This window comes from Aquimarina sp. Aq107 (genome assembly GCF_943733665.1).
GTDB lineage: Bacteria > Bacteroidota > Bacteroidia > Flavobacteriales > Flavobacteriaceae > Aquimarina.
Window position 1 is genome coordinate 4,613,324 of record NZ_OX030782.1, and the last position, 461,373, is coordinate 5,074,696.

General features: G+C 31.9%; 389 protein-coding genes, 3 tRNA genes and 2 pseudogenes (2 of these 394 only partly in view). 163 read left to right on the forward strand and 231 right to left on the reverse strand.

Annotation, left to right across the window (positions count from 1 at the left end; translation table 11 throughout):
- Positions 1–888: the 3' portion of a hypothetical protein gene (locus NMK29_RS19985; RefSeq protein ID WP_159092164.1), read on the forward strand. The gene continues 810 nt to the left of window position 1, outside the view; only the last 888 of its 1,698 coding nucleotides appear in the window; its start codon lies off the left edge, out of view; its stop codon occupies positions 886–888.
- A gap of 123 nt (positions 889–1,011) precedes the next feature.
- Here the strand turns inward: NMK29_RS19985 and NMK29_RS19990 are convergent, their stop codons facing one another.
- A complete protein-coding gene (locus NMK29_RS19990; protein WP_108802790.1) occupies positions 1,012–1,752 on the reverse strand; it encodes a 1-acyl-sn-glycerol-3-phosphate acyltransferase in 741 nt (246 codons plus the stop codon).
- 73 nt (positions 1,753–1,825) lie between these two features.
- Here NMK29_RS19990 and trpS point away from each other — a divergent pair, with 73 nt between their 5' ends.
- Positions 1,826–2,794 (forward strand): tryptophan--tRNA ligase, encoded by a 969-nt coding sequence (gene trpS / locus NMK29_RS19995; protein WP_108802789.1) that lies wholly within the window; start codon positions 1,826–1,828, stop codon positions 2,792–2,794.
- A gap of 74 nt (positions 2,795–2,868) precedes the next feature.
- Here the strand turns inward: trpS and NMK29_RS20000 are convergent, their stop codons facing one another.
- On the reverse strand, positions 2,869–4,341 hold the full coding sequence (locus NMK29_RS20000; protein WP_108802788.1) for a hypothetical protein: 1,473 nt from the start codon (positions 4,339–4,341) through the stop codon (positions 2,869–2,871).
- Positions 4,342–4,573: 232 nt separating this feature from the next.
- Here NMK29_RS20000 and NMK29_RS20005 point away from each other — a divergent pair, with 232 nt between their 5' ends.
- A complete protein-coding gene (locus NMK29_RS20005; protein WP_027394314.1) occupies positions 4,574–4,936 on the forward strand; it encodes a BlaI/MecI/CopY family transcriptional regulator in 363 nt (120 codons plus the stop codon).
- A 1-nt stretch (position 4,937) separates the two neighbouring features.
- Complete coding sequence (locus tag NMK29_RS20010) at positions 4,938–6,431, forward strand: M56 family metallopeptidase (RefSeq protein WP_108802787.1); 1,494 nt, start codon at positions 4,938–4,940, stop codon at positions 6,429–6,431.
- An 89-nt stretch (positions 6,432–6,520) separates the two neighbouring features.
- Here NMK29_RS20010 and NMK29_RS20015 read toward each other — a convergent pair whose 3' ends face one another.
- The 4 genes from NMK29_RS20015 to NMK29_RS20030 all read right to left on the reverse strand — a co-directional run bounded on the left by NMK29_RS20015 (position 6,521) and on the right by NMK29_RS20030 (position 9,666).
- Positions 6,521–7,141 (reverse strand): hypothetical protein, encoded by a 621-nt coding sequence (locus tag NMK29_RS20015; protein ID WP_108802786.1) that lies wholly within the window; start codon positions 7,139–7,141, stop codon positions 6,521–6,523.
- 169 nt (positions 7,142–7,310) lie between these two features.
- Positions 7,311–7,706: a hypothetical protein gene (locus tag NMK29_RS20020; protein WP_027394318.1), complete on the reverse strand. Its 396-nt coding sequence runs from the start codon at positions 7,704–7,706 to the stop codon at positions 7,311–7,313.
- Position 7,707: 1 nt separating this feature from the next.
- Positions 7,708–8,727: a phenylalanine--tRNA ligase subunit alpha gene (pheS, locus tag NMK29_RS20025; RefSeq protein WP_108802785.1), complete on the reverse strand. Its 1,020-nt coding sequence runs from the start codon at positions 8,725–8,727 to the stop codon at positions 7,708–7,710.
- Between the two features lie 582 nt (positions 8,728–9,309).
- Positions 9,310–9,666 carry a hypothetical protein gene (locus tag NMK29_RS20030; RefSeq protein ID WP_108802784.1) on the reverse strand — a complete coding sequence of 119 codons (357 nt, stop codon included), beginning with the start codon at positions 9,664–9,666 and terminating at the stop codon, positions 9,310–9,312.
- 204 nt (positions 9,667–9,870) lie between these two features.
- Between NMK29_RS20030 and NMK29_RS20035 the strand changes: the two genes are divergently transcribed.
- Positions 9,871–10,380 carry a CvpA family protein gene (locus NMK29_RS20035; protein WP_108802783.1) on the forward strand — a complete coding sequence of 170 codons (510 nt, stop codon included), beginning with the start codon at positions 9,871–9,873 and terminating at the stop codon, positions 10,378–10,380.
- Positions 10,381–10,389: 9 nt separating this feature from the next.
- Here NMK29_RS20035 and NMK29_RS20040 read toward each other — a convergent pair whose 3' ends face one another.
- From NMK29_RS20040 to NMK29_RS20055, 4 genes are all read right to left on the reverse strand, one after another.
- Positions 10,390–12,252 carry a SulP family inorganic anion transporter gene (locus NMK29_RS20040; protein WP_108802782.1) on the reverse strand — a complete coding sequence of 621 codons (1,863 nt, stop codon included), beginning with the start codon at positions 12,250–12,252 and terminating at the stop codon, positions 10,390–10,392.
- 205 nt (positions 12,253–12,457) lie between these two features.
- Positions 12,458–13,090, reverse strand: a complete 633-nt coding sequence (locus NMK29_RS20045) for a carbonic anhydrase family protein (protein ID WP_108802781.1) — start codon at positions 13,088–13,090, stop codon at positions 12,458–12,460.
- 17 nt (positions 13,091–13,107) lie between these two features.
- The gene (locus NMK29_RS20050) at positions 13,108–14,706 is read right to left on the reverse strand and encodes a SulP family inorganic anion transporter (RefSeq protein ID WP_108802780.1); all 1,599 of its coding nucleotides are present in this window, start codon (positions 14,704–14,706) and stop codon (positions 13,108–13,110) included.
- Positions 14,707–14,830: 124 nt separating this feature from the next.
- Positions 14,831–15,163 carry a hypothetical protein gene (locus tag NMK29_RS20055; RefSeq protein ID WP_108802779.1) on the reverse strand — a complete coding sequence of 111 codons (333 nt, stop codon included), beginning with the start codon at positions 15,161–15,163 and terminating at the stop codon, positions 14,831–14,833.
- 181 nt (positions 15,164–15,344) lie between these two features.
- Between NMK29_RS20055 and NMK29_RS20060 the strand changes: the two genes are divergently transcribed.
- The gene (locus NMK29_RS20060) at positions 15,345–16,559 is read left to right on the forward strand and encodes a DUF418 domain-containing protein (protein WP_159092163.1); all 1,215 of its coding nucleotides are present in this window, start codon (positions 15,345–15,347) and stop codon (positions 16,557–16,559) included.
- Here the strand turns inward: NMK29_RS20060 and NMK29_RS20065 are convergent.
- From NMK29_RS20065 to NMK29_RS20105, 9 genes are all read right to left on the reverse strand, one after another.
- Positions 16,554–17,303 (reverse strand): SH3 domain-containing protein, encoded by a 750-nt coding sequence (locus tag NMK29_RS20065; RefSeq protein ID WP_108802850.1) that lies wholly within the window; start codon positions 17,301–17,303, stop codon positions 16,554–16,556. The genes NMK29_RS20060 and NMK29_RS20065 overlap by 6 nt on opposite strands.
- 13 nt (positions 17,304–17,316) lie before the next feature.
- A complete protein-coding gene (locus tag NMK29_RS20070; RefSeq protein ID WP_108802777.1) occupies positions 17,317–19,083 on the reverse strand; it encodes a BatD family protein in 1,767 nt (588 codons plus the stop codon).
- Between the two features lie 95 nt (positions 19,084–19,178).
- Positions 19,179–20,069: a tetratricopeptide repeat protein gene (locus NMK29_RS20075; protein WP_108802776.1), complete on the reverse strand. Its 891-nt coding sequence runs from the start codon at positions 20,067–20,069 to the stop codon at positions 19,179–19,181.
- A gap of 68 nt (positions 20,070–20,137) precedes the next feature.
- Complete coding sequence (locus tag NMK29_RS20080; protein WP_108802849.1) at positions 20,138–21,172, reverse strand: VWA domain-containing protein; 1,035 nt, start codon at positions 21,170–21,172, stop codon at positions 20,138–20,140.
- Between the two features lie 80 nt (positions 21,173–21,252).
- Positions 21,253–21,759: a flavodoxin family protein gene (locus NMK29_RS20085; protein WP_108802775.1), complete on the reverse strand. Its 507-nt coding sequence runs from the start codon at positions 21,757–21,759 to the stop codon at positions 21,253–21,255.
- A gap of 15 nt (positions 21,760–21,774) precedes the next feature.
- The gene (locus tag NMK29_RS20090; RefSeq protein WP_027394331.1) at positions 21,775–22,779 is read right to left on the reverse strand and encodes a VWA domain-containing protein; all 1,005 of its coding nucleotides are present in this window, start codon (positions 22,777–22,779) and stop codon (positions 21,775–21,777) included.
- Between the two features lie 2 nt (positions 22,780–22,781).
- Positions 22,782–24,365, reverse strand: coding sequence for a DUF4381 domain-containing protein (locus NMK29_RS20095; protein ID WP_159092162.1), 1,584 nt, complete (start codon positions 24,363–24,365; stop codon positions 22,782–22,784).
- Between the two features lie 91 nt (positions 24,366–24,456).
- A complete protein-coding gene (locus NMK29_RS20100; RefSeq protein ID WP_108802848.1) occupies positions 24,457–25,323 on the reverse strand; it encodes a DUF58 domain-containing protein in 867 nt (288 codons plus the stop codon).
- Positions 25,324–25,419: 96 nt separating this feature from the next.
- Positions 25,420–26,421 (reverse strand): MoxR family ATPase, encoded by a 1,002-nt coding sequence (locus NMK29_RS20105; protein ID WP_108802773.1) that lies wholly within the window; start codon positions 26,419–26,421, stop codon positions 25,420–25,422.
- 259 nt (positions 26,422–26,680) lie between these two features.
- On the opposite strand from NMK29_RS20105, the gene NMK29_RS20110 reads away from it, so the two are divergent.
- Together NMK29_RS20110 and NMK29_RS20115 are read left to right on the forward strand one after the other, a co-directional pair.
- Complete coding sequence (locus NMK29_RS20110; protein ID WP_108802847.1) at positions 26,681–27,433, forward strand: SDR family NAD(P)-dependent oxidoreductase; 753 nt, start codon at positions 26,681–26,683, stop codon at positions 27,431–27,433.
- An 84-nt stretch (positions 27,434–27,517) separates the two neighbouring features.
- On the forward strand, positions 27,518–28,657 hold the full coding sequence (locus NMK29_RS20115) for an ATP-binding protein (protein ID WP_108802772.1): 1,140 nt from the start codon (positions 27,518–27,520) through the stop codon (positions 28,655–28,657).
- Between the two features lie 77 nt (positions 28,658–28,734).
- On the opposite strand, the gene NMK29_RS20120 is transcribed toward NMK29_RS20115, so the two are convergent.
- Positions 28,735–29,901, reverse strand: a complete 1,167-nt coding sequence (locus NMK29_RS20120) for a hypothetical protein (RefSeq protein ID WP_108802771.1) — start codon at positions 29,899–29,901, stop codon at positions 28,735–28,737.
- Between the two features lie 244 nt (positions 29,902–30,145).
- Here NMK29_RS20120 and NMK29_RS20125 point away from each other — a divergent pair, with 244 nt between their 5' ends.
- The 3 genes from NMK29_RS20125 to NMK29_RS20135 all read left to right on the forward strand — a co-directional run bounded on the left by NMK29_RS20125 (position 30,146) and on the right by NMK29_RS20135 (position 32,682).
- Entirely contained in the window at positions 30,146–30,874 is a 729-nt protein-coding gene (locus NMK29_RS20125; RefSeq protein WP_108802770.1) for a metallophosphoesterase, read from the forward strand.
- Between the two features lie 116 nt (positions 30,875–30,990).
- Positions 30,991–31,968, forward strand: coding sequence for a kelch repeat-containing protein (locus NMK29_RS20130; protein ID WP_108802769.1), 978 nt, complete (start codon positions 30,991–30,993; stop codon positions 31,966–31,968).
- A gap of 24 nt (positions 31,969–31,992) precedes the next feature.
- On the forward strand, positions 31,993–32,682 hold the full coding sequence (locus NMK29_RS20135; RefSeq protein ID WP_108802768.1) for a hypothetical protein: 690 nt from the start codon (positions 31,993–31,995) through the stop codon (positions 32,680–32,682).
- Positions 32,683–32,755: 73 nt separating this feature from the next.
- Here the strand turns inward: NMK29_RS20135 and NMK29_RS20140 are convergent.
- Positions 32,756–33,115 (reverse strand): annotated as a pseudogene (locus NMK29_RS20140) (ribonuclease H-like domain-containing protein); the annotation flags it as partial.
- A 39-nt stretch (positions 33,116–33,154) separates the two neighbouring features.
- Here NMK29_RS20140 and NMK29_RS20145 point away from each other — a divergent pair.
- Positions 33,155–33,751, forward strand: coding sequence for a recombinase family protein (locus tag NMK29_RS20145; protein ID WP_108802767.1), 597 nt, complete (start codon positions 33,155–33,157; stop codon positions 33,749–33,751).
- Between the two features lie 808 nt (positions 33,752–34,559).
- On the opposite strand, the gene NMK29_RS20150 is transcribed toward NMK29_RS20145, so the two are convergent.
- The 4 genes from NMK29_RS20150 to NMK29_RS20165 form a co-directional block, all read right to left on the reverse strand.
- Positions 34,560–36,431, reverse strand: a complete 1,872-nt coding sequence (locus tag NMK29_RS20150) for an AAA family ATPase (protein ID WP_108802766.1) — start codon at positions 36,429–36,431, stop codon at positions 34,560–34,562.
- Positions 36,428–36,931, reverse strand: a complete 504-nt coding sequence (locus tag NMK29_RS20155) for an ABC-three component system middle component 2 (protein WP_108802765.1) — start codon at positions 36,929–36,931, stop codon at positions 36,428–36,430. Before NMK29_RS20155 ends, NMK29_RS20150 begins: the two co-directional genes overlap by 4 nt.
- 1 nt (position 36,932) lies before the next feature.
- Positions 36,933–38,012: an ABC-three component system protein gene (locus NMK29_RS20160; RefSeq protein WP_108802764.1), complete on the reverse strand. Its 1,080-nt coding sequence runs from the start codon at positions 38,010–38,012 to the stop codon at positions 36,933–36,935.
- A gap of 199 nt (positions 38,013–38,211) precedes the next feature.
- Positions 38,212–38,742 (reverse strand): hypothetical protein, encoded by a 531-nt coding sequence (locus NMK29_RS20165; protein ID WP_108802763.1) that lies wholly within the window; start codon positions 38,740–38,742, stop codon positions 38,212–38,214.
- 105 nt (positions 38,743–38,847) lie between these two features.
- Between NMK29_RS20165 and NMK29_RS20170 the strand changes: the two genes are divergently transcribed.
- Positions 38,848–39,075, forward strand: a complete 228-nt coding sequence (locus tag NMK29_RS20170; protein ID WP_108802762.1) for a helix-turn-helix domain-containing protein — start codon at positions 38,848–38,850, stop codon at positions 39,073–39,075.
- Here the strand turns inward: NMK29_RS20170 and NMK29_RS20175 are convergent.
- From NMK29_RS20175 to hemB, 13 genes and pseudogenes are all read right to left on the reverse strand, one after another.
- Positions 39,072–39,380, reverse strand: coding sequence for a hypothetical protein (locus tag NMK29_RS20175; RefSeq protein ID WP_254097271.1), 309 nt, complete (start codon positions 39,378–39,380; stop codon positions 39,072–39,074). The two genes, NMK29_RS20170 and NMK29_RS20175, sit on opposite strands and share 4 nt — an antisense overlap.
- Positions 39,381–39,453: 73 nt before the next feature.
- Entirely contained in the window at positions 39,454–40,683 is a 1,230-nt protein-coding gene (locus NMK29_RS20180) for a recombinase family protein (protein ID WP_254097273.1), read from the reverse strand.
- Between the two features lie 26 nt (positions 40,684–40,709).
- Positions 40,710–41,096, reverse strand: a pseudogene (locus NMK29_RS20185) (3'-5' exonuclease); the annotation flags it as partial.
- On the reverse strand, positions 41,086–42,240 hold the full coding sequence (locus tag NMK29_RS20190; protein ID WP_108802760.1) for a serine hydrolase: 1,155 nt from the start codon (positions 42,238–42,240) through the stop codon (positions 41,086–41,088). The gene NMK29_RS20190 and the pseudogene NMK29_RS20185, both read right to left, overlap by 11 nt.
- Positions 42,241–42,705: 465 nt before the next feature.
- Complete coding sequence (locus NMK29_RS20195; protein WP_158594474.1) at positions 42,706–43,455, reverse strand: LytTR family DNA-binding domain-containing protein; 750 nt, start codon at positions 43,453–43,455, stop codon at positions 42,706–42,708.
- 8 nt (positions 43,456–43,463) lie between these two features.
- Positions 43,464–45,431, reverse strand: a complete 1,968-nt coding sequence (locus NMK29_RS20200) for a histidine kinase (RefSeq protein ID WP_027394344.1) — start codon at positions 45,429–45,431, stop codon at positions 43,464–43,466.
- Positions 45,431–45,907, reverse strand: coding sequence for a methylated-DNA--[protein]-cysteine S-methyltransferase (locus tag NMK29_RS20205; protein WP_108802846.1), 477 nt, complete (start codon positions 45,905–45,907; stop codon positions 45,431–45,433). The genes NMK29_RS20200 and NMK29_RS20205 overlap by 1 nt, the downstream gene beginning before the upstream one ends.
- Positions 45,907–47,025 (reverse strand): CNNM domain-containing protein, encoded by a 1,119-nt coding sequence (locus tag NMK29_RS20210; protein ID WP_108802759.1) that lies wholly within the window; start codon positions 47,023–47,025, stop codon positions 45,907–45,909. Before NMK29_RS20210 ends, NMK29_RS20205 begins: the two co-directional genes overlap by 1 nt.
- 67 nt (positions 47,026–47,092) lie before the next feature.
- Positions 47,093–47,641: a hypothetical protein gene (locus tag NMK29_RS20215; RefSeq protein ID WP_108802758.1), complete on the reverse strand. Its 549-nt coding sequence runs from the start codon at positions 47,639–47,641 to the stop codon at positions 47,093–47,095.
- A gap of 12 nt (positions 47,642–47,653) precedes the next feature.
- A complete protein-coding gene (locus NMK29_RS20220; RefSeq protein WP_027394347.1) occupies positions 47,654–48,169 on the reverse strand; it encodes a DinB family protein in 516 nt (171 codons plus the stop codon).
- Positions 48,169–48,564 carry a c-type cytochrome gene (locus NMK29_RS20225; protein ID WP_108802845.1) on the reverse strand — a complete coding sequence of 132 codons (396 nt, stop codon included), beginning with the start codon at positions 48,562–48,564 and terminating at the stop codon, positions 48,169–48,171. Before NMK29_RS20225 ends, NMK29_RS20220 begins: the two co-directional genes overlap by 1 nt.
- Positions 48,565–48,574: 10 nt before the next feature.
- On the reverse strand, positions 48,575–48,955 hold the full coding sequence (locus NMK29_RS20230) for a TerB family tellurite resistance protein (RefSeq protein ID WP_027394349.1): 381 nt from the start codon (positions 48,953–48,955) through the stop codon (positions 48,575–48,577).
- A 19-nt stretch (positions 48,956–48,974) separates the two neighbouring features.
- A complete protein-coding gene (gene hemB / locus NMK29_RS20235; protein ID WP_108802757.1) occupies positions 48,975–49,949 on the reverse strand; it encodes a porphobilinogen synthase in 975 nt (324 codons plus the stop codon).
- Between the two features lie 154 nt (positions 49,950–50,103).
- Here hemB and NMK29_RS20240 point away from each other — a divergent pair, with 154 nt between their 5' ends.
- From NMK29_RS20240 to NMK29_RS20255, 4 genes are all read left to right on the forward strand, one after another.
- Entirely contained in the window at positions 50,104–50,985 is an 882-nt protein-coding gene (locus tag NMK29_RS20240; RefSeq protein WP_108802756.1) for an ABC transporter ATP-binding protein, read from the forward strand.
- 2 nt (positions 50,986–50,987) lie between these two features.
- Positions 50,988–54,587, forward strand: coding sequence for a M1 family aminopeptidase (locus NMK29_RS20245; RefSeq protein WP_108802755.1), 3,600 nt, complete (start codon positions 50,988–50,990; stop codon positions 54,585–54,587).
- 236 nt (positions 54,588–54,823) lie between these two features.
- Positions 54,824–56,332, forward strand: a complete 1,509-nt coding sequence (locus NMK29_RS20250; RefSeq protein WP_108802754.1) for a carboxypeptidase-like regulatory domain-containing protein — start codon at positions 54,824–54,826, stop codon at positions 56,330–56,332.
- 227 nt (positions 56,333–56,559) lie between these two features.
- Positions 56,560–58,068 (forward strand): carboxypeptidase-like regulatory domain-containing protein, encoded by a 1,509-nt coding sequence (locus tag NMK29_RS20255; RefSeq protein ID WP_254097275.1) that lies wholly within the window; start codon positions 56,560–56,562, stop codon positions 58,066–58,068.
- 4 nt (positions 58,069–58,072) lie between these two features.
- Here NMK29_RS20255 and NMK29_RS20260 read toward each other — a convergent pair whose 3' ends face one another.
- The 9 genes from NMK29_RS20260 to hemA all read right to left on the reverse strand — a co-directional run bounded on the left by NMK29_RS20260 (position 58,073) and on the right by hemA (position 65,490).
- Positions 58,073–58,471 carry a hypothetical protein gene (locus NMK29_RS20260; protein WP_027394355.1) on the reverse strand — a complete coding sequence of 133 codons (399 nt, stop codon included), beginning with the start codon at positions 58,469–58,471 and terminating at the stop codon, positions 58,073–58,075.
- Between the two features lie 126 nt (positions 58,472–58,597).
- Positions 58,598–59,209 carry a hypothetical protein gene (locus NMK29_RS20265; protein ID WP_027394356.1) on the reverse strand — a complete coding sequence of 204 codons (612 nt, stop codon included), beginning with the start codon at positions 59,207–59,209 and terminating at the stop codon, positions 58,598–58,600.
- A 161-nt stretch (positions 59,210–59,370) separates the two neighbouring features.
- Positions 59,371–60,273, reverse strand: coding sequence for an oxygen-dependent coproporphyrinogen oxidase (gene hemF, locus NMK29_RS20270; RefSeq protein ID WP_108802753.1), 903 nt, complete (start codon positions 60,271–60,273; stop codon positions 59,371–59,373).
- A gap of 5 nt (positions 60,274–60,278) precedes the next feature.
- A complete protein-coding gene (locus NMK29_RS20275; RefSeq protein WP_108802752.1) occupies positions 60,279–61,070 on the reverse strand; it encodes an EI24 domain-containing protein in 792 nt (263 codons plus the stop codon).
- An 80-nt stretch (positions 61,071–61,150) separates the two neighbouring features.
- Positions 61,151–61,639 (reverse strand): hypothetical protein, encoded by a 489-nt coding sequence (locus tag NMK29_RS20280; protein WP_027394359.1) that lies wholly within the window; start codon positions 61,637–61,639, stop codon positions 61,151–61,153.
- A 1-nt stretch (position 61,640) separates the two neighbouring features.
- Positions 61,641–62,666 (reverse strand): uroporphyrinogen decarboxylase, encoded by a 1,026-nt coding sequence (gene hemE / locus NMK29_RS20285; protein WP_108802751.1) that lies wholly within the window; start codon positions 62,664–62,666, stop codon positions 61,641–61,643.
- Complete coding sequence (locus NMK29_RS20290; protein ID WP_108802750.1) at positions 62,663–63,325, reverse strand: uroporphyrinogen-III synthase; 663 nt, start codon at positions 63,323–63,325, stop codon at positions 62,663–62,665. Before NMK29_RS20290 ends, hemE begins: the two co-directional genes overlap by 4 nt.
- Positions 63,326–64,240 (reverse strand): hydroxymethylbilane synthase, encoded by a 915-nt coding sequence (gene hemC / locus NMK29_RS20295; RefSeq protein WP_027394362.1) that lies wholly within the window; start codon positions 64,238–64,240, stop codon positions 63,326–63,328.
- Positions 64,240–65,490 carry a glutamyl-tRNA reductase gene (hemA, locus tag NMK29_RS20300; protein ID WP_108802749.1) on the reverse strand — a complete coding sequence of 417 codons (1,251 nt, stop codon included), beginning with the start codon at positions 65,488–65,490 and terminating at the stop codon, positions 64,240–64,242. Before hemA ends, hemC begins: the two co-directional genes overlap by 1 nt.
- A 200-nt stretch (positions 65,491–65,690) precedes the next feature.
- On the opposite strand from hemA, the gene NMK29_RS20305 reads away from it, so the two are divergent.
- Entirely contained in the window at positions 65,691–66,581 is an 891-nt protein-coding gene (locus NMK29_RS20305; protein ID WP_108802748.1) for an AraC family transcriptional regulator, read from the forward strand.
- A gap of 1 nt (position 66,582) precedes the next feature.
- Here NMK29_RS20305 and NMK29_RS20310 read toward each other — a convergent pair whose 3' ends face one another.
- A complete protein-coding gene (locus NMK29_RS20310) occupies positions 66,583–66,765 on the reverse strand; it encodes a hypothetical protein (RefSeq protein ID WP_027394369.1) in 183 nt (60 codons plus the stop codon).
- A 225-nt stretch (positions 66,766–66,990) separates the two neighbouring features.
- Here NMK29_RS20310 and hemH point away from each other — a divergent pair, with 225 nt between their 5' ends.
- The 9 genes from hemH (at position 66,991) to nadD (ending at position 77,907) form a co-directional block, all read left to right on the forward strand.
- Positions 66,991–68,031, forward strand: coding sequence for a ferrochelatase (hemH, locus tag NMK29_RS20315; protein WP_027394370.1), 1,041 nt, complete (start codon positions 66,991–66,993; stop codon positions 68,029–68,031).
- Positions 68,028–69,416 carry an MATE family efflux transporter gene (locus NMK29_RS20320; protein ID WP_108802747.1) on the forward strand — a complete coding sequence of 463 codons (1,389 nt, stop codon included), beginning with the start codon at positions 68,028–68,030 and terminating at the stop codon, positions 69,414–69,416. The genes hemH and NMK29_RS20320 overlap by 4 nt, the downstream gene beginning before the upstream one ends.
- Positions 69,417–69,520: 104 nt before the next feature.
- A complete protein-coding gene (locus tag NMK29_RS20325) occupies positions 69,521–71,263 on the forward strand; it encodes a CocE/NonD family hydrolase (RefSeq protein WP_108802746.1) in 1,743 nt (580 codons plus the stop codon).
- Positions 71,264–71,507: 244 nt separating this feature from the next.
- Entirely contained in the window at positions 71,508–74,573 is a 3,066-nt protein-coding gene (locus tag NMK29_RS20330; protein WP_234424236.1) for a glycosyl hydrolase, read from the forward strand.
- 3 nt (positions 74,574–74,576) lie between these two features.
- Positions 74,577–75,128: a CopD family protein gene (locus tag NMK29_RS20335; RefSeq protein ID WP_108802744.1), complete on the forward strand. Its 552-nt coding sequence runs from the start codon at positions 74,577–74,579 to the stop codon at positions 75,126–75,128.
- Positions 75,129–75,149: 21 nt separating this feature from the next.
- Positions 75,150–75,695 carry a GNAT family N-acetyltransferase gene (locus NMK29_RS20340; protein ID WP_108802743.1) on the forward strand — a complete coding sequence of 182 codons (546 nt, stop codon included), beginning with the start codon at positions 75,150–75,152 and terminating at the stop codon, positions 75,693–75,695.
- Between the two features lie 106 nt (positions 75,696–75,801).
- Positions 75,802–76,668, forward strand: a complete 867-nt coding sequence (locus NMK29_RS20345; protein WP_091406311.1) for a YicC/YloC family endoribonuclease — start codon at positions 75,802–75,804, stop codon at positions 76,666–76,668.
- Positions 76,669–76,739: 71 nt separating this feature from the next.
- Entirely contained in the window at positions 76,740–77,312 is a 573-nt protein-coding gene (gmk, locus tag NMK29_RS20350) for a guanylate kinase (protein WP_108802742.1), read from the forward strand.
- Positions 77,313–77,325: 13 nt separating this feature from the next.
- Positions 77,326–77,907 carry a nicotinate (nicotinamide) nucleotide adenylyltransferase gene (nadD, locus tag NMK29_RS20355; RefSeq protein WP_108802741.1) on the forward strand — a complete coding sequence of 194 codons (582 nt, stop codon included), beginning with the start codon at positions 77,326–77,328 and terminating at the stop codon, positions 77,905–77,907.
- Here the strand turns inward: nadD and NMK29_RS20360 are convergent.
- The 4 genes from NMK29_RS20360 to NMK29_RS20375 are packed head-to-tail and all read right to left on the reverse strand — an operon-like array spanning position 77,898 to position 80,970.
- Positions 77,898–78,452, reverse strand: a complete 555-nt coding sequence (locus NMK29_RS20360; RefSeq protein ID WP_108802740.1) for a hypothetical protein — start codon at positions 78,450–78,452, stop codon at positions 77,898–77,900. The two genes, nadD and NMK29_RS20360, sit on opposite strands and share 10 nt — an antisense overlap.
- Before the next feature lie 6 nt (positions 78,453–78,458).
- Positions 78,459–79,241, reverse strand: coding sequence for an enoyl-CoA hydratase/isomerase family protein (locus NMK29_RS20365; protein WP_108802739.1), 783 nt, complete (start codon positions 79,239–79,241; stop codon positions 78,459–78,461).
- Positions 79,242–79,284: 43 nt separating this feature from the next.
- Positions 79,285–79,488 (reverse strand): DUF4177 domain-containing protein, encoded by a 204-nt coding sequence (locus NMK29_RS20370; protein WP_108802738.1) that lies wholly within the window; start codon positions 79,486–79,488, stop codon positions 79,285–79,287.
- Positions 79,489–79,512: 24 nt separating this feature from the next.
- Entirely contained in the window at positions 79,513–80,970 is a 1,458-nt protein-coding gene (locus NMK29_RS20375) for a PAS domain-containing sensor histidine kinase (RefSeq protein ID WP_108802737.1), read from the reverse strand.
- Between the two features lie 127 nt (positions 80,971–81,097).
- On the opposite strand from NMK29_RS20375, the gene NMK29_RS20380 reads away from it, so the two are divergent.
- The 5 genes from NMK29_RS20380 to NMK29_RS20400 all read left to right on the forward strand — a co-directional run bounded on the left by NMK29_RS20380 (position 81,098) and on the right by NMK29_RS20400 (position 86,585).
- Positions 81,098–82,786 carry an ABC transporter ATP-binding protein gene (locus NMK29_RS20380; protein WP_108802736.1) on the forward strand — a complete coding sequence of 563 codons (1,689 nt, stop codon included), beginning with the start codon at positions 81,098–81,100 and terminating at the stop codon, positions 82,784–82,786.
- A gap of 101 nt (positions 82,787–82,887) precedes the next feature.
- Positions 82,888–83,433: a hypothetical protein gene (locus NMK29_RS20385; RefSeq protein WP_108802735.1), complete on the forward strand. Its 546-nt coding sequence runs from the start codon at positions 82,888–82,890 to the stop codon at positions 83,431–83,433.
- 129 nt (positions 83,434–83,562) lie between these two features.
- Positions 83,563–84,075: a hypothetical protein gene (locus tag NMK29_RS20390; RefSeq protein WP_108802734.1), complete on the forward strand. Its 513-nt coding sequence runs from the start codon at positions 83,563–83,565 to the stop codon at positions 84,073–84,075.
- A gap of 168 nt (positions 84,076–84,243) precedes the next feature.
- Positions 84,244–85,380: an SPFH domain-containing protein gene (locus NMK29_RS20395; RefSeq protein ID WP_108802733.1), complete on the forward strand. Its 1,137-nt coding sequence runs from the start codon at positions 84,244–84,246 to the stop codon at positions 85,378–85,380.
- 86 nt (positions 85,381–85,466) lie between these two features.
- Positions 85,467–86,585: a DNA helicase PriA gene (locus tag NMK29_RS20400; protein ID WP_108802732.1), complete on the forward strand. Its 1,119-nt coding sequence runs from the start codon at positions 85,467–85,469 to the stop codon at positions 86,583–86,585.
- Positions 86,586–86,588: 3 nt separating this feature from the next.
- On the opposite strand, the gene NMK29_RS20405 is transcribed toward NMK29_RS20400, so the two are convergent.
- The 7 genes from NMK29_RS20405 to NMK29_RS20435 form a co-directional block, all read right to left on the reverse strand.
- Positions 86,589–87,074 (reverse strand): hypothetical protein, encoded by a 486-nt coding sequence (locus NMK29_RS20405; protein ID WP_108802731.1) that lies wholly within the window; start codon positions 87,072–87,074, stop codon positions 86,589–86,591.
- Between the two features lie 75 nt (positions 87,075–87,149).
- Positions 87,150–90,836: a T9SS type A sorting domain-containing protein gene (locus NMK29_RS20410; RefSeq protein ID WP_108802730.1), complete on the reverse strand. Its 3,687-nt coding sequence runs from the start codon at positions 90,834–90,836 to the stop codon at positions 87,150–87,152.
- An 88-nt stretch (positions 90,837–90,924) separates the two neighbouring features.
- On the reverse strand, positions 90,925–91,302 hold the full coding sequence (locus tag NMK29_RS20415; protein ID WP_108802729.1) for a hypothetical protein: 378 nt from the start codon (positions 91,300–91,302) through the stop codon (positions 90,925–90,927).
- Between the two features lie 204 nt (positions 91,303–91,506).
- The gene (locus NMK29_RS20420) at positions 91,507–93,060 is read right to left on the reverse strand and encodes an aldehyde dehydrogenase family protein (protein ID WP_108802728.1); all 1,554 of its coding nucleotides are present in this window, start codon (positions 93,058–93,060) and stop codon (positions 91,507–91,509) included.
- A 162-nt stretch (positions 93,061–93,222) separates the two neighbouring features.
- Complete coding sequence (locus NMK29_RS20425; RefSeq protein WP_108802727.1) at positions 93,223–93,762, reverse strand: 3-hydroxyanthranilate 3,4-dioxygenase; 540 nt, start codon at positions 93,760–93,762, stop codon at positions 93,223–93,225.
- Between the two features lie 113 nt (positions 93,763–93,875).
- Entirely contained in the window at positions 93,876–94,088 is a 213-nt protein-coding gene (locus tag NMK29_RS20430) for a hypothetical protein (RefSeq protein ID WP_027394392.1), read from the reverse strand.
- Positions 94,089–94,370: 282 nt separating this feature from the next.
- A complete protein-coding gene (locus tag NMK29_RS20435; RefSeq protein WP_108802726.1) occupies positions 94,371–95,294 on the reverse strand; it encodes a nicotinic acid mononucleotide adenyltransferase in 924 nt (307 codons plus the stop codon).
- A 125-nt stretch (positions 95,295–95,419) separates the two neighbouring features.
- Here NMK29_RS20435 and NMK29_RS20440 point away from each other — a divergent pair, with 125 nt between their 5' ends.
- From NMK29_RS20440 to NMK29_RS20470, 7 genes are all read left to right on the forward strand, one after another.
- Entirely contained in the window at positions 95,420–96,415 is a 996-nt protein-coding gene (locus NMK29_RS20440; RefSeq protein ID WP_108802725.1) for an NAD(P)H-dependent glycerol-3-phosphate dehydrogenase, read from the forward strand.
- A 64-nt stretch (positions 96,416–96,479) separates the two neighbouring features.
- Positions 96,480–96,725 carry a VF530 family DNA-binding protein gene (locus NMK29_RS20445; RefSeq protein WP_199915036.1) on the forward strand — a complete coding sequence of 82 codons (246 nt, stop codon included), beginning with the start codon at positions 96,480–96,482 and terminating at the stop codon, positions 96,723–96,725.
- A gap of 101 nt (positions 96,726–96,826) precedes the next feature.
- Positions 96,827–97,282 carry a nuclear transport factor 2 family protein gene (locus tag NMK29_RS20450; RefSeq protein ID WP_108802724.1) on the forward strand — a complete coding sequence of 152 codons (456 nt, stop codon included), beginning with the start codon at positions 96,827–96,829 and terminating at the stop codon, positions 97,280–97,282.
- A gap of 2 nt (positions 97,283–97,284) precedes the next feature.
- Complete coding sequence (locus NMK29_RS20455) at positions 97,285–98,130, forward strand: sulfurtransferase (RefSeq protein WP_108802723.1); 846 nt, start codon at positions 97,285–97,287, stop codon at positions 98,128–98,130.
- A gap of 29 nt (positions 98,131–98,159) precedes the next feature.
- Positions 98,160–99,257 carry a glycoside hydrolase family 3 N-terminal domain-containing protein gene (locus tag NMK29_RS20460; protein WP_159092161.1) on the forward strand — a complete coding sequence of 366 codons (1,098 nt, stop codon included), beginning with the start codon at positions 98,160–98,162 and terminating at the stop codon, positions 99,255–99,257.
- Positions 99,258–99,296: 39 nt separating this feature from the next.
- A complete protein-coding gene (locus tag NMK29_RS20465) occupies positions 99,297–100,001 on the forward strand; it encodes a DUF3667 domain-containing protein (RefSeq protein WP_108802721.1) in 705 nt (234 codons plus the stop codon).
- Positions 100,002–100,059: 58 nt separating this feature from the next.
- Positions 100,060–100,773 (forward strand): SGNH/GDSL hydrolase family protein, encoded by a 714-nt coding sequence (locus NMK29_RS20470; protein WP_108802720.1) that lies wholly within the window; start codon positions 100,060–100,062, stop codon positions 100,771–100,773.
- On the opposite strand, the gene dprA is transcribed toward NMK29_RS20470, so the two are convergent.
- On the reverse strand, positions 100,774–101,877 hold the full coding sequence (gene dprA / locus NMK29_RS20475) for a DNA-processing protein DprA (RefSeq protein ID WP_108802719.1): 1,104 nt from the start codon (positions 101,875–101,877) through the stop codon (positions 100,774–100,776).
- Between the two features lie 207 nt (positions 101,878–102,084).
- Between dprA and NMK29_RS20480 the strand changes: the two genes are divergently transcribed.
- Positions 102,085–103,119 carry an SPOR domain-containing protein gene (locus NMK29_RS20480; protein WP_108802718.1) on the forward strand — a complete coding sequence of 345 codons (1,035 nt, stop codon included), beginning with the start codon at positions 102,085–102,087 and terminating at the stop codon, positions 103,117–103,119.
- Positions 103,120–103,332: 213 nt separating this feature from the next.
- Positions 103,333–103,842, forward strand: a complete 510-nt coding sequence (locus NMK29_RS20485; protein ID WP_108802717.1) for an acyl-CoA thioesterase — start codon at positions 103,333–103,335, stop codon at positions 103,840–103,842.
- A 5-nt stretch (positions 103,843–103,847) separates the two neighbouring features.
- Here NMK29_RS20485 and NMK29_RS20490 read toward each other — a convergent pair whose 3' ends face one another.
- The 24 genes from NMK29_RS20490 to NMK29_RS20605 all read right to left on the reverse strand — a co-directional run bounded on the left by NMK29_RS20490 (position 103,848) and on the right by NMK29_RS20605 (position 126,877).
- On the reverse strand, positions 103,848–104,621 hold the full coding sequence (locus NMK29_RS20490; protein WP_108802716.1) for a sulfite exporter TauE/SafE family protein: 774 nt from the start codon (positions 104,619–104,621) through the stop codon (positions 103,848–103,850).
- 7 nt (positions 104,622–104,628) lie between these two features.
- On the reverse strand, positions 104,629–105,858 hold the full coding sequence (locus tag NMK29_RS20495) for a murein hydrolase activator EnvC (RefSeq protein ID WP_108802715.1): 1,230 nt from the start codon (positions 105,856–105,858) through the stop codon (positions 104,629–104,631).
- Positions 105,855–106,628, reverse strand: a complete 774-nt coding sequence (locus tag NMK29_RS20500; RefSeq protein ID WP_108802714.1) for a DUF4292 domain-containing protein — start codon at positions 106,626–106,628, stop codon at positions 105,855–105,857. The genes NMK29_RS20495 and NMK29_RS20500 overlap by 4 nt, the downstream gene beginning before the upstream one ends.
- Positions 106,629–106,634: 6 nt before the next feature.
- Positions 106,635–108,011 (reverse strand): lipopolysaccharide assembly protein LapB, encoded by a 1,377-nt coding sequence (locus tag NMK29_RS20505; protein WP_159092160.1) that lies wholly within the window; start codon positions 108,009–108,011, stop codon positions 106,635–106,637.
- Positions 108,012–108,042: 31 nt separating this feature from the next.
- On the reverse strand, positions 108,043–109,059 hold the full coding sequence (locus tag NMK29_RS20510; RefSeq protein WP_108802712.1) for a sugar nucleotidyltransferase: 1,017 nt from the start codon (positions 109,057–109,059) through the stop codon (positions 108,043–108,045).
- A gap of 77 nt (positions 109,060–109,136) precedes the next feature.
- Positions 109,137–109,571 (reverse strand): dUTP diphosphatase, encoded by a 435-nt coding sequence (dut, locus tag NMK29_RS20515; RefSeq protein ID WP_027394408.1) that lies wholly within the window; start codon positions 109,569–109,571, stop codon positions 109,137–109,139.
- A gap of 31 nt (positions 109,572–109,602) precedes the next feature.
- Positions 109,603–111,054 (reverse strand): lipopolysaccharide biosynthesis protein, encoded by a 1,452-nt coding sequence (locus NMK29_RS20520; RefSeq protein WP_108802711.1) that lies wholly within the window; start codon positions 111,052–111,054, stop codon positions 109,603–109,605.
- Positions 111,055–111,086: 32 nt separating this feature from the next.
- Entirely contained in the window at positions 111,087–111,599 is a 513-nt protein-coding gene (locus NMK29_RS20525) for a hypothetical protein (RefSeq protein ID WP_108802710.1), read from the reverse strand.
- Positions 111,584–112,237, reverse strand: coding sequence for a hypothetical protein (locus tag NMK29_RS20530; RefSeq protein WP_108802709.1), 654 nt, complete (start codon positions 112,235–112,237; stop codon positions 111,584–111,586). Before NMK29_RS20530 ends, NMK29_RS20525 begins: the two co-directional genes overlap by 16 nt.
- A gap of 106 nt (positions 112,238–112,343) precedes the next feature.
- Complete coding sequence (locus NMK29_RS20535) at positions 112,344–114,278, reverse strand: hypothetical protein (protein ID WP_108802708.1); 1,935 nt, start codon at positions 114,276–114,278, stop codon at positions 112,344–112,346.
- A 198-nt stretch (positions 114,279–114,476) separates the two neighbouring features.
- Complete coding sequence (gene atpG, locus NMK29_RS20540; RefSeq protein ID WP_091406381.1) at positions 114,477–115,343, reverse strand: ATP synthase F1 subunit gamma; 867 nt, start codon at positions 115,341–115,343, stop codon at positions 114,477–114,479.
- A 124-nt stretch (positions 115,344–115,467) separates the two neighbouring features.
- Positions 115,468–117,045 carry a F0F1 ATP synthase subunit alpha gene (atpA, locus tag NMK29_RS20545; protein WP_108802707.1) on the reverse strand — a complete coding sequence of 526 codons (1,578 nt, stop codon included), beginning with the start codon at positions 117,043–117,045 and terminating at the stop codon, positions 115,468–115,470.
- Positions 117,046–117,119: 74 nt separating this feature from the next.
- Positions 117,120–117,647 carry an ATP synthase F1 subunit delta gene (gene atpH, locus NMK29_RS20550; protein ID WP_108802706.1) on the reverse strand — a complete coding sequence of 176 codons (528 nt, stop codon included), beginning with the start codon at positions 117,645–117,647 and terminating at the stop codon, positions 117,120–117,122.
- Between the two features lie 7 nt (positions 117,648–117,654).
- Positions 117,655–118,155 (reverse strand): F0F1 ATP synthase subunit B, encoded by a 501-nt coding sequence (locus NMK29_RS20555; protein ID WP_108802705.1) that lies wholly within the window; start codon positions 118,153–118,155, stop codon positions 117,655–117,657.
- Between the two features lie 82 nt (positions 118,156–118,237).
- On the reverse strand, positions 118,238–118,429 hold the full coding sequence (gene atpE / locus NMK29_RS20560; RefSeq protein ID WP_027394417.1) for an ATP synthase F0 subunit C: 192 nt from the start codon (positions 118,427–118,429) through the stop codon (positions 118,238–118,240).
- A 33-nt stretch (positions 118,430–118,462) separates the two neighbouring features.
- Positions 118,463–119,539, reverse strand: a complete 1,077-nt coding sequence (gene atpB / locus NMK29_RS20565) for a F0F1 ATP synthase subunit A (RefSeq protein WP_108802704.1) — start codon at positions 119,537–119,539, stop codon at positions 118,463–118,465.
- A gap of 122 nt (positions 119,540–119,661) precedes the next feature.
- Positions 119,662–120,039 (reverse strand): DUF6168 family protein, encoded by a 378-nt coding sequence (locus NMK29_RS20570; protein WP_108802703.1) that lies wholly within the window; start codon positions 120,037–120,039, stop codon positions 119,662–119,664.
- An 86-nt stretch (positions 120,040–120,125) separates the two neighbouring features.
- A complete protein-coding gene (locus NMK29_RS20575; RefSeq protein ID WP_108802702.1) occupies positions 120,126–120,353 on the reverse strand; it encodes an AtpZ/AtpI family protein in 228 nt (75 codons plus the stop codon).
- Positions 120,325–120,744: a polymer-forming cytoskeletal protein gene (locus NMK29_RS20580; protein WP_027394421.1), complete on the reverse strand. Its 420-nt coding sequence runs from the start codon at positions 120,742–120,744 to the stop codon at positions 120,325–120,327. The genes NMK29_RS20575 and NMK29_RS20580 overlap by 29 nt, the downstream gene beginning before the upstream one ends.
- Positions 120,745–120,765: 21 nt before the next feature.
- The gene (locus NMK29_RS20585) at positions 120,766–123,393 is read right to left on the reverse strand and encodes a hypothetical protein (protein WP_234424233.1); all 2,628 of its coding nucleotides are present in this window, start codon (positions 123,391–123,393) and stop codon (positions 120,766–120,768) included.
- A gap of 216 nt (positions 123,394–123,609) precedes the next feature.
- Positions 123,610–124,305 carry an ABC transporter ATP-binding protein gene (locus tag NMK29_RS20590; RefSeq protein WP_027394423.1) on the reverse strand — a complete coding sequence of 232 codons (696 nt, stop codon included), beginning with the start codon at positions 124,303–124,305 and terminating at the stop codon, positions 123,610–123,612.
- Positions 124,306–124,309: 4 nt separating this feature from the next.
- Entirely contained in the window at positions 124,310–125,785 is a 1,476-nt protein-coding gene (locus tag NMK29_RS20595) for a DUF5687 family protein (protein ID WP_108802701.1), read from the reverse strand.
- 131 nt (positions 125,786–125,916) lie between these two features.
- Entirely contained in the window at positions 125,917–126,537 is a 621-nt protein-coding gene (locus NMK29_RS20600; protein WP_108802700.1) for a hypothetical protein, read from the reverse strand.
- Between the two features lies 1 nt (position 126,538).
- Entirely contained in the window at positions 126,539–126,877 is a 339-nt protein-coding gene (locus tag NMK29_RS20605) for a PadR family transcriptional regulator (protein WP_108802699.1), read from the reverse strand.
- Between the two features lie 203 nt (positions 126,878–127,080).
- On the opposite strand from NMK29_RS20605, the gene NMK29_RS20610 reads away from it, so the two are divergent.
- A complete protein-coding gene (locus NMK29_RS20610; RefSeq protein WP_108802698.1) occupies positions 127,081–128,136 on the forward strand; it encodes a ferredoxin--NADP reductase in 1,056 nt (351 codons plus the stop codon).
- 19 nt (positions 128,137–128,155) lie between these two features.
- On the opposite strand, the gene NMK29_RS20615 is transcribed toward NMK29_RS20610, so the two are convergent.
- From NMK29_RS20615 to NMK29_RS20645, 7 genes are all read right to left on the reverse strand, one after another.
- Entirely contained in the window at positions 128,156–128,872 is a 717-nt protein-coding gene (locus NMK29_RS20615) for a CPBP family intramembrane glutamic endopeptidase (RefSeq protein WP_108802697.1), read from the reverse strand.
- Between the two features lie 288 nt (positions 128,873–129,160).
- Positions 129,161–130,267, reverse strand: coding sequence for an AraC family transcriptional regulator (locus NMK29_RS20620; protein WP_108802696.1), 1,107 nt, complete (start codon positions 130,265–130,267; stop codon positions 129,161–129,163).
- Between the two features lie 189 nt (positions 130,268–130,456).
- A complete protein-coding gene (locus tag NMK29_RS20625; protein ID WP_234424232.1) occupies positions 130,457–131,533 on the reverse strand; it encodes a glycosyltransferase family 9 protein in 1,077 nt (358 codons plus the stop codon).
- 10 nt (positions 131,534–131,543) lie between these two features.
- On the reverse strand, positions 131,544–132,152 hold the full coding sequence (locus tag NMK29_RS20630) for a DUF4254 domain-containing protein (RefSeq protein WP_027394431.1): 609 nt from the start codon (positions 132,150–132,152) through the stop codon (positions 131,544–131,546).
- Positions 132,153–132,157: 5 nt separating this feature from the next.
- Complete coding sequence (locus NMK29_RS20635; RefSeq protein WP_108802694.1) at positions 132,158–133,153, reverse strand: DNA adenine methylase; 996 nt, start codon at positions 133,151–133,153, stop codon at positions 132,158–132,160.
- A gap of 23 nt (positions 133,154–133,176) precedes the next feature.
- On the reverse strand, positions 133,177–133,794 hold the full coding sequence (locus NMK29_RS20640; protein WP_159092159.1) for a hypothetical protein: 618 nt from the start codon (positions 133,792–133,794) through the stop codon (positions 133,177–133,179).
- Positions 133,791–134,711, reverse strand: a complete 921-nt coding sequence (locus NMK29_RS20645) for a DUF6427 family protein (RefSeq protein ID WP_255411758.1) — start codon at positions 134,709–134,711, stop codon at positions 133,791–133,793. The genes NMK29_RS20640 and NMK29_RS20645 overlap by 4 nt, the downstream gene beginning before the upstream one ends.
- 113 nt (positions 134,712–134,824) lie before the next feature.
- On the opposite strand from NMK29_RS20645, the gene NMK29_RS20650 reads away from it, so the two are divergent.
- On the forward strand, positions 134,825–135,058 hold the full coding sequence (locus tag NMK29_RS20650; protein ID WP_027394435.1) for a hypothetical protein: 234 nt from the start codon (positions 134,825–134,827) through the stop codon (positions 135,056–135,058).
- Between the two features lie 112 nt (positions 135,059–135,170).
- Here NMK29_RS20650 and purD read toward each other — a convergent pair whose 3' ends face one another.
- The 12 genes from purD to NMK29_RS23905 all read right to left on the reverse strand — a co-directional run bounded on the left by purD (position 135,171) and on the right by NMK29_RS23905 (position 148,681).
- Entirely contained in the window at positions 135,171–136,442 is a 1,272-nt protein-coding gene (gene purD / locus NMK29_RS20655; RefSeq protein WP_108802691.1) for a phosphoribosylamine--glycine ligase, read from the reverse strand.
- 102 nt (positions 136,443–136,544) lie between these two features.
- Complete coding sequence (locus tag NMK29_RS20660) at positions 136,545–137,810, reverse strand: O-antigen ligase (RefSeq protein ID WP_159092157.1); 1,266 nt, start codon at positions 137,808–137,810, stop codon at positions 136,545–136,547.
- 137 nt (positions 137,811–137,947) lie between these two features.
- A complete protein-coding gene (locus tag NMK29_RS20665) occupies positions 137,948–139,300 on the reverse strand; it encodes an exopolysaccharide biosynthesis polyprenyl glycosylphosphotransferase (protein ID WP_108802689.1) in 1,353 nt (450 codons plus the stop codon).
- Between the two features lie 6 nt (positions 139,301–139,306).
- The gene (locus NMK29_RS20670) at positions 139,307–140,287 is read right to left on the reverse strand and encodes a UDP-glucuronic acid decarboxylase family protein (protein ID WP_108802688.1); all 981 of its coding nucleotides are present in this window, start codon (positions 140,285–140,287) and stop codon (positions 139,307–139,309) included.
- Positions 140,284–141,603: a UDP-glucose/GDP-mannose dehydrogenase family protein gene (locus NMK29_RS20675; RefSeq protein WP_108802687.1), complete on the reverse strand. Its 1,320-nt coding sequence runs from the start codon at positions 141,601–141,603 to the stop codon at positions 140,284–140,286. Before NMK29_RS20675 ends, NMK29_RS20670 begins: the two co-directional genes overlap by 4 nt.
- Positions 141,604–141,628: 25 nt before the next feature.
- Positions 141,629–142,033, reverse strand: a complete 405-nt coding sequence (locus NMK29_RS20680) for a sugar transferase (RefSeq protein WP_254097277.1) — start codon at positions 142,031–142,033, stop codon at positions 141,629–141,631.
- Positions 142,034–142,043: 10 nt separating this feature from the next.
- Complete coding sequence (locus NMK29_RS20685) at positions 142,044–142,970, reverse strand: sugar transferase (protein WP_254097279.1); 927 nt, start codon at positions 142,968–142,970, stop codon at positions 142,044–142,046.
- The gene (locus NMK29_RS20690; protein ID WP_108802685.1) at positions 142,963–144,156 is read right to left on the reverse strand and encodes a glycosyltransferase; all 1,194 of its coding nucleotides are present in this window, start codon (positions 144,154–144,156) and stop codon (positions 142,963–142,965) included. Before NMK29_RS20690 ends, NMK29_RS20685 begins: the two co-directional genes overlap by 8 nt.
- A 239-nt stretch (positions 144,157–144,395) precedes the next feature.
- Positions 144,396–145,304 carry a GDP-mannose 4,6-dehydratase gene (locus tag NMK29_RS20695; RefSeq protein ID WP_108802684.1) on the reverse strand — a complete coding sequence of 303 codons (909 nt, stop codon included), beginning with the start codon at positions 145,302–145,304 and terminating at the stop codon, positions 144,396–144,398.
- Complete coding sequence (gmd, locus tag NMK29_RS20700; RefSeq protein ID WP_108802683.1) at positions 145,288–146,322, reverse strand: GDP-mannose 4,6-dehydratase; 1,035 nt, start codon at positions 146,320–146,322, stop codon at positions 145,288–145,290. The genes NMK29_RS20695 and gmd overlap by 17 nt, the downstream gene beginning before the upstream one ends.
- 263 nt (positions 146,323–146,585) lie before the next feature.
- Positions 146,586–147,632, reverse strand: a complete 1,047-nt coding sequence (locus NMK29_RS20705) for a glycosyltransferase family 1 protein (protein ID WP_108802682.1) — start codon at positions 147,630–147,632, stop codon at positions 146,586–146,588.
- Positions 147,629–148,681 (reverse strand): O-antigen ligase family protein, encoded by a 1,053-nt coding sequence (locus NMK29_RS23905; protein ID WP_367182335.1) that lies wholly within the window; start codon positions 148,679–148,681, stop codon positions 147,629–147,631. The genes NMK29_RS20705 and NMK29_RS23905 overlap by 4 nt, the downstream gene beginning before the upstream one ends.
- Positions 148,682–148,745: 64 nt before the next feature.
- Here NMK29_RS23905 and NMK29_RS20715 point away from each other — a divergent pair, with 64 nt between their 5' ends.
- Positions 148,746–148,976: a hypothetical protein gene (locus NMK29_RS20715; protein WP_159092155.1), complete on the forward strand. Its 231-nt coding sequence runs from the start codon at positions 148,746–148,748 to the stop codon at positions 148,974–148,976.
- Here NMK29_RS20715 and NMK29_RS20720 read toward each other — a convergent pair whose 3' ends face one another.
- From NMK29_RS20720 to NMK29_RS23825, 9 genes are all read right to left on the reverse strand, one after another.
- Positions 148,977–149,951 (reverse strand): hypothetical protein, encoded by a 975-nt coding sequence (locus NMK29_RS20720; protein WP_159092154.1) that lies wholly within the window; start codon positions 149,949–149,951, stop codon positions 148,977–148,979.
- 290 nt (positions 149,952–150,241) lie between these two features.
- Complete coding sequence (locus NMK29_RS20725) at positions 150,242–151,042, reverse strand: FkbM family methyltransferase (RefSeq protein WP_108802679.1); 801 nt, start codon at positions 151,040–151,042, stop codon at positions 150,242–150,244.
- Positions 151,043–151,099: 57 nt separating this feature from the next.
- The gene (locus NMK29_RS20730; RefSeq protein ID WP_108802678.1) at positions 151,100–152,278 is read right to left on the reverse strand and encodes a glycosyltransferase family 4 protein; all 1,179 of its coding nucleotides are present in this window, start codon (positions 152,276–152,278) and stop codon (positions 151,100–151,102) included.
- Positions 152,275–153,714 carry a lipopolysaccharide biosynthesis protein gene (locus tag NMK29_RS20735; RefSeq protein WP_159092153.1) on the reverse strand — a complete coding sequence of 480 codons (1,440 nt, stop codon included), beginning with the start codon at positions 153,712–153,714 and terminating at the stop codon, positions 152,275–152,277. Before NMK29_RS20735 ends, NMK29_RS20730 begins: the two co-directional genes overlap by 4 nt.
- Positions 153,715–153,730: 16 nt before the next feature.
- Positions 153,731–154,762 (reverse strand): hypothetical protein, encoded by a 1,032-nt coding sequence (locus NMK29_RS20740; protein ID WP_108802676.1) that lies wholly within the window; start codon positions 154,760–154,762, stop codon positions 153,731–153,733.
- 36 nt (positions 154,763–154,798) lie between these two features.
- Complete coding sequence (locus tag NMK29_RS20745) at positions 154,799–155,959, reverse strand: acylneuraminate cytidylyltransferase (RefSeq protein ID WP_108802675.1); 1,161 nt, start codon at positions 155,957–155,959, stop codon at positions 154,799–154,801.
- On the reverse strand, positions 155,956–156,828 hold the full coding sequence (locus tag NMK29_RS20750) for an N-acetylneuraminate synthase family protein (RefSeq protein ID WP_108802674.1): 873 nt from the start codon (positions 156,826–156,828) through the stop codon (positions 155,956–155,958). Before NMK29_RS20750 ends, NMK29_RS20745 begins: the two co-directional genes overlap by 4 nt.
- A gap of 174 nt (positions 156,829–157,002) precedes the next feature.
- Complete coding sequence (locus NMK29_RS20755) at positions 157,003–158,373, reverse strand: exopolysaccharide biosynthesis polyprenyl glycosylphosphotransferase (protein WP_108802673.1); 1,371 nt, start codon at positions 158,371–158,373, stop codon at positions 157,003–157,005.
- 31 nt (positions 158,374–158,404) lie between these two features.
- Positions 158,405–159,568 carry an O-antigen ligase gene (locus tag NMK29_RS23825; protein ID WP_256481321.1) on the reverse strand — a complete coding sequence of 388 codons (1,164 nt, stop codon included), beginning with the start codon at positions 159,566–159,568 and terminating at the stop codon, positions 158,405–158,407.
- On the opposite strand from NMK29_RS23825, the gene NMK29_RS20765 reads away from it, so the two are divergent.
- Entirely contained in the window at positions 159,489–159,704 is a 216-nt protein-coding gene (locus tag NMK29_RS20765; protein ID WP_254097283.1) for a hypothetical protein, read from the forward strand. The two genes, NMK29_RS23825 and NMK29_RS20765, sit on opposite strands and share 80 nt — an antisense overlap.
- Positions 159,705–159,714: 10 nt before the next feature.
- Here the strand turns inward: NMK29_RS20765 and NMK29_RS20770 are convergent, their stop codons facing one another.
- The 22 genes from NMK29_RS20770 to NMK29_RS20875 all read right to left on the reverse strand — a co-directional run bounded on the left by NMK29_RS20770 (position 159,715) and on the right by NMK29_RS20875 (position 180,247).
- Positions 159,715–160,527 carry a glycosyltransferase gene (locus NMK29_RS20770; RefSeq protein WP_108802671.1) on the reverse strand — a complete coding sequence of 271 codons (813 nt, stop codon included), beginning with the start codon at positions 160,525–160,527 and terminating at the stop codon, positions 159,715–159,717.
- Between the two features lie 20 nt (positions 160,528–160,547).
- On the reverse strand, positions 160,548–161,804 hold the full coding sequence (locus NMK29_RS20775; protein ID WP_108802670.1) for an O-antigen ligase family protein: 1,257 nt from the start codon (positions 161,802–161,804) through the stop codon (positions 160,548–160,550).
- Between the two features lie 9 nt (positions 161,805–161,813).
- Complete coding sequence (locus NMK29_RS20780; RefSeq protein WP_159092152.1) at positions 161,814–162,662, reverse strand: glycosyltransferase family 2 protein; 849 nt, start codon at positions 162,660–162,662, stop codon at positions 161,814–161,816.
- Positions 162,659–163,462, reverse strand: coding sequence for a 6-hydroxymethylpterin diphosphokinase MptE-like protein (locus NMK29_RS20785; RefSeq protein WP_108802668.1), 804 nt, complete (start codon positions 163,460–163,462; stop codon positions 162,659–162,661). The genes NMK29_RS20780 and NMK29_RS20785 overlap by 4 nt, the downstream gene beginning before the upstream one ends.
- A 4-nt stretch (positions 163,463–163,466) precedes the next feature.
- Positions 163,467–164,054: a hypothetical protein gene (locus NMK29_RS20790; RefSeq protein WP_254097285.1), complete on the reverse strand. Its 588-nt coding sequence runs from the start codon at positions 164,052–164,054 to the stop codon at positions 163,467–163,469.
- Between the two features lie 182 nt (positions 164,055–164,236).
- Positions 164,237–165,604 (reverse strand): hypothetical protein, encoded by a 1,368-nt coding sequence (locus NMK29_RS20795; protein ID WP_108802666.1) that lies wholly within the window; start codon positions 165,602–165,604, stop codon positions 164,237–164,239.
- Positions 165,605–166,543 carry a phosphoglycerate dehydrogenase gene (locus NMK29_RS20800; RefSeq protein WP_108802665.1) on the reverse strand — a complete coding sequence of 313 codons (939 nt, stop codon included), beginning with the start codon at positions 166,541–166,543 and terminating at the stop codon, positions 165,605–165,607.
- Between the two features lie 9 nt (positions 166,544–166,552).
- Complete coding sequence (locus NMK29_RS20805) at positions 166,553–167,203, reverse strand: HAD family hydrolase (RefSeq protein ID WP_108802664.1); 651 nt, start codon at positions 167,201–167,203, stop codon at positions 166,553–166,555.
- Positions 167,204–167,205: 2 nt separating this feature from the next.
- Entirely contained in the window at positions 167,206–167,892 is a 687-nt protein-coding gene (gene pgl / locus NMK29_RS20810) for a 6-phosphogluconolactonase (protein WP_108802663.1), read from the reverse strand.
- Complete coding sequence (locus NMK29_RS20815) at positions 167,892–168,770, reverse strand: NAD(P)-dependent oxidoreductase (protein WP_108802662.1); 879 nt, start codon at positions 168,768–168,770, stop codon at positions 167,892–167,894. The genes pgl and NMK29_RS20815 overlap by 1 nt, the downstream gene beginning before the upstream one ends.
- A gap of 4 nt (positions 168,771–168,774) precedes the next feature.
- Positions 168,775–169,560 carry an HpcH/HpaI aldolase/citrate lyase family protein gene (locus NMK29_RS20820; protein WP_108802661.1) on the reverse strand — a complete coding sequence of 262 codons (786 nt, stop codon included), beginning with the start codon at positions 169,558–169,560 and terminating at the stop codon, positions 168,775–168,777.
- Positions 169,541–170,002 (reverse strand): YhcH/YjgK/YiaL family protein, encoded by a 462-nt coding sequence (locus NMK29_RS20825; protein ID WP_108802660.1) that lies wholly within the window; start codon positions 170,000–170,002, stop codon positions 169,541–169,543. The genes NMK29_RS20820 and NMK29_RS20825 overlap by 20 nt, the downstream gene beginning before the upstream one ends.
- Positions 169,999–170,667 carry a cytidylyltransferase domain-containing protein gene (locus NMK29_RS20830; protein ID WP_108802659.1) on the reverse strand — a complete coding sequence of 223 codons (669 nt, stop codon included), beginning with the start codon at positions 170,665–170,667 and terminating at the stop codon, positions 169,999–170,001. Before NMK29_RS20830 ends, NMK29_RS20825 begins: the two co-directional genes overlap by 4 nt.
- Positions 170,664–171,536 carry a dTDP-4-dehydrorhamnose reductase gene (gene rfbD / locus NMK29_RS20835; RefSeq protein WP_108802658.1) on the reverse strand — a complete coding sequence of 291 codons (873 nt, stop codon included), beginning with the start codon at positions 171,534–171,536 and terminating at the stop codon, positions 170,664–170,666. Before rfbD ends, NMK29_RS20830 begins: the two co-directional genes overlap by 4 nt.
- A 33-nt stretch (positions 171,537–171,569) precedes the next feature.
- The gene (locus NMK29_RS20840) at positions 171,570–172,616 is read right to left on the reverse strand and encodes a hypothetical protein (protein ID WP_108802657.1); all 1,047 of its coding nucleotides are present in this window, start codon (positions 172,614–172,616) and stop codon (positions 171,570–171,572) included.
- A 73-nt stretch (positions 172,617–172,689) separates the two neighbouring features.
- Positions 172,690–173,235: a dTDP-4-dehydrorhamnose 3,5-epimerase gene (gene rfbC, locus NMK29_RS20845; protein ID WP_108802656.1), complete on the reverse strand. Its 546-nt coding sequence runs from the start codon at positions 173,233–173,235 to the stop codon at positions 172,690–172,692.
- 2 nt (positions 173,236–173,237) lie between these two features.
- The gene (rfbA, locus tag NMK29_RS20850; protein ID WP_108802655.1) at positions 173,238–174,095 is read right to left on the reverse strand and encodes a glucose-1-phosphate thymidylyltransferase RfbA; all 858 of its coding nucleotides are present in this window, start codon (positions 174,093–174,095) and stop codon (positions 173,238–173,240) included.
- A 40-nt stretch (positions 174,096–174,135) separates the two neighbouring features.
- Positions 174,136–175,149: a dTDP-glucose 4,6-dehydratase gene (gene rfbB, locus NMK29_RS20855; RefSeq protein ID WP_108802654.1), complete on the reverse strand. Its 1,014-nt coding sequence runs from the start codon at positions 175,147–175,149 to the stop codon at positions 174,136–174,138.
- A 4-nt stretch (positions 175,150–175,153) separates the two neighbouring features.
- On the reverse strand, positions 175,154–176,146 hold the full coding sequence (locus NMK29_RS20860; RefSeq protein WP_108802653.1) for a hypothetical protein: 993 nt from the start codon (positions 176,144–176,146) through the stop codon (positions 175,154–175,156).
- On the reverse strand, positions 176,146–177,843 hold the full coding sequence (locus NMK29_RS20865; RefSeq protein WP_108802652.1) for a hypothetical protein: 1,698 nt from the start codon (positions 177,841–177,843) through the stop codon (positions 176,146–176,148). Before NMK29_RS20865 ends, NMK29_RS20860 begins: the two co-directional genes overlap by 1 nt.
- A gap of 25 nt (positions 177,844–177,868) precedes the next feature.
- Complete coding sequence (locus NMK29_RS20870; protein ID WP_108802651.1) at positions 177,869–179,368, reverse strand: GH3 auxin-responsive promoter family protein; 1,500 nt, start codon at positions 179,366–179,368, stop codon at positions 177,869–177,871.
- A 9-nt stretch (positions 179,369–179,377) separates the two neighbouring features.
- A complete protein-coding gene (locus NMK29_RS20875; protein ID WP_108802650.1) occupies positions 179,378–180,247 on the reverse strand; it encodes a M23 family metallopeptidase in 870 nt (289 codons plus the stop codon).
- Positions 180,248–180,456: 209 nt separating this feature from the next.
- Here NMK29_RS20875 and tatA point away from each other — a divergent pair, with 209 nt between their 5' ends.
- Together tatA and NMK29_RS20885 are read left to right on the forward strand one after the other, a co-directional pair.
- Positions 180,457–180,648 carry a twin-arginine translocase TatA/TatE family subunit gene (gene tatA, locus NMK29_RS20880; protein ID WP_027394483.1) on the forward strand — a complete coding sequence of 64 codons (192 nt, stop codon included), beginning with the start codon at positions 180,457–180,459 and terminating at the stop codon, positions 180,646–180,648.
- 388 nt (positions 180,649–181,036) lie between these two features.
- Positions 181,037–181,378: a hypothetical protein gene (locus NMK29_RS20885; protein ID WP_108802649.1), complete on the forward strand. Its 342-nt coding sequence runs from the start codon at positions 181,037–181,039 to the stop codon at positions 181,376–181,378.
- 76 nt (positions 181,379–181,454) lie between these two features.
- Here the strand turns inward: NMK29_RS20885 and NMK29_RS20890 are convergent, their stop codons facing one another.
- The 4 genes from NMK29_RS20890 to pgk form a co-directional block, all read right to left on the reverse strand.
- A complete protein-coding gene (locus NMK29_RS20890) occupies positions 181,455–183,581 on the reverse strand; it encodes a Tex family protein (protein ID WP_108802648.1) in 2,127 nt (708 codons plus the stop codon).
- Positions 183,582–183,627: 46 nt separating this feature from the next.
- Positions 183,628–184,611: a DUF4837 family protein gene (locus NMK29_RS20895; RefSeq protein WP_108802647.1), complete on the reverse strand. Its 984-nt coding sequence runs from the start codon at positions 184,609–184,611 to the stop codon at positions 183,628–183,630.
- 120 nt (positions 184,612–184,731) lie between these two features.
- Complete coding sequence (locus tag NMK29_RS20900) at positions 184,732–186,363, reverse strand: LysM peptidoglycan-binding domain-containing protein (protein WP_108802646.1); 1,632 nt, start codon at positions 186,361–186,363, stop codon at positions 184,732–184,734.
- A 218-nt stretch (positions 186,364–186,581) separates the two neighbouring features.
- Positions 186,582–187,769 carry a phosphoglycerate kinase gene (gene pgk / locus NMK29_RS20905; RefSeq protein WP_108802645.1) on the reverse strand — a complete coding sequence of 396 codons (1,188 nt, stop codon included), beginning with the start codon at positions 187,767–187,769 and terminating at the stop codon, positions 186,582–186,584.
- Between the two features lie 204 nt (positions 187,770–187,973).
- On the opposite strand from pgk, the gene NMK29_RS20910 reads away from it, so the two are divergent.
- Both NMK29_RS20910 and NMK29_RS20915 read left to right on the forward strand, forming a co-directional pair.
- Positions 187,974–189,128, forward strand: a complete 1,155-nt coding sequence (locus NMK29_RS20910; protein ID WP_108802644.1) for a DNA polymerase III subunit — start codon at positions 187,974–187,976, stop codon at positions 189,126–189,128.
- Between the two features lie 44 nt (positions 189,129–189,172).
- On the forward strand, positions 189,173–189,571 hold the full coding sequence (locus tag NMK29_RS20915) for a DoxX family protein (RefSeq protein WP_199915035.1): 399 nt from the start codon (positions 189,173–189,175) through the stop codon (positions 189,569–189,571).
- Positions 189,572–189,620: 49 nt separating this feature from the next.
- Here the strand turns inward: NMK29_RS20915 and NMK29_RS20920 are convergent, their stop codons facing one another.
- The 11 genes from NMK29_RS20920 to NMK29_RS20970 all read right to left on the reverse strand — a co-directional run bounded on the left by NMK29_RS20920 (position 189,621) and on the right by NMK29_RS20970 (position 226,509).
- A complete protein-coding gene (locus NMK29_RS20920; RefSeq protein WP_108802643.1) occupies positions 189,621–196,172 on the reverse strand; it encodes a PA domain-containing protein in 6,552 nt (2,183 codons plus the stop codon).
- 273 nt (positions 196,173–196,445) lie between these two features.
- Positions 196,446–197,423, reverse strand: coding sequence for a type IX secretion system membrane protein PorP/SprF (locus tag NMK29_RS20925; protein ID WP_027394492.1), 978 nt, complete (start codon positions 197,421–197,423; stop codon positions 196,446–196,448).
- Positions 197,424–197,428: 5 nt separating this feature from the next.
- Positions 197,429–212,404 (reverse strand): T9SS type B sorting domain-containing protein, encoded by a 14,976-nt coding sequence (locus NMK29_RS20930; RefSeq protein ID WP_108802642.1) that lies wholly within the window; start codon positions 212,402–212,404, stop codon positions 197,429–197,431.
- Between the two features lie 54 nt (positions 212,405–212,458).
- Positions 212,459–215,839: a PorP/SprF family type IX secretion system membrane protein gene (locus NMK29_RS20935; RefSeq protein WP_254097287.1), complete on the reverse strand. Its 3,381-nt coding sequence runs from the start codon at positions 215,837–215,839 to the stop codon at positions 212,459–212,461.
- A 3-nt stretch (positions 215,840–215,842) separates the two neighbouring features.
- Positions 215,843–217,891, reverse strand: a complete 2,049-nt coding sequence (locus tag NMK29_RS20940) for a gliding motility-associated C-terminal domain-containing protein (RefSeq protein WP_159092302.1) — start codon at positions 217,889–217,891, stop codon at positions 215,843–215,845.
- 658 nt (positions 217,892–218,549) lie between these two features.
- On the reverse strand, positions 218,550–219,071 hold the full coding sequence (locus NMK29_RS20945) for an OmpH family outer membrane protein (RefSeq protein WP_108804605.1): 522 nt from the start codon (positions 219,069–219,071) through the stop codon (positions 218,550–218,552).
- A 230-nt stretch (positions 219,072–219,301) separates the two neighbouring features.
- Entirely contained in the window at positions 219,302–220,150 is an 849-nt protein-coding gene (locus tag NMK29_RS20950) for a bifunctional 2-polyprenyl-6-hydroxyphenol methylase/3-demethylubiquinol 3-O-methyltransferase UbiG (protein WP_108804606.1), read from the reverse strand.
- 140 nt (positions 220,151–220,290) lie between these two features.
- On the reverse strand, positions 220,291–220,770 hold the full coding sequence (locus NMK29_RS20955; protein WP_108804607.1) for a hypothetical protein: 480 nt from the start codon (positions 220,768–220,770) through the stop codon (positions 220,291–220,293).
- A complete protein-coding gene (gene mnmG / locus NMK29_RS20960; protein ID WP_108804608.1) occupies positions 220,770–222,641 on the reverse strand; it encodes a tRNA uridine-5-carboxymethylaminomethyl(34) synthesis enzyme MnmG in 1,872 nt (623 codons plus the stop codon). Before mnmG ends, NMK29_RS20955 begins: the two co-directional genes overlap by 1 nt.
- A gap of 81 nt (positions 222,642–222,722) precedes the next feature.
- Positions 222,723–223,145: an rRNA maturation RNase YbeY gene (gene ybeY / locus NMK29_RS20965; protein ID WP_108804609.1), complete on the reverse strand. Its 423-nt coding sequence runs from the start codon at positions 223,143–223,145 to the stop codon at positions 222,723–222,725.
- A complete protein-coding gene (locus NMK29_RS20970; RefSeq protein WP_108804610.1) occupies positions 223,138–226,509 on the reverse strand; it encodes a DUF4175 family protein in 3,372 nt (1,123 codons plus the stop codon). The genes ybeY and NMK29_RS20970 overlap by 8 nt, the downstream gene beginning before the upstream one ends.
- A 102-nt stretch (positions 226,510–226,611) precedes the next feature.
- Between NMK29_RS20970 and NMK29_RS20975 the strand changes: the two genes are divergently transcribed.
- From NMK29_RS20975 to NMK29_RS20995, 5 genes are all read left to right on the forward strand, one after another.
- Positions 226,612–227,649 carry an alkane 1-monooxygenase gene (locus NMK29_RS20975; protein ID WP_108804611.1) on the forward strand — a complete coding sequence of 346 codons (1,038 nt, stop codon included), beginning with the start codon at positions 226,612–226,614 and terminating at the stop codon, positions 227,647–227,649.
- A 113-nt stretch (positions 227,650–227,762) separates the two neighbouring features.
- Positions 227,763–229,274 carry a glutamate--tRNA ligase gene (gene gltX, locus NMK29_RS20980; protein ID WP_108804612.1) on the forward strand — a complete coding sequence of 504 codons (1,512 nt, stop codon included), beginning with the start codon at positions 227,763–227,765 and terminating at the stop codon, positions 229,272–229,274.
- Positions 229,275–229,404: 130 nt separating this feature from the next.
- The gene (locus tag NMK29_RS20985) at positions 229,405–229,584 is read left to right on the forward strand and encodes a DUF4177 domain-containing protein (RefSeq protein ID WP_027394505.1); all 180 of its coding nucleotides are present in this window, start codon (positions 229,405–229,407) and stop codon (positions 229,582–229,584) included.
- A gap of 64 nt (positions 229,585–229,648) precedes the next feature.
- Positions 229,649–230,593, forward strand: a complete 945-nt coding sequence (locus NMK29_RS20990; protein WP_108804613.1) for an SPFH domain-containing protein — start codon at positions 229,649–229,651, stop codon at positions 230,591–230,593.
- Positions 230,594–230,878: 285 nt separating this feature from the next.
- The gene (locus NMK29_RS20995) at positions 230,879–231,391 is read left to right on the forward strand and encodes a hypothetical protein (RefSeq protein WP_108804614.1); all 513 of its coding nucleotides are present in this window, start codon (positions 230,879–230,881) and stop codon (positions 231,389–231,391) included.
- 57 nt (positions 231,392–231,448) lie between these two features.
- On the opposite strand, the gene NMK29_RS21000 is transcribed toward NMK29_RS20995, so the two are convergent.
- Positions 231,449–233,503 carry a glutamine--tRNA ligase/YqeY domain fusion protein gene (locus NMK29_RS21000; protein ID WP_254097289.1) on the reverse strand — a complete coding sequence of 685 codons (2,055 nt, stop codon included), beginning with the start codon at positions 233,501–233,503 and terminating at the stop codon, positions 231,449–231,451.
- 152 nt (positions 233,504–233,655) lie between these two features.
- Between NMK29_RS21000 and folB the strand changes: the two genes are divergently transcribed.
- Both folB and NMK29_RS21010 read left to right on the forward strand, forming a co-directional pair.
- The gene (gene folB, locus NMK29_RS21005) at positions 233,656–234,012 is read left to right on the forward strand and encodes a dihydroneopterin aldolase (RefSeq protein WP_027394509.1); all 357 of its coding nucleotides are present in this window, start codon (positions 233,656–233,658) and stop codon (positions 234,010–234,012) included.
- A 53-nt stretch (positions 234,013–234,065) separates the two neighbouring features.
- Positions 234,066–234,136, forward strand: a tRNA-Cys gene (locus tag NMK29_RS21010).
- Between the two features lie 38 nt (positions 234,137–234,174).
- On the opposite strand, the gene NMK29_RS21015 is transcribed toward NMK29_RS21010, so the two are convergent.
- The 3 genes from NMK29_RS21015 to rnr all read right to left on the reverse strand — a co-directional run bounded on the left by NMK29_RS21015 (position 234,175) and on the right by rnr (position 237,847).
- Entirely contained in the window at positions 234,175–234,867 is a 693-nt protein-coding gene (locus tag NMK29_RS21015) for a LysE family translocator (protein WP_027394510.1), read from the reverse strand.
- A 40-nt stretch (positions 234,868–234,907) separates the two neighbouring features.
- The gene (locus tag NMK29_RS21020) at positions 234,908–235,582 is read right to left on the reverse strand and encodes a head GIN domain-containing protein (RefSeq protein ID WP_108804616.1); all 675 of its coding nucleotides are present in this window, start codon (positions 235,580–235,582) and stop codon (positions 234,908–234,910) included.
- A gap of 66 nt (positions 235,583–235,648) precedes the next feature.
- Positions 235,649–237,847, reverse strand: a complete 2,199-nt coding sequence (rnr, locus tag NMK29_RS21025; protein WP_108804617.1) for a ribonuclease R — start codon at positions 237,845–237,847, stop codon at positions 235,649–235,651.
- A gap of 295 nt (positions 237,848–238,142) precedes the next feature.
- On the opposite strand from rnr, the gene NMK29_RS23830 reads away from it, so the two are divergent.
- The 4 genes from NMK29_RS23830 to NMK29_RS21040 all read left to right on the forward strand — a co-directional run bounded on the left by NMK29_RS23830 (position 238,143) and on the right by NMK29_RS21040 (position 240,031).
- On the forward strand, positions 238,143–238,265 hold the full coding sequence (locus NMK29_RS23830) for a hypothetical protein (protein ID WP_255420143.1): 123 nt from the start codon (positions 238,143–238,145) through the stop codon (positions 238,263–238,265).
- Between the two features lie 54 nt (positions 238,266–238,319).
- On the forward strand, positions 238,320–238,559 hold the full coding sequence (locus NMK29_RS21030; protein ID WP_027394514.1) for a hypothetical protein: 240 nt from the start codon (positions 238,320–238,322) through the stop codon (positions 238,557–238,559).
- A 580-nt stretch (positions 238,560–239,139) separates the two neighbouring features.
- Positions 239,140–239,571, forward strand: a complete 432-nt coding sequence (rpiB, locus tag NMK29_RS21035; protein ID WP_108804618.1) for a ribose 5-phosphate isomerase B — start codon at positions 239,140–239,142, stop codon at positions 239,569–239,571.
- Between the two features lie 10 nt (positions 239,572–239,581).
- The gene (locus tag NMK29_RS21040) at positions 239,582–240,031 is read left to right on the forward strand and encodes a GNAT family N-acetyltransferase (RefSeq protein ID WP_369863171.1); all 450 of its coding nucleotides are present in this window, start codon (positions 239,582–239,584) and stop codon (positions 240,029–240,031) included.
- A 48-nt stretch (positions 240,032–240,079) separates the two neighbouring features.
- On the opposite strand, the gene NMK29_RS21045 is transcribed toward NMK29_RS21040, so the two are convergent.
- From NMK29_RS21045 to NMK29_RS21070, 6 genes are all read right to left on the reverse strand, one after another.
- Positions 240,080–241,702, reverse strand: a complete 1,623-nt coding sequence (locus NMK29_RS21045) for a S41 family peptidase (RefSeq protein ID WP_108805454.1) — start codon at positions 241,700–241,702, stop codon at positions 240,080–240,082.
- A gap of 37 nt (positions 241,703–241,739) precedes the next feature.
- Positions 241,740–242,120 carry a ribonuclease P protein component gene (gene rnpA / locus NMK29_RS21050; RefSeq protein ID WP_108804619.1) on the reverse strand — a complete coding sequence of 127 codons (381 nt, stop codon included), beginning with the start codon at positions 242,118–242,120 and terminating at the stop codon, positions 241,740–241,742.
- 103 nt (positions 242,121–242,223) lie between these two features.
- On the reverse strand, positions 242,224–244,938 hold the full coding sequence (locus NMK29_RS21055) for a T9SS type A sorting domain-containing protein (protein ID WP_108804620.1): 2,715 nt from the start codon (positions 244,936–244,938) through the stop codon (positions 242,224–242,226).
- A 255-nt stretch (positions 244,939–245,193) separates the two neighbouring features.
- A complete protein-coding gene (locus NMK29_RS21060) occupies positions 245,194–247,026 on the reverse strand; it encodes a M1 family metallopeptidase (protein WP_108804621.1) in 1,833 nt (610 codons plus the stop codon).
- A gap of 6 nt (positions 247,027–247,032) precedes the next feature.
- Complete coding sequence (locus NMK29_RS21065) at positions 247,033–248,712, reverse strand: S8 family peptidase (protein WP_254097291.1); 1,680 nt, start codon at positions 248,710–248,712, stop codon at positions 247,033–247,035.
- Between the two features lie 7 nt (positions 248,713–248,719).
- Positions 248,720–249,580: an MBL fold metallo-hydrolase gene (locus NMK29_RS21070; protein WP_108804623.1), complete on the reverse strand. Its 861-nt coding sequence runs from the start codon at positions 249,578–249,580 to the stop codon at positions 248,720–248,722.
- A 462-nt stretch (positions 249,581–250,042) separates the two neighbouring features.
- Between NMK29_RS21070 and NMK29_RS21075 the strand changes: the two genes are divergently transcribed.
- Together NMK29_RS21075 and NMK29_RS21080 are read left to right on the forward strand one after the other, a co-directional pair.
- Positions 250,043–251,893, forward strand: a complete 1,851-nt coding sequence (locus NMK29_RS21075; RefSeq protein WP_108804624.1) for a sodium:proton antiporter — start codon at positions 250,043–250,045, stop codon at positions 251,891–251,893.
- Between the two features lie 101 nt (positions 251,894–251,994).
- Complete coding sequence (locus tag NMK29_RS21080; protein ID WP_027394524.1) at positions 251,995–252,276, forward strand: hypothetical protein; 282 nt, start codon at positions 251,995–251,997, stop codon at positions 252,274–252,276.
- Positions 252,277–252,333: 57 nt separating this feature from the next.
- On the opposite strand, the gene NMK29_RS21085 is transcribed toward NMK29_RS21080, so the two are convergent.
- Positions 252,334–253,392 carry an endonuclease gene (locus NMK29_RS21085; RefSeq protein WP_108804625.1) on the reverse strand — a complete coding sequence of 353 codons (1,059 nt, stop codon included), beginning with the start codon at positions 253,390–253,392 and terminating at the stop codon, positions 252,334–252,336.
- A 125-nt stretch (positions 253,393–253,517) separates the two neighbouring features.
- On the opposite strand from NMK29_RS21085, the gene NMK29_RS21090 reads away from it, so the two are divergent.
- Both NMK29_RS21090 and NMK29_RS21095 read left to right on the forward strand, forming a co-directional pair.
- Entirely contained in the window at positions 253,518–256,517 is a 3,000-nt protein-coding gene (locus NMK29_RS21090) for a TonB-dependent receptor (protein WP_234424311.1), read from the forward strand.
- Between the two features lie 29 nt (positions 256,518–256,546).
- A complete protein-coding gene (locus NMK29_RS21095; protein ID WP_159092303.1) occupies positions 256,547–257,956 on the forward strand; it encodes a DUF5689 domain-containing protein in 1,410 nt (469 codons plus the stop codon).
- Between the two features lie 81 nt (positions 257,957–258,037).
- On the opposite strand, the gene NMK29_RS21100 is transcribed toward NMK29_RS21095, so the two are convergent.
- Positions 258,038–258,766 carry a hypothetical protein gene (locus NMK29_RS21100; RefSeq protein ID WP_108804628.1) on the reverse strand — a complete coding sequence of 243 codons (729 nt, stop codon included), beginning with the start codon at positions 258,764–258,766 and terminating at the stop codon, positions 258,038–258,040.
- Positions 258,767–259,184: 418 nt separating this feature from the next.
- On the reverse strand, positions 259,185–260,159 hold the full coding sequence (locus NMK29_RS21105; RefSeq protein WP_108804629.1) for an endonuclease: 975 nt from the start codon (positions 260,157–260,159) through the stop codon (positions 259,185–259,187).
- 119 nt (positions 260,160–260,278) lie between these two features.
- Here NMK29_RS21105 and hflX point away from each other — a divergent pair, with 119 nt between their 5' ends.
- The gene (gene hflX, locus NMK29_RS21110) at positions 260,279–261,487 is read left to right on the forward strand and encodes a GTPase HflX (RefSeq protein ID WP_027394530.1); all 1,209 of its coding nucleotides are present in this window, start codon (positions 260,279–260,281) and stop codon (positions 261,485–261,487) included.
- Between the two features lie 10 nt (positions 261,488–261,497).
- Here the strand turns inward: hflX and NMK29_RS21115 are convergent, their stop codons facing one another.
- Positions 261,498–262,523, reverse strand: a complete 1,026-nt coding sequence (locus NMK29_RS21115) for a DUF3078 domain-containing protein (protein WP_108804630.1) — start codon at positions 262,521–262,523, stop codon at positions 261,498–261,500.
- Positions 262,524–262,689: 166 nt separating this feature from the next.
- Here NMK29_RS21115 and NMK29_RS21120 point away from each other — a divergent pair, with 166 nt between their 5' ends.
- Positions 262,690–263,121 (forward strand): N-acetyltransferase, encoded by a 432-nt coding sequence (locus NMK29_RS21120; RefSeq protein ID WP_108804631.1) that lies wholly within the window; start codon positions 262,690–262,692, stop codon positions 263,119–263,121.
- A 64-nt stretch (positions 263,122–263,185) separates the two neighbouring features.
- On the opposite strand, the gene NMK29_RS21125 is transcribed toward NMK29_RS21120, so the two are convergent.
- From NMK29_RS21125 to NMK29_RS21145, 5 genes are all read right to left on the reverse strand, one after another.
- Positions 263,186–264,133, reverse strand: a complete 948-nt coding sequence (locus NMK29_RS21125) for a DUF3078 domain-containing protein (RefSeq protein WP_108804632.1) — start codon at positions 264,131–264,133, stop codon at positions 263,186–263,188.
- Between the two features lie 193 nt (positions 264,134–264,326).
- On the reverse strand, positions 264,327–264,836 hold the full coding sequence (locus NMK29_RS21130) for a DUF2480 family protein (protein WP_108804633.1): 510 nt from the start codon (positions 264,834–264,836) through the stop codon (positions 264,327–264,329).
- Positions 264,837–264,854: 18 nt separating this feature from the next.
- On the reverse strand, positions 264,855–265,181 hold the full coding sequence (locus tag NMK29_RS21135) for a DUF59 domain-containing protein (RefSeq protein ID WP_091406545.1): 327 nt from the start codon (positions 265,179–265,181) through the stop codon (positions 264,855–264,857).
- Between the two features lie 51 nt (positions 265,182–265,232).
- Entirely contained in the window at positions 265,233–265,655 is a 423-nt protein-coding gene (locus NMK29_RS21140) for a SufE family protein (protein ID WP_027394535.1), read from the reverse strand.
- Between the two features lie 93 nt (positions 265,656–265,748).
- Entirely contained in the window at positions 265,749–266,963 is a 1,215-nt protein-coding gene (locus tag NMK29_RS21145) for an aminotransferase class V-fold PLP-dependent enzyme (RefSeq protein WP_108804634.1), read from the reverse strand.
- Positions 266,964–267,041: 78 nt separating this feature from the next.
- Here NMK29_RS21145 and NMK29_RS21150 point away from each other — a divergent pair, with 78 nt between their 5' ends.
- Positions 267,042–268,394 carry a serine hydrolase gene (locus NMK29_RS21150; protein ID WP_108804635.1) on the forward strand — a complete coding sequence of 451 codons (1,353 nt, stop codon included), beginning with the start codon at positions 267,042–267,044 and terminating at the stop codon, positions 268,392–268,394.
- Positions 268,395–268,448: 54 nt separating this feature from the next.
- Here NMK29_RS21150 and sufD read toward each other — a convergent pair whose 3' ends face one another.
- From sufD to NMK29_RS21175, 5 genes are read right to left on the reverse strand one after another with little or no spacing between them, the layout of a single operon-like run.
- A complete protein-coding gene (gene sufD / locus NMK29_RS21155; RefSeq protein WP_027394538.1) occupies positions 268,449–269,762 on the reverse strand; it encodes a Fe-S cluster assembly protein SufD in 1,314 nt (437 codons plus the stop codon).
- Between the two features lie 2 nt (positions 269,763–269,764).
- Positions 269,765–270,517, reverse strand: a complete 753-nt coding sequence (sufC, locus tag NMK29_RS21160) for a Fe-S cluster assembly ATPase SufC (protein ID WP_027394539.1) — start codon at positions 270,515–270,517, stop codon at positions 269,765–269,767.
- A 30-nt stretch (positions 270,518–270,547) separates the two neighbouring features.
- Positions 270,548–270,958: a hypothetical protein gene (locus NMK29_RS21165; RefSeq protein WP_199915060.1), complete on the reverse strand. Its 411-nt coding sequence runs from the start codon at positions 270,956–270,958 to the stop codon at positions 270,548–270,550.
- A 26-nt stretch (positions 270,959–270,984) separates the two neighbouring features.
- A complete protein-coding gene (gene sufB, locus NMK29_RS21170) occupies positions 270,985–272,430 on the reverse strand; it encodes a Fe-S cluster assembly protein SufB (RefSeq protein WP_108804636.1) in 1,446 nt (481 codons plus the stop codon).
- A 44-nt stretch (positions 272,431–272,474) separates the two neighbouring features.
- On the reverse strand, positions 272,475–272,804 hold the full coding sequence (locus tag NMK29_RS21175; RefSeq protein WP_108804637.1) for an iron-sulfur cluster assembly accessory protein: 330 nt from the start codon (positions 272,802–272,804) through the stop codon (positions 272,475–272,477).
- A 334-nt stretch (positions 272,805–273,138) separates the two neighbouring features.
- Between NMK29_RS21175 and NMK29_RS21180 the strand changes: the two genes are divergently transcribed.
- The 3 genes from NMK29_RS21180 to NMK29_RS21190 all read left to right on the forward strand — a co-directional run bounded on the left by NMK29_RS21180 (position 273,139) and on the right by NMK29_RS21190 (position 276,297).
- On the forward strand, positions 273,139–273,843 hold the full coding sequence (locus tag NMK29_RS21180; protein WP_108804638.1) for a LytTR family DNA-binding domain-containing protein: 705 nt from the start codon (positions 273,139–273,141) through the stop codon (positions 273,841–273,843).
- Between the two features lie 11 nt (positions 273,844–273,854).
- Positions 273,855–275,159 (forward strand): sensor histidine kinase, encoded by a 1,305-nt coding sequence (locus NMK29_RS21185; protein WP_108804639.1) that lies wholly within the window; start codon positions 273,855–273,857, stop codon positions 275,157–275,159.
- Positions 275,160–275,355: 196 nt separating this feature from the next.
- Positions 275,356–276,297 carry a hypothetical protein gene (locus NMK29_RS21190; RefSeq protein WP_108804640.1) on the forward strand — a complete coding sequence of 314 codons (942 nt, stop codon included), beginning with the start codon at positions 275,356–275,358 and terminating at the stop codon, positions 276,295–276,297.
- Between the two features lie 70 nt (positions 276,298–276,367).
- Here NMK29_RS21190 and NMK29_RS21195 read toward each other — a convergent pair whose 3' ends face one another.
- The 8 genes from NMK29_RS21195 to NMK29_RS21235 all read right to left on the reverse strand — a co-directional run bounded on the left by NMK29_RS21195 (position 276,368) and on the right by NMK29_RS21235 (position 286,415).
- Positions 276,368–277,417 (reverse strand): cytochrome-c peroxidase, encoded by a 1,050-nt coding sequence (locus tag NMK29_RS21195; RefSeq protein ID WP_234424344.1) that lies wholly within the window; start codon positions 277,415–277,417, stop codon positions 276,368–276,370.
- Between the two features lie 3 nt (positions 277,418–277,420).
- Positions 277,421–278,197: an MbnP family protein gene (locus NMK29_RS21200; protein ID WP_108804642.1), complete on the reverse strand. Its 777-nt coding sequence runs from the start codon at positions 278,195–278,197 to the stop codon at positions 277,421–277,423.
- Between the two features lie 14 nt (positions 278,198–278,211).
- Complete coding sequence (locus NMK29_RS21205; RefSeq protein ID WP_108804643.1) at positions 278,212–279,567, reverse strand: hypothetical protein; 1,356 nt, start codon at positions 279,565–279,567, stop codon at positions 278,212–278,214.
- 125 nt (positions 279,568–279,692) lie between these two features.
- On the reverse strand, positions 279,693–281,057 hold the full coding sequence (locus NMK29_RS21210) for a hypothetical protein (protein WP_108804644.1): 1,365 nt from the start codon (positions 281,055–281,057) through the stop codon (positions 279,693–279,695).
- Positions 281,058–281,071: 14 nt separating this feature from the next.
- Complete coding sequence (locus NMK29_RS23910; RefSeq protein ID WP_108804645.1) at positions 281,072–283,558, reverse strand: choice-of-anchor B family protein; 2,487 nt, start codon at positions 283,556–283,558, stop codon at positions 281,072–281,074.
- Between the two features lie 183 nt (positions 283,559–283,741).
- On the reverse strand, positions 283,742–285,166 hold the full coding sequence (locus NMK29_RS21230) for a choice-of-anchor B family protein (protein ID WP_108804646.1): 1,425 nt from the start codon (positions 285,164–285,166) through the stop codon (positions 283,742–283,744).
- Between the two features lie 33 nt (positions 285,167–285,199).
- On the reverse strand, positions 285,200–285,619 hold the full coding sequence (locus NMK29_RS23915) for a choice-of-anchor B family protein (protein WP_371924105.1): 420 nt from the start codon (positions 285,617–285,619) through the stop codon (positions 285,200–285,202).
- Positions 285,558–286,415, reverse strand: coding sequence for a choice-of-anchor B family protein (locus NMK29_RS21235; protein ID WP_371924106.1), 858 nt, complete (start codon positions 286,413–286,415; stop codon positions 285,558–285,560). The genes NMK29_RS23915 and NMK29_RS21235 overlap by 62 nt, the downstream gene beginning before the upstream one ends.
- A 211-nt stretch (positions 286,416–286,626) precedes the next feature.
- Here NMK29_RS21235 and NMK29_RS21240 point away from each other — a divergent pair, with 211 nt between their 5' ends.
- On the forward strand, positions 286,627–287,148 hold the full coding sequence (locus tag NMK29_RS21240) for a hypothetical protein (RefSeq protein WP_108804648.1): 522 nt from the start codon (positions 286,627–286,629) through the stop codon (positions 287,146–287,148).
- Positions 287,149–287,229: 81 nt separating this feature from the next.
- Positions 287,230–288,276: a thiamine-phosphate kinase gene (gene thiL / locus NMK29_RS21245; RefSeq protein ID WP_108804649.1), complete on the forward strand. Its 1,047-nt coding sequence runs from the start codon at positions 287,230–287,232 to the stop codon at positions 288,274–288,276.
- Position 288,277: 1 nt separating this feature from the next.
- On the opposite strand, the gene NMK29_RS21250 is transcribed toward thiL, so the two are convergent.
- Entirely contained in the window at positions 288,278–288,547 is a 270-nt protein-coding gene (locus NMK29_RS21250; RefSeq protein WP_108804650.1) for a hypothetical protein, read from the reverse strand.
- Between the two features lie 220 nt (positions 288,548–288,767).
- Complete coding sequence (locus tag NMK29_RS21255; RefSeq protein ID WP_108804651.1) at positions 288,768–289,547, reverse strand: alpha/beta fold hydrolase; 780 nt, start codon at positions 289,545–289,547, stop codon at positions 288,768–288,770.
- A gap of 60 nt (positions 289,548–289,607) precedes the next feature.
- On the opposite strand from NMK29_RS21255, the gene brnQ reads away from it, so the two are divergent.
- A complete protein-coding gene (brnQ, locus tag NMK29_RS21260; protein WP_108804652.1) occupies positions 289,608–290,885 on the forward strand; it encodes a branched-chain amino acid transport system II carrier protein in 1,278 nt (425 codons plus the stop codon).
- A 123-nt stretch (positions 290,886–291,008) separates the two neighbouring features.
- Positions 291,009–292,349 carry a cytochrome-c peroxidase gene (locus NMK29_RS21265; protein ID WP_108804653.1) on the forward strand — a complete coding sequence of 447 codons (1,341 nt, stop codon included), beginning with the start codon at positions 291,009–291,011 and terminating at the stop codon, positions 292,347–292,349.
- Here the strand turns inward: NMK29_RS21265 and NMK29_RS21270 are convergent.
- Entirely contained in the window at positions 292,346–292,720 is a 375-nt protein-coding gene (locus tag NMK29_RS21270; protein ID WP_159092304.1) for a glyoxalase/bleomycin resistance/extradiol dioxygenase family protein, read from the reverse strand. The genes NMK29_RS21265 and NMK29_RS21270 overlap by 4 nt on opposite strands.
- A 150-nt stretch (positions 292,721–292,870) precedes the next feature.
- On the reverse strand, positions 292,871–294,166 hold the full coding sequence (locus tag NMK29_RS21275) for an aminopeptidase P family protein (protein WP_108804655.1): 1,296 nt from the start codon (positions 294,164–294,166) through the stop codon (positions 292,871–292,873).
- 139 nt (positions 294,167–294,305) lie between these two features.
- On the opposite strand from NMK29_RS21275, the gene NMK29_RS21280 reads away from it, so the two are divergent.
- The 27 genes from NMK29_RS21280 to NMK29_RS21410 all read left to right on the forward strand — a co-directional run bounded on the left by NMK29_RS21280 (position 294,306) and on the right by NMK29_RS21410 (position 322,898).
- A complete protein-coding gene (locus tag NMK29_RS21280) occupies positions 294,306–297,158 on the forward strand; it encodes a glycosyl hydrolase (protein WP_108804656.1) in 2,853 nt (950 codons plus the stop codon).
- A gap of 98 nt (positions 297,159–297,256) precedes the next feature.
- Positions 297,257–298,381, forward strand: a complete 1,125-nt coding sequence (locus NMK29_RS21285; RefSeq protein WP_108804657.1) for a helix-turn-helix domain-containing protein — start codon at positions 297,257–297,259, stop codon at positions 298,379–298,381.
- Between the two features lie 116 nt (positions 298,382–298,497).
- Positions 298,498–302,376 carry a hybrid sensor histidine kinase/response regulator transcription factor gene (locus tag NMK29_RS21290; protein ID WP_108804658.1) on the forward strand — a complete coding sequence of 1,293 codons (3,879 nt, stop codon included), beginning with the start codon at positions 298,498–298,500 and terminating at the stop codon, positions 302,374–302,376.
- Between the two features lie 204 nt (positions 302,377–302,580).
- Entirely contained in the window at positions 302,581–303,831 is a 1,251-nt protein-coding gene (locus tag NMK29_RS21295) for a helix-turn-helix domain-containing protein (protein WP_108804659.1), read from the forward strand.
- Between the two features lie 138 nt (positions 303,832–303,969).
- Complete coding sequence (locus NMK29_RS21300; RefSeq protein ID WP_108804660.1) at positions 303,970–305,571, forward strand: fibronectin type III domain-containing protein; 1,602 nt, start codon at positions 303,970–303,972, stop codon at positions 305,569–305,571.
- 121 nt (positions 305,572–305,692) lie between these two features.
- On the forward strand, positions 305,693–307,003 hold the full coding sequence (locus NMK29_RS21305; RefSeq protein ID WP_108804661.1) for a hypothetical protein: 1,311 nt from the start codon (positions 305,693–305,695) through the stop codon (positions 307,001–307,003).
- Positions 307,004–307,036: 33 nt separating this feature from the next.
- The gene (locus tag NMK29_RS21310; RefSeq protein WP_108804662.1) at positions 307,037–307,540 is read left to right on the forward strand and encodes a hypothetical protein; all 504 of its coding nucleotides are present in this window, start codon (positions 307,037–307,039) and stop codon (positions 307,538–307,540) included.
- 119 nt (positions 307,541–307,659) lie between these two features.
- On the forward strand, positions 307,660–308,148 hold the full coding sequence (locus tag NMK29_RS21315) for a hypothetical protein (RefSeq protein ID WP_027394562.1): 489 nt from the start codon (positions 307,660–307,662) through the stop codon (positions 308,146–308,148).
- A 152-nt stretch (positions 308,149–308,300) separates the two neighbouring features.
- Complete coding sequence (locus NMK29_RS21320; protein WP_159092305.1) at positions 308,301–309,326, forward strand: kelch-like protein; 1,026 nt, start codon at positions 308,301–308,303, stop codon at positions 309,324–309,326.
- 34 nt (positions 309,327–309,360) lie between these two features.
- On the forward strand, positions 309,361–309,891 hold the full coding sequence (locus NMK29_RS21325; protein ID WP_108804664.1) for a peptidoglycan DD-metalloendopeptidase family protein: 531 nt from the start codon (positions 309,361–309,363) through the stop codon (positions 309,889–309,891).
- Positions 309,892–309,955: 64 nt separating this feature from the next.
- Positions 309,956–310,612: a hypothetical protein gene (locus NMK29_RS21330; protein WP_108804665.1), complete on the forward strand. Its 657-nt coding sequence runs from the start codon at positions 309,956–309,958 to the stop codon at positions 310,610–310,612.
- A gap of 63 nt (positions 310,613–310,675) precedes the next feature.
- The gene (locus tag NMK29_RS21335) at positions 310,676–311,296 is read left to right on the forward strand and encodes an SIMPL domain-containing protein (RefSeq protein ID WP_027394566.1); all 621 of its coding nucleotides are present in this window, start codon (positions 310,676–310,678) and stop codon (positions 311,294–311,296) included.
- A gap of 20 nt (positions 311,297–311,316) precedes the next feature.
- Entirely contained in the window at positions 311,317–311,913 is a 597-nt protein-coding gene (locus NMK29_RS21340) for a hypothetical protein (protein ID WP_159092306.1), read from the forward strand.
- A 12-nt stretch (positions 311,914–311,925) separates the two neighbouring features.
- Complete coding sequence (locus tag NMK29_RS21345; protein ID WP_108804667.1) at positions 311,926–312,945, forward strand: RNA ligase family protein; 1,020 nt, start codon at positions 311,926–311,928, stop codon at positions 312,943–312,945.
- Positions 312,946–313,024: 79 nt separating this feature from the next.
- Positions 313,025–313,528 (forward strand): hypothetical protein, encoded by a 504-nt coding sequence (locus NMK29_RS21350; protein WP_108804668.1) that lies wholly within the window; start codon positions 313,025–313,027, stop codon positions 313,526–313,528.
- Between the two features lie 83 nt (positions 313,529–313,611).
- Positions 313,612–314,148, forward strand: coding sequence for a hypothetical protein (locus NMK29_RS21355; RefSeq protein WP_027394570.1), 537 nt, complete (start codon positions 313,612–313,614; stop codon positions 314,146–314,148).
- Positions 314,145–314,618, forward strand: coding sequence for a hypothetical protein (locus NMK29_RS21360; protein WP_108804669.1), 474 nt, complete (start codon positions 314,145–314,147; stop codon positions 314,616–314,618). Before NMK29_RS21355 ends, NMK29_RS21360 begins: the two co-directional genes overlap by 4 nt.
- Before the next feature lie 254 nt (positions 314,619–314,872).
- A complete protein-coding gene (locus tag NMK29_RS21365) occupies positions 314,873–315,463 on the forward strand; it encodes a hypothetical protein (RefSeq protein WP_199915061.1) in 591 nt (196 codons plus the stop codon).
- A 100-nt stretch (positions 315,464–315,563) separates the two neighbouring features.
- Positions 315,564–315,884, forward strand: coding sequence for a hypothetical protein (locus NMK29_RS21370; RefSeq protein WP_108804670.1), 321 nt, complete (start codon positions 315,564–315,566; stop codon positions 315,882–315,884).
- Positions 315,885–315,950: 66 nt separating this feature from the next.
- Entirely contained in the window at positions 315,951–316,286 is a 336-nt protein-coding gene (locus NMK29_RS21375) for a zinc-ribbon domain-containing protein (RefSeq protein WP_108804671.1), read from the forward strand.
- A gap of 134 nt (positions 316,287–316,420) precedes the next feature.
- Positions 316,421–316,978: a hypothetical protein gene (locus tag NMK29_RS21380; protein WP_108804672.1), complete on the forward strand. Its 558-nt coding sequence runs from the start codon at positions 316,421–316,423 to the stop codon at positions 316,976–316,978.
- A 61-nt stretch (positions 316,979–317,039) separates the two neighbouring features.
- Entirely contained in the window at positions 317,040–317,780 is a 741-nt protein-coding gene (locus NMK29_RS21385) for a hypothetical protein (RefSeq protein WP_108804673.1), read from the forward strand.
- Positions 317,781–317,911: 131 nt separating this feature from the next.
- Positions 317,912–318,622: a hypothetical protein gene (locus NMK29_RS21390; protein ID WP_108804674.1), complete on the forward strand. Its 711-nt coding sequence runs from the start codon at positions 317,912–317,914 to the stop codon at positions 318,620–318,622.
- Positions 318,622–320,550 carry a T9SS type A sorting domain-containing protein gene (locus NMK29_RS21395; RefSeq protein ID WP_108804675.1) on the forward strand — a complete coding sequence of 643 codons (1,929 nt, stop codon included), beginning with the start codon at positions 318,622–318,624 and terminating at the stop codon, positions 320,548–320,550. Before NMK29_RS21390 ends, NMK29_RS21395 begins: the two co-directional genes overlap by 1 nt.
- A 28-nt stretch (positions 320,551–320,578) precedes the next feature.
- Positions 320,579–320,974: a DUF2721 domain-containing protein gene (locus NMK29_RS21400; RefSeq protein WP_027394579.1), complete on the forward strand. Its 396-nt coding sequence runs from the start codon at positions 320,579–320,581 to the stop codon at positions 320,972–320,974.
- Positions 320,975–321,018: 44 nt separating this feature from the next.
- On the forward strand, positions 321,019–322,470 hold the full coding sequence (locus NMK29_RS21405; protein WP_108804676.1) for a PAS domain-containing sensor histidine kinase: 1,452 nt from the start codon (positions 321,019–321,021) through the stop codon (positions 322,468–322,470).
- Positions 322,471–322,490: 20 nt separating this feature from the next.
- Entirely contained in the window at positions 322,491–322,898 is a 408-nt protein-coding gene (locus NMK29_RS21410; protein WP_108804677.1) for a response regulator, read from the forward strand.
- 64 nt (positions 322,899–322,962) lie between these two features.
- Here NMK29_RS21410 and pyk read toward each other — a convergent pair whose 3' ends face one another.
- The 5 genes from pyk to NMK29_RS21435 form a co-directional block, all read right to left on the reverse strand.
- Positions 322,963–324,390, reverse strand: a complete 1,428-nt coding sequence (gene pyk, locus NMK29_RS21415; protein WP_108804678.1) for a pyruvate kinase — start codon at positions 324,388–324,390, stop codon at positions 322,963–322,965.
- Positions 324,390–324,884: an IPExxxVDY family protein gene (locus tag NMK29_RS21420; RefSeq protein WP_108804679.1), complete on the reverse strand. Its 495-nt coding sequence runs from the start codon at positions 324,882–324,884 to the stop codon at positions 324,390–324,392. Before NMK29_RS21420 ends, pyk begins: the two co-directional genes overlap by 1 nt.
- Before the next feature lie 198 nt (positions 324,885–325,082).
- A complete protein-coding gene (gene rnc, locus NMK29_RS21425; protein WP_027394584.1) occupies positions 325,083–325,820 on the reverse strand; it encodes a ribonuclease III in 738 nt (245 codons plus the stop codon).
- Between the two features lie 2 nt (positions 325,821–325,822).
- A complete protein-coding gene (gene fabF, locus NMK29_RS21430) occupies positions 325,823–327,076 on the reverse strand; it encodes a beta-ketoacyl-ACP synthase II (protein ID WP_027394585.1) in 1,254 nt (417 codons plus the stop codon).
- Between the two features lie 17 nt (positions 327,077–327,093).
- Complete coding sequence (locus NMK29_RS21435) at positions 327,094–327,327, reverse strand: acyl carrier protein (protein ID WP_027394586.1); 234 nt, start codon at positions 327,325–327,327, stop codon at positions 327,094–327,096.
- A 175-nt stretch (positions 327,328–327,502) separates the two neighbouring features.
- Here NMK29_RS21435 and NMK29_RS21440 point away from each other — a divergent pair, with 175 nt between their 5' ends.
- Positions 327,503–328,081, forward strand: coding sequence for a phosphoribosylglycinamide formyltransferase (locus tag NMK29_RS21440; protein ID WP_108804680.1), 579 nt, complete (start codon positions 327,503–327,505; stop codon positions 328,079–328,081).
- A 2-nt stretch (positions 328,082–328,083) separates the two neighbouring features.
- Positions 328,084–328,719, forward strand: coding sequence for a viroplasmin family protein (locus NMK29_RS21445; RefSeq protein WP_108804681.1), 636 nt, complete (start codon positions 328,084–328,086; stop codon positions 328,717–328,719).
- Positions 328,720–328,815: 96 nt separating this feature from the next.
- On the opposite strand, the gene NMK29_RS21450 is transcribed toward NMK29_RS21445, so the two are convergent.
- The gene (locus NMK29_RS21450; RefSeq protein WP_108805455.1) at positions 328,816–329,886 is read right to left on the reverse strand and encodes a matrixin family metalloprotease; all 1,071 of its coding nucleotides are present in this window, start codon (positions 329,884–329,886) and stop codon (positions 328,816–328,818) included.
- 243 nt (positions 329,887–330,129) lie between these two features.
- Positions 330,130–331,206 (reverse strand): M12 family metallopeptidase, encoded by a 1,077-nt coding sequence (locus NMK29_RS21455; protein ID WP_108804682.1) that lies wholly within the window; start codon positions 331,204–331,206, stop codon positions 330,130–330,132.
- 271 nt (positions 331,207–331,477) lie between these two features.
- Between NMK29_RS21455 and NMK29_RS21460 the strand changes: the two genes are divergently transcribed.
- Together NMK29_RS21460 and NMK29_RS21465 are read left to right on the forward strand one after the other, a co-directional pair.
- Positions 331,478–332,407 carry a PfkB family carbohydrate kinase gene (locus NMK29_RS21460; RefSeq protein ID WP_027394589.1) on the forward strand — a complete coding sequence of 310 codons (930 nt, stop codon included), beginning with the start codon at positions 331,478–331,480 and terminating at the stop codon, positions 332,405–332,407.
- Positions 332,408–332,511: 104 nt separating this feature from the next.
- Positions 332,512–334,410, forward strand: a complete 1,899-nt coding sequence (locus tag NMK29_RS21465) for an amidophosphoribosyltransferase (RefSeq protein ID WP_108804683.1) — start codon at positions 332,512–332,514, stop codon at positions 334,408–334,410.
- A gap of 266 nt (positions 334,411–334,676) precedes the next feature.
- Here NMK29_RS21465 and NMK29_RS21470 read toward each other — a convergent pair whose 3' ends face one another.
- Complete coding sequence (locus NMK29_RS21470; protein WP_108804684.1) at positions 334,677–335,285, reverse strand: superoxide dismutase; 609 nt, start codon at positions 335,283–335,285, stop codon at positions 334,677–334,679.
- Between the two features lie 202 nt (positions 335,286–335,487).
- Here NMK29_RS21470 and NMK29_RS21475 point away from each other — a divergent pair, with 202 nt between their 5' ends.
- From NMK29_RS21475 to NMK29_RS21515, 9 genes are all read left to right on the forward strand, one after another.
- Positions 335,488–338,640, forward strand: a complete 3,153-nt coding sequence (locus NMK29_RS21475) for an exodeoxyribonuclease V subunit beta (protein ID WP_108804685.1) — start codon at positions 335,488–335,490, stop codon at positions 338,638–338,640.
- A 284-nt stretch (positions 338,641–338,924) separates the two neighbouring features.
- A complete protein-coding gene (locus NMK29_RS21480) occupies positions 338,925–340,319 on the forward strand; it encodes an OmpA family protein (RefSeq protein ID WP_108804686.1) in 1,395 nt (464 codons plus the stop codon).
- Positions 340,320–340,391: 72 nt separating this feature from the next.
- The gene (locus tag NMK29_RS21485; RefSeq protein ID WP_108804687.1) at positions 340,392–343,127 is read left to right on the forward strand and encodes a PD-(D/E)XK nuclease family protein; all 2,736 of its coding nucleotides are present in this window, start codon (positions 340,392–340,394) and stop codon (positions 343,125–343,127) included.
- 2 nt (positions 343,128–343,129) lie between these two features.
- Positions 343,130–343,978, forward strand: coding sequence for an alpha/beta hydrolase family protein (locus NMK29_RS21490; protein ID WP_369863184.1), 849 nt, complete (start codon positions 343,130–343,132; stop codon positions 343,976–343,978).
- A gap of 57 nt (positions 343,979–344,035) precedes the next feature.
- On the forward strand, positions 344,036–344,323 hold the full coding sequence (locus NMK29_RS21495) for a hypothetical protein (RefSeq protein WP_108804688.1): 288 nt from the start codon (positions 344,036–344,038) through the stop codon (positions 344,321–344,323).
- Positions 344,324–344,397: 74 nt separating this feature from the next.
- On the forward strand, positions 344,398–346,791 hold the full coding sequence (locus NMK29_RS21500) for a TonB-dependent receptor domain-containing protein (RefSeq protein ID WP_108804689.1): 2,394 nt from the start codon (positions 344,398–344,400) through the stop codon (positions 346,789–346,791).
- Between the two features lie 11 nt (positions 346,792–346,802).
- Positions 346,803–347,375, forward strand: coding sequence for a type 1 periplasmic binding fold superfamily protein (locus NMK29_RS21505; RefSeq protein WP_108804690.1), 573 nt, complete (start codon positions 346,803–346,805; stop codon positions 347,373–347,375).
- A 911-nt stretch (positions 347,376–348,286) separates the two neighbouring features.
- Positions 348,287–349,930: a helix-turn-helix domain-containing protein gene (locus tag NMK29_RS21510; protein WP_108804691.1), complete on the forward strand. Its 1,644-nt coding sequence runs from the start codon at positions 348,287–348,289 to the stop codon at positions 349,928–349,930.
- Positions 349,931–350,104: 174 nt separating this feature from the next.
- Positions 350,105–350,836 (forward strand): hypothetical protein, encoded by a 732-nt coding sequence (locus NMK29_RS21515; protein ID WP_108804692.1) that lies wholly within the window; start codon positions 350,105–350,107, stop codon positions 350,834–350,836.
- 119 nt (positions 350,837–350,955) lie between these two features.
- On the opposite strand, the gene NMK29_RS21520 is transcribed toward NMK29_RS21515, so the two are convergent.
- Entirely contained in the window at positions 350,956–351,120 is a 165-nt protein-coding gene (locus NMK29_RS21520) for a hypothetical protein (RefSeq protein WP_159092308.1), read from the reverse strand.
- 189 nt (positions 351,121–351,309) lie between these two features.
- Between NMK29_RS21520 and NMK29_RS21525 the strand changes: the two genes are divergently transcribed.
- The 4 genes from NMK29_RS21525 to NMK29_RS21540 all read left to right on the forward strand — a co-directional run bounded on the left by NMK29_RS21525 (position 351,310) and on the right by NMK29_RS21540 (position 355,979).
- Complete coding sequence (locus NMK29_RS21525; protein ID WP_108804693.1) at positions 351,310–351,867, forward strand: hypothetical protein; 558 nt, start codon at positions 351,310–351,312, stop codon at positions 351,865–351,867.
- Positions 351,868–352,098: 231 nt separating this feature from the next.
- Complete coding sequence (locus NMK29_RS21530) at positions 352,099–353,592, forward strand: xylulokinase (RefSeq protein ID WP_108804694.1); 1,494 nt, start codon at positions 352,099–352,101, stop codon at positions 353,590–353,592.
- Positions 353,589–354,914, forward strand: a complete 1,326-nt coding sequence (gene xylA / locus NMK29_RS21535) for a xylose isomerase (RefSeq protein ID WP_108804695.1) — start codon at positions 353,589–353,591, stop codon at positions 354,912–354,914. The genes NMK29_RS21530 and xylA overlap by 4 nt, the downstream gene beginning before the upstream one ends.
- A 42-nt stretch (positions 354,915–354,956) precedes the next feature.
- Positions 354,957–355,979 carry an aldose epimerase family protein gene (locus NMK29_RS21540; protein WP_108804696.1) on the forward strand — a complete coding sequence of 341 codons (1,023 nt, stop codon included), beginning with the start codon at positions 354,957–354,959 and terminating at the stop codon, positions 355,977–355,979.
- A 23-nt stretch (positions 355,980–356,002) separates the two neighbouring features.
- Here the strand turns inward: NMK29_RS21540 and NMK29_RS21545 are convergent, their stop codons facing one another.
- Positions 356,003–357,034, reverse strand: coding sequence for a LacI family DNA-binding transcriptional regulator (locus tag NMK29_RS21545; protein ID WP_108804697.1), 1,032 nt, complete (start codon positions 357,032–357,034; stop codon positions 356,003–356,005).
- A gap of 514 nt (positions 357,035–357,548) precedes the next feature.
- On the opposite strand from NMK29_RS21545, the gene NMK29_RS21550 reads away from it, so the two are divergent.
- The 10 genes from NMK29_RS21550 (at position 357,549) to NMK29_RS21595 (ending at position 379,747) form a co-directional block, all read left to right on the forward strand.
- Positions 357,549–358,271: a glycoside hydrolase family 11 protein gene (locus tag NMK29_RS21550; protein ID WP_108804698.1), complete on the forward strand. Its 723-nt coding sequence runs from the start codon at positions 357,549–357,551 to the stop codon at positions 358,269–358,271.
- Between the two features lie 113 nt (positions 358,272–358,384).
- On the forward strand, positions 358,385–359,233 hold the full coding sequence (locus NMK29_RS21555) for a formylglycine-generating enzyme family protein (protein ID WP_108804699.1): 849 nt from the start codon (positions 358,385–358,387) through the stop codon (positions 359,231–359,233).
- Between the two features lie 367 nt (positions 359,234–359,600).
- Complete coding sequence (locus NMK29_RS21560) at positions 359,601–361,217, forward strand: sodium:solute symporter (RefSeq protein ID WP_108804700.1); 1,617 nt, start codon at positions 359,601–359,603, stop codon at positions 361,215–361,217.
- 104 nt (positions 361,218–361,321) lie between these two features.
- A complete protein-coding gene (locus NMK29_RS21565; RefSeq protein ID WP_234424312.1) occupies positions 361,322–365,476 on the forward strand; it encodes a hybrid sensor histidine kinase/response regulator transcription factor in 4,155 nt (1,384 codons plus the stop codon).
- Positions 365,477–366,041: 565 nt separating this feature from the next.
- A complete protein-coding gene (locus NMK29_RS21570; protein ID WP_108804702.1) occupies positions 366,042–368,711 on the forward strand; it encodes a glycoside hydrolase family 3 protein in 2,670 nt (889 codons plus the stop codon).
- A 127-nt stretch (positions 368,712–368,838) separates the two neighbouring features.
- On the forward strand, positions 368,839–371,988 hold the full coding sequence (locus NMK29_RS21575) for a TonB-dependent receptor (RefSeq protein ID WP_108804703.1): 3,150 nt from the start codon (positions 368,839–368,841) through the stop codon (positions 371,986–371,988).
- Positions 371,989–372,015: 27 nt separating this feature from the next.
- Positions 372,016–373,566 carry a RagB/SusD family nutrient uptake outer membrane protein gene (locus NMK29_RS21580; RefSeq protein WP_159092309.1) on the forward strand — a complete coding sequence of 517 codons (1,551 nt, stop codon included), beginning with the start codon at positions 372,016–372,018 and terminating at the stop codon, positions 373,564–373,566.
- A 13-nt stretch (positions 373,567–373,579) separates the two neighbouring features.
- Positions 373,580–374,782 (forward strand): hypothetical protein, encoded by a 1,203-nt coding sequence (locus NMK29_RS21585; protein WP_108804705.1) that lies wholly within the window; start codon positions 373,580–373,582, stop codon positions 374,780–374,782.
- A 98-nt stretch (positions 374,783–374,880) separates the two neighbouring features.
- Complete coding sequence (locus tag NMK29_RS21590; protein ID WP_108804706.1) at positions 374,881–376,260, forward strand: endo-1,4-beta-xylanase; 1,380 nt, start codon at positions 374,881–374,883, stop codon at positions 376,258–376,260.
- A 418-nt stretch (positions 376,261–376,678) separates the two neighbouring features.
- The gene (locus tag NMK29_RS21595; protein WP_108804707.1) at positions 376,679–379,747 is read left to right on the forward strand and encodes a glycosyl hydrolase family 8; all 3,069 of its coding nucleotides are present in this window, start codon (positions 376,679–376,681) and stop codon (positions 379,745–379,747) included.
- A 145-nt stretch (positions 379,748–379,892) separates the two neighbouring features.
- On the opposite strand, the gene NMK29_RS21600 is transcribed toward NMK29_RS21595, so the two are convergent.
- Complete coding sequence (locus NMK29_RS21600) at positions 379,893–380,456, reverse strand: LytTR family DNA-binding domain-containing protein (protein WP_159092310.1); 564 nt, start codon at positions 380,454–380,456, stop codon at positions 379,893–379,895.
- A 339-nt stretch (positions 380,457–380,795) separates the two neighbouring features.
- Positions 380,796–382,043 carry a lipopolysaccharide assembly protein LapB gene (locus NMK29_RS21605; RefSeq protein WP_108804709.1) on the reverse strand — a complete coding sequence of 416 codons (1,248 nt, stop codon included), beginning with the start codon at positions 382,041–382,043 and terminating at the stop codon, positions 380,796–380,798.
- Between the two features lie 262 nt (positions 382,044–382,305).
- Here NMK29_RS21605 and NMK29_RS21610 point away from each other — a divergent pair, with 262 nt between their 5' ends.
- The 9 genes from NMK29_RS21610 to NMK29_RS21650 all read left to right on the forward strand — a co-directional run bounded on the left by NMK29_RS21610 (position 382,306) and on the right by NMK29_RS21650 (position 402,809).
- Positions 382,306–383,514 (forward strand): M12 family metallopeptidase, encoded by a 1,209-nt coding sequence (locus tag NMK29_RS21610; RefSeq protein WP_234424313.1) that lies wholly within the window; start codon positions 382,306–382,308, stop codon positions 383,512–383,514.
- 119 nt (positions 383,515–383,633) lie between these two features.
- Positions 383,634–384,860 (forward strand): hypothetical protein, encoded by a 1,227-nt coding sequence (locus NMK29_RS21615; protein WP_159092311.1) that lies wholly within the window; start codon positions 383,634–383,636, stop codon positions 384,858–384,860.
- 471 nt (positions 384,861–385,331) lie between these two features.
- Positions 385,332–388,718 carry a T9SS type A sorting domain-containing protein gene (locus tag NMK29_RS21620; RefSeq protein ID WP_108804711.1) on the forward strand — a complete coding sequence of 1,129 codons (3,387 nt, stop codon included), beginning with the start codon at positions 385,332–385,334 and terminating at the stop codon, positions 388,716–388,718.
- Positions 388,719–390,065: 1,347 nt separating this feature from the next.
- Positions 390,066–391,685 (forward strand): hypothetical protein, encoded by a 1,620-nt coding sequence (locus NMK29_RS21625; RefSeq protein ID WP_108804712.1) that lies wholly within the window; start codon positions 390,066–390,068, stop codon positions 391,683–391,685.
- A gap of 243 nt (positions 391,686–391,928) precedes the next feature.
- On the forward strand, positions 391,929–392,492 hold the full coding sequence (locus tag NMK29_RS21630) for a Crp/Fnr family transcriptional regulator (RefSeq protein ID WP_108804713.1): 564 nt from the start codon (positions 391,929–391,931) through the stop codon (positions 392,490–392,492).
- 120 nt (positions 392,493–392,612) lie between these two features.
- On the forward strand, positions 392,613–395,168 hold the full coding sequence (locus NMK29_RS21635) for a right-handed parallel beta-helix repeat-containing protein (RefSeq protein ID WP_108804714.1): 2,556 nt from the start codon (positions 392,613–392,615) through the stop codon (positions 395,166–395,168).
- Positions 395,169–395,619: 451 nt separating this feature from the next.
- Positions 395,620–396,333 (forward strand): hypothetical protein, encoded by a 714-nt coding sequence (locus NMK29_RS21640; RefSeq protein WP_254097293.1) that lies wholly within the window; start codon positions 395,620–395,622, stop codon positions 396,331–396,333.
- Between the two features lie 477 nt (positions 396,334–396,810).
- On the forward strand, positions 396,811–399,165 hold the full coding sequence (locus NMK29_RS21645) for a right-handed parallel beta-helix repeat-containing protein (protein ID WP_108804716.1): 2,355 nt from the start codon (positions 396,811–396,813) through the stop codon (positions 399,163–399,165).
- A 374-nt stretch (positions 399,166–399,539) separates the two neighbouring features.
- Positions 399,540–402,809 (forward strand): T9SS type A sorting domain-containing protein, encoded by a 3,270-nt coding sequence (locus NMK29_RS21650; RefSeq protein WP_108804717.1) that lies wholly within the window; start codon positions 399,540–399,542, stop codon positions 402,807–402,809.
- Positions 402,810–402,979: 170 nt separating this feature from the next.
- Here the strand turns inward: NMK29_RS21650 and NMK29_RS21655 are convergent.
- Both NMK29_RS21655 and NMK29_RS21660 read right to left on the reverse strand, forming a co-directional pair.
- Positions 402,980–403,053: transfer RNA gene (locus NMK29_RS21655), tRNA-Ala, on the reverse strand.
- 11 nt (positions 403,054–403,064) lie between these two features.
- Entirely contained in the window at positions 403,065–403,871 is an 807-nt protein-coding gene (locus tag NMK29_RS21660) for a universal stress protein (protein WP_108804718.1), read from the reverse strand.
- Positions 403,872–404,059: 188 nt separating this feature from the next.
- On the opposite strand from NMK29_RS21660, the gene NMK29_RS21665 reads away from it, so the two are divergent.
- From NMK29_RS21665 to NMK29_RS21685, 5 genes are all read left to right on the forward strand, one after another.
- On the forward strand, positions 404,060–404,560 hold the full coding sequence (locus NMK29_RS21665; protein ID WP_108804719.1) for a GNAT family N-acetyltransferase: 501 nt from the start codon (positions 404,060–404,062) through the stop codon (positions 404,558–404,560).
- Entirely contained in the window at positions 404,557–405,888 is a 1,332-nt protein-coding gene (locus NMK29_RS21670; protein WP_108804720.1) for an MATE family efflux transporter, read from the forward strand. The genes NMK29_RS21665 and NMK29_RS21670 overlap by 4 nt, the downstream gene beginning before the upstream one ends.
- A gap of 214 nt (positions 405,889–406,102) precedes the next feature.
- Positions 406,103–406,870, forward strand: a complete 768-nt coding sequence (locus NMK29_RS21675) for an enoyl-CoA hydratase/isomerase family protein (protein WP_108804721.1) — start codon at positions 406,103–406,105, stop codon at positions 406,868–406,870.
- Positions 406,871–407,011: 141 nt separating this feature from the next.
- The gene (locus NMK29_RS21680; protein ID WP_027394659.1) at positions 407,012–407,467 is read left to right on the forward strand and encodes a 6-carboxytetrahydropterin synthase; all 456 of its coding nucleotides are present in this window, start codon (positions 407,012–407,014) and stop codon (positions 407,465–407,467) included.
- A 37-nt stretch (positions 407,468–407,504) separates the two neighbouring features.
- Positions 407,505–408,278 (forward strand): UDP-2,3-diacylglucosamine diphosphatase, encoded by a 774-nt coding sequence (locus NMK29_RS21685; RefSeq protein ID WP_369863191.1) that lies wholly within the window; start codon positions 407,505–407,507, stop codon positions 408,276–408,278.
- A 57-nt stretch (positions 408,279–408,335) separates the two neighbouring features.
- Here NMK29_RS21685 and NMK29_RS21690 read toward each other — a convergent pair whose 3' ends face one another.
- The 4 genes from NMK29_RS21690 to NMK29_RS21705 all read right to left on the reverse strand — a co-directional run bounded on the left by NMK29_RS21690 (position 408,336) and on the right by NMK29_RS21705 (position 413,972).
- A complete protein-coding gene (locus tag NMK29_RS21690; protein WP_108804722.1) occupies positions 408,336–409,871 on the reverse strand; it encodes an Ig-like domain-containing protein in 1,536 nt (511 codons plus the stop codon).
- A 209-nt stretch (positions 409,872–410,080) separates the two neighbouring features.
- Positions 410,081–411,058, reverse strand: coding sequence for an ABC transporter ATP-binding protein (locus tag NMK29_RS21695; protein ID WP_108804723.1), 978 nt, complete (start codon positions 411,056–411,058; stop codon positions 410,081–410,083).
- Positions 411,059–411,137: 79 nt separating this feature from the next.
- Positions 411,138–413,306 carry a prolyl oligopeptidase family protein gene (locus NMK29_RS21700; RefSeq protein ID WP_108804724.1) on the reverse strand — a complete coding sequence of 723 codons (2,169 nt, stop codon included), beginning with the start codon at positions 413,304–413,306 and terminating at the stop codon, positions 411,138–411,140.
- A 291-nt stretch (positions 413,307–413,597) separates the two neighbouring features.
- Positions 413,598–413,972, reverse strand: a complete 375-nt coding sequence (locus tag NMK29_RS21705; RefSeq protein ID WP_108804725.1) for a DoxX family membrane protein — start codon at positions 413,970–413,972, stop codon at positions 413,598–413,600.
- Positions 413,973–414,115: 143 nt separating this feature from the next.
- Between NMK29_RS21705 and NMK29_RS21710 the strand changes: the two genes are divergently transcribed.
- The gene (locus tag NMK29_RS21710) at positions 414,116–416,662 is read left to right on the forward strand and encodes a M14 family zinc carboxypeptidase (protein WP_108804726.1); all 2,547 of its coding nucleotides are present in this window, start codon (positions 414,116–414,118) and stop codon (positions 416,660–416,662) included.
- A 78-nt stretch (positions 416,663–416,740) separates the two neighbouring features.
- On the opposite strand, the gene NMK29_RS21715 is transcribed toward NMK29_RS21710, so the two are convergent.
- The 4 genes from NMK29_RS21715 to NMK29_RS21730 all read right to left on the reverse strand — a co-directional run bounded on the left by NMK29_RS21715 (position 416,741) and on the right by NMK29_RS21730 (position 420,231).
- Positions 416,741–417,733, reverse strand: coding sequence for an aspartate-semialdehyde dehydrogenase (locus NMK29_RS21715; RefSeq protein ID WP_108804727.1), 993 nt, complete (start codon positions 417,731–417,733; stop codon positions 416,741–416,743).
- Positions 417,734–417,970: 237 nt separating this feature from the next.
- Positions 417,971–418,378 (reverse strand): large conductance mechanosensitive channel protein MscL, encoded by a 408-nt coding sequence (gene mscL / locus NMK29_RS21720; protein WP_108804728.1) that lies wholly within the window; start codon positions 418,376–418,378, stop codon positions 417,971–417,973.
- A 100-nt stretch (positions 418,379–418,478) separates the two neighbouring features.
- On the reverse strand, positions 418,479–419,591 hold the full coding sequence (gene alr / locus NMK29_RS21725; protein ID WP_108804729.1) for an alanine racemase: 1,113 nt from the start codon (positions 419,589–419,591) through the stop codon (positions 418,479–418,481).
- The gene (locus NMK29_RS21730) at positions 419,584–420,231 is read right to left on the reverse strand and encodes a thymidine kinase (protein WP_108804730.1); all 648 of its coding nucleotides are present in this window, start codon (positions 420,229–420,231) and stop codon (positions 419,584–419,586) included. The genes alr and NMK29_RS21730 overlap by 8 nt, the downstream gene beginning before the upstream one ends.
- A gap of 172 nt (positions 420,232–420,403) precedes the next feature.
- On the opposite strand from NMK29_RS21730, the gene NMK29_RS21735 reads away from it, so the two are divergent.
- From NMK29_RS21735 to NMK29_RS21750, 4 genes are read left to right on the forward strand one after another with little or no spacing between them, the layout of a single operon-like run.
- Entirely contained in the window at positions 420,404–421,204 is an 801-nt protein-coding gene (locus NMK29_RS21735) for a hypothetical protein (protein ID WP_108804731.1), read from the forward strand.
- Between the two features lie 56 nt (positions 421,205–421,260).
- Entirely contained in the window at positions 421,261–421,608 is a 348-nt protein-coding gene (locus tag NMK29_RS21740) for a DoxX family protein (RefSeq protein WP_108804732.1), read from the forward strand.
- A gap of 3 nt (positions 421,609–421,611) precedes the next feature.
- A complete protein-coding gene (gene rsmI / locus NMK29_RS21745) occupies positions 421,612–422,283 on the forward strand; it encodes a 16S rRNA (cytidine(1402)-2'-O)-methyltransferase (RefSeq protein ID WP_108804733.1) in 672 nt (223 codons plus the stop codon).
- Between the two features lie 3 nt (positions 422,284–422,286).
- The gene (locus tag NMK29_RS21750; protein ID WP_108804734.1) at positions 422,287–422,634 is read left to right on the forward strand and encodes a HopJ type III effector protein; all 348 of its coding nucleotides are present in this window, start codon (positions 422,287–422,289) and stop codon (positions 422,632–422,634) included.
- A 6-nt stretch (positions 422,635–422,640) separates the two neighbouring features.
- On the opposite strand, the gene NMK29_RS21755 is transcribed toward NMK29_RS21750, so the two are convergent.
- Positions 422,641–422,958 carry a hypothetical protein gene (locus NMK29_RS21755; RefSeq protein ID WP_108804735.1) on the reverse strand — a complete coding sequence of 106 codons (318 nt, stop codon included), beginning with the start codon at positions 422,956–422,958 and terminating at the stop codon, positions 422,641–422,643.
- 112 nt (positions 422,959–423,070) lie between these two features.
- On the opposite strand from NMK29_RS21755, the gene NMK29_RS21760 reads away from it, so the two are divergent.
- A complete protein-coding gene (locus NMK29_RS21760; protein ID WP_234424314.1) occupies positions 423,071–423,736 on the forward strand; it encodes a M50 family metallopeptidase in 666 nt (221 codons plus the stop codon).
- Positions 423,737–423,811: 75 nt separating this feature from the next.
- Here NMK29_RS21760 and NMK29_RS21765 read toward each other — a convergent pair whose 3' ends face one another.
- A complete protein-coding gene (locus tag NMK29_RS21765) occupies positions 423,812–424,144 on the reverse strand; it encodes a hypothetical protein (RefSeq protein ID WP_108804737.1) in 333 nt (110 codons plus the stop codon).
- Positions 424,145–424,498: 354 nt separating this feature from the next.
- On the opposite strand from NMK29_RS21765, the gene NMK29_RS21770 reads away from it, so the two are divergent.
- The 4 genes from NMK29_RS21770 to NMK29_RS21785 are packed head-to-tail and all read left to right on the forward strand — an operon-like array spanning position 424,499 to position 427,399.
- On the forward strand, positions 424,499–425,278 hold the full coding sequence (locus NMK29_RS21770; RefSeq protein ID WP_108804738.1) for a hypothetical protein: 780 nt from the start codon (positions 424,499–424,501) through the stop codon (positions 425,276–425,278).
- A 28-nt stretch (positions 425,279–425,306) separates the two neighbouring features.
- Entirely contained in the window at positions 425,307–425,957 is a 651-nt protein-coding gene (locus tag NMK29_RS21775) for a hypothetical protein (RefSeq protein WP_108804739.1), read from the forward strand.
- Positions 425,933–426,712: a sensor histidine kinase gene (locus NMK29_RS21780; RefSeq protein WP_108804740.1), complete on the forward strand. Its 780-nt coding sequence runs from the start codon at positions 425,933–425,935 to the stop codon at positions 426,710–426,712. Before NMK29_RS21775 ends, NMK29_RS21780 begins: the two co-directional genes overlap by 25 nt.
- Positions 426,713–426,745: 33 nt before the next feature.
- A complete protein-coding gene (locus NMK29_RS21785; protein WP_108804741.1) occupies positions 426,746–427,399 on the forward strand; it encodes a response regulator transcription factor in 654 nt (217 codons plus the stop codon).
- 78 nt (positions 427,400–427,477) lie between these two features.
- On the opposite strand, the gene NMK29_RS21790 is transcribed toward NMK29_RS21785, so the two are convergent.
- A complete protein-coding gene (locus NMK29_RS21790) occupies positions 427,478–428,068 on the reverse strand; it encodes a carboxymuconolactone decarboxylase family protein (protein ID WP_108804742.1) in 591 nt (196 codons plus the stop codon).
- Positions 428,069–428,197: 129 nt separating this feature from the next.
- Between NMK29_RS21790 and recJ the strand changes: the two genes are divergently transcribed.
- On the forward strand, positions 428,198–429,883 hold the full coding sequence (gene recJ / locus NMK29_RS21795) for a single-stranded-DNA-specific exonuclease RecJ (RefSeq protein WP_108805459.1): 1,686 nt from the start codon (positions 428,198–428,200) through the stop codon (positions 429,881–429,883).
- Between the two features lie 60 nt (positions 429,884–429,943).
- Positions 429,944–430,291 (forward strand): hypothetical protein, encoded by a 348-nt coding sequence (locus NMK29_RS21800; RefSeq protein WP_108804743.1) that lies wholly within the window; start codon positions 429,944–429,946, stop codon positions 430,289–430,291.
- Positions 430,292–430,299: 8 nt separating this feature from the next.
- On the opposite strand, the gene NMK29_RS21805 is transcribed toward NMK29_RS21800, so the two are convergent.
- From NMK29_RS21805 to pdxA, 12 genes are all read right to left on the reverse strand, one after another.
- A complete protein-coding gene (locus NMK29_RS21805; protein WP_199915062.1) occupies positions 430,300–431,232 on the reverse strand; it encodes an alpha/beta fold hydrolase in 933 nt (310 codons plus the stop codon).
- 114 nt (positions 431,233–431,346) lie between these two features.
- On the reverse strand, positions 431,347–431,985 hold the full coding sequence (locus NMK29_RS21810) for a hypothetical protein (RefSeq protein ID WP_108804744.1): 639 nt from the start codon (positions 431,983–431,985) through the stop codon (positions 431,347–431,349).
- 48 nt (positions 431,986–432,033) lie between these two features.
- Positions 432,034–432,486 (reverse strand): 3-oxoacyl-ACP synthase, encoded by a 453-nt coding sequence (locus NMK29_RS21815; RefSeq protein WP_108804745.1) that lies wholly within the window; start codon positions 432,484–432,486, stop codon positions 432,034–432,036.
- A gap of 123 nt (positions 432,487–432,609) precedes the next feature.
- Positions 432,610–433,152, reverse strand: a complete 543-nt coding sequence (locus NMK29_RS21820) for a hypothetical protein (RefSeq protein WP_108804746.1) — start codon at positions 433,150–433,152, stop codon at positions 432,610–432,612.
- Between the two features lie 73 nt (positions 433,153–433,225).
- Positions 433,226–433,900, reverse strand: coding sequence for a monofunctional biosynthetic peptidoglycan transglycosylase (gene mtgA / locus NMK29_RS21825; protein WP_108804747.1), 675 nt, complete (start codon positions 433,898–433,900; stop codon positions 433,226–433,228).
- A gap of 18 nt (positions 433,901–433,918) precedes the next feature.
- A complete protein-coding gene (locus tag NMK29_RS21830) occupies positions 433,919–435,031 on the reverse strand; it encodes an FAD-binding oxidoreductase (RefSeq protein WP_108804748.1) in 1,113 nt (370 codons plus the stop codon).
- Between the two features lie 48 nt (positions 435,032–435,079).
- Complete coding sequence (gene accC, locus NMK29_RS21835) at positions 435,080–436,432, reverse strand: acetyl-CoA carboxylase biotin carboxylase subunit (protein WP_027394688.1); 1,353 nt, start codon at positions 436,430–436,432, stop codon at positions 435,080–435,082.
- 90 nt (positions 436,433–436,522) lie between these two features.
- Complete coding sequence (accB, locus tag NMK29_RS21840; RefSeq protein ID WP_108804749.1) at positions 436,523–437,014, reverse strand: acetyl-CoA carboxylase biotin carboxyl carrier protein; 492 nt, start codon at positions 437,012–437,014, stop codon at positions 436,523–436,525.
- Positions 437,015–437,042: 28 nt separating this feature from the next.
- Entirely contained in the window at positions 437,043–438,038 is a 996-nt protein-coding gene (locus tag NMK29_RS21845; protein WP_108804750.1) for a beta-ketoacyl-ACP synthase III, read from the reverse strand.
- A gap of 269 nt (positions 438,039–438,307) precedes the next feature.
- Entirely contained in the window at positions 438,308–438,505 is a 198-nt protein-coding gene (rpmF, locus tag NMK29_RS21850) for a 50S ribosomal protein L32 (protein WP_027394691.1), read from the reverse strand.
- Positions 438,506–438,515: 10 nt separating this feature from the next.
- Positions 438,516–439,055 carry a DUF177 domain-containing protein gene (locus tag NMK29_RS21855; protein WP_108804751.1) on the reverse strand — a complete coding sequence of 180 codons (540 nt, stop codon included), beginning with the start codon at positions 439,053–439,055 and terminating at the stop codon, positions 438,516–438,518.
- A gap of 164 nt (positions 439,056–439,219) precedes the next feature.
- Positions 439,220–440,290 (reverse strand): 4-hydroxythreonine-4-phosphate dehydrogenase PdxA, encoded by a 1,071-nt coding sequence (gene pdxA, locus NMK29_RS21860; protein ID WP_108804752.1) that lies wholly within the window; start codon positions 440,288–440,290, stop codon positions 439,220–439,222.
- Positions 440,291–440,375: 85 nt separating this feature from the next.
- Here pdxA and NMK29_RS21865 point away from each other — a divergent pair, with 85 nt between their 5' ends.
- On the forward strand, positions 440,376–440,963 hold the full coding sequence (locus NMK29_RS21865; RefSeq protein WP_108804753.1) for a riboflavin synthase: 588 nt from the start codon (positions 440,376–440,378) through the stop codon (positions 440,961–440,963).
- A 15-nt stretch (positions 440,964–440,978) separates the two neighbouring features.
- Positions 440,979–441,713: a hypothetical protein gene (locus NMK29_RS21870; RefSeq protein WP_108804754.1), complete on the forward strand. Its 735-nt coding sequence runs from the start codon at positions 440,979–440,981 to the stop codon at positions 441,711–441,713.
- A gap of 82 nt (positions 441,714–441,795) precedes the next feature.
- Here NMK29_RS21870 and NMK29_RS21875 read toward each other — a convergent pair whose 3' ends face one another.
- Positions 441,796–441,969, reverse strand: a complete 174-nt coding sequence (locus tag NMK29_RS21875) for a hypothetical protein (RefSeq protein ID WP_155839739.1) — start codon at positions 441,967–441,969, stop codon at positions 441,796–441,798.
- A gap of 384 nt (positions 441,970–442,353) precedes the next feature.
- Here NMK29_RS21875 and NMK29_RS21880 point away from each other — a divergent pair, with 384 nt between their 5' ends.
- Both NMK29_RS21880 and NMK29_RS21885 read left to right on the forward strand, forming a co-directional pair.
- Positions 442,354–445,338, forward strand: coding sequence for a carboxypeptidase-like regulatory domain-containing protein (locus NMK29_RS21880; protein ID WP_159092312.1), 2,985 nt, complete (start codon positions 442,354–442,356; stop codon positions 445,336–445,338).
- A gap of 416 nt (positions 445,339–445,754) precedes the next feature.
- Positions 445,755–448,769: a carboxypeptidase-like regulatory domain-containing protein gene (locus NMK29_RS21885; protein WP_108804757.1), complete on the forward strand. Its 3,015-nt coding sequence runs from the start codon at positions 445,755–445,757 to the stop codon at positions 448,767–448,769.
- Positions 448,770–448,850: 81 nt separating this feature from the next.
- On the opposite strand, the gene NMK29_RS21890 is transcribed toward NMK29_RS21885, so the two are convergent.
- Both NMK29_RS21890 and NMK29_RS21895 read right to left on the reverse strand, forming a co-directional pair.
- Complete coding sequence (locus tag NMK29_RS21890; protein ID WP_108804758.1) at positions 448,851–450,257, reverse strand: serine hydrolase; 1,407 nt, start codon at positions 450,255–450,257, stop codon at positions 448,851–448,853.
- A gap of 19 nt (positions 450,258–450,276) precedes the next feature.
- Complete coding sequence (locus NMK29_RS21895) at positions 450,277–451,242, reverse strand: ankyrin repeat domain-containing protein (protein WP_159092313.1); 966 nt, start codon at positions 451,240–451,242, stop codon at positions 450,277–450,279.
- Between the two features lie 212 nt (positions 451,243–451,454).
- Between NMK29_RS21895 and NMK29_RS21900 the strand changes: the two genes are divergently transcribed.
- Together NMK29_RS21900 and NMK29_RS21905 are read left to right on the forward strand one after the other, a co-directional pair.
- Positions 451,455–452,528 (forward strand): sensor histidine kinase, encoded by a 1,074-nt coding sequence (locus NMK29_RS21900; RefSeq protein ID WP_108804760.1) that lies wholly within the window; start codon positions 451,455–451,457, stop codon positions 452,526–452,528.
- Between the two features lie 3 nt (positions 452,529–452,531).
- Complete coding sequence (locus NMK29_RS21905) at positions 452,532–453,248, forward strand: LytTR family DNA-binding domain-containing protein (protein WP_108804761.1); 717 nt, start codon at positions 452,532–452,534, stop codon at positions 453,246–453,248.
- A 45-nt stretch (positions 453,249–453,293) separates the two neighbouring features.
- On the opposite strand, the gene NMK29_RS21910 is transcribed toward NMK29_RS21905, so the two are convergent.
- A tRNA-Ile gene (locus NMK29_RS21910) sits at positions 453,294–453,367 on the reverse strand.
- A gap of 56 nt (positions 453,368–453,423) precedes the next feature.
- On the reverse strand, positions 453,424–453,825 hold the full coding sequence (gene mce / locus NMK29_RS21915; protein ID WP_199726761.1) for a methylmalonyl-CoA epimerase: 402 nt from the start codon (positions 453,823–453,825) through the stop codon (positions 453,424–453,426).
- Between the two features lie 115 nt (positions 453,826–453,940).
- Between mce and rbfA the strand changes: the two genes are divergently transcribed.
- Positions 453,941–454,333, forward strand: a complete 393-nt coding sequence (gene rbfA / locus NMK29_RS21920; protein WP_108804763.1) for a 30S ribosome-binding factor RbfA — start codon at positions 453,941–453,943, stop codon at positions 454,331–454,333.
- An 89-nt stretch (positions 454,334–454,422) separates the two neighbouring features.
- Positions 454,423–455,628: an ABC transporter permease gene (locus NMK29_RS21925; protein WP_108804764.1), complete on the forward strand. Its 1,206-nt coding sequence runs from the start codon at positions 454,423–454,425 to the stop codon at positions 455,626–455,628.
- A 13-nt stretch (positions 455,629–455,641) separates the two neighbouring features.
- On the opposite strand, the gene dusB is transcribed toward NMK29_RS21925, so the two are convergent.
- From dusB to NMK29_RS21940, 3 genes are all read right to left on the reverse strand, one after another.
- Positions 455,642–456,634 carry a tRNA dihydrouridine synthase DusB gene (gene dusB / locus NMK29_RS21930; RefSeq protein WP_108805461.1) on the reverse strand — a complete coding sequence of 331 codons (993 nt, stop codon included), beginning with the start codon at positions 456,632–456,634 and terminating at the stop codon, positions 455,642–455,644.
- Positions 456,635–456,705: 71 nt separating this feature from the next.
- The gene (locus tag NMK29_RS21935; protein WP_108804765.1) at positions 456,706–457,470 is read right to left on the reverse strand and encodes an HNH endonuclease; all 765 of its coding nucleotides are present in this window, start codon (positions 457,468–457,470) and stop codon (positions 456,706–456,708) included.
- Positions 457,467–458,693, reverse strand: coding sequence for an AAA family ATPase (locus tag NMK29_RS21940; RefSeq protein ID WP_108804766.1), 1,227 nt, complete (start codon positions 458,691–458,693; stop codon positions 457,467–457,469). The genes NMK29_RS21935 and NMK29_RS21940 overlap by 4 nt, the downstream gene beginning before the upstream one ends.
- Positions 458,694–458,955: 262 nt before the next feature.
- Between NMK29_RS21940 and lepA the strand changes: the two genes are divergently transcribed.
- Positions 458,956–460,752 carry a translation elongation factor 4 gene (lepA, locus tag NMK29_RS21945; RefSeq protein ID WP_108804767.1) on the forward strand — a complete coding sequence of 599 codons (1,797 nt, stop codon included), beginning with the start codon at positions 458,956–458,958 and terminating at the stop codon, positions 460,750–460,752.
- 312 nt (positions 460,753–461,064) lie between these two features.
- Here the strand turns inward: lepA and NMK29_RS21950 are convergent, their stop codons facing one another.
- Positions 461,065–461,373: the 3' end of an HAD family hydrolase gene (locus NMK29_RS21950; RefSeq protein ID WP_108804768.1), read on the reverse strand. Its footprint extends 513 nt past the window's final position; only the last 309 of its 822 coding nucleotides appear in the window; its start codon lies beyond the right edge, outside the window — the gene reads right to left on this strand; it ends in the stop codon at positions 461,065–461,067.

Consider the following 461,373-nt stretch of genomic DNA (forward strand, 5'->3'; position numbering starts at 1 on the left):
AAAAACACAAAAGAAAGTATTGCAACTAATTCGGAGAGCACCAAAAATAGAAAAATGGTATCAGAAGAAGCAATAAATCAAAACTCAGACAGTGGTAAAAAATCTATTTTTGACGCTATAAAAGAAAAAGAAGACAAAGAAGCCGTAATCGCTACAGCAGAAGATAAAATGACTAAACGATGGAATATCGCGCCTAATATCGCTCCTGTTTATTATGACTCTTTTGGGGGCTCTTCTATAGATTCTCAATTCTCTGATAATAATAAACAAGGAGAAGTGAATCTTAGTTATGGAATACAAGTCGCATATGCTATAAATAAAAAATTAATTATAAGATCTGGTGTAAGTAAGGTTGATGTTGGGTATAATACAGAAGATGTTGGTTTCGGAATTGCTTCGTTAAGCAGAGAAAATGGAATAAGCAATACACAAAGTATTGTTGTCTCTGATTATCAAAACGGATCTGTTAGCTTAGCTCCTCCTCCAGGAGATGTGAATAGCGAAATTTTGGTGAAATCTCAAAATCCTGGCCTGCTCAATCATAGCATTGGATACATAGAAGTTCCTTTAGAACTTAAATATGCACTTACAAGCTCCAAGATTGGAATTCATATGATTGGTGGAGTTAGCACATTATTTCTGGAAGATGATGAAGTATCTATTATTGCCGGTAGTTTTAGAAACGAAAATGTGAGTAGAGAGCAAACTGTCAATGATATTAGTTTTAGCGGTAATATTGGTATAGGATTTGATTATAAGTTATCCGATAAGTTTAAAATTAATATGGAGCCTATCTTTAAATATCAATTTAATGGTTTTAATAATAGCGCTGATAATTTTAAACCATATTATTTTGGTGTATATACTGGAGTAAGTTTTAGATTTTAAAAAATAATGAGAAAGAAAATAACTAAATGTGTTTTAGGTTATTTTAGTTGGTTAGGTTGAATTATTGCTATAGGGAAGCAATGATGACAAAGCTGTTTCTGGGGAGAAGCAGCTTTTGTTTTTTTATAATGTATTAGACTTCAATTTATCCAAAATAACATTTCGTGTTGTTATATTTAGCTCTCTTTTATTTTCCTGAGTTAATCCATTCGTTACAATTTCCTTATGAACATAAGCCCTCATCTTACCTGGACTTCCGCTAAAGAAAGTGTATGAAAATCTTTTTTTATTATCTAAAAAAGTCAAAGGAAGAATAGGAATTTGATGATCAATTGCCAATCTAAAAGCGCCATCCTTAAATACATCTAATAAGACGGATTCATCATCAGGCACACCACCTTCTGGGAAAATACAAATACTTGTTCCATCGTGCAATCTAGCTTGAGCACGATCAAAAACTTCTTTTCTACTTTTTTGACTACTTCTATCTACAAGAATGCAAGTCCTCTTATAGAAAAAACCGAATATTGGAATTTTTGCTAATTCTTTTTTTCCTACAAAAACAAAAGGATTCTTTACACAATATAACATTAACATTATATCTGCCATAGAAGTGTGATTCGCTACAAACATGTAACTTCTTTGCGGATCTATTTCTGTTTCTTGTTTTACTCTAGGTATAAACCCACTTCCATACAAAACTATTTTAGCCCAAAATCTAGCCACAACAAAAAACTGAGCGTACCATTGTTCTCTAGAAGTTAGTATTAAAAGAATAGGAAACAGGATAATGATAGGAACTCCCATCATTATATAAAACCAAATACGCCAAAGAAGAATTAATATATTCCTAAGGACAACCATAGGCGCAAAAATACACAATTGGTTTGAGGTATCTGAACAAAAAAATTACCTTTGCCGGAAACTAAAAATTACTATGGCAAGAATTCTAACCGGAGTCCAGAGTACAGGAACACCTCATTTAGGAAACTTATTAGGAGCGATCATTCCTGCAATTCATATGGCTAATCAGCCAGAGAATGATTCTTTCTTATTTATTGCAGACATGCATTCTCTTACTCAGATTAAAGATGCTAAAATGCTACGAGAGAACACCTACTCTACTGCTGCTACCTGGCTGGCATTTGGTTTAGATATAGGAAAAACTGTATTTTATCGTCAGAGTGATATACCACAAGTAACAGAATTATCTTGGTACTTAAGTTGTTTCTTTCCATACCAAAGATTAACCTTAGCTCATTCCTTTAAAGACAAAGCAGATCGATTAGAAGATGTTAACGCAGGTCTATTTACTTATCCTATGTTAATGGCAGCAGATATATTATTGTATGATGCAGATATTGTACCTGTTGGAAAAGATCAGGAACAACATATAGAAATGACTCGAAATGTAGCGGAACGCATACATAATCAGGTTGGAGAACTTTTTGTATTACCAAAGGCACAATTCCAAAAAGAAACTATGTACGTGCCAGGAACAGATGGTGCAAAAATGAGTAAATCAAAAGGTAATACAATCAATTTGTTTTTACCAGATAAAAAATTACGAAAAGATGTCATGTCTATCAAAACCGATAGCACACCTTTAGAAGAACCTAAAGACCCAGATACTTGTAATGTATTTGCAATATATCAACTAATAGCCAATAAAGAACAGCTATCAGAAATGCGTGCAAATTACTTAGGCGGTAATTATGGATATGGTCACGCTAAACAAGCTTTATACGAACTTTTAATTGACAAATTCTCTGAAGAACGTAAACGCTACACATACTATATGGAAAATCTAGAAGAAGTTGATAAAGCTTTAGCTATCGGTGCTGAAAAAGCTTCTGAAGTTGCCAATAAGGTACTTTCTAGAGTGAGAGAAAAAGTAGGATATTAATACGTTAGAAGAGTTTAATTATCCTAAGACAAAAAAGTGCAGATTAGTAACAATTAATCTGCACTTTTTTATTTCTATTTAATAGAATCTCCTTTATAGATATTCATTTCGAGTAATTCATACTTGCTTTTTAACTTCAATACATCCGCATTCGGATCATTCTTAATATGTTTATCAAAAAACTCTACTACTAATTCATTGGTTATTTTTAACCCCAATTTAGCATCTATAGATCCTGTACCCGCAATAGATTCTATTGGAATCATTAAAGGTATATCCATAAAATTAGGATGCCCTGATTTTAATAACTTAGTTTCATAAAAGTAATCAGTACTTTTATTTATGTATGCATGAGAATTTATATCCTCATGTTCTGCTGGCCAATCTGCCGATATAAAAAGAAATGGTTTCTGAAAAACGGTATCCATTATTTGTCCCCACTGCACTCCATCTATATTAACAGCAGCTTTAATTCTAGTATCTTTTAGCATCGCATGCCCAGCTGCTCCACCTCCTCTAGAATGTCCGAAAATCCCAATTTTATTCAAATCCATTCTGTTTTGAAAGAATCCTTTATCATTATAATCATCCAATATATTCAAAACCGAAATCAAATCATTAGACCACCTATCTACAATCTTTGTTACAAAATAATCTTTAGAAGCCTCTCTTATTATCTTATGCCGTTGGTCAAATGAAACACCTTTTTCAAATGCGTGTTTTATTGACATAATATGATCCATTGATGTAGCGTCTCCCTTAGATTGATATATGTAATCGAAAAACCTTTTTTCTCCATTAGGAAAAGTAGCTCCCAGACTCTCATAGGTATGAGTAACATTTACTATGATATATCCCTGACTTGCAATTTCTGTCAATAGTGCATAATACCCGGTTGACATAGAGCCATATCCAGGAGAAAAGATTAAAACAGGAAATGTCTCCTTTGAAATTGGAGCATCTGGATACACATGAGTTTTAATCCGATCCAGATAGTTTATGGTAAAAGGAGGTAAAATTCCCAAGCTGTATTTATTTATAAAACCTATTCGGTTAGCCTCATCAACATATGGTTCTCTTCTAATCCCTGAAATATCATTAGTTGGATACCAAACCTTAATCATCAATTCTCTTTTATCCGAAGAATCTCGTGTAATATGTTCATCCTGGTTTGTTTTTATATGTATCCACTTGCTCCCTACTTCATAGTTTCCTGTAGGTTCTGGCAGAGAAAAAACTGCTAATAGCATTGGTAAAAACCACATCGATACAATCGTAAACAAGACTATTGCATATCCAAAAATTCGAATAAATGTAGGTCTTGGATTCTCTTCAATATTAATCCTATAAATCCGCCATAACGTGATTACAAAAAGTAAGTACACAAGAAACATTTGCCAGCGCCACCCATCTATAACTAAATGTAATAATGCAATAAAGGACACAATAAATATCAAATATTTCTTTGCAAATTTCTTTAACAACTGCCTTTTTATAAATGGCAGAATTGTAACGACAATCAACAAAACAAATTCTAGTATTCTCATTTTAATAGCGTAAAAGGTTAAATCGCAAGATTCTTAATTTAACTACGCAATCACATTTTAATCGACAGACTACAGATTTAGCTTGTTCTTTTACCCTATTAATACTATAAATTCAGTAATTGTTCGCATACAAAACAAAATTAAAACTAAAATATTAGTTCAAACTAAATATTTAGTTTACATTAGCGTTCTCAAACTAAACTATTAGTTTCAAAAATTAAAAAGATATAGAATGAAACAATTAACAAAAGCTGAAGAAGATATTATGAAAATTCTATGGAATTTAAATGAAGGGAGTGTTCTATCCATACTAGATGAATTACCAGAACCTAAACCAGCCTACAATACTGTTTCTACAATCGTAAGAATACTAGAAGATAAAGGTTTTGTTAACTATCGTAAAGAAGGACGAATTCATATCTACATTCCACTAGTTAAAAAAACAGAATATAGTAATCAAAGTATTAACAAGTTAATCGATGGCTATTTTCAAGGTTCTTTTAAAAGTATGGTATCTTTTTTCATGAAAAAAAATGATATCAGTATCGCAGAAATGGAAGAAGCTATGAGAGAAATTAACAAAGAAGAAGAATAATATGATACATTATATACTACAAATCATAGCATTCCAACTACTATTTCTAGTAACCTATGATCTATTTCTTAAGAAGGAAACATTTTTTAATTGGAATCGTGCATATCTAATAATTACCCCTATTCTTAGTTTTTTATTGCCTTTAATTCAGTTAGATTTTATAAGACAATTTATACCTACAGCCTATAGTATACAGTTACCAGAAGTACTTATTACCGACTCACCTATGCAAATTCATCTATTACCCGAAATTGTAATTGGATCAGAAAATCAACTACCAAACTATTTTTCATTAATACCAATTATCGGGTATTTATGGTATATAGGAATTACAATTAGCGTATTTCTACTTCTTTTTAAAGTATACAAAATATCCAGACTAAGGCGTTCTGGAAAAAAAGTACATACTAAAAATATTACCCTAGTTTCATTACCCAACACCGATACTGCATTTTCATTTTTCAACACAATATACATAGGTAATGATCTTTCTGAAGTTAAAAAAAGTAATATTATTATACATGAAAAAATACATGTAAGAGAATATCATTCACTAGATTTAATTTTCTTCGAGATTTTACGAATTATACTCTGGTTTAATCCATTAATATATATCTACCAGAATAGAATAGCTACACTCCAAGAATACATCGCTGATTCTGAAGCAATAGTCGAAACCAATAAAAAGGACTATTACCAAGATCTATTATCTCAGGTTTTTCAGACAGAAAAAATTTCATTTATAAATACATTTTTCAATCATTCTTTAATCAAAAAAAGACTTGTTATGTTACAAAAATCAAAATCAAAAAAAGTTTATCTATTAAAGTACTTACTTATTATCCCGATCATCAGTTCAATGCTTATCTATAGTTCTTGTTCGGAAGATTCACGTACAATAGAAAATAAAGAAGTACCATTAACTACGCTTACACAAAGAGCCGAGTCATTATTAAGCAAAATAAATAGCGAAGGAACTTACTCAGAAGATAGCCAAAAACTGTTTTCTATTCTTATGCAAGACATGGGAAACATCTCTGAGGATCAATTAAAATCTGAAAAGATGGAAGTTTTTCAAAACTTAATTCAAACTATTACGAAATTAACACCCAAAATTACTCAAAAAGAAGAAATAGAGGGCGTGCCATTTATAAAAGCAGATGTTGTTCCTATTCATCCTGATTGTACCCACTTAACCGGAGAAGATGCCAAAAAGTGCTTTTCGGAGAAAATATCACAACATATTGGCAAAGAGTTTGACACTAAAATTGGCAATGAAATAGGACTTAACGGACGATTAAGAATATATGCAAGATTTAAAATAAATAAAAACGGAGAAATCGAAGACATTCAGTCTAGAGGTCCACACAAAAGATTAGAAGAAGAAACTCTGCGCGTCATAAATACGTTACCTAAAATGACACCTGGTATGAAAGATGGAAAACCAGTAAGCGTTCTATATTCTTTACCCATAGTTTTTGAGATAAAAGAGTAGTTTTCTACTGCAGAATAATTAAGAATATGGCTGTTTAAAACTATGATTTAAACAGCCATATTTATTCGCCAACAATATCAATTGATATATTAGCGTTCGAAACCTTTTTCTACTGCTAAAATAACATTATAAGTTCCATTCTCTTTATTATGAATTACAGGGTATTCCCCAGCTTTTACCACATTACCGTGTAACCCCAATTCTTTAGAAGTCTCTGCATCTAAGATTAATGAATCTTTTACTGTAAACACATTATCTTTAAACAAACCTTCCTCTTGATAAAATTGTAATCCTGCTATTTCTTCGTTTAATGCAAATGGCATAGCAGTTTCTCGTGGATCAATATCTAATTCTAGTTTGTCTCTAAAAGAAAGAAAATCTCTTGGATCTATCTTTTCATAAATTATCCAAGGATCAAAAATATCTATCCAACAAGGCACAATCCAACAAGGATCCACGATGATAGGGATACATATTCTCTTTACACCACAAACTCCATTAAATTGTGAGTAGCAATTACCTCGAAAGTTAAGCCCTCTTTCGAAAATGTAATAGCATCTCCAAACAATGCCCCATTTACCCTGAACATCTGTTTCATTATCAATAAGATCAACTGTTACATTTTCATTTGTTTCCTCTACGCTTCCTTTTTCGCAGGAAAAGAACATGCTTGATAGTACTATTACCGCTAAAAAAAATACTTTTTTCATATTATTTGGTTTTAAGATTAGAATAAAAAAACCCACGACAATTGGATGTTGGCATTCCAATTATTGTAGGGGAATATAACGCTAAAGTATTATCAATTTAGAAACAATATGAGGGTTATTTAACTGTTTTTTAATAAGTTAAATAACTAATAATGGCAAAACCTTAAGTTTATGATACTAATACACCTCGTTGTTCCATAACAGGAAGATCCCGAAAGGCACGTTCGTTTATTGTGTTTTTTCTGAAGATGTATTTCTTATCATACAATTTTCCATCTGAAAAGAAGGAAACAGCAAATTCGTTATTCATTGAAAACAATTCTTCCTGAATCATTTCTATTTTAGCCGATGATTTGGCATTCACGGTTCCAATACCGTGTCTAAGTAAAGATGTTTTTTTCTGGGCATCATACCCTTTTGTCACCACAAATACCATCTCTATAGGGGTATCTCTATCATTAATAATGTAAGAATTCCAATCGTCGCCTCCAAATTCATCATTCCACTCTTTCACAATGGCTATGTAAACATTTTTTACTAATGGTATTTCTATATCCTTTCTCAATCTATAATGCGGACTTAAATTGTTCTAAGAAACGTACATCATTTTCACTTAACATACGTATATCAGAGATTCCATATAATAGTAAGGCAATTCGATCGATTCCCATACCAAAAGCAAATCCGCTATACTCTTCAGGATCAATATTACAATTCTTTAATACATTAGGGTCAACCATTCCACAACCCATTATCTCTAACCAACCTGTTCCTTTGGTCATTTTATAATCTGTTTCGGTTTCTAATCCCCAATATACATCCACCTCAGCACTTGGTTCTGTGAATGGAAAATATGAAGGACGCAACCTAATCTTAGATTTACCAAACATTTCAGTTGTAAAATACTGCAACGTTTGCTTTAGATCTGCAAAAGAAACATCTTTATCGATATATAAACCTTCTACCTGATGAAAAAAGCAATGTGATCTAGCAGATATCGCTTCATTTCTATAAACTCTTCCTGGAGAAATTGTTCTTATTGGAGGTTTATTCTCTTCCATATATCTTACCTGTACGGAAGAAGTATGCGTACGCAATAAGATATCCGGATCCGTTTGTATAAAGAAAGTATCTTGCATATCACGCGCTGGATGATATTCTGGTAAGTTAAGTGCTGTAAAATTATGCCAATCATCCTCTATTTCTGGACCTTCACTGACATTAAACCCTATACGAGAAAAAATATCTATAATTTGATTTTTTACTAAAGAAATTGGATGTCTAGATCCCAAAGAAATAGGTTCAGAAGGGCGAGTTAGATCTCCATAGGAACCCTTTTCTTCTTCCTTAGATTCTAACTCATCTTTTAATGATCTTACTTTCTCTTCTGCTGCTACTTTTAGTGCATTGATTGCTTGACCAAATTCTTTCTTCTGATCATTGGCAATATTCCTGAATTCTGCAAAAAAGTCATTTACAAGTCCTTTTTTGCCTGAAAACTTTATTCTAAATGTTTCAATTTCTTCTTTGGTCTTCGCAGAAAACTCCTCAACTTCTGAGATATATTCTTTAATCTTATCGATCATGATCTTTTTCTTATATAGAGGACAAATTTAAACAGAAATACAATAAATAGTGCCCAAAATATAATAGAAGTTATATTTAAGAGCTGAATTTTTGTTTTTTTGTTCAATTGCTTGTTAAACTACATAATTATTTAAATCTGATTCTTATATATAAACAGAACTATAACATACGTTAAAGCTCGTTAAAAATCTTGATAATGCTTATGATATTACTTATTTTTAAGTAAAGTTTTTAGTGCCTGTAGAAGCAACAGTTTCTTGGCCTAAACTTCCCAAAAAAACTCCTTAACCAATAATTTTGAATCAATGGTAATGACTAAAAGTTAGTCATGTAATATTTAATTTAAAAATTGCCGGATATGAAAAAGTTATTTTTTGGAATTCTGATTATAGATATGAAAGGATTAAAAGAATTGATTAGCAATCTTCCTTCGGCCTCTTGGTATGCAATGAGAAGATAATTACACAATTAAAAACTTAACTATAAAAAAAGGAGCCTTATAAGGTTCCTTTTTTATTAAGTCTCATTAATAGCGATTATTACATATTTTAATAGATAATTAAAAAAGTTACATCGTCAAACTAAAGAATATATTGACTTGTAACAAAATAATTCACAATTGCTTCTTTCATCAAAATCGATTGTTCTCCTGCTTTAAGATTAGGAAGTTGTTCTTTTACAATATAATGTGGCCATCCTTCTTCGTCAAAATAGTCGAACTCATAATAACCGTATGGTTCTAGCAATCTGCAAATTGCAATATGCATCAAATCTAATTTTTCATCTTTTTTAAATTTGCGATGAACCTGACCTAATTCTTGCACTCCAATCAAATAGATAATTGCATCCAAATCTAATTCATCTCCATCAGCAAACTGATTAGATAACTTCATTACCAATTCTTTCCATCTTTCCTTTAATTTCTCATCTCTGGTCATAATCTAATTTTCCTCGCCTTTTATAAATACTAATTAAAAAATTAAGCGCTACAAAAATAACGCTTAACTAAAAGACCAACCATCATTTTTTGAGAAAACTTAAAGCTCTAATACTATTCTAATCTTAACAAATTATTTAAGTCTAACTGCATAAATAACTCGATTTTGATTTAAAACATTATATTAGTCTAAACAAAGCTATCAATGAATTATATCGATATCATCTTAGGTATTTTACTATTATGGGGATTAATCAAAGGGTTTAGCAAAGGGTTATTTGTTTCTCTTGCTTCTTTAGTTGCATTAGTAGCAGGGATTTATATCTCTGTACATTTCTCACACTTGATAGGAGGTTATCTAGAAAAATACGTAAACTGGGGTGATGGAGCTCTTAAATTAACTGCGTTTGCTATTACATTTATTGGCGTTGTAATCTTAATATCTTTAGCAGGAAAACTATTGACAAAGATTGCAGATTTTGCCTCATTAGGTATCCTAAACAAACTTTTAGGTGCAGCATTTGGAGTATTAAAATTTGCCTTTATAGCAAGTGTGATAATAATATTTGTAGACGCAGCTAATCGATCACTAAATCTAATTAAACAAGAAACATTAGATTCTTCCATTCTTTATGCTCCTGTAAAAAAAATAGCCCCCACTGTATTACCAAATATCCTTAGAGATACTACTAAAGAAGAAGACCAAGAAGCTTAAATTATTTACTTAAGCTATGTTTTTTACATTATGCTCAATATATTCTAAGCAAGAATTAAAATCCTCAAATATATAGTTTTCAGGTACTAAATCAGGAATAATATCTATATGCTCCATCATATATCTAGGCTGTTTAGGAAGTCCCACGAATAATACTTTAATTCCTTTTTCTTGTAATCCTAAAATGATTTCTTCCATAGTATATAATCCAGATTGATCCATATACTGCATTTTGGCTAATCGAACTACAACTACTTTAGAAGTATCGGGAATTTGAGCTGCTAAATTCTGAAAATCACTCGTAGAACCAAAAAATAAAGGTCCTTTAAGGTGCTTAATAAATACTTCCTCTTTAAGTTGGTCTGGGAAATTTTTCTCATCACTCCATGCTTCTTCTTTAAGCGGCTTAACATCCGATCTTTCTGCGGTTAAATCACCGATTTTTTTCATAAACATCAAACAAGCAATTACTAATCCAATACCAACAGCATACACTAAATTCCAAAATGTAGATAATACCAATACAATCAACATTATTAACACTTCAGAACTAAGTCTAATAGGTCCTAATTTAATATCCTTAGGCATACTTGGCACGGCTTTTAATCCTTTGTAGTCCATTACACCAATACCAACTGTTATTAAAATCCCAGCAAGAACAGCTGCAGGTATTTTTGATGCAACTGGTGCCAATCCAAGCATAACGACAAACAAAATCAATCCTGCAATCATACCAGATAATTTAGTCTTACCTCCAGCATTGATATTAACAACGGTTCTAATAGTCGCTCCAGCTCCTGGTATACCTCCAAATAAAGCCGCTATACTATTACCAATTCCTTGACCAACTAATTCTTTGTTTGGCTTGTGCCTCGTTTTAGTCATATTATCCGCAATAACACTAGTCAACAAAGAATCAATAGCACCCAAAAGGGCAAGTGTAAACGCTGTAAATAAATAGGGAGTTATACTGCTTAAACTAAATCCAGTAAATATCTCCCATCTTGGTATGGGTAAACCACTTGGGATTTCTTTTATAGGGCGATAATCCAGCCCAAATCCGTAGGCAATCCCAGACATTACAACCAATGCGACCAATGTACTTGGAACAGCTTTAGTAATCCGTTTAAAACCATAAATTATAATAATAGTCCCTAGTGCAAGTAACAATTCTAGCCAATTGATATGCTTTAAAGCTCGAGGAAGCACTTTAATTGCTCCATAAGCTCCAGATGCTTCTTTTCCTGCGAGTGTTTGGGATTCTTTTAAAATATCTGCTTCAGAAATTGTTTCTGCCTTAGTAATTGTTTGTTTAAAATCCTCTAACACCAAAACACCTTTGCCCGCCTCTTCTTTAAGAATATTTTTTAGAATTACTTCTTGTGCTTCTGGCTTAAATTTAGAAACAAATGCATCGTCTTCTTTAGGATAATATCCTACGGATGGTAATATCTGAGTAAGTAATATGATAACACCAATAGCAGTCATAAAACCAGAAACAACGGGATAAGGAATATATTTGATATACTTTCCAACTCCTATAGCTCCTAATAAAATTTGTATCAGTCCACATAATAAAAAGATCGTTAGAATAGCAGGTAGTGCTTTTTCTACACTCCCATCATTGGCGGCAATAATTCCAGCAATTACAACCATACTTACAGCTGTCATTGGAGCAGTAGGCCCAGAAATCTGGGTACTAGTCCCTCCGAATAAAGCTGCAAAAAAACTTATAAAAATAGCACCATATAATCCTGCAGTTGGCCCTAATCCAGAAGATACTCCAAAAGCCAAAGCCAATGGTAACGCTACGATACCAGAAGTTAATCCACCAAAAGCATCACCTTTAAAATTGCTAAAAAATCCTTTCATGCGTTTTTATATTGTGTTTAGTTGTACAAGGAACTCACCAAATAAACCTATAAGGTATTAAAAAATAACTTTGGCTTGCTCTTCTTTGTAATATGGTTAAATAAAATATATCTTTTTACTCAATACTGATGTAAAACTATTAAAAATAAAACAAAAAAGCCGACACTTAATGATGTCGGCTTTATATATAAATTATTAGCGTATCCTAATTCTCATAAAAAGTTACACTTCCATCGTTGATGTCATACATCCCTCCTATAATCATAATCTCGCCATTAGCTTCCATTTCCTTAAGAACTTCACTCTGATCCTTAATATTTTGAATTGTCATATTAACATTTTGTTCAGCAACTTCATTTACAAAATCTATATTTTTTGAATTTCTTTTCGCTGGATCAGATGGTTCTGTAACAGCAGCTACCGCAGGCTTTATTTTACTTAATAAAGCTGTAAGGTTTCCTAACTTAGCATCATCACAAGCTCCTTTTACCGCTCCACAAGCTGTATGTCCTAAAACCAGTACTAATTTAGTTCCTGCAAGTTTACAAGCAAATTCCATACTTCCTAAAATATCCTCATTCACAAAATTACCTGCTACTCTTGCACTAAAAATATCTCCTATTCCTTGGTCAAAAATTAACTCTGAAGAAACTCTAGAATCTATACAACTAAGAATTGTTGCAAATGGAAATTGACCCGACTTGGTGTCATTAACCTGATCCAATAGATCTCTATCTGCCATATGCTTTTGTTGAAACCTTTGATTTCCTTCTTTTAATAATTGTAGTGCGGTTTGTGGTGTTATTGCCGCTTGTGTTTCTTTTGTATGTGCTTTCATAATATGTTTTCTTTAATTTACGTAGTTTTTGGTCTTAATTTAAAAAATTTAATGTAACTCTCAGGGTTTTCCGCAATTCCACGTTCTGATATTAATTGAATATCAATATTTCTTTCTTTGGCTTTATAAGCAAAATCTTCCAAAATCTCTATAATATCATTATCCAAGTACCTAGTTTTTCTAACATCTAAAGTAAGATATGTATCTTCTGGTAATTGATCCAATTCTTTCAAAATAGCTCCCTTATTAAAAAAAGTAACCTCTTCTGCCAATGTCATTTTAATCCTATGCTTTCCATTACTCTTATCTTCGATATGTAAGAAATGAGAGTTCTGATAACTTTTAAATAATATAATAACAATACCTACTGCTAGTCCTAATCCTATTCCAACCAATAAGTCTGTAAGTACAATACCTAAAATTGTTACTATAAAAGGAACAAATTGCTTCCATCCTGCTGCCCACATTGCCTTAAAAGTTGAAGGTTTTGCTAATTTATATCCTACAATAAAAAGAACTGCCGCCAGCACAGAAAGAGGAATCATATTTAGCAACGTCGGAATTAAAATTACAGAAGTTAACAGAAAAAATCCATGAATTATTGCCGACATTTTACTTTTACCACCAGATTGGATATTAGCAGAACTACGAACGATAACCTGTGTTATTGGCAATCCTCCAATTAAACCAGAAACCACATTACCCGCTCCTTGAGCTAATAATTCACGATTAGTAGGTGTTACTCGTTTTTCAGGATCTAACTTATCGGTAGCTTCAACACATAATAGCGTTTCTAAACTCGCTACCAAAGCAATAGTAAAACCAGTAACCCATACATCTCCTCTAGTTATAACTCCAAAATTTGGAAAAGCAAACTGTCCCAAAAAACTATCAAAGTTATCCGGTACAGGTACCGAAACTAAATGCTCAGTAGTGATCCCTATAGAAGAATCTTTTGTAAATACATAAAAAAGTATTCCTATAACTACGGCTACTAATGGACCTTGAACTAATTGAAAAAACTTCCCTTTTTTAGATAATACGTTGCTCCATAGAATTAAAATTCCTAAACCTAAAAGTGCTACTATTGCAGCTCCAACATTAAAACTTCCGCTCAATAATGCGTTAAGGGTTTTTAATAATTCGGTAAATGTGTTTTCTCCATCAATTTGAAGAAAAGCAAAGTCGCCTTCTGGATTTTCATCAATACCAAAGAAATATGGTATTTGCTTTAGAATAATAATGATCCCTATCCCTGTAAGCATGCCCTTAATCACGGAAGAAGGAAAATAATACCCGATAATCCCAAGTCTTAAAACTCCAAAGACCAATTGAATTAATCCACCTAGAACAACAGCCACTAAGAAATTCTCATAGCTTCCTAAAGATGAGATGGCAGCAAGAACAATTGCTGCTAATCCAGCTGCAGGACCACTTACTCCAATTTGAGAACCACTCAGTGCTCCTACCATAATTCCTCCGACAATTCCCGCAATCAAGCCGGCGAAAAGTGGAGCTCCACTTGCTAAAGCAATTCCAAGACATAATGGTAATGCCACAAAGAACACAACAATACTTGCTGGTATATCGCTTTTTATATTTTTAAAAACACTCATGATTTAATAATTAAGTTATTACCTGTAAACAGGTGATTGAAATTGAAATTGATTTAAACAAATCAAAACGTATATTCTCTTCTTACCAATAAGAAAAAGAGAGTTAATATATTTTATGTAGATTTTACGAGTTTTCCGGAGGTGGTGTAATGTACTCTAGATATACAGAAGAGTTTCCGTAACTTAAATCAGGGTAATCTAAAATGATATTATCAGATATCTTAGTTTGTTTCTCATCAAAATATTGAGAAATCTTATCCTTTTCTTTTAAGTCTTCTTTTTCTGAACTGTCTTTCTCATTAGATTCAGATTTCTCCTCTGAATCATCTATAGCATAACTAATAGAAGTAATATTTCCTCTATAAAAATCTAGCAAGCCCAATGAGTAATTTCCAATATTCATAAGAAAACCGGAAATAATCAAAAATCTAGCAATTTTTATTTTTATAGATGGCATAAATAATTTTTATGGGTTGTAAAAATAAAAGTATTACTTTCAAAATCTGTTAAATCAATTGTAAAATTATTTAACAATTTATCCTTTATCACCTTCTCTTTTAATTGTTATAGCATAATTAATACAATTTAACTTTCTAAATATTGCTTAAACAACAATAATGAAGTAATTTTAGTTCACTTTGATAAATAAAACTTCTAATAGAATTATAATTATTGATGCTTTGCGAGGTTTTGCATTAGCCGGCGTATGCTTAGTTCATATGAATGAACAATATATAGCATCTCCTCCATCAGAAAGTCTTATGGAAGTAACTAATACTGTTTTTGATCAAATTTTAGGAGGAATTATTGGATTCTTTATTATTGGTAAATTCTTTGCTTTATTTTCTATCCTTTTCGGTCTTAGTTTTTTCATCCAAATGGATGGAGCTAGTAAAAGAAATGAAAATTTTGGGTTACGATTTCTCTGGAGAGCTTTTTTACTTTTTATTATTGGATATATTCATCAATTGTTTTACAAAGGAGATATCTTAACTATATATGCTATGCTTACTCCTTTTCTAATACCTTTTTATCGTATTCGAAATAAATGGATTCTTTTAGTTTCTGGGCTATTTTTAGTTAGTATTCCGCGGTTCATTTCATTTTACATTTTAGGAAATGAGAGTCTTTTTGGATTTCCATCAATAATGGATGGTAATAGTGAAATGAACACGGCATATATAAATATTTTAAAAGAAGGTACCATTACAGAAGTATTTGCTACCAATGGGAAACAAGGAATGTTGCAAAAAATAGATTTTCAGATAGGTTTATTTGCAAGATTTTACCTAACCTTTGGTTATTTCTTAATTGGTTTATGGCTCGGAAAAATTGGGTTATTCCATCATTCAAAGGAAAAAATCCCCTTAATTAAAAAATGGATTAAAAGAAGTTCAATATTTTTTTTAATTGCTATGGCTATAGCAGCAGGAATATTTGCTATTTCTCCACAACCTGTTGATTTTAATAGTTGGTTACACGTATTAGGAATCAATGTTTATGATTGGTCTAATATTGCTCTGACTGCGATTATACTATGTAGTTTTATTCTTTTATATCACAAAAAAAGAGGATACCGATTCTTTACTTTCTTTGAATCGTATGGTAGGATGGCATTAACTAATTATGTTCTGCAGTCGATTATTGGTACATTCCTGCTCTTTGGATGGGGAGTAGGCCTTATTGGAAAATTACAAACTATATATCTTGTCATTTTTGCTTTAGCACTAATTATACTCCAAGCTATGATAAGCAAAGTATGGTTACAAAAATTTAAATATGGTCCATTAGAATGGTTATGGCGCAGCGCAACAAAAGGTAAGATTCAGTCTTTTAGAAAAAAAACGCTATAACTCTTTTAAATCAGTAGCCGGGATCCATCCAATTTTCCCGTCAGCAAGTTTTATTTTTTTCCAATCGTTTACCGTTTCGGTCACTTTAACCTTTGTTCCTTCATGAAGCTCGAATACTTCTTCGCTCCGAAGATTAGGTTCGCTTTTTATAGTAGTTTCCTGGGCAAACACTATAGCGTACTGATTATTTTCAATAAAACTATATTGTTTAAAAGCAAAGAAGATAGCAAATAAACCAACGACTAGAGATGTCCAAGAACCAATAAAAAATAATCTCTTCTTCGAAGAAATACGTGTCACATAGTACAATATAAATAATGCAACGAAAATAACGATACTTAATATCGAAATCCAAGCCCACATATCAAAACCAAACATATTTGTAAAACCATTAATAGTTCTAGAAATCACTCCTTGTGGTATAACATCTATTGCATCTATAGTAGCATTATTGGCAAAAGCAAGATTGTTTTTAATATCTTCATCATTAGGTGCCAGTTCTAACGCTTTTTCGTAGAAATATATACTTGGACCTATATTACTTAATTTATAGTTAGCATTCGCTAAATTATAATACAATGCTGCAGACTCATTACCACTATTTATTATAGTTGTATATGCATCAATAGCTTGCTGATACTCTTCTTGATTGTAAAACGCATTGGCCTTTTCGAATAATTTATCATTCTGGGCAAAGCCAATCATATTCATTAAGAAAACAACTACTACTACTAAATTCTTCACTACTTTCAATATTTTATAATTGTTTATCGATTGCCGAGATCACTCTAGACGCCTTATCATAATCCTGCTGCATAGCTGTAGTAGATGAAGGAGTATATCTAGCAAATTCACAGCTTTCTAATAATGCTATAAACTCTATAGATGTAGTATCATCTACTTCTTTTTCTTTTAATAACCGTTTAATTCGATCTTTACTCATATCACTAGTTTGGATATGTAATTTTGCTTTTAAATAGTTATGCAATGCTCGTTCCATCGCAATGTAAAACTCTTTCTGATTTCCTAGGTTCTTTTTAGCCTCAGAAAGATATTTTCTTGCAAGTTTATCTGCCTTACGTACTCTATTACCACTAACGTCACTTAGTCTTTCTTCTCTCTTTTTTCCAAAAAACAAAAATAATGGAATCGCTAAAAGCGGAGCTGTAAGAGCTATCCAGTATCCTGTTGATTTAAAAAAATGTTTTTTCTCAATTGGTTCTAGATTAGCATTCAATTTTAAAAACCTAAACTGACTTCCCGTTTGAGTAACTAATTTTTTATTGGTTCCTGTAGTTTCTGAATTTGTAACAATACTTCCACTATCAGGGCCATTCTTTACATTAATTACTATTTCGGGAGATGTTATTCTTTTATAGGTTTCAGTTTTTAAATCGAAGTACGAAAAAGAAACAGGAGGAATTGGATAGGTTCCTTTAAACTGAGGAACCAATGTATAGGAATCTGAAATATTTCCAGACATTCCTGTCATATTTGTTCTTACTCTTTCATTATGTTCTGGTTCATATTGTTCTAAACCGTTTGGAACACTTAACTTAGGTAGATCAAATAGTTTAAGATTTCCATTACCAGAAACCAAAATCTTAGCTTCTAGCGATTCCGTAGCATCCAATTCAGTTCTATTGGGAGTAATTTTGAAATCAAAAGATCCAACCGCACCAGAAAAATCATCTGGTTTTCCTTCTATAGGAAGTGGTTTTACATTAATTGTTCTGGTACCAGCAGCAACCGTTTTATTTACTGTGGAATACAATTTTCCTCCAAAAATATCTCGACGATTGGTCGGAACATCAACTGCTATTGATAAGGTTAATGGTTCTATCTCTAACTTTCCTGTTTTTTGGGGATATAACACGGTTTTACCACATACAACAAAATTATATGGTTCTCCTTTATACTCACCTCTTTCTACTTTTAACTGACCAATCTTAATCGCCTGACTCCAAAAATCACTATATTTTGGGTTATCTATTTCTCTTAAATTACTAATTTGTATTCTTGGGCTTACATACAATTTATACACTACCGTAATGGCCTCATTTAGATAAGGATTGGATTTAGAAACTTCTGCAACCAAATGTAAATTTTCGCTAGCAACATAATCTGCATTATTTCCATCTTTTGGTTTTTGCACTGCAGCGGTTACTTGTACTTTTACTGGTAATGTTTTATAGGTTTGTCCATCAATTTCTATAGTCGCTTGACCAATTGTAAAATTCCCTCTTTTTGTAGGAGAGAGGAAATAACTAAATGTCTTGGCATATGATCTTTTACCATTGATCCAAGAATTACTAATGGATTGATTAGGTCCTCCAACAACAGTAAATCCTTTAAAACTAGGTTGTGTAAAATTATCACCGTCTTTATTCATTTCAAAATCGACGCGTAATCTTTCGTTGATGCCCAGTTTTTTCTTACTCAATTTAGCCTCAAACTTTACTTGAGCGAACCCAAGTTGGGTAACTGCTAAAAATAGTGTTAGAAAAATTAATTTTATATTCATCAGTTTTATATACTTTTTAGGAACAAATGATATCTATGCGACTAAAATAATCATTATCAAAATGTAATACTTTTAGTCGCATAGATTTCATTCGCTTACCAATCTTTTTCAGTTTTTGTTTTTGTTCCTTTCGCTTTTTTAGCATTTATTTTATCCTGTACTTTTCTTTCTTCATTATTCATTGCTTCTAAAAGACTTTTTACTTGCTGAGGAGACAATTGACCTTGTGCCTGTTGTGGCTGCTTATTTTGTTCTTCAGGCTTTCCATCTCCTTCTTTCTTATCTTCCTTTTTGTCTTTACCATCATCTTTAGGATCACCTTTTTCATCTTTTTTATCTTCTCCTTTTTGATCCTCTTTATCGTCTCCTTTATCTCCTTTTTTATCCTTATCGTCTCCTCCTTCTTTCTTATCTTCTTTCTTATCTTCTTTATTTTCGCCCTCTTTCTTATCCTTGTCCTCTTTATCTTTTTTGTCGTCTTTATTCTGATCTTTATTATCCTTGTCCCCTCCTCCTTTATCTTCGTTTTGTTGTTTTTCTAATAATTGTTTTGCTAGTGCTAAATTATATCGTGTCTCATCATCTTTAGGATTATTACGTAAAGCATTCTTATACGCCGCTACTGCTTCTTTATATTTTTTCTGTTCCATATAGGTATTCCCTTGGTTATGGAATGCCTTATGTTTTTCTACTTTTGAAGTTGCTGTTTTTACAGCTTCGGTATATCGTTGGTGTGCTTCATCATATTTTTCCGTGTTGTAATATGCATTTGCTAAATTATACTTAGCTGTTGGATCTACCGGATTTTTGGATATTGCTTTACGATATTCTCCTTCTGCTTTTGGAAAATTACCATCTTTAACCAACACTTCATTTCCAGTCGCTACAAATCGATCTGCCTCTGCTATAGCTTCTATTCGATCTTCTTCTTGCGAAAAAGTAATCCCGAATTGAAAACATAGTACTATAATCAGTAAATTTTTCATAACGTTTTTATTTTATTCTGTATCACGCTTTAACAAGCTTATTCCTTCAACATTTTATTGCTCATAACTTATTCTTCATTAAACAAGTTTAGCCTTTTAACCCAAGAAGTTTTTCTTTCTAATAAGAAAATATCTAAAAATAGCAATAGTAAACCTGCTCCTAGAAACCATTGGAACTGATCTTTAAAATCTGCAAATTGTTTGGCTTCAAACTCTTTCTTATCCATGCCTTGTAATAATTCTGTCACATTTTCTACCACTGCATTTGTACTAGAACCATCAATGTATGTGCCATTTGCTTCATTAGCAATTTCCTGTAAAATTGTCGTATTTAATTTTGTAATAACAGTTTCTCCCTGACTATTTTTCTTATACGATTGGACTATTCCGTTACGTTTTATCGGAATTGGGCCTCCTTTGGTTGTTCCAACACCTATTGTAAATATCTTAATGCCTTCTTTAGCTGCTTCTTCTGCTATAGATGCTACATTTCCTTCATGATCTTCTCCATCGCTTATAATGAATAATACTCTATTCGTCTGTTCCTCATCATCATAATAGGTTTTTGCTAGTTCGATAGCTTCATTAATAGCAGTTCCCTGAGAAGAAAGCATATCCGTATTCATTGATTGTAGAAACATCTTCGCAGATCCATAATCTGTGGTTATTGGTAATTGCGGAAATGCACTAGCTGCATATGCAATAATACCTACACGATCACTTGCTAAATTATTAATAATCTGAGTTACTAATTGCTTTGTTTTCTCTATTCGATTTGGCGCAATATCCTCTGCGAGCATACTTTTAGAAACATCTATTGCAAATACGACATCAACACCTTCTCGTTTTACTGTTTCTAATTTAGTTCCTACTTTGGGATTGACCAAAGCAATAATAAAACAAGCAAAAGCTAAACTAATAACCACAATTTTTAGTATTGATTTAAAAATTGATTGATTAGGGCTTAATCTTTTTAATAATTCTTTGTCTGCAAACTTTTTCTGAGCCGTTTTCTTCCAAATTAAAACACCAAGAAACAACACAATTACCATTGGTATTACCAATAATAACCAGAAATATATTTTTTCTTCTAATAGATACATTTTATTATTCTTAGTTACAGCAAACACTGTAATTTATATACCAACCAACTACACTTAAAAAAGTTTAGTATGCTGTATATTTAATTTTTTATTTTTAAAGCAAAAGCATTTATTTTTTCTTTTATTTCTACAGAAAGTTCTTTATCCTGAACCCAAGTATGTATATCTCCTAAATACTGCATCCCCAAGTATTCAGCACTTCGAGAAAAAGGAAGAGGAAATTCTTTTACTCTATCATCATCATTGCTGCAACTAATCATTGCCAACTCTTTTCCTCTTAGCATTCTTCCGAAATCTTTTTCTTTATATAAATAATCAGAAATTCTGTCTAAAAACACTTTCATAATTCCGCTCATTGTATACCAATACACTGGCGTGGCTAAAACTATCGTCTGATAATTCCGTACCATATTTTTAAAAATTATTTCAAAATCATCGTTGTTTTTAAAATCGTAATCAAAGTAATTTATTTCTCTTTGATTTAGATCAACCATTTCAAAACCTGTCATTTCTTTTAAATAAGAAACTACTATACCGGTATCACCATCACTTCTCGAGCTTCCTTGAATTATGATTCCTTTTTTCAACTACTATATTTTTACTTAAATAAAACTTCTAAACACGGTAAATCTCAACAGAAACTCAACCAACAATAACAATCCAGCTAATAACACTAATGGTCTAAATTTTTCTTCATAGTTATAAAACTTAAACTCCTCTACATCGGTTTTTTCTAGCTTATCAATCTCCTCATATATCTGTTCTAGTTTCTTATTATTGGTTGCTCTAAAATATTTTCCTTTGGTCACTTTTGCAATTTCCTTCAGAAGTTCTTCATCAATTTCCACCTTTACATTTCCATATTGAAATGATCCATTTGGTCTAATAGCAACTGGTGCTAAAGCCATTCCATTGGTTCCAATACCAATCGTATAGGTTTTAATGCCATACTCAACTGCCAATTCTGAGGCTATTTTAGGATCAATAAAACCAGCATTATTAGAACCATCAGTAAGTAATATAATTACTTTGCTTTTTGCCTTGCTGTCTTTTAGTCTATTTACAGAAGTAGCCAATCCCATACCAATTGCCGTACCATTTTCTAAAAGATTATTATATTCTATTTCTTTCATTGCGCTAAGCACAATCGCCTTATCACTAGTAATTGGTGTTTTAGTAAAGCTTTCTGCTGCATACATAACCAATCCAATTCTATCATTTGGTCTGCCTTGGATAAACTCTGCCGCAACATCCTTTAAAGCTTCTAAACGATTAGGTCTTAAATCTCTTGCAAGCATACTTGCAGAAACGTCAATCGCCATTACTATATCAATCCCTCGAGTTGTTTTCGTTTTAGTTGATACATCGACAGTTCTTGGTCTTGCCATCGCCGTAATGATTAATGCTAAAGCAATTAATCTCAACAACAACAATAATGGCTTAACCTTAGCCAACCAACTCCCTGATACTTTAAATCCTTTAATACTGGAGATTTTAAGCTCAGCTTGTTGTTTATTTCGTTTCCATATATACCAAGCAATTGCTAAAGGTAGTGTTAAAAACAACCAAAAGAACTGTGGATTTTCAAATGTAAAATTTTCAAACATAGTTATTTGGCGTTTCTAAGTTCTACAGAGTTTATAATACGTTGGGCAACTTCTTTAGCATAACGATCTTCTTTATCATAAACTACCATTATCTGTTGGAAGCCACCATTCTCGGCAAAATTAAGCATCAAATAATCGCTTTTTTGTTCTTTCTTCGTTACTGTATTTACAACCTCTAAATTCCCAAAGACCTTTATACCTTTTGCACCAGCCAATGTTTCGTACTCTTCATCTTTTACGGTAATATTTTTAGCTCCTTGTGATTCGAAATTACCAACAACCCCTTCTACAACTTTATTTAAATCCACTTCTGTTTCCTGGTTGTATTGCACCGTCGAAACAGAGATAAAAAAGTTTCCTACCAAACTTCCGTATATGAAGGTTTCGTTTCCTTTTAGAATTTGTTTTTGTTCTTCGGTTAATTGAAAATTATTTCTAATTAACACTTTTGGAGTAGATATTGTAACTGGCGGCGCTCCATATGCACTACTAATCCATTCTGTTTCTGCTAACTCTTTTGTTGGATGTCCTAAGATTGAATCTTTCACAACATCATACCCTTTTACAATAATAAATATCATTAATGTAATTGCAATTACTCCAACCCCAGCTATACTTCCGAAAATAATTTTTCTTCTTAGTTTTTTTTCTGCGACAGTTTTTCGATATTCTTCATCCGCTAGCAATTCTTCCTCAGTTGGTTCAGGAATTGCATTCTTTGTCTCATTAATTACTTTTTCGATGACGTTCCTGTCGGCTTTAGCAGTACCAATATCAGGTTTGGATTTAGCAAACTTTGCCATATCAGCCGTTTTTAGAACTGACTTAAGTTCTTCGATTGTATGTTTATCTAGATTTAATGAACCTGTTTTAATTTCTTCATCAAGTCGAGCTATTAATTCATCCGTAGTACTTTCCATCGCATGATCATATACTTCTTCGTCAATATACTTACGTGCTGTATCACTCAATTGAGAATAATATTCTTTATGAGAATCCTGCTCTAACAATTGTGATTCATCAATTCTTTGTAATGCTAAAATTGCTCTTTCGTAAGGAGGAAGTTCATCTTCCTTTGCCTCTTTTCGCCTTTTTCTTCTTAAAACAAGAAATACAATCAACCCTATCAATGCTAGTGGTATTAGAATCCACCACAAATATTTTTTCCAATTGAAAAAAGAGGCATCCACATCAATTATGGGTTTGATCTCAAACATCTTCTGTTTCGTAGTGTCTACAACTACGTCTCGGACTTCTACTTTTAATGAATCTGTAAAGAAAGATCGATCTCCAATCATCACTTTTTGCCTAGGAATTGTATAATGTCCAGAATCAAATTGTGTTAACGCATATTCTTTGATTAGATTAAATCTATTTCCATTTTTTATAGTATCTGTTTTATAGGATTCTATAACTTCGAGTGGCGAAAATGTTTGCCCTTCTGGAAAAATTACAATTTCGGTAGAATCTACTTCAACCTGCATTTTGTATCTAATTTCTTCACCAATTTTTATTGATGTAGAATCAATACTAGTTGCAACTTGTGCAATACAATGAAATCCAGAAAAAACAAGAAAGAGGATCATAAATAATATCTTTCTAACTTTTTTCAAAAGCTGAATATCATATGTTTTATTACTAATTAGTACTTTATAATTACTCATTCTTACTTGTAGCCTATCCTCTCCTTTTAAAATATCCTAATAATTTCTTTACGTAACTCTCATCCACTCTACTACTTATCGAACCTGCACCGCTTCTAGTAAAACTATCTTTAAAATAATCTACTCGATCTTGATAATACTTACTATAATTGGTTCTTATTTTTTTAGAGTTAGTATTTACCAAAAGTAACTCTCCTGTTTCTTCATCTTCCATCTGAACCATTCCTAAATTAGGAATACCCTCTTCGCGCTGATCATATACTCGAATGCCCGTAACATCGTGTTTCCCTCCAACAATTTTTAACGTTTGCTGATAATCATCTGCAATAAAATCAGAAAGCATAAATACAATTGCTTTCTTTTTCATTACGTTTGATAGGAATTTTAATGCTTCTGTAATATTAGTTTGTTTGCTCTTAGGTTCATATTCTAACAATTCTCTAATAATTCTTAGTACATGTGATCGCCCTTTTTTTGGTGGAATAAAAAGCTCAATTTCATCAGTAAACAAAATCAATCCAATTTTATCATTATTCTGGGTAGCAGAAAATGCTAAAGTCGCGGCGATCTCTGTTATAATTTCTTTTTTGAATTGTTGTTTAGTTCCGAATAATTGTGATCCAGAAACGTCTACCATCAACATCATTGTCAATTCACGTTCCTCTTCGAAAACTTTAATATAAGGCTCGTTATAACGCGCAGTTACATTCCAATCTATATTACGAACATCATCTCCAAACTGATATTGACGTACCTCACTAAAGGTCATACCACGTCCTTTGAAGGTAGAATGATATTCTCCTCCAAATATATGGTCACTCAAGCGCCTAGTCTTGATCTCAATTTTTCGAACTTTTTTTAGTAACTCTTTGGTATCCATTTTTTGTTTTGTCATTTCGCACTTGATGCGGAATCTATCAAATCATACTTTTTAACAAATAATAATGAGATTCCTGCCTTCGCAGGAATGACAATACTATGGAACTTCAATCTCGTTTACAATCTTATTGATAATATCTACTGAAGTAACATTTTCTGCTTCAGCTTCATAAGTAATTCCAATACGATGACGCAATACATCGTGCACTACAGCACGAACATCTTCTGGAATAACATATCCTCTTCTTTTTATAAAAGCAAAACATTTAGCAGCAGTAGCCATATTAATACTTCCCCTTGGTGAGGCTCCAAAACTGATAAGAGGTTTTAACTCTTCCAGGCCATATTTCTCAGGGAAACGAGTGGCAAAAATGATATCCAAAATATATTTTTCAATCTTTTCGTCCATATATACTTCTCTTACTGCTTCCTGAGCTCTAATAATTTGCTCTACAGAAACTACAGGATTTACTTTTTCAAAAGAACCTTTAAGATTTGCACGAACGATCAATTGTTCATCCTCTAATTTAGGGTAATCAATCACCGTCTTTAGCATAAAACGGTCAACCTGTGCTTCTGGCAGTGGATACGTTCCTTCTTGCTCAACTGGATTCATAGTTGCCATTACCAAGAAAGGTTTATCTAACCCGAAGGTCTCATCACCAATTGTAACTTGTTTCTCCTGCATTGCTTCTAACAAGGCACTCTGCACCTTGGCAGGAGCACGGTTAATCTCATCCGCTAACACAAAATTTGCAAAAATAGGCCCTTTCTTGATCGAAAAGTCATTTTCTTTCATATTAAAAATTAGTGTACCTGTTACATCTGCAGGTAATAAATCTGGTGTAAACTGGATACGACTAAAACTTCCGTGTACGGCTTTTGAAAGGGTATTTATAGCTAAGGTTTTTGCTAAACCAGGAACACCTTCTAACAAAATATGTCCTTGTCCTAATAATCCTATTAGTAATCGCTCGACCATGTGCTTCTGGCCTACGATTACTTTATTAATTTCTAAAGCAAGTAAATCTACAAATGCAGATTCTTTCTGTATTTTTTCATTGATTGAAGCAATATCAATAGAACTATTTTCTTCCATCTATTCTTTTTTTTAAAAGCGTGAATTTAACATTCATGTTTCAGCATTGCAAATTGTTAAATTATTTTTCTTCTTCTTGTTAATTATAGGTTAAATGTGTTGTCTTAAAATACGCTTACGCCCAAATTTTACAGTATATTTAGATCTTTTTACTGAAAAAACGGACGTAACAATTTTCATCGCCTTTCGCGATGATGTTTCTTAAAGACGAAAGTCTTTAAATAATGTTGCAAGAATCTAAATGAAAATTACCTATTTTATGAAAACAGCATTGATAACTGGAGCTACAAGTGGCATAGGAAAATCAACAGCTTATGAGTTTGCCAAAAACAATATAAATCTAATACTTTGCGGAAGAAGACAAGAACGGTTGGATCAAATGAAATCCGAATTAAGTAAAACGGTAAAAGTCCATACGCTCTGCTTTGATGTTAGAGATAAAGAAAGTGTTTTTAAAAGTATAGAAAACTTGCCTGGAGAATTCGATACCATAGATATATTAATTAACAATGCAGGAAATGCACATGGATTAGATCCTATACAGACTGGAGAGATCGATGACTGGGACGCTATGTTAGATATAAATGTAAAGGGACTACTTTATGTATCCAAAGCAATTATTCCTAAAATGATTTCGCAAAAATCCGGACATATTATCAATATTGGTTCTATAGCAGGTAAAGAAGTTTATCCTAATGGAAATGTCTATTGTGCTAGTAAACATGCCGTTGATGCTATTAATAAGGGAATGCTGATAGATCTAAATAAACATGGTATAAGAGTTGGAGCTATACACCCAGGATTAGTAGAAACTGAATTCAGTAATGTTAGATTTAAAGGAGATGACAAAAAAGCTGATACCGTTTATAATGGTTTCGACCCTTTGAGACCTGAAGACATTGCTGACATCATTAGTTTTGTAGTTACAAGACCTTACCACGTAAACATTTCTGATCTTGTAGTTTTACCAACAGCTCAAGCTAACAGTACAATTGTAAATAAAGGTTTATAATTTCTTTATCTTCAGAGTATTGTCTGTTCGATAAAAATACCTAAGTTTATGTAGGGAAAAAGAATATTGCAATATGTACGAGGAATGATTAACAAACGTCTTTTAATAAAAAATCTTTTAGCGCATAATGATGAGAACAGTTTTTATGACAAAAAACGCAAACTTAATATTGGCGAAAAAGAAGGTAAGGCTAAATTCCTAAAACATATATGCGCTCTTTCTAACTCCAATCCCAAAAACAACTCATATATTGTCATTGGAGTTGAAGATGAAGATAACCAAATCATAGGAGTAGATTTTTTTGATGACAGTAAGATTCAAAATCTCGTAAATGCTTACCTATCGAACCCTCCTATTGTAGCTTATGAAAACATTCCATTCCCTCACCTACCTAGTGATAAAGTGGTTGGACTAGTATCGATTCGTTCTCAAGAAGGCAAGCTATGTTCTCTGCGTAAAAATATCTGGAAATATTATGGTGGTAGTGTCTTTTTTAGGGATGGAAGTATAAGTATGCCTAAAGTATTTGACATAGAAATCAAAGATGTTAATTCTGACATTGTTGAGTCCATAGAAAGTCATGCTCAAAACAATATTGAATTAACATTAGATGGAGTATTTGATTTTATGAGCTCCAGAAAAGATTACAATCCTACTTATAAAGTATTTAAAGAATACTTCGTAGTATGCTGGTCCGCCAAGGAAAAACATGTAAACGAAGAGATATACTATTCTAGAGTAGATATTGCTCTAATTAACGAGCAAGTAAAATTATTTTATTCCCAGTTTGACGAAATAAGCATCTCTATTACTGAAGATGAATTTAAAATAATAGAATATGTTCAACTTGGTTTGCAAGAAACATATAATTACTACCCTCTAGAAGAAGTAACTATTAAGTTTAAGAACAATGTTAGTTATGATATAGAAAGTAAGATTTTATTTGAACCTCCACAATTTGATAGAAAAACATTGTATCATCTATACAATAGTAACAATGCTTTAATCGAAAAACTAAAAAAGAAAATGCCATTAACTAGAAATGAGCAAAAAGACATTCTTAATCTACCTGTCACCTATCTTTTATGTTATTTTAATGATTTTAATGAAGCAAAAGATAGATTAGAAGAAGCAAAACCTTACCTAAAAGGTTATGCAGATGAAAAGGTATACTCCTTATATAAAGAAAGTATTCGCATATTAAGAAAAATCCGATATAGCTAATTAAAAGATTGTATCAGGATTTTTTTATCACAATACAATCTTTCTTTTTTTAAAATAATTGGATTTATATGATCATCCTATAAAGATTGTAATTGCTGTACTTTCGCTTGTATCGCGTTCCAATCTACAGAATTCTTAGCATCTTGTAGACTCTGCTCTAATTCTTGGGGACTTAAATCAACCTCGTTTACGGCAATTTCATACAAAGTTTTTCCATTTTCAACATCTTTTAATGCTTCATTATCCAGTTTGTTTAGTAAAAAACACACTGAAGCACCTATTTCATAAGTTAAAGCAAAATCAAAAACTAAACTTATGGTTTCTTGATTGGTAATTCCATAATCATCTTCTAATACTGTTCCTCTAATAAAAGGTTCATTAGCCCGATTAGGAAAAATATCACGTATAGCCATTCTTTCAATGTACCTTGCACTACCTTCACCTGTTTCCGTTAAAGGTTCAAATTTTGCAACACCTAATGACGATTGGATTGCTACGTATTGCTTTAATTTTTGAGTTAACTCTTCTTGATTTAAATCATTATTAGGAAAGCCTTTAAAAATTTGATGTAGTAACATTTTTAACTCTAATATTTCTGATTGTATGGTACTTCTTCTACTATTCACTCTTGTACCAGATTCATTTCGATTAGATAGCCAATTATCTTGATGCGTATGGAAATTCTCATGAATTATAAAATCAATTGCACCAATTGTAACCGTCGATGGGTCAAAAAAACCACCCGGATATGTAGCTAAATTTTCTCCAGCTATCACATCGTCATCATTATATACCTGTATATAATAACCTTTTCCGTCAATTTCAAAATCAAAATCATACAAACCATTTCCCTGATCAGGATCTGTAATAAGTTGCCAAGCTCGTTCTAAATCCTTATCATAACGATACGCCTCTAATCCTGAGTTTACTTCTTCATCTAACAAAATAGCATCTTCTACAATAGACTGTGGATTTATAAGAATTCCTCTATCTATATTTCCTTCTTTATTCTTGTGAATTAAATACAATGGATATTCTTTTAAATTATACCCATCCCAAACTTGAGTGGCAGTAAATAAATCACCTGCACTTTTAATTTGGCTCAATAGTTTGGTATCAATATTAGATATTGTATCAATATCAACGTTCTCTTCTTCAATACCAGAATTTGCATCGTCGTCTTTGCTGCATGCAAATACGAGAAATAAAATAACCGTTAATTGAATTAAAAATTTATTTTTCATGTATAAGGTAGTTTTTACAAAAGTCACTTCGACTTTCTTTATTTATATTTTATTCCCAAAACACATAACTCCTAAAATACCCTAATAAAACTTTCTAATATTTTATTCTTTCCTAATCTAACATCATCTATATCTAAAACCTTTTAGACAATATTCAAAAAAAATAACATTTAACCGCTGTGTAATACCTTTAAAAATATTGTAAAACAGTATCTTCAAGTCCTCTTAAAATCAGAAGTGTAAAATGAGTAGAAATCTTGTTATTGGAGATATACACGGAGCACTAAAAGCTCTTAAACAATTAATTAAAAAAGCAAGTGTAACAACTGATGATACCTTAATCTTTCTTGGTGATTATGTTGATGGGTGGACAGATAGCGCTCCTCTAGTTTCATTTCTTATTGACTTGCAAAAAACACATAATTGTGTATTCATAAGAGGTAATCACGATGAACTCTGTTATACTTGGTTAAAGGAAAAAAAATATAATCCAGAATGGATAAAACACGGAGGTCAAGCCACGATTGACTCCTATCAATCCTTATCAAAAGAAGAAATTGACACTCATCTTTATTTTTATGAAAATCTTCTCAATTATTATATTGATGATCATAATAGACTATACCTGCATGCAGGTTTCACGAATATCCATGGACCACATCGAGAATATTTTAGCAAATTGTTCTATTGGGATCGAACTTTATGGGAAACTGCTCTTTCTATCGATCCTAAATTAAAGAAAACAGATCTCGCATATCCGAAAAGACTTTTACTTTTCGATGAAATTTATATTGGTCATACTCCAGTGACCAGAATAAACAAAACAACTCCTGTAAACGCAACTTGTATTTGGAATATGGATACTGGAGCTGCTTTTAAAGGCCCACTTACCATAATGGACATAGACACTAAAGAATTTTGGCAAAGTAATCCGGTATATACGTTATACCCAGACGAAAGCGGAAGAAATTAAAACCTTTTACACAAATAAAATCAAGTTTAAATCGCTCATTAGAGCGATTTTTTTATGCATTATGTTTACCTGATCCTATAACGCTACACTAATAGGAAACTTAAAAACGTAACGCAATGAAAACCTCAAAAATTTTATTAGTATTTCTATATGTTATTAGTATAGCATGTAATACAGACGACAACATAATCACAAATGATTTATCAGATACTTCTTTGGCTTTTGATTTAAAAACTCAAGAAGATCAAATGGGTGGGTTTGCCGAAAACTCCATGGTAGTATTTGAAGGAAAAGTATGGTCTGTAGGTGGTGACAACGCTTATACAGCAGAAGACACATACTCAAGTGATGTTTGGTCTAGCGATAATGGTATTAATTGGATATCTGTTACTAGCAATATTTTCGAAGCAAGGTATCGTCATACACTTACTGTTTTCAATGACCAAATGTGGTTAATTGGTGGAAAAAATAACTCTGAAGAATTTTTATCTGATATATGGAACTCTGATGATGGCATTACTTGGTCTAATGTAACAATGACCGCCCCCTTTGGTAATATGTCTGCCCACACTACTACAGTATTAAACAACAAAATGTACGTAATTGGTCCTTCATCTGATCGAACCAATATGATTGTGTGGTCCACTACAGATGGTATTAATTGGACAGAAGAAAATGCAAATGCTTTTCCTGTTAGAGGTAATCACCAAACAGTAGCCTTTAATAATACCCTATACGTTATTGGAGGTAGAAATGAAACCGATAGATTTAATGAAATCTGGTTCAGTAACGACGGAATAAACTGGTCTTTAGTGTCTATTTCATCTTCAATTTTTAGCGCTAGAGATTTACATACAGCAACCGTTTATAACAACAAAGTATGGGTTCTTAATGGAAAATCAGATACATCAAGAGTTGTAAAAGATATTTGGTATTCTTCTGATATGCGTAATTGGACAAGGTATGATGAAATTATTCCTTTTGAAAGCTCGCATTCTCATACGTGCTTAGCTTATGGAGAAGAACTATGGTTGTTTGGAGGTTATATAACATCTAGAACATCCGGAGAAATCTGGACAATTGACGAAGATTAAAATCAAATAAATCCTTTTATAATTATGAAAACGCTCTTATTAATTTTCGCAATACTTATCACAACTAATAGTATCTCTCAAAATGATTGTAGTCAATTTTATCCTTCTAAAGTAGGGACTAAGATCACAATGCATCATTTTAATAAAAAAAACAAATTAACTTCTGAAACAAACTATGAGGTTTTGGAGGTGAACTCTTCAGGGTCAGGTTCTAAAATTAAAATGAATATGTCTATGAACGATTCTAAAAAACAAAAAATTATTACAGAAACACAATTTATTGCAATCTGTGATGGAGGAACTACAAGATTAGATCCTGAATCTATAATTTCTCCAGGATTATTTAAACAATACAAGGATATGGAATACAATATTAAAGGAACTGGAATTGATATTCCTAATTCCATCAGTATTGGACAAGAATTACCCGATGGTCACGTAACTATGTCAGTAGATGCTGGTGTAATGAGCATTGATATGACAGTAGATCTTAAAAAACGTAAAGTAGCATCAAAAGAGACTATCAAAACATCTGCAGGATCGTTTGATTGTTATGTAATCACCTATATCAATGAAACAAATATGAGTATGGGTATGAAACAGACATTTTATGTAAAACAATGGATTTCTAAGGGTGTTGGTTTAGTACAACAAGAAACTACTAAATCTAATGGAAAATTACTCAATAAATCCGTTCTAGCTAGATTACAATAGACACATCTTAAACACTTTATATAAGAGAACCTTTTATTAGGTTCTCTTTAATGTAAATAAAAAATAAGATACATTATACAGATACAACCTCATCATCATCTAATAATTCTTCCTGTCTTAGACGTAACAGAATCTGTGCTACTGCTACTGTATCCTTTTCACAATAAATTACAATTCTGTCTATATCGTTTTCTTCATAATAAACTTGTCTTACCTGACTACCATCAATATCATCCTTAGGAGAAGGAATCCCTAAAATGTTGGTCAATAACTTTAATGAAGTATAATGTTTATAATCCCCAAATTTCCATAGATCCAAGGTGTCCAGATGTGGAACTTCCCAAGGTTTTTTACCAAACAGATTTAGCTTAAATGGTAAGCTGATATTATGAATAATCATTCTTCTAGCTATATATGGAAAATCAAAAAGTTTGTTTATTTGTATATTGCACATAAATATTTGATTTAAAATATGTTAAAAGCAAAATATATTCGAGTTAGCACAGTTGAACAAAATATTAATAGGCAAGTTAATAAAAATTACGAGTTATACACCGATGAGGTTTCAGGTTTAATTCCTTTTAGAGAAAGACCTGCTGGAAAAAGGTTAATTAAGGATATTATGGATAAAAAAATTGACTATGTTGTAATACATTCAATTGACAGATTAGGTCGTAACGTGACAGATATTCAAAAGCAACTAAATTGGTTTATTGAAAATGGCATTCAAATTTTTTGCGAAAATATACAAATGGAACTTTTAACCAAAGATGGAAATATTAATTTAATCTCTAAAATGATTATTGATCTACTAGCTTCTATTTCAGGCTTAGAAGTTGATTCCATAAAAGAAAGGCAAAAACAAGGAATACAAATTGCTAAAGCTAAAGGCATCTACAAAGGCAGAAAGTTAGGAGCCGTGATGACAAATGAGAACTACATCAAAAGACACAAAGATATTGTAAGTTTATTAAAAGATGGTCTTTCCATTAACAAAATTTCTCGTCTTACAGGTAAAGCCTTTGTTACAGTAAAATCCGTTAAGGAAAGAATGGAATTAGCTTCATAATATTATCCCCTGATCATAAGATCAATTACAATCGGGCGATTAAGTCCGTTTTTAGATACTCTAATTCTTTTACAATTACCTTCCTCACCAATACCATTAAAATCAAAAATGAATTTCTTAAACCCCGAGTAAAAAGAATTTTTGAAATTTTAAAGAGATCACTCGGTTTTTTTCGTAACAAATCCCCATTCTTAATATTAGCTATTTAAATCATAATTTTCAACTATTCCTGAAAAAATCTTTCATAATCCAAATTTTCTATTATATTAATATATTTTAATAAATAATATTTATATATAGCTTTTAATTACTATTTTAAAAAATGTTTTATATATTTTATATACTACGTATATAAATATAAAAACATCAAAAATAAGCCTATATCTCTCATAAAGTTAAGATCCTTTTTGTAGTAAAAGTTACTTCGTTTATTTAATTCAGAATAGTTTATTAGATCATTAAATGACCCTAAAATTCTTTTTACTCGGGATTTAAGAGAACTTTTTATTTAACTAATGAGTTTGTATCTTTTGTAAGACATCAATTCTTTAAATCGTCTTATTTAATCTAGTTATAAAAAAACTAATTGCATGTTATATCTAATAAACTTTAATTCTCTAAACTAGTCACTAAATGCTCATAAAATCTTATTTTCTATTTTCGCTAAAAATTGAAAGAAAAAAATAATCGTGAAAATCACCTTAGAATCGTAACTTCGGGACGGGTCAGGAAATTGTCCAATACTGTTTTTTTGTAAACAAGAATTATATAATGAATTAATTGCAAAAATTTCATACAGTACTGTATCCTAAACTGGGAAAAAGCCATATCTTCCTTCCGACTTTCCTTTTGTAAAATGCACATAATTAATTTTTTCTATAATTTCATAGTCTGGGTCCTTATTGTCAAGAATAATTACTTGTAATTCGTTATTTAATTCAGCTAGATCCTTAAAAAATGACTTTTCAATATCTTGTGGTATTTTATCCTCATCTACTGCTTCTAGTTTAGATTCTTTGCCTTGAAAAGTAGTTAAAGGTGAATCTATTACTAAATGCCCTGTAGTTGGTAAATCTCTATCAACTGTATATTTTAATAACGACAAAACAAATGCGCTATATAAGATTGACCTGTAACCTTTACCAAATGCATTTCTGTTTTTTCTATCAATAACTATATCATAATTGGCGTAATTGGTATCAAAATTTAAAGCTAAAATTTGTCCAAATTCCCATACTTCTAAAATGCTCTTGATAGAATCACAAAAAGCCTTTAAAACTGAATATGATACTTTTCCTTCGTATTCTGCTATTGTTGGTTTATTTTCTTGCAAATCAATTAACCTACTTCTTTCAGAATAATAGTTCGTTAATTGAGAATTAAGAGTTTTAATCTCTTGTATGTTAGAAAGTTTTGCCATTAAAGACTCTACCTTCTTAGCACTAGATTCCTGAATAGGTTTTAGTTTACTTTGAATATCCTCTTGAACATTTTGTAATTCTATATTCAATTTGTTTATACTATCCTCTAGTGCTTGAGTATCCACTCTCTCTTTATCAATAGTTTTAATCAGTTCACCTTTCTTTTTAATTATTTTTTGCAATTCCATATTTATTGATTGCATAATACTTGATGATTGCTCAGACTCTTCGTTTAAACAATCGTAATGATCCTGATCCAAATCTCCATCACAAATCGGACAATTAGATGCTTTCAGTTGACTAAAATAGTTGTCACCTTGCGTAATAAAATTCAATCTATTGATATCACTATCATAATGTTCTAAAAGCAAGACAAACCTAGCCAATAACTCATTTTTCAAAATAAGGTTAGATTTGAGTTCAGTAACTTTATTGAAAAGGGTAGCTTTATGATTAGTAAGTTTTGCAATTTGCTTTGATGAATCTGTAAGTAAAATATTTAGCTCTTCTAGACGGGATTCAATATCACTTTTATTACCTTTATCGGCTTCATTTTCATAAGCATCAAGTTTGATAAGTGATTGATCTATATAATTTTCTATTAATTCAAGTTTACCTTTAATTCTACTTTTATAGACCTTAGTTTCTTCAATTTCTTCTAAACCTGAATCATCTTTCCCTGTTAGCAAAAGTTTAAAAATTGCTTGCTCTACTGTTCTGTTGGTATATTGACCATTATATACGGGAGAATCTTCTGTAATTATTCTCTCCTCATCAATTAAAGATAAATTTGCTAAATCTCGATAACTAAGTTCCCTTGTTAAATTTTGTTTGTTTATCCTTAGCAAGGATTTACTCAAACCACAAAGATCAAGCAAAAATGTAGATATATTTTTATCATTAATCTTAGAATGCTGCTGTAATAATGATTGAGCTTCACCTCTAGTTAAAAAATAATTTATTTCAACCTCTTTGACTTTAATTTTACCATTAAAAATATTTCGTTGTATCGTAAAGGTTTCTCCTTTATAGGTTTTTATTTCCAAATAAACTGTGTCATAACCTTTTGATTCAGGTATAGTTGTTTTAGGATATTTACCCGAACCTAATGCAAAATTGATGCAAGAAAAGATATAAGATTTCCCTGTGTCTGATAATCCTGATACTACATTAAAACCTGATTCAAACTTTATTTTTGCTGTTTGAACATTGTTCCCCGTAACATGTAATTTACTAATATAAAAACCTTTATTACTCATATTTCAATATTGCCTCTTAATAAAGACTCTCTGGTAAATTCGCCTCCCCAAACATCTAATTTGTCTTTAAAATATAATTCTAATTCCCTGTCTGTTAAATCGTCAAAATAATTTACAATCCAAGATGAGGTTCTCAACAAATCTTTCGCATATGATGTGTCTAAATACTTAACAAAAGCAGCCGTAAGTTCATTCGATTGGTATGTAAAACCATTATCAGAAAAATTCAATGTAATTAAGTCTCTACTTATCATCAAATTCAAGCCTTTCTTTATTAGCTCTCTTTTTACTAAAATTTCAGAAGCCCTAAAAGGAATATTAGGATGGATACTCTTTGGTCCATTTGAGATATCTCCCGAATGAACTAGCATGTAATCGTAATAAACCAATCTTTGTAAATCACACGGTTTATTGGAAGCCATTAGAACAAACAAAGTTCTTAATCCCATTTCTAATGGTGAATTGAACACCTTAGTATTTCTATTTTTGAACGATTCCATTTTAAACCCAACTTAATTTTTCTTCATTTATTAGATGGTGACATAAACCAATCTTATCCATCACTCTAGTAACACTAACCAAAGCATTACTGTGTATCGTCATTTTACTTGCTTCAAGTGTAGTTTTTACAATCCTTTTATAGGCATCATCGTAATCCGATAAGCAGATATCTACAACACCTTGAAAAATTTCTTCTTTTAAATCTTCAAAACTTCTATCTCCCTCAGGAAGGCTATCTCTACTAAATTGATTAAGTGATTCTGCCCAATAAAAAGAACTTCTTTGTCTTCCAAAATGCTGAAAATGGGTACTAGAATTTTTTAACTCCTCTATACTCTTTATTTCTTTTTTTAAACAATCAGAATAAGCTAAAAAAAGCTGCTCTATAAATCTTAAAGAATATTCGGAATCAGTGTATGTTGAAAAATCGGGTTCATTTCTTCGGTTCAATAAACCTCCACCAAACCTCGCTGTATAATAATTTGTTGTTTTATGCTGTTCAATAAGTTCTTGAGGGTCAAGAAAAGTAAAAATATCGAAATTAATTGTTTCTATGTAAGCTTTTAATTCTTCAGTTAATTCAGAATTAATTACACCTATATTTTTATGAGAATCCCAATTTTCGTAAAGTTTGGTCTTAAACATTGTTGGAGAACCTAAATAACCTGCTAAAGTTCCTCCGACACCCTGTGGGGCTACGAAGTAGTATTTTCTAGGCAGTGAATAATCTCCATTTTTTGAGTAACAACACAGTTTAATTAATTCACTCCATATATCACTTGGCATTAGAGGGTGGTCATAATGTTTACATTGAAAATTATCATACACGGTTTTTTCTTCGTTGATAAAGCCTACAACGTCTCTTCCTTTATCATTTGCTCCACCTGTTTTAAGTACACTCTTATACTTTTTTTTACAATATCCTGCTATCCATTCTCGTATTAAATCTTCAAATTCCTCACTAGATATTATTTTTAGTCTATCAATAGGAGGGATAGGAATACCTGTCAACATTTCACTATTAGTAAGCGTTCCAAAAGATTTTGGTGCTTCCACTTCTTCTAGATCAGTGTTAGTCATTAATTAGCTTAAGTTTTTAGTTAATTTGTCAGATTAATCAAAAATAGGGAAATTTTGTTCTAAAATTGTTTTAAACCAATAAGTTCTGATTTTTTATAAAACTTTAGGGTACTATAATGTTTAGAATTTGAAAGCCTGTAATTACAAGAAAAAAAACACCCTAAATAAAAAAATAATTATTAATATTTAGGGTATACTCTTAATTATTACTACTTAAATTTTTCACTAAATCACTTTCTTTAATGATATATTTTGGATTATAACTCATCATTGAAATTCTAATTTTAAATTTCCTTTTAGATATATTGTCAAATATATTCACTTGAAATTTCCAGTCTACCCCATCTGTATCCTCTGGCTCATACATTTTATCAACAGCAGCCGTTATTTCTGAATATGTTTTTGCTGTTTGTAACATTCCTTGTCCTACTGATTTATTTGAAGTAAGCTTTCCTAATTTAGTAGCCCAACCTTCTGGTACGGGTACTTTACCGACATCTAAAATTTCAACATCTACAAAACCATATTTTTCAAGCTTTTTAGGAATTCTTTTTTTCATTGCTTTAATTACTACGTCTGAGAATCCTTCTTGACTGATTGTTTGAAGATATTCACCCATATGGCTTTCCTTTACCAAAAGTGTCTGTTTTCCTGTTGTTGGAGCTGTTTGAGAATAAAGTTGAATTCCAAATAATAAAAATATTAAAGATAAAGTAACTGTATTTTTCATAGATATAAATATTTATAAGTTATACAGCTAATATAATATTTTGCCGAGAAAACAATCCCTTATTCTCTCGCAATTCTAATCAAATTGGAGCCTAAATCATTGATTATGGCTAAAAAGAGAAAAGAACCACACCCTGAGGTGTTAAAATTCGGAGAAAAAATTTTTAAACTTAGGAGTAAACATAATATGTCGCAGATGGATTTAGGGGCTGAGGTAGGAATAGATCGCGAAAATATACGGAAGTATGAAAAGGGAATTCAAGAACCAAGGTTAACTACAATTATTAAATTTAAAAAGGTTTTTGATGTTAGTTTTGACGAACTATTAGGTTAATTTTCTGATTTTTTACCGCCAAGACTAGAGGCTTTTTTATTTTTTTTTAGTTTCAAATATCCTTCAACCTCTGAGCTATCCAGCGAATTCTGCCATTCATTCGCAATAGCTTCTAAATCCTCGTCACCAAAAACATTTTTAATCGAAATTCCGGAAACAAATGGGCTTTCAAACATCATTCCTTCTCCTTGGTGTTTTCTTTTCACCCAACCTATTTCTGTTCCTGATAGCTGAAAAATTTTGTAATTAACTAAGTTCTCAATATTTATAACTACAAAGTCCTCACCAACCTCAACATTATTCAAAAGGTCTTGAATTTGTACTTTAAAAGTTTTTAAGTCATTACTAAAATGTTTTGGTTTAGTTTTGAGAGCTTTTTTATATGATTCGATTTTTTTTTAAACACTCATTAAATTGTAATGAAATATTATTTATTTCATCAACGTGTATTTTGTCCATTTTTTCATAAATAGCTCCACTAACTTTCTCTTTCAAGAACATATCATAATTTCGTAACTGTGCTGATTCAGCTTTATCCTTTTCTTTTCTTAGATCAGCTTCTAGTTGTTCATTCTCTTTAATTTGTTTGCTAAGGTCATTTTTAAATTTTTCGTCATTTACTTTTTTAGTATGTTTTTCTACGACATACCTTATCATTTCATAAAGCCAAGGACGGTTTACAGTAACCTTTGAACACTTTTTACTGCATTTGAACATATTGCTTCGTCCCTTTTTTATAACAACTTGATACATTGGATTACCGCAATTGTAACATTCAATTTTACCTTCTACAACATTTACGTTTACCTGATACCTTTTTGTAAAAACCTTTCTTTTGTTTAGAAATTCATTAGCTTTATTCCATGTCTCTTTAGTTACTAAGGGGGGTACTGGTATTGTTTCTTCTAAGTATTTTCTATCTCCTTTATAAAATGGATTTTTAACTATACCGCTTATAGTTTTTGAATTAATTTCTTTACCAAATTCTTCTTGAATAGCTTTTGAAATAAAGTACAAAGTAGTATCGCTTTCTGCTAATTCGTATATTCTCCTGACTATGGAAGCTTCTTTTTCGTCTACTTGAGGTTTTTTATCCTCTCCCTTTTTATAACCCGTTATTTTACTACTAAAAGCAAATCCTTTTTTTGCACTTGAAAGGAGTCCTCCTTTAATTCTATCCGACAATACCCTATTCTCATTTTCTGCCATACTTGCAAGAATAGAGATAATAATATTTGATTCAGGGCTTTTAATACCATTTTCATTAAGTGTTGATTGTTTCATATCCATTATGTGAATATTCACTCTCTTTTGCGAAAATTCTTCTATTACATTTTGAACTTCAAAATTTTTTCTTCCCAGTCTTGAAACTTCGTGTACCAACAATGTTTTTGCCTTGATATTATCGTCGAATAAATATTTTTTTAGCCTATTGAATCCAGTACGCTTGTCTATACTTACCTTCATAGATGAAACTTTATCTTCAAAATACTTTTCAATGATATAGTCATTCTCGTTAGCGTATTTTTGAATTTCCTCTTTTTGTCTATCTAAGCTTTGTTCTTTAGTTGACACCCTTACGTATGCTACTGCTTTTATTTTTGACATAATAAGCTATTAATCAAACTTTTTTATGCAATATACAAAATGTCTTTGGTTAATTCTTTACCATTATGTGCACAAAGTAAATGATGTGGATGATTAAAATGTGTTTCTAATAAATTTTTGAAATCTACCAACAGTTGTTTCTCTTCTCCGTAAAAGGAGGTTGTTCTAAAAGATCTTGTTTCTCCTTTAAAAGTAAAATACCCAACAGAAATACATACAATTTTTCCGAACTCTGCCCAAATTCCTGCTCGATCATAAAATTCTTCTGGAGAGAATTCTTCTTTACGTTGATATTTGGTTTTATCAGCCCATAGATATTTTTTCTCATCCGTTAGCTTATCAAAATTCTCTTGTTCAGGAACTGTTTCTATATCCAAAAACAAAACGTGTTCTAAATTAATTTTATGAAGCATTCTCTAACATTTTATAAGCCTCTTCTATATAAATGAAAAAATCCTCACTAAAAGATCCTTGCGGCCCTCCTCTATGATGTCCTAAACGTACAATAATTACATTATCTTCTGGAATAGTTATTACATACTGTCCCAAAATCCCTCTCATTACAAAAATATCTTTGTTCAAATGATCAGATAACCAAAAACCATATCCGTACATATCATCATTTTCAAAACGTTTTTGAGTTGCTATTTTTGTAAATTCCTTTGGTAGTATTTGCTTTCCATCAAACTTTCCATCATTTTTAAATAGCACTCCAAAACGAGCAAAATCCCGGGCATTACTAGCAATACAACAATAAGTTTTCTCCATACCACTATCCTCACTATCAACCTGCCATAAAGCATCTTGTTCCATGCCCATAGGTTTCCAAAAACTTTCGCTTAAATACTGTGACAAAGTCTTGCCTGTAGCCTTTTCTATCACCATTCCTAATAGTTGTGTACTCCCGCTTAAATATTCGAACTCTTTACCAGGCTCGTTCACTACTTCTAATCCATTCATTACATCTCTTAATTCCGGGTCGTAATATGCTCTTGCGGTTATAGAAAAAGGACTGGTATAATGCTCTGTCCAATTCAACCCAGATGACATAGATGAAAGATCTCCTACAGTTGTTTTAGCAGCTAGTCCTTCGGAGAATTTTGGTAAAAAATCTCCAATTGGTTGATCCAAATTTTTGATATAACCATCCATAATTGCTTTTCCTAACAAGGCCGTTGTAATACTTTTTGCCATAGAAAAAGAATTCGTCTTAGACTCTACACCATAACCTTCTGCATAATTTTCATACCAAATCTTATCATTTTTAATAATCATAAAAGCAACTGTTCCCATTCCATCATTGGTAGTATTTAATCTTTCAGTAGGAGTTACTTTATTATAATTGGCATGCAATTCCCATGGAATTGGTTTATCTCCTTTTTCTATTGTGTGATTATCAAAATAGGTATAATCATCTATATAAGCAGTGGTATGTCCTGTCATATATACTACTCGAACTCCTTTTAGAATATAATCATAATCAAAAATATATAGCAAAATCACACAAAGTAGTATAATTGCGAGAAGACCTTTAAAAAGTTTTTTGATAATTCTCATCTGAATTAGAAATTTTAATCCTCTAAGGTATGAAAAATAAAATCTCTGTTTAGAACAAAAAAAATGCCCGATGAAACGGGCATTTTAATTAAAGATAAACAATTATTATGACGATAATTTAATTCGATTAGGTTATAATAGTGTAGATATATAACTTATAAGAATGCTTGTTGAGTTTGTGTTATTTTTTTGAAATATCAGTTTAATATTCCACATCTTTTATTTATAAGCTACATCTAAAAACAGAAATCTATAATTAGGGCATATGTATTACAAAATAAAGTCTCACTAAAAGCTAATCCAAGTAAACTAAAGACTATTAATCGCTATTTCAAATTTAGGAGTTATTTGTTTCAATCCTTTTGAGGAATATTTTTTTGGTATGATTGAATGTATAAAATGCAGATTTTAATGTATGAGCAGACAATTTTAAAATCATGTTCGAAAAATAATATTCTAATAAAATTAAATTACATTCAATTTCTGATATAATTCTTTCTTAGAATCTCTTGCTATTGGTAATGATTTCTCATTAGACATAACAACGTATCCTCCTTGCTCTTTCACCAAGGTATTAACGTGATCTAAATTAATTAAATAGGATCTATGAATTCTAAAAAAACCAAAAGGTTGTAATTTGGATTCTATATATTTCAGATTCTTTGATATTACTATTTCTTTCTCATTTTTTCTAATAAACGTAGTGTAATTACCATTACTAATACAATAAAGAACACTAGGAATTTTTATAACATGCGTGCCCTTAGAATCTGTTATAGAGATTTTAGGAACTTCGTGAATTTTAGCATAAAGTTGATTAAAGCTAGCTATTGGGTCTTCTTTGTCTTCACTCTTTTCTTTTATCGGAATTGCCTTATCTATAACTTCTACTAATAACTTAGGGTCAATAGGTTTTAGTAAATACCCTAGCGCATTATATTTATATCCATCTACGGCATATTGATTAAAGGCTGAAACAAAGATGATTTTAAAATTAATTTCTTCGAGCTCATCAAGAATATCAAAAATTGTAATGGATCCTAATTGTACATCCAGAAAAACCACATCTGGGTTAAGATTAGACAGACCTTCTAGTATAGATTTCTTATCACCAGCTTCTCCTATGATTTCTACCTGAGGGCAATATGTACTCAATAAAAGACTAATGTTTTCTCTAGCCTTTTTTTCATCATCAATGATAAAACATTTTAACATTTGATCCATTATTTCTTAATCTCTTTAACTATAGGCAATGTAATAATTACTTCTGTTCCTAATGATTTACCCGTATTATCATACAAATCGTTTATAACAATATTGGACTGCCCTTTTACTGTTGTATTTAAAATATCTAATCTTTCATTTGTGTTTTCTGTAGCGATTGACAAATGAGATACATCAGTTCCTTTTTTCTTTAGCTGTTCTGATGCTTCTCTACCGATTCCATTATCTACAACTTTACAAACGACCATATCCTGTTCTTTTTGCAATGTTATATTTAGTTGTCCTGCAACGGAAGAATGAGAAAAACCATGAATTATCGCATTCTCAATAAACGGTTGTAAAATCATAGAAGGTATTCTTGGGTTACTTTCTAAAAGGACTGGATCCACATCGAAACTCGCTTCAAATTCTTCCTGAAACCTTCCTCTTTGCAGATTTACATAGGATCGAATAATCTCTAGCTCTTTTTTAAAGTTAATATATACACTATCCGAACTATTTAAAACATTTCTTATTAATCCCGAAAGTTCCGTCATATATTCGTTTGCTCTGATATTATCATTTTTTAAAATATAATTCTGTAAGGTATTAAAGCTGTTAAACAAAAAATGTGGGTTCATTGAAGATCTCAACGAAGTTAATCGTGTATGCGTTAATTTTTCATTTATTTTATAATATTTAATACGATTAATATACCCTCTATATACTAATACCAGCACAGTAACTACTAATAATAGTCCAAGGAAATAACTTTGCCATTTCGTCTTACTAACTTCTTTTTCTATTTTTAGATTTTTCTCTTCTAGTCCAGAAATGACTTCTTCTTTAGCTAATAATAAATTCTTACTTTCGCTTTTCGCTAACTCTTTACTTACCTTAACCTTTAATTGCCTAGATTCCAGCAATCTTATATCTCGTAAACACTGAACACTTGCTTTTAAATTTCCTGTTGTTTCATATAGCCTTGATAAATCTTCTTTTACCGTAATTAAATCAGAAATATCGTTTTTCTTTTCGAAATTATTTTTAGAAATTAAAAAGTACTCAAGTGCTTTATCATAATTTCCTAAATCATATTGTATTGCACCCATGGTGTGCATTAATCCTGGATATAAATCATCTCCATCCTTATACGTCAAATTATCATTATCCCACTCTATATTAGTTCGTATTACCTCTAGTGCTTCTTTGGGCATTTTTTTCAAATAATACGACCAAGCAATATTATTATATACCATAATGCAATGTCTGGTCGACAATGAATTTTTCTCACAACCTACAGCAGCTAATCTAGAATAGTATAATATAGAATCAGCTTCTTTATCATTAAAAGACGCCGATAAATTTAAGTACGTAGCTCCTTTCCGTTTTTTAGTATCCTCTGGATCAATGTGTGTTAAGGCTCTTTTGAAATCAATTTTAGCTTGATCTTGATCACCAATATCTAAGAATAGTACACCTCTATTTAATAAAATATCCCACTGATAATCCGAATTGTCATCTGAAGAAGCCAAGGCTAATGCATCTCCATAATACTCTAAGGCTTTTATATATTCTCCTATTCTATTATGTAATAAACCTAATCTATTTTTTACATACATCAAGCATTTTTTATCATTCTGATTCGCACAATACTCACTTAAAAAATTAAGTACATTCATGGCTCTCAGGTATTCTCTAGTACTATCCGTAAAAAAGCGTTCAATTTTATAAACCATCCTTTTTACACTATCAATATCCGAACTATTCTGAATTAGTTCAAAAGCATTATCGTACTCTTTTTTAGCATTTACAATGTCATTTGCTTTAAATAAGCTATCTCCTGTTTTTAGTATTTTCTGAAGAGACTCTTTTTGCAACTTTATAGGTTGATTTAACTCTTTATCTAGGGCTTCTTGAGATACAACATTAAAACACCCAAAAAAAAGTATACTAATCGAAATGAAAAAGGTTCTAAAAAAAGTCATTAAAAAAGGGATTGTTGCTTTACAGGGTTTTCATGATCTAATAACCATTTTTTGCGCCACAATCCTCCAGCATATCCGGTAAGAGAACCATCACTACCAATAACACGATGACATGGAACAACCACCCAAAGCGGGTTTTTTCCATTCGCAGTGGCGGCTGCTCTTATACATTTTGGATCGCCAAGTCGTTTAGCTATATCTAAATAACTTACTGTTTTTCCAAAAGGAATATTAGAAAGCTCTCTCCAAACTCTTTTCTGAAAATCTGTCCCTGTTGGATTTAAATCAATATTGAAATCGGTTCGATTCCCTTCGAAATAATCTTGTAGTTGAGTAACTACATCTTTAAGTTCGTCTGGAATTTTATCGGAAGGTACTTGTTCTTTATCTGCTGTTATAGAAATCTTAGAAACACCGTTTTCATCACCTGTAATAGAAGCAATACCTAAAGGAGTTTCTATGAAAACGGTAGAAATCACTCTTCTTTTTTATCATTCAGAATACCTAAACGTCTTGCTCTTGTTTCCCAATTTTTTCGGGCAAGGATTTGCATATCTGTTTCTGTATCACTTTCGTCAACAATCTCTAAGCCTAGTAATGTTTCTATTACATCTTCCATGGTTACTAATCCACTAACAGAACCATATTCGTCCACAACCAATGCTATGTGATTTTTGGTCTGAATTAAATCATTAAATAAGTCTGGAATAGGTAAGTTTCTATTAGTAAATATGATTGGTCTTTTTATTTCTCCAAGAAGTTTATGACCGTTCTGATTGGCCATTTCTTTAAAAATTTCATCTTTTAATACCTGTCCGGTTATGTTATCTGCTTTATCTTTATAAACGGGTATTCTAGAAAAGCGAAGGTTTTGATTTTCATTAAAAAACTCTTCTACTGTTGTATCTTCTGAGGCAGTTTTAATAACTGTTCTAGGTGTCATCACATCTTTAGTAAAAATCGTTTTAAAATTTAAAAGGTTTTTAATCACCTTAGACTCAGATTCTTCGAAAACACCTTCTTCTTCAGCTATATCAGCCATGGCTGTAAAATCTTCTCTGCTCAATACCGATCCATGATGTCCTTTTCCCCCTATCAGTTTTGTTGTTAACTGTAATAGCCATAAAATCCCTGTCCATTTAAGTGGCCAGATCAATACGTTTAATGCTTTAGAAGTAAAATTAGAGAGTTGTTTCCAATATGTGGCACCAATAGTTTTTGGTATAATCTCTGAAGCAACTAATATCAATATGGTCATTATAGAAGAAACTACTCCTACCATTAGATCTTCTGTCATTTCTATTCCAAAAATCTTACGAGTTTCGGTTCCATACATTTCTGCATATGCGACTTTTGCTTGCACACCTACTAAAATAGCTCCTACTGTATGAGCAATTGTATTAAGTGTTAAAATAGCAATTAGCGGTCGATCAACATCTTTCTTTAGTTTTTCTAATGCTGTTGCGTATGCTTTTCCTTCTTTTTTCTTAACATTAATAAAGGTAGGAGTGATACTTAGTAATACCGCTTCTAGTATTGAACATAAAAAGGAAAAGAAAATAGATACGACTCCGTATACAAGTAATAATGCCATAATTATAATTAGTTGGTTTTGCTAAATTAAGTAATTCATTTACTATTTAATAAATTACTTCTATATATTAATAGTAGGTAATATAAGTATAAAAAGAGCTCATCAAAATTAAAACATAAAATAATACAATTGGACTTATATTCAACAACATTTTAAGGTACTTCGAGCTATTATATCTCAAAAAACCTTGAATTAAAATCTTAAAACCTACGACTACGCCTATGTAAAAGATAATCTTCCAATTGAAATATACTTCAGAAAATAGTAAAAATTTAAAAAAGAAAATTATAATAAGGCTTATCGTAATTGGAATAGTAGCATGTGAAATAATACTAAATACGTCAGAATAACTAGCAGTTCCTCCTAGCCAACTATTAATTTTATGTAAAACTAGACTAAACAAAGTACCTAGAAAAAGAATAAACGCTATCGTAAATAACATATCTATAACTGGGTGAATTGTTTCACCATCTATATTGATGTTTTTAAAATAAACTATCTGTCCGTAAAAGATAAAAAGAAACATACTTTTAATATTAAGCTCTATTTCATCTTGATCATCCAAAAAATCCAATGTGTTTTTAGTATCGTATAATATGGTAAAAACTGATTTCATAGAAATTACTTATTACCAGCCCACATACTTTGGCGGTTTTATCTCATTGAGATTTAGATATACAATTAATTGACCTCTATGATGTGTTACATGATCTTGGAGTAGATTTAAAATCTGAAGTTTAGACTTTGGTCCTGCAAAAAAATCGACTTTAGCAGTTAATGATTCTTCTGATACCTCTGTTACTCTTTTAGATACTTCATCAAATGAATTTTTTAGAAACTCAATGATTTCATTTTTAGTATTTGGAGCATTATCTGCAAGTTTCTTCCTGTCAAAATCTTCTTCCGAGAAGTATGTAGTACTTAACCATAACATATTACCACAAATATGTAACAATTGATTTTTAAAATCCATTTCTCTTTCTGTCGGCGCAAATGCATATTTTTCTTCTGGCATTGCATCAGCCATCTCTAATAAATATGTTTTAGAATTATTCCATTTTTCTAAAAATGCGGATTTCGGTGTTATTTGCTGAGACATTGCGGTATATGATGTGAGAAAAAGAAGTAAATATATCTTTTTCATTACTTGGTTACTTCGTTCATATACAACTCTATCGCCTTTAACTCATCGTCACTGAATTTTTCTAAACGCACAAAGTTTGTTTTCATAACTGCATAGTTATCTGGATCTACAATTGGATCTTTTTTCTGTCTAAGAAAACCTATAATATCACCATTCTGTTCTTTGTATATTTTCATGATATCGTTAACACTCGGACCAACAGATTTTTTATCCAATCTATGACAAGAATAACAATTACCTTTTCCTTTAAATAGCTTTTCGCCCAATGCAAACTCTGGAGATTTTTCCTTTTTCTTTCCTCCAATTACTATTTTTTCTTTTTCAGGCTTTTTTTCTGATTGACAGCTAGTTGCTATAAATGCAATGCTTAAGAGCGCAATAAAAATGTTCTTCATTTGTGTGATCTTATGAATTAAATAAATTATCAATATCCTTCTTAAATCTTTCTAATAAATCTTTAGAAAAACTATTAATTACCTTTTCTTCTTTAGAACCAATGCCATCCTTTGCTTCTGCTATTTTGGTCAACGCATATATCATAAAATCGTATTCTTCATCCGGACCGTTATCCGAAAACACCTCAATTACTCTTTTATAAAGTGTTTCGATATCACTATCATTTGCATTTTCATAATCAAAAGACCATTTAATTTCTTGTCCTTTTGGATGTGCTTTTAATATTTCTTCTAGCGTATGTACTTCTTCTTTTTCAATCACACCATCACTCATTGCAATTACATACAATAATTCTCCAAATGTCTGATACAATCGATCCCTACTTACCATAGCTATTTTCTATTTAAATTTAACCCAAAAGTTTAACTACATCTTTTGCAAAATAACTTGCAATGATATTTGCTCCTGCTCTTTTAAAAGCAATTAATTGTTCCATCATAATTGCATTGTGATCTAGCCAACCCTTTTCTGCTGCCGCTTTTAACATAGCGTATTCTCCACTTACCTGATATACCGCAACTGGAACGTCTACAGCATCACTAACATCTCTTAAAATATCCAAATACGCCAATCCAGGTTTTACCATCACAATATCAGCACCTTCATCAATATCCGCTAGGGTCTCTTTAATAGCTTCATCTCTATTAGAGAAATCCATTTGATATGTTTTTTTATCTCCAAAACCTGGCGCAGAATCTAATGCATCTCTAAAAGGACCATAAAACGCCGATGCATATTTTGCACTATAGCTCATAATACCAGTGTTCTTATAACTTTCAGTTTCTAGCAACTCTCTTATTGCCAAAATCCTACCATCCATCATATCACTTGGTGCCACAAAATCTGCTCCTGCTTGGGCATGGGACAAAGACATTTTCGCTAACACTTCGCAGGTTGGGTCATTTACTACGTATCCTTCTTCTACAATACCATCATGTCCGTACGAAGAATATGGATCAAGTGCCACATCGGTCATTACTAGCATATCAGGAGCCACATCCTTTACTTTTTTAATTGCACGTTGCATTAATCCATCAGGATTCAACGCTTCGGTACCTTTATTATCTTTCAGATTATCAGGAACTTTAACAAAAAGTAATACCGCTTTCAATCCCATATCCCACAATTCTTTGACTTCGTCTTTTAATAAATCAAGACTATATCTATAATATCCTGGCATAGAAGCTATTTCTTGCTTTACACTAGTGCCTTCTACTACAAAAAGCGGGACTAAAAAATCATTAGGGGTTATTATATGTTCTCTAACCAAAGATCTAATCGATTCTGTGGTTCGTAATCTTCTATTTCTACGTAATTGATACATTAATTTTGCTAGTAATTTGTAAGAATTGTAAATATACCAACTTATAACGTAATTTCTAGGTGATCATTTTCACAAAATTAAACCAATTATGTAACAAACTCTTAACAACACCTACTAACTATTCAATAGATAAAATTGCTAAAACGTATTTCCTATGCTCACAATAAAAAACTTAAATAAAACCTATCCCAATGGAACCAAAGCTTTAAATAATGTTAATCTTACATTAGAAAAAGGAATGTTTGGTTTACTTGGCCCTAATGGTGCAGGGAAATCTACATTAATGAGAACCATTGCCACACTTCAGTTAGCTGATACTGGATCTATTGATTTTGATGGTATTGACGTTTTTAAACAACCAGAGGAATTACGAAAAGTATTAGGATATTTACCGCAAGACTTTGGTGTTTATCCTAAGGTTTCTGCAGAAATGATGCTTAATCATATTGCTAAGGTAAAAGGAATTACCAATAGCGCAGAACGAAAAGGGTACGTTGCAGATTTACTAAACAAGGTAAACTTATATAAATTTAGAGATCGTAATCTTGGCGACTATTCGGGAGGAATGCGACAACGTTTTGGAATCGCTCAAGCTTTATTAGGAAATCCAAAATTAATCATTGTTGATGAACCTACTGCTGGGTTAGATCCATTAGAACGTAATCGTTTCCACAATCTACTAAGTGAATTAGGGGAAAATGCTGTGGTTATACTTTCTACACATATCGTTGATGATGTAACAAATCTATGTGAACATATGGCGGTATTTAATGAAGGAACTATACTAGCACAAGGAAATCCGCAAGAACTTTCTGCTACTTTGGATGGGAAAATATTTAAAAAGCAAATAGAAAAATCACAATTACAACAATATCAAAATAAATACACTGTACTCTCTAATTATCTTAGAGGAGGTCAGTTTTTTGTCAATATATACAGCGAAAATACTCCTGAAGAAGGTTTCGAAAAAATGAATAATGGTTTAGAAGAATTCTATTTCTATAGTATCAACCAAAATCAAGAACAGGAGGCATAATTATGAAAGAAATATTCTTATTCGAATTACAGTATCGGTTCCGTAGGCCTGCTACCTGGATTTATGCTGGATTAGGTATGTTAATGGCGGGTTTATTAGCATATTTAATGCAATCATCTACTGCTCAGTTTGTAAACAGTCCCAATAATATTGCTGAGATTATTGGTCCTATTTCTGTTATTTCTATTTTCTTTTATGCAGCTATAATGGGTGTTCCCATATTTAGAGATCAAGATCATAAAACAGCACAAACCTATTTTACCTTTCCAATTACACAAAAGTCCTATGTATTAGGCAGATTCTTTGGAAGTTTTACTATTGTTTCGTTACTAAATATCTTTATTGTCCTTGGAGCGATTATTGGATTTACAATGGGTATGTTAGCCGAAAGACCAGATTATGGAGATTATGATGTTTTTAATATATCATCCTACCTACTGCCTTTTATATTTTTATTACAAGTTAATGCATTTTTAATTGGTGCATTATTCTTTTCTCTTATGGCTTTTTTTAGAAAAATGTCAATTATATATTTAGGAGGGATATGCCTTTTGCTATTGTATACATTAGCTGGTAATTTTTTAGGTGATATTGATAATGAATGGTTAAGTGTGTATTTAGATCCCTTTGGAGGAGAGGCATGGAGCTATGTGAAAAAATATTGGTCAATAAATGAACTAAATACCAATCAATTGCCAATTTATGGTAAGTTTTTATTAAATCGAATGATTTGGCTAGGAATTGGTATTGCATTTTTTCTGATTGCATTTTTTAGATTCGATTATAAAAAATTTCTTGTTTCTAGCAGTAAATCTAAAAAAGTAAATACTGATGAATACGTTCCATCTATGATTAGTTCAATTAATCAGGTATTTAACAAAAAAACAGCTAGAAAGAATTTGTGGTCTTTAAGTAAAATTGAGTTCTTATCGATAATTAAAGACCCTGTTTTTTTAGTTTTGGTTATAATCGGAGTAGTAACATCTATCATTCTTATCTACTTTAATAATGAAACCTATGGAACCCCTAATCTTCCAATTACTAGATATATAATTGATAATATTACCGTTGGAATCACATTACTATCCATAGTAATTTTAATTATTTATGCAGGAGAAGCTGTTCATAGAACGCGTAAAAATAAAACTTTTGTTTTTTATGATGCTTTACCAATAAGCAACCAAAGTTTATACTTTTCTAAAGTATTATCACTAATAGGAATCTCATTAGTATTGACATTAATCCATATTTTGATTGGTATTTTATATCAGACATTTAATGGTTATTTTAATTATGATCTAGGCACATATATTACCTATAACTTCATGATCACTTTTACCAATTTTTTAATGACTACCCTACTAGCGTTTTTTATCCATGTATTGGTCAATAATAAGTTTCTAGGATATTTTATCGTTATATTGATTTATATTGGATCCCCTCTATTAATAACTTTAGCCTTTAAAAGCGACAACCCATTGATTCGTTTCAGAGGAACTACACCTTTTTTTATAAGTGATCTCAACGAATTTGGTCACTATCTTAAAGGTATTTTTTGGTTAAAATTATATTGGATTTTACTAACCGCCATTCTTTTATTAATCGGAATGTTGTTTTGGACACGAGGATTCTTTTCTACTAGTAAAGAAAGATTAACATTTGCAAAAAGAAGGTTTACGGGAAAAACAATTGTTGTTGTGTCTGTCACTTTTATATTATTCATATCTGTAGCGGGATATAGTTATTACAACTTAAAAATTTTGAATACTATAGAGGATGGTGATTTCTTTAATGAAATAGCAGCAAATGCCGAAAAGAAATACATTAGATTGATCAATCAAGCACATCCACAGGTAACTGATCTCAAAGCTTATATTGATGTATTTCCAGAAACAAGAGGATTAAAAGCCAAAGGAGAGTTTACATTAGTTAATAATTACAATACTCCAATTGACACATTATTATTAAATGTTCAATATCCTGCAGAACACACCCAACTAGAAGAAATCTTATATAATGGAAATCCTATCAATCCTATAATTTCTGATACTGTAAATAGAATGTATTTTTATAAATTACCAAATACACTGCAACCTAAGGGCACCGCAGAATTATCAATTTCTATGTCTGCAAAAACTAAAGGTTTTTCCAATAGAATGGAAACTCAGGTATTAAACAATGGTACATTTTTAAACAGTTCTATTTTTCCTAGTTTTCATTATGATATAAGTCTAAGTGATAACGGAATCCGAAAAAAATACGGATTAAAAAAATTAGATTATTTGTTTCCTCCAAGAACAGATTCTACCGCATTAAAGAAAAATTTATTCAATGAAGATGCAAACTATATAAATTTTGAAGCTATTGTAAGTACCTCATCTGATCAGATTGCTATTGCACCTGGTAAATTAGTAAAAGAATGGAAGGAAAATGATAGATCATATTTTCATTATGACTTAGAGTCTCAGACTGATTTATTCTTTAACGTTGTTTCTGCTAGATATGATTTAGAGCGATCCAGTTGGATCGCTCCAAGTGGGAAAAAAGTGGATATAGAAATCTATCATTCTCCCAAACATAAAAGAAACCTTAAATACTTTATTGATGGAGCGAAAGCTGGCTTAGAATATTTTTCTCAGAATTTTCATGAATACCCCAATTCAGTTCTGAGAATTGTAGAGTTTCCCGCGCATGCAACTTTTGCACAATCATTTGCAACTACAATTCCATATTCCGAAAATTTTGGATTTTCTGCCGATTTTGACAAGGCAGAAGATTTTAACTATGCTTTTCGTGTAACAACACATGAAGTAGCACATCAGTGGTGGGGACATATTGTAACACCAAGCAAAACTTCTGGAGCTAATATTATTTCTGAAACTCTAGCCGAATACTCTTCATTAATGACTATGAAAAAGCAATATGGAGAAAATGGCATCAAAAACTTTCTAAAATATTCTCTAGATAATTATTTAAGTAATAGAGCTTTTAGTTTTAAACCGGAACGTTCTTTGATAAATGTAGAAACGGCGCAACACATATGGTATCGAAAAGGGTCTATGATTATGTATGAATTACAAGATATTATTGGCGAAGAAAAAATTAACAAAGCATTAAAGGAATTCTTAGATGAGTATAAAAATTTCGAAAAGGGAGTCTACCCTACTTCAGAAAATTTATATGATGCAATTTATCGTGTAACTCCGGACTCCCTTAAGTATGCTGTAGAAGATGGTTTTAAGGAGATTGTTTTATATGAAAACAGAATCCGAAAAGCCAAAACTAAGAAACTAGATAACGGAACATACGAAACTACGTTTACTGTAGATTCTAAAAAAATCTATTATGATGATGAAGGAAAAGAAGAACGCACCGACGATAAAACAAATTATATAGAAATTGGATTATTCGGTAAAGACATTGTAGACGACCAAGAAGTACCTCTTAAAAACCCATATTATCTAGAGCGAAAATGGTTACAACCAGGAGAAAATACGTTCACCATTATAACGGATAAAAAACCTGAAAAAGCAGGAATTGACCCTTACAACAAATTAATAGACAGAAATTCTAATGACAACTTAGGAGGAATAGAAGAATAAAAGATTCTAATATCTAAAAATCAAAATAATAAGACATCTCTTGTAAGAATTTAGTTAGTTAAATGCCGAAAATCACGATATGAAACAATAGTTTCGATCGTGATTTTCTTTTTTTAATAATTTGTAACAATTTATTTTACCATCCGTCTTCTTGGTATATTTATTGATCAAGCAACCATTATAAATTTATTTGCGTCTATATAAATACGTACATCAAAAAACGAAATCATCAAATCATGAATATCAAAAAACTTACAGTAGTATCAATAACTCTTTTATCAAGTTTGGCTTTATCAGCACAAACTATCAGCTCGACTATAATTGATAAAAAAACAAACGAACCAATTCCTTATGCTACGATACAACTATCAGAACATAAAGGAATCATTACTAATGAAGAAGGAAAATTTAGTATAACTCTAGACGAGCAACTAAAAAAAATAGATTCTATTTATATTTCTTCTATGGGATATCAAAAAGTAGGTATCGCATTAAATACTATTACGGATAGCATCATCTATATTGAACCCAAAGCGATAGAATTAAGTGGTGTTTTTATTTCTAATAAGAATCTAAGTATTGATGAGATTATAGACAATATAAAAGAAAATGTAGGTCAAAACTACAGCAAGGATTTATCTCACAAAAAGCTTTTTTACCGACAATCTGATTTTAGTGATCTTAATAAGATGAATATTAAATTCAAGAAATCAACTATAAAAGAATTCAACAAGAAGTTTATAGATAGTGTGATTTCCATAATTCCTAGAAAATCGGCTTATTACACAGAAGCATTATGTGATCTCTATGGTAATTTTGATAAGCAAAAGCTTAACATAATAAAAGGCGCAGAACTGTATGATAAAAGTAATGATGGATCTATGGAAGCCTTATCCGAAAAGTTAGAAGATATTCTAAAAAAGAATGTGAAACCTAACTCTTACCTAAAAATCAAATCAGGCTGGATATTAGGTACTAAAGTACAAATGGATTCTATCTTTGATGCTAATGAAGAAGCTGCCGAAGTAAAAAATGAAGTAGAAAAACCTAATAAGAATCAAGAAAATTATTTTCTAAACTATAGAAAATCATCTTTAAAGAACCTTTTATCAAGCATGTTCTTCCAAGAAGACTCTAAATTAAACTTTATCGATAAATCTGGACGTTATAAATTTGAATTAATAGATTACACCACCATCGATGATAGTAGCGTATACATTATTAATTTTGAACCTAAAAGAGGTGCGGATTTTAAAGGAACCATCTACGTGAACACTCAAGATTTTGCAGTAATGAGAGTTGACTATGAAAACGTAAAGAATCTAAAGAATTTTGGATTACTTGGTATTAGTTTTCATGATACGATGTATAAAGGTAAAACGATTTTTACTAAAGGTGCAGATGGAAAATATAGTGTTCGATATATAGAAAAAACAAGAGGAAATGTTTTTGGTATCGACAGACCACTTAAAATCATCGAAAAAAATAAATTCGTAAAAGGTAAACGTAAACAAAATGAACTATCTCTAGGACTAGATATCGGTGCTGGCGAAATTAGTAAATACGAAGTAGTAGTTTTCGACTCTCAACCTATTACAGAAAGCGAATATGAGAGTAGTAAAGAAAATAAAAGTATCAAGCCACAATACTTATCTAAATACGATCCAGAATTTTGGAAAGGGTATAACATTATAGAACCAAATACTGCTATTAAACAATTTACAGCGATAGAAGGAGAATCATAAAATATTAGATCATATTGTTTTACCAGGTTTATCTAAAGAACTATCATAAACAATACTAGTATTAGTGTTTCTAAATAATTCATCTCATTTGTTGTTATAAATCAGTAAGTATCTCGTCTTATTTTAAGAATATATTACCATAATGGTATAGTTTTTCGTCGTAACTATGTAATACATACGACGAAAACTATACTTTTATAGTATAATTTTACCAATCCACTGATCCTATGAAAATGAATAAGATTGTATTATTAACCATTGGGATATGGATGATCGCTATCTCAATGAAAGCCCAAACCATAAGTTCTAAAGTATTTGATAAAAAAACCAATCAACCTATTCCCTATGCTACTATCCAGATTGGAGAAAATCAAGGCGTAGTTACAAATGAAGAAGGAAGCTTTAATATTACTTTAGACGATATTCAATCTAAAATTGACTCTATCTACATATCTTCAATGGGGTATTCTACAGTGGGAGTTGCAGTACAAAATATTACGGATAGTATTATCTACATAGAACCAAAAGCAATAGAATTAAAAAGTGTATTTATATCCAATAAAGATCTAGATATTGATGATATCATAGATAATGTGGATGATAATATGGAAGATAATTATAGATCAGATCTTTCCAAAAACAGATTATTTTTTAGAGAAACCAATACCAACTATATTAAAAAAATGGATATTGAGTTTAAAAAATCTACCATAGAAGAGATCGATGAAAAGCTTGTGGATAGTATATCTAAAGTAATCCCTAAAAATTCTGTTTTTTACGCAGAAGCATTATGTGACTTTTATGGAAATACGGATAAGCAAAAGCTTAATGTCATTAAAGGAGCTCGGCTATATGACAAAAACAATAACGGTTCCATAGAAGGAGTCTTTAAGAAAATGGAGAAGATCTTTAAAGATAATGTAAAGCCTAATTCTTACATAAAGATAAGATCAGGACTCTTTAGCCAAAAAGTACAGGTAGATTCTATTCTAAAAGCTAATCAGGATGCTAAAGATATAGCAGATGGAATTGAAAACCCCAAAGAGAATTTCTTCTTCAAATCCAGAAAAATGAATCTTAAGAATCTTTTTAACGAAACATTTTATCAATCAAACACCAAATTAAATGTAATTAAAAATTCTGGCAGATATATTTTTGAACGTGTAGATTATACTATTTTAGGTGATATTGGAGTTTACGTAATCAAATTTACACCTAAAAGAAGAGGAGATTTTAAAGGAACTTTATATGTCAATACAGAAGATTTCGCAGTTATAAGAATTGATTACAAAAATGTAAAACGCTTACGGAGCTTTAACTTATTAGGTGTAAGTTTTGAAGAAAATGGTTATAGTGGTACCACGATTTTTGAGAAAGGTTTTGATGGTAAATATGGTGTAAAGTTTATCGAAAAAATTACTGAAAATAAATTCGGGGTAGATAGGCCATTAAGTATCATAGAAAAAAACAAATATGTAAAAGGAAGGAATAAGCAAAATCAGTTATCTCTTAATCTTGATGTAATTAGTTATGCCAAAAATAAATATGAGATAATTGTGTTTGATGCTAAAAGTATTTCTGAATCTGAATATAATACCAGTAAGGAAAATAAAAATGTACAGTCCACTTATTTATCTCAATACGATCCAAATTTCTGGAAAGGATATAACATCATAGAACCTAATACTGCAATCAAGCAATTTAAGGCCATAGAAGAAGCAATAGAAGATGAGTAAAATATTACTCTATTAATTTCAATGTCTTTAACAGTGCTTCAAAATAAAAATCTTCTTGTTCTGAAATTATGGTAGTCTTATAAGCAGTATTCTTAAGAACATAATGCGATGAAGATTCTATATCTAAATCATTTTGATGTGAGTTTACTATGTTTTGAATAAAATCATTGATTAACAATACCTCATCATACGTAATCTCTCGTCTCAATGTTGGTTGATCACTTTTATATACTAAATAATCATCTCTAAAACTAATTGATTTCTTTGTCTCTCCTAATTTATGAAACTCGAAAGTAAAATCCTGAGAAGCAAATATCTTATTAATATTCTCCACAGTAGGCTCCACTTTTCGAGCGCAGCTAGCACTAACCAAACAAATTGTTATCAGTAAAACTTTTCTCATAAATTCATATTGATTTCTAAAATACAAAAGACTTTGCGGTTAAGACAAAAAAAAAGGTATTGATCAGAACATCAATACCTTTATAGTTTTTAAATAAAACCAATTAACATTATTGGAATTATTGCGTTATTTCGAAGCTAATCTTTTAATAGAATTTTCGAAATCTACGTTCTCAAGATTACTTATTAGCAGCCCAATACCACCGGATCTAGACGCTACAATATACTCAGCTTGATATTTCTTTTCTAATTTATATCCTTTCAGATATTTTAACTTTACAATCTTTGATGTTGGAGTAAAGAAAAATCTTCCGTGGATTCTTTTGTAACGAACTTCTTGGCTAAGTGCTTCGTCTTTTAATTGTCTACTTAAGGCTTCTACCACTGTAGCAGCTCTATGCTCATCTAATTGAAAATAATCACAAGCATAAATAAACACATAATTTTCCACATTTTTCTCATCAACAAAAAGTTGAAAGTCAACATTTTTGTCTTCAATTTTTTTCAATTCCTCTAAGGCAATCTTTTTAAATTTAGGGCTATCCGTAAGAGAATCTAATCTAACTTTAAATTGATCTGGACTTGTTTTTTCGTACCCCTTCGTAAGCATTATTGTATTCTTACGAAATTCGATTGTGTTTTTTGAGAAATTTGAAAATTTGGTTTTCTGCTTACCTCCCTCGAAATATTGACATCCGGTCAGAAGGATCACAGTTAATAATAGTAGAATTTTTTTCATAGGGTTCTGGGTGTTAATTGGTTAAAAATTTATTACTAAGCCCCATAAGTGCGTGCAATATAATAAAAAAAACCTTATTATCAACACTTTATCCTAATTTTTATGCATTTTAACGAATTAATATTTAACTATTACCGGTTTTTTAATTGTTTTTCGTAGGATTACACCCACTCAATTGGATTCTTTAATACTTCTAATAATCGTGCTTCTTCTGTACCTGCTTCTGGATGAAAATCGTACCTCCACTGTACTTGCGGTGGTAAACTCATCAAAATACTTTCAATTCTACCATTTGTTTTTAGTCCAAAAAGTGTTCCTTTGTCGTGCACAAGATTAAATTCTACATATCTACCACGTCTTATCTCCTGCCAATCCTTTTGTGCATCCGAATAGGTTATTTCTTTTCTTTTTTCTACAATAGGTACATACGCTTCTAAAAAACTATTGCCAACTTCGGTTACAAAATCATACCAATCTTGCATACTCATTTTTTCAGTTTTCTTACAATAATCAAAAAACAAACCTCCCACTCCACGTCCCTCATTTCGATGGGCATTATAGAAATATTCATCGCATTTTTTCTTATACAAAGGATAAAACTCTGAATCATGTTTATCACAAGCCATTTTAGACACCGTATGAAAATGTTTGGCATCTTCATCAAATAAATAGTACGGTGTAAGATCCTGTCCACCTCCAAACCAACTATCTACAATAATATCATCGGCATCATACATTTCGAAATATCGCCAATTAGCATGTACCGTTGGTATCATAGGACTTTTAGGGTGCAGAACTAAAGATAATCCACACGCAAAAAAATCTACATCGCCTACCTTAAAATAACTTTGCATGGCTTTAGGCAACTTGCCGTGAACTCCAGAAATATTCACTCCTCCTTTTTCGAAAACTCTACCATTTTCTATTACACGCGTTCTACCTCCGCCTCCTTCCGGTCGTTTCCAAATATCTTCTTTAAACTTGGCGGCACCATCCAAGCTCTCTATACCAGCTGTAATAGTATCTTGTAAATCTTGTATGTACTGATAAAATTTTTCTTTCATCTCTATTATGCTTCAATTTTAGAAACTTTTTGTTGAGTATCTACTTTAATAAGACCTTCTCTATCCAATATTTTGACTGTTTCTGAAGATGCAGCGACTACAGAAATTGGTAACGTTATTATAAATCCGATTATAGGAATAAATAACATTAGCATAAATACAATACCATTGCCAATAGCTGTTCCTCTATTTTTTCTAACAAATTCAATACTATCCTTGTATTTAAAATGGCGTTCCATTGTATAATCTATATTACCAAAACCAACATAATAAGCCTGTACTGCAAAGATTAATATAGTAGCTAATATTCCTATTACAGGAATAATACTTAGGATAAGTAATGGAATAATAAAAAGTAATTCTCTAAATAAGTTTCTAACATTGATACGAATACCTCTCATCAATTGCTGTCTAAACGAAGTATTTCTATGTTCATGATTAGCGTGTTTATCCCCTAAAAGATGTGCCTCTACCTTTTCTGAAACTGGACTCATAAAAGGAGCGGATAATGCCATTACAATATGTTTATATAGCACCAATCCCAAAGCCAATATCAATAGAATACTAAAATATTTACTGATCACCGTAAATGTCTCAGAACCCCAATCCCATACCCAAGCTTTAGCTATCACACTACCCAAAGGATCAGATAAAAACCAAGCTAACGTAACAAATAGGATTCCTGTTAAAAAACTAATAAGAATAGGGATACCGAAGTATTTCCATAGACCCAATTTTGATATTAATGCAAAACCTCCAAAATATGCTTTGATACCATTAATTATATTTTTTATCATAATCAGAAAATTTGGTTAACTCCTTATAAGTAGTACTTTTAATAGTTTTGTTTCAAAATTTTATAGATATTCTAATGGGTTTACTCTGAAAGATATACTAAATCTTCAGAAAAACTTGTTATATCTTCAATTCCTATAACTAGTTTCGCTTGTTGTAGTTTTTCTTCTATAAAGGCAATTACCTCACATTCCGTAGCAATTTTAAGTGTTTTAAAATATCTTCTCCCCAATTGATTGTTATGTAAATCCATTGCTTTTGGAACATCTCCATTAGGTGCTAATTTCTCGTGCAATGTGGTTACCTTATCTGACCAAGTAATGGCTTTAATTTCATCTTTAGAAATCTTAAACACGTTCTGACAGATTAATACATTCCATATCGCGTGTCTAAAGGCATTTGCTTTTCCATTCTTATGATGATTTTGTCCATATAACGAATCGCAGATAACCAGTGTTTTTTTAGTAGCTCTTAATGTTGGAAATATGTATTGTGGTTTTTTTAATACTAAGCCAGCAACCTTAAATAATTGCCAGAAATTAAACTTCTTAATCAAGTTCCAAATTTTCATTCTACACCTGATACTCTTTTACAGCGTCTACAAAAGCCTTAGCATTTTCTACAGGAATATTAGGTAAAATCCCATGCCCTAAATTTGCTATATATCGATCTTTACCAAATTCGTCTATCATCTGCTTAACCATCTTTTTAATATCTGATGGAGGAGATAATAATCGAGACGGATCAAAATTTCCTTGTAATGTAATATTTCCACCGGTAAGGTATCTCGCATTTCGTGCCGAGCAAGTCCAATCAACGCCAAGAGCAGCTACTCCTGAATTAGCCATCTCATTTAATGCAAACCAACAGCCCTTACCAAAAACAATAACTTCTGTTTCATCCTTTAGAGCATCCACAATCTGTTGAATATATTTCCAAGAAAATTCCTGATAATCCACAGGAGAAAGCATTCCTCCCCAACTATCAAACACTTGAACAGCATTCACTCCAGTAGCTACTTTTTTCTTTAAGTAGGCTATGGTAGTGTCTGTAATCTTTTGTAACAACTGATGCGCGGCTTGTGGTTGTGTAAAACAAAAACCTTTTGCTTTATCAAAATTCTTAGAACCTTGTCCTTGCACAGCATAGCACAATATTGTCCAAGGTGACCCCGCAAAGCCAATAAGTGGAACTCTGTTATCTAACTTTTCCTTTGTCAAAGAAATAGCATCCATAACATACCCTAACTCTTCATCAATATCCGGAACAATAACTTGATCCACATCAGCCTGAGATCGAATTGGGTTTGGCAACCAAGGACCAATACCATCTTTCATCTCTACTTCGATATTCATAGCCTGTGGAATTACCAAAATATCACTAAATAGGATTGCTGCATCTGGACCTATGATATCGATAGGTTGCACTGTTATTTCTGATGCTAACTCTGGTGTTCTACATCTTGTAAAGAAATCGTACTTCTTCTTTAACACCATGAACTCTGGTAAATATCTTCCTGCCTGACGCATCATCCAAACTGGAGGTCGATCTACAGTTTCTCCTTTTAAAGCTTTAAGAAATAAATCGTTTTTTATCATATCCGTTTATAAAAGTATTTTACCGTTTGAACAAGAACATTCTCAACGGTTGGTTTGTTAGCAACAATGCAATTCTTAGTATGTTTTTTAGCTTCAGAAGCTGTTGTATTTCCTATACAAAAAGCCATGCTTTCATCTAATGTGTTAGTCATAGTATAGCTTTGTACTCCTGATGGACTAAAAAACAATATTCCTTCGAATGTACGGTCGAACTTCTTAGATTTCATATGCGTTTTATACACTACAATTTGTTCTAATTGAATGGTATTTTCTTTTAGAGTTAAAGGTAATTCCGCTCTTCTCATATTTCCGCAAAAAAAGTAAAACTGCTCCTTTTTATAGCTTTTTACTATAATTTTGGCCAAATTTGAAGCATTCTGAGCTATTTCTACAACTTTTTGTCCATTTTCTTCCAATAGTTTTTTAGTATTCTCTCCAACACAGAAACAATTTTCTATAGTAAATTCAGAGTTTTGAATAGCCTTTACTGCATTCTTACTGGTAAAAATGGCATTCTTTATATCTCGATTAAATTTAAGCTCCAATAACTCAATTTCGATTGCGTTATACTCAACAAATCCAATTCCAGAATTTAACAACAATTCTTTTTGAGAAGAGGAGAGTTTTCTTGTGGATAATATGGTAGCATTAGCATTCAATTATTGTAAGTCTGCTTTAATTTTCTTCATTAATTCTTTACCACCTTTGTTTAGAACTTCCTGAGCACATTGTATTCCAAACCCATCTCTTTCGGTAAGGTTAATCGATTTAGCAATATCAATTTTTTCTTTTCCGTCTAAACTCATTAAAACTCCTGTGAAATTGATTTGATCATCTTTAATAGTCGCCAAAGCTCCAATTGGCGCGGTACAACCTCCTTCTAGTTTTCGTAGAAATTCTCTTTCTATATGCACACATACTTTAGATTCTTCGTGGTCAAGATGAGAAAGTGCCTCTAAACAATATAAATCTTCCTCTTTGGCTACCACTAACATAGCTCCTTGAGCAGGAGCTGGAATCATCCAATCTAGGTCTAAATAATTCTTTGGTTTTAAGTTAATTCGTTCTAATCCAGCAGCCGCAAAAATAGCTCCATTCCAATCATTATTTTCTAACTTTTTCATTCGGGTATTTACATTTCCCCTTAGATCTACAACAGAATGATCTGGATATTTATGCAACCACTGCGCTTGTCTTCTTAGGCTTCCAGTGGCAATTGTTCCTTTCGATTGTAAAAAGTCAAGTCCTTTGTGTAATAGAATATCCTGTACATTAGCCCTTTCTAAAACCGCTCCTTCTACAATTCCTTTTGGTAAAGCTGTAGGAACATCTTTCATAGAATGAACAGCAATATCAATATCATTATTAATCATCGCGATATCCAAGGTTTTGGTAAAAATTCCGGTGATTCCTAATTCATACAATGGTTTATCTAAAACAATATCTCCTGTAGACTTTACAGGTACTAATGTTGTAGTATATCCAAGGTTTTTTAACTTATCTTGTACCGTATGAGCTTGCCAAAGCGCTAACTCACTATCTCTCGTACCAATTCGAATTGTTCTATTTTGCACTACTTATTGTGTATTTGGAATACTTTCTGAATCAATTCTATACTTTCATCAGAAGAAGTGTTTTCATCTTTAAGATGACTTGCAAAGTGATTTGTAATTTTTTGGATAATACGATCACTAATTATTGTCGCCTGTTCTTCGTTAAAATCCAAAAACTTTTTGCGTTGTAAATTGATTTCCGCATCCTTAAAAGAAGCCAATTTATTTTTTAATGCCTTTATTGTTGGTGCGAATTTTCTAGTCTCTAACCAACTATCAAATTCCGACTTAACTTCATCAATAATACCTTCTGCTTTAGGGATATGGACTCTTCTTCGTTGCAATGTATCATCTGTAATTTTAGACAAATGGTCCATATGTACTAAAGTAACATTTGGTAATTCTGTGACATTGATATCCACATTTTTTGGAACAGACAAATCCAAAATAAGTAATGGCTTATCCGTACTAATACTATCTTTAGTAATTGTAGGTTTTTGAGCGCCAGTAGCCACAATTAATACATCAGAATGATCAACTTCTTGTTTAAGATTATCATAATCTTTAACTATCAGGTTAAATTTTCCTGCTACTTTTTCAGCCTTATCTCGAGTACGATTAATTAAAACAATATGATCATTTTTAGTATGCTTTACTAGATTTTCGCAAGTATTCCTTCCTATTTTTCCAGTACCAAATAACAATATATTTTTATCAGATACATAAGGAACACGTGCCAAAATGTATTGAACCGCAGCAAAACTAACCGATGTTGCACCGCTAGAAATCTCAGTTTCATTTTTGATACGTTTACTAGCTTGGATAACCGCATTTGTCAATCGTTCTAAAAACGGATTGATCATTTGGATTTTCTTAGAAGCTCGAAAACCTGCTTTTATTTGTCCTATAATTTCGAAATCACCCAAAATCTGACTATCCAATCCAGTTCCTACTCTAAATAAATGCGAAACTGCCTTGCTGTTTTTATGAACATATGCAACTTTCTCAAACTCCTCAACAGTTCCATGTGTATGTTCACATAAAAGTTTAATCAATTGAAACGGATGTTGTGCAAAACCATACAGTTCAGTACGGTTACACGTAGACATTACTAAAAGTCCTTCTACTCCTTCTTCCTTTGCCTGCTTAAGAATTAATGTCTTTGCTTCTTCATTTATACTAAAATGACCACGTATCTCAGCATCAGCTTTTTTATAGCTGAGACCAATTGTATAAAAATTAGCTCCTTTAGTACGTAGGTGAAGTTCCATTGGGTTGTCTCAATTTTTTCCGTAGCAAAAATATCCCAGATCCACTCTAAAAAATAACGCTAGAAGTTTTTTAAGTATCGAAATACGTTCTTTATGGCTTCAAAAACACAAAATCACGTAAAAACACCTATTTTTGTATAAGTACCAAAGGTTGTTAATTCAATTGTTTAGATTTGTTCTAAATAAATATTATTGTAAATATGGAAATACAATTAAAAAATAACGCTCCAGGAATTCTTGAAGAAACCATTATAGAGGATGGTTTTTATATTCTCAAGTTTCAAAATGAAACTAATGATAGTCAACGTATTATAAGAGATATTGATAGTAGTTATATTCAATTTCATTTCTGTATTAAAGGTAGCATGAAATTTAATTTTAATAATGGAAGCTATGCAATACCGCTACCAGAAAAAAAATCTCTTCTTCTTTACAATCCACAACGTGATTTACCAATGAACCTAGAGATGGAAAAAGATTCTTGTTTGATATCTCTTCTAATTTCCATTAAAAAATTTCATTCTTTATTTTCAAAAGAAGCAGACTATATTCCATTTTTGGGAGAGGGAAATAGAGATAAAAAATATTATACCGATACAGATGTTTCTCCTTCTATGGTCGTAGTTCTAAACCAAATTTTAAATTATAATTTACATAATTCTATCAAGCTATTGTATTTTAAAGGCAAATCTTATGAATTATTAAGTTTATATTTTAATAAACCAGAAGATGCGGATATTGATCAATGTCCTTTTCTTGTTGACGAAGAAAATGTTCTTAAAATCAAACAAGCAAAGGAAATTATTATTTCGAAAATGGCAGAACCTCCAACACTTCAAGAGTTGTCTAAAGAAATTGGATTACCCCTTAGCAAGCTCAAAGATGGTTTTAAACAAATTTATGGAGAACCAGTATATGCTTTTTTATTTGATTACAAGATGGAAGTAGCTCGTCAATTATTAGCTTCGGGAAGTCATAATGTTAATGAAGTAGGATTAAAAGTAGGATATAGCACAGCAAGCCACTTTATAGCTGCATTTAAAAAGAAATTTGGGACTACCCCAAAAAAATATGTCATGAATCTTAGTTAACTTATTGGTCTAATGGTTCCTTAACAGGAATTCCTTCTCCTTTTTGTAAAGAAACTATAGAATCATACATTCCCTTATCATCCTCATCCGCACCTCCTAATACGGATACAAACTCGAAATGCTCCAATAATTCTAGGATAAAGGGTAATTTATCCTTTTCTACGTCTACAATAATACGTTTCATCTCAATGCTTTTTTGATATTATAAAAATAAGAAAATATTATCTGAGAGTTCCTTGTTTATAATAATTTAACTTGCCCATAAAATTTACAAACAACAAAAAACACGAGCGTCTTATACATTTATTTCAGCATATTATCAACAATCATGCTATCAATAAGTCTTATTATAATTTTATGATCTATCCATAGAATAGTTTGTATTTTTACCTTTCGAAAAAGAAAAATTATGAGTAAAGGAGTACTTCTTGTCAATTTAGGATCCCCTGATAGTACGGATCCAAAAGATGTAAAGAAATATCTTGGCGAATTTTTAATGGATCCCCGTGTTATAGATGTACCATTATGGGCAAGAACTTTATTGGTTAAAGGTATAATCCTTAATACACGTCCAAAAAAATCCGCAGCAGCTTATAAAAAAATATGGTGGGATGAAGGTTCTCCGCTTATTGTTCTTTCTGAAAGACTACAGAAAAAAGTAGCTGAGCGAACTTCAATTCCTGTTGGGTTAGCAATGAGATATGGATCTCTAAACATCAAAAAAGGATTACAAGAATTACATGACAAAGGAGTGGACGAAGTTCTAATAATTCCTTTGTATCCCCAATTCGCAATGGCAACCACCGAAACTATTTTAGTACTTGCCGAAGAATTACGAAAGGAGCATTTTCCGCAAATGAAATTTACGGATATTCCTGCATTTTATGATAAGAAGGAATATATTGAAGTATTGTCTAATAGTATTGCTGAAAAAATTAAAGATTTAGACTATGAACATCTTCTATTTAGCTATCATGGAGTTCCAGAAAGACATATAAGAAAAAGCGATGTTAGTAACGGAAACTGTAAAATGGATGGGAAATGTTGTTTTAAAAAAGGATCCGTACAACACGAATTTTGTTATCGTCACCAATGTGAAATGACAACTGTACAAGTAGCTAAAAAATTAGGACTAAAGAATGGCACATATTCTACATCATTTCAATCTAGATTAGGTTTCGATCCTTGGTTACAACCTTATACAGATAGAACTATCGAAAGAATGGGAAAAGAAGGAATTAAAAAAATGGCAATTGTTACTCCGGCATTCGTTTCTGATTGTTTAGAAACACTTGAAGAAATAGCCATGGAAGGCGAAGAAATTTTTCACGAAGTTGGTGGTAAAGAATTCACTACAATCCCTTGTCTTAATGATCGTGATGATTGGTCTGATGTTTTGGGGAATTGGGTTAATGAGTGGGCTGAAGCTAAAACCCCAGTTCTAAAATGACAAAAACAAGCTCTGAAGCTTTAGGAACACAACCCATTGGGAAACTCTTAATACAGCAAGCTGTTCCTGCATCCATAGGAATATTAGTCATGTCACTAAACATGATCGTTGATACTGCTTTTTTAGGAAACTGGATAGGCGGGTTAGCAATTTCGGCAGTACAAGTAGTTCTTCCTTTTACTTTTTTTATAGGAGCTATTGGTTTAGCAATAGGTATTGGAGGCAGTTCCGTTTTATCAAGGGCATTAGGATCTGGAGATCAAGATAAAGCATTAAGGGTTTTTGGAAATCAGACGACACTTACTTTTTTAATTTCTGGTTCATTAGCATTAATTGGATTATTATTTCAAGATTTTTTTATTGGTTTTCTGGGGGCCGAAGAATCTTTTAAAGAATACGCTCTTGTATACTATAAAATTGTTCTGTATGGTATTGTGATGTTATCCATGTCTATGATGGGTAATAATGTAATTCGCGCAGAAGGCAAACCAAAATTTGCGATGGTCGCTATGATATTACCAGCTATAGGTAATATTTTTCTAGATTATATTTTAATTAATGTTTTGGGATATGGAATGGAAGGAGCAGCCTGGGCCACTTTTATTAGCTATGCTATTTGCTTTGGATTTATACTATGGTTTTTTGTTGCTAAAAGCGAACTAAGATTAAATCTAGAATGCATAAAACTAAAAAAGAAAATTGTAAATGAAATAAGTGGTTTAAGCTTTGTAACCTTAGCCAGACAGGGCACCATTGCTGTTTTGGGAATTCTATTAAATAATGTACTTGGTAATTATGGTGATGAATTAGATATCGCATCTTACGGAATTATCAGAACAGTACTGATGTTTGCTTTATTCCCTGTAATTGGTGTTAATCAAGGATTTATGCCAATTGCCGGATATAATTATGGAGCAGAGAAATTTCAACGTGTCCGAGAATCTATTAATACGTCTATCACTTATGGAGGAATACTAGCTATTTTAATATTTACCATTATCATGGTTTTCCCGCAACAGTTTATCTCTATTTTTGTGAGCACTAAAGAATCATTAGATCCTGAAACACTTGCAAATAACAAAGAGATCCTAAATAGGACTCCTTCAGCATTACGAATTGTTTTTCTTGCAACTCCTGTAATCATTGTACAACTTATAGGATCAGCATATTTTCAGTCTATAGGAAAAGTAATCCCTGCACTATTGCTAAGCTTGACAAAACAAGGCTTCTTTTTAATTCCACTTATCCTATTATTACCTACATTTTTTGGAGTTTTTGGAGTTTGGATTGCGTTCCCTATAGCCGATGTAGTCTCTACAATTCTTACGGGATATTACTTAAATAGAGAGGTTAGAAAAACTTTGGTGCTTCCAAAAAATGTTTAATTAATATAAGCACTAGATAAATCAAATATTTTATTTTCTATATTTAGATTTTAGTTTTGAAATATCCTTTACAACATTGTTATCAATAATAAAAAATGTATTGAATGAAACAAACCTTCGTCATTATTATTCTGGTATTTATTAATTGGACGTCAGTTTACACGCAGGATATAGACATAAAACTCTATCAAAATATTCCGATGAGGGATGGTATCAAACTATCTGCAAACATCTATTTTCCTAACACTACTAAAAAATCGTATCCGGTAATACTTATATATACACCATATGTTAATGATGAGGCAGTTGAAAGAGGAATGTACTTTGCCAAGGAGGGTTATGTCTTTATTACACTCGATCTTAGAGGTAGAGGAAATTCTGAAGGAGAATACAGACCATTTGAAAAAGATGGGATGGACGGTTATGATGCCGTCCAATGGATAAGTCAACAGGATTGGTGTAATGGAAACATTGGTATGATGGGAGGGTCGTATCGAGGTATGGTCCAATGGATGACCTTAAAGAATAAACCAACAGCACTTAAAACCATTGTCCCAACTGCAGCAGTTGGACCAGGTATTGACTTTCCAAAATATGATGGAATATTTAGTAACTATGCTCTACAATGGTTAAATTTTACAGGTGGTAAAAGTAGAAATAACAATTTGTTTAATAATGGAACTTTTTGGAGTAATAAAGCGACTAAAAAATATAAAGAGTTTATTCCATATAAAGATTGGGATCTCCTAGCACTAAACAAACGTAATCCCGTTTTTCAAACCTGGATTTCTCATCCAGATTTTGATGAATACTGGCAAAATTTTTATCCTACTCCAAAAGAATATGAATCATTTGATCTACCTATTCTTACCATAACAGGAGCTTTTGATGCTGACCAACCAGGTGCAATGACCTATTATGAAGATCATATGAAATACGGAAATCCAGCGGGTAAAACCAATCATTATTTAATTTTTGGACCTTGGTCTCATGCCGGCACACGTAAACCAGAAACGGAATTGGGAGGTCTTACCTTCGGAAGTGATTCTAAACTTGATATGAAAAAACTCCATTTGGAATGGTTTAATTGGACACTCAAAAATGAGAAAAAACCAAGGTTCTTAAAAGATCGGGTAAACTATTATATAATGGGCCAAAACAAGTGGATGTACGCCAATCAAATGGATGCTATTTCAAATGACACGATCACTTACTACTTATCTAGTCCAAATTCTAATGCAAAATTATTAATTGATCCGGGACATCTTTCACCCCAAATATCCTCAGTGCCTGACACTGATATTATTGCATATGATCCTTTGGATACGGAAAATACAGCAAGTTATTCGGGATCGGATTACTATACAGCACCGATACCAATAGAAGAAAAAGGAAGAATACTATATGTCTCTAATAAACTAGATAACACCACCACAATAATCGGAAGATTCGAAGTAGGGCTATATATATCTTTAGATGTTCCTGATACAGATCTACAAGTTTCACTAAACGTAGTTAATGAAGCTGGCCAAGTTAAATATATAGGATCTGATATGCTTCGGTTAAGATATCGCGAGGGATTGAATCAACCAAAATTAGCAGTGCCTGATGAAGTCTTCTTCTGTAAATTTGATACACCGTTTATCACAGCTCTTGAATTAAAAAAAGGAAGTAGATTTATTTTTTCTATCAATTCTATAAACTCTAAGTATCTACAAAAAAATTATAACTCTGGCAAAGACGTTTCGCTGGAAACAAAAGAAGATGCTAAAAAAGCAGAAATCACAATTTATCATTCTCCAGAAAACCCCAGTTACATAAAGATCCCTATAAATAGTAAAAAGTAATCTAGGAAATTCTTCTAAAACAGATTAACATTAGTATAAATCGATTTGAAATCATACTATCAAAAATACCAATTGAATCAACTAAGGTTAAAATTACGTGAAAATCTTTCTCAATAGCCATTTATTCCAGATTTTAGTAGACCATCAAATCTACTAATTATGAATTTTTATGTACTAAGGCATAATCTCTAAACTCAACTAAATGTACTCAAGAATTTTTAAACTTACTCTGATTGCTATTCTTATGATTGGCAATTTTTCATCATTAAACGCGCAAACATTTAACGAGGAACTATACGATGCATTAGAATATCGATTAGTTGGCCCTTTTAGAGGAGGTCGAAGTGCCGCTGTAACAGGTGTTCCTGGAAAACCAAATCTTTTTTATTTTGGAGCCACTGGTGGTGGTGTATGGAAGACAACCGACGGTGGACGTACCTGGGAAAATATATCTGATGGTTTTTTCGGAGGATCGATTGGTTCTATTTCTGTTTCTAAAAGTGATCCTAATGTTATTTATGTTGGTGGTGGTGAAAAAACACTTCGCGGAAATGTATCTTCTGGTTATGGAGTATGGAAAAGCGTAGACGCTGGAAAAACTTGGAACCAATCTGGTCTTCCCAAAAGTAGGCATATTCCAAGAATAGCGATACACCCAACCAATCCAGATATTGTATATGCCGGTGTTCTAGGAAATATTTATAAACCTACTCAAGATCGCGGTGTTTATAAAAGTATTGATGGTGGAAAGACTTGGAATAAAGTATTATTTGCTAATCAAAATGCTGGTGCAGTGGATCTAACATTAGATCCTAATAATCCTAGAATTCTGTATGCATCGACTTGGAATGCAAGAAGAACACCTTACAGCTTAAGCTCTGGAGGTAATGGTTCTGCACTATGGAAAAGTACAGATAGTGGAAAAAATTGGAAAGAAATATCTAAAAACAAAGGTTTTGCAAAAGACACCTTAGGGATTATGGGAGTTACCGTTTCTCCTGTTAATAGTGAAAGAGTTTGGGCTATTGTAGAGAATAAGGAGAAAGGTGGTGTTTACAGAAGTGATGATGGTGGCGAAACTTGGAACCAACTTAACAGTGATCGAAGTCTTCGTCAACGTGCTTGGTATTACTCTCGTATTTATGCTGATCCAAAAGACAAAGATGTCGTATATGTAGTTAATGTATCTTACCATAAAAGTAAGGACGGTGGAAAAAACTTTAGTAGTTTCAGAGCACCTCATGGAGATCATCACGATTTATGGATTGCTCCAGAAAATCCAAAACGAATGGTTATTGGTGATGATGGTGGTGCGCAGATTACTTATGACGGTGGAGAAACTTGGAGTACATACCATAATCAACCAACTTCTCAATTTTACAGAGTTACCACCGATAATAGTTTTCCTTATAGAATTTATGCGGCACAACAAGATAATTCTACCATTAGAATTAATCATAGAAGCACAGGTTGGTCTATTTCCGAAGATGATTGGGAATCTACAGCAGGAGGAGAATCTGCACATATTGCTATAGACCCTAAAGATAATGACATCGTTTATGGAGGTAGTTATGACGGGTTCTTAACTAGAGTAAATCATAAAACCGAAACGGTAAGATCTATTAGCGTTTGGCCAGATAACCCAATGGGGCATGGAGCAGAAGATATGAAATATCGCTTTCAATGGAATTTTCCGATTATGTTTTCAAAACACAATCCAAATAGATTATATACTTTTTCAAATCAGGTTCACGTAACCGAAAATGAAGGTCAAAACTGGGAAGTGATTAGCCCTGATCTTACTAGAAATGATCCAAGCAAACTTAAATCTTCAGGAGGTCCAATTACTCAAGATAATACATCGGTTGAATATTACTGTACTATTTTTGCTGCTGCCGAAAGCCCTAAAAAAGAAGGATTATTATGGACTGGAAGTGATGATGGATTGATTCATGTAAGTAAAGATGGTGGAAAAAACTGGAGTAATGTGACTCCTAAAGGGATGCCAGAATGGATGATGATTAACAGCATAGAACCTAGTAGTTTTGATGAAGGAACTTGTTATATCGCAGGTACTCGTTATAAATCTGGAGATTTTGCCCCATACCTTTATAAAACTACAAATTATGGACAATCTTGGACTAAAATTACCAGCGGAATAGCTGGCGAACATTTTACACGTGTACTTCGTGCAGATCCAAAACGAAAAGGATTGTTATACGCCGGTACAGAAACAGGAATGTACATTTCTTTCAACGACGGTATAAGCTGGAAACCATTTCAATTAAACCTTCCTATTGTACCAATAACAGACCTTGTCATTAAAGACAATAATTTGATAGTGGCAACGCAAGGTCGAAGTCTTTGGATCATCGATGATCTTACCGTATTACATCAACTTAGTAATAGTTTAAAAACTCAAGAAAACATCCTATTCAAACCTAAAAACACATATAGAATGCGTGGTGGTGGAAGAAAAGGTTCTAAAACCGAAGGAACCAATCATCCTAGCGGTGTAATTACTTATTTTAACCTTAAAAACTTTGATAAAGAAAAAGATACCGTTTCATTAACATATTTTAATACTAAGGGCGATACTATCAAATCTTTTAGTACTAAAGCAAAAGAGAAAAAAGATAAATTAAGTGATCTAAAAAAAGGATCCAATCAATTTAACTGGAATATGCGGGGTGATGGTGCAGAAAAATTAAAAGGAATGATTTTATGGTGGGCAAATCTTGATGGTCCTAAAGCTGTTCCTGGAAATTATAAGGTAAGCTTAAATGTAAATGGAAAAGAGGTTTCGCAACCGTTCACCATTTTAGCAGATCCAAGAGCAGAAGCTACAGCGCAACAAATGCAACAACAATTTGATTTTATTACTAGTGTAAATGAAATGGTAGACAAAGCACATCAATCTATCAAAAAAATAAGGAAGATCAACAATCAATTAAAATCTTTCTCGAAACAATATAAAGAGAATGATAAGACAAAAGATTTAGTTGCTAAAGCTAAAGATTTACAAAAGCAGTTTGGAGAAATTGAGAAAGCACTATATCAAACTAAAAACCGAAGTGGTCAGGACCCTTTAAACTTCCCTATAAAATTGACCAATAAACTAGGGCATTTAAACTCATTAGTAGGAATGGGAGATTTTGGACCAACAGCACAAGATATAGCTGTAAAAAATGAACTTACAAAACAGATTAACGAGCAACTAAACTCTTTTGATAAATTAATTTCGGAAGAAATAAAAAGCTTTAACTCAGAATTCAATACCTTGCAGCTTAATTATCTTTTTGTAGAGTAATACATGCAAGAATACTATAACTATATAAAAGCCCTGCACCTGATCTTTGTTATTACATGGTTTGCAGGGCTTTTCTATATTCCTAGATTGTTTATTTATCAAATCGAAGCCTCTCAAAAACCTTCTCCTGATAAAGAGATTTTAGGTAATCAACTAAAGTTAATGGCCAAACGTCTTTGGTATATTATCACTTGGCCATCAGCGATATTAGCAACAACTTTTGCCATTTGTCTTTTGATTTTAAGACCAATGCTTTTAGATCTTCCTTGGATGCACGTAAAGCTAGGGTTTGTCGTTTTACTAATTATATATCATCTTAAAAGTCATCAGATATTCAAACAACTACAAATTGGTGTTGTTACATGGACCTCTAATCAAATGAGACTATGGAACGAAGGAGCTACCATTATACTCTTTGCCGTTATATTTTTAGTAATTGTTAGAGATGCGGTTAATTGGATTTATGGAGTTGTTGGTATTCTATTACTTGCTATTTTATTAATGCTTGGAATAAAGTTTTACAAAAGAATAAGAGATAAAAATCCTAATGCTTAAAAATATAGTTTCCCGTTACAATTGAGTTTTTTCCCAAAAACATATTCAGCAAAAAATAATCGTACTGTCACGATAAGACAAGCAGTATCCGATGATGCATCGAATTTATTAAAACTAAAACTTCAATATCTAAAAAATACTGAGACGCTCCCTTTATTTGAAAACGAATATCCAAATGACATTGATCAAGAGAGAGATTTTATAGAAAGGTTTCAGTCAGAGAAAAACAGTATTATTTTGGTAGCCTTATGTGATGATGTAATGATCGGAAATATAGATCTCACAGGAAGTTGGCGAAAAAAAATGGAACATACTGGAATGATCGGAATGGGAATTCATACGCAGTGGCAAAATCAAGGCATTGGAACATTATTGCTTCAAAACACAATAGATTGGGCGCAACAAAACGAAATATTAAAAGTAATTTGGTTAGAAGTATATGAAAGTAATCAATCTGGAATTGTTTTATATAAGAAAACTGGCTTTACAAAATCGGGTATTATTCCCAATTTCTTTTTAGAAAACGATGCATATATTGATAAAATTATTATGTCTAGAGAGGTATAGCCGCTAAAAAACATCTAGATCACGCCTAAAATCATTCTCAAGAGCTGCACCTCACTACTTTTATGTATCTTCGTGTAATTTTTTAATCCAGTACTGATATAAGCATATGATCAAATCAATGACAGGTTTTGGGAAGTCTATCCTTCAACTTCCTACAAAGAAAATTACTATTGAGGTAAAATCTTTAAACAGCAAAAACTTAGACCTAAACGCTAGAATACCTTCTCAATATCGCGAAAAAGAGCTGGAAATGCGTAAAACCATTGCTAAAACGCTAGAAAGAGGTAAAGTAGATTTTAGTCTGTATGTAGAAGTCACCGGAGAAGAAAACTCAACTAAAATTAATGAATCTATTGTAAAAGATTACATGAAACAACTAGGTTCTATCTCTCTTTATGCAAAGCAAGAAGAATTAGAATTAATAAAAATGGCAGTTCGAATGCCAGATGCTTTAAAAACAGAACGTGCAGAAGTTGATAAAAAAGAATTTGAAGCTATAAAAGGAGGTTTGTCTGATGCTCTTAAAGCTATAGAAAACTATAGGCTTGACGAAGGAAAAGCTTTAGAAAAGGATTTTATTACTCGCGTTAAAAACATTGGGGATTTACTTGAAAAAGTAATTGCAATTGATCCAGAGCGTATCGAAGTGGTTAGAGAGCGTTTACACAAAGCTGTCTCTGAATTAAAGGAACAAGTTGATGAAAATCGTTTTGAACAAGAATTGGTATATTATTTAGAAAAATTTGATATAACAGAAGAAAAAGTACGACTTGCTAACCATTTAGAATATTTTACTACCACTATAAATACTAAAGATTCTAACGGTAAAAAATTAGGATTCATTACACAAGAAATTGGTCGAGAGATTAATACCATTGGAAGTAAATCTAATTATGCTCCAATGCAACAACTGGTAGTTCAGATGAAAGATGAATTAGAAAAAATCAAAGAACAGTTGCTAAATATTTTATAACGATTTAGGACGATATTTTATAAAAAAGTGGATTTACATAATCCTTTACCCTTCTGGTAAAATTTATATAGATGAAACAAGGAAAACTTATAGTATTGTCTGCACCATCAGGCAGTGGAAAAACTACTTTAGTTAAATATTTACTACATAAAGAAGAATTAAATCTAGATTTTTCTATTTCTGCTGCTTCTAGAGAACCACGAGGTGGAGAAGTACATGGAAAAGATTATTATTTTCTTTCTTTAAGAGAGTTTAAAGACAAAATCAAAGCTGATGAGTTTTTAGAATGGGAAGAAGTGTATCGGGATAATTTTTATGGAACGCTGAAAACCGAAGTACAACGTATCTGGAATAAAGGAAAACATGTAATTTTTGATATTGATGTAGTTGGAGGATTGGATATTAAAAGAATCTATCCTGATCGTACATTAGCTATTTTTGTAAAACCACCTAGTATCGAAGAATTAAAAATTCGATTAAAGAAACGCAAAACTGAGTCTGAAGATAAGATCAATATGCGAGTTGCTAAAGCATCTACCGAATTAGCTACTGCTCCACAATTTGATGCTATCGTTACCAATGATGATTTAGAAAAAGCAAAAGCAGAAGTATTACAACTAGTCAAAAAATTTATTCTAGGATAAATAGAGATTTCTAATGAAAAAAATAGGTTTATACTTCGGAACATTTAACCCTATTCATGTAGGTCACTTAGCTATTGCGAACCATATGGCCGAATATTCTGATCTTGATGAAATATGGATGATTGTAACGCCTCATAACCCTTTTAAAAAGAAGAGCTCGCTATTAGATAATAACCATAGATTAGAAATGGTCTATAGAGCTACCGAATCCTATCCTAAACTAAAACCAAGTGATATTGAATTTAAGTTACCTCAGCCCAATTATACAGTTCATACATTAGCTCATCTACAAGAAAAGTATGATAATCATCAATTCAATTTGATTATGGGAGAGGATAACCTAAAAAGTTTCCATAAATGGAAAAACTACGAGGTTATTTTAGAAAACCACAATGTCTATGTGTATCCTCGAATTTCTGAAGGCATAACAGATCATCAATTCAAGAATCATACTAAGATTCAGAAAGTCAATGCTCCTATCATGGAAATTTCTTCAACCTTTATACGAAAAGCCATTTCTGAAGACAAAAACATCAAACCACTATTATCAAAAGAAGTGTGGGAATATATTGATGAAATGAATTTCTACAGATAACCTAAAAAATTCTTGTGTAAATTAAGAACTATAGAGAATTGGTGTTTTCCTATATCAGGAAATGGATTTCCATTAGTTGATATATTGTAACCATAAAATATATTTACATCACCAAAAATACCTAGACCAATCTTAGGGGTAATTACAAAATCATTAGTATCAAAATTAGTTTGGTATTTTCCCTCTATACCAACATTTAATAAAGGAATCATATTCATTTCATATCCCATTTTTACTCCATAAACATCCTTTTCACTAACAGGATTCCATTCTATGGCAATGTAATAATCATTAGAAAAAAAACCTACATCACTATAAGTGCAGGTATGTCCTGATAATCCGATTTCTGAATAAAAAGAATTCTGAATACCCGCACCAACTCGTCCAGAAAATCGTTTATAAGTTGTGGAATACGGATTTGTCCTATACTCAATATCTATTATGGTATCATTTGATGTTGAATTTACTCTGGATTTATCTTGACCAGAAATAAATGAAATACAAAATAAAGCAATTACAACTAGGAAGAAACCTTTTCTTTCCATAGCAACTTATTTTCCAGGAAAATCAGCTTTTCTTTTTTCTAAAAATGCTGTAGTTCCTTCTCTAAAATCTTCTGTTCCAAAACAATTACCAAATTCTTTTATTTCTGTTTTAAAACCATTCACACCATCCTCATAAGCTGCATTCACCGAATTAATTGCAGCACCTATCGCTACAGATGAATTTCTCATAATTTTACTTGCCAACTTTTCTGCAAGTGGTAACAACTCTTCCTGTAAAACAACGTGATTTACTAATCCATAATTTAAAGCCTGATTAGCATCGATCATTCCTGCTGTCATAATCATTTCCATAGCCCTTCCTTTACCAACCAATTGAGGTAAACGCTGTGTTCCTCCATATCCTGGTATTACCCCTAAGGATACCTCTGGCAATCCCATTTTAGCATTATCGCTTGCAATTCTAAAATGTGCGGACATAGCTAACTCCAATCCGCCACCAAGTGCAAAACCATTTACAGCTGCAATTACTGGTGTTGATAAACTCGCGACAAAATCAAAAAGTAATTCTTGTCCTTTAGCCGCCAATTGACCTCCTTGATCAACAGAAAAATTAGCAAATTCGCTAATATCAGCACCAGCTACAAAAGCCTTTTCTCCACTTCCAGTTATAATAATTACTTTCGTTTTAACATCTTTATTTGCCTCATCAAACGCATCGTGTAATTCCTGAATTGTTTCTTTATTTAATGCATTTAATTTTGATGGACGATTAATTGTAATAGTTGTTATACCGCTATTGTGAGTTGTGAGAATATTATTATACATTATTTATATTGTTTGTATTGTTTGTATTGTTTGTATTGTTTGTTTATTATTTTAAATCTCTTTCGAAGTACAAATAGAAATACATGCCCAATCCAAAATCTTCTACATCAGTAGACACTAATCTCCATCCATCTTTAGCATAAAGATCCAATTTTTCCTGAATATCTTTAGAAGAAGATTTTAAGATATGTTCTTTATCCAAGGTAAGTTTTGAATAGTAAATCAACGATTCTAATTTATACTCTTTCATGATTTTTTCGTTAATATGTTCGAATTACAATTTTGGGAATTTCACTTTAAAAACAGTTCCCTTTCCTTCTTGAGATGTAAAGGTAATACTTCCGCCATATGTTTCCACAATATTTTTAACCATACCCAGTCCCAACCCCATACCACTGCTTTTGGTTGTAAACTTGGGCTCGAATATTTTCTTTTTATTTTCTTCAGTGATCCCCACTCCGTTATCAGCAACCGTAATAACAACATTATCTTTTTCTGTAAATACATTTACCATAATTTTCGGAGTATGATCTTCTGAGATTGCTTGTATCGCATTTTTAACCAAATTTGTTACCACACGTATCAACTGGGTTCTATCAAATTTGGCAATAATTTCTTCTTTTTCTGATGGAAAAACAATGTAATGTTCATTAAAAATATCCAAAGCTAATCCAACAATTTTTACAACATCCAAAGTTTCACTTTTCTGCGCTGGCATTTGAGCAAAATTAGAAAATGCCGAAGCTATTGAACTCATGGTGTCAATCTGTTGGATTAATGTATCACTATATTCTTTTACTTTTTTCTCAATTGTAGGATCGTTAGGATCAAACTTGCGTTCAAAACTTTGAACGGTCAATCTCATAGGAGTAAGTGGATTTTTAATTTCATGAGCTACCTGTTTTGCCATTTCTCTCCAAGCAGCTTCTCGCTCACTTTTAGCTAACATTGCCGCACTTTCTTCTAATTCATCAATCATACTATTATAGGCATTTACAAGTGAATAAATCTCATCACTAGAATCACCAATTCTTATTCTCTTGTTACGCTTATCTAAACGAGTCTGATCTATTGTATCAGAAATAGTTTTAAGAGATCTAGTTATGTATTTTGACAAAAAATAAGCTAAAACTATCGCAATTAACAGCATCAATAAATACACTTGACCCAATCTTGTAAGAGATTCCCATAATTCTCGAGAAAAGAAATTATCATCTTCTAAATATGGTAAATTTAGGATCGCTAAGGGTTTTGATTTATAATCCTTAATATATGTATAAGAGGATAAAAAGTGTTCTCCATTTTTTTCTGAAACTCCTAGGTATCTTTTTTCGTATCCGCTACCTAACGTGTCTATAATATGCAGATTGAGCTGTTTGTCTACAGTATCATTAACAAAAGTCTCTTCGGATTTAACCAATAATTTACCAGATAGACTATAAATATTAATTGGCAAGGTATGCTCTTGAGAGATTTGATTTATTTTCTTCTTCTCTTTAAAAATTAGAGCAACGTTCTCTTCTGTAACAGGATAGGTAGTACTACTTAATGCATTATTTATAGCTATTTTAATCCGTTCTTCCTTTCTTTCCAATCGCTCACGATGATATTCTTCTGCTTCTTCCTTATATTGATATACAGTAATAGCCGCAACCAATACAGAAGCCAACAGAACTAATACCGTCATAGAAATAAAAATCCTCGTTCTAAGAGAGAGTTTGGTAAGCTTCATAGTATTCTTTGAGTCGTAAATATAACAAATATCACACCAAAAAAACTTTAAAACAACGCTAGATTATAACCTAGCTACCTTATGTTTTATAGGAGGTAATTGACTAAATTTACTTAGTTTTGATGCTATGGACAATGAGCCTTTACTTTCTGTCAAAAACCTAAATGTTTCTTTTTCTTCAGAAAAGAAAGAAATACAGGTACTATATGATATTTCATTTGATATAAAGCCTAACGAAATACTCGGTGTAGTTGGGGAATCCGGTAGTGGAAAATCGGTTACTTCTCTAGCAGTTATGGGATTACTTCCAAAAAAAACAGCAAAAGTTTCTGGTAGAATTTTCTACCGTGATAATGACTTACTTGATTTTGACGATAAAAAATTACGTTCTATACGTGGTAACGAAATTGCCATGATTTTTCAAGAACCTATGAGTTCTTTAAATCCTTCAATGAAATGTGGTAAGCAAGTTATAGAAATTTTATTACAGCATACTAAGTTTACTAAATCCGAAGCCAAAGAAGAAGTACTTTCTTTGTTCGAAAAAGTAAAACTTCCAGATGGAGTTCGTGCCTATAATTCTTATCCTCATGAACTAAGTGGTGGTCAAAAACAACGTATAATGATTGCCATGGCAATTGCGTGTAAACCGAAACTACTTATTGCCGACGAACCTACTACTGCACTAGATGTCACTGTACAGAAAGAAATCATTAGTCTACTCAAAGATCTTCAGAAAGAATACAAAATGAGTATTCTTTTTATTTCTCATGATTTATCATTGGTTTCTGAAATTGCTGACAATGTTTTAGTAGTTTATAAAGGAAAAATGGTGGAACAGAATACTACTTCCGAAATCTTTAATAGCCCTCAAAAAGAATACACGAAAGCATTAATTTATGCAAGACCATCTTTAGATATTAGGTATAAAAGATTACCGACCATAGAAGATTATCTAAACGATCAAAAAAAAGAAAGACAACAAATTACCAAAACAGACAGAGAAGAGCATCATAAAGAATTATATAGCAACACACCATTGTTAGAAGTAAAAAATGTAGAAAAAACGTTTTTCTCTAAAGTTGGTTGGTTTGGCAAAAAGGAGTTCAGAGCAGTTGACGGAGTTAGTTTTTCGTTATACGAAGGCGAAACGCTTGGTCTTGTTGGAGAATCTGGATGTGGAAAATCTACTTTAGGAAATACCATTCTACAATTAGATAAAGCTGATCAAGGAGAAATCTTATATAAAGGTCAAGATCTAACAGAACTTTCACCATCTTCTATACGAGTTTTAAGAAAAGATATCCAATTAATATTTCAAGATCCGTTTGCCTCATTAAATCCTCGAATGACCATTGGTAAGGCAATTATGGAACCCATGAAAGCTCATAAATTATACGCTGATGATACTGAGCGTAAAAAAGAAACAATTAATCTTTTAGAACGAGTTGGACTGGATCCTTCATATTTTAACAGATATCCTCACGAATTTAGTGGTGGGCAGCGTCAAAGAATTGGTATTGCCAGAACCATTGCGCTTCAACCAAAGCTAATCATCTGCGATGAATCCGTAAGTGCTCTCGATATATCCGTTCAGGCACAAGTTCTTAATTTATTAAATGAATTAAAGGAGAAATTTGGATTTACCTATATATTTATTTCTCATGATCTTGCTGTAGTAAAATATATGTCGGATCAGTTATTGGTTATGAACCAAGGTAAAATTGAAGAACAAGGTGATGCTGATATTATTTACGAAAACCCTAAAAAAGAATACACAAAAAAACTCATCAATGCTATTCCAAAGAGTATTTGATATAAGTATAACTCCATCCGATTTTAAGGATTTTAATTACCGATGATGTTTACTTATTTGTTATAAATCATACTAAGTTTTAAATAACAAAACTTAACGTGATGAAAACAAAAAGCATAAAAAACATTAAAAAAATAGTTTTTGCAATAGGAATATTATTCTTTATTTCTTGCGAAACAGACATTCCAGAAACAGATACAACTACTCCTACTTTTTCCTTTAATATTTCTGGAGATGGTTTTAATAGAACATTTACTCAAGATGATGATTTTTCTAGTATACAACTTAATTTGCGCACAGATACAACTTATGATTTTATCTTTTCGGGAGCAGATACTGGTGGCGTAGAAAGAATCTCTTGGCAATATCCTCATGATTACATCGAGTTTTCTGAAGAGATACCTGCACCTTGGGAAACCACTACACTTACATTTCTTTCTAGCTCTATCTATTGGGATGGTGATCCTACTAATCCAACAACCGGAAACATCTTAGCAGGAAAATTAGTAACTAATGGAGAATCAATAAGTATCTCATTTTCTTTTCTTGTAAAAGATTTCGGAGGGTTAGATGGTTCATCTAATATTATAGAAAAATCAATGAACATCTATATAGATAATCAAAATACAGAAGTTATTTCTTTATAATCCATATTCAGCCAAAAATATTTCTCATCCAAAGACCTATTCAAAAATAATTGAATAGGTCTTTTTTAATCTAAATGTTTACCTCTTGATATAAACCTACACTAATAGCAAACATTAAAACTTAAAATGATGAAAACAACAATGAAATTTTTAACGTATGTAATGATGGCCTTTGCCTTAGTATTAACTTCTTGCGATGGAGAAGATGGAGCAAATGGACTTGATGGTGCAATAGGGCCAACAGGACAAGATGGAAACGCTAATGTACTTGTAAAAGCAGTAGACAATGTAACATGGTCAGCCGGAACTTATCTTGGAAGGGCCGCAAATGAATTTGTCATTACAGATACTGATATTGATCAAGATATATTGGATAATTCGTTAATCCTAGTCTATTTTCAATTATTTGGAGATGACATATGGTTTCCTATGACATATAGTTTCCCTTTTTCAGATGGTACAGATGAAGTCATAACATTTACCTACAGCCTCGATACATTAACTATATACGCATTATCGTCTTCAGGGCCAGTAGACGCACAAATTACAAAACTAAAATATGTTATTATAGAAGGTACAGCAACGAGTAGTACCAATTTTGAAAACTTTGAGGAACTTCAATCTTTCTATAATCTGGACTAGTAAATATAAAGTCGACAGCATAATCCTTTGCTACCCTTTATTTGTACTTTACAACCTTAATATGCATGGCATATTAAGGTTTGCTTTTTTAGAATTAATCTAAAATTAATTTTTACACAAGCATCCTATTTTGTAGTTTTAGAACACGAATTATAAATCAACTCACCGATGGGAATTTTTGACGAAATAAAAAAGAAGCTAAGTAATGAATTTATAGATATTGTAGAATGGTTAGATAATACTCAGGATACCATTGTACATCGTTTCGAACGCTACCAAAATGAAATAAAAAACGGAGCTCAATTAATTGTAAGAGAAGGGCAAACAGCAGTTTTCATTAATGAAGGTCAATTAGCAGATGTATTTGAGCCTGGAACTTACACTTTAAACACTCAAAACTTACCGATTTTAACCACCTTAAAAGGTTGGAAATATGGATTTAACAGCCCGTTTAAAGCAGAAATATATTTTGTGAACACACGCCTTTTTACAGATGAAAAATGGGGTACAAAAAATCCAATAACATTAAATGATGACCGTTTCGGTCTGGTAGAAATTAGAGCCTTTGGAACATATGCATTTAAAGTCAATGATCCCGGTAAATTTATAGTAGATATTGTAGGTACAGACGCTAATTTCACAAGTTTTGAAATTAACGAACATCTTAAAAGTTTAATCTCTACTCGTTTTACCGATACTGTCGGAGAGGCTAACTTTCCAATAGAATTATATGCTGCTAACACTACCGAACTATCAGAAACCTGTCAAGAAGTAATGCAACCAGAATTTAATTCTGTTGGTATTTCCTTGGAGCGCTTCTTTATAGAGAATGTTTCTATGCCGGAAGATCTGAAAAAAGAAATTTTTGAGTATAGTAGAATTGATAAGATTGACCTTGATAAATTAACCAAATTCAAAACTGCCAAAGCCATAGAAGCTGCCGCTGCAAATGAAGGAGGTACCGCAGGAGCAGGAATGGGAATGGGAATGGGATTTGTACTAGCGCAACAGATGGGTGGAATGATGAATCCAATGGCGACACAACAACAAGCGCAACAGCAGCAATCTGCACCAATTGCTCCACCACCAATGCCAGTGCAAGTGCAATACTTCTATGCGATAAATGGACAACAGGCAGGACCTGTATCTTTTGACCAATTAAAGTCTTTATTTGCTAATAGAACAGTAAATAAAGATTCTCTAGTATGGAAACAAGGAATGGCAAATTGGTCCGCTATAAAGGATGTAGAAGAGTTAAAATCATTTTTAGGAGGTAATACTCCTCCTCCACTTCCGGGAGCTTAATAAAATAAATATGCTTTTTATCCTTTCTTTCGTTTTACCCGAAAGAAAGGATAACTTTGTACAACATCTACTATCATAATTCCTGAATGGAAGAAGAAAAAAAAATATTTTCTGAGCAAAAGAAATCTTGCGCTAATTGTGGTGCCGAATTAACTTATAAACCAGGTACCTCTGAAATTAAATGTGATTATTGTGGACATGAAGAAACCATTGTTCAGCAAGAAGATGGTTTTAAAGAACTTGAATTAAAACCCTATCTAGAAGAAATGGGATCTCTTTCTCATTCTGAAGAGATTACAATGCTTCATTGTAAAAACTGTGGTGCTAATCAACATATAGAAGAGAATTATAAATCATTACACTGTGTATATTGTACCATGCCTCTAATCATAGAGGATGCATATAAAGAAGATTGGATTCTTCCTGGAGCTGTACTCCCTTTTCAATTTGATCAAAAAAAATCACATCAAATTTTCACAAAGTGGGTAAAAGAATTATGGTTTGCTCCAAATAATCTTAAAAAAGCTGCTTTAGATCCTGAGCATACTAAGGGACTATACCTTCCTTATTGGACATTTGATGCTCAGTTATATGCTACGTATACAGGGCAACGAGGAGATTATTATTATGTTAGCGTTCCTTACACTAAAACAGTAAACGGAAAAACTGTTAGAGGTACGAGACAAGAACAAAGAACAAGATGGACTCCTGCAAGCGGAAGTGTTAGTGGTTTTGTAGATGATACACTGATAAAAGCATCAAATCAAAGGAAAAACCCAATTCCTTCGAAAATTGCGCATTGGAATCTTAAAGCGTTAGAACCTTTTAATACTAGTTTTTTAGCAGGCTTTGTTACAGAAAAATACACTATACCATTAAAGGATGGTCATTTATCTTCTACCCAAGAAGCAGAAAGAATAGCACGTTCCTGGTCGCGTCACGATATTGGAGGTGATACGCAAAGAGTACATTCTGTAAATATGAGTCTATCAGAAGAAACATTTAAACATATTTTACTTCCAGTCTATATTAGCGCCTACCAATATAATGGAAAGAAATATAATTTTTTTGTAAATGGTCAAACTGGAAAAATATCTGGAAAAAGACCCTATTCCTTTTGGAAAATATTTTTCTTTGTACTTTTTATAATCGCTCTAATTTTATTAATTATTTGGTTAGCCGATACCTATGGAAATCAACAATAAGAGCTATTGTCTGAACTCATAACCAACTATCTCGTACATAGTTTGATTAAAATTCATACAAGGTTTTTCCTTAATTATAATGAAAATATCTTTACTAAGTTTTGACTTTAAATAAGTAATATCTTTTGATATTCCTTTTCTTAAAGCAATTGTTATTTCTTTATTAACCGAAACCCTATTTACTAAACCCGAACCCGAACCTTTGATTTCTTTAATCTTAACGTTTACTGCAGCTTCGTGAGAAACATCACAAATTAGTTTATTACTATAAAGCTCCATAACCTCAACTGTTAGATGAATTGTATTTGGAGCTATCTGATTTTGTGTAAATACATTTGGTTTAGGCATATCACCATTGTTCGTATCTCCAAACTTTGGCTTCTCTACTTTTGGCTTTCCCGTTGTATTTTTTACATTTTCTTGGGCGATACTATTGGATTTACAAGAAAACAAGACTGCAATCAACCCTATGTACATAAGTTTATTCATAGCTTTAATATAAAAAAAGGAGTTAATTATATCAACTCCTTTTTTCTTAATTAATTGTTATTAAAACCTGTAGCCCTATCTCTTAAGTAATTTAACTACCGTATTTGTACTAGTTCCTGAGATTTTCGCATAATACAAACCAGAAGCCAATCTCGATGCATCCCAATTTACGTTAGCATTAGAGTTAACATCAGATATTGTATGCACTAAATTACCAGTACTATTAAATATATTAATATCTACATTTTTGCTTGATTTGGAAATCGCATCTCCAAAATTAAAGAAGAATGTATTATTAGATGGATTAGGATAAACAGAAATCTCATTTACTAAGTCTAATGTAGTTAAAGTAACCTCTAATTCAGGTTCTACTACATCTTCATTAGAACTTATAATATCTCCAAAAATTTGGAATGTTTGATCAAGTGGATTTCTTCCTAATGCAACTGTTGTAGCTGTCCAATCTATAGCTCCTGTACCAAAGAGGTTTGCAGGATCTCTAAACTGAGTTACTTCACCTACTACATTATCCTGTGATGCCCAAAACCATTGGTTTCCTCCATTAAATGCAAGATTAGTATAAATTGATATCCAATATTCCCCACTCTCTAAAGTAACCGCTTCTGGTAGATCTATATTTAAATTTGAAATATTTGGTTCTGAAATAGGAGCAATCTCTCCGCTATTATAAACTTCTGCACCAGGAACTCCTCCTTCATTTTCATAAATAACAATACTTACGTTGTTAAGTGCAGGACTTCCATTTACAGCACCAAAAGCTACTATTCTATCAATATTCCATATATTACCCACTGGAACTGTAAAATCATCAGCTGACTGTGCCAAACCATTAAAATCTAAGAAGTTCTGAGAAGGTATTGTTGATACCTGCGTATTTGTTTGTTCATAGATAGAAGGTTCAGATACTGTAACTGTAAAACCTTCAGCAACTTGTTCTTCTCCCGAAGTAGCAATTAGACCTATTGAAGCTGAACCGATACTATCTGGCGCATATGATAGGGTAAGTGTATTACCTGTTAATGTAGCTGTTACTAATTCTGGGTCAGAATTAGTTAATTCAATATCAATTGGTAATCCTTGAGATTGCACAAATAAACCTGTTATATCTATACTTGTATCTTCACTATTTTCACTAACACCAAAATCATCTAATAAAAAGGCAGTAACTAAATTAGATTCTGGTAATGGATTAGCAGTTACAGGAAAACGAGCACTAAACAATCCACTTCCGTGAGCAGCTACAGCAATAAATCCATCTTTTCTTGTAACAACTTCATCAGTTACGGAGTTACCAATTGCAAAGTTCTCTTTTCTCCAAACTGTATTTTGTCCGTTTAATCCTCTTGTAGAATATAAACCGGTACTTGTGGCAGCAAATATTCTTTGTAATCTTGCTCCAAATCTACCTGCACTACTACCTAAAAAAGCCGTACTTCTTACAGAAGGTCCATTACCTGATCCATCTACATTTTCTTCTAAGTTACCACTAATATTAGTCCAGGTATCTCCACCATCTTCTGTAATAAATACACTTGGAATTCCATAATTAGAATAAGTAACAATTACGCGATCAACATTAGACGGATCAATATTAATATCATTAACAAAACCTACAGGCAATCCTTTTCCAGTTGAGATATCAATTGCTTGCTGACCATCTATATTGGCATTATCCATTCTAAACACAACTCCAGAGTTTGTACCATAGTATAATCTATTAGCTACTGGAAATTTAGAAACATCTAAAGAAGTTATAGTGGATCCATCAGGAGTTGATGTATTGGTAAGATTTACCCAGTTCTCTGTTGCATTTGTATTTGTAAATAAAGGCAACCCATCAAGATCATTATTTCTCCATATAGAACTTCCTGCCGGCATGTACATGATGTTATCATTATTAGGGTCAAGAATAAATGGGTTAACAAAAGCAAAACCTGAAGCTCCTGCAGGTTCTACAGCAGAAAATGATTCAAATACTCCTTCTTCGTCAAAATTAAATCTAAATACATTACCTCTCTGAGAAGAAACATAACGTGTTCTACCATTATCAGCAATTGCACTATAAGCTCCATCTCCTCCAAAATCTGATTCCCAAATGGCATCAGAATCCGTAGAATTTGTAAACCAAGTACCATTATCTTGGAATCCAGCTACTAAATCATCTGTATTTGGCTCTGGATCAAATGCTACGTGATATGGTTGGGTAGTAATATAACCATTGTTTAAAGATGTCCAAGCTACAGGTTCTATTCCATCATTGGTTGCTGTAATATCTTCAGTAACATAAACTCCACCATCATTACCTGATAATGCTCTATTAGGATTTGAAGGGAAAAACAATAATGCGTGTTGATCTGGATGTTGATTTGTATATAGACTTACATTATTCAATGGAGAATATCCAGCTATCCAACTTTCCTGTCCTGCAGGAGTAGTAAATCCTGTTGTAGATCTATACACATTAGTTCCTGCAACAAATACCATATCACTATCTGTAGGATGTACTTTTACTACCATATTATACTCACCTTGTAAATTTAAGTTTCCTACACTTCCACCAATACCGAAAGGCAAGTTTACACTTAAATCCGTCCAAGTTCCTGCTGCAAGGTCATATCGATTTAATAAAGCAGGAATTCCTCCTGAATTATTTTGTGTAAGAAAATACACTGTATTCTCGTTAGAAGGGTCAATACCCATAACAGTTCTTCCGTAAGCAGGTACAAATCCTTCAGGAGTAATATTAGTCCAAGTATCTCCATCTGTAGAAGTAAAGAATCCAGCTGTTGGGTCAGTATCAGAATCTATTGTTGCATATATTTGACCCGTAGAAGAAATTGCTACTTCTGCTTTACTATCAAAACCACCAGTTAATACTTCTGTAAAAGAATTCCCTCCATCTTGTGATCTTTGAATACCAGTAATTGTACCTAAATAAAGATCTCCATTGGTAGGATCGATAGCAATTGAATTAATTAAATCAAAAGGTTCATTTGTATTAAATATCCCAACATCAGGATTTGCTGTAGCTGTTAACAGTTCGAATGTACGCCCTCCATCTCTGGATTTGTATACTCCACTACCTTGATAAAATGCTCCTCCAGCACTTGCTGAATTTCCATAACGTTCTCCAGAAATGTAATACCAAGTAAAACTATGTCTTGGTCTTGGATCTTGCACAATTCCCGTAATACTAGGATTCTGAAAAGATCTTGTAACTTTTCTCCAAGTTTCTCCACCATTCTCAGTTCTCCATAATCCTCCAGATACTCCACCGGCTAAGATTACATTTTCGTTTCTACTGTCAATTGCTAACGCACGAGTTCTACCTCCTACATTAAACGGTCCTCTATTTTTCCAAAAAGAGAAACTACCTGATTTAGCAGCAGTTTGTAAAGATTTTTGTGATTCATCACTTAAATTGATCTTTTCTGAGAACTGAACCTCTGCTTTTCTAATTCCTTCTGGTATTTTACCAGTAACAGGGTTTTTTAATCTCATCAAGTCAAATTCTGATCTTTCTATTGCATTATCCGCTTGTCTTTCTAGAGGAGTTTTAGCATCAGTAGATCCTTTTTTACTATCAAACATTTTTGTTTGCTTGTACAATTGATGGCCTTTATTAGGTTTTTCATCAGCTGTAGTCTTTAATTGTTGTGTTTGTGAGGTTGCAGAGAAGGTTGCTAAAGCCATTGCGCAAACACAAAAACCTCTTTTGAGGTGTTGTAGAGTTGAATTCATATTTAAGTTAATTTTGTGTGAATACCAAAACTAACTCATTGGAGCTAAAACATTTGTTAAAATATTATCAAAATATAATACTATCTTGTTAATTTGGTTGAAGAATGATTTCTCTACTTTGTGTAATTACATGACAAATATCTTTATCAACTATAATTGGCACAGTAGAAGTAAAGGTTTCATAATTATCGCCACTTACAGTAATTACATAGGTTCCTGTTCTCTCAAAAGCACCAACAAACGAATTTGTATTTTCAAAATTTACCAATGTTTCAGTATAATCACCATCCACAGCAATTACTGTAATTCCTGAAATCAAAAACGAATCACTTATCGTTGCATCTTTTACTGTAATATCTAAGCCTGCTCTAAGCTCATCTGTACAGAATACCGGATCTAGTGTGTCTTGTTCATCTAAGTTACACCCAGCACAAATAACTAATAATATAAGTACTAATTTCTTCATATTCCTTTGCATATTTATTAAGAAGATGCGATTTAAACCATCTGGTTGCGTCTTCATTTCCGCGAATATATATAATCTATTTGATTCTTATTCACTTTAGTAAGTCCACAGATGATGAATAAAGTACTTCTAACCTCAATAAAAAATTAATAAGGCGTCTATTTTTAAAAACAGACGCCTTATTAAAAAATATAATTTTAACTATTATAAATCAAACTTAATACCTTGTGCAAGAGGTAATTCTGTTGTGTAATTTATAGTATTTGTTTGTCTTCTCATATATACTTTCCAAGCATCAGAACCGGATTCTCTTCCACCTCCAGTTTCTTTCTCTCCTCCAAAAGCACCTCCAATTTCGGCACCAGAGGTTCCAATGTTTACATTAGCAATTCCACAATCTGATCCTGCATGAGACAAGAATCTTTCTGCTTCGCGTAAATTATTAGTCATTATTGCTGAAGATAATCCCTGAGCAACACCATTCTGAACCTCAATTGCATTTTCTACATCACCACTATATTTTAGTAAATATAAAACTGGAGCAAATGTTTCATGTTGAACAATTTCGAAAGAATTATCAGCCTCAGCGATTGCAGGTTTTACATAACATCCACTTTCATATCCTTCTCCAGAAAGAACACCACCATCTACTACAATGTTTCCTCCTTCTTTTACTACTTTTTCCAAAGCATTTTGGTATCCACTTACAGCATCTTTATCAATAAGGGGGCCTACATGGTTATTTTCGTCTAAAGGATTTCCAATACGCAATTGCTTATAAGCGTCTACGACAGCATTTTTTACTTTATCATAAATTGAATCATGTATAATCAATCTTCTTGTAGAAGTACAGCGCTGTCCTGCTGTTCCAACAGCACCAAAAACAGCACCAATCACGGTCATTTTAATATCAGCGTCCGGAGTTACAATAATCGCATTATTTCCTCCAAGCTCTAATAATGATTTCCCTAAACGTTCTCCAACCGTAGCTCCAACAATTTTACCCATTCTGGTAGATCCTGTCGCAGAAATTAACGGAATTCGTTTATCGGTAGTCATCATTTCTCCTACTTTATAATCTCCGTTAATAAGACAAGAAACGCCTTCTGGAATATCATTATCTTTTAAAACTTTAGCTATTATATTTTGACAAGCAATACCACAAAGTGGTGTTTTCTCACTTGGTTTCCAAACACAAACATCACCACATATCCAAGCTAAAGCTGTATTCCAAGCCCAAACAGCCACAGGAAAGTTAAAAGCAGATATAATACCTACTATTCCTAAAGGATGATACTGTTCATACATTCTATGTCCAGGTCGCTCTGAATGCATGGTTAATCCGTGTAATTGTCTAGATAAACCAACAGCAAAATCACAGATATCAATCATCTCCTGAACTTCTCCCAGTCCTTCTTGATAAGATTTACCCATCTCATAAGAAACTAATTTACCTAGAGGCTCTTTTAAAACTCTTAATTCTTCTCCAAACTGTCTAACAATCTCTCCTCTAAGCGGAGCAGGCATTAACTTCCAAGATTTAAAAGCCGATTGCGCTTTCTCAATAACCTTCTCATAATCATTACTCGTCGTAGTAGTAACTTTTCCTATCAAATTACCATCTACTGGAGAAAAAGATGAAATTTCATCACCATTAGAAAACCAATCAGAACCCGTAGAAGTTCCTTTGTTAAGATCAGAAACACCTAATTGCTTTAATGCTTCTTCTATTCCAAAATCTGTTGCTATAGCTGCCATATTTTTTGAATTATATTTTTAGAGACCGTAAAGATACTGTGTTTTGAAGATATATTAAATTTTGACCTGTTATATTGATGATTTTGAATAATATTTTAAAAAACCATAGTTAAAAAAATCAATCTTCTATTAAAATTAAAAGTTTCAAACTAAATTGACTCTTTATGATTCTGTAACAAACCTCTTATCTACTGGCATTTCTGCACCACAATTATTACAAGTTCTTAAAGATTGACTACCATAAAAATCTTTAAAATGTTTAAGGAAATCCTTTTCAATATCATTTAGCTTAAAATAAACCTCGTGTAATTTAGTATTACAGTTATCACAAAACCATAATAATCCATCTTCAGCCTCTAAATCAACACGTTTTCTTTCTATTACCAAGCCTATAGATCCCTCATGACGTACTGGAGAATGTGGAACTTTTGCAGGATGTAAGTACATATCACCTGGTCCTAATTTCATAGTTTCTTTTTTACCATCCTCTTGTATATGAACTTCTATCTCGCCTTCTAATTGGTAAAATAACTCTTCTGTTTCATTATAATGATAATCCTTTCTTGCATTGGGACCAGCAACAATCATTATGATGTAATCTCCCGCATCTTTGTATAAATTTTTATTACCCACAGGAGGCTTAAGTGTGTCTCTATTTTCTTTTATCCATTTATCAAGATTAAAAGGTTTTCGAATTCCCATATTTATATCTATTTTGAAACATAAAATTAAGCAAATCACTTGAAACCTTTATAAAAACCAAAGTAATCTTCTCTAAAAAAGCAAAAGCGAACTTAGGTTCGCTTTTGTAAAGTTTAACAACCAGTTTCTTCATATTCTGTACTCCCATCAATTGGACAAGGATCAGAACAAGATTGTGTAATTAAAATTGGGAAAGGGCTATTTCCTGGTCTAAAAACACACGCACAACATTCATCAAAAAAAGGAAAGCCTCCTCCTTGAATAGATTGTTGTTCCGTCTTACTTAATTTTTTGCTGTTGTCGATGTTTAAGATTTTTTTAAGCATATGATTAATTTGATTTGTTGAATTACTAAAGTTAGGAAATAATACACCAAATCAATAGTTTTTAAACAGAACACATCCTCATTTTGATCAAAATAAGCACTTATTATCAAGTGTTTATGATTTATTTAGCACGCAAGGTTACCAGGGAATATTCTTTAGTTCTTATATCAATTGAAATATCTTGCTACTAAAAAGAAATCGCCCAGACAAGATTTCTCTTGTAGAGCGATTTCCAACTAAATAACCAACCAAAAAAATTTATATCGTCTAGTGCGACTTGTTTTATTTTGTAAGCTTCATAAAATCAGCTTTTTTTAATCTTCTTTTGTCATTCTGAGATGGTTTTCCATCTTTAGAACTCTTAAACTGAAGGTATCCTCTACCTACAAATTCATAAATTGTTCCAGAAGCAGGATGTAATAATTCTATCTTACTATCATTTATAACGGTTAACTCGAAATATTCATTGCCCAAATAATCGTAATCAAGTGTTAAATTTTTCATATAGAAATTATTAGGCACATCATCTACTGCATAATAGCCACTATAATCATAGTATATATCATTGATATTAGACACATTAACGTCTTCAGAACTTTTAAAATTATCACCTGATCCATAATATAAAAATTGTAAATAATTTTCGTTATCAAACTCATTTAGTGCTCCAAAATCACTTGTATATACTTTTTCCCAAGTAACATATTCATGTAAGAAGTAATGTATGTTATCATAAAACACTCTATCATAATCAAACGTATTTCTTTGATACCCTATTAGATAATAACTAGTATTAGTAACTCCATCATACAATCTAATTTCATTATTTCCATATTGAGTAACATCAAGGCTATACGTGCCATCAATATCATGGCTAATATCAACTTCCATTCTAAACGTATTGTAAAACCCAACATCTAATCCAAAACCATTTCCATTACTTCCAATTCCTACTAAGTTATTATTAGCATAAAAAGTTCCATTCTTAAAGGAAACAGTAAACGCTTTCTGAAGAAAAGGAATTTCTCCATTCCCTTGTGTACGCTCGATGTCTACATACCATATTTCGTAGGTACTTAATAATTCGTTTAATGTAATTGCAGGTTCTTCAATAAAAACATCATCTTCTACTACTACTTCTGTTACACAAGAAGTTAGAAACATTGAACCTAAAATAAAAGCCGAAAGTAATTTTAAAGTCTTCATAAGCTAAGTGTTTTTCAATTTCGTATATCTGAAACCAAAACGTGTGCCAAAAATATATTTAATTGATTATCAGGTGTTTATTTTGAGTTGTATTTTCCTTATTTTTGAGCTCACAATCATTTTACATGGATAAAGAATTAAAATTTGCTGTGATTGGCGGTGGTAGTTGGGCTACAGCTATCGTAAAAATGCTTACTGAAAATCTAAATGAAGTAGGTTGGTATATGCGAAGTGTATATGCTTTAGAACATCTAAAGAGACAACAGCACAATCCGAATTATCTAAGTTCTGTAGAGTTTAAGATGGATCAACTTAAGCTTACTAACGATATTAATGAAGCAGTTACTTATGCAGATTATTTAATTTTTGCGATACCATCTGCTTTTTTACATAAGGAATTGCAAAAGCTTACTGCATCTTTAGAACACAAAGTTATTTTCTCTGCCATTAAAGGAATTGTACCAGAAACAGGTTTGATCGTTGGAGAACACTTTCATGATATTTATAATATTCCTTTTAATAATATCGGCGTAATTACTGGTCCTTGCCATGCAGAGGAAGTCGCTCTCGAACGTCTTTCATACCTAACAATTGCATCTAACGATGAAGACAAGGCAAAAATCGTTGCCAAAAACTTAAGTAGTGAATACATCAAATGTAAAGTAAGTGATGATATTATTGGTACGGAGTATGCTGCTGTATTAAAAAATATTTACTCTGTAGCAGCAGGAATTGCCCACGGATTAGGATATGGAGATAATTTCCAAAGTGTTTTAATGAGTAATGCTATTCGCGAAATGAAACGTTTTATTAAAAAGATTCATAAAATGAAACGTAATATTAACGATTCGGCATACCTAGGAGATCTACTTGTTACTGGATATTCTATTTTTTCGCGTAATCGTATGTTTGGTAATATGATCGGTAAAGGCTATACCGTAAAAAGTGCTCAAATGGAAATGAATATGGTTGCCGAGGGATATTATGCTGCCAAAACTGCTTATGAACTGGATGCTACCAGTAGTACTCGTACTCCAATAATTGATGCAGTGCACGATATATTATATGAAAACAAAAATCCAAAAAAAATATTCAAGAAACTGACAGACAAGTTAGACTGATAATACTATCAAAAAATTTAAATAATTGGGTAAAGAGTAAAAGCCTTTATTGACAAACTAATTAATGGACAATCAAAACAAAACCATCAAAAAACAACCAAATAATCCATTACACGGAATGAAGTTGTTAACTATACTAGAATTGCTTGTAGACCATTATGGTTGGGAAGGATTGTCTAATAAAATTTCTATCAATTCTTTTAAGAATGACCCATCTATTAAATCTAGTCTTAAGTTTTTAAGAAAAACACAATGGGCACGAGATAAAGTTGAACGCCTTTATCTAGAATTAGATAGTATGAATAAATAAGATCAAAAATAAGGTTTCACAATGTTTGCGTGTATTTCTCAAATATCAATAAGAAACCCTTATGCACTTATTAGTATATATTTCTTTGTAACTTTATACATATGAAAGAACTTATCGAAAAATTTTATACTGGATTAAGCGAAGGAAATGCAGAGAAAATGATTTCTTGTTATCACGATGATATTGTTTTTGAAGATCCTGGTTTCGGAAAATTAAAAGGTGAAAGAGCCAAAAAAATGTGGCAAATGCTTTGTAAAAATGGGAAAGATCTTAAAGTAGAGTTCTCTAAAGTAGAAGCAGATGATCAAAAAGGTTCTGCACACTGGGAGGCTTGGTATAGTTTTAGTCAAACAGGAAGGTCTGTTCATAATAGTATCGATGCCGAATTCGAATTTAAAGATGGTAAAATCATAAAACATACTGATCATTTTAACCTACACAAATGGGCTTCGCAGGCAATTGGCTGGAAAGGAAAATTACTTGGAGGAACTAGTTTTTTTAAGAAAAAACTACATCAACAGACAAATAAATTACTTGATAAATTCCAAGCATCCTAAGAATGAATACTTTAGAATTTCCATCACCAATAGTTTCAGTAGATTGGGTATTTAAGCATTTAGATCACCCAGATCTTATTATTCTTGATGCAAGTATTAAAAAAGTGACTTCTTCTCTAGCATCTAATCAAGAATTACAAATTCCAAAAGCTCGATTTTTTGATATCAAAAAATCCTTTTCTGATCAAGATTCGAACTTACCAAATATGTTTCCTTCTTCTGATTTTTTTGAAAAAAATTGTAGAAAATTAGGTATCAACACTAACTCAAAAATTATAGTGTATGATACTTTAGGTATATACTCAAGTCCAAGAGCATGGTGGATGTTTACTTCTTTTGGTCATAAAAATGTAGCAGTACTTGATGGCGGATTACCCGAATGGATCAAAAACGAATTACCTACTGAAAATAAAGGGACTACGACCAAATTTCTATTAGGTGATTTTAAAATAAACGATCATTCCAAATATACTGTTGACGCTAAAAATATTTTATTTGAAATGAACAGTACAAAATCTGTAATCCTTGATGCACGTTCATATGGAAGATTTAAAGCCATCGATCCAGAACCCAGAACTGATCTAAAAGGAGGACATATCCCTAATTCATTAAATTTGCCTTACACAAAAGTATTACAGTATGGAAAGATGCTTCCCACAAAAGAACTAACAACACTATTTGATGATTTTGAAATCGGAAATAAAAAATTGATCTTTAGCTGCGGTTCAGGTATAACTGCTTGTGTAATTTTATTAGCAGCTCATCTTGCTGGATATACTGACTTGTGGATTTATGATGGTTCTTGGAGCGAATGGGGACAATTAAAAGATGCTCCGATCCATTGTTAATCTATTTAATACAACCCAAATCATTACCTATGCGATATTTTTCATTATTACTACTTTCAGTTTTATCTATTATTCAAAGCAATGCACAATCTAAAAAATTCGGGTTACAGGATTTTTACACCTACAATTCCGAATTGGAGTATACCGTAGACTCTATCTATAATACACTTTCAGAAAGACAACAAGTAGCTCAAATGATCATATCATCAGCTGGAGAGTTAGGAAAACCTATGGCTACAGTGAAAAAATTGACCGAAAATGACGCCATCGGAGGTGTGGTCTTTCTTAAAGGAAGTAAAAAAACACATACAGAAAGTATTAACACCTTAAATGCAATTTCTTCTAAAAATAAGACACTGCCTCTACTTTTTAGCATGGACGCAGAGCCCAGTTTATTTGCCAGTCGAATTAAAGGAGCAAAAGACGTTGGAAAAACAATTGACATAAAAACCGAGGCACAATCTGATGTAGTAGTTAATACAATTAATACAGAACTTAGAGAAATTGGAGTACATCATAATTACGCACCTGTTTTAGACATAAGTGCCAGTAATGAAGCGATTAAATCCAGAAGTTATGGTAGCGATAAGGATGCAGTAATTACTTTGGCCAATCAATTTATAAAATGTACGCAAGCAGGTGGAATCATCGCCACTGCAAAACATTTTCCTGGTCATGGTTTGGTAAAAGGAGATACTCACAAACAAAGTGTTTATATTGATGGTCCATTACAGGAAGTAGATAATTATAAAAAGATTATTGAAGATGGTGTATTATCCATTATGATTGCGCACATAACCATCCAAAATAACGAGAAATATGGAACTGATGGATTGCCTTCTAGCTGTTCTAGAAAAATTATTACAGGATTACTAAAAGAAGAAATGGGGTTTAAGGGAATTATAATTTCTGATGCTTTAAATATTATGAAAGCTGTTACTATTCTTGATAACGCACCTTTATTGGCTTCTAAAGCGGGTTGTGATCTAATTTTAATGCCTCAAAACGAAAATGCCACCATAAATGCAATTCTTTCTGAAATGAAAACAAACCCTGCTTATAAAAAACAAGTTGTTCAATCCGTTAAGAAGATACTTCGTTTAAAGGTTTGTGGTGGGGTTATTTAAACAGATGCAATTACTTTAAAAAAACTAAATATTATAAAATTGACCAACTGTTTAAACTGCGAAACAAGTTATAAAGGAAACTTTTGCCCAGAATGTGGACAAAAAAGTACCGTAGAAAAAATTACCTTTTCTTTTCTGGTTAATGATTTTGTATCTAGATTCATGGATATAGATAAGGGAATGTTATTCAATCTTCAGTATTTAACTACATCTCCTAAAAAAACAGTTTTTGATTACATTTACGGAAAACGAAAAAATGTTTTTAATCCCGTAAGCTATGCCTTGATTGCTACCTCTCTAAATTTAGTTATAATTTCTTTATTTGAAATGCACTGGGTAGACACTTCTAAATTTGAAAATTTTGAAGGAGAATTATATTCTAATAGCTATGAAGCAGGTAAATTTATTGGGACTTATATAAAATTCTTTTGGTTACTTAATATTGTATTTCTTAGTTTATTTTCCAGATTATTTTTCAAAACATTTAGTTTTTTAGAACACCTTGCTATTAACTGCTTTATAGTAGGGCATGCAACTTTACTTGGCATACTATCTTATACTATTTTAAGATTTCCTATAGTTTTTGATCCTATTGTATTCATATATATCATATTGCTTAGTTTTATGATTTTCCAAAAAAAAGGAGAGAGATTCGAAACAATAGTTGCTTCTATTTTTTCTGTATTTTTTTCTTATCTACTTTTCTACATTATTCCTTTCATTATAGTATTTCTAACTAAATAGATGATTTACAAAATCATAAAGTTTAAAAATGCTTAAATTAGATTAAAATTCATACTACATGAATAAAAATGTATATTCAATTCTTCTTATAGTTTTTATGCTCTTTTTCGGGTGTTCATCAGATGATACCTCTTCCTTAGAAATTATTGAAGAAGAAGATCAAACTGAAGAAGTTAAAACATTCTCTTTTTTAGCATTGGGAGACTCTTATACATTTGGTGAGGGAGTTACAGAAGATCAGACTTGGCCGTTCCAACTAAAGGATGCTTTTGCTACACCTTCTAAAAAAATTGATAATGTGAAAATTTTTGCCACAACTGGGTGGACTACAACCAATCTTATAGCGGCTATGGAAGAAAGTAGTTTACAAAGTCGTGATTTAGTTTCTCTAATGATTGGAGTAAATAATCAATTCCAAAGAGTAGATTTTACAACCTTCGAATTAGAGTTTAATGAACTATTAAGTAAAGCAATATCACTTGCCAATAATGACAAAGATCACGTAATTGTTATTTCTATACCTGATTATGGTGTAACACCTTTTGGTTCTAATAATAGTGAAATAATTGCATCAGAAATTGATAACTATAATGCTTACATAAAACAAAAGTGTATAGAGCAACAAATTGCGTTTATTGATGTTACTCCAATCTCCAGAGAACTCGGAGACTCAGAAGGAGCTTTGGTTGCAGATGATTTACATCCAAGTCCGTTTCAATATAGTTTATGGGTAGAAAAAATAGTGCCTGTTGTTAAAGAAATACTTGAATAATCATATAATTTCAAACAATTTTCCAGGTAATGGTCGTATTACTCCTTTTAACTCAAGATTGAGCAAAACGGAAGCCACTTTAAAGGTTGGAATTTTACATTGTAACGCAATCACGTCCAGTAACTCTTTTCCATTTTTGCTAAGAAAATCGTAAATCCTTTTTTCATCACCTTCTAACTCCACAAAAAGTTGTTTTTGCACGATCGGTTGTTCTTTTTCTTTCAATTCCCAATTAAGGATATAAATCAAATCTGCAGCACTAGTTAACATATGTGCTCTTTGTGTTTTGATAAGCATATTACAACCGGCACTTAGTGAATCACTAGCTCTTCCTGGTACAGCAAATACGTCTCTGTTGTAAGAATTTGCAATTTCTGCCGTAACTAAAGAACCGCCCTTATCTGCACTTTCAATTACTATTGTAGCTTCACTTAATCCCGCAATAATACGATTCCGTCCCAAAAAATTCTTTCGATCAAAAGTATCCGTACTCCAAAAATCTGTAAAGAACCCACCATTTTCCTCTATTTGTGCCATGTATTTTTTATGTGCTTTTGGATATATTTGATTTAATCCATGAGCAAGACACCCTATCGTTTGTAATTTATGCTTTACAGCTGCTTTGTGAGCAGTGATATCAACACCATAAGCAAAACCCGAGACTATTGTGGGGTTTAAAGGAACAATCGTTTCAATTAGTTCTTCGCAAAATTTTACTCCATAATTAGTAACTTTTCTAGTGCCAACAATACTAAGTATCCTTCTATTTTTTAAATCAATATTTCCTTTGCTAAATAAAACTACAGGACCATCTATACAATATTTCAATTTTTCTGGATAATCAACTTCGTCATAAACAGTATAGTTGATATCGTTGTCCTCCACAAACTTCAACTCATTCTCTGCGGCATTACGATGCTTTATACCATGTATTTCTTTGATTCTAATAGTTCCAATACCATCGATCTTTAACAAATTAGCAGGTTTTTCTTTCAAAACGGCTTCTGCAGAGCCTATTTCTCTAATGAGTTTCTTAATAGAACTATCTCCAAGATTGGGTACTTTCTTTAAGGTAAGTAAGGCAATTAATTTTTCTTTAGTCATAAACTATTATAAGTCAGCACAAGTAACGAAAAAAAACAAAACTGTTAATAAAATCAATGAACCTACTTAGTATTAAACCCTATTTTTTTTACCTTTGACTAACCAAAATAACCAACTAATTCTTCAAGTTAAGCTAACCAAGATTCGTATAATCTTTAAAATGGTTTAAACTGAAAATATTGAATAAGATTTTAAGATAGGGGGACGATGAATCATACAGCAAAATACATAAGTGAATTATTATATAGATACGAATGTGTAATCTTACCAGGATTTGGTGCTTTTTTGACAAAGCGACAACCTGCTATGATTCAGGAATCTACTCATGCTTTTTTTCCTCCTCAAAAAATTATTTCTTTTAATAGCCAACTACAAAACAATGATGGTCTATTAGCCAATTACATAGCAACTGCAGAAAATATATCCTATACTGATGCTGTTGCAAAAATCCAGCGTTATGTTTTGTCACTTAGAAATAAGATGGCGAATGGTAAAAGACTTGAATTGAATGGAATTGGTTCTTTTTACACTTCTGTGGAAGATACTTTACAATTTGAACCTTCTCAGAGCACAAATTATTTAACTGAAGCTTTCGGCTTAAACTCTTTTATTTCTCCTTCAATTCTTAGAGAAGAACAAAAGATTACTCAGAAAGTAGTAATGCCTCAGGTAACTAGAGAAACTTATAAAGAGCAGGTCGAAGCAATTGAAGAAATTACACCAATTGCATTTACTCCAGAAAAAAGAAGAGAACGCCCTTATTTAAAATATGCAGCGGTTGCCGCAATTGGGCTTATCATAGGGTCTTTAGGCTTATACCAAGTTAATACTCAGACCAATTTAGAAAACGGTCGTATGTTAGTAAAAGCCGAAGAAGAAATTCAAAATAGAATCCAAGAGGCTACTTTTGATATTACGAGTCCATTACCTGCTATTAATCTTAACATCATTAAAGCGGATGCGGCTTCTGTAGAGCGCTCAGAAAATACAACTGTTGAAGTTATAAATACTTCTGGAAAATATCATATTATTGCTGGAGCCTTTAGAATAAAAGCAAATGCTCATAAAAAAATACAAAAACTAAAATCAAAAGGGTTTGATGCACGTTTAATTGGCATTAACAAATATGGATTGCATCAAGTTGTCTATAATACCTTTGAGGATAGATTAGAAGCCCTAAAAGCATTACAAAAAATCAAAAAACAACAAGATCGTCGTGCTTGGTTATTAGTTCAAAAATAATAACAATTGTTTTTAGTTGATTTTCAATATCAATGGTCTGGTCGCAATACTTTCTATATCAAATTTTGATATTTAGGTAGATTTATTTTTATTTTTTACAAAAGCACTGAATATTTATTGATTGACCAAAGACAGTTGAATATCAGTTTTCTGTCCTAGTATAGTCCTTAGTTGATCTTACCTGATTATCTTTGCCCAAAATTATCAAAATTCATGGAATCCAGATATCCTTCAGAATCTAGAACTATATTGACTGATCTTGTTTTACCAGGAGAAACTAATCCTCTTAATAATCTTTTTGGAGGTGAATTGTTAGCTCGTATGGACAGAGCTGCTGGTATTGCTGCGGGAAGACACTCTAGAAGAATTGTAGTAACTGCCTCAGTAAATCACGTTGCATTTAGCAAAGCCATTCCTTTAGGAAGCGTTGTAACCGTAGAAGCAAAAGTTTCTCGTGCGTTTAAATCATCTATGGAGGTAGTAATAGATGTTTGGATAGAAGATCGCCAAACAGGAGATAAAACGAAAGCAAACGAAGCCATATACACCTTTGTAGCGGTTAATGAAAGTGGATCACCGGTTTCTGTTCCTCAGATCAAACCAGACACTGAACTCGAACAACAAAGATACGATGCTGCTCTGCGCCGTAAACAACTTAGTTTAGTATTAGCGGGCAAAATGAAACCTGATGATGCTACCGAACTGAAAGCGCTATTTACTTAGAATTTTTAAAGGAATCCTGCCCCTAATGCAATTGAGATTAAGATTAGCATAATAGCCACAACTATCTGGAGAAATTTTAAGGTTACTTTTTTTAATAACTTATTACCTAAAAATGCACCAGTTATAGCCGATAATGTTGCACAGGTAACCAATGGAAGATTTTCTGTAATACCTGATTCTGATACATTAGTTGCATATACACTAAGTCTAGTAAAGTCTACAAAAGTAGAAACCACTACTGCAGTTCCTATAAATGCTTCTTTAGAAAGTCCCGCTTTAATAAGAAATGCTGTTCTTAGTGCTCCTTGATTACCAGAAAGACCTCCGAAAAAACCACTTAAAACCCCTCCTAAAGGAAGTTTCTCTTTACCAAATTTTAGATTCGAGAAATATGGAATCAAATCCATACTCGCGAAAATTATCAATAAAATTGATATAATAAACTTTACAGGATATACCTCAAACTCTTTATCAAATAATGTATATGTGAAAAGTGGTTGTATATCAGGAATATGTACCAACAACCAAGCACCTGCAAAAGCAGCTATTACAGCCGGGATTCCGAATCTTAGTAACACCGACTTATTTGCATTTCTTCCTACCAGAACTAATTTAAAAACATTATTAAAGAAATGTACAATACCTGTTAACGCTATCGCTATTTCTACAGGAAAAAAAATCATTAATACTGGGGTTAAAATGGTCCCTAAACCAAATCCAGAAAAAAAGGTAAGTATTGAAAGTAAAAAAGCTACAACCGAAATAATAACTATTTCCATGTTATCATTACATTTTATAAATCCAAGATTGAGGATTTAGTTTTTTAGTGTCTTTAAAAATTAAGAATTTCATAATTGCGCGACCGGTGGTTGGGTTTACACGTACTTCTCCTATACTTTGTTTAGTTAACAATTTTTGACCTTCCTTCACAGAAATATTCTCTAGATTATAGTATACTGTGATATAGTTACCGTGTCTTACATGAACCAATCTACCTGCACCTTTTAATTTCTGAATAGCCATTACTTCTCCTTCGAAAATCGCTCTAGCTTTTTCTCCTGGTCTTGTTTCTAACTCTACTCCACTGCTATTAATTTGAATATTCGGTAACGTTGGATGTGGTTGGCGACCATACTTCCTAGTTAATTTACCGGTACCTACTGGCCAAGGAAATTTTCCTTTATTAGAAGTAAAATTATCTGCCAACTTCTTGTCCTCTGGAGTTAATGCAAAAGTCGTAGCAGATCCCTTCTTAGAAGCTTTCTTTCCAGCTTTCTTATTTGCTTTAGCTATCGCTTCACGAATTAATTTTTGAATTGCTTTATCTAACGCACTTGCTTGTTCTTGTTTTTTCTTTATCTCTTTTTTATATGTCCCTTCTTTTTTACGAATAGACGCCATTAAGGATTGTTGCTGTTGTTTTTCTTCTTTAAGGCGTTCTTGAGCGTCTCGGTTTTCTTCTACCAATAATTGCTTATTTTTCTTTCGCTCTAACAAGCCTTTATTTAATGTTTGTAATTCTTCGGTGCGGTTCTGTATTTGATCAGCCTGCTCTTTACGATGCTCATTATACTGCTTCATATATTGCAATCGCTTATAAGCCTGCGCAAAATCGCTTGAAGACAGTAAAAACATAATCTTACTTTGCTGAGATTTACTTTTATAAGACTTTACAATCATTCTTGCATAATCTTCTTTTAAAGCTTTCAATTCATCCCGATACGACTCCATCTTCTTCAGGTTATTATTTATCTCTCTTGTCAATAAATTTGCCTGTTGATTAGTAATCTTAATAAGGTTTTGTCTGGTACTTATCTGAGAACTTAATGTTTCTACTTCATCTAACACGGAACGTTCTTTAAGTTTTGTGTCAGCAAGCAATACCCGCATCTGTTCAATCTGCTCTTTAAGACGGCGTCTTTGCTCTTCAAGCTGCTGCTGCTTGGTAGTTTGAGAAAAAGAAGGAATACTCATTAAAAGCATTCCGAAGATATATATACATTGTTTTAACCTCATTCTATAGTCACTTGCTCGTATCCTGATGGTATTTTAAACGGAAAACTTACCTTAGCATTGTAATCAACACTACGATATTCTATCATAATAGAAGTTTTCGCAATACCTTCTGTAGCTAGAACACTGATTTCTTTCGGAAAATCTTGATTTCCTACCTTTTGGTAACTATTATAGTTAATAAGAAGGTTTCGATTTTCTATTGGTTGTTTCAACTGTTGGGAAAAAATCTTAAAATTATCTGGATTTAAAATAAATAATCGCTCGAATAACGCTAACTCCTTTTTAGGTTGAAGTCTATATTTTTGATTTTCTACTGAAGAAATATACTTATCATCTCTTAGGTCAAAAAGTGCTTGACCAATCAATAATTGTTGTACTTTATTAAAATCCAAATCAGTCCCTAGCCAATTACTTAACAATACAAAATCACCTTCAAAATAAGTATTATTAATCTTTTCATAATAACTCACCTTATCAGGCGTAATGAGAGCTTTTGCCAGAGTTATTCCCAAAAGCTTAGCACTGACCCATATTTTCTTATCTTTTTCAAGACGTATTGTTACATTAGGACTAAATGATTGTTTCCCGTCATTATATCTAACTTTTACCTTAGCATTGATTGTAGAAAAGTTAAAAGCTTTATCGTAATGATTAGATATGACTTTTTCGGTTTTCAGTTTTTTGATATTAGATCCTGAAATAGCTTTGGTTCCCTTACAAGACTGAAGTATAACTAACGAAATACATAATAGATAAAATATTCTATTCATTACCTTTTATGATTTTTTTTTAAGTTGAACTGATCGCTCTTTATACTCTAAAGCTTTTGCCTCATTTCCCATTTTCATATATGCTTCTCCTATTTGATCATGGAAGTCAGATTCCATCTTAAAATCATCTATAATATAATCCATACCGATACCTAAAATATCTATAGCTTCTTCATAATTATTTAAATTAATCAGAGAAACTCCACTTACCAAATATAGAATTGGCTGCGAAGGATACATTTCTATTGCTAATTCACTTCCTATTTTGGCTTTTTCATACCTCTTTAAATCTAACTGTAACAACAGCATTTTTCTTAAAATCCCAAAATTACTAGCGTTATCTTTAATTCCTCTCTCATAGTAATTAAGTGCTTGCTCTTTTTTGTCTTTTTCATAAAAATAGTTTCCTATTTCGGTAAACACTTTACTACTTCCTGAATCATCAGAAAAAACTTTTGTTACTTCAATAAGTTGGGTTTCATATTGCGGGTTTTTGTCCACAAAAATCAAAAAATCATTTATTACTTTATACTTAGATTCTTCGTCTATCTTATCACTCGATAAGACAATCTTCATAGAATTAATAGCTTCTTTTGGTAAGTTATCATCTAAATAAAACTTATATAATGCTAAATGAGCCAACTCTGACTTAGGCTTCTCTTTTAACAACATCTGAGCCGTTCCGTATGCCTTTTCGATCTGATTATCTTGACTGTATAGGTAAATTAAATTCAAGTAATTCTGCTCTTCCTTTGGATTAGAAGCTATTTTCTCTTGTAATCTTGTAATTTGAGAATTAGGATTACTTATTTTTAAGGTTATTTTTTTTCTTAATTTATCTCTATATGAATCTAAACCCAATTCCTCTATCAATTCATCTACAACTATTAGAGCATCATCATAACGAGTTTCTAAAAAATAAAGATTGGCCAATTGTTCTTTGTACATACTATCGAAAGTCACCAATTTTTCAACAACCTCTATAGATTCTGTGTACTTTCTTTCTGTAAAATATATTTCGAATAATAACTCCAAAACATATCGATCATTAGGTCTTTCTTTAAGAACTTTTTGCAAATTTACCGTTGCTTTATCATATTGTTTTAGCTCCAAGTAATTTCTACCTAATTCATAATACAAAACAATTGGTTTTGGATTTGTCGAAATACATCGCTCTAACGCTATGATTGCTTTATCGTAATTTGTGATTGCTCTTTGCTTTAGCGCTTCAAAAAAACTTTCCCTAAACACATCAGACACGTCTCCGAGATCATCCAAAATCTCTATTTTTTTGAGCGATTCTGGTTCTTGAGCTAAAACAGTATTAACTCCTCCTCCAAGAAAGATCAAGCAAATTAAAATATGTCTCCAAAGTTTAGGCATATAAATCATTCAAAGTAATATAAATCACGTATTATTCTAAAGTAGAATAGTCTCCGATACTAATGGTGGTGTATTTTCCATCATAATACACATGATTCCCTATCATAGCATTGTCTAAGGTAGCATTTTTTACGATAGTTTGGTTCTGTATTAAACTATTTTTAATAGTACTATCTTCAATACTACAACCGTCTCCAATTGAAACATTAGGTCCAATGGATCCATTTTTAATTACAACCCCTTTCCCTATACAACAAGGAGGAACAACAGTAGCATTTTCTAAAACAACATCGTCACTTATTAATTTTTCTTCATCTTTTTCCAAAAAACCTAGCATTCTAGAATTCGTTTCTACCGTAACATTTTTGTTTCCACAATCCATCCATTCTTCTACCTGACCAGGAACAAAAACTTTGCCATCTGCCATCATTCGTTTAATACCATCATTAATCTGATATTCTCCACCATTGATTATATTGTGATCTAACACATACTGCAATTCATTTTTTAACACAGCAATATCTTTAAAATAATAGATTCCTATCACAGCTAAATCAGAAACAAATTCTTTAGGCTTCTCTACCAATTCTACGATCTCTTTATTCTCATTAAGCTTTACTACTCCATACGCTTCTGGTTGATCTACTTGTTTAACCCAAATCACAGAATCCGCTTCTTTATCAAGATTAAAATCTGCTCTAATCAATGTATCGGCATACGCCACAACGGCTGGACCTGATAAAGAATCTTTAGCACACATAATCGCGTGTCCTGTTCCTAAAGGTTGGTCTTGTCTATAAATAGAAGCCTTAGCACCTAATTCTTCTGCTAATTCTGTTAAACTCACTACCACATCATCACCAAAAAACGCAGGATCTCCTAACACAAATGCTATTTCTTCTATTGGCTCCCCTAAAACCTTAGCAATATCAGAAACTAATCGATGAACAATTGGTTTTCCTGCTACCGGAATTAAAGGCTTTGGAACTGTTAATGTGTGAGGTCTTAATCGAGAACCTCTTCCTGCCATTGGAACAATTATTTTCATTACTTACTTATTTTTTGATTGGTTGATTTTATTTAATATTTTTTAATTGTACTATTTTTTTTACTTGGCAAATATTCCTATTTAACTCCAGTACTTCCAAAGCCACCTTCTCCTCTAGAGGTTTCGGTAAGTTCAGTCACCTCTATCCACTCAGCTCTTTCGTGTTTTGCAATAACTAACTGCGCGACTCTTTCTCCATTTTCTATAACAAAATCTTCATTGGATAAGTTTACCAAAATAACTCCTATTTCACCTCTATAATCAGCATCGACAGTACCCGGTGCGTTTAATACCGTAATTCCTTTTTTAGCGGCCAATCCACTTCGAGGGCGAACTTGTGCTTCAAAACCAACAGGCAATTCTATAAACAATCCCGTTTTTACAATTGTTCGTTCTAATGGTTTTAATGTTATTGATTCTGTTATGTTTGCTCTAAGATCCATTCCTGCTGAAGCTATGGTCTCATAATGCGGTAACTTGTGCGATGATTTATTAATTATATTTATTTGCATATCTACTATAAAGCTCTTTCTAAAATGTTGATTATCTTTTTAATATTTGTTTTAATTCCTTTTTTTCTGAGGCATACAAAACTACTAAAAACACTACTAATAAAGGGATTGAAATCATATAATTACTATCAAAGACGTAAAACGAAATAATTGAAAAACTGATCGATAACGCCAGATACATCCCCATTTTTTTTAGATCGTATGGAATTGGGTAATATTTTCTTCCCAGATACCAAGACACTAGCATCATCGTCCCATATGCCGCTAAAGTAGCGATAGCCGAACCAACATAAGTGTATTTAGGAATTAATAAAAAGTTAAGGAGTAAAGTAATAATAGCTCCAAAAACCGATATATACGCTCCAAACCTTGTTCTGTCCGTTACCTTATACCAAACCGAAAGATTATGATAAATTCCTAAACAAAAATTAGCTAATAAAATGAATGGAACAATTTTTACTGCTTCCCAATATGCTACATCTCTTAAAAAAGCAATTTTTAACAGATGAACAAATACAATCACAAATAGAAAAATAAATGATCCTAGAATTACGAAATACTTAGTAATTCTAGCGTATGTTTCTGGGGCATTTTTATTATCGGCATAATTAAAGAAAAACGGTTCTATTCCTAACCTAAAAGCAGTAGCAAACAATGTCATAAACAATGCTAATTTATAACAGGCAGAATAGACCCCTACCATATGCTCGGCGACATTCTCTGGTAATAATTTATCTAATAGAATTCTATCAAAAGTCTCATTAATTGAATATGCGATTCCTGCTATCAAAATTGGCAGGGCATATCTCATCATTTTTTTCCAAAGAACCTTATCAAAGTGATATTTAATTTTAATATAAAATGGTAACAAAACCATTAATACAAATCCACTTGCAATAAGATTAGAAATAAATATATAACTGATTTCATAATCATCTTTACAAATCCAATTAAATAAAGAAAAATGAAATGAAAGTTGTTTTAAATAGAGTAAGAAAAATATATTTAACCCAAAGTTAATAGCAACATTTGTTATTTTAATAATCGCATACCTAATAGGTTGCTCATTGGCTCTTAACCAAGAAAATGGTATAATAACTAAAGCATCTAGAAGTAATATCCATATTACTAAATTTATATATTCTAATTTAATATCTGTCCAAATTGATATTTGCTCTCTTAACAGGATGGCGATCACCAAAAATATCAATGACGAAATTATTAATGATATAGCAGATGTACTAACTACTCTTTCTTTATTAGACTCCTTATTAAAAAACCTAAAAAAAGCAGTTTCCATACCATACGCTAAAACTACATTGAGCAATACGAAGTAAGAAAAGATAATCGAAACCTTACCGTATTCTTCTGTGGGTAATTGGTTGGTATATAAGGGTACTAAAAGAAATGACAACATGCGTGGTAACACAGTTGCCATTCCGTATATAAAAGTTTGTTTAAAAAGTTTTTGAAAAATGCCCAAGCGCTTATTATTGTGATTTTAAAAATACAATTTTATTGTCTTGGCTGCATTGGAAATGCTTTCAATTCTTTTTTTGGCAATTTATCAATTCTAAAATATCCTTCTTTTCCATTTTTGGAATATGCTATGACACATTCTCCTTCTTTAAGCTCGAAAGGTATTTTTTCTTCTATTTCTGGAACTTTATTGTTGTATTCTTCCTTTTGATCACTGCTCATCACAATCTCTTTTTCAACCGTAATAGGATCTGTATAACGACCTACATAAACAGATTCGTTCTGTTTACGTTTCAACCGAACCGCTTTTCCTTTAAAATAAGCATTCTCCAATGTAACATTTGAAGCAGGATCTACTGGAAAATAAAGCATAAAGCCAGCACCACCACCTTTTACTCCAGAAACCCAATCTTGGAAATACGGTGAATTTAAAGCTACTGGAGCTGTTTTATCAATTTTTTGGCCGGTAGCACATTGTCCGAAAGTCATCAAAATACTTAATAATCCGACTTTGGTCAGCAGTTTTCTAAAATTTATTCTTTGTCCCATTTTTCTTTTAAACGTTCACGATGTTTTTGTTTCATTTTCTTAATATCCTTGGTATTAAAAACAAAGTTTATACCAAAGTTAAAAGCAACTCCAGAAAATAGCTTCGTATCATCCCCATTTGTAATATTTAATCCATACATATAAGGAAGACCAAATTCTAACTCTAAGCACTTTGCAAATTTATAATTTATTCCGGCACCAGCAGAAAATAATAACAAACCTCCACTATTATCTTCAATTGCCGCGTCTGCAGGATCATTTGCTTCATATCTGATAGCTCCAATCCCGACTCCAGATTCTAAATAAAAACTAAATTTACCACTATTAATTGCATGTTTCCTAAAAGAAGGTATAAAACCATAAGCCTGCACTTCGGCATCTATTCCATTTTCCTGCTCTATATCTTGTGGTAATAATATAAAAGCTGATGTATTAACTGCGAAATGTTCTGAAACATAGAACGATAAACTTGGTTTAGCTACTATACCGCTATAACCATCACTTAGATCCAAAAGTGGAACCGCAGAAATTCCCATTTTAATATCTCCTGCTTTATACAAAGTTTCTGATTCTTGTGCATTGGTAGTAGTTACTAATGACACAATCATTAGTAAGATAAAAAGTCTAATTGTTTTCATTTTTCTTTTTTCCTTTAAAGATAAAAAATGAAAACAAGCTTTGTCATAAAAAAAACAAAAAACCCCATACACCAAAGTATATAGGGTCTTAATCTATTTTATGTTTTTATTGAAGGTCAAAAACCAATGTTCCTGAACCTGTATTATTACTATACCCTGCAACTTCAACATAATAATTACCAGGAGATAATGTTCCAGTAATCTGGTAATAATCACTTCCACCTATGTAATTACCACTAGCGTCATATAAATAAATATAATCATCATAATTTTCGTTGATAATTTCAAAAGCATAAAAAGCCTCAGAATCAACACTAAATTCATACCTAATTTTTCTATCAATTTCGCCTGTTGTATTAAAATCGAATGATTGATTAAAAGGTACTGTAAGTGCGCCAAGATCAATATCAGATTCGTTCGGAGAGCTAAGTGTTATGTTTAAAGTTCCAGATATATCATTATAGTCTTGATTGACAATTTCTAAATAATAACTTCCGGCATTTAAATTCTCTCCATAAATATCTCTATATCCGTAGTTTATATAATTACCATTACTATCATATAAATTTAAATATATTCCTGTTTGAGTTGTAAACGAATATCCTGTAGCGCTATTAATCTCAAATAAATACCGAATCTTCCCATCAGGTTCTGTTATAGACACATTAAATTCTACTGAATCTGTATAAGGTATTGATAATGTTCCTAAATCAACATCTGTGGTAGTAGGATCTTTTAAAACCATTGTAAAGGAGCCAGAATTAATATCATTATAATACTGATACACTTCTAAATAATAGGTTCCAGGTTGAATCGTCTCAGCAAACGCTCTCCTATAACCAGATGTAATAAAGTTTCCGTTTACTTCCCTAAGCTCGAAATTAATATTATTCTGAGAAAAAACCGAAAAACCTGTTTCCTCACTAATCTGAAAAGTATAACCTATTTTATTATCTGGTTCGTTATTTGGTAAAGAAAAGTTTAACGCCTCCTCATACGGGACTCCTAAGGTTCCCAAATCCACATCTGATTCTTTTGGATCTTTTAAAACAAAAGAAAGCGTACCAGATGAGTTCGAATTATTATAATAATTTTCTATTTCTAAATAATACGTTCCTGCGGTCAACGATTCTCCATACAATCTTTCATAACTTCCATTTATATAATTACCTTGATTGTCGGATAACCTTAACTGTAAATATTCACTAGACTCAATTACATATCCAGTATTTTCATCTATCTGAAAAGTGTAACCGACTCTACGGTCTACTTCTTCTTGATTAATTACATACTCCATAGAACTATCATATGGTAATGAAAATGTTCCTAAATCAACATCTGTAGCTCTAAAGTCAAAAGATTTACTAATTTCCGTTATACCACCATCTCTATCATTTGCAACAACTTTAATAATAATTTCGTCATCCACATATTGAGAATAATCAGTGTTATAATATATATTACCCAAACCGTCATAATCATCTGATCCAATAATGTAATTTTCTCTTAAAACAACATCATTAAGATACACGTCATAAGATAAGATATCATCATCCTCATCTATCGCTGGATACCAAGAAACCTCTAACCAGTTATAGTACGAGAAATCAAAATTAATATTTGCAAACTCGAACGTACTTGGATCTCTATTAACAAAGACATTTCGTTTTACAATCGATTCATCAGAAACACCACCATTAGTATCATATGCCTTAATACTAATTGTTAACTCTAGATTTAATCCTTTTTGTAGATTATTAGACCTATTTGTCAACAAACTGGCCACATTAAATTCTGTAGATAATTCCGATGTTTTATCAGCAACTACCCTATCATTAATTACTACATCATATGATAGTTCATCGTTATTAGCATCTTCCGCTTCTGCCCAACTTATTCTTACAAGGGTACCTTCAATTACTTCTGCTTCTATATTCGACACTTCCATTGGAGGAAGGTTTCCAATTGCATCATCATCACTCCCACATGACGATATAATAATAAGTAAGCATACATAAAAAAGATTGATAATTTTTTTCATAAAAAGTGGTTTTAAAAATTAATGTTTAGTACTTGATAGTAAGTGCCTAAAACGGGGAAAATGTTACCCCTAAAAATCACTTTTTATTGATCTTTCAACGAAATCTGAAAATAAAAAAAACTCGACATAATTAATGTCGAGTTTTTAACAAATATTCTCTTTTTTAAGACTATTTATCGAAATCCGATAAACATCTAATTATGAGTTCAACGCTTCTGCACCACCAACGATCTCTAAGATCTCATTAGTAATAGAAGCCTGTCTAGCTTTATTATATTGTAATTTTAAAGAATCTCTTAATTCAGTAGCATTATCTGTAGCTTTATGCATCGCTGTCATACGCGCTCCATGTTCAGAAGCAAAAGAATCACGAATTGCCTTATAAAGCTGTGTTTTTAAAGATTTTGGAATTAATTCTTCAACTATTTCCTCTTTAGATGGCTCAAAGATATAATCTAAGTTAGCACTTTTTTCACCTTCAGTTTCTACTGGTTTAATTGGCAAAAACTGCTCTGTTGTAACTATTTGCGTAGCTGCATTCTTAAACTTGTTATATATCACAACAATTTTATCATAAGAACCATTCGTAAACATTTCCATCAACTCTTCTGCAATAGCAGCAACATTAGCAAACGTAAGATCATCAAACAATTCACTTTTATTAGCCACAACTGTATGTGTTTTGGAAACTATATCATTTACTTTTTTACCAATAGTAACAAAGTCTACTTGTTTACCAGCATACACATTATCATATAACTCTCTAGAAGCTTTAACAATGTTAGAATTAAAAGCACCTGCCAAACCACGATTAGAAGCAATTGCAACTACTAAAACTTTGTTTACCTCACGTTGCTCAGAGAATGAACTTGCACTATCTCCTTCAAGAGAAGCACTCAAACTCTGTAATAATTCAGTAAGCTTGTCTGCATAAGGACGCATAGCAGTAATTGCCATCTGTGCTTTGTTCAACTTTGCTGCCGATACCATTTTCATGGCACTGGTAATTTGCATCGTTGATGATACAGAGGTAATTCTACTACGTAATTCTTTTAAATTTGCCATCTTTCTTAGTATTGAGTATTGATTAGCTAATAACTAAGTACCTCTAAACAATACCTTTCTAATATTATAACTTTATATAAAATACAGAGTACTAAAAATCTTAATACTCTGTACTCAATACTATTTACTTATATTTTGCTGAAATCTCTTTACAAGCTGAAAGTAATACATCCGTTACTTCGTCTGTCAACTTTCCAGCTTTTAAAGTGTCTAAAGTATCTCTATGTTTAGCATTAAGATATTCTATATAGTCACTTTCGAATTCTTTTATTTTATTAACAGGAACATCTCTTAATAAGTTTTTAGATCCCGCATAGATAATTGCAATCTGATCTTCTACTGTATAAGGGTCATTCTGAGCCTGCTTTAAGATCTCTACGTTACGCTTCCCTTTTTCAATTACGTTTAAGGTAGCTGCATCAAGATCAGAACCAAACTTAGCAAATGCTTCTAGTTCACGGAACTGTGCTTGATCAAGTTTTAAGGTACCTGCTACTTTCTTCATTGATTTAATCTGAGCAGATCCACCTACACGAGATACAGAGATACCCACGTTAATTGCTGGACGAACACCAGAGTTAAACAAATCAGAAGTTAAGAATATCTGACCATCTGTAATAGAAATTACATTTGTTGGGATATATGCAGAAACGTCACCTGCTTGTGTTTCAATAATTGGCAATGCAGTAAGTGATCCACCACCTTTTACCTTATCTTTTAATGAATCAGGTAAATCATTCATATCTTTTGCAATACTATCATCCGCAATTACTTTTGCAGCACGCTCTAATAATCTAGAGTGAAGATAGAATACATCTCCAGGATATGCCTCACGTCCTGGTGGACGACGTAATAATAATGATACCTCACGATATGCAACCGCTTGCTTAGATAAATCATCATAGATAATCAAAGCAGGACGACCTGTATCACGGAAATACTCACCAATTGCAGCACCTGCAAACGGAGCATATACCTGCATTGGAGCAGGATCAGAAGCATTCGCAGCTACAATTGTAGTATACGCCATTGCTCCTTTATCTTCTAATACTTTAGCAATACCTGCTACTGTAGATGCTTTCTGTCCGATAGCAACATAAATACAGTAAACTGGCTCACCAGCATCATAAAATTCTTTTTGATTAAGGATTGTATCGATACAAACTGTTGTCTTACCAGTTTGACGGTCACCAATCACCAATTCACGTTGTCCTCTACCTACTGGTACCATTGCATCAATAGACTTAATACCTGTCTGTAATGGTTCTGTTACCGGCTGACGGAAAACTACACCAGGAGCTTTACGCTCTAATGGCATTTCGAAAGTTTCACCTTCAATCGCTCCTTTTCCATCAATAGGATTTCCTAAAGTGTCCACTACACGACCTACAATTCCTTCTCCAACATTAATAGAAGCAATTCTTTGTGTACGTTTAACCGTTACACCTTCTTTTACCTCTGTCGAAGAACCTAAAAGTACTACACCAACATTATCTTCCTCAAGATTCAGTACGATTCCTTCTAGTCCAGATTCGAATTCTACTAATTCTCCATATTGAGCGTTAGACAATCCGTATACTCTGGCGATACCATCACCAACCTGTAATACTGTACCTACTTCTTCTAGTGAAGCTGTAGCTTCAAATCCAGATAATTGTTGTTTTAATATTGCTGATACTTCAGCAGGATTCACCTCTGCCATTTTATAATAGTTTGTAAAAATGAGTAAACCTACTCATTCTCTTATTATTAAATTTATATAATTGAAGTAATTTATTAATTACTTAATTCTCTTTTTAAACTTGTTAGCTTATTAGCTATACTTGCATTATACTGCAAATCTCCTACTCTTAGAATAAAACCACCGATGATACTCTCATCAATAACATTTTCTATTGTCGCTTCGTTCCCAGTCAATTCTTTTACTTTAGCCAAAACTTTTGAACTTAACGCTTTATCTAAAGGAACTGCAGTGGTTACCTTAGCAACTTGAGTATTATTTAATTGATCAAATAAAACGATATATTGCTTTGCCACATTATCTAGCAAGCTTACTCTTTTATTTTCTATTAATGTGTCAAAAAGTTTTTGTGTTAGATCTCCTGAACTTTTAAAAATCTCACGCAAAGAAGCTAGCTTTACTTCGCTTTTGATCAAAGGACTGTTTAATACCATTTTAAGATCAGAACTACTATCAATGGTAGCAATAATATTTTGCATATCCTTCTGAACATCCTCAGTGACATTTTTATCTTGAGCCAAACTTAAAACTGCCTTAGCGTAACGTATTGCTGCTCTACTCATCTTATGATTAGTTTAAAGTAACATCTCCTAACATAGACTCTACTAATTCTAGTTGTTTGTCTTTGTCAGCTAATTCTTTTCTAACTACTTTTTCTGCAATTTCTACAGATAGTCCCGCAACTTGACTTTTAAGGTCAGCTATCGCAGCTTTCTTTTCACTTTCTATTGTAGCTTGTGCTTGTGCAACGATCTTATCAGCTTCCGTCTGCGCTTCAGATTTTGCGTCTGCAATCATGCTCTCTTTCAATTGTCTAGCCTCTTTAAGCATTCCATCTCTCTCTGCACGTGCTTCATTAAGGATACGCTCATTATCAGCCTGAAGGTTTTGCATTTCTTTTTTAGCCGCCTCAGCAGACTCTAATGCATTCTTAATTCCTTCTTCTCTATTATTAACTGCTTCAAGGATTGGTTTCCAAGCAAATTTTCTTAATAATAATAGTAACCCTACAAACAATAGTATCTGCCAAAAAAACAGACCAAATGAAAAATCATTTATTAACTTATCCATAATTAAATATGTTGTTTTCTTTAATGTTTAATTTCAAAGTAAACAATAGCTGTAACCAACCGTTACAGCTATTGTTTGTAAATTAAGCTGCAAATAATGCAGCAAATCCAATACCTTCAATAAGTGCAGCTGCAATAAGCATAGCTGTTTGGATTTTTCCTGAAGCTTCTGGTTGACGAGCAATAGCTTCCATTGCCTGACCACCGATTCTACCAATACCTAAACCAGCACCGATAACAATCAAACCAGCTCCTACATAATTTAAACCTTCCATAATAAAGAATTAAAAAAATTAAACAATTAACGTTTAGTGATGTGCCTCTTCATTGGCTGAACCAAAATAAAGTGCAGACAACATCGTAAAAATATATGCTTGTAATGCTGCTACCAATAACTCTAATATTGATAACGCAAATGATAAACCAAATGATAATGGACTCCCAATCCAACTCTTAAATAAAAACATCATCCCAATAATACTCATAATCACTACGTGACCTGCAGTCATATTCGCATACAAACGAATCATTAATGAAAAAGGTTTGATAAAGACACCTAACAATTCTATTGGTGCTAAAACTATTTTCATAAATGTTGGAACACCTGGCATCCAAAAAATGTGTCCCCAATAATTTTTATTTGCAGTAAGATTCGTAATTAAGAATGTTAATAACGCTAAACCAAAAGTAACTGCAATATTTCCTGTTACATTAACAGCTAGTGGAGTCATTCCTAATAAATTTAACAACCAGATAAAGAAAAAGGTTGTCAATAAAAAGCTCATATACTTTTTATAATGCTTCTCACCTATATTTGGTATTGCAATCTCATCTCTTACAAAAACAACTAAAGGCTCTAAGAAACGTCCAACCCCTGTTGGAATACCGTTATTTTTCTTATATGATTTTGCCAACCCTCTAAACATAAAGAACATTAGCAAACCAATTAAAAGCATACTAACTACATTTTTTGTAATTGAAAAATCTAATGGTTTTGCATTCGTTGCATGATGATCCTCATCATAATTGATGGTACCTTCTGCATCTGTTTTATATATTTTAGAGTGGTATAACTTGTAATAATTACCATCTACCTCAGCAAGAGTTTCTCCATGATGAAATTTCGAAGAAGAAAAAACCTTTAGTCCTCCATCCCAAAGGATAACAGGCAATGGAAAACCATAATGTTTACCAGTTTCTTTATCAGAAAACAATGTAAAATCATGTGAGTCTAGAAGGTGATGATCAATAAATTCTTTAATTTCAGTCTTCAACCCACCTTTACCTTCTTTTTCTACTTTCTCAGTATCTTTTGCTGCCAGATTCAAAGAAGTGAGAATCAAAGCTAAAGTCATAAAAATTCTAACTACACTAATTTTTTGCATTCTAGGTCAGATTTCGGTTCCTAAATTTCGGTGCAAATGTACATAATTAAGTTAGATTCTTAAACTATTTTACACAAATAAGTTTGAGAATATTTCAAAATAATTAAATAGTTGATTTTCAGTTATTTATTAGAATTGAGAATTTTAGAAACATAGTACACTTCCAAAATTAAACTAATCACATATGGTGTAAAAAAGTCAAGAAAAACACTTTTATCCATCACTATACCATTGAGCTTAGTAATGGCAACAAAAACTGCTAATTTAATAAAGCTTCCTGCTAAAAAAATAAAACCAATCTGATCTTTAAACTTTTTTCGAAGAATCAAAATTGCGGTAATCAAAATGATTGTATATACCGCATTAAAAATATATGAAAGATTAATAATTGTGGGATCATTATTGATTGAAAAAAAATTTACAACCCCAATATGCACTCCGTACACAACTAATAAGACTAAAAGAAAAATGCTTAAAAAGCTAAGTAAATTTTTAATCATTTATTTAGTTTACTAAATTTTAATTGCTTTTTTGTTTTTAAAAACACGTTAGGAAAGATTTTCTAAAATAATTATTATCAAACAACTTATTTCTTAGGCTTATTAATCCTATCTAATTGCTTTATAACTAAATATAATGATGATGCTACCCCAAAAAGAACCAACCCCATTGTGAACCAATTTTTCTCAAATTGATAATAGGTATCTAATTTCTTGCCTGCATAGGCACAGACAAAAATAATTGCCCCCATTTCAAAAGCAATACCGGTTAGAGCTAAATATTTTCTAAGCTGATTTCCCTTGTTTTTGTCCATCTTGTTTGCCTCCAAGAGATTTTACACCACCTTTCATGACACAAGATGCATTGAAAGTCGCTCCTGGTTCTACAGCTAATTTACCTACAGAAACTTCTCCTTCAATATGTGCTGTTGGTTTTAACGATAGCGTTCCTGAAATCACAAGATTTCCAGAAAACTTACCTTCGAAATCAGCATCTGAACATTCTAAAGTCCCTTGAATAAAACCTGATTTTCCGACTACTACTTTTCCTGTAGTTTTAAATGTACCTTCTATAGTACCTTCTACCCTAAAACCTCCTTCGGAGACTACATCTCCTACAATTTTAGTTCCTTCTGAAATTTTGTTTTGATTTCTTGAAAAATCTGTTAAAGCTTGATCTTTTCCTTTTTTATTGTCTGAAAACATACTAATCGGGGGATTAAATTATTATTCTGATTTAGGTTGCAAATAACTATCTAGGTTCTTATGTATCTGGATGATTCTATAATTTGGTGAGGTAACAATAAAATATTCCTTATCTACCTTCTGATAGAATTTCTTCTTACGGTTCCATTTTGTCATATCTACTCCTCTGGTATCTTCAACTTTACCAAGAATTAAAAGCTCTGCTAGACCTTCTGCACCTAATTTATCTCTTTTGGTATGAACTACTACAAATTGTTGATCTTTTGTGTAGATATCTAATGAGACTTTCATTTTATCATACCTAAGATCTTTTAAAATAGCTTCTAATCTCTCTTTAAGTTCTTGAGCTTGATTATCTCCAAATCTAGAATATTCATATACCAACTTATGGTTTTTTTCTTGATCTGTGCCTTCTAACACAAAATTACTATTCTGTATTTGTGGTATCGTTGTTTGATATATCAATTGTGCCTTTTTACCTTCTGGACTTTGTGGGTAATTAAGTGATACATAATTTAAAGCTTCTTTATATGCCTCAAAACCTTGATATCGACCAATCGCTTGCGCTTTTAATAATTCAAATTTGGGAACAAAATCTTCTCCACCAAACTTAGTAATCAACTCATCGCTTTCTTTTATGACTGAAGCATATTTTTGGTCCTTAAAGTCTTTATACAATTTATTGTATAAAGACTTTGGGCTGTTTTGATCATCTTTTAATGCTTCATCAGGATTTTGAAGGATTTTCGCATATCGAGAATCTCCGTGTGTATTAATAATATCCTGTTTAAGCGCATTTGATTTTTCTAAGTTTCCTTGTAAAACATAAATTTTATATAAATTATATTTAGAAGGAACGATTAGACGCTCTTCTGGATTACTTTCTAACAGATCTTCAAACTTACCTGTTGCTAATTCATACTCCTGAAATTTCTCCTTATAAATAACTCCTAATTGATAGTAAGCAAAATTTCTGTCGGTTTGCAAACTATCCAAAACAACTTCATCTGTTGGTAATTGAGTAATATATGTTTGTGGATCAAAAGTAGGATCCGAATCAATAGAATATTCTTCTACTTGACTCTGTTCTTCACTAGAGACTGCTGTAGGGTTTGTAATACTAGATATCCTCCAATTATCCTGCAACTCACGGTTTCCAAAAGTTCTTTTAAAAGCAGTTTTACCATAAGCCACTGTAGTAGGATTGTAAAAATAAAATGTTCCTCCTTCTTCTGGATTTGGACCACCATTACTTCCTAATCCGGTACTTGGCCTATTAAATCGTTGTTCGTTAGGAAGTTCACCTTTTATTCTTGCAATTTCTGCAGCTTCTTCTGCCGCAATAGCTTCTGCTTTAATTTTCTCAGTATACTCAGAATAATATGCTAATCTTTCTTCTGGAGACATTGCTACAACTCTAAGAATACTATCATTAGTTTGCGCAATCCCTTCATATAAAATTACATCGTCTAAATTGACTCTTTTCTTTTTTAATACACGGTATTTTTTAGAATCAACAACCATTCTTTCCAATGTACTGTCATAATAAGCACCAGCTATTGCATATTCTTTATCATCAAAATTTATATCTCCTAATGTTTTATAATTAAGTGATTGTAAATGTGTATCATCAGAATCTGTTCTCAAAGATTTATTATAAAATTGCACGGCTAAATCTATGGAGTCTAACGTATTAAAATAAACGGCTTTCTGATTATAAATTTTATCAAGGAAAGGTCTGTTTTCTCGATTCTCCTCTAAATCTGTTAAAAGCTCTAAAAACTCTTGCTTATTTCCAGTTTCGTAATTAAAATTTCTGGCTTTTGCCATATATGCATTTAGCATATATCGTCTTGGCGTTTTTCTGTTCAGATCAATTACTTGATCGAAAGCGTAATTAGCACTATCCTTATACCCTAACTGATTCAGTAACTGACCCTTTATATAAAGATACCTTCCTTTTTCTTCATTATTTTTTGAATGAATAGCTGCTTTACTAATATACGTTACCGCAGAATCCTTTTGCTCTAGATTAATGTAAGCTTGCGCAATCATCGCAACTGCGTCAGAGTAATCCTGAGCTTCCATATATTCTTCTTCCACCATCTTCATTAAATCCTCTATGGCCTTCTCATTATTATCTAAACGAAGATTGGCTTTTGCTCTCCAAACCTTAGCATGATTAATATTATTACTAGTTGGATATTTATATAGAATATAATTAAAAGCTTCTAAAGCTGGAATAAATCGTTGTTCGTTATACCTTGCTTTTCCTAAAAGTAAAAAAGATTCATCGATTTTAGGATTTCGCTCTCTATCATCAATAAGCATGCTATGCTTTTGTATAGCTTTAGCTGCTTTTTCTTCGGCTTTATCAAAATTTTGATTAAGAACTTCATTAGGAAGTCTAACATCTTCACCAACAATTAATCTCTCTACCGGAAGTAATTCCCAAAAATTGTCTTTATATGTTTGAACAATATCCTGCTTTCCTTTCTCAAAAGCCACTCTTCCATTATAAAGTGTATTGTTTTTTGTAGTTACATCGTGCCAAGTCCTATTAGTCCATTTGTCTTTCTTTCGCGAACAACTAAACCCAATAGCAATTAGGAGAAATACAACGATGATTTGTGATAAATTTCTGTTCAAATCTGAATAATTTATACGCTGATAACTTAAAAACTTGCGTTTTAGTGCATCAGAACGGCATAAAAACCTTGCGTGAAATGTAAAAATACATTTCTTCTAGTAAAAAACCTCTGAACAACACATTTTTTTGTTGTTTCGATAGTTTTAATAAAAAAAGCATCGCTAACAAAAGATCAGCGATGCTTCAAAGTTTCCCGAAAACTTAATTGCTTATACTTATTTATTAAAATGCTCCTCTAATTCCTTTAATGTTTCCGTAGAGGTTGCAAGGTCTTTAACTACTTCTCCTTTATCCAATACCACAATACGCTCACATACTTCTGTTACGTGCATCAAATCGTGACTAGAAACCAAAACAGTGACATTAGGATCAGCAGCCAAATCTTTGATGATTTTCTTTAAACGAATCTGAGTTGTAGGATCCAGATTGGCAAATGGTTCATCCAGAATAACAACTTCTGGATTTCCTATCAATGCAGCCACTATTCCAGCTTTCTTTTGATTCCCTTTAGACAAATCCCTTAAATACTTCTTTTGACCTAATATTTCTCCGTGAAAAAAATCTTCAAACTCTGCTAACAACGCATCTACATCTGCTTTATTTTGGCCTCGAAGTTCTCCTATGAAATAGAAATATTCCTCTGCTGTAAGATAACCGATCAAAAATGTTTCGTCGATGAATGCCGATGTGATTGATTTCCAATCTTCACTCTCGCTTACTTTTATCCCACTATTTTCTATATGACCTGTTGTTGGCTTAATAAGATCCAATAAGGCACTAAATAAAGTTGTTTTCCCGGCTCCATTATTTCCTACTAAACCAAAACTATCTCCCTTAGGAATTTCTAAATGCTCAATATTTAATACCGTATTCCCTGCATATGTCTTTGTAATATTATGTACTCCTATCATCTTCTTATTTTTTTTGTTTGTATGCCCAGATCGTTTTATACTTCTCTGTTCTATAAATTCTTTCAATTTTATCAAAAACCATATTCCTAAATGCAAAACCAGCAATTCCCGCAACAGCAACCAATGCATAACCTGCATATGGGCTATATGCATAATGTCCTATTGCATATAACACCATTGGTAATGCAAGCTTTGGTAATGATAACATTAATGTTTTCATATTAAAGGATTGTTTGTCTCCAAAAGCCTTTTTATTACTGGTTAAATCTATTGGAGTTTTTACATAAGCACCTGCCCATAATACGACGTGTGCATTCATTCCCATATTATAGATCGCACCAACAACAACCGCTAAGTATGCCTCCCATCCAAAATATAAATATCCTGATGCTAGAACAGCAGAAATAAATGTCGCTATTACCATTAACCACCATTTTGAAGAAAGATATTCTCGGTATTTAATATTTTGGCTCATCATTAATGGATAATAAGAACTATCCCAACTTGGAACGAATTGTCCAAAACTCATTAAAAATCCACCAGAAACAAAAATCCCTGCAAATATTTTCCAAACAGGTCCTTCATATGCTTCGACAGCTCCTGTGAAGAATAACAGACCATAAAAAAGAAATAACGCACTCACTATTACTGTTGATCTTGCTCTTTTATTTCTTTTGATAAGCTTAATATCATTTTTTAGAAATACTGAGGTTTTACCAAATCGATCCAACCATTCTAAATTTTCTGTTTTTACAGTTTTAGATTTCGTTGCTAATCCAGCATCCAGGTACAAATCCTTTACAAAAGATCTAAATGCTATAATATAAAGTGCGATTGCAGCAACTACTGGAATAGCCACCAAAAACTTTGATTCGTACAATCCCTGAAAAAACGGTGCTGTATACTGTGTAACATCAAAATATCCAAAATAATGCAATCCACCTAATAACGCCATAACGCCACCAACTCCATAAATAAGATTGTCTTTATTGTTTAATAAGATATTAAGGAAATTATTACCATATATCAATGCAATCAATCCTATATTCCATAACAATATGTTTAATACAGGTGCATCTCCATTAGCAATCAAAAGAACTGAAAATGGAACAAAAAAGAAGGCATGAATAATATTAAAAAACGATGACATTGTCTTACCCAAAGCAAATGATACAATTTTGCTTTTACTAAAAGGTAAAATCAATAAAGGTTTAATATTGATAACAGGCATTTTTTGTAACGCATATCTAAAAATAAGATCAAATGCCCACCAATAGATCAAAAATCTATTTACCACTTCTAATGGATCTAGACATAAATCTTTGCTGATATATTTATAGGCAATAAAACTGCCTCCCATCATCATTAAAATAAAATATACCGCCCAAAATCCCATGAAGATTTTCATCCAAACTCCCGAAGAAGCAGATGCAGATCGCCAAAAAGATTTCCACTGTAAGGATATAAAATGTTTAAACATAGTTGTATTAGTTTTAAAAGAAGTAGGAAAGACTTCTTACACTATTTAGTAATCAAAAAATGGATTTTGTTACAAAAACAGTGAAAGAAAAGTTAAAAAACTATGCATTTTAAGGGCAGAAGAACAGATTGTTATATCAGTTGAAAGCGTTTTTTATAATAAATCACTAATGAAATCATTGTTTTTAAACTACAAACAAAAAATATGGACATAATCCCTAAATTGACAAAATAAAACAATGAAGGTTCGTCTAAATAAGGAATAAAATAATAGTTAAATGAAAAAAAGATAGCTATTAGTATTCCAAAATTTCCAATAAAAGAAAACTTCTTTTTACCAAAAACTACAATAGGAATAAAACCAACTAAAGCCATCAAAAACGTTGGAAAAAAAGTAATTGTAAAACCATCAATATGAAAATACTTATAGAGGCTATTGAAAATCCAAAAACACAGTACACTACCAAGTATTACTTGCCAAGAATATAGGTTTCTTAGAAATTGTTTACATACACTTTTAAATACTTTAGAGTTAAAAGGTCTACTCCCTTGTTTTTCTAAAGAAGCTTTATTTTCTATCATATAGTCTTTAAAAATATCATAGAAATCTCGGTTATCTCCTTGATTCATTGAATTTTCTATTTCTGAAGCTACGTGATCTATCATTTCAATTCGTATATCTTCATAGTGAATATCAGAATTAGATAAATACGTATCTATGAATTGTATGTCTTCAATAGTAAGTTTTTTCATATTAATTTATACTCCATTTTGGGTTAATAATGGTTTGCATAGTGCGGATGTATTCTTCTAATTCTGTTAACCGATTAGCAGTTTCCTTTGTACCCTTTTCTGTAAGTTTATAGTACTTACGAAGACGATTATCTACTTTTTGCATTTCCACATCCAACAATCCTTCTGCCTCTAGTTTATGTAATGCAGGATACAAGGCACCTTCGGTTATGTTCAATTCTCCTTTAGTAATTTCTTTTACTTTTTGGGTAATCTCATACCCATACATCTTCTCACTCTCTTCCAAAAGTTTAAGAATAATAGTATTCAAACTACCTTTATATAACTTAGAATTGCCCATTATTACAGATATTAGAACGCAAATATATACATAATTTTCTTATGCATAAGTTTTTTAGGTATATAAAATTATGTCAAAACCATTATATGCAATAATGCATTTGTTATTTTTGCGCAAAATAATTTGTAAAAGATTAATTACTATTAAAGTGTAAACTGAAAACTTAATTATTAAGAGTTCAGTTTAAAGTATACCTAATTGCTATGTCAGATTTCCATACACTTACTATAAAAAACATTACTAGAGAAACTCCAAAAGCTGTTTCTATAGAATTCAATATTCCTTCAGAGTTAAAAAACGATTATTCCTTTATTTCTGGTCAATATATAACTATCAAAACTCAAGTTGAAGGTAAGGAAATAAGAAGAGCGTACTCTATTTGCAGTTCTCCGAAAAGTGATTCTCTTCGTGTTGCGGTTAAAGAGATTGAAAACGGAACTTTCTCAGCAATAGCAAATAACAAATTACAGGTTGGTGACACACTAGATGTGCACACACCAGAAGGTAATTTTACCCTAAAATCAGATCCAACTGTAACTCATAGTTATGCCGCCTTTGTTGCTGGTAGTGGAATCACTCCTGTAATGAGTATGATTAAAAGTGTTCTAGAAGAGGAACCTAATAGTAATTTTGTTTTGGTATATGGTAATCAGACTCCTACAGAAACAATTTTTTCTAAAGAACTTCTATCATTACAAACAAAATATCCTGATAGATTATTTATTGAATTCTTCTATAGTAGAAGTCAAGAAGATGGTGCTCGTTTTGGAAGAATTGAAAAATCTACTATTAATTACATAACTAAGAATAAATTTAAAGAAACAAACTTCGAAGCATTCTACCTATGTGGTCCAGAAGAAATGATCAATACAGTAACGGATGTTTTAATAGAAAACGGAATCCCTAAGGACAATATTCATTTTGAACTTTTTACCAGTAGTAGTACTTCTAACACAGAAGTTGATGCTGCTTTAGATGGAAAAACTAGTATCTCTATATTAGTAGATGATGAAGAGTTTAGTTTTATTATGGATCAGAAAAAAACCATTCTTGATGCTGCTTTAGAGGAAGATATTGATGCTCCTTACTCTTGTCAAGGTGGTGTTTGTAGTTCGTGTATTTGTAAAATTACTGATGGTACTGCAGTTATGGAAAAAAACAGTATTCTTACCGATGGAGAATTAGCTGAAGGTCTGGTATTAGCTTGTCAGGCGCATCCAACCTCTTCTTCTATAAAGGTGGATTTTGATGATGTCTAAGATGGTTGATCATTTTTAGTTAATCTTTTTTTGATAATAAATAAAAAGATATCGTACCTATTATAAGCCATAAGCCTAGTATCGCAAGGTTACCTTCAAGTTTATTTTTTCCAAAATCCATTTCAAATAATAAAATCATAACTGAATTTATAACGGCGTGTGCAAATACTGCTGGCCAAACACTTTTAGAGTTGATAGTTAACCATCCTAAAAAGTAGGAAATAAAAACAGTGGTTAAAGGAAAAAATAGAAAAGCTCCTAACATTGGATATTCAGGATAATTAAATCCATTAATAATAAGTGGGAAGTGCCAAAAACCCCATAGAATGCCTAAAAATGTGAGCGATTTAAATAGACTATTCTTTTCTAGTAATTTCTTTTGAAGAAAACCTCTCCACCCAATTTCTTCACCTATAGTAGTAAGGCTTGTAACTAACGAAATTAAAATTCCGGTAATTAAAAAATTAAGAATAAAGAAAGGGATGCTTTGTGGATCACTTCCAAATATAAGTGGGATTTCTATACTATGAACTTCTCCGTTGTTAATCAGAAAAACATTATTTGATGCCAATCCTGTGTGTTCAAACACTAAAATTCCTAGAAGGGTAATTAGTATTGGTAAGAATAAGCTAAGCAATATATACTTGGTCTTACCAACATGCCAATTAATATATTTAAGTCCTTGTTTAGTTTTTATTAAATAGATAATAGCAGCTATACTAGGAATAAACATCATAAAGCCAGTAAGAATTTGTACTAAAAATTGCCTTCTTCAGCAATTAAAACGGCAATAATTTGAATAGTATAAGTGAATAAGAATACGAAACCAATATAATACCAAACGTTTTTTTCTAATTTTATCATCGATAATATTTAAATAAGTTAATAGAAACAAGATTAACATTTTCAAAAAGTATAAATCAAATTTTCACAAGAAGCCATGATTCGAAGGCTGTCCTCAAATATCATTAGAAGGGAAGAGATATTACAATTAAGTTAGTTCCAAATCGTCATTTGAAACCATTTATCGCAGAGAATTCAAATATTCAGAGGGGGTCATACCGGTTTCTTTCTTAAAAACTCTGTAAAAAGAAGTTTTAGAATTAAAGCCAGCTTCTTCACTTAAACCTAAAATAGAATATTTTTCACTATCGTTGGCGATTAGTTTTTGCTTAAATGCTTCCACTCGGTAACTGTTTATAAGGTCTGTGAAATTTGTGTGAAGTGTATCATTTATAATTCTTGACAGGTTATTGGATGGCCAACCAAGATGTGTGGCTAATTTGGATATTGTGAGTTCAGAGTCCCTGTAAAGTTCATTTTTAGTTATTGCATACAATAACTCTTCTTTCTTTTCACTCAAATTATTTTCAGACAAGTGAATTCTTATGACACGATTGGAATAGTTTCTAATAACCTTTAGGTATTTTAATAAATACAAATACCCTAAAGAATAAATGAAAAATCCTAAAATAACCCCAAGTGGTTTATAGAAATAAAAAGAATTCTCATCTACCTTTTTTATAAAAACTAATGCAATAGGAATAGCAAATAATAGAAAACCGACAAGTATACACCAAGATATAATTAGATATCTAAGCCAGGTTCTCACTTCTTTAAACTCTATTAACACGTTCTTGACACCAACTGATTCGCGATAAATTAAGTACGTATAGACCCCTAATTGAACTATCCCCAATAACCCCATGATCAGGGCAATTTTTTGAATTAAAATAATATTTGCGTAAGCCCAATCGAGATTTAATCTAATATATGTAAACAGCAGAATAAATAAAAGACCATCCAAAAGTAAAGAAGGTAAAAAATGAAGAAAATCTTTCCATCTAAAAAATTTTGAAGGATTTTTAATATATATGACATGGAAATACGCTAAAGGGCCATAAGCTAGGCTAAACTCCATTGGGATAGGAAATTTTGAATTGAAAGCTTGAATAGATTCCCCTAGTATTAAATGTAGAATAGAAAGTGAAAATAAAAAGACAAGTACACCAAAAAACAGATTTGGCATACTTTTATTAAAACGAAAAACGATAACCAAAGACAATATAAACCCTTGAAAAACTGCAATTAAAAAATAAAAATTTGTTGAATCTAAAGCGGTATCAATCATTAATTTTTTATGATTTTATTTTAAATAGTTCAATATAAAAAAATTGAATGTTTTGAGTATTGTTAAAGATCTACAAGCAACAACAGGAAAATACAGAAAAATGAATAACCCTTGCTCGTTAGTGGAATAATAAAAATAATAACCTCTTCAAAAGTGGATTCCAGCCTATATTGGAATGACAAAAAAGAGTTACAGTTTGTTTATAGTTTCAATCACTGTTTCTGGTTCGATAGTATGCATTACCTTCTCATATCCTTCGGGAACTTTGTTTCCATAAATTGATGTAGGGATCTGATCATACTTTGCTAAATTAGGAAGAATAGCATTTTCCATAGGTTGTCCAAAAGGCATAAATCCTGCAAATGGATGAGTAACACCCCAAAGTGTTATGGTAGGAATCCCATACATGGCCGCTAAATGTGCATTACCACTATCCATGGATAACATTACGTCTAAATTTCCAATTAGTTTTAACTCATCTTCAAAAGACAACTTACCTGCAATATTGATCACGTTTTTATATTTGCTTTCAATATTATTAAGCAAGTCAATCTCTTTTTTACCGCCACCAAAAAGGAATATTTCATAGATATCACCTTGATCGAGTTGTTCAATTACCTCAATCATAAACTCTAAAGGATATACCTTGCTCTTATATTGAGCAAAGGGAGCAATTCCTAGCCACTTTTTAGTAGACTTCTTTGTGAACTTTAGAATTTCTGGGGTTAATGCCATTTTTTCTGGAAAAGAATGCTCTCGTAAATCAATAGGATATCCTAATTTACCTAAAACATCTGCATACCGCTGATGCGTTGCTTTTAATTGCTTAAATTCTTTATTCTTTGATCGGGTTAACGCCTTTTTTTCTGCTCTTCCTTTATCTACTTGTACTACTTTTATACCATGAAGAGAGAAAAAATTCTTAAGTACATTAGATCGTAGTACATTATGCATATCTGCCACAGCTGTTATTCCCAAGCCTCTTAATTCCTTTGATAGCTTTGACAATCCAAAAATACCTTTATGCTTCCCATTAACATCGGCGTGATACACTTCTAAGTTATCAATTCCGGTAAAAATTGGTTCAAAAAATTTTCTCGTTAGCACAGTTATTTTTACAGTCGGGTATATTGCTCTAAATGTTCGTAATACAGGCACAGTCATAGCCACATCACCCATTGCAGAAAGCCTAATAACCAGAACATGAGCATCAAAGCCCTCTGAAAGGGCTTTGCTTTTGTTTGATATATTTTTTACTTTATTCAAAAAAACATTACTATTTTTCTCCTCGTAAAACTGGATTTAACTCATCATCATTATACATTTTCATCTGTTTGTAAACCTTCATGTACTTATCACCTTTCTCAATATCCGTAAGCAAGGTATCTATTGCTGTAGAAAGATCTACTTGCTGTTCTAGTAATACATTATACTTTTTTTGACAAGCAGCCTTATGAGTATCCGATGCACCTTCTCTAACAGTCTCTTCATGCATATGATATACTTTAAGCGCTAATATCGATAATCTATCTACTCCCCAAGCCGGACTTTCTGTATTTATCGTAGCATCTTGTTTAGGAATAACATCTTTATATGTCTCTAAAAAATAGCTATCGATATACTCAACCATATCTGTACGGTCCTGGTTAGATGCATCAATCTGTCTTTTTAGTTTTAAAGCTGCAACCGGATCAATTTCTGGATCACGAATAATATCTTCATAATGCCACTGTACCGTATCGATCCAACATTTTCTATATAATAAATGTTCTATTTGTTGTGATTTACTATCATATGGATTTGAAAATTCCTGATCTACACGATCAATCACATGATACATGTCTATAACTTCTTTAAAAATTTTGTTTGCTTTATCTGTAAACATTATACTTATTTTTCTAAGATGTGTAAATATTCTTTTGTTTCTGTGGCTTTGTGGTTTCTGTTTTCCGTTTTATCCGCTTTAAACCTCTTATATTTTGTAGTTACTAAATCGTATCTACCATAACGTTCCATAATTTGTCTTATTTCTTCTTCAGACATTAAACCTTCATTGTTATAGCTAAGAAAAATATAAGTAAACTGCGAATTCTTGATTAAATCTTCAAAAACCTTTACTACTAAACCTTTTTTACAATAATTAGATCTTTGATAAGGTCTTAAACCAGTCTTTCCAACTGGGACAAAGGTATCATATTTTGCAATAGTATTTAGTATATGATAATTGGCTCCATATTGTCTAGCATTATACGGTGGATCAAGATATAAAATGTCTCCTTCTATTTGCTTTATCAATATATTACTATCCTCATTATAAACCAGATGCTTGTTTTCTGTGAAGTCAAAATTTGCTGGAACGAGCTCTAAATTTTTCTGAGCAGTTTTTTTTAGGCCCTTTAGATATGATGCATATACAGAGGCCGTGTTAGCAACTTTATCGGCTCCTTCTAAAAGTGATACTAGTAAAAAATAATAGGTATTTTCATTAATCTCTTTACTATCCTTCCATTTTTCAATTTGTATTCTTGCCGCATCAATTTTAAGTCCATTATCATCACTAAAATACTGACGTCCAGACAAACTTCCGTTACAATAATTATTGTAGACAAAACCTTTTTTTCCTTGCAAGCGGTTTAATTCTGCAATGTAATCCAAAGAATTAATCTCTTCGCTATTTCCAATATAATTCCGGTTTAGCGCATAACTATAATACTCCAGGTCATTTGCAATCACCTGTTTTACAATAGTTTTAAAACTTCTTCCAACTACACCTGTTCCTGCAAAAAGATCACAAAAAACTTTATCTTCTAAATCAGCGCCTACTGTTTCAAAAACAGAAGTTCTAATAAAATTAGAGAGTTTGTATTTTGAACCGATATAATTCATCGTTTAATAAATCAATTTGCTTCTCACTTAACAGCCCAAATCAAACCAATTTTACTGATTTGATAAGGTTGTATCTGTAGTCTAAATAATCTCGAACCATCAAATGTAGCAACATATGCCGAGATTATATCTCTAAGCCAAGAGATTTGTGCTTTTAATTTCCAGTGTTCACCATCATCCGCATATAAAACTATATAAATGAGATTTTTTAAATTATTTTTTGGTTGTGGACTTGAACTATTAGCTAACCAATAAATTAATTCTTTAGAATTTTCTCTTGTATACTGTAACGATTTTCCAAAACCCTCAGGAAAGACAATCATTTTAAAATCAAATAATTTATTTCTGTCATTATCGGTGGAAAATATATTTTTTAAGTTAGATAAAATTAGCTCTATTGCTATATCACTCCAGTAGTCATACCAACGATTTATAGTATAATTAAAAAATTCCTCCTTGTTCATTTTATACTTAATTGCCGACGTCGAAATTTTAGAAATTACATTTTCCCATTTTATTGTACCATAAATAAAATTACCATAATCATCCCAAAGATGATTTTGCTTTTTATCCCATTCACTGCTAAAAGATAGTCTATGCTCCAATTCTGATTCTATAATATCTAGATAAGGATCTTTCAAAATAACAGTGTCATAAATGGTAGTAATATAAACACCCAAAGATTAATTTCTCTTACAAATTTTCCATGATCAATCTCTAGGTAAGTTGTTCCAATAATCGCTAAGGGAGCCGCTATAAAAATCATTTCAGAAGTATTTTTATTAAGAGCAATCATTACAACAATCGATGAAATCAATAATTGCGTAATAATAAGCTTTAAAATAGGTTTTGATTTTGTTGGTTTTCTACTATACTTTATCAAATACACTGTTAGAAAAAATAGTATGCAAATTATTAGCACTCCTATTGAAAAGAATCCTCGATTACTAAAATATCCTTCGAAAGAAAACGATATTGGAGCTACATAATCAGTTATAGCAAAGAATGAATCATAAAATAACAAGGTAAAACAATTGGATAATAAATAGACAGTTAGCAACCCTATAAACGGAATTATCCAGTTTCTATAATTTTTAGGTTCGAAATATAATACTCCCAAAAAAACTATTACAATAAAGGTTATACTCCAGAAATAGGTTAAAGAAGCTAAACCAATATATAAAGAAGCATTCAAAATATTAGATTTAACATACTTTCCATTTCTTAAACTTAGTATACTTCTCATACCTAAAATTATAAATAGATTTGATAACAGAACATTGGGATTAATTAATGATGCTGGCAAGATCCCCGTTAGGAAAGCAAATAGTAATATTGTGTTTGTACTTTTATATGTTAGGTCATTTTTTTGTGTAACATGATTTAATATGAGCATCGTGAGAATATATGCAACACAACCAACAAAAAAGATCAAAATTTTAAAATAATCTAAGTCGATACCATTTTGGTAATGTGCTATTATATACATTACAAACATGTATAATGCAACAATTATAAAATTAATTGGTTTTGATTTATTAAAAAAGCTTGATAACACTACTATTTTTTATATTTTTGCGCTAAACAATATATTATTGTTTTTAATTATAATATAACTAATTTATAAAAAGTTTTTAGTTAGCTTTTTATAATGAAAACGAAGATCATATCATGAAAGATTTTTTTGAAGCGATACAGTCCCTATTTGTAGATCTACTTTTGGCTCCAATGGATGCTCTAAGAGCTTTAGAATTAGAGAGCTGGAGTGCTGCGAATATCATAAATTGGATGTTTATGCTTATTGGTTTTGTAGCTTTTTTATATTGGATGAAGGAATTAAAGAAGTTTAACGACAACGACGAAGAAGATAGAGATCCAAAAGCTCACTCATTTTTAAAACCATAATATCGATTATTAAAATAAAATATTGAGGAAGTTTATCCTCTACAAATTAAAAAAGTCAAGTGTTCAGGAACACTTGACTTTTTTAATACTACTAGATTTGAATAGAAAAACTCTATAGATCAAATCCTAAATCCTTTCTATAATACATTTTATCAAAATGTAATTTCTCGATATTTTTATATGATAACTTAAGCGCTTCTCTAAAATCATCATGGAGCGAAGTTACAGCAATAACCCTTCCACCATTAGTAACCACTTTATCAGCTTCTATTTTAGTTCCGGCATGAAAGACAATAGAATCAGCTATTTTATCAACACCCGTGATTTCCTTTCCTTTCTCATAAGATTCTGGATATCCTCCTGATACTGTCATTACAGTTGCCGCACTTCTAGAGTCAATATCGATATCTATTTGATCCAAAGTTTGATTTGATACATGATTAAATAACGATACTAAATCCGTTTTTATTCTAGGAAGTACAGCTTCTGTTTCTGGGTCTCCCATTCTTACATTGTATTCTATTACTTTAGGATCATCACCTACCTTTATTAATCCAATAAAAACAAAACCCTTATAATCTATTTCTTCCGTTACTAAACCTTCTACTGTTGGTTTAATAATTTGAGTTTCTATTTTATTCATAAAAACATCATCTGCAAAAGGAACTGGAGAAATTGCTCCCATCCCTCCTGTATTAAGTCCAGTATCCCCTTCTCCAATACGTTTGTAATCTTTTGCCGTTGGCAACGTAACATAATTCTTACCATCTGTCAGCACAAAAACACTTAGTTCGATTCCATCTAAGAATTCTTCAATCACTACTTTTTCACTTGCAGCACCAAACTTTTTGTTAGCAAGCATATTTTCAAGTTCTGTTTTAGCTTCATCTATATCTTGAAGAATAAGAACTCCTTTACCAGCAGCAAGACCATCCGCTTTTAAAACATATGGCGGATTTAATGTTTCTAAAAACTCTTTTCCTTCTTTAACCGTTTTAGCTGTAAAACTTTGATATGCCGCAGTTGGTATATTATGTCTAAACAAAAATTCCTTAGCATACTCTTTACTACCCTCTAACCTGGCTCCTTCTTTTGATGGTCCAATAATGGCAACATCCTTTAGTTCATCATCCTGTGAAAAGAAATCTGTTATTCCCTGTACCAGAGGATCTTCTGGTCCTACCACAACCATTTCTATTTTTTCTTTTAAAACAAGAGCTTTGATCGCCTCAAAATCTGTAACTGATATTGCCACATTTGTTGCAATACTAGCTGTACCTGCATTTCCTGGTGCAACAAATAATTTTTTACATAAACTACTCTGAGCAATTTTATAAGTAAATGTATGTTCTCTTCCTCCAGATCCTAATATTAAAATATTCATTCTCAAATGATTATATGATAGCTAAGTTTTACGCGTTCAAAAATAGTTCATTAGCTGTTTTCTTGCTAATAATTTTGTAGTCTATTTTACATTTTTAAACTATTATATCGGAGTATTTCGTATGATTCTGCTGCTTAAAATGCTTCTTTTCTTAAGTAATAGAGGAATTATAATAGAGAAAAATACAATTCCATTAAATCGTACCAACATGGATTCGAATACAAGCGAAACAAATAATATTAAAAACACTGAAAACTCGTTTCGACTTCTTTTCATCCGCATTCCCAAAACTACAAAAATGAATATTAATACTCCTAATCCAACTACTCCCGTCTGAAGTAATGTCTGAAGAAACTGATTATGAGCATTATATTTGTTTTCAAAATTATACTTATACCCTAATTCTTTATATTTTTTAATCAATACATCATTTGCATCACCGATTCCATAACCTAAAAATGGTGCTTCTTTAATTAGTTCAGCACTAGATTTCCAAGATAATAGTCTTGCTTTTTCTGAAGTAGAATTAGCATATTCCGTTGTCATTCCAAAGTCTTTAACTTTTGCATAAAAATCAAACACACGAGGATTATTGACAAACACTAAAATTCCTAAAAGGAACATAATAATCATTGTATGCTTTCTACTTTTATCAGAAATGTTAAAAATTAAAAGTAAAGACATAACCGTAAGGATCATATATGCTGCTATAGAAGCCAATAAGAACAGATATAAGAATAATATAAGAACGATAGCGGTTCTCAATTTTGTGTCTAAACTATTTTTTAAATAATAACTTAATACTAATAATATGTACAATGAGAGATAACTAGGATTAATCAGCTTAGAGAACTCATCACCTATAAAATAGTTCCATCCATTTATAATTGCATCTAAAAAAGTATTGAGATCTGCCATAGAAATTTCTAAAGAAAACCCACCTTTTATTATTGACATTGCATTGAAAATTGCAATTGAAAAATTTATGAAAAATGAGATAATCAATCCTAAAAGCAAAAAATCAAATAGCTTTCTTACAGAAGACGCATCCTCTTTTACAAAAAGAAAAATTACAGGAAACAAAAGCAATGATAAAGATCGTTGTAGTAAGTTTAATCCACCAAAAATATTATCTGTGTATATTAAACTAGATAGCATAATAATAAAATACAAAGGGAATAACAATAGGATTTTATTCTCTAAAACAAATTTCTTCCTTGATTGAAAAATATTCACTAATCCGAGACCTATAGAAACAATAAAAAATGGTGTAGGGAGATTAATTCCTAACGGTAGTAAAAGAAATGCTATATATAAACTATTCCAAAAAATAGTAAGCACCAAACTATCATCATGTTTGTAAAACATCTCAGTTAAACTATTTATTTTTTTATCTAATCTCACTTTTTTTACGCAGTTTATTGGATAAGTTATATAGTATAAGGAGATATTACAAAATATGACTTCATTAATTTTTACTTTCTCTTAATTTAATTACAAAATCACTAATATGCTTTCTCTTGACCTTTAATGACATTTAATATTGTATCAAGTATAATTTTTGAGTCTAACAATAATGACCAATTTTCTATATAGAAAATATCGTACTTGATCCTATTGACAATATCCTCATCATTTTCAACTTCTCCTCTGTATCCTTTTACTTGTGCCATTCCTGTAATGCCCGGTTTTACTGAATGACGGAACACAAAATTATATTTGTCTATTCTTTTACCGTAATCCTTGGTATAAGAAATCATATGAGGTCTTGGTCCAACAACGGACATATCACCAAAAAGCACATTAAAAAATTGTGGTAACTCGTCTATACTGGTTCTTCTTATAAAACGACCTATTCTGGTAACTCGATGATCCTCTTTTTTGACTTGAACAAGATCAGAAAAATTTTCATCTCTCATTGATCTAAACTTATAACAAACAAATTCTTTGTAATTAATTCCATTACGTCTATGACTATAAATTAATGGACCTTTAGATTCAAGTTTTATTAAAATATATAACAAAGGGATTAACCAAGAAAGCACCAAAATGATGACCAATAAAGAAAATACAATATCAAAACCTCTTTTAATTGCTCTATTTGTTGCACTATTTAATGATACCTCTGGAATTGATAAAACAGGTAAGTATTCATAATAATCGGTTTTAAGACGTTTAGAAAAAATACGTTGTGAATTAGGTATAAACTTAAGAACACTATAATTCTGATCTGCATATTTTACATATTCATTCACCACTTCATCAGAAATTTCATCTATTGAGCAATATATTTCATCTACATCCTCATTTTTTAAAAACTCAAAACTATCCTCAATCTTATTACTAAGTTGATCTGAAAACACCTCTAAGACCTGATAACCTAGATCTTTTCTTTTCTCAAAAAACATTTTTAATTGTTGAGCACTCTTATTGTTTCCAATAATAATTACTCTTCTGTTATTTCCGCCCAAATAAGAACGATATCTTCTAAGAGCATAATATGTAATCACCTTAACAACACCAACCGAAGAAATAGTTATTGCAATGAAATTAAAAGTATCTTTTACAGAAAAGAAATTTATTTTAAGTAATCCGAAGTAAGCATATAAAAGTATGAGAATTAATAACCCTTGCCGGATTAAAAGTGAAATAACTGTAACTATCTTAGTAAATCGATATACTTCATAAAAATTTAATAAGTAGGAAGAAATCAACCAAACAATTGATAAAAAAACATAAAGCTGATTAGTAACAATTTCATTTAAAAAATAAAAAGAAGAAACTAATAAAATAATCAGATCAATAACAATAAGTATTGGTCTGATTAAATATGAATATCCTCCTCTTTTATGATGCATTAGACATTAAGAATAAGATGAAAAATCTTTATGTTCACTTCTATATAATTCCTCCTTAGAGAGACTTTTAAAATACTCTAAGGTTTGCTTCATTCCTTTAGACCTATCCACCTTTGGTTCCCAATCCAATATTTCTTTTGCTCTTGTTATATCAGGTTGTCTTTGTAAAGGATCATTAACTGGTAATGGCTTGTAAATTACCTTTTGATTAGTTCCGGTAAGTCCAATAATCTCTTCTGCAAAATCACTAATTGTGATTTCATTTGGATTTCCAATATTAACGGGATATACGTAATCACTAAATAGTAATCGATAAATTCCTTCTATTAAATCGTCAACATAACAAAAAGAACGTGTTTGAGAACCATCACCAAAAACGGTAAGATCTTCTCCTCTTAAAGCTTGTCCAATAAAAGCTGGAACTACTCTTCCATCATTTAATCGCATTCTAGGTCCATAGGTATTAAAAATACGTACGATTCTTGTTTCTATTTTATGATAAGTATGATATGCCATAGTTATGGATTCCTGAAACCTCTTTGCCTCATCATACACCCCACGTGGTCCAATAGTATTCACATTACCATAATAATCTTCGGTTTGAGGGTGGACTAATGGATCACCATATACCTCACTAGTTGATGCTATTAATATCCTTGCGTTTTTCTCTTTAGCTAAACCAAGTAAATTATGTGTTCCTAGAGATCCGACCTTTAAGGTTTGAATAGGGATTTTAAGATAATCTATTGGGCTTGCTGGAGAAGCGAAATGTAATATATAATCTAAGTTACCAGGAATATGAACAAACTTTGAAACATCGTGATTATAAAACTCAAAGTTTTTTAATTTAAAGAGATGCTCTATATTTTTTAAATCACCTGTTATCAAATTATCCATTCCAATAACGTGATACTCTTCATTAATAAAACGATCACAAAGATGTGATCCCAGAAAACCAGCTGCTCCAGTAATTAGAACTTTCTTCATTTTGTAGTTTTAATATCTTTTCTTCCAATAGAAAAGTATGTAATTTCTTCTTTCTCCAAATCTATAAGATCATACAAATTCCTACCATCAAAGATAACTGGATTCGTAAGGCTATTCTTTATTCTATCAAAATCCGGAGTCCTAAAAATGCTCCACTCCGTACATATCACCAAAGCATCTGAACTATCCAAAACTTCATACATTGATTTTGAAAATGTAATCTTATTTTCATATTTCTTCGCTACATTATCCATAGCTTCAGGATCAAAAGCTCTTACACTTGCTCCTTTTCTCAATAAAGCATCTATTACATCTAACGCAGGTGCTTCTCGAATATCATCCGTCTCAGGTTTAAATGCCAGTCCCCAAATAGCAAAAGTTTTGCCCTTAAGATCATTGCTAAAGTAATTCGTGATTTTTGGGATTAGTGCAACTTTTTGCTTTTGATTTACTTCTATTACAGATTCTAATATTTTAAAATCGTAATTATCATCCTTTCCTGATTTATGTAATGCTTTAACATCCTTAGGAAAACAAGAACCACCGTAACCAATCCCAGGAAATAAAAAACGCTTTCCTATTCTAGAGTCTGTTCCCATACCCCTACGAATCATATCGACATCAGCACCTACCTTCTCGCAATAATTAGCTATTTCATTCATAAACGTAATCTTCGTCGCTAAAAATGAATTTGCTGCATATTTAGTTAATTCTGCAGACTTTTCATCCATAATCAATATCGGATTACCAGATCTAACATATGGCTTATATAACTTTTGCATAAGCTCTGTTGCCCTATTAGATGAAGAGCCAACAACAATTCGTTCTGGTTTCAAGAAATCATCAACGGCAAATCCTTCTCTTAAAAATTCTGGATTAGATACTACATCAAAATCACATTTTGCGTTTACTGATATAGCTTTGTGAACTTTTTCTGCTGTACCAACAGGAACAGTGCTTTTATCAACAATAACCTTGTATTCAGAAATAATTTTTCCTATTTCATTAGAAACGCCTAAAACATATGATAAGTCAGCAGAACCATCTTCATCTTCTGGAGTTGGTAACGCTAAAAAAATAATCTCTCCATGATCTATTCCTTCTTTTAATGAAGTGGTAAATTGTAATCTATTCGCCTTAATATTTCTCTCAAACAATACATCTAAATGAGGTTCGTATATAGGAACCTCACCATTCCTCATTTTTTGAACCTTTTGTTCATCTATATCAACACAAATAACCTCATTACCCGTCTCAGCTAAACAAGTTCCTGTAACTAATCCAACATAACCCGTTCCTATTACCGATATCTTCATCTATTCTTATTATTCCTTTAACAAATTAATACGCTTTATCTTCTCCCTTAAAAACATTAACCACTGTTTGTACAATAATATAAATGTCTAGTAATATGGACCAATTTTCTATATAAAAGATATCATACTTAGTTCTATTTACAATATCTTCATTAGTTTCGATACCACCTCTATATCCTTTTACCTGAGCTAAACCAGTTATTCCAGGTTTTACTAAATGTCTCACCATGTACTTAGAAATTTTTGTGCTGTAAAGTTCATTTTGTTTCCATAAATGAGGTCTAGGACCAACCACTGACATATCACCAAATAATACATTGATAAACTGAGGTAATTCATCAATACTAGTTCTTCTTATGAACTCACCTACTTTTGTAATGCGCGGATCATTTCTAGTTGCAGAATTCTCAGATTTCGAATTTATACGCATCGACCTAAACTTATAACAAAAAAAAACCCTTTTCTTTTATTCCCGGTCTATTTTGACTGAAAAAAATTGGGCCTTTGCTTTCTAATTTAATTATCAATCCTAAAATAGGTATTAACCAAGAAAGTATAAATAATAGAACAAATAAGGCTAAAACAAAATCAAACAACCTTTTACCCCAACTCTTAATCGAGTCATCTAACGGAATTTGGCGCAAAGATAATACTGGAACTAAGTCATAATAATTTAAATGCAAATTTTTTGAAAATAATTCTTTAGTATCAGGTATGAACTTTAGGTTTTTCATGTTAACATCACAAAACTCAATATAGCTTTTTACCAAATCGTTATCTAATTCACTTAATGAACAATATACCTCATCAATTTCCTTTTCTATAACATAACTAAAACTTTGTTCAATTGTTCCTATTTTGTCTTCATCAAATTGATCTGTAAAAAAACCTTTGTATCGATAACCATATCCTGGCATGGTATCAAAAAAATTCGTTAACCTCTTTGTAGATTCATTTGATCCTATCACTATAACATTACGATAATTACTTCCAGTAATAATCCTATATTTTTTAAAGACTTCATACAAGAAAATCCTCCAAATATTGAGTACAATAAATAACCAAATAAAAAAATATAAAACATTCGACCAATGGACATTCGATTTTGAAAGATAAAAGTAACTCAATATTAATAAAACTATTATTACGGATTGTCTTAATAATAAAGAGACTATTTCAGGAATTTTGGTAAAGCGGTATATTGCATATACAGAAATCAGAAAAGATAATATAATCCAAAATAAAATTATAAAACCTATATCCAATAAATTTTTGGTTAAAAGAAAATATGCCAAAAAAGAAACAATTAATAGGTCAATACCGTATAAAAGTGGCTTTATATATTTTGAATATCCACCTTTATTCATAAATACTTTTTTCGTGACTCTCCTTAATTAAACTATCATCATTCATCTTATTCTGCCAACAATTATATAGCTGTTCTATTGTTTTTTTAAATTCCTTTTCGAACCGTTCTTTACTAAAAACCTCCGCTTGCTTACGAATTATGTGCTTATCAAAAACTTGTTCATGTCTTTCAAAAAATTCAATTGCTCCAAGTAATGAGCCAATAGTCTGTTCTTTAAAAAAAACTCCCGTATTATCCTCCACTAAATTATCTGTTATAAAACAACCTTTAATTGTTTCTAAAACCCCTCCTTTTGCAAAAGCTATAACAGGAACTCCACAAGCCTGTGCTTCAATTGGCGCTATCCCAAAATCCTCCTCAGCTGCAAAAACAAACGCTCTAGCTTTTCTTAATATTTCAATCATTGCTGTTTTCTCAATATGCCCCATTAAATCAATATTTGAAGTAGCCAGCTTCTTTATTTTTTTAAAATCTGGACCATCTCCAATTACAATAAGCTTCTTGTTTGTTTTAGAAAACGCCTCTACTATCAAATTTATTTTTTTGTAAGGCACCATTCTAGAACATGTAACATAATAATCTTCCTTCTTGTCTGATATTATAAAAGATTTTGTATCCACAGGTGGATAAATCACTATTGATTCTTTATTATAAATTTTTTTTATTCTTGCAGCGATATAATGAGAAATTGCGATATAATGATCTGGTCTGTTAGCAGTACTTACATCCCAAATTCTAAGCTTATGAAGAAAATATTTTGCTATAAAACCCTTTATTCCCTTATTAAGTCCACTTTCTTTTAAGTACTGAAAATATAAATCCCAAGCATAACGAATTGGCGAATAAACATAACTTATATGTAATTGATCAGGCCTGGTTAACACTCCTTTTGATATTGCTGATGAAGAAGAAATAATCAAGTCATATTCATTTAGATCAAATTGTTCAATCGCTAGCGGGAATAATGGTAAATAAGAACGGTATTTTTTTTTACCAAATGGCAATTTTTCTATAAAAGAAGTATTTGTTTTTTTACCTTTAAGAACTTTTCCTCTCTGCTCATCAGTTAAGGTGTCGACCAAAGTAAAGTGATCAAAGTCATCCCAAATATTTGTAAAGCTTTCAATACATCTCTCAGCACCACTATATTGCGTATACCAATCATGTATTAAAGCTTTTTTCATTTTCAACATTTATAAAATAATTCTTGAATTTAAAGTTTTACTAATAAGCTACAAATAAAAAATTACTGTTATTAACTAAAAACTACTTAAAATTCCAAATTGAACAAAAACAAAGTTAAAGCAATTTATCAGTACTAGAAGAAATTTTATACGAAATGAAGTATTTAAATAAACTATACTTCTAAAAGGATAAAAACATATTTTATTGCGCTTTTTTTGTAAAATTGAAAATCAAATCATTATTTATTGGTTTCAGAATTAAACATTTTTATCAATGTATTTTCCAAACTATAATTTTTTGATAAATTTCCTATAAAACTAAACAGTTTAGACGAGTCACCTTTCAAAATTTTTATTTCATTTTTTCGAATAAATTTTGGATTTACTTTAACTTCTATTTTGTGATTTGATATTTTTTCAAGAAAAAAAAGTACTTCACCTATATTATTAGTTCTTCCAGTACAGATATTTACAATTTCCGAGTTATTTTCCGACAACAACAACTTATAATAACATCTCACTAAATAGTCAACATCATTAAATTCTCTGTAAACTTCCAAATTTCCAAGTTCAATTATTGACTTCTTATGCTTAAAATGAGCTACTATTTTAGGAATTAGAAACTGTAATGATTGTCCAACACCTGTATAGTTGAATGGCCTAGTAATAATAATATTGAGTTTAGAAAAATAAGCTTTAACCATATTCTCCATAGCCAATTTACTATTTCCATAATGATTAATTGGATTTGGGCATAAATTTTCTGAAAGCGTATGACCAGAGCTTCCATACACTGAAGCACTACTTACAATAATTATCTTTTCAGGATCTAAATTAGACTTTACAACAGCATTCAAAAGATTTAATGTTCCGAAAATATTAACCGAATACATTTGCTCTTGATTAACGTCTCCAACAAAAGAAATAGCCGCGGTGTGTATTATGTAATTTGGTCGTAAATCTCTAATGATTTTATCAATTTCGTCCTTTTTAGTAATATCACATAAAAAGTGATTTTTATTTTTTGAAGTTTGAAAACTTGTTCCGAATACGCTCCAGCCTTGATTTATAAAGAACTTCTCTAAATGCACACCAGTAAAACCAGTAATACCAGTGATAAAAACTTTTTTATTAAAATGATCCGCCATTAGTATTTCTTTTAATATCACTTTTTACCATCATTTCTGCAAGTTCTTCAAGAGTAGTTTTTGTTTCCCAACCTAAGTTTTCTTTTGCTTTTGATGCATCTCCAATTAAAAGGTCCACCTCTGCCGGTCTATAAAACTGAGGATTTACTTTTACAATTTCCTTTTGTGTTTTTAAATTAATTCCAACTTCATTTTCATTACTTCCTTCCCAACCTATATCGATACCAACAGTCTTAAATGATAAAGTAACAAAGTCTCTAACAGTTTTTGTTTGATTTGTTGCCAATACATAAGTATCTGCAACAGGCGCCTGTAACATCATATGCATCCCCTCTACATATTCTCTTGCATATCCCCAATCTCTCTTAGCATTAAGATTTCCTAATTCCAATACTTCCTGTTTTTTTAAATATATTTTGGCTACAGCATCTGTAATTTTTCTTGTCACAAATTCTTTACCTCTCAATGGAGACTCATGATTAAATAAAATTCCACTAGTTGCAAACAGGTTATATGATTCTTGATAATTTATAGTAGACCAATGTGCAAAAACTTTAGCTACTCCATAGGGGCTTCTAGGATGAAATGGAGTTTCTTCATTTTGAGGAATTGCATTAACTTTTCCAAACATTTCTGAAGTTGATGCCTGATAAAATTTAATTTTAGGGTTTATTATTCGAATCGCTTCCAATAAATTTAAAGCACCTATTCCAGTAATATTAGCAGTAGCTATTGGCTGCGTAAAGGAAACTCCTACAAAACTTTGGGCAGCCAAATTATAGATTTCATCTGGTTCTACTTCTCCAATTATTCTATATGCACTCGATAAATCAATCAAATCATATTCTAATAAATGAAGATTAGGGTGATCTTCTATTCCCAACTCCTCTATTCTCCAAAAATTAGTCGAGCTTGTTCTTCGGTATGTTCCATACACCTTGTAGTTTTTCGTTAATAGCAACTCAGCCAAGTATGCTGCATCCTGACCTGTAATCCCAGTGATTATAGCTTTTTTCATTATATTTTTCTAATTTGTACGTAATAAACTACAATTATCCAAAAGTTTATGTTTTAAGGTAAACTCAGAACAGAGTGTTTTAGTATCGAAAAGAAACCATATGCTAGAAGAATCTTTCTAATGCCTTAAAAATAATAATACGCACTTACTTTGACAAGTTGTAAACTTAATTCTTCCTCTGGCAATTTCTAACTATATAGTTTCCTTATATTAATTCTTTTTCATTTTGATTACTAGCCAATATTGGCAATCTTAATTAATTATTAGCTTATATTATTTTTAATAATCAAAATAAAATCTTCTGCTGATTTATTCCAAGTATATTTATTTGCATTTATAAAACCTTTAGACACTAAAAAATCTCTCTTAGTGTCATTATTTAATACTTCAAGAATTTTATTTTTAATATCAGAAACACTATTCGGATTACAATATGCTACAGAATCCTCATAAACTTCAGGTAATGAGGTTACATTTGAAACCAAACATGGAGTACCACATTTCTGTGCTTCTAATGGAGGAATACCAAAACCTTCGAATAATGATGGATAAACAAACAGCTCAGCTTTATTATATAATTCAACCAATTCTTCATCACTTAAATATCCAGCAAATTTTATCTTTTCTTTATTTTTTAAGTCAGGAATTTTTAAATCTGAAAAGGCAGTTCCTTTCGCTCCAACTATTATCAACTTATGCGGGATATCCAATTCATTAAAACTTTTAATTACACGTATCATGTTCTTCCTTGGATCTAGAGAAGAGACCATTAAAATTATAGGTTCTTTACTTATTTGTTTTTGTACAAATATTGATGACGGTGCAGCATATACTACATTAATTTTCTCAGATAATATGTTATAAGTCTTAATAAGATCATTTTTTACATAATTACTATCAGTAATGATATGTTTTGAATTTTTTAAACTTCTAGGTATAAATAAATTATAAGTCAATTGAAAACTTTTAGAGAACCACTCTGGATGATGCTTAAACGCAAGATCATAAACCATCATGATTTTATTTCTATACCTAATAGGTCCAATTCCTACAAAATTGATTAGTAAAGGAGTACCTCTTCTTTTTAAGAACAAAGGTAAATCTATTTGTTCCCATAACTGACCCTCTAATTTTCCTACAGTAATACTATTAAATTCTTTAAAAAGAGGATTTAATCTTGCTTTTTGAGGAGCTAGAAAAACTATTTTTTTTCCTAAAATCTCCTTTGGTAATAATTTACATATTTCAATGGCATACCTTTGAACACCGGTTACTTTTTGTGTTAAAAATCTAGCATTGATATAAATCATATTTCTATTTTATTTTTAGAGGATAACAAAATAAGCGAAGCACATAAACCAAAAAATAAAACTCCATCCGAACGAGAAATTATGTTTTCTGTGAGCATAACAATACATATGACCGTTAAAGCATAAAATAAGTGACTATTTCTAAGTATTAACACCTTTCTAAAACAATAAAAAAGAAAACAACAAAAAGAAAGTAATGTCACAATTCCTGAGCTAATCAAAAAAAACAAATATTGATTATGTGAGTTATAATCGTTCCATTGATAAATTTTAGCGCCTATTTTTTGATCATAACATTTCGATAAATTTTCTTGAACATCTCCAACTCCTAATCCAAACAACCAATTATCTCTTGCAACAATTCCTGAACAATAATAAATCCCTGTTCTTACATTTGTGGAATTGTAATTGTATATATCATTTCCTTTTGTTGGAAAAACAAAAATATTATCAAAAACTTCTTCAAATCTTGTTTGCATAGGTTTGAAAGTAGCTAATAAAATAAAAAAACATCCTAAAGAAATACATCCTAACAAAATCATTCTCCTAAGATTAAAATGTTTGAATATTATCATTGTCATAATTCCAGCAATAAAAATTGCTATCAAAGGCATTCTTGAAGAAATTAAAACCATCCAAAAAAACATAAATAAAATTATAAAAACTCTAAAGATTTTTTGTGTAATGGAATTTGAATTAAATCTAAGTTTATGATAATTAAAGTAGACAACAAAGGATATCCATAAACCCTGATAAATAGGATGTGAATCCACAAGTTTAGTGATAAAATTCCTTAATCTCCTTATTTTTACTTGTTGAATTTGATCTTGACTTATATTATTTAAATGATGTAAGTTGTTTCTTTTAATTTCTATCAAACTAAGATCATTTGTTAAAATATCAAAATTAAACCCTAAGCATATAACCTGATACAAAACAAAAATCATTACTGAAAAACAAAATAAACTAGCAATCCAATCAATTCTTTGTTCTGTAAAAATCTTTTTATTTAAATAAAATATTATAGGAATCAAGACTATAGGGAACATTTGGACCAACCTTTTTACTCCATTGGAAATGTTTTCCGTGTACCACAAACTAAAAATTAAAAAAATGAAAGATGTAGATAAAAAGATGATTAATAACCTATTTGTTTTATCTGTTCTTATAAATGGAAAAGAAGAACTCCTTATCAAACATAAGATTCCTAAAAAACTCCAAACCGCAATAATTACAGATCTAATTCCAAAGGATAGTATTGGAAAAATAGATAAAAAATATGAACATATTAAAAATAGACTATTAATACTAAATTCTGACTCTAATCCAAAAAGGTGTCTATAGCTAGTTAATTTCATAATTTTTATCATCTACCCAATATCTAAAAACCAATCCAAGACATATACTCATTACCGGTAATTCAATAACATTTGTAGTTACACCATACCCAAACACATAAATTGAGAGTATATAGAATAATTTATATGCTTCTGTTTTCGTTACTTCCTTATTGTAAACGCCTTTAACCAAAAAACCGTATATAACGAACGCTCCTATACCAAAAATCGCTATTAGATATACAAATAAATTATCACCTGGATGGGACAGTTCTGGTTCAAAAAAGTTTTGAGGAACTCCTATCCCTCCTATGCCTCTTCCTGTCAATATATTTCCTGATTCTGAAATTAATTTATAAGCTTCTGGCCAAGTACCTTCTAACCTCATTTCAAAAGATCTTAAAAATTTAATACTAGTGATATCATCAATAGAAAATGACCAAGCAAGTAAGGGAAGCGCAAGATTAATACATAATATAGTAATCAATCCAATTTTTTTTGAATAATCTGAAATATAATTCCATAGTAGCACTAGTAATGAAATAAGAATATATGCAATTAAAATCCCTTTAGTATCTGTAAAATAAATAGCAATGCCTGCTAATATCCAGACAAGGTTAATTCTAAAATTCTTTAATATATACATGATCCCTAAAAAAAGTATATATCCAGCTGTTTCGAATGAAGATCTCCCTAGTCCAGAAAGCCTTCTTGTTCCTAGAGATGTCCAAAAACGATTACCTTCAATTGTCTTTCCATAAACCTCGTACTTAAAACCTTCCCAAGGAAAAATGAAAACAACATTAAGCAATACACCCACAATTCCTATGATTAATATAATCGTATAGAAGTTTTTATTATTTAATATTCTTTCAAAAAAAGGATACATTACAAACCCATAAAAAAGAGGAATCAAAATATAAAGTCCCATAAACACCTGAAGAAGGGTATTTGTATAAATTATACCTACTAAAAATGCCAAAAAAATCATAATTGCCAATAATAGAAAAATTCTCTTGACATTAATTTGATTCAAAAAATATATAAAATGAATACCAACAACTATAAGCATTAATAGCTGAGCAATATAAACAATAGGGGAAAACGGGGTGTCTAATAGATAAAAACGAAAAACCGAATTGAAAATGCCTAATAGAAGTACTATGTAAAAAGTGACACCTTCTAGATTAAAACTAATTTTCATTAATCATCATATTATTAAACTTATCTGAAACGACTAAATTTTGGTAAATTTACATTTTTATATCCTACTTAATGACTTGAAGGTAACTTTTCCCAAACTTGAAAATGCCCATCTCTTTTGATCAATTTAAAATTTAGACTAGAGAGAATATCTTCACATTCTTGAGCTTCTTCATTAGTTAATATACCTGCAAACGGATGAACTTCAAAAAAAATCATTTTAAATTTTTCGATTTCTAATTTCTGACTTCTAAAAAGATCTAATTCACCTCCTTCTATATCCATAATCAAGGTGTCAAAAGTAAGTTTATATTTTTCTTGTAATGAATCAAACGTAATACCCTTTATATTAACTTGATTCCCTGTTTTTCTTTTAATACTTCCTCCTACAATTAAATCGTGAATGTAGAATTGGATTTCTTGTTCTTTTGAAATTACTGCATTTTCAATAGAAAAAAAGCAATTGTTATCTTCTCTATTTTTATTAATCCAGGGCATCAAATTTGGATTCGCTTCCAAAACTATATGCTTCCTTTTATCTTCAAGTATTTTATTAGTTAAACAGGATACAAAACCTAAACAACCACCTAACTCAATTACTGTTGCATCAGGAGACAAATATTTAGAAAGATATTCCGCCTCTTCAGTCTCGTAATTATTAAAAACAAAACGTCCTCTAAATTTAAAGTCTGTTAATGAGAATGGTATTGTAATAGAAACACCGTTATTCTTATATTTCTTAATAAAATAGGTGAAATAAAATCCTGCAAAAATAAGCATCACATTTTTAGGAAATAATTTTATGTTCCTTAATAAAGCGACAACACTGTTGGGTAATGAATTTTTTATCCGTTTTTTAATTTTTACCATTACTCTAATTCTTTCGTTGTATTTATTTAAAACTATTCTTTCGCAAAGGGAGATGAATCAATTTTTTAATTCCTCATATACTTTTATATATTGATCAATCATACTTTCTAAAGAAAATAACTTATAAATGTAATCCATATCAAAGTTAAATGTATTTAACTCCTTTGGGTTTTCTATTATTAATTTTAGTGTGTTTTTTAAATCCTCATTTAAAGGGTTAAAAGTAAACTTAGAATTATTACCTAATATTTCCGGTATACCTCCTTTATTGCTTCCTAAAACAGGAACATTACTTAGTATTCCTTCTAATACAACTCTTCCAAATGGTTCTTCCCATAGAGAAGGTACAACCAAAACGTTTATGGTATTAAAAAAGGTTTCCTGTTTTACATATCCCATAAATTCGACTTTTTCATCTGGTAAAAAAGACAATAAAAAATCTTTATATGATGATTCTACTCTACCAGCAATATATAGTTTCCAATTATTATAATCCCTAAACCCTGTCAGAACTTGCATTAAAATTTCAATTCCTTTAGCTTTATTTACCTGCCCAATAAAACCAAACTTCAAAAAAGTTTGGTTCTTAAAATTCGATTTCAATGATATCTCTTTTGTGGTATCAAATCCATTGTAAATTACTTTTTTAACTGAAGGTTTAAAATATCCTTTATCTAAGTGATCCTTTAATATAAAATTACTGATTCCAACAACACTATCGACAGATTGAGACTTTGTCTTCTTTATAACAGAAAAACACACACACTCCATGCATTGTTTTTCGCAATTATCGTTCTTAAATTTATTGGTTTTAGGACACTGTAAATAATAATCTCTAAGTGTATGTACAACTTTGATTCCTTTACTCTTAGCTATATCCCAAATGGAAACAGAGAAACCCATTAGATTATTGGTGTGGATAATGTCAGGATCAAACTCACTAATTATTTTAAGAAAACTAGTATTATATTTTTTATTATATATGTCGGTAAAGTGCCATTTCAGTTTTTTAACTTTTGACTGATCTACCTGATCAAAAGGCCAAAATACGTTTTTTAATGCAAGTCTATATACTGGTATCTTATTTACGTATACTTCTTCCTCATTTTTTCCTAGGGTTAAAATAGCAACATCAATTCCTCTTTTATACAATCCTTCTGCTATCGTCTGAACAGAGATTTCCGCACCTCCAACTTTAAATGGCTGATATAATGTATTGACAATTAAAACCTTCAACTAAATATTTTCTTTTCTTTGAACAAAGTTTTGATTTCTTTCTTGAAAAACAAAAAGCAAAAAATCAGAACAACAACAAAGATGATGATTTTTATGCTTAAAAAATGATAGATTTCGACATAGGATATATAACTTACAAGTGATAAAGCATAAAACCCTAATGGTAAAAAGATCATATAGAATACTGGGTATTGTATTTCGACAAACCTATTATAAAAAAAGCTAAGCGATACTGATAATAAAAACTTACTTATCAACGTCGCTACTGCTGCTCCAAAAATTCCGTGCCGAGGAATTAATATCATGTTTAGAATGATATTTATTACAGCTGCTAATATTGTAAATACTGGTATAATTCGATTTCCTCGACCTTGAATATCGTAAAACAAAGCGCTTGCAAAAAAATAGTACACACCGTGGTATACAAATGCAAATGCAATACAAGGTATTACCATCCAAGAAATATGATATTCTTTTGGTGTAATCAACATTATTACTTCTTTACCGAAAAAAGATAATCCCAAAGCGACCAAGCAATAAAAAACAATAATCAATTTTGCAATTTCCGGAATTGACTTTTGGCTATTATCTTTTATTTTTTGATTAAACCAAGGAACAAAAGCTTGATTTATTCCTGAAGCAATTAAAAAAACAATACTACCGAAGTTATTACCAATACTATAAATACCTACTAAAGATGTATTCAACAATTTATTAATAATTATTCTATCAATTAACATTGTTGTAACACCTGATAAAGTATGAGGGATTAATGGAAAAGCATATTTTAAAGATTTCTTAAGTATGTCAACATCAATTCCAAATGTTATATCTTTTCTAAATCTCGATAGAGTATAGATGAAAAAAACAACATTAGTTATTGCTAAAGACCCCAAAACTCCTTTAGCACCCATATCGAAAAAAATTACACTTGTTAATAGTAAAATAATATTTACTAAAAAAAATATTGCATTATTTTTCCCAAAACGAACTCCTTCTTGTCTTGATTGTAATGAACTCTGATATATAGTATAACAAGGGTTAAAAATAACAGATATCAAACCAAGAGCCATAAAAGGAAAAAAATCAACGTCTTCTAAAAATGGCAGTAATAACCACTTTCTGCCTAAAAAGATAATTAATGTAACTACAAAACTATTTAGTAAAACAAAAGTAATTATAGTCCCAAACAGCTTTTTTACCTTTTTTTGATCATCTTTAAACTCATAATAGAACCTATTTAGCGTACCAGGAAGTGACAGTAAATAAAAGACATTCAGAAAGGCATTAATTGCAATAACAATTGCTACAACTCCATAATCATACGTGGACAAATAAACTGTCAAAACAGGAATTAAGATAAAATTAATTCCTTTTTGAAGTAGCATTAGAATGCTATAGATTCCAGAATTTCTAAGAAGTTTTTTTTGACTCAATTCATTAAGTTTTTCATCAATAATTATAATTACTAATTAATTCAATGTCTTCGGATTCCCGATTCGTTTCAAAAAGATTATTGATTTCTGATTTTCTATATAATAATTTATCTGTAGGAATAAAAAAAGATTTAAGCTTTAATTCATTTCCTAGAATAACTGATAATGTCTCAGCGACTGATGAGAAAAATAGCCCAACTTCCTCAGGAAACTGAGAAGAGAACAAAAAATGTAACTCTAATGGTAATTTATTTTTCACGATCACCCAATTAGGCATTTTAGCAACTAACTCTAAAACTTTATCAGATTCATTTCTATGCGCATAATATTCTACTGTAATACCTTTTGGATATTTATTTTTATAATATCTATCAATATTATTAAGTAAACTAAGATAAAAATCTAACGTTACTAATTTAGAATCTACCAGACTTTGCCCAACGAAAGCAATTTTCTTTTCAATTTTAGAACTCTTTTTTCTGTTCAGACTTCTCATATAAGAAAAAGTATTCTCCAATATCTGGATATGATTTTTCACTTCAATTTTCTTAGCATAGTAAGAAAAAAAAGTATATTCTTTACATACTAGATATGGTTTCACTGAAAAAAAAGCATACAACAACGTTTTTAGCTTATACGCTTTTGTATTATACCCAAATCTATTTAAAAAAGAAATGTCATCTAAGCTCCTTGTGCCATCATCCACAAAAACATATTTTGCGTTATATAAATTTGCAAAAGCGGCTTGGTATATAGATCTGAAATGACCTACAATAATATACTCGTAGTTATCAATATTAAGCTTATTTTTTTTTAGGTTTTTTAAGAATAGTATTCTTTCTAAGAAATTTGGGTTTTTTGGTATTTCAATAGTAGATAAAGTTGCCTTAATTTTTAGCTCTTGTATTAACGATTTTACCTGTCTTTCATTAGTGATATTTCCATCACTAAAAAAAGAAATATCAATACTTTTAACATTTAAATATTCTTTTGCTTCAATAGCGTTAATCAGCTGTAAAGGAGAAGCAATAATAATTTTTGCTTTCATAATAGTTCATCTAAAAAAGTAATTCTTTTCGGCTATCTAAAGAATTTTCGATAAAACTTCTTCATAAAATTCTCTTACAACGCCTTCTCCTCCTTTTCTAGATAGTTTTATAATTCCAGGAATATCTTTAATTTTATTTAAAGCGTTAGATGGGCAGGCTGCTATGCCTACCGTACTCAACAATTCAAAACAATTAATATCATCGCCAATATAAGCTACATTATCAATTGTAATACCTTCTTTTTTACAAATCTCCAGAGCAGCTGAAAGTTTTCCTCCATCTCGTTTTCCTTGATACAAATAATCAACTTTCAATTTATTTGCTCTTCTTTTTACTAACTCGGTATTTTCTGATGTTATAATAGCTGTTTTTAAACCGTTCTCACGAATTAACTGAAAAGCCATTCCGTCATGAGTATTAAACTTCTTTAACTCGTCTCCATTCTCACTATAATACATCCCGGCGTCAGTCAACACTCCATCAATATCAGAAATAAACAATGATATTTTTTTCTTTGTTTCTCTAGGAAACAGATATTTTTTCATTAAAATTTCTGCTCTCTGCCAATCATCTTCTTCATCCAGTTCTACATCAGTATATTCAGGCATTAGAGATATTCCTATATTTCCGGAAAGTCTATTCCTTGATTCTTCAATCCTTCCTACAGTATTTATATAAAAAGCTCCATTTTCCATGTTTATTCCCTCAAAATCTTGCCTTCTAGGTCGATTATAAGGGTCATAATTTATCGGATCACCATTCTCTTTCCAAAAAAAACGTTTTGATAATACACAAGAGAGAATACTGTCATACTCTTGTTTATCAAACATATTAATTCCAGCGGCTAAATCGTTTGCAGTTAATAAAGGCGATGTCGCTTGAACTAAAATAAAGGCATCATTTTTATCCAATTTTCTTGCATTCAAATACTCTAAAATAACGCTCTCTGTCGATGAACTATCCTGAGCATTAGTCTTATTTCTACTATATACAGATACTTTACTAAAACCAAAAGAATTTACTACAGTTTCTATTTCTTCGTGATCTGTGGCAATAATAACCTCATCAATAGCCTTAGTTTCCACCGCGGCTTTAATAGTCCAATATACCAATGGCTTACCAAAAAACTCCTTAATGTTCTTTAAAGGAATAGATTTACTGCCTCCTCGGACGGGTATGAATGCAATAGTTTTCATTGTTTGCGATACTTGAGTTTGTCTCTTTGTACCTGTTCTATTTCTAGAATTTCTGTTTGTTTATAATTCAATGCCTTAAAAGTTGCGAATAAATCTCTACATAACTTTCTTAATCCTGTTGGTTCCAAAGAAGCGGCGTGATCAGTACCTTTCCAGGTTCGGTCTTTAGTAAAATGCCTTTCCACCCAAGTTGCTCCTAACGTGTAAGCGGCATTATCAATTGCAATTCCTAAATGATGTCCAGAAAACCCAATATCTTTTACTCTATTACCATACTCATTCTTTAATCGAGAAATTTCTAATAAACAAACATCTTCAAATGGTACTGGATATCCAGAGGTACACGAGTAAATAACTAATCTGTGTTTTGCTTGATCTGTTTCTTCAAAAAAGGATATAATCTGTTTTTCTTCATCTTGGTTTGTCATACCAAATGATAAATGCACTTCTCCAGTATATTCATCTCTTAATACTCGAAGCATTTCAAAATGATTATTACAAGCGGATGGAACTTTTAGCATAGATGGATTAAAAGTAATCATTTCTTGCGCAGAAGTAACATCCCAAACTGAGGTAGAATACTCTATTCCTATTTCATCACAATAATCCTTAAGCTCTTTATGTTGTTCTACCGAAAATTCTAGAAATTCACGATGTGCTCCGTAAGTATCTCCATAGGAATTACTTGGATTGGGATGTGGAGCATTATATTGTTTTTCGGTTAATAATTCCTTATTATTTCTTTTCTGAAACTTAGCGACATCAGCATTACATTCTTTCGAAAGACGTAATAACTCTTTAGCTATCTCCATTTCTCCTTTATGATTGCAACCTATCTCTGCAATTACTTTCGGTTTTTTATACTCCATATATATTCTTTTAAACCTATTATATTAATAGGTCAATAGTTATTTAAATCTCTACAAAACTAAAAATAATTAATGCTTCTTATATCGCCTGTTCTTAGCTAAAGTTTTTTAAATAAATTAGTATAGAAAGTTGATTAAATATTAATCTAACTTAACTAAAAAAATAAATTAACTTTAAACTCCTCTAGAGAAAATTATTGTTGTTATTGTTTTAAATAAAATTCTTAAATCCAAAGTTATGGATCTGTTTTTAATATAGTACAAATCATATTCTAATTTCCTTAGTGAATCATCCAAATTTTCTCCATACTTATACTTTACTTGAGCCCATCCTGTTATACCAGGTTTAACAACATGTCGCACTGAATAAAAGGGATTTATTTTATCTAACTGATCCACAAAAACCTTTCTTTCTGGTCTTGGCCCAATAAAACTCATATCCCCACTAATTACAGAAATAATTTGAGGTAATTCATCTATCCTAAATTTTCTCAAAACACCTCCAAAAGGAGTGATTCTTGCATCGTTATTTGTAGCCATTTTAGCTCCTAACTTTTCCGCGTCTACAACCATAGATCTGAATTTATAGATTCTAAATTCTTTTCCTTTTTTACCTATTCTTTTCTGAATATAAAAAAGAGGACCCTTATTAAAAAAAAAGTTGAAAAAACATACAAAAGGTACAGCTAAACCAAAAAATATTCCCACTACGAAACATAAAGAAAAATCTACAATTTTAGTAAATAACTTCTGAATATAATGGGATCTTGTATTTTTTAAATGTAGTACTTCATAAAAATTATTCCCTAACAAATTTAATGGAAGAGCTTCATACGTTGATTCATAGAAAGAAGTGTATGTGAATACTTCTTTACCAAAATACATACTTTTAGTAAGGAACTGCTCTACTTCTTTTGGCATTTCTTGGTAGTTCTTTATTCTAATTATTACAGTGTCTATTTTATCAATAATTTTTTTTAGTCTCTCAGGGTTTTTTTTAAACCCTTCTTGATTTGTAGCAATACTTAATTTCACATTAAATCCATTAGAATTGTTCTTTCCTTCTATATTACTAACATTATCGATTACATCATTTTCGAAGTTTTTTTCGTAAAGGAAAATAGTTTTTTTCAAAAACGGCTGAGATATAAAGAAATTAGAACATATCAATCTCCAGGCAGTTAAAGAAAAAGGTAACAGTGCCAGAAACACCATAAGATACGGTCTACTCACAGTGGTATTTATCAATATAATGGTTATAAAAAAAACACTAAATGAATACAAGACTCCTACAATAAGAGATAAACTGAAAATAGTGATTGGTTTAGAGGCTCTTTCTAGATTATATATATCAATTATATATGCTATAACAGAAAAAAGAATTATTCCGATAATAAAGATAGTTACACTATGTTTATCGCTATCAAAAGTTCCTTTTAGTGTTCTATTTACAAGTAAATATAGGTAAAAAATAACAATTACCATATCTCCTGTAAATAGAAATAACTTTCTCTCAACTACACTAAGCGTAAGGAGTTTATTCATTAATTGGTTTTATCTTGCGCTAAAATAATAATTAATCTTTTTTAATTATTACTTTCCGATAATAAAATAAGGCATTAAAAAATGCGAAATAGATTATACCCCAATGTCTTTGGAACAAGTTTTCCGTCAAAAGACATAATGAAACTAAAATAATGAATGATACATATAGATAATCAGAATTGACTATTGCTCTACGAAAATAAAAATACAGCATATAAAAAAGTAATCCTACTCCTAACACCCCATATCTAAGTTGATAATCTATATATTGATTATGAGAATTAAAGAATTGCATTCTCCAAAGTTCTTTATTCTCTTTATAAACTTCCGTAAGCTTATCTTGAACATCTCCAGTACCAAAACCAATTATTGGCGAACGTTTCATTAATTCGAAGCTATTTTTCCAAATTACTATCCTATTCGTTTTTTCCCACCAAAAAGTATCATAATTCACGGAAAACTCCTTGTATGAATAAAAAGGCTTCAATTCATTTCCTAGAAAATAATTATAATAATTATAGGCTTCTTGAACAGCTCTATTTGGCACATCTTTTAAAAAAACGGCTCCGATAATTATAACCATCAAAATTGAGGACAAATATATAACAAAGGCTTTTTTCTTAAAATTCTTTATAAAATATATCAAAGGCATTACTACCATAATTAACATAGCAGATGCAATTGGCATTTTGGCAGTTAAAGAAAAGAGAAATAATATAGTAAAAATTATTACGAAAGAAAAAATGACAATAATTTTAGGGTTCGATTTATTCTTAATAATAATATATATGCTCGTAAAAAAGTTTAATATCAAAAATAATGAAAAATAGGTGGGATGATTATCCTTATCTTGATCGGAAATAAACTCATTAAACCTAAGTAGTATACCTTTTCGGAAAAAACTATTGATAAACAGCTTTATATCATATTCAAAAAATCCGAACCACAGATAAAAATTATACAATAAACAACCTACCACAAATACAATTAAAATATTAGTATACTTTTTATAAGAAAACTTAACTGAACTAAATATTAAGGGAAAAACAACAAACCCTATTAGTCTACTAATATATTTAATTCCATAGTCAATGTTTTCAGTATAAAACAAACCTATGACCGCTATTACAAATGGAAAAGTGTGGATAAAAACTTCTTTTCTTTTAAAGTTTTTAACTTTAAAAGAATTCTTCATCAGATATATAATCCAAACCAGTATTGTAGCTACAATTGAATATGTATTTAAATTTAAATCCCAAGAAAGTGTTAGAGCATTAAGGCATAAAAAAAAATATACCGTATTTCCAGAAATAAGTGATTTATATAGCTGAGCTTCTTTCATTACGATCTAACAATTCTTTTATAAAAAAACGATAAAATATTTCTAGGTAAAAACCTCAATGGAACTCTAAACATAACTGCCTTTATAAATTCTAAAAAAGTTAAAAAGTTAATTTTAAAAAGACTTTTATAAAATATCATTTCATTCTTAGCATAAAAAAACCCTTTTCTTCTTCCAATCATATCATTACCTACTCTAACATATACTAATGATTCTTGAAGATTATAAAACTTACATTTATTCATCATCATTCTTGCCCATAAAAAATAATCTTCAAAAAACAACATTGATTGATAGTTTCCGGAACTTAAAAGTTTTTCTTTATTTATAATTACTGTTACGTGATTAACAGCATTTTTTAACTTATGTCTTTGTCGTATTTCTAGATGCCTTTCCGGTACAACCCTTGTGGAAGTCAAATTCTCCAACGAACCAGTGAATTCTTGTATCAAACTACCTAAGACATCTATGGATTCATTGTTTTTTAAAAAGGCAAATTGACGATTAAACCTATCCGGATGTGCAATATCATCTGAATCCATCCTAGCTATCCACTTATATTGACATTTTCCCACTCCAATTCTTAATGCTTCTCCTAATCCTTTATTCTCATCAAGAGCGAATAATACCACAGGTGCTTTTTTGGCGAAATTATCAACAATGCTATCCAGCTCTAATGTTAATTTACCATCTTTAATAATGACTATTTCGTTAGGTTTACAATTTTGATAATCCCAAATACTTTCCAAAGCTTGTTTTAGAAAAAGCGCGTCATCCCCTTTATATACTGATATTAAAACTGAAAACTTCATCTAAACTTAAAATCTGAAAATTATTTATGATTGCTTTGACTAATAACTCCAATTATTAGAAATATTAAAATAAAATAAACACCAACATTAGAAATATTAGCTATAATGTCAGAAAACCCTAATATTAAAAGGTAATTAATGATTGCTGGAATAATCAACAAATATGTCTCTTTATTCTTCTTATACTCATCAATACAAAATTTATTCACTTTATACAACACAAAATTAAAACTTATAATTCCTAAAACACCAATGTCTATTAACATTTGTAACGAATTATTATGAAGACTTATATGATCTGGATTAGACCAATTAACAAATAAAAACTTGTATTTTGAAGAAATTCCAGATATATATTGACCAACATTTCCATAACCAAAAACGAGATTGAAAAAAGAAGGATCATAGTTTTCAAAAAAAAGATTCCATATTAAATCCCTTTTAGATAGCAAAGACGTATCTCCTCCTCTTGATAAACTTTCCAAATCAAAAATATACATATTTATAAAAAACATAACCGATACAAAAAGGGTTACAGAAAAGATATAAAAAAGAAATAATGCTAATTGATATTTAATCCACAAACGTCTTAGAGGAAAAAGAAAAAGAAAAATTATAACCAACCCAAAGATTGGTCCTCTGGAATCTGTAAGGAGCAATGCTGTAACTGAAATAACAAAGCCAATAAGAAATTGAAACTTTTTGTTTTCAAAAAACAAAATCAATGATATTAATCCACAAACTCCACAAATCATTGCAAAATATGCCAAACTTGGCGCAAATATAAAACTTGCCCTATCAAGATTTATATTTAAAAGACCCAAAAGAGCATTTGTACCCATATATCGATCTTGTTCAAATCCCAGAATAAACAAAAAGATATTTAAAAATACGTAAGAAAACAATATATAATATAGTAGTTTAACCATATCCCATAAACTTGGTCTAATCCTTTGTATGGCAACACATTGAACAAAAACTACTATTAAAAAAAACAAAAACACATTAATCAATCCAGGCAAAGAAAGGTCAGTAAGAAAAAACTGTTTTACCAGTGATGACACAAATAATAATAGATATACTAAAAATAGATAATTAGTGATTGTATGTTTGATTCTAATTTTCAACAATGCTATTACACTTAACCCGAAAATTAATATCAAACCAATAGAAAGAATTCTCGAATATACTGTTCCGGCAAGTGCTTTAGATAAAAGCAAAACCAAAAAACTAATAATAAGTAAGATCTGATTATATTTTTTTAAAGATATTCTCATATTTTTTTATCAAAATGTCAGAAATCCTTTTAATCTAGTAGCTAAAAAATAATAATACATTTTAGTCTTTTCAAAATTAAATTTGAAAATATTAATAACCATACCTCCTAGAGGGGATACAAGCATATAATACAATGCTGTAGGTAATATAAATATTAAATGCTTTTTAAAATATGCTCCATGCCCTAATGCATGTTTTTTAATTTTTTTAATTATTAATGCAAAATTCAAATCAGAATGGTCTGGATGTAAAACCTGTAATTTATCAGTAAAAAAGGCCCTACTTTTTCTTTTAAAAAATTGGGTCACAAAATCAAACTCTTCACAACTACTGTGTCTTGTCCCCAAGCCTAATCTTTCATCAAATCTAATATTCTCATAATTTTTACAAAATATTGAAATGGAAGTTACTGTTTTAAAAATATCATTTTTAAAAAATTCAAAATCCCCAGATACTTTTTTAGTATAAGGAAGTTTTTTAAGAGAAATGGTATCTCTAGTGTCGATAGCCAAAACATCAATTTCTGATTTCTCTTTAAAAAAAGCATCCACTCTTTTTAGCAGGTTATTTGTATATAAGCAATCATCGTCAGGAAATGCAACAATATGCCCTTTAGCAGCGTCTAATCCCACATTTCTAGCTTTGGAAAGACCTGGTGATGATTTAAGGTAATTAAACGAAAAGTTCCAATCTTTACTATCTAGCAATTGCTTTACGCTTTGATCTTTGTTTTGGTCAACAATGATTAACTCAAAATCTTCGTATTCTTGTTCATTAATTGAGAAAAGAAATTCTTTAATTAAAGGAATTTTTTGAGTTCCATAAGTGGCCAATATCAAACTAAAAGTCTTTCTCAAAATAAAGAATTATAATTAACTCTATCAAAAATTTCTAACTTTCCTCCCTCAGTTGCATTATAAATATTTCTACCGTCCAACTCAAACATTAACTTAGCCATCTTGTAGCTTTTCAACACATTATGTAGTTTCGGATCGTGCCATTTTTTACCTTTTCCAAAATAATCAGGATGAAAATGGTTTACATCATCTTCAGTACTTTCAAAAACGTGTCCGTCAATTTTTAAACTATCAGGAATATCATAGTTAAAATCCATTCCTATCAAATAAATTTCCTTAAAGCCCAAATAGTAAGCTAATTGTAAATTAACTATAGTTACAGATTGACCACAAAAAATTCTATCGGAACATTCAGGGGAAAATCTAGGAATCTCAAAATATGAACTTCTCTTCTCGTAAAAAGATCTATCCATATTAAAGAAAAAAGTGTTTTCTCTATTCTTAATATCTTTTTTATAGATACTAGGAAAAAAATTATACTCACATTTAAATTGATTAATTTTCTTTTTATTATCATTCATTACGGCTCCATCTTCAACAACATAAAATGTTGGTTTATAACCCATCTCCTCCGTTTTGTAAAAAATCCCATTAACTGCAAAACTACTTTCATTATCCAGTTTTGAAAGATCCATTTTATTAAGCGACGGGCCATTACCTAAAATAAAGCATCTTTGTCCTTCAAATTTATTTTTAAGTTTTTTAATCTTTTTCTTATTATACCCAAAAATAATTCCTGGTTGGTTTAAATACCAAAGCGGAAGATTCTTCTTGACAACGTTCTTAAGTAGTTTTATCATTATTCTATACTATTTTCTTTAATTCGTTTTCTATTAATTTCATTCCATCTGGTGACATATGAATATTATCACAAGTATATTTATGCACCTCCTCCATAGAGAATTTAGTAAAATCAATTACTCTAACTCGATCACTAAGCAATCCTTTCATCACAATACTCTTATCATTAACCACATTGATATTTACAGGACGATCTCTTTTGTAATTTCCTCTCCAATTAAGATCTACTGGATTGCAAGTTATCCAAATTAAATCATCTATTTTATTAAACTCTTCTGCAACCTTATTAATTAGCTCTGTCGGTAATAATGATGTAGTATCTTCATTCATATATTGTTCTGGATAGATTTTAATATCATTAACTTGATAAAAAAACTCTTTATCAAAACAATTTTCTATTTTATTTTTCTTCAAATTTAATATCCCTTCTATTTGCGAAGCTGGTCTTGGTGAAAAATCTACCACACCAATATGCGCTATAACCGCATGGTATTTTTTATGCTTAAGTTTTTGATATTTATATAAGAAATCAAAAACCGTAGTATGTTTTTCTGGGCATATAAAAACATCACAATTATAATTTTTAACCAAATAGGATAAATAAGAAGAGAATGGGCTTTTACGATTTTTTATTTGACTAATCTCAAAACCTCTGGAATCAGTATAAACAAATAATTTTTTGGAATTATGATTTTTAAATTTATAAAAAAGCAGATATAAGTAGGTTCGTATGTTCACCAAAACGTATAAAAACTGTCTTATTCTTTTCCTTATTACGCCCATAAATATATAACTGTTGAAGTAAAAATAAGTAATATTAATACTTTTAAAACGCTCTTTTTAAAATAAATACTAATTGAATTATCCATAACCGATAACGATCTTTTTAAAATCACTATTAATGGATATAACACCGATATAATATATGCAAAAGGGATCGCATATAAACCTAGCGAATTTATTGATAAAATTACAATTATTACATAAGACGAAGCCAAAAACAAATAATGTTTGTAATGTTCTATATTATTAGAAAACATCACTACTTGAGAATGCATTGCAGTAAATCTTTCCAGCACAAACATTATAAGTAATGCACTAACCAATGATGCTTCAATAAATTCTGTTTTTGCATTTACTAAAGTCAATGCAAAATCTGCAGAAAACGCTAAACACAATATTCCTATAACGAATAATACAATAGACCAATCTAATCGTTTATATGCCTTATCTGCAGTTTCCTTTATCCTTCCTTGTTTGAATTTTTTTATGAATTCCGGAAGATGAGAATAAAACGGTGCCCAAGAAAATTCACTAATAATTTGTATCAATCTTAAAGAAAACAAGTAAGACGCTACAATTTCTACACTCAAAAATTTTGGTATAATAATGCTTATAAAATTATTTGCGCCATTTGAAGAAAAAGAAATTAAAGCAGATTTCCAAGTAGGCTCCCAATACTCCTTAAGAATGTTTTTGCTATAGCTAAATTGAAACACATTAAACTTAAAATTTGTGACACTTTTTAACAGAATAATATTTTTAATACTATTCAAAAGTATAGCTACCTGATTTACCAAAACAACAATGTAAAAAGGAAAATCCAACAAAATTGAAACAATTGTCACAATACCAGTCATAAAATACATAATTGCATTCCAATTGTTAAATAATGACACCTTATTGAGCCCCTTAATAAATGCATCATTTTTCTTCAGAAAGAAATTAATTGGCATTATTACACAAATAATACTATATGATGTTAAACCATCAGAAATTCCATTTTCATTTACTATTTCAAGGACAGAAAAGTTACCTACAAAGACTAAAAAAATTAGAACAAAAATTAATAATACAGAGAAAACTGTATTCATGGAGCCGTAAAGTTGACGAAAACTATCAGAGAAGCTATTCTCATTAGTATTAGCAACACTATAAGCCGTGAATCTTATGATAGTGGAAGAAAAACCAACATCAAAAAGATGCGCAAATCCCTGAATATTAGCATATAAATACCACAGCGCGATTTCACCAACTGAAAACCTATTTATTATTAGTGTAGTAAGTAATAATAAGATCAATATTTTTGATCCAAGAAAAACCCAACTGGAAATAGTGGGGTTTTGGAAAAACTTCTTCATTTAATTATTATCAACTAGCCTTATCAAATTATTTACTGCCATAGACCCCTGTCTTTGAACACTTTGATATGTTCTAGATCCTACGTGAGGTGTGATTATAATATTATCAACTCCTCTTAGAACTTCATCTTCAAGCATTGGTTCGTGAGCTAGTACATCGGTAAGGTATCCTTTTACTTTTTTCTTTTTAAGTCCATCAATCAGCGCTTTAGAATCTACTAGCATCCCTCGGGCAGTGTTGATCAAAATTGGTTGTTTTTTAAGCTTATTAAATATAACTTCTCTACTTATTAAATGTTCTGTTTTTGGCGTATGCGGTAAATGAAGACTAATTACATCCGCTTGTTCATAAATTGTTTCAATAGATTCTACAAAAGTAACCTCGTCATATTTCGTTAAAAAAACTTCATCTTTATGGATGTCAAAACCAAGTACTCTCATTCCTAATGCGCTCGATTTTTTTGCCAATTCTTTTCCTACTGCCCCCAAACCTACTATACCAATTGTTTTTCCTTCAATCTCATTACCAACCCATCGTTTCCAACTTCCAGATTGTACAGAGTTATATTGTAAGTGTACATTTCTTTCAAAAGTGAATAATAGTGCTAGTACATGTTCCGAAACTGAAACTTGGTTAACCGCGGGACAATTAGTAACAGGAACATTGTATTTTTTTGCTGCATCAAGGTCAATACGATCCAATCCAACACCATATTTACAAATATATTTAAGCTTTCCCTCAACCCCTTTTTTGATAACAGCTTCTGTATACTCATCATCTCCACAAATAACTGCATCATATTTTTGAATAACAGATAGTAATTCCTCTTCTAAAATCGGACCTCTTAAAGTATCAACATCAAAGCCTTGACTATACAGTAAATCTTGATGTACGCCTGGAGTATCCTGAAAAGATGTTGTTGTTAATAGTACTTTCATTACCGTATATTATATATGCTCGTTAATAATTAATTCTAATTCTGAAAAATCTTTGAAACGCATCCCATCGTAATTTTTAAAAATCTCTTTGTTTTCACTATTTTCTCTAAGTGCAAAATGAAGCTTTGAAAAATCAGCAGCGTCCTGATCTGTAGTAGCGTCTCCTAAAAATAAAGTTTCGTTTCGTTTTAAATCGTGTTGCTTCAATAAATACTCCGTCCAATACCTCTTATTTTTAGGTGAACCGTGAATACCAATAAAATATTCAGTTAGTTTTCTTTCTTTAGTTATAATTTCTATCTCTGTGGTAGGGGTTCCTGTTATGACCCAAAAATTTAATGACTGCGAATATTTCTCTATAAAGGCCTTTGCGCCTGGAACTTCATCCGAATGAATAACTTTATCTAGTACTAGATTAGAAAATTCTTGCGCCAATTCTTGTACTTTCTGTTCGGTAATATCCTTGTCGAAAAATGTTTTCTCCCAATACCTAAACTTCTCATATCTAGAAACTCCTCCGTTATTTATATGATATTCTACAACTTGATCAGCAATCTTTTCACCATAAGGAAGATACATCTCTTTAAAAGCATCTGTCTTAGCACTTACAGATTCCGCAATTACTCCATCAAAATCAAAAAATATATTTTTAATTATCATTTCTATTCTGTTTCAATAATCCAGTTTAAGTCACTCCTTTTATCCACAATTTTCTGCATTGGATAACTCGTATTTTTTTGAGTATATAATTGATCAAAAACTTGTTTCTTATTTCTTCCTTTAATTAACACTACAATTTCGGATGTATTTAATATTACAGGGTACGTTAACGTTATTCTATTCGTTTTTAATTTAGAAACATAATTTATCACAACTATTTCTTTTGTTTCATTTAGAGCATCAGTACCCGGAAATAGAGAAGCCGTATGACCATCTTCGCCTATTCCTAATAACATTAAATCAAATACAGGTAATCCTTTATCATCAAGTTTAACTCTATTTAGAATATCACTCTTGTAATCCATAATAGATTCTTCAATACTTAGATCCTCATTGATCATAGAATAACTATGAGATACTATATGATCATAAAAAAGACCTTTTATTGTACCGTAATTACTCTTAGCATCATGAAGAGGTACGCACCTTTCATCCACCATAAAAAAATGAAAACGATCCCAATGTAAATTCTCATTTCTTAATTTTTGAAGAATTGGCATTGGTGTAGTCCCTCCAGAAAGAGCAATCGTTATCTTTTCCTTAGATTTCTGTAAGTTATTCAGTTTTTCAACTAAAAACTCTAAAGCTATCTGATCAAAATTAGAACTTGATGATTCAAAAACATTCATTATTTAGTATTGTATACGGCCCTCACACATTCTAAAAGGCCTTGTCCCATATCAATATGAGGGTTTGCGACTAATTTTTTACTTACACTCGGTTCAAACGAATATGGTGTAAACTTGTAATGATTATTATAACCCGATTCGTTACAAGAAATAACAACATCATTATTAAGTATCTCATTTATCATCTGAAACATTTCTATCCTCTTCATCCTTTCAGTTCCTGTAAGTATAACGTGTAAATTTTTAAAAGAATCTGACTCAATAACATCTACGGATAGTTTCGCTGCATCAGCGGCATGAATATACTCTCTAATTTCGTTACCGTCTCCGTGATGATTAATTTTTCTTTCGAGAACTGCCTTTTTTACCAAATTGTATATATAATTATTGTCGTAAGATCTTTCTGAATACACAGATCCGTATCTAAGAATGACAAAAGACAAATCATACTTCTTATTATACTCTTCAATAATCTTTTCAGAAGCTAATTTACTAATACCATAAAAAGAACCTTTATTACTCATTGCATAAGCACTACTTGCATATACAAACCTTTCTACCTTATGTTTCACGCATTGTTCTAAAACATACATGTTTCCAATAACATTAAGGTTAATTGTCTTAATTGGAAACTTTATTGCATTATCTAGGTTTGCAAATCCAGCAAGATTATACACAATATCATAATTATATCGCTCAAAAACACTCGTTACTTCATCTTCTTTAGATATGTCACATTTAATATATTCTACACTATTCTTAAGTTCTTCATTTTGAACAATATCAGCAACAATAATATCATATTCTCTGTTTAGCAATTCTTTTACCAAATAAAACCCTAGAAAACCAAACCCTCCAAAAACTAGAACATTTTTCATTTTTTTAAAGTTTAGATTTTAAAAGTTTCATCTGCTGTCTTGCCATGTCCCCAAGAAAGAAAAAATCAAGACTAAACGCCATAAAGGAATACCCTTTTTTTATTTTTTCTAATGTCTTTTCGTAACTGGAATCTATAACATGAAACCCTAAAGGCTTTCCTAATTTCTTAGCTACTTGATCGACTCTTAATAACGCTTCCTTTACATCTTCTCGATCATACTCTCCTGGATATCCCATTGATGCGGATAAATCATACGGCCCAACTATAATTCCATCTATTCCTGGTACTGCAAATATATCTTCTAAATTGTTAACTGCATCTATATGTTCTATTTGAGCAATTACTACAACTTCATTTTTCACCCATTCTTGATAGGTGTCAAATGCCGTTCCATATTTTTGCGCTCTATTAAGACCTACTCCTCGCTTTCCAACAGGGGGATACTTTACAAAATCCACTGCTTGCTTAGCCTCTTCCTTATTACGTATCATTGGAACAATAACACCATCTGCTCCTGCATCTAGTACTCTTTTTATTGCTACCTCCTCATTCTTACTAACTCGAACCAAAGCCTGCATGTCATTACCTTGAATATGTCCAATAAGATTCATAATAGTTTCAATACTTATTGGAGAATGTTCCATATCAATTGTTAACCATTCAAATCCGGCTGTTCCTAGGATTTCTATTACTGCTTGATGAGGAATAGTTAACCAAGAACCTATTGACAATTCTTTTTTTTGAAGTTTTTCCTTCAGAGGGCTTTTTTTATGTGAAAAATTTTTCATCTATCTTAATAACTATTTTTTTTATATTTTCTATTGTATTATTCACAGGATACTGACATCCGTGAATATCCTGTGGAAAAAACACCGCCATTTTTCCAGGTGACAAATTTAATTCCAAATCAGGTATTCCAATACTTTTATAAAATTGACAATCTATTTCCTTATCATACGTAGCACTTATATTTACCTCCTTAGGATTATATATTTTTATACGTTCATTACCAGAAAGAAGTATTTGTATATCTACTTCTTTTCTATGAGATTCTATTATAGTTGGGTTCACCTTTGTATCATAACTTATTACTTTAAAGTAATATGCATCACATTCATAATAATTACCATTGGGAGTATCAATAGTTAATGTTTTGAGTTTTGAAAATATTTCTTCAAAAATAGGGTTTTGAAAATACTGATCTTTGTTATCTATAGTATCAAATATCATCTCAATAATTTATATAATGATTCGGCTATAATAAAATCTTGCGGCTCGTCTATATCCACAGCTTCCGTTTTATCTATTTCAAACATAAAAGGTTTCGCACCTATTCTTTTACCTCCCGATTTAACAAAGGATTGTTTAGTAAAAATATAAAAATTAGAATTTTCTTCATAAAGTGGTTCCAAATCTTGAGTGCGTAACAATTGTTTCGGATCATGATTAAAAGGAGCTACATTTTGATCATATAACCGAGTCTGAATCCTTGTCACCGAAAAAATAGAGTCATATTTGTTTTGAATATCAAACATCTTCTGTATGGCTCTATCTAGTGTTCCTGTTTTAAGTAAAGGGTTTGTACTATGAGTTTGTATGTATAAATCAGCTTCTATTCTACTAATATCATTTTCAATGACTTTATTCATCGATACTAAATCCCCAATAATTTCTTGCGGCCGATCTAATACTATAACCGAGTCATCATAGTTTTTTTGCACCTCATTTTTTATCCTAGAACTATCTGTATTTATTATAACCTTATCTATAAAACTTGATTCCAATAATGTATCCAAAACTCTTGTGTAAAGTGGTTCCCCACAAAAATCTTTTAGATTCTTATTGGGAACTCTTTCAGAATTACCTTTCATTGGTAAAAGGGCTACTATTTTCATATTTTTTTTAAGTCAACAATTAGTTTTTTCAAACTCTCTTTCCATTCCAAAATATCATTACCAAAAACACTTACAGTTTTTGATTTATCCAAAACACTATACTTTGGTCTTTTTGCCAAAGTAGGGTAATTAGGTGTTTTTTCTAACTTTTTTAAATTGTCTTTTTCTTGTAAAGAAATAATTTCCTTTGCAAAATCATACCAAGTGCCTTTACCGAGGTTACTAAAATGATAAATGCCATATTGTTGATTTTTACTTCCGATTAAATTAAGAATAAAACTAGCAAGATCATTCGCATTGGTAGGTGTTCCTATCTCAGAAGAAGTAATATTTAATTGTGTTTCTGTTTTTGATTTTTCTAAAATTGTTTTATAAAAATTGTTTCCGAATTGAGAATACAACCAAGAAGTTCTAATAATAAAATATTCTTTTAAAATTTCCTGAATATATTGCTCTCCTAGCAATTTAGATTTCCCATATTCATTTATTGGATTTGTAATATCTTCTTCAATATAAGGGGAATCTTTTTTTCCATCAAAAACATAGTCAGTAGATATATGAATCAATCTAATACCATTTACTTTACAAGCTTCTGCTATATTTTTTACTCCTTCTGCATTAATTAAAAAAGCTTCTTCTTGTTCTTTCTCCGCCTGCTCTACATTAGTGTAAGCGGCACAATTTATTATATTATCAAAATGTTTAGCTTCCAAAAAACTTAACATAGACCTTTTATCTGTAATATCTAATTCTTTTGAATCTTTAAAAGTTACTTCTAAACCGAAGTACTTTTTACTGATTAGTTTGATACACTTACCTAACTGTCCATTACTTCCTGTTATCAAAATTCTAAGATTATTTTCACTCATAATCAATTAATTGAGATTTCCAAAAGTTATTTTTTAGCTGTTATAATTTTTCAAATACCTATTCAAAGACAATACACCAAGAAACAATAATGTTAGTCCTATCAAAAACAAGGGTAATAACACCTTTTTCTTAGCAAAAAACTCATTTACTAATCCACCTTTATTAGGAAAATCCGATATAACATTAATAATGTTCTCTGTATTCGCTTTTCTTGTGTTGAGAGCTCGGATTTCACTACTAAGCTCTTTTGATCGATCTAATAAAGTAATTTCTGATCGATCCAAAGCTTTACTTTCTGAAGCCAAGTTAATACTTGTAGTTGATGTATTCTCAGGTTTTTTTAGCTCTAATAATTTTAATTCTTGATAAAATTGCTTCAAAGAATCAACTTGATTTAATTGATCTTTTATTGTTCTTTCATTCAAATCTATATTTAGATCATTTGTCGTTTTTCGCGTACTAAAATAGGAGTTATTTTCAATAGATCTTACAATTGCATTTTGACACTTTTTTGCCACTATTGCATTACTTGATTTAAATTCTATTTTGTGAAACTTAGAGTTTATATCATTGAAATTTTTCAAATAATCTTGATAGTCTACTTCCTTCTGAGAAATTGTATCTAACTCTTTTATAAATTCACTAAATTGTCTAATTTTCTGAGTCTGATCTGAATATGACTCTATAGTAACCTTCTTTATACTTGATGCTTCTTTATCAGATATTTTTAAGGCAGAAGCTAATGTTTTATATGCTTTTTCTTCGGCTAATTCATTATAAAATTCTACATTATTATATAATTGTTGAGCACTATTAAAATTAGGCTCCACAATCATAGATGATCTATATATAGGTTCAGATACTGAATCCCAATACCATCCCATAGCAACTCCAATTACTCCCGCAATAACAAACTTAAAAAAATGAACACGAATAAATCGGAGAAACATTATAATACAATGAAATAGCCTTTTAAAAATATTCTCTATGAAAAGCAAAAATCTATTAAATACCTCTCCAATTAATTTAAACAATTGACCAAGGTCAATTTCTTCAGAAGTGTTTTCTTTATTACTCATAATCGGTAACTATTAATCTTTTTAAAAGTGCCCCAAAGGTACTGTGTTTTAGATAAAAAAAAAGAATTTTATATCATTTATTTAAATCATTAAAGCTTTGTAAAACCCTATCTTTAGGTGATAATAATATTTCTGAGGATTTTAATTTCCAATCAATTCCTAAATTAGAATCGTTAAAAATTATACCAGATTCAGCTTCTTTATGGTAATAATTGTCACATTTATAATTAAAAACCGCTTTATCGCTAAGTACTATAAAACCATGTGCAAAATCTCTTGGAACAAATAGTTGATAATTATTTTGATCATTCAGTTCAATCGAAAAGTATTCTCCAAAAGTTTTAGAATCGGGTCTTAGGTCTACAGCAACATCTAGCACACTACCTTTTGTAACCCTTACCAATTTTGCTTGCGCATATTTACCTTTTTGGAAATGCAATCCCCTCAACACTCCTTTTGAAGAAATTGACTGATTATCTTGCACAAAATCTATTTCTAGTTTTGTCATTTCTTTAAACTTTTCCAAATTAAAACTTTCGAAAAAAGACCCCCTTTCGTCTTCGAATATTCTTGGCTTTATTATAAAACAACCTTCTAGAGGCGTTTTTTCAATTTCCATACTTAATCTAATTGCAATAAATATTTACCATACCCGCTTTTAATAAGTGGTTTTGCTAACTTTTCAAGTTCATTCTTAGTTATAAACTCTTTTTTATAAGCTATTTCTTCAATTGCTCCAATTTTTAGACCTTGTCGCTCTTCTATTACCTGAACAAATTGAGAAGCTTGCATAAGAGAATTAAAAGTTCCAGTATCTAACCAAGCGGTTCCTTTGTCCAAAATACTGACCTTCAACTTACCTTTCTCTAAATAAGCATTATTAATGTCTGTTATTTCCAATTCTCCCCGATCACTCGGTTTAATATTTTTGGCTATTTGAACAACTTCATTATCATAAAAATAAATTCCAGGAACAGCATAGTTTGATTTAGGATTACTTGGCTTTTCCTCTATAGAAATAGCATTCCCTTTATCATCAAAATCTACTACTCCATATCTTTCAGGATCCTGCACATGATATGCGTATATAATTCCACCATTTGGGTCATTATTACTCTCTAATAATTCTTCCAAACCCGAACCATAAAAAATATTATCTCCTAAAATTAATGCTACTTTATCATCTCCAATAAAATTTTCACCAATAACAAAAGCTTCTGCTAATCCATTTGGTTCTTCCTGAACCGCATATTCGAAAACACATCCATATTTCTTACCATCACCTAACAGTTTCTTAAATAGCGGTAAATCTAATGGAGTAGATATTATCAGTATTTCTCTTATACCTGCGGACATTAATGTAGAAAGTGGATAATAAATCATAGGTTTATCATATACAGGCATTAATTGCTTACTAATCGCCAAAGTTAATGGGTGTAAACGCGTTCCTGATCCTCCTGCCAATATGATTCCTTTCATTTTTAAAATTTATAGATTCCAGCCTACGCTGGAATGACAATTACAAATTGTACTTCTCTAAATACCAGTGTATTGTTTTTTCAATTCCTGACTCAAAATTCTCTTCTGCACACCACCCCAATTCGTTTTCAATTTTAGAAGCATCAATTGCATATCTAAAATCATGACCTGGTCTATCTTTTACATAAGTAATCAGGTCTGAATAAGATTTCTGACTTTCTAATGGTTTAATCTTATCTAGAATTTCACATATTGTCTTAGCAATATATATATTCTCTCGTTCATTTTTTCCCCCGATATTATAGGTTTCACCCAGCTTACCTTTTTCTAAAACTAAATTAATTCCTTTACAATGATCCAAAACATACAACCAATCACGTATATTCTTGCCATCACCATAAATAGGAATACTTTCTTGGGAAATTGCTTTTCTTATAATCGTTGGAATTAGCTTCTCATTATGTTGTCTGGGTCCATAATTATTAGAACAATTTGTAGTAACCACGGGTAAACCGTATGTATGAAAATAACTTCTAACCAACATATCAGAAGAAGCTTTAGATGCGCTATAGGGACTATTAGGAGCATATGACGTTTCTTCAGTAAACAATCCTGTTTTTCCTAAAGTTCCATAAACCTCATCCGTAGAAACATGGAGAAATCTAGCATTTTCCATTCCCGTTTTAAAAACATTAGGAGCCTCCATCCAATTTTTATACGCAGCTTGAAGCAAATTGAAAGTCCCAACAATATTAGTATCTATAAAAGCTCCTGGATTTGTTATAGAATTATCTACATGAGATTCTGCTGCAAAATGAACTACACTATTAATTTTATACTCTTCAAAAACCTTTTGTACAAATTGAGTATCACAAATATCTCCTTTTACAAAAGTATAATCGCAATCCTTCTGGATTTTAATATTTTCTAAGTTGGCAGCATATGTAAGCTTATCTAGATTAACAATCTTGATGTCTGAAAAGGTCGATAGGTAATTCAAAAAATTTGAACCTATAAATCCAGCTCCTCCAGTTACTAGCACACTTTTAAACATAAACCTAGTTGTTAATGAAATTTTCTAATTTTCTAGAAGAGTTCTTTATTAAAAAAATAAAGGATACAAGAACACAAAGTAATATTGGTAATAGAAAAATTAATCGCTTATGTATTGCCACAGGATCCCTTACTACATTTCCGTAATCAACAACATCTACTAACTGAGTATCTAATTCCAAAATTTTTTCTTGGTCATTAATTGTTTCTAATAAAGATGCTTTTTTATCTATTAAAGAAGTTATTGTAGGTATTTTTGATTCATCTCCAACAACTATCATTTCGTTAGTTTGAGCAATTGGTTTTTTATTTAACTTGTCTAAATAATCTTCAATAAAAACTAAAGTGTTTTTGTTTTTTTCTAAATCGGATTTTGTCTGTTTTTGAATCAAAGAAAGCTCTTTAGTGTAATATTGATTACCCCTTATAAAACTTAATAACTGTTTAGAAATTTTAGCATTATTCTTATTTTCTTTTTTAAATACTAAAGTTAACTTATGATTTTTAAAAAAACTCTTATACTTCTCACTTTTTAAAACCTCATCTTCATAACCGTCCATAAATTTATTGAAATAGTTTTGACCTTTATAAATGATTTGTAGTTTATCCAAAACATCTTTTGACTCAATTATTGGCTCTATAACTATCTTTTTAAGATCTTTTATCTCAGATGAATCCAAATCCATTTCCTTTAAGAAAAGTGTATCTTTAAACTTAATATGTAAATTTTCAACAAAATCGTATATGTAAGGAATAGTACTATATTTTGGGGCTAAAATAATTTCTTGTTTATGTCTCTTGTTTAGAACCAAAGCCTCCTCAATAAAGTAACCGCCAACACCTCCTAAAATGAATAAAATTAAAAACAAAATCCATTTTTTCTTGTAAAACAACAGAGCTTTTATCAAAAGTTTCAACAAACCCTTCAAGCCCTTTACAAGAGATCTAAAAAACTGTCCTAGATCTATTTCTATGTTATTCGTTTTTTCCTGGGTCATTATTCTTGTCCTTCTTTAAATATTTGCTCTAAAATCTTCTCGGTAATCAAATATGTAGGTTTTACTCCTGTTGTTCCTAATCCTCCTGATGCTAATGTGCTTCCAGTTTCTAATGGATTATCCGAAGCATAATACGCGTAATTTACTTTTACATCAGAACTTATGCTTCCTCTTAACTTAGAAGCAGATTGAATAGCTTTCTGATAATGAGCTCCTTCCATTTCTAACCCTATAACATTCCAAGTAGAATCATGAAAAAACTTTAATATATCTCTGTTTTGCAACGATGTTCCTAATACAGTTATCATTGCTCCTTCATATATATCAATACCTTGACCTTCTAAATCTTCCTTCTTTAATCCATTATCAAAAGGGTAGTTATCAGCAGTACCTTCAAAAACGTGAGCAGATGGTATCATAATATCCCCTTTTCCTCCTTCTAAAATACCTGCTTTTCCCATTAAAGAAACAGATTTTACATTCAAATATTTTACACCATCCGGTTTAACATAAGGTTTCAAAAGTTCATCCATAGTTTCATATGCTTGTTCTCCAAACGCATAATCCATTACTATAATCACTGGTTTATCTTCTTTCTTAACGTCTTTTATAAAAGAAGCATAAGTGTCGCCAGTATAATTAGCACTATCAAAAATCTGAACATTTATATTTGTTCCACTTTGATCTTCTATATAAGTCATCCCTTTCTGTAGCGCCAATTTTTCAACCTTAGCTCTTAACTTATCACTTTTATCTTCACTTAACAACTCATAAATATCAAAAGTAGTCTTATTCTTTAGTTCTGTTTTTAATGCTATTGGAGCATACATTGTATTCATTACACTATGCATATTAGCACTTATAACGTGTATTGGCCTATCCAATAAGTCTAATTCTTCTAACTTATTTTTTATGCTATTTGCCCATCGCTCTCCATGAATATGATGTCCTAATCGTTCTCTAAGAACAGGACTAAAAGTAACTATTCTTTTATTTTCATTAACAGATTCATCAATAGCTAACTTACCTAACCAATATATTATATGAAGAAACCGCTCCTTGTTTTCTGGGCAAGAAAAACTGTTGTAAATAGAAGTCACCTCCTGAAAAGTTCTCCCTAAAATATTTGCTGTATGTGTAAGTGCGACTTCCCTTTGTGCTTTAGTAAGTTCTTTTTTAGAAGAAACAGCTTTTTCTAATTTATCCCAATCTCTAGTAACATTTCCTTCTTCATTAATCACCACTCGATTCATTATCTTATGAGATTCTACAAATAAAAAGGTTAAGTGAGTAAGAATATCATATATCTCAGATCTACCTCGAGTGATCTCTATATTCATCTGCTCTTCATCAATCCTGTAACAGTTTCTTCTTCTTTTTGGAGGGACAATTGCTTTGAAGTGTGAATTTTTATAGCCTTCTTCACTTGTAAGATTTATATATCTACACTCTTCAACACCAATTGGCAAACGATCAATCACGTATAACAAACCATCTAATTCTACTTTTTCCTCTGCAACAGAACCATAAATTTCTGGACGCAGTGTAAGCAATCCTTCTCTTAAAGTATCACCAGATACTCCCATAGGTTTATAAAAACCTCTATTGAATAGATGTCGCATTGTAATATACATGCGTTCTATTGCGCTGGAACTTTCCTGTGCCCTTGTTCTTCCTTTTAATTTTTGACTTGTCATAAATTTTTCCTAACAAATATATAACTTATTTACCTATACTGATTCCTAAGGAATCTACAATCTTTCTGTCATTGGAAAGCCTTGGCAACTTATTTTGCCCTCCCAGTTTACCAATAGATTTCATATATGAATTAAAACCATCCTTTGGTACAGATCTAACTTTTAAGGTCCTCAACACACTACCAACAATAAGATCATCATAATATGTGTTTTGTTTTCTCAAAGAATTGTCAATTTGAAGAGCAAAATCATCTAAGTTTTTGGGGGGTTCCTGAAACTCTATAAACCATTCGTGATATGGTAATTCTGAGTCTTCTGGATTAATCTGTGGTGCTACTGTAAATTCTTTAATTGTAGTACCAGTTATTTCTGTTGCTTCTTTAATTGCTTGTTCTACCTCTTTACCAATTACATGTTCTCCAAAAGCAGAGATAAAGTGTTTGATTCTACCAGAAACCACTAATCTGTATGGTGAAGTCCCTGTAAACATAACCGTATCTCCAATATTATAAGCCCATAAGCCTGCATTAGAAGAAATAAGCATTACATAATTTACTCCGACTTCAACCTCTCCAATTGTTAGTCGCTTGTGGTTTTCTTCAAAAAACTCATCAGCTTTTATAAATTCATAAAACATCCCAGAATCCAACTGCAAAAGCATTCCTTTTTCATTCTGTGTATCCTGAAAAGCAAAAAAACCTTCAGAAGCTGGATATAACTCAATACTTGCAACTTTTCTTCCTATTAGTTTTTCGAAAGTAGCCTTATATGGTTCAAAATTTACACCTCCATATATAAATAATTCGAAATTTTTAAAAAGCTCTCCAATTGGTTTATCAGTCTTCTTTTTAAGTTTTTCAAAATACATTTGCACCCAAGGAGGAATTCCGCTAATAATAGTCATGTTTTCATTAACTGTTTCCTCTACAATAGCATCTACCTTAGTTTCCCAATCGTCAATACAATTCGTCTCCCAACTTGGTAATCTATTTTTCTGAAGATATTTTGGAACATAATGCGCAACAATACCCGAAAGTCGACCTAAATTAATTCCGTTTTTTTCTACAAGTTCTGGACTTCCTTGTAGAAATATCATTTTTCCATCAACAAAAGCCGCATTCTTACTTTCTGCTACATAACATAGAATCGCATTCCTTGCCGCTCTAATATGAGTTGGCATAGAATCCGATGTTAAAGGAATATATTTTACACCGCTAGTGGTTCCTGAAGTTTTAGCAAAGTATATTGGTTTTCCTGACCATAAAACATCCTTTTCTCCCTTTACAACTCGATCGACATACGAACGTAGCTGTTCATAATCCCGAACAGGTACTTTTTTAATAAAATCATTATGAGTTCTTATACTACCAAAATCATGGTCTTTACCAAAAGCAGTATTACTCGCAGAACTTATTAAATTATCGAAAACACGTTTTTGTGTATTTACGGGATCCTTTGCCCATTTATTTATCTTTTTGCGAATGCGTTTTGCAAAAATCTTTGCCCCTAATGATTTAATAGACATTGTATCTTATTATTCAAAATCAATAAACTTTGATGGATCTGTCGGATATCCATCTCTCCATAATTCAAAATGTAAATGCGGTCCCGTAGAAAGTTCTCCCGTAGATCCAGCGGTTGCAATTACTTCTCCTGACTTTACCAATTCGCCTTGCTGTTTGGTTAAAGAAGCATTATGCTTATAAACCGTAAGTAGACTATTCCCATGCTCCAATATAATCACGTGACCTGTTTCTGAAGTCCATTCTGCAAAAATTACAGTTCCAGCTGCCGCAGCTTTAATCGGAGTGTCTTTTGGTACAGCAATATCAATTGCATAATGTTTCTCATTAACATTATACTTAGATGTAATACTTCCTTTAACAGGAGGAAAAAGCGAAAAATCGGTACTCGATTTTTCACTCTCAAACAAACTATATTTATCTTCTCTAGATACCTCTTCTCTAAGTTTCATATCCTGTTCTGATGGATTTAAATCAACCTCATCAGGATTTAATTTTTGAGATTGTACAGCAGAATCTATATCAAACTCAACAGTTTTAACATCTCCGTTAAGTACTTTTTTAATAGAATTATAATATTCCTGATTAATTGCCAATACAGTTTCCAATGAATCTGCCGTAGAAACTAATCTAGTTGCTTTTTGATTAAGAGAGGTCGAAGAATATCCAGGAATATATTCTCTCAGTGGTGTAAACGCTATCAAAATAGTTGTACAAGAAACCAAAACAATAGAAGTAATCATTAACAATACAAATACATTAAGCCTAGTCAGCTTAAATGATATTCGTTCTTCAAAAGTATCTTCATTAAGAATTACCAATCGATACTTGTTTAATAGCTTCTTAGTAATTCTTTTTGGTTCTTTTTTCTTTTTAGCCATACATCAATCTAATATCGACAGTTGTGTTAGATACGCAAATATACATATTCTCCTTGCGGATAAAAATGCCAAATTTTATATTAAAACGTTATTTAAAAGTGAATAGTCTTATTTAAAGGTGTGAATATTCTCTTAAAAGAAGTTTTTAGCGGCCTAAAAATGTCTTTTTTATCTAAATCTTGTTAACTTTGTATTCTAAATTTAAGAACATGATGTCATTAAGTGTATTTTTAGGAATGTTAGGCCCGTGGCAAATTGCATTGATAGTTGCTGTGGTTTTACTTTTATTTGGAGGTAAAAAAATTCCAGAATTGATGAGAGGTTTAGGAAGCGGAATCAAAGAGTTTAAAGACGCCTCTAAAGAAGAAGAAGATCCTAATAAGATAGAAGAGAAAAAATAACCTATAGGTATATAGTAGAAAAATGCCCAGCTTCTTAAGCTGGGCATTTTTTATTAAAGAAATCGTTGTTTTCTCAAAAGAACTTACTTTTATCGTAATTAAAACACCACAGCTGTTAACGATTTGTGAAAATTATACCTTGATTTCAAAAACACTACACATCTACCTCATTTACAGCATATAAATGCAAAATATTCTTCTAAAAACACTAGTAAAACCATTGTTTTGACACAAAAAGCATTTTTTTTTACGGTAAAACCATAAAATTTGTGTATTTCATCGAAATAAAAAACCACTTCATCTAAAAGTTATTCATATGTTTTATAACACCATTATTTCGTGTTAAATTTGAATCAAATAAGTAAGTAACTTCATAAAGCCCCAAACTATGAAAACTATATTTTTTACCATCGTAATTTTATTTTCTTTCTCAACTATTAGTGCTCAAGAAACTACTGTTCAAAACACTAATGAAAATACAACTACTGTTAAAGCATCAAAAGTAGATTTTTATAATGCACTTATAAAGGCAAATAACTTTGACATTACTATTAAGGAAAACAAGAAAAAAGTTACTAATACTACTAAAAAAGACTTTTATAACCTTTTATTAGAAAAAAATGGTTTTAATACTGATACTCACAAAACAACAAGATTAACAAATCTTGTAAATAAAGAAGAAAATACAAGAATCACTCAAAAAAATGCTACTGTAAGTTTACTACCATAATTACTGGGCATAAAAAAATATAGTAAATACTCCTTTTAGATAAAAGGAGTATTTTTTTTGACTTTATTTAAAAGTTTTAATCAATTAACGAAAGTTGAATCCTTTTTCTAGATAGATCCACACTCATCACAGTAACCGTTACATGTTGGTTTAATTGGACTACAGCATTCACATCACTTATATACTCATTTGCAAGTTTAGAAATATGTATTAATCCACTTTCTTTAATACCTATGTCTACAAAACATCCAAAATTCGTGATATTGTTTACGATGCCTGGCAATTTCATTCCTGATTTTAAGTCATTAATCGTTTTTACATTTGGATCAAATTCGAAAACGGTTGCCTTCTTTCTTGGATCAACGCCTGGTTTTTCTAATTCTTTTACAATATCTGTTAAAGTAGGTAATCCAACATCTTCAGAAATATAATCTTGTAACCTAATTTTAGTTATTGCAGTTTTATTTCCTATTAATTCTTTTAAGGAAACTCCAGCATCTTTTGCCATCTTAGAGACTAACTTATATCTTTCTGGATGTACCGCTGAGTTATCTAATGGGTTTTTTGGTTCTGTTATTCTTAAGAAAGCTGCCGCTTGTTCATATGCCTTTCCTCCAAGTCTAGGCACTTTTTTTAATTGCTCTCTGGACGCTAACGCTCCATTTTCTGATCGATAATTAACAATGTTTTCTGCAAGCTTGTCTCCGATTCCGGACACATAACTTAATAATGGTGCACTGGCCGTATTTACATTAATACCCACACTATTTACACAACTCATTACTACCGTATCCAATTCATTTTTTAGTTTGGTTTGATCTACATCGTGCTGATATTGACCTACTCCTATTGCTTTAGGATCGATTTTAACCAACTCTGCCAATGGATCTGCTAATCGTCTTCCAATAGAAACTGCACCACGAACTGTAACATCATAACTAGGAAATTCCGCCCTAGCAATTTTTGATGCTGAATATACAGATGCACCACTTTCATTAACCATAAAAACCTGAATCTGCCCTTCGAACGGAATTTTTTTAATAAATGCTTCTGTTTCTCTAGCAGCAGTACCATTTCCTATTGCTATCGCTTCGATTTTATAAGCATTTACTAAAGATTTGATCTTTTTTATACCATTGGTCGTTTCACGTTGTGGAGGATGCGGATAGATGTTTTCATTATGAAGTAAATCTCCTTGCTTATCCAAACAAACTACTTTACAGCCAGATTTAAAACCGGGATCTAACGCTAATATTCTTTTTTGGCCTAAAGGAGACGCTAATAGCAATTGTTTTAAGTTTTGAGCGAATACTTTAATTGCATTATCATCAGCTTTTTCTTTTGCTTGGTTTAATACTTCGGTAGAAATCGCTGGTGCAAGTAATCTTTTATAAGCATCAGCAATTGCTAAAAATACTTGATCCGTACAAGCTTCTACATTAGATGTAATCATTACATCATCAATGATATCTAACGCATCATTTTCTGGAACTGTAATTTTTACTCTTACTATCTTTTCGTTTTCTGCTCTAAGAATGGCCAGTAATCTATGAGAAGGGCATTTATGCAATGGTTCTTCCCACTCAAAATATTGCTGATATTTCTGAGCTTCGTCTTCATCTTTTTTTGTTTTAATAACTGTAGAAGATATTGCAGCTCTACGTTGGTATAATCTTCGAAGTCTGTTTCTTATCTTTTCATTTTCATTTACCCATTCTGCAATGATGTCCCTTGCACCTTGTAATGCTAGTTCTTCATTAATGATTGTATCATTAAGATATTGAGATGCCACAAAAAGAATCTCCTCTTCTCGTTGCTCCATGATTATTTTTGCCAGAGGCTCAAGTCCTTGCTCCTTAGCAACGGTTGCTTTCGTCTTTCTCTTTTTCTTATAAGGAAGATATAGATCTTCTACTTCGGATAGTGTTTGTGCAGCTTCTATTCGCTTTTGTAACTCTGGTGTAAGCGCCTCTTGCTCTGCTATAGAAGCGAGTACACTTTCTTTTCTTTTCTGTAAGGTCTCAAAAACCGTTTTATACTTTACAATTTCACCAATTTCTACCTCATCTAAATTACCAGTCATCTCTTTACGATATCTAGAAATAAATGGAATTGTGGCACCATCATTTAATAATTCGATGGTTTTGGTGATTTGCTTTTCAGAAACAGGAACCTGTTTAGCGATATAAGAAACAATATTCATCAATTACATTTTTTAAACCGCTAAATATATATAAAATTACCTATTTCTACTCAAATTTAATGGACTTGATAATCGCCTCCAATTCGAACATGAAATTTCTTTTTCTTACTGATGGAGCCAAAACAAAACCTTCTATTACCAATTGTCTATTATTCGCTACATCATCGATTGCGTAGTTTACAAAAGGTCCTGCCATATAACGATCTTTGATTTCCCAAGTTCCTTTAGTTTCGAAAGCAAATTTATCATCTAACTTGGTTTCATAAAGGTAAGGTGCATATGCTTCTTCGGTAATAAATTTTCCAGAATTAGTAGGTATTTTTAATACTCCTATAGAGTCTCTCACCTTAATAATTTTAGCAATTGTACTAGAATCTTTAGGGATACTTCCTAGAGGAAGTTCATATATCATCAGATTCATATCTCCATTAGTAATATCTTTACGCAACCAAAAGAATTTATCTTCTTCTTTAGCAATACGATAAGCAGAAGGTATTTTAAGCGTAACGCCCATCTTTTCTTTTAACTGCGGAATATATTCTACCGATTTCTTAATTCGATATTGTTTTTCTCGCATTTCTACTTTTTTATACTTTGCGATCATACCTGCCGACCGTTCTTGAATCAGACGAATAATCTCATCCTGACTAGTTCCAGTAATTACATATCCTAGTTGTGGAGTTGCATATTTATTATTTGCAACATATACTTTAGACTCATCCCCTTCTTGAATTTTTAGAAACGTACGATATCTTCTAGCTAAACCAGTAAAAACGTCTGGAGGAATTTGTCTCATAGAAAATAACGGTTCTTCTTGTGGTAAACCAGGAACTTCTGCTCCAAAATACTTACGTATTGTATCTCCTAAACTACCTGTCCAAAGTTCATTATCTATAATTACAGATAGTTCATTAATCTTACCTATGGATTGTGCGAGTGAACCATTAATTTTTTCTGAAGTATTCTTTTTAGTTTCTGTACAACTTACTATACAAAATACACAAATGATGGCTAGAGCTAGTTTTTTCATAATACAAATATACTTGGGATGTTATAATATTAAAAATAATACTATCCAGATAACGGATATACTTCGCGTTATAACATCATAAACCGTTCCAATTGCATTTTTTAAATCAACAAATATTGATTAAGATTTCGATAATTTTAACTTCATACCGGGTTTGATTCCAGTACCGCTGATATTATTCCAACTTCGTAGGTTCTCTATCGAAACTCCTTTAAATTTTTGCGAAATGCTCCATAAAGTATCACCAGATTTTACTGTATACGTTTCGGAACTACTAGGATTAGTACTTACGACTGCTTTTTGGGTCTTTGTTTTCTTTTTTGGTCTATCAACTACGGGACGTCTTGGATAAATAGTTAATCGCTGTCCTATTCTAAGATTGTTACTTCGTAACCCATTCCATCTTTTTATTTGGCTAACACGTACACCATATCTTCTGGCAATTTTTCCTAAAAAATCACCGCTACGTACACGGTATCTTATTTTATCATTAGCTTCAATAAGCTTAGGAAGTGGTTTTTCTCTCTTATTAAACTCTTCTTGTGCTAGTGCGTATATTTGATTTTCATTAGCAACAAATTTACCTACTTGATCCAACGGCAAACGCAATACATAATTTTCATCTTTTATATGAGGAATAATATCCAATTTATAGGAAGGATTCAAAAATTGTAGCTCCTCCATATTAATATCCATAACCTCAGATACCTGATCCAAGGTAATCATCTGTTTTACTTTAATTGTATCTGTTTCAAAATAAGCAAATTCTGGTTTTCTTGGTTTAAAACCATGTTCTTCTGCATATTCAAAAATATACATCGTTGCTAAAAATGCTGGTAAATACCCTGCAGTTTCTCTTGGTAAATTATGACGAATATTCCAATAATTTGTATATCCTCCACTTCGTCTAATTGCCTTTGTAACATTTCCTGGTCCTGAATTATAGGATGCTAATGCCAAATCCCAATCTCCGAATACGCGATAAAGACTTGCTAAATATTTACAAGCAGCCTGTGTAGCCATAATAGGGTCCATTCGTTCATCTACATATGAACTTACCTCCAATCCAAACATTTTTCCTGTCCCAAACATAAATTGCCATAATCCTGTAGCTCCAACTCTTGATTTCGCTCTAGGTTTTAACGCAGATTCTACGATTGCCAAATACTTTATTTCTAATGGAATATTTTGGTTATCTAATTCTTGTTCAAATAATGGGAAATAAAATTCGCTCAATGCCATCAATCTCTCAAGATGTTCATGGCGATTTTTAAGGTAATTTTTAATCACACTTTCTAAAGAAGTATTGTACTCTACATTAAAAGGTGTTCGCGCATTTAATTTTGCTAATCTAGCTTTTAATGTATCCGTTGGAAGATCGACATATTCAACAGGCTGATAATCCAATTCGGTAACTGATTTATAAATAGTATCAAACAAACTAGAATTATACAATTCTTGTTTCCAAATAGAATCTAACTTAGCCAACTGAGGATGATCTTTAATCGAATACATCACACTATCCTTAACAGTTGTTTTAGTAAACGTAGTTGTTTTAAGTTCTCCGACCGCACTAATAACTTTAGTGGTATCCACTACCTGAACTGTATCTTTTCGTAAAGTTAATTCTTTATCAAGTGTTACTATTCTTGAAGGCTTCGCTTTAGAGCTTACGGATGGGATTGTATCTTGTGCTTGTAACGAAACTAGACAAAAAAGAAAACTAAGATAAAACCAACAATTTTTAATCATTTCAGATATTGTTTACAGTTAATCAAACTAACGGATATTTAAGGGTAAATAGTGCCAACTTTCAACAAGTTATTAACAACACTGCTGCGAAAATCGTATTTTTTTTCTAAAACGCAAAAAATCAACAAGTTAAAAACATAAAAAAATCAGTCGAAACGACTGATTTTTAATAACTTTTGAGTTTATTAAGACTTTTCTTACAATAATTTAGTCGATTGTTAATTTTCTATAGCAGCAATACCCGGAAGTGTTTTTCCTTCTAGACTTTCTAACATCGCTCCACCACCAGTAGAAACATAACTCACTTTGTCACCAAATCCAAATTGCTTTACCGCAGCAACAGAATCGCCACCACCTACAAGAGAAAAAGCTCCTTTTTCTGTAGCTTCGGCAATAGAATGTCCTAAGGCAATTGTTCCATTAGCAAAATTTTCCATTTCAAAAACACCTAAAGGTCCATTCCAAAGTATTGTCCTAGAATCTAGAATTACTTGATGAAAATTCTTTATCGTTTCTGGTCCTGCATCTAATCCTTGCCATCCATCAGGAATTGCATCTACACTCATAGCCTTAGTATTAGCGTTATTATCAAATGCATCTGCTCCAATTACATCAACTGGCAAGTGTATTTGCACTCCTTTTTCTTCAGCTTTCTTTAAAATCTCTAATGCTAATTCTTGTTTATCATCTTCGCAAATAGAGTCTCCTATTTTTCCTCCTTGCGCTTTAATAAATGTATAAGTCATCCCTCCACCAACAATCAAGTTATCTACTTTATCAAGGATGTTTTCTATAATTGTAATTTTAGAAGAAACCTTAGAGCCTCCAAGAACAGCCGTAATTGGTTTTTCTCCACTTTTAAGTACCTTATCAATACTCTCTATTTCTTTTGCTAATAAACTTCCAAAACATTTATTTTCTGGAAAAAATTGCGCCACAATCGTTGTAGAGGCGTGTGCTCTATGCGCTGTTCCAAAAGCATCATTAACATAAACATCTCCTAATTTTGATAATTGTTCTGCAAAATTAGTGTCACCAGCTGTTTCTTCCTTATGAAATCTTAAGTTTTCCAAAAGTAATACCTCTCCTGGATTTAATTGTGCAACTGCTGTTTCTGCTTCTTCTCCTACGCAATTAGATACAAATTTTACCTGTACCCCAATTACATCCGCAACTTGATCTACAATATGATTTAATGAAAACTCATCTTGAACTCCTTTAGGACGACCTAAATGTGACATTAAAACAGCACTTCCACCATCTTCTAATATCTTAATAATAGTTGGTTTGGCAGCTTGAATTCTCGTGCTATCAGTTACTTTAAAATTTTCATCAAGTGGAACATTAAAATCTACTCTGATTAATGCTTTTTTATTTTCAAAATTGATATCATTAATTGTCTTCATCGGATTGGATTGATTTTGGTAAACGAAAATAATTTTATTTCCTCAAAAACACTGAAAACAAATTGAAAAATTAAACTAATTTTTCTGCAAACTTCCACTTTTATCGATTTTTAGCAAAAAGAGAGTTTTCAATGAAAAAATCACATTTAATTTATATCTATTACACGCGATACATATTGTACATTATTAAATTATATTTGCTTTATGCTTTTTTCAAAAATATTAGGGCTTTCACATATCAAAAGCTACCTCACCACTAGTGTAGAAAGAGGTCGTATTCCTCATGCTCAACTTTTTGTAGGACCTAATGGTAGTGGTACCCTGCCGATGGCTATTGCCTATGCTCAATATATTTTATGTGGAAATAAAGAAGGTGAGAACACAGGAGGTAATTCCTCTTGTAATATAAAGTTTGATCATTTAGCACATCCTGATTTGCATTTTGCATATCCTGTGGCTACTAATGATAAAGTAAAAAAACATCCTACTGCGAATCACTTTGCTGAAGAATGGAGAACTTTTATAAATGACAACCCCTATGGAAGTATTTTTGATTGGTATCTTTCACTAGGTATTGAAAAAAAACAAGGACAGATAGGTGTTGATGAAGCATTGGATGTTGTAAAAAAGTTATCGTTAAAAAGTTACGAAGGTGGTTTTAAGGTCATGTTAATCTGGATGGCTGACAAGATGAATATCGCTGCTTCTAATAAGTTGCTTAAACTAATTGAAGAACCTCCAGAAAAAACCGTTTTCATCTTAATTACAGAAGACGAGGAGCAATTGATACAAACCATAAGGTCTAGATGTCAAGTACTACATTTTCCTCCTTTGGGTGAACAAGTTATAAAAGATGCCTTAAAAGCGTCGGAAAACATTTCTGACACAGAAGCTTTAAAAATTGCACACCAAGCAAATGGAGATTACAGTAAAGCATTACATCTATTACATCACGATGGTGGTGATGAACAGTTTGAAGACTGGTTTATACAATGGGTACGAACAGCTTTTAAAGCTAAAGGAAATAAATCTGCAGTGAATGATTTAATCAATTGGAGCGAATCTATAGCAGGATCAGGAAGAGAAACACAAAAAAGATTTTTAAACTATTGTCTTGATTTTTTTAGACAAGCATTATTACTAAATTATAATGCAGAAGATCTTGTATTCCTCGAACCCAAAACCAATGGTTTTAAGCTTAAGAATTTCGCACCATTTATTCATGGTGGTAATATTATGGATATAAGTAATGAATTACAAGACGCAATTTATCATATAGAACGCAATGGTAACGCAAAAATCATCTTGACAGACCTTTCTATTAAACTTACTCGATTGTTGCATAAAAAAGCTTTATAAGCATTTTTATATTTTTTTAGAATTTCAAAACTAAACTCAATTTTATGGATAATTTTATGACTCATATTGTTTCAATTACAATTTTACTGTTTTTACTTATTACTTTTTTACAATCTGGTATCGATAAAATTGCAGACTGGAAAGGAAATCTAAGTTGGTTAAAAGAGCATTTTTCAAAAACATTTTTAAAAAATATGGTACCAGCCCTTCTAGGGTCTGTGTTAATTATTGAAATCATCACTTCCATACTATGCATTGGTGGTATCTATCATTTAATAATGGATAGTCATACTGGATTTGCAATTGCAGCAATGTTCGCTGCATGTATCACTCTTTTGATGCTTCTTTTTGGTCAAAGAGTAGCTAAAGATTATCCAGGTGCATTAACAATAACTTGTTATTTTATAGTAGCTGTTTTTGGGTTATATGTAATTACCTCATAAAAAAAGAGCACTATAAAAGTGCTCTTTTGTACTATGAAAACAATTAATGTTATTGCTTTACTAATTTTATAATTTTCTTAGCACCTTTGCTAGTTTCAACTTCTGTAAAATACACTCCTTTTTTTAGTAAACTAATATCAAAAGAGCTCTGGATACTTTGTAACACTAACTTTCCAGATACATCAAAAACTTTTATTAAACTTATATCTGTATTAATACTTACTAAAGTATTTGCTGGGTTTGGATATAGATGAATATTTGTCTTTTCATTTTCTATTACATCTAATGTGTTCCCTTCTGCTCTAAAATAATATATTTCCGTGCTTTGTGCTACTCTATTAGCAAATGTAATAACTACTCTATACTCTCCAGGTTCTAAGACCATACAATCAGCCCCTGTTTCAAAATCAAACCAATCCGAACTACAACTATCATCTGTAGTTGGACAAGTTTCATCAAATGGTCTATTACAAGAAATATCATCCAATCTTTGCCATACAATAGATGCTGCATTTGTAAAAGATACATCGACCTCTTCTCCATTTTCATCCTGAATACTAATAACCGGATAACCCTGTCCTATCAATGCACAGAATAGAATTTCATCCGCATAATCAATGATTGGATTTTGGTTAGTTATTGTTACCGTAATCGATTCTAGGACTTCACAACCATTTACATCTAGAACTTTTACCACATATTCACCTGAAACATCAACATCAAAAGTATTACTTGTTTGTTCTGGGAAAAGCGTCGTAATTCCATCGGCACTTAATAATTGATAGGCATAAGCTGGTGTACCTCCACTGGCATTTACGATAATTGTTCCGGTTTCATCGATATCCACGGATACCAAAAGTTTTGATGGATCTATGAGTATTATCGGAATAATAAAACTACAACCTAGGCTATCTTGAGCTAAAAATTCATAAGATCCCGCAGGAATATCTGTAAACATATGTTGACCAGTAACACCATCCGTATTATCAGAATAGAACAAAGTTGGATTTAAAGAAGATGTAAACGTATATGGTGGTATTCCTCCAGAAACTTCTAATCTTACAATTCCATCGGCATCACCATTACAACTTATATCCGATACTAACTCCCCCGTTACAACTAATGGAGCTATAGGGTCTATTCTATAATCTTCTGTATAACTACAGCTATCATCTGTTCTTGCCTCAAAGGTGTAGGTGTATCCTTGTTCCAAATTAGAAAATGTATTTAACGTTTGCCAAGGAGTTGTTATCGGAGCACTAATTCTATATTCAAAAATACTAGCGCCATTAGTTCCGGTTGCAATTACTGTAATACTCGTAGAAGAAGCAGAACAAGTAATGTCTGAAGCTGTAAAATCAAGATCTACTACCTCATTAATTGGGTCTATGGTCAAGGTTCCTAATAAAACAGGACAAGTAATTGTATTAGAATCTCTTATATAAACCGTATAATCTCCATCTATTAATCCAGTAAATTGATTATTTACCGACCAAATTATAGCATCTAAGCTGTACTCATATTGACCATTCCCTCCTGTTGGGTTTGAGACTGTGATTTCTCCAGATGTATCACAATTATAATCTTGGGTGATTGCTATATCTGCCGTAATCGGAATAACATCCTCTGCAGATATCATTGCGTTAAAAAGACAATAAGAAGTTGTTCCTCGTCCATCATCAGTCGTAACAACGATATAATCTCCAGAAGGGACTCCAGTATATTCTCCAGTAGAATTTCCTGTTGTATTAGCAACAGGTGTTCCAGTGATATCTTGTAATTCATAGGATAATGCTCCTTCTGCAGCACCTGCAGTTATCATCGTTGTTATCACTCCATTAGCATCACCACAAGTAGGAGCTGTAGTAAATGCCGCGCTAATTGTTAACTCATCATAAACCCTAACGATTGTGTTCACTGAACACCCGGATTCATCTGTAATCGTTACTACATAAGTTCCTGATGTTGCTACTATAAATTGGTGATTATTATTATCTATATTACCTACTACTGCAGTTCCGTCATCCAATTGATACAATAAGGTACCAAAACCTGTTCCTTCAACACTTATTACATTATTATTATCATAAACACAATCATCTATAAAACTTGCTACAACTGTCGGAAGTGGGCTTACTATTACACTAACATCTACAGGTCCAAAACTACATCCATTAGCATCTGAAACCCAGATATCAAAATCACCAGCGACGTTACCCAAATCAATTACATTGTTATTTATAGGATAAACACCTGGGTTACTAGCCCCATCAGTTGTAAGTGCATAGGTATAACCATCAGCCGTCTGAGAAATATCAAACGGAGTACCACCATCTGTTTGCATTATTATCTGTGCATTATCACCACAACTATTCGCTGGTGTTATATTTGTTGGAACTGAATTTAATGAATCGGGAATATCTATCACAAAATCTTGTCTAGCTGGACAACTCGTACCATTTTCTCTAACAATTACGTAATATTGACCTGCTGAAAAATTTGATATAGCTACCGGAACGTTGGTTCCAGTTAGGTTCGTTGCAGTTCCAGAATACGCTACTCCTAAAGAAACGTTCGTAATTTGAGAAAATACTTCCCATGAGACTTGAGTTACGGATGGGTCGTATTCCGAAATTTCAAAACTAATTTCCCCGTCTCCTGAATCTGGCACTTGTCCACAACTTACATCAGTAACAGTAAAATTCAAAATTTTTGGTTCAGACGGAGGGTTAATTGGTGAAATTAATTCCCTATAGATACAATTTGTAGCATTATCTCTAACTTCAATCGTGTAAGCTCTATAAAATGCTAAACCAGAATATTTATGATCTCTTATTGGTGTATTGGCATCTACTATTGTTGATCCTCCTTCACCATCATTTAGCGGCACAAAATCTCCAAGACCTGGCGATGGTTCACCGACAATGCGTATATCAAAACCTGGCGGCGGATCTGTTGGAGGACTTATACCTACACCTCCTTGCAGAACGACATCTAGAATAATACCTTCTGAACAACTAGGGCCTACAGTTATATTAGTTATTAAATCATCTGGTGGTGATGCCATCTCATATGGTCCAAATAATACCTGACTACAACCACTGATATTATCTGTACTTTGAACGAAAATATAATACTGTCCAAAATTAAGCCCTTCAAAGCGAACTTCTGTAGCCGTTGTTAAAATTGGATTTGAAGAAATAGTAGTAGAAGGAATCAATGGTGTAATTGCTATATTCGCAGCATCTACCAAGGTATATGTATATGGTCCTGTTCCTCCACTTATAGTTAAATCTATAGCTCCTAAATCAGTAATAATATCTGACCCTCCACAAGTTACCGGCGTAATAGCGTTAGACACCTCAATAATAGCATTAGGTGCATTAATAATAACATTTTCGAAATTTTCGCATTGGTTACCATCTATTATCTGAATCTCATGATCTCCAATTTCCACATTATCAAAAGTTATTGTGTCTTCTACTATGGGGCCAATTTCCACATTTCCATCCAAAATATAAGTGAATGGAGGTGTTCCGTCTGTAATAACAACTTCTATTTGTCCAAATTCTTCTGCACATACAGGATCTACGCTAGTTACAGAAATTACAGGATCAACAGAAGGCACATTAATCGTAGCTACATATTCACATCCAGGAAAGTTAGTATCTATAGCATATACTGTTACATCTCCCTCTACAGAAATAACGAATGTTCCTGTAGTATTAGTGTAAGGTCCTCCAGAAGTTAAGCTAAAAGCAAAATTAGTTAGTACATTTACAACACTAACACTACCTTCATTATCACAACCTATAGGATTCATAGAGAGTTCTGGTTGATAATCATTTTTAAATACACTAAAATAAAATGGAATAACGCATCCACCTTCAAATTCTGCAAGAATTCTGTAATCCCCTACTTCTGAAACTGTATAACTTGAAGTATTACCACCTGTAACTTCTTCCCAGTTAGCATCTGTACAATTACCATCTAATAAAGAACAAGGATCATTAGAATTTGCCTGACACGTACCTGAATAACTTAAACGTTGCCAAGAAATACCATCCAAAACAGATGAATCGAAATTTGTTTCTAAAAATAAGCTCTGATCACCACATAGTAAAATTTGTGGAATAGAAAGACCATTACAATCTTCTGTTACCACAGTGGTTCCATTAACATAGTCCAAAATTGGATTCTGGATGTCGCTAAAACCTTCGACATTAAACTCTTCCACTGATGTTATACATTGTGAATCCGCCCCATCAACATCTTCTTTTATTACTTTAAAAACACCTGTTTGAGGATTTGGAACCTGAAATGTATTACTCGTAGTAACTATAGGAGTTGAAATACCCGGTCCCGACCAAGTATAACTACTATATCCATTTCCCGCTGTTAATAATAACTCTCCTCCACAAAATGGCACATCAATTTGACAAGGAGCAAAATTTATAATCGTATTTCCTATTACCTCTGGTATAGAGTTACAACTGTCTGATGAAACTCCATTATCATCCAAAATTGCTATTCCTGAGAATAACCCTGTATATGAAATAGTAGTTGTGTTAATAACTTGGTCAGAACATGCATCTGTTAAATCATTACAGCTGGTTACTAATTGGGTTGTAAATCGTATGGATATCGCATCGCTTGTTACTTCCAATAGGCTACTTGGTACCAGAAATTGTAATCTTCCTGGAGATATCTCCGAATATGTCACTCCTGGTGGTAGCGTTTCGTCAGATATACCTAATAAATTTGTATTTACCGGAAGTATATCTGTAATTATTACCGATCCATCAATGAAATCTTCATTACCAACGTTTTCTATTTCTAGATCATATATAATTTCATCTCCTAACTCAACATTTCCTCCAGTAATTTCAACGGTTCCATCTGCGTTAAAAACACGTTGTACCAAACTAAGTTCTGGTTCCATTGTTGTAGTAGAAAAAGAATTTAAAAAAACACTAAATCTATCTCTAGTCGTTATTAATTGAAATACTGCGGAAGTTTGACCATTTCCAATAATCGAATTACTTGGGTTTGGCAAATCAAAAATATCGATGTCAAATCCTTGGGTATTTCTAGAATTAGGAGTTCTGCTCGTAACATATGCTCCATCAGACGAAATTGAACTATTAAAAAAATTTGTAGCTGGATTAGCCGTGTCAGCCCCTTGTCCTAATGCAACATAATCACCACTTGTATTCAATACATTTAATTGGTCTCCATCAAAACTAAAGTCTCCTTCCAATGATGCCACTCCATATCTAGTAGATACTGGTAGATTTCCTTGTGGTGTCATAAAACCATTATATGTAAATTCTATTGGGGCATCTCCACTAAATATCTGAGCAAATCCATCACTAATACTTATGTATTTTGCATCATCTTGAGGATCTTCATAAATAGCCACTAAAACCCATCCTCCGCAAGCTCCATCTCCACCACTTGTAAAACCTTGTGTTGCATTCATATCCGCAACGGTATACGTTCCAAAAGGATTATCTAGATCCAATAAGCTAGTAACATCTGCATAACATACATAAGGAAATTCATCATTTGCGGTATTCCCCAAAGGATTCGTAGGTGTATTGCTGTATCCATCAAAAACCACATTAGTAGCAGCAACATCTATATAGGTGCCTCCGGGAATTTTAAATTTTACATTTCTAAAGTCTGCTGGCCCCTGTTTTCTTGGATCAATAAGGGGAAGGTCTGTTAAAACATCATCTCCCTGATCCGTAGATAAAGTAGCTAGCACTACGTTAGTTTGTGACTGAAGAAGCGTTACTAAATCTTCATCAAGAAAATTAGCATTACTAATATCGTCATTACCTATAGATACTACGGGTACTGTTATCTCTGGTCCGTTCCCAATAAGTCTTGGTAAAAGACCATTATCATTTACAATAACTACTCCTACCGCACCGGCATTTTGAGCATTTACAGCTTTCTCTCTTAAAGAACAAGTACCTCCTTTTCTAAGCACTGCTATATTGCCAGTTAACTCTGCCTCATTAGTAATACTGCAACCATCGATAGGTTCAGCTACCACCAAATAAGAAGTTACCGGACTTCTTTGTATATCGACATTATCATTATCAAACTCAGCATTTCTTACAACATACTGTTGAGCTAGTGGGCCATTATTTATAATTAATGCTGTATTCGTATCGGAATTACTTGCAATTTCAGCATCCAAAAAATTATTAGGACTACTCGCTCTAGTCATATAATAATTTGCTGACCAATATAATCCCGCATATACCAATTTACTGCACTCTTCTCTCGGAGCTGTTAACCTAGCTTCACTTGAACTAAAAGTAGTTGGATCATCATCTACATCTATATAAGCAGTAACAGTATTACCATTATTATCAATACCATTATAATTTCCATTAGGATCTGTAAACCTATTTCCATCCTTGTCCTCAATCATACCAACAATATCGTTACCGGTCATGATCAAATCTCCTTTAACACCCGAGATAGATTTTCTAATCTGAAAAGGAACAGTTTCTTGACTAAAAACTGTGGTGCTAACAAGTAACAAGCATATCGCTATTAATTCGAGACGTAATTTTTTATTCATTTTTTCTAAAATTGATAAATCTGGTTTTTAATGTAAGTATCATAAGAAAGGAAAATGTTACCATAACTTTATTTTTTATTTGACCTATACAGATTAATATTCTCTTTTTTTATGTCTATAATTAATCTTAATAGTGGTTCAGTCAGTTATTTTATGTTCTTAAACATGGTAACAATTACATTTTAAAGGCAAAAAAAACACCTATCTAATAGATAAGTGTTTCCAATATTTATATTTTATCGTAGTAAAAAGAGTAGTTATTTACGATTTATTTTAATAAGTACATCCACATTTACTTTGTCTACATCCAAAGTCAATCCCCAAAGTAATCATATGTGATCCTGCTGCGTTACTTGCATCAAATACTTCATTCACATTTACCTGATATCCATAGGCAACATAGAAATTAGATTTTTTAATACCAATCATCGGAGAAACAGATAAAGGTTTAAAATCCTGATCTACTAATGACCTTAAACTTATTCCTGCCCAATAATAATCTCCTCTATGTAACTTACGTACTTTTAAGTTAAGATCAGCCGTACTTCTACCGTCACCAGCAAAGTTCTGATATAACACTGAAGGTTCTACTTCTATATCGCTAAAGCGATCATAAAAAGTATATCCAGAATACACATAGTAGTTCTGTATAGAAGAAGGTTCGGTAGGATTAAAATCATCTATTTGCTTCTGTAACAAATTCACGGCATTTGCACTTAAGAAGAATCTTCCTAATCGATACAATACTCCAATATCAAAATTCGAATTATTTACTGTAACATTTTCTAAACTTTCGCTAGGCGGCATATTAGGGTCTCCATCATTGAATTGAGATGTGTCTATCCCAAACTGAGTAAACTTATAACTAATACCAAAGGATAGGTATTGATTGGTATACTCATTTAGTGTCAAGTGGTGTGCAAAAGATAATTGTACACCTTTTTGAGAAGTTGCTCCATTTTTATCATTAAATAAAATAGCTCCTACACCCGAACGATCAGAAATACGACCATCTATAGACACTGACTGCGTTCCTGGGGCATCAGCAATATCAACCCACTGTTCAAATCCCGAAGCTCGAACCTGCCAACAATCTCCAATACCTGCATAAGCACTAGATATTAAATATGGATTATCTGCAATATATTGGTTTTGAACTGGTGCAAAAAACTCTTGACCATAACTTCTATTACCAACTATAGCTGTTATTAAAACTATAGCTATTATTATATGTCTTGTGTACGTTCTCATACTTATTATCTATATAAAGTAAAGTGACCTGTAAACTCTCTGTTATCAATGTCATTAAGAATAATGGTAAACCAATAATCTCCTGATGGCAACTCACTTCCTTGGTAAATTCCATCCCAACCGTTATTGGTTCCTTGGTCTCCAACAAACTCAGCTAATAATCTACCATATCTATCGAATACCTTAACTTCCATATCATCAAAGAAGAATGGATCTCTAAACGGATCTTGTCTAGGATACCAGGTATCATTTGTACCATCACCATCAGGTGTAAAGTAATTCGGAATGATAATGTTAATAAAAATCAATTCTTGAACTCCAACTACCTCACAACCCATATTATCTACAACTCTTAATGCATACTCCGCAGTTTCATCTATAGAGAAAATATTATCATCTAATTCTCTATAATCCGCATCGGTTAAATCATTCACCGTTTGCCCATTAGGTATGATTGCTACAAAATAAGTGTAATCTCCACTACCTCCTGTTACAATAATTTCATACTCATTAGGATCCTGAGGATTATTTGTCATCTGAGCAATTGGTGTTGCTAAAGGAATATATTCTTCTATTGTTATTGATCCTAAATCAAACACACATCCTGTAGGAGTATAAGTCATAGTTCCTTGATATTCTCCTGGTTGTACAATGAATGTTGGAGATAAACTATCTCCTGGACTCACACCTCCATCTAGTGATACTAGGTTGTAAAGAATATCAGTGTCTACAGAGTCATCGCCTAAAATAAAGTCTATGTAATATATAGGTGGTTGATTTATCGAACCATCTGTATTTATTATTGGACAATCAACTCTAGGACTCATTACTCCATTAAGAATAGCTCCTTCTGGAATATCCACTGGTAAGTTTATTCTACAATCATTAGCATCTCTAATAAAGATCGTAGTAGTTCCGCCTGGAAGGTCCATATAAGTCAACACTCCGTCCATAAAATCTCCATCATTATTTGTGATATTTGTTGAATACGGTGGTGTACCTCCGGTAATATCGATAGTAACCGCTCCATCACTATCACCAAAACAAGTTTCTGGCGTTATTGCTCCCACAATATTAGCCATTAACTGATCAGGCTCACCGATAGTTACATCATATACTTGTCCACAACCATTAGCATCCTGTGCAAATACCTGATACGTTCCAGGAACTAAATTGGTAAACGTATGTTGGTTAGGAACATTGTCCGATTCATCGTTAAAGAATTGACCTGGATTTGTACTTATTGCAAAAGAATAATCTGGTGTACCTCCAGCCGCAAATACAATAATAGATCCATTATCCTCTCCGAAACAAACCACATCTGTAATTTGAGGTGGAATATTTTCAAACTCCGCAGGATTTATAATATCGAAATCTACTTGAGCAACACAATTTCTATCACTTCTTACTAAATATGTATAGTTTCCTGGTGGTAAGTCAATAAATTCACTATTATTTTGAGGACCCCAAGTTTGAGTAGTAGTATTATTCGTTAACTCAAAAATATAGTCTCCAATACCTCCGGTAACAGTAGCATTAATAACAGCTGTAGCTTCATTAAAACAGTTAATATTTGCAGCAGTTGTATCTAAAGCAATCATTATCTGATTAATTGGTATTACAGGAACTGGCGAAGATAATTGAGATCTACAACCATTTACATCCTCTACAAAGAATTGATACTCTCCTGCTCCAAGGCCTGTAAAAATTCCAGATCCTCCATTTGCTACTTCATTACCATCTTGATCAACATAATAGTATTCAATGATTGCTACATCACTTGTTCCACTAATTGTTACATCTATTGTATTAATATCACAGGTAACTTCTGTAACACTATCTATATTAACAGTAACTTCACTTGGCTCGTTTATAATAGCAGTAGTTGTCGCTGTACAATTTAAATTATCAGAAACTGTAATTGTATAAGTTCCTGCACCTAAATTATTGAACACATTAATAGGCTGTGGTCCACTAGTAGTAACTCCATCAGGGAATGTTAAAGTATACAAATAAGTTCCTGGTCCTTGACCTCCACTAGCAACTACAGTAATACTACCATCAACATCCTCAAAGCAAGTAACACTGCTATCTGCTATTGGATCAACAATTATAGCATTAGGTGACTGTATAGTAAACTGCTCATCGTCAGTACATCCCTGACTATCTTCAGCAGTAACCGTATACAGTCCAGCTGTTAGATTTTCGAATAACCCCGTTGTGTTAGAAATAGCACCAGGAGTTAACGTATATGTAACTGTTCCTTGAGCTCCAGTAACAGACGCTTGGAAAGATCCATCACTACCAGGAACACACGACTCTACAGTATTAATAGCCGATATAGCCGTTACAATTGGCGCACCAGGCCCTGTAATTGCAACAACATTCGATCGTTCTGTACACAATGGATCTGCAGTTTCCACAATTTCTACAATATATACACCTTGTGGTAAATTCACTGGTAAAATATATGGATTAGGATCTGTTGTCGTATCTCCTGTTCCAGAGAACGCTGTTGGATTACCATTTTCATCAAGAATTGTAAAATTATATGGTCCTGTATATCCAGTTATCGATATATTGATCGTACCATCTGCATCTCCTAAACAAGTTTCAGGTGTTTCCTCAGCAGCTACCAATTCTACAAAATCGAATTGATCAATCTCATGAGTAACAGTAATCGTACACATCGTAATCTGATCTGTAATTCTAAAAGTGTAAATACCTAAAGTTCTTGGTAATACAAAATTAGCTGTTGACACACCAGCAGGAGTATCTACTGGAGCAGGTGGATTAATTACAGTGCCTGTATTATCTACTAGTTCAAATAAGAAATCACCCGAACCTCCTTGTACAGATACAGTAACTTCTTCATCAACAGCACAGGTAATATTTGTAACAATAGCTACAGCAGGATTTGTCATTATTGGGAACGGAGCTACTGTTTCAGTTTCTGTTACAGGGTTTGTAGTACAGCTATTACTATCCGTTACTGAAATTAAATAATCCCCTTCCTCATCAGCAGTAATTTCATAATCTATTTCAGGAGTACCTAAATTAGCATCAGCAATATCCAATTCAGTGATAACTACTCCAGACGGTGTTTCGTAAGAAATACTATATGGTGCAGTTCCAGCTGTTATTGTTACAGTAATTATCGGGAATACTGAACTATTATCTGGAGCACAGCTATATGCGCTTTGAGAAATTGCAACAGCAACTTGCGTAGCGTTCGCAACTGTTATGGCAACCTGACCAGAACAACTTCTATCTGAAGTTACCACAACAACATAATCTCCAAATGGTAAATCAGTAAATACTGGGTTATCTATTTGATCAACTCCAACCTGTTGTGCTAAATCAGGATTTCCTGTTCCATCGTCAACATATATTTGATATGTGTAAGGTCCATCTAAATCAGTACCTGTTTGTAAAGTTACAGTAACCGTTCCATCGGTTGCTCCTATACAAGATACAGCTGTTGAAGTTGCTGATGGAATAGGATCCAATGGCACCGTTAATTCTGGAACATCTATCGTAATTGTACACGGTGTAGTAATCGCAGCAATATTGATATCAGTAATTTCTACTATATAATCGCCTGCAGCAATTGGAGTAAAAATATTATTCCCTACCTGAGGTCCAGCAACAATTGCATTTGTAACTTCATCTCTTAGAGTAAAGGTGAAATTACCTGGGTTGACAGTAAAATCTGATCCACCATTAACAGTAACAGTTATCGTTCCATCAACATCTCTACAAGTAGGATCCGTCGTGAAATCTGCAGTAGCAGTTAATTCTGGTAATATCGTTATTGATTCCACATTAGAAGGACATCCATTTTCATCATATACAGTAACAGTATAAGTTCCTGGAGTTGCCACAGTAAATGTATGAGCCGTAGTTCCGTTATTAGCATCTTCTATAATACCTGTATCTAATTGGAATCTTAATATTCCTGAACCTGGTGGTACCGGAACATTACTAGTACCTGATGCTGATATTACATAACTTCCATCATGTGTACATACATCATCTACCGTAAGTGGGTTAAGTACAGGATTGTCAGTTCTATTTACCGTAACCACTATAGAAACAGGGTTAGAGGTACAAGAATTATCATCCACAACGCTAATTGTATAATCTGTACTAGCACCTGTAACAGGTAAATCAAATATTCCCGTTGTGTTGGTAGTTGTAAATGTTCCTCCACTTGGCACATCTGTCGCAGTAAAAGTATAAGGAGATGTTCCTCCAGAAGCTGTTACTACAACTCTTCCATCATCGTTACAATTTGCATTAGTATTAGAATCCAACGCTAATAGTAGTTCTGTAGGTTGAGCAATATTGACAACATTAGACGTATCATTACAAGTAGAAACAGGATCTATAATCGAAACCTGAATACTTCCTGCCTCTAAACCAGTTATGGTGATAGGATTCTGTACCATAGTATCTGCACCTATAGGACCTGTTACGGTTCCTGTAGTCGTATTTGTTACTGTGTAATTGTAAGCACCAGTATGTCCTGTAACAGTAAGCTCTATATTACCTGTAGCATCACCAAAACATAAAATATTTGGAGTAACCACAGCAATATTAGCCTCTATTGTATCATAAGGAGTAATTTCATAAGGTAATGTCTCAATAGAACATTGAGTTCCTTGATCAAACACTCTAAAAATATAATTACCTACACCAGGTAAAAAGAATGAACCACTTGTAGTTGTTGCTCCTCCAGAAGCAACTCCTATCTGAGATGGTACTGCTCCATTGATTTCTATAAAATCAAATGGACCTGTTCCTCCAGTTACAGTAACCGTAACCTCTTCAGTGTTGGTAGTACAATTTATACCTGTTACTAGATTTACTACCGCGTCTGTCATTACAGGGAACGGAGGAATATTAAATGGTACTAGGACATTAGGACAATCATTAGTGTCAAATACAGTAAATGTATAATTACCAGATTCGTTTGCTATAATCTGAATTCCTGCTAAACCAGAATCAGTATCTAATGTAGCTGGATCAACTGGCCCAATGGTATTTCCTGATGGATCCGTATAAGATATAGTATATGGAGAATTACCACCAGCAAAGTTATCTACAGTAATTACAGGAAGATTTATTGTAGCACCGGTACATCCATAAGGTGTCTCCAATGCAACAGTTGCTACAGGAAGTGAAGGTTGATCTATAATATAATCTTCAGTATCCAAACAAATTACATTTAAAGCTCCGTTTGGCTTAGTAACCCTTACTTCAATAGTATACGTTCCAATACCCAAACCTGAGAATACAGGACTTGTTTGGAATGGAGTTACATCTGCTATCGGTGCAGAAATTCTATATTCATAAATAACCGCTGGGTCAGCATCCGTCGATGCAGCTGTTAATGCTGCCGTTATAACACCATCCGTATCACCTATACAAGTAACAAAAGTAGTTTCAGGTACAAGTACTGGAGGCGTCGGAGCATCTATACTTACCGGAGCAGAGAATGAACAAAATGGTGCAATAGTTCCACGTCCATCATCCGTAGCAACTACGATATAATCACCTGGAGCAACACCAGTATAAATTCCATTAACATCACCCGTTACATTTCCTGTTGGTGTTCCAGTTCCGTCTTGTAGTACATATGTTAATGTCCCTTGTACAACACCTGATGTAATTGTTGTAGTAATAACACCTGTAGGGTTTTCACAATCTGGAGCAGTTGTAAATGCTGCACTAATAACTAGTTCGTCATAAACAACAACAGGAGGAGTATCTACAGAACAACCTGTCTCATCCGTAATTGTTATTATATACGATCCAGGAGTAGATACAATAAATTGGTGATTATTATTATCTATACTACCTGTAACTGCAGTTCCTCCATTAATTTGATATAATAATGTACCAAGACCTGTACCATCTACATCAATTATATTGCTATTATCATATGCACAATCATCAATAAAACTAGCTGTAACAGTTGGTAGCGGATTTACCACTACTGTAACATCTACAGGACCGAAACTACATCCATTAAGATCTGCTACCCAAATATCAAAATCTCCAGCAATATTACCTAGATCAATTGTGTTATCATTTAATGGATACGTACCTGGATCACCAGCACCATCGGCCACTACAACATATGTATATCCATCCGTAGTTGGTGGTATTCCAAAAGGTGTACCACCATCAGTATCCATTATTACCTGTGCATTGGTACCACAACTATTAGCTGGAGTAAGATTAGTAGCTACAGAAGTTAATGGATCTGGGATATCTATTTCAAAATCTACTCTGTTCGAACATAAAGTTCCATCATCTTCTCTAACAATCACATAATATCTCCCTGGTGGGAAATTAGAAATTGTAACTGGAACTGTCGCAGGAGATACTACCGCCGAAGTACCAGAAAAAGCTGCTCCTAAAGAAACATTTGTAAACTGATCAAATACTTCCCACGAAACAGATGTAACAGTAGCATCATATCCAGAAATATCAAAACTTATTTCCCCATCATCCAGTGCTGGCACCTCATTACATGTAACATCCGTCGATATAAAATTAATAATATCTGGATCAGACGGAGGCGTTACAGGTGGCACCAACTCCTGATACAAACAACCCGTAGCGTTATCTCTTACTTCTAAGATATAAGTTCTATTAAATTGAAGAACATCAAAAGCACCAGCAGTCATTCCTCCATATCGATGAATTCTTATTGGGTTAGTAGGAGTTGTAACCGTAGCGTTCAATGGTTCATCATTTAAAGGAACAAAATCTCCTAAACCAGGAGAAGGTTCTCCAACAATACGAATGTCAAAACCTAAAGGAGGATTTGTAGTATTGTCTTGACCAACACCACCAACAACATCTATATCAAAAATTACACCGGCAAGACAATTACCAGTTGCAACAACATTCTGAACTAAATCACTTGGTGGTGAGAAAATATTAAACGGCCCTATAGGATCCGGGTTAGAAACGCAACCATTATCATCTTCTACAAAGATAAAATACTGACCAAAATTTAATCCTTCGAATCGAACTGTTGTTGAAGCACTTAGTACAACAGGATTCGTTGAAGTAGTATTAGTAGAAGGAACAATAGGTCTTATTGAAACATCACTTGCATCTACCAATGTATAAGTATATGTTCCTGAACCACCACTTATTTCTAAATCTATCGCTCCTAACTCTGTAACAATAACAGATCCACCACAAGTAACAGGTGTTTCTGTTCTACTTACCTCCAAAATTTCGTCCGGTGCAGCAATTTCTACAGTTCCTGGATATAAACATCCTCTACTACTTCTTACAGTAAAGTTATAAGTATTCTCTACTAAATTAGGGAAAGTTATTTGAGTACCTGTAATTGCCACAAATGTTCCTGTATTTCCGAAATCAATTTCATAAGGGGTTTCTGTTCCTGTCACAGTTACTACAGCAGTACCTGTGTCACCAAAACAATCTACATTTACAGTTGGTGCTGTGATTGTCGGAGCAACCGGATCTGTAACTGTAAAAGGAGAAGTAGTAAATGTACATCCTCTATCATCAGTAACTCTAAAAACATAAGTTCCAGCTCCTGAAGTAGCTACATAATCAACAAATGGTGTAGTACCATTAGTAATATGATCTACAAAAGCACCTCCATTAAATGAAACCGCAATGTCATAAGGGGTGTATCCTCCATTCACAACAAAAGAAAAAGAAGCATCAACCGGAGTACCTGCAGCATTACAAGTAATATCTGCCACCTGGGTAACATCAAGTGAAACCGCCTCTGCAATAGTTTCAGTAAGTGTTACTGGACAACCATTGCTATCTGTTATTGTAATTGTATACGTCCCTGCTTGCGTTAATGCTGGCGTTGTAGTAAAAGTAGTAAGTGCTCCCACATTAGTGTCTGGTATCACTATCGTTCCGCCAAGAGCAACGTTATAAATATAATCTGGTGTTCCAGAATTTGTTCCATCAATATTTATCGTAAAACTTACTGTCCCATCATCCAAACAGAAATCAGAACCAGTATCTATAGTAGCAGCTATTTGTGGTAATTGATTAATATCTAAAGTTTGTGTAGCAGATACACAAGAGTTACTATCTGTTACTATAATTTGATACCCTGTTCCATTCGGAACATTTAAATAAGGATCAGTAACTGGTCTACTTGGACCAACAGCAGTTCCTCCTGAATCATTTAATATCCAAGTGTAACCAACACCACTTCCACCCATCACATTACTAATGGTAACAGTACTTGTATTAGCAACACAATCTTGATCAATAGGATCTATAGTAAACGTAATAACATCAGGTTCTCCAATAATTACTTGATCTGTTGCTGTACAATTAGTTCTTTCATCTGTAACTAAAATATCATATGTTCCAGCTGCTAATATATCTCCTGTTGGAATAGTAGCTGCATTTTGACCAGTAGCTTGCGCAACAATAGTACCTCCTATAGAAACCTCGTATTCATATGTCTCGGTAGTTAAATCAATTCCTGAAACCGTAAATGATAATTCTCCTGTGCTTTGTCCGTTACATAATGGCTCATTTACAACAGTAGCATTTACCGCTATTAAATCAATAGTAGGAACTGTAAAGGTTTCAGTATACACACAACCATCAGTATCTGTTCTTGCAAGGAATGTATATGTTGTTCCAGAAGTTAACCCTGTAAATACATTAGACACTTGAGGTCCTACTGTTATTGGAGCAGTAATTTCATACATTACCGTACTTGTTCCATCTAAAGTTGGGGTCAATGTAACATCTGCTTCTAACGCAGGACATTGAACTTGTGTCGCAGCAAAAGAGAGATCCGTAACTTGTACTAATGGATCAATTGTTAACTGACCTAAGTTTATCGGACAAGAAACAGTATTTGCATCTCTAATAAACAGTGTATAGGTTCCATCTGTCAATCCCGTAAATATTCCTGTTGTATTGCTAAAGTCTACACCATCTATACTATATGCATATGGTGCTGTACCATTTGCAGGATTAGATACTGTAATCGTTCCTAATTGAGGAGTTGTACTAGATCCTGTAGCATCACACCTATATTCTTGGGTAATAGCTATATCAGCCGTTATTGCAACTGGTGCTGTTATTGTTGCATTTACATCCAATGTACAAGCAGGGCTAGCTCCCGATCCATCAGTAATAGTTATTGTATGTGCTCCTACTGGAACGTTATTAAACGTTATTGGTCCAGTTCCTGTTGGTCCCTGTGTAGTAGTTGCGTCTCCATCCAACACATATGTGAATGGTCCCTCTCCTGCTGTTACAGTAATTTCTATACTTCCATTATCTGTAGGACAATCTGGATTTGTAACTACAGGCGCACTTGTAGCAATAGCTTCGTATGCAGTAACAGTTTCTGGATTAGAAAAAGCAGTACATCCTTGATCATCTGTCACCTGAACAACATATGTTCCTGGTGTTGAAATTGTATGGGGAGATGTAATATTCGCTTGCACCAATGTTGGTGGCGAACCTTGAGCATATAAATCAAACTGCGTATACACTGTGCTTCCTCCTGCAGGAGTAAAAGTTATATTAGCATCTTCATTACAATTAATATCATTTGCCAAATCAGCAGTAATCGTCAACTCTGGATTTATTGTAAATGCCAATGCCGCAGTCGAACAATTTGTTGCTGTATTTGTAACAACAACCGTATAATTTCCTGGTGTAAGATTAGGAATTTCGAATGTATTTGCCGGAGCAGGTGTTGCAACTGGTAAAAATGTTATAGCAACTCCAGTTCCTCCATTAAGACTATACTCAAAAGGACCTAAAGGTGTAGGTATTCCAGGAGTAATTGTTACCCATTGAGTTGCTTGATCTGTTCCATCGTAACAATTATCTCCTCCTGTCGCCAATGCTATTGTAGGCGAAGCAGATTGTGTAATTGATTCAGTATTGTTAATCTCACAAGCAGCTGCAGAGTTACCATCTCTTACAAAAATGGTATACGTGTCTACCGCAAGTCCTGTAAAGACATTGTTTGTATTAGGGTAATCTACAATTACTCCACCTCCACTATCCACTAACCTGTATTGATAGTTTCCTCTACCTCCATTAGCGGTTACTGTAATGGTTCCAGTATTTGCACCACAATTTGTCTCCGTAGCGACTGTTGTAAAAGTAAGTGGTGTTGCTGGTTCCGTTACATCCACAGTAGCTGTATCAGAACAGTTTAACGGTGAACCTGAACCTCCTGGATTCGTATCTGTAACTGTAATAGTATATGTTCCTGCAACTAAGCCAGTAACATTTACTGGACTTGTAGTAATACCATTACCAGAATCAACCGTAGTTCCTCCCAATGTAACTGTATAATCAAAAGAAGTACTGTTTGTTACCGTAAAAGACAATGCTCCATTACTTTCTCCTACACAAACCACAGGAGTAGTTTCTACAGCATTCGTTATATCTATAGGGTCGATTACATCTACTCTGTAATCATCATTAAATGTACATTGGTCGTCACTTCTTCTTGCAGTAACAGTGTACGTAATACCTTGTGCTATTGTATAGCTATTCGTAGTTAAAAAGCCGGTGTTTCCTGTAGCACCTGTACCAGTAGCAGGATCAGGAGATACATCATATTCATAGACCACTCCAGCAGCTATATCAGCAGCCGATAATGGAGGTTGCGCTTCGAAACTAACTTCTGAACTTTGAGAAGTACAATCACCATTTCCTGGTGTAAAAGTAATAGAGTCAATAGGAACAAGTGCAGGTACATCTATAGCAAATGGAGCCGCACAATCTGCACTTCCTTGGTTTCTAATGTATATTGTATAAGACCCATCTATACTTACTAAAATATCAAATGGAGTAGTTGTTACATTTGTAAAATTAACATTATCTAAACTCCATTCATAAGAACCAGAACCTCCTGCTATATTATCTACTTGAATAATAGCATCCTCACTTCCGACAATACAACTCAAAGGTCTATCAAGTGTTACATCTGCTGTAATTCCTGTTGGTGAGCTAATAGAGAATCCATATTGTGTAACTGGACATATTATTGGCTCCGGTACCGGAAAAGAACAGTCAGGATTTGTAATTGCAGGTGTGGTATTAGCGTGAGTTACTTGAACTACATATGAATTACCGTCAGGAACACCTGTAAATGTAATTGTTTGACTTCCTGTAGAACTAATATCATTAACCAAAGTCCATAAACTTGGGTCCTCATCGCTCGGATCAGCAGGATCACTAATACCGTTACCACAATTTGGATCTGCAGCACAATCCCAAAGTTGATATGTATATAATCTTCCTGCTACTGTTGGCGAAACATCTACCTGTATTTGTCCTGTGTCTCCAGGGCAAGGAGGTTGAGTAACAGTAACATTGTCAATTACAATTGGCTCATACGGCGTTATATTATCAATACTTGCAGAAATAACACAAGCTGGTGAACCACTAGGAATACTATTATCACTTATTCTAAAGGTATACGTAGTAGCTGGGTTTGCAGGACTAGGAATCTCGAAAATATTACAGGCTACAAAATTACCATCTCCGTTATCATATAAATAATCACCTGAACCATTTAAAACATTTACTTGAACTAAGGCTCCACTATCACAAGTTTCAGGTGCTAATAATACTACTTCCGCATCAAAAGCTGGAGCAGGATTAATCGTAACAGTTGCATCAAAGACACACTCTGGTGTCGGCCTATTTGAAATTACCTCTACAGTATACGTACCTGCTGGTAAATTATTTTGTGTATAATTACCATTATTTGCGCTACTATTAGGCACAATTATAGGGTCTGCTGCTCCTAAAGCGGCACTTGAAATGGTGTATTGATATTCAGGTATTCCACCTGTTACACTTATATTAATTCTTCCAAAACCTGTTCCATTATCATCGTTAACACAAGTTGGATCAACTCCGGTAACACTAAATGTAGGGTCAATAGAAGGAACATTTATTGTTTCTGAATACTCACATCCTGGAAAAGTAGTATCAATAGCATACACAGTAACGTCACCAGCAGTAGATATTGGAAAAACACCTGTCGTATTCGTATAAGGACCTCCAGATGTTAAACTAAATGCAAAATTAGTAGGTACATTTATTACACTAACACTACCATCACTACCACATTCTATTGGGTTCATGGTTAGGTCTGGTTGATAATCGTTCTTAAATACACTAAAATAAAATGGTATGATACACCCACCATCAAACTCTGCAAGAATTCTATAATCGCCTGCTTCAGAAACAGTATAATCCTCTGTGTCTCCACCTGCAACCTCAACCCAATTAGCATCGGTACAATTACCATCTAACAGAGAACAAGGATCATTAGGATCTAAAACACAAGATCCCGAAGGAGTCAATCGTTGCCAAGAAATATCATCTAAGCTAGAAGGATCAAAATTAGTTTCAAGCAATTGTGTCTGATCACCACATAATAAAATTTGTGGTATAGGAACACCACTACAATCTTCAGTAACTATAGTAGTACCATTTACATAATCCAGAACAGGATTGGTAATATCTCTAAAAGCAGTTACTGTAAATTCTTCTGTAAGAGACATACAACTAGGATCAACACCATCAGTATCTTCTTTAAGCACTGTATAAACCCCTGTTTGAGGGTTTGGTACATTAAAAAAGTTAACCGTAGTTACTACTGGTGTAGCAATACCTGGTCCTGACCAAGTATATTGATTATAACCAGTACCTGCAACCAAAAGTAACTCATCATCACAAAAAGTTACATCTAGTTGACACGCGGGAATATTAACAAGTATATTAGAAGCTTCATTTAATTGATCCCCACAAACTCCCAATTGAGAGCTACTCGTTGTACTTCCAAGTGTTCCTGATTGTAATCCAGTATACGTAGCCGTCGCAGAGTTAGTAATTACGTCAGAACAAGCGTCTCTTAATTCTTCACAACTACTTACTAATTGTGCTCTAAATCGTATAAAAATTGGTGCATCCCCCACACCAACTGGTTCATCGTTGGGAGTTTCTACTATACTTGCTGGTATATTAAATTGTAAAACTCCAGGTGTAATCTCTGTATAGGTAACTCCAGGTGGCAACGTAGCATCAACTACTCCTAGTAAATTTGTATTAGGAGGTAATACATCCGTTATAATTACTGTTCCATCAACAAAATCTTCATTACCAATATTTTCTATTTCTAAATCATAAAAAACCTCGTCTCCAAGTTCGACATTATTTCCTGTTATTTCTGTAGTACCATCTAAATCAAAAACCTTTTTAATAATTCTTAGTTCAGGCTCTATAATAGTAACTGAAAAGGCATTAAAAAATACACTATAACGATCTCGATCAGTAAATAACTCGAAGGTAGCAGACGTTTGTCCATTACCTACTAAATCTTTTGTAACATTCGGAAGTTCAAAATAATCCATATCAAACCCTTGCGTATTCTCCGAATTAGGTGTTCGATCTGTGATATAATTACCATCAAAAGATATAGATCCGTTAAAAAAGTTCGTCGTTGGGTTTGCAGATGCATTTCCTTGTCCTAATGCAGTAAGTCCTCCCGATGTGTTTACTATTCTTAATTCATCTCCGCCCAAACTAGTATCACCTTCTAATGAAGAAGTACCAAACCTTACATTAACAGGTTCACTTGCGCCAGTAGGCGTTGTAAAACCACTATAGGTAAACTGTAGTGGAGCCTGACCACTAAAAATCTGAACAAATCCATCACTTGTACTAATAAACTTTGCTGATTCCTGTTGATCTTCATAAATAGCAACTATAAACCACCCTCCACAGGCACCGTCGCCACCACTGGTAAAACCTTGTGTGGCATTCATGTTAGCCAAAGTATATGTACCGAAATAATTATCTGGATCTAACAAACTTGTTACGTCCGCATAACAAACATAAGGAAGTTCGTCATTTGCACTATCCCCTAAAGGATTGGTAGGAGTATTTCTATATCCATCAAAAACAACACTACTCGCTGTTACATCTACATAAGTACCACCTGGCACTTTGAATTTTACATTTCTAAAATCTGCAGGACCTTGTTTTCTTGGATCCGTAAGAGGAAGATTGTTAAGCCAGTCATTACCACTGCTTGTTGATAAAGTAGCTAAGACTACGTTAGTTTCTGCTTGTAATAAAGGTATTAAATCTCCTCCAGTGAAATTTGCATTATTGATATCATCATTTCCTATAGAAACTGATGGAATGTTAATTGCAGTTCCATTTCCTGTCATTCTTGGCAGCAACCCCCCATCGTTAACAATCACAACTCCAACAGCTCCAGCACTTTCGGCATTCACTACTTTGTCTCGTAGGGAACAACTTCCTCCATCTCTAATAACTGCAATATTACCTGCTAACTCAGCAGAGTTTGTAATAGTACCACATCCGTTCACCGGTTGCGCAACCACTAAATATGAAGTTACCGGACTAAATTCTATATCCGAATTATCATTACTAAACTCTGAATTCCTAGCTGTATACATTTGTGCTAGAGGACCATTGTTGATAATAAATGCTGTACCCGTATTTGAATTAGAAGATATTTCATTATTCGAAAAATTGATAGGACTATCCTGTCTAGCCATATAATAGTTAGCCGACCAATATAATCCCGCATACACCAATCGACTACAGTCTTCTCTTGGTGCAGTTAAACCTGCCTCACTAGAACTAAACGTCGTTGGATCGTTATCCACATCTATAAAAGCAGTAACATAATTTCCATTATTATCATTACCATTGTAATTTCGATTAGGATTGGTAAAAGTAGTACCGTTATCATCTTCAATAACTCCAACAATATCGTTACCGGTCATAACCATGTTTCCTCTAATATTATTGAATTGAGCTCCTGGTCTTGGAGTAATAGGAACCGATTCTTGCGCACTTATATTACTTATGGTACTGATAATAAATAATATTAACAGTACAGCTTTTTTGGGGAATAGTGTTTTCATAAGCTGCTTTTTATTTGAGTTGTGTTATTCATTCTAATTCTTTTGGGGTGCTATCTATTGTATCTTTAATATATATAGATCGCCATTATATGTATTATTAACATTAGAGAACAAGCTCTGCTTTGCACTATCTAATGTGTCAAATCTATCTAAATAAACATATATATAATTATCTTTTGGATTCCTGAAAAACTTAGGCTCTAAACCTTGAGACTTCAATCTCTCCATTCCTCTTTCAAAATAATTTTCTCTTTTGAAAATGTTTGTTATTAAGTAATAACCGTTCTCAATATTATGCCCTCCTATATAGGATAAACTTTCTGTTAAAACGGTATCATCTTTTACTGTATCCTTAATTAATCTTGACTCTTGAACCAACCTTTTTAAAGATTCTACTCTACTCTTAGCGATATTTAATATCCACATATCACCAAAATACTTATTACCAATATTATTCAAATAATTCTCTGCTGCTTCCTCTTTATTAGCATAGTATTTTATAGCAACATATTGATATTGGTTTTCTGGATTTAAGATTACCTGAGAATCGTTAAAACCTAAATCTTTTAACTTATTAGTAAAACTATCAGCATAAGTTCCTCCTCTAAACACATTTCCGATCAGATAAAAACCTTCTGGATATCCTGGAATATATTTAGTTGCATATTTAGCTTCGGGTCTTGTTGCTTCAGCGAACTTTATAAATCTATTTTTAGAAGTAAGTCTCTTAGAGCTTGTAGGATCATTGTTTTTCTTAACCTCTTCAGCTTCATCACTCATACTTACTAAAGACTCTAAAAGTTTATTAAACTCTCTCTTATCTAAGTTTTTCGAGGATGTTAATAGAGAATCTCTAGATGCAATTAATTTATCAGTAATTCTACTACTATTGTCTAATTCCTTTTGTATTTCTTCTAAATCTTCACCTCCATCATTTTCAGCTTCTGCTTCTTGTCTCTGTCTCTCTTCTTCAGCCAATCTTGCTGCTTCTGCTTCTTGTCTCTGTCTCTCTTCTTCAGCCAATCTTGCTGCTTCTGCTTCCTGTCTCTGTCTCTCTTCTTCAGCCAATCTTGCAGCTTCTGCTTCCTGTCTCTGTCTCTCTTCTTCAGCCAATCTTGCTGCTTCTGCTTCTTGTCTTAATCTTTCTTCTTCAGCCAATCTTGCAGCTTCTGCTTCCTGTCTTTGTCTTTCTTCTTCAGCCAATCTTGCTGCTTCTGCTTCTTGTCTTAATCTCTCTTCTTCAGCCAATCTTGCAGCTTCTGCTTCTTGTCTCTGTCTCTCTTCTTCAGCCAATCTTGCTGCTTCTGCTTCTTGTCTTAATCTCTCTTCTTCAGCTAACCTTGCAGCTTCTGCTTCTTGTCTCTGTCTCTCTTCTTCAGCCAATCTTGCTGCTTCTGCTTCTTGTCTTAATCTCTCTTCTTCAGCCAATCTTGCAGCTTCTGCTTCTTGTCTCTGTCTCTCTTCTTCAGCCAATCTTGCAGCTTCTGCTTCCTGTCTCTGTCTCTCTTCTTCAGCCAATCTTGCAGCTTCTGCTTCCTGTCTCTGTCTCTCTTCTTCAGCCAATCTTGCAGCTTCTGCTTCTTGTCTCTGTCTCTCTTCTTCAGCCAATCTTGCTGCTTCTGCTTCTTGTCTTAATCTTTCTTCTTCAGCCAATCTTGCAGCTTCTGCTTCTTGATCTTTTTGTACAGTAACTTCTCTTTCCAGTGTTTTCTGAGACTCTTCTCTTCTTCTCTGCTCAGCCATCTCCAACTCCAATTTCTTCTGAGCAGCTAACCTTTCTTCCTCGGCCTTTTGCTCCGCTATTTCAACCTCTAATCTCTTCTGTGCAGCTAATCTTTCTTCTTCAGCTTTTTGCTCAGCCATTTCAACTTCTAGTTTCTTCTGAGCAGCTAACCTTTCTTCTTCTTCTCTAGCGGCTTGAGCTTCCGCTTGTTTTCTAGCTTCTTCAGCAGCTATTTCTTGTCTCTCAATCTCAGCAGCTTGTTCAGCAAGTTTAGTCGCTTCTTCAGCTTTTCTTCTCTCTTCGGCTTCGGCTTCGGCAGCAGCTTCTTGTTGTTCAGCTTCGGCTTCTCTAGCAGCTTCTTCAGCAGCTATTCTTGCTTCTTCTGCTTGTATTCCTGCAGCTTCTTCAGCTTTTCTTCTCTCTTCAATTTCTAATTCAAGATTTTTCTGAGCAGCTAATCTTTCTTCTTCAGCTTTTTGCTCTGACATCTCAAGCTCTAACTTCTTTTGAGCGGCTAATTCTTCTGCTTGCTTATTGAGTAATTTTACTTCTTCTTCTCTTTGTAAAGCTAATTGTCTTGCTTTTCTAGCTTCTTCTTCTTTAGCTTCTTGAATAGATCTCTCTAATCTATTCATTGTTCTTTGTGCTTGACTAAGAGAATCTCCTCCTGTTCTTTGTAATTCTCTTATTATTTTATTTTGATCTAAGATCTCTTTCTTAAGTCTTCTAATTTCGGAATCCCTCTGTAATGAACTTTTTGAAGAAATATTTCGTCTTTTACTTCTACGTTCTTCTTTAGCAAAATTAAACGCTAGTCCAAACTCGTGCGTAGCTCCGAACTCGGCAGCCGTAGCATCTCCACCAATACCTGGTTCAACAGTATAACCTATAGAAACCACTTTTGTAATGTTTGCTCCAATCCCTATAGAACCTCCATAAAAACTATTATAGCCAAGTTGTGCCCATCCGTATTTTGGTATTTCGAATAAGACATTACCTCCATATCTTAAATCCTGTTCACCTGGTTTAGAAGCGTAAACCATTCCACGTAATTCATTATCAATTCTTCTCCAGTCCAATTCTGTAGTATACATTACATGACCAGAATATTCGAAATTATCAGTTAATAATTCGCTCGCGGTAAGATTATAAGTAACTAGATTTCCTACGGATACACCAACATCGAAATTACCATAATTGAAGTTTACTCCAGGGCGTAATAAAAATACGGAGCTATTTTCGTAATTATTGATTATGTCGTCATTTACTTGTGCCTCGTCAAGATTACTTTTTAAAGCACTTTGGGAATAACTTAAATTTACCCCAAACGTAAAATTCATATCTCTATTTAATTCTATATTATATGCATAATTTAATGTAGCACCAAAAAACCTAAATATCCCTACATTCTGTTGAAACAAGCCAACACCTATCCCAGTTTTTTCCTCAAATCTAGCAGAGTAATTAAGAAAATATGTCTGAGAATTATCACTAAAACTCGCTCTAGGGTTTCGATTATATATGTTTATTGAATTTTTATTCTCTCTTACCAAGGAAAAGGTAGGGTTAAACATAAATCGATTATACTTAAGAGAATTATGTAACGGAATATCTGATGGCAATATACCTGATGTATTAGATGATCCATCTTGTGCATTCACAAGATGTGAGCAAAAAATTAATGTGGATATATAAAGTATTTTTTTAATCATAAATTATCTCATTACTGTAATTGTCCCCTTTTTAACAACTGTACTACTTCTAGAAATTATATAATAATAAATAAGTTCACTTGCTTGAGATGCAGAATCATTAGGCCAATCTGCATTATAACCTCCAGTTTTTTGGAAATCTATTTTTCCATTCGATGAGTATATAGTTACTTCTACATCATTTTCGCTAAATGAATTTGGTAAAACCCACGCATCATTTGCGACATTTCCTCCAGGTGTAATAACATTAGGGATTAATTCCGATAACGCTGCCGGTCCTCCGACCACAGCAATTTGTGTATCTGTAGTACATAAAGAAGTACTTATTCTGGCAAAATAATTTCCATCTTCTGTTACGGTTAACGTATTCGTTGTTTCGCCATCTATTAAAACTTCTTCCCCATTTTCAATTACATACCACTCATATGTGAAATTCACATTTAATGGCGCTGTCAACACAACAGACTCTCCAGGTTCTAAAACTGGAGGAGTAATATCCAATACTATATCGCTAGATAAAAAGTCAATAGGTAAATTATTAGAGACAGCATCTGGTAAACCTCCTGGTCTAAAAACAGCTCTTAATTCAAAACTTCCTCCGCTATCTGAACGACTAACATCTAACGACAAAGAAGTCTCACCAGTTGAGACTCCATCATTAAACCATTCGAAATCGAAAAAATTAAATTGTTCCGTTGTCAGTGGAACCCGATCTCCTGTCGAGGTTATTCCCACCATTTCGGTCAATGTAATTGTAATTGGATCCTGTTCACAATCAACAACTTCATCTGGCGCTATGACAATATCAAACCTTTCGGCTGATCTTATTATAGTTTCAGAAAACAACATTGTCATACATGGATCATCCGGAAATAGTGCATCAATCTCTATTCTATAATCCCCAACCCCATTTACTGGTACATCAAAAGTAATTGTTGGACCTGTTGTAATTCCTTGAATTAAAACATTTGTATCTCGTATCCATCTAAATGTACTTCCGATTGGGGCATCAGTTTCTACAGTTAAAGTTAATATCTGTGTTGGTAACAATATCAAACCTTCTGGAAGTGGAACTGTTATGCTTGAACCCTCATTAGTAACTGTTACTAAGTCGGTAGTTAGCGTACAATCATCACTTAATTCTATTCGTAAAGTATACTCTCCACCGAAATCATTATCAGGTAAAATTATATTTGGAGAAATTTCGCCATCTAGTTCTTCACCATCCTTTATCCACTGATAGTTATATGAAAAATCTATTAAGCTTGCTCTCAATTCTTTGAATTCATCAGGGCAAAATGAAAAATCATCATCCGTTACTATTGTAATATCATCAGGATTAATCAATGAAGCATCTACAGCATTCGATCTATTAAGGGGATTGAAAAAATTATTACATAATCCTAGTGGAACTCTTGCTATATATCTTCCTACTTCTGTAATTATTAAAGATGGGCTATTTTCTCCCGGAATTATCGCTCCATCCTTTAACCATTCCCATTTCAATGTATTAACATCAACATTGTTATCATTTTCATCTCTAACTTCAACAGCTATCTCTTTGGCAAATGAAGCTACATTACAAAAAATTATCTCATCTCTACCATTTAATATTATTTCTAAATTATCATCAAAAAAATGAAATGCTATTGCATCAGAGATTTCACTTGTTATATCAACCTCTGAAGCCCTTACCCGTAATCTGAAATCATCGCTATTGGCATTAGTAGGTACAGAAATATTTGTAAAATCTATATTAGAAGTAGCCGCAGTTCCATTATTTGGACCGGTAACTCTTCCTAATTCTGTTATATCCGATTGATTGGCAAAACTTCCTGTAGCATCTGAAAGTTCTAAAATAAATTCATTATTGGTTGGTAATGCATTACCAGGTGACAGTTCCGCAGTGAAATCAAAACCATTCGTCAAAGTACCACAAGCTTGAGGAGCCGAAGTAAGCGATGGCGGACCTATATTACGCTGCGCTTTGGCGACATGGATACCCATTGCCAAAACTATCATGACGATTAAGAGGTTAAGTCTTTTATTCATAGCTATCACATCAGTTAAATTTGTGTGAATATATGCAACATTAATCAAGCGATTTGGGGCGCTTGTTGATAATGTTGTTAATATAAATATTGTAAAGTCATAAAATTATGAATTAAAAATTTATATCAAACCAATTTTTCGTTTTTTTTTGTAATAATATTCTTACTCTGTTTTGAAGAGTATGATTACATCTCTAAAAACATAAAGTATTACTCGTAATTATTAATATTAAATCACTGATAATCATCAGTTTGTAATAAAAAATCATACCAAAAAAATTACCAGAAAAAACGTGTTTTTCTGTTTTTTACTTACAAAAATCAAAAATTATTTGAATGAAAAAGGGGAAAAAAAAATAATTCTTTGAGGTTGTGTGTTCATTAGAAACATCTAAAAAAGGCAGTTTTTGCCGATTAAGTGTACCATTTTTTTTGAATTATTAACCAAATTTAACGTTAATTATTACTCATAGGTCCGTCCTAAATATTACAAAAAGTACGTAGAGGAAAAAGTTATTATTTTTTTATATAAATATCATCTAAAAATGACATAATTATGATGAAAAAAACTTTTAAATATAGGGAAAATTCCCTAAAAAATTGCATAAAAAAACCCCGAAAACACTCCCGAGGTTTTTTACACTTTAAAAATCTAAATATTACTCATTAGATGTCTTTTCTCCATTAAGTTCTTCTATAATTTTATCCGTAAGATCTAACTCTTCTTTCGCATAAAACAAATTTTTCACTTCTGTTTCTCCATAGATATACGTATATCCATTTTTCTTACCATATTCTTTTATAAAACCCTCTACTTTTGAAATAATGGAGTCTATTTCAGCTTGACTACCTTGCTGAATTTCTTGCATTCTTGTTTGCTGTTCTCTTTGCAAGCCTTGTTGCTTCACCATCAATTCCTGCTCCTTCTTTTCTCTATTTGTTTGAGACATTGATTTCATAATATTTTGATATCCTTGTACCTCAATTTGAAATTGCTTTGCTTTCTCTTCTAATTCTGCACGTACTTCATTATTTTTCTTAGTCCACTTTTCTTTAGCGGTCTTCATCTCATTAAAATCAGATACTACTTTTGTATTATTTACAAAACCAGTTTTCTCAATTTGCTGATTGCAAGAAGTCAATCCTATTATCGCAATAGCAATCCATATAAAATTTCTCATTATTCTAAAATTTAGTTCTGCGCAAAAATATCAAAGTTAGATTGATGTTATACCTATAAGTACATCAAATTAATCTGATATAAGAAAAAACAATAGCAAAGGGGTTTACTATTGTAAAAATCAATAATTTTTGACTAAAAACCAACGATTTTAAGCCGTTTTTATAAAAAAGGAAAGAGTATTTCTACAAAACATTAAAAAACACCCTCAAAACTTCTTAAAAAAAGAAATCATCCGTTTTTAAGAATATAAATATGAGAAGAATATTCTTTTGATCCTTTTGCTTTAACATTAGAGAGAAAACCAATCCAAACTGCTCGAAAATAGTTCATCGCACCATTTTTATATTTCTCCGATAACAATGCAACATAAAACGAATCGAAAACCAACGGTACGATTTTCTTTAAGTTAATATTTTCTTTTGCAAAAAGCTTTTCTATTGATGTTTTAGAAAAATGCCATAAATGCCTTGGTACATCATAAGCCGCCCAAAATGATTTATAATAACCAGCGTCAAATGACTTAAAATTAGGAACCGCTATTATTATATATCCACCAGGTTTTACCAATCGTTTTAACTCTTTTACCTGAATCTCTAAATCAGGAACATGTTCTAATACATGCCACATAGTAACAACATCATAATTATGCGAAGGTAAATCAGTAGTATTTGGTTCTAAAATAATCTTCTTTTTTCGCGCAATTTCTCGAGCTTGTTCATTTGGCTCTACACCTTTTACCTGCCAACCTTTCAACCCAGCTTGCACTAAAAAATCTCCTGTTCCTCCACCTATATCCAAAAGAGTACCAGAACCTTGATTTAAACTCGATATTAATTTGACCTTTTTATTAAGTGAATATTTCTTAACTAAGTGATAAAGTTTCTCAAAAAAGCTTCGTTTAGAATCCGTATGAGAAATGTAATCATCACTTTCGTAATATTTACCTAAGTTTTCAACATCAGGTTTAGGCAATGTTATTAACATATCAAGATCCTTATCTTCATATAGCTTAAACTTTTCTCCAGAAACTGTAAAATCCTTACACTCTATATAAAAATCCAATTTTTCCTTATTCATTTTAAATCGAAAACTATTTTTTAAAATTACGCTGCACTTTTTAAACTACGTATAAAACAACCCAGCATTTTGTCAATTTTAAAACACTGAGATTATTCAAAACATTTTAAATCCAAATCAATTACATGTTCCACGTGGAACTATAATTTTGTAGCATCGTAAATTTCCACATCTAACATTTCACTTAGTGAATTTGCTATACTTAATGCTTTTTTATAATCACTAGTTCTATACAATGTAACTTTTCTGTTATCTGTAAAAAACCGTACAGCCAACTTATCATGTCTTTCTTTGGTTCCTATTCCACTAACAGCTCCCCATTCATTACTTGAACTTACGGAACCATAAAAAATAGAGATATAACTAGGAAACTCCAATTCCAAATTAGTCTTAAACAAAACATAACCAAAAACAGAAAATAGTTTTTGGTTATTAAAGTCTTTATTTATTTTATAAGATATTGAAAATCCAAAAACCAAGAATGAAACTATAAAAAAAAACACTCTTCCGAATAGTGGTTCAGAATCTAAAAACAATCCAAATACAGAAATAACAAGAACAATTGTGGTAAGAATTTTTCCTTTCAGTGCTCTTTCTTGTTTACATAGTACACTTTTCATTATCTACCCATATACACTAATAAAACAGAAATATCACTAGGTGAAACTCCACTAATTCTAGAAGCCTGAGAAATTGTAGCTGGTCTAATCTTACTCATTTTCTCACAAGCCTCGTAAGAAAGAGATTTTAACTTTGTATAATCAAAATCCTTTGGGATTTTAACATTCTCTAAACGATTAAGCTTATCAGCATTATTTTTTTCTTTTTCTATGTATCCAGAATATTTAACTTGTATCTCCGTCTGTTCTAATACTTCCTTATCGAGATTATTTTCTTCAATATAGTTCGACACTTTGCTAAAACGTTTCATGTCATCTAATGTAATCTGAGGACGCGCAAATATTTTAAACATCTTACCGCTTTGACTAATCGGTGAAGACTTTTTGTCTTCCAAAACAGGATTTGCTTCAATAGGTCCAACACTAGTTTCTCTAAAAAAGTTAACAAACGCTTTTGCCTGCTTTTCCTTCTGCTCCATTCTTTTTAATCGCTCATCTTTAGCCAAACCAATTCTATGAGACATAGGTGTTAGTCTAAAATCCGCATTATCTTGTCTTAATAACGTTCTATACTCAGCTCTGGAAGTAAACATACGATAAGGCTCCTCTGTACCCTTAGTAATCAAATCATCAATAAGAACTCCTATATAAGCCTCGCTTCTTTTTAGTGTAAACTCATCCTGTTCTTTAACCTTAAGAGCAGCATTTATCCCAGCCATTAAACCTTGAGATGCTGCTTCTTCGTAACCAGTAGTACCGTTAATCTGTCCAGCAAAAAATAATCCTGAAACCAATTTAGTCTCTAATGTGTGCGTTAATTGCGTTGGTGGAAAATAATCATACTCTATTGCATATCCTGGTCTAAAAAACTTTACGTTTTCAAATCCTACCACAGATCTCAACGCTTTAAACTGAACATCTTCTGGTAAGGATGTAGAAAAACCATTTACATAAACCTCGACTGTATTCCACCCTTCTGGTTCGATAAACATTTGATGTCTTTCCTTATCAGCGAATCTATTTATTTTGTCCTCAATCGAAGGACAATATCTTGGTCCAATACTTTTTATTCTACCATTAAACATTGGAGATCTATCAAAACCCTCTCTTAACAAATCATGCACTTCTGTAGAAGTATACGTCATATAACACGATCTCTGATTTACTAATGGTTTAGATAAATCAGAATAACTAAACTTTTCGGGATTATCATCACCAGGTTGTTCAGTCATTTTGGAATAATCCAATGACCTTCCATCAACTCTAGGAGGTGTACCAGTTTTCATTCTTCCTGAATCAAATCCTAAATCAACTAATTGTTCTGTAATTCCTGTAGCCGCTCTTTCACCTGCTCTTCCTCCACCAAATTGCTTTTCACCAATATGAATCAATCCATTCAAAAAAGTTCCATTAGTTAACACAACAGTCTTGGCTTTTACCTCAATTCCTAATGAAGTTCTTACACCTTTGATTTTATCATTTTCTACAATAAGTCCACTTACCATATCCTGATAAAAATCCAAATTCGGCGTTTGTTCTAATAAAAGCCTCCACTCTTCTGCAAACCTCATTCGATCGCTTTGAACCCTTGGACTCCACATTGCTGGTCCTTTTGACTTATTCAACATTTTAAACTGAATAGCCGTTCGATCACTTACGATACCACTGTATCCTCCTAACGCATCAATTTCTCTAACAATTTGTCCTTTTGCGATTCCTCCCATCGCAGGATTACAACTCATTTGAGCTATATTCTGTAGATTCATTGTTATCAACAACGTACTACACCCTAAATTTGCGGCTGACGCCGCAGCTTCGCTCCCAGCGTGTCCAGCACCAACTACTACTACATCATACTCTTTATCAAACATAACACTATAATTTGTTCCACGTGGAACACTCTCTTTATTAAAAAATAAAATGTTCCACGTGGAACATTAATAAATGAAAAGCTAAAGATGTTCCACGTGGAACATCTTTAGCTTTTCATTTTCCTTTTGTCTCATAAGAATTTCTTCATCCTTGGTTTTGTCCTTATATCCACAAAAATGCAACACCCCATGAACAATCACTCTTCTCAATTCATCAACAAAACTTACACCATAATGATCAGCATTTTCCGAAACTCTTTCCAAAGAAATAAAAATATCTCCAGCAATAATATTTCCTAAACCATTACCAAAACTAATTATATCGGTATATGTATCATGGTTCAAAAAATCCTGATTTATTTGTAACAAATATTCATCATCACAAAAAATATAATTGATCTCTCCTAGCTTCTTTTCTTCAGAAATCAAAACCTTTTCCAACCAAGAGTTTATAGCCCTCTCATCAACATCGTAACCAGTAATTTCGTAAAAATAATTAATCATTAGTCTTTCTAAAATATTCCTGCACTTTACGCTTATAATTCTCGCGCAAAGGTAATACTTGTCTGTTTAATATTTCTGTTGTATTAAAATATTGTTTAGCCTTTAATATTTGTTCATTATTATCATTACTAAATTTCTTATTATTGCTTCTACTTTCTCTTTTATCCTCTTCTCCTTGTTCTATAGTAGCATCCTCTAATTTGAGCAATTCATGTTTTAAATCCATCATCTTACTCAAGGTGTTATTATTAAAACCTTTCTCCAGCAACTCACCCTCAATCTGCTCCATTTTATTTAAAAGCCCACTTCCTTTTCCTTTTCCTATTCCTTCCTTCTTCAACTTATCTTCTAATGCGTTACGCAATTGTTGCTGTTGTTTATATATCTCATATAACTCACCATTCATATCTTCCTTTTGCATCTCAGATTCACCTTGACCATCGCTTCCATTATTCCCGTTCTTTCCTTTTTCTTTTCCTCCTTTTCCTTTTCCTTTTTCCCCATCTTCACCAGATGATCCACTATTAGATTCCCCTTTCTGCTGACCTTCTTTTTTTCCTTTTCCTTTTTCAGCACCTTCCTTCATTTTCTCGTTTAACTCTCCTTGCTTTTTAATGATATCAGGCAATTGAAATCCCTTTGATTTATTCCCACTTTTACCTTTTCCTTTAGCAGACATACTATTTTGCATCTGATCCAAAATTATACTTAGAAAATATGCCAGATCATTAGAACCTGTTACAGCATACTGCTGATTTGCCGTTCCCTGAATCACTTGATTCTCCGCCAAACGCTCTAATGACTTGTCTAAATTAAACTCTATATCCGTAAGCTTACCTGTCACTTCATCAGAAATTTTAGGCCTACGCAATGCTAATGCATACAAACTATCATCTATATGGATAAAATTTTCTCTTAATACACTTTGCTTTTTTAATTTACCAGAATATGTTGGGTTATCATTATTAATTCCCTTAAACTCTTTCATCAATCCCTCTTGTTCCATAGAGAAATCAACCAAGTTGTCTAAAATTTGTCTCAACATTTCCATATCCTCTTGTTCCTGTTCTCCTCCACCCATCTGCATTTGCATCTGCATACCCTTGCTCATTTGCTTCATTTTTTCAGCTGCACTCTTTTGATTTTTCTTAGCCTCAGATTTATTTTCTTTTTCCAAATTATCACTCGCATCTTCTTGTTCCTTTGTCACATCCTCCTCATCTTTTTTATTCTCATCCAACTTCATTGGCTTCTTTAATTCTTCATTATCCTTTCTAAGATCCTCCATCTCTTCCTTAAACTTTTCGAACTCTTTGTTTAAATCCTCCTGCTTTTCTTTTGTGTTTTCCTCTCCCTTTTCAGACAATTCCTCCTGCTTCTCAGCCATTTCGTTCAACTTATTAGCTAACTTTTCATGCTTTTCTATTACATAATACCTTTTCGTTAATTCTAATAATTGTTCCAAATTTTTCTTTAAATTCTTATTCTCCTTTGCAAGTTCCTCAAGCTTCTCCGTCAACTCCTCCTTTTGTAATTTTTCTGCTATCTTATTTATCTCATCCAGAAGCTTTTCATTTTTCTTTAGCTTTTGTTCGTTTCGTTCTAACATTTCCTTTAATGCATCTTTAAAAGGTTCCTCTTCCTTTTTATCTTCCATCTGCTCCAAATTGTCCTTCAACTTTTTTGAGAAATTCTGCATCATCTTTTCCTGTTCCTTTTGCCTTTTTAAATAATCCTCGAGCTTCTTTTTGTCATTATAATCCAATTGCTTCTTCTCCTTCTGAAGCTTACTAATACTCTTTAAATCCTGTTCTTGAGACTTAAACTTTTTTAATGATTTATTTAATCCAGATATAGCCTGATTCTGTTCATTAAGTTTTTTCTCCTCCTCTTCGTTAGTAGTCAATTTTCTATAACTAAAAACTTGGCTTTTGGTGCTTTTACTATTACTAATTTGATCGTTATCAAATACCTCAAAATAAAACTCATAATTAACTCCTTCCTTTAAATCCAAATTTCCAGGAAACACATGAATAAATTCATCAAAAACCGTAGAATTTATTACTATATTCTTTGTTTCTTTATTTGATTCTTGATCGCTATCATAATACACCAACCTTAAACCATTGAGACCATAATCATCGCTAACTCTACCAAAAAAATACATAGTGCTATTATCAACAGTATCTTTTTCTGCAGTCAGCTTAATTTCTGGATATTGGTCTTTAACAACATTTATATTAAAAGAAATATTATCATAATCATACACATTTTTATTAGACGTTGTTATCCGATAATCCCAATTACCATACAAAACATTTTCATACTTAAAGTTAGAATCACTCTTGTCGAAAACATAAGCAGAATCCGTAGTAACCATTTTAACCTTTTCAGTATTTCTAGTTCGAACTTTCCACTCCACTTTTGTTCCTTCAGGCACAATTGCATTACCAGAACTTTGTAAAGTTTCATCCTTTTTTTTAGTATAAGAAGGATAATCCAATTCCATAACAAAATCCAACAATGTTGGTACTGGTACAACTTCTAATTCATATTCTTTTGAAACAACATCATTAGAAGACAAAACAAAATCTATAGAATTTTTTGGTTGCGTGAATATATATTCATAGGACCCAACACCTGTATTCTTCAAAAAATAAATCTCCTCATTATATTTTATCTGAACATCTTCAGGAAGGATATCACCAACTGTTTTAACCTGCAATAAAAAATCCTTGTTTTCCAAAGCATTTAAAGATTTATTAACTACAAAAAACTGAAATGGTGCAGGAGGCTCATATGCGGTTTCATAATTAACTACACGTTTATAACTCTCCGAAAACCAGCTACCGCTATTAAATAAACTTACTAGTAAAAAAACCACAATCGGAATCAAAGCAAATTTTAAATATTTTGCGTTTTTCTTAAAATCTATAGCCAACTTAAACGGTATAGGTTTTAACTCCAAAGACTTTTGTTCTATACTTGCCAATAGTAAGGATGAAGAAGAAGAATCATTATTTAACTGTAGTAGGTTTAATAATTTATCATTAACATTAGGAAAATGGTCACCTATAATCTTTGATGCGTTTTCATAATTAATTCCATTCGCTATCTTTAATAACTTAGCAGTTGGTATCAAAATAAACTTTACAAACAGGGAAATTTCCACAACAACAAACAACCAAAATAGAACGGTCCTCCAGGTACTATTTAGCCAAAACGCATATTCTACTAACAACGTAATCAAAAAATATAATACTCCAATAGCAAAAAAAAGTATAATACCTTTTATCAATTCATTGATATAGTATTTTCTAATAAACTGCTCTAATTTCTCCTTTATGAATTCAAAACTACCCATAACTCTCTCATTTTCTATTTCAGTAATCTATAAAACTACAACTTTATTTCTTATAGATTTGTTATATTTATTATAATTCAAACCCCTATACTGTAACTTATTATGAAAGATTTAAAATATATATCCGCATACACCATTCCTGTTGTTGCATTTCTAAGCATATGGTTACAAGGAATCTATACCTATTTAACTCCTGTATATGTGTTTGGACTTATTCCTTTCTTGGAATTATTTACATCTAAATCAAGTGAAAACCTAGAAGAAAATCTTCGTTTATCCAAATCCAAAAAACGTCTTTTTGATTGGTTACTTTACATAAATCTTCCTCTGATTTATTCCATCTTATTTTATGCTATCTATACCGTTACTAACAATGAACTATCTATGTCGGAAATTGTAGGTATCATTATATCTACAGGAATAGTACTAGGCGCTAATGGTATTAACGTAGGCCACGAATTAGGTCATCGTTTTACAAATGAAAGATTTATAGCCAAGGCATTACTACTACCATCCCTATACATGCATTTTTACATTGAACACAATTTTGGTCATCATCAAAAAGCCGCTACCACAGAAGATCCAGCTACTGCTAAATACAATCAACCAGTATATTTGTTCTGGATTACATCCGTTATCGGTCAATATATAAGTGCTTGGAAAATTCAAATTAAATTGTTGAGCAAAAACAATGTTTCTTTTTTTTCCTTCACAAACGATATGTTTTGGTATTTAATTATTACAACATTATACCTAGGATCCATCTATATCTTTTTTGATCTCTATGGTTTTTATGTCGCAATTTCTAGTGGAGCTATTGGATTCCTTTTACTAGAAACTATAAACTACATAGAGCATTATGGCCTTAAAAGAAACAAAAACTCATCAGGCAGATATGAAAGAGTAAGAGAAATTCACTCTTGGAACTCTAATCACCTATTAGGACGTATATTACTTTTTGAACTTACAAGACATAGTGACCACCACTATCGTGCATCAAAAAAGTATCAAATTCTTGATCATCATGATAACAGTCCACAACTTCCATTTGGTTACCCAACTTCTATGGTAATTGCTCTTCTTCCTCCTCTTTGGTTCATACTTATGAATAAAAGAGTACCCACCGATATGAAACCATAAAAAGTTCTAGTTTGTTACATACATTTATTAGACAAAATCTTTTTTAAACACTTATTATAGATCGTATCTTTGCCTTCACTTTTGCACGTCTTATTCAGCAAAAAACAAAGATTATGACAAAAAACATTAGGGTACGATTCGCCCCAAGTCCAACTGGACCTCTTCATATCGGAGGAGTAAGAACTGCTTTATTTAATTATCTTTTTGCTAAAAAAAACAAAGGAACATTTGTTCTTAGGATAGAAGATACTGATCAAAACAGATATGTTCCAGGTGCCGAAAACTATATAACCGAATCATTAAACTGGTGTAATATCCCATTTGATGAAGGCCCAGGTAAAGAAGGTAATTTCGGTCCATACAAACAAAGTGAAAGAAAGCACTTATATAAACAATATGCAGATCAATTAATAAAAAATGGTCACGCTTATTATGCTTTTGATACATCAGAAGAGCTTACTGAGCACAGAAAAGATCATGAAGCAAAAGGTAAAACCTTTATTTATAATTGGCATAATAGATCCAAGTTAAATAATTCGTTGTCCCTCTCAGAAAACGAAACACAACTAAAAATTGAATCTGGTGATCCATATGTCATACGTTTTAAATGTCCTACAGATGAAACTTTACATTTAACTGACGAAGTACGTGGAGATATTACCATAGATACTAATATATTAGACGATAAAATATTGTTTAAAAGTGATGGAATGCCCACTTATCATCTTGCCAATATAGTAGATGATCACTTAATGGAAATCACTCATGTTATTCGCGGAGAGGAATGGTTACCTTCCTTGGCTCTACACGTACTATTGTATAGATCTCTAGAATGGAAAGCTCCTAGCTTCTCTCATCTACCTCTAATACTAAAACCAACAGGCAAAGGAAAATTAGGTAAAAGAGATGGAATTACCGGTGGATTCCCTGTTTTTCCTTTACAATGGACAGATCCTAAAACTAATGAAGAGGCCTCTGGATATCGTGAAGATGGATATTTACCTGAAGCAGTCATTAATATGCTTGCTTTTCTTGGTTGGAATCCCGGAACAGAACAAGAACTTTTTTCTTTAGAACAACTGATAAATGAGTTTGATCTGACTAGAGTTAACAAAGCCGGAGCAAAATTTGATCCTGAAAAAACTAAGTGGTTCCAACAACAACACTTTCAGCAAGCCGATAATACCGTACACGTGGAACAATTACAACAAATACTTTCTGAAAATAATATTTCTACTTCTTATGATCTAAACGAAGTAGTAGAACTTATAAAAGAAAGAGCCGTTTTTTCTAAAGATCTCTGGCACCTTAGCAAGTTTCTGTTCATTGCTCCTTCTGAATACGATGATAAGGCTACTAAAAAAGCTTGGAAACAAGAAACTCCTGATTTAATGCATGAACTCACTCGAATAATTAGTGATATTCATGATTTCAAATCAGAAAACATTTCTAATACAGTAAAAAGCTGGATAAAATCTAAAGAAATTGGATTTGGTAAAATTATGATGCCTTTACGAATTGCTTTAGTAGGATCTTTACAAGGTCCTGATATTTTTAGAATTATGGAAATTATTGGTAAAGCAGAAACTCTAAAACGAATCGAAGCTATTATAGAAAAACTATAATACTTATAAATTTATAAATTATAAGAAGACCCTTTTATCATGCTTAGATAAAAGGGTCTTTCTCTTGTTAGTTGTAACAATTTACAATAAACATATACTTATATAATAAACATTCTAAATAATGTCAACTATGGGAAAGCAATATAAAGTTCTTAAATTATCAAATTTATGGTCAACCGAAAAACTACGCAAGCAAGCTGAAGACACTCTAAATAAAGCTTCGCAGGAAGGATGGGAAATTATCTCAGTCGCTTTCGGAACTTCTAGTAGTTCAGGCATGTCCACTGCAATGATAACTATAGCAAAATAATATAAAATGATTTACAATTAATTAGTAACTTCATTTCAACTATTAACTTTTAATATAAAAAACAATGGGACTATATCTAATACCGTTAGTGATATTCGGTTTTATAATTCTTATATCAGGAATATTCACCGTAAAACAACAGACCTCAGCTGTCGTAGAACGCTTTGGTAAATTTTTGAGCATTAGAAACTCTGGACTACATTTCAAAATTCCAATTTTTGATCGAATCTCTGGTAGAATAAATCTAAAAATTCAACAATTAGATGTTCTAGTAGAAACGAAAACTAAAGATGATGTTTTTGTTCGTTTAAAAATATCAGTACAGTTCCAGGTAATTAAAGCTAAAGTATATGATGCATTTTATAAATTAGAAAACCCGCATGATCAAATTACTTCATATGTATTTGATGTAGTTCGTGCCGAAGTTCCTAAAATGAAATTAGATGATGTATTTGAAAGAAAAGATGATATTGCCATTGCAGTAAAACAAGAGCTTAATGAAGCTATGGTAAACTATGGTTATGATATTATCAAAACATTAGTTACTGATATAGATCCAGATCTTCAAGTAAAAGAAGCTATGAATAGAATTAACGCTGCAGAACGTGAAAAAGTTGCAGCCGAATATGAAGCGGAAGCGGAACGTATAAAAATAGTAGCTAAAGCTCGTGCTGAAGCAGAGAGTAAGAGATTACAAGGTCAAGGTATTGCTGATCAAAGGAGAGAAATTGCTAGAGGTTTAGAAGAAAGTGTTGATGTTCTAAATAACGTGGGTATTAATTCTCAAGAAGCCTCTGCTCTTATTGTAGTAACACAGCACTATGACACACTACAATCTATAGGAGAAGAAACCAATAGTAATTTAATATTATTGCCTAATTCCCCACAAGCCGGAAGCGATATGTTAAATAATATGATTGCCTCATTTACTGCCTCAAACCAAATAGGTGAAGAAATGAAGAAACAAAATGCAAAAAAAGGTATCGGTGGAAAAAAACCCGATGCATAGAATTATCTTATAAAATAACAAAACCCGATCACATATTACGATCGGGTTTTATTTTTTACAGGTTTAATAAAAATCTATGTTCACAAATCACTAATTTTGCTAAAAATTGAATTGGACGGTTTTAAGAGCATTTTAATAGTAAAGCGATAAGAATATATTATGCAACTTTTATTTTCCCTTACAGTCTTTAATATAAACCCATTTTTAATAGGGAAAAACTATATAAAAATTAATAGTATAGTTTTTTCTGATATAACAAAAAAATAGTTTTTACAACAAATAAAAATGAAAAATTACCTATTTATACTTCTTTTGATTTCGGGAAGCGTTTTTTCCCAAAATGTTAATACATTAAAAAAACAAGCAATCCGAGATGCAAAAGCTATTTCTGAAGCTTCTCTTAAAAAAGATGTAAATACTCTTTTAGACTACACACATCCAAAAATTTTTAAAAAATATGGTGAAGAGCAATTAAAAAATGATATTGAACAAGTATTTAGAACAATGACTGCTCAAAAGATTAAAATTGTTAGTTCAAAAGTTAATGGCGTATCAGAAATAAAAAAAGAAAAAAAAGAATATCGATGTCTAGTTAAGAATACTATAAAAATGGATTTTAACGGACGCGATGTCACATTAAAAAGTTCTTTATTCGGTTTTTATGACAAAAAGAAAGAGAAATGGTACTTTATAGAATCTAATAAACTACTTGATGATGAGGAAACAAAAAAAATATTTAAAAATTTCGAAACAGAAATTGAAATACCTCAAGATGAGCATATAGCTGCTGATTACTAGATAAAAAAAGAGATGAACATTATATTCATCTCTTTTTTTATTTAATAATATATACTTCTATCTAATATTATATTTACTAGCTAAAATTTGTGCTTCTTTACTTAAAAGTTCATTAGCATCTTCTTTTCCTTTTAATAGAAAATCCATAGCTTCTTTATCTGGATTTATATTTTTAGTTTCTAGAACAACACCTAATGCCAAAGTTACTACAATACGAGTACCTATCTTTTTAGCGGCAGTAGCATAAAGTGAAACCAATTCGTCTATTTCTACTTTTTTCGCAGCTTCTAAAATTTTTATTTTAAGCGCTTCTCTCTTCTCTTCAGGTAAATTAGTATACTTCTTCCCTGCTCTCTTAATTTCATCTATTGCAAGTACTTCTCGTTGCTTATTAGGTTGTGGTTTGTTGCCATTATTCGCTTGTTTATTCGAAACAGGTTTAACTTTAGCCCAAGTATCCCTAAGACCTACAGTTTTATTAAAAACTAAAGAATCCGATTTACTATCTGGGTCTACATTAAAATAACCTAACCTTTGAAATTGAAATTGTTCTAGTAGATCGACCTCTTTAAGACTTGGTTCTACGTAACCCGTAATAACATTTAAAGAACTAGGATTAATAAAATCCATAAAATCCTTTTCCTTATGACTATCTGGAGCTTCATCATTAAACAAACGATCATATAACCTAATCTCTGCTTTAATAGCGTGTTTTATAGATACCCAATGCAATGTTCCCTTAACATTACGCTTTGATTCCTCCGTACCACTACCCGACTTACTTTTAGGATCATATGTACATTGAATTTCTATGACATTTCCTTCATCATCTTTAATAACACTTTCACCTTTAATTATAAATGCATTTTTTAAACGAACTTCTTTTCCTAATGTCAATCTAAAATATTTTCGACCAGCTTCTTCCTTAAAATCTTCTCTTTCTATATATAATTCTTTTGAAAAAGGAATTTCTCTAGAACCTGCTCTTTCATCTTCAGGATTATTCTCCGCTTCTAACCATTCTTCTTCATTATCAGGATAATTAGTAATTACTAATTTTACTGGATCCAACACCGCCATTACTCTAGGAGCTGTTTTATTAAGATCTTCTCTTACACAAAATTCTAATAAAGAAACATCTATAACATTTTCTCTTTTAGCTACACCTACAGTTTCTACAAACTTCCTAATAGAAGCAGGAGTATATCCCCTTCTTCTTAAACCAGAAATAGTAGGCATTCTTGGATCATCCCAACCTTTTACTATACCATCATTAACAAGTCGTAACAACTTACGTTTACTCATTATTGTATAACTCAAATTAAGTCGCGCAAATTCCCTCTGTTTTGGTCTTATAGTCTCATTATCATAAATTTGATCCAAAAACCAATCATACAGTTTTCTATGTGGCTTAAATTCTAAAGAACACAATGAATGTGATATATTTTCAATATAATCACTTTCTCCATGAGTCCAATCATACATAGGATATATACACCACTCATCACCCGTTCTATGATGAGACTTCTTTAATATTCTATACATCAATGGATCACGCATCAACATATTAGGATCCTCCATATCAATTTTGGCTCTAACTACATGTGCTCCTTCATCAAATTCACCTGCTTTCATTCTGTTAAATAAGTCCAAATTTTCTTCTACTGATCTATCTCTAAAAGGGCTATTAATACCAGGTTCTGTGGTAGTTCCTTTCTGTTCAGCAATTTTCTCCGAAGATTGGCTATCCACATATGCTTTTCCCTCTTTAATCAACATTATAGTCCAATCATATAATTGCTGAAAATAATCAGAAGAATAACATTCTTTATCCCATTGATATCCTAACCAAGAAATATCCTTTTTAATAGCATCTACATACTCTTGTTCTTCTTTTGCTGGATTTGTATCATCAAAACGAAGATTTACAGGCGCATCATAAGTCAAACCTAAACCAAAACTAATTCCTATAGCTTTAGTGTGACCAATATGTAGATATCCATTAGGTTCTGGAGGAAAACGAAAGCGTAAATCCTTTGGATTCATTCCATTCGCTAAATCTTCTTCTACAATATGTTCTAAAAAATTGAGTGATTTTTTTTCTTCTGTCATTGGATAAAAATAAAATACAAAACTACCTAATATTTCTAATGATACACAACAATTGTTTCATATCTATTTCAATGTTACACTATGAATACATAAAAGGGTTATTTTCCTGTAAATTCTTTTCAAAGATTCTATTACCTTTGAAAAAAAAATTTGTGGGTTTAATTACGCTTAAAAACATCAAGATATATGCATATCACGGATGTCTGGTTGAAGAAAAAAAAATTGGTTCTGATTATAGAGTTGATTTAAAAATTAAAGCTAATTTAAATACATCTGCTAAATCAGATAATCTTTCTGATACTGTTGATTATGTGCATCTTAATCACATTGTAAAAGAAGAAATGGCTATTCGTTCTAAACTATTAGAACATGCTGCAGAACGAATTTTAACTCGTATATTAAAAGAGTTACCTTTAGTGAATAAAGCGACGGTTGATGTTTCTAAAATTAACCCACCTATAGGCGGTAATGTACAAATGGTTACAATTACTAGGAGTAAAAAAAGATAAATAAATCTGAAGTAACCATAAATTTTTTTACATTTGCCCTCGAAGATGAAAAGGGTGTCGTGGCCGAGTGGCTAGGCAGTGGTCTGCAACACCATCTACAGCGGTTCGAATCCGCTCGACACCTCAAAAAAAAGTCCTGTAAAAATTACAGGACTTTTTTTATTAAAAACCGGATTCCGGTTTAATTTTTTCAATCTTATCTTGAATTCTTTTTTCCATAGTTTCTGGCAAAACCCCTTTTATGATAAGAAAAACTCCAAAAACAACCATAATAATACTAATAGTTCTTTTTATTAAATAAGTACGTTTAGGTGTTAATTTTCTTTTTAAACGTTTTGCTAACAACATTTTAAGCACATCTATAAATAAATATGTCCCTAAAACCATAGCAAAAAAGATAAAAATCCTATTGGTATTCATATCCATCTGAGGTCCTGCAACCACAATAATTCCAATCCAAAAACCTAAAACTCCAATATTTATGAAATTCAATAAAAATCCTTTAAAAAAAAGCACAAAATAATTGTGCTTATTTATAATCTCAACTGAAGTATCCCTAAGTTTATTGTAATTTTTTCTTTCCTTAATAAATGATATTGCACCATAGGTAGCTAATAACATGCCTCCAAAAACAAACAAAGCAGGATCATCTTTTATTTTTTCTAAAATCTGATTCGTACTAAAATATGCTATTAAAATAAAAACAATATCAGCAAATATCACTCCTAGATCGACTGCTAAAGCTGCTCTAAATCCTTTTATAGCCGCGGTTTCTAGTAATACAAAGAATACTGGCCCAATTAAAAAGGCTAATATAAATCCTAAAAATATAGCTGCTTGAGCGTCTTGAAACATAAAATGTAAGCGTATTTCTTACAAAGTTAGAAAATACTACTTAGTTTACCTCTATAATCTTACCACCAAAAACTTTTTTTCCATCCACTTCTTTTGGATTTCCATAAATTCTAATCGTACCTCCTGCAGCTGTATTTGCTTTTACATAATCACTAGCATTTACATTTGCTCTTCCACCAGCACTAATTTTAACCTGTGTGCTTCTAGTTTTTAAATCTTCTGCAATAAATTGTCCTCCTGCTTTTACGGTAACTTCTTGTTCATCTACTTTTCCTTCTAAATGCAATCCACCACCACTTACAGCTCGTGCTAATAATTTTTCTGCTTCAATCTCTGCATATATATCACCACCCTCTTGAGCTCGTAAATCTAATTCACCGCCAATAAGTACTTCTTTAACCATTATTTTTGCCCCTTCATTTACATCTAACTTCTTGATATCAGTATAATAAACAATAACCTTTGTATCATTATTATCCCAAGTATTACTTAAAGACATCTTAATTTTAAGTACGTTATCCTTAATAACAACATCCACTTCTTTTCTACTAATTCCTGAAACTTCTACTTTATTTTCAGATCCCTTAATGAGTTTCACTTCTATTTTATCAAAGACTTTAAGTTCATTAAAATCTCCAACATTTTTTGTTATAACCTTTTGTGCGTTTAATAAGGATACCACAAATAATAACGAAAGAAATATTACTTTTTTCATTTCCTAAATAAATTTAAAATTGATAAATGTGTGATTTATATTTTGATTAACGATTACTATTATTCTTTATTCTATTTCTTGTTTACTTCCTAATAATGTAAAATCCAAATGCCTTTTTACAAGATCTGCATTTTTCACTTTCACATATACTTCATCGCCTAATTGATAAGTTTTTTTAGAATTTTGACCAACTACAGCATATTCATCTTGATCAAATATATAATGATCATCATTCATATCCTTTAGTCTAATCATTCCTTCACATTTATTGCTAATAATTTCTACATAAATACCCCATTCAGTTACACCAGAAATTACTCCAAGAAATTCTTCATTTTCATGATCTTTCATGAATTTAATCTGCATATATTTTATAGAATCTCTTTCTGCACTTGCAGCTAAATTTTCCATAGAGCTACTATGATTACATCGTTCTTCATATTCCTCTTCTGAAGCTGATTTTCCACTATCTAAATAATGTTGTAACAAACGATGTGCCATAACATCAGGATAACGTCTTATTGGTGAAGTAAAATGAGAATAATAATCAAAAGCTAATCCATAATGTCCAATATTATGAGTTGTATACTCCGCCTTACTCATACTTCGTATTGCTAATGTATCTACTAGATTTTGTTCTTTTTTTCCTTGAACATCCTTTAATAAACCATTTAATGAACTTGTAGTAGTCTTACGATCTCTTAAATCTAATTTATAACCAAAGCGACCAATTACATTCTGCAATGCAGCAAGTTTTTCGTCATTAGGTTCATCATGGACTCTATATACGAAAGTTTTCTTTGGATTTTGTTTTCCGATGTATTCTGCGACCTTCTTATTAGCAAGTAACATAAACTCTTCAATAAGCTTATTAGCGTCCTTAGAAGTCTTAAAAAACACTCCCACGGGATTGTTTTCTTCATTTAAGTTAAACTTTACTTCTACTTTATCAAAGGAAATAGCTCCTTGTCCCATTCGTTTAGCACGCATTATTTTAGCTAACTCATCCATTTTTAATACTGCTTCTGCTATTTTTTGATCTGCTTTATATTCTTTTCCAGTTAAAGAAATATCTTTTGGTATAACATTATCATTGGTTTCTATGATATGCTGAGCCTCTTCGTAAGCAAAACGTGCATCTGAATAAGTAACAGTTCTTCCGAACCATTGATTTTTAATTTCTGCTTTATCGTTTAATTCAAAAACAGCAGAAAATGTATACTTCTCTTCATGTGGTCTTAAGGAACAAGCATTATTAGATAAAACTTCTGGTAACATAGGCACTACCCTATCCACTAAATAAACAGATGTTGCTCTTTCATAAGCTTCATCATCTAAAATCGTTCCTGGTTTTACGTAATGCGATACATCTGCAATATGTATTCCTATTTCATAATTACCGTTTTCTAAAACTTCAAACGATAATGCATCATCAAAATCTTTCGCATCTTTAGGATCAATTGTAAACGTTAATATTTTACGCATATCCCTACGCTTTTCAATCTCAGCATCCTGAATTGAAGTATCTAAATCATTAGCAAAAGTTTCTACTTCTTCTGGGAACTCATACGGTAATCCGTATTGCGCTAAAATTGAATGAATTTCTGTATTATGTTCTCCAGGCTTACCTAGAACTTTTATTACTTTACCAAATGGAGAATCTGCTTTTTCTGGCCAATCCTCTAATTTAACCAATACTTTATCTCCATTTTCGGCATTTTTTATTTTATTCTTTGGAATAAAAATATCCGTATACATTTTACCATCTTGCATATTTACAAATGCATAATTTTTCTGTATCTCTATAACGCCAACAAATTCATCTTTCTTTCTAGAAATTATTCTAGAAATTTCTCCTTCACTCTTACCTCTTCTTTTTCTTTTGTAAACATACACTTCTACCTCATCACCATTAAGAGCTTTATTAAGGTTATTATTTGGAATAAAAATATCATCTTCTAAATCTTCCACTATCACATATCCAGTTCCTTTTGATGTAATTTCTAATACTCCAGAATACGTATTAATATTGGGTACAATTTTAAATTTACCTCGATCAATTTCCTCTATTTCTTTTTTTGCTGCAAGTTGTACTAACTTTTTAATAATTTGATTACGACTACTAGGGTCATCTACCCCAAATTTAGCTGCAATCTGTTTATAATTAAATGTTTTAGTAGGTTCTGCTTTAAGTATTTTTAGTATTCCTCTGGTAATATTTTCTATTTTAGGAGACTTTTTTCCTCTTCTTCTTTTTCTTTTCATTAATGTCTTTTAAATAATATCATATAAAATTACAGCTTATCTTTTAACATATCTTGTTTTCTATATAAACTTTTATTAAATATTGAATTTTGTTATTGTTTATAGTTAAAAAAATATATTATCTGTAAATCAATAGATTACAAATAATTAATATCAACAAATCTTGTTATTTTTCTTAAAATTTACTTAATTTTAATATACCAAGATTGTTATTTATTCGTTTGGGGTTAAGTATATGACATATAAAATCAAAAAAATTCATAAGATTATATTCCTATTCTTACTAATATTTTTAGTGGGTATATATTATTCTACGGTTTATATAGGAAATACAATGGATCAAAAAACAGATACCGACGAAAAATCAGAAATCAATGGAGGTATACATTCTGATAAGGAAGCTACACAAATCAACTAATTGTTTTTTTAGATAATTTGTATATTTAGATAATCTATTACCTGGATTATTTCTATGAAAGATTTTATTACAATTGCCACCTTTACTTATCCAAACGATTATGCAATATTACGACTTCTTTTGGAAAGAGAAGGAATTTCTTATTTTTTTGAGAATGAAACAATGATAGGAGTTTTTCCATTTTACTCCAATGCATTAGGAGGAATCAATCTAAAAATTCATTCTAAAGATAAAATAAGAGTTCAAGAAATAATAGATGATCTTAATTCTAATTCTCATCTAAGAATTATCTAAGAATCATAAATTCTATTTTAAAGTAGTTTTCAACATATATTATATATAATACTTTTTTTTTCTTTAAATTTAAAAAATAAAATAGTGATTATTATGTAGTGTTGATAGCGGTATAACTTTTGTAAATTTTAGTTGCTTATTAAGTTAGTTTAATTTTTCAAAACTATATTAACAACATATGAAATGGTTAAGTTGTTGAGAATCTTATAAAACTAGATTTTAATTAACAGCTGTTCATAGTTTATAAACACATGTTTTTATTAATATTTTTACGGAAAAACCATAGTTAATAACAATGAATTAATGTTTAAAAACTTCGCAAGAAAAAGATGCTAATAAATTTTGATTTGTGATAACTAACCTTGTATTCTAATAATAATTAAAAGAACCAAAAAAAGTTTCTCAATTTTAGGAACTATTTATCCACATCTAATGTTAACACACTATAAGGAGTTATTAACATTGAGGTAACATTAAGGTAATTTATTGATTTTTTGAACTTTACTTTTTTTCTTTGAATTATCTTTGTCATTAATAAGTAATCTGAAAAAATCTATAAATAATTTAAAACTTAAAAGTTGTGAAAATAGCTATCGGAAATGATCACGCAGGGACCGAGTATAAATTTGAAATAATAACTTATTTAGAATCTCAAGGTATAGAGGTTATAAATTATGGTACTGATGAAAATAGCAGTGTAGATTACCCAGATTTTGTTCATCCCGTTGCAAAAGATGTGAATGATAGCACGGTAGATTTTGGAATATTAATATGTGGTAGTGGAAACGGTGTTTCTATGACAGCTAATAAGTACAAAAATGTACGTGCTGGTTTATGTTGGACTAAAGAAATAACAGAATTAACACGATTGCATAACAATGCAAATGTTATAAGTATTCCAGCTAGATTTACATCATTACCGCAAGCTATAGAAATGGTGAAAACATTTTTAGGAACCGAATTTGAAGGAGGTAGACATCAAAATAGAGTAGAAAAAATATCTATGTGTTAAAACTTTTTCTATGAGTGATATTTTGTTTCAAGTAAAAAGTTTTAATGAACTTTCTTTATCTGAATTATATAAGGTTTTGCGCTTACGTGCTGAGGTTTTTGTTGTAGAACAAGATTGTGTTTATCAAGATATTGATAATAAAGATCAAAAAGCGCTTCATGTTATTGGTTATAAAAATAATAATATTATTGCATATACTAGGATTTTTGACGCTGGTGATTATTTTGAAAAAGCAAGTATTGGCAGGGTTGTAGTATCAGAGACGGAAAGAAAATATGGTTATGGTCACGATCTGATAAAACAAAGTATAGTAACAATAAAAGACCAATATAGTAAAGAGGAGATTAAGATATCTGCTCAATGTTATCTTAAAAATTTTTATGAAAAGCATAATTTTAAACAAATAGGAGAAGAGTATTTAGAAGATGGTATTCCTCATATTGCTATGGTAAAATCATAAAAAAAACCAGTCTTAAGACTGGTTTCTTGTTTTAAAATAGAACTTTATTTATTCTAATATTTTATCATATTTTGTTTTATTTCCTAAAATTTCCTTACTTTTTTTAATCTCAGGATTATGTGTAATATAATAATCATATAAACCTTCTCGATATGTATAACGTTTTACAATTTCATCTGTAAGCAAGTTTTTTATTTCAGTTTTATAAATATCTAATCCTTTTTCTTTAGAAGTTTTTATAGTTGCAAGTAATGCATTATAACTTTCAGAGATATCGGTATCTAATTTTTCTTTTTTAGCAACTTGTAATGATTTTCTAAGCGATTTTTCTGTATCTGTTTCATAATTAAATCCACTTTTTTTGACAAAATTTTTAAAATCTTCGTAATCTTTATCTGTGAATTTAAAATTGCTAACATCTATATTTTGATGGTTATAGTAATATTTTGTTCCATAATCAAATATAGCATCTGACTGAAGTAATGATGTTGTAATATTACTAAACTTGGATGTTTCCATTTCTATGTCTGGTTGAATACCACCACCATCGTATACAGTCCTTCCGTTTTTTGTTTTAAACGCTTTAAAATCTTGTTCATTAATTCTTACAGCCTTGTTGTTTTCATCACGATTCCAATAATCTAAAGCTTGTATACACCTTCCACTTGGTGTGTAATAACGTGATATTGTTATTTTTAACTGTGTACCATAAGTTAATTTTTTAGGACGTTGTACTAATCCTTTTCCAAAACTTCTTGCACCTATAACAACTCCTCTATCTAAATCCTGTATGCTTCCTGCAACAATTTCGCTAGCAGAGGCACTTCTACCGTTTACTAAAACTACTAAAGGAATATCGGTGTCAATAGGTGTTTTTTTAGTGAAATACTCTTTATTATATTTCTTTACAACGGATTTAGTAGTTGTAATTAATTCTCCTTTTGGAACAAATATGTTGGTAACATTAATGGCTTCACTAAGTAATCCTCCTGGATTACCTCTAAGATCTAGAATTATTTTATTAGCACCTTTTGCTTTTAGGTCTTTTAATGCAGCTATAGTTTCTAATGATGCTTTGTTATTAAATTTTGATAAAACAATATATCCTGTATTATCATCAAGTAAAGTAGAAAATGGAACTGCTTTTACTTCGATTTCTTCGCGGCTTAGGATTGTGTTTTTTGTTTGATTTTGTCTTTTGTATGTAATTTCCACCTCGGTTCCGCTAGCGCCTTTAAGAAGCTCTCCTGCATCTTCTTCGAAATCTGACACAACGACATCACCGATCTTAATGATTTCATCTCCGGCTTTAAGACCAGCTTTATCAGCAGGATAATCTTTATAGGGTTCTACAATAATTATTTTGTCCTTTACCGTTTTTACAGAAGCTCCAATTCCAGTATATTCTCCAGCATTTCTAATTTTAGAAGCTTCCACATCTTGTTCATTCCAATATTTAGTATATGGATCAAGATCGTCTAACATCGCCTTAATCGCAGTATCCATAAGTTCTGCAGGATTTGTTTCATCCACATAATTCATGTTTAATTCTTTAAACATGGTAGTGAAAATTTCAATCTGTTTAGCAATTTCGAAAAAATCAGATTTAAAACTTACTGTTGATAGTAGTATAACAAGTGCAAGAGTAGGATAAAGAATTTTCTTTTTCATATTATGATCTTTATTACTAGTAATAATAGGTTGAAAATTATTGGTTTTCAATTTCTTTACTACTGAACTTTTGTAATATTTCTTTTATTTTAGATTCAACAATTATAGAATCCGGCATTTTATTGCCGGTATATAAAAACATAAAAGTAAAGTGATGGGTAGTGTTCTTGCCTACAAGATACTTATTTTTTCTATAATTTTCTCTTAATAAACGTTTAATACGATTACGATCCACTGCTTTTTTAAAATTTCGTTTACTAACGGAAACAGCTGCTTGAATTGGTAAGTTTTTTTCTGAAATAGATTTTCTATAAATAAGTCGAATAGGATATTTAGCAATTGATTTGCCTTCAGAAAAAAGGAGCTCTATTTCCTTTTTCCTTTTAAGTTTTTCATTTGTACTAAAAGTCGCTTTCATGAGGCAGTAAAAGTACAGATAAGATTTGAAATGAATATTTTATAAATAGAAAATCCGGTGCTAAACTAATAGTACCGGATTTAATATTAAAAATTTAAGTAATCTATTTTTTGATAAAAACGATTGCTTTTTGTTCAGAAGCAGAGTTTAATTGTAAAATATAATTGCCCTGAGCTAAATCACTAACATTAATTTGTTTATCATTATTTAGCACACCATCTTTTAATTGTTTTCCGTTAATACTGAAAACTTTATAGTCCAAGCGATTTTCTAAAAGTGAATTTTCTACTACTACATTTAATACATTATTAGCAGGATTAGGCCAAGCTAATATGCTAGAATCTAAAGGATCGGTATCATCTACAGAAAGTGTTGATGCCTCTATAGTTGCTTCATACATACCATTACCGTGAGTACCTATTAAAAGTTTATTGTTAGAAGGTTTATATGCTAAAGCACTCACAACAGCAAAACCAATTTGATTAGGAGCTTCAATTTCCCAGTCTTCATTTACTGGATCTGTTGAACTATATAATCCTCTAGCAGTACCAACAAAATATCTTATTTCACCACCTACTTCTGTAATTGCTGCTGAACGTATAGAGAAAGCATCTAAGTTTCTTTCTGCTACAGTCCAAGTAGGTCTGCTAGCAGTAGCATCTGTAGTTACAAATATATTCGTAACTCCATAGTTAGAATAAGTAACCATTGCGATATCATTATTACTAGGATGAATAGCAATACCACTAACCACACCAGAAGCACCAGTAGGTGTAACATTTCTTAAAGAAGATAAAGTTCTGTTTAAAGGATCGTTTAACTTAAATAAAGATCCTGAGTCTAAACCTATTAATAAATAACTATCTGTAGTGTAAGCTCCTGAACTAGCTCCCATTTGTCTAATATTTTCTCCAGATCGTACTGCACCTAAATTCGTCCAAGTAGCAGATGTAACTGCACTAGAAGCATCAGTTCTGTATAAAACATCTCTACCAGCGTAGTATAGCGCATTATTATTACTTGGATCCATATAAAAATAGGTAACGAACTGACTACCAGATCCAGTAGGAGTTATTTCTCCTCCATCAGGACAATCTCTAAATATTCTACCATTCTGAACGCCTAAAAAGAAGGGAACACATGCATTATCTCTAGAGATAGCTACGGCAACACCATCTCCACCAAATTGAGAAGACATTGTTGTAAGATCCGGACTACTTGCAAATCCTCCAGCTGTAGTACCATTATCCTGGGCACCACCAATTACAATATTAGAAGTAGCTTCAGGATCTGTAGCTACATGGTAATATTGATAGGTTTGATAATTATTATTTAGACTTGTCCAAGCTACGACTGCTGGTGTTGCGTCTGCTCTATGTATACCCCCATCAGTTCCGCTAAATAGGATATCTGGGTTATTAGGATCAAACTCTAAAGCGTGAATATCTGGATGATGCGAATCACCACCACCAAGATTGTATAAACCATAACTTTGATTACTAATATACCCTCCAATTCTTACAAACATAGGGTCTGTAGTAATATCCTCTATTTTGTAGGCATTGGTTCCACCAATAACAACAAAATTTTCATTATCAGGTTTTACATTTACAACAAGATCATATCCTCCTTGTATTGCAATTGGATCATTTCCTGCAAGATCAGCTACAGTATCAGGGTTTCCTGGATCTGGATCTGGTTCATCAGGCATTGTACTAGTTCTATCCACCCAGCTATCAGAGCTGTCATTCCATTGCCATAGACCTGCTTCAAACGCTCCACTAGAAGAATGAAATGCATAAACAACATCTTCATTTGATGGTGCTACTGCTAATACTATTCTTCCGTTTGATCCAAAACCAGGAGCAGTGTTAGATCCTATTCTTGCGTAAGAACCAACACCTGTTGGTGATTGCCAGACTCCATTAGCTGTAGCAGAATTCCCAGAAAATGCAGCATACACAATCCCCGTACTAGTAATTGCTAAATCAGAAAAGAAATTTCCACCAGAGTCTAATTCAACAGTCCAAGTACTACCATCAAATCTTCTAATTGCTCCACCAGCACCAGCATATAGATCACCGGTAATCGGGTGTACAGCAATTTTATACATAAAATCAAAAGGAGAATCACTTTCTTCCTGAACAGAAGCGGTGCTTGGTAATTGATTCCAAGTTAAACCACTATCAGTGGATTGCCATATTCCTTGACCTAAAAAAGTAGCACCAGAAGCAGAAGCAGAATTACCTTGACTTTCTCCGGTTCCATAGTACCAAATATTTTCAAAACCACTTCTAGGATCTTGAGCTATTGTAGTTACATTATGAATTTCATTATTAGATGAAACTTTAGTCCAACTTGTTCCTCCATCCGTAGTTCTAAAAACTCCACTACTTACTCCTCCAGCAATTATAGTGTTACTTGTAGCATCCGTTCTATCAATTACCAAAGAACGTGTTCTACCACCTAAATTAGAAGGTCCTCTAGATATAAAGGTTGCGTTACTTGCTTGTTTAGCATTTTTAGAAAGTGACTTAGACATCATGTCTCTAGCAAAAAGAGCTTCTTTTTGTTTTTCATCTTGTGGAATTTTACCTGTACTAGGGTTCACCTGAAGATTAAATTCATGTTTCCATCTTTCTTCTGTAAAACGACGACGTTCTTCCATCGTCTTTTTTTTCTTTTTTTCTTTTTTAAGAGGAACAAATTCTTTTTTAGCCAGATTTTTGATGTCTTCTTCTTTATTAAAATAAGCAACAAGGACAACAAGAGAAATCAAAACTACCGAAATAGATATAAGTAATTTTCCTTTTTTCATACGTAATAATTTAATTATACTAACAATCTTTCTTTAAATAATATTTTTTAATACTTATATATAACAGTTAAGTAATCTAAAACCCTAAAAAATCATAATAAAATATTAAAGAAGCCAAAAATAAGGGCTTTTTTAACAAAAAAACAATGATCTCATTTATTTAACACTAAATGAATTAGAATCATATTCAAAAAAAAAGACCCTTTATAAACATAATTATATAAGGGTCTTTATAATATTTTAGAGAATTATTATTTATTGAGAGAAACTATTATTATTACTATTGATATCAGCCATTTGTTTAGTAATGTCAATTTCAATTGATTTTATATTAGATTTAGGTTTAGATATTTCCAGTGAATAGTTCGGATGGGTCCAAGTCCAATCAGATAAAATTGTACGATTCATCTCAGGAAATGGATTAGTTTTATTTTTTCTCATCATTCTTAGTGGGATATAGAAGGATTCTTTAGTTCCATCTATATACTCTATATATAAATCAACAGGCATTGGCATTAGTCCAATACGCTCTAATGTAATTGAAGTAGTATTTCCTTTTTCTGAAACTTCTTTTATTCCATAGTCAACTGTATTTGTAGTTTGAGTCCAATCTGTAAGATACCAATCTAGTTGTATCCCTGATACTTTTTCTGCTATTCGTTTAAAATCATTAGGTGTAGGGTGCTTAAATTTCCATTCATCAAAATATCTATGGATTGTTTTTGATAAATTTTCTTCTCCTATTATATAGCCAAGTTGTGCCATAAAAACAGCTCCTTTGGCATATGCAGAAGCTCCGTATGCTCCATTTCTAGTATATCGGTCAGCGTGTGTGGACTGAGGTTGTTCTATACCAGAAGTAGCCAATTGAAAATATCCTCGATACATTCCTGTCATTGGATTATTCTTGTTTTGTTCCATTACTTTATCCATTGCTAATGTAGAAATGTAACTTGTAAAACCTTCGTCCATCCATTCATGTTTCGCTTCATTTGTAGCTAATATGTGTTGAAACCAAGCATGGGCCATTTCGTGAGCTGTAACTCCTACCAGACTTCCATAACTCCTACCACCTGTAATTAAAGTACACATTGCGTATTCCATTCCACCATCTCCTCCTTGAATAATGGAATATTGGTCATATGGATATTTTCCAATTGTAGCACTGAAATATTTCATTAAGTCTACAGATTTGGGCTGTAATTTTTTCCAATTTTCTAGATACTCTTCTTTGTTTTTGTATAAAAAATGAAGTACCGGTCCGTCAGGAACCTGAACTACATCATGAATATATTCTGGATCTGCAGCCCAGGTAAAATCATGTACATTAGGAGCTATAAAGTGCCAAGAAAGTTTTTTTCCTTTACGTTTTACTTTAGTTCCTGATTTTTCATAACCATATCCTATTTCTTGCGGGTTTTGTAAATATCCAGATCCTCCTAAAATGTAATTTTTATCTATGTTTATAGTAACATCAAAGTTACCCCATACCCCGTGAAATTCTCTAGCTATATAAGGATCTGCGTGCCAGCCTTCAAAATCATACTCAGCCATTTTAGGATACCATTGAGTCATTGATAATGCTACACCCTCACTACTGTTGCGTCCTGAACGGCGTATTTGATTTGGAACTTGCCCATCAAAATTCATTGAAAAAGTAACTTTTTTTCCAGGAGCAATAGGTTCGTTGAGTTGTACTTCTAGGACAGTTCCAGCTATTTCATAGGTTACTTCTTTTCCGTTTTGTTTTAAAGAAGATACTTTTAAGTATCCTATTTCTTCTGGAGTAAGTTTACTAATTCTGTCCATTACTCTAGGATCTGGATCCTCAATATTTCTAGAGCGCACATCCATCTCACTTCCCGGTTGGAATGCATTGAAATAAAGATGATAAAAGACTTGATATAATGAATCAGGAGAATTATTTGTATATACAAGTTCTTGTGTTCCTTTATACTGGAAATTTTCTACATTCATATCCACGTTCATTTTGTAATCAACGTGTTGTTGCCAATAACTTATATTATTTTGTGCCGAAACACCTAAAACGGATACTAAGAATCCAATTGAAATTATTTTAGAGATCATTTTGTTTTATTTTGATAGTTTTTCGGCCAAAATCAAAGCATTATATAAATTTACCATTTTTCCAGATTTAGATAATTCTGTAAATTTATTAGATTTAGTTTCATCATCTCCTACTATTACGGTGGCAGTTGTACTTAATCCACTATCCATTAATATTTGTTTTACTTGAGAAGCTTTTAATTTTGGATAATAAGATCTAATAAGAGCTGCAACACCAGAAACTGCAGGTGCAGCCATAGATGTTCCTTGTAGATATTCATAAGTATTAGATGGAGTTGTGGCCCATATTTTAACTCCAGGTGCAAATGCATCTACATTGTTTTTTCCATAATTAGAGAAATTCGCTACAAGATTAGATCCGTATTCATAATTTAAAGCTCCTATTGTAATAAAATTATTAGAAATTTCGGACGAATTATCAATCTGATCATTTGGATATACAGGTTTTTGATCTAAATCCAACCCTTCATTCCCAGCAGCATTAACAATCAACACATCATTTTCCCCAGCATATTTAATAGCATCTCTAACCCATTCTGGGTGTGTAGAATAGTATTTTCCAAAACTTGTATTAATAACTTTAGCTCCATTGTCTACAGCATATCGAATCGCTAAAGCAATATCTTTATCATATTCATCACCGTTAGGAACTGCCCTTATCGCCATTATTTCTACATTTTTGGCGATACCATTAACTCCTTTTCCATTATTTCGTTCAGAAGCTATAATTCCGGAGACATGAGTTCCGTGTTTTATCCCTTCTTTATCGGGATTAGGCCCCATAACATTATTATTTCCATAATTAGTATCAGTTATGTCATCTACATTATCACCAACTTTAGTTCTACCATCAAAATCTACATTGATATGATAGTTTAGTTGTTCTGTAAAATAATCCACACCATCACTTAGGTTTTCGATAAAATCTGGTATGGTATCTCCTTCTTCTAAAAACCCAAACATATGAGAAAGTAAAGCAATGTGTTGTTCCATTTCTGGCGTGTCAGCTTTTACAGCAAGTAGCTCCTGTTGCGAATAATTTTCTTTACCAATTGCCTCGCTAATCTTTTTATGAGAAGGTTTTACTTGTTGTAAAATTTGTTCGTATTGATTTTTACTACCAAGGGCTTGTTGATATTCTTTTTCTAAATCAGCTTTAGCCTCTATATACATTTGATATTCTTCTTTGTCAGAAGAAGCAACAGAAGCTAAATTTTTCCCTTCATATTTTGGTTTTAATTTTTTTACGATTCTGGTATATTCAAGATTCTCATTTTCAGAATCTCCTAAGAAATTCCAACCGTGGATATCATCAATATATCCGTTTTGATCATCGTCTTTTCCATTATTTTTGATTTCCTTAGGATTAGTCCAGATTACATCATCTAAGTCTTCGTGTTCAATGTCAACACCACTATCGATAACTCCAACGATAACCGTTTGACCAACTTTATTTTTGATTAGTTCATTATATGCCCTGTTAACACTCATTCCAGGTATTGTGTCTTTTATTAAATCAGTAGCATTCCAATTTTTTAATTGAGTTTCGGTTAATACTATATTTTTTAATGGAATAGAATCAATATTTTCTATAGGAGTGGACACTATAGCTGGAGTTCCACAACTACTTAATATAATTGATGATGTTATTGAAGCAATTAGTAATTTATTTGACTTGGGAATCATAGAATTTTTAATTAAATATTTCATTACAAGTAAAAGTTTCTTTGTATCGTACACCTTTATCGGTTTGTTGTACAGTAATTATTTCATTATGTGCATCGTGTTCCATAAACAAATACCAATTATTTAAGGCCGCATTTTCCAAAAATAATTTTTTCTCCGGTAATGTTAATAATGGTCTAGTATCATACCCCATAACATAAGGTAATGGAATGTGACCAGCTGTAGGCAATAAGTCTGCCATAAACACAATTGTTTTTTCTTTATATTTTATGTGCGGGATCATTTGTTTTTCTGTGTGACCATCTACAAATAATACGCCAAACCCTAATTCAGTGTTTTTTTGGAATGTTTCTCCTGTTCTAGAAATAAAATGAAGGTGTCCACTTTCTTGAATAGGAAGAATATTTTCTTTTAAGAAAGAAGCTTTTTCTCTGGCATTAGGTTCTGTAGCCCAACTCCAGTGATTTTCATTACTCCATACTTTAGCATTTTTAAATGCTAATTCATAACCAGTTTTATTTTTATTCCATTGTACCACACCTCCGCAATGATCAAAATGTAAATGGGTAATAAAAATATCTGTAATATCATCTCTATTGAATCCTTTTTCTTTTAGAGATTTATCTAAATTATCATCTCCCCAAAGAGAATAATATCCAAAAAATTTGTCTGATTGTTTATCTCCCATTCCAGAATCAATGAGAATTAGTCGATCTCCATCTTCAATTAACAGGCATCTTGCTGCAATATCGATTAGATTATTAGAATCGGCTGGATTTGTTTTGTTCCACAGGACTTTTGGAACAACGCCAAACATGGCACCCCCATCAAGTTTAAAGTTTCCTGCTTTTACAGCATGTAATTTCATAATTGGTATAAAAATCTTTGCAAAATAGAAAAAATGCTAAGGATCAGGATTTAATTTGTAGACTTTTTAACAATATTTCATAAGAATCAATCCAAAAATTCTACAATAAAACTCAGAAAACATTGTCTTTATTAAATATCTTTTACTTTTTGAACATCTTCAAAAAGGTTAGCGATTAATTTTTAGCTGTTTCTTTTGTTCTTATTCCTACCTGAACGAGAATTAAATTAGAACCAAAGAAATCGATTACTTTCATAGCTTCATATGCATTGTTCTTTAGATTGAAAGAAAATATAAGTATAGTCTTAAATTTGTTATCCAAAAGTTCATTCAATATAGTTAGGACTAAAAAAATTAAGGTCAGAATATACTGTTAACTTTCTGAAGTATAAAATTGATGAGAGATATGTATTTCTAAAAAAAATCCCATATTTTGCTAATTATTATAATTATGATAAAAGCATGGTAGAACTAGCAGGTATAATCATCTTAGGAATTTTGGCACAATGGGTGGCTTGGAAATTTAAAATCCCGGCAATTTTACCTCTTATCTTAATTGGGCTTTTGGTGGGACCGATTGCAACGCTATATACTGGAGATGGCACTAAATTAATTCAACCTATTTATAATGGAATAGAAGGTTTGTTTCCTGGAGAGAGTTTATTTTATTTTGTTTCTTTAGCTATAAGCATTATTCTCTTTGAAGGTGGTTTAACTCTAAGAAGAGATGAAATCCTAAATGTTGGCCCGGTAATTCTTAAATTAATCACTGTAGCCGTTGTAGTAACTTTTTTTGGAGCTGGATTGGCAGCTCATTTTATTTTTGGTTTAAGTTGGCCAATATCATTTTTGTTCTCTTCTTTAATTATTGTAACGGGTCCCACAGTAATAACCCCTATTTTAAGGAACATACCATTAAAAAAGGATATTTCTGCTGTATTAAAGTGGGAAGGAATTCTTATTGATCCAATTGGAGCGTTGGTGGCTGTTTTAGTTTTTGAATTTATAAGTGTTGGAGAAGGAGAGGCATTTACAAAAAAAGCTTTTATAGAGTTCGGTAAAATAGTTTTATTTGGTTTTACTTTTGGTTTCACCTTTGCTTATGGTTTGGCTTTTGGAATTAAGAAAAAAATAATTCCACATTATTTATTAAATGTTTTCACCCTTGCTGTAGTGTTAGGGGTTTTCGTATTATCAGATGTGTTTGCACACGAATCAGGTTTATTGTCTGTAGTGGTAATGGGTATGGTATTAGGTAATATTAACCTTCCTAACTTTGAAGAGTTATTATATTTTAAGGAATCATTGAGTGTTTTACTAATTTCGATATTATTTATTCTTCTTTCGGCTAATATTAATATTGAAGAACTACAATTAATATTCAATTGGAATGCTATTTTACTTTTTGCAGCAGTTGTTTTTATTGTCAGGCCATTAGGTGTTTTTCTTAGTTCAATTAATTCGGGACTAAAGATTAACGAAAAGTTATTTATTAGCTGGGTTGGGCCAAGAGGAATTGTAGCGGCAGGTATTGCCTCCTTATTTGGTCTAAAACTTGCTAAAAATGGAGTGCCTGAGGCAGAGTATATTACACCATTAGTTTTTATGATAGTGCTGGGAACAGTTCTTTTAAATGCAACAACGGCAAGATTGTTTGCTAAAGTTGCAGGTGTATTTCTTACAAAATCTGAAGGGATTTTAATTATCGGAGCATCAAAAGTTTCACGATTAATAGCCACATATCTTAAGAGTAATCAAAGACATGTAGTATTAGTTGATAGTAATCGAGAAAATATTAAAAAGGCCAAAACTTTAGGTTTAGATGCATTAGAAGGAAGTATTTATAATGATCAATTAAAGAACAATATAGAATTAAATGATATTGGGTTTTTAATGGCACTAACAGGAAATAGTGATATTAATAAGTTTGCTATTAATCAATTTAGAGATCAATTTGGAGAAAATGGATCTTTTAGACTAGTTAGTTCTGAGGAAATGAATGATCCGGAAAATAATCCTAATGAAGGTTTATTTTCTCATACAGATGATTATGATAAGCTAATGAACTTAGCCGAAAAATATCCAGGTATCCAAGAAATTAATATTGATGATAAATCGCATTATGATTCATTAATCAATTTAATTAAACAAGATGAAGATATTATTCCTTTGTTTATCAAAGATTCCACGAATACAATCAGAATTATATCAGCATACAGCGAAAAGATGGAGGAAATTAATGGGGATAGTTTTTTAGTTTATATAGGAAAACCTATTGACGTAGAAGAAATAAGTTTACTCGATGAAAAGTAAGAATTTTCGCCAAACAACGCAAATTTAACAGAAATTTTTGTTAATAATAAATTAATACTCTATATTCGGCTTTTTAAAATTTAATTTTTAAAACCCAAATTATGAAAAAACTTATGTTTGTTGCCGTTTTTGGAATGGCCTTAGGATTAACTTCTTGTGGAGAAGATGATGTAGTAGATTTTGCTTGTGATGCAGCTAGAGATAGTTTGCGTGCTACGGTACAAGTTTCTATTGATGCCTATGAAGCTAATACATCTTCTACATCTTTATGTGAAGCTGCTAGAACTGCAATCGAATCTTATAAAAGTAACGAATGTGGAGATGATGCTTTCGATGGAATTTTAGCTGATCTACCAGATTGTTCTACTCTAGATAATGACTAGTATTGAAAGAGTTATAATAAAAAAAAGAGGCTATTAAGCCTCTTTTTTTATTACTTGTTATTTATTGTTTTCTTTTATTAGATATACATAAACCGGAAAGTGATCACTATATCCTCCAGTATATGCTCCATTTGCAAAACTTCGATATGGATATCCTTTATACCTGCCTCTTGGATTAGCTAAATAGTTTTTATTATAAACTCCTGCTTTGTAGTATTTGTAAGAACTATAATCTTTATCAAGTAATCCTTTAGATATAATAATTTGATCAAATAAATTCCAACTATCTCTCCAAGCAAGAGATCCTATTCCCTTTTTAGACATGTTATACATTGGATTGTATAACTCTTTTAGTTTTACATCTTCTTTTTCGGCTTTAGCTCCTAATACTTTTTTTACACTAGAGTTATCAGGATCATCATTAAGATCTCCCATTGTTATAATTTTAGCATATGGATCTATGTCAAAAAGTGAATCAATAATCTTTTTATTTAGTTCAGCTGCTTTTTCTCTTTTGCGTCGACTTCTAGCTTCACCTCCACTTCTAGATGGCCAGTGATTCACAATAACATGTACTAAATCTCCGTCTAAGTATCCACTAACTAATAATTGATCTCTTGTATATACTCTTTTAGTAGGGTCATTTGTATTATAGATTAATAACTCGTGTTTACTGGTATTGATTGGTCTAAATAGTGCTTTTTGATATAATAAGGCAACATCTATACCTCTTCGATCTGGCGAGTCAAACTGAACAATACCGTAATCCTTTGGTAAAAGGACAGGCTCATTAGCTAAGTCTTCCAATACTTTTCTGTTTTCTATTTCTGCAACTCCTATAATTGCAGGAGCATTTTTTGTTACATCAGCACCTATTTCAGAAATTACTTTAGCCATATTTTTTAGCTTATCTTTATAGATGTCTTCAGTCCAATGATCTTTTCCATTAGGTGTCCTATCATCGTCATAAGTAATAGGATCATCTTCTGTATCAAACAGATTTTCAACATTATAAAAAGCAATTGTATTAACTTTGTACGTTTTCTTTTCTTGAGAAATAATAACAAGCAAAGGACATAATAAGAATGTTATGGTAAGCAAATATTTTAATTTCATTATCTAATTGATTATTAACTTATTGTAAAATGTAATCCAAATTTTGAGCCAAAATTAGCTTTTCTATTTAAAACATGTACTTTTGCGCGGCGGAAATGTTAATTTTTTAACTAAAACAACTATTAATGAAAGTGTCACAACTCAAAAAGAATTTATTCTTTTTAATGATTTTTTTAAGTTCTGTTGGGATGTCTTATGGACAACAAACGGGGCTGAAGGGTAAAATTGTTGACGCATCTTCAAATGAAAACCTTTCAGAAGTGTTGGTTACTATTGAAGAAACAGAGGTTTCTACAACAACTAATATTTTAGGGGAGTTTGATTTTGGGAATGTCCAACTACCTTTGGGAGAACAAATTGCTGTTTTATCCAAAAATGGATATATCACAAAGCGTTATCCAATTGTTATCAATGAAGGAAGTGTATTAGATCTAAAAACTATTGATCTAGACTATGATGTAAATCAAGAACAAATCCAAATAGGTACCATTAGCCTTACGGATAATGAACTAGATGAAGGTGATGATGATGCATCTTCAAATGTATCAGGTTTGTTACAAGCGTCAAGAGATGTATTTCTAAGTGCAGCAGCATTTGATTTTAGTGCTACATTTTTTCGTCCAAGAGGTCTTGGTAACGAAAATGCAAAAGTCCTTATTAACGGGATTGAAATGAACAAACTTAATGATGGTAGACCGCAATGGAGCAATTGGGGAGGACTAAATGATGTACAGCGTAATCAGGAATTTTCTATGGGGATTTCTGCTAATGATTATACATTTGGAGATCTTGCAGGATCTACCAATATTATTATGAGGGCTTCTCAGTATCGTAAAGGAGGTAGAATATCGTATGCAGCTTCTAACAGAAGTTATACAGGCAGAATGATGGCTAGTTATAGCTCTGGACTGATGAGCAACGGTTGGGCATATACGGTTTCATTAGCACGTAGAATGGGTAATGAAGGTTATATTGAAGGAACTCTATATGATGCCAATTCAATTTTTGCTTCTATTGAGAAAAAGATTAATAATAAACATAGTTTAAATCTTACTAGTTTTTATACACCAAATCGAAGAGGTAGATCTACTGCGATAACAGAAGAGGTGTTTAGATTAAAAGGAAGACAATATAATCCTAACTGGGGATATTTTGATGGAGAAAAGAAAAATTCTAGAGTTCGCGAGATAGAAGAGCCGGTTTTTATGCTGAACCATTACTGGAATATTAGTGATAAAACTACTTTAAATACTAATGTAGGATACCAAACTGGTAAAATAGGAAATAGCCGTATTGATAATGGAGGAACTGAGTTAGTAAATTTCAACGGTCAGGAATCGTATCAGGGAGGAGGAGCTAGTAGAGATACTAACCCAATTCATCCAAGTTATTTACCGAGTTCATTTTTAGATGAAGCTAACCCTACACCTCTTGATTTCCAAAATGCCTTTTTAGCGCAACAAGCATTCGTAAGAGATGGACAATTAAATTGGAATCAGTTAATACAAGCGAATCAACTTAATGCTCAACAAGGCGTTAATTCGACCTATATATTATATGAAGATAGAATAGACGATACTCAATGGAGTTTTAATTCTATTTTAAATAGTCAATTATCCGATAATATTACATTAAATGGAGCAGTAAATTACAGAACTTTAAAAAGTGAGAATTTTGCTGAGGTAACTGATTTATTAGGTGGTCGAGGATTTTTAGATGTTGATTTATTTGGAGCACAACAAGATAATGATGTAGAAGAAGAAGAGCGATTGACTTCAGAGCAACTAGCTGATAGAGCTCAAAGTGATTTAAGAAATCGTAACAGAGTTGTAGGAGTGGGTGATCGATATGATTATAATTATGAGATTGATGCTGATGTGATCAGTGGATTTGCTCAAGCTCAGTTTAAATTTAACAGAGTAGATTTCTTTGTAGGAGCTAATGTTTCTCAAACATCATATCAAAGAACAGGATTATTCGAAAACGGCTATTTTCCTGGAGAAGGGAGATTAGGATCTTTTGGTAAAAGTGATAAGCTAGAATTTACTAATTATGGAGCTAAAGGAGGTTTTACCTATAAAATTAATGGGCGTAATTTAATAGATGTTAATGCAACTTATTTTACCAAAGCTCCAACTATTCGTAATTCTTTTGCTAATTCTAGACAAAATAATAGAACAATTGATCAGCTAATCCAGGCAGAAAGAGCTTTTGAAGAAGCTGAAGTTTTAGCAGGTCGATTAGATAATATTAGTATAAGTTCTTCTGAGCAAGAAAGCGAAAAAGTGCAATCAATAGATGCTAGTTATATTTTAAGAACACCTAAGTTAAAAGCAAGATTAACAGGATATTACACTAAAATAGAAGATGCAACAGAGTTATCATTCTTCTTTACACAGGCAATTTCTGGATCTGATGTTGGATTTGTTCAAGAAATTTTAACAGGTGTAGATAAACAACATATAGGAGCAGAACTTGGTATCGAATATCAAATTACACCTACCATCAAATTAAAAGGAGCAGCAGCAATAGGTCAATTTACTTATGCTAACAATCCTGATTTGTTTGTAGCAAGTACAAGTAGTGACTTCTTAGGAGAATCTGCTGGAGATTTAGATCGTGTTAAATATTTTGGTAAGTCTTCATTGAAAGATTACCGTATTGCAGGAGGTCCTCAGAACGCTGCACAACTAGGTTTTGAATATAGAGATCCTAATTTTTGGTGGTTTGGTACTACGGCCAATTATTTTTCAAATGCATATATTGATGTTAGCCCTTTCGCAAGATCATCAAACTTTAACCAAGATACAGATGGATTACCATTTAATGATTATGATGAGAATATTGCTAGAGAATTATTAAGACAAGAGCAATTTGATGATTATATACTGGTGAACGCAGTAGGAGGTAAGTCTTGGAAAGTAAAAGATTATTATATAGGATTCTTTGCAACAATTAATAACATTTTTGATAAGCAATATAGAACTGGTGGTTTTGAGCAAGCTAGAAATGCAAATTATAGATTAGCATTAGAAGAGTCTCAACGAGAAACTCCTGTTTTTGGTCCAAGATACTTTTACGGTTTCGGTACTTCATACTACCTTAATGTATATGTAAGATTTTAATGATGAACACAACAAAAAAATATTATAAAATGAATTCAATTAATTTAAAAAGACTAATAAGCGTTTTGGTTTTGGCGGTTACATTTACTGCGTGTGTACAAGACGACGATTTTAAAATACCTTCATTGGTTATAGAAGAGCCTACTTTTCCTGAAAATAGTACTTTTGTTCAAATCGGAGGTATTTTAGGTGATTTAGCTCAGGCACAAAATGATGATGGACCTGATGCAAAGGTTACATTTGAAGTGGAAAATCAGTATTTAGAAGGCTATGTGGTATCAACTGATAAAGCAGGTAACTTTTTTGAAGAGTTAGTGATTCAAAATTCACCATCTGCCCCAACATCTGGGTTAAGAGTTTTAATTGATGTAAACCCATTATTTATTAGTTATGAGTTTGGTCGAAAAATATATATTGATTTAGAAGGTTTATCAATTGGGACTGAAAATGGAGTAGCTACTCTTGGAGTGCTTTCTGGTGATGAAGTAGGTCAACTACCTTCTTTTTCATTGGAAGATGTTATTTTAAGGTCTTCAGAAGTTGCTGAAATTACACCTTTAGAGATTACTTTCGAAGATTTTTCTGATGATTTAACCAACTTATTTGTAAAGATTAATAATCTACAGTTTAATAAAAATGATGTATTAGGAGATGATCCTCTAACATTTGCAGGAGAACCAAGTGATGATTTTGATGGAGAAAGAAACATTGAAAGCTGTGATAATGGTGCTACAGCTGTTTTAAGCACTAGTACTTTTGCTGATTTTAAGTCGTTAGCATTACCAACACAACAAGGAAGTTTTGAAGGAGTATTAACTAAGAATTTCTTTGGTGACACTTTTAATTTGGTATTAAATGATGTTAATGGGTTAGTATTTGATAATGAAAACCGTTGTGATCCAGACGTATTAGAATGTACTGGAACTAGTGGAGGAGCAAATGTAATTTTTACAGAAGATTTTACCGGAGTAAGTATTAGTGATCTAGAAAATTCAGGATGGTTAAATGTAAATACTACAGGCGGAACTTTAGATTATGTAGTAGGAAGTTTTAGTGGTAATCAATATGCGCAGATTACAGGATTTAGTTCTGGAGAAAATCCATTTGAGGTTTGGTTAGTAACACCAGAAATTGACTTAACTGCTTCTACTGCAGAAGAATTATCGTTTGATATCCAGGCTAATTTTGACAATGGAAATATCCTTACTGCTTTTATTACAGATAACTTTACAGGTGATGTAACAACAACAGAATGGTCACAATTAGATGCTTCTATCCCAACAGGACCAAGTGGAACGTTTGGAAGTTTTGAAGGAGTAGGACCAATTAATATCTCTTGTGTAGAGGGTAATGTAAGAATAGCGTTCCGTTACGCAGGTGCAGATCCAGGACCAACTACTAGATATCATATTGATAATATAGAGATCTCAGGAAACTAAAAACTTCTATATTTTAAAATAGTAAAAGCTCTCTAAAGAATTTTTAGAGAGCTTTTTTATTGGTTTTATAGTAAACTATTACTAATAGTCGAAAGTAACCGAGTAAGCGCTATTCTTTTTTGTTTTTACTCGCATTCTAAATTGGTAACAAGGATTCTTTGTATGTGAAAAACTCTGATTGTTGTTTATTTTTTTCCACTCATTTTGAATCGTAGCCCAACTGCTTCCACTGTAAGCTTTGTATTTAAGACCATAATAAACTCTTCTCCAAACAGAATGTCTAGCAATTTCGGCAATCTGTGACTCTCCTACAGAGCTATAATGGGTATAATATTGCCAGCTGGCTTTTGAGGTGTTTGTTTGTGGATGATTAAAGTTAATTGCGTATTTCGAGGTTGGATTCACTTTAGTAAGTTGTATTAACTCAAAAGCAATATCATTACTAGGTTCGTCATAGGAAACATTTTTTTGATCATCGGTTTCTTGATCTACATCTGGCTGAGTAAGATCCATTTTATTATGACGAACTAAACTTTGTTTTAAAGTTTCATTAGCATTGATTTCCATTAGACTAAGGTTTATACTAGAATAGTTAATTAATGCAGATTCATTATTAGCATGAATTCTAATAATTCCTGTACTACCTTCTTCTGATGTTACAGTAACATCTTTATGAAAATCATAAACACTATTTAAAGAAAATTCAGTATCTAAAGCTGATTCTTCCATGATTTCATTTGATTCATCTCTATCACAGGAGGTAAAAAATAATAACCCTAGGACTGGTAATGCATAAAATAATTTTTTCATTTGTTTGGTTTTTAAGAATAATTAAATTGATTTGTTTAGTTTTTTTGGATACAATAGATCCTTTTTCTTCACTGTATAGGATTAATAAATTACCATTTTTAGAAACTATTCTTGGCGCCTTAGGTGTTTCTAATCCAATTGATGGTTGATCTTTATAATTTAGTTTATCGTAATTAGTGAAATTAGAATTATAGGTTTTTACTTATAAATTCTGAGCCAAAAGTATGTTGGGGTTTATGACGAACAAAAACAAAAATTGTGTTTGCGGAATTTTCCGCAAATTAAATTATTGAAAAACAAAAGATTACTGTTTTATTTAGGGTGTGTTTCTATTATAAAAAGGGTTATATAACCCTTTACCAAAAGGTGATTTCACGTTATGGTATAAAGGTATTTATGGGTTTTTTTGCTATGGGAATTACGTATTGTGTTTTAGGCAGATATATACAGGAAAGTGATCGCTATAACCTCCTTTATATTTTCTTCCCGCGTAAGTTCTATATGGATTTCCTTTATATCTCCCTTTATAGATTTTTAGAAAACTATCATCAAAAATATTGGCCTCAGAAAAACTATGAGTATTTTCTTCATACTTATGGAAGTTATTACTAAAAATGATTTGATCAAATAAATTCCATTGACGTTTATAAGTTAAGGTACCACGATGTCTTGTGTGTAGACGCTCCATTGGATTATAAAGATCCTGTAATACTAGATGTTTTTTTACACTTTCACTATCCGGGTCATCATTAAAATCACCCATAACGATAATTTTTGCTTCAGGATCTTCGGCTGTAATCTGGTTTATGATTTCTCGATTTTTATCAGCTGCAGCTATACGCTTGTATGAGGTGAGTTCTGCACCATCTCTTCTAGAAGGCCAGTGATTAACCAATATGTGAATTTTTTCATTATGCAAAGTTCCGGTCACCCATAGAATATCTCGGGTAAAATCTCTTTCACCGAATTCATTGTTCACTAAGACTTGAATACTTTCGGAATTGGTAACCGTAAAAATTTCTTTTTGGTATAGAAGTCCAACATCGATTCCACGTTCATCAGGAGACTCGTAATGGATTACACCATAGTTTTTGTTGATTAGGTGTTTAGTTTTTGCAAGACCCTCTAAAACGGCCTTATTTTCGACTTCTGCAACACCTAAAATAACCGGAGCTTTTCCAGTTTTTGCAAATCCAATATTAGAAATAGCAGTTCCTAGTTTAAATAACTTTTTTTCATACCTTTTTTTATTCCACTTCTTTTCTGAGTCTGGTAAAAAATCATCATCCAATGTGTTGGGATCGTCTTTCGTGTCAAATAGGTTTTCTAAGTTGTAAAAAGCAATCGTATGTAGGTTTGTATGTTTCTTTTTAAAATAAAGCTTTGAAGACATGCAATTAAAAATTTATTGTAAACGCCTAATGTACAAATTCAAATGCATACAATATTGTACCTTTGTACATTAATTATAGAAATAAGAATAGAAGAATATCGCTAGATAAATAGGCGCGGATGATAGAAAAGGAAAAAACAGTATACGAAAAGGCAATTTTAATAGGAATAATCACTAAAAATCAGAATGAAGATAAGTTAACTGAGTTTTTGGATGAATTAGAATTCCTAACATATACAGCAGGTGGTGAGGTAGTAAAACGTTTTACCCAAAAAATGGATATACCTAATTCTAAAACCTTTATAGGTTCTGGTAAGATGGAAGAGGTATTAGCATATGTAGAACAGCATGATATAGGGACTGTAGTTTTTGATGATGAGCTTACACCAGCTCAGCAACGTAATATAGAACGAATTTTAAAGGCAAAAATCATAGATCGTACTAATTTGATTCTTGATATTTTTGCGCAACGTGCACAAACTAGTTATGCTAGAACTCAAGTAGAACTTGCTCAGTATCAATACCTATTGCCTAGATTAACGGGTTTATGGACACACTTAGAGCGCCAGCGAGGAGGTATTGGTATGCGTGGACCTGGTGAAACTGAGATAGAAACAGATAGAAGGATTGTAAGAGATCGTATTTCTTTATTAAAGAAAAAGCTACTTACAATTGATAAACAAATGGCTACACAACGAGGCAATCGCGGTAAGATGGTTAGAGTAGCTTTAGTTGGGTATACCAATGTAGGTAAGTCTACCTTGATGAACGTGATTGCTAAAAGTGATGTTTTTGCCGAGAACAAACTTTTTGCAACTTTAGACACTACCGTAAGAAAGGTTGTTATTGGTAATCTTCCATTTTTGTTAAGTGATACGGTAGGTTTTATCAGAAAATTACCAACTCAATTGGTAGAAAGTTTTAAAAGTACATTAGATGAGGTTAGAGAAGCTGATTTGTTACTTCACGTGGTAGATATATCACATCCTCAATTCGAAGATCATATAGACTCTGTGAGCAGGATTTTGGAAGAAATTGATAGTGTTGATAAACCAGTAATTATGGTTTTTAATAAGATTGATGCTTATGAACACGAAACTATTGATGAAGATGACTTAACTACAGAAAAAACAGAAATTCATTATACATTAGATGAATGGAAACAAACCTGGATGAGTAGGATAGGAGATAACGCTTTGTTTATATCTGCAATTAATAAAGAGAACATAGATACTTTTAGAAAAAGAGTATATAAAGAGGTAAGAGATATACATGTAACTCGTTTTCCTTATAATAACTTTTTGTATCCTGAATTTGTGGAGGAGTAGCGTTAGTTAATTAAAATTCATAATTAAGCCCTAATCCAATCACTTCGCGTATCTGGAATCCGCTGGTAGCATTATCATCGTATATTGCTTGAAAAGCGAAGCTTCCAGATATGTATTTATTGACTACTAAGTTTAAGTTTAGTGTATAATCAATATCTACATTATAAGGGTTTTCGATGTAATTAGAATACAGATTAAGAATGTTCTCTACAGTTATATTTTTAATGACCTTAAATTTAGCGTATGCAGCTAAGGATCCACCAAATTCAAATCTGGAACTTTTGCCTGCATCTACTCCAAAATAATCGCCATCTACGTAATCAGGAGTAGTTGTAAATTGATCATCTACAAAAATCATACGAGAAGTAACAGGAGCAATATTAAAGTTAAAATCATCACTCTTTTTCCAAAGTAATCCAGGACCAATCTGTATAAAAGCTGGAGAAAAGAAATGAGTTTCTTCAGTACGTATGGTTTCGTCAGTATCAGGATCTTTGGTAAAACTATATCCTTTCGCAAATTGAGATCTAAAATTAATAAACAAAGAATAGTTCCAGTTGGTCTCTCCAATTCTTTGTCCTAATCGTGAGTTTAGTTCTATTCTATCATTCGTTTTTCGAGCAAAATTTTCTCCTTTTAGAAATGTAAGACCATAATCCGCTAAAATTTTATTGTCCCAAGTAAGGCTGTTTTTTTTGTAATTGAATTCATAATTTAAAGCAGTATTACCTGCAATATTAGAAGTTCCACCTCCTTGCCAATCAAAATTAAAGGCAGATTGATTAAAGAAAAATGAAAATTTACCAAATGATTTCCATCCCACATGTGGTTTTTTGACAGGCTTAGGGTTTAATTTTTTTAAGAGATTGTTTAAAACAATAATGTTAAGCTCTTTAGTAGTATTTTGGAGTAAACTATCTAACGATCTGGTCAAACGAACTTGGATAGAATCCAGTTGTTTTATTTCTTTCTTCTCTTGCCCACTTATATTGGAAAGAGAAACAAATAAAAAAATAAATAAAACAATCCTTCGCATGGTATAAACATAAATGGGCACAAATATACTTTATGCATATAGCTTATTCAAATCTGAATAATTTGAACTAAAAAACGTATTTCGTAGATGATGATTGTTATAATTAAAAAACTATTATTTTTTTAGATTAGTATATATTTATTAAAATATTATATCAGAAAATAATATGAACATAGAACTAATCAAAGCTAAAGATGAAGATATTGTTTTTTTGTTAGAATTAAGAAAGCAAACAATGATTGAACATTTAGAAAAAGCAGGAGTGTTTTTATCAGAAGATGGACATGTATCTAGAGTGAAGTTTCATTTTAATAATTCTCATGTAATACACTTAAATGATTCAAGAATAGGTGTGCTTAAGTATATCGAGACTAATAATAGTATAGAAATTCTTCAGTTTCAAATACTACCTAAATATCAAGGAAAAGGAATTGGAAATTATTTACTTAATTATATTATACAATTGTCTAGAGATGCAAATAAAAACGTACGGTTAAAGGTATTAAAAGAAAATCCAGCTAAATTTTTATATGAACGAAATGGTTTTAAAATTTATGATGAAGATCAATACGAGTTTCATATGGAGTTTATAAAATAATTGGAATAAAAAAAGGATCATCAATACTGGATGATCCTTTTTTGTGAATATATTTTTATTTACTCTAGAAAGAGTAACTCAATCCAAGATTCCAGAAAGACTGTAATTCGTTATCAGTATTTTCTAAAGTAGGAGTAACAGTTGGAGGAGGAACAGCTAAAGCAGCTTGTCCTAAAGCATAATTAAATGCCTCTTGTTTGTTTCCTCTAAGACCAAAATCAAATCCTACTCCGATCGATTTCCATAAGGTATAAGAAAAAGAATTAGTCCAAGTCCAGTTAGAGTAATCACCATCTTCATAACTTAAGAAAGCAGATAGATTTGTTTTAAAGTTGATAGCTCCAATTTTACGAGTATAATCTGCAACTATTTTTGCACCAAGAGAAGACTCATATTCTGCCGCACCTTTACTAAACACAAAGTTATAGTTTAAAGGGTGTACAACTACAATTAAGTTACTAATAGGAGTCCAAGTGATACCGACACCAAGATCTAAGTAACCAGGATCGTTGAAATTATCTAAAATTGTAGTTCTATATTCTCCTAAAGTAGAAACCGCAAGAGTTTCTGTTAATTTATATCCAAATAAAGAAGAAATATTAAATACATCAGTTGACTCTCTAAAGCTATCATCGTCTGTTGGATCATCTCTATCATCTAGTTTTACCCAAGCAAGGTTTAAGTTCGCACTGTTTCTCCAGAAATATTTGTCTTCTAATAAGTTAGCGTACGCATTTACAGTAACACCGATAGTACCAGCGTCATTATTAGGAATTCCTTGTGAGAACCAGTTATTAAATCCAGAAAGACTTCCTCCAATAGTACCAAAAGCTCCGATTTTCCATCCTGGTAACGCATCTATTTGTGCCTGGATAGCATTAGCTCTTCCTTGTATAGCAGCAATAGAATCTTTTTTGGCTGATAATGTTGTTTTCAATTCTTCTTCTGTTTGCGCAAGACCAATCTGGATTCCTGCTAATAGAAAGATAAATGTGAATACGATTTTTTTCATGATTAATAGTTTTAAGTAGATTGTTATATAACAAAAGTATTCTAAATTTATGAATTAACTTTTGTAAAACAAGTTCAAGATTTATGCAAAATTTTGCGTTGGCAAATATAAGTGAAGTAACGTTTTTCGATTTAATTCAATACAATTGGATATAGAATTTTCGACAAAAAGCAATTTTAAACGACAAAAGGGATTATTTTCGTTTAAAAAGGGGTACAGACGAACAAGCTTCCCCGTACATGATACTCTTAGCAACTGGTTGTAGTTTTTGAATAAGTTCTATATAGGCGCTCTCAGGAACTGGTTTATTAGAACAACCCTTAATGATTAGTAATTTGTCTTGATATTCTGAAACATCAAGTTTATCAATAATATGTGTAAAAAGAATAGTCTCTATATTTTCTAACGAACCAACAACAACTTTTTTTGTAAATGGAATTAACCTAGTTGTTAATAAGAGATAAGCCCAACCAGGGATGATAGCATCAGTAGAACAATGTAAGGCAACATATTTATTTTGATATTGACTCCAATCATAATTAGATACGCTTTCTCTAAAATCTTTTTCTTTAAGAATAAAACCTTCAAAAAGCCAATCTTTTATATCAAACAAGATACGATCACCTTCTGGATAATAGTCCTCCAAATCAATGGTGAATAGTTTAGTGTTATTAGCGACTCTATTGATAATTTCTTCTGCCATGGTCCAAGTTATCTGTTTTTAAAGCATGCCTAGTTCTAATTTTGCCTCTTCACTCATTAAATCCTGCGTCCAAGTAGGTTCGAATGTTAGCTCTAGTTCCACATCATTAACAGCATCCAATGATTTTACTTTTTCTTTTACTTCCTCGGGAAGTGATTCTGCAACCGGGCAGTTAGGAGAGGTCAATGTCATAAGAATCTTAACATCATAGTCTTCATTTACGAAAACATCATATATTAATCCTAATTCGTATATATCAACAGGAATTTCTGGGTCATAAATTGTTTTAAGTACTCTTACAATTTTTTCTCCAAGCTCTGTGGTATCTATATTTGTCTCACTCATAGTATATCTTTAGTCGACTTAGACAGGCTAAACCTGACAGTAAAAGGCGAATTAATTTAGTTGTGTTTGGTATGCGATAGCATACATTTTTAATTGTTTGATCATGCTCACCAATCCGTTTGCTCTAGTTGGTGATAGATGTTCTTTTAAGCCAATTTCATCAATAAATGCAGTATCGGCTTCTATAATGTCTTTAGGGTGCTGACCAGAAAATACTCTAATAAGAATTGCGATAATACCTTTGGTGATAATGGCATCGCTATCTGCAGTAAATTCGATTTTTTCATCATTCATTTCTGCATGAACCCAAACCTTACTCTGACAGCCTTTTATGATGTTTTCATCAATTTTATATTTTTCTTCAATCAATGGAAGCGATTTACCTAAGTCTATCATATACTCATAGCGCTGCATCCAATCATCAAACATACTAAACTCATCAACAATCTCTTCCTGAAGTTTTTGTATTGACATATACTTACAATTTTTTACAAAAATACAACAAGAATAGTTGCTATTCAATACTTTCAGTTAATGATAAGATAGTATTAACTAATAAGTCAATTTTTAAGACAACATCATCTTTGCTTTTTTCACTGCTGCTACCAGGACATCAATTTCTTCTTTGGTATTATAAAAAGAGAAAGAAGCTCGAATGGTTCCTGGTATTTTGTAAAAATCCATAACAGGTTGCGCACAGTGATGACCAGTACGAACAGCTACTCCTAGTTTATCTACAATGGATCCAATATCATATGGATGGATGTCATCTATATTAAAGGAGATAACAGATGTTTTGTTTTTAGAAGTTCCATAAATTTTTAGCCCTTCTATTTCTAGAAGTTTCTGAGTTCCGTAAGCTAATAATTCATTTTCATATTCGGCAATAGCATCAAAACCAATACTATTCATATAATCTAAAGCAACACCAAAAGCGATACCTCCACAAATATTAGGAGTCCCAGCTTCGAATTTATGAGGAAGACCTGCATACGTAGTTTTCTCAAAAGTAACTTGATCAATCATTTCTCCACCACCTTGGTAAGGAGGTAATTTATTAAGCCATTCTTCTTTTCCGTATAACAATCCAACACCTGTAGGCCCACAAAGTTTATGGGCTGAAGCTACGTAGAAATCTACATCAAGATCCTGAACATCAGGCTTGATATGTGGGCAAGATTGCGCACCATCTATTAATACTGCTGCGCCGACTTTATGTGCTTTTTCTATGATTTCTTCTATAGGATTAATAGTTCCTAAAGCGTTAGAAATATGATTGGTAAATACAAGTTTTGTTTTGTTAGAAAGTAATTGATCGTAAACACCCATTAACAATTCTCCTTCTTGATTCATTGGAATCACTTTTAGAACAGCTCCTGTTCTTTCACAAAGCATTTGCCAAGGAACAATATTGGAGTGATGTTCTAGAGCAGAAACAATAATTTCATCACCTTTGGCAAGTAGATTAGTAAATCCAGTAGCCACAATATTAATACTGTGTGTTGTTCCAGATGTTAGAATGATTTCATGAGAATGTGTAGCGTTAAAATGATTTTGCACTTTTTTACGAGCAATCTCATAGGCATCTGTGGCTTCTTGTGATAGTTTATGTACGCCACGATGAATATTTGCATTGTAATTACTGTAATAGTCTACAATGGCATCAATCACTAATTGAGGAGTTTGCGATGTGGCTGCATTATCAAAATATACTAAGGGTTTTCCGTTTACTTGTCTTTTCAGAATAGGAAAATCTTCACGTATCTTATGTACATCTAGCATATCAATTTCTTTCTGCAAAAATAGGAACTATTTCTAAGTGATATTGTTTATTTTTAAAAGGATTTAACACTTTACACAATGAAGCGATTTAAAAAGATTTTAGGATATGGATTTATAGTAATAGTTGGACTATTAGTCGTTGCTATATTTTGGAATTACCCAAAACTTACAATACTTTCTGGATACTCTGCTAAGAATATGGCTTCTTCTGTTTTTATAGGGAATCGTAGTGTGGAGTTTACAGATATCAATGATAATAATTTTGCTCCTGTTAATTTAGCAGAGGATCAGGTGAATATGACTGAAAAATCGGCAGTGGCTTCGGTTTTTGGGCTTAATGAACGAAAGGCTATTTATAGAGAAGGATTAGGAAGTGTAGTGATTGATGATGATTTTGATGAAAACGCTTCATATTTAATTCCTAATAGAAGAAAGATTAAAACAAATTTACCTTTTCCATATGGAGATTTACCTCAAAAAGACACTGTTTTTAGTGCCGTTGATTATCAAAAGATAGCGAATATGGTTTCATCTGTTTTTGATAAAGAAGGAGAAAGTATACAAAAGACTAGAGCTGTTTTGGTAATACATAAAGATCAAATAATAGCAGAGAAGTATGCAGATGGATTGGATGAGAATTCCGTTTTATTAGGATGGTCTATGACTAAAAGTATTTTAGCTACTAATTATGGAATATTACAAAAACAAGGTAAAATAGATATTAATGATAAAGCTCCAATCAAGGAATGGGAAGATGATGAGCGAAAAGAAATTACAATTAGTAACCTGTTACAAATGAACTGTGGATTGGAGTGGGATGAAGATTATGGATCGATTTCTGACGCAACTACCATGTTGTATCTTGATAAGGATATGACTAAGCCTCAGATTTATAAAGAAGCAATTCATAAGCCGAATGAATATTGGTATTATTCATCAGGTGTTTCTAATTTGTTGTCTGGGATTTTAAGAGGACACTTTGATAGCTACCAAGAGTATCTTGATTTTCCGTACCGTGAATTTATTGATAAGATAGGTATGCATTCTATGCTTATAGAAACTGATATGGCGGGTAATTATGTGGGTTCTTCCTATGCGTGGGCAACAGTTAGAGATTGGGCAAAATTTGGTTTATTGTATCTGCATAAAGGGAACTGGAATGGGGAACAAATTTTTAATTCTGAATGGGTTGATTATGTAACTACTCCAACTGCAACATCCGAAGGTGATTATGGAGGTCATTTTTGGTTGAATGCTGGAGGTTTTTATCCAGACGCTCCAAAAGATATGTATTCTGCCAATGGATTTCAGGGACAACGAGTGTTTATAATTCCTTCTAAAGACCTAGTAATTGTTCGTTTTGGATTGGTTGGAGATGCAGGTATGGATTTTAATAGGTTTATAAAGGAGATTACCGAAGCCGTGAAATAAAAAAACCTCAACAAAAATATGAAGAGGTTTAGTAAATTTTATAATTCTTTATTGTTACAAATCGAAACCAATGTCAACTCCAAGTTTGTTAGCTATTAATTTATTGATTCGCTGTTTTAGCTGAGGTATTTTTACACTTTCTAAAACATTGTTAGCAAACGCATACATAAGTAGCGCTCTTGCTTCTTTCTCTCCAATTCCTCTAGATCTCATATAAAATAGAGCTTGATCATCTAATTGACCAATAGTACAGCCGTGAGAACATTTTACGTCATCCGCAAAAATCTCTAGCTGAGGTTTAGAGTTAATTGTTGCTTTATCACTTAATAAGATATTATTATTAGATTGAAAAGCATTCGTTTTCTGTGCTTCTTTGTTTACAATGATTTTACCATTAAAAACACCAGTAGCTTTTTCATCAAAAATACCTTTATAATCCTGATGACTTTCACAATTAGGCTCTGTATGATGCACTAATGTATTGTGATCTACATGTTGTTTGCCTTCAATAATTGTAACTCCATTAAGTATAGAGTCAATACCTTCTCCGTATTGATAGAAATTTAGATTATTTCTAGTAATATTACCTCCAAAAGCAAATGTATGCACAGAAGCAATACTTTGTGCTTGCTGCTTTATAAATGTGTTATCTATTAAAGAAGCAGATTCATTATCGTTTTGTATTTTATAATAATCAACAATAGCTCTTTTGTCTACAAAGATTTCTGTTACAGAATTTGTAAGTACAGGATTAGGTGTTAAACTTTGGTGGCGTTCAATAATCTGTACATGTGAATTTTCTTCTACAACGATTAGGTTACGAGGTTGTAAGAGTTGAGTTGATTCTTTTCCTGTAGAAAAATGAATTATTTGTATTGGCTTATCTGCAAGCTTATTTTTAGGAATATATATATAAGCTCCTTCTTTAGAAAAAGCAGTGTTCAATGAAGTTAAACCATCTTTTGGTGCGACTTTATTAAAATAGTTGTCGACTATCGGTTTATACTTATCATGATTTAGAGCAGATGACATTAAACATACATCAATCTTATCATGTGTAGTTTCTGATAAGTGAGAAGAATATTTACCATCAATAAATACTATTTTATATGTATCTAAATCATAAAGAAAGTATTTTTTTACATCTTTAAATTCTAGAGCATTTTCTTCTTTAGGAAAAATACTGTAATCGTGTTTTAGTATAGAATTTAATGAAGTATATTTCCAAGCTTCTTCTTTTTTCGTAGGGAAGCCTTTTTCTTCAAATACCTTTATAGCTTGGCTTCTGATATCATGAATAGGCGCATCTACATCTACCGTGTTTTCAAAAGCAAGAAAAGAAGATACTAATTTTTCTTTCAGCTCCATAATTATGCGTTTATCTCTTCTTTAATCCAATCGTACCCTTTTTCTTCTAATTCTAAAGCAAGTTCTTTAGTTCCAGATTTTACAATTTTACCATCATATAAAACGTGTACATAATCTGGTACAATATAATCTAATAGTCTTTGGTAGTGGGTAATGACAATAACAGCATTGTCCTTACTTTTTAATTTATTTACTCCATTAGCTACAATTCGTAATGCATCAATATCTAAACCAGAATCTGTTTCATCCAAAATAGCTAGTTTAGGCTCCATCATTGCCATTTGGAATATCTCATTACGTTTTTTCTCTCCACCAGAGAAACCTTGGTTAAGTGAACGAGATAAAAATTTACGATCAATATCTAATAATTCAGATTTTTCTCGAATTTTCTTCAGCATATCCTTTGCCGGCATTTCCTCTAACCCTTGCGCTTTTCTAGTTTCGTTGATTGCGGTTTTCATAAAATTAGTAACCGTAACTCCTGGAATTTCTACAGGGTATTGAAATGAAAGAAAAACACCTTTATGAGCTCTTTCTTCTGCAGCTAGCTCTTCTATATCTTCACCATCTAAAAGAATATTACCTTCTGTTACTTCATATTCTTCTTTTCCCGCAACTATACTAGCTAATGTACTTTTACCAGCACCGTTAGGACCCATTATTGCGTGTACTTCTCCTGCTTTTACATTTAGGTTAAGACCTTTTAAAATCTCTTTATCTTCAACGCTAGCGTGTAAATCCTTAATTTCTAACATCTTGTAGTTTTGTTTCTTTTAAATATTTTTTTAATGATTATGACCTTCATGTCCAGGTGCATTACGTTGTAATGTTGAATCCGAAGATTTTATTTTAGTAGGCAATTCTGAAGTTGGTTCACTTACACCAACAATTTCTTTTATTTCTACAACTTCTGGCCAGCCATCTTCTGTGTTTTTCTTCACGATTCCTTTAATTACCACAGGAACCATATCATATTCTTCTCTTTGTAAAGGCTTTATTTTTTTGTTTAATTCATTAGCTAAATCGTCAATGATTACACCATAAATAAAATCTTTACCTTTTATAACACCTGCATTATCAATCAATATAAACTCTCCACGTATTAAAGTGGTTTCGGAATCTGATGATTGAGATTTTTCGTTTTTACACGAAAAAATTAATAAGCTTACGATGATAAGGAGAAATGATTTTTTCATTTGTGTGAATTAGTTAGTTATACGCTTTATCCAACGGAACCTTCTAGAGAAATTTCTAAAAGTTTTTGAGCTTCTACCGCAAATTCCATAGGAAGTTTGTTTAATACTTCTTTACTGAAACCGTTAACGATTAGAGCGATTGCTTTTTCTGTATCAATACCTCTTTGATTACAGTAAAATATTTGATCTTCTCCAATCTTGCTTGTAGTTGCTTCGTGTTCTATTTGAGCAGTTTTATTCTTTGCTTCAATATAAGGAAACGTATGAGCTCCGCATTCATTGCCCATTAGTAAAGAATCACATTGAGAAAAATTTCGAGCATTGGTTGCTCTACTATTAATTTGTACCAATCCTCTATAACTATTTTGAGATTTTCCAGCAGAAATTCCTTTCGATATGATGGTACTTTTAGTGTTCTTTCCTAGGTGGATCATCTTGGTTCCGGTATCAGCTTGCTGAAAATTATTAGTTACAGCAATAGAATAAAATTCACCAACAGAATTATCTCCTTTAAGAATACAGGAAGGATATTTCCAGGTTACAGCTGAACCAGTTTCTACTTGAGTCCAAGAGATTTTAGCATTTGTTTCGCAAATCCCTCGTTTAGTAACGAAATTGTAAACACCACCTTTTCCTTCGGCGTTACCGGGATACCAGTTTTGCACAGTAGAATATTTGATCTCTGCATCATCCAATGCGATTAATTCTACAACTGCTGCGTGTAGTTGATTTTCATCTCGTGAAGGAGCAGTACAGCCCTCTAAATAGCTTACATAACTACCTTGGTCCGCTATTACTAAAGTGCGCTCGAATTGACCTGTTCCTGCTTGATTAATCCTAAAATAAGTAGATAGTTCCATTGGACATCTTACACCTTTCGGGATATAACAAAAAGATCCATCGCTAAAAACAGCAGAGTTTAAGGCAGCGTAATAATTATCTTTTTGAGGAACAACAGATCCAATATGTTTTTTTACCAGTTCAGGATGTTCTTGTATTGCTTCAGAAATAGAACAAAATATAATACCTTTTTCTGCAAGAGTATCTTTAAAAGTGGTGGCAACAGAAACAGAATCCATCACAATATCTACTGCGACACCAGCTAATTTTTTTTGTTCATCCAAAGAGATACCTAACCTTTTGAAGGTATCTAGTAATTCTGGATCAACTTCATCAAGACTGTCATATTTTGGCTTTTTATTAGGCGCCGAGTAATAAGAAATATCTTGAAAATTAGGTTTTTCGTAATTTACGTTAGCCCATTCAGGCTCTTCCATTTGTTCCCACACTTTAAATGCCTCAAGTCTCCAGTCAGTCATCCATTGAGGTTCATTTTTTTTCTTTGAAATCGCACGAACAATATCTTCATTAAGACCAACAGGAAATGTTTCAGATTCTATATCAGTATAAAACCCGTACTCATATTCTTTGGTTTCTAATTCTTTTTTTAAGTCGTCTTCAGTATATGCCATCTTGCTAAGTCTTAAGGGGTAGCTTAAGATCTTTTTTTAAATTTTTAAAGGGAAAAACTTTCTCCGCAACCGCAGGTTCTGTTTGCGTTTGGGTTATTAAAAACGAAACCGGTTCCATTAAGACCTCCGGAATATTCTAGTGTAGTACCAATAAGGTATAAAAAGCTTTTTTTATCAACAATTATTTTTACACCATTGTCTTCAAAAACTTTATCTCCTTCTTCTTGAGTTTTATCAAATTTTAAGTCATATGATAAACCGGAACAACCTCCACTTTTAACACCTACACGAATGTAGTCTGAAGAAGCGTCATAACCGTCATCACTCATCAATTCTACGACTTTCTTTTTAGCTGTGTCTGATACCTTAATCATATTTTATAGATAGATTAATTCTAAATTGAATGCAAATATACTACATAAGTAGGTTTTATTTACATAACCTAACATTTATCTAACATATATTGGAATAGGTATAATCTATAATCAAAATATACTTATGAATGTGTTTCGTATTTATTTATAAAATTTAATATTGATTTAAATCAAAAATGAGATTTAATTTCCTAGCAGTTATTGGTGCTTTTTCACAAAACTATAATATTATAATAACATTTTTTTATGACGTGTAATAGCAATTTTAACGTTCCTTGAGTTAAGGAAATCAATAGAGAAGAATTGCTTTTTTGGAATCGTAAATTTTTCAGAAATGAATTCAATTAAGTCAATTTTAATCGACGACGAGGAAGATGCTATCCAATCATTAGAATGGAAGATTTGTCGGTATTGTCCGCATATTGAAATTGTTGAGACAATTTCTAATCCTTTAGAGGCAATAAAAGTCATAGAAAACACAAATTTTGATTGTGTTTTTATAGATATAAAGATGCCAAACCTTAGTGGTTTTGATATTTTAGAAGCACTACACCAAAGAGACTTCTTTGTTGTGATAACATCTGCTTTTGAGAATTATGCGTTAAAAGCCATACAATTTTCGGTTTTTGATTACTTACTGAAGCCTATTGATAAGGATGATCTAGTACGGGTCTATAAAAAACTTTGTCAGCATATTAATATCAATAACCCTTCTCAATCAGCAATAATAAAACTTTGTGTAAATGGAGTAATTCATTTTTTAAAAAAAGATGAGATTATAATGTTAAAGGCAGAAGGAAATTATACCAAGGTATTTTTAATTAATAACCGTAAGTTGTTTTTATCAAAAACCTTAAAAGAGGTTACAGAGGTATTACCAGAAAGTTGCTTTTTTAGGGTGCATAATTCTTATTGTATTAATCTAAGTCATGTACAGGAATACAGAAAGAATCAAGGAGGCATTATAATTATGAGTAATGGTCAACACGCTAGTATTAGTAGAAATCGAAAAAATGAATTTTTAATAAAGATGCACTAAATCTTTTTTGTTTGGATTTTCAAAACTTCAACATATGGTTACAAGGAGTATTATTTGTGATTTCTTTATATCCTTTATTGATATACTTCAGAAGTAAAAACAAAATATTTCTTTTTTATAGTCTTTATGTAATTTGTCTTCTTTTTTATTTTTCATATTATGGATCCATTGTTTTTTACGAATTATTTTTTTCTTATCGAAAGCCAATTATATTCTATGGAGTTCAGTTTTTGGCATATTCTTTTTATATCTCGTTCATGCGAGAATTGTTAGAAACTAAAAAATATGTTCGTAAATGGGATTACATTTTAAACGTTACAAGATGGGTTTTTATAGGTTGTATTTTTTTGATAGGAATATTAGACGTTTTAGTATCATCAAAAGAACTTTTTGTATTTGTTGCTCTTGTTCTGGTTTTAATGACGGTTTTTGCTTTTGTAAGTTATTTTAAGGTATATAAAATTGAAGCTTCTCAAGTCAAATTACTTATTGCAGGGTCATGTATTTATGTGATTATGGCCAACATAAGCCTTTACTTTTCTTATACTAGATATAATAAATCATTTGATTCTATAATTTTTATGGAAATAGGAGCAATTCTAGAAGTTTTGATTTTTGCTTTGGCGATTGGTAATAAAATTAAGAAAATCTCCGATGATAAAAAAGAAACTCAATTGAGGTTAATGAGGAGTTCATTAGAAGCTTCTGAACTTAAAATAATAGCGCTTAAAGCACAGATGAACCCTCATTTTATCTTCAATGTTCTTAATTCAATAAACAATTATATTCTTAAAAATGATATCGAGAAAGCATCAGATTATTTAACTAAATTTTCAAAGCTAATTAGAAGAGTATTAAAAAATTCTACGGAAAGAACAATTTCATTATCGCAGGAGATAGAAGTTGTTAAAAGTTATGTCGAATTGGAAAGATTAAGAATTAAAAGTGATTTTTCTTTTTGCTTAGAAAAAACAACAGACCTCTCTAAAATAAAAATTCCTCCGCTTTGTTTACAACCATTTATTGAAAATGCTATTTGGCATGGTTTACAATCTAAAAAATCAGAAAAACTATTACAAATTAAAATTAAACAACCTGACAAGGAAAGTGTGGAAATAGAAATTGTAGATAATGGCATTGGAAGAAAAAATGCGTCAGAATTAAAAAACACTTCGGATAACGGCTCGTTTGGATCAAAGGTCACAAGGGAGAGAATTCTTGCGATACATCCTAAAAATAGATTGTTTATAGAGGATTTTGAAAAAGAAAACGTATTAGAACCAGGAACTAAGGTTACTATTCATTTACATAAATAGCAAGCTATCATTCTTTATGAACCATCTACTAAATATTTTAAACCATCTACTAATATTTAGAATTCTGTAGTACTTAACTTCTATAACTTTGATAGTGTGTCTATTTTGAATACGCAGGTATTTAAGGACAAAATTGATTTTGCGCAAATCAAGAAACCTAAGAACTATATTGTTCACTAACTCTTAAAACAATTTTATGAAAACCGTAAACAAAGTTATCGTTAAAATTATGCAGATTGCATTGGTTTTAATGTTTGTATTTTCTTGTACAAAAGATGAAACAGCAGAGATGTATCAAGAACCAGATGCACTGTTAGAATCAGAATACGGACTAGAAGCAATTTCTGATAAAGAAATTCCTCAAGAAGTCCTAAATCAGCTAGAAGCAACAAAAGACAATTTAGAAAAATACATGAATGATGTATTACAAATTGTTGATTATACCATCATAGGAAAAGTTCCTAATACGAAAAGTTTAAATAAGACTTTTGAAGCAATATCAAAATCCTCTTCGACTGTAGCTTATGGTAATATTATGGATCCCGAAACAGTTGTTATTGGGAATTTAAACAAGTTGCTTCCTAGTAAAACGCAGGAAGGAAGCGATCTTTTAAAAGAATATGCATCCGATCAGATTAAAGTGGGAGATAAAGCAATCGAATTAACCTGGAATTATAAAGGAGAAACTTTGAAGACAACAACATTTTATAATGATGAAGGCATTACTTGGGATAATCTTATGATAGGTCTTATTATGATGAATCCAGAATCTGAACTTAAGAATAATGCTAATGAAAAAGCTGGAGTTAGCTGGAATTCATACAAAAGAAGCTGGTATGGAAATTGGCTTTGGGGTTCTAGAAGGGGAACTATTTATTATGAAATAACAGTGTATCATACTAATGGCACAGTCAGTAATACTGATATTACAGATTATGGACATATGAATATTGGGTCCGCTAAATCAGAAAGCAGAGTGTTAAAAGAAACAGGAAGTTATGGTAGAGGTCAATATGCCTTAGGACTTTGTACACCAATCGCTTCATTAAAATTTAATGAAGATAATTTTGAGGTTTCTGTCAGCGGAGTAGGAAGTAATATTATTTCCAATGGAACTAAGTCTCTTTATCCAAATTAAACAAGGATAGAAGTTAAAATGAAGATATAAAAAGAAAGCTGTGAATAAACACTATTTATTCACAGCTTTTTTAGAATTCAGAAAAACGATTATCATTTACAAAATTATCATCCGTTAATGTTTTTAAAAAGGAGATAATCTGATTTTTTTCTTCTTCAGTCATCGGAATTCCTATAATTGTTCCATCATTATTTTTAAAAACGGGATCTATTGTTTCTGAGTCAACCATACCATCACTATAATGATCTAGTACATCATTTAATGTTTTTAATCTACCATCGTGCATGTAAGGAAAGGTTAATTCGACATTTCTTAACGTAGGCACCTTAAATTTATGTAGATCAGAAGCAAGACCAGTAACACGGTTTCGGCCTATATCATTATATTCTGGATCTACTGGTAATCCGTTATTACGATATGATTGATCTGTCAATAATGTTCCAGAATGGCAAGAAGCACATTTAGAGGAGAATAATTCAAAACCAGCAGCTTCATCATCAGTAAAAACAGATCCTTCGTTTCTCTCGATTTTATCGTATTTAGAGTTTGATGAAATCATCATAATCATAAATTGTGATAACGCTTTGAGTAAATTTTCAGAGTTGATTTTTTGATCTTCAAATGCCTCGGCAAACAGCATTACATATTCGGGTTGTTCTTCGAGTTTTTTAATAATACTTGAAAAAGACTCATTCATTTCTACTTCTGCGGTAATAGGAATAATAGGTTGCAGGTCTAAATGTATGGCAGCACCATCCCAAGTAAATTCTTTCATAAATGCGAGGTTATGTAATGGTTGTGCATTACGTGTTCCAAGTGCACCATTTACTCCATGACTTACGATATGTGTATGATGTGTAAAAGCAAAATCCTGAATATGACAGAATCCACAAGATATAACACCATCAGAAGACAAGCGACCATCATAAAATAATTTTTTGCCTAATTCGAATCCTTTTTCTGTGGGAGGATTAAGTGTTACATTATATGTTGGTTCTGGGAAATTGGAAGGAATTGTAAATTCCAACGCTGGATTTTGATTAATAGGTACATAATCTTCTTTATCAGAACCGCACGCGACTCCAAGAAGAATTAAAACTATGTAACCTATTTTTTTTATCATTTAATTAGAAGTGTTGATAGTAAACATTGTGCTTATATTTTCTGCTAAGATAGGTGCATTTACTGGATCTACTTGAACATCACTTTTTTGCTGAAGAGAATGAGTATTTGTACTGTCAAAAATTTTAGAAACATCTGTATCAATTGATAAGTTAGAAGTAACCTGATCTTCAATGGTAATAGTATTGGATATATCTAATGTAATTTCTTTATAATTATCCAAAACTTCTCCATGACTTCCTATATGTAATAAAAAATCACTTGCAGTTCCTCCTTGAGGAGTAAACGAACCTTCGAACTTAACAAACTTATAACCAGCGGACCAAGACCATAACATTCCTTGTTCTTCTGCTGTTGGAATAAAATTAGCAACTCCGTTTAAAGGATAATTGGATTGATCAACTCCAACACCAAATTTGATTTTGGTATATTCACCAACATCAATATTACTAAGTGAAATTTGCTTGCTCGATGATACCTCTTCATTAATTAAGAAATAACTATCTGCAACTGGATATATAAATTCATCTCCGTTTTCTTTTATTAAAACAATATTACTAATGATATATTTTAGTTCAGAAACGGTATAATTTTCATTACTCTGGTTATCGTAAGATTCTGTATTTAGTACTAAAAGTTCAGTACCAACTTTATTAATGAAATCTATATCTAATGCGCCAAATTTAGGAGTATTGTCAATATCTACTACATTTGGATCATCATCCTTACAAGATATTACTGTTATTAGAGCGAGTATTATTAATGTGAGTTTTTTCATTTTTTGTGTCTTTGTTATTTATATTTTATAATTAAGAGGTCTTTAGATCCTTTATTATTTGGGATGTCAAAATCATTACTTTCTGAGTTCCCAACTACTACTATTTTTTTATCCGAAGTTTGGATACAACTAAAACCAATATCATTCGCACTTCCACCTGTTGTTTCGTTCCATAATATATCACCATTGGCATTAATTATCATATTCCAGAGGTCAGCCTGACCTTTATTGTCTGAAACATCTAGGTCAGTACTTCTAGTGTTTCCTGTGAGTATAAAATTCCCATCATCCATTCTATGAATTCCTCTACCGGTGTCAAATTCTGTTCCACCAATAGATTTTTGCCATATAAGATTACCTGTGGTATCAATTTGTATGACCCATAAGTCCGCAACTCCCTTGGCATTAGTTATGTAGCCATCACTACTTCTGGTATCCCCTACAATAATATATTTTCCATCGCCTGTAGCTTCTATCGTATAGCTAGTATCAATTTGCGAGCCTCCAAAAGATTTTTCCCATACTAGGGTTCCTTCAGAATTAATTTTTATAATCCAAAAATCGTAACTACCATTGTTATTGGTGATATTTACATCTATACTCTCAGATGAACCAATCATAATATAGCCTTCATCTTCTGTTTGTATCACATCGTAACCCCTATCATTGCCAGTTCCTCCAAAATAATGATTCCATTCCTGATTTCCTTCAGCATCCAGTTTGATTCCCCAAAAAGAACTTCCACCGTGCAATGTGGTAACATTTTTGTTAGCCTTCCCACCATCATTAATATCTGCTGCCTCAATAAAGCCAGTAATAAAATAACCATTATCTGCAGTTTGTATGACAGAAAAAGCTTGATCAATACCACCAAAACCAAAACTTTTTTCCCAAGAAATTTCTCCTGTTACATTTGTTTTGATCATCCATAAATCCTGAAGTCCCGCATTGGTACTTACATCCTCATCATTACTTCTACTATACCCAACTATTACAAACCCACCATCTGTGGCTTGTATTAGTTTTGTTGCACTATCCTCATTCGTACCACCATAGGTTTTACTCCATTGTAGATCGCCATCCTGGTTTAATTTAAGCAACCAATAATCACTATCTGTTGCTGTTTTATCAATGATATCGCCATCGAGACTTTGCGTAAATCCAGCAATTGCATACCCTCCATCTAGTGTTTCTACTACAGATACTGCACTGTCTTCATTGCTTCCACCAAAAGTTTTGCTCCATTCTATCTCACCCTGAAATTCACTATCTGGGGTAATTACAGGTTCATTTGTGTTGTTATTATCTTTGCTGCAACTTATCAAATTGATTAGTATAATAAAGACGGCTGGGGTTTTAAAGAAGTTCATTAATTTTTCATTTCGTAATTTGAGGTATACTTTACAAAATTACTGTTGTGAGTAACTAAATAAATTTTCACTGTTTTTTTTAAAAAACATAAATTTCTTTAATAACGAATTCAAAGCCTTATTTATTATTTATATTTTATTATTATAATATCCTTATTTCCTTGATTATTCGGAACGTCTATATCATTGCTTTCAGTACTACCGACTATCAAAATCTTTTTGTCTTGCGTTTCTGTACATCCTACTGCAAATTCTGCTAAAGATCCACCAATGGTAGATTTCCATATGACATCTCCAGTACTATCAATTAGAATATTCCAGATATCACTTTGACCCTGATTTTCATCAACATCTCCGTTATTACTTCTGGAATTACCTGTGATAATAAAACCACCTTCTTGTGTAGCATAAATTCCTCTTGCCGTATCGAACTCTGTTCCTCCTAATGATTTTTCCCAGATTAAATTCCCATTATCATCAATTTGAATCATCCATAGATCGGCGTTTCCTTTAGCGTTAGAAATATCACCATCAGAACTTCTAGAATCCCCTACAATAATATATTTTCCATCACCAGATGTTGCAATTGCGTATCCAACATCAATTTCAGAACCTCCAAAAGATTTTTCCCAGACTTTAGTTCCTTCTGCGTTAATTTTAACGACCCAAAAATCATAGCTGCCATTAGGAGCAGTAATATCAAAATCATCACTTTCAGAAGATCCGATCATTAAAAAACCCCCATCTTCGGTCTGTACTGTGTCATAGCTTCTATCATTATTTGTTCCTCCAAAATAACGTCTCCATTCTTTATTTCCTGAAGCATCTAATTTAATTCCCCAGAACTCTCCAACTCCGTGTTTTTCAAAAAATGTTTTATTATCATTTCCCTCACCATTACTAGCTGTAACATCCAGAAAACCGGTGAGGAAATAACCATTATCAGTAGTTTGTACAACAGAGAATGCACGGTCAATACCAGGAAACCCAAAAGATTTTTCCCATTCTAAATTTCCTGAAGCGTCAATTTTTACAATCCAATAGTCTTGTAGTCCTGCATTTTCACTTACATCACCATCAGTACTTCTACTATAACCAACTAAAGCATAACCCCCATCTACGGTTTTAATAATTCTTTGTCCACGATCATCTCCAGTACCACCATAGGTTTTACTCCAAAGAATAGTTCCTTCTTTAGAAATTTTTAAAACCCAAAAATCACTGTCGGTAGCATCTTTATCAGTTATATCACCATCAATACTTTGTGTATACCCAAAAACAACATAACTCCCATCTTCAGACTCTATAATGGATAAAGCATCGTCTTCTCCACTTCCGCCAAAGGTTTTGATCCATTCTACCGTTCCCTGAAAACCGTCATCAGGATTTATAGGAGGCGTAGAGGTTGTATTGTCATCACTGCTACAACCTACAATATATGTAACAAGAAAAATTAATAAGAATTTATGAAAGAAATTGAATTTACACATTTGTTAATATTAAATTATCTTTTTATTAAACGTTTGGTAATCTGATTGTTATCGTTAAAAACTTTTAAAAGATAAACTCCAGCATTTAAACTTGATACGTCTATTGTTTTTGTAACGTTTCCTTTACTTATCAATTGTCCGGTAATGGATATAATTTCATACGATGCTGTTTGATCTGTATTTAAAAATACTTCTAGGACTTTACCAAATACTGGGTTTGGGTATATTTTTAACGCCAGAATATCTTCATCTTCATTACCAAAAACAGGAATGATATTAGAAGTTACTATCTGCTCATTATTAGATCTTCCACAAGAGCCTTCATAGATCTTTACAGAAGAAAAATCTGAGGTATTACCAGAACCACTATCATTGTCATTTATAAATACCAATCTGTCCATTGTTCCTGTATAGAAACTACCTACTGGAATTACATATGTTATAAAATCATTACCAGAATAGTTATCATAGTTGGTAACACCATAATTTTGAGTACCATGTACTTTGAAATATCTTGTAGAAGTTAAGGTGTTATCATTTTCAAAACCAATGGCATGAATTTCTCCTTGGGATGAGCTTCTGAACTCAAATTCAATTACCGTATTGGGAGTTACAGTATAGTTGTAAGGAATATATTTCCAGGTATTATTCGTTAAAGATAATGTTGTACCAGTATTATTTACAACAAAGTCACCAGCTGAATCCTGATTGGAGAACGGAGTGATCTGAAAATCGCTAAAATCAATACTATCACATGTTGGAGGAGGAGTGTTGCCATCTGTAATATTTACATCATCTATGGCAATATCACTCTGCCATCCTTGAGAACCACTTCCTGTTATAGCACTAAATCGTAATTGAACACTTGCTTCCCCAGAATATGAGGATAAATCTATTGTTGCGGCATTCCAGTTGCTTCCTTGGTCTCCGCTTCGGTTAAAAATAGATGACCAATTTCCTTGGTTGTCAATTCTTGCTTCTACTGTTAAACTATTAATAGCGCTTCCTAACATGTGATATTGAAATGTTAAGCTTGGTGATGTAAGATTAGTAAAATCTAAACAAGGAGAATTTAAAACTGCGTTTTTGTTTGGATAACCCGTTCCATTACCAGAAGCTTCTACATAAATATAGGTGTTACCATCTGATGCTGCGGTTGGACCTGTTCCTGTGGAAGGAGTACCTCCAGAATCTCTAGTCCAATTTAGGTCATCATCAGAAGCATTTTCCCAAAACCCAAAACTAGATTCAAAACTTTCACTAAACGGAAAAGAATTTACGACTGAAGAGCAGTCATCTCCTCCACCATCTCCAGGTTCACTTTTTCTTACTAAGAAAAAACCACCCTCTATATCACTTATAACTATATTTCCACTATTAAAATATGGATAGATATTCCAAGCTCCATTAAAAGAAGCACTATTACTAGATGGATACGTGTCAAAATATCCGATTTCATTAATATTTGTATTACCTATATCTGCAATATCAATAACTCTAAACCCAGCTCTATAATTAGCCAAATAAAACTTATCTCCTTTTACATATCCATTATGATCAATAGCTGGAGTAGGTCCATTATATATCATATGTTGTTGCGGATTATCTAGATCTTCAAAATCAAAAATAATAGTTCTTGTATTAAAACCTACGCCTTGCTCATCTGTCTCATCTCCTAAAAGAAAATATCTCATATCATCAGTGAACCACCCTTGGTGGGTATATCCAATATTTGTATACTGTATGGTAGAAATTGTTGTTGGATTTGATTTGTCAGTAATATCTGCAATTACTACTTCGATCTCATTACTGCCGATAAGAATTTCTCTTCCGTTATAATCTGGATCGGGACCGTTATAGGTAACTACTTGAGCATCGTGAGTATAAGCTCTTTGGCCTCCAGATAAAAAACCACCAGCATTGGTCGGATTTTTAGGATCTTGAATATTCACGAATAATGGTCCTCCGTTATATGGCCCAGAACCTCTTTGTGCTCCTACGATATAAGCAAATCCGGTATCTTCATTAATTACAATATTATGCGCGTTTCCAAATTGAGTATATCGAGTATCTGCAGAAAAAGTTGCTGGTGGATTAGAAACGTTACGCAATCTGGTCAGATCAAAAACCTGCATACCATGACCAGAGGCTTCACTTACGATAAAAGCATGATTATCATAAACCTTAACATCTCTCCATAGACTATTACCTGTTGCGGTAGGGAGTTTTCCCAGATAAACTGGGTTAGTGGGGTTAGAAATATCTATAAATGCTGTACCATTGTTTAAACCAATAATTGCATATTCTTTAGATGTTTGCGTATCTGTCCACCCCCAACTGTCATTTCCAGAGCTAGCATTCATTTGAGAAAGTGTAATAGTAGACATAAGGTCGTAATCTTTACATGGATAAGATCCGGCAAATCCATTGGTACAAGGCGTTTGACTATGGCAAATAGTAAAGCTTACTAGGAAGCATAGAGCTAAGGTTAGTCTTTTCATGAGTTTGTGTAATTTTAGAAGTTAGTTAAACTAGTTAGTTAGACTAGCGAATTACACAAAATTAATCTAAAAAAACCCAAACTCGGTCCTAGCTTTCCACACTATTTATCCGGTTTAACCATCTCGTAATCAGTATTTAATTTAATTGTTGAGTTATTAAACTTTAACCTTTAAACAAAGTTGTTATTTAACAATCAATTTTTTAGTTACATCATTTATTTTAATAAGATATATTCCTGGCGAGTATGCTAGAGATAATGTAATATTTTTAGCATTATCTGGATTATGAAACTCTTCGATTTTCTTACCAATTACATTATAAATTTCTATTTTTTCTAATCCTGTAATGTCTCCTCCATCAATTGTAACACTAGAGTTCGTAGGGTTAGGGTAGATTGCAAAATTCGATTTTTCTTCAAAATCATTTACACTTAGGGTATTAGTTTGTCTAACGAGTAAAAACCCTCTTTCAATATCACTAATTACGATATTACCACTATTAAAATAAGGATACACATTCCAAGCACCATTAAATGCTGCATTATCATTGGAAGGATAGGTGTCAAAATAACCTATTTCATTAATGTTTTTATTTGCTATATCTGAAATATCAACTATTCGTATACCCGATCTGTAATTCGCTAAAAAAAATAGATTTCCTTTTACATAACCGTTATGGTCGATAGAAGGTGTAGGACCGTTATAATCCATATGAAATGTAGGGTTGTCTAAATCTTCGAAGTCAAAGATTACTGTTCTGGTATTAAAACCGACACTTGTTTCATCAAGTTCATCTCCTAAAAGAAAATAACGCTGATCTTCTGTAAACCACCCTTGATGTGTATAACCTACACTAGAATAGCTAATCGTAGAAATAGTAATAGGATTATTTTTGTCAGTTATATCTGCAATTACAATTTCTATTTGATTACTTCCAATTAATATTTCTTTCCCTGTATAATCGGTATCCGGACCGTTATAAGTTACTACTTGTGCATCATGGCTATAAGCATCTCCTCCTGCTGAAATAAAACCTCCAGCTGCTATTGGATTTTTAGGATCCCTAATATCAATAAAATGCGGTCCTCCGCTAAAAGTTGAAGTTCCCACAGCATATGCAAATCCAGAATCTTCATTGATTACAATATTATGTGCATTTCCAAAACCTGTATATCTTGTATCTGAAGTAAATGTCTCTGGAGGATTTGTTATATTTCTTAGTCGAGTAAGATCAAAAACTTGCATTCCATGACTAGAAGCTTCACTTACAATAAAAGCGTGATTTTGATATACTTTTACATCTCTCCAAGAACTATTAGTAGTTGCTGTCGGAAGTTTTCCAAGATATATGGGAGTTGTTGGATCTGAAACATCGATAAAAGCTGTTCCATTATTTAATCCGATAAGTGCATATTCTTTTCCACTGGTAGAGTCTGTCCATCCCCAGCTATCATTTCCCGAAGTTGCATTCATCGTAGATAATGGAATCTGAGACATCAAATCATAATCCTGACAAGGAAAAGAGCCCGCTGTCCCATTTTCACATATTGTTTGAGATTGTAAAATGAATGATAAAAATAAGAAACTAAGTAGGGTTATTTTTTGCATGGGTTGAGTTTTTAAGAGTGTAATTGTGTTATTTTATGGAGTACTTTCTTTTACTAATATAAATCCAGAGTTGATGTCGCTAATTACAATATTTCCACTTTCGAAATATGGATATACATTCCAAGCACCACTAAATCCAGCACTATCGTTTGATGGAAAGGTATCTATATATGCTATTTCGGTCATCGACATAGATGCAATATCTGCAATATCAATTATTCTAATACCCGCTCTATAATTAGCTAAATAAAACTTATTTCCTTTTACATATCCATTATGATCAATAGCTGGAGTTGATCCCAAATAATTCATATGAAATTTTGGATTATCCAAATCTTCAAAATCGAATACAACTGTTCTAGTATTAAAACCTACTCTTTGCTCATCAAGCTCATCGCCTAATAAAAAAAAACCGTTGATTCTCTGTAAACCATCCTTGATGAGTGTATCCAATATTTTCATAATTTATAGTAGAAATAGTTTTAGGATCATTTTTGTCAGTAATGTCAGCAATTACTATTTCTATCTGATTACTACCAATTAGAATTTCGCGACCAGTATAGTCGGTATCGGGGCCATTATAAGTTACAACTTGTGCATCATGGCTGTAAGCATCTCCTCCATCAGAAATAAAACCTCCTGCCGCTACAGGGTTTGTAGGATCTTGAATATTTACAAAATGAGGTCCTCCGCCAAAAGTAGATGTTCCTACCCCATATGCGTAACCGGTGTCTTCATTGATTACAATATTATGTGCGTTGCCAAAACCAGTATATGTTGTATTAGCAGTAAATGTTTGTGGTGGATTAGTTACATTTCTTAAACTAGTCAAATCAAAAACTTGCATTCCATGTCCAGCAGCTTCACTCACTATAAAAGCATGGTTTTGATATACTTTCGCATCACGCCAAGAACTATTTTCTGTTGCTGTAGGTAGTTTTCCTAAATAAATAGGGGATTCAGGAGTAGAAATATCAATAAAAGCAGTACCGTTATTTAGGCACATAATGACATATTCTTTTCCATTGCTAGGATCTGTCCAACCCCAACTATCATTTCCTCCAGTTGCTCCCATTTCCGAAAGTGATATTGAAGAAACGAAATCAATACCACAACTTTGGTAAATTCCTCCATCACTTTCAGTTGAGCAAGCGGTAATTGGAATATTTGTATTGTCATCATCATTACTACAGCTTACAAAAGATAAAAGGATTGAAATAAAAGCGAGAGTACTAAGATATTTTTTCATGTTTAATCTACTAGAATTAATTATTGATGAAGAATACATATATATAACAAGCTAATTAAGAAATACCCTATATATCTATAGTATTAAAACTACTCAAAAAGATAATTCTGGACTACAATTTTTTTGTTTATGCTTTGGTCAAAAAGGTAACAAAAAATAATGACTGTTGATATAAAGGTGTTAAATAAAGAAACTGTTAATAATTTTAATCATGAAAAATCAAGTTTTTAAAAAGATAGTATTGGTATTCATCGTATTTTCTTTAATTAGTTGTTCAAAGGATGACGACGCGCCTGTTGTGGATGCTGGAGTTACATTAATAGAAAAACAAGGAGAGTGGCTCTGTGAATTACAACAAACGTGCGAAGATATTTATCAATTCAGGTTTGTAGAAGATTCTAAAGTATCCATTAGTATTGAAGATGTTACAGGAATGTCGGTTTTATCTATAGATTTATCATCCGATTTTGGCCAATTCGGAGGACCAAATTTATTGAATGAAGGTAATCTAACATATTACGGTTGTACACTTCAAAATGAAGAAGTTTCTATAGCTAATATTTCTATTTCTGAGACAGGAATCTATAATCTTTCTATTGCTAGAGATTGGGGGTTAAGTGCTGGCTTTGATGGTACATATAATTTAGTTATTACTTCTGACAATCCTTTTACTGAAGAAGGAGTAGTAATACAAAACGTAGAAGCTATAAATTATGAAAGAGAATGCTTGTAATTGGATTTGTAATTATTAAAATCCCGATTTTTCGGGATTTTTTTGTGTAATCAAATGACCTTGTTCCCTACCTTTGCATTTATGATTGAAGATAAAAATACATCTAGGACATCACTTTCTGAATTGGGAGAATTTGGATTGATAGATCATTTGACAAAAAATTTTAAAATTCAACAGGAATCTACTATTGTAGGTATTGGTGATGACGCAGCGGTATTAGATTTTAAGGACAAAAAATGTGTTCTTACTACTGATCTTTTGATTGAGGGTGTACACTTTGATTTATCTTATGTACCTCTTAAGCATTTGGGTTATAAAGCTGTAATGGTAAATCTTTCTGATGTATATGCAATGAATGCAACTGCCACGCAGATAACAGTTTCTATTGCGGTATCAAATAGATTTCCTTTAGAAGCGTTGGAAGAATTATATTCAGGAATTAAAACTGCGGCAAAAATATATAACGTTGATGTAGTTGGTGGTGATACGACTTCTTCAACTACTGGTTTAATGATTAGTATTACTGCAATTGGACAAGCGGACAAAGATGATTTAGTGTATCGTAATGGTGCTGGAGAAAGTGATTTGTTAGTTGTTTCAGGAGATTTAGGAGCTGCTTATTTAGGTCTTCAAATTTTAGAAAGAGAAAAACAAGTATATAAAGCAAATCCTAATTCTCAACCAGATTTGGATCAGTATTCGTATTTAATAGAGCGACAATTAAAACCAGAAGCTCGAAAGGACATTAAAGAACTCCTTAAAGCTTTAGATGTAAAACCAACTAGTATGATAGATATTAGTGATGGTCTATCTTCTGAAGTTATCCACTTATGTACAAAATCAAAAGTTGGTGTTAATCTTTATGAAGAAAAAATACCTTTAGATCCTGCAGTTATTTCTACTTGTGAAGAGTTTAAATTAAATAGTACAACGGTTGCACTTAGTGGAGGGGAAGATTATGAATTACTATTTACGATTAAACAAGAAGATTTTCCAAAGATTAAAGCAAACCCTAATCTTACAGTAATTGGTCATATGACTGATGAAAAAAGCGGAATAGGGTTAGTAACCCGAGCTAATGAAAAGATTCAATTAATGGCACAGGGATGGAATCCTATAAAAGAATAATTTAAGAAGCGGCTTGTAAATTTATTTTGTCTTTAGTTCTTGCTGCTTTTTTAGCATGGACAGAAGCTAACACATCATTAATTTCTTTTAGTTTGGGAGTCATAACTTCTAGTCTTCCTCTACTATTAGTGGTTGCTTGTTCTCCACAATGTGTGCAGGTATATTCTTTTATATGATGGGTAACTTGCTTAGAAGTTACATAATTGTGCCCAAATAAAGCGCAATATATTTTTGATATGGAGAATGACGAATGTGGGGTATATTTCTTCATATTTTAGGGGTTAAAAGTTCATTATCAGTACAATAATAACATTTTTTTAGTTATTAACAATTATTTGTAAGAAAAATTTTTGAAAAAACTTCATTTTTTGACTAAAAACTGTATTTTATAGTGTTTTTGTCTGTTAAAAATGTATTTAATCGGATAATTAAGGGTTGGGTATGGTATTTTTATTACAAGTCTAAATAGTTAATAACTATGGGAAAATAGCTTATTTTTTTGACAGAAAATGATCTAATGATTTTAGCAGATCGACTTTGTTTTCAATATAAGACATATGACCACCATTAAAAGAGGTGAAATCAGTATTACAGAGTTTAGATTCTTTAAGATTTTGTTGATAAGACAACACAGGATCTTTTTTCCCAGCAAAAATGATCTTAGGCTTATTAAATTTCATCAATGTTTCTGTATGATCTTTTCTAATTTTCATACCTTCTAAAGCAGCAATAATTCCTTGTAATGGATTTTTAGAGGCTTCGTTTTTTATTTTTTCAATCTCAGTCCTGTATTTAATTCGATTTTCTTCAGCAAAAAGATTTGCAATTGCCATGCTCGTATATGCGCCAGGGTTTTTCTTTACAATATCAATTGCACGACTACGATTTATTTTTCTTTCTTCACTATCTGGAAATGATGTAGAGTTTAATAATACGAGTCCTAATAATTTTTGAGGAAATAAATCTAAATAGGATAATGAAACATATCCTCCCATAGAATGGCCTATTAATACTAGTTGATCTTTTGTGATGTGTCTGATCACACTATCAACTGCTTCAGCCATATCTTCCATTTTATGGATATAACCTAAACAATTTGTTTTTCCGTGTCCTAATAAATCAATTGTAATACAAGTGTGTGTATTAGAAAAATACGAAATTATCTGATCCCACATGGTTAGATTTTCTAGAAAACCGTGTAAAAAAACTAAAGGAGAGCCTTTTCCTGAAACATGATAATTAATTTCAATCCCTTTATATGCTAATGTCATTTTGAAATTTTATATTTCAACTTTAATAAATATTCGCTAAAGCGATATAAACGTAACCAAATGCGATTTAATAAAGAAACTTTTATAACAGGATTTGCGTTGTTTTCTATGTTTTTTGGAGCAGGAAATTTGATTTTACCACCTAATCTAGGTTTCAAAGGAGGGGATATGTGGTTTTGGGTTACGATTGGTTTTGTCATATCAGCAGTTATACTTCCATTGTTAGGGATTTTTGCTCACGCAAGGTTGCAAGGAACAATGTTAGATTTTGGAAAAAAGGTTTCTCCGACGTTTAGTCTTATTTATTGTTTGATTGTATATGCTATTTCTATTTCATTACCATCGCCACGAACAGCTTCTGTAACTCACGAAATGGCGATTCAACCATTTTTTGGAACAAGTTCTTTACTCACAAGTACTATTTATTTCGCTATTGTATTATTCTTTGTACTTAATCGATCTAAAATTTTAAATATTCTAGGTAAATTCCTTACTCCTATTATTTTTATTGTAATCCTTAGCATAATATTGATTGGGATTTTTTCTACTCATTCCCCAATGAATGTCTCTGTTTTTGAAACTCCAATAGTAGAAGGATTGTTAGAAGGATATCAAACATTTGATGCAATTGGTGCAGTAGTTGTTGGAGGAGTAATAATTATTTCTCTACAATTAAACGGAAGAAAAAGTTTTGAAGAAAATCGATTATTAATACGCAATTCTGGATTAATTGCTGGAATAGGTCTTTTTATTGTTTATGCAGGACTAATATATAGTGGAGCATTATTTAATAATGATTTTGAACAGGGAATCAGTAGAACAGAACTATTATCTGGTTTAAGTGTAAAAACTTTAGGAAATATAGGAAGTACTTTTTTAAGCGTTTTAGTTTCTCTTGCTTGCTTTACCACAGCCGTTGGAATTGTTACAGGAACTGCCGATTTTATAAAAGGAGTATTCAGAAAGTCTCAATTGGCATATATCATAACTGCAATAGTGGGATGTATACTTGGTGTAGTTATGGGACAATTGGACGTACATGATATTATTATCGTTGCGATACCTGCTTTAATGTTTATTTATCCAATAACAATTGTATTGATTCTATTAAATGTTTTACCAGATAGATTGACTTCTGTACTGGTATTTAGGGCTGTAGTTTTTATAACTATGTTATTTAGTTTACCAGACTTTTTAGCTTCGATAGGGTTCAAAGAACAAGTTCAGAATATTTTAGAAATTATTCCTTTAGGTAACTACAGTTTGGCTTGGTTATTACCTGCTATATTTAGTCTTGTAATTAGTAATATTTTTATCACCTTAACTTCTAAAAAATAAATTAATCTTATTTTTAAAAAGTAAATAACATATGGTATTTCCTTTTTTATTAAATTCGCGTTCTTTAACATTTAATTAAGAATGTTAATGTGGGGAATTTTAATATAGGGAAAACATATACCGATGAAAAAACTATTATTTGTTGCAGTTATTATTTTGCTAGTATCTTCTTGTTCTAAAGATGATTATATTCCTATTGAATCTGATCTTGATGCAGAGTTATTAGGTGTTCTAGATGAAGTTTCTAATGGAGTAGGAACCTCTTTTTTCATACTACCAGAAAGCAATGATTATATTAGTATTCCACAAGATCCTTTAAATCCAATTACTGAAGAAAAAGTTGTTTTAGGAAAATTATTACTACACGAAACGGCTACTGGAGGAAACCCAAAGATTACAGAGATGAAAGCAACATACTCTTGTGCTTCTTGTCATCAAGCGGCAGCCGGTTTTGCTGCTGGTGTACGACAAGGTATTGGAGAATGCGGAATAGGTTTTGGAATAAGAGGAGAAGAAAGAGTTGCAGATACAACTGTTCCTAGAGATTCTATAGATGTGCAACCAATCAAATCTCCAACATTATTAAATGTAGCTTATCAAGATGTTATGCTTTGGAATGGGCAATTCGGAGGAACAGGAACAAACGCGGGAACAGAGGCTAGCTGGACAGAGATCCAAGAAAACTTTTTAGGATTTCAAGGTGTAGAAGTTCAGGCAATAAAAGGACAAAAGGTTCATAGATTACAAATAGATGATGAGTTTGTGAATACTTTTGGATATAAAGAACTTTTTGATGCTGCATTTCCTGATGTTGCCGAGAATGAAAGATACACAAAACGTAATGGAGCTTTGGCTATTGCGGCTTATGAAAGAACTTTATTAGCAAACAGATCACCTTGGCAGAATTGGTTAAAGGGAAATAATGAGTCACTTAGTGACTCTGAGAAAAAAGGAGCGATTGCTTTTTTTGGAAAAGGAAGATGTTATGAATGTCATACAGGACCTGCATTAAACGATAAAAGTTTTTATTCTTTTGGGATGGGTGATTTTGATAACGTAAATGGCGCATTGCTTTTATATGATGTAAATATTGATAATGTAAAAAGAGGAAGAGGTAACTTTACAAATAATCCAGCGGATGACTTTAAGTTTAAAACACCGACACTTTATAATTTATTAGACAGTCCTTTTTATGGTCATGGAGGAACGTTTACTTCAATAAAAGATGTAATATCATATAAAAATGAAGGAGTGCCACAAAGCACAGAAGTACCATTAGAAAATTTAGCTCCTCAATTTGGAAGTATTCAGTTAACATCAGAAGAAATAGATGATATGACTTCATTTATTGCCAATAGTTTAAGAGATCCAGAACTAACTAGGTATGTTCCTGAATCTATCAATTCTGGAAATTGTTTTCCGAATAATGATAATGTATCTAGAACTGATTTAGGATGTGACTAATTTAAGGTAGCAATCCACCAAGTATTTCCATAAGGATCTTTAAAGCCAGCTCCACGAGCTCCGTAATCTTCTTCCATAGGTTGCATAAGGGATTTGGCGCCTGCATCTATTGCATTATAATATGTTTGATCAGTGTCTTTTACGTAGACATACATAGATGTGTTTTGTGCAGGATAGGTTGTAGAGGCTTCTGTTATCATTAGAGTTGTATCACCAATCATTACTTCAGAATGTTCAATTTTGTAGGCTGGATCTACCTTACGAATCATTTCTTGTGCATTAAAAATTTTTCGAATAAAATCGATAAATTCTTCTGCATTTTCAACAACCATATAAGGCATCGCCTGTTGATGACCGGCTGTAATTTTCATTCGTTGCATTTGTATTCTTTAAGGTTTTGATATCCAACGATGAAATCATTATAATTATTTTCTAAAATTTCAAAAATCGATCATAAAAAAACCTGATAATTATAAAAAACTATCAGGTTTGCGGATTAGTAACAATATATAAGATCCAATCTATGATTGATTCATTAATTCCTCTATTTCTTCTGCTTTTATAGGAATGTTTGCCATTAGATTAAAAGGTTCTCCTTCTTGTTGTACAACAACATCATCTTCTAATCTAATTCCAAAACCTTCTTCAGGAATGTAAATTCCCGGTTCTACTGTAAATACCATATTTGCTTGCATTGGCTCAGTTAAAATTCCATAATCATGTGTATCTAAACCAATATGGTGTGAAGTACCGTGCATAAAGTATTTTTTATATGCTGGCCAATCTGGATCTTCTTTTTGCACATCGACTTTATCAATAAGTCCAAGGCCTAATAATTCTGAAGTCATAATTTTACCAACTTCTATATGATAATCTGCCCAGATTGTACCTGGCACTAACATTTTGGTGGCTTCGTCCTTTACTCTTAAAACAGCGTCATATACAGCCCTCTGTCGATCCGTAAACTTACCTGATACTGGAATCGTGCGGCTTAAATCACTAGAATAGTTAGCGTACTCTGCAGCAATATCCATTAGAATAAGATCTCCAGCTTTACATTGTTGGTTATTTTCTATATAATGTAATACGTTAGCATTATTACCACTAGCGATAATAGGAGTATATGCAAAACCTTTAGATCGATGATTTATAAATTCGTGTAGCAATTCTGCCTCAATATTATATTCCCACACTCCTGGTTTTACGAAACCAAGCAATCTTCTAAATCCTTTTTCGGTGATATTACAAGCGGTTTGCATTAGGTCAATTTCTATAGGGTCTTTTACCGAACGCAATCTTTGTAAAATAGGATTACTTTTTGCTACGGAATGTGCAGGATACTTTGCTTTCCACCATTTAGTGAAACGATCCTCTCTTGTTTCAGTTTCTACATTTGCTCTGTAATGCTCATTCGTATTTACATATACTGTATCGCATTGTGTCATGATTTCAAAAAATATTTTTTCAAGATCCTGTAACCAATACACAGTTTTTATTCCAGAAGTTTCAAATGCTTTTTCCTTGGTTAATTTTTCACCTTCCCAGATAGCGATTAATTCACTCGTTTCCTTTAGGAATAAAATTTCACGATGTTTTTCATTTGGCGCATCCGGAAAAAGCAACAAAATACTTTCTTCTTGATCAACACCACTTAAATAGAAAATATCTCTATGTTGTTCAAAAGGCATGGTGCTATCAGCACTAATAGGATAGATATCATTACTATTAAAAACGGCGATACTTTTTGGTTTCATCTTAGCCGCAAAATTCTTTCTGTTTTTGATAAAAAGGTTTTTATCTATTTGGTGATATTTCATGTCTTCTATCGTATTATTAGATGTGTATTATGGATTTTCAAAAATACTAAAGCCAAAAGGATGTATTGTTAAACAATATCTAAAAATTTTGACACTATTTTAGCATTCTATACTTTCAGCCAACTAAATTTCCATCGTAATGAAAACATATAGCTTAACTTTTTTACTATTACTCAGTAGTATTTCGATTTTTTCTCAACAATTAGTAACCTCAGCTGATGAAATTCAGAAGGGGTTATTGCAAAAAAGACAACTCGAAAAATCTTCATTAGTAAAAAATGTCCCTTTTGAAAATATTGGTCCTTCAGTAATGAGTGGCCGTGTAGTGGATGTAGATGTAAACCCTGAAAACACTACAGAGTTTTATGTGGGTTATGCTTCTGGCGGCTTATGGTACACTACCAATAACGGAACAACTTTCGAACCTGTTCTAGATAATGCAGAAACTATTAATGTCGGTGATATTGCGGTTGACTGGAAAAAAGGAATTATCTGGGTAGGTACAGGAGAAAATAACTCATCAAGGTCATCATATGCTGGAGTGGGAATTCTAAAATCTACTGATAAAGGGAAAACATGGAAAAATGTTGGACTTACAGATTCTCATCATATTGGTAGGATCATACTAAACCCATCTAATTCGGATGAGGTTATTATTGGTGTAACTGGTCATCTTTACTCTAATAACGAAGAAAGAGGAATATATAAAACTACTGATGGTGGCGTAACTTGGAAAAAGACCTTATTTATTAATAACGAAACTGGAATTATTGATGTTGCTTATGCTCCCAATGATTTTAATACTATGTATGCAGCCGCTTGGGATAAGGATCGTAAGGCTTGGAATTTTGAAGGTAATGGATCAGGATCAGGAATTTATAAAAGTATAGATGCAGGTAATACCTGGAACAAGATCTCATTAGAAGGAAGTGGTTTCCCGACAGGGAATGGTGTTGGTAGAATTGGGTTAGCCGTTTTTGATTCTAATACTTTATATGCAGTCCACGATAGTCAGTTTAGAAGAGATGGAAGCAAAAAAACTGAAAAAAGTTCTGGGCTTACTAAAGATGATTTTAAGTCAATGTCTGTTGATACATTTTTGAGTTTAGAAGATAAAAAGTTAAATAGGTACTTAAAAACAAATGGATTTCAGGAGAAATATCGAGCAGAAAATGTGAAGCAAATGGTGCGCAGCGGTTCTGTAAAACCGATCGATTTGGCTAAGTATTTAGAAAACGCAAATGCCGCACTTTTTGATACTCCGGTAATTGGTGCCGAGGTTTATAGAAGTGATGATGGGGGTAAAACTTGGAAGAAAACACACAAAGAATATTTAGATGATATTTTTTATAGTTATGGATATTATTTTGCTCAAATACAGGTTAATCCAATAAATAAGGATCATATTTATATTTCTGGAGTACCAATTTTGAAATCTAAAGATGGAGGAGCAACGTATAAAAGCATAAGTGCAGAGAACGTTCACGCAGATCATCATTCACTTTGGATAAATCCAAAGAATCCAAATCACCTTATTAACGGAAATGATGGTGGTGTAAATATTACTTATGATGATGGAGAGAATTGGGTAAAAGCTAATCAACCAAGTGTGGGACAGTTTTATGCAATTAATGTAGATCATGAGAAACCGTACAATGTATATGGAGGATTACAGGACAATGGAGTTTGGGTAGGTTCTGTAACCGCTCAAGAGAATGTTTCATGGCATCAAAGTGGCCATTATCCTTGGGAAAGTATTATGGGAGGTGATGGAATGCAAGTGCAAATCGATAATAGGAATAGTAATGTTGTGTATACTGGTTTCCAGTTTGGTAATTATTTTAGACTTAACCGTGATACTGATGAACAAACGTATATCCAGCCGAAACATGAATTAGGAGAATCTCCATACAGATTTAATTGGCAAACACCTATTTTATTATCTCCACATAATCAGGATATTTTGTATTTAGGAGGAAATAAGTTAATGAGATCTATGGATCAAGGGGATGAATGGACAGCAATTTCTGAAGATTTAACCAAGGGTGGTAAAAAGGGAAATGTGGCGTATGGTACATTGACTTCTATTTCTGAATCTGTGTTTCAGTTTGGATTAATATATACAGGAAGCGACGATGGCCTAGTATATGTAACTAAAAATGCAGGAGGAAATTGGAATAAAATCTCAGATAGTTTTCCGGCAGATTTATGGGTATCTAGAGTGGTTGCTTCTAAGCATAAAAAAGAACGTGTTTATGTAAGCTTAAATGGATATAGATGGGATGATTTTAATGCATACGTTTATATGAGTGATAATTATGGACAAAGCTGGAAGAATATTGGAAAAGAATTGCCAATATCAGCGGTTAATGTGATAACAGAAGATCCTAAAAATGAGAATGTTTTATACGTAGGTTCTGATAATGGAGCATATGTTTCGTTAGATAGAGGAAACACCTGGCAGGTTTTTTCTAAGGGAATACCAAATGTAGCCGTTCATGATATAGTTATACAACCAGTAGCTAATGATCTTTTATTAGGAACTCACGGAAGAAGTATTTATAAGACTAATATCGAACCATTACAGAATTTAACTTCTGAGGTTTTAACTTCTGAATTATACTTGTATTCAATGAGTTCAATAAAAGCTTCTCGACGATGGGGAAGCTCTTGGAGTAAATGGTTAGAAGCGTATGAACCTTCGACTACGGTTAAGTATTATGCAAAAACTGCAGGAAAAGTCACGGTTAAAATAACAACAGAAAGTGAGAAAATACTTCAGGAATTTTCTTCTAGTTCGGATGCAGGATTGAATTATGTAGAGTATGATCTTACTATTTCTGAAAAAGGAAGAAAAGCACTTTTAAAAGAGTTTCCAGATGAAGATATATCCAAAAAGAAAAATGATAAATATTATCTTCCTGTTGGAAAATATGAGATTGTTATTTCAAATGGAAAACAAATAGAAAAAGTTCCTTTTGAGGTAAAATAAAGTATATACTTGGATTTATTGCGGATAGGATTTATATTCACATGTACAAAAGCAATTAACCTTTTATTGCTTTAGATAAAAGTTTATTAACCAACGTAATGAAAATTAACCTGTATAATGCGGCAATCTTTTTTGCATGCATAGCAATCGTTGCTATAGCATTGTGGAGGTTTTATACATATTGGAAAAAGAATAATAAACCTAAATATTTTAATAGGTTTTTAGGATCAAAATCTTTTGATGAAGTCTCCAAAACTAAAGAATCTGAGGAAGAAGCTGTTCAAAAGGCAATTCAGAACTTTAGAATGTCTGGATTAAATCATATGTTTTCGGAAGAAGAATTAGAACTGATACATTATGATAAACCTTCTCAGATTACGGGAATATTAAGTTATTTTTCTACATCATTATTCGATAAAGATAAATTAGATGATGTATTATGGGATATTGTAGAGAATTGTATTGCTTATCTACAATTAGAAGATTGTATCATATATATATTAGATGATTCGAAAAAAGTACTTATTCAGAAGGCGGCATTTGGTAATAAAAATCAAGGAGAACGTAAAATTTTAAGCCCTATAGAAATTTCTCTAGGTCAGGGAATTGTAGGACAAGTGGCTCAATCTGGAGAGTACGAATGTGTTTATAACGTTACGTATGATGAAAGATATGTAGTAGATGATATTAGTCGTAGTTCAGAGTTAGCAGTTCCCATTACTATTGACGATAAAGTAGTTGGAGTATTAGATTCAGAACACTCGCAAGAAGGTTTTTTTAATGAACATCATATTTTGTTATTTCAATTAATTGCTAAACTTACAGCAAAGAAGCTTGCGCAGATTAATGTTGAAAACACTACAAACATAACTAATGATAATCTATATTTTAAAGAGCTTGATTTTTTAATGAAAGAAGCTAAAATTTATAGAGATGCTAGTTTGGGATTAGAAGGTATTTCTAAAATGTTAAAGATTAGTAGTAATTATTTGTCTCAAATGTTAATTGGATTAAGAGGAACTAATTTTTCTGATTATGTAAATAGTTTTAGAGTCGAAGATGCAAAGTCTAAACTAAGGAATCCAAAATTCGTAAACTATACAACACTTGCTATTGGTTTAGAATCTGGTTTTAATTCTGAATCTAATTTTTATAATATTTTTAAAAAACACGTGGGTGTTTCTCCAAAAGAATATAGACTATCCGAGCAGGAGGTTAAATAATTTAGAAATAAGTACTCAATTTTTTAGGATAAGATATTGTAAAAAAAGTTGTTCTTTTACAGTAAAGGACGATTAATTGTCTGTCCTGCTAAATTGTATTATACTCCTTAAAACTAATGAAGTACATACATAAATTAATAGTGTTTGGTGCTTGCTTTCTACTGTCTTGTTTTCATACTTACGGACAAGGAGAGGTTACTTATAATGTTAAATCGTATAATGTTTTTAATGGATTATCTAATAATTGGGTTTCTGATATATTTCAAGATGAAGATGGTTTTATGTGGTTTGCGACACAATATGGACTTAATAGATTTGATGGACAATCTTATAAAAAATACACCTATACATCAAAAAACTCTAGAAGCTTATCAGGTAATTGGGTAAGATCTATACTTCAGTTAAGTGATGGCAAACTCTATATAGGGACTTTAGGTGGGGGAATAGATATTTTAGATCCACATAGTGGAGCATTCGAAAATCTTGAAAAATTAGAGGGTAAGAAAGATATATTAATGGTCAATAATTTGATCAAACATGGAAAAGATAATCTATGGATATCCTCTACAAGCGGGGCCTATAAATATGTTCCTAAAACTCAAAAATTAACTTCGTTTTATAGTAAAAGATCATCAAATATTTCGGTTCTTAACGAAAGAATGTCATTAATAGCCACTAAAGAAGGCTTGTTTGAGGTAACGGATACTATTACAAAAAAGTTAGAGCTATTTAATGGAAGACTGATTACTAATATTTTTACTTTATCCAACAAGAAGACTATAGTATATATTGCTAATGAGTTATATAGCATAGAAAAAAGAAATGACCAATGGGTAAAAGAGAGACTGAATTTTGATAGCTCATATATTAGTAAGCCAACAGACAAATCATTTATTTTTCAGGATAATCGAGATTGGATTTGGCTAGCCGCAGGAAAAAATATATGGAAATTTTCTCCAGATTTTAAGACACAAATTGTACTTGATGTAGAGGAATTATTAGGATATGATTTTTCGGATAGGTTAAGGCTTCTTTGTATTTTTCAGGATAGGGATGATAATTTTTGGATAGGAACTAATGCGGGTGCTTTTCAACTTATAGAAAATAAACCTTTTAGACATCCTGAGATAGGGGCAATTGGAAACGTTAGAGAGATTGTAGAGTGTCAAGGTAAAATGTGGTTTACATTACCTGATGGACTGTATACTTGGGATAAGGCTAAAGGAACACAATTAGAAAAAGTTGTTGATTATAGAATGACATCTTTGGTATGTGCATCTAATGGTTCAGTTTATGGATTATTTAGGAATGAATCTGTTGGAATATTAAAGATAGATGCAGAAAATGAACGCATAGTTGAGCAAATATTTGAATCTGATAAAATAGTAGGGAATCCCTGGAGGATTGTTGAAGATGCAAATAAACGTTTATGGATTACTCAATGGGATTATTTGATGGTCTATGATACCACTGATGGCAGTTATTTTAGATTTAAAGTCACTAAGAAAAATATAGGAATTATTGATTTATTTTTAGACAAGGATGACAATTTATGGTTAGGGACTATAAGTGGAGGTCTTCTTAAGTTTTCTAATGCTAGCGAAATTGTAGAATCTTCTAATTATAATTTTAAGCGTTTTGTACATAATAAGGATGATTTAAATAGTATTAGTTCTAGTTTGATTCAATCGTTACATCAAACAGAAGATGGAAAGCTATGGATGGGAACTGATGGAGGTTTAAATAGCATGGATATCGAAGAAGAGAAGTTCACCCGATATATGCGAAATGATCGAATGCCAAGTGATAAAATATTAAATATTACTAGTGATAAAAAAGGAGTATTATGGTTAAGTACAATAAGTAACGGTATAACTTCATTCGATCCTGAGAAAAATAAATTTAATACATATACTGTCAAAGATGGTCTATATGATAACTCTATGTTGTTGAGTTCTATTTACCGAGAAGAAGATGGATATATCTGGATGGGAAGTGAAAGAGGTGTAAATTATTTTAATCCAGAACAAGTAGAGGTTACCTCAGATTATAAACCAAATTTGGTTTGGTCATCTTATGCAAAACACCAAAAGGATACAGTTATTACAGGACATTTTCCGAATAAATTAAATGATGTTATTAAGGTTGGTCCTGATGATCAGAACGTTAGTTTTCAATTTTTAGCTTTAACTTTTAAAGAACCACAAAATGTTAGATATCAATTTTGGCTGCAAGGGTTTCATAACGATTGGTTGCCATTACAAGAGAAAGGATTGATTACACTATCATATTTACCCAAAGGAAAATACAAATTACACGTTAGAGCATCTAGTTCAGAGAATAAATGGGAAGTAGTACATGAACCAATATCGATTTTAGTATTGCCTCCTTGGTATAAAACTAATTTAGCTTATATATTATATGGTTTATCTTTATTACTGTTGATTTTTTCTTTTTATAAAATCCAGTTAAGAAGAAAAATAGCTGAAACAGAGAAAGAGCATGTTTCTAGTTTGGCTGAGGTTAAAACACGATGGTTTAATCAGATAGCCCATGAGTTTAGAACACCTCTTACGGTTATTTTAGGAGCTGTAGACCAGATAAGAACTAGATCTGCAAAAGATGGTTTGGGTAAAGAAAATAAGCATTTACATCAAATTCAAAATCAGGCAAATCATTTATCGAATCAAGTACATCAAATTTTGGAAATTGCACAAATGCAAGAGGATCAATTAGAAATTGATGAACAGGTAGGAGATTTTATTTCTTTTCAGAAATATCTTTTGTATTCATTTAAGTCTCTTGCCGAAGAAAAAGAAATTTCACTTACATTTTCTAGCAATCAAGAAGAATTGTTAATTTATTATGATGACGATAAGTGGAGAAAAATCACTACCAACTTAGTTTCTAATGCTATTAAATATAATAAAATTGGAGGAGAAGTTTCTTTACAAATTAAATGTATTGAAGATGAAGAAAATTCTATCGTCAATGTTATTGTAAAGGATTCTGGGATTGGGATTCCTTCCGACTTTATAAAAATTCTATATGACCCTTTTACTAGATCTCAAACAGAAAATCAAAATGGTGTAGGACTTGGATTAACATTAACCAAGGAGCTAGTAGAGTTAATGAAAGGTACTATTAAAGTAGAAAGTAAAGAAGGGTTCGGAACTGTTTTTATTATTAGTGTGCCTGTAATTAATGTCAATGAAGCCCAGAATTCAGAAGAGATAATTATTTCCGAAGAATCATCTTTACCCATTGTTTTAGTAGCAGAAGATCATAAAGAAGTACAAGAATACATAGAGTTTTGTTTAGCATCAAGCTATAAGGTTCTTGTGGCAAATAATGGACAAGAAGCTTGGGATTTATGTCAAAAACATCTTCCTGATCTGGTAATTTCTGATATTATGATGCCTAAATGGGACGGTATTAAATTAGGTACTATGATTAGAGACAATATAGCAACGAACCATATTCCTCTTATTTATCTAACAGCTAAGGCTAATCAAAATAGTCAAATCGAAGGTTTAAAAATTGGTGCAGATGCGTATTTAGCAAAACCGTTCGATAGAGAAGAATTATTGATTAGAGTAAATCACCTGATAGAAACAAGAAAAATACTAAGAGAAAAATATGATCGGGAGGATGTGGGGAATGTCTCAGAAAATCAGGTAATAGATAGCTTTATACAATCCGTCATAGACAGCATTAAAAACCATATGGATAATGATGAATTTAATGTACCATTATTAGCAGAAGAATTACATATGAGTAGAGTTCATTTATTTAGAAAAATTAAAAACCTTACTGGTATGTCTCCGACCAAGTTTATTCGAAAAGTTCGGTTACAACATGCACGTGATTTATTGAAAAACAATGAGTTCACGATTGCAGAGATCGCATATCAAACAGGGTTTAAAGACCCTGCTTATTTCAGTAGAGTTTATGTAGAAGAATTTGGAAAGCCACCTTCAGAATCAAGAAAGTAAACCATAAAACCTCAGTGTTTACAGTAGATAATCCATTCATGTAACTGTAGTACAAACATTCGTAACGACAGTACAACAGAGGATTTAATTCTTGTTTTACCTTGCTTTTGTAATTGAAAGCAATCAATTCCTGTTTGAATAATATAGCCGCTTTTTTTGTGACTTAATTCAAGCAGTTTTGGTAAGGACAAAAAAAAAATCAAAATGGACATTAAGAAAAAATCAGGCAATAGTACTGCCGAAGAAATCACTCGTAAGGTTATAATAATATGTATATCATTTGTTGTAATTGCTGTTATGATATCGATATTAGATCGTAATTCATTTTCGGTAAGTCACCTACATACAAAATTAAATATATGGTGTATTCTAATCACCTCCCTTCTTTTCTTGTTTTTTGAGACTAAAGAAACATCAGAATTGTTATTAAATGATTCTTCTATTATTTCTTTTGACCAGAATAGTGCTTTAAATCTTCAGAAGACTAAAAAGAAAGTATATCCCAAAAAAGAAAACAAACCAGCAGAGAAAAGTATAAATAGATTATCAATCCCTTATCTTGATGAGGTTTTTGATGAGTTTGAGGATGATTATTTGCAAAACGCTCCGATCCAAACAATAGCTATACTAAGTTATTTTGCAACATCACTTTTTGAAAAAAACAATGTAAACGATGTATTATGGGATATTGTAGAAAATTGTATTTCTCATCTTCATCTAGAAGATTGTGTTATTTATATGTTGGACAAAGAAAAAGAGTATTTGATTCAAAAAGCAGCTTTCGGAAACAAAAACAATGGAGAGAAGAAAATTGTTAGTCCGATAAAAATTAAGATGGGAGATGGTATTGTCGGAAATGTGGCAAAATCCCAAAGGTATCAACGCATTAATGATGTAAGTAAAAACAAAGCTTATATTGTTGATGATGAAACTAGAATGTCCGAACTATCAGTACCAATATGTATTGAAGGGAACATTATAGGTGTTTTAGATTCGGAACATTCGGAAAAAAACTTTTTTACGAATGATCATGTATTCCTATTCCATTTAATAGCAAAACTCACAGAAAAAAAATTAAAGCAAATCTGTGGTAATAATACTAGCTGTAATATAACAAATGATAATACATACTATAAGGAACTTGAATTCTTAATGAAAGAAGCAAAATTATATAGAGATCCTAATATAGGTTTAGATAGTGTAGCACATAAATTAAAAATTAGCAGTAACTATTTGTCTCAGTTAGTGAATAAATTAACTGGAAAAAATTTCGCAGATTATATAAATACATTTAGGGTAGAAGATGCCAAATTAAAATTAAGGAATACTAATTTTATAAATTATACCATTGTTGGTATTGCTTTAGAATCTGGATTTAACTCTAAATCTACATTTTATAGTTCGTTTAAAAAAGTGACCGGTATTTCCCCTAGTGTTTATAGAAAAACAGGTTAAAAATGTCCCGATTCTTTGAAATTCAAACTTTCCGGATACTTCACGCTTTAAACTGATCTACATTTATTGTCCAGAGTATGTTATAGTTCATTCTGCTAAAGATGCTATAAACATTTTTTGATAATAAATTTGAATATTATGAAAAAGAATAATTTTTTATATCTGTTCCTAGTAATAGGTTTAATAATAATTAGTTGCAAAAATGATGATTTAATCGTTTTACCCCAAAACCAAAATCCAGGAAACTTCTTAATAGGTGTTAGTCAAGTTACAGCAAATAGTTGGTTATTAAATTGGGATGCTGCAATTGACCCAGATGGTGATACTGTTTCGTATACAATAACACTAAACGGAGCTGAAATAGCCTCCTCTCTTACAGATACGGAGTATTTATTAGAAGAACTTTCTCCTAATACTAATTATAATGGAACTGTTATAGCTTCTGATGGAAACAATGGTACTACTCAAAGCACTTTTTCATTTACCTCAGCTGAAACAACAGGGGATATGGTAGCAATTGCCTGGGAGAAATCCTTTGGAGGTTCTGAAATTGATGTTGCATATTCAATAGCACTTACCACTGATGGAGGATATGTAATAGCAGGAGTAGCCAATTCTGATGATGGTGATGTAGGAGGAAATAATGATGCTGACGGTTTTTTAGGAGGGGATTTTTGGGTAATTAAATTAAATGGTTCAGGAGATTTATTATGGGAAACTAATATTGGAGGCTCTGCTAATGATTATGTTTATAGTATACAACAAACATCAGATGGAGGATATATTGCAACAGGATCTAGTAATTCTCAAACAAGTATTGATGGAAGTCCTTCTTTTTTCGATTTTTGGGTTATAAAATTAGATGCATCTGGAAACGTGATTTGGGAAAATAATTATGGAGGAAGTGGAAATGAGAGTGCGAGATCTATTAACGAAACATCAGATGGAGGATATATCGTTGCTGGTTTCGCTGGTTCATCAGATGGAAATGTAAGTGGTAATAATGGAAAGGTGGATTTTTGGATCATAAAAATAGATAGTTTAGGAGCTTTAGAATGGGAAAAAAACTTTGGAGGTAGTGAGTTTGATAGCGCGAGGTCGATAGAGCAGACTAATGATGGTGGGTATATAGTTGGAGGATATACAGAATCTTTCGATGGTGATGTAAGTAATCATTATGGTGACAGAGATTACTGGATTATAAAACTAGATGCTTCTGGAAACCTTGTCTGGGAAAAATCTCTAGGAGGCACATTAGAGGATTTTGTTAATGATGTTCATCAAACTATGGATAACGGGTATATCGTAGCAGGATTTTCTGAATCTTCTGATTTTGATGTTAGTAATAACAACGGAAAAAAAGATATGTGGATTGTTAAGTTAAATAGCTCAGGAGAAATAGTTTGGGAAACCAGTTTGGGAAGTTCAGAGAGTGATAGCGGTCGATCTATTCGGCAAACTACGGATCAAGGATATGTTGTCGCAGGTTACTCTGGAGCAAGTGATGGAGATGTAAGCACTAATAATGGTGGGTATCGAGACTATTGGATTGTTAAACTAAGTGATTTAGGAGAATTATCTTGGGAAATTAGTGTTGGAGGTCCAGAACCAGATTATGCCAACGCAATTCAGCAAACCAACGATGGTTATATTGTAACAGGACATGTTCAAGGGCCTGGAGGTGATATTAGTGGTTCTGGTAAAGGTAAATGGGATTATTGGGTAGTAAAGTTAGAATAAACGGTTAGACAAAATTATGTAGTGATAGAGTTTTTTTGTCCAATTTGCTTTTCATTACTTGTGGATCCTCATTATCTAACCTAACCGCAGTGATGAGGATCCTTTTTTTTAAATTTAAGATATGAAACGATTTACATTAATTTTAGTATGTACCATTTCTACTTGTTTTTTTGGGTATTCTTGTTTTTGGGATTATGACACTATAGAAATGGAAAGAATGCAGTTTCCTGATGTAATTGAATTAATATCAGGAAAGTTTTTAAGGCATTCACCTGAGTTTTATCAATGGCGAATACAAGATAGAGAACGAAAATTGCAAAACTCCCCAGATAACTTAGGACTATATGATGATCTTGCAGTTGCATATTCAAAAATTGGTGATGATCCTAAAGCAATTCAAATTATTCTAAAAAAGGATAGTATCGCTCCTAATAACTATAAAACATATGCTAACCTCGGAACTTTCTACATCCATAATAATCAATTAGAAAAAGGAATAGAATATATTGACAAAGCAATTGCAATAAATCCAGAAGCTCATTTCGGAAGAGAGATTTATCAACGACATTTAGTTGAATATGTACTAAGTAAAAGGAAAAATGGAAAAGTTGTTCTTCCATTATCATTGGGATTTGATGATACTCGTGGAGGTTTTCCTATAAAGACATTTGATAATTTTTATACTTTTATAAGTGATAAATACTATAGTAAGAAAGCAGATACTATAGAAAAGAAATTATTGCCAAAAGAAGAACTTCAAAAAGCAATCAAGGGTGTCATGGGGATGATGAAGTTTGGTAATTATGACTCACCAATTTTACTAGAAGCCCTAGGAGATTTATTAATGGCAAGTGGTTGGAAAAGTGGAGCAAGACAATTAGCCGCAAGAGCATATTTTAAGGCTTCTTACCACAGCAAAGAAAAAGCTACAAAGGAGTTGTATGATCAGAAGATTGCACTTACACTCTATTACCAATATACAAAAAGAAGAGGTGATCGATTTACAATCGATGAGCTAGAAAAATCATTAAAAGAGGAAATTACAGAAGGAACTGCGTATTATGAAAAAATACGTAAAGACGAGATCAGGTGGATAGAACTTGGCAAAGATCCGGAGATTGAGTTTTCAAAAAAATATTATCAAGAACCATCACTTGGGACACGAATTCAGGAAGCAAATACTTCAATAGATATAGTTGAAAATAATTATCAAAAATATAAACCAGATGAGACGACTCATCTAAAACTATCGTCTAAAGACACTATTTTTTTGAAGGATAATCTAGAAACTGAAACTGATACAAAGCTAGTAAAAGAACAAAAGGTAACAGATAATAATCAAACGAATATACCTACCATAGTTTTCTTCATAATTCCTATTGCTATTATTATTCTTGTCTATATAATTAAAGTTCATGGAACAAAATTTTAGTAAAACTCTTTTGCAAAAGAAATCATATCTAAAATGAGGTATATAGTATTTTTTATTGCGTTAGTTAGTATTTCCGCATCTCATGCGCAACATTGCCCTTGGGATTTGTCGTCAATTGTAATAGTTGATGTTAGTGAATCTAAAACAGGGAAAACAATCAATGGTCTGAAAATTATTGTAACAGATTCTAAAGGAAATCCGTATGAAAATGAATCTTATGGAGAAAACAGAACAAATGAATTGGTGTTTACTCAAAATATAGACAAGATTATACAGAAACGCTCTAGTTTTAATCAATTCCCATTATGTAATGGTTGCTATATACTAATAGTCTCGGGAAAAGGGAAATTGTATGAGAAATTTATAATGATAAAAGATACTACTTTCAAAAAAAGACAACATTTTGAAACCAAAATCGTAAAAATTAAGCCGGAAAATACTCAAAGCCTCTGTAGAGAAAATCCTATTTGGAGTAACAATGATTTTTTAAACAAAATGAAGATTAATGTACTATTAAACAAGAGGGGTCTTCCATAATAGATATGACATCTTTAAAAGTCCTAAATAATATCCGGATTCTTTGAAATTCAATGTTTTCGGACATCTAAGAGCAAGAGTCACAATACTTTTAATGTATTAACTAAAAATTATTTTACATGAAAAAACAAATCAAAAAATTAGCACTATTTTGTATAATAGCACTAGTTGCATCGTGCTCAAAACCTGAATTAGACAATACAGATGAAACCTTAGCTACACCAAAAGTCGAAATTGTAGAAAGTGCAAAAGACTGGGGATTTCCGGGTGATGATGAATGGCAAATTCCACATCTTGTTGGGGTGTACGGTCCTTCTTCTTTAGATGCCTATGAGGTAGGAACGTATTCATATTTTCTGCCAAAAGATGTATTAGCTTCACTTCCTAGTAGCCTAAGAGGTTTTAGAATAAGATTTTGGGCAGAAAATACTTTTGGGTTTCTAATACCAATTCAAACCGATAACGTAGGTGCTAGTACTTCAAGCCTTAGTTTTCCTGTGTATGGAAGTGGTAGCACAACTAGGTGGCGCATAGAATATATGGTATATAATAAAAAAACAGGATCAGTTGTTGATTCAAAATTTAAAGATGTCTTAGTCACTAATTAATAAAATAACCAAGTGGGTTGAATACTCAACCCACTTGGTTTAGATTATGTATTTGTAAAAAAATATCCGAATTCTTTGAAATTCAAACTTCTCGGACATGTAAGGTAAAATTGGAGTTTATTTTTGATCATATGTTATTAAAAACGTGTGATATGAAAAATAGATTTAGAATTGGATACATTTTTAGGCTATTAACAGTTTTGTTGATTGTTTGTAGTTGTGAATTAAAAGAAGAAGATATACATGAAGAGGCTTCTCAGGTTTCTTCAGAAAAAATGCTCCCAATAGGTGGAATTACGCTTCCAAATACTGTAGTAAATGAAGAAACTCCATATGGAGGAAGAGCAGCTCATACTTCAACCGTGTTTGATGATAAAATGTGGGTGATTGCGGGCATCAGAAACCAATTTACGTATAACGATGTTTGGAGTAGCAAAGATGGTAAAAATTGGGAAGAAGTAAATCCTAATGCGTCATTTGCAGAGCGTTATGGTCATGCTATGACTGTAGCGGATAAGAACATGTGGATTGTAGGAGGTACTCAAGGAAATCAGTACTTTAATGATGTTTGGCGCAGTACTAATGGAAAGGATTGGATACAGACTGCAAAAAATGCTCCTTTTTCTGCACGTAGATGGCACACGCTGGCAAGCATAGAAAACAGGATGTTTTTGATTGGTGGGTTAAGTGATAATTTTGATGTAAAAGGAGATGTGTGGATTAGTAGTGATGGAGTACAATGGAACTTGGTAACGAATCTAGCTCCATTTGGCAGGCGATATGGACATGCAACGGTGGTATATGATAATAAAATATGGGTTATCGGAGGATACGACAATAATGGAAATTACCTAAATGATGTTTGGTATTCTATAAATGGATTTCAATGGAATTTAGCTACGACTAGCACTCAGTTTTCTCCTAGAAGAAATCACGCTGTTACCGTAAGTGAAAAAGGAATGTGGTTAACAGCAGGTATAGGTCCTAAAAATGATTATTATGATGATATTTGGTTTAGTCAAGATGGGATTGCTTGGGAGCATGTGAATGTGAAGAAAAAATTTCCTTCTAGAGGATATCATACTTCTTTATATTTTGCTAATAAATTATTAGTTCTTAATGGTTTTAGTCTGGAAAATGGTGCTACATATTTTCAGGATATGTGGGGATATCAATAATACTTGATAAGGTAAAAACAGGCTAGGTTTCGATATGAGATTAATCAGATTTTTAATGATTTTTATGCTAGCAATAGGTTGTGGTGATGATGATTCTTTAATCGATCAGATTTCTCCATCTTTTAGTATTACACCTATACCAATTGATCAGGTTAGTTCATTTATTCCATTTGGCGAGTCGTTAACTCCAACTCAACAAAATCCAGCGATTGAATATTTCTCCAATCAATCGGATATAGAGGTAAGAGCGGTTAGTGATGGTGTTGTAGAAGATATCAGAATGAATATAAATATTGAGGATTTAGAGGTATGGATAAAACCAAGTAATAATTCTAACTGGCTCATTATTTATGACCATGTATTGGATATAAATATTTCTGTTGGTGATCAAGTGGATGCAGGTCAGATTATTGGTGTTATTGGTATTGGAAACAGGACAGAACTTCAAGTAAATGATGATCAAAATATAGCAAGGTGTCCACTACAATTCGGAACAGAAAATTTTGTACAACAACACATTAACTTTTCTGAAGAATGGTGTACTGCAGAAACAGTTATTCCTTAGTAGGTCATCGATAAAATTTAATATGAGTTAAATAATTGCTTTATAGATTGTTAAGGGTGTGGGAATGAATTACAGTAAAAAATATAATTATCTTGATTTTAGAGAGTTTTTACAATATCCCTATTACCAGAAGATAGCGCGATTGAGCAGTGCAAAAAGATTACTTGAGTATCAAGTCGAATTCATTGATATATACTCAAAATATATCCCACTATATCCTTCGGTCAAATGCGAACGCTTAGAATTTTTATATCTCTGTTATAGAACTGTGCAGGCTATGGATGAAAAACTGTTTCAGGATTTTGTCAATTTTAATTGGAGAGGAATAGTATGGGCTTGTTGGACAGGTTGCATAACGCCATATCCAAAATCATATATGATAGAACAGCTAAAAGAAATAGAAGATGATCTGCCTTATAATAAATGGTTAATAGAAACTGCTGTCAACATTTTATCCGGAAAAAGTAAGGATGATGAATTATATAATTACATATCTAAATTAAAATATTTCATAGGATTAATGCCAAGAGTGGAAATACCTTTACGGCCATTACCTAGTGAAAAACAATTACATAATCAGGAAATATTTAGAAATAGATTAAAAACAATTTATCAGACGAAAGGCACAAATGAAGCAATCATTTTTTTTCAAAAAAATAAGTCTTCAATTTATGATGTGAGCTATAAAGAGTGGCTAAGAAATATATCCAAAATAAAGTAAAAAAAGCTCTTTTAAATTCGGTTAACAACTTAATATTTATATAAATAATTTAAAAAAAACGTTATGAACTTGATAAAAAAAATACTCATAGTTTTCATACTATGTCAAGGCTTTTTAAACGCACAACAACAAAATTCGATTTCGGTTATTGGTGAAGCGAATAAAACAAATGAAATCAACACCTATATTGTAAATGTAGAATTTAGGGAAGTTATAGGTTATAAGAATAGAAATAATATTAATATAAAAAGCAAAACAGTAAGCGAATTAGAAAAGGAATTTGCAGCTGCATTAAGCAAAGTGAATATTAATTTCAGTCGTTTCGAAGAGGATATAATGTATCGTATTTCTTCTTATGATTATACAAACTCTTCTTTTTATTTTTACAAGACAACTTCGTTAGATGAAGTAAAAAAAATAATAAGTCAAAAAATAGAAGGTGTCACTAATACTAAAGTAGATATTATTGCTAAGGAAATGACCAATGAACAAATTGGAAAATTAACTAAAGAGGCTGTAGATGATGCGAGAAAAACAGCTGATCAGATAGCTATCAATATAGGAAAGAAAGTAGGAGACGTTATCCAAATTGAAAACCCAAATAACAAATACAAATATTATAATGCGGTGGCCGTAAAGGAGCCAACAAAGTATTATATTAAGGTTGTTTTTTCGCTAGAATAATTATGATTAAAATAGTTCAAATGAATCCAGTTTTATTAATGTGCCTATTATGTTTCCTAGGTTTAAGTTGTAATACTAAATCAAAGAATTTAGAAAAGGTTTCTAGTATTGAAACCAAAGTAGAGGATACACTTGCTATAGGATATACCTATTGGTGGCCACAAAATGGTCCTTTTATTGGTAATTGTGGCGAAAAATACAGCCTGGTTTTTCTAGGAACTATTAATGAAATTTATAAAAAAACCGAAAAAGAACAGTATGGATCTCAAACGGGAATTGTAAGAATAGATGAGGTGCTTCTTTCAAAAGAACTTAAAAACAGCAGCTACCAAGAAGAAACATACGTTTCTTCGGATTGTTTTGCCAATGTAGATGTTAAGAAAGGAGATAAAGTGATCGTTTTTTGTTATGAATATGAAGGTAGTAATAGTATTCCTGGTGGAAAATCAATACTAAAGATTAACGACGGTAATGATCCAATTGTAACATCAATAAAACGATACATTCAATCAGACCAAAATCCACGGTCTATCGAAGATGATGTACACATTTGGGATAAAATAGAACTTGGATCAGAACTGAGACAAATTATTTCTTGTAAAAAAACTATTCTCTAAAATTAAAACCCAATGATAGAAAGTTTTTCTGGATATGAAAAAATTGCCAAGAATTTAAAAGGTTTTGATGCTCATGATTTTAAATCTTTGGATAAGTTAGATTGGGTTGCAACAGAAAAAATACACGGTGCAAATTTTAGTTTTATCTATGAAAATAGAGAGCTTACATTTGCTAAAAGAAAGGAATTACTGACCTGGAAAAGTGATTTTTTTGGTTTTCAACTAGTGGTAAAACAAATCGAAAGTAATATTCTTGAGCTTTTTGAAGAGTTGAGCTTACAGTATAAAGCAACAAGATATATTATTTATGGAGAGCTTTTTGGAGGCATATATCCACATAAAAAGGTTACACCAGATAAAAGAGTACAGGCTATACAAACGGGTGTTTATTATGACCCTTCTATAAACTTCTTCGCCTTCGACATAGCAATAATTTCCGATGCTAAGTACTATCTATCGTATAAAGAAAGTATAAGGTATTTTGATAGATATAATATATCATTTGTCAAACCATTATTCGTTGGTAAATTATCAGAGGCTTTAAATTTTAATATATCAATAAACTCTAAAATACCGCAAGAGTTAAACTTACCCAATATATCTGATAATTTAATCGAGGGAATAATAGTAAAACCATATGATTATACAATAAGTGTAAATAAGAGACCAGTCGTTAAAATTAAGAACAATAAGTTCGAAGAAGAAAATAAATTCCATCAGGCAAAAAAGTGGGCTTTTACTGAAAACACTAATTCTTATACAGAAGAACTATCATTTTTAATAGCTGAAATACGGAATTATTTGACTAAAAATAGATTAGATAGTGCTATTTCTAAAATAGGGGCTGTGGATCACAATAAGAAGCAAAGAATATCTGAATTAGAAAATGAATTTCTAGAAGATACTTTGCTGGATTTTAATTTGGATAATAATGGGATTTTAGAAGGTATGGATACAATAGAAAAGAAGTGGGTCATAGATCGAATAAGAGCTGATATTAGACAACTCATAGAAGACTTTAGGAGAGAATAAGACTAATAAAAACCGAAGTTATGATTGTAGATACTAGTATGTTGTGTTTAATTGAAAAAATGATCTAAATATTAATTAAATGGATGAGTTTGAAAAAAAATACCCATATCAAGGCAAATGGTTTTTAATCATCTTAGGTATTATTCTTTTTGGAGGAGCCGCTGTTTTATTTTTTATTAAAGCTATTGATAATGAAAAAGGGTTAATTATTAATAAACTAATTAAGTTATCTGAAACAGAAGCGGCTATTTTTCATTGGATATTTTTTACCATTAGTCTTTTATTTGTAATTGCTGCATCTACTGGTGCATATCTCAAACTTAAAAAGAAAGAGTTTTTAGTATTAAAAACAAATTCTATTATTATTCCCCCAGTAGGTTTTAAAAGAGTAAGAACTGAAATCAAGTTTTCTAATGTCATATCTATAAATGAGATGGAAGTTAATAGAAATCTATTTTTGACAATTGTTTTTGAAGGTGGTAAACGAACAGTTACTAGCAATTTATTGGAAAAAAAATCCGACTATCAATATATCAAAACCTACATTTCAAACAAAATAAACACAACACAACAAGATGTATAATTCATGGCTACCCGCTGGCTAAGCTACGAAACTATGCATTAAACGATATGCTTAACAAACTTTTCATCCCACATATGAAAGTAATGAGATTAATAACGTTTTTATTAGTACATATAATAAGTATACCTACTCTTCTTGGACAAGGGGATCATAATCTTTATATAGAGAAAAACATTAATATGAATCTTGCTGGGGGAGTGGCTTATGGAATACAAGGTATAGCAATACCACCATATACTTTTAAGTTATCTGCAGGTATAGAATATACTATTGGGAAAGGTTCAATATATGCCTTACCCGGAGTTTCTGCTGGAATTGCTCCAGTTATTTTTTTTCATTTTGAAACTGGTATGGGATATCGATTTATGACCATTGATTATAGTACGAATTTTTATAAGACTAAAGAAGATGAGGTGACGCGAAGATTCAGTAACGGAAATATTAATTTGGGAATTCGATTTAAACTAAACAAAAAACGACAACGTAATTTATTTTTATGGATTAAAGCAGGCAAAAGCATTTCTGAAAAAGGATATGATGATGAGTTTCCTCCAATATGGAATGGATATAATGTAGAAGCAAGGATTGTATATAAAGTTTTTAAATTGTTTAAAAAATGATGAGAGGGAGCAAAATTCTAATTTGTATTACGTTTATGATTTGTCAGCATTTTTGCTTTTCACAAAAAGAAAAAGAATTTGCAAATCGAGAAGAAATAAAAGCAGAATGTCAGCAAATAATGGATGATTTTTCACAAAATAATGTTGTCGACGGTCTTATAAAAACAGGTATGATGTGGGTTTTCATACGAGATGAATATAAATATACACAGCAGAGAGCAATGGACCACTTTAACACATTTGAAGTAGAATATGGGTCTTTAATTGGAAATAAGTTGGTGAAGGAAGATGTAATCGAAGATTTGATGTATATGATAACGTATGTCTTAAAATATGAAAGGAGTGGTGTACTAATAAAGTTTACATTTTATAAAGGGAAAAATGACAATTGGTATCTGAATGACTTTAAGTGGGATAATGATATACTAAGTTTGTTTAAAGAAAGCAGGAAAGAATTCACAGAATATTGAGGAATTTTATAAACTAAGAGTAAGTACTAGACACTATCCATTCTGAATCAAAGTTTTTATATCTCCTAATTCTTCAAATCTAAAACCGTAGCTAGTGGAGTGATAGATATATGTTAGGTATCTTTAATTGAAGACGGTATTAATTATCTAAATACGTCCGAATTTATTGAAATTCAAACTTTTCGGATAGTGAAAAAACCACCCTTATTTAAGTTTGCTTCATTAACATTAAAAACTTTTATAAAATGAAAGCAATGAAAAATTTAATTGGATGTGTGATGATTGTATTACTATCCATATGCAGTATCTCTTGTGAGGGAGAAGATGGTGCGGTAGGACCGCAAGGCGAACAAGGTATTCAGGGTGATCAGGGTCCGCAAGGAGATCAAGGGGATCAGGGTGATCAGGGTGATCAAGGAGATACAGGAACAGCGAATGTTGTGTATTCTGATTGGATTGCCAGAGATTTCGAAGTTAGTGGGCCGCAACCATCCAACACGCAGTTACTAACTACACTTAGTGCTGCTGAGTTAAATCTTAGTGAAGATGTAGTATTAGTTTATGGGCGTCGTGAAGCAAACGCTATTTTGTCTGAGGTATATCAACTTCCTTATGCTCTCACTAGCCAACAGGAGTATTATACTTTTCAGGTAGCAAATTTTACAACTGGTGTAACTATACGAATTGAAGTGTCAGCATTGGATAATGATGGAAATAACAATTTCAATTTTTTTAATGACTTCAGATATGTCATAATTCCTGGTGGAGTAGCTGCTGGAAAATCTGCAACGGATTATGAAAACATGTCTTATGAAGAAATAGTTCAACTTTTTAACATCCAATAATCGTCCTAGAATAATTTAAAAAACTCTGAGTCTTTTATCTCGGGGTTTTTATAAATTTTTATGAGTATTAGGGATTCAGGTTAATGAGAAAAAATATTGTATGAGTGAACAAGTATCGAGGAGTAGAAATTCATTTTTCATTACAGAAGAAAAGAAATATAAATATTTGGGAGGGTATTTGACCATAGATGATTTTAAAATAAGAATACCATCCATAGGTTTAAAAAGAAAGTTCACCACTATAGCGCTATTGAGCATATTTGAAATCAATGAAGTTTATATCAATGATAGTTATTTATTAATTCTTCATTTCGAAGGTGGAAAAAGAAATATTAGTAGCAACCTAATGTCCAAAAAGGATGAATATTTAGAAATTAAAAAATTGATTTTGATTAAATCAAATAACAATGGTATAAGTTGAAATTACCCTGAAAACACAGAAGATTATAGGTGTAGTTTTAAGGAAAATTATAAAAATTAAAACACTATGATAATTTTTGGCAGCAGATCAGTTTATGTAACATCTAAACAATCTACCGGATCTATTTGTCCAAGTTGTGGTACTAAAGGTTCATTAAGGCTAATTGTGTTTAGAAGACATGTTCATGTTTTTTGGATTCCAATATTTCCCATAGGTAAAAAAGGAATGTCTCAGTGTCAGCATTGTAAAAATGTTCTTAATATAAAAGAGATGCCTGAACCTATAAAACAAGAGTGTATTACTTTAAAAAATAAAACTAAAGGGCCGATTTGGCAATTTGCAGGATTGGGAATACTCATAGTTATGATCCTTTGGGCTGCACTAATGACGAATATGAAATGAATAAAAGACTTATTTATTATAAGGAATTTTTATCCACCCAAATACGTCCGGATTCCTTGAATATCAAATATATCGGACATGTAAAGAACAAGTAACATTTATGTTTGTCGTATAATTTTAAAATAATAAAAGCGATGAAAAATTTAGTAAAATGTTTGATAATAGTTACAATATCACTGTTCATATTTTCTTGTTCTGATGGAGAAGATGGTGCTGTTGGTCTTGCTGGTCAAGATGGGATTGATGGAGTTGATGGGGTCGATGGAGATACGGGAACGGCAAATGTTATTTATTCTGATTGGATTCCTAATGGTTTTTCTGTTGGAGGAGGTTTAAATCAAAAAGTTTTTACTCTGGCTAACAGTCAAGAAATTATTGATTTGGATATTGACCTTGACATAAGTGTAGTGTTAGTTTATGCAAGAGGAGAAAGTGTTCTTTTAGCAGTAGGATTGGAAGCTGTACCGCTGCCGTATGAGTATCGATCAGAAGAACAATTATATACATATTCAATTGATAGTGGTCAAATAAGAGTATTAGGTTTGGTTACAGGTGGAAATAGTAATGATTTTGATTTTTTCGAAGATTACCGATATGTTATAATACCTGGTGGTGTAGCCGCAGGAAAATCAGTAGCTGATTATAAAAACATGACTTATGAGGAAATAGTAGACCTTTTTAATATTAAATGATGACTCTTAAGAAATTAAAGATTTACAGCTTTTCCAATAAATCACTAAAACTAAATAACAGATGAAAATAATTAAATATATAGGAATATTATTGTTTGTGGTAATTATAAGTGCTTGCAGTAATGATGATGATTCTAATGGCATAAGTATCGAGTATGAACAAAATTTTATTGAGACTAGTTTTTTGGAGGAAGGAGAAACGAGCCCTGCAACAATAAATATGTTAGAAGAAAATGGAACATTCTCTGCTACAACATTACCGTCATCAGATGGAGTTGACCTCGTAGGAAATTTTATTTTTATTAATTCGGAAACCGGAGTACTTAGTTGGAATAATTCTTTACCTCTTGGTGAAATTAATGTATTTGTTACAGTATTGAATGAATTTGGAACGGGCTCTGTAACGATAACAATTAACAATGTATTTACTGGGCGAAATAAGTTTATGACTGGAGGCTTCAATAATGATACTTCAGATGATCCCTTCTCATCTATTATTGAAGATAATCTCCTTTTTAAATTACGAGATGATGGTGTGGTAACATTACTTTCTGAGTTCGAATCAACTGTAGTTGGTGGCGGAAATTGGAAGGCAGAAGGAGATACTATAAGGGCTTCATATACACATATCGATTATCCAGGAGAAAATCTAGTAATGAAAGGTATTTTATCTACAATATTACCCGATGATCCTGCAATTGATTCTGAAATTGTATTTTCTGGGTTATGGGGGAAAGGACTTGATGAGAATGATAATATCGAAGAGTTAATGGGAGCATTTAGTTTTAAAGATGATTTCTAAAAATTAAAAACTTTTTTATTCTATAATACGTATTTGTGTAAGTCACACCTCACCCCTTTTTAAAAGAGCAGTAGGCTTATAAGTTTTAAAGCTTACTGCTCTATAATAATAACGTTTTAATTGAAGAATAGATGAAGACAATAAAATATATAGGAGCATTATTTTTTATTATTATTATAAATGCTTGTAATAATGATGATGACAACAATGGATTAAGAGTTGTATATGAAGAAAGTTTCATTGAGACCAGTTTTTTAGAAGCTGGAGAAACGTTACCACCAGCAGTGAATTGGTCAGAAGAGAGAGGAACATTCTCGGCTACAACATTGCCGAACACGGCACCTGATGATTTATTTAATAGAAATACTTTATCCATAGATGAAGAAACAGGTGTACTTTCCTGGGATAGATCGATCCCGTTGGGTGAGACAGAGGTTTTTATAACAGCATCCAATTCGATAGAAAGTACAACCGTAACAGTTACTATTAAAAACACCTTTATTGAAGGTTTGTTTTATGGTGGATTTAATAACGACGTAACCGATAATTCAAATGAGTCTTTTGGCTCCGGTAGTTCTATAAACTTTACAAAAGAAGGAACAGCTGGGTTATTAGGTATTAGTGATGGTGATATATTCTCTATGGAGGGGACTTGGATTATAGATGGGTCAATTATGACAGTCAATTTTGATAATAACAATCGTGTCTTGAAAGGGTATTTAAACGGTAGAAGTGGGGAACCAGGAGCTACGTTTAGAGGAGAATGGGGAGAAGGGTTGGATCAAAATAATAATATCGAAAACATCAATGGCGCATTTAGATTTTTATTAGAAGGAGAGTGATGAGAAATTTTCTTTACCTTTTATTACTCAGTAACCTTTCCGCAATTGGTCAAGTAACAATACAAATAGAAACAAGTCGAATTACTGGGGTAGCGCCATTATATGTTTTTTTTGATGCAACGCAGTCAGCAGGTTTAGATGGAACGAATGATTTGACAAATTCCGATTTCTCTTGGAGTTTTGACACTACTAATACAGATGCTGATGGTACTTGGGAGATCTCTAAAGGTATGGTAGCGGGACATGTTTTTGAACAACCAGGAGTATATACTGTGCAATGTACGGTAACAGATCCTCAAGGGAATGTAGATATGCAAACTATTACCATAACAGTTACTCCTTTTACAGGAACGACATATTATGTGTCAGAAGATGGGGATAATTCTAATGATGGAGTTAGTGCAGAAACCGCTTGGGAGACTGCAGAATATGCCTTACAACAATTGAATAGTAATGAACAAATATTATTTAGAAGAGGAGATACTTTTGATACAAATGGGGAAAATATTGAAGAACTACAAAATGGACCTATTATTATTGGCGCATATGGATCAGGGAACTCTCCAGTTTTAACTTCTAATACAGAAGAAGTTTTACAATTAATAAATTCTTCTGATATAAGGATTATGGATCTTCATTTAATACCACAAGGTACTGGTCCATTTGGAGCAGGAGCAATTACAGTTTTAAACAACTCCGAGAATATTGTAGCACTTCGTTTGGAAATAGAACAAACTACAGGAAGAGCAATTTACCAAGATGAATCAAATCTTTTTGGAGTTTTTGATTCTCAATTACATGATTTTGGAGTTATAGGTGTATTCTCTGGTGATAGTAATCGTTTTTCTTTTGTGGGAAATACAATAGATCAATTAATAGGTACCGCGCAACCCGAACATGGCATTAGGATTCAAGGAGGGGAAAAGCAGTTTTTAGCACATAATATATTAACAAACTTGGTAGATACCAAAACGGCTATCACTGTTAGAGGTGATGGACAAAGGCATGTTATGATTTATAGAAATAATATGGATAGAATATTAGGTGTTAATCCTCAAAATGCTCAAACTATTGCCTCAATTTCTGATGTGACTATAGAAGGTAATTATATTGGTCAAAATTCGGATTACGTTGGTCAATCCTTTGGACCAACGATAAATGGAATTAATATAGAAGCGACTAATGTCACTATCAGAAACAATGTTATTGATGGATATCGTAATGCGGTTTTTATAGGTAATGACGGTAATGGTGTACTTTCTGGTGAAGTAGATGTGTTTCATAATACAGTAAATTGGAGACCTGTAACTCCAGAAAGCGGAACATCTGGTCGAATTGTAAGAGTTAGAGATGCTTTTGAGGTAAATATCCAGAATAATGCTATTTCAGTTTCTAATGAAATGGAAGGAGAAATTCTAAATCAAGACGGCCTTAGCACAAATATCTTTACCAGTAGTAATTTAGTTACTGAAAATCCGAATTATATCTCAGGAACTTTGCCTGAATCAGCGGCAGATCAAAACAATATTTTAAATTATACACCCACTGAATTCAGCCCAATGGTCAACCAAGGAAGTAATAGCATACCAGTCTTTTTTGATATAATGAATAATCAAAGACCATCTGGTTCTAATAAAGATATAGGAGCTTTTGAATTTATAAATATTAATCTATCTATAGAAGAAAGCTTACAGGAAAGTTTTTTCATTTACCCAAATCCAGTTACTGATTATATTTATATAAACAGCATCAATGCCATATATGATGTAGCTTTTACGGATATAAATGGCAAACTATTGTTTAAAAAGGAAGGATGTAAATTCCCAATAGATATAAGAAATTTTCCACAAGGTTTATATTTTTTATCTCTGAAAAATGAAAAAATGGTGGTAACCTATAAAATTATAAAACAAACTATTCCAAATTAAACTAACTTAGTGTCAAACTTTTATTATTATGGCACTAACCATGGGAATCCCAGCTTTACTTTTTCCAGCAATATCGTTAACCATGTTGGCTTATAACGCTAGATATTTGGCAATAGCAGCATTAATAAGACAGTTGCATAAGGAATACCTAAATTCACCATCAAAAAACACCGTATTACAAATTAAAAATCTTAGAAAACGATTGTGGTTGATTAGAAATATGCAAGCGATCGCTATTATTAGTTTTCTTACGAGTGTAATTACTATGTTCTTATTATATGTAGAAAATAATAGCTTAGCGAATTTAATATTTGGGATAAGTTTATTTGCTTTGATGATTTCGCTTTTATTATCATTTATAGAAGTACAGATTTCTACAAAAGCATTGTCTATAAGGTTGGACAGAATAGAAGAAAACAATTAGAAATCCTTATATTGTTAGAACCTTTATATTTTAACCAACTTTAAATGCTCCAGAATGAACTTTTTAACAATGTGATGCAAGACTTCAATACGGGTTATTGGGAGTTGCATAGCGATCCGTATAGAGAAAATTGGTCAGAAAGATTTTATGAAATTCTTGGATACTCTAAAGATGAAGTCCAATCAAATTTTGATTATTTTTTAGAGCATCTTATTCACAAAGAAGATATTGATGTCTTCAGAGATAATTTCTTGAACTATCGAATAAATACGGTAAATTTTAAACAGCATATTAAAATATTAAATGCTAAAGGAAATTATCAATTATTTCGTTGTGTTACTAATGATGCATTACCTGTAAATATTAAGGCAGAAGCTAGTTTTGTTTTTTTCTTCGAAATTAAACTTGAACCAGACAAGACTATAAAAAAAGATAATTTCTACTATAAAGAGACTGCTCAAATGACTGCTACAGGCAGTTGGTATGTAGATTTTCATAAAAAAGAAAGTTCTTGGGATTTTGAAACTTATAGGATACTCGAGTATCCGGAAGATTATAAACCATCTCTAAAAGATTCGGCAAGTTATTATTCCGAAGATCATAGACAATTGGCAGCTGATTGTTTTTTTAATTGTGCTATGATGGGAACTCCATTTAATACCGAAATTAAAATGGTTACTGCTAATAATAGGGAGTTTTGGGCCAGAGCAATCGGAAAACCAATATATAACGAGAACAAAGAAATTATTGGTATTCGAGGAGTTTTTCAGGACATTGATGATATTAAAAGAAAAGAAGTTAGTTTACAGAAATCAGTGGACATTATTGCCGCTCAGAATTCTCGACTATTCAATTTTGCGCACATTGTCTCACATAATCTTAGATCACACACAAGTAACTTGTCCTTATTAGTTCAGCTTATAGAAGATATTGATGATCCCAAAGAAAAGGAGGAGTTAATTAAAGAAGTGAAGACAATTTCGACTAACTTAAATACTACGATAGAACATCTTAACGAGATTGTTACTATACAGACTAATAATAAACAAGAAAGAGTACTAATTAAATTTAAAGATGCTTTAAAATTGGTAGTTAATGGTATTAGTCATATGATTAGCAATAGCAACGCTGAGATACAAGCTGATTTTAATGAAGTAGAAGAGATTGCCTATATACCGGCGTATTTAGAAAGTATCTTACTCAATTTAATAACGAATGCAATAAAATATAAACATCCAGATAGAGAACCTATTATTTTTATAAAGACATATGTAGATGATGGAAATAAGTTTTTAAAAGTTTCTGATAATGGTGTAGGTATTGACCTGAAACTCTTTAAAGATAAAGTGTTTGGGATGTATAAAACTTTTCATTACAATAAAGATGCTGTTGGCATCGGATTGTTCTTAACAAAGAATCAGGTAGAATCGATGGATGGCACTATAAGTGTAGAAAGTGAAGTGAATAAAGGAACTACTTTTACAATAGAATTTTAAACACACATAATTCTTATATAATGGGCGATAAAATAGAATTGGCATGCATTATCGATGATGATAGTGTCTATGTAAATTTGGTAAAACGAATAATTGAAGCAAAACAGCTTTGTAAAAATTTATTAGTTTTCGAAAATGGAAAAGAAGCTTTGAGTTATTTTGAAGCTATTCTAACCAATGTAAGGGAAGAAAATATTCCTGAAATAATTTTTTTAGATCTAAACATGCCAGTTATGGATGGTTGGGAGTTTTTAGAACAATTTATCAGTATTAAAAATAATTTTGGGAAGGTCATTACATTATATATTGTTAGCTCCTCTATTAATCCACTCGATATTACTAAGGCAAAGAATATAAAAGGTGTAAAAGATTATTTAATTAAACCTGTAACAATTGAAGACCTAGAATCGATCTTTAGTATAGCCTAAAAACAAAAAGACTTCTTATTAAGAAGTCTTTTTATAATATTTAAATATTATGATTGAGGTATATTTACATCTGAGATACCCTTAATGTATTTACCATTCCTTTTTCGACTACCGGCATAGCCGCAAGATTAATTAACATGTCGTTTTTTTGAACAAAACCTCTTTCTAAGGCTAAATTGTTAACGTCTTGTACTGTTTCATCGGTACTTACATATTTATCATAATAGAATGCTTTTACTCCCCATAAAAGACTAAGTTGAGAAAGAATTCTTCTATTGCTGGTAAAAACTAAAATATGAGCGCCAGGTCTCCACGCAGAGATTTGAAAGGCAGTATATCCACTATTAGTAAGTGTGCAGATTGCTTTAGCTTCTATATCGTTTGCCATATGCGCAGCGTGATAACAAATAGATTTGGTAATAAATCTATTTGTTCTGATATGAGGTGGACTTTGAGGAACCTGAATTAAGTCCGAGTTTTCAACACTATTAATAATTTTGGTCATAGTCTCAATAACCTGCACTGGATATTTACCAACAGAGGTTTCACCTGATAACATAACTGCATCTGCACCATCCATAACGGAATTAGCAACATCATTAACCTCTGCACGTGTCGGTGTTAAACTATCTATCATAGTTTCCATCATCTGAGTGGCAATGATTACTGGAATTCTTGCTGTTTTAGCTTTTAAAACTAGTTTCTTTTGTATAAGAGGAACTTCTTGAGCAGGAATTTCTACTCCAAGATCTCCTCGCGCTACCATTAAACCATCACAGTATGCAACAATTTTATCAATATTTTCTACACCTTCTGGTTTTTCGATTTTAGCAACAATAGGAATTTTATGTTCACTATGTTCTTTAATCAAGTCTTGTAATTGAATAAGATCCTGTGCGTGACGTACGAAAGATAAGGCAACCCAATCAACCTGAAGACTACAAGCAAAAATAGCGTCCTTAATATCTTTTTCTGTAAGAGCCGGTAATGAAATATTTGTATTAGGTAAGTTCACTCCCTTTTTAGATCTTAGAGGTCCTCCTTGAATTACTTTGGCCTTTACGGTATCTTTATTATTAGAGGAAACTACTTCGAAAATTAATTTTCCATCATCTAGTAAAATTCTTTCCCCTGATTTTACATCTTTAGGAAAAGTATCATAGTTCATATAAACACTTTCTGCGGTACCTTCAAAAGGCTTTCCTGTGACAAAATTAATATGATCACCATCATTAACAATGACATCTCCTTTCATAACACCAACCCTTAATTTAGGGCCTTGTAAGTCTGCTAGAATAGCTGCATTGTAGCCATGTTTAGAACCTAAATCACGTATCATTTTAACTCGTTCTTTTACATCTTCATAGTCAGCATGAGAAAAATTAATTCTAAAAACATTTACACCCGCATCTAGCATTTTTTTCAATACATCTTTTGTACTGGTAGCGGGTCCAAGTGTTGCCACTATTTTAGTTTTCTTAGTTTTCGGCATTATTCAAATATTAAGTTGTTCTTTGATTTTAGTTGTGTATAATCTACTACGTAAGCTGTAATAATTTGTGGTATAGTAAGTAGATTAGTAGTTAATGTTTTACTTGAAAACTGAGAAGTTTCAGCTTCTATCTTCAGAAAGTAATCCACATTTTTTAGTTCTGGGATGAGGTGTTTGGTAACATAGCGTTCTTCCATTGCCTCAGCAAACAAACCTTCTGTTGGCGCACTATCAGATTTAACTTTTGTCTTAAATTTATTTCCCAAAAGACTATAAGTATTATATTGAAAATGGTCATGATATTGAAACAGCGGAAAACTCGCCGATTGGGCATCATATTCAAATTTTATATCTTGATCTTTTCTGAAAAGTCTAAGATCGATATATTTATTTAACGCAAAAGCTAATCGATATGAAGCTAGCGAACTATGGATGGCAATTAGATCATAATCATCATCTTCTAGGGTATCTAAAATTAACCTTTGGATTGCCATTAAAATTTATATTTTTCCAGAATTATCGAGAAATATACAAATAAAATCTCCTTAGGAGTTTAATAAAACATAAAGATATTGTACGAAAACGATTGAGTTAGTATCTTTTAGGTAAGCATGGGTAAAAGTGACGTTAAAATGACAATTTTATAATCTATTAACAGCTTTTTAGAATAGAAATAAAAGAAAACTAAATTTTTATGGGAAATTAATTTTGGACTGAAATGCGAAATATGCTCTTTTAGAAGCTTTTTCTTCAGCTTTTTTCTTAGAAGTTGCTCTTGCTTTTGCTACTACTTTTTCATCGATCCAGAGTTTTACCGCAAAATGTTTCATTTCATCTTTTCCGGTATCTTCATAGATTTCATAGTTAAAATTCTTCTTTACCTTTTGACACCATTCTATCAACAAACTTTTATAACTAATAATTTGTCCTTCTAGACTTTCAATGTCTACATAAGGATTGATAACAGATTCGTGTATAAAACGTTCACAATAAACAAATCCTCTATCTAGATAAATTGCCCCAATTAATGCTTCGAATAGATTACCATGAATATTTATACCAAATTGAGATTTTGGGATATTAGTTCTTACTAGTTCTATTAATTTAAGATCTTTTCCTAGTTCGTTTAGGTGTTTTCTACTTACTACTTTAGCTCGCATCTTGGTAAGATACCCTTCATTACCTTCAGGCACTTCTTTAAATAAATGGGCAGCGATAACGCTACTAAGCATGGCATCTCCAAGAAATTCTAGTCGTTCATAATTAACCGCATTTCCTTTTTTATCCTTAAGGTTTAGAGATCGATGCGTAAAAGCTTTTTCGTAAGGGCCAATGTTTTTGGGCTTAAAGCCTACGATATTTTGAATTTTAGAAAAAAAATTCCCGTTCTTATCAGAGCGGGAATTTAATATGTTGCGAATAACACTCATTATTATTCGTCTAGTTTTTTAAATAATACACAAGCATTATGACCTCCGAAGCCAAATGTGTTACTCATTGCATACGTAATCTCACGTTTTTGAGCTTTGTTTAGTGTTAAATTTAACCTGTTGTCTATGTTTTCATCCACAGTAGTGTGATTGATCGTTGGAGGCACGATGCTATGTTGCATTGCAAGTATAGAAGCAATTGATTCTATAGCTCCAGCTGCACCAAGTAAGTGTCCAGTCATAGATTTTGTTGAATTTATATTCATGTTAGGTGCGTGATCACCAAAAACTTTAGTAATAGCTTTCAATTCTGCAACATCTCCTAAAGGAGTGGATGTTCCATGAGTATTTATAGCATCTACTTGTTCTGGGTTTACACCTGCATCTCGTAAACAATTAAGCATTACACGTTCTACTCCAATCCCATCTGGATGCGGGGCAGTCATGTGATAAGCATCACTAGACATTCCACCACCAACAACCTCTGCATAGATTTTTGCGCCACGTGCTTTTGCGTGTTCATATTCTTCAAGGATAAGAGCACCACCACCTTCTCCTAAGACAAAACCATCTCTGGTTGCATCAAAAGGTCTCGAGGCAGTTTCCGGACTCTCATTTCTTGTAGATAATGCATGCATAGCATTAAATCCTCCCATACCAGCAATTGTAACTGCTGCTTCACTTCCTCCTGTTACAATGATATCGCAATGTCCTAAACGAATATAGTTTAGAGCATCGATCATAGAATTGGCTGATGAAGCACAAGCCGAAACCGTGGTATAATTAGGTCCCATAAAACCATTTCTAATAGAAATGTGACCAGGAGCAATATCGGCAATCATTTTTGGGATGAAGAAAGGATTGAAACGCGGTGTTCCATTTCCATTGGCATAACCAATTACTTCTTCCTGAAAAGTTTCTAATCCACCAATACCTGCACCCCAGATAACACCAACTCTAAATTTATCAACCTTCTCAAGATCGATAGCAGCATCTTTTATAGCTTCTTCAGAAGAAACAATAGCGTACTGCGCAAACTTATCAAGTTTACGTGCTTCTTTTCTTTCGAAATAATCTGTGGGATTATAATTTTTGACTTCGCAAGCAAATTTAGTCTTGAAATGTTCGGTATCGAAATATGTAATGGGTGCGCAACCGCTTTTACCATTTACTAATCCATCCCAATATTCTTCAATATTGTTACCGATGGGCGTCAATGCCCCTAGTCCTGTGACTACAACTCGCTTAAGATTCATATTGTGTTGTGAAGTTATTACTTTGCGTCTTCAATATAAGATATTGCTTGACCAACTGTTGCAATGTTTTCAGCTTGATCATCTGGAATCTGAATATCGAATTCTTTTTCGAATTCCATAATCAATTCTACAGTGTCTAACGAATCAGCGCCTAGGTCATTTGTGAAGCTAGCTTCAGTTACAACCTCATTTTCGTCTACTCCTAATTTGTCAACGATTATCGCTTTTACTCTTGATGCAATGTCTGACATAATGTTTAATTTTAATTTTTTAATTAGGTGGCAAAAATAAAAAACTTTATTTTAAAACCCCACAATCCGCTAAAAATGTATTTGTATTTTATCAAATATATGGAAGTATTGGCTTTTTGCTACCTAAAAATGGATAATAATTATTTTTTTTGTGCTCTCTAAAACAACTCTATCTATGAAGCGTATCATAATTTTTGCTTCCGGTTCCGGTACCAATGCCGAGAATATAATTAAATACTTTCAAGAACGGAAAAATGCCGAGGTTACACATGTGTTTTCTAACAACCTGCGTGCCAAAGTTTTAAAACGTGCTCATGACCTTAAGGTAAAGGCCTTACACTTTGATAAAGAATCATTTTATACGTCTAATGATGTATTAAATATATTAAAGGACGCACAGCCTGATGTAATAGTTTTGGCGGGATTCTTATGGATTTTTCCTAAAAAGATTATTGATATTTTTCCTAATAAAGTGATTAATATACATCCAGCATTACTTCCTAAATATGGTGGAAAAGGAATGTATGGTAACCACGTGCATGAGGCAGTAGTAAGAAATAAGGAAAAAGAAACAGGTATAACTATTCATTATGTGAATGAACATTATGATGAAGGTGCCATTATTTTTCAGGCAAAAACTCCTGTAGAGCATCATTACTCAGCTGATGATGTCGCTAGGGCAATTCATGAATTAGAATATAAACACTTTCCTATCGTTATAGAAGAACTTTTGTTTTCTGAAGAAGATAAATAATTATGGCAAAAAAGGAAAAGTTTTATGTTGTCTGGGAAGGACACAAACCTGGAATTTATACCAAATGGGATGATTGTAAAGCTGCGGTAAAAGGATATGCTAATGCAAAATTTAAGTCATTCGAATCTTTTGATTTGGCCAAAAAGGCATACAATGGTAATTATGAAGATTATAAAGGGAAAAGTAAACCTAAATCTTCTCTTACTAAGGAACAATTGGCAAAAATAGGAGAACCTAACTTATATTCTATTGCAGTAGATGCAGCATCAAGCGGAAATCCTGGTAAGATGGAATATAGAGGTGTGGATACGCAAACAGAGAAGCAACTTTTTCATCAAGGCCCTTTTCCTCAGGGAACAAATAATATAGGTGAATTTTTGGCTTTAGTACACGGATTGGCATATCTAAAAAAGAAAGGAAGCGATCGAATTTTATATACAGATTCTAGAATTGCTATGGGTTGGGTGCAAAAGAAAACATGTAAGACAAAATTACCACGTAATTCAAAGAATAAAGAGATGTTTGATTTGGTGGATCGTGCAATTCTGTGGCTCAAAGAAAATAAATACACTACTAAAATTGTAAAATGGGAGACCAAAGCGTGGGGAGAAATTCCAGCTGATTTTGGTAGGAAATAAGATTCTGAATAGTATATAATTACTATTGTTAAAAAAAATGCCCTGATAAAAATTTCAGGGCATTTTTTAATATTTTACTTGTTTTATGAATTATTTTTATCCACCACAAGGTCCAAGATTACTCCATCCTGAAGCAGTTCTTTGGTATAAATCTCCATTATAAGTTACTTGATCTCCAGTAGAGTACGAAGTACTACCATTGTATGGAGCTACACCATCACATGGATCACTACTAACAGGACCACACGCTCCAAGATTAGACCATCCACTAGAAGTTCTTTGGTATAAATCTCCGTTATAAGTTACTTGATCTCCAACAGAATATGAAACACCTCCGCTATACGGAGCTACTCCGGCACAAGGATCACCTCCTGTATCAGGAAATGGATATATGGAACCAATAAAAGCTTTGTCGGTTGCAGATAATTGATTGTTAGAACCTACTCCAACTCCATCTAATGTATGTTCTGCAGGAATTGGGTAATGCATAATTGATAGTGGATCATATGTACTATAATTAGTAATACTAGCCTCATAACGTCTAAAAAGGTTATTATCAACCTGTGCTCTAGACCAATTATTTGGTGGTCCTGCATAGTATGCGTAAACAGTTTCTTTATCCCAATTAATTCCAGCAACAGGATTCTGATGCTCATGAATTAATCCTAGCGCATGTCCAAATTCGTGGATTGTTGTTCTTCTAAATTCTGCATCCGTGGTACTATCATTAAACCACCCAAAATGCATACTATGTGCAAAATCGTTAGAATCAGTTCCTAAATAAGACCATGAACCTGCTTCATTTGCATATTGACCTTCTCTAAAAGCAATTTTGATATTTGCACTACTATTTGAAGAAACCCATTCAAACTTGAGGTTTGCATAATCTTCCCATTGTACAGCATATTGTCTAACCTTAGATTGAACAAAGCTGCTTCCATTTAAAAATTTTATTCTAATAGTTTGACCTGTTTCCCATTGCTTATCTTTAACGCTGGTTGCTTTTGCGCCATAAGGAGAATCCCACTTAGCAATACATACATGTGCACTCTTAGCATAATCGATTTCATTCGTTTCAAAAACATCTTCTGTATCCTTATCACAATTTGAAAGAGAAAATGAGACTAGTGTAGCCAGAGCTAGTCTGGCGAACTTTTTTGTTTTCATAATGTAGTTGAGTTTGTTAAATATTTCATAAAATTAACACAATTTTAGTAAGAAAACAAGTTTTTTTGAAGGAAAATGAAATTTAACCGTAAAATTATTATGGTAAAATCACAAAAACATTAATTAATATCAATACTGATAGAATGGTTAAAATTGAATAGAAATACCCTGAAGCGTAAATAACAGGGTACTTCTATTTATTGTCTATAATAGTGTTAATTGGGCAATAAGTTTTTGCTTTTGTTAGCTACCACATGCTCCAAGATTATTCCATCCGCTTGCAGTTCTTTGGTATAGATTTCCTTGATAGGTCACTTTATCACCAACAGAATAAGAAATACTATTATTATATGGAGCTATTCCATCACAAATATCAGTACTGGGAATACTATCACATGCTCCAAGATTATTCCATCCACTTGCAGTTCTTTGGTATAGATTTCCTTGGTAGGTTACTTTATCACCAACAAAATATGAAACATTATTATTATACGCAGCTACTCCATCACAGTTGCCTCCGCCAGAATTAGTGCCTGGATAAATAGAAGCTATAAAAGATTTATCTGTTGCTGATAATTGAGTATTACTTCCTACGGCTATGCCATCTGTAGTGTGTTCTGCTGGGATAGGATAATGCATAATAGATTTTGGATCGTATACACTATAGTTAGAAATATTAGTATCATAACGTCTGAAAAGATTATTGTCTACTTGATCTCTGCTCCAGTTGTTAGGTGGTCCTGCATAATATGCATATACTGCTTCTTTATCCCAGTTTATTCCTGCTACAGGATTTTGATGTTCGTGAATTAAACCAAGTGCATGTCCAAATTCGTGAATGGTAGTTCTTCGGAACTCCGTATCAGAAGTATTGTTGTTAAACCATCCAAAATGCATACTGTGCGCTTGATTATTAGAATCAGTTCCCAGATATGACCAAGATCCTCCGTCGTTTGCAAATTGACCTTCTCTAAAACCAATTTTAATGTTAGCACTACTATTAGACGCCACCCATTCAAATTTAATATTTGCATGATCTTCCCATTCTACAGCATACTGTCTCACTTTGGATTGAACAAAGTTATTTCCATTTAAAAACTTTACTCGGATAGTTTGACCAGTTTGCCACTGTTTGGCTTTTAGACTAGCAGCTTTAGAATTGTTGTCGCCTGTGTTCCATTTTTCGATACAAACATGAGCTGATTTTGCAGCTGTATTTTGATTCGATTCAAAAACATCTTCGGAATCTTTTTCACAATTAAACAATGAAAATGAAATCAAAGTTGTTAAAACAAGTTTAGTTAATTTGGTTTTTTTCATAATAATATAAAGTTTGTGTATTAGTTATATAGAAAACAGTTATAAATATGAAGACCCTACCGTTTCTAAATAAAATATCTTTCATTAAAGATTTTATTGACAAACGAGTTTTGGTTTTTTTAGGAAGTAATTATGAGGTGTAAAAAGTTCATATTAAGGAACAATACGTTCTTTTAAACATATAAAGATTATTGAAGTAACCAAGTTTGTTACAATCATATAATTACTTAAAAGTAAAGCGTATATTTGCAAAAAAATTATAAGCTATTTTATGAGCAAATTATTGATAGTAGGTTCTGTTGCTTTTGATGCAATCGAGACGCCTTTTGGCAAAACAGATAAAATTTTAGGTGGAGCAGCACCTTATATCGCACTTTCGGCTTCTAACTTTAATATTCCATCAGCAATTGTTTCCGTTGTGGGAGAAGATTTTCCTAAAGACTATTTTAAAACACTAGAAGAAAAGAATATTGATACTTCTGCAATAAAAATTGTAGAAGGTGGAAAAACTTTTTTCTGGAGAGGTAAGTATCATAATGATTTAAACTCTAGAGATACATTAGAAACACAGCTTAATGTACTTGCAGATTTTCAGCCAGTTGTTCCGGATAGTTATAAAGATGCTGAGATTGTAGTATTAGGTAATTTAAATCCTTTAGTTCAGCTTAGTGTTCTTGAACAGTTTGAGGTAAAGCCAAAGTTAGCAATACTAGATACTATGAACTTTTGGATGGAGGATGCGTTTATTAATGATTTGCATAAAGTAATTGCCAAAGTAGATGTTATTACTATCAATGATGAAGAAGCAAGGCAGTTAAGTGGTGAATATTCTTTGGTTAAAGCAGCAAGAGTGATAGAAAAGATGGGGCCTAAATATGTGGTAATTAAAAAGGGAGAACACGGAGCGCTGTTATTTCATAATGGTCAAATTTTCTTTGCTCCTGCATTACCATTAGAAGAAGTTTTTGATCCAACTGGAGCCGGAGATACTTTTGCAGGAGGTTTTGCAGGGTATTTGACAAAAACGGGAGACCTTTCATTTGAGAGTATGAAGAAAGCAATTATTCACGCTTCTAATTTGGCTTCCTTTTGTGTAGAAAAATTTGGAACGGAAAGAATGGAGAATTTAAAACGGGAAGAAGTTCAGAAACGACTTCAACAATTTAAGGAACTTACGCAGTTTGAAATAGAATTGTCTTAATGATAAATAATTAGCCCTGCTCGTTTCGTGTAAGGGCTTTTTTAATTGGCTATTAATATTAGACCTACGATATACAAACACAACAATAGAATTTTTGGAATACAATGAGTGATGCCTTAAAACATGAATGCGGAATAGCATTTATTAGACTACTAAAACCATTAGAGTATTATAAGGAGAAATACGGAAGTGCATTTTATGGAGTAAATAAAATGTATCTGATGATGGAAAAGCAACATAATCGTGGACAAGATGGAGCCGGATTTTCAAGTATTAAATTAGATACACCTCCAGGTGAGAGATATATTAGTAGAGTTCGTTCGAGTGACTCTCAACCAATTCAGCATATATTCTCTCAGATTAATGACAGAATTAATAAAGAACTTGTCGAACATCCAGAGTATGCTGATGATGTTGATTTACAGAAAAAAAACATTCCATATATAGGAGAGGTTCTTTTAGGTCATGTCCGTTATGGAACTTTTGGAAAAAACAGTGTAGAAAGTGTTCATCCGTTTTTGAGACAAAATAATTGGATGCATCGTAATCTTATTGTTGCTGGAAATTTTAATATGACCAATAACAATGTTTTATTTGACAACCTAGTGCGACTAGGTCAGCATCCAAAAGATCACGTTGATACCGTTACCGTGATGGAGAAAATTGGACATTTTTTGGATTCTGAAGTAGCTAAATTATATAAGAAACTGAAGAAAGAAGGTTTTAGTAAAGTTGATGCATCTCCACAAATTGTAGAAAGATTAAACGTTGCCAAAATACTTAAAAAATCTTCAAGAGATTGGGATGGAGGATATGCAATGGCTGGAATGTTAGGACATGGAGATGCTTTTGTGCTTAGAGATCCTGCAGGAATAAGACCTGCTTATTATTATCAGGATGATGAGGTAGTTGTAGTAGCTTCAGAAAGACCAGTGATTCAAACGGTGTTTAATGTTCCTTTTGATAAAGTGATTGAATTGGATCCTGGAAAAGCCATTATTGTTAAAAAGAATGGAAAAACATCAATAAGTAAAATTATTGAACCTTTAGAAAGAAAAGCGTGTTCTTTTGAACGTATTTATTTTTCTAGAGGTAGTGATGCCGAAATTTATGAAGAAAGAAAAAAACTAGGTAAACTTATAATGCCACAGGTGTTAAAAGAAATTAATCACGATACAGTGAATACAGTATTTTCTTTTATTCCTAATACAGCAGAAACTTCCTTTTACGGAATGGTAGAGGCAGCTCAGGACGAGTTAAATAAACAAAAAAATGAAACAATACTTTCTGAAAAAGATTCATTAACCGATGAGCGTTTATCAGAAATACTTTCTGCTAGACTTAGAACAGAAAAATTAGCTATTAAAGATGCTAAACTAAGAACGTTTATTACCGAAGACAGCAGCAGAGATGATTTAGTGGCTCACGTATATGATGTTACATATGGTGTAGTAAAATCTGAAGATAATTTAGTGATCATAGATGATAGTATCGTAAGAGGTACCACACTAAAGAAGAGTATAATTAAGATGCTTGATAGACTGAAGCCAAAAAAGATTATTGTAGTTTCTTCTGCACCGCAGATTCGTTATCCGGATTGTTATGGAATTGATATGGCTAGACTAGAAGGGCTTATTGCCTTTAAAGCTTCATTAGCTTTATTAAAAGAGAATGGTAATTATGATTTAGTAGAACAGGTATATGAAAAGTGTAAAGCTCAGGAGAATCTAGCAGATGAAGATGTTCAGAATTTTGTAAAAGAAATATATGAAGGTTTTACTGATCAAGAAATAAGTGATAAGATCGCTGAATTATTAAGTGATGAAACTGTAAATGCAGAAATAAAAATTATTTATCAAACAGTTGACAATCTACATATTGCGTGCCCTAAGAATTTAGGAGATTGGTACTTTACAGGAGATTATCCTACTATAGGAGGTAATAGAGTAGTGAACAAAGCATTTATAAACTTTTTCGAAGGTAAAGATGAGCGAGCGTACTAAAAAATTAATTTTCTGCGTTGTTAAAATCAGTTAATTTGTGTATTTCAACAAGTATTTTAGCTTTTCATCTAAAACATTTTTACACAATGAAATAACGCTTTATATTAGCAGAGCCATAGCATAAGTAGGTTAAGTTCATGGTAGATTTGGGGCAAAAAAAGGTGGACTTTCCACCTTTTTTTATTTTATAATATTTCGTAAAATATTTATATAAAAAAAAGAGTCGTACATAATACGACTCTTTTTCTTTTTATATAGTTGAAGTATTATTTACCCTTGGCATATCTGCTAGAAACTTCATCCCAATTAATTACGTTAAAGAAAGCGTTAATATAATCAGGTCTGCGATTTTGATAATTTAAGTAATAAGCATGTTCCCAAACATCTAACCCTAAAATTGGAGTACCTCCACAACCAGTACCTGGCATTAATGGATTATCCTGATTTGGAGTTGAGCAAACTTCTACTTTACCGCCTTCTAGAACACAAAGCCAAGCCCATCCAGAACCAAATTGAGTTGCAGCAGCTTTAGAAAAAGCATCCTTAAAAGCTTCAAAAGAGCCAAAAGCATTATTGATTGCATCAGCTAGTTCACCAGAAGGAGCACCTCCTCCATTTGGAGACATGATTTCCCAAAATAAGCTGTGGTTATAAAAACCACCACCATTATTTCTAACAGCTCCATTAGACATATCTAGGTTTATCAGAATATTTTCTATAGTCTTACCGTCTAAATCTGTACCAGAAATAGCCGCATTTAATTTACTAGTGTATCCAGCATGATGCTTATCATGATGAATTTCCATGGTACGAGCGTCTATATTAGGTTCTAGTGCATCAAAGGCATAGTTTAATTTTGGTAATTCGAATGACATAATCTATTTTTTAGTTAATAAGAAAAAAATGAAACCAAATTTAGGAATAAGAGCGATGAATAAAAATTAATATTTGTTATAAATTAATTAAATTGATTTTTTTTCAAACACCTTCTCATTATCTAATAGATTTAATTTTATTTTTAATAGCAATTCGACTTTGAAAACTACGCTTTTTTGATACTTTAGTAAAAAAACAGACTTGAAATCTCCTTATCCCTTTACAATTTATAATGCAGCAGCAGGTGCTGGAAAAACCTATACATTAGTAAAGTCATATTTGATAGCACTATTTACTGGTGAGTATAAGGATGCTTATAAAAATATTTTGGCGATTACTTTTACAAACAAAGCTGTTAGCGAGATGAAAACTAGGGTTTTAGAAAATCTAGTTGGATTAAGTAACGTGAAACTATCATCAAAGTATCAATCTTTATTGGATGATATTATTCGAGAAACTGGTTTAGAGGAACAAATAATAAAGAAAAAAGCCGACAGAATTCTTAAAAGTATATTGCATAATTATGCAGCTTTTGATATTGTAACAATAGATACATTTACACATCGAGTAATAAGAACATTTGCCCGTGATCTGGGTATTCCAATGAATTTTGAAATAGAAATGGATACTGAATCACTAATTGAAGAATCAGTCGATGCTATTATAGCTAAAGTAGGAGAAGATAAAGAGCTTACAAGAACCATTATAGATTTTGCATTAAGTAAATTAGAAGATGATAAGAATTGGGATATTACTGTTGAGTTAAATAAAATAGCACGTCTATTATTTAGTGAAAATGATCGTATGCACTTGGATAATCTTTCTGATAAAACAGCAGAAGATTTTAAAGGTTTAAAAACGACGCTGGCTTCAAGAATTTCGGAGGATAAAAAGAGTATTATTTTAGGTTCTAAAGAAGTTTTGAATCAAATAAAAGAAAACGGAATAGAACATAAAGATTTTACTCGTGGATCAATTCCAGCTCATTTTAAAAAATTAGAACAGGGAGATACTAATATCGATTTTAAGGCTTCTTGGAAACAGAATATTCAATCAGCTTCATTTTATGGTGTTAAGTTGGATGTCGCTAAAAAAGAATCGATAGATGCAATACGTTCTTTGATCGAACAAGTTTTTTTAGATACGAAGCAAAAAATTCTTACCATAAAACTGTATGAAAATATTATTAAAAATTTAATTCCCCTTTCGGTATTGAATATTATTAATAAAGAACTTCAAAACATTAAAAAAGAAAGAAGTATTTTATTGATATCGGAGTTTAATAAAATCATCAGTGAAGCAATTCAAGACCAACCAGCGCCTTTTATATATGAGAGATTAGGCGAACGTTATCGGGATTATTTTATAGATGAGTTTCAGGATACCTCAGAACTCCAATGGAATAATATGATCCCTTTAATTGATAATGCAATATCTTCGGAAACATTAAGTGGTAAAAGAGGACAATTGACGATAGTAGGAGATGCCAAACAAGCTATTTATCGATGGAGAGGAGGAAAAGCAGAACAGTTTATTGACCTATCCTTGGATCAAAATCCATTTTCTATTGAAGAAAAACAGGTTCTGAATTTACCTAGAAATTATCGCAGTCATCAAGAAATTATTAGGTTTAATAATGATTTATTTACTTTTTTATCAAATGATTTTAGCAATGATTTACATAAGAAATTATATCTACTAGGAAATAATCAAGAGTACAATGATAAGAAAGAAGGATATGTAAAATTGTCTTTTATAGAAGCTAAAAATGCAACAGAAGAAAATGAGCTTTATCCAGAGAAAGTTTATGATTCGGTTTTAGAACTTAAGGAAAAAGGATATTTGTTAAATGAAATGTGTATCCTAACCAGAAAACAAAAGGAAGGAGCTTTGATTGCTGATTTTTTAACCGAAAAAGGGCTTTCGATTATTTCATCAGAAACTCTATTACTTAAAAATGATCCTAAAGTATGTTTTGTTGTCGATATGCTTACCTGGTTTGTGTATCCGGATGAATTATTGTCTAAAACAAGAATTTTAAATTTTATCACAGAGGAGTTTTTTATTTCAGAACAACATCATTTTTTGAGTAAATTAGTTTTTACAAATAAAAGAGAGTTTTGTGATCAACTTAAATTGCTAGGAATAGATTTTAGTTTTCATCAATTGGATATAAAGCCTTTTTATGAAGCCGTAGAATATATAGTAAGTAGTTTTAAACTTACGGAAGCATCACCAGCATATGTACAGTTTCTTTTAGATGTAATTTTTGCTTACACTCAAAAAAACGCTGAAGGTGTTGTAGGGTTCTTATCTTACTGGGAACATAAAAAAGAGAAACTAAGTATTATAGCTCCCGAAGGAGAAGAAGCAATTCAGATAATGACTATACACAAGTCTAAAGGATTAGAGTTTCCTTGTGTGATTTATCCATATGCTAATATTGATATTTATAGAGAGATAGAGCCAAAAACTTGGTTGCCAGTTTCTAAAAATGGTTTTAATGGGTTTGAAGAAGTATTTATAAATTATAACAAACAGTTATCAGAGTATGGAGCAAAGGCAGAACAGATTGTACAGGAACATCAATCTCAATTAGAGTTAGATACTTTTAATCTATTATACGTTGCTTTAACGAGAGCTGAAGAACAGTTATATGTTATTTCTAAAGCGGAAATTAACAGGAAAGGAGAAACAAATTTTAATAAATTTTCAGGAAAACTTATTAATTATTTAAAACATATTGGGAGATGGAATAATGAACAACTGTTGTATGAGTTTGGAAACTCTAAAAAACCAAATGCTGATGTTGTATCGGATGATTCTAAAACAAAAAACATTGTCCTTAGCAGATTGGAAAACTCTCAAAAGAAATATAAAGTATATGTAGTTACTAATTCAGGAAAACTATGGGATACGTTGCAGGAATCAGCTATAGAGAAGGGGAATGTAATCCACGAGTTAATGGCTTCTATTTATACCCATAAAGATTTAGATAGTGTGGTAGAAAATGCATTAAAAACTGGCTTGATAAGTCATTTAGATAAAGAATCACTTCATAAGGAGTTAAAAATGGTGCTTGATCACCCGGAACTCTTTAAATATTTTTCTGATAGTAATATCGTACTAAACGAAAGGGATATCATTTCAAATGGTCAGATCTATAGGCCCGATAGAGTTACAATTGACTCTAATGGGTTTGCGTCTATAATAGACTATAAAACAGGGGAATACAGCTCTTCTCATGCTAAGCAACTTGAGGAGTACAGTATGCTCCTTCAAAAATTAGGATACAAGCTGGGTGAAAAAATACTAGTATATTTTAACACCAAAATCACTTTAAAATATATATAAATAACAATTATTTTCGTAATTACTAGTAGAAATTTACTGATAAAAAATATTTTTATCTTATAATTGTACCGTAATTATAAAAATTAGAATCGTAAATTTCAGCTTAGTACGTCAATTTTTTCACATTTGTGAGGGGCTTAAAGACTTAAAATAAGGCTTCAAAAACTTCGCAAAGGTCGATATACACTGGCCTATTAAGAAAAATTTATTAGTTTTGTCTTTGACAGTAATTTTTAACATATTACATTTGCTCTAATTAACACTTAAAAATTAAATTATTGAATATGAAACATCTTAGCAGATTTTTAGTGGCTTCGTTATTAGTACTTGGGTTTAGTACTGCGAATGCACAGGATGAAAACAACCCTTGGGCAGTATCGATTGGCGTTAATGCTGTTGATATTTTTCCTACCGGAGGAGATTTACCTATACAAGGAGAAATCTTTGACGAGTTTTTTAACGCTACGGACCACTGGAACATTCTTCCATCTGTATCTAAACTATCAGTTGGTAGATATATAGGAGACGGATTTACTTTTACTGTTGCTGGTACAGTTAACAAGATTGATAAATTAGGAGAAACCGCTGATGGAACTCAAGTTAGCGCTAATGACTTATCTTATTACGCAGCAGATGCAAGAATAAGTTATAGTTTTAAAAATGTTTTAAAAACTAAATGGTTTGATCCTTACCTAGGAGTAGGTGGTGGTTACACTTGGGTTGATGAAATTGGTGCAGGAACTTTAAATGGTTCTTTAGGTGTTAATTTTTGGTTAACTGAAAACTTAGCTTTTAACTTACAGAGTACTTACAAGCATGTATTCGAAGATTACGAGGTTAGTAACTATCCTCCAACTCACTTCCAACATTCTGCTGGACTTACTTTCGCTTTCGGAGGTAAAGATACTGATGGTGATGGTGTATTTGATAAAGACGATGAGTGTATCGACGTTCCTGGTTTAGCTGAATTTAACGGATGTCCTGATACTGATGGTGATGGAATCACTGATGCTAAAGATGACTGTCCAGATGTTGCTGGTACAGCTGAATTTAACGGATGTGCTGATACTGACGGTGACGGAATTGCTGATCCTAAAGATGAGTGTCCTACAGTTGCTGGTTTAGCTAACTTAAACGGATGTCCTGATGCTGATGGCGATGGAATCACTGATGCTAAAGATGGTTGTCCTAATGAAGCTGGTCCTGCTGCTAACAACGGATGTCCTTACCAAGATAAAGACGGTGACGGAGTATTAGACAAAGACGATAACTGTCCTGATGTTGCTGGTACTGTTGCTAACAATGGTTGTCCTGAAGTAACTGAAGAAATTCAGAAAACATTAAATGAGTATGCTGCTCAAGTATTATTTGATTCAGGTAAATCAACTATCAAAGATCAGTCTACTAAAGTATTAAACGATATTATTGGTATCCTTAAGGAGTATCCTACTGCTAAATTCGTTATCGAAGGGCACACAGATAGTCAAGGTAGAGAAGCTAACAACCAGAAATTATCTGACTCTAGAGCAAACGCTGTTAAGACATTCTTAACTAGTAATGGTATCGATCAGTTCAGATTATCTGCTGTTGGTTATGGAGAATCAAGACCAGTTGCATCTAATAAAACAAGAGCTGGTAGAGCACAAAACAGACGTGTAGAGATCAACTTAGTGAAGTAATTATTTTTCACTAAAAAAATAATACATAGATAAAACGTCCCGATTATTCGGGACGTTTTTTATTTTTAATAGGTGGATAGTTTTTTAAAAGAAGTCATATCAGAGATACAATCAAAAGATCACATTGTAAGTGAACTTATTTTTGTTCTTCCTAGTAAAAGAGCAGGACTTTTTCTCAAAAGAGAATTGCTTAAACTATACAGTGATAAAACCTTTTTTGCTCCTATAATATATAGCATAGAAGAGTTTATTACAGAATTATCTGGATTACGTCAGATCGATACAATCCAAACGTTATTTGATTTTTATGAAACGTATCTAAATACACATGCGCATTTAGAAAAGGAAAGTTTAGAAGTTTTCAGTAGCTGGGCCCAGACTCTGGTACAGGATTTTAATGAAATTGATAGATATTGTATTGATAACGATAGCTTTTTTTCTTACTTAGCGGGAATTCAGGATTTGAATCATTGGTATCTTCAGAAAGAAAAGACAGAATTGATACAGAAGTACATTAGTTTTTGGAATAATCTGTCTGAATATTATAATAATTTTAAAACCAAACTACTTGATAAGAAAGTAGGATATCAAGGTTTATTATATCGTAAAGCTTCAGAAAATGTAACTGATTATATTGAGAAGAATACTAAGAAGCATATTTTAGTTGGATTTAATGCATTAAACAATGCTGAGCAAATAATTTTTCAATCATTATTAGAAGCTAAGGTTGCTGAAGTATATTGGGATGCTGATACATTCTTTTTAGAAAATAAGTATCACGAAGCTTCCTTATTTATAAGAGATTATAAAGATAATTGGGAGTATTATAAGGATAACTCGTTTAAATGGATAAAGGATAATTTTTCTTCTTCAAAGGATATTAAGCAAATAGGTGTTCCTAAAAATATTGGCCAAGCTAAATTAGCGGGACAAATACTAAAATCCATTCCATCAAAGGATTTAGAACGAACGGCATTGGTATTGGCAGATGAATCTTTGTTATTACCTGTTCTTAATTCATTGCCAGACACGATTGAGTCTTTAAATATCACCATGGGATTACCACTTAAGGAAGTGCCTGTATCTTCATTTTTTGAATTGTTGTTTTCGCTTCATAAAGCTACTCATCATAAAGGGTTATATTATAAATCTGTGGTAGAGATTTTAAATAGTCAACCAGCACAATGGTTATTAGGCTCTTCTGCTAATGAATTAATCAGCAAGATTTCAAAAGAGAACTTAGTTTATGTTACCGTAGAAAAATTGCAAAATGAAACGGATAATGAGAAGAGTGAAATACTTAAGCTTTTATTTGCTCCTTGGAAGAATGCATTAAATGCAATTGAACAATGCAGAAAAATTATTCAACTATTGAAGAATGGTTTAGATAAAGAAAAATCTCCATTAGAATTAGAGTACATATATCATTTTCATCTTGTTTTTAATAGACTGTTAGCTTTGTGTAACAGTTATCAGTATGTCACAACGATAGCTTCTTTGTACTATTTGTATAGGGATATTATTAATGCAGAAACCTTAGATTTTAGAGGAGAACCTTTTAGAGGTCTACAATTGATGGGGATGTTAGAATCACGTTGTTTGGATTTTGATACAGTTATACTAACTTCGGTTAATGAGGGTATTCTTCCTGCAGGAAAAAGTATGAACTCTTTTATACCATATGATCTTAAGAGAGCATATAGCCTTCCGACATACAAAGAAAAGGATGCAATATATACGTATCACTTTTATCGTTTAATTCAAAGAGCCAAGACAGTATACCTTATTTATAACACCGAAGATGATGGTGTTGGTGGTGGAGAAAAAAGTAGATTCTTATATCAGCTTGAAATAGATAAGGTCGATAAGCATCAATTGTCTAAATATATAGCTTCTTCAGAAATACCTAAATTAAATCACAAACCTATCGTTATTTCAAAAGAGACATCCATTATTGATAGAATTAAGGAATTAGCTTTAAACGGATTATCTCCTTCAGCATTAACAGCTTATATTAGAAACCCAATTGATTTTTATTATAAATATATATTAGGGATCAAGGAAAGCGATCAAGTAGAAGAAACTATAGCAGCTAATACGCTGGGAACAGTCATTCATAATACATTAGAAGATTTATATAAACCTCTAGAAAATAAGTATGTTTCCGTTACAGATATTCAGAAAATGATAGCCAAGATTGATGAAATAATCAAGTATCATTTTCGTAAAGAGTATTCTAAATTGGATATTACTCAAGGTAAGAACCTGCTTATTTTTGAAGTTGCCAAAAGATATATTTATAATTTTCTAAAATCCGAAGAAAAACTTTTAACATCAGGATCACAGTTAAAAATTATAGCGATAGAAAGTAATTTAAAAACTGAATTGAATATACCTGAACTTGACTTTCCAGTATTTATAAAAGGAAAAGTGGATCGCATAGACGAACTAGACGGTGAGTTAAGAATTATTGATTATAAGACTGGTAAGGTTAACAAAAGTGATGTCATTTTAATGGATTGGGAAGTGATTACTGATGATTATAAGTATAGTAAAGTAATACAAATACTGGCATATGCATATATGCAGCATAATGAACAGCCACTATCTTCATCTTTTCAAGCAGGAATTATTTCTTTCAAAAATCTTAAAGAAGGGTTTTTGAAATTTGGGACTAAGACATCAGTAAGAGGAAAAGTTGATTACGAGGTTACCTCTGATATATTTGGTGAATATTTATTACAACTTAAAAAGTTGATTGTAGAAATTTCTACCTTAGAAATTCCATTTACAGAAAAAGAAGTTTAGTTATGATTACGGCAAAAAAGAATATAATATTTAAGGGAGAGCATAATAAACCTATTTTAACGGATGTTTTTTATAACAATAAAAATGACGAACAACCTATCGTTATCTTTTGTCACGGATATAAAGGCTTTAAGGATTGGGGTCCTTGGGATTTGGTAGCCAACACTTTTGCACAAGCTGGTTTTTTCTTTATTAAGTTTAACTTTTCTCATAATGGCGGTACAATAGAACAACCAATGGATTTTCCTGATTTAGATGCTTTTGGAGCCAATAACTACTTGATAGAATTAGATGATCTAAAATGTGTTTTAGATAGGGTTGTTTCTGTAAATTTTGAATATCAACAATATGTAAATCCCAATAATATTGTTGTTATAGGTCATTCTCGTGCAGGCGGAATTACAACGATTAAAGCGTCTGAAGATTCAAGAATCTCTAAGCTTATTACCTGGGCAGGTGTGTCGGATTATGAAAGTAGATTTCCTAAAGGTGCTACATTTCAATCTTGGAAGGATGAAGGTGTGTTTTATGTAGAAAATGGAAGAACAAAACAGAAAATGCCTCATGATTTTCAATTTTATACCACTTTTGTCGAAAATAAAGAAAGACTCACTATTACTAAAGCTGCTAAGAATGTAAAAGTTCCTTATTTAATTATTCACGGTACAGAAGATCCAACGGTAAGCATGAAAGAAGCAGAAGATTTGCATAGTTGGAATCCAAATAGCGAACTGTATTTGGTTTCTGGAGCGGATCATGTTTTTGGAGCAAAACATCCTTGGGAGCAAGATAAGATGCCTGAAGATTTATCAATGATCACCAAAAAATCTATAGAATTTGGAATACTTTAACACACTTTAGTTATTGAATTTGGAAGGATTTTGATTTTTTTTTGTTTATTTGCGATTATGAAGTCTAATAACAGACATATCATTGCTACTGTTTTACTGATATTATTCAGTTTTATACAGTTATCAGATTTACACATTGTAGGTCATGATGATAATGAAGTAGATTGTGAGATGTGTCAATTAGCTCCAGAAAATCTGGATGATAATTTTATACCTATAGATGTAGTAGAAACACCGAAGGTATTTTCTATTCCGGCTGATCGTATTCAGATCAATAGTTTTGATATCTATTTTGATAGAGAAACTAATTATTCTTTTCTAAATAAAGCTCCACCTGTAGTTTAAACACTAACCAATCAGGTGTTGATACCTATTTACTATTGCCAAACTTGCAATAGAGACCCTTTTTTATTTTTAAAATGAAACGAAACATATTATGTATTGTGTTTCTTCTAGTAGTTAATCACATATTCGCTCAGGATTGTACTAAAACGCTTTCTGGTCGTGTAATTGATTTTCACGATGGAGTTTCCCTAGAAGGAGCAACAATTACTTTTAATAATACAATAATTAAAACAGATAGTAACGGGATGTATAAAATTTCAGGGCTTTGTGCCACATCTTACGCTTTTACGATATCGCATGAGGATTGTAATTCTCAGGTCGTTACTATTGATATAAACGAAATTTCGAATAAAGATTTTTATTTAGAACACCATTTAAACGAATTGTTAGAAGTAAAGGTTTCTGGTAATAATAGAACTAAAACATCCTCTTCGCAAGAAGAAACTATTAACAAAGATGTTATTGAAAGATATAGTAGTGCAGCGTTAGGAGATGCACTAAGAGAGATTACAGGTGTTTCTTCTCTTAATACTGGCTCTACAATTGTAAAACCTATTATTCAAGGTTTAAGCGGAAGTAGAGTATTAATTATGAACAACGGTGTACGTATGCAAGATATGGAGTGGGGAGATGAGCATGCGCCTAATGTAGATATAAATACCGCTGGTAGTGTAACTGTTGTTAAAGGAGCTGCAGCACTACGATATGGTGGAGATGCTATTGGAGGAGTTATTGTTATGGAACCTAATAAGGTTCCAGCAAAAGATACATTGTTTGGAAAAACTGTTGTTACAGGAGCTTCTAATGGCCGAGGAGGAACGGTTTCTTCCGAAATAATAAAAGGATATGAATCTGGTTGGTTTTGGAAAGCTCAAGGAACATTAAAAAGATTTGGTGATGTAGAAGCACCTGATTATATCCTGTCTAATACTGGTATTTTTGAAAGAGGTGGATCCTTGTCCTTTGGAAATAATAAATTTACACAAGGTTGGGACGTTTATTATTCATACTACCAAAATGAAATAGGAGTTCTAGCTGCATCCCATATTGGAAATGCAGATGACCTTATTGAATCTATTAATAGTGGAGAACCATCTGTTATAGAAAATTTCACATATACTATCGATAATCCAAAACAAGATGTTACACATCATCTAGGTAGATTACGTTACTTTAAGAGATTCGAGAAATTAGGTAAATGGACTACTCAATACGATTTCCAACATAACCAACGTTTTGAGTTTGATATTAGACAAACAGAAGAATTAAGAAAAATTCCAAGTTTAGATTTGGAACTTACAACACATACACTGACTTCGGATTTTGTTCTAGATGCTAAATTTGATTATAATTTAGATTTTGGAATAGTAATGCGCTACCAGGATAATTTTGCTGACCCTAGTACAAGAGCAAGAAGATTGATTCCAGATTACGATAAATATGATGCAGGATTATTTATTTCTGGTAAATATGATATCAATGATAATGTAACAATTGATGCAGGTGTTCGATATGATTATAACCAAATTGATGCGAAGAAGTTTTATATAAAAACTAGATGGGAAGAACGAGGGTATGATCAAGAATTTAATGATCTTATTATTGCAGACGAAGGTACGCAATGGCTTACAAATCCTAAGTTTGACTATCATAGTATTTCGGCCACTACAGGATTTAATTATGTTTTCGGAGATAGTTATGAATTAAGAGGTAATTATGCATTAGCTCAGAGAGCGCCAAACCCTTCAGAATTATTTAGTGATGGTTTACACCATTCAGCATCTAGAATCGAACTTGGAGATCTAAGGATTGATCAAGAAACATCCCATAAAATTTCATTTTCTTTTCAGAAAAATGATGATAATTTGAGTTGGGAAATAGCGCCATATGCTAACTTTATTAATGATTATATACTATTAGAGCCTACGGATGTTGAACTTTCTATAAGAGGAGCATTCCCAGTTTGGGAATATCGACAAACTAATGCGAGATTATTAGGTGTCGATGCTAAACTTACTAAGAGATGGTTTGCCAATTGGCAAACTAATCATAGATTCTCATTGGTTAAAGGAAAAGATACTGAGACTGAAATACCTCTTATCAATATTCCTGCAGCTAATTTTAGCAATAGTATTGTTTTTCAAAAAGAAGATTGGATGGGCTTAGTGATGAGTCTTGAAAGCGATTATACTTTTAGACAAAATGAATTTCCTGATAATATCATTGTTTTTTCGCCTCAAGAACAAGAAGACGTTCTTTTAGATATTAATACGCCACCTGGTGATTATCATCTTTTACATATGAATGCAGATATTTCGGTTCCTTTTTTTAAACAAAATGAGTTGAATATTGGGATGACCGTTAATAATATTGCAAATAAAAAATATAGAAATTATTTGAACCGTCAACGCTATTTTGCAGATGAAGTGGGACGAAACTTTTTATTAAGATTAACTTTTAACTATTAAATTTTAAAATGATGAACACACGTAAATTTTTATCAATGTTAGCAATTGCAAGTGTATTAATGTATTCTTGTTCTGACGATGATGATAACCCTGTAGTAGTAAATGAAGAAGAAGTTATAACTACTATGACTGTTACCCTAACTAATGGAACAGATGTAGTTACTTTAGTATCTCGTGACTTGGATGGACCTGATGGACCTAATGCGCCTGTGATTACTGTATCTGGATCGCTATCAGCGAATACAACATATGCTGGAGAGGTAGAATTACTTAATGAGAGTGAAACACCAGCAGAAAATGTAAACGAAGAAATTGAAGAAGAAGCTGATGAGCACCAATTCTTTTTTGAAGCAGCGGGTACTTTAAATGCAACAACAATGTATACGGATACAGAAGCAGATTATCCTCCTAATACTGGAACTAACCCAGTTGGGATTACTTTTGATCTAACAACAACAGATGCTAGTACAGGAAGTTTCACTGTTACTCTACGTCATGAGCCTACAAAGCCTAATGATGGAACTTTAGCTGATGCTGGTGGAGACACAGATATAGCACAGTCATTTGATTTAACTATAGAGTAAAACTGTAAGAACTATAAAAATAAGTTGAGTTTGTTTTTATAAAACAAACGTTTTTTCAAGACAAGGCTCTTGAGAAGTAGTTACCTCAAGAGCCCTGTATTTTGAATTACCAACAAGAAATACATTATAGTATTACATAAAATATATCATAATTGAAGCAGCCATAAATCATAGTATAATAATAAGTTGAGTTTGTGTATTTTATTATTAGTACAGATTTGTTTCAATTTAGACCCTTGGAGTATTTTATTCCAAGGGTTATTTTATTCTCTTATTTGGCTTAACACTCTTTGAATTTTTATTGTTGTAAAATACAAAAAAAATGATAATAAAAAATTCAATGTATTCTGGAGGTTAATTCCAAAGATTTTTTTGTCTCAAAATTCTAATTGGAAAACATTAAGTTCGGTACGAAATTTGATTAATTCCTGTCAAATATTTATTAAAATATTCGCTTTTAGATTAAAAATTGCTAATAATATGGTAACAAATTAGTGAGAAAAGACATTAATATATAGTAAAGGTTGATTTTTAGTGGTTTAATCTCAAAGATTTTAATGAGATATTATGACATCGTTAAATATGTATTACCACTCAAAATTCGTAGTGAAATTTGAAGATTAGAGCTTATATTCGCGGCGTAAAAACCTAACCAAAAAAACAGCAAAATTGAAACAATCATAATTATGTATAAGTTGAGTTTGTGTTAAATATTATAATTTAGTTTCAATTCAGACCCTCAGGAAGTAGTTAGCCTGAGGGTTGTTTTTTTATGTATATGTTCAAGTCTTTATAATCTAGGTTGTAGGATTAATGGAAAGAAGTGCACTACATCAAATTATTTCCTAAAAACATATATTCACCCTACATTTGTTTAGAACCTCAGTTTATCACCATTTGATTCTAAATAAATGCGTATTCTCTTTTATATCACACTTTTTTTAGCACCACTTTCATTATTTGCTCAAAATGAATTAGATACAATTGCTACTATTAAAGAAGTTCAATTCAGTTTATCTGTGGATAGTATTTCTAAATATCAACAGTTATCTGTAAAAGCTCATCAAAAAGGAGATTTTGAAACTTATAAGAAATACTGCGAAGCTATTTTAGAAATTGCTAACACTCATGATTTAGATGATTTAAGGAATCAAGCCTTAGTTAATTTGGGAATATATTATAGCAATGTAGAACAGTTAGATAAGGCGATAGAAAAATACTTAATGGTCTTGGATAACCTAAGTAAACTTCCACAAAATAAAAGAGCTGAACTTACAGTTTTAGCGAATTTGGGTAATTTATATAACAAAATAAAAGAGTATGATAAGACGATTGAGACAATGAATCGAGTGATTACTATTGCTTCAACAATCGACCAGTCTGATGTATATTTATTGACCGCTTATAATGCCTTGGGAAACGCTAGTTCTAGTAAAAAAGAATATTGTCAATCAGTAGAATATAGTCTAAAGGCAAAAGATCTGGCAGTAAAATTAAACCGAAAGAGCTCAATTATAAGTATTCTTTTAAATTTGAGTGATAATTTTTTGGCACTCGGAGAATATGATCAGGTAGTTTTTTATTGTAAAGAGGTATTAGCAGCTATAACCGAAGAAGATTCTAAAAAGCAACAAGCCAATGCTCTGATACTAATAGGGGATGCTTTGGTTCGTAATAATGAGCCATTAGAAGCTTTTTCATATTTAGTGGAAGCAAGAGACCTTTCTATAGCAGGAAATTTTTTTAAAATACGAAGGGACAGCCATAAATTACTTGCTAAAGTATACGAAGTTAAAGGAGAATTTAAAAAATCTTTGGAAGAGCAGAAGTATTATACAGAAGCTAATGAAGAATATCTGAATACACTATCTAGAGCCCAGAAAAAACAATTAGAACTAGAGTCGGAAGAAAAAACGGAGCTATTAACCGAACAAACGGAAGAACTAGAATTTCTTGCTAAAGAAAAACAGCTATATCTGTTTTTAGGGACTTTATTAGTTATTCTGTTAATAAGCTCTTTTGTTATATATAAAAAAAGAAGAAAGAAACTTATTTCAGAATCTCTAAGACTAAAGGCAGATAAAGAACTTTTGACAAATGAGAAGGAAGCGCTACAGGTGAAACTGAAGAGGATTGCTAAAAACACAAAAAAAGAAAAAGATACCAACACTACCTCTTACCAGAATTCTTCACTTAATTTAGAAGATCGAAAATTATATATGCAGCAAATTTTAGATTATATGGATACTAAAAAACCATATTTAAATCATGAAATTAAACAATCAGATATTGCAAGTGATCTGTCTATGAGTGTTCATCTTTTTTCTGAGATATTAAATGTTTGCTTTCTTCGAAATTTCAATAGCTTTATTAATTTGTATAGAGTAAGTGAGGCAAAGTCATTGATGAAAAACCCTAAATATAAACAGTATAAGATTTTATCTATTGGGTATGAGGCAGGCTTTTCTAGTAAAACTTCATTTAATAGAGTTTTTAAAAACCTTGTGGGATCAACACCTTCTGAGTATCAAAAAACACACGTTACATTGGATTAATACTAAGTAAGTTATCCAGGGATTCTTTTTTCGTCGGTTAAAGCGAATGTAACATATACAGGTTTCAAATTATAAAATGGAACCATTTTTACAGTATTTCTTTTTAAAATTGAATTGGCATAATGATGTGATTAAAATGTGCATTTTGATCAGATTAAAAAGAAGAATACGCTAATGCTAGGAAGGGAAGAGAATATAGAACTGTATAAAAGTTTTGAAAGTAAGTTTGTGTCTCCATATGACCAAGTAAGAGAGTTGATAAAAGTGCAATTATATAAACGAATTGTATCTTCTAAAATATCAGTAAATATTAAAAAAAAGCCTTTAGTAGTTTTTTACTTTGCGTCTAATGGTATAGACGTGCCTAAAGAGGATTGGACATATGAAATGAAGCAAAGTGCTAAGCAATATGCAATAGATTATCCCGTTCCTGGCGCTGAAAAGAAATACTCCAATTATGGGAAAACTATGCGGTTTTTATCAGTAGTAATGGCGATATCAATCAGTGCATTTATTTTTTATATCTATAATATAAAAACAATTGAACTTGAGAATGATTTTATTGAATTTACGAGCTTACCCAAAATAGGAGATAAATATTATGGCTTGTTGATTCAGCCAGTATCTGATTCGGATTTGCCCGAAAAAAGTTATGGTTGGATAAAAATAATAGATGTGAACCCAGCAGATAGTATTGTTAGCTATAGAATAAGCTTTGATTTAGGAACTGCTACCGTCAACACTTTAGATACTGATTATACGAATTTTGAATTCATAATTTTCGAAGGTAAGTTTGAAGTTATAGGAGATCGTGAAATAAAGATTGTGTCACCAGATAAAAAAATGAAATTCAAATCTCAAATGATTCAAGATGATATTAGAAATTATAAAATATCTGCTAATTAGTAATAAGATGTTAACTTGTAAAGTGAAATAGATCAACTTATGAAAGTTCCATTTTATGTTTTTTTGGTCTTTACTTTGCTATTGCTAGGTTTGTTTATCTATAATGCATTTTTTGCATATCACGGAGCGGATGGCTTGAGTGGTTTTTTTGCAGGTATAATACTTGGAGGAGGTTTTATAATTTGTATGATTATTACAATATCATTAGGCAGTATTATGTTTCTTCCTAAAATTTCAGCATTAAAGCGCTTTGGCATCGTATCAGGTCTTTCTGTTTTGGCCATTGTAATTTTTTTATCAGTTTTTTATTGTAATAACTATAGATTAATATCTGTTAGGTAAATCAGTTTAAAGATTGTAAGAACTACTATCTATAGGATAACATTGAATAAAATGTGTAATAAAAGATCTTTAGAAGTAAAAGAAGGTTGTTTAGATTTTGATGTAAACAATATGTAATTAATTTAGGTCTCATGAAATTGAAAACATTAGGAATATTAAAGCAGGATATTGGTAATTGGCCTTTAGAAAACGATTGGATAACTACACAACCAATTGCAACTCCTTTCTTTGATCAAAAAGAAGTATTATATCGATTGGATTTTACCGAGGTCTCGGAAATGGATCCAATTAGGATAGACCAAGTTCTTTTCAATTTTATGAATATTGATGAATCTGTTAAAATAGAAGCGGCTAAAAAAGCATTTGATGATTGGATAACGTTTAATGATGCCGTAGGTTATCTGGATACAATAGAAACCTATCAAATGGCATCTAATAAACCAAGATGGATGATTAGTGCATTGAAACGGATGTTACCACTTTTAGATCTTACAGAATCTAATAAAGTTTGGGATCATATAACACCAATTGAAATTATTATTACCAAAGATCGACATGAGAGAAATGAAAACATTTATGTTCAAATCTTGTGTAATTGTCTATGGCAAGAAGAACATGGTTTACAATTTATATTAAAAGAAGGTAATGAGCTAATTAGAGTTAGTGATCAAGATGGGGATTTATTTTAGAAGTTCTATATCCTAACTATGAAAAGTTTTGTGGCTTAATCCTTCACAAATAGTGGCTAGAACCTTTTTGGCAATATATCTGTATTAATTGGTTCTTTTTTACAAAGGTAGCTGTTGTTCTATTTATTGTTTTTACGAAAATTTAGCTACAAGTTTTCGTTTATATCCATAATTTATTCATCCTAATCAATATAGATTTTAGATTTTTATATCCAATAACGAAAATGTTACATGTATTATATAGGATTCGATATAGGAAGTTCATCAGTTAAAGCTGCACTTATTGATGCAGAAAACGGTAAGAGTATAGCCTCAATAAATGAACCCAAAAATGAGATGGACATTATCTCTGTAAATAGTGATTGGGCAGAACAAAATCCTAATTTTTGGTGGGAGAACGTTTGTAAAGCTTGTAAGCGGTTATTAAAGGAAAATGCAGTTGCTTCAGAGTTAGTTCTAGGGATTGGTATATCTTATCAGATGCATGGACTTGTTTTGATAGATGCCAATGGCGAACTATTACGAAATTCTATTATTTGGTGCGATAGTAGAGCGGTTCAGATCGGAAATAAAGCTTTTAAAGAATTAGGAGAAGAAAAATGTAAAAAAAACCTTCTTAATTCTCCTGCAAATTTTACTGCATCCAAGCTAAAATGGGTGCGAGATAATGAACCGGATATTTATAAAAAAGCATATAAATTTATGCTACCAGGAGATTATATTGCATATAGGTTCACTAACCAAATTAACACTACAAAATCAGGACTTTCTGAGGGAATTTTATGGGATTACAAAAAACAAGAACCTGCAAAATGGTTGTTAGAATACTATGATATTGATACAAGTCTTATTCCAGATATTGTTGATACGTTTTCTAATCAAGGAGAACTTAGTAGTAAAGGAGCAGAAGAAAGTGGTTTAAATGTAGGAACCCCCATTTTTTATAGAGCAGGTGATCAACCTAACAATGCACTTTCTCTTAATGTTTTTAATCCAGGAGAGGTGGCGCTTACTGGAGGTACATCTGGAGTAATTTATGCTGTAACCGATAATTTATCAGGTAAAGAACCTGTAAAGTATAATAATTTTGCTCACGTTAATTACAGTGAACAAAAACCTGTAATCGGTAAATTGTTGTGCGTGAATGGAGCAGGTATTCAATATAGATGGTTAAAAAACAACCTTAATCTGGAGACAAGCTCATATCAAACTATGAATTCACTTGCTTCAAAAATACCTGTTGGATCTGATAATCTACAATTAATACCTTTTGGAAATGGAGCAGAAAGAATGTTTGATAATAAAACAATAGGAACCCAGATCTGTAATATCAATTTAAATAAACATACGAGATCCCATATATGCAGAGCAGCTTTAGAAGGAATAGCATTTTCTTTTGTTTACGGTATGGAGATTTTAAGAAAAGATGGTGCCAATATAGAAGTAATACGAGCTGGAAATGATAATTTATTCAGGTCAGAAATATTTTCTAATACCGTTTCTACTTTAATCGACCAAGAAATTGAAATTTATAACACTACTGGCGCAGTAGGTGCAGCAAGAGCAGCAGGATGGGCAAAAGGAACATTCGAAGATATTGGAGGTATGATTACTAAAAATGATAAAGTAATGACCTATCATCCTCTTCAGAATAAAGAGGATTATCAGTTGGCATATCAAAATTGGAAAAAAGAACTTAATAGAATTTTAATAGATAAAAAATGATTGTACTAGGAAACCAAGAATACTTTAAAGGGATTGGTGAAATTAAATTTGAAGGAAAAGAATCTGACAATCCATTAGCATTTAAATATTATGATCCAGAAAGGATTGTAGCAGGAAAAACGTTAAGAGAGCATTTTAAATTTGCTATTGCGTATTGGCATACTTTCTGTGGTCAAGGTGCTGATCCATTTGGTTGGGGAACTCAGAATTTTTCTTGGGATAAGTCGTCAGACCCTATTCAGGCAGCAAAAGATAAAGCAGATGCGGCATTTGAGTTTATTAGTAAGATGGGGTTTGATTATTTTTGTTTTCATGATTTTGATTTGGTACAAGAGGCTCCAACATTTGCTGAGTCAGAAAAAAGATTGGCTACAATCACAGAGTATATAAAAGAAAAAAAGAAAGAATCAGGTATCAAATTATTATGGGGTACAGCGAATTGTTTTTCGAATCCAAGATACATGAATGGAGCTGCCACAAATCCTGATTTTAATGTACTGGCTAGAGCTGGAGCTCAGGTTAAATTAGCTTTAGACGCTACAATAGCATTAGACGGAGAAAACTATGTTTTTTGGGGTGGTAGAGAAGGTTATATGTCTTTGCTTAATACAGATATGAAGAGAGAATTAGAACATTTGGCTCGGTTTTTAACAATATCAAGAGATTATGCTAGAGCACAAGGTTTTAAAGGAACATTTTTTATCGAGCCAAAACCAATGGAACCAACAAAACATCAATATGATTTTGATACAGCTACGTCAATTGGATTTTTAAAAGAACACGGACTGGACAAAGATTTCAAGATTAATATAGAAGTAAATCATGCTACGTTGGCACAGCATACTTTTCAGCATGAATTAGAAGTAGCAGCAAGTGCAGGTATGTTAGGTAGTATAGATGCTAATAGAGGTGATTATCAAAATGGATGGGATACTGATCAGTTTCCTAATAGTATTTTAGAAACTACAGAAGCTATGTTGGTGTTCTTAAAGGCAGGAGGACTTCAAGGTGGAGGCGTTAACTTTGATGCAAAAATAAGACGAAATTCTACAGATATGGAAGATGTGTTTTTAGCACATATTGGGGGAGCAGATGTTTTTGCCAGAGCTCTAATTACAGCAGACAAGATTATTACTTCGTCTTCCTATGAAAAATTAAGACAGCAACGTTATAATTCATTCGATACAGGAAAAGGTAAAGAATTTGAAAGTGGGTCATTGCAATTAAAAGACCTGTATGAAATAGCTACAAATAATGGTGAACTTTCTTTGCAAAGTGGTAAACAAGAATTATTCGAAAATATTATTAATCAGTATATTTAGTCAGTTCATAGTAGCCTTAAGATTATAACACCATAAATTATTATGACTCAAAAAACATGGGATGCCGCAAAGGATACAACTTTTGCTGCTATTACATTGCAGAATACCAATGGAGGTAAATTAAAACTCACTAATTATGGAGCATCAATTGTAAGTTTAGAGATTCCTAATAAAGAAAACAAATTGGTTAATGTAGTTTTGGGGCTAGAGACTGTAAATGAATATAAAGAAGTATCTTATCATCCAAGTGCTAAGTTTTTGGGGGCCTCAATAGGAAGGTATGCAGGTAGAATTAGTAACGGAGGTTTTGAACTTGACGGTAATAAATACGAAATACATCAAAATAATGGAGTTCATTTACATGGTGGATACGAAGGCTTTGATAAAAAAATTTGGAGGGTAGATTCGATTAACCATGATACTAATACGGCTATCTTTTCTTATAACAGTCGGCATCTGGAAGAAGGATATCCAGGAAATTTAAAGGTAAAAGCAATATATCATTTGTCAGAAGATAATGATTTAACGATTACTTATAAAGCTGTTTCTGATATTGATACTGTGGTAAATCTCACCAATCACGCTTATTTTAACCTGAATGGTTCAGGGGATATTTTAGACCATACATTATTATTAGATTGCCCAGAATATTTAGAAGTTGATACTAAACAATTACCAACGGGAAAAACAAAATCTGTAACAGGAACCAAATTCGATTTCTTAACTTCAACCTCTTTGCGAAGATTAATAAATTCAGGTCATATCGATGATACTTTTATTTTTAATATGAACAAAAGTAGCCATAATAGAATCAGCTTAGAGTCCTCAGTAAGTGGTTTAAAAATGGAAGTAAAGACAAACCAACCAGCTGTTGTAATTTTTACACCAGAAAATTTTCCGGATTGGAATTTTAAAGATCAGGTAAAATATGATCGTTTTCCTGCTATTTGTTTCGAAACTCAGAATTATCCTGATGCACCTAATCATAAACACTTTCCCTCTTCGTTGCTAAAAGCAGGGAAACACTATGAGAATAAAAGTGTTTTTAAGTTTTCTGTTGTTTAAAGAAAACGAGTGCTCCTACCCTATTAGTGTAGGCGTTTTGTAGAATCTCTTTCTATGAGGTTTGTTTTTATTACTTTGGTTGTATATGATGTTTCGATATTTTCATTTTCTATTTTGTCTATAAGTATTTTTGCAGCAGCTTCTCCTAGATAAGTACTATGCTGACTTACTGTGGTTATAGCTGGTGTTACATGACGAGGAAGAACACCATTGGTAAAACCAATAATAGAAATATCTTCTGGCACTTTATACCCTTTATATAGTGCCATTTTAAGCGTGCTAATTGCAGAATCTTCTTCTAAACATAAAATGGCATCTACTTTTTTAGCATCAAGAACTATTTTTAGTAAGGTATCTATGTCATTAAATTCATCGACCTTAAGTATTAAATCTTCATCAATAGGAATATTAGCTTCTATAAGGGCTCTCTTGTACCCTTCTAATCGATGTTTTCCCACACTAAGTTGATGTATATTAGAAACGATAACAATATTTCTACAGCCTGTTTTAATGAAATAATTAACAGCATTAAATGCCCCTTCTTCATCATTTACGATAACTTTATCACATTCGATTTCGTCAGTAACTCTATCAATCATAACAATGGGAATCCCTTGATTTATCGCATTTTTAAAATGATTAAAATCTTTTTTTATTTGAGTCTCTTCTGCGATTGATAATATGAATCCATCTAAATCCGAATTTTTTAAGAGTTCCATGGCAGTAACTTCTTTCTCGCGAGATTCATTAGAGATACAGGTGATTAGATTATATCCTTTTTCTGTTGCTATCTTTTCGATACCAACAAAAACTTTGGTAAAAAAGTGATTAAGCATATTGGGTATAATTACCCCTATAGTTTTGGTGTTTTTTTGTTTTTCGTAAGTAAAATTACTTTGATTCGATTTATATTGTAGTTCATTAGCATATTCCTGAATCATAGATTTAGTTCTATTACTAATTTCATAACTATCATTTAGTGCTTTAGAAACTGTAGCGATAGACACATTGAATTCTTTAGCAATATCTTTTAATGTAATTCTCTTTTTTTTCATATTAGTTTTAAAGACTGTTTTTGGCTAAGCAACAGTTATTAGTAGCTTATTTTGAGTTATCAAAACTTTATATTGAATTTTAATAAATTATTCGCAAAAACTAAGTAAATCAACCTTAATCGTAAAGTAATCTTAATAATTTAATTTACCATAGAGTGTAATTCTAATTGCAACAAAATTTGCAAAGATTGCTTCAAATATTTTAGAACTCTCTTTTTTAAGCCACTTATAAGTATTCCGATTGTTTTGTTTTTCTAAGAAAGAATCTAAAAATATTGTTTTTTCATAAAGTTGATTTTATACCAGTAAAAGGAGATAATTTAATTATTTGATTGTCAGTTTTTTAGAGTTCAACGAAAAGTTTTCGTAGAATTTAATTTAAAACGGATTGAATTATCAATTGTTTTTATAATGAATTATAATTTTGAGTATTAACTAAATTTTTAACACAAATTCATTCGTATTCTTAATGAATATGATTTTTTGAATCATTCTAATTTAAAAACACGTAATTATGAAAACATTTTTAAGCATTTCAACATTTTGTCTGCTGTTCTTTACTAGTTGTTCCGATGATTTAGGGCAGGCTAGTATCTTAGAAGACTTAGAAATCGAGCAGAAATCGATTGATAGTAATGGTTATATTAGTGACAATCGCACCGATGGATATAATCAAGGTTATTTTTGGACTATTTATAAAGAAGGTGGTTGGGGTAGATTAAGATTTCCTTATGCAAATCAATATGGTGGAAATTTTGAAATTGAATACAAAAACAATCAAGATATTGTTGGAGGAAAAGGATGGTCAACAGGTAATGGTAGAAGAATAAATTATAATATTGGATTATTACAAGGTTCATATAATTTTGTAGGAGTGTACGGTTGGACTCAAACACCCTTGATAGAATATTATGTTGTAGAAAAAGGAAGTATTACAGGTCAAAATCAGAATAAGAATTATACTGTAAATGGCAAGAATTATAAATTTAAGAAACAACTAAGATCCAATGCTCCTTCGATTTTAGGAACTAAAACTTTTTATCAATATATAAGCGAACATGGAAATGCGCCTACGGGTTCTAATCAGCAGGTTCATATGCAAGCACATATTAATCATTGGAATGCGTATGGTGGCCATAAACCTCAATGGGGTAACCTAAGAAATTTCGATTATCAGGTCTTTGGTATTGAGTCGTACACCGGTGGATGGGGAAAAATCAATGCTAGTATATGGTAATAAGTACATAAAAGAACAGGATATAAGACCATAATATACTATGGTCTTATGTTTTGTTATATCTAAATGTAATAATCATTTAAAACCATTTTTTATTAATTTTTGACATTTTTATGCAGAAGATTTTATTCTATTTTGTTTTAGGAGTTTTAGTATTACTCTATTCGTGTGTTTCAAAGGATTCTAAAAACCGTATGGAGGATAACTTGATTTTAATAAAAGGAGGAGCATTTGTAAATATAAAATCAAATCTATACGGTAAAAATGTTATTGTTAATGATTTCTACATAGGTAAAAGTGAAGTTACACAAAAGGAATGGAAGGATATTATGACAAATAATCCATCCAGATTTAAAGGAGATAGTTTACCTGTAGAAATGGTAAGCTGGTATGATTGTGTGGAGTTTTGTATCAAAAAAAGTATTAAAGAAGGATTACTACCTTATTATAAAATTTATAAGGACTCCGTTGATGAATTTAATAAATCTGAGTTCGATAGTATAAAGTGGCTAGTTAAGAAAAACCCTAAAGCCAATGGATATCGTCTTCCTACAGAAATCGAATGGGAATATGCCGCAGGAGGAGGTCAATTAAGTAAAAATTATTCATATAGCGGTGATGATATTGTAGAAGAAATAGCTTGGTATTGGAGAAATAGTGGGGATACTATCTTAATAGAAAAATGGGATTATCGACTTTTAGAACAAAATCATTGCAGAACACATCCAGTGACTTCTAAAAAACCGAATGAACTCGGCTTGTATGATCTAACAGGAAATGTTAGAGAATGGTGTGATGATTGGTATGAGGATGATGGAATACCTCGTGGACATTTTCGTTCGCAAAGAGGTGGTGGTTGGATAGGCCTAGAATTGCATTGTAAAAATGATGATAGAGGTTACTTTGAAGCAGATGGAATCGGTCCAGATCAAGGTTTTCGCATATGTAGAAATAAAGTTTAATGCTATCAAAATATGCCAATTGATCTTTTTAACGGATATAATCCTTTTGAGTTTTCAATCATTCTTTTTCTTTTTTATTACCGAATCACTGTCAAAAAAAAATAAAATTCGAAATACTTAAATAAATATAGTTTTCTACGCATCATAATTTATAGTATTCGCTTCAAATCTTCCATTTAATTGCTGAGTCTCATAATAGTTTTGGTTTTTACTTAAAATTTTAAGTAAAAATTAAACGATTTGTCAAACGATGTTTTTGAAAATTGCTAATCGTTCATAGGTTTGCAAATGTTTTCTGCAGTAACATAGTAGATCAGAGGATCATTTAAAATTAGATAATAAAAAAATATTTAACCAAAAAGGATTTATGGAATCAGTCTTAGAACAATTAGATTGGGTAGTATTAGGTGTTTATTTTTTAGCACTTATTGGGGTAGCTATCTGGGTGATATTACAAAGAAATAAGGATACAGCAGATTATTTTTTGGCTGGACGTAATGTTGGTTGGTTTGTGATTGGAGCATCAATTTTTGCTTCTAATATTGGATCCGAACATGTAGTCGGTTTGGCTGGTACAGGAGCAGAATCAGGAATGCCGATGGCGCATTATGAACTACACGCTTGGATCGTATTATTATTAGGTTGGTTATTTTTACCTTTTTATATGCGGAGTAAAGTGTTTACTATGCCCGAGTTTTTAGAAAAAAGATTTGATAGTAGATCAAGATGGTTTTTATCGATTTTCTCGTTAGTTGGATATGTAATAACTAAAGTGTCAGTAACTATATATGCAGGAGGAATTGTAGTTTCTGAACTGTTAGGAATACCTTTTTGGTATGGTGCAATTGGTATTGTAGTTTTTACTGGGGCATATACTATAGTTGGAGGTATGAAAGCAGTGATTTATACAGAAACTTTACAAACCGTGGTTTTAATTGCAGGTTCGTTAATTATTACGTATTTAGGATTACAAGAAGTTGGTGGTTGGGAAAACCTTCGAACCACAGTAGGTTCGGATCATTTTAATATGTGGAGACCGATGTCGGATCCAGATTTTCCTTGGACCGGATTATTATTTGGAGGAACTATTGTTGGTATTTGGTACTGGTGTACAGATCAATATATTGTTCAGCGAACATTAGCAGCTAATAATATAAAAATAGGTAGACGTGGAGCTATTTTTGGAGCGTACCTTAAGATTTTACCAATTTTTATTTTTCTGATTCCAGGTATTATTGCTTTTGCCTTAGCAAAACAAGGTGTTTTAACGTATGATAAAGCAGATGAGGTATTTCCAGTATTAGTCAAAACCTTATTGCCTACAGGACTTAAAGGACTAGTTGCAGGTGGATTAATGGCGGCGTTAATGAGCTCTTTAGCATCAGTATTTAATTCTTGTTCTACAATATTTACAATAGACATCTACAAAAAATTAAAACCTACCACTCCGGAGAAAAAGTTACTAAATATAGGAAGAGTAGCAACAGCATTGGTAGTGGTCTTAGGAATAATATGGATTCCTATTATGAACAAAATTGGAGGAGGTGTCTTATATCAATATTTGCAAAGTGTACAATCATATATCGCACCACCAATTACAGCAGTATTTATACTAGGAATAATCTGGAAAAGAGTAAATTCTAAAGCTGCAATTGTAACCTTGTTTTCTGGTCTTTTGATAGCTGCTTTTAGAATAACAGCAGAAATTGTAAAAGATGATTTGTCAGGTTTAGCATATCAATTTGCTACGATCAATTTTGCGCATATGGCTATTTTTATGTTTATCTTTTCGGTAATAGTTTGTATAGTTACTAGTTTAGTTACAACTGCTCCAGATTATACTACTATTAAAGGCCTAGCATTTGGAACATTGTCCGCAGAACAGAAAGAAGCAACTAAAAATAGTTATACGCCTACTGATATCGTTTTATCAGTATTATTGGTAGTAGTAGTAGTTTCTATATTAACTTATTTTACGGGTTGATAGTACTTCAATAAAATCTTGTTCTTTTACCTTAACCAGATTAAAAATTGATTAAGTATGATAAAACATGCTATATTTATTCCTAAGTGCTGGAATATAAAATGATGAATAGTAAAAGTTTTATAGCGTGTATATTGTTTTTTTGTTGTTGTCTAAATTACGTTTGGACACAACAAAAATCCAATGACTTCAATTTTGTTAATATTGGGAATGGTATTTCAAAAATAGCCGTACCTGTAATCGTTCAAGATCATAACGGTTTTATTTGGATTGGAACAAGTGGGGCAGGTTTACATAGATATGATGGAATTGACTATGTTTCTTATAAACATGAATTAAAGGATACTACTTCTCTTAGTAGTAATTTTATTTATAGTTCGTTTGTTGATAAGAAGAATCGGTTTTGGATTGGTACAGAAAATGGATTAGATCTTTATGATCGAGAAATGGATCAATTTAAGAGAATTGATATTGTATCTCAAATAAAAGATTTTAATCAAATCAATATTGCGGTTGGTAGTATACTCGAAGATTCAATAGGTAATATTATTGTAGGCACTTTTGAAAGAGGCTTACTTACATTGAATCCGGACACAGGAATAATAAAACAGATTGTTAATCTTGATATTGATGATAAAAAAGATCTACTAGATATAAATGATCTTGAAAAAGATCAGCAAGGAAATATATATGCAGCAACTAATCATGGGTTGAGAATATATAATCCTAGTACAAATACATTAAGTCTTTCTGTTTTTAATACCGAAAAAGAAAAGCAATCTGTAGCAGTTCCTATCAAATCTTTATTGATTGATAATAACAACAATATATGGTTAGGGACCATATCCGATGGTATCTATAGAATAAAGAAATCCTCTAATGCTATTTACGAGATTAATAACTTTCCTTTTACTACAAAACGAGTATTGTCAATGATTGCTAATGCGGATGGATCCGTAATATTTGGAACTGAAAATGATGGGCTATTTCATATTGAAGAGGATGGTAATCTAATAAAAAATTATCTTTTTGATAAAAATAATGAGAATAGTATTCGATCTAACTCTATATGGTCTTTATTTTTAGATAGTAATGAGAGGATATGGATGGGATATTATAATAAAGGTATCGCAGTATATGATAAGTTATATGATAAATTTAAAAACATAGAAAGTCTAGCGAGTAATCCTAATTCTTTAGAGGCAGGATCTGTTACTGGCATTGTTCAAGATAGTTCAGGATTACTATGGATTAGTATGGATGGAGGAGGAATAGATGTATATAGTAGAGATGATCAGAAGTTTATTCATATTAATAAAAATAGTAATAAGGAATTCTCAAACCTAACTGCATATGATATTCAAACCATATTTATAGATAGTAAAGAAAATGTATGGGCAGGAAGTTGGAATGGAGGCATATTTTTTCTTAAAAAAGGAACAAAACAATTCATTAATTATACAATAGAAAATACGGATGGTGCACTAGCCTCTAATAGTATATTAAGTTTTGCAGAAGATGCTAATGGTATTATTTGGATAGGTACTTTTTTTAGTGGAGTGATTTCCTATAACCCCGCTACTAATGATTTCGTGCATCATAATTCAAAGGAATTTTCTAATTATGGTATCCATACTAGTGATATTCGGAAGATACTAATAGATTCTAAAAATAACTTATGGATAGGAGCTGCTAATGGATTATATAAAGTAACACAAAATAATACTGGTCAATTCTCTGTCGAGTTTCTAAGAGATAAAATGAATAGTAAATATCAAAATGAATCTAATACTAATCATATATTATCAATTTATGAAGCTACTGATGGATCTATATGGATTGGTACTAGAGGATCAGGTTTGTGTCGATATGATCCTAATAACAATAGTTTTGTTTGGTATAACGAGTTGTATGAGCTAAAAGATGAAAATGTATCTGCTATAATTGAAGATGAAGATAATAACATTTGGATAAGTGGTAATGTAGGTATCCATAAGTTAGACCTTGAAAAAGGAAATATTATAGATTATAATTTTAATGACGGTTTATTATCAAATGATTTTAACTTTAATGCTACATTTAGAGATAATCAAGGAAGTATATATTTCGGTAATTATGAAGGTATAGATTATTTTAATCCTAAAAATATTAAAACCAATAATAGTTCTACTAATTTATATTTAACCGATTTTAAAATTTTTAATAAAAAGGTATACCCTAATCATGAAGATTCTCCTCTAAGCAAAGTAATTTCTGAAACTGATGGTATTTCTTTGAGCAATGAACAATCTGTTTTTACAATTGATTATACAGGTATTAACTACACACGTTCTGAGAAGAATCAATATGCATATTATCTAGAAGGGTTAGAAGATTCTTGGAATTATGTAGAAAATACAAGAAGTGCTACATATACCAACTTAGATCCCGGAAATTATACTTTTAAATTAAAGGTAGCCAATAATGATGGTAAATGGGATGAAACTCCATTGCATTTACAAATCGAGATATTACCACCTTGGTGGAAAACAAATTGGGCATTGTTATCTTATGTTCTATTATTACTATTCGGGATATACCTTTTGAATAAGTTAACTCAAAATAGAATTAAGGAGAAACAATTAATAAAATACGAAAGAGAAAAAAGAATTAAAGAAGAAGAGCTGCACAATAAAAAGTTACAATTCTTTACGAATATATCTCATGAATTCCGTACACCACTAACTCTTATAATTAATCCATTAGAGGATATTCTTAAAAATGAAGGGTTAAATCTTCCTAACGAAGTAAATGAAAAACACTTAATAATTCATAAAAATACAGATAGATTATATCGGTTAATTAATGAATTGATGGATTATAGAAAGCTTGAGTTTAACAAGTTAAGTGTAAAAGCGATAGAACTTGATATCATTAATTTTGTTCAGGATGTAGTCAGTTATTTTGTGATCGAAGCTTCAAATAAAAAGATAGATTTAAATATAATACATGAGGTTCCTGAATTAAAAGTATGGGTCGATATAGGAATGTTGGAGAAAATAATTTTTAATTTATTATCAAACGCATTTAAAGTTACTCCAGAAGGAGGAACGATTACTATTAGTGTTGCGATAAAAGAGGGAGAAAAAACTCATCAAGATGCCATATCAGAGTCATTCGAAATAAGTGTATCAGATACTGGTCCTGGACTAAAAAAAGAACAATTAGAAAAAATATTCGAGCGGTTTTATCAAGTGGATAATCTAAATAAGTCATATTATGGTGGCACAGGAATAGGTTTAGAGGTAGTAAGAAGTTTTGTAGAACTTCATAAAGGAAAAGTAACTGTTGATAGTATTGTAAATCAAGGAACCACGTTTTCAGTGATTTTACCATTAGGGAAGAAACATTTTAGTGAAGATGAAATTGTTATTACCGATAAAACTTCTGATATTCTCTTAAAGACAAAATTTATAGGGAATGTTCATAATAAGAATTTAGAAAATAAAATAGAAGAAGAACAAAAAACTAATAGGTTATTAATCGTCGAAGATAATACAGAATTACGAAACTATTTAAAAAGAGAATTAAGTAATAATTATAGAGTCTTTGATGCAAAAAATGGTACCGAAGGTCTTGAATTAGCCAAAAAAGAAGTGCCAGATATCATCATTACAGATGTAATTATGCCAGAAATGGACGGCTTCGAGTTTTGCTCAAATATTAAGAAAGATATAAAGACTAGTCATATTCCTATTTTAATGCTCACAGCAAAAACCATGGCAGATGATCGATTAAGAGGAATAGAATCAGGAGCAGATGTGTATTTAAATAAGCCTTTCGATATGAGAGTGTTAAAATCATATTTAACGCAGATGCTTACGATAAGACAGATAGTTTTTAATAAGTATTTTAGTGATGTTAGTGATGCCCAAATCAATGAAAACAATACATCTCTAGATAAAGAGTTTATACAAAAAGTATTAAATCATATTTATGAGAATTTAAGCGACCCTAATCTTAGCGTAGAATCATTATCCTCAGAGCTCCACCTTAGTAGAAGTCAGTTTTATAGAAAGATAAAAACATTAACAGGGCAAACAGCCAATCAGTTTTTGAGAAATATTAGACTTCAAAAAGCAAAACAGATTTTAGAAAGTGGTTCTACTAATGTTAGTGAGGTTTGTTACAAGGTAGGGTTTTCCTCTCCATCTTATTTTACGAAATGTTTTAAAACTCAGTTTGGAATCCTACCTACAGAAGTACCAATAAATGAATAGTCTGATGTATATAATAGCATAAAAAACTTGCTTGATTAAACATAATTCCACCCTTTTTTAGAAATTAACTAAACATATTTATGAGAAGATTACTCAAAGTATGTAAACAATATACTTTATAGAGTCATAATAGAAAAAAAGTACCTATAAAACCAATCCTTCTTTAACCTTGATTAGGGATGTGTTTTTAGATCTTATTAATGTAATGCCGTATTTATTATTGATATAGTAATAAATAGAATTAAAAATTGCAATGCTTGCAATTAGTCTCCTTTCTAACCATTTCCTCTGTTATTCTTGTTGCTCCCATTGGCTAAATTGTTGCAATTAACCCCTTTCAATGCTCGAATGCAACAAATGTTTTATTATATGCTTTATCCGTTGCATCCTTTTTTTAATCGCATACATAAATTGTTAAAAAATTGTGAATTAGTTAAATATAGTGAACAAGAAATATTCAAATATTAAAATTTTGAGCGAGATATTTTTAATTATCGTAGTGCTCGGATTGTTTGTTTTTATACTTGACATGATTTCATAAAAAAACCAGCTTTAAAACATAACAATGATAAGAAGAGAATCTAAAAATAGATTAAAAAAACCTTTAAGAATTAGTAGTTTAATTATCATCTCAATTATTCTTCAGTTGAGTATAGGGTGCGAAACAAAAAAGGAAACAGCATATAAATTTAAAGATCCTAAATTGTCTATTAATGAAAGAGTGACTGATTTAATAAGTCATATGACACTTTCAGAAAAAGTATCTCAAATGAGATATGATGCGCCCGCTATCGAACGCTTAGGAGTTCCAGCGTATAATTGGTGGAATGAGTGTTTACATGGTGTGGCAAGAGCAGGTGAAGCTACAGTATTTCCCCAGGCAATCGGTATGGGAGCTACTTGGAATGCACCATTATTATTTGATGTAGGTACCGTTATTTCTGATGAAGCTAGAGCAAAACATCATCGTTTTATTAAAGAAGATAAAAGAGGGATATATCAAGGATTAACTTTTTGGACTCCTAATATTAATATTTTTAGAGACCCTAGATGGGGAAGAGGTCAAGAAACTTATGGAGAAGATCCTTATTTGACCGGCAGAATGGGAGTAAATTTTATAAAAGGACTACAAGGTGATGATCCAAAATACCTTAAAGTGGTAGCTACTGCCAAACATTTTGCAGTACATAGTGGACCAGAAAAATCAAGGCACGAGGATAATTATCATACATCAGATAAAGATTTAAAAGAAACGTATTTACCAGCTTTTGAAGCAGCTATTAAAGAAGCTAATGTACAATCAGTAATGTGTGCATATAATAGATACAGAGATGAAGCTTGTTGCGGAAGTAATTTGTTACTAAATGATATACTTCGTAAAGAGTGGGGGTTTGATGGTTATGTGGTTTCAGATTGTTGGGCGATCAATGATTTTTGGGAACCAAATAAGCATGAATTAGTCGAAACCCCTGCTGAGGCTTCAGCATTAGCAGTAAGTAGAGGTACGGATTTAAATTGTGGAGATGTATATGATCCAAACTTAGGAGATGCTGTCCTTAAAGGGTTAGTAGATGAAGATAAGGTTGATCGAGCGTTATCTAGATTGATGGAAGCACGATTTAAACTAGGTATGTTTGATCCTGAAGAAATGGTGTCATGGTCCAAAATATCTTATGATGTAGTATGTAGTGATGCTCATTATAAATTATCTGAGAAAACCGCTAAGGAATCAATGGTCTTATTAAAAAATGAAGGTAAACTACTTCCATTAAGAAAAGATCTAAAATCCATTGCAGTAATAGGACCCAATGCCAATGCTAAACAAGTCTTATTAGGAAATTATCACGGTACTCCGCTTAATAATATTACACCACTAAAAGCAATAAAGGAAAAATTACCAAACACTAAGGTAAACTACGCAAAAGGAAGTCACATAGCAAAAGGATGGCCGTTATTACAACCAATACCATCTTCTGTATTGCGAAATGGAGATAATGTTGGATTAAAAGGAGAATATTTTGATAACGAGGAGTGGAAAGGAAAACCAAAATTAACAAGAAATGATAGTATTGTTGATTTTTTATGGGTTTCAAAAAAGCCTATCGAAATTAATACTTCGGATAGTTTTTCTGTTAGATGGACAGGAAAAATCATTCCAAAAGAAAGCGGTTCATATCGTATTGGATTAAGAGCAAGTAGCGCTGGTAAGTTATATGTGGATGATTCTTTAAGAGTTGATTTTAAAGATGATCACGAACCAAAGATGAAGTATTTAGATATGAGGCTTGAAGCAGGTAAATCTTATGATATTAAAATTAAATATTACAATTATCATACAGATCCACAAGCTCAATTACTTTGGTCCAAATTAGATGAAGACTTATTGTCTCCAGCAATAGAAGCAGTTAAGAAATCAGAAGTTGTAGTACTGTGTTTAGGATTATCCCCAGATATAGAAGGTGAAGAAATGCCAGTAGTTTTAGAAGGTTTTGATAAAGGAGATAGATCAGAAATTTCGTTACCACAATCCCAAGTTACTTTATTAAAAGAAGTACAGGCGTTAGGTAAACCAACAATATTAGTATTGATGAACGGGAGTGCCCTTGCTATAAATTGGGCGGATGAAAACATCCCAGCAATTCTTGAAGCTTGGTATCCAGGAGAATTTGGAGGGAGAGCAATTGCCGATGTTCTTTTTGGAGATTATAATCCAGCAGGTAGATTACCTGTTACGTTTTACAAATCGGTTGATGATCTTCCAGATTTTAAATCTTATGATATGACCAATCGAACATATAAATATTTTAAAGGAGATCCTTTATATGAATTTGGACATGGATTATCATATACCACTTTCGAGTACTCAAAATTAGAAGCACCAGATGCTATAAAAACAGATGAAAATATTCCTGTAACAGTACAAATTAAAAATACTGGAGATATGAAAGGTGATGAAGTTGTTCAGCTTTATATATCCCACGATAAAAAAGAATATACAGACGGACCAAAACACTCTTTAATTGGATTTAAAAGAATCAACTTAGAAGTTGGAGAGACAAAAAAAGTAAGCTTTACGGTTACTCCAAAACAATATGCTGTGATTAATTCAGCGGGAAAAGAACAAAAAGCGTCAGGAGCAGTTCAAATTTATGTAGGCGGAAAACAACCTAACGAAAATAATGACTCAGATACTGCAACTAATAAACATTTGAATAAAAAAATAGCACTTGATTAATTTATAAAAATGAAGCCTTGATTAATTGGTATATCTAAACAGTTGTAAGGGACAAGAAGTACTAATTAATGGGAAACAAAAGTAGCTATCAAGCACTTTAAACTTAACTACATAAAAACAATGTCATATGATAAGACTTAAACTAGCAATTATTGCATTTATTTTAATTGGAACACAGCATGTTTTTTCGCAAGAAGATAATGTCAGTGGAACAGTTACAGATAAATCTAATTTGCCATTACCAGGCGTTACCGTTTTAGTAAAAGGTACTACCAATGGTGCTTTAACCGACTTTGACGGTAATTACGAATTACAAGGAGTATCGAAAGGAGATATTATAGTTTTTTCCTATGTTGGAATGCAAACGATAGAAAAAATTGTTATTGACTCAGGACAAATTAATGTCGTAATGATTCCTGAAGCCACAGATTTAGAACAAGTTGTGGTTATTGGATATGGACAAAGTAGAAAAAAGGATCTTACATCCGCCATATCCACTATTAGTGGAGATGTTTTAGAAAAACAAGTTGTTACTAATATTGACCAGGGGATTCAAGGATTAGTATCTGGGGTTACTGTGACTCGAAGCACAGGTAGACCAGGAGGAGCAGTTTCTGTAAGGATACGTGGTACTACATCGGTAACAGGATCCAATGAGCCATTATATATTATTGATGGAGTAAACGTTCAGAATTCAGAGAGTGATTCTTTTAACTTTTCACGTTTTGGAGGAACTGGCGGACAAACTGCAATAAGCCCTCTTTCTGCATTGAATCCTAATGATATCGAATCCATAACAGTTTTAAAAGATGCTTCCGCTGCGGCGATATATGGAGCACAATCCTCTAATGGAGTGGTTTTGATTACTACAAAAAGAGGAAAGGCCGGAAAAGCGAAGATAAGCTATGAGACATATGCAGGTATTCAGACAGTTCCTAAGTTATTGGATATGATGAACCTAAGAGAATTTGCGGCATACTCAAATGAAGTAAGACAGAGTCCTTCTACTAATTTACCATCAGCTCCTCAGTTTGAGAATCCAAATATTTTAGGAGACGGAACAAACTGGCAAAGAGCTATTTTTAGAGCTGCTCCAATAACGAACCATCAATTATCAATTTCTGGAGGAAAAGAGAAAACAAAATTCTATGCTTCAGCTAATTATTTTGATCAAGAAGGTATCGTAATCAATTCTGGTCTTAGAAGGTTTGGATTACGATTAAATTTAGACTACAAGTATAATGATTGGATCAAATTTGGGCACAACATAAACCTAAGTAGTTCATTAGAGCAAATAGGATTAAATGATTCTAGAAACGGTACCATTATCAATGCATTAAGACAGACTCCTAACGTACCTGTTAGAAACCCTGATGGAACCTTTGGTTCTCCAGAAAATGGTTTAGGTAACACAGGGGCATTGAACCCAGTAGCCGCTTCGGAAATAAGAAACAGTACACTAGAAAGGTTTAAAATGAATGGGAATATTTATTTAGATCTTAAATTAGCGAATAATCTTAAGTTTAGAACAGATTTAGGGTATGACTATAATACAGCTAAAACGCAAAGTTTTTTCCCTACATATGATTTTGGATCACTTTCTAATCGTTTAAATTCCTCTTTTAGAGCAGCTAATGAAGGATTGTATTATCTATTCAAAAATTATTTAACCTATACTCCTAGTATTGGAAATCATAATTTCGATATTTTATTAGGAACAGAAGCTCAGAAAACAGAATTTCAAGGATTGTCTGGACAAAGATCTAATTTTCCTAGTAATGATGTTCCTGGTTTAAATACAGGAGATGCTGAGACATCTTTATCTGAATCATTTGAAGGTGCAGCTTCTCTCTTATCATATTTTGGTAGAATTAATTATGATTATAATTCAAAATATTTATTTTCAGCATCCTTACGATATGATGGTTCTTCAAAATTTGGACCTAATAATAGATGGGGGTTATTCCCATCAGTATCTGCAGCATGGGTAGTAAGTGATGAACCTTTTATGGAGAGTATTTCTAGCGCTTGGAGTTATTTTAAAATACGAGCTGGATATGGAACTAGTGGAAACCAGGATATAAATAATTTTCTATATCTGAGCTTTCTTAGAAATCAAAATACGGCACTTGGAAGTGGATTTAGCCTAGCTAATTTTAATAACCCTAATGTTGCATGGGAATCTTTAATCTCTCCAAACCTAGGAGTAGAACTTGGCTTCTTGGATAACAATATTAGATTGGATGTAGATGTATATAGAAAAACATCCAAAGATTTCTTAGCTACCAGACCTATACCAGGTTTCTTAGGTAGTTTGAATACTTTATCTTTTATAGGAGTTAATGCACCTGTTGAAAATTTTGGTGAAATGATCAATGATGGTATTGATGTTACCTTAAATACAAAGAACATTACGAATGAAAAATTCAGTTGGGATACCAATATTGTATTTAGTTTATATCGTAATGAGATTACCGAATTATCAGGTGATAATGATGCTATCATTGGAACATTACAAGATGAGGAAATTATTGCGAATCTAACACGGTCAGAAGTAGGACAACCTATCGGAATGTTCTATGGTTTTGTAACGGATGGGCTATTTAGAGATATTGATGAATTGACAGGTACTGAACCTGCTGCTATTCCTGCAGAAAGCTCTGTAGATGAAGCTACAGGAACTTGGTTAGGTGATGTTAGATTTAAAGATTTAAATGGAGATGGTGTAATTGATGACAACGATAGAACATTTATTGGAAATCCACATCCAGATTTCACTTTTAGTATGACCAATAATTTCCGATATGGAATGTTTGATTTATCAGTGTTCTTACAAGGAACTTATGGAAATGACATTTATAATTACACCCGTACCTATATTGAAGGAGTTAACCGATTTAATGCAAATCAAGCTACTTCTGTAATTGATAGATATAGTGCTACGAATACTGATGGAAGTTTACCAAGATACTCTGATGGAGATAAAAACGGAAATATTAGAGTATCCGATAGATTTATAGAAGATGGTTCTTACCTAAGAATTCAGAGTGTTACTTTGGGATGTACATTACCTAAAGGCACTTTTGGAGAAAAAATTAAGTTTTTTGATCAGATAAGAGTGTATACAACAATACAAAATTTATACACATTTACGAACTACTCAGGATATGATCCTGAAGTAGGATCACTTAATCAAAGTGCTTTATTTAAAGGTATAGATTTTGGAAGATATCCTGTCCCAAGAACAATGACACTTGGACTTAATGTACAATTTTAACTTGAAAAAGAAAATAATATGTTTAGTATGAAAAGTATAAAGAGAATTTTTACATATGCTATTGTATTGACCTTTCTCTCATCTTGTGGTGAAGATTTTTTAGAAATAGAGGTTGTTGATTCTATTACTGAAGATAATTTTTATCAAACGGATGAACAATTATTGGCTGGAGCTAATTCCTTGTATGGGCAATCCTTTTTTACAACGAATGATAAGTTTATGTATTCATTGGATATGTTAGCGGGTAACTCTATTGGTTTTGAATCAGATGCTCCTTGGAGATTGTTTTCCGTTGGAGTAAATAATGGAGTATTACTAGAAGGTTGGGAAGGTTTTTATAAAGGAATTGCGGATGCAAATCAATTATTAAAAGTGGTTAGTCAACCGTTAAATGATGAAATTTCTGAAGATGTAAGAAATCAAGTAGAAGGTGAAGCTCGATTTGTGCGTGCTTTTTCCTATTTTTATTTAGTACGCCTTTGGGGAGAAATTCCAGTAATCGATGAGGTAACTTCAGATACTTCAACCCTATATCCGCTAAATACAGTTTCTAGTATTTATGATTTTATAGAAAGTGATTTACAAAAAGCTGCAGAGTTATTGCCTGATGGAACGGCTGGTGGTATACGAGTTGGAAAAACAGCCGCTTGGTCGTACCTAGCAGAAATGTATTTAACACGTAAAGAATATGATAAGGCTAGAGATTATGCCCAGTTGGTTATAGATAGTGGGATACATAGTTTACAAGCTAATTATCAAGATCAGTTTATAAATCCCTCAGCAAGTGTAAATGGTGAAGGTATCTATCGATGGGTTTGGACATCAATTAATGGATTATGGGGTATTCAGAATACCAACCAAGCATATCTTATTGCTAGTGATGATGTGATTGGCAATGATGGTTCATTTGGTTCTGTATCTCCAAGTATTGATTTATTTCTCTCCTTTGATAATGTTACTGATGCAGGAGAAGAAGATTTACGTAGACAATGGATTATTTGTGAGCCTGGAAGATTCTATCCTGAGTTGTTAACTAGTGAAGGCGGATGGACGTTCCCAGAAAATGGAGATGATTCTTCAACCAGATTAAGATATAGAAAATATGTAGTAGGATCATTGGAGGAACATCCAAATGTGTTCTTTATGAGAACAGATATGAGTACCCAATTAATGAGATATGCAGATGTGCTATTGATCTATGCCGAGGCAATAATGGGTGATGCCGATTCCACTGGAGATGCAGCAGCAGTAGATGCATTTAATCAAATAAGAAGAAGAGCAGGATTATCCGAAAAAGGAATGATCACAAGACAGTCTCTTACAGATGAAAGGAGAATAGAATTTGCTTTTGAAGCAGGTAAATTCTGGTTGGATTTAGTAAGAATGGATAGGGAGACAGCAAAATCTATTATTAGAGGTCAGGATAGAGGAACGGTAAATACATTGGTTCCGTTTAATGTAGAATCGTTTTTTGTGGATAGTATTGATGATGATGACTTTTTATTACCGATACCATCTGCAGAGTTATCATTTATAGATATAGCTAGTCCTGCAGTAGATTATGTAATTAATGACTAATAAATAAGTAATGATGAAAAAAAATAAAGAAATGATGTATATCAAGAAGTTGCTTGTTTTGTGCTCAGTAATTAGCTTATTGGTATGTATATCATCTTGTAATGATGATAACGAAAATGGACTTCAGTTTGGAGATCCAGAAATAGTAAATATAGTATCACTTGGTGATGAACCTGCTATTAATGAAGGGTTTCCTGAAGAATTAGTTAGAGTAGAAGGTACAGGTCTTAATGATATGAAAGAAATTATTTTTGATGGAACTGTAAACACCTTTTTTAATTCCACATTAAATTCTAATGTAGCATTATTTTTTAATGTTCCATTTGATGTGGATCAAGGAAGTCGTTTTGGAAATCAAACAGTAACCTTTACGAACCTATATGGAGAATCTGTTTCTACAGAATTTACGATTAAGCAACCAGGTCCTACCTTAACAGTAGCAGATACATTTTCTCCATCAAAAGGAGAAGGGGGTATCGAGATGAGAGCATTCGGCAACTGGTTTTTTAACGTAGAAGATGTACTTGTTGATGGAGAATCAGTAGGAGATTTTACCGTAGTTTCTCCACAGGAAATTCTGTTTACTTTTCCTGAAGGAAAGACCGAAACCACAATTTTTACTGTAGTTACGGCTGGAGGAATGGTTTCTAAAGATTTACCTATTGTTGGAGGTATTGTTCAGATTTTATTTAGTGATTTTGATGGAAATGGAATACCAAATATTAATAATGATTATAATGCAGATTGGTTTTCTTATGGAGATAATATCTTCCAAGTTAGTAACGGTCTTGGTGTAGATGGTAGTGGTGGAGCAGAAATTGTTTGGGATGATACAGGTACAGATGGTTTTACAGGAAGTGGTCATCAAGAAGTAGCTCCTGTTACTACTTCAACTGATTCGGAGAATGCATTTATTCTTCTTGATATTAATGGAGATGATTATCCGGGGACTGTTATGGAGTTTATCTTAAAAGATGCAACTACAGATAACTGGATTTTTAAAGTTCCTTTAACAGGATCAGGATGGCAAACATTAAGATTAAAACTATCTGATTTTGGATTCGGCTTTGATGTTAACAATCAAAGTATGGGTGACCCAAACCCAGCTACACTTGTAGCGGTAAGAATGCAAATAAGTCACGAAGGTGATACCGGAGTAGTACCATCAGGTTATAGATATGATAATCTGAAACTAGAGGTGTTAGAGCTTGATTAAGCCCTTTTCAAAAAATAATAATAATGCATATCCAGAGGAATTTCATCTAATTCGATTGGTTTTACTCCTCTGGATATGTATTCTATAAAATAATTACAATGAAAATAGAAAAAGTATATAGTAAGGTCATTTACGCCTTGTTTTTTATTACGTTGATGAACCTTATAGCTTGTTCTGATGATGATAATACAGTAAGTTTTTCAGCAATCCCACCGGTTGCACAAGATGCGTCTGAAATTAATTTTACGAGTTTTACTGCTAATTGGAGCAATGTGTTTTTGGCAAGTGGATATGAGTTAGATGTAGCAACCGATCCTAATTTTGGATCTTTTGTACAAGGATATGAAAGTTTAGCAGTAAATCAGTTATTTCAAGATATATCAGGTTTATCCTTAAATACCCAATATTACTATAGGGTAAGGGCTATAGTAAATGATGTTGTTTCCGAAAACTCAAATACTATCAGTGTAGAGACCAATGAGGAGTTTCCGGATGATATAACCTTAAAATCTGCTACGGAGAATAATTTCTTTGTTGGAGTTGCAGTATCTGAAGCTAGAACTAATATAACTGCCTATGATGACCTTTATACAAGAGAATTTAGCAGTATTACTGCCGAAAATGATATGAAAATGGCTTCTATTTTTACAGGTATAGATGGTTCGGGAAATATCATTTATGATTGGAGTAAAATTGACGCGCTAGTAGCTTACGCAGAGGCTAATAATCTGAATGTGCATGGACATACCCTGATATGGCATAGAAGTATTCCAGAAGCCTTAGAGAATTTTAGTGGTACGGATCAGGAATTCGAAGATTTAATAGAACGATATATTACTGATGTATTTACAAGATATCAAGGTAAAATTAATTCTTGGGATGTTGTAAATGAAGCTATAGATGATGATGCGGGTACTCAATGGAGAAATACCTTATTCTTACAGCGAATGGGAGATGATTATGTAGAAAAATGTTTTGCTTTTGCCAGAGCTGCTGACTCCAATGTAAAATTGTTTTATAACGATTATAACATGACCTTTGACGGCACAAAAAGAGGAAAAGTACTAGTGTTGGTAGATGACTTGTTAGCAAATAATCTTATAGATGGTGTGGGTTATCAGATGCATATAGATTATAATTTCCCTAGTAGAGAGCAGATACAAGAAGCTACGGATGAATTAGTAGCAAAGGATGTATTGGTGCATTTTGCAGAATTGGATGTAAAGGTTAATGCCGCAAATGATTTAACAGGATTGACAGAAGAAAGATCTCAGGCACAAAGACAAAGAGTGCGAGAAGTAGTTGAGATTTTTAATGCAATTCCGCAGAACAAAAAATATGCAATAACAGTTTGGGGTTTAAAAGATGATGATACTTGGCTAATTCCCGAAAATAATGGTAGACCGGAGTGGCCTTTACTATTTGATGCTTCCTTTGATAAAAAACCTGCGTATCAAGGATTTTTAGAAGGATTATAATAAATTTATTTCCATAATCAATCGTCATAAATGATCCCTATAAATGTGTTTTATAGGGATTTTTATTTTTAACCGTATTAATGACGATCTTCTCTGTCTTTTTAGATTGTATAGTATGTTTTTGATGTATTTTTTTATAAAGATTTATAGTATCTCAAGTTCGGATTATATTTAAAGATTTTCAGGGATTTTTTACGAAAACGGTTTCGTAAAAAAACTAAAAATTACACAATTTAAAAATAAACATAATCCACTGATTTTCAATTATTTAAATTAATTTAAATAAAAATTTCATGTATATGAAAGATGTTGATTAAACACATTTTTTGATAGATTTTTATCTGTTTAATTATTTACTAATTGTTTTTATATAAATGTCATAGTTTAGATTAACCAAATTTCTAAACACACACTTCTTATGAAAACAATTAAAACTATTTTTTTAAAATTATTTTTACTCTGTGGAGTAATCGTTTCTGGACAAACTACTGTTCAGATTGAAGATTTAAACATTAGCGGTCCGTATGTAGGAGCAATTGATTCACCATTTAACGGTATTGGTTTTTATGGTAATGGTGATAAGGCCGAAGGATCAATTAATCTTTCAACATTACCAGGTCTATATAAAGTAGAAATAAGAGGAGCATCCTCCAATGATACTGAGGCTAAGATTAATTTAAATATAGGCGATAATGTTAGTTCGTTTAGTTTTTCTGGAGCTTCTACTTCTAATAGTTCTAGAGAGATTACCATTATAGGCAGTAGTCCTCTTAATTTTTCTTTGGAATTAATAACAGATAATGGATCAAATGATACATTTTTAGATCGAATTACTTTTACCTTTTTGGGATCTCCACCACCACCAAGACAAGCTCCGGTTATTCCGGCAGTACCTTCATTCGAATCTGGAATATATAGAAACATGTTTGTAGAATCTGGAAAAACCGAAACGGAAGTACAACAAAAGATGAACGCTATCTGGGAGCATTATTTTGTAAACGGAGATAGTAACAATGAAAGACTTTATTACGAGGTAGGTAATGATATGGCTTATATTTTGGATACAGGAAATAATGATATAAGATCAGAAGGAATGTCTTATGGAATGATGATCTGTGTTCAACTAGGAAAGAAAGCACAGTTTGATAAATTATGGCGTTTTGCAGAAACTTATAGTCAACACCCAGAGGGGACAGATAGAGAAGGCTTGTTTTCCTGGCAATTAAGTCGGTCAAATTTTTCTATGATTGACCAAAATTCTGCACCAGATGGAGAAGAATATTTTGTAACAGCTTTGTTCTTTGCAGATGCTCTTTGGGGTAGTAATGGTTCTATTGATTATAGAGCAGCGGCAAATTATATTCTTGATAGTATGCTTAATAAACCAGCACCAAGTTTAGGAGGTTGTCCAACTGGTTTGGTAGATCAGAATGAAAAGCAAATAGTTTTCGGAATTTGTGGGAACTCTGCAAGTTTTACAGATCCATCATATCATCTTCCGGCTTTTTATGAAATATGGGCTAGAGAAGCTGATAGTAATAATCAATTATGGGCAGATATGGCGACAGTAAGCCGTACTTATTTACTTCCGAGAGCCGCACATCCTCAGACTGGATTAATGCCAGATTATTCGGAGTTTGATGGTAGACCTGTAAATCAAGGAAATCATGGGAATTTTGAGTTTGATGCTTGGCGAAATATTATGAATATGGGATTTGATTTTGCTTGGTTTCAAAAAAGTAAAAACGATATACAACCATTAATAGATAAGCAGATTAATTTTTTTAAAGATAAACCTGGGTATAGTACCTTATGGACATTAGATGGTTCATTTAGTAGAAATAATGATCATTCTCCTGGTTTAGTAGCATGTAATGCAGTTGGGGCTTTGGCTCTAGAAGATGCAAAAGTATGGCCTTTTGTAGATGAGTTTTTTGATACTCCAATTCCTTCTGGTCAATTTAGATATTATGATGGGTTGTTATATATGATGAGTTTTATGCATTTATCAGGAAATTTTAAAGCAATTACGGATAATGTAGATACTCCAGATTGTAATGGTACTCCTTTTCCAGCAGCTTCTGTAACTGTAACTAATGAAACTGTGGAAGGAGCTAATGATGGAAAAATCACTTTTACGTTTTCTGATGAACCTGATAGAGGAGCTATAGAATTTAGTAGGGATGGAGGGTTAACATATCCTCTAAATGTAAATGATAATTTAGGTTCTGCAACTTTTGATAATGTTGCTCCAGGAATTTATGATGTATGGGGTCGTTGGGGTAATAACGATTGTCCTATTAGTTTAGGTAATGTGGTTATAGAACAAGGAGATGTAGTAGATCCTATTCAATCGCCATTTGTAAACCATACTATTCCTGGAATAATAGAAGCAGAAAATTATGATAATGGAGGGCAAGGAGTTGCTTACAATGATTCTGATTCAAGTAATAATGGAGGTCAAGGTAGAACAGATGAGGGTGTTGATCTACAGAATACATCCGATACTGGGAGTGGTACTAACCTAGGATGGACAGCTAATGGAGAATGGTTAGAGTATACAATAGGAAATGTTACTCCTGGAACTTATGACATAGTCTTAAGAGTCGCAAGTACTCAAAATAACTCCAAATCATTATCGCTTAAACTAGGAACATCAGAATTGGGTTCTATAGCTATTCCTAATACTAATGGATGGCAATCTTGGCAAAATGTTCGTATAGAAAATGTAGAAATCACCAGTGGGAATGCGAATCAAGTATTACGATTAGATATTTCTGGAGGCCTTTTTAATATTAATTGGATAAGATTTGAAGAATCGAACGGTGATACGGGAGGTTCTACTTGTGATAAAATACAAGCAGAAAATAATACAGATAATTTTTATCAATTGAATAATGCAAATGGGATAGTAACTAATATTAGTTATTCTCATTGGTTGAAGTTTGACAATGTGGATATATCAGGAGGTAAATTTACATTTAGATACTCTAAAGGAAATAACCAAAATGGTTATATGAAGCTAAGAATTGATAACAATGAGGATAGTAATAATATTGCTGAAATATATCCAGAAAATACGGGAGGATGGAATAACTATGTAGAGAAAACTGTTAATATATCTGGTTCGGGGAATCATGTAGTCTACCTCTATTTCCATGATGCAAGTAGAAATATTCAGTTAGATTGGATAAGTTTTGAATCTGACTGTGAACAACGAGTATTTGAAGAAGAAGATTTACTTAAAGAAGAAACAGAAAATATTCAGGTGTTTCCTAATCCAAGTAATGGAACGGTTAATATTATAATGTCGGAATATAATGACACTAGCAAGATTACTTTATTTGACCTTTCTGGAAGAGCGGTAAGAAGTATCGATACTATTAGACAAAAAAATCATACGATACATGGTCTTAGCAAAGGAGTTTATCTTCTAAAAGTATATAAAACCAAAAAGGCAATAGTTAAGAAGTTAGTTATTAATTAATCTCATTTTACCTCAGAACTATCTCTGTTAAGTAAAGTTTACAGGGATTATTATTTTAGAAATATAATACTATTGACGGAAAATTCTTTGATATGAAACGATGCGTTTATTTACTATTTTTAAATGTAACGAATTATATAGGTATTTACGTTATAGTTTTAAACTTCTTAATAACCATTTCTCTTCTAGATCTAGATATAGGTATTTTAGTATTACAAATGATTAAGGTAGCTTTAGTATTGTTAACATTTCCCTTTATATCAGATATGTGTAATAGATTAACAAGATATGATTTATGCGCTCTGATAACAAATTCACTTTTAATTTGCTTCTCTAAATCGCTAATGCTTACTCGAAAAAGATTAGTATTAATTTTCCCATCTTTCAAGTATTTTATTTCGCAATAATTATCGCTAGATTTTATAAAATAGATTTTATTGATATTTAAAATCAAGTTATCATTATTTGATTTTCCAACAAGAGTTATGCGATTATTTAGATTTTCTTTTATTGTTTCATCATTTTTAATTTTACTATTATATTCGGAATTAAAAGAAAATTCTTCCTTTTTGAATAAAAATAGATTTGTAAAGGTTTTAAGAAAAATTACAATATTAATCAGGTGTACTGAAGCATAAATAATTAATAATACAATACTAGAATTAGTTTTAATCAAGTTTTCGTGAATTAGTGAAGAGGATAGGGACATTAATATCCATATTAGTAATAGGTAAACTAATTTGCTACCTATTTTTTTCTCCTGTTTTATTTTTGGAATAAATTCGGGCACAAAGATTAAAAATAGAAATATGAAAAATAATGATTGAAGTAAATGTAATCCGACAAACGTTATTAATTTAGCTTTAGAAAGTTTGATAAAATCCAATGTCGAAATAACATAAATCATTCCTATGTTTATTATTAAAAAAATAATAAAATTTGGGATAATTGTTATTATTTTTTTTGTGACACTCATATTTGGATATTTTTAAGGTTTCCTCAGAATCGTAATAAACTCAATAAATAATGACTTGATCTTTAGTAATTACTAATTAACCAATAGTTTTTTTCGATAGATCCATATCATTAACAATATAACAGTTAATATAGAAAATATTTTGATAAATTTAAATACATTACGGTCATAATCTATTAAGGAATCTAAGTATTTTTTATCTAGAAAAGTAGATTCGAGTTGATCTATTTCTTTTAAGGTAATTGAGAGTTTTGATTCAAGTAATTTTTTGTCATAATTTTCGATTAACGAATTTAATTGTGTTTGTTTAGATATATTATTAGTTTTTGTATATAATTGCTTCAGTACATTTGCCGTATCGTAAACCATTTTGTTAGCATTCTCTTTAAGATATAAGGATAAAGCTTCGTTTAAATATTTTTCTGCTTTTTTTGATTTATTCAGTCCTAAAAAAGATTTTCCAAGTTCTAGATTAACATATGGATCATTATTTTTTTGCTTAAATAGATCACTAATTTTGTCAATATATTTTAGAGCTTTTTCAAATTTTTGTCTTTCATTAGCTATTTTAGCCTTAATTAGTAAAGCACTTTTTATTATAATTTTATTAGAAGCCTTATTAGCGTAAACGAAAGAGCTATCGGTTGAAATTTCTGATTTTTTTAATTGGTCATTTTTTAAATGAAGTTCCGCAATAACGTTATAAAGATCTGCAGTTACATTATGATTATTACTTTGTTTATAAAAAACCATAACCTCTTCGTACATTAATAAAGATTTCTGAAATAATTCTAGTTTTTCATACACTGTGGCTTGAGCAGCTTTAACTCTAATTAATTGCGATTGAGTGTAATTAATTTTTAAGAGATATTCTTCGGACAATTTTGCATATCTAAATTGCATCTCATAATTATCTAAAATTCTATAAACGTTAAATATTTTTAGGTAAGTACGATGCATTTCTGCAAGATACCTTTCTTTTAAATCATCATCTAAATCGTTATTCGCAAGAAGTACTTTTAAAATATTAATAGAAGTAAATAATTGTTCTAAGGATCCTCTATATTCAGTGTTTCTTAAATCATACAGAGACATTCTACTTCTAGATTGGACTATACCATATAAATATTGAGTTTCAATAGCTTCTTTGTGAGCTTTCTTAGCAATTTCAAAACCTTTTTGCTCTCCTTTCATATAATTTTTTAAAGAAGCATTGTTTAGGGAATCAATTCTTTTATTAACGTGAATGACATCAGTTTGTTGAGATGTACAATACATAGAATAAGAAAGTACAAAAAGAAAATGTAGGTATTTTAACATAATATTTTGGAGTAATTAAAAAGTCTATGAAATACATCTAATCCAAACTACAAAAAAATGAACTAAAATCTAGAAAAAAGTTCTTTTTTTTGGATTTAGTGTGTGATCTTAACCAAAGTTATCTTAAAATAAAAACCTGCAATATATTTTTGGTCGTATAAATTTTAACGTCCTTACTTAGTACTTGAAATTAATTTTACGTTTAAAAATTAGATTATTAAGCTAACAAGGAAAAATGAAGAAAATCTAAACAATTAGACGAATGAAAAATAGTATAAAATTACTTCAAACATTATTATTTCTGATGATTTTATCTCATCTATTTTTGTCTTGTGAACCTGAATCAAATGAGTATAATAGTCTAATAAATAGTAATATAGATTTAATTACTGAACAAGCTTACCCAAATCAAACAGGAAAATTATTGCAAATTTCTTTAAATAGATCACAGGTAACAGTTGAAAATATTGGTCAAGATTATATATTAGAAGGAGATATTAAAGTATTGTTGGCTAACAATAATAAAAGCGTTGGTAGAACTGGAAACCGGTGGTTAAATAATACAGTGTTTTATTCTATTGAAAACGGAATGCCTTTTACATCTAGGATCATAGATGCTATTGCACACTGGGAATCCATAACTTCATTAAGATTTATTAAGCGTACAGATCAGAAAGACTATATTTATTTTAAAAACGGCTCTGGATGTTCTTCTTTTGTAGGTCGCATTGGTGGTCGACAAGATATTACTTTAGAAAATGGATGCTCTACTGGTAATACGATCCACGAGATTGGTCATGCTATTGGTTTATGGCATGAACAAAGTAGAAAAGACAGAAATCAATATGTGAACATATTATTTCAAAATATAGAAGAGGGTAAGGAGCATAATTTTAGAACTTATAATGAACAAGGACTAGATGGAAATGAATATACTTCTAATTTAGATTTCGGAAGTATAATGATGTATAATTCGTTTGCTTTTTCTAAAAATGGGCAACCTACTATAACAAGACTTAATGGTGATACTTACAGTGCACAACGTAGTGGTTTATCTAACGCTGATATTGCTGGTATAAATCAAATGTATCCTCCAATTCTAATTGATTTTAAAGGAGTTAATGGCAGATTTGTTAGTAGCGAATTTGGTTATCAACCAATGAATTGTAATAGAACAGTAGCTCAAAGTTGGGAAAAATTTGAAATCATAAGATTAGAAGGAGGAAAAGTTGCTTTTAAGGGGGATAATGGTAAGTATGTAAGTAGTGAAAATGGATTGAGTGCAATTACCTGTAATCGATCTGAAATAGGAGATTGGGAACAGTTTACTTTGGTTTCAATAGGAGGAAATAAATACGTAATAAAGGGTAATAATGGTAGATATATTAGCTCAGAAGATGGTAGGATCCCAATGACTTGCAATCGCGTCAATATTGGATCTTGGGAAGAATTTGAAATTTCAGGCTTATAAGAATACTTTGTTTAATAAGATGCATAATTGGTTTTCTATATTTTAAAATTAGATTTTTTGTTGAATTATAGTAAATTCAAAATATGGAAAACCAATTTCAGATAATATGTTTTAATAAAATGATAAAAAAACTGATTATATTTTTAAATGTTTCTGTTTTTTCAATTTTGTTTTTTAGTTGTGAAATAAATTTAGAAAATGGCACATCATCGGAAGGAAAATCAATTGAGCAGAATAGCTTTGATATTCTAAAAACTTCAAATGATCCAGAAGTTAATTGGTCAGGAGAAGTAACCTCCTATTTAGACGACATTTGGATTATAATGAAAAAAAATGATGTTGCAACTTATGATTTACGTATTGGAACAGGTGGTGTCATATCGGAAATAAGAGATCGGACTGAATCATTTAAGCAATTACTTTCTCCTACTTTTAATGGAGAACAAACAGATAGGGTTGTCCAGTGGACCTTATGGAGCTTTAATGGAGATATTAAAAATACAGCATCTAATTTACCGTCATTTGAGCATCGCTATAATGTTACCCAAGGAGGTACATTTGATAATCAGTTATCTGAAACAATTTCTGTGAATGTAAATAAAGATAAAAACCAAATAGATATTTACAGTGTACCTAAGCTCCAATGGAAATCCCAAAATCAAATTGCTATGACGGGTATTCATTCTTCCCTAACACGTTATAGTGTTCATGAGAATGGTTATATTAAAATTCATAGAATCGTATCAATAGGGAATCCAAAATTATTTGGTGATTCACAACGATGGACTGACTTGTATCTTGAAGGCTGGACCCCTATGAATGGAAGTGAAGATGTATTTGATGGATTGGCTTTGTCAATTGATGATTCTGGAAGACCAAATTGGTGGTATAGACTGGAACAAAACATACCTAACTACCCTTGGTTCAGAGCTTCCGAAACTCAGGGCTATGCTATTGCATTTAACACAAAAAACCCTAGAACAAATGATGCACTAGCTTTAGTTTATGGAAAAAATGATATTCGATCACATGCCAATGCAGATTATTTTCTTAACACTATGTCATGGAATAATGGTATTGGAATTTTACCAACAATTAAAAGTAATTCAACCATCCCTAATAATTCTATTATAGAACAAACCTTGTATTTGGTCCCCCGTGAGGGACTATCGAATACTCTAAAATATGAATTGGACGAAATGGTAGATAAAATACCTCCACCTAAAATTCATTTTCCAGACGCCGTACCGGATGAGTTAATTAACATATATGAGAGATTAAAATTGAACGAGCTGTTGTCCGGTTTGAAAACGGATAATTTAAACTCAATAACCCATTGGGAATGATGTTTAGAAATATTCTTTCGATTTACCAAAAGAAATTTCTATGAAAATTTGATTCAGAAGTTTGTTCTAATTTTCCTTTATTGAAAATAAAAGGTATAACTTGATATTATTAAAAAGCATAGATTTCTAGAGATTTTATTTGTCTTTTCAAAAATATCTAGAAACTATTCAGTATGAATGGTGACTTATATGATAATTTACATTCTGAATGACTTAAACTATACCGATCTGCATTGAAATTGTATAGGTTTAGTTTTGTTAAGAGCTAAAGCCCTTTTTAAATTGCGATGATTTAAGAAAAAAAGAAAAGTTAACTCTTATTTAACCTCATTGACCTACGATTACAACAACAGAAACTTCTTGCAATGTTGCATCATTAAAAGTTTATATTCTAAATAATTCAAATCCTTGGAATAAATAAAAAATAATCATTTATGGGGATAGAATCAGAAAATTTAAAAAGAAGGAAAAATGGAAAATTTAGTGCGTTTTGATAGTTACGTCTTAAAGAAATCAACAAATATTAAAAAAATAAATGACTATAAATTTTTGAAAATTAGTTTTTTTGTGTTTTTCAATTTTTTGATTCTATCTTCATTAACCGCACAGAATAATGATAAAATTAAATTACCAATTGAAATTTTCGGAAGTACATCTACAACCAAAAAAATTTCTTTTAATTTAGAAAACGCCTCAGATATTCAAAGATTATTCTTGAAGATTCATCGCCCTGCTTATCGCAATCATGTAGATATTCCAAGTAAAATAGCAAAACTAAGTATTAGAGTTAATAATGAGAAATGGGTTGATATTACTGATGAAACAACAAATGTTTATACTGCGGAGAAAAGTTATGGCGGAATAGCTGGTGGATATCATACAGTAAGATTGACACATAATATCATTGGACTTAAAAATGGTTCAAATACAATCACTTTTAGATTTAATGGAACCGATGGTTTTAGTACCGGTTTAAGAATCATCGGTATCAATCTAAAAAAAACGGATTTTGTTAATATTTGGAATGGCTCAAATTTTGAAATTGAAGATCCTACTATGTGGCAAGCGCCATTGAATAACGCTTCCGACATAGCTGTAGGAAGTAATCTTTGGTATAATAAACAATTAAAAGAAAGTTCTGTAAATCCAGTAAATATAAATGCTAAGTGTACTTCTTGTCATGCTCAGGATGGTAGGGATTTAAAATACTTTAATTATAGTAATTATTCAATAATTGAAAGATCAAAATTCCATGGGCTTACAGAAATAGAAGCAAAACAAATTGCTTCATATATTCGATCTTTAAATACACCGGCTCCAAAAAATGCAAAGCCTTGGAACCCTCCATATCAACCTGGACCAGGATTGGATAAAAGACCAGTAAGTCGGTGGGCAGAAGGTGCTGGCCATAAACAAGTTTTAGAAAAAGATGAAGAAATGTTACCTTTTCTGTTTCCTAAAGGAACTTCACAAAATAATCTTGCTGAGGTAATAGATCATAGTAAAACTTTAAATATAAGAGAAATTCCTATCGCAATTCAGTTTCCCGACTGGAATTCTTGGCTTCCGGTTACTCATCCATTAGATATCTGGAAACCATATTTTTACAAGAATGGAGATGCTTATAAATCTTATATCAAAGCTCGAAAAGAACTAAATGAGAAGGGGGTTAATCAATTGATTGCTAGTGAAATTTTAGTGGAGACTTTAGACCTGTTAGAAGATGGTATTAGGGATTTTATGAATAAGAATTCTACTAACACCAAAGGTAAATGGCGTGTTCAAGATGGAGAGGCATTTGATAATATCAATAATGGATATACATTTGAAGAAGCCAAGTTGCAATTAGCTAAATTATTAGCTTTACATTCTTGGGAGTTAGTACAAGAATTTAATTTAGAAGATAAAAGTACTATTATTTATGGAGATCAAGGAGAAGCTAGATCATGGCCCTTTAGGTCAAGAAGTGTTTTTAATGTTGCACCTCATATAGTTGCAGATAATATTAATAATTTTCCAGGTCAAGATCCAATGGTTGGAGATTATTTTAGTACAGCGTGGTATCAATTGCAAATGACTCTTAATGCGGGAAATAAGCAACCTGCAGCAGAGAAACCTGTAGATTGGCCTTATCAACAATTACATGTTTTGCAATTAGGCAACTATACCGAAACTCCACTAAATCCTTTAAGGTATATAGGGACGCAAATAAAATTATTTCAGCAAAGAGTAAATGCAAACGGATCCAATAGGGCAGGTTTTGAGCTAAGGTCTACACATCCCTGGTGGCTATTCTCGAGCAGAACAGGCGATACTTCACTAATGGATTCATTAGACAAAATAGAATCCAATCTTCGCAATGCAATTGTTGAGGCTTTTTTAAGAGATTTTCTTAGAATTGTTGAACATAATCCTCACCCTTCTTTTCATCCAGAAAATTGGCAACGTACTGATCATGAATCACCTTCAACATCTAGATGGGCTCGGGTCGAGCCGGTAGACTACGTTCCTGTACCTTATAGTGGTTCTGGTAAATTATTTGCTTTTCCTGAAAATTATCATGCTGATAATTTTTACAGGCTTTTACCAAGATTACAAGAAAATAATATTGATCAACAAATCATTAACGACCTTGCAGATTGGTGCAGAACCATGTGGCCACAAGGAGATTGGAAGTCTTTTAAGGAAAATATTAAAGATCGAGCTCCATTAGGTAAAGTCATAATATTAAAATCTAATAGCATCCAAAAATATGTAAGTATTAATCAAAGAGGGTTTCTGTTAGCCAATAAAGATAATCGAGGTGATGCTGAAAAATTTAAAGTAGAGGATGCTGGAAATGGATATATTGCATTACAATCTTTAACAACTAATAAGGTAGTGCGTGTTAATAGAGCACGATCAGATAACCCTATGATTGCACAAGGAGATAAGATTGGTACTTGGATGCGTTTGAATTGGATTGTTAATCAAAATCAATCTATCAGTATTAAAAGTTTTAATACCAAGCTTTATGCCTTAGTCGATTCAAACAAAGGAAATAATCCTATTTTGGTTACAGGTGAGAAAATTGAAAGTCCGATGGAGTTTAATTTTGAAATTGTTTCTGAAACAAAAGATGAATTGGCTAGTTCGTTATGGAGATTGGAGAATTCAGCTAGCAAATTATGGATTCGACCTAAAAACAGAGCCATTGATACTAATGAAACTGTACCTTTAGTTTTTACGAACAAGGAGTATACAGGTAATTTTACAAAATTTGAATTTATCCCTACTGATAATGCTTATTATTTTATTCAAAATAGAGGGTCAAACGGTCGATTTAGACCTAGCGGATGTAGTTTGGATCAAAATGATACAATAGAAATAACACAGGTGTCCAAAGATACCTCTGATTGGTGTGCACAATGGAAATTAGTCGCAACTGATGAAGAAGGATTTTATCGAATTCAAAATAGGGAAACAGGAGGATGGATAAGAGCGAAAGATTGTAGTTTCAATACTGGAGATTCAGTTCCGATGACACAAGTGTCTTCGCAACACACAGGAATTTGTACTAAATGGCGATTAATAAAAGTAGGAGAACTAACAGCTAGAAATTTCGATGCCACAGCATTATCAAGAGGTTTAATTAACTTATATCCTAACCCGGCTTCCTCATTTGTTCAATTTTCCACCAATTCGTTTGATAAATTAGTTGTTTTCAATTCGAATGGATCTGAGGTTTTAGTGTTAGAAAACCGAAATAAAGAAAATAAGCTAGATATTTCTAAATTCCCCGATGGATTATACTTTGTTAAGATATATAATGAGAATGGTTCGATATTAGTTAAAAAGTTACAAGTAAATAAAAAGTAATAAATCAAGTAGTCTAAACTTTTTTGATTTGAATAAATGGGGTTAGATATTTGCGTAAACAACCTATAATCAAACCTCTGTATACATACAGTAATTAACCAAAATATGATAGAGTTGAAAAATCATTCCATATATCCCAAAAGTAAAAGAGAGGATTTTCTCTAAATATTTCCTTGATAATAATAGATTATTAATGTAATTGTTTACAAGCTTAAAACTGAGTTTCAAAGTTGAAAATTGACTGTAAAAGCACTTTTTGAATGCGAATATTAAACTGGCAATAGGTTTATATCATTAAGTATGAGATTGTGTCTATCTAAGTATAACAGTTATGTAGGAGTTGAGTTTTAACCAAAAAATAAAAAGCATTTAGATTTTTCTAGTGACAATCTAAATGGAATTCATGCTCCCGCAATAGGAGAAGATCAAGATCTGGAATATCAAGGATGGAAAAAACGAAAGATTACTAAGATCTAGTTTCTTACAGATAAGTACAAATAACTTCTTTTTCTATAAAAACCTATGACTAAAAACAAATTAATGTTTCCTTTAACAAACAGAACGGTAATATAGATCAATATTTCGATCAAACGCTATATGATCATAGAGATGCTTATGAAAGAACTAATGCTCCTATGGATAGGTTTAGGAGCTTACTTAATCGATTTGATACAACAACCCATAGCTGGAAAGGGTTCACAACTATCTTGCATTTATGGTAATAGGAATTAGAAAATTTTTAAAAGAAAGAAAAACGAAATTTCAAACCACTTCATTTATTAAATTATTAGGTAGTATCAGCATCCATAATTTTTATTATGGATGCTGTTTTCATTGTTATAATCCTTTGTGTTGAGTCTATTAAATGATCTCTGAAAGAAAGTTTTAGTATACAATAACAATTCTTCTCTAATTTCAAGTTCGTCAATTTTTTTCTTAGTTCTATTAAAGATCTATGTCAGTACTCTAATATGATATACTTTTTTTAAAACTGTTCAGGGAGGAATTACTTCATTTATACTCCAATAACAATTAGTTCCGAATATTGTTTTCTATTATCGTAATGATGTGGAGATAGCACTTAAAAAATTATTAAAAATATATTTTAAATCAATAATTGATGGGTCATTCAAAATTACTTATGGTTACTCCGCAATAGTACTAGGGTAAAAAAATCTTTCCATTCGTAACAGACATTTGTTTTTTACAGTATAATGTTTCCATTCACAACAAACTCTTTGTGTTTCTTACCAAAAACTTTCCGAACACAACTAAACCGAAGGTGTTGTAGTTAAAGAGATATAGATTTGGATCTAACAAATCATTTAACCTTTAAAACTCAATAAAATGAAAAGAACATTTTTAATTGTATTAGTTGCGGTATTTACTTTCTATTCTTGTGAAAAAGAGGAAAGTATAGATAATATCTTGGAGACAGATGTTAATCAGAAAGGATATCAATTGCCTAATGGAGATTATATAGGCGCTGGTTATGGATGGAATCCTTCTGGTAATAGTGGTGATGGTAGATTATATGGCTCTCCTTTTGACAGAAATTTAATTGTTAAATCAAATAACTTACCATCTGGAGTTGGTAATGGTATAGAGGGTAATTATGCCTACATCGAGACAATTGAAGAGTTTTACGAATATACTCGTCGAGTAAGAGGATTAGATACTGCATTTGTAAAGTCGCGTTTTTTCGGTTTAAATGTTGATAGAGATGCTGATATTTTAGACGCAACCAGATTAAATGAAAAATTTATTTCTGCTATAGTTACTATAGATGCGGTGTCTGCTAAATACGACGTTATAGGCAATCCTGATTTCGATCAATTAACTGAAGAAGCAAAAAGTGTTTCAGGATTTCCTGAAAGATTTAAAGAAAGGTACGGTAACTATTATGTTAATAGTGAAGTTATAGGTGGATCTATTAGTTTGGTTTATACTTGGAACGAAAGTGAATTATCTGAACAGGAAAAGAGTACCGTTAAAACAGGTTTTGGACTTTCTATACTTTCAATCTTTGGTATTGGAGGTTCAAGTACAGTAGAAAAGACGGAAATGCAAGATTTGGTTAACAAATCTACAGAAGTAAATGTAGTCTCAACAGCAAGAGGATATGCGCCTCAGTTCGGAAGAGGAGAACTAGATAATTATAATGAAGAGCTTAATAAATTTGTAGAATTTCTTAAATCAAATCCTGTAGACAATGTAATTTTATATCAACAAGTTTCCAACTATAGTCAATACATACAAACTGGTGCATATAATGAAGATCCATTAATAGCTAGAAAATGTATTGATTTAAATAATCAATGGACCTATGTGTATAATGCGATGGACTTGGTAGATAAAAATACTCCTGAAGCTGATGATAATAAAGGAGTTATTCGATCTCTAAGAGATGAGGCTCTTAATAACATGATGGCGGCTAGAGAGTGCATAAATAGTAGCTTGCCTCCTAATGTAGATAATTCTAGATACCTAGCATATTTTGATTTTTACGAAATAAATAAGAGATTAAAAATCATGTATAGATTTTATGATACTGTTGGGAGAACCTATTTCTATACACATAGTCAAAGTGAAATAGCAAGTTTACAGCAACAGCAAGGTCGTTATCGTCAAGAAGGATGGGCATATTCATTATTAGATAGTCCAATACCAAATAAACAAACAGTTCCTTTATATCGATTTGAAAGAAAAGAAGGAACTAAGGTAACTTATTTTTATACTACAAATAAACATGAAGGAGACACCTATTTTGGCGGTTATCAAGGAGTTGCAGGATATGTTTATACTTCGAATTCAGATGGGGCAATACCATTACATAGATATAGAGGAACAGACACTTATCTCTATACATTAGATCATCCTGAAGACGTAAACGGAGAAGGATATAGCGCTGTCAATAATTATGGATATCGTTATGAAGGTATCCAATGTTATGTTTTTAAATCTTAAAACATAACATTTACCAATACTAATTTATTAACACCGCACAGTAAAACTTTGTGTAATTATATGTGCGGTGTTCTCTTCTACTAAATACTAACGTATTGTGATAAGTAGTTAAAACTTGAAGTTTTTTAAAATTGGTAATAATGTTAAACAATTTGACATTAACTCCAAGGTTATTTTCTTGCTTCATTAAGGAATTAGCTACTAACAAATAAACTTAATTATAAAACATATATCCCAAATATTATGCAAATCGTAGATTTTACTTCATCAGAAATAGTTTTATTAGAAAATCATTTAACAGAAAAATCAGTTCGTAAAAAAAACTTTCTTTTACAGGAAGGTGAGGTTTGTGATTTTATGGCCTTCCTCATAAAAGGGTGTGTAAGACATTTTTATTTAGATGATGGCGATGAGATTACTTGTGATGTCTCTTTAGAAAATTCAGTAATTGTAGATTTACAAAGTTTTGATTCTGGTTTGAAAAGCAAACTAAATTTTCAAGCCCTAGAGGATTCAGAACTACTTCTAATACGAAAAAAAATGTTAAACAAACTCTATTCGATGGATCAGAGGTTCGAAAGGTTTAGCAGAAGAATTGCTGAAAAAATGGCAATTAGATGCTTAAACATCGCAATGTCATTAACTCATGACAAACCTGAAAAAAGATACTCTAATTTGGTTAAAGAGAAACCAGAGCTTTTACAACGAATTCCTCAAAAATACATAGCAAATATACTAGGAATTAAACCAGAAAGTTTAAGTAGGATTCATAGAAGAGTTTCTTTAAAAGAAAAAGCATTAGTTTAAATCATTTTTTTAAAGTTATAGAATTACTACTGCTATGTACATGTGGGTCTTAGCAATTCTATATAATTTCTGATCACTATTAATTACAATAACAACTTTTAATTAAAAAAACCATATTATATGCAATTTAAATTTATTTCATACAGATTTTTGCTTTTATCTGTTCTTGTTTTTTCCAGTCAAATTTTAACTTCGAAATCAAGGACAAAACATAATTATAGCAACATTATAGAAGTTCAAACTAACAATACAAATTATTATGTTTCACCAAATGGGAATGACAATAATTCTGGTACTTCGGAAGATAGCCCATTTGCAACCATCCAAAAGGCACAATCAGTAGCACAAGGTGGTGATTATATTTTCCTTTTCGGAGGTGTTTATAAAATTCAAGGTTCTGGACAGACAGGTATAACACTATCTAAGAGTGGTACATCTGCTAACCCCATCAGGCTTTGGGCTTATGAAGATCAAACCCCTGTACTTGATTTTTCCAACTTAAGTCATGAGTTTGGTGTACATGGAATACATATAGACGGAAATTGGTGGCATTTAAAGGGTATTGAAATGAAAAATGCAGCGGAAGGCAGTGGAAACTCGGCTGCAGGAATTATTGTCTTTGGTAGTAATAATATCTTAGAATTAATGGATGTTCACAACATTGCAGGAAAAGCAGTTCAAATTTTTGGTTCAGCAGCAAATAATACCGTAAAAAATTGTGATGCACATCATAACTATGATCCTTTACACTCTGGTAGTAACTCAGATGGTTTCCAAGCTGCTTTTGGAAGTGGAAATAATAACAAGTTTACAGGCTGCCGTGCATGGTACAATTCTGATGATGGATGGGATTTGTTTGATATGGAGGGTACTACTATAATTGAAAACTGCTGGTCTTTTCTAAATGGATATATACCAGACACAAACACTAAAGCTGGTGACGGTAACGGCTTTAAACTAGGTAGTAATTCAACTGGCCCAAGACATCAGGTGCATTTTAACTTAGCTGCTGGAAATGATTTGAGAGGATTCGATTATAATGGCGGTAGTGGCGGTATGGATTTATATAACAATACCTCTTATGATAATGGTTTTGTTGACTTTAGATTAGGGGAGTCATTAGGCTTTAATGTTCAGAACAATATTGGGTATTTAAGTTCTCAGAATGTTCAGGGAGAAAGAGGAAACAATGTTTCCGATAATTCATGGAATCTTTCTGTTGTTGTGAATAATGATGATTTTATTAGTCTTGACATAAATCAATTATTAAGATCCCGAAAACCCGACGGAAGCCTTCCTGATGTCGACTATTTACATTTAAAATCAGGAAGTGACCTTGTAGACAAGGGTGTTGATTTAGGATTTTCTTTTAATGGTAATGCGCCTGATTTAGGAGCTTTTGAAGCTGGTGGAATTCAAGGAAATGATGAAATTGTATCGGTTAATTCACCAGATCAGGTAAGACCTGGTGAGGAAGTGACTATTAAGGTGGATTATAATGCTGCAGTTGATAGGGATATTATAGTGGTTTTTCAAAAAGATAGCGATGATTTTAGATTTTTCACCTCAAATACTGTAAGTGTTGCAAAAGGATCTGGTGGTGTAGAAGTTATATTGAATATCCCGTCAGATGTTCCTATAGCAAATGATGCGTATCAATTTAGTACTATCTTGACAACACGTAACGGTGGTTATGATGATCGAAGAGATGATTTGTCTAATAAAGATGTTGACGTAGTAACCGAAATTTTATTAGACGATAAAATAACATCGGTAATTGCTCCAAGTGAGGTAGTGCCAGGAGAAGTTGTTGAGATAAGTGTGGATTATAGTGCTTCTGAAGATTCTGATATTGTTATTTATTTTCAGCGTGATAGTGGTGATTATCAGTTTTATACTGATGGGCGAGTTTCTGTAACAAGGGGATCTGGTAGTGTAAAAATTCCATTAACGATTCCATCAGATGTACCAGTGGCAAACGATGCGTATCAATTTCAAACTTTAATTACCACTCGCGGTGGTCATTGGAATGAACGATTGGATAATTTGGCAAAAACGAATATTGATGTTATCTCTCAGTTAGAAGACAAATTGAATTGGGTAAATAATCCAGAATCTATAAAACAAGGAGATAATTTAAATGTTACAGTAAATTATACTGCGTCTACTGATAGGGATATTATAGTGATCTTTCAAAAAGATAGCGATGATTTTGGATTTTTTACTTCTAATACTATAAGTGTAACAAAAGGGTCAGGTACGGTAGAGGTTCCATTAACTATTCCGCAAGATGTGCCAGTAGCAACTGATGCGTATCAATTTAATACTGTTTTGACAACACGTGATGGAGGTTGGGATGAGCGAAAAGATAATTTAGCAAAAGCAGATATAGATGTTTTTCCGTCTTCAAGAATATCAGAGGACATAGAGACTTTTTCTGATGTTGAGTTTAAAGTACTACAAAATCCAGTTTTAAATAATGAATTAAATATTTCAGGGCCAGAGAAATATAATATACGTATATATGATATTTCTGGAAAAGAAGTGTTTAAGGCAGATAAATTACAGGGTGATTCTAGATTATCATTAAAAGGGATATATAGAGGTCTTTATCTAGTTAAAATGACTAATACTGTTACCTTTCATAAGAAATCAAAAAAAATAGTTATTCAATAATTAATGCTGTTGTTGATTTCAAAATAATAATTGATTTTAATTCAAAGAACTGTCTTGAGGAAGAATCTCCCAAGGCAGTTGTTTTATGAAATCATTGTTTATTTGTAGAGATTTTTACAAATGCATTCTATTTTTTGATTAAAGTAGGTTTCATAGAATAGTAAAGTTTTAAAAATAATTGTGGATATGTTTTAACTTGAATTCGATTAATGTTTAGAAATATTTTATAGTAAAAAGATGAATTTTTAGCGAATAGAAGGTTTTCTAAAAAATTATTAGTTAGGTCGGATTTCTTGACTTAAGTTAACGTTTTTAATAAATCCACCATACTATATTTGATTATGCATAAGGTAATAAATGTTTGAATTAGTGTTGATAGAATGTGTACTGATAGTTTATTTAAAGTTTAAGTAAACTATCAGTTTTATTATCCTCAAACTATGCTTTATTGATGAATTTGCTCGCAATAGACATCACTTCCCTCAGCGAAAGGTATGAGATGATTATTCTTACAGGTATTTCACTCTATTTTATATCACAAATTAAAACTTTAAAAATCAACATTATTATGAAAAGACTATTTCTTTTATCCGTTTTTTTATTATTGAATATTAATTCATCTTGTAGTAAAGAGGAAGAATTTTCAAATGATCTAATTTCTTCTTCAGATTTGCTTAACAAAATTAATAATGACCCTGTTGCTTTAGATTATATTGAGGTACGTGCACAAATGGAACAGATTATTGAGGAAACCGTTAATAGAAATAATCTTACACCAGATCAATTTAGGAATTTTTATACTGAACAGAATTATAATGAATTAAATAAGATTTTTTTCAAAACTGAATTGATAGAAATTAGTTTGAAACTACAAAAAGCTGCTAATTTATTTAATGAAAAATATTCCAATTTAGAGTACTTATTATCCGATAATTCCAAAAGTTTAGATTCTTTTCAGGAAAAAATAAAACCTTTTTCTTTTCTTGACAATATTCAGGAAAAAAATGGGTGTCAAAAATATAGTCAAAATTGGTGGATTGAAAAATCATGTCAAGCAACGTGTGTGGTAGGTGGAGTTATTTGTTCTTCTTACGGTGTAACTGCAGTGGCTTGTGCTCTAGGGGGGTTTGTCTGTACTAATGCTTGTACAAATATTTATTGTTAAATATTTATTATAGGTTGAAGTAATTATTAGATAGTCTTTAAAAATAAGATTGATAATAATTTTTAGACAAACTATTAACGGAGAAGTCTTTAAATTTATTTTTAAAGACTTTTTCTTTTTTTGTTCTTAAATAAAGGTGTACTCAGAAAAAATTTAGAGTTAGAAGCTCAATATTTTGAATGAGTATTGAATTTTTATTTATACAATACTAAATAAATGTACTCTAATAGCAAGTAATTGCTTACGAATACTAGAGCAACTGCATTTCTTAACTTAAGTCAATCATTTAAGAAAGAGTCCCGTCTTATCTTTATGTGACATAAATACTTCAGGGTTATTTAAAAATATTAAAACTTTAGTTTAGGATGCTTCAATTTTTTTATAAAAACCTGAATCTATCATTAATTATATAATTTAAGAAAATGTGGAGCATTCTAAATTTTAAAATGAGTACACAAATTATCTAAACTTAAACTTATGAAACGTAAACTTTTATTCTATTTTGGTTTTTTTCTTCTATTTTTTTCTACGCATTTAACTGCTCAAATAGTTGTTAAAAATGGAGATAATCTAGAAAATGTAATTAAAAATGCAAGAGGAGGGCAAACTATTATAATCGAATCTGGAACATATGATGGTCTACGGTTAGATCAACTTAAATTTAGTCGTTCTGAGCCCCTTATAGTTAAGGCAAAAGAAGGAAACAACGTAATTGTCGATGCTAAAAGAAATGATAATAGGGCTCTATATTTAACCAATAGCAGTTATTTGGTCTTTGAAGGGATAAAATTTAAGGGTTCAAAGTTTGAGGGGATTCTGATAGAAGAAAGTGATCACATTATTATAACTAATTGTGAGATTTATGATTCTGGTCAGGCTGGTATAAAGGTTGCTTTGCGGTCTAAGTACGTAGATATTTTAGATACAAAAATACATGATACAGGAACTAATGGTGCGGGGAATAGAAGATATGGAGAAGGGATCTATGTTGGTCGTGGTGGTGGTCATAATAGTTCGAATTGGCCAGATAATACTGAATATGTTTGGATAGAGGACTGTGAAATATACAAGTGTGGTGCTGGAGAAGCTATTGATATTAAAGGTGAGACGTTTAATAATACTATAAAAGATAATTATATACATGATATTACGCTTCGTGACGCGGATTTCCCTCAGGCTAATGAAGGAGCTATTTCATTAGGGCATTTTGCTAAATTTAATGGAAATATTCATAAGGAAAATACTCGTCGTAATAATTGGGTAGAAGGAAACACTGTTGTAAAAACTAGAGATGGCGCAAATGCGAGAATATCGGGTATTTATAGTGCGGGATTAGGAAATGCTATCAAGAATAATACGGTAAGAGATGTACGAACAACCAGAGGAGGAAATTCAAATCCAGGCTATGGTATACTGCTTAATGATTTTGGGAATGCTAAAATGCATGTATATAGATATGGTAATACTATTAGCGATGTAGATGAAGAATATCGAGTTTCTGGTAATATATTACGTAATGAAGATCCAGGAAACAATCCACATTCAAAACAGACTTGGTATAATGCAGGAGATTCTACAGATGGTGAAGATGATATTATTTCGGTAACAGCTCCTAGTCAGGTAAATCAAGGTCAACAAATAACTCTTAATGTAGAATATAGTTCGTCAGGAGATAGAGATCTTGTAGTTGATTTTCAGAGAGACAATGGAGATTATATGGTTTTTGATCAGGTAAGGACTCAAGTATCTTCAGGAGCTGGGGCTTTAGATATTATTTTAAATATTCCGTTTGACGTTCCAGTTGTTAATGATGATTATCAAATTCAGACCTATATAACCTCTAGAGGAGGTAGTTGGGGTGATAGGTTTGATAACATTAACAGGAAAGATGTTGATGTTATAGGTTCAAATCTAGAAGATAAAGTGATATCGGTAACTGCTCCTGATCAGGTGATTCAGGGTGAACAGACAAATGTAAGTGTAAATTATGAAGCTTCTGATAATAGGGATATTATAGTTATATTTCAATTAGATCATGATAATTTTCTAGGTTTTGCTCAGAATAGGGTTCAGGTTTCAGCTGGTTCAGGAACTATTGATATTCCAATAACTATTCCTTCTGATGTAGAGGTTTCTAATGATTCTTATCAATTTCAGACAATTTTAACCCCGCGAGATGGAAGTTGGAATAATCGATTGGATAATGTGGATAAAATAGATATCGATGTTGTCTCTCAATTAGAAGATAAAATCGTTTGGGTAAATAATCCAGAATCACTTAAAGTTGGTGATGATTTGAATGTTACAGTGAATTATTCTGCGAGTATTGACAGAGATATTATTGTTATATTTCAATTGGATCACGGTGATTTCAGGGCTTATACAGAAAAGAGGGTCCAAGTTTCTGCAGGATCGGCCACTATAGAGGTTCCATTGACTATTCCGTTAGATGTTCCTGTTGCAAACGATGCATATCAATTCCAAACTATTTTGGCTACTCGTGATGGTCATTGGGAGGAGCGAAAAGATAATTTAACAAAAGTAGATATAGATATTTTTCCATCTTCGAGGATATCGGAAAATGTAGATACTTTTCCTGAGACAGAGTTTAAAATATTGAAAAACCCTATTAGTGATAATGTGTTACAACTTTCAGGTCCTAAGAGATATAGTATCAAGATATATGACATTTCTGGTAAAGAAGTCTTTAAATCCAATAAACTAGAAAATAACGTTACACTAGATTTAAGATTAAATAAAGGCTTTTATCTAGTTAACATGATAAATACAGAAAAGAACAGTATTGTTTCTAAGAAGATATTAGTACAATAGAATTTTATAGATAAGAGTAAATAAAAGTTTTAAATAAGTTCAAATTTTGAAACACTAACTCAACTATTTCTGCAGCTTCCTCTAGAATTATAACCTACCTAGAGGGAGTTTTTATCCAAATTTTAGTAATTAATGTACTGTGTGTTTTATGACTTAAGAAAATGTTAATACATTTTTAGCACCTAAAAATTTAATTTAAAGACAGGGGGTTAATTGTTTGTCTAACAAGTTTTTACACTTTGTAGTGATCAAGTGGCATGTAAGTAAATTGAACTATATATTTCTTCCGAACATAAATCTTAACTACAGTCAATACTTAATAGCCCTTGTAATACTAATTTTGATGTAGTTAACCATAAATATAAACACAAATCATGAGGCTTTATTTATTAAAATTAATATTCTTTTTATTATTATTTCAAATAACAAATGCTCAAGAGTGGAAATGGGAAAATGTTAATTTACAGGGCATGGGCTTTGTAACAGGTATTATAGCACACCCTATATACAAGAATGTTGTGTATGCTAGGACGGATGTTGGTGGGGTTTTTAGATGGAAAAATTCTACATCTGAGTGGGTTCCATTAATGGATGCTAAAAATATAGGTTACAGTGTAGAAAGTATATCTTTAGATAGGCAAAACAAAAACATACTCTATGCTAAAATGGGTAATAAAGAAGTCGGACAATTATATAAGTCTACTGATTCAGGAAATAGTTGGTCACCTATTCCTTTAAATTTATATGTTGAAGGTAATGGCGAATGGAGGCATGCAGGGGAAAGATTGAGTGCTCTTGGGGATTTATTATATTACGCATCTAGAAGGGATGGTTTATGGAGATCTACAAATCAAGGAGATAGTTGGACTCAAATCTCTAAAGATAAGGTTCCTTTTGGGGAAGAAGGAGGGCAAGTATTTTCGTTGATTCATCCTACAAATAATAATATTGTTTATGTTGGAGTACAAGGATTTGGGATTTATAAAACCAATAACTCAGGTGCTGATTGGTCATTATTACCAGGGGGTCCAGTTACAAACCTCAAGCCTATTCATGGGACTTTGTCTAATGATGGAGTTTTATACGTTACCTATGCAGATGGTTCTGCCGCTAATAGAAATGGTAAAGTCTATAAATTCACTGGGCAAGGTAATTTGATTGATATTACACCTTCCAACAAAGAAAACCAAGGGTTTGCTGGAATATCTGTAAATCCCAATGACAAGAATGAAGTTTTTACATTTCAGTGGAATTTTGGGGATAATAAAGGAATACATAGAAGTACAGACGGAGGTAACTCATGGGATTCGTTAAGTTTTGCTTCAGGAAATATAGAAGAACCAGGTTATTATCCTACTTGGTCAGCTTATACTAACGCCGGTCAAATCTTAATAGATCCAACAAATCCTAATCGTGCTTGGATGACTACTGGCTTTGCGGTTTATAAAACAGATAATAGAAAGGCCTCTACTCCTGAATGGAAGGTTGAAAATCAAAATTTAGAAGAATTTGTATGTATTTCAATTGTATCACCACCTCGACAACCTAAAGAAGTTGTATTAGGAGTCGCAGACATGGCGGGTATGTCGTTGACAAAATTTAATGAGGTTCCAAATAATAAATTTTACCCTAATGAATTCGGGATCATATCAGATATTTCTTTTTGTGAGGCGGACCCTAAACATATCGCATATGTTGGAAGTTCTCAATATGGTTCTGTTACTCCTTATACGGGCATATCGAATGATGGCGGAAATACTTGGGGAAATTTCCAATCCCTACCGACAAATATGCAGAATGGTAATATAGCATTCTCTTCAAGTAATCCAAATATAATGGTATGGGTTCCTATGAGCCAATCGAATTTAGGTTTACCTTCTGATCAATGGCAAGTAGACGCTCATTACACTGTTGATGGGGGAAGAACTTGGAAAAGAAGCAATGGTTTACCTCAAAGAATAGAGTCATTGAGACAATATTGGTTTGGTAGCAAATCTCTTATTGCAGACCCTACTAGTGGTAGCACATTTTATTTGTATGATAGAAAGAATATCTATAAAAGTTCTGATAATGGGGCTAACTGGAATGTTGTTGGAAATGTACCTGTTGATTGGCATCAAGTTGTTTTAAAAGCTAAACCAGGAACTAGCGAATTATATTTTGTAAATAAAGATGGGGGACTTTTATATAAGTCATTGGATCAGGGGAAATCTTGGAACCCAATCCCTAATGTAACGGATTGTATAAATTTTGCTTTTGGAAAGAATAAAGTTAATGATAATTCTGAAGTGTTGTATATAGTAGCTTCAATAGATGGTAAAAAAGATGTTTATAAATCTGAAAATAATGATGAAAATTGGGAAAATACTAACGCTTATAAAACATTACCTATTGATAAAGTATTTACTATGGACGCTAGTAAAGATCAATATGGCAAAGTATACTTTGGAACAGGAGGGAGAGGAGCTTTTGTTGGAGTTCTTTCGGAATCAACAGAAATAGAGCAAACTACATTTAGCAATAATGGAAAAAATTGGGTTATCAAGGATTTATCTTTTATTGAAGCTGAAAATTTTGATAATGGTGGAGAAGGGATTTCTTACTCAGATAATGATATTGAAAACATAGGGAATCGGTATAGAGAAACAAGTGTAGATATTGAAGATAATAATAATGGATTTCATATAGGTTGGATTAATAATTCCGAATGGCTAGAATATTCTGTAGATGTAGAACAAGAGGGCAGTTACGATATTATTGTTGATTTGGCATCTAATCAGGATAACGCAGGTGGTTTAAAAATAAAATTAGATAATCAAGATTTAGGTGATATTGATGCTGTTAATACAGGCGGATGGAAAAACTTTGAAAGTATTAAGCTTGAAAGTATTAAGCTTGTTAAGGGTAAGAATAAAATTTTAAGATTTGAAATGATAGGTGGATATTTTAATATAGACAAGATTTCATTTTCCTATATTAAATCAACATCTAAAGAAATTGTGATTACTGCTCTAGGGAGATCTGGAACTGAAAAATTTGAAATTTATTCAGGCGGAGTTCAAATTAGTGCAGAAAATAGAGTTACTCAAGACTTTGAAGAATACATTTTTAATTTTGACCCAAAGGAAAAGTTACAAATTCATTTTGTTAACGACGGTATTGCTTCAAGTGGTATCAATAACGATTTAAGAATAGATCATATAAGAGTTGATGGTAAAACGTATGAAGCTGAAAATCAATCAATAAATACGGGGGGATGGAATCATACTACAGAACAATGTGGTGGAGCCCAATTAGAATGGTTAAACTGTGTTGGTTACATTGAATTTAATCTCGAAGAGTCAAATAGAAACTCTATAGTTAAAAACTTAGATTTTGAATTTAAAGTGTATCCGAATCCTGTGAGCGATATACTACATCTTTCTATCGAAAAAAATGATCAAGAATTACAAGATATAAGTAAGATAGATATAATCAATCTTGAAGGCAGAGTTTTATATCAAAAACAAAACCTAAAAGAGGTAGAAACTGATATACAATTTAATACTTCAAACCTTAAGAATGGGGTTTATTTTATCCGTATTTCATATGATAAAGGGAAATCTAAAGTTCTTAGATTTTTGGTCAATGATAAAGCTAATTAATATATTTCCAATTAATTTAAGTATATGAAAATGAAGAAAATAAGAAACCTAGTAATACTGAAATGATAATCTATCTTGGGGAATTTTTTGTCTATAAAAGGAAGAAATTTTTAACATTTCTTAAAGAGCAAACAGTTATGAATTTTTTTTCATAACTGTTTGTTTATCTGTAGAGAAGATGGGAGTCGAACCCACGACCTCTTGACTGCCAGTCAAGCACTCTAGCCAGCTGAGCTACATCCCCTGAATTATATGTTAATCACGTAATGCACCCTTAAGGATTAATAGAGGAATCCTACTTTCGAAATCTTTTTTCAAAATGGTATTCTCCTCCCATAGTTTGGCAAAAAAACCTCTACTACGCCTAAATACACATAGCAAATCTGGATTATTCTCATTAAGATGCTCTAAAACTCCCTGAAACAAGGTTGCGTTTTCTGAAGATTTATAAGATGTTATAATTTCCGCTAAATCTTTCTGAAATTCTGCATCCTCGGGCAAAAATTCTTTTGTTTTAACCTGAAGTAATTTTATATCTGAATCAAAAGCACTTAGAATTTCTTTTATGGGATTCAACGTTTTTTGCTTTTTAATGACTCCCGATTTTATAGCCATTAATGTTCTATTAATTGGCTTAAAAACATAATTTTCAGGAATAATTAATACAGGTATCTCCGTTTTCTTTACTAAACTTCCCGAGGTTTCTCCAAGGAAATAAGAATTTTTGATATCGTGGCTTTCCGAACCTAAAACAATTAAATCAATAGAGTGTTTTAGATTAAATTCTGGAATAGCTTCTAATAAATCACCTTCTAGAGGAAGAGCAACAACTGACACACCTTTTTTTTCTACTTGAGCAAGTTTTTCTTCAATTGTGGTAACTGAAATATTTTTTAGTGTTTCATTTACCGAAGGGAGACTCCCAGATCTAGGTAGTTCCTTAAAAACTTGTACGGCATAAATGGTTCCTCCTAGTTCTTTTGCAAAATCAATTGCATACTGAAGTCGTGCGATACTAACAGAGTTTTCTGATAGTCCTAAAGGAACAAGAATATTTTTCATTTCTAAGCTTGATTTGTGTGTAAGGATGCAAAATTACAATTTTTGAACAGTAAATCTCTCTTTTGATAGGTTGAAGATATACCCGTTATTATTTCTTTTCTTAAAGTTTATATAAAATGATGTGTTGTTATACTATAAGTCGTTTTCTTAGAAGGAATAGTTCGTATTTTTGGCATTTGTAAAAAAGTATGATCCGTAAAGCTTTACCTTCCGATTTAGACAGTATTCATAAACTAACTCAATCTTGTGCTAGGGCCATGATAGCAAAAGAAATTTATCAATGGAATGAACACTACCCTACTCGAGCACGTTTTGAAAAAGATATTGAATTACAAGAGTTATATCTTTTAGAAGAAGAAAATCTGATCAAAGGAATTATTGTAATTACTGAATTGATGGATGACGAATATATACCGATCGAATGGGTTACCGAGAATAAGAATAATATTTATATACATAGATTAGCTGTGCATCCTGATTATTGGGGAAAAGGATATGCTCAGAAACTAATGAGTTGGGCAGAAGCTTATGCAAAAAATAATAACTACGTATCAGTTCGTCTAGATACATTTAGTGAGAATAAAAGAAATCAAAAGTTTTATGAAACAAGAGGGTATAAGAAATTAGGAAATATTTTCTTCCCCAAACAAAGTGAACACCCTTTTTATTGTTATGAACTTGTATTGTGAGTAGTGTTATAAGTTTTAAAAATATAAACCGATTAGCAATTCCTGCAATCATCGCTGGAATTGCAGAACCTGTTTTATCAGCTACAGATACTGCAATTGTTGGCAATATTCCCGTAAATGGAACAGAATCCCTTGCTGCCGTAGGAATTGTTGGTTCATTTCTTTCTATGTTAATATGGGTTTTAGCACAAACTCGAGCAGCAATTTCTGCTATTATTTCACAATATTTAGGAGCGGGAAAATTGGATGAGGTAAAGACACTACCAGCACAAGCAATTCTTTTTAATATAGGATTGAGTATTACCATTCTTTTAGCGACCGTTCCTTTTATTAAAGAAATTTTTATTCTTCTAAAAGCAGAAGGCTTGGTATTGGATTATTGTATTTCTTATTATAGTATCAGAGTATGGGGCTTTCCGTTATCTCTTTTTGTATTTGCAATTTTTGGAATTTTTAGAGGATTACAAAACACATATTGGCCGATGATTATTGCCATTATAGGAGTTGTAGCAAATATTATATTAGATTTTGTTTTGGTTTATGGGATTCCAGGTTTTTTAGAACCAATGTATCTAGAAGGAGCAGCTTGGGCAAGCTTGTTTTCGCAAATTTTAATGGCTGTTTTATCACTAATATTATTGCTTAAAAAAACGGAGGTATCATTGCGATTAGAAAAACTTTGGCATCCAGAGATGAAACGTTTTTTGGTGATGAGTGGAAATCTATTCATTCGTTCTCTCGCATTAAATACGACATTACTTTTAGCAGTTAGAGAAGCGACAAGCTTAGGAACAAACTATATCGCGGCTCATAGTATTGCAATACAATTATGGTTGTTCTTTGCATTTTTTATTGATGGATATGGAGGTGCTGGTAATATTTTAGGAGGAAGATTACTAGGAGCAAAAGATTATAAAAACCTCGTTGCGATGTCTAAAAAAGTGAATATATACGGGATTATAGTAGCTTGTGTCTTAGGAGGAATTTCCTTATTAATTCCTGAACGACTAGGTTTGATCTTTACTAAAGATCCAGAGGTACTAAATGTATTTACGGGTTTCTTTTATTTAGTTGTAATTGCCTTGCCAATTAATGCATTAGCATTTGTAGGTGATGGTATATTTAAAGGACTTGGAGAAACTGGTTTTTTACGAAATGTATTAGTAGGATCTACTTTTTTTGGATTTATACCAATGTTGCTGATTGCTAGATATTTTGATTGGAAACTTTATGGGATATGGATTGCAATTTCAGTTTGGATGTTAATTAGAGGGTTAGCTTTAGTTATTAAGTTTAAGAATAAGTATTATCCATTAGCAAATGTTTAAAACGCAAATTTCATAATTGCCATTACAATAATGACGTATAAACAGATTAGAAAAGCTACTAATCTAAATTTTTCCAAATACTTTTTTTCCATAAATCAAATATAATTGATCAATTAAAAAATGTAAACCCGTGTAAATACGGGTTTTATATTATGATTTGGAACGTAGTATGAGAGTCTAAAATATTATCTATTTTTATCAAAAATCTAGCTTAATGACAACTACAAGAACTAACGGAAGTTTATATACGCATTCGGATAATCATATTGCAACCATAGAGTTTGGACATCCGTCCAGTAACTCCTTTCCATCGGAATTATTAGAAAGATTAACAAAGGCGATTAATATTTTATCTGATGACACATCCATATATGTTATTGTTTTAAAATCAGAAGGAGAAAAAGCTTTTTGCGCGGGAGCTTCTTTTGATGAATTGGTGTCAATTACAAATTTAGAGGATGGAAAAAAATTCTTTTCGGGATTTGCTAATGTAATTAATGCTATGAGAAGATGTAAAAAACCAATCATTGGCAGAATACAAGGAAAAACTGTTGGAGGAGGAGTTGGATTAGCATCTGCTTGCGATTTTTGTATGGCTACAGAAGCAGCTTCTATTAAGTTAAGTGAATTAGCAATTGGGATAGGGCCTTTTGTAATAGAACCAGCTGTATCAAGAAAAATAGGATTAGCAGCTTTCGAAGCTTTAGCTTGGGATGCTTCTCAATGGAAAAATGCTTATTGGGCAAAAGATCAAGGGCTATTTACTAGAGTTTTTGAAACGATAACAGAATTGGATAAAGAAGTACAATTGTTTGCCGAAAAATTAGCTAGTTATAATCCACAAGCCACTGAAAAAATGAAAGAGGTAAATTGGAAAGGAACAAGTCATTGGGATGAGTTATTAATTGAAAGAGCTGCTGTTTCTGGAGAACTGGTGCTTTCTGAGTTTACAAAAGAAGCACTAAAAAAATTCAAAAAATAAAACAAATGGATATTTTAAATTTTTTAGGAGGAAATGGACTATTCTTAATTCTGGGAATCATATTAGTAGTAGTTTACTTTTATAATAAAAGAAAGAGAAGATAATGTTTACTAACTTTGCAAAAAAGTTAGATTAAAACAAATGAGTAAGATTAGAATTACCAAGAAGTTTACTTTTGAAGCAGGGCATGCGTTGTATGGATATGATGGTAAATGCAAAAACCTACATGGACATAGCTACAAGTTAAGTGTAACTGTAATAGGAGAACCGATTACAGATACATCTCATGTGAAGTTAGGAATGGTTATGGATTTTGGAGATCTAAAGAGAATAGTAAAGAAGGATATAGAAGATGTATTTGATCATGCTACTATTTTTAATAAAAACACCCCGCACTTAGAATTAGCCCAAGAGTTAGAAAAAAGAGGGCATCATGTTATTTTGGTGGATTATCAGCCATCTACTGAAAATATGATTATCGATTTCGCTGCTAAAATAAAAGCTAAACTTCCTGAAACGATAAAATTACACTCCTTAAAGCTCCAAGAAACCGAAACTTCTTATGCAGAGTGGTATGCATCAGATAATGATGAATAGCGAATGTTTTTTCACCTCATAGTATCTATAGAAATAAATGAAAAAGATAAGTTTAGCGGAAGGTAAAAAAATATACTTTGCATCTGATAATCATTTAGGAGCGCCGACTCAAGAAAAAAGTTTTCCTAGAGAACAAAAATTTGTAAAATGGTTAGATGAGGTTAAAGAAGACGCAGGGGCTATATTTTTATTAGGAGATCTTTTTGATTTTTGGTTCGAATATAAAACAGTAATTCCAAAAGGTTTTACAAGAACTTTAGGGAAACTTGCAGAAATTACTGATGCCGGAATCCCGGTTTATTATTTTGTTGGAAACCATGACCTTTGGATGAATGGATATTTTGAAGAGGAATTGAATATTCCGGTATTTCATAAGCCTCAAGAATTTGCTTTTAATGATACCACATTTCTTATTGGCCACGGTGATGGATTAGGTCCGGGTGATAAGGGATATAAAAGAATGAAAAAAGTGTTTACAAACCCTGTTGCAAAATGGTTTTTTCGTTGGTTGCATCCGGATTTAGGAGTAAAGTTAGCGCAATATCTTTCAGTAAAAAACAAATTGATTTCTGGAGATGAGGATGTCACTTTTCTTGGAGAAGAGAATGAGTGGTTAGTACAATACTGTAAACGAAAATTAGAGATAAAACATACAGATCATTTTGTTTTTGGTCATAGACACCTTCCAATGGAAATAAACCTAAATGATAAATCTAAGTATACAAACTTAGGAGATTGGATTATACATTATACGTATGCAGTTTTTGATGGTGCCGAAATGAAGATGATGAAGTATACAGAAAATGAATAAAAAACGGATGATCATTTTTTGATCATCCGTTTAAGATATTTATAAAAGTAACTAAGATTATTGTTTCGCTATTTTCTTAGTTATTATAGTATTATCCAATTGTACTTTGATAATGTAAAGTCCACTAGATTGCATACTTCTTCCCATGTCATCAAGTGAGATGGATTTAGTTCCAGATTCCATAGCTCCAGTATTTTTCTTAGCGATACTGTTTCCTTTTAGATCTATAATTTCTATAGAAGAATAAGAGACTTTTTGAGGTAGTGAGATTGTAATGCTAGCATTATCTAAAGTCAGTGGAACTGGATATACACTTATAGAATAAGATGCTTTACTTCCTTTTACTATTTCGTTTATTCTATTTGAATTTAGACCGCTAATTACAAATTTTTCCCAGTCACCAATGGCATTTCTATTACAATTAATAGCTTTGTTTCCATTTTCATGACTTACGTATTTACCATTATTTCCTTTGATCGCATAAAGATCACCTTCCAGAGATTCTAAAGTAAATTTTTCCCAGGACCCAACAGCATTTCTATTACAGTTCATAGGCTTTCCTCCGTTTTCTGAACTTACATATTTTCCATTACTTCCTTTAAAGCTCACTGTTCCGTTTCCTGCGGATTCCATAATAAATTGTTCATCTGTACCAGCATTGTTTCTGTTAGCTTGCATGGTTCGCGTACCTCCTTCAGAGCTTACATATTTATTAATAGTTTGCCCAAGTATAGTTACAAAATCATCAGTTCCGTTATCATCTCCAACAGTAAAAGAGATCGTTTTAGTGGTTTTAGCTCCTTTACTATCCGTTGCTTCAGCTCTTAATGTATAATTTCCTTCGCCAAGATTCTTTAAGGCGTTATCTTGATTATTGTTATTCCAGGTATAAGGGCTAACATTTTCTTGTCTGATAAAAGAATCATTAAGGTATAAACGTACGTTACTAACGCCATCACTGTCAGTTGCGGTAACAATGGCTTCTATAGTTGCAGGAGCCGAAAAAGATGCATTGTTTGATGGAGTTGTGAATGAAGTGTTGGGACCATTGTTGTCTCCGTCTCCATCACCTCCAAAACGAGGCCTAGAACTTAACCAGTCCATATCGAATTTAGGTCCTTTACATTGACACCCTTGACTGCCTTGGTCTACACGGCCAGGACATACTTTTTCGTCCTTAATTCTCTTACCTTGTATTGTAATGGCGTCATCATGTCCAGGTTCGTTACCACATTGTATTGTATTATATCTAGGATCTCCGTTTGCTAAATCTCTATAACTAGGGTGTTTTTTAAGCTCATCACAAATATCTTTAATATTTCTGCCTTGTCCATTAATATCGATTTTGAAATTACCAACACCGTGATCAAAAGAGGATTTACAAAAACAAAAGCCATTTGCTTGATAACTATCTTTCCACGAATTTGCATTAGGAACAATTCTCACACCTTGGTCAAAAGTATCTTGACCAGTACAACCCGTATCTTCGACGTTGGCTTTAGAACTATTGGTTGGGCTTGGTTGTTGGGCTATTGAAATATTGACGACAAATAAAAGTGCTAAAAACTTTAAAATAAATAGTTTACGTTTCATGGTATTTTGGTTTTAAGGGTTAATATTTTAAAAGATAACAATAATTTTCGGTGATATGTATAAAAAACACCAACTTTAAAGATACCTTAATAGAGTGAATCAAAATGTAATTAAATAGAATCCGTAGAGGATTAATTAGTCTACGTAGGATCTGGTTTGATCAAGTATTCAGGATATTATTTTTAAGTTCTGAATTTGATAGTCTTAGACTAAATATTTTTTATTCTAGAAGTAAGTGTTTTTTCAGAAACATGTATCGCTACTTCTTTAGAATTTTCTATTGCGTATGGGTGTTCAATAAAAATAATTTTATTATTAAAAATAGCTTCAATTAGATAATGATTTCCATTAAAATAGGACTTTTTTACTCTGACTTTTATATCAGAGTTCTCGACGATTTGTAATTCGTGAGGATATAATAGGATTGTTTGATCGTTATTAAAATCTGGTAAAAAAGCATTGATCTGTAATTGATTTACTTCGCCAAAAAGTGATGCAATGTAATAGTTTTCTGGATTATTATAAATGCTTTTTGTATTCCCTTTACTGATAACTTCTCCATTGTGGATTACAATTGTTTCTTCGGCAAAAGAAAGTATATCAGTTTTATCGTGAGTAGCAGTGATACTAGTGATCTTATTTCTTTTTAGATACGTAAAAAGATTTCTTCTTAAGGAACTACGTCTGAAGTTATCAATATTACCAAAAGGTTCATCTAATAGTAATAATTCAGGTCTTTTAGCTAATGCTTTTGCCAATGCTACACGTTGTTTTTGACCACCACTTAAGTTTTCAACCTTGGCATCCGCAAATGGTAACATTTCTACTATTTCTAAAAGCTCATTAACACGACCAATTTTTAATTCAGGTTCAAAATTGGATAGATATTGTCCTATATTTTCAGAAACTGTTCTATATGCTTGTAGTTCGAAGCCTTGAGATAAGAATTTCATATTTTCTTGTCCCGGAACCAAATTATAAGCTGGCCCCAGTATTTCTTGATCATCCCAGAATAACGTTCCTTGGTTTGTGTCTAAGAGCCCATAAATTATTTTTAACAAGGTGCTCTTTCCGCAACCACTTGCTCCAATAAGTGCCACGTGTTTTCCCTTTTCAATAGTAAAATTGATATTTTTTAAAACCGGAATGGTATTATAGGCAAAGGAAACATTTTTAACTGTAAGCATATTTCAAATATAAATAACTTCAATAAAAAAATCCGTCTCTTTTTAGAAAACGGATCTTTTAATTTTAATTATAAAAAAATTATCCTTTTACATTGTCACTTACTTGCTCTGGTAAAACTTCATATCCCATATTGTATAGCGTAAAGCTAAAAATATCAGCATATTGCTCTATTGTTTTGGCAACCGGCGTACCAGCTCCGTGACCTGCGTTTGTTTCGATCCGTATCAAAGTTGGGTTAGTACCTTTTTGTTTTGATTGTAATTCTGCGGCAAATTTAAATGAGTGTGCAGGTACTACACGATCATCATGATCTCCTGTAGTTACTAATGTTGCAGGATATGATACTCCTTCTTTTACATTGTGTACTGGAGAATATCCTTTTAGATATTCGAACATCTGTTTGTCATCTTCCGCAGTTCCGTAATCATATGCCCATCCTGCACCAGCAGTAAAGGTGTGATAACGTAGCATATCCATTACACCAACAGCAGGTAAAGCTACTTTCATTAAATCAGGTCGCTGCGTCATGGTAGCTCCTACTAATAACCCTCCGTTAGATCCTCCTCTTATGGCTAGATATTCGCTTGATGTATATTTATTTTCTATTAAATATTCTGCAGCTGCAATAAAATCATCAAATACATTTTGCTTTTGCATTTTTGTTCCTGCATCATGCCATTTTTTTCCATATTCTCCACCACCTCTTAGGTTAGGAACTGCATAAACTCCACCTTGTTCCATCCATACCGCATTCGTAATACTAAAAGAAGGAGTTAGACTAACATTAAATCCTCCATATGCATATAAGATAGTTGGATTTTTACCTGTTAGTTCTATTCCTTTTTTATGTGTAATGATCATTGGAATTTTAGTACCATCTTTAGAGTTATAGAAAACTTGCTTGCTTTCGTAATCTTCAGGATTAAAATCTATTTTGGGTTTGCGATATAGTTCTGAAGTTCCATTTGCAATATCATATTTATAAATGCTTCCTGGAGTTTTATAATTAGTAAAAGAATAGTATAATTCTTTATCTTCTTTTTTCGCTCCAAAACCACCAATACTTCCCACTCCTGGTAATTCTACATCTCTTACTAATTTTCCTTCATAATCGTATTGTAATACTTTGGATACTGCATCTACCATATATTCTGCAAAAAAGTAACCTCCACCTGTATTTGGGCTTAGTACATTTTCTGTTTCAGGAATAAAATCTTTCCAGTTTTCTGGTGTTGGATTAGATGCATCAACCGTTACAATTTTTTGATTAGGAGCATTTAGGTTTGTAACTAGGTATAACTTAGAACCAACATTTTCAATTACATAGGTATCACTTTCTGTGTTATCTAGAATAGTAACAAGTTTATCATTATTACTAGTTAAGTTTTTTATAAATAATTTATTTCCAGAAGTAGAGGTACTAGCGGAGATAATTAAATATTTATCGTCTTCTGTTACACGTCCACTTATATATCGATGTTTTTCTTCTGGTGTACCTCCAAAAATTAGTTGATCTTCTTTTTGAGCTGTACCGAGTTTATGATAATATACTTTATGCTGATCTGTTTTTGCAGAAAGCTCACTTCCTTTAGGCTTATCGTAACTGGAATAATAGAAACCTTCATTTCCTCGCCAAGACATTCCAGAAAATTTGATATCTACAAGGGTATCTTCTATAATCTCTTTAGTCTCTGCATTTTTAACAATGACTTTTCTCCAATCACTGCCACCTTCAGAGATAGAGTAAGCTAAAAGTTTTCCATTTTTAGAAAAACTAACACCACCAAGTGAAGTTGTACCATCGTTACTAAAAGTATTAGGATCTAAAAATATTTCAGGTTCATCTCCTTCGTTTTTGAATCTGTAAATTACATATTGATTTTGTAAACCATCATTTTTATAAAAGTAGGTGTAATCACCTTCTTTAAATGGTGAGCCAACTTTTTCATAATTCCATAATCCCGATAAACGATTTTTTACTTGATCTCTAAATGGAATACTATCTAGATATCCAAAAGTTACTTTGTTTTGTTCAGCTACCCAACTTTCAGTTTCTTTACTACGATCATCCTCTAGCCATCTGTAAGGGTCTTTAACCTCAGTGTCAAAATAAGTATCTACGGTATCTACTTTTTTAGTTTCTGGATAATTCAAGGGAATAATAGTTTTAGCAGTTTCTATTTTTGTTTCATTTTTACATCCTATGATAGACGCTAACAAAAATAGTATTAAAAGAGTTTTTTTCATGATGAGTTAAATTTTATAAATAATTAAATATTAATTATTAGTTTTTATTTTGGTAATACCTATAAAACCAAATAAAGTAGTTTACAAAATTATCAAAACTTATAACTGTAAAGTGCTAAATAAAGCATAAAAAAAGACTGCTCTAACAATGATCAGATAGCTATTACACATTTAGAGCGTTGCTTTGGGGTTTAGCAACTCAGTTGATCATTTTCGTAGAGCAGTCGGAATTTTCCGTCCTCTAAGAAACGAAAAATTTTACTTTTATACCAGTAATGTTATAGAAGTAGTTTATTGGAATAGACATTTAAAAGTATTCCAGTTTTTATAAATCAAGAAGGCATTTGCAAGAAAAACAAATGCTCCAGGACCTATATTTGCAGGATCAAGGGTTGCATGAAATAGTATAATATTGACAGAAATAGGAGCCATCAATACTAGTGCAAATGGCACAGCTTTATTACTTACTAATAACAATCCAACGATTATTTCAATAAGACCAACTGTTTTTAAAATGTAACTATTTGCAAGAGCTCCAAATAGAATTCCTGCTTCTGGATTTGCAAATTCAAAATCGGGTAAAAATCCTATGAACTTATTGCTTCCGAAAACTATTAATAAGACTCCTAATAGGATTCTTAAGGCTAAAATTATTTTAGTATTCATTGTTTGTTTTTTTATGATTAAGTGATTTATTAGAGGGTTAAATGTTAAAAACCTTACAAATGTTATTAGAAACTGAAGCTAAAAAAATACCTTACGGCTTCTGAAAACTAACTGATTGACTTAATTTTTTAATCTTATTCCTAATGAAGATCACACAACTTCTCACACTCTCTTTCCTAATCTATTTGTTCTCTATTTCGCCTATTGCAGGACAAGATTATTTTTTTAAGGATAAGGCTCCTTTTAATTCTGAAATACCGACACCAGAAGAATTTCTTGGATATCCTATTGGAGAACAACACACACGTCATGATCAAATTGTAGCATACTTAACTACGTTGGCTGAAATATCCGATAGAGCTACTATAGAGAGCTATGGAAAATCTCATGAAAATAGAAAATTAGTAATACTTACTATTTCTAAGCCAGAAAACATTGGTAGTTTACCAAGTATAAAAAAACAACATCTTGCATTTACTGATGCTTTGGCTAACCCAACGAATTATAACGACATACCTATTTTTATTCAACTAGGTTATAATGTTCATGGAAATGAGCCTTCTGGTGCTGAAGCAGCTATGCTAACTGCTTATACGTTAGTTGCATCTAATAGTTCCGAAGTAAAAAAATATTTAGATAATGCAATTGTATTTATTGATCCTACGATTAATCCAGATGGTAGAGATAGACATACGCAATGGGCAAATCAATTTAAAGGAAGTCCGTTGGTTAGTGACAAATATGATGCAGAACATAATGAAGGATGGCCTCGTGGGAGAACTAATCATTATTGGTTTGATCTTAATAGAGACTGGTTATTAGCTATTAATCCTGAGAGTAGAGGAAAATTAAAATGGTATCACGAATGGTATCCTAATGTGGTTACTGATTTTCATGAAATGGGAACAAATAGCACATACTTTTTTGAGCCAATGAAACCTATTGGTTCTTTAGATCCTATAATGCCAAAAGAGAATTATGAAGATTTAAACAATTTGTTTGCTCCTTATTTTTCGAAAGCATTGGATAATATAGGATCTTTTTATTTTACAAAAGAAGCATTTGACGGGACATATCCAGGTTACGGGTCGTCATATCCGGATCTTCAAGGAGCACTTGCATTATTGTTTGAGCAAGCTAGTTCTCGAGGGCATTTACAAGATACTGATTACGGAACAATCTCCTTTCCCTTTACAATTCGTAATCAATATGTTTCTAGTATTGCTACAATTAAAGCTGCAGTAGAAAACAAAGCTACGTTACGAAAATATCAGCAGGACTTTTTTAAATCATCGGAATCTGGGGTTGCTAAAAATAATTTTGCTGGTTATGAATTTGGAGATGCATATGATACTAATAGAAATAAAGCATTTATAGATAAATTATTACTACATAAAATAAAGGTTTATAAAAAGGGGAATAAATATGTAGTTCCTGTAAAACAAGCACAAAAAAGAATGGTTCAGACAGTATTTGAAACATACAACAAATATCGAGATAGTGTTTTTTATGATGCTTCTGCTTGGAGTGTAGCCAATTTTTATAATATGAAATATAAAGGATTAAAATCTATTGATTTAGGGCAAGAAATAAGATCCACAAAAGAGATAGGGGCTGTTTCTAAAGTGTCTAAATCGGATTATGCATATATTATGGATTGGGATGATTATAATGCACCTGCTGCATTGTATTACATGCAATCAAAAGGATTGTTAGTTGCTTCCGCATTTAAACCGTTTAGTATTGTTACTTCAGAAGGAAATAAAAGCTTTAATTATGGAAGTATTTTAGTTCCGGTAAGTAAGCAGAAAAAAGATATCGATGAGGTATTTGCTATTGTAAAAACAGCCCAAGAAAAATTTAGCGTACCCATTTTTAGTACCAATACAGGATTTAGTTCATCGGGAATTGACTTGGGGAGTGGTAATTTTAGAAAATTAGAAACACCTAAAGCATTGTTGTTAATTGGAGAAGGTGTAAATTCTTATGAGGCAGGAGAAGTATGGCATTTGTTAGACACCAGAGTTCATATGCCAATAACTAAATTAAGGATGAATAGGTTTAATAGTATTCCATTAAAAGAATATAATACGTTAGTTATGGTATCCGGAAGATATTATCAATTGGATTCTCTACAACAAAAAAGAATAAAAGAATGGGTTTCTCACGGAAATACACTGATAACTATTGCAAATGCTTCTAAATGGGCTATTGATAAAAAAATCGTTAAAGAACAATTAACCAAAAAAGAAAAAGATACTTCTGGGAATAAAATTGTAAAACGATTACCATATGTAGATGCTGGAGAAAATATTGGACGAGAACAAGTAGGAGGCGCTATTTTTGAGGTGGATCTTGATACTACTCATCCATTAGGTTTTGGATATAGAGACAATTCATTACCTGTATATAAAAATAATGAAGTATTTATTTCGCCAAGTAAGAATCCGTATGCTACAGTGGCAAAATACACCAAAAATGCCCATATTGATGGGTATATATCGATTGATAATTATGAGCATTATCTAAAACCCTCTGCTTCACTTGTTGTTAGTGCAATAGGAAGTGGTCGAGTTGTTTTATTTGCAGATAACCCTAATTTTAGAGGTTCTTGGTATGGTACTAATCGTTTATTTATGAACGCTTTGTTTTTAGGAAAACATATGTATGTACCAAGAGTAAGAGAATAGATGTATTTCTAATAGAAATGAGAAAGCCCTTGTTATTTCTTTAATATAACAAGGGCTTTTTATAATAGTGGTTGGTTATTAGCCGATTAAATTATTTTCTACTAAATATTCTCCAATTTGTACTGCATTTGTAGCGGCTCCTTTTCTAAGGTTATCTGCTACAATCCACATGTTTAATGCATTTTCTCTAGAATGATCTCTTCTAATTCTACCTACAAAAACATCATTTTTCCCTTCGGCATAAATAGGCATTGGATATGTATTAGTATCTGGGTTATCCTGTACTGTAACTCCAGAAGTATTATTTAAAATTTGACGAACTTCATTTTCCTGAAACTCATTTTCAAACTCAAGATTTACACTTTCACTATGTCCACCAACAACTGGAATACGAATAGCTGTTGCAGTAACTGCAATAGTACGATCATCAAGAATTTTCTGAGTTTCGTTCACTAATTTCATCTCTTCTTTAGTATACCCATTTTCTTGGAACACATCACAGTGCGGAATTGCATTGCGATGGATTGGATATGGATAAGCCATTTCACCTTTTTCTCCAGCGTATTCATTTTCTAATTGTTGAACAGCTTTTACTCCTGTTCCAGTAATAGATTGATAGGTAGAGATAATAGCACGTTTGATCTTGTAAGATGAGTGTAGTGGCCCTAATGCCATTACTAGTTGTATAGTAGAACAATTAGGGTTTGCTATAATCTTATCTTCTTTAGTTAAATCTTTAGCATTAATTTCTGGTACAACTAACTTTTTGGTTGGATCCATTCTCCATGCAGAAGAATTATCGATTACTGTAATCCCAGCATCTGCAAATTTAGGAGCCCATTCTAGAGAAGTACTTCCACCTGCAGAAAATAAAGCTACATCAGGTTTCATTTCTATAGCCGTAGCTAAACCAACAACAGAAAACTCTTGATTCTTATATGATATTTTCTTTCCAATAGATCTTTCTGAAGCAACAGGAATTAATTCTGTTACTGGAAAATTACGTTCTTCTAATACTTTTAACATTACGGTACCTACCAATCCAGTGGCACCAACAACAGCTACTTTCATCTGCTTAATTTATTAATGACTTTTACCGATACAAAAATCGGTCTTTTTTTTAAATTCCAGCAAATGTGCTAATTATTTATAAGAGAATATTCTTTTTTCGTGAAATAATATTAATTTAAACATTTTGTTACATATTAAACAAAATGTAAAAAAGAACCACCCAATTTCTTGAGTGGTTTAGTTAGAATATGTAGTATAGCGGTAGCTATAGATAATTCAATAAGTAATAATTTGATCTTATTTTTTAAGTAGATCTCTTATTTCAGCTAATAATTCTTCTTGAGTTGGTCCAGCTGGTTCAGCAGGAGCTTCCTCGACAGGCTTTTTAGTTTTGTTATATGCTTTTACAATCATAAACATTACGAATCCAACGATAATTAAATTAATAATGGTGTTAATCCAAGCTCCATACGTAATTGCATTTTCAGCGGTTGTTATTGCTCCTGTAGCATCTACAACTGCTTCTTGAAGAATAATTTTTTTACTGCTAAAATCCATTCCACCAGAGAAATAACCTACGACAGGCATTACAATATTGGATACAAAACCTTTGACAACGCCTCCAATAGCAGTTGCCATAATTACAGCAACAGCAAATTCAACGACATTACCAGTCATTATAAATTCCTTAAATTCTTTAAGCATGATTATTTTATTTTAGTTAGTATTATGGATACAAAATACGTAAAAATTAAATCTTTGTTTAAAAAAATGTTAAAAAAACACACTGGAAATTCGATCAAATTCAATTATTACCGATAATAACACGTTTTACTCTTGGAGAAATAGCTGTAAGGAGTTCATAAGAAATTGTTCCTGCGCTTTCAGCTATTATTGCAGCAGAAGAGGTGTTATCGAATATAATCACTTCGTCTCCTTCTTTACAATCAATATCTGTGATATCAATCATTATCATATCCATACAGACATTTCCAAGGATAAAAGCTTTTTTTCCGTTTACAATAAAGAAACCATTTTTATTTCCATATTGTCTTCCGATACCATCGGCGTGACCAATAGGGATGGTTGCTGTTTTGGTATATCCATCAGAAACAAAAGCTCTATTATAACCTAAGGTTTCTCCAGGTTCTAGTGTATGAATTTGAGAAATAACTGATTTAAGCGATGCTATGGGTTTTAAATGGGTGTCATAGTTAGCGTCATTTCCATAGCCAAATAATCCTATTCCGGTGCGGACCATATCAAAATGTGCTTCTGGATAGTTTAGAACTCCTGATGTATTGCATTGATGAAGTATAGATTTGTATCCTAATTGATCAATCATTTGAGAAGTTATTTTCTTAAATAAGTTAATTTGACGTATTGTAAACTCCTTTTCATTATGATCTTCACTGGCTGCAAGGTGAGAGAATAGCGATTTTACTTTAATTGATTTTGTTTTTTTTAAGTGATTAATTATATAATCCACATCGTTTTCCCAAAGACCTAATCGATTTAAACCTGTATTAAACTTAATATGTACAGGATAATCGTTTTGATTTTTTGCTTCTGCGATTGAAATAAATTCTCTTAAAATTCTAGGACTGTAGAGACTGGGTTCTAAATTGTATTTAATTAGCGAAGAAAAATTTATCGGTTGCGGATGCAATACTAATATTGGTGTTTTTATACCAGCTTTTCGCAATGTAATTCCTTCTGATACATAAGCAACAGCAAAATAATCAGCACCTATTTTTTCTAGATGTTTTGCTATCGTTACAGAATCACTTCCATATCCTGCAGCTTTTACTACAGCTAACAACTTAACTTTTGAATCAAGCTTACTTTTTAAGTATGTATAATTATGAGTAAGATGAGTCAAATTAATTTCAAGAATGGTTTCTTTTAGTTTACTCATCAGATTTTTTAGAATTTTTGGATAATTCTTTAGGATCGGTAACCTCTATTTGTTTTACTTTTTCTTTTAGAGAAGCTTTATAGTAAGCAGCGCGACTTAAAGGTTCGTACTCATCTGTTTCACCCAGTAATACCAAGTCATCTTTTTTAGATTTTCTATAACTAAATTGGGCAAGATTACCAGTTCTGGTGCATACTGCATGAACTTTGGTTACATATTCTGCAGTAGCCATAAGAGCTGGCATAGGTCCAAAAGGATTTCCTTTAAAATCCATATCTAAGCCTGCCACAATAACTCGAATACCTTTATTGGCTAAGTCATTACAAACACTTACGATTTCATCATCAAAAAATTGTGCTTCATCAATACCTACTACATCACAAGTATCAGCCAAAATTCTAATATTTGCTGCTGCAGGAACAGGAGTAGAACGAATTTCGTTTGCATCATGAGAAACCACCATCTCATCATCATATCGGACATCGATAGCTGGTTTAAAAATTTCAACTTTTTGTTTAGCAAATTGCGCACGTTTTAATCTACGAATCAATTCTTCGGTCTTTCCCGAAAACATCGAACCACAGATAACTTCTATCCAGCCAAATTGCTCTTTATGATTTACTGTATTTTCGAGAAACATTTTGTATTTTTCAGCATCAATTAAAAGAAACCCTACTCTTTAATAATACCAATTGAATTTTGAGATGATAATGGAAACAATCCTTCATTTCATTTTTACTTTTGGTATTGCTTTAAAGATGAGGTAAATTTATTAAAAAACAAAAAGCATAGCCCAAACGAATAAGAAAGTTATGAAGAAGAAATTGGAAGCAGAATTGATAAGTATTGCACATAGGATACTGCAACTTAAAGATAGGTCGACCTTACCGCAATTGCAGGAAGAGGCAAGACAATTATATGAAAAATTAAGTGTTTTAAATTTTGCAGAGTCTCATTTTGCAGGTATTCAACCAACAATAGGGAGTATTAAGGAGGCTTTAGAAGCAACGGACATATCAGATACTCAAACAGATATTTTAGATGAGATTAAATCTAAACCAATTGTTAGTTTAGATCAAGAAATAGAAACAAAGGAAGTTCCTGAGACTATGTTTAGTCTAGAAAATAAAGTTACTGAATCAATACCGGAAGTAGTTGAAGAACAAAAGCCAGAAATCGTAATCGAAAAGATTAACGAGAAAGTTACAGAAGATCTTTTTGTACCTGCTCCTAAGTTTACAGAAGAGAATGTTTCTTTATCCGAGCCTGTTTATGAAAAAAATGATATGGAAGAAATAGGATCCGTACCTCAAAGTATGCCTATTTTAGAAAAAATGAATGATTTAGAAGAAAAACCAAAGTCATTAAATGATCAATTAAAAAAAGGAATTAATATTGGATTAAATGATAGATTGGCTTTTATAAAACATTTATTTGATGGAAGTTCTACAGATTATAATCGTGTACTTTCGCAGTTAAATACACTTAATAGTAAAAGTGGAGCGAGACAATTTATTAAAAACATGGTAAAGCCTGATTATAATAATTGGCAAGGAAAAGAAGAATATGAAGAGCGTTTTATGGAGATCGTAACCAATAAGTATGAATTTTAGGTAAGGATTTACACTTTTTTGTTACTAACAATCTTACTAAAAGTAAAACTATTTATATGAAAATTATCTACTGGATTGCCACTATAGCGATGTGCGGAATTATGTTGTTTTCTGCACAGATGTACTTTAGAAATACAGAAATGGTAAGAGGTTTTTTTGAAAGCCTAGACTATCCAACATATTTGGTTATTCCTCTGGCAATAGCAAAAATAGGTGGGATTATTGTAATTCTTACTAATAAGGTAAAATGGTTAAAGGAATGGGCATATGCTGGATTCTTTTTTGATATGGTGCTTGCCTTTACTGCACATTACATGAAAGATGATGGACAAGGATTATTTGCTACTTTAGGATTGATATTCCTTATTATATCATATACAATAGGAAAAAAAGTAAGACCCTAAAATATGTCCAAATTATTTATCGTCCCTACTCCAATTGGTAATTTAGAAGACATGACTTTTAGAGCTATTAAAGTGCTAAAAGAAGTGGATTTGATTCTGGCCGAAGATACTCGCACTAGTGGTAAATTACTTAAACATTATGAAATTACTACACATATGCAAAGCCATCATATGCATAATGAACATAAAACTATAGATAGTGTTATTAGAAGGTTGCAAAGCGGAGAAAATGTAGCGTTAATTAGTGATGCTGGAACACCTGCGATTAGCGACCCTGGATTTTTATTGACAAGGGCGTGTGTAGAAAATAGTATTGATGTAGAATGTTTACCTGGAGCTACGGCATTTGTTCCTGCTTTAGTTAATAGTGGTTTGCCAAATGATAAATTTGTTTTTGAAGGATTTCTTCCAGTAAAAAAGGGTAGACAAACACGATTGAAAATATTGACAGAAGAAACAAGAACCATGATATTTTATGAATCTCCACATAAACTCATTAAGACTTTAGGTAATTTTGTAGAATATTTTGGAGATGATAGAATGCTTTCTGTATCAAGAGAATTAAGCAAACTCCACGAGGAAACCATTCGTGGAACTGCGCAAGAAGTATTATCACATTATGAAAATAAACCTCCTAAAGGTGAAATAGTTATTGTCGTTGGAGGAAAAAAATAATATATGAATATATCCGATTTTATTAAGAGACTTAGAAAATATCCTGCAGAAATTACATTTCAGAATACTATGGATATTATTGAAGCTCACTATAGTTTTGAACCTATATCTTTCATCAATGGAAATGTGACTAATGAATCTGGACAAAATTCTGGTTCTTGTAAGTTGTTTTCTTTTGCAAAAAATCACGATTTAGGAGTAGAGGAAACATTAAATTGTTTTGGAGAACATTATAGAAATGTTTTGCAAAACCCTGAAGGAACTGATCACCAAAATATTCGTAATTTTATGAAAACGGGATGGGATGGGATAACCTTTAATGGTCAAGCACTTACTAAAAGACTTCTGTAATTGAACTTAATTGTTTCTCAAGCTTTTTTTGATTTCTTCCAAGGTTTTCAAACTAACTTTGGCTAATGGATTCTTAGATTTAAATTCTAAAGAAAGATAAGGTTTATAAATAGGCATTATAGGGTCAGTATCATTAATGAGCGTGTTTTTTATTTGTTCATCCAACTTATAGTTGGGTTTATAGATGGGCATCTTGGATTTTTCTGACGAAGATTTCTTGTTTGAAAAAAATGCTTCTTCTGTAACTTTTTCCTGAGCATATATACCAATAGTTAGGGAGCAAACTAGAATAGAAAGTAGATATTTATTTTTTGGCGAGTTCATAAGAATAATTTTTGTGAATTTAAAATTACAAATTTTGTCTCTATACTATAAACTATAAATTAATTTAAAAATTACAAGTATCTCTAAACGTTTTGATTATACTATAATTATCGTGGCTATTGTTGTAGTAGTATTATGGCAATTACCATATTTTGGATGGTTTCAATATCCTTTTAGATTATTAGGAACTTGGTTCCACGAAATGGGTCATGGTCTTATGGCAGTAATACTAGGAGGTAGTTTCGAACATTTAGAAATTTATGAGAATGGTGGAGGTGTTGCTTACTATCATTTGGGAGGAAGTTATGTATCTCCATTCATCGGTAATGCATTAGTAGCTGCAGGAGGATTATTAGGGCCAGCGGTAATTGGAGCATTATTAATCATGTCTGCAAAATCACACAGAAATTCTATGATAGCACTTAGGGTTTTGATAGGCGTTATGATACTTTCGTTGTTACTATGGATTCGATCTTTTTGGGGAGTATCAGTGATGAGCGGTTTTACAATCTTTTTATTTGTTATTACCCTATTTAAAAGCAGGAAACTTGAAGTGATTGTTATTCTTTTTTTAGGTTTACAATCTGTACTAAGCACATATCTTCAGCTTGATTACTTATTTACCAAACAGTTTGAAAGAGATGGAACAATTCAGATATCAGACACACAAGCTATTGCAGAAAATACTTTTGGAACGTATTGGATGTGGGCTGTGCTTATTGTTATTATAAGCGCCTATTTACTTTGGAAAAGTTTTCGATATTACTTTAAAAAATAACAACCTAAATCCACAGATTGAGGTTGTTATATGGTTATAGAAATGTAAGATGATTATTAAAAATCGTTAATAAAACTAGCAAGATATTTTTGAATATTTAGGATCCAAAGTAGTACCATAAACCTTATAACATTCTGTTACAGGTTTGTCATAGCTCTTGGTAAAAATCGTTGACCATCCAAATGCCCAATTTTCCTCAACTTTTAAGTAAATTGAAGTTGCGCCTTCTGGGATAGTTTCTGATTTATTCACTCCTAATGATATGTTTCCGGAGTGTTTACTAAACTCCTTTCCATTTAATTTATAAGATAATGTAAAGCGCGCTACATATCCACCTTCGCATCTTATTAAAATAGAACCCGTTTGTTTTGCGTCTAAATGAGTTAATACTGCTTCTTTTAATTCCATAATTTATGTTGTTAATCTTCTACTCTGTTTAAAATTAGGCTTTTCGAATCCGCCGATGTAATCAAAAAAGTAGCTACCCTTTAATGTGTGTTTTAATTACTTTCAAAAGTATTGTAACTATTTGTTTTTCAGAAGGGTATAAATATCTGTTTTTATAATTAAGTATTTGCCGCATTCATGCAGTAGAATTACTTGTTTTTATAATATTAACAGTGAGATTGACTAGATACACACGTGGAAAACACCTGTTTTTTCATGGTTATTACTTGTTAATACATTCATTATTAGCTCCAAAGATGTTTTTTGTGTAGCTTTAAAGTAATAAACCAATTTAACGTATAAATTTTCACACAAATGGAACAGGCAATAGAACAAAATCAGGTAAAGATCAGAAAACAATCAGATGATATAATTCGTTGGGAACAAGAAGAAGTATTACTATTAGCAAGACATTTTCAAAAATTAAACAAGGTCGAAAACTCAGAAACTTGGTACTATACTCGAGCGAATATTTTTGAGATGAATGAATCAGATATAGAAACATTAAATACGATTACTGATATCCAAAGTATTAGAGTTTATATGAGTATAAGTGGAGATGATAAAAATAGATTCACATTTCATCCAATCATAAAGATCATATATTGTGATATGAGCGTAGAGAAAGAAGTAAAGTTTACACTCGAAGCCAAGTATCAGAGTCCCAAAATTTCTAATATATCGAACACAGATGTTGATGATGGAGGGACTCAAGTACCAAAGATATTTGCAGAAATGATATGGACAAACTGGAATAATATCGAAGATAATTTAATCGATGATCTTTTTGTAGCAAAAGATGAAACTACAAAAATGTTGACTCGTGTTATTTTCTATGATGCAAGTAGTGAATTTGTACTCAATCTTTTTAACAATACTTTAAAAAATAATATTGAGAGATTTATTGTATATCCTGGTGTTGATATGAACAAGTTTCAAAATCGTAACATGATATCCTTTACTCCTGTAATTGGAGTTGTTCCTGAAGAGGAAGTAAAAACGGAAGCCATATTAAGACATGGAATTATGGAGTTTACAGATGAAGAGATTTTTATAGAATACCTTACTCCTTGCCCGCCAACTTGTCCTAAATAATAATTAGCTGTAATTGCAAGAAACATTAATGACTAAAGAGGTATTTGAGAATATAACATTAGTGGCTTTTATACTACTATTTCTTCCTTTAGTGGTAGCAATTGTCAGATATAAATTTTTGAACTCTTCTCAAAGAAAGTTATCTATTTTGGTGTTGTGTATAGTAATAGTAGAAATAACTTCTAGGTTGCTATGGTATAAAAAAATAAATAATTTACCTGTATATCATTTTTATATTATTATTGAGTTTATACTCATTATTTACATATATAGAGATGAATTGTCTAGATTATTTCCTAAGCTGTTTTTTGCTATTTTAAGTATAGGATTCACTATCTTTTCTATTGGGAACACCCTGTTTTTGCAAGATATAAATACGTTTAATTCTAATGCAACTACATTGTTAGGTATCATCGTAATATTTCTTTCACTTAGTTATTTTTATGCGTTGTTAAAAGAAGTAAAATATAGTGCTTTGGAAACCAATCCCATGTTTTGGATCAATGCTGGTTTTTTGATTTATTTTTCGAGTAACTTAATCCTGTTTTTTATTAATAATAATATGTTTCAAGGGTCTACAGAAGCTAGTTATCTTGTTTGGGGATTACACGCTATTGTAAACATTGTCTTGACAATTTTTTATACCATTGCTTTATGGGTGAGTCCGAAGAAGCCATAACATTAAAGATTATTATTATAGGAATGGTAGTGATTTTTTTATTATCACTATCAGTGATTGTTTTTTTTATTATTTATCAGCGAAGACTATTAGCACAGCAAAAAAGACATCAAAAAGCGGAGTCAGATTATCAGAAAGAGTTGCTAAAAACAGCTATCCAAAGCCAGGAATCTGAGCGCACTAGAATTGCAAAAGAGCTACACGATGATGTTGGAGCTATGTTAACAACCACTAAATTATATATAGGTCAGATAACTCCAGAATTAAACCCAGAAGAATTGACAACTATTGCAGACAAAATAAGTGGTTTTTTTGATGATATGATACAGAGTGTACGCAGTATTTCTAAAGATTTAAGACCTGTAGTATTAGAGAAATTAGGGTTTCTAGAGGCTATTGATAGTTTAGTGCAGACCATACGAGATACTGGTAAAATCAATATTTCTTTTATAAATAACACCACATATTCTGTATCCAAGACAAAAGAGCTAAATCTTTATAGAATTATTCAGGAGTTGATTACCAATACACTTAAACACGCAGAAGCTACAGAAATAAAAATCGAAATGAAAAATGAGAGGGAAATATTAATTATCGTTTATGAGGATGATGGAAAAGGTTTAAATCAAAAACAACTTCAATATAGAAAAGGATTAGGACTAAAAAATATAGAAAGCAGGTTGTCCATTTTATCAGGAACCATTAGCTTTTTAGAAGAAAAATCTGGAATGAAAGTATTACTCAAAATACCATAATAAGTGCACTCTTAACAACCTAAATAAATACCAATGGAAATTATAAAACTAGGATTAGTAGATGATCATAATTTATTTCGAGAAGGGATTAAATCTCTATTAGATAAAATGAATAATATAGAACTGATTTTAGAAGCTGTAAGCGGTAAAGATCTATTAGCTAAATTAAATAAAGTTGTTCCGGATGTGATTCTATTGGATTTAGAAATGGAAGAAATGAATGGAGTAGATGCTACCCTAAAAATAAAGGAGTCGTATCCAAATATGAAAGTAATCATTCTTACTATGCATAAAGAAGAACGAATGATATCTTATTTGATGGAAGTTGGCGCTAATGGGTATTTACTTAAAGACACAAATCCACAAGAACTAGAAGATGCAATACGATCTGTATGTGATAAAGGTTTTTATTTTAATCCTTTTGTTTCTCAGGCATTGCTAAAAGGATTAAAGAATAAATCTAGCAAACCTCCAGTAATTGGAAAAGATTATCATCTTACCACTAGGGAATTAGAAGTACTAGAGTTAGTAACCAAAGAATTTACTACCGCAGAAATTGCTGAAGAATTATTCTTGAGTGTACGAACCATAGAAGGCCATCGAAAAAATCTAATGATGAAATTAGAAGTAAAAAATACAGCAGGCTTAATTATCAAAGCTGTTAGGGAAAAGATAATTTCAGTATAGAAATAAATGCAAAAAAAGACCTCACAAGTCTTAAACAACAGTGAGGCCTAATCTAATATATTTATAATCTAATAAACACTAAAGATGCTTTCCTTTTTCCCATCCGTGTTTACCGAGATATTGCTCACCAGATTCGATAGCTCCTTCTTCTACGGTAGTACCCATAGAATCATTCCAACGATTTAAGTATCCAAATAAAGAAATCACGCCAAGCATTTCTACAATTTCACCTTCATCCCAGTACTTATAAAGCTCTTTCTTGATAGTTTCATCTACATTATTTGGCACCAATGATGCAGCTAGCGAGAAATCAAGTGCTGCGCGTTCAGCATCACTAAAAGCAGGGTGCGTCTTGTATTCCCAGATATTATCTAATTGTTCTTGTTCTGCACCATAACGTTCTGCGGCACGTATAGCATGCGCTTGGCAATATCTACAACCAGTAGCGTTACTACTTACCCATGCAATCATACGTTTTAAGGCTGAGGTTACACGACCTTCATTAGCCATAACGGCTTTGTTAAGGTTTATAAAAGCTTTAGAAATGGCCGGCCTTCTTTGCATTGTTAATACAGAATTAGGGCAGAATCCTAAAGTCTCATTAAAGAATTCCGCTAATTCTTTAGTTTCTAAATCATGATCTGCGGATAGAGGTGTTACTAATGGCATGTGTATGTATATTTTTTTTGAGTTAATTTAATTTTAGCAAACCAAAATACAAAACTAATATCAAACCTTAACGAGTAGCTATGTTTTTTGTACTTTGGATTTTTAAATAATTTTAGGAGGATTATGCCAATGAGATGGACGCTTAGACCAAAACCAAACAATACTACAATAGCTAATTTAGCAGAAGCTCTTAACGTAGATGAAATCATAGCGTCTTTATTAGTTCAAAGAGGTATTGAAACCTTTGATCAGGCAAAGAAGTTTTTTAGACCTTCTTTAGAAGATTTGCACAATCCGTTTTTGATGAAAGATATGGATTTGGCTGTTTCTAGAATCGAAGATGCTATTATAAATCAGGAGAATATTATGGTTTATGGAGATTATGATGTAGATGGAACTACTTCTGTAGCTCTGATGTCTTCGTATTTAGAAACCATTACATCACAAGTAGCAACATATATTCCGGATCGATATGCAGAAGGATATGGGGTTTCTTATCAAGGAATTGATTATGCCTCTGATAATGATATTTCACTTATTGTAGCGTTAGATTGTGGTATAAAAGCAATAGAAAAGGTGGCGTATGCAAAATCTAAGGGAATTGATTTTATCATTTGTGATCATCATAGACCAGGGGATGTAATTCCAAAAGCAATTGCAGTATTGGACCCCAAGAGAGAAGATTGTGAATATCCCTATAAGGAATTATGTGGTTGTGGAGTAGGTTTCAAATTAATACAAGCAATTGCTTCTAAAAGAGGTGAATCTATAGAGGATTTATTAATATATCTAGACCTCGTTGCTACTGCAATAGGAGCGGATATTGTTCCGATAACAGGGGAGAATAGAGTACTTGCTTATTTTGGATTAAAAGTGATAAATCAAAACCCAAGGACAGGTTTTAAGGCAATGCTATCACAAGTAAAAAAGAAAACGCTAACAATTACTGATGTAGTATTTATGTTGGCTCCAAGAATTAATGCAGCAGGAAGAATGAAACATGGATTGCATGCGGTAAACTTGCTTAAGGAGAATGATTTAGAGCTTGCATTACAATATGCTTCAGAGATAGAAACGTATAATAGTGATCGAAAAGATGCTGACAAAAGCATTACAGAAGAAGCTCTTATACAGATAAAGCAAAATTCTGAAGAGGATAGGTTAACGACGGTAGTGTATGATGAGAATTGGCATAAAGGAGTAATCGGAATTGTAGCATCCAGACTTACAGAAACACATTATCGCCCAACTTTAGTTTTCACAAAGAGTGGTTCTAAGTTAGCCGCTTCTGCCAGATCAGTTAAAGGATTTGATGTGTACAATGCGTTGAATGAATGCTCAGAATATATAGAGCAATTTGGTGGGCATAAGTATGCGGCTGGATTAACATTGAAAGAGGAACAATATGAATTGTTTAAAAGAAAATTTGAGGAAGTAGTAGCTACCACTATCGACAAAAGATTATTGACACCAGAAATAATGATAGATGCAAAAATGGAATTGGATCAAATTACGCCTAAGTTTTTTAGAATTCTGAAGCAATTTGCACCCTTTGGTCCAGGGAATATGGCACCCGTATTTATGACCGAAAATGTAAAAGATACTGGTTATGCAAAATGTGTAGGAGCCGACGAGAAGCATTTAAAGTGCAAGATGCAAAAGAATGGATTGGTAATTGGAGCAATTGGTTTTAATCTGGGGTCTAAATTTGATTTAATATCAAAAAATAAGAATGTGAAGGTAGCATATAATATTGATGAAAATGAGTGGAACGGATCAGTTTCGCTACAATTAAAGCTAAAAGATATAATTTAATCTATTTTTATTTAGATTAATTATAAATAATTAATATTTTTGAATCAAATATGATTCAGAATGAGTGCTATAGATAGAATTTACAGTAATAAAATTGGAATATCTTTCTTTTGGAGAAAACAAAAATCAGGTGATTCGCCCAAAATTCAATTGGTTTTTAGGGATATTGGATTTTTACTTACTTTAAACGAGTTAAAGGATTTTTCCGAATCTTGCAGGTTAACAGAACAATCCCAATGTTGCAATCAATGTAATCACCATTGTAGGTCTTTATTACTTAGAACGCCATCTGATAAGATTGATTTAGCAATAAGCAAGGATGAACTAGAACAAATACAAGAGTTAATTAATGGTACTGTTTTTAGAGTAGAATTACAAAAATGGGTAACTAATATTGGACGTAATTAGTAACTCTTCTATCTAAGAAAATCTAAAATTTTATAAGATATCTCTTCCGCTTTAGTTTCTTGTATAAAATGTTTTTCATCTATAAAATGAATATCTGCCTCATCAATTTTCAGGGCATTTGTCACTTTAGTTTGTTGAGGAGTCCATTGTAACATGGTGTCATGAATCCCCCAAATAACTGCAACAGGAATTTCAATATTTTCAAAAACTAAAAAATAATCAGGAAAATAATTACAAGTTCTTGTAAAGAAATAATACATCCCATCAGTTTTACCTTCTAATAAAGGAGTTTTATAACCCTCTACATCTATTTCGTTTAACGTATTTTCTTTAAGCCCTTCTTTGAATAATGATTTCAGAAGTGTATTGGTTGTAACTCCATTCCGATAGGACCACATTGCAGCTTTAGCAGCTGGACCAGGACTAAATCGTATTGGCGGATAAAAACCTTCCTCATACAATAATGTATTTAGTATAATAAGTTCTTCAATTCGTTTAGGAGCTTGATTAAAGAGCTCCCAAGTCCATACACCTCCTACATCGTGCATTACGTGAGACCAATATTCAATACCTAAACCATCCATTAAAGCAAGAAGCCTTTTTGCATGTTCTTTTTCACTATAAATTTTATATCCTTCTGGAGAATCGCTAGAACCATATCCTAACATATCTGGAACAATAACTCGATAGCCTCCAGCAACCAGAGGGTCTATCATTTTACGATATAGCCATCCAGAAGTGGGAACTCCGTGTAGGAGCACAATTGCAGGTCCACTGCCTTTATCTATATATTTAATAATGCCATCTTTACTTGGAAATGATCGTTGTTGAGCTCTAAACTCTTCATAGGTCATTTGACCTTTTCTGACTTTAGTATTCTGATATGGTTTACACCCAAAAACAATTACTACGATTAGAAGTAATAAAGAAAGCTTCTTCATTTAGATTGACAATTTGTGAGGTAGCAATTTACTTAAAATCATTTTTTTATACTATTAGATTTAACAAATTTCTAGCACCTCTATTTATATAGTATATTATCGGGGGCGTTTGATCTACTCGGTAATAACAATACCATTTAATAATTCTTCGGCAACAGGCTTATATTCTTCTAAAAGGTTTTGAGATGTATATGCTAAAAATTGAACTGATCCTTCTTCATTCGAAAAATAGTACCCGTAATAAGAAATCTTTATTCCTTGCATGGTACCGTCCATCTGCATCAATAACATTTTCAATCCATTGACCATTCTGTATTCTTCTTTTACAACTTGTATGTCGGGAGCAATTTCTCTCCCATTTTCAAGCGCTAATTCTTTAAATGATTCCAGAGGAATTTCTACTTTTTCAGTAATAATTATAGCATATAAATCTTCTCCACGTAATTGAAGTTCGTACTCAGCATCATCATTATTAACCCCTTTTTTAAAAGACCATTTTTTGGGGTTTAACCAAAATCCTAATTTAGTACTGTTGCTTTTTAATAAGAAAGTTGATTTCTCACTTTTTTCGAATGTAGCAGGATTCGTAGTAATTTCTTTTTCAATTTCCTCTTCTTGATTTAGGTATTTCCATGTACCATCGGTATATAAAATTACTTCTTCACCAGTTTCTGTTACAGCTTTTGTTTGAGCTTGTAATGAACTAGTGATCAAAAGAATAATTATAGAAAGTAATGAGTAGTTGTTTTTCATTATTGTAGATGTTTATATTGTACAAATCTATTAGATTTTATTTTATAATTACACCAAATTTTTTATTTGTATTTCATTCCCATTAAAGTTAAAATAATCACCTATCTTTTTTCCTAATAGTAATTTTCCAATTGGAGTATTGGTAGCTATTGCGAAATACGTTTTATTGTCTATAATAATTTTCCCGGACGAAATGCTTAAGAAATAATTCCCTAGTGATGTTTCTATGATATTTCCTAATCGTATTACTTTAGAAGACGAGTATATATCAATTTTAGCTAAGGTTTCTTGAAGTTTTTGAACCTCTGCTAATTGTACTCCTGCTTTTTCTCTTTCTAATTGCAACATTGCTCTTCCAGTTTCATGTTTGTCACCCGCAGTACTTTTTGTCTCAGAGTTAAGAGATTCCTGAATATTAGCAATTCTATGTTCAATACGATTTAAGCGATCCTGTACAAACTGTTGACAATGATCATATAGCGTTTCTTTAATGTTTCCCAAAAAAATAGATTTAGAATTCTAATATAGAACAACTGTAATTATTGCACAAATATGAATTTCGTTTACTCAAAAAGAAGACTAATTTTAAATTAATAATTTTCTTCTTTAGTGGATTCACTAAAATTAAGTTTTGGGAAGAAAAACATCTACAATACCTTCTAGATATCTCATATGATTATATTTAAAATCGATAACTCTACAATTTTCTGCCACTATAGCAATTTCATCAATTAATATTCTTGGATCATCTTTAAAATAAATTTGAGTTTCCAGTGAATGATGCCCTTTAGCAGAAATTTTATAATGAAAATGCCTAGCTCTATATCCATATACACCTGGTCGTATAGTTTTTATTTTATAAGCTCCAGATGCGTCGGTAATAATACATCCTGTTAACGTTGTTTGGGATGGAAAATAAAAATTACCATCATTATGATACGCACCTGCATCGTCTGCATGCCAGATTTCTATTTTTGCATTTGGTACTATCTGTTTGTTTTTGGTAAAGATTTTTCCCGATATTATTATGGGAATTCCAGGTAGATTTTTGGTATTTAGATTTACAAATTGAGGTGATGTAGAGAAGTCAGAATATTGGGTAGCAAAGCTATTTTTTATCCCATTCGTATGTTGTAAAAAGGTATTATTTCCTGAATTGGTTTTCATAATAAAGAATTTTAAGGGATTTACTTTAAAACAAACCACTCGGATTTTACCCTACCATCTGGAGATATTTTTTCTACTTAGAAATAGAAAAAGCTCCATAATTACGCATCTGTAGGAGAATCCATTTTTTTCTTTTTTGTATATAATTAGATACTGGTTCTGCTAGATATTTTCGGGGATTAGGAAGTATTGCTGCTATTGCCGCAGCTTCATTTTTAGTAAGATCTTTTGCAGGTTTATTAAACCAAAATATAGCAGCAGCTTCTGCACCATAAATTTGATTTCCCATTTCTATGCTATTCAGATATATCTCCAAAATACGTTCTTTACTCCAGAAAGTTTCTATCAAAAAAGTAAAGTAACTTTCTAATCCTTTACGTACCCAACTTCGTTGAGGCCATAAAAAAACATTTTTAGCTGTTTGTTGGGATATAGTGCTAGCACCTCTTAATCGTTTCCCTGTTTTGTGTTCCCTAATTGCTTTTTCAATTGCTTTGGTGTCAAAGCCTCTATGTTCTAGAAAATGTTGATCCTCACTACAGATAACAGCAAGTTGTAAGTTTTTAGAAATATCGTTTAGGTCAATCCATTGATGTTCTATCGGAGTTTTTTCTACGGATTGAGCGTTTCTGATAATCATTAATGGCGTTACGGGAACATTGACCCATTTGTATATAAATACCCAGACTACACTAAGGATGAAGAAGGCTAAAAAACCTTTGAAAATCAAACGAAAGATTTTTTTCATAGTTAATCAGAAATTGATCTATAACAAATCTGCCAGTTCCATACCAACCTGACTTCCAATTGCTACGCCCATACCACCTAGCCGAACTCCGCAGAAGATATTATTGGATACTTGTTTGATAATAGATTTTTTTTGGGAACCAACCCCCATAATACCACTCCAGCGATATTCAATTTCGAAAGTTGTATCTGGTAAGATAGTATCTTTTAAAATCTTTTCTAGTTTTTGTTGTACTAATTTTGTTTGGCCTTGTTTAGTAGTTTCTTCGGCTTTAAAATCAAGATTTCTTCCTCCACCAAAAAGTATTCGATCATTAATGTTTCTGAAGTAATAATACCCTTTGTCTAAGTGAAATGTTCCTTTAATATTTAAGCCTTCAATTGGTTTGGTTATTATTACTTGTGCTCTTGCAGGCTTTACGTTTTCAATTCCCAATTGCGAGGCGAAACCATTGGTGGCGATTAGTACTTTATTAGAGGAAAACGTAAAATGATTTGTTTTTATTTCAACAGTGTTTTGATTTTCACTTAGACCTTCAACAATACAGTTATTTAATATCTTAACACCAGAGGTTTGAACTTTGTGAAGTAATGCGCTCATCATTTTACCGGTATCAATTTGTCCTTCAAATTGATTTTTGATATAATGCGGTTGAATATTTTTGAAGCTGAAAGTATTCTTTGTTTCTAAAAATACGTCATCTTTAAAAACTGGTGTTAACAGGGAGTTTATATCTGATATTTTAGAAATACAAGTCTCATATAAATTAGAATCGGCTTCTGTAAAAAGCTCATATCCTCCGTTATGTCGATAACTAATAGTGGAATCACCGAGATTGTCACGCAATAATTGAAGTCCATTTCTTCTTTTTTCGACTAACTCTATTACTTCTTCTTCAGAATGAGTCTTTAGATCATCCAGAATTTCGGAGATACTTCCAAAACAAGCGAAACCTGCATTTTTAGTACTTGCTCCATTAGGAAAAATACCTCGTTCTAATATAAGTATTTTAGCCTTTGGAAATTTTTCGTGTATTCTTATAGCACTGTTTAATCCAACAATTCCACTTCCTATGATCGTAAAATCGACATTAGATAACCATGTTTTATATTCCCAATAGCTAAAATCCATTATAATAAGTTCATAAAAAAAGCCTCATTACTGAGGCTTAATTGTTAGTTAGTTATCTTTTGGTTCTTCCATCTCAAAATCCTCCATAAACTTCGTGGTGTAATTTCCAGAAACATAATCTGGATGATCCATAAGTTGTCTATGAAATGGGACAGTAGTTTTTATTCCTTCTACTACAAATTCGTCAAGAGCTCTTTTCATTTTATTGATTGCTTCTTCACGAGTCTGAGCAGTGGTGATTAATTTAGCGATCATAGAATCGTAATTAGGTGGAATAATATATCCACTGTATACATGGGTATCTATACGTACTCCGTGACCACCTGGAAGATGTAAATTCGTTATCTTCCCTGGTGAAGGGCGAAAATCTTTGTATGGATCTTCTGCGTTGATTCTACATTCAATTGAGTGTAATTGAGGGTAATAATTCTTACCAGAAATTGGTACTCCAGCGGCAACTAGTATTTGTTCTCTAATTAAATCATAATCTACTACTTGCTCTGTGATTGGATGCTCTACTTGGATTCGAGTATTCATCTCCATAAAGTAGAAGTTACGATGTTTATCAACTAGGAATTCTACAGTTCCAGCTCCCTCGTATTTAATATATTCTGCGGCTTTAACTGCTGCTGCTCCCATTTCATCTCTTAATTCATCTGTCATGAATGGAGAAGGAGTCTCTTCAGTTAACTTTTGATGTCTTCGTTGTACAGAACAGTCTCTTTCAGATAAGTGACAAGCTCTACCATTACTATCACCTACAACTTGGATTTCGATATGTCTTGGTTCTTCGATAAGTTTTTCCATGTACATATCATCGTTACCAAAGGCTGCTTTACTTTCTTGTCTTGCAGATTCCCAAGCATTTTGTAAATCTTCTTCTTTCCAAACTGCACGCATACCTTTACCACCGCCACCAGCACTTGCTTTAAGCATTACCGGGTAGCCTGTTTCTTTAGCAACTTTTATACAGGTCTCGAAATCAGGAATTACACCTTCGCTTCCAGGAACACAAGGGACTCCCGCTTCAATCATAGTAGATTTGGCAGATGCTTTATCTCCCATTCTATCGATCATTTCTGCACTAGCACCAATAAACTTTATCTCGTGCTCTTCACAAATTTTAGAGAATTTAGCATTCTCAGATAAGAATCCATATCCTGGATGAATAGCATCCGCATTTGTGATTTCTGCAGCTGCTATTATATTGGACATTTTTAAGTATGATTCGCTACTTGGTGCTGGTCCTATACATACAGCTTCATCAGCAAAACGAACGTGTAAACTTTCAGCGTCAGCAGTGGAGTATACTGCTACGGATTTTATACCCATTTCTTTACAGGTTCTGATTACACGCATTGCAATCTCACCTCTATTGGCTATTAGAATTTTTTTAAACATAACGTTCTAAATTTAAAAATCTCAAATTCCATGTTCCAAATTCCATAGTATTGGATTTTGGGATTTGTCAATTGGAATTTTAAAATTGGGTTATGATGGGTCTATTAAAAATAATGGTTGATCAAATTCTACAGGAGAATTATCATCAGCTAAAATTTTAACAATTTTACCTGACACTTCACTTTCAATTTCATTGAAAAGTTTCATTGCTTCGATGATACAAAGCACGTCTCCTTCTTTAATTGTGTCTCCAACTTCTACAAAAGTTGACTTATCCGGAGATGGTTTTCTATAAAGTGTTCCTATGATAGGAGATTTTATAGTAATGTATTTAGAATCGTCTTCTTCCTTTGCTGCTGGTGTTTCTGCAACTGCAACTGGTGCATTAGTTTGTACTTGTGTTACAGGTTGTGCCGCTGGGACTGCACTACCTACAGGTATTTGTTGTACAATTGTTGTTTCTTTGTTGTCTTCTGAAGTTGTTCTGATAGTAATTTTTACATCTTCCATCTCTAACTTCACTTCGCTAGCCCCAGATTTGGCCACGAATTTGATTAAATTCTGAATTTCTTTTAAATCCATAATGTTGGGTATTGTGTGTTTTAGTTGTTTAGGAATTATAGGCCCATTTTAAGAAAATGGAACCCCAAGTAAAGCCTCCACCGAATGAGGCAAATACTATATTATCTCCTTTTTTGAGTTGTTTTTCGTAATCACTTAATAATAAAGGTAAAGTTGCTGAGGTAGTATTACCATATTTATGAATATTCATAAGAACTTTACTATCGTCTAGGTTCATTCTATTAGCAGTAGCATCAATAATACGTTTATTAGCTTGATGTGCAACAAGCCAATCTACATCATCTCCCGTAATATTATTACGTTCCATGATTTTGGTACTTGCGTCTGCCATATTAGAAACAGCGTACTTAAAAACGGATTTACCATCTTGTTGTACAAAATGTTGTCTGTTTGCTATTGTTTCTTCGGTTGGTGGTAAAATAGATCCTCCTGCTTCAATTTTTAAAAATTGACGACCTATTCCATCCGTTCGTAAATATTCGTCTTGTAGTCCTAATCCTTCTTCATTAGGTTCGAAAAGGGCTGCACCACCTCCATCTCCAAAGATGATACAAGTCGTTCGATCTGTATAATCAATGATTGAAGACATTTTATCAGCTCCGATTAGTAGTATTTTTTTATATCTTCCTGCTTCTATGTAACTGGCTGCGGTAGACATTCCGTATAAAAAGCTAGAACAAGCAGCTTGTAAATCATAAGAAAAGGCGTTTACCGCTCCTATCTCTGATGCAGCATATGCTGCTGTTGCTGCTACTGGAAGATCCGGAGTTGCAGTTGCAAATATTACCATATCTATCTCTTTGGGATCGAGATTTTTTTTAGCAATTAAATCTTCTGCTGCTTTTATACCTAAGAAAGAGCTTCCTTTGCCTTCTTCTTTAAGTATTCTTCGTTCTTTAATACCAGTACGAGTGGTGATCCATTCATCGTTTGTATCGACCATGGTTGCTAAAATATCATTAGATAACACATAGTCCGGCACATAAGCGCCTACAGCTGTGATAGCGGCTGTGATTTTACTCATATCTTGATTTTAGTTTCACCTGAATCTTTTATTTGGTTTCAGATGGAATTCGCTAATAACTCTGTTGCTTGCTCGCTTTTCAGGAATTAGCATCAATAAATTGCTTAGCTCATTTCGTTACTTGTTATACAAAACGCATAAAAAGTGGTTGAAAATACTAAATTACATGCAAATATGGCGCAAAATAATTGGATTTTGACACATATTCAACTAAAAACAAAAAAACTCTCACATTTGTGAGAGTTCTTGTTAGAATTTTAACAATATACTTAAGCTACTTCTTCTTCAGTATTGTCAATAATTACTTGACCACGGTAATATAATTTACCTTCGAACCAATGTGCTCTGTGGTATAAATGTGCTTCTCCTGTTGTAGGATCTGTAGCTATTTGTGGTACAGTAGCTTTATAATGTGTTCTTCTCTTATCTCTTCTTGTTTTGGAGATTTTTCTCTTAGGATGTGCCATTGCTTAGCTATTATTTATCGTTTAATAAGTTTTTTAATTTATCCCAACGAGGGTCAATTTCCTCGTTATCATTTTCTAATGTTTTCTCTTTCGGGCTTAATTCTTCTAGTTTTTCAAGTATATCAGATTCTAATGTTCCATCTTCGACACCAGGATGAACTCTTTTAGAGGGGACTCCTAATACAATAAGTTCATAAATATATTGTTGAACGTTGATTTCATATTCTCCGTAAGGAATAATAAGAATTTCTTCGTTCTCATTGTTGTACTCTTCTCCAAATTTAACAACTAAAAAGAATTCATTCTTAATAGGTAAATCAAAAGGTTCATTGGTGACATCACAATTAACATTTATGGTACCATTGGCCACAAATCCAAGCTCTAACATTGTAGTTTTTTTATTAAACTCCAAATCAACTTTAATTGCAGATGCATTAAATTCATCATACTCAAAATGTTCAAAGAACGTATTGCCAATCTGATACTCAAACTTGTGTAATCCTTGCTTCAGTCCAACAAAAGGGATATTAAACTCTTTTAGTGGTTTCATTTCATCATCAGTTTTGAGTCTCTGCCAATTCGGCAAAGGCGGGTGCAAAGATAACAAAAAATCGTTATGAATGCATTTTTGTAAATAAAATTATATCAGAAAGTTAGTCTCTGACAATGTTTTAGCTCTTAAGTATAGGTATACTCAATTAATTTTCTTTTTAATTATTGTTCTTTGTTGCCTTTATATTGGGGTTTTCGAGGTTGTTTCTTTAACGGGTTTTTTGTTAGTTCTTTGTACTCATTTCTGTTTTTGAAAATTTTCAAAGCCGCAAACACAGCCTCTTTAAAGGATCCATTATCAGCTTGATTTTTTCCTGCAATTTCAAATGCAGTCCCATGATCGGGTGATGTTCGTACTTTGTTCAAACCAGCTGTATAGTTAACACCTTTCCCAAAAGATAATGTTTTAAAAGGAATTAAACCTTGATCGTGATAAGATGCAACAATTGCATCGAATGTTTTATAACTATTTGAACCAAAAAAGCTATCTGCAGCATAAGGTCCGTATACTAATTTGCCAGATTCATTTATTTTCTTAATCGTAGGTTTTAGAATTTCTTCATCTTCTTTTCCTATGACACCATTGTCTCCACTATGAGGATTAATTCCTAAAATTGCTATTTTTGGTTTACTAATACCAAAATCTTGTTTTAAGGTAGTATAAATGGTATTAACTTTTTGCTCAATAAGTTTTGGAGTTATCGTATCAGTAATGTCCTTAACCGCTACATGATCTGTAAGTAAACCAACTTTTAATGTATCCGTAATCATGAACATTAAGCTGTTTCCCTCTAATTCTTTATCTAAATAATCCGTATGTCCAGGGAAACTAAAATCTTCTGATTGTATGCTATGTTTGTTGATAGGAGCGGTTACAAGTACATCTATTTCGTCATTTTTTAATGATTTGGTAGCGGCTTTCAGTGATTTTATAGCATACGCCCCAATTTTTTCATCTTCTTGTCCAAAATTAATATCAACTCCTTCTTTCCAGACATTTAAGACATTTATTTTACCATCTATAATTTGGGAAGTTTTATCAATTCCATGAAGGTTAACATTAATATTATATTTCTTTTTAAGAAAAGAAAGAATTTTAACGGATGCAAAAATTACAGGAGTGCAGAAATCAAGCATTCTAGAATCTGCGAATGTCTTTAGAGCGACTTCACTTCCTATGCCGTTTAGATCACCTATTGATATACCTAATCTTATTTTTTCTTCTTTCTTCATTATAATCTACTTTATAAGTATTTTTGAAATCTAAAAAAAGATCTCAAATTTTGAGCTCACAAATTTAACTAAATAATTCGCATTTATGTTTACAGGAATCATCGAAGAATTGGGAACAGTTACTAATCTAAAAATTGATCAAGAAAATTTAGATATTACAGTTCGTGCGAATTTTACTTCAGAATTAAAAATTGATCAGAGTGTTTCCCATAATGGAGTTTGTCTTACTGTTGTTTCTATTTTAGATGACACTTATACTGTTACTGCTATTAAAGAGACTTTAGAAAAAACTAATTTAAATGATCTTACAGAAGGAAGTATTGTGAATCTAGAAAGAGGAATGAAACTTGGTGCTAGATTAGATGGCCATATTGTTCAAGGGCATGTAGATCAAACTGCGGTTTGTAATAATATAAAAGAGACAAATGGGAGTTGGTATTTTACTTTTGAATATGATCCTTTGCTAAATAATATCACGATCGAAAAAGGTTCTGTTACTGTTAATGGAGTTAGTTTAACTGTGGTGAATTCTAAAAAGAATGAATTTAGTGTAGCTATTATCCCGTTTACATATGAACATACTAATTTTAATACTTTTAATGTTGGTACTGTGGTAAATTTGGAGTTTGATGTTATCGGTAAATATGTGAAAAGAATTACAGAATTGGGTTAGGTAATAGTTAAGAAAATGAAGGAAAGAATTTTAATGATACTAGCTTTTTTGTCACTTCTTTCTTGTGATGAGACAAGTGAAGTTCTTTATAAAGATAGTTTCGAGGCATATTCTGTTGGAGAAACACCAAGTGATCCTTGGGAAAAGACTGGTAATGGAATTGCTGTTATTGATGATATCAAATCGTTTAGCGGAAATAAATCTGTTCATTTTGTAACTGGAGAAGGATATAAGAACCGCGCTTTTTTAGGGGTCAATCATATTTTTCCATTAAAAAATAATGCATATTACGGTAGTCTAAAAATGTATGTTGAAGAGGCTTCTCCTAACGGAATCCACTGGACAATGATCCAGAGTTCAGGTAAGGTAAAAGGTGAAGATTATTCTTCGGAAATTAGATATGGTGGTCAGCATAATAAAAAGTTGATGGCTAATTATGAAACACAAGGAGTAAAAAGTGATTGCTGGAAGCATTCTGATATAGAAATACCAGAGGGTAAATGGTTTACGCTACAATGGTATTTTAATGGAAATAGAGATACAATGCGGTTATGGTTGGATGGAGAATCAATAGAGTCTCTAACTGTGGTAGGTAATGGAGAAGGTTGTGTAGAAAATGATACTAATGGTCAATGGAAATTCCCGATAATAGAAAATGTACTACTAGGTTGGGTCGATTATCAAACCGGCGGTGGAACAAGAAATATCTGGATTGATGACTTGATCATATCTTTAGAAAAGATAGATTAATAATTAATTTAATAAGCCTTTATTGAATTATGGAATTACTCCAGTCTGATTAAAAATCTGACATATAAATAAATGATATTTCTTAACTAGCAAGAATCGTATCTATTTTTTCTACTTCATTAAATCGAAAAAGAGAGAAAGTTTCTTCATCTATTTTTAAAATTACGCCTCCTAAATCTTTAACATCGGCGCACGATTTAAAATCTAATACTTTACCAAAATGTTGGCTTTTAGTATCAATTACTTTATACTGCATAATCACAAGTTTTGATTTGTATTCCCTTATATCATTATAGTTGTTCTTTCCCCAAAAAACATACCATAATGTAGTGATCCTAGATTGTAAATCTAATATGAGTGATTCAAATTTAAAAATTATTTTATCAGGTTTTATTAACAATATTGTTTTAATGCTTTGATTTTCAGCTTAAATCTGCTCGAAATGGTATAACAATAGTTAGGATTTGGTTAATTTTTTAAATCTAAGGTTTCTTTGTTTTATCTTGGTATTAAAGTTGTTGGATAAATATAAATCTCTAAAAACTTTGATCTTATCATAGATAGATAATCGATGGGCTAACATTGTTGTTTCAATGTAATTACTAAATAAAATGGCTTTATTAATCTTAGAAATATGAATATGCGCAAATTATTATTTTTAATTTTTTTTGGGTTTCTTCCTATACTAGTTTTTTCACAATACAACATTAGGATAGAGGCTTATATAATTGATCAGCAAACAAATCAGCCTATTCCATATGTGAATATAGGATTCGTTGATAATGGAATAGGAACAGTGAGCAGAGAAGATGGTTGGTTTCAGTTATTATATGACGAAGGGAGAATTCCTAAAACAGCTACCATACAGATCTCTAGTATTGGATATAAAACATTGAGTTTTTCGGCAAATAGATTTTATAATTTATTAACTAAAGACAATAAAATTTATTTAAAACCAGATGTACAAGCTCTCGAGGAAGCAGTAGTTATTGCTGATAGAAGTATTAAAGATTCCTTAGGGTACTACTCTTACAACGCGAATCTAATGGCTTACTGGAAGGATAAGCAGGCACTTGGTGGAGAAATAGGCTCATTTATAAAACTTAGAAAAAAGAGAAGTACGAAAATTCAAAAGTTAAAATTTAATATCCTCGAGAATACCGCAGATAGTTTGTTAGTGAGGGTAAATGTTTACGATGAAAAAAGAGGGAAGCCAAATAACAATTTACTTCGTAATAATATTTATCATACAATTTCTAAGAAAGGTGGAGAAGAAATCATTGATTTGTCGGCCTATAACATCAGAGTGGATGATGATTTTGTAATGTCATTAGAACTTATAAAAGTATATGGTGATGACATACAATTTGCAATAACAGCCAGTGAATATGGCAAAGCTTATTTGCGATATGTAAGTCAAGATGCTTGGAAGCGATTGTATAAAAAAGGAATAGCATTTAAGGTAGAAACATCCTATTTAGAATCACAAAAAGAAACAAAAGAAAGACAGAAACCACAGCATATAACAGTGTATTGGGATGCTTCTTTATCAATGAGGAATAGAGATCTAGAAGCTGAAAAGAAAATATTAGAAAAGTATTTAACTAATTTAGAAGAGGTAAGAGTAGACTTAATTCCGTTTACAAATCGTCTTCATGATAAACAAACTTTTGATATTAGAAAAGGTAAGAGTAAGGAGTTGATAAAGGCTGTCGAAAATATTACTTATAATGGTGCGAGTAATTTTTCAAATTTGTTTCCCGAAAACCTTGATACAGATCAACATTTGGTCTTTACTGATGGTTTAGCGACTTATGGAGGGCATCAAACGAAATATGAAGTTCCTATTTTTTACATAAACAGTAAAGATAAGGGAAATCATATTACGCTTCAGGAAGCAAGTCAATATAGTGAAGGCTATTATCTACATCTTCCTAAAATGAGCACAACTCAGGTTCTTACATATCTATTAAAAGATAGTATTGATGTTTCTGTATACAATAAACAAAGCACGGAAGACTTTGTTTCTGGAGAAGTTTTCTCTGATCAAAGTCCAGTTCAAGGTTGTACTGTTCGGGTAAGAGGCTCTCTGATAGAAGCTGAAACCGATGCCGACGGAAAGTTTTTAATCGATGCCAAAAGTGGAGATGTTTTAGTTTTTGAGCATTTTGGTATGGTTAAAAAAGATATAACACTATCGCAAGCAAAAGATGTGAAAGTAGATTTGGTTTCTAAATATGATAGATTGGATGAAGTAAATCTACAATCTAAGAAGTCAAGCGGTGGAGAAGAAATTGTAAATAGAGGAGATCAAAAAGTAAATAAAAGAAGGTTAGGAAGTGCTAATTATGTTTTAGAACAAGAAGACTTTCCAAAGTCGGCAATTTTTTTATCTGATATTATTCGAGGTAGATTCCCTGGTGTTCAGGTGATTGGAGATGGAGACCGAGTAGTATATCGAATACGAGGTAGAAGGTCTATTAATTTAGAAATTCCACCCTTATTTGTGGTAGATGGTGTTCAGTACACAAGACCTCCGGAGTTTTTACAACCTTTTATTATTAAAAGTATTTCTGTAATTAGTGGTATGTCTGGTACTGTCAGGTATGGTGCTTTGGGAGCAGGAGGTGTTTTTATTATAGAAACCAAACTAAATTCTCCCGATTTTGGTCCAGATGATGAAGCAAATTCTCTATTAGTAAAAGGAAATGATTATAATGAATCAGTGCTTTTGTTAGATGAGAATAAGAATAAGCCAACATATCTGAACGATTTATGGAATAGTGCAACGTACAACGAAGCGCTAGCTTCTTATTATGAATTAAGAGATACTTATTTCACTGATATTTCATTTTATCTTCAGGCAGCAGAATATTTTACTATGTGGAATGAAGACTTTTCTAAAGAAGTTTTGTCTAATATAGCCGAGATAGGGAATTATAATTACAAAGCAATGCGTGCATTGGCGTTTAAGCTAGAGGAAACAAAACAGATGGATAAAGCCTTGCTAGTTTATGAGAAGTTGCGAGAACTAAAGCCTAATTATGCACAATCATATTTGGATCTGGCTAGAATTTATACAGAAAATGCAAATTATGTAGAGGCTTTTGATCTGTATAAAGAAATGCTTGCCAATAAGAATGATAATGTAAAGTTTGATGGTGTTTGGAAGCAATTAACTTCACAGCTACAGAGTTTTATGAATAATCATAGAGCTCAGGTATCTTACACAGATATTCCTGAAGCTTATTTGAGAGTTAAAAGTTCTCCAGTTCGAATTGTTTTCGATTGGAATGATCCTAATGCAGCTTTCGAACTTCAGTTTGTAAATCCTGAAAATAAATATTTTAAATGGTCTCATTATTATGAAAACCAACCGGAAGAATTATTAAAAGAGTTAGAACAAGGAATTACTTCTAAAGAGTTTATACTGGATAAAAAATTTCAGGGAAAGTGGATTGTAAATATCAAATATTTGGGAGAAGTCACTTCATCTTTAAATCCTGCGGTAATGAAGTATACTATTTATCATAATTATGGATTACCAGAAGAGCGCAAAGAAGTGAAGTTTATCAAGTTATATGATCAAAAAGAAAAAGTAAGCCTAGATAGGTTTGAGATATAATCAATGATATTGTTGAAATTAGCGATTAATAAAAAAGCTCTGGTATTTACCAGAGCTTTTTTATTTTAAGAAATTAAACTTGATATTCTTTTCGTGTTTTCTTAAAAATCTAGCGGTATAAAAAACAACAAATCTTTAGGTTATAAAATGGGTTGTAGCCAACACTTTTGTACTACCATATTAGTAGAAACCTCAATGGTATTAGCCAAAGATTTTTTAATTATTCCTTCACCGTAAAAAAAATCAAAATGGAAGTTTTTTCCTTCAATTTTGGTATTATAATTGATAGTGTTTAATAGTTCTTGTATGGACAAATTTGGGGGCAAAACCTATAGGCAAAAACTGTATTCCTAGCATGTCAATTTGAAGAAGAGGTTTTGTAGAATCCGTATTAATAATTTCTAAAATGATATTATATGAATTTACACAAATTACTATTTTTTTTCAGTTTAATTTTATTACCAATTACCCTTTCTGCTCAATATAATATACGAGTAGATGCATATGTAATAGATCAATTTTCTAATAAACCGATACCTTATACAAATGTAGGATTCATTGATCAAGGGGTCGGAACAGTAACCAAGAAAGATGGCTCTTTCAGTCTTTTCTATGATGAATTAAGTATTAAAAAGACGGGGATTATTAAGTTTTCTAAGATAGGATATCAAACATTAACATTATCTGCAGGTGAGTTTTATAATTTGCTTACTAAAAACAATAAAATATCCCTAAAACCAAATCCGAAGTCTTTAGAGGGGAAAGAAAAAAAGCTTTCGGGGAAATATCAAATCAACACCATAGGGTGTAATACAGATCAATTTAACCATAAATTATCATGGAATAATAATCAACCACTAGGGAGCGAAATAGCTTCTTTGATTAAGTTAGGTCAAAAAAATGTGCAAATTGATAAAGTAAGGTTTAATATTTTAAAAAACGCATCGGATAGTATTTTGGTAAGAGTTAATATTTACAATGAAAGATTAGGAAAACCAAACAAGAATGTACTGAACAAGAATATTTATCACACTATTTCTGCCAAAGAAGGTGAAGAAATAATTGATTTATCTCCATACAATATTACGTTACAAAATGATTTTGCTATGGCATTGGAATTGGTTGAAGTATATGGAGATGTAGTTGATTTTCAAATAGGAAGTAGTGATTATGGCAAAGTATATTCTAGAGCTATTAACCAAAGTAAATGGAGACAGGTTTACGAATCCGGAGAGGCTTTTTCAATAGAAACTGTAGATCTTATATCGGAAAATGTTGGTATGAAAAGACAGCAACCGGATCATATTACTATTTATTGGGACACTTCACTTTCTATGCAAAATAGAAATTTGGATGAAGAGAAAACCTTGTTACAAGAATATTTATCATCGGTTGGTAATATAAAGGTAGACCTTATTCCTTTTTCAAATCATTTACAAAAAAAGCAAACATTTAAGATAATAGAAGGAAGGAGTGAGAAGATTTTATCAGCTATAGAAAGTTTATCATATAATGGTGCAAGCAATTTTTCAGAACTCTTTTTAAATGAGAAATCTACCGATATGTATTTTGTTTTTACAGATGGATTAGCAACATATGGGGAGCATGAATTTAACTATACTACACCAATTTTTTTCGTAAATAGTAAACAAGAAGGAGATCATATCACATTACAGCGAACAGGTAGGTATAGTAATGGTTTTTATATTCATTTATCAAAAAATAGTATCTCTGATGCTCTTAGACATTTGCAGTTTCATACAAAAGATACGTTTGTCTATGATGAGAAATGGAATACAGTAGAGCTTATTTCGAGTAAAGTTTTTGAGAATGAAAACCCAGTTCAGGGATGTACAGTTCGTGTAAAAGGGAGCTTTGTAGAAACAGAAACCAATGCGAACGGCGAATTTAGTATTGATGCAGAACAAGATGATGTTTTAGTTTTTGAACATTTCGGAATGAAGACAAGAGAGATGTCTGTAGAGGATACGAAGAAATCAATAGTAGAGCTAACAGCCAGATACGATAAACTTGATCAGGTTGATATTTCATCCAAATCAGATAAAAATAAGGTTACTAAGAAAAGGAAAAGATTAATTAATGCAACTAAAACTTTAACTAATGATGAGTTCCCTGAATCAGCAATTTTTCTTTCGGATCTTATCAGAGGTAGGTTTCCTGGAGTATCCGTAAATGGAACAGGAGATTTGGCAAGATATACCGTAAGAGGTCCAAATTCTTTAGGCCAAAATCGTGGAGCAAGGCCTTCTTTGGGTCCAGGTGCACAGTTTATTCCTGGAGTTGACCCTCTTTTTATAGTTGATGGCATTCCATTTCGTCAACCACCAAATTTTATACAGCCATTTCAGATTAAAAGTATATCATTAATAGCAGGTTTACAGGGATCAATTATATATGGAACTGATGGTGCTGGAGGTGTTATCATAATTGAAACTAAAGTAGGCTCATTAGATTTTTATAAAAAACAACAGGATACTTTATTAGTAAAAGGAAACGACTATAATGAGTCAGTACTGTTACTAGATATTAGTCATAATAGACCTGAATATTTAAGTGAATTATGGAATAGTACTTCTTATGAGGAAGCATTAGCGTCTTATTATAAACTAAAAGAAGAATATGCTTTTAAAGTTCCTTTTTATATCTATACATCAGAATATTTTATGAGGTGGGATAAAAAGTTTTCCGAAGAAGTTTTATCTAATCTTGCCGAAGTAGGAAACGATAATTATAAAGCAATACGATCTTTAGCATTTAAATTGGAAGAAATGCAGCAAATAGATAAGGCGTTATGGTTTTATGAAAAATTAATAATACTTAAACCTGGATACGCACAATCGTATTTGGATCTAGCACGAGTGTATACGGAAAACAAGAAATATACAAAAGCTCTTGATATGTACGAAGAAATGTTAGCTAATAAACATGATCGTGCAGAGTTTGATGGTGTGTCTAAACAATTGATATCACAATTCCGTAACTTTCTGAACAACCATAGGTCGGAAATCGTATATGAAGATATTCCGAAAGATTATCTGAAGGTACATAGCGTTCCTGCAAGAATTGTTTTTGATTGGAATGATCCAAAAGCATCTTTCGAGCTTCAATTTGTGAATCCAAATAATAAGTATTTTAAATGGTCACACAATTATCAGGATCAACCAAAAGAACTTTTAAAAGAATTAGAACAAGGTATCGTTTCTAAAGAATTTGTTTTAGATAAAACATTTAAGGGTCAATGGACTGTAAATATTAAGTGTCTTAATGAAAATATTTCTGAAATGAATCCAGTTTTTATGAAGTATACTATTTATCATAATTATGGGTTACCAGAAGAACGTAAAGAAGTAAAGTTTATTAAGCTCTATAATCAACAAGAAAAAGTAAGCTTGGATAAGTTTGAGATTTAATAAGAGTTTATATTAGATTCTAGAATACATTTAAAAAGTCCTAGCATGCTAGGACTTTTTTAGTAGTTATTGAGATAATTCTTAAAGAGTTTTAAAAGTAGCTATTGGCTTTTCTTCTACTGGATTTACTGATTGTCTATTAAAATAAGTGTACAATTTACCTTTTAGGGACTCTTTTTCTAGAAGACTTAGATATAAAAGCCCGTATGATGTTGAAAGTACATAATGATCTTTACTGCCTAGATAATAAATAGGATTGGATTTTAAAAAATGATCGTTTGTCGTTTCCAATAGTCCTTTATTTTCTTGAAACATTAAAGCTCCTTTAAATTTTTTTGGACCTTTATTAGAATTAAAAGTTAACTCGATGTCTTGATTTTTTAGATTAAGTGGTGCGTTCGTTTTATGATTCTCTCGAATAATTTGAGCAAAAATATGAGCAGTTTCTTCAATAAGAACTTGACAACTGGTATTTACCATCAGGGAAATACTTACATTTTCTTCTGGAAAATAGGCGACTACAGTTCTAGCACCTAACCAATTTCCTGCGTGTTCTATAACTTTGTTTCCAAAAGGATCAATTGAGGTGCGCCAAGCAATTCCTACATTGGTTTTTGTGCCATTTAGTAATTGATGACTTTTAAACATTTCTTCAACAACAGCTTCTGAAATGAAATCAGTGCTGTATGCATTCATCATTTTTACTAAGTCTATGGAGGTGCTTCTAAAGCTAGCTCCAGGAATTTTATAACTTCCGTTAGTAATTCTCTCTTCGCGTAATTGGTTCTTTTTTATATAATATAATTGTGCATCTTTTTTAGATAGCATATTTATATTTTCAGCTTTGGTGTTAACCATTTTTAAAGGATCGAATATGTATTTTTGCATATACTCCAAGTAGCTTTTTCCTGATGCACCTTCAATAACTGCTGCTAATAAATTATAAGCGTGCGTGGAATATTTATAATCCGTATCAGGTGGAAAAAGAAGCGGAGCCTTCATTAATTTTACCGTTTCTCTAATAGAAGTATATTGTTTTTTTTTATACCGATTTCCTTTTGGACGGTGCTCTAATCCAGAAGTGTGCCCTGCTAGTTGACGTGTAGTCAAGTTTTTATAAGGTTCTTTTATGTAGGGGATATATGTTTTTATTGGAGCATCAAAATCTAATTTCCCTTCTGATGCCAAACGGCCCAATGCAGTGGCCGTTATGACTTTGGCTACAGATGCTGTACGTACTCGTATAGTTGGTTCCATTTTAATACCCTCTTCAATATTTGCGTAGCCAAATCCATCTGCATATATCAGGTCTCCATTTTTACTAATGGCAATTGACATTCCTGCAGTATGGGTTTGTGCTAAAAAGGCTTTTGCTAAAGTTTCAATTTTAGAATTTACCGAATTTGAAAGTTTACTGCTGTTGTTTTGAGCCCGTACAACAAAAGTTGAAAATAATAATAGTAAAAAGTAGATATATATTGTTTTCATTAGTATGTAAATTATGAATTTATCTTACCGCTCCTTTGTCTACTAAATAACTAATAACCTCTTGATGATTTCCTCTCTTAGCCATTTTTAAAGCACTTCTTTTTTCGGATAGTATAGAGTAACTGTCTCGTACAGATTTATTTATATCAGCACCTTTATCAACTAGGAATTTTACTGTTTCTAAATGTCCATTCCACGCGGCTCCGATAAGAGGTGTTTCATCTCCAGAAACAAAAGCATTTACATCGGCACCTTTGTTTACCAAGAACTTAACGATTTCTAAATGGCCTCTTTTAGATGCTACGATTAATGGATTTCCATCGCGATCACTTTTTTTATTCACGTCGGCACCAAGAGATACCAAAGCTTTTACCATCGCAAGATTTCCTTTGACTGATGCTTGTATCAAAGCAGTACCATCACCAATAGTTTCTTTATCAATATCTCCATTAGATGAAAGCAGTAGTTTTAAGATTTCAATATTTCCTGAAGCTCCTGCTAATTGAATTGGATTGCCATCTCCTTCTACTTCGCTATTGGGGTTAGCACCTTCTTTTAAAAACAGTTTTACAATTTCGCTATTATTTCCTTTTACGGCGGACATTAATGGAGTCCCATCACCACTAATTTTTTGGTTTACGTCGGCTCCTTTTGTGATCAAGTATTTTGAGAATTCAAAATGACTGTTTTGCGCAGCAATCATAAGTGCACTTGCATCATTTTTATATCTATAAGAGGTTTTAGCTCCTGCGCTAAAAAGCAGTTTCGCGATAGGTAGATTCCCGTTTAAAGACGCCATTCCTAATGGAGTTCTTGGTTGTATTAATCCTTTATATGTACAATTGGGATTAACAGTTTTTAAAAGCTGTTCGACTTTGTTTTTATCATTACTTTTAACTGCTTTTAGGAGATCTTCGCAAGTTTGAGATTTTGCAGATATACTGCTAATAAATAAGATGATCAAAAATGTAATTAAGGTTTTCATAAGTATTAGTTTTATTTTGATTATAAACCAAAAGTATTGGTTAAAAGGCCACATAAAATATTAAATAGACGAACTGATGTTTTCTGCAAATAGAAACTTGATTAAGAAGGGGTGTTATATTGATCAGTTGGAAACAGCTTTCTATACGGAGTTATTCAGTGTTAGGAGTTTTGTGCTCTATTACGCATCATTAATATGTATTTTTATGGTGTATGAAAAACAATAATTCATTTTTGGATAATGTTCTACAGAATAGAGTTCTTTCGCATATACTGTTTTGGTGTTCTTTTCTAGTGATATTTACAATATTAGGAGTTTTGGATTCAGGAACTTTTAAACCTAATGCGCTAAGCAATTTGGCAATGTTACCCTCGCAAATTGCCGCAGCTTATTTTCTTAATTATTATCAGTTACCTAAACTTCTTTTAAAAAAGCGATACTTTTTATTTTTTGTATCCATTTTTTTAAGTATATATTTTCTATCTGCTTTTGCAAGGTTTAATGTAGTTCATATTGTAGAACCCTTTTTTAGAGAAAATTTTGAACAAGAAACTATTAAAGAAATCTTGCTAGATTTTATCTATATATTTTCTGTATACTGTCCTGCAGTGTATACATATGCGCTTATCATGTTAGCTGTTAAAGCTATTAAAACTCGATTCGAAGAGAAACATCAAATAGAAATATTGCAGAAAGAAAAAGCTACGAGTGAATTGAAATTCTTAAAGGCGCAAATTCAACCACATTTTTTATTTAATACACTTAATAATTTATATGCGCTTACATTGGCAAAATCAGATTTAGCACCAAAAGTAGTTTTGAAACTATCAGAATTACTTGATTTTATTTTATATCAAAGTGATCAGGCAAGTATCTCGATTGAAAAAGAAATTGAACTAATACAAGGTTTTATAGATCTAGAATCCCTACGATATGGTAATGCACTGGATGTTTCGTTTGAAAAGAGAGTAGATGATCTGAATACTCAAATAGCACCCTTGGTTCTATTACCGCTTATAGAAAATGCATTCAAGCATGGAGTGAGCAGCGATCCTAAGAACGCCAAAATACATATTGATTTATTAGTTTCTGGTAATAGTATAAAGTTTAAAGTATTTAACACAAAACTTAATGATTCAGTAAAACAAGTAACGAATACAAAATCAGGAATTGGAACTAGTAACCTTAAACGCCAATTAGAAATTAATTATCCTAACAAGTATACATTAGAAATAGATGAGAAACAGGATAGTTATTTTGTAGAATTATTGATAGATTTGAGTTAGACCATGAAAAAAATAAGATGTATAGCTATTGATGATGAACCTCTAGCGCTCGAAGTAATACAAGCTCATTTAAAGCAAATTCCGGATGCAGAACTTGTAGCAAGTTATACGGATCCTATTGAAGCTTTTGATAAGCTTAAAGGTTCAACAATTGATCTTGTTTTTTTGGATATTGAAATGCCTTTATTGTCTGGTTTAGATTTTGTTAAATCACTTAAGAACCCACCGAAAATTATTTTCACAACGGCATATCGTAACTATGCTATTGAAAGTTATGAACTGCTGGATGTAGTAGATTATTTATTGAAGCCAATTTCATTTATGCGTTTTTTTAAAGCTATCAACAAATACAAAGCATTAGTTAATACTGTAGTTATAAGAGAAGAAATTAAGGAATCTGCAATTACTAATGATCATCTATACGTGAATTCTAATAAGAAGTTTATTAAAATTAATTTTGAAGAAATACTTTATATTGAAAGTATTAAAGATTACGTAAGAATCCATTTGAAAGATGCCTCTATTATGACAAAGGATTCGATTACTAATTTTAAACTTAAATTGCCTGATAATTTTTTAAGAATACATCGTTCATTTATCGTTAATATTATAAAAGTAACAGCTTTTACTAAGGTTGATGTAGAGATCGGTGATAAAGAAATTCCTATTGGAGCAAGTTATAAGGAATATGTTATGAGTTTTCTTTCTAGTGACCAATAACTCTATAAAACAAAAAAAGCCCTAGTTTTCACTAAGGCTTTTCGGTGGTCCCACTTGGGCTCGAACCAAGGACCCCCTGATTATGAGTCAGGTGCTCTAACCAGCTGAGCTATGGGACCTAAAACGGAGGGCAAATTTAAGTAATTGCATCAAACACGCCAAACATTTTTTTAATTTAATTTATCTCTTGGCAAAGCTCTACCAAAACACCATTCGTAGTTTTTGGATGTATAAAGGCAACCAGCTTATTATCAGCTCCTTTTTTAGGAGTTTTGTTAATTAGCTGAAACCCTTCTTTTTCTAATCTTTCTAATTCTTTTTCGATATCATCTACATCAAAAGCAATATGATGTATACCTTCTCCTTTTTTAGAAATAAATTTTCCAATAGGTCCATCTTCTTTAGTACTTGCTACGAGCTCAATTTTATTTTCACCTACTTTAAAAAAAGAAGTAATAACAGATTCACTTTCTACTATTTCCTGTTTATAAGGAGCAACGCCCAATAATTGTTCATATAGACTGTTGGATTTATCAATATCCTTTACAGCAATTCCGATGTGTTCTATTTTATTAATATGATTCATGAGATGTTGTTATAACTTTGGAAGTAAAAGTACAAAATAGGTATAAGCAAAGGATTTTATACCAAAAGAAAATCAATACATCACATATTTAGCTATTTTTGCAGTCATGGAAACAAATAGACAGAAAAAAATAGGTGGAGTATTACAGCGCGATGTTGCTGATGTAATACAACATGCATTACGTGAAGCAGGAGTACAGGGGATTTTAGTTTCTGTTACTAAAGTAAGTGTTACGACTGATTTATCGATCGCTAAAGTATACATGAGTGTTTTTCCGCATAACGAAGGAGAGAAAGTCTTAGAGGAAGTGAATGCGGTAAAATCACAAATAAAACATCAAGTAGCGCAGCGAACAAAGAATCAACTTCGTCGTATGCCAGAATTATCTTATTATATAGATGATTCTTTAGAGTATATTGATAATATCGATAAAGCAATAAAAGGAAAAGAAAACCCATTAGAGAATCCAGATTTATTGCCACGCCGCAAGAAGAAGTAAAACTTTATCGTTATTACAAAATAAAAGTACACTATTATTCTATTATCTTTAATTAAAATTAAATTCATCTAAACTTAGGATTTAACAATTTGAAATTTTCTTATTACATCGCTAAGCGTTATTTATTTTCTCCGGGTAGCAGTAATGCCATTAATATTATAACTGGTATTGCAGCAGCTGGAGTTGTAATAGGAGCCATGTCCTTATTTTTAGTGTTATGTGGGTTTGCGGGGTTGAAAGATTTTAGTCTTCAATTTTCATCTTATTTTGATCCGGATCTTAAGATTTTTCCAGCAAATGGGAAGACATTTGTTTTTGCAGATGCTCAAAAGGAAAAACTAACAGATTTAAAAAGTGTAGTAAATTTTTCTGAAATAGTTGAAGAGCGAGTATTTCTTAAATTTAAAGACAAGCAAAAAACTGGCATTATTAAAGGTGTTGATACTAATTATAAGAATGTAATTCAAACCGATAGTATTGTTATTCACGGAGAGTGGTTAACCGGAAATAACGCGCAGGTAGTTGCTGGTGTTGGGATTAGTAGAGAGTTAGGAATGGGTGTTGAACAGGTGTACACTAATTTCTTAAATATATATGTGCCAAAACCTGGTAAAGGAATCCCTAAGGATCCATCCAAAGCTTTTAGGAAAAAAAGTGGAGTAAATATTGGGATGTATTCAGTAAATGAAGATTTAGATAAAAAGTATGTTTTTAGTACTATTGGTTTGGCAAGAGAGTTATTAGCTTTGCCAAAGGACAGAGTTACTAATGTAGAGCTTAAATTAACACCTGAGTCAGATCCAGAATCTGTAAAAAATGATATTTTAAAGATTTTTGATAATCAAGTTATTGTAAAGGATAGAGTACAGCTTAATGATACTTTGTACAAAATGCTAAACACTGAGAACCTTGCAGCATATCTAGTGATTACCTTAATAGCAATTATAGCTTTGTTTAATGTTGCGGGAGCTATTATTATGATGATTATTGATAAAAGGAAAAATATTAAAACATTGCATAGTGTTGGAGCATCATTACAAAATATTAGAAAAATATTTTTGTTTCAAGGATCTTTAATGACAATCTTAGGAACTTTATTAGGATTGCTTTTAGGGTTTATAATAATTACATGTCAGCAACAGTTTGGTTTGTTAATGATTACACCTACATTGCCGTATCCAACTAAAATTACATTAGTTAGTTTTCTGCTGGTATTTTTTACAATAACAATCATTGGAGTTATTGCATCTTTATTAGCATCGGGTAGAATTAATCAAAAGCTAGTTAATTTTTAGATAAGAAGCTTTTTTATACAAATTCAAATCCACTAAATTTTTCTTGTATCTCATCAAATGCATTAAATACATCGATAGAATAATCACTAGTTACCATTTTCATGCGATATTCTTTAAAGTGAGGAATTCCTTTAAAATAATTGGTGTAATGTCTTCTAGTTTCGAAAACACCTAGCTTTTCTCCTTTCCAATCAATTGCCATTTGCAGATGTCTACGAGCCGCAATTACTCTTTCTTCTATCGTTGGAGGAGGTAGATGCTCTCCAGTTTTAAAATAGTGTTTTACTTCTTTAAAAAACCAAGGATATCCAATACTTGCACGTCCAATCATGGCGCCATCTAATCCATATTGATCTCTCATTTCCATAGCTCTTTCAGGGCTGTCAACATCTCCATTTCCAAAAACAGGAATATGCATTCTTGGATTGTTTTTTACTGCTGCAATTGGTTTCCAATCTGCATTACCTTTATACATCTGCGCTCGTGTTCTGCCGTGGATTGCAATCGCTTTTGCGCCAACATCTTGTATTCGTTCTGCTACTTCTACAATTTTGATAGAGTCATGATCCCAGCCCAATCTGGTTTTAACAGTAACGGGTAGCTTCGTATGTTCTACCATTGCTTTGGTTAAGGATACCATTAGATCGATATCTTTTAGAATACCTGCTCCTGCACCTTTGCTTACTACTTTTTTTACAGGGCATCCAAAGTTTATGTCAATAATATCTGGACCAGAAGCCTCTACGATTTCAATCGATTTAAGCATGGAGTCAAGATTAGCACCAAAAATTTGAATTCCTACAGGGCGTTCTTTTTCGTAAATGTCTAGTTTCATAACACTTTTGGCAGCATCACGGATCAGCCCTTCGCTAGAAATAAATTCAGTGTATACCACATCCGCGCCTTGTTCTTTGCACAAAGCTCTGAACGGTGGGTCACTTACATCTTCCATTGGTGCTAACAGCAACGGAAATTCTCCTACATCTATGTCTCCAATTTTAGCCACAGTAATTCTTCTTTTTGGCAAAAGTACGAATAATAAGAAATCTAAATGTTTTTATAATATTTCTGTTAAGATCAAAAGCTAAATTTCTCTTCTTCTCCTATATAGCAAAAATCTAATTCTTCTTCCAATTCCTGAAGCTCATCATCCCAAAAACCAGACTCTACTAAAAAATCCTTAATTCTCTTATAATATAGATTTTGTATAATGGCAGTTGCTGCAGTTGCTGCATATTGCTCTTTTCTTCTACCAGCTGTAAAAACACCTTTGAGTTTATTCAAGTGTTTTACCTTTATGTCATTAGTGTATTTGTCAAAATTATTTGTTTCTATATGGTCTTGAAAAAAATCATCTATTATTTCCGTAATATCCATTATATGGTCAAGTCTATTGTCCACGAAATGCCTCCTATCATTAAGAGCAACAATATTAATGGTTGTTTTTCCAATTTTAGTCTTATCATAAAATCTTCCATTTCGCAGAAATAAATGATCTTTCGGGTTATCCTTAAATGGATTTACAATTGGTTCTTTTAAAGTATTGTGGTTGTTTTTTGTTCCATTACATTTTTTTGAAGAAGGTAATAAATTACCCCATTCCATTACTTTACCTGGATACAAATTTTTAGGGTAAAAATGTTCTATTTCTAAATAAGTGCTATTAGTATTTAAAGAAATTTCCGAAAAGCAACACTTTCCATTAGATAAATTAAAAACTGCTTTTTTTATGTATTCCTTGTTCCATACAGAAGAACCATCTTTTTTATATTTATCTGTTAATCGCTTTTGCTCCTGCTCGGTTAATTTATCAGGTTTTGGATGGAGTTCTAATTTGATCATCTTGCTTCAGGAAATTGATTAATTTGCATAGTAAATTTCTTCCTTTGAATACCGTTTTCTGGCAATATTTCCATTAATTGATCAAAAGCTTCCTTACTTTTTTGATAATCACCATTATCCAACCCAATATCAAAATCTTTGACAAGCTCAAGATACTTATCTGATTTTACTTTAGAGCCTAGCCCCATAACCCTACTTAGAATATCCTCAACACTCCATCCTTGAAACGATGTATAATGAACTTTATCAATTGTTGTTGTGTTAGTTTCTTTGTTTAATATATATACATTAGCTTCTTCGACAGATTGTACCACAAAAGGACTGTGTGTAGTAGCTATAAATTGAGTTTTTGGGAAAGTTTTAGATAATGTCTTTGTAATTTTTCTTTGCCACTCTGGATGTAGGTGTAAATCAATTTCATCAATCAAAACAATAGCTGGTTCTCTTAAGGGGTATCCTGATGTTGGATAACGGTCAAACATTTTTTTACAAAAGTCAATAATCCAGGCCATAGATGATTGATATCCATATGGTAAATCTTCAAGCTTAAAACTCCCTTCTTTAGTTTTGAAAAGAACAAAGTTTTTGGTTTGATCAGTACTCATTTCACAATCTAAATCAATAATATCCGGAAAAATACCACTAGCAAAAAGTTCCTTAATATCTTCTAGTGTTTGTTTTGCAGTAAAGCTGTTATTTTTTACAGCATAATCAGTTTTTAATAACCATTCAAGATTTAAAAACTCGACATTGTGATCAAAAAGTGTAGCTGAATTATCTATTTGTTGATTATATGGATCTTTATGGGTGATGGATATTCTTCTATTAACTCCATAAGAATAAATCATTAAATTATAGAAGACATCATTTTTCTGCTCGGTAAATAGATTTTTTTTGGAATCAAAACCCCAAGAATATCTTTTATTATTTTTATCTATAAAAATAGATGATAGAATTGCTTCAGTATTTCTTCCGTTTAAATCTTTTTTAGGAGTATATTTTCTTTCTTCAATTATAGGCCAATATGCTCTTTTGTTTTTTTGAACTTCTAAAAAAGATAGTATTTTTAGTAAATTTGTTTTTCCAGTTCCATTATTACCCAAAAAAATTGTCCAAGGATAAAAGGAATCATCTTCTTTTATAAAAGAGATGTCTTTAACGTTTTTGAAATTTCTATAAGTTAACTCTTCTATCTTCTCAAGATATAAATGATTTTGTTTCATTTTATTCTGAATAATAGGGGGAAATTATACTTCTTAAATATAAGATTTTTTTAAAATGTAAATCGGATATAAATATTATTTATTTTGGACAATGCAATCCTTCTAAATCGACTATATTTGCAAGTCATTATAGTTGTGGAAACTGCGTGAGGGATTGCAGAGGAAATCCCACAGCCTGACCAAGGAAGTGCGAGGAATTGAAACGGAAAGCCCGACCCGCCTTAAGCGGGGCACGCCCCAATAATTAATTTGAAGAGATAGCATGAAAAATATAAGAAACTTTTGCATTATTGCGCATATTGATCACGGTAAAAGTACGTTAGCAGATCGATTGTTAGATTTTACAGGATCTGTTACAGCTCGTGAAGCTCAAGCGCAGTTATTGGATAGTATGGATCTAGAACGTGAGCGTGGAATTACGATCAAGAGTCACGCGATCCAGATGGAGTATACATATAAAGGTGAAGAATATATTTTGAATCTTATTGATACTCCTGGTCACGTAGATTTTTCTTATGAAGTTTCTCGTTCTATTGCTGCTTGCGAAGGTGCTTTACTTATTGTAGATGCAGCACAAAGTATACAAGCTCAGACGATTTCTAATTTATATTTAGCATTAGAAAATGATCTGGAAATTATTCCAGTTTTAAATAAAGTGGATTTGCCTAGTGCTAATCCCGAAGAAGTAACTGATGATATTGTAGACCTATTGGGATGTGATCCCGAAGAAGTAATTCCTGCTAGTGCAAAAACTGGTATAGGGATCGAAGAAATTCTTGCAGCAATTGTAGAAAGAGTTCCTGCACCAAAAGGAAATCCTGAGGAACCATTGCAGGCGTTAATTTTTGATTCTGTTTACAATTCTTTTAGAGGTGTAGAAACCTATTTTAAAGTAGTAAATGGTGAAATCAAAAAAGGTCAGCAGATTAAATTTGTTGCAACCGGAAAAGATTATTCTGCGGATGAAGTAGGAACACTAAAACTAAATCAAGTAGTAAAGAAAAGTATTAAAACAGGTGATGTAGGATATCTGATCACAGGTATTAAAGATGCCAGAGAGGTAAAGGTTGGAGATACTATTACGGACGCTAAAAATCCTACTCAGAATGCTATTGAAGGTTTTGAAGATGTAAAACCAATGGTATTTGCAGGTATTTATCCAGTAGATACTGAGGATTATGAAGAGTTACGTTCTTCTATGGAGAAATTACAGCTTAATGACGCTTCATTGGTGTTTGTGCCGGAGAGTTCAGCAGCATTGGGGTTTGGTTTTCGTTGTGGATTCTTAGGAATGTTACATATGGAAATCATTCAAGAGCGATTAGAACGTGAGTTTAATATGACTGTGATTACTACGGTGCCTAACGTATCTTATCATGCATTCACTAATAAAAATCCAGATGATATTATTATCGTAAATAACCCTACCGATTTACCAGATCCTTCTTCTATGAATCGTGTAGAAGAGCCTTATATAAAAGCGACTATTATTACTAAGTCGGACTTTGTGGGTTCTGTAATGTCTCTATGTATAGAAAAACGTGGTGAAATTACCAATCAGACATATTTAACTACAGAACGAGTGGAGCTGACATTCGATATGCCACTAGCAGAGATTGTATTCGATTTTTATGATAGACTTAAAACGGTTTCTAAAGGATATGCTTCTTTTGATTATACACCTATAGGAATGCGTCCATCAAAATTGGTAAAAGTAGATATGCTACTTAATGGAAACATTGTAGATGCTTTATCTGCATTATTGCATAAGGATAATGCTTATGGTATTGGTAAAAAAATCTGTGAAAAACTAAAGGAGTTAATTCCTCGTCAACAATTTGATATTCCAATTCAAGCTGCCATTGGTGCAAAGTTTATTGCCCGTGAAACAGTAAAAGCATTGCGTAAAGATGTTACTGCTAAGTGTTATGGAGGTGATATCTCTCGTAAGCGTAAATTATTGGAAAAACAGAAAAAAGGTAAAAAGCGTATGCGTCAGGTAGGTAATGTAGAAATTCCTCAGGAAGCATTTATGGCTGTATTAAAACTAAATGATTAATTGTTTTAAAAATTACGTACAGTAAGAAAAAACTTATATTAATACGTTTAAAAAAGGTTGAAATGCATTTTTTTAAGACAAAAAGCAATTTTTAACCTTTTTTTTTTTTATATTTGTGCTCAGATACATAGTTTAAAAATTCAAATTTGTATCTGGAATTAATTAAATAACGATAATATAAATAGCTATGCAGAATTTTTTTACTAAGCAACCTATCTACGTTTATTTTTTCATTATTTCTATCGTATTAGCTTGTATTTCATAAAGAATTATCGATAGTGAAACATTAAGTTTTCCTGTAGACGATGTACTTTATTTAACAGCGTTTTTCTTTTTAGCTTCGATCATCTTCGATAGCATATATTCAACACCGTTTTCATCATTACTTTTGGTAGTGTAATTGGCTACAGCTTTTACATTAGGATGTGCATTTTGCATTGCAAAGCTATATGTTGCTTGTGACATCATTTCTAGATCATTATTATAATCGCCAAATACCATGGTTTCATTGGTAGAAATATTTAGACTTTTTTGAACATTTTTTAAGGCATATCCTTTATTGGCGTTATTATGAGATAAGTCTAGCCAGACTTTTCCCGAGACTTTTACTTTTAGTCGATT

Excerpts from the sequence above, each read along its gene's own strand:
- NMK29_RS21410 (WP_108804677.1), top strand. The coding sequence starts at position 322,491 with ATGGGCGATAAAATAGAATTGGCATGCATTATCGATGATGATAGTGTC.
- NMK29_RS20895 (WP_108802647.1), bottom strand. The coding sequence starts at position 184,611 with ATGAAAAAACTAGCTCTAGCCATCATTTGTGTATTTTGTATAGTAAGT.
- NMK29_RS23905 (WP_367182335.1), bottom strand. The coding sequence starts at position 148,681 with ATGTTCCCTATAGTCTTGATTCCTATAATATTTTATTTAAATAAAAAG.
- recJ (WP_108805459.1), top strand. The coding sequence starts at position 428,198 with ATGAGATGGACGCTTAGACCAAAACCAAACAATACTACAATAGCTAAT.
- NMK29_RS20325 (WP_108802746.1), top strand. The coding sequence starts at position 69,521 with ATGAAACAAACCTTCGTCATTATTATTCTGGTATTTATTAATTGGACG.
- purD (WP_108802691.1), bottom strand. The coding sequence starts at position 136,442 with ATGAATATTTTAATATTAGGATCTGGAGGAAGAGAACATACATTTACT.
- NMK29_RS21320 (WP_159092305.1), top strand. The coding sequence starts at position 308,301 with ATGAAAAATAGATTTAGAATTGGATACATTTTTAGGCTATTAACAGTT.
- NMK29_RS20670 (WP_108802688.1), bottom strand. The coding sequence starts at position 140,287 with ATGAAGAAAGTTCTAATTACTGGAGCAGCTGGTTTTCTGGGATCACAT.
- NMK29_RS21585 (WP_108804705.1), top strand. The coding sequence starts at position 373,580 with ATGAAAAAAAATAAAGAAATGATGTATATCAAGAAGTTGCTTGTTTTG.
- NMK29_RS21870 (WP_108804754.1), top strand. The coding sequence starts at position 440,979 with ATGAAGGAAAGAATTTTAATGATACTAGCTTTTTTGTCACTTCTTTCT.
- NMK29_RS20690 (WP_108802685.1), bottom strand. The coding sequence starts at position 144,156 with ATGAAAAAAGCTTTAATACATGATTGGTATACGCAATATAGTGGTGCT.
- NMK29_RS21380 (WP_108804672.1), top strand. The coding sequence starts at position 316,421 with ATGAAAAATTTAGTAAAATGTTTGATAATAGTTACAATATCACTGTTC.
- rsmI (WP_108804733.1), top strand. The coding sequence starts at position 421,612 with ATGTCCAAATTATTTATCGTCCCTACTCCAATTGGTAATTTAGAAGAC.
- NMK29_RS20795 (WP_108802666.1), bottom strand. The coding sequence starts at position 165,604 with ATGAAGAAGTTTTTCCAAAACCCCACTATTTCCAGTTGGGTTTTTCTT.
- NMK29_RS21235 (WP_371924106.1), bottom strand. The coding sequence starts at position 286,415 with ATGAAAAAATATCTTAGTACTCTCGCTTTTATTTCAATCCTTTTATCT.
- NMK29_RS20415 (WP_108802729.1), bottom strand. The coding sequence starts at position 91,302 with ATGAAGAAATTAGTACTTATATTATTAGTTATTTGTGCTGGGTGTAAC.
- NMK29_RS20225 (WP_108802845.1), bottom strand. The coding sequence starts at position 48,564 with ATGAAGAACATTTTTATTGCGCTCTTAAGCATTGCATTTATAGCAACT.
- mnmG (WP_108804608.1), bottom strand. The coding sequence starts at position 222,641 with ATGTTTGATAAAGAGTATGATGTAGTAGTAGTTGGTGCTGGACACGCT.
- NMK29_RS21335 (WP_027394566.1), top strand. The coding sequence starts at position 310,676 with ATGAACTTGATAAAAAAAATACTCATAGTTTTCATACTATGTCAAGGC.
- NMK29_RS21515 (WP_108804692.1), top strand. The coding sequence starts at position 350,105 with ATGCTAGGAAGGGAAGAGAATATAGAACTGTATAAAAGTTTTGAAAGT.
- NMK29_RS21135 (WP_091406545.1), bottom strand. The coding sequence starts at position 265,181 with ATGAGTGAGACAAATATAGATACCACAGAGCTTGGAGAAAAAATTGTA.
- NMK29_RS21240 (WP_108804648.1), top strand. The coding sequence starts at position 286,627 with ATGAAAAATCAAGTTTTTAAAAAGATAGTATTGGTATTCATCGTATTT.
- NMK29_RS21125 (WP_108804632.1), bottom strand. The coding sequence starts at position 264,133 with ATGAAAAAAATCGTATTCACATTTATCTTTCTATTAGCAGGAATCCAG.
- NMK29_RS21370 (WP_108804670.1), top strand. The coding sequence starts at position 315,564 with ATGAGTGAACAAGTATCGAGGAGTAGAAATTCATTTTTCATTACAGAA.
- NMK29_RS21780 (WP_108804740.1), top strand. The coding sequence starts at position 425,933 with ATGGGTGAGTCCGAAGAAGCCATAACATTAAAGATTATTATTATAGGA.
- NMK29_RS20075 (WP_108802776.1), bottom strand. The coding sequence starts at position 20,069 with ATGAAAAATTTACTGATTATAGTACTATGTTTTCAATTCGGGATTACT.
- NMK29_RS20150 (WP_108802766.1), bottom strand. The coding sequence starts at position 36,431 with ATGAGTAATAAAGGTTTTTATATTAGTAAATTACATGTTACGGGGAAC.
- NMK29_RS21385 (WP_108804673.1), top strand. The coding sequence starts at position 317,040 with ATGAAAATAATTAAATATATAGGAATATTATTGTTTGTGGTAATTATA.
- NMK29_RS21700 (WP_108804724.1), bottom strand. The coding sequence starts at position 413,306 with ATGAAAAAAACTCTTTTAATACTATTTTTGTTAGCGTCTATCATAGGA.
- NMK29_RS20220 (WP_027394347.1), bottom strand. The coding sequence starts at position 48,169 with ATGAAAAAGATATATTTACTTCTTTTTCTCACATCATATACCGCAATG.
- NMK29_RS20865 (WP_108802652.1), bottom strand. The coding sequence starts at position 177,843 with ATGACAAGTCAAAAATTAAAAGGAAGAACAAGGGCACAGGAAAGTTCC.
- NMK29_RS21615 (WP_159092311.1), top strand. The coding sequence starts at position 383,634 with ATGATAAAAAAACTGATTATATTTTTAAATGTTTCTGTTTTTTCAATT.
- NMK29_RS20430 (WP_027394392.1), bottom strand. The coding sequence starts at position 94,088 with ATGCTTAAAAAAATCTTAAACATCGACAACAGCAAAAAATTAAGTAAG.
- NMK29_RS19990 (WP_108802790.1), bottom strand. The coding sequence starts at position 1,752 with ATGGTTGTCCTTAGGAATATATTAATTCTTCTTTGGCGTATTTGGTTT.
- NMK29_RS20610 (WP_108802698.1), top strand. The coding sequence starts at position 127,081 with ATGTCAGATTTCCATACACTTACTATAAAAAACATTACTAGAGAAACT.
- NMK29_RS20460 (WP_159092161.1), top strand. The coding sequence starts at position 98,160 with ATGCGATATTTTTCATTATTACTACTTTCAGTTTTATCTATTATTCAA.
- NMK29_RS21460 (WP_027394589.1), top strand. The coding sequence starts at position 331,478 with ATGAGCAAATTATTGATAGTAGGTTCTGTTGCTTTTGATGCAATCGAG.
- NMK29_RS21565 (WP_234424312.1), top strand. The coding sequence starts at position 361,322 with ATGAATAGTAAAAGTTTTATAGCGTGTATATTGTTTTTTTGTTGTTGT.
- NMK29_RS20170 (WP_108802762.1), top strand. The coding sequence starts at position 38,848 with ATGGCTAAAAAGAGAAAAGAACCACACCCTGAGGTGTTAAAATTCGGA.
- rfbC (WP_108802656.1), bottom strand. The coding sequence starts at position 173,235 with ATGGAAATTGAAAAAACGCCTCTAGAAGGTTGTTTTATAATAAAGCCA.
- brnQ (WP_108804652.1), top strand. The coding sequence starts at position 289,608 with ATGCGATTTAATAAAGAAACTTTTATAACAGGATTTGCGTTGTTTTCT.
- NMK29_RS21270 (WP_159092304.1), bottom strand. The coding sequence starts at position 292,720 with ATGAAAATTACAGCCGGTCATCAACAGGCGATGCCTTATATGGTTGTT.
- NMK29_RS21525 (WP_108804693.1), top strand. The coding sequence starts at position 351,310 with ATGAAATTGAAAACATTAGGAATATTAAAGCAGGATATTGGTAATTGG.
- NMK29_RS20840 (WP_108802657.1), bottom strand. The coding sequence starts at position 172,616 with ATGAGTAATAAAGAAAACACTTCTGAAGAAATTGACCTTGGTCAATTG.
- NMK29_RS20470 (WP_108802720.1), top strand. The coding sequence starts at position 100,060 with ATGAATAAAAATGTATATTCAATTCTTCTTATAGTTTTTATGCTCTTT.
- NMK29_RS21520 (WP_159092308.1), bottom strand. The coding sequence starts at position 351,120 with ATGGCCAAAACAGAAAGACCTGATACGATGCCAAAGCGCTTTAATGCT.
- NMK29_RS20705 (WP_108802682.1), bottom strand. The coding sequence starts at position 147,632 with ATGATTTATATCAATGCTAGATTTTTAACACAAAAAGTAACCGGTGTT.
- NMK29_RS21685 (WP_369863191.1), top strand. The coding sequence starts at position 407,505 with ATGAAAAAGATAAGTTTAGCGGAAGGTAAAAAAATATACTTTGCATCT.
- NMK29_RS20985 (WP_027394505.1), top strand. The coding sequence starts at position 229,405 with ATGGGAAAGCAATATAAAGTTCTTAAATTATCAAATTTATGGTCAACC.
- sufB (WP_108804636.1), bottom strand. The coding sequence starts at position 272,430 with ATGGCATATACTGAAGACGACTTAAAAAAAGAATTAGAAACCAAAGAA.
- NMK29_RS20180 (WP_254097273.1), bottom strand. The coding sequence starts at position 40,683 with ATGTCAAAAATAAAAGCAGTAGCATACGTAAGGGTGTCAACTAAAGAA.
- NMK29_RS20425 (WP_108802727.1), bottom strand. The coding sequence starts at position 93,762 with ATGGGAATTCGAAAACCTTTTAATCTTGATAAATGGATAAAAGAAAAT.
- NMK29_RS21435 (WP_027394586.1), bottom strand. The coding sequence starts at position 327,327 with ATGTCAGACATTGCATCAAGAGTAAAAGCGATAATCGTTGACAAATTA.
- NMK29_RS21680 (WP_027394659.1), top strand. The coding sequence starts at position 407,012 with ATGAGTAAGATTAGAATTACCAAGAAGTTTACTTTTGAAGCAGGGCAT.
- NMK29_RS20675 (WP_108802687.1), bottom strand. The coding sequence starts at position 141,603 with ATGAAGATATCGGTAATAGGAACGGGTTATGTTGGATTAGTTACAGGA.
- pdxA (WP_108804752.1), bottom strand. The coding sequence starts at position 440,290 with ATGAAGAAAGAAGAAAAAATAAGATTAGGTATATCAATAGGTGATCTA.
- NMK29_RS20100 (WP_108802848.1), bottom strand. The coding sequence starts at position 25,323 with ATGGATACCAAAGAGTTACTAAAAAAAGTTCGAAAAATTGAGATCAAG.
- NMK29_RS21465 (WP_108804683.1), top strand. The coding sequence starts at position 332,512 with ATGAGTGATGCCTTAAAACATGAATGCGGAATAGCATTTATTAGACTA.
- NMK29_RS20555 (WP_108802705.1), bottom strand. The coding sequence starts at position 118,155 with ATGGATAAGTTAATAAATGATTTTTCATTTGGTCTGTTTTTTTGGCAG.
- NMK29_RS21505 (WP_108804690.1), top strand. The coding sequence starts at position 346,803 with ATGAACACACGTAAATTTTTATCAATGTTAGCAATTGCAAGTGTATTA.
- NMK29_RS20215 (WP_108802758.1), bottom strand. The coding sequence starts at position 47,641 with ATGAAATCAGTTTTTACCATATTATACGATACTAAAAACACATTGGAT.
- NMK29_RS20165 (WP_108802763.1), bottom strand. The coding sequence starts at position 38,742 with ATGAAAAATACAGTTACTTTATCTTTAATATTTTTATTATTTGGAATT.
- NMK29_RS20900 (WP_108802646.1), bottom strand. The coding sequence starts at position 186,363 with ATGATTAAAAATTGTTGGTTTTATCTTAGTTTTCTTTTTTGTCTAGTT.
- hemH (WP_027394370.1), top strand. The coding sequence starts at position 66,991 with ATGAGTAAAGGAGTACTTCTTGTCAATTTAGGATCCCCTGATAGTACG.
- NMK29_RS21265 (WP_108804653.1), top strand. The coding sequence starts at position 291,009 with ATGAAAAAACTATTATTTGTTGCAGTTATTATTTTGCTAGTATCTTCT.
- NMK29_RS20120 (WP_108802771.1), bottom strand. The coding sequence starts at position 29,901 with ATGAAAAATAAATTTTTAATTCAATTAACGGTTATTTTATTTCTCGTA.
- NMK29_RS21165 (WP_199915060.1), bottom strand. The coding sequence starts at position 270,958 with ATGAAAAAATCATTTCTCCTTATCATCGTAAGCTTATTAATTTTTTCG.
- NMK29_RS20745 (WP_108802675.1), bottom strand. The coding sequence starts at position 155,959 with ATGAAAACTATTGCATTCATACCCGTCCGAGGAGGCAGTAAATCTATT.
- NMK29_RS21900 (WP_108804760.1), top strand. The coding sequence starts at position 451,455 with ATGAAAAACAATAATTCATTTTTGGATAATGTTCTACAGAATAGAGTT.
- gltX (WP_108804612.1), top strand. The coding sequence starts at position 227,763 with ATGACAAAAAACATTAGGGTACGATTCGCCCCAAGTCCAACTGGACCT.
- NMK29_RS20450 (WP_108802724.1), top strand. The coding sequence starts at position 96,827 with ATGAAAGAACTTATCGAAAAATTTTATACTGGATTAAGCGAAGGAAAT.
- NMK29_RS20345 (WP_091406311.1), top strand. The coding sequence starts at position 75,802 with ATGATCAAATCAATGACAGGTTTTGGGAAGTCTATCCTTCAACTTCCT.
- NMK29_RS21890 (WP_108804758.1), bottom strand. The coding sequence starts at position 450,257 with ATGAAAACAATATATATCTACTTTTTACTATTATTATTTTCAACTTTT.
- NMK29_RS20035 (WP_108802783.1), top strand. The coding sequence starts at position 9,871 with ATGAATTATATCGATATCATCTTAGGTATTTTACTATTATGGGGATTA.
- NMK29_RS21665 (WP_108804719.1), top strand. The coding sequence starts at position 404,060 with ATGATCCGTAAAGCTTTACCTTCCGATTTAGACAGTATTCATAAACTA.
- NMK29_RS20135 (WP_108802768.1), top strand. The coding sequence starts at position 31,993 with ATGAAAACGCTCTTATTAATTTTCGCAATACTTATCACAACTAATAGT.
- NMK29_RS20495 (WP_108802715.1), bottom strand. The coding sequence starts at position 105,858 with ATGAGGTTAAAACAATGTATATATATCTTCGGAATGCTTTTAATGAGT.
- NMK29_RS20870 (WP_108802651.1), bottom strand. The coding sequence starts at position 179,368 with ATGTCTATTAAATCATTAGGGGCAAAGATTTTTGCAAAACGCATTCGC.
- NMK29_RS21200 (WP_108804642.1), bottom strand. The coding sequence starts at position 278,197 with ATGAAAAAACTCACATTAATAATACTCGCTCTAATAACAGTAATATCT.
- NMK29_RS21480 (WP_108804686.1), top strand. The coding sequence starts at position 338,925 with ATGAAACATCTTAGCAGATTTTTAGTGGCTTCGTTATTAGTACTTGGG.
- NMK29_RS20110 (WP_108802847.1), top strand. The coding sequence starts at position 26,681 with ATGAAAACAGCATTGATAACTGGAGCTACAAGTGGCATAGGAAAATCA.
- NMK29_RS20050 (WP_108802780.1), bottom strand. The coding sequence starts at position 14,706 with ATGAGTGTTTTTAAAAATATAAAAAGCGATATACCAGCAAGTATTGTT.
- NMK29_RS21455 (WP_108804682.1), bottom strand. The coding sequence starts at position 331,206 with ATGAAAAAAACCAAATTAACTAAACTTGTTTTAACAACTTTGATTTCA.
- NMK29_RS20400 (WP_108802732.1), top strand. The coding sequence starts at position 85,467 with ATGGAAGAAGAAAAAAAAATATTTTCTGAGCAAAAGAAATCTTGCGCT.
- NMK29_RS20570 (WP_108802703.1), bottom strand. The coding sequence starts at position 120,039 with ATGATTAAAAATTTACTTAGCTTTTTAAGCATTTTTCTTTTAGTCTTA.
- NMK29_RS21735 (WP_108804731.1), top strand. The coding sequence starts at position 420,404 with ATGAAGAAGAAATTGGAAGCAGAATTGATAAGTATTGCACATAGGATA.
- NMK29_RS20915 (WP_199915035.1), top strand. The coding sequence starts at position 189,173 with ATGGATAATTTTATGACTCATATTGTTTCAATTACAATTTTACTGTTT.
- NMK29_RS20665 (WP_108802689.1), bottom strand. The coding sequence starts at position 139,300 with ATGCATCATAAAAGAGGAGGATATTCATATTTAATCAGACCAATACTT.
- NMK29_RS21595 (WP_108804707.1), top strand. The coding sequence starts at position 376,679 with ATGAAAACAATTAAAACTATTTTTTTAAAATTATTTTTACTCTGTGGA.
- NMK29_RS21060 (WP_108804621.1), bottom strand. The coding sequence starts at position 247,026 with ATGATCTCTAAAATAATTTCAATTGGATTCTTAGTATCCGTTTTAGGT.
- NMK29_RS21905 (WP_108804761.1), top strand. The coding sequence starts at position 452,532 with ATGAAAAAAATAAGATGTATAGCTATTGATGATGAACCTCTAGCGCTC.
- NMK29_RS21230 (WP_108804646.1), bottom strand. The coding sequence starts at position 285,166 with ATGCAAAAAATAACCCTACTTAGTTTCTTATTTTTATCATTCATTTTA.
- NMK29_RS20925 (WP_027394492.1), bottom strand. The coding sequence starts at position 197,423 with ATGAGAACGTACACAAGACATATAATAATAGCTATAGTTTTAATAACA.
- NMK29_RS20375 (WP_108802737.1), bottom strand. The coding sequence starts at position 80,970 with ATGAAGCTTACCAAACTCTCTCTTAGAACGAGGATTTTTATTTCTATG.
- NMK29_RS21300 (WP_108804660.1), top strand. The coding sequence starts at position 303,970 with ATGAAAAAGAATAATTTTTTATATCTGTTCCTAGTAATAGGTTTAATA.
- NMK29_RS20370 (WP_108802738.1), bottom strand. The coding sequence starts at position 79,488 with ATGAAAGAGTATAAATTAGAATCGTTGATTTACTATTCAAAACTTACC.
- NMK29_RS21845 (WP_108804750.1), bottom strand. The coding sequence starts at position 438,038 with ATGAGTAAAATCACAGCCGCTATCACAGCTGTAGGCGCTTATGTGCCG.
- NMK29_RS21395 (WP_108804675.1), top strand. The coding sequence starts at position 318,622 with ATGAGAAATTTTCTTTACCTTTTATTACTCAGTAACCTTTCCGCAATT.
- NMK29_RS21660 (WP_108804718.1), bottom strand. The coding sequence starts at position 403,871 with ATGAAAAATATTCTTGTTCCTTTAGGACTATCAGAAAACTCTGTTAGT.
- NMK29_RS20280 (WP_027394359.1), bottom strand. The coding sequence starts at position 61,639 with ATGAAAATTTGGAACTTGATTAAGAAGTTTAATTTCTGGCAATTATTT.
- lepA (WP_108804767.1), top strand. The coding sequence starts at position 458,956 with ATGAAAAATATAAGAAACTTTTGCATTATTGCGCATATTGATCACGGT.
- NMK29_RS20805 (WP_108802664.1), bottom strand. The coding sequence starts at position 167,203 with ATGATAATTAAAAATATATTTTTTGATTTTGATGGAGTAATTGCGGAA.
- NMK29_RS20105 (WP_108802773.1), bottom strand. The coding sequence starts at position 26,421 with ATGGAAGAAAATAGTTCTATTGATATTGCTTCAATCAATGAAAAAATA.
- NMK29_RS21490 (WP_369863184.1), top strand. The coding sequence starts at position 343,130 with ATGATTACGGCAAAAAAGAATATAATATTTAAGGGAGAGCATAATAAA.
- NMK29_RS21630 (WP_108804713.1), top strand. The coding sequence starts at position 391,929 with ATGCAAATCGTAGATTTTACTTCATCAGAAATAGTTTTATTAGAAAAT.
- NMK29_RS23910 (WP_108804645.1), bottom strand. The coding sequence starts at position 283,558 with ATGAAAAGACTAACCTTAGCTCTATGCTTCCTAGTAAGCTTTACTATT.
- pheS (WP_108802785.1), bottom strand. The coding sequence starts at position 8,727 with ATGATCGATAAGATTAAAGAATATATCTCAGAAGTTGAGGAGTTTTCT.
- NMK29_RS21255 (WP_108804651.1), bottom strand. The coding sequence starts at position 289,547 with ATGACATTAGCATATAAAGGGATTGAAATTAATTATCATGTTTCAGGA.
- NMK29_RS21875 (WP_155839739.1), bottom strand. The coding sequence starts at position 441,969 with ATGCAGTATAAAGTAATTGATACTAAAAGCCAACATTTTGGTAAAGTA.
- NMK29_RS20505 (WP_159092160.1), bottom strand. The coding sequence starts at position 108,011 with ATGCCTAAACTTTGGAGACATATTTTAATTTGCTTGATCTTTCTTGGA.
- NMK29_RS20435 (WP_108802726.1), bottom strand. The coding sequence starts at position 95,294 with ATGAAGACTTTAAAATTACTTTCGGCTTTTATTTTAGGTTCAATGTTT.
- NMK29_RS20975 (WP_108804611.1), top strand. The coding sequence starts at position 226,612 with ATGAAAGATTTAAAATATATATCCGCATACACCATTCCTGTTGTTGCA.
- NMK29_RS20310 (WP_027394369.1), bottom strand. The coding sequence starts at position 66,765 with ATGAAACGTATTATTGTAGACGTAGAAAAGGATAAATTACCCTTTATC.
- NMK29_RS21575 (WP_108804703.1), top strand. The coding sequence starts at position 368,839 with ATGATAAGACTTAAACTAGCAATTATTGCATTTATTTTAATTGGAACA.
- NMK29_RS21590 (WP_108804706.1), top strand. The coding sequence starts at position 374,881 with ATGAAAATAGAAAAAGTATATAGTAAGGTCATTTACGCCTTGTTTTTT.
- NMK29_RS21020 (WP_108804616.1), bottom strand. The coding sequence starts at position 235,582 with ATGAAAAAAGTAATATTTCTTTCGTTATTATTTGTGGTATCCTTATTA.
- NMK29_RS20335 (WP_108802744.1), top strand. The coding sequence starts at position 74,577 with ATGCAAGAATACTATAACTATATAAAAGCCCTGCACCTGATCTTTGTT.
- NMK29_RS20635 (WP_108802694.1), bottom strand. The coding sequence starts at position 133,153 with ATGAATTATATCGGTTCAAAATACAAACTCTCTAATTTTATTAGAACT.
- NMK29_RS20660 (WP_159092157.1), bottom strand. The coding sequence starts at position 137,810 with ATGTTTTACAAACATGATGATAGTTTGGTGCTTACTATTTTTTGGAAT.
- NMK29_RS21740 (WP_108804732.1), top strand. The coding sequence starts at position 421,261 with ATGAAAATTATCTACTGGATTGCCACTATAGCGATGTGCGGAATTATG.
- pyk (WP_108804678.1), bottom strand. The coding sequence starts at position 324,390 with ATGCCGAAAACTAAGAAAACTAAAATAGTGGCAACACTTGGACCCGCT.
- NMK29_RS21330 (WP_108804665.1), top strand. The coding sequence starts at position 309,956 with ATGAATTACAGTAAAAAATATAATTATCTTGATTTTAGAGAGTTTTTA.
- NMK29_RS20940 (WP_159092302.1), bottom strand. The coding sequence starts at position 217,891 with ATGAATAAAAGACTTAACCTCTTAATCGTCATGATAGTTTTGGCAATG.
- NMK29_RS20395 (WP_108802733.1), top strand. The coding sequence starts at position 84,244 with ATGGGAATTTTTGACGAAATAAAAAAGAAGCTAAGTAATGAATTTATA.
- NMK29_RS21130 (WP_108804633.1), bottom strand. The coding sequence starts at position 264,836 with ATGGCAGAAGAAATTATCAATAGAGTCGCTAATAACACTAAACTATTC.
- NMK29_RS21635 (WP_108804714.1), top strand. The coding sequence starts at position 392,613 with ATGCAATTTAAATTTATTTCATACAGATTTTTGCTTTTATCTGTTCTT.
- NMK29_RS21285 (WP_108804657.1), top strand. The coding sequence starts at position 297,257 with ATGAAAATTAACCTGTATAATGCGGCAATCTTTTTTGCATGCATAGCA.
- NMK29_RS21640 (WP_254097293.1), top strand. The coding sequence starts at position 395,620 with ATGAATTTGCTCGCAATAGACATCACTTCCCTCAGCGAAAGGTATGAG.
- NMK29_RS20535 (WP_108802708.1), bottom strand. The coding sequence starts at position 114,278 with ATGAAAAAAATTATCAATCTTTTTTATGTATGCTTACTTATTATTATA.
- NMK29_RS20160 (WP_108802764.1), bottom strand. The coding sequence starts at position 38,012 with ATGACTAACACTGATCTAGAAGAAGTGGAAGCACCAAAATCTTTTGGA.
- NMK29_RS21755 (WP_108804735.1), bottom strand. The coding sequence starts at position 422,958 with ATGAACTCGCCAAAAAATAAATATCTACTTTCTATTCTAGTTTGCTCC.
- xylA (WP_108804695.1), top strand. The coding sequence starts at position 353,589 with ATGATTGTACTAGGAAACCAAGAATACTTTAAAGGGATTGGTGAAATT.
- NMK29_RS20055 (WP_108802779.1), bottom strand. The coding sequence starts at position 15,163 with ATGCCATCTATAAAAATAAAAATTGCTAGATTTTTGATTATTTCCGGT.
- atpG (WP_091406381.1), bottom strand. The coding sequence starts at position 115,343 with ATGGCAAATTTAAAAGAATTACGTAGTAGAATTACCTCTGTATCATCA.
- NMK29_RS20820 (WP_108802661.1), bottom strand. The coding sequence starts at position 169,560 with ATGAAAAATTTTTCACATAAAAAAAGCCCTCTGAAGGAAAAACTTCAA.
- NMK29_RS20090 (WP_027394331.1), bottom strand. The coding sequence starts at position 22,779 with ATGTTTGAAAATTTTACATTTGAAAATCCACAGTTCTTTTGGTTGTTT.
- NMK29_RS20995 (WP_108804614.1), top strand. The coding sequence starts at position 230,879 with ATGAAAAATTACCTATTTATACTTCTTTTGATTTCGGGAAGCGTTTTT.
- NMK29_RS20485 (WP_108802717.1), top strand. The coding sequence starts at position 103,333 with ATGGAATCCAGATATCCTTCAGAATCTAGAACTATATTGACTGATCTT.
- NMK29_RS21450 (WP_108805455.1), bottom strand. The coding sequence starts at position 329,886 with ATGAAAACAAAAAAGTTCGCCAGACTAGCTCTGGCTACACTAGTCTCA.
- NMK29_RS21690 (WP_108804722.1), bottom strand. The coding sequence starts at position 409,871 with ATGAAACGTAAACTATTTATTTTAAAGTTTTTAGCACTTTTATTTGTC.
- NMK29_RS21355 (WP_027394570.1), top strand. The coding sequence starts at position 313,612 with ATGAGATTAATAACGTTTTTATTAGTACATATAATAAGTATACCTACT.
- NMK29_RS21075 (WP_108804624.1), top strand. The coding sequence starts at position 250,043 with ATGGTAGAACTAGCAGGTATAATCATCTTAGGAATTTTGGCACAATGG.
- NMK29_RS20440 (WP_108802725.1), top strand. The coding sequence starts at position 95,420 with ATGGATAAAGAATTAAAATTTGCTGTGATTGGCGGTGGTAGTTGGGCT.
- NMK29_RS20390 (WP_108802734.1), top strand. The coding sequence starts at position 83,563 with ATGAAAACAACAATGAAATTTTTAACGTATGTAATGATGGCCTTTGCC.
- NMK29_RS20045 (WP_108802781.1), bottom strand. The coding sequence starts at position 13,090 with ATGAAAGCACATACAAAAGAAACACAAGCGGCAATAACACCACAAACC.
- NMK29_RS21705 (WP_108804725.1), bottom strand. The coding sequence starts at position 413,972 with ATGAATACTAAAATAATTTTAGCCTTAAGAATCCTATTAGGAGTCTTA.
- NMK29_RS21305 (WP_108804661.1), top strand. The coding sequence starts at position 305,693 with ATGAAACGATTTACATTAATTTTAGTATGTACCATTTCTACTTGTTTT.
- NMK29_RS21140 (WP_027394535.1), bottom strand. The coding sequence starts at position 265,655 with ATGTCAATACAAAAACTTCAGGAAGAGATTGTTGATGAGTTTAGTATG.
- NMK29_RS21765 (WP_108804737.1), bottom strand. The coding sequence starts at position 424,144 with ATGGAATTAAAAGAAGCAGTATTAACTCATTTAGACGCAAAACAAACG.
- NMK29_RS21015 (WP_027394510.1), bottom strand. The coding sequence starts at position 234,867 with ATGTTTCAAGACGCTCAAGCAGCTATATTTTTAGGATTTATATTAGCC.
- NMK29_RS21510 (WP_108804691.1), top strand. The coding sequence starts at position 348,287 with ATGCGTATTCTCTTTTATATCACACTTTTTTTAGCACCACTTTCATTA.
- rfbB (WP_108802654.1), bottom strand. The coding sequence starts at position 175,149 with ATGTTTAAAAGTGTGCTAGTAACTGGAGGAGCTGGATTTATAGGTTCA.
- NMK29_RS20685 (WP_254097279.1), bottom strand. The coding sequence starts at position 142,970 with ATGAATAAAGGTGGATATTCAAAATATATAAAGCCACTTTTATACGGT.
- NMK29_RS20130 (WP_108802769.1), top strand. The coding sequence starts at position 30,991 with ATGAAAACCTCAAAAATTTTATTAGTATTTCTATATGTTATTAGTATA.
- NMK29_RS21540 (WP_108804696.1), top strand. The coding sequence starts at position 354,957 with ATGACTCAAAAAACATGGGATGCCGCAAAGGATACAACTTTTGCTGCT.
- NMK29_RS20275 (WP_108802752.1), bottom strand. The coding sequence starts at position 61,070 with ATGATAAAAAATATAATTAATGGTATCAAAGCATATTTTGGAGGTTTT.
- NMK29_RS20125 (WP_108802770.1), top strand. The coding sequence starts at position 30,146 with ATGAGTAGAAATCTTGTTATTGGAGATATACACGGAGCACTAAAAGCT.
- NMK29_RS20360 (WP_108802740.1), bottom strand. The coding sequence starts at position 78,452 with ATGGAAAGAAAAGGTTTCTTCCTAGTTGTAATTGCTTTATTTTGTATT.
- gmd (WP_108802683.1), bottom strand. The coding sequence starts at position 146,322 with ATGAAAAAAGCTATAATCACTGGGATTACAGGTCAGGATGCAGCATAC.
- NMK29_RS20935 (WP_254097287.1), bottom strand. The coding sequence starts at position 215,839 with ATGATTAAAAAAATACTTTATATATCCACATTAATTTTTTGCTCACAT.
- NMK29_RS20010 (WP_108802787.1), top strand. The coding sequence starts at position 4,938 with ATGATACATTATATACTACAAATCATAGCATTCCAACTACTATTTCTA.
- NMK29_RS21070 (WP_108804623.1), bottom strand. The coding sequence starts at position 249,580 with ATGAAATTACATGCTGTAAAAGCAGGAAACTTTAAACTTGATGGGGGT.
- NMK29_RS21805 (WP_199915062.1), bottom strand. The coding sequence starts at position 431,232 with ATGAAGAAGCTTTCTTTATTACTTCTAATCGTAGTAATTGTTTTTGGG.
- NMK29_RS20695 (WP_108802684.1), bottom strand. The coding sequence starts at position 145,304 with ATGGCGGATCATTTTAATAAAAAAGTTTTTATCACTGGTATTACTGGT.
- NMK29_RS20970 (WP_108804610.1), bottom strand. The coding sequence starts at position 226,509 with ATGGGTAGTTTTGAATTCATAAAGGAGAAATTAGAGCAGTTTATTAGA.
- NMK29_RS20765 (WP_254097283.1), top strand. The coding sequence starts at position 159,489 with ATGACCGCTATTACAAATGGAAAAGTGTGGATAAAAACTTCTTTTCTT.
- NMK29_RS21360 (WP_108804669.1), top strand. The coding sequence starts at position 314,145 with ATGATGAGAGGGAGCAAAATTCTAATTTGTATTACGTTTATGATTTGT.
- NMK29_RS20930 (WP_108802642.1), bottom strand. The coding sequence starts at position 212,404 with ATGAAAACACTATTCCCCAAAAAAGCTGTACTGTTAATATTATTTATT.
- NMK29_RS21150 (WP_108804635.1), top strand. The coding sequence starts at position 267,042 with ATGAAGCGATTTAAAAAGATTTTAGGATATGGATTTATAGTAATAGTT.
- NMK29_RS21570 (WP_108804702.1), top strand. The coding sequence starts at position 366,042 with ATGATAAGAAGAGAATCTAAAAATAGATTAAAAAAACCTTTAAGAATT.
- accC (WP_027394688.1), bottom strand. The coding sequence starts at position 436,432 with ATGTTTAAAAAAATTCTAATAGCCAATAGAGGTGAGATTGCAATGCGT.
- NMK29_RS20480 (WP_108802718.1), top strand. The coding sequence starts at position 102,085 with ATGAATCATACAGCAAAATACATAAGTGAATTATTATATAGATACGAA.
- rbfA (WP_108804763.1), top strand. The coding sequence starts at position 453,941 with ATGGAAACAAATAGACAGAAAAAAATAGGTGGAGTATTACAGCGCGAT.
- NMK29_RS21310 (WP_108804662.1), top strand. The coding sequence starts at position 307,037 with ATGAGGTATATAGTATTTTTTATTGCGTTAGTTAGTATTTCCGCATCT.
- NMK29_RS20715 (WP_159092155.1), top strand. The coding sequence starts at position 148,746 with ATGAAAGATGTAGATAAAAAGATGATTAATAACCTATTTGTTTTATCT.
- NMK29_RS21065 (WP_254097291.1), bottom strand. The coding sequence starts at position 248,712 with ATGATTCCCAAGTCAAATAAATTACTAATTGCTTCAATAACATCATCA.
- NMK29_RS21895 (WP_159092313.1), bottom strand. The coding sequence starts at position 451,242 with ATGAAAACCTTAATTACATTTTTGATCATCTTATTTATTAGCAGTATA.
- NMK29_RS21095 (WP_159092303.1), top strand. The coding sequence starts at position 256,547 with ATGAATTCAATTAATTTAAAAAGACTAATAAGCGTTTTGGTTTTGGCG.
- NMK29_RS20265 (WP_027394356.1), bottom strand. The coding sequence starts at position 59,209 with ATGAAAAAAATTCTACTATTATTAACTGTGATCCTTCTGACCGGATGT.
- NMK29_RS20580 (WP_027394421.1), bottom strand. The coding sequence starts at position 120,744 with ATGTTTTCAGACAATAAAAAAGGAAAAGATCAAGCTTTAACAGATTTT.
- NMK29_RS20200 (WP_027394344.1), bottom strand. The coding sequence starts at position 45,431 with ATGACTTTTTTTAGAACCTTTTTCATTTCGATTAGTATACTTTTTTTT.
- NMK29_RS21775 (WP_108804739.1), top strand. The coding sequence starts at position 425,307 with ATGACTAAAGAGGTATTTGAGAATATAACATTAGTGGCTTTTATACTA.
- NMK29_RS21530 (WP_108804694.1), top strand. The coding sequence starts at position 352,099 with ATGTATTATATAGGATTCGATATAGGAAGTTCATCAGTTAAAGCTGCA.
- NMK29_RS20910 (WP_108802644.1), top strand. The coding sequence starts at position 187,974 with ATGCTTTTTTCAAAAATATTAGGGCTTTCACATATCAAAAGCTACCTC.
- NMK29_RS20615 (WP_108802697.1), bottom strand. The coding sequence starts at position 128,872 with ATGATGTTTATTCCTAGTATAGCTGCTATTATCTATTTAATAAAAACT.
- NMK29_RS21365 (WP_199915061.1), top strand. The coding sequence starts at position 314,873 with ATGAAAAATTTAATTGGATGTGTGATGATTGTATTACTATCCATATGC.
- pgl (WP_108802663.1), bottom strand. The coding sequence starts at position 167,892 with ATGAATGTTTTTGAATCATCAAGTTCTAATTTTGATCAGATAGCTTTA.
- NMK29_RS21855 (WP_108804751.1), bottom strand. The coding sequence starts at position 439,055 with ATGAAACCACTAAAAGAGTTTAATATCCCTTTTGTTGGACTGAAGCAA.
- atpE (WP_027394417.1), bottom strand. The coding sequence starts at position 118,429 with ATGGAAGGTTTAAATTATGTAGGAGCTGGTTTGATTGTTATCGGTGCT.
- NMK29_RS21500 (WP_108804689.1), top strand. The coding sequence starts at position 344,398 with ATGAAACGAAACATATTATGTATTGTGTTTCTTCTAGTAGTTAATCAC.
- NMK29_RS21055 (WP_108804620.1), bottom strand. The coding sequence starts at position 244,938 with ATGAAAAAAGGAAAATTACTTATATCTATTTCGGTAGTTTTGATTTCT.
- hemA (WP_108802749.1), bottom strand. The coding sequence starts at position 65,490 with ATGGAACTTCACCTACGTACTAAAGGAGCTAATTTTTATACAATTGGT.
- NMK29_RS20255 (WP_254097275.1), top strand. The coding sequence starts at position 56,560 with ATGAAAATGAATAAGATTGTATTATTAACCATTGGGATATGGATGATC.
- rpmF (WP_027394691.1), bottom strand. The coding sequence starts at position 438,505 with ATGGCACATCCTAAGAGAAAAATCTCCAAAACAAGAAGAGATAAGAGA.
- NMK29_RS20420 (WP_108802728.1), bottom strand. The coding sequence starts at position 93,060 with ATGGCAGCTATAGCAACAGATTTTGGAATAGAAGAAGCATTAAAGCAA.
- NMK29_RS21610 (WP_234424313.1), top strand. The coding sequence starts at position 382,306 with ATGAAAAATAGTATAAAATTACTTCAAACATTATTATTTCTGATGATT.
- NMK29_RS21250 (WP_108804650.1), bottom strand. The coding sequence starts at position 288,547 with ATGAAGAAATATACCCCACATTCGTCATTCTCCATATCAAAAATATAT.
- NMK29_RS21940 (WP_108804766.1), bottom strand. The coding sequence starts at position 458,693 with ATGAAACAAAATCATTTATATCTTGAGAAGATAGAAGAGTTAACTTAT.
- NMK29_RS21400 (WP_027394579.1), top strand. The coding sequence starts at position 320,579 with ATGGCACTAACCATGGGAATCCCAGCTTTACTTTTTCCAGCAATATCG.
- NMK29_RS21560 (WP_108804700.1), top strand. The coding sequence starts at position 359,601 with ATGGAATCAGTCTTAGAACAATTAGATTGGGTAGTATTAGGTGTTTAT.
- NMK29_RS20030 (WP_108802784.1), bottom strand. The coding sequence starts at position 9,666 with ATGACCAGAGATGAGAAATTAAAGGAAAGATGGAAAGAATTGGTAATG.
- NMK29_RS20445 (WP_199915036.1), top strand. The coding sequence starts at position 96,480 with ATGGACAATCAAAACAAAACCATCAAAAAACAACCAAATAATCCATTA.
- NMK29_RS21730 (WP_108804730.1), bottom strand. The coding sequence starts at position 420,231 with ATGTTTCTCGAAAATACAGTAAATCATAAAGAGCAATTTGGCTGGATA.
- gmk (WP_108802742.1), top strand. The coding sequence starts at position 76,740 with ATGAAACAAGGAAAACTTATAGTATTGTCTGCACCATCAGGCAGTGGA.
- NMK29_RS20455 (WP_108802723.1), top strand. The coding sequence starts at position 97,285 with ATGAATACTTTAGAATTTCCATCACCAATAGTTTCAGTAGATTGGGTA.
- NMK29_RS21210 (WP_108804644.1), bottom strand. The coding sequence starts at position 281,057 with ATGTGTAAATTCAATTTCTTTCATAAATTCTTATTAATTTTTCTTGTT.
- NMK29_RS21800 (WP_108804743.1), top strand. The coding sequence starts at position 429,944 with ATGAGTGCTATAGATAGAATTTACAGTAATAAAATTGGAATATCTTTC.
- NMK29_RS21495 (WP_108804688.1), top strand. The coding sequence starts at position 344,036 with ATGAAGTCTAATAACAGACATATCATTGCTACTGTTTTACTGATATTA.
- NMK29_RS20725 (WP_108802679.1), bottom strand. The coding sequence starts at position 151,042 with ATGGTAAAAATTAAAAAACGGATAAAAAATTCATTACCCAACAGTGTT.
- hemE (WP_108802751.1), bottom strand. The coding sequence starts at position 62,666 with ATGATAAAAAACGATTTATTTCTTAAAGCTTTAAAAGGAGAAACTGTA.
- NMK29_RS21555 (WP_108804699.1), top strand. The coding sequence starts at position 358,385 with ATGCAGAAGATTTTATTCTATTTTGTTTTAGGAGTTTTAGTATTACTC.
- NMK29_RS21350 (WP_108804668.1), top strand. The coding sequence starts at position 313,025 with ATGGATGAGTTTGAAAAAAAATACCCATATCAAGGCAAATGGTTTTTA.
- NMK29_RS21405 (WP_108804676.1), top strand. The coding sequence starts at position 321,019 with ATGCTCCAGAATGAACTTTTTAACAATGTGATGCAAGACTTCAATACG.
- hflX (WP_027394530.1), top strand. The coding sequence starts at position 260,279 with ATGATAGAAAAGGAAAAAACAGTATACGAAAAGGCAATTTTAATAGGA.
- NMK29_RS20040 (WP_108802782.1), bottom strand. The coding sequence starts at position 12,252 with ATGAAAGGATTTTTTAGCAATTTTAAAGGTGATGCTTTTGGTGGATTA.
- NMK29_RS20250 (WP_108802754.1), top strand. The coding sequence starts at position 54,824 with ATGAATATCAAAAAACTTACAGTAGTATCAATAACTCTTTTATCAAGT.
- NMK29_RS21645 (WP_108804716.1), top strand. The coding sequence starts at position 396,811 with ATGAAACGTAAACTTTTATTCTATTTTGGTTTTTTTCTTCTATTTTTT.
- mscL (WP_108804728.1), bottom strand. The coding sequence starts at position 418,378 with ATGCTTAAAGAATTTAAGGAATTTATAATGACTGGTAATGTCGTTGAA.
- NMK29_RS21715 (WP_108804727.1), bottom strand. The coding sequence starts at position 417,733 with ATGAAAGTAGCTGTTGTTGGTGCCACTGGATTGGTAGGTACCGTAATG.
- NMK29_RS20680 (WP_254097277.1), bottom strand. The coding sequence starts at position 142,033 with ATGCGTATAAATTCGAAATCTGAGAATTCTGCAACTAGAAATGATCCG.
- NMK29_RS21105 (WP_108804629.1), bottom strand. The coding sequence starts at position 260,159 with ATGTCTTCAAAGCTTTATTTTAAAAAGAAACATACAAACCTACATACG.
- NMK29_RS21180 (WP_108804638.1), top strand. The coding sequence starts at position 273,139 with ATGAATTCAATTAAGTCAATTTTAATCGACGACGAGGAAGATGCTATC.
- NMK29_RS20500 (WP_108802714.1), bottom strand. The coding sequence starts at position 106,628 with ATGAATAGAATATTTTATCTATTATGTATTTCGTTAGTTATACTTCAG.
- atpB (WP_108802704.1), bottom strand. The coding sequence starts at position 119,539 with ATGCAAAAAATTAGTGTAGTTAGAATTTTTATGACTTTAGCTTTGATT.
- NMK29_RS20510 (WP_108802712.1), bottom strand. The coding sequence starts at position 109,059 with ATGAAAATAATTGTTCCAATGGCAGGAAGAGGTTCTCGATTAAGACCT.
- tatA (WP_027394483.1), top strand. The coding sequence starts at position 180,457 with ATGATGTCATTAAGTGTATTTTTAGGAATGTTAGGCCCGTGGCAAATT.
- hemB (WP_108802757.1), bottom strand. The coding sequence starts at position 49,949 with ATGTATCAATTACGTAGAAATAGAAGATTACGAACCACAGAATCGATT.
- NMK29_RS20815 (WP_108802662.1), bottom strand. The coding sequence starts at position 168,770 with ATGAAAAATGTTCTAGTTTTTGGAGGGTTTGGTTTTCTAGGGTTTTAT.
- nadD (WP_108802741.1), top strand. The coding sequence starts at position 77,326 with ATGAAAAAAATAGGTTTATACTTCGGAACATTTAACCCTATTCATGTA.
- NMK29_RS20755 (WP_108802673.1), bottom strand. The coding sequence starts at position 158,373 with ATGAATAAACTCCTTACGCTTAGTGTAGTTGAGAGAAAGTTATTTCTA.
- NMK29_RS20410 (WP_108802730.1), bottom strand. The coding sequence starts at position 90,836 with ATGAATTCAACTCTACAACACCTCAAAAGAGGTTTTTGTGTTTGCGCA.
- NMK29_RS20860 (WP_108802653.1), bottom strand. The coding sequence starts at position 176,146 with ATGACCCAGGAAAAAACGAATAACATAGAAATAGATCTAGGACAGTTT.
- rfbD (WP_108802658.1), bottom strand. The coding sequence starts at position 171,536 with ATGAGTGAAAATAATCTTAGAATTTTGATAACAGGAAGTAATGGACAG.
- NMK29_RS20990 (WP_108804613.1), top strand. The coding sequence starts at position 229,649 with ATGGGACTATATCTAATACCGTTAGTGATATTCGGTTTTATAATTCTT.
- NMK29_RS20800 (WP_108802665.1), bottom strand. The coding sequence starts at position 166,543 with ATGAAAGTACTATTAACAACAACATCTTTTCAGGATACTCCAGGCGTA.
- NMK29_RS21145 (WP_108804634.1), bottom strand. The coding sequence starts at position 266,963 with ATGCTAGATGTACATAAGATACGTGAAGATTTTCCTATTCTGAAAAGA.
- trpS (WP_108802789.1), top strand. The coding sequence starts at position 1,826 with ATGGCAAGAATTCTAACCGGAGTCCAGAGTACAGGAACACCTCATTTA.
- NMK29_RS21000 (WP_254097289.1), bottom strand. The coding sequence starts at position 233,503 with ATGACAGAAGAAAAAAAATCACTCAATTTTTTAGAACATATTGTAGAA.
- NMK29_RS21750 (WP_108804734.1), top strand. The coding sequence starts at position 422,287 with ATGAATATATCCGATTTTATTAAGAGACTTAGAAAATATCCTGCAGAA.
- NMK29_RS21790 (WP_108804742.1), bottom strand. The coding sequence starts at position 428,068 with ATGCCATTAGTAACACCTCTATCCGCAGATCATGATTTAGAAACTAAA.
- NMK29_RS20320 (WP_108802747.1), top strand. The coding sequence starts at position 68,028 with ATGACAAAAACAAGCTCTGAAGCTTTAGGAACACAACCCATTGGGAAA.
- NMK29_RS21345 (WP_108804667.1), top strand. The coding sequence starts at position 311,926 with ATGATAGAAAGTTTTTCTGGATATGAAAAAATTGCCAAGAATTTAAAA.
- NMK29_RS20145 (WP_108802767.1), top strand. The coding sequence starts at position 33,155 with ATGTTAAAAGCAAAATATATTCGAGTTAGCACAGTTGAACAAAATATT.
- NMK29_RS21695 (WP_108804723.1), bottom strand. The coding sequence starts at position 411,058 with ATGCTTACAGTTAAAAATGTTTCCTTTGCCTATAATACCATTCCGGTT.
- NMK29_RS20070 (WP_108802777.1), bottom strand. The coding sequence starts at position 19,083 with ATGAATATAAAATTAATTTTTCTAACACTATTTTTAGCAGTTACCCAA.
- NMK29_RS20005 (WP_027394314.1), top strand. The coding sequence starts at position 4,574 with ATGAAACAATTAACAAAAGCTGAAGAAGATATTATGAAAATTCTATGG.
- NMK29_RS21710 (WP_108804726.1), top strand. The coding sequence starts at position 414,116 with ATGAAGATCACACAACTTCTCACACTCTCTTTCCTAATCTATTTGTTC.
- NMK29_RS20015 (WP_108802786.1), bottom strand. The coding sequence starts at position 7,141 with ATGAAAAAAGTATTTTTTTTAGCGGTAATAGTACTATCAAGCATGTTC.
- NMK29_RS21275 (WP_108804655.1), bottom strand. The coding sequence starts at position 294,166 with ATGAAATATCACCAAATAGATAAAAACCTTTTTATCAAAAACAGAAAG.
- NMK29_RS20590 (WP_027394423.1), bottom strand. The coding sequence starts at position 124,305 with ATGATAGGAGTACATAATATTACAAAGACATATGCAGGGAATACGGTA.
- NMK29_RS21325 (WP_108804664.1), top strand. The coding sequence starts at position 309,361 with ATGAGATTAATCAGATTTTTAATGATTTTTATGCTAGCAATAGGTTGT.
- NMK29_RS21625 (WP_108804712.1), top strand. The coding sequence starts at position 390,066 with ATGAAAAGAACATTTTTAATTGTATTAGTTGCGGTATTTACTTTCTAT.
- NMK29_RS21830 (WP_108804748.1), bottom strand. The coding sequence starts at position 435,031 with ATGGATTTTAGCTATTGGGAATATAAAACATGGTTATCTAATGTCGAT.
- dprA (WP_108802719.1), bottom strand. The coding sequence starts at position 101,877 with ATGACTAAAGAAAAATTAATTGCCTTACTTACCTTAAAGAAAGTACCC.
- NMK29_RS20230 (WP_027394349.1), bottom strand. The coding sequence starts at position 48,955 with ATGGTAAGTAGGGATCGATTGTATCAGACATTTGGAGAATTATTGTAT.
- NMK29_RS21600 (WP_159092310.1), bottom strand. The coding sequence starts at position 380,456 with ATGTCCCTATCCTCTTCACTAATTCACGAAAACTTGATTAAAACTAAT.
- NMK29_RS20605 (WP_108802699.1), bottom strand. The coding sequence starts at position 126,877 with ATGGGCAATTCTAAGTTATATAAAGGTAGTTTGAATACTATTATTCTT.
- sufD (WP_027394538.1), bottom strand. The coding sequence starts at position 269,762 with ATGGAGCTGAAAGAAAAATTAGTATCTTCTTTTCTTGCTTTTGAAAAC.
- ybeY (WP_108804609.1), bottom strand. The coding sequence starts at position 223,145 with ATGATTAATTATTTTTACGAAATTACTGGTTACGATGTTGATGAGAGG.
- NMK29_RS20260 (WP_027394355.1), bottom strand. The coding sequence starts at position 58,471 with ATGAGAAAAGTTTTACTGATAACAATTTGTTTGGTTAGTGCTAGCTGC.
- NMK29_RS20240 (WP_108802756.1), top strand. The coding sequence starts at position 50,104 with ATGCTCACAATAAAAAACTTAAATAAAACCTATCCCAATGGAACCAAA.
- NMK29_RS20115 (WP_108802772.1), top strand. The coding sequence starts at position 27,518 with ATGATTAACAAACGTCTTTTAATAAAAAATCTTTTAGCGCATAATGAT.
- rnc (WP_027394584.1), bottom strand. The coding sequence starts at position 325,820 with ATGAGTGTTATTCGCAACATATTAAATTCCCGCTCTGATAAGAACGGG.
- NMK29_RS21045 (WP_108805454.1), bottom strand. The coding sequence starts at position 241,702 with ATGAAAAAGAAAATTCTTTATCCTACTCTTGCACTTGTTATACTACTA.
- hemF (WP_108802753.1), bottom strand. The coding sequence starts at position 60,273 with ATGAAAGAAAAATTTTATCAGTACATACAAGATTTACAAGATACTATT.
- NMK29_RS20620 (WP_108802696.1), bottom strand. The coding sequence starts at position 130,267 with ATGATTGATACCGCTTTAGATTCAACAAATTTTTATTTTTTAATTGCA.
- NMK29_RS20575 (WP_108802702.1), bottom strand. The coding sequence starts at position 120,353 with ATGGACAAAAACAAGGGAAATCAGCTTAGAAAATATTTAGCTCTAACC.
- NMK29_RS21115 (WP_108804630.1), bottom strand. The coding sequence starts at position 262,523 with ATGCGAAGGATTGTTTTATTTATTTTTTTATTTGTTTCTCTTTCCAAT.
- NMK29_RS20885 (WP_108802649.1), top strand. The coding sequence starts at position 181,037 with ATGAAAACTATATTTTTTACCATCGTAATTTTATTTTCTTTCTCAACT.
- accB (WP_108804749.1), bottom strand. The coding sequence starts at position 437,014 with ATGGATTTAAAAGAAATTCAGAATTTAATCAAATTCGTGGCCAAATCT.
- NMK29_RS20825 (WP_108802660.1), bottom strand. The coding sequence starts at position 170,002 with ATGATATTTGATACTATAGATAACAAAGATCAGTATTTTCAAAACCCT.
- NMK29_RS20630 (WP_027394431.1), bottom strand. The coding sequence starts at position 132,152 with ATGTTTACAGATAAAGCAAACAAAATTTTTAAAGAAGTTATAGACATG.
- NMK29_RS21785 (WP_108804741.1), top strand. The coding sequence starts at position 426,746 with ATGGAAATTATAAAACTAGGATTAGTAGATGATCATAATTTATTTCGA.
- NMK29_RS21770 (WP_108804738.1), top strand. The coding sequence starts at position 424,499 with ATGGAACAGGCAATAGAACAAAATCAGGTAAAGATCAGAAAACAATCA.
- rnpA (WP_108804619.1), bottom strand. The coding sequence starts at position 242,120 with ATGAAAGCGACTTTTAGTACAAATGAAAAACTTAAAAGGAAAAAGGAA.
- atpH (WP_108802706.1), bottom strand. The coding sequence starts at position 117,647 with ATGAGTAGAGCAGCAATACGTTACGCTAAGGCAGTTTTAAGTTTGGCT.
- NMK29_RS20405 (WP_108802731.1), bottom strand. The coding sequence starts at position 87,074 with ATGAATAAACTTATGTACATAGGGTTGATTGCAGTCTTGTTTTCTTGT.
- NMK29_RS21375 (WP_108804671.1), top strand. The coding sequence starts at position 315,951 with ATGATAATTTTTGGCAGCAGATCAGTTTATGTAACATCTAAACAATCT.
- NMK29_RS21675 (WP_108804721.1), top strand. The coding sequence starts at position 406,103 with ATGACAACTACAAGAACTAACGGAAGTTTATATACGCATTCGGATAAT.
- NMK29_RS20330 (WP_234424236.1), top strand. The coding sequence starts at position 71,508 with ATGATTGGCAATTTTTCATCATTAAACGCGCAAACATTTAACGAGGAA.
- NMK29_RS20890 (WP_108802648.1), bottom strand. The coding sequence starts at position 183,581 with ATGAATATTGTTTCTTATATCGCTAAACAGGTTCCTGTTTCTGAAAAG.
- NMK29_RS21885 (WP_108804757.1), top strand. The coding sequence starts at position 445,755 with ATGAATTTACACAAATTACTATTTTTTTTCAGTTTAATTTTATTACCA.
- NMK29_RS21040 (WP_369863171.1), top strand. The coding sequence starts at position 239,582 with ATGAGTGATATTTTGTTTCAAGTAAAAAGTTTTAATGAACTTTCTTTA.
- NMK29_RS21080 (WP_027394524.1), top strand. The coding sequence starts at position 251,995 with ATGAAAAAACTTATGTTTGTTGCCGTTTTTGGAATGGCCTTAGGATTA.
- NMK29_RS21205 (WP_108804643.1), bottom strand. The coding sequence starts at position 279,567 with ATGAACTTCTTTAAAACCCCAGCCGTCTTTATTATACTAATCAATTTG.
- NMK29_RS21085 (WP_108804625.1), bottom strand. The coding sequence starts at position 253,392 with ATGAAATTAAAATATTTGCTTACCATAACATTCTTATTATGTCCTTTG.
- NMK29_RS20945 (WP_108804605.1), bottom strand. The coding sequence starts at position 219,071 with ATGAGAAATTTTATATGGATTGCTATTGCGATAATAGGATTGACTTCT.
- NMK29_RS20830 (WP_108802659.1), bottom strand. The coding sequence starts at position 170,667 with ATGAAAATAGTAGCCCTTTTACCAATGAAAGGTAATTCTGAAAGAGTT.
- sufC (WP_027394539.1), bottom strand. The coding sequence starts at position 270,517 with ATGTTAGAAATTAAGGATTTACACGCTAGCGTTGAAGATAAAGAGATT.
- NMK29_RS20095 (WP_159092162.1), bottom strand. The coding sequence starts at position 24,365 with ATGATCCTCTTTCTTGTTTTTTCTGGATTTCATTGTATTGCACAAGTT.
- NMK29_RS20210 (WP_108802759.1), bottom strand. The coding sequence starts at position 47,025 with ATGGCATTATTACTTGTATACGGAGTCGTATCTATTTTCTTTTCCTTT.
- NMK29_RS21190 (WP_108804640.1), top strand. The coding sequence starts at position 275,356 with ATGAAAACCGTAAACAAAGTTATCGTTAAAATTATGCAGATTGCATTG.
- fabF (WP_027394585.1), bottom strand. The coding sequence starts at position 327,076 with ATGAATCTTAAGCGAGTTGTAGTCACAGGACTAGGGGCATTGACGCCC.
- NMK29_RS21605 (WP_108804709.1), bottom strand. The coding sequence starts at position 382,043 with ATGTTAAAATACCTACATTTTCTTTTTGTACTTTCTTATTCTATGTAT.
- NMK29_RS21090 (WP_234424311.1), top strand. The coding sequence starts at position 253,518 with ATGAAAGTGTCACAACTCAAAAAGAATTTATTCTTTTTAATGATTTTT.
- NMK29_RS20650 (WP_027394435.1), top strand. The coding sequence starts at position 134,825 with ATGAAAGATTTTTTTGAAGCGATACAGTCCCTATTTGTAGATCTACTT.
- NMK29_RS20920 (WP_108802643.1), bottom strand. The coding sequence starts at position 196,172 with ATGAATAAAAAATTACGTCTCGAATTAATAGCGATATGCTTGTTACTT.
- NMK29_RS20950 (WP_108804606.1), bottom strand. The coding sequence starts at position 220,150 with ATGAATAAGGAAAAATTGGATTTTTATATAGAGTGTAAGGATTTTACA.
- NMK29_RS20155 (WP_108802765.1), bottom strand. The coding sequence starts at position 36,931 with ATGGAATCGTTCAAAAATAGAAATACTAAGGTGTTCAATTCACCATTA.
- NMK29_RS20080 (WP_108802849.1), bottom strand. The coding sequence starts at position 21,172 with ATGTATCTATTAGAAGAAAAAATATATTTCTGGTTATTATTGGTAATA.
- NMK29_RS20750 (WP_108802674.1), bottom strand. The coding sequence starts at position 156,828 with ATGGAGTATAAAAAACCGAAAGTAATTGCAGAGATAGGTTGCAATCAT.
- NMK29_RS20190 (WP_108802760.1), bottom strand. The coding sequence starts at position 42,240 with ATGAGAATTATCAAAAAACTTTTTAAAGGTCTTCTCGCAATTATACTA.
- NMK29_RS20875 (WP_108802650.1), bottom strand. The coding sequence starts at position 180,247 with ATGGCTAAAAAGAAAAAAGAACCAAAAAGAATTACTAAGAAGCTATTA.
- NMK29_RS21290 (WP_108804658.1), top strand. The coding sequence starts at position 298,498 with ATGAAGTACATACATAAATTAATAGTGTTTGGTGCTTGCTTTCTACTG.
- mtgA (WP_108804747.1), bottom strand. The coding sequence starts at position 433,900 with ATGAAAAAAATCTTTCGTTTGATTTTCAAAGGTTTTTTAGCCTTCTTC.
- NMK29_RS21810 (WP_108804744.1), bottom strand. The coding sequence starts at position 431,985 with ATGAAAAACAACTACTCATTACTTTCTATAATTATTCTTTTGATCACT.
- NMK29_RS20600 (WP_108802700.1), bottom strand. The coding sequence starts at position 126,537 with ATGAAAAAACTTACTATTGAAGACATACAATTCATAGATACGTATTTA.
- NMK29_RS21545 (WP_108804697.1), bottom strand. The coding sequence starts at position 357,034 with ATGAAAAAAAAGAGAATTACATTAAAAGATATTGCTAAAGAATTCAAT.
- NMK29_RS20195 (WP_158594474.1), bottom strand. The coding sequence starts at position 43,455 with ATGTTAAAATGTTTTATCATTGATGATGAAAAAAAGGCTAGAGAAAAC.
- NMK29_RS20770 (WP_108802671.1), bottom strand. The coding sequence starts at position 160,527 with ATGAAGTTTTCAGTTTTAATATCAGTATATAAAGGGGATGACGCGCTT.
- NMK29_RS21100 (WP_108804628.1), bottom strand. The coding sequence starts at position 258,766 with ATGAAAAAATTATTTTATGCATTACCAGTCCTAGGGTTATTATTTTTT.
- dut (WP_027394408.1), bottom strand. The coding sequence starts at position 109,571 with ATGCAAATAAATATAATTAATAAATCATCGCACAAGTTACCGCATTAT.
- NMK29_RS21295 (WP_108804659.1), top strand. The coding sequence starts at position 302,581 with ATGGACATTAAGAAAAAATCAGGCAATAGTACTGCCGAAGAAATCACT.
- NMK29_RS21280 (WP_108804656.1), top strand. The coding sequence starts at position 294,306 with ATGAAAACATATAGCTTAACTTTTTTACTATTACTCAGTAGTATTTCG.
- NMK29_RS20775 (WP_108802670.1), bottom strand. The coding sequence starts at position 161,804 with ATGAGAATATCTTTAAAAAAATATAATCAGATCTTACTTATTATTAGT.
- NMK29_RS20245 (WP_108802755.1), top strand. The coding sequence starts at position 50,988 with ATGAAAGAAATATTCTTATTCGAATTACAGTATCGGTTCCGTAGGCCT.
- NMK29_RS21935 (WP_108804765.1), bottom strand. The coding sequence starts at position 457,470 with ATGATCAAATTAGAACTCCATCCAAAACCTGATAAATTAACCGAGCAG.
- NMK29_RS21580 (WP_159092309.1), top strand. The coding sequence starts at position 372,016 with ATGAAAAGTATAAAGAGAATTTTTACATATGCTATTGTATTGACCTTT.
- NMK29_RS20380 (WP_108802736.1), top strand. The coding sequence starts at position 81,098 with ATGGACAATGAGCCTTTACTTTCTGTCAAAAACCTAAATGTTTCTTTT.
- NMK29_RS20305 (WP_108802748.1), top strand. The coding sequence starts at position 65,691 with ATGGAAATACAATTAAAAAATAACGCTCCAGGAATTCTTGAAGAAACC.
- NMK29_RS20785 (WP_108802668.1), bottom strand. The coding sequence starts at position 163,462 with ATGATAAAACTACTTAAGAACGTTGTCAAGAAGAATCTTCCGCTTTGG.
- NMK29_RS21340 (WP_159092306.1), top strand. The coding sequence starts at position 311,317 with ATGAATCCAGTTTTATTAATGTGCCTATTATGTTTCCTAGGTTTAAGT.
- NMK29_RS20000 (WP_108802788.1), bottom strand. The coding sequence starts at position 4,341 with ATGAGAATACTAGAATTTGTTTTGTTGATTGTCGTTACAATTCTGCCA.
- NMK29_RS20490 (WP_108802716.1), bottom strand. The coding sequence starts at position 104,621 with ATGGAAATAGTTATTATTTCGGTTGTAGCTTTTTTACTTTCAATACTT.
- NMK29_RS21440 (WP_108804680.1), top strand. The coding sequence starts at position 327,503 with ATGAAGCGTATCATAATTTTTGCTTCCGGTTCCGGTACCAATGCCGAG.
- NMK29_RS21175 (WP_108804637.1), bottom strand. The coding sequence starts at position 272,804 with ATGATTAAGGTATCAGACACAGCTAAAAAGAAAGTCGTAGAATTGATG.
- NMK29_RS21420 (WP_108804679.1), bottom strand. The coding sequence starts at position 324,884 with ATGGCAATCCAAAGGTTAATTTTAGATACCCTAGAAGATGATGATTAT.
- NMK29_RS20595 (WP_108802701.1), bottom strand. The coding sequence starts at position 125,785 with ATGTTTAAACATTTTATATCCTTACAGTGGAAATCTTTTTGGCGATCT.
- thiL (WP_108804649.1), top strand. The coding sequence starts at position 287,230 with ATGATTGAAGATAAAAATACATCTAGGACATCACTTTCTGAATTGGGA.
- NMK29_RS21470 (WP_108804684.1), bottom strand. The coding sequence starts at position 335,285 with ATGTCATTCGAATTACCAAAATTAAACTATGCCTTTGATGCACTAGAA.
- NMK29_RS21620 (WP_108804711.1), top strand. The coding sequence starts at position 385,332 with ATGGAAAATTTAGTGCGTTTTGATAGTTACGTCTTAAAGAAATCAACA.
- NMK29_RS20530 (WP_108802709.1), bottom strand. The coding sequence starts at position 112,237 with ATGAAAACAATTAGACTTTTTATCTTACTAATGATTGTGTCATTAGTA.
- NMK29_RS21315 (WP_027394562.1), top strand. The coding sequence starts at position 307,660 with ATGAAAAAACAAATCAAAAAATTAGCACTATTTTGTATAATAGCACTA.
- rfbA (WP_108802655.1), bottom strand. The coding sequence starts at position 174,095 with ATGAAAGGAATCATATTGGCAGGAGGATCAGGAACGCGTTTACACCCA.
- NMK29_RS21550 (WP_108804698.1), top strand. The coding sequence starts at position 357,549 with ATGAAAACATTTTTAAGCATTTCAACATTTTGTCTGCTGTTCTTTACT.
- NMK29_RS23825 (WP_256481321.1), bottom strand. The coding sequence starts at position 159,568 with ATGAAGAATTCTTTTAAAGTTAAAAACTTTAAAAGAAAAGAAGTTTTT.
- NMK29_RS21030 (WP_027394514.1), top strand. The coding sequence starts at position 238,320 with ATGAAAGATTTTATTACAATTGCCACCTTTACTTATCCAAACGATTAT.
- atpA (WP_108802707.1), bottom strand. The coding sequence starts at position 117,045 with ATGGCAGAGGTGAATCCTGCTGAAGTATCAGCAATATTAAAACAACAA.
- NMK29_RS20740 (WP_108802676.1), bottom strand. The coding sequence starts at position 154,762 with ATGAAAGCAAAAATTATTATTGCTTCTCCTTTACAGCTGATTAACGCT.
- alr (WP_108804729.1), bottom strand. The coding sequence starts at position 419,591 with ATGAGTAAACTAAAAGAAACCATTCTTGAAATTAATTTGACTCATCTT.
- NMK29_RS21445 (WP_108804681.1), top strand. The coding sequence starts at position 328,084 with ATGGCAAAAAAGGAAAAGTTTTATGTTGTCTGGGAAGGACACAAACCT.
- NMK29_RS21390 (WP_108804674.1), top strand. The coding sequence starts at position 317,912 with ATGAAGACAATAAAATATATAGGAGCATTATTTTTTATTATTATTATA.
- NMK29_RS21120 (WP_108804631.1), top strand. The coding sequence starts at position 262,690 with ATGAACATAGAACTAATCAAAGCTAAAGATGAAGATATTGTTTTTTTG.
- NMK29_RS21880 (WP_159092312.1), top strand. The coding sequence starts at position 442,354 with ATGCGCAAATTATTATTTTTAATTTTTTTTGGGTTTCTTCCTATACTA.
- NMK29_RS21820 (WP_108804746.1), bottom strand. The coding sequence starts at position 433,152 with ATGAAAACCAATTCAGGAAATAATACCTTTTTACAACATACGAATGGG.
- NMK29_RS20385 (WP_108802735.1), top strand. The coding sequence starts at position 82,888 with ATGAAAACAAAAAGCATAAAAAACATTAAAAAAATAGTTTTTGCAATA.
- pgk (WP_108802645.1), bottom strand. The coding sequence starts at position 187,769 with ATGAAGACAATTAATGATATCAATTTTGAAAATAAAAAAGCATTAATC.
- NMK29_RS21650 (WP_108804717.1), top strand. The coding sequence starts at position 399,540 with ATGAGGCTTTATTTATTAAAATTAATATTCTTTTTATTATTATTTCAA.
- NMK29_RS20955 (WP_108804607.1), bottom strand. The coding sequence starts at position 220,770 with ATGAAAAGTGTACTATGTAAACAAGAAAGAGCACTGAAAGGAAAAATT.
- NMK29_RS21865 (WP_108804753.1), top strand. The coding sequence starts at position 440,376 with ATGTTTACAGGAATCATCGAAGAATTGGGAACAGTTACTAATCTAAAA.
- rnr (WP_108804617.1), bottom strand. The coding sequence starts at position 237,847 with ATGAAAAGAAAAAGAAGAAGAGGAAAAAAGTCTCCTAAAATAGAAAAT.
- NMK29_RS20525 (WP_108802710.1), bottom strand. The coding sequence starts at position 111,599 with ATGGGACAAAGAATAAATTTTAGAAAACTGCTGACCAAAGTCGGATTA.